Genomic DNA, 458,511 nt, shown 5'->3' on the forward strand with positions numbered 1-458,511 from the left:
CCGCAAGGAACTGAACGAGGTCACCGACGCGGTCAACAGCAGGGAGCCGGAGTCCACGCCGGCCGCCGCCACGCCGGGCGCCGCCGCCGCTTCCACCGGCCCGGACCTCCTCAAGAAGCCCGCCGCACCGGCCCCCGAAGCCCGTACCCCCTTCGACGCCGACGCCACCTGAGTTCCCGGCCTGCCCGGCGATCCGCGGTCGGATGGCTATCCTCCATCTGTCCGGACGCAGGAAAGCGTGGGGGAGCCCCGTTCCGGACCCCACGGAACGAGAGGCCGCTCAGATGGAGACGACGAGCAGTAGCCGGGTAGGCGTACAGCCCGCCGAAGCACCTGCCCCCGCTGCCGCACCCCCGCAGACCCCCGTGCCGGGCGCGCCACAGGAAGCCGCCGTGCCCGTTCCGGCGGCCCGCCGGACGGCCCAGGGGTACCTGCGGGCCGACTTCCCCTGGTACGGGCTGGACGGGGCCTTCACCGGCCCCCGCTGGCTCATGCAGGTCGCCGCCGCCGCAGACGGCACCGTGGAGCACGGCTCCACCGGCCACGGGGACGAGCCCTCCGCGCGCGGCGAGCTCGCCACCGGGGAGAAGGAACGCTTCGCGGTGGTCGTCACCGTCGCCAGCAACCCGCTGCGCCGCAGCGGCGACGGCACCGGAGTCCTGGAGGCCACCTCGGTCTCCTCGGCGGCCTGGCTGGCCGGCTCGGGCCTGCTGGCGTACAGCTGGCCCGGCCAGATGGACCACGGCCTGCGCAACGAGTGGCTCGACCAGCAGACCGAGGCCGCGTGGGAGCTCGCGGACGACCTCGCCGGGGACGACTGGTCGACGCTGTCGCTCCCGGTCGACGGGGAGCCGACGCCGTTCCACTACCGCGAGTCGGAGTTCGGCTGGGTCCTCGCCGGCTCCGCCCCGGGCGGGGTGCACCTGGGCGCGTACGGGCGGGGCATGAGCGCGTACGGGATCGGCTTCTCGGTCATCGGCGACCTGACCACGTACGAGTAGCGGTACGCGGGTACGGAAAAGGGCACCGCCCGGTCGGCGGTGCCCTTCACACTGTGCGGCCCGGCGCGGGCCGGTGGGACGTCAGAACTTGTTGCGCGGGGTGATGCCCAGGGACATGCCCGACAGGCCGCGGGCGCGGCCGCCCAGCTTGCCCGCGATCGTGCGCAGCGCCGCGCCGGCGGGGGAGTCCGGGTCGGACAGCACGACGGGCTTGCCCTCGTCGCCGCCCTCGCGCAGCCGCACGTCGATCGGGATCGAGCCCAGCACCGGCACCGTCGCGCCGACCGTCTTGGTCAGCCCGTCGGCGACCTTCTGGCCACCGCCGGAGCCGAACACGTCGACCATCTCGTCGCAGTGCGGGCACGGCAGGCCGGACATGTTCTCGACGACGCCGACGATCTTCTGGTGGGTCTGCACGGCGATCGAGCCGGCCCGCTCCGCGACCTCGGCCGCGGCCTGCTGCGGGGTGGTCACGACCAGGATCTCCGCGTTCGGCACCAGCTGGGCCACGGAGATCGCGATGTCACCCGTGCCCGGCGGCAGGTCGAGGAGCAGCACGTCCAGGTCGCCCCAGAACACGTCGGCCAGGAACTGCTGGAGCGCGCGGTGCAGCATCGGGCCGCGCCACACCACCGGCGCGTTGCCCGGGGTGAACATGCCGATGGAGATGACCTTCACGCCGTGCGCCGACGGCGGCATGATCATGTTCTCGACCTGGGTGGGACGGCCCTCCACACCCAGCATGCGCGGCACGCTGTGGCCGTAGATGTCCGCGTCGACGACGCCGACCTTGAGGCCGTCCGCCGCCATGGCCGCGGCCAGGTTCACCGTCACCGACGACTTGCCGACGCCGCCCTTGCCGGACGCGACCGCGTACACACGGGTCAGCGAGCCCGGCTTGGCGAAGGGCACCTCGCGCTCGGCGGTGCCGCCGCGCAGCGTGGCCGCCAGGTCCTTGCGCTGCTCGTCGCTCATCACGTCGAGGGTGACGGCGACCGAGGTGACACCGGCGACCTTCTCGACGGCCTCGGTGACGTTCTTGGTGATGGTCTCGCGCATGGGGCAGCCCGACACCGTGAGGTAGACCGTGACGGCGACCGCGCCGCCCTCGCCGATCTCCACCGATTTGACCATGCCGAGCTCGGTGATCGGCCGGTGGATCTCGGGGTCGTTCACCGTCGCCAGCGCGTCCAGGATCGCGTCCTGCTCAGGCACGGCGGCGGAGCTTGTGTCGGTAGCCATGTCCCGATGGTACGGCTCGGTAGCAGGCGTCAGGAAAGCCTGTCAGCGGTCACCTTCGTCACGTTCCTTCGGGAATAGCCGCCGCTCGTCCATCTCCTTGATCAGGTCCTGGAACTCCGACCTGATCCAGTCGCGCGTCGCGACCTCGCCCAGGCCCATGCGCAGCGAGGCGATCTCACGGGTCAGGTATTCGGTGTCGGCGATGGAACGCTCGTTCTGCTTGCGGTCCTGCTCCAGGTTGACGCGGTCCCGGTCGTCCTGCCGGTTCTGCGCGAGCAGGATCAGCGGGGCCGCGTACGAGGCCTGGAGGGACAGCATCAGCGTCAGGAAGATGAAGGGGTACTCGTCGAACCGCAGGTCGTCCGGCGCGAAGATGTTCCACAGCACCCAGACGATGATGACCAGGGTCATGTAGACGATGAACCGGCCCGTGCCGAGGAACCGCGCCACCCGCTCCGACAGCCGCCCGAAGGCCTCCGGGTCGTACACCGGGAGCAGCCGCCGCCGGTCGGCCCGCGGCTGGTCCAGCCGCCCCCGCGCCGACCGGGTCAGCGCGCTCGACCCGGTCGAGGAGCCGGCCGCCTTGGCCCGCAGCCGCTCGGCCACTTCCTCCTCGCGCCCCGAGAGCCCGTGCTCGCGCGCGTTCTCCCGGGCGTGCTCGCGGGCCAGCTCGCGCCGTACGCGGGCCTGCTCGCGGCTGCCCTCGCGCGCCGGGTCACGCCGTCGTTCAGCGCCCATCGGGAACCTCCTCGGGGTGGAAGTCCGTCTCCCGCCAGTCGTCGGGCAGCAGGTGGTCCAGTACGTCGTCCACGGTCACCGCGCCCAGCAGCGAACCGCTCTCGTCGACGACCGGCACCGCGACCATGTTGTACGCGGCGAGGTAGCCGGTCACCACCGGGAGCGAGGCGTTTGGCCGCAGCGGCGGCAGGTCGGTGTCCACGATCGAGCTGACGAGGGTGAACGGCGGATCGCGCAGCAGCCGCTGGAAGTGCACCGTGCCCAGGTACTTGCCGGTCGGCGTCTCGTCCGGCGGCCGGCACACGTACACCTGCGCCGCGAGCGCCGGCGACAGGTCCGACTGCCGTACGCGCGCCAGCGCGTCCGCGACGGTGGCGTCCGGCCGCAGCACGATCGGCTCGGTGGTCATCAGACCGCCCGCGGTGTTCTCCTCGTACTCCAGCAGGCGGCGCACATCGGCCGCGTCGTCCGGCCGCATCAGGGTCAGCAGCCGCTCCTTGTCGTCCTCGGGCAGCTCGGAGAGCAGGTCGGCCGCGTCGTCGGGGTCCATCGCCTCCAGGACGTCGGCGGCGCGCTCCTCCTTCAGCTTGCCGAGGATCTCCACCTGTTCGTCCTCGGGCAGCTCCTCCAGGACGTCCGCGAGCCGGTCGTCGTCGAGGGCGTTGGCCACCTCGGCGCGCCGCTTCGGCGTCAGGTGGTGCAGGACGTTCGCCACGTCGGCCGGGCGCATCTGCTCGAAGGTGGCGACCAGGTTCTCGGCGCCCTGCCCGTGCTCCTCCAGCGAGAAGCCGGTCACCGCCGACCACTCCACCGTCAGGGTCTCGCCGCGCCGGCGCAGCGCGCCGCCCTTGCCCTTGCGCACGAAGATCCGGTCGATCTCCCAGTCCCGGCGGGCCGGCAGCTGCTGGATGGCCACGTCGAGGACGGTGACCTCCTCGCCGGTGGCGCCCAGCGTCACCCGGCGGTCCAGCAGTTCGCCGAGGACGAGCCGCTCGGTGGGGCGCTGCTCGAAGCGCCGCATGTTCACCACGCCCGTGGTGATGACCTGCCCGGACTCCACGCCCGTCACGCGGGTCATGGGGACGAAGATCCGGCGCCGGCTGACCACCTCGACCACCAGGCCCAGCAGCCGCGGCGGGCGGCCGCCGACGCGCAGCATCGCGACGAGGTCGCGGACCCGGCCGACCTGGTCGCCGTTGGGGTCGAACACCGGCACACCCGACAGATGCGAGACGAAGATCCGCGGGGCGCCTGCAGCCATCCGAGCGCCTCCTAGAGCGATCATCACCAGTCCTGCCGTGCCTCAGGCTAGCCCGTGCCCCGCGCAACCGTCCTGGTGGGGCGGCCGCCCAGGTGTCCCACCGGGCCACCCCGGCCGGGAGCGGGCCGCGCCGCGCGGCCGGGTACGCTGCCTGCTGCCCACGGAACCGACGAGAGGCACCAGCTCGTGACCGCGTACTCCCTTGTCGCCCGGCTGCGCCGGGCCGCGTTCGTCGGCGCCCTGTGCGCGGGCCTCGCCGTCACCGGCACGGGCTGTGGAGCGGATCCGGACGAGGGCACCAACGGGGTCGGCAAGCTCCCCGCCGACAAGATCGCGGGCAAGGCGAAGGAGGCGGCCACGGCCGCCGACGCCGTGCACCTGTCCGGCACGCTGGTCAGCGGCGGCGGGACCTTCACCCTGGACATGCGGCTGGGGGCCGACGGCGGCTCCGGCGAGGTGAAGTCGAAGGAGAACACCTTCCGGCTGCTGCGGGTGGGCGAGCAGCTCTACCTGAAGGCCGACGCCGCGTTCTGGGGACAGTCCGACTCCGCCGGGAAGCTCGGCGACAAGTACGTGAAGGTGCCCGCGAACGACCCCTCGTACAAGCAGTTCCGCGGCTTCACCGACATGGACGTGCTGCTGGACGTGCTGCTCACGCTGGACGGCAAGGTCGCCAAGAACGAGGAGTACGCCAAGGTCGGGCACACCCGGGCGGTGCAGCTCACCGGGGACCAGGGCAAGGGCGGCAAGCTGTCGGTCTCCCTGGAGGGCACCCCGTACCCGCTGCTGATGGAGCGGGCCGGCGGCGCCGGGCGGGTGGAGCTCGGGGAGTGGGGCAAAACCTTCCCTCTGGCGGCGCCCGCCCAGGACGAGACCGTCGACTACGGCTCCCAGCTGCCGACGACCAAGGGCCAGAACACCGGCGGCGGGGCCTCGCCCGCGCCGAAGGGCTCCGGGCAGGGCAGCGACCCGGGCAAGCCCTGACGTACGGGGATCCGCGCGGGCGCCGGGGCCGGCGCCCCCGGTCTCAGCGGGCCGGCTTCCTCCGCTTCAGCAGCAGCTTCGGCAGGCCCGCCGGAACCGGCTCGCGGGTGATCGCGGGGGACTCCAGCGGGGCCGCGGCCAGCGAGCCGTCCGGCAGACCCGCGGCGACCGCGACCGGCTCCAGGCGCAGCAGCCGGCACTCGCGCGCCCACCGGTCCGTCATCGTCTCCGAGTCGGGCGCGTTCAGCCGCTTGCCCTTGAGCTCGGCGACCGCGGCCTCCCATTCCTCGCCCTGGGGCGGGAGTTCCCGTACCGCCGCCGTCCAGGCGACCAGCCGCCCGCCCTTGTCCTTGCTGCGCACGGTGACCTCGGCGGCCGCGCCGTCCGCGAGCCCCGGGAACGGCTGCTCCCCGGGCCCGTCGCCCAGCACGTGCGCGGCGCCGTCCAGCCAGGCGTGCCACAGGGCCCGGTCGGCCCCGGCGCCCCGGACCCAGATGAGGCCGGACTTCTTCGTGGCCTCCTCGACGAGGGCCAGATCGAGCGTGCTGAGAGTCATGCGCACAGCGTAGGGGGTGCCCCCGGGGCGCTCAGAGCCAGCCGTGGCGGCGCAGCGAGCGGTGGATGGTGAAGCAGGACGCGGCGATCGCGGCCATCACCATGGGGTAGCCGTAGCGCCAGTGGAGCTCCGGCATGTGCTCGAAGTTCATGCCGTACACCCCGCAGATCATCGTGGGCACGGCGATGATCGCCGCCCAGGAGGTGATCTTGCGCATGTCCTCGTTCTGCGCGACGGTCGCCTGCGCGAGATTGGCCTGGAGGATCGAGTTCAGCAGCTCGTCGAAGCCGACGACCTGCTCGTGCACCCGCGCCAGGTGGTCGGCGACGTCACGGAAGTACTTCTGGATGTCCGGGTCCACCAGCCGCATCGGGCGCTCGCTCAGCAGCTCCATGGGCCGCAGCAGCGGGGAGACGGCCCGCTTGAACTCCAGCACCTCGCGCTTGAGCTGGTAGATCCGGCCCGCGTCGCCGCCGCGCGCGGCGCCCTTGGCGGGGGCGGCGAAGACCTCGCTCTCCACCTCGTCGATGTCGTCCTGCACGGCCGCGGCCACCGCGATGTAGCCGTCGACGACGTGGTCGGCGAGGGAGTGCAGGACCGAGGAGGGGCCCTTGGAGAGCAGGGCGGGGTCGTCCTGGAGGCGGCGGCGCAGCCCCTTGAGGGAGCCCTGGCCGCCGTGCCGGACGGTGATGACGAAGTCGGGGCCGGTGAAGCACATCACCTCGCCGGTCTCCACCACCTCGCTGGTGGCGGTGAGTTCGGCGTGCTCCACGTAGTGGATGGTCTTGAAGACGGTGAAGAGGGTGTCGTCGTAGCGCTCCAGCTTCGGCCGCTGGTGCGCGTGCACCGCGTCCTCCACGGCCAGCGGGTGCAGCCCGAAGATGGCGGCGATCCCGGCGAACTCGCCCTCGGTCGGCTCGTGCAGGCCGATCCACGCGAAACCGCCGTCCTCGCGGACCCGGCGCATCGCCTCACGGGGCGTCAGCCGGTCGGATCCCAGCAGGCGCCGGCCGTCGCGGTACACGGCGCAGTCGACGACCGTGCTGCTCGCGGACGGGTCACGGGTGGCGTCGTAGCCGGGCTGTGCGGGAGTGGACCGGCGCAGCGCGGGACGTACGGCGGCACGGAGGTAGGGCAGCATCGACATCGCAGGCTCCTTCGCACGCACGGCTGCGGACCGTACGGGTGGGAGGCCTTCCGCACCGCGGGCGGGCAGGCCCGGGCAGGCGGAAGGAGCAGGACGGGAGGACAAAGGTCTGCCGTCGCTCTTCTACTGATCGAGGGATCAGAGGGGCCGCAATGCGCCCGTCGTGGAAGTGGAAGAGCGATTGGTACTGCACGATCGACTTCGATCCATCGCAGCCCCACCTCCTCCGGCCGGTCCCCCGTGAGGGACGTCCTGTCGTTCACAGCCTTGACAACGGGCTTCTGCACGCGGCGTGAACCAGCTGTCAACACTATCAGCCGACGGATGGTCAAGAGCCGCCCTTTACCCGGGGGATACGAGTTCTATGCTCGTTCCATGGCAGAAATTCTGGCCCTTGTGGAAGCCCGGCTGCGCGACGCGTTCGGTGACCCCGACGCCCGCGCGGCCGTCACCTTCCTCGGCACCGACCGCATCGAGGTACTCCGCTTCGTCGAGGGCGACCTCGTGCGATACGCGACCCTCGGGATGTCCGCACAGCCCATGACCGACCCGACCGCCGTGGTCGCCGACCCGGTGCGCGGCCCGCGCGCCGAACTGGTGCTGACCGTGCGGGGCGGACTGGCCCCCACCGACCGGGTGCTGCGCCCGCTCGCGGTGCTGGGCGCCTCCCCGCAGGTGGAGGGGCTCGTCGTGGCCCCCGGCGCCTCGCTCGACGTGGGCGAACCGCTCTGGGAGGGAGCCGCGTTCACCTCGGTGCTCGTCGGCGAGCCGGGCGGTCTGGTGGCGGACCTGGAGCTGGCCGAGCCCATGGACCCGGTGCTCTTCTTCCCCGTCCTCCCCATGACCGCCAACGAGGCCGCCTGGAAGCGGGTGCACGGCGCGGCGGCGCTCCAGGAACGCTGGCTCGCGCGCGGCACGGATCTGCGGGACCCTCTGCGTACGGCCGTCGCGCTGGACTGACCGCCCGGACGGGTGATCGCGTCTTGACGGGGCGCGCCGCGGGGAGGAGCGTGGCTTCCTATGAGGGGCGAACCAAGTTGCCCGAAGTGCGGTGGCCGGGTCAGGGCGCCCGGTCTGTTCGCCGACTCCTGGCAGTGCGCGGTGCACGGTACGGTCCACCCCTTGCAACCCGTGATCCCGCCGAGCGTCGAGGGCCTGAGCGTGGTGGTGCACCGGGCGCAGGTGCCGGTGTGGATGCCGTGGCCGCTCCCGGTGGGCTGGCTGTTCACCGGGGCCGCCTCGGCGGGTGACGACCGCAGCGGGGGCCGGGCCACGGCCGTGGCCTGTTCGGGTCCCGGGCCGCTGGGCGGCATCGGGGAGCTGCTGCTGGTCGCCGAGGAGCTCGGCGTCGGCCTGGGCGCGCGGTACGCGGGCATCGACGGCCCGGACCCGGGCCCGCACATCAACGTCTCGTCCCCGCCGCACGCCAAGGTGGTCGCGGCGGGCCGCCCCACCCCGCTGTGGCACGTCACCGACACCCCCGACGACCGCGCCGTGTTCGCGGGCGAGGCGCGGGGCCTGTGGCTGTGGGCGGTCGTCTGGCCGGAGCAGTCGGGCCTGCTGATGTACGACGAACTCGTCCTGACGGACCTGCGCGACGCGGGCGCGGAGGTCGAACTCCTCCCCTGCGGCGCGCTCAGCCCCCGCATCCTCGGACCGGGTTAGGGCCTGTCTTTCGGATCAGGCCGGATCGGGGAGCGGGGCCCCGACGGCGGGGCGGAGCGGGGGTCCGGGGCGCGGGTATCCTGGGGTGTCCCCCCGTACGCGCGAAACCATGGAGCTCGGCTGTGCGCATCGACCTGCACGCCCACTCCACGGCTTCCGACGGGACCGACAGCCCCGCCGAGCTGGTGCGCAATGCCGCCGCCGCCGGGCTGGACGTCGTCGCGCTGACCGACCACGACACCGTCGGCGGATACGCGGAGGCCATCGAGGCGCTCCACGGGATCCCGGCGGGCCTGACCCTGGTGACCGGCGCCGAGCTGTCCTGCCGGCTCGACGGCATCGGGCTGCACATGCTCGCGTACCTCTTCGACCCCGACGAGCCCGAGCTCGCCCGGAAGCGGGAGCTCGTCCGCGACGACCGCGTCCCGCGCGCCCGGGCCATGGTCGCCAAGCTGCGCGACCTCGGCGTGGACATCACCTGGGAGCACGTCGCCCGGATCGCCGGCGACGGTTCCGTCGGGCGGCCGCACATCGCGACCGCGCTGGTGGAGCTGGGCGTCGTACGCAGCGTCTCCGACGCCTTCACTCCCGCCTGGCTCGCCGACGGCGGCCGCGCGTACGCCGAGAAGCACGAGCTCGACCCGTTCGAGGCCATCCGCCTGGTGAAGGCGGCCGGCGGGGTCACCGTCTTCGCGCACCCGGCCGCCGTCAAGCGCGGCCGGTGCGTTCCCGAGGCCGCGCTGGGCGCCCTCGCCGCCGCCGGTCTCGACGGCATCGAGGTCGACCACATGGACCACGACACCGACACGCGCGCCCGGCTCCGCGGCCTGGCCGGCGACCTCGGTCTGCTGACCACCGGGTCCAGCGACTACCACGGCAGCCGCAAGACCTGTCGCCTCGGGGAGTACACCACCGACCCCGAGATCTACGGCGAGATCACGCGCCGCGCCACCGGGGCCTTCCCCGTCCCCGGCGCGGGCGGAAGCACCGGGCGGTAATTCCCGCCCCTGGCCGCTTTTCCCCGCTTCCCTACCCCGCGGGGCTCGCCCTGTTGTGCACACCCCTCTCTCCTGCAAGGCATCACTGTGTTTGACTTCGCCGTCTTCGGATCCCTTTTTCTCACGCTTTTTGTGATTATGGACCCGCCGGGCATCACGCCGATCTTTCTGGCGCTGACCTCCGGCCGGCCCGCCAAAGTCCAGCGCCGCATGGCCTGGCAGGCCGTGTGCGTGGCCTTCGGCGTCATCGCCGTCTTCGGCATCTGCGGCCAGCAGATCCTGGACTACCTGCACGTCTCCGTCCCGGCGCTGATGATCGCCGGTGGTCTGCTGCTCCTGCTGATCGCGCTCGACCTGCTCACCGGCAAGACCGACGAGCCGAAGCAGACCAAGGACGTCAACGTCGCGCTCGTCCCGCTCGGCATGCCGCTGCTCGCCGGGCCCGGCGCCATCGTCTCCGTGATCCTCGCCGTCCAGAAGGCCGACGGGTTCTCCGGCCAGGTCTCGGTCTGGGCCGCGATCGCCGCCATGCACGTCGTGCTGTGGGTGACGATGCGCTACTCGCTCGTGATCATCCGGGTCATCAAGGACGGCGGTGTCGTGCTCGTGACGCGGCTGGCCGGCATGATGCTCTCCGCGATCGCCGTCCAGCAGATCATCAACGGCGTGCTCCAGGTCATCCACACCTCCTGACCTGCGGCCGGACACACGGACGCCGGACACACGAACGCCCCCGCGACCTTCGGGTCACGGGGGCGTTCGACGTTTTCACGAGGTGTCAGGAGGACGCACTCTCGGCCGGTCGGATCAGAATGCGCTGGCCGATCGCGGCCGCCTGCTGCACGATCCGGTTGACGGAGGCCGCGTCCACGACGGTGCTGTCCACGGCGCTTCCGTCGACATCGTCCAGGCGCAGAATCTCGAAGCGCACGGGCTTCTCCCTTCGTCAGTGTTCTCCATACACAGGGTCCAACGAAGTGTAAGGCGCAAACATTCCCTACGCTAAGGAAATTTTTTCACTGACTAACTATCGGGGCTAACGACCGGCCGGCGTCACCGCGCGGAGGCGTCCCAGAACGCCGCCAGCGCCGCCGCCGTCGCGCCCGGCTCCTCGGCGTTCGGGGAGTGCTCCGTACCCGGGATCACCACCCGCCCCGCGCCGAGGCGCCGGGCCATGTCGTCCATCGCGGAGACCGGCCAGACCGGGTCGCTGACCCCCGACAGCACCAGCTTCGGCAGCTCCGGCGCCACCCGCACCAGGTCGTCGATCCGGTCGGGCTCCGATATCAGCGCCCGGCCGGTGCCGATCAGCTGCTCCGGGACCGTGGCCAGCCACCGCCCGCGCAGGAACTCCAGCATCTCGGGGGAGTCCGGGGCGGCGTCCCGAGGGTCCTGGGCGCGCATGGCCGCCCAGATGGCGGGCATGTCGTCCCCCATCGCCTCCAGGGCGGCGACCAGCAGCTTCGTCCGGCCGCGCTGGTCCTCGCAGACGGCTCCGGGGCCGGTGCTCAGCAGCGCGAGGCTCGCGAACGGTGCAGGGTCGCGCACCACGGCCGTCCGGACGACCAGCCCGCCGAGCGAGTGGCCGAGCAGGTGCAGCGGGCCGGCGGCGCCGAGGGCGCCGGCCTGGGCGAGCACGTCCCGGGCCAGCTCCTCCAGCGTGTACGCGGACTCCTCGCGCGGGCCCGGGCTCTCGTACTGGCCGCGCCCGTCGACCGCGACCACCCGGTAGCCGGCCGCCGCCAGCGGCTCCAGCATGCCGATGAAGTCCTCCTTGCTGCCCGTGTAACCGGGCACCAGGAGGGCGGTGCCGCGCACCGGCGCACCGGCCTCGTGCACGGCGAACTCCCCCCGTGCGGTGGCCAGGAGGTACGCGCGGGCGTCGGAGGGCAGCGTGATGCGCGGCGGCTTGCTCATGTCCCGAGGTTACCGGCCCGTAGGGAGGTACGCAGAAGGCCCCGACCCCCCGGAACGGGGGATCGGGGCCATCCGGCGAGCGGGGTTACGCCTCCGGCGCGGCCTCGGCGACCTTGCGGGTCCGGGTGCGCTTCGGCTTGACCGGGGCCTCCTCGGCGGCGGCGGCGGCGGCAGCGGCGGCCTCGACCGGCGCGGCCTCGGCGACCTTGCGGGTCCGGGTCCGCTTCGGCTTGACCGGAGCCTCCTCGGCGACGACGGCAACAGCGGCGGCCTCGACCGGCGCGGCCTCGGCGACCTTGCGGGTCCGGGTCCGCTTCGGCTTGACCGGAGCCTCCTCGACCACGGCGACGGCGGCGGCCGGGGCCGGAACCTCCACCACGGCGGCCTGCGCCACGACCTCGGCGGCCGGAGCCTTGCGGGTCCGGGTGCGGCGGGCCCTGACGGGCTCCACCGGCGGGGCCATCTGGAAGTCCGGCTCGACGACCGGGGCGGCCGGAGCCACCACGACCGGGGCGGCCTCGACCAGCGTGCCCGGAGCCGACGCACGGGTGCGGCGACGGCGCGGCCTGCGCGGCTCGTCGGCGGCCGGCGCCTCGGGAGCAGCCGGGGCGGCCGGGGTCACCGGAGCGGCGACGACGGCGGCCTCGGAGCCCAGCTCCGAACCACTGCGGGTACGGCGGCGCTGACGCGGCGTACGGGTGCGCGCGGGACGCTCCTCCGCGACCGGCGCGGCGGCGGCGGCCGGGCCGCGACCGCCACGGCCACCGCGGCCGCCGGTCTCGCCCAGGTCCTCCAGGTTCTCGGCCTTCAGGCCGGCCCGGGTGCGCTCGGCGCGCGGCAGGATGCCCTTGGTGCCGGCCGGGATGTTCATTTCCTCGAACAGGTGCGGGGACGTGGAGTACGTCTCGACCGGGTCGTGGAAGTCCAGCTCCAGCGCCTTGTTGATCAGCTGCCAGCGCGGGATGTCGTCCCAGTCGACGAGCGTGACGGCGATGCCCTTGTTGCCCGCGCGGCCGGTGCGGCCCACGCGGTGCAGGAAGGTCTTCTCGTCCTCGGGCGCCTGGTAGTTGATGACGTGGGTGACGCCCTCGACGTCGATACCGCGCGCGGCGACGTCGGTGCAGACCAGCACGTCGACCTTGCCGTTGCGGAACGCCCGCAGCGCCTGCTCGCGCGCGCCCTGGCCCAGGTCGCCGTGGACGGCGCCGGAGGCGAAGCCGCGCTTCTCCAGCTGCTCGGCGATGTCGGCCGCCGTGCGCTTGGTGCGGCAGAAGATCATGGCGAGGCCACGACCCTCGGCCTGCAGGATGCGGGAGACGAGCTCCGGCTTGTCCATGTTGTGCGCACGGAAGACGTGCTGCTTGATGTTGGCGACCGTCACGCCCTCGCCCTCGGGGGAGGTGGCGCGGATGTGCGTCGGCTGCGTCATGTACCGGCGGGCCAGTCCGATGACCGCGCCCGGCATGGTCGCCGAGAACAGCATCGTCTGACGCTTCGGCGGCAGGTAGTTCATGATCTTCTCGACGTCGGGCAGGAAGCCCAGGTCGAGCATCTCGTCGGCCTCGTCGAGGACGAGGGCCTTGACGCGGGAGAGGTCGAGCTTCTTCTGCCCGGCCAGGTCCAGGAGGCGGCCCGGGGTGCCGACGATGACGTCGACGCCCTTCTTGAGCGCCTCGACCTGGGGCTCGTACGCGCGGCCGCCGTATATGGCGAGGACGCGGACGTTGCGGACCTTGCCCGCCGTCAGGAGGTCGTTGGTGACCTGGGTGCACAGCTCGCGGGTCGGAACCACCACGAGGGCCTGCGGGGCGTCGGTCAGCTGGTCGGGCGTGGCCCGGCCGACCTCGACGTCCGCGGGGACGATGACCCGCTCCAGCAGCGGAAGGCCGAAACCGAGCGTCTTGCCGGTACCGGTCTTGGCCTGGCCGATGACGTCCGTGCCGGAAAGGGCGACGGGGAGGGTCATCTCCTGGATCGGGAAGGGGGACACGATGCCGACGGCCTCAAGGGCTTCGGCGGTCTCGGGAAAGATCCCAAGGTCTCGGAACGTAGTCAGGGTGCTGCCTCTTCTGTGAGACGCGGCGCGAGGCGGCGAGGGGGGTCGTACCGTGCCGGGCTTGCAGTACTGCGCCCCCACCTTCGGGGGCGCCACACAAAGCTGCGCGGGACCACTGGCCTTCGCTCAAGCGCTTCTGCCGCTGAGGGGGCCCCTCGTGGGACGCGGTACGCATGAACGTACGCATCACGCCGAGGGCGGTCAGGTGGAGCCGATCGGGCCACCGACCGGGCATCCTCATTCTGATGGCCCGCCGAGTATTCGGCAGGCGCATTACCACTGTACCCCGGATTCGCGCAGCTGTGTTGGGTGAATTCACCTGGGAGTCGCGTTTACACGGGCCGACTGCGACAAGAGGCGGTGCCTTGCGGGCCCTTTCGGCGGGCTATTGTGCGGAGCATGTCGACCGTTGAAAACGCATCGCCCGCCGACGACAGCAACCCCGCCGAGGCGGTCGGAATCGCAGCCCAGGACTGGGCCACCGCCTCCGCCTCGCCGCAGTACCGGGCCGCCGTCGAGGACCTGCTCGGCGCGCTGGCGTACGGAGAGCTCGCGGCCTTCGAGCGCCTGGCGGAGGACGCGAAGCTCGCGCCCACCCTTGACGACAAGGCCGAGCTCGCGAAGATGGCCTCCGCCGAGTTCCACCACTTCGAGCGGCTGCGCGACCGGCTCTCGGCGATCGACGTCGAGCCCACCGCCGCGATGGAGCCCTTCGCCAAGGGCGTCGACGACTTCCACCGCCAGACCGCTCCCTCGGACTGGCTGGAAGGCCTGGTCAAGGCGTACGTCGGCGATTCGATCGCCAGCGACTTCTACCGCGAGGTCGCCAGCCACCTCGACACCGACACCCGCGCCCTCGTCCTCGGTGTGCTCGACGACACGGGCCACGGCAACTTCGCCGTCGAGAAGGTGCGCGCCGCGATCGAGGCCGATCCGCGCTGCGGCGGCCGGCTCGCGCTGTGGGCCCGGCGGCTGATGGGCGAGGCCCTCTCGCAGGCCCAGCGCGTGGTCGCGGAGCGTGACGCGCTCTCCACGATGCTGGTCGGCGGTGTGGACGGCATGGCCGCCGGTTTCGACCTCGCCGCCGTCGGCGAGATGTTCACCCGCATCACGAAGGCGCACACCAAGCGGATGGCCGCGCTCGGCCTCGCCGCCTGAGCCCCACCCGTACGTACGCCGGCCCCGGCGCGGAAGCACTCCGCGCCGGGGCCGACGTACGCCGTGCTCCGGAAGACGGCTACTCGCGGTGTTGGTGTTCACCCCCGCGACGGAAGTGAAAACGGAGCCCGCTGGGGCGACCTCCCGGCCCCCGCCGCGGGACGCAGCAGCAGCGACAGGACGACCGCCGACACCAGCACCCCGCCGCCGAAGACCGCCGGCAGGTTGTTGTGGCCCGGGCCGAGCGCGGTGTGGGTGAGATACGCCCCGAAGAGCGCCCCGAGCATCCCGCTGACCAGCACGATTCCGGGAGCCGGCAGCCGGGTCGCGAGCAGGCGCACGGCCGCCGCGGACAGGGCGAGGCCCAGCAGAGCGGAGCCGAGCACTTCGATCAGCAGCATGGATTTCCCTCCCGAGGTCAGGCAACCGGTTCAACTGCGGTCCTACCCGAAGCGGAAGACAAGGAAACGGCCTGGTGGAATCATCCACCAGGCCGTTTCCCGTGTTCTCGGTGCTTCGCAGCCGACTCCTCAGAGCGCCCCGAAACCGACCTTGCGCGCGCTGGGCTCGCCCAGATCCACGTACGAGAGCCGCTCGGCCGGCACGAGGACCTTGCGGCCCTTGTTGTCGGTCAGGCTCAGCAGCGGCGCCGAGCCGGTCAGCGCCGCGGTGACGATGCGCTCCAGCTCCTCGGCGCTCAGGTCGCTCTCCAGCACGATCTCCCGGGGTGCGTGCTGCACGCCGATCTTGACCTCCACGGCTTTGTCCCTCCGACGGTCCGGTTCGCGCGATCAGCCGCGCCGTACCCGGACCACATTAGCCCGGAGAGGGGACGCGCACGCCGTGCCCGGACACGCTCGCAGCGAACAGCGGCATGTCAGGGGCACGGCCGGACGCCGTCAGACCTGGCCGGCCTCGGCGGCGTGCAGCGGGAAGCCGGCGATGCCGCGCCAGGCGAGCGAGGTCAGCAGACCGACCGCGGTGTCGCGGGCGACCGGGCTCTCGCTCGACAGCCAGTACCGGGCCACGACCTGGGACACCCCGCCCAGGCCCACGGCCAGGAGCATCGACTCGTCCTTCGACAGGCCGGTGTCCTCCGCGATGACGTCCGAGATCGCCTCCGCGCACTGGAGCGAGACCCGGTCGACGCGCTCGCGCACCGCCGGCTCGTTCGTCAGGTCGGACTCGAAGACCAGCCGGAAGGCGCCGCCCTCGTCCTCGACGTACGCGAAGTAGGCGTCCATCGTCGCGGCGACGCGCAGCTTGTTGTCGCTCGTCGAGGCGAGCGCCGTGCGCACGGCCAGCAGCAGCGCCTCGCAGTGCTGGTCCAGCAGCGCCAGGTAGAGGTCGAGCTTGCCGGGGAAGTGCTGGTAGAGCACCGGCTTGCTGACACCCGCACGCTCGGCGATGTCGTCCATGGCCGCCGCGTGGTAGCCGTGGGCGACGAAAACCTCCTGGGCCGCGCCCAGCAGCTGGTTGCGCCGGGCTCGGCGCGGCAGTCGCGTGCCCCGGGGACGCGCTGCCTCCGTCTGCTCGATGGCTGTCACGCCGCCTCCCACTTTCTCTAAGAACACAGTGCGCTCTGCGCCGCGCCGCCATCGTACTTTTCGGTAACCGAATCTGGAGGGTTCAATCCGAGTTTTCTCGCGGTACGGACCGGTCTGACGCGCTGGTCAGCGGTAGTCGTCCTCGTCCAGGGGGACCACCCGGGCCTGCTCGAAGGCGTCCCCGTCGGTCGCTTCGCTCCCGTCCACGGAGGTGAGCGGGTCGTCCTCGCTCGGCTGCAGCTCGGTGTGCTGCTCAGCCGCGTCCGCCTCGGGCGCTTCCGCGTCGAGGGTCTCCCGGAGCTGCTCCCGGAAAGTGTCCGGTTCCGCAGGGTCGACAGTCATGCCGCTCCCCTCGCCTTCCACGCCGCCTGATCGAGCACGGCCGTACTCACTACGAGCCTAGGAGGATCGCGGGGGAGCCGCCAGAGCAGACCTGTGACGGCGAACACAAGAGGCCGGGCGTGATCGTCTCGTAACATTGCCCCATGTCTTCGACCGAGCTGCCGGGCGTACGGGCCAATCCCGAGCCGTCTTCCCAGGTGGGAGCGGTCCGAGTGGCCGACGGCGAGCAGCTGCGCACCGTCCGGTTGTCCGGACTGGAACTGAACGTCCGGGTACGCCCGCCGGAGCGGGAGGGGCTGCCGCCCGCGCTGTTCGTGCACGGACTCGGCGGTTCCTCTCAGAACTGGTCCGATCTGATGGCGCGGCTGGCCGACACCGTCGACGGCGAGGCCCTGGACCTGCCGGGCTTCGGCTGGTCCCCGCCGCCCGCCGACCGCGACTACTCCCTGACCGCGCTCGCCCGCGTCGTCATCCGCCACCTCGACGCCGCCGGGCGCGGGCCCGTGCACCTGTTCGGCAACTCCCTCGGCGGCGCGGTCTCCACCCGCGTCGCGGCCGTCCGGCCGGACCTGGTGAGCACGCTGACGCTGGTCTCGCCCGCGCTGCCGGAGCTGCGCGTGCAGAAGTCGGCGGTGCCGACGGCGCTGTTGGCGCTGCCCGGGGTGGCGGGGATGGTCGGGCGGCTGACCCGGGAGCTGAGCGCCGAGCAGCGCACCCGCGGGGTGATGGGCCTCTGTTACGGGGACCCCGGGCGGGTGACGCCGCAGGGCTTCCGCGACGCGGTCGAGGAGATGGAACGGCGCATGGCGCTGCCGTACTTCTGGGACGCGCTGACCCGCTCCTCGCGGGGCATCGTCGACGCGTACACCCTGGGTGGGCAGCACGGACTGTGGCGCCAGGCGCAGCGGGTCCTCGCTCCGACCCTGCTGATCTACGGCGCCCGGGACCAGTTGGTCTCGTACCGTATGGCGCGCAAGGCGGCCGCGGCCTTCCGGGGTTCGCGGCTGCTGTGTCTGCCCGAGGCCGGGCACGTGGCGATGATGGAGTATCCCGAGGTGGTGGGAGCCGCCTTCAGGGAGATGCTGAGCGACACCGGAGTGGGCGCGGGTGCCACCGACCGGAACGCCGGCAACGACGCCGGCAACGACGCCGGCAACGACAACAACAACGACGACGGCAGAGGCTGACGACCTGTGGGACGACATAGTCGCAAGGAGCCTGCCCCTGGGAGCGGGCCCGCCCCCGCCCGGCCGGTGCCGGCGGAGCCCGCGCCCTACGAGGCGCACGAGTCGTACGGAACGCAGGAGGACTCGGGGGCCTACGAGGCGTACGCGCCGCCGCAGGACTCGCACGCCTCCGCCGACGGATTCGACGCCTTCAGGGCCTCGCGCGACCCGTTCGAGCCGTACGGGCGCACCGCCGAGCCCACCGTCACGCACCGGGGGTACGTGCCCCCGGCGCGGCCCGGGCCGGCGGCGCGCGGCGGGGACCACCCGCAGCTGCGCGAGCCCGGTGGTGCCTGGGGAGCCGCTGCCGAGGCGCCTTCCGCCGACGGCCCCGCCCCCGACGGCCCGGCCGGCGACGCCGTCCACGGGGACTGGCAGGGGGTGCCGCGCACCCGGCTCTCCGGGGCGGCCACCGTCCCGGAAGCCGTCGCACCGGCCTCCGTGACCCCGGCCGCCGGGTTCCCGCGGGTCACGCTCGGGCAGTCGGAGCTCGACGCGGACACCTCCACGGGCTCCCACCGTCTGGTACCGGGGCCCCGCAGACCGGGCGCGCCCGCCGGTCCGGTGACGCGGACCGAGGCGACGGGCCCGTCCGGCCCGGGCCGTCCGGCGACCCCGGCCGACCCGGACGCGCCGGCCGACCCGGCCGAGGGCGAGGAGGTCCCGCCGGCCGGTCCCTCCCGGAGCAGGAAGGCCCGTGTGTACACCGGGATGGCCGCCCTGGCCGTCACCACCGTCATCGCCGTCGTCGTCGCCGGGCAGCTGACGACGACGGGCAAGACCAGGGCCGACGCCGTCAGCGCCGGGGGCGACGCGGGCCGCGCCGTGCCCGGCCAGTCCGCCGCCTCGCGCGGCGACGGCCGTGCCACCCCCGGCGCGGCGGCCCCGGCCGCGCCGGAGCTGACGTTCGAGCAGAAGATGGCCCTGCAGTTCCCCATCGACGCGAAGCTCAAGGGCCCGGGGACCTTCGACACCGTGCCCGGCGTGGCCAAGGCGCCCGGCAAGGGCAAGCTGGTGCGCTACCGCGTCGATGTCGAGCAGGGCCTGGGTCTGGACCCGCAGCTGTTCGCCGAGGCCGTCCAGCGCACCCTCAACGACGACCGCAGCTGGTCCCACAAGGGCGCGATGACCTTCGAGCGGGTCCCGGGCGGCGAGGCCGACTTCGTGATCACGCTGGCCAGTCCGGGGACCACCGGGTTCTGGTGCGCCAAGTCCGACCTGGACACCACCGTCGACAACGTCTCCTGCGACTCCGCGTCCACCCAGCGGGTGATGATCAACGCGTTCCGCTGGGCGCAGGGCTCGGTGACGTTCGGCCCGAACGCGATGTTCGCCTACCGGCAGATGCTCATCAACCACGAGGTCGGACACCGGCTCGGACACGGGCACGTGAGCTGCCGGACGCCCGGCGCGCTCGCTCCGATCATGCAGCAGCAGACGAAGTCCCTGGACCTCGAAGGAATTCACTGTCTACCCAACCCTTGGGTGTTTCCGGGCAGTTGACGGGAAATGGCGGTGCGTGGACCGAATTCGGCATTGACAACCTGTCCGATGATCGGTAATTGTTCTCCGCATGTCGCACCGCCACACCACTTCCGCGAGCGCCGCCATTGAGCGGGCGCTGCTTGGTGTGACCGCGCACAGCGTGTCCGACGTTCTCTGTCGCTGACGCCTGCCTGAGCGCGCGACGCATTTCTTCCTCCTGTTTCGCCGCGCCCGGGCCCGCCCATGCCCGCGGGTGCGGCTTTCCCTTTGACGCCGTTCATTGATCCGGCATTCGACGACTGCCGGACGCTGCCCCTCGCGTGGCCCCCTTCCGCATTCCCCTTCACGCCGAGAGGTCCCTTTCCCATGCTCCGTCAGTCCCACACATCGCGCCGCGTGGCCGCGGTCGCCGTCAGCCTCGTACTGGCCGGGGGCGCCGCGGCGTGCGGGCCCAAGGGCGGTACGGAAAAAGCCGGTTCGGGCTCCGGCGCGCCGGGCGGCGCCCCGCGCGAGGGCGGCACGCTGACCGTCCTGAACGCCGAGCCGCAGAGCGACTTCGACCCGGCCCGCCTCTACACCTCGGGCGGCGGAAACGTTCCCTCGCTGGTGTTCCGTACGCTCACCACCCGCAACCGCGAGGACGGCGCGGCCGGCACCAAGGTCGTGCCCGACCTCGCCACCGACACCGGCAAGGCGAACGCCGACGCCACCGAGTGGACGTACACCCTCAAGGACGGCCTGAAGTACGAGGACGGCACCCCGATCACCACCGCCGACATCAAGTACGGCATCGAGCGCTCCTTCGCCGCCGAGCTGTCGGGCGGCGCCCCCTACCTGCGGGACTGGCTCATCGGCGGCGAGTCGTACGAGGGCCCGTACAAGAACGGCGGCAAGGGCCTCGACTCGATCGTCGTGCCGGACGAGAAGACGATCACCTTCAAGCTGCGCAAGCCCGAGGGCGAATTCCCCTTCCTCGCCACCCAGACCCAGTTCGCCCCCGTGCCCAAGGCCAAGGACACCGGCGTCACGTACGAGGAACACCCGGTCTCCTCCGGCCCGTACAAGGTCGTCAAGAACGACGGCGACGGCGAGCACCTCACCCTGGAGCGCAACGAGCACTGGGACCCGAAGACCGACGAGGAGCGCAAGGCCTACCCGGACAAGATCGACGTCCGCTCCGGTCTCGACGCGGCCGTCATCAACCAGCGGCTCTCCACCAGCTCCGGCGCCGACGCCGCCGCCATCACCACCGACACCAACCTCGGCCCCGCCGAGCTGGCCCAGATCGGCGGCGACAAGCAGCTCGCGGCGCGCGTCGGCACCGGCCACTTCGGCTACACCAACTACCTCGCCTTCAACCCCAAGGTCGCCCCCTTCGACAACCCGAAGGTGCGCCAGGCCATCTCGTACGCCGTCAACCGCACCAGTGTCGTCAACGCGGCGGGCGGCTCGGCGCTGGCCGAGCCCGCCACCACCTTCCTGCCCGAGCAGGAGGCCTTCGGCTTCACGAAGTACGACCACTTCCCGGCCGGCGCCACCGGCGACGCGGCGAAGGCCAGAGAGCTGCTGAAGGAGGCCGGCTTCCCCGACGGCATCAGCATCACCCTGACCCACAACACCGCGCAGAACCGGCAGACCGGCCCCGAGATCGCGACCGCCGTCCAGCAGGCCCTCGCCGCGGCCGGGATCACCGTCAAGCTGGAGGGCCTGGAGAACAACGCCTTCAACGAGCGGCGCTGGGACGCCAAGAACACCCCCGGCTTCTTCCTCTCCCGCTGGGGCGCCGACTGGCCGTCCGGCGGCCCCTTCCTCGCGCCGATCTTCGACGGCCGGCAGATCGTCACCAACGGCTCCAACTACAACCACGCGCAGCTCGACGACCCGGCCGTGAACACCGAGATCGACGAGATCGCCAAGCTCACCGACCTCGCGGCCGCCGGCAAGCGCTGGGGCGCGCTCGACAAGAAGATCGGCGAGCAGGCCCTCGACGTGCCGCTGTTCCACCCGGTCTACAAGCGGCTCGTCGGCAAGGACGTCAAGAACGTCGTCATCAGCGACTGGACCGGCGTCCTCGACATCTCGCAGGTCTCCGTCAAGTGACCGTCCTCCTCGAACCGGCCGCGCCCGCGCCCGGGGCCCTCGCCCCGGGCGCGGGCGCCGCGCCCCGGGCCTGGCGCCGGCTGCGCCGCCGGCCCGCCGCCGTCCTCGCGGGCGGCGCACTGGCGCTGCTCGTCCTCCTCGCCCTCGCCGCGCCCCTGCTCGCCCAGCTCAGCGGCCAGGACCCGAACGCCTACCACGACGACCTCGTCGACTCCGCGCGCGGCGGCGTCCCGCTCGGCTCCTTCGGCGGGATCTCCGGCGACCACTGGCTCGGCGTCGAACCCGGCACCGGCCGCGACCTGTTCACCCGGCTGCTCTACGGGGCGCGGGTCTCGCTGCTCGTCGCCCTCGGCGCGACCGTCCTCCAGGTCCTCCTCGGGGTCGTCGCCGGACTCACCGCCGCCCTCGGCAACCGCCTCCTCGGCCGGCTCATCGCCCGCGTCACCGACGTGATGATCGCCCTGCCGCTGCTGGTGCTCGCCATCGCGCTGACCGCCGTCGTACCGCCCGACTTCCCGCGGCCGCTGCTGCTGGTCCTGGCCATCGGGATCCTCGACTGGGGCGGCGTCGCCCGCATGGTGCGGGCCCAGACCCTCTCCCTGCGCGGCCTCGACTTCGTCGAAGCGGCCCGGCTGTCGGGCAACTCCACCCTGCGGATCGCCCGCCGCGAACTGCTGCCCTCCCTCGCCGCGCCCGTCATCACCCTCGCCGCGCTCAAGGTCCCCACCAACATGGTGATCGAGGCCTCGCTCTCCTTCCTCGGGGTCGGCGTCAAACCGCCCACCCCGTCCTGGGGGCAGATGCTGTCCGGCGCCCAGACCTGGTTCCGCGCCGACCCCGCCTACGTGCTCCTCCCCGCCGGGCTGCTCTTCGTCACCGTGCTCGCCTTCACCGTCCTCGGCGACGGCGTCCGCACGGCCCTCGACCCGCGCGCGGGCTCGCGCCTGCGGGTCGGCACCAGAAAGGAGCGCACGGCGTGACCCGCTTCGTGCTCGGACGGCTCGGCGGGGCCCTGCTGGTCCTGCTCGTCCTCTCCCTCGCCGTCTACGCCCTCTTCTACGTCGCCCCCGGCGACCCCGCCCGCCTCGCCTGCGGGGAACGCTGCAACCCGGCGCAGATCGCCCAGGTGCGTGAGCAGCTCGGACTGAACGACTCCGTCGTCGTGCAGTACCTGCGCTTCCTCCAGGGACTGCTGGCCGGCCGCGACTACTCCGGCGGCGCCGCCGTGCTGCACTGCGACGCGCCCTGCCTCGGATTCTCGTACCAGAACGACCGGCAGGTCACCGAGCTGCTCCTGGAACGGCTGCCCGCCACCTTCTCGCTGGCGCTCGGCGCGCTGGTGATCTGGCTCGTCGTCGGCGTGGGCACCGGACTGCTGTCCGCGCTGCGGCGCGGCGGGGCCACCGAGCGGGTCCTGACCGTGCTCACCCTCGCCGCGACCGGCACCCCCGTCTTCATCCTCGGGCTGCTGCTCCTCATGGCCGTCTGCGCCTACCTCCAGTGGCTCCCCTTCCCGACCTACGTGCCGTTCGGCGAGGACGCCGAGCAGTGGGCGTGGAACCTGCTGCTGCCCTGGATCACCCTCGGCGTCTTCGAAAGCGCCAAGTACGCCCGCATCACGCGCAGTTCCACCCTGGAAACGCTGGCCGAGGACCACATCCGCACCTTCCGCGCCTACGGGGTGGGGGAGCGGGCCCTGGTCACCCGCCACGCGGTGCGCGGCGCCGTCGCGCCCGTGATCGCCCTCAGCGCCGTGGACTTCGGGACGATGATCGGAGGCGCCGTGCTGACCGAGTCCCTGTTCGGCATCCCCGGCCTCGGCAAGACCCTCATCGACGGGGTCCGGGTCGTGGACCTGCCCGTCGTCGTCGGAGTCGTCCTGGCCATCGGCACGGCCGTCGTGATCGCCGGAGCCGTCGCCGACCTGCTGTACGCCGTCGCCGACCGAAGGGTGACCCTGTCATGAGCGACCTCCTCGTGGACGTGCGCGACCTCGTCGTCGACTTCCCGGTCGGGGGCCCCGGCGCGTACGTACGGGCCGTGGACGGCGTCTCCTTCACGATGGGGCCGGGGCACGCCCTGGGCATCGTCGGCGAGTCCGGGAGCGGCAAGTCCACCGTGGCCGCCGCCCTGCTGGGCCTGCACCGGGGCACCGGCACCCGGCTCGGCGGCACCGTACGCGTGGGCGGCACCGACGTCGGCGGTGCCTCCGCCGCAGAGCTGCGCCGGCTGCGCGGCGCCGCCGCCGCGATGGTCTTCCAGGACCCGCTCAGCTCCCTGGACCCGTACTACGCCGTGGGCGACCAGATCGCCGAGGTGTACCGGGTCCACGCGGCCGTCTCCCGGCGGGCCGCCCGCGCCCGCGCCGTGACCGTCCTGGACCGCGTCGGCATCCCCGACGCCGTCCGCCGCTCCCGCGCGCGGCCGCACGAGTTCAGCGGCGGCATGCGCCAGCGGGCGCTGATCGCCATGGCCCTGGCCTGCGAACCGCGGCTGCTCATCGCCGACGAGCCGACCACCGCGCTGGACGTCACCGTGCAGGCGCAGATCCTGGACCTGCTGCACGGGCTGCGCCGGGAGGAGGGGCTCGGGCTGCTGCTCGTCACGCACGACGTGGGCGTGGCGGCGGAGAGCGTGGACGAGCTGCTCGTCATGCGGGACGGCCACGCCGTGGAGCGGGGGCCGGTGGCGGAAGTACTGGCCGGGCCGGCGGACCCGTACACCCGGGCCCTGCTGGCGGCCGTACCCCGGCTGGACGCGCCGCGAAAGCCCCGCCCGGCCCGGGAAACGGCCGCGGGGACGGCCGCCGCGTCCGCCGGGTTGTCGGGGGCGGCGGCGTCGGGTGCGGCGGGCGGCGCCGGTGCGGCGGCCGGTGCGTCCGGGGCGGCGTCGGGTGCGGCGGGCGGTGCCTCCGGGGCGGCGGGCGGCCCCGGGGCGGACGTGCCCGTCGTCGAGGCGCTCGGGCTGCGCCGGGAGTTCGGGCGCGGCAAGCGCCGGGTCACCGCCGTCGGCGGCGTCTCGCTCGCCGTCCGCGCGGGCGAGACCCTGGGCGTCGTCGGCGAGAGCGGCAGCGGCAAGAGCACCCTCGGCCGGATGCTCGTCGGGCTGCTGGAACCCAGCTCCGGACAGGTCCGCCACGCGGGCGACGAAGCCCGCGGCATCCCGGCCGGGGTCCAGATGGTCTTCCAGGACCCGGTGTCCTCCCTCAACCCGCGCCGCTCGGTCGGCGAGTCCATCGCCGACCCGCTGCGCGCCGCCGGGGAACGGGACGAGGCCGCCGTCCGGGACCGCGTCGGGGCGCTCCTCGAACGCGTCGGACTGGAGCGCGGGCACTACGACCGCTACCCGCACGAGTTCAGCGGCGGCCAGCGCCAGCGCGTCGGCATCGCCCGCGCCCTGGCGCCCCGGCCCCGGCTGATCGTCTGCGACGAACCCGTCTCCGCCCTCGACGTCACCACGCAGGCGCAGGTCACCGCCCTGCTGGCGGAGCTCCAGCAGGAGCTCGGCATCGCGCTCGTCTTCATCGCGCACGACCTCGCCGTGGTCCGGCAGGTCAGCGACCGGGTCGCCGTCATGCGCGGCGGCGAGATCGTCGAGGAGGGCCCGGTGGACGAGGTGTACGAGCGGCCGGCGCACCCCTACACCCGGCAGCTGCTCGACGCGGTACCGCTCCTCGACCCGGAACTCGCCGCCGCCCGCCGCCACAGGGCCGTAGGCCCTTCCTAGCGCGCTCGAACGCGAACCGTACGGGAAAGTTACGACTCTTCACCCCTTCCGGTGGCGCGACGGACAACCGTCCGTCGCGCCTTCGGCATATCCGCTTGAGTTCTTCCGCGGCGGGTCGCCGGACCGACGACGACCGCCTGGACGGGAGATCGGGGGTGCCACTCGTGCGGATCGGACTGCTCACGGAAGGTGGTTATCCGTATGCGACGGGAGAGGCGAGGCTGTGGTGTGACCGGCTGGTGCGCGGGCTCCCGCAGCACGAGTTCGAGCTCTACGCGCTGAGCCGCAGCGCCGAGCAGGAGGAACACGGCCGGGTCCTCCTGCCGGAGCACGTCACGCGCGTCTGGACCGCCCCGCTGTGGGCCCCCGCCGACGACGGCCGCAGCTACAACTGGCGCGAGCGCCGCCGCTTCGCCGAACGCTTCCGGGAACTGGTCCGCGGGATCTGCGAGGGCGAGGCCGAGCCCTTCGCCGCCGGACTGTACGGACTGGCCGAACTCGCCCGGGAACAGGGCGGGCTGTACGCGGCGCTGCGCTCCGAGACCGCCGTGCGGGCCGTGGAGTCGGCCTGCCGGGCGCCGGGCGCGAGCCGCGCCGTACGGACCGCGCAGGTGCCGGACCTGCTGGAGTTCGTTGACGAACTGGAGCGCGCGCTGCGGCCGCTGTCCCTCGACTGGTACGAGGAGCTCGGCGCGGTGGACGTCTGCCACGCGGCCGCGGGCGGGGTCGCGGCCATCCCCGGACTGCTGGCCAAACGCTTCTTCGGGGTGCCGCTGCTCGTCACCGAGTACGGGGTCCGGCTGCGCGCCCACTACCTGGAGCACTCCGACGGGAGGCGGCGGCCCGCCGTACGCGCCCTGCTCGCCGCCTTCCACACCCGGCTCGCCGGCGAGATCTACGCCGAGGCCGACTTCCTGACCCCCGGCAACGCCCACGCCCGGCGCTGGCAGGAGCGCTGCGGCGCCAGCCGGGACCGGCTGCGGACCGTCTACCCGGGGATGGAGGCGGACCGATTCGCCACCGTCGGGGAGGCCCCCGACTCCGGGGACCCGGACACGCTGGTGTGGGTCGGCCGGGTGGAGCCCGCCAAGGACCTCATCGCCCTGCTGCACGCGTTCGCCGAGGTGCGGCGGGCCGAACCGGGCACCCGGCTGCGGATCTTCGCGACCGGTGCGGCGCCCGACTACCTCGCCGACTGCCGGTCGCTGGCCGCGCAGCTCTTCCCGGACGAGGCCGCCGACGCGGTCACGGCGGGGGAGAACCCCGTCACCTTCGAGGAGATCGGCGGCCCCGACGTGCCCTCGTCGGCCGACGCGTACGGGGCCGGGCGGGTGGTCGTGCTGTCCTCCGTCGTCGAGGGCTTCCCGATCACCCTGGCCGAGGCCATGTTCTGCGGCCGGGCCACCGTGTCCACCGATGCGGGAGCGGTCTGCGAGGTGATCGGCGGGACCGGGCTCGTGGTGCCGCCGCGCAACCCCCGGGCGCTGGCCGACGCCTGCCTGTCGCTGCTGCGCGACCCGGCCCGGGCGCGGCGGCTGGGCGCGGCCGCGCGGGCGCGGGCGCTGGAACTGTTCACCATCGAGCAGAACGTGGCCGCCTTCCGGGAGATCTACCTCCAGCTGCTGGCCCGGGGCCCCGCCCGGCCGGACGGGGACGTCCCGTTCGCGCAGCCGCCCGAGGCGCGGGTTCCGGGCCACTGGACGACGCCGACGTGGGCGCCGGTGCCGGTGGCGGTGCCGGACTCCACGGGGCCGGCGGGCGCCGGCGGCGCGGGCGCGGATGCCGAACGGGCCGGTGCGGGTGCCGCTGTGGGTACCGGGCGTGCCGGTGCGGGTGCGGGTGTGGGTACCGGGCGTGCCGGCGCGGGTGCGGGTGTCGGTGCCGGGGGTGCCGAACGGCCTGGTGGCGGCGGGGGCGTTGTCGGCGCTGCGGGCGGGGGCGACGCCGCCGCTGAGGCCGCGCGGAGCTCGGAGGCCGCCGTATGAGCGTCGAGGAAGCGGTACCCGTGACCCCCCGGCGGCGGCCCGCCGGGGACCCCGTCAAAACCCTGCTCCACCGGCACCGGGCGCTCTGCGAGCGGGCCGTGGACCCGCTGGAGATCGCCGCCGGCCTGGAGGCGCACGGCCTCACCGACCGCACCGCCGCGCGGTTCCGGCACCGGGACGTCTTCTCCCTCGCCGAGGAGCTGTACGCGCGGACCCCGCGCGGGGAGGCCCCGCCGGGCCCCGCCCGACCGGCCCGTACCGCGGCCCCGCGGGCGCTGCGCCGCCTCGGGTACGCCCTGCTGCCCGGGGCCCTCGCCCTCGGCGTGAGCGCCGCCGGGGTGGCGTGGGCCGGGCCCGTCGCGGTGGCGGCGGTGGTCGCCGCCCTGGTACGGCCCGGCCGGACCGCCGGGGGGCGGTTCCCCGGGCTCGCGCACCTGCTCGCCGCGCTCACCGTCGGCTGGGCCACGTACCGGCACGGCGCCGTCCTCGCCGTCGCCCTCGCCCTGACCGTCCTGCCCGGGTACCTGGCCGCCGCCGGATACGCGGCCCTGGCCCGGCGCAGGCTCGCCGGGAGCCGGGCCCTGGAGGAGTTCGCCGCCGGGGCGAGGCCGCTGTTCCTCGGGGTGCTCACCCTGTTCACCGCGGCCGCCGCGGGGGCGGCCGCGCTCGCCGGGGCGCCGCTCGCCGAGGCCGTACCGCTCGCGGTGCTGCTGTTCCTGACCCGGCTGCTGCTCAGCCACGGAGCCCGCGGCGCCCACCGCAGGTCCGTCGCCGCCGCGCTGGTCCTCGCGCTGATCCCGGCCGCGGCGGCCGCGGCCGCCGCGGGGCTCCTCGTACTCGCCGTCCTCGCGCTGTCCCGCGCGTCGGCGCACGCACCCGTCAGGGACGACCGGCCCTGACACCCGTAACCCCTCTGTCCCCCCTGTCCCCTCTATCCCCAGTCCTTTCGCCACCCGTCCTTCGGAGCCGACGCCGAAGCCCCGTACCCCCTACCCACCGACCAAGGAGAAACAGGATGACCGGCCAGCCAACCAACCAAGGGGCCGCGCGATGAGGGTGCTGCTGATCGGAGCCAACGGATACCTCGGCCGCTACGTCGCGGACCGGCTGCTCGCCGACCCCGCCGTCCAGCTCACCGCGCTCGGCCGCGGTGACGACGCCGACGTCCGCTTCGACCTCGCCACCGGGAGCCCCGGCGCGCTCACCCGGTTCCTCGACGCCGTCCACCCGGGCGTCGTCATCAACTGCGCCGGCGCCACCCGCGGCGGCGCCCGGGAACTGACCCGGCACAACACCGTCGCCGTCGCCACCATCTGCGAGTCGCTGCGCCGCAGCGGCTGCGGGGCCCGGCTCGTCCAGCTCGGCTGCGCCGCCGAGTACGGGCCCAGCCAGCCCGGGTCGTCCACGGCCGAGGACGCCGTGCCGAGACCCGGCGGGCCGTACGGCGTCAGCAAACTCGCCGCCACGGAGCTGGTCCTCGGGTCCGGGCTGGACGCGGTCGTCCTGCGGGTCTTCTCGCCCGTCGGACCCGGCACCCCGGCCGGGTCCCCGCTCGGCCGCCTCGCCGAGGCCATGCGGCGGGCGATGCAGGCCGGGGACGGCGAGCTCAAGCTGAGCGGGCTCGGCGTGCAGCGCGACTTCGTGGACGTACGGGACGTGGCGCGGGCCGTGCACGCCGCCTCGCTCTCCGCGGCCCAGGGCGTCGTGAACATCGGCACCGGCCGCGCGGTCCGGCTCCGCGACGCGGCGGCCGTGCTCGCCAGGGTCGCCGGGTACGGAGGCTCGCTGTACGAGCTCGACGTACCGAACACCGGGGACCGGCAGCACGGCGCCGGTCACGGACCCGGCCACGGTCCCGGCTCCGGACACGGCCACCCGGGACGGACGGCCGGCCTGGCCGCGATCGGCTCCCCGCGCTCCGAGGCGACGCCCGAGCAGCTCGCGGGCGCGCTGCCGCCCCCGTACCCCTACCCGGACGGCTGCGGCGCCTGGCAGCAGGCCGACGTACGCACGGCCCGCGACCGGCTCGGCTGGCGGCCCCGGATCAACCTGGAGGAGTCCCTCGCGGACATCTGGATGGAGGCGGCGTGCCGCATCTGACCACCCCGCCGGGGGCCCGGCTGCCGGGCGCCCGGGCCGGCGGCATGGGCTTCGGGATCCCCGGGTACGCGCACCCGCTGCTCGCCCCGGTGGAATGGGCCGAGCTGACCCGGCCCGGGACCCCGCTGCACTGGGCCGTGCTCAACGTGACGGACGGGCCGGGCGGCCGGCCCGACCCGCACTGCACGGAGGCGGCGGCCAAGCTCCGGGAGGCCGGCGGGACCGTACTGGGCCATCTTGCGATGCGGGACGGGAAGCGGTCCTTCGGGGAGCTGGTCTCCGACGCCCACCGCTTCCGGGACTGGTACCGGGTGGGCGGGTTCTACCTCGCCGACGCCCCGGCCGACCGGGAGGAACTCGAAGCGGTGCGCCGGGTCGTGGACGCCCTGCGGGGGCTCGGCGACGGGCTCCGGATCGTGCTCGGGCACGGCACCCACCCGTACGCGGGCTACGCGGACGCGGCCGACCAGCTGGTGACCTTCTCCGGGGGGTGGGCCGACTACCGCTGGTCGCAGGTGGCCGAATGGACCTCCGACCACCCGCCGGAGCGGTTCTGCCACCTGGTGCACGGGGTGCCGCGCACGCATCTGGAGGAGGCCGTCCGGATCGCGCGCTGGCAGGGCGCCGGCACCGTCTGGTTCACCGACCGCAGGGGCGCCGGGGACCGGGACCCATGGGCCTCGATGCCCGCGTACTGGGACGAAATCGTCTCACGCATCGGACTGGGTGTCTCGGAATGAAGAGGGGCGTGGCAGTGTTACGGGAAGAACAACCGTTCAGACATAGCAATCTACGGAGTCCCCGTGTCGCTGCCACCCCTGGTCGAGCCGGCTGCTGAGCTCACCGTTGACGAGGTCCGTCGGTACTCCCGCCACCTGATCATCCCGGACGTCGGGATGGACGGCCAGAAGCGCCTGAAGAACGCCAAGGTGCTGGCCGTGGGCGCGGGCGGCCTCGGCTCGCCCGCCCTCATGTACCTGGCCGCGGCCGGCGTCGGCACGCTGGGCATCGTGGAGTTCGACGAGGTCGACGAGTCGAACCTGCAGCGCCAGATCATCCACAGCCAGGCGGACATCGGCCGTTCCAAGGCCGAGTCGGCCCGTGACAGCGTGCTGGGCATCAACCCGTACGTCAACGTGGTCCTTCACGAAGAGCGGCTCGAAGCCGAGAACGTGATGGAGATCTTCAGCCAGTACGACCTCATCGTCGACGGCACGGACAACTTCGCCACGCGCTACCTCGTCAACGACGCCTGCGTACTGCTGAACAAGCCGTACGTATGGGGTTCGATCTACCGCTTCGACGGCCAGGCCTCGGTCTTCTGGTCCGAGCACGGGCCGTGCTACCGCTGCCTGTACCCGGAGCCGCCGCCGCCGGGCATGGTCCCGAGCTGCGCCGAGGGCGGCGTGCTGGGCGTGCTCTGCGCGTCCATCGGGTCCATCCAGGTCACCGAGGCCATCAAGGTCCTCACCGGCGTCGGCGAGCCGCTGGTCGGCCGTCTGATGATCTACGACGCCCTGGAGATGCAGTACCGCCAGGTCAAGGTCCGCAAGGACCCCGACTGCGCGGTCTGCGGCCCGAACGCGACCGTCACCGAGCTCATCGACTACGAGGCCTTCTGCGGCGTCGTGTCGGAGGAGGCCCAGGAGGCGGCCGCCGGCTCCACGATCACTCCGAAGCAGCTCAAGGAGTGGATCGACGGCGACGAGCCGATCGAGATCATCGACGTCCGCGAGGTCAACGAGTACGAGATCGTCTCGATCCCCGGCGCGAAGCTGATCCCCAAGGGCGAGTTCCTGATGGGCACGGCCCTCCAGGACCTGCCGCAGGACAAGCGCATCGTCTTGCACTGCAAGACGGGTGTCCGCAGTGCGGAAGTCCTCGCGGTCCTGAAGTCCGCGGGCTTCGCGGACGCGGTGCACGTCGGCGGCGGCGTCATCGGCTGGGTCCACCAGATCGAACCCGAGAAGCCGGTCTACTAGGCCGCACCGGAAGCCGTACCGGGAAGGGCCGTGCCCGCGCCGAAACGCGCGGACACGGCCCTTCTCTCACGTCCGCTTCTCTCACGTCCGTTTCTCTCACGTCCGCTTCTCTCACACCCCGAGGGGCTCGGGAGGGGCGGAAGGCGCAACCGACGGAGTCTTGGTCGGCGTGCATACGGTGTTCGCGCCCGGCACCTTCCCGTCCAGCAGGTACGAGTTCACCGCCGCCTGCACGCACGCGTCGCCGCTGTTGTACGCGCCGTGCCCCTCGCCCTTGTACGTGAGTTCCACCCCGACGCCGGGGCCGAGCCGCTCCACCATGTTGCGGGCGCCCTCGTACGGGGTCGCGGGGTCCCCGGTGTTGCCGATCACCAGGATCGGCGCGGAACCCGGGGCGGACACGTCCGGGGTCTCCCACGCGCCCGGAACCGGCCAGTCGGTGCAGCTCATCAGCGCCCAGCCGAGGAAGTCCCCGAAGACGGGCGAGGCGGCGCGGAAGGCCGGCAGCTTGGCCTTCGTCTGCGCCAGCGAGTAGCGGTCCTTGAAGTCGGCGCAGTTGATCGCCGTGTTGGCCGCGCCGATGTTGCTGTAATTGCCGTTCTGATCCCGGCCGTTGAGCGCGTCGGACAGCGCCATCAACAACTGCCCCTGCCCGCCCTCGGCCTCGTCCAGCCCCTGCTCCAGCAGCGGCCAGAGCTCCTTGGAGTACAGGGCCTGGGCGATGCCGTTGGTGGCGGCGGACTCGGTCAGCTTCCGGTCGCCGATACCGGGGATGGGGTGCGCGGCGAGCTCCTTCTGGAGCTTGATGATGTTGTCCTCGATCTCCTTGGCGGTGCTGCCCTGGATCCGGCAGTCGTCGCCCCGGTTCACGCAGTCCTGCGCCCAGTTGCCGAGGGCCAGCTGGAAGCCCTTCGCCTGGCCGAGCGCCCCCTCCTCGGAGGTCTTGGTCGGGTCCACGACGGCGTCGAAGACGGCCCGGCCGACGTTCTTCGGGAAGAGGTGGGCGTAGACCCCGCCGAGTTCGGTGCCGTAGGAGATCCCGAAGTAGTTCAGCTTCTCGTCGCCGAGGGCCTGGCGGATCCGGTCCAGGTCGCGGGCGGCGTTCTCGGTGCCGACGTGCGGCAGCACCTTCCCGGAGTTCGTCTCGCAGGCCTTCTGGTACTGCTTGATGCCGTCGACGAAGGCCTTCTCCTGCTGCGCGGAGGCGGGGGTGTTGTCCTGCGCGTAGTACGCGTCGAGCTGCTTGTTGTCCTCACACCGGACGGGCGCGCTGCCGCCGACCCCGCGCGGGTCGAAGCTGACCAGGTCATAGCGCTCGCGCAGCGCCTCGTACTCCTTGGCCGCGCCGGGGAGCGTACTGATCCCGGATCCGCCGGGCCCGCCGAAGTTGAAGACGAGCGACCCGAGCCGCTTCTCCTTGTCCCGCGCCTTCGCGCGGATGAGCGCGAGCGGAATGGTCTCCCCCTCGGGCTTCGCGTAGTCGAGGGGCACGTGCAGGGTGGCGCACTGCCAGTCCTTCGGCGGCGCCTGCCCACCCCCCTCGGCGGGGGTCGGCGCCTCGCACTCCCCCCACTTCAGCGGCTCGGCCCCCTCGGTCCCGCCGGCCCTGGTCTCCTGCTCCCCGCCACTGTCGGAACAGCCCCCGGCCAGCCCCACGGCGACGACGACGGCAACGGCGGCCCGCAGCACATTTCTCGACATGCCCCCATCCTGCGTTCCCCACCTCCCCCCCGCCCCCGCGCTGACCCATCCGGGTAGCGGCGGCGGGGGCCGTTACGTCCCCGTCCTCTCGGAACTTTGGATCGATGGGGCAGTCGTGAAATTTCTTGCTCGCTATTTTCAGCTGGTCGTGTCCGGTTCACCGGGATCCGTCGGCGATGAGGACATCGTCGGAGCTGATCCGGGCCGCCCCGCGGCCGATCAGGAGGACCTTTCCGGTGTGTGCCTCGTCCAACGAATCCACGATTCTGCCGTACCAGAGAATCTCGGTCAGCCGGACCTCCACCTCGGGAGAGGATTCGGATTGAAAAGTCATTCCCACGTGCGCCAAACCGCGAATATTTCGGACTGTGCACGAAACTTCAGAAGGCGATACAACGTCAACGTCTGCTACGTGTAGTTCAGTCGCACTAGCCACGTCTATATGCCTCTCTTACGAAATGGGAAATTTGTTCCGAGGTCAGCTTGGGTACGTGCACCTCCAAAGTAGGGTTGAGGTCCGACAGGTCGATCTTACGTGGCACGGTGATGCCCATTTCGCCCAGGATCTCGCGTGCTAGAGATGACGGTATCTGAACGGATGACCGTGCTGTGACTTCTGCGGGGGTCAAGCCAATGGGGACTTCTCTTTCGCGCGGCAAGTATCCATCAAATATCTCCACTCCATCCAACTGGCGGCGTGAAATCAATTGCACAATGGCTTCGCCGCCCCCGAAGGGCTCTGAGTGGGTTGCGAAGATGGTGGCGACTCCAGGATCACTGGAAGTGGGCGTGACTCCCGCACGTTGCATTCCTGGACTGCCCTCAAATCCCGCTGTGGTTCCACGGAACAGATGATCGTCCTCAGGGCATCCCTGCGGAGCAAGACCCAGCGGGTCCGACCAGGTGTGGGGGTTGTGGACGTACGTAGTCGGGTTGGGGGCGGGGGCGAGGCCCAGGGGGTCTGGGGAGAGGTAGTGGGCCGTTTCGGGGTCGTAGGTGCGGAAGTAGTTGTGGTGGAGGCCGGATTCGGGGTCGTAGTACTGGCCCGGGAAGCGGAGCGGGGTGTAGGCGGTCGCGTCGCTGTTCCAGGTGGTGGTGCCCCAGAGGGTGGCGCGGGTGTGCCAGGCGGTGGTGCCGTCCTCCGCCAAGAGGTGGGTGGGGGTGCCCACCAGGTCCGTGACGATCGCGAAGAAGCGTTCGTCAACGGCGTCTTGGCCGATGCGTTCGGTCTGGGTGAGGGGGTGCAGGCCCTGGTGGGTCCAGGTCACTGTGACCCGGCCGGCGGATTCCTCGCAGAGGGTGGTGCCGTCCCAGGCGAAGAGGGTTTCTTCGAGAACCGATCCCGACTGCGACAGGCGCTGTTTGGCCGTGCGACGGCCCAGTGGGTCGTAGTGGTAGCGCCAGCGCGTGCCGTCCGGGGTGGTCACCCCGACCAGGCGGTCTTCCGCGTTCCACTCGTAGCGCCAGGTGTCCGGCTTGCGGGAGAGGCGGGTCTTCTGGCGGAGGGTGACGCGACCCAGGACGTCGTGTTCGTAGCGGACCGAGCCCGCGCGGGTGATGCGGGTGCCGGTGTAGGTGCGGTCGCCCTGGGCCTCCGTGCCCGGGTGGTCGCCCGGCCAGGAGGCGCTGGTCTGGTTGCCCGCCTCGTCGTAGGCGTAGCGCTCCGACCATGAGGCCGTCTCCACGGCCGTGACACGGGACGCCGCGTCCAGGGTGAAGGTACGCAGGCCCGTGGTGGAGTCGTCGACGCCGGTCAGGTAGCCGTCGGCGCGGTAGTTGTAGCCGCGGCGCTGGAGGGTGCGGCCGTCCTGGCCCGTCACTGACTGCGCGGTGCGCCGGCCCATGTCGTCGTACTCGTGGGTGAGGGAGAGCGCCGGGTTGAGCGTACGGGTCAGTTCCTGGCCCGCCGCGTCCCGTCCGAAGGTCAAGGTGCGGCCCGCCGTGGTGAGGGCGGTGCGCCGGCCGGCCGCGTCGTACGTCCAGAGGGACTCGGAGCCGCCGGGTGTGGTGCGGCCGGTCCGGCGGCCCAGGGCGTCGTACCCGTACGTGAGGGTGCGGCCGTCGACCGTCTCCGAGAGGAGCCGGCCCGCGTCGTCGCGGAGCCAGGTGATCGTCGAATCCGCCGAAGCGGCTGTCGCGAGGGCGTCGAACGTGTCGTAGGCGTAGGAGGTGGTGAGCCCGGCCGCGTCCTTGCGGATGACCTGGCCGAGCGCGTTGTGCTCGTAGGTCGTGGTCTCGCCCGCGGCGTTGGTACGGGACGTGAGGATGCCCGAGGCGTCGTACCCGTACGTCAAGGTGCGGTCGTCGAAGTCCGTCTCCGAGGCCAGTCGGCCCGCCTCGTCGTAGGTGTAGCTCCAGGTCAGGCCCTGTGGGTTGGAGACCTCCGTCAGGCGCAGTTCCATGTCGTGCGTGAACGTGTGGCGCGTGCCGTCCGGCCCGGTGCGGGCCAGGAGGAGGTCGAAGTCACCGTACTCGGAGACCGTGACCCCGCCCATCGCGTCCGTGTGGGTCAGACAGTTGCCCTCGCCGTCGTATGTCCAGGACTCCTCGGTCCCGTCCGGGTTCACGCGGCGCAGCAGACGGCCCTCGACGCTCCACGTGAGGTGCGCGGTGTGGCCCAGCGGGTCCGTGATGGCGACCGGGCGGCCGAAGCCGTCGCGGGTGCACGTCGTCGTCGCGCCCAGGGGGTCCGTCGACGAGGTGATGAGGCCGGCCCGGTCGCAGAGCACCGTCGTGGTGTGGCCCAGGGCGTCCGTCACCGAGGCGAGGTGGCCGCGCGCGTCGTACGCGAAGTGGGTCGTGGCGCCGGTGGCGTCGGTGACCGAGGTGCGCTTGCCCCGATCGTCGTACGTCTGGCGCGTGACCCTGCCGTCCGGGGCGATCAGCGTCACCGGACGGCCGAGCGCGTTGTACTCGGCGCGCGACGTGCGTCCGTCCGGGCGGGTCACGCAGACGAGGCGTCCGGCCTCGTCGTAGGTGAGGAGCGTCGTGCGGCCCAGCGGGTCCGTGTACGAGAGCGGGCGGTTGTACGCGTCGTGGGTGAAGCGGGTCGTCGCGCCCGTGGGGCCGATCTCCGCGGTGATCTGGGCGAGGTCGTTGACCAGGAACCGGGTGTGGTGGCCCCGGGTGTCGATCCGTGTGGTGCGGCCCGGCTCGTAGGCGAACCGGACGTTCAGGTGGCCGTTGGTGCCGGACTGCGCGATGCAGCGGTGCCGTTCGTCGTAGACGTAGTCGAAGTGCCGGTCGTTGGTGTCGGTCCAGGACGTGATCCGGCCCAGTGCGTCGTACCCGAAGCGCAGGGGGCGCCCGGACGAGTTGGTGACCTCGGTGAGGTGGCCGTCCGTGTAGCCGTAGCGGAGGATTTGCGTACCGTCGGCGAGGGCGAGGCCGGTTATTCGGCCGTCCGCGCACGTCAGGCGCACTTCGGGGCCGCCGCTGTGGGTGAGGGCGAGGGGGGTGCCGGCCGCGTCGTACGAGAAGGTGATCCAGGCGCCGTTGCGGTCGTCGAGCTGGGTGAGGAGGCCGTCCTCCGAGAAGTGACGGACGTGGCCGGACTCCGGATCGGTGACCGTGTACCCGCCGTCGGAGTCGAGGGTCATCGGCCAGCGCTGGCCGTGCGTCGGAAGCACCGGGATCCCCGGTTCCGGGTGCGGGTAGGCGAGGAGGCTGCCGTCCTCGCGGACGAGGATGACACCCTCCTCGTCGAGTTCCAGGCGCTGGTCGACCGTGCTGGCCCAGGTCGGGCCGAACCAGCGACCCGAGCGGTACGCGGACTCGAAGGTGCGGGTGAAGGACAGCGGCAGGGAGCCTGGCAGCACGAGGTCCGTCTGCGGGAGGATCATCCGGCCGGTCGCCATGTCGATCGGGTCGTCGCGGCAGGTCAGGTCGTTCTTCTTGGCCCGCGCCGCGGCTTCCTCTTCGGCCTTCTGCGCTGCGCGGGTCGTTTCCCGGCGGGTCGCGCTCCGTGCCGCGTCCTCGGCGAGACGGGCGCCGGTGCGGGTGGCGCCCATGCCCTTGGTGCCGATCAGTTCCGGCAGGAGGCGGCCCGCGCCCTCGCTGAAGTCGTCCTTGAAGCTGTCTATGAAGGCGCTGGGTATGCGCTCCGGGTGGGAGGCCGTGGAGACGAGGCCCGCGAGGGTCATGTTGACGTTCTGCGAGTACTCCGCCGGGTGGGTCAGGTTGTACGGGTCGCTGGGGTTCAGGCCGCGCGCGAAGTTGAGCATGCCGGCGGTGCCTTTGACGGCGCCGCCCAGGACGTGGGTGACCTCCAGGCTGCCGGCCTGCTGGGCGTCCAGGAAGGTGCCGACCGCCCGGTCCAGCGGCGGCGGCGTGGCCGGGGCGTGTTCCAGCGCCGCCGAGATCACCCGCTGGGTCGCGCGGGCCGCCTCGTCGCGCTGGTGGCGGGCCTCGTTCAGGACCTCCTCGGCCCGCGCGCGGGGGCCGTCGCCGGGATCGGCCCCCTTGACCGGCTCGGGGCCGGCGTCGCGGCCCGCCGCGACGTTCGCCTTGAAGGCCGCGGACCGGGCCTCGTGCGTCTCGTCCGCTTCCTTCGATGCCTGCTCGCCCTGTTGGTACAGCGTGATCGCCGCGGCGGCCTGCTGCTGTGCCCACTCGACCGTGTCCGCGTACGAGATGAGCACCTTGCCCGCCGTGGCACAGGCGTCCGCGGCGCGCATCCAGTCGCCGGGGTGCATCGCGAACTTCTGGCGGAACGCGTCGGCCGCCGCCCCCTTCCAGTGGCCGGAGTCCAGGGCCTTCATGCCCTGGCCCACGCGGTCGAAGGCCGTGTGGAAGTCCGCGAAGTGCTTCGCCGACTCCCTGATCGCGGAGGGCGAGCCGTGCACGAGCTCGTTCGCCTGGTCGCTCTGGCCGAGCCGCTGCTCGCGGATTTCGGCCCCGAGGCGGGAGGCGAGACCGTCGCCGAAGTCCTCGACCTTGTCGGCCCAGTCGTGCGCGCCGAGGCCTTCGAGGACGCCCCCCACCCGGTCGGTGGCCCGGTCGACACCGCTGCCGACCACCTTCTTCGCGCGGTCCAGGCCGTGCTCGACCTTGTCCAGGCCCCTGTTGGCCAGATCCCCCCAGTCGGTCATCGGCTCTCGCCCTCCGGCTGGGGTTGCGGCTGGGGTGCGGGTCCGACCATGTCGTCGACCACGCCGTCGACTTCGTCCCGCAGCCCGACCCCGTCGATGATCTGGTTCGACAGGAGGATGTCCGAACTGTTCACGTCCCGCACCGCGCTCTTCCAGGCCTCCTTGCTGTTCTCGGTGGCCCGTTGCCCGGCTTCGTGGCCGTAGTCCGCGTCCCGGATCTGCGTGTACAGGTTGTCGGAGAGGACATCTCCCCAGCTCTTGCCGGTGACATCGCCCTCGGAGGCGTACGGATTGCCCATCGCCGCGTTCGCCGCCACTTTGAAGGTGCCCTGGACGTACTGGTCCTGCTCGTGCATCACTCCCGCCGAGAGGCCGACGTTCCAGGCGAACGCGTTGCCCTCGTGGACGAGCCCCCGCACGCCCCACTCCCAGCGCCGGCAGAACTGGCCGAGCGTGGCCGACAGGCCCTCGTGTCCGGTCTGCAGACCGGTCAGCGCCAGAGTGGAAAAGCCGCGTCCCGCGCCGGCCGTGCCCGTCGTGCCGAGCTCCTTCAGCTCGCCCAGCGCCTCGGTGATGCCCTTCGCGATCTGGTCCAGGGCCTGCTTCGAGACGTCCAGATCCGGCTGGTCCCCGCTCATGCGGCCGCCTCCGCGTCGATCGCCGCCGTATTCGGGACGATGCCGCGCACCGGCGGAAACAGCGTTCCGTCCGGGCCCGCCGGGTTCAGCGCGACCCCGCAGGCGAAATCAAGGGCGGGCAGCACCTCGTCCAGCAGCCGGCCGCCGATGAGCCGGCGGTACGGCCACGCGCGGTCGGCCTCGTCGCGGGCGACGGCGAAGCGGGCCAGAGCCTCCTCGTCGGAGAAAGCGCAGATCCAGTCCAGGCCGCCGAGCGCGGCAGTCCAGAGCCCGCCCCGTTCGTCGAGCGGGACCAGTACCGCCCGGCTACGGAAGTCCGCCAGCCGGGCGCGGGCGGCGTCCCGCGCCGCCGGCGCGGGATCGGGTACGTCGGCCACGGCGGGGGCCGGGTCTCCCGTCGCCCCGGTCGCTCCCGCGGCCCCGGACGCCTGGCTCGCCCGTTCGGCGGCCTCGGCGCGCAGGCGTCCCCACTCCTCGTCGAACCCCACCCGTACCGCCCCTCACCCCATCCGGCGGATGGCGGGCTCCAGGCCGAACCAGCGCGTTCCCCCAGCCGTTTGGATCGAACGCAATTCTGCACGGCGGGGTGATCGCGACCAACTTTCCGCGTGTGCGGCGGCCATATCGAGCCGTGCGTCAGCCCTGCCGGGCGGGTTCTCGTGCGGCGTCGGCCCCGCCGGGCGTCAGATCGCTTCCTTGCGGGTCAGGAAGTTGAACGAGATCCAGCCCGGGAGGACCGGGAGCCAGAAGGTCATCAGGCGGAACAGCAGGACCGCCGAGATGGCGACCTGCTTGTCCAGGCCCGCCGCGATCAGGCCCAGGGTCAGGGTGGTTTCCACCGCGCCCATGCCGCCGGGGGTCGGGGCCGCCGAGCCGAGGGCGTTGCCGGCGAGGAAGACGACGGCGATGCTCGCGTAGCTGATGTCCTGCCCGCCGCCGAAGGCCCGGATCGAGGCGTCCAGGCACATCACGAAGCAGCCCGTCAGCAGCAGCATCCCGCCGATGCCGGTCACCAGCTTCTGCGGCCGCTGGAGCACGTCCAGCATGCGCGGCACCACGCCCGCGAACAGCGCCCGTACCCGGGTCACCACGAACTTCCGCAGGAACGGCACCGCCGTCACGACGAGGACCAGCACCGCGACCGTCAGCAGACCCGCGATGACCGTCCTCGACGGGGTCATCTCCGGGGTCTTCTCGGTCCCCGTCAGGTAGCCGAACGCGAGCAGCAGCAGGACGTGGCTGGCCAGCCCGAACAGCTGCGAGGCGCCGACGCTGGCCACCGCCAGCCCGGGCCGGACCCCGGAGCGCTGGAGGAAGCGGGTGTTCAGCGCGACTCCGCCGACCGCCGCCGGCGCGACCAGCTTCACGAACGAGCCCGCCACCTGCGCGAGTACCGTCCGCAGGAACGACACCCGTTCCGGTACGAAGCCCAGCAGGCTCATCGCCGCCGCGAAGTACGTCAGGACCGAGAAGGCCAGCGCCGCCCCGACCCAGCCCCACTGCGCCGAGCTGATGATCGTCGCGAAGTCCACGTGGGCCAGCTGCGTCAGCAGGAAGTACGCGCCGAACGCGCCCGCGATGAACGAGACCAGCGTGCGCGGCCGGATCCGCTCCAGCCGGGCCGGCTCCACCGGCGCCTGCGGGCGGATCAGCAGCACCTGCCGGCGGATCTGGCTCAGCAGGTCCTCCTCGCGGGCTTCGTCGAGCGCGTCGTCCAGCGCCCGCTTCTCGGCCTTGCGGTCAGCGGCAGGAGTCGTGCCCGTGGCCGTGCCCGAGACCGCCTCGCGCGCGGCCTTCGCCGCCCGCGAGGACTCCAGTACGGCTTCCCGCTCCCGGTCCGCCCGCTCCCGGGCGAGCCTGCGCAGCGTCGCCCGCGTGGAGCGGCTCAGCGCGATCGGCTGGAGCAGCGGCAGGCAGTCCGCCACCGCGTCCGGGCCGAGCACCGACACCGCCGAGGCCACCGACCGCTCCGCGCCGACCCGTAGGCCCAGGGTGGTCAGGAGCTGCGCGATGTCCATCCGCAGCACCAGGTCACCGGCCGCGATCTCGCCGCCGCGCAGGTCGGTGAGGATGACGTTGCCGGAACGATCCACCACGAGGGCGTCACCGGTCAGCCTGCGGTGCGCGATCCGCCGCGACTGCAGCGCCCGCACCTGCTCCCAGGCGTTGCGGGCCAGCCCGTCGGTGATCTCCTCGTCGGGGAGGGAGTCCAGGGACCGGCCGCCCAGGTGCTCGTACACGAGCATCACGGCGTCCGGGCCGAGCTCGGAGGTGGCGATCAGCTTCGGCGCGTTCGCCCCGGCCGCGATCGCCGCGTACGCGAGCAGCGCCTCCTGCTCCAGCGCCTGGCGCAGCGAGGAGTTCAGGCTGCGCCGGACGGTGATGCCGCGCAGGGTGAGCCGGCGCCAGACGCGGTAGAAGAACCCGTGGGCCTGCTGCTCGCGGTCCACGACCGTGACGTCGAGCGGTGGCCCGTCCTCCAGGGTGACGTGGTAGCTGCGCCCCCGGTCGGTATCGGAATCGGGTCCGTCGGGTGATTCGGCGCGCATCGCGCTGACCGGCTGGAAACCGACCCGGCGCAGCCCGGCGAGGAGGGTCTGCCCGGTGGGCCGGACGTTCGGCGAGCCGACGGCGTACAAGGTCCCGTACGCGACGCTCCAGCCGATCAGCACGGTCAGGATGATCGAGAACGGCGTGGTGTAGCCGCTGACCAGCATCGCGAACGCGTCGAGCAGCAGCACCAGCCACAGCGCGACCCGCCAGCGCGGCCTGCGGGTCATCCCCACGGCCGTCATGTACGCGATGACCGGCGCGAGGTATCCGTGCACCGGGTCGGTGAGCGCCCCGCCGGCGCCGGCGGAGCGGGTCAGGGCGTCCTGGATGCTCTGCGGGGCGGCCTCGGAGACCCACAGGTCGGTCGCGAGCGTCACCCCGTGCGCGAGGACGGCGGCGAGCACGCCGTCGGCGATGCGCAGTCCGTCGCGTTTGATCAGCCGTTCGATGGCGAAGGCGACGGGTACGAGGAGCACGGCGATGCTGGAGACCAGCCCGGCGACCTTGATGAGCAGGTCCGGCGCCTGGCCGGTGCCCTTGCTGATGTCCGCTTCCAGGCCGACGGTGGTGCCGTGCGCGAAGGCGGCGATGGCGAGGACGACGGCGATGCCGAGAACGCCGACGAGCAGCCGTACCAGGTCGGACGGCCGGTGGACGCGGGCGGCGAGCAGGGGCTCGTCCACCTCGACCTGGTCGGCCGCCGTCGGGGCGTGGTCGCGGTCGCCGTCGCCGTCGGGCTTCGGGGTCTGCGGGTCCTGTGGGTCCTGTGGGTCCTGTGGGTCCTGTGGGGCCCGCGGGGCTTGGGGTTTCCGGGCGTCGGGGCGCGTGGACGCGCCGCCGTCCGCCCGCGGTGAAGGGGCGTCGGAGGGCGCGGCGGAGCCGCCGTCCGGGCGCGCGCCGTCGTCCGTCGCATCGCCGTCCGGAGGGCTCACACCCTGCTCCTTCGCCTTCACATCCGTCTCTTCTTGATCACGTATCACGCGTCACCGCCCGGAAGATGGTGGCACGGACGGGCGGGCGGGGGAGGCATCAGGGTGCGCGCCATCGCGGAAGGAAACCTTCCAAGGTCTTGTCGGTGACGTACGGCACCATGTGCCGAATGAGCGAAGAGCTGCCCGCGTACGCGGAGCGGGTACTGGACGCGGCCGAGCGGATTCCGCCCGGCCGGGTGATGACGTACGGGGACGTCGCCGAGTGGCTCGACGAGGGCGGACCGCGCCAAGTCGGGCGCGTCATGGCCCTGTACGGGGGAGCCGTGCCCTGGTGGCGGGTGGTCAGGTCGGACGGCCGGCCCCTGCCCGGGAGCGAGCGGCGCGCCCTGGAGCACTACCGGACCGAGTCCACCCCGCTGCGCGGGACCGCCACCGGAGAGCAGCGGCTCGACATGCGCAGGGCGCGCTGGGACGGGCGGGACGAGGGATCCGGGCCGGGCGGAAGGGACGAGGCTCACATCTGACAGCTTCCGCCATGGGGGGCCCGGGCGGGAGGTCGAAGACGCGTACGGGGGAGTGCGCGCGGGATCCCGCCCGCCACCCGGGGTCCCTGCGGGGGACGTGCCCGTTGGCGTAGCGTTGCCTCTTCGGCCATCGCCGCGACCGCGGCGCCGGCGGACCCGGCGGACCCGGCAGCCCGGGCGGACCGAGCAGACCCCGCAGACCCCGCAGACCCACCAGGACCGGCAGCTCACGTGATCACCTCTCCCTCCGACCGCTCCGAGCGGCGTACGCGAACCCCTGACGCGTACCGCCTGGTGCGCACCGGACCGGACCGGCTGGATCCTCCTGTTCTGGACGCAGCGCAGCGCGCGGTGGTTGACCACCCCGGCGGACCGCTCCTCGTCCTGGCCGGCCCCGGTACGGGAAAGACGACCACGCTGGTCGAGGCGGCCGCCGCCCGCGTCGAGGCCGGCACCGACCCCGCCCGGATCCTGATCCTCACCTTCAGCCGCAAGGCGGCGGTGGAACTGCGCGACCGGGCCGCGCTGCGCCTCGGCGGGGCGCGGGCTCCGCAGGCCACCACCTTCCACTCCTTCTGCTACGGGCTGGTCCGCGCCCACCAGGACACCGACCTGTTCGCGGATCCGCTGCGGCTGCTGTCCGGTCCCGAGCAGGACGTGATGGTCCGCACCCTGCTGGAGGGCCAGCGCCGGCTGCGCTCCATCCGCTGGCCCGACGACCTGCGGGCCGCGCTGACCACGCGCGGCTTCGCCGACGAGGTCCGCGCGGTGCTGGCCCGGGCCCGTGAGCTGGGCCTGGGCCCGCACGCCCTGTCCGACTTCGCGGCCCGGCTGGGGCGGCCGGACTGGCAGGCGGCGGCGGCCTTCCTCTCGGAGTACCTGGACGTCCTGGACCTCCAGGGCACCCTCGACTACGCGGAGCTGCTGCACCGGGCGGTGCTGCTGGCGGAGCGCTCGCCGTCGCTCGCGGCGGCGTACGACGTGATCTACGTCGACGAGTTCCAGGACACCGACGCCTCGCAGCTGCGGCTGCTGCGGGCGCTGACCGGGCCGGGCGGGACGCTGGTCGCCTTCGGCGACCCCGACCAGTCGATCTACGCGTTCCGCGGCGCCGACATCAACAACACCCTGGACTTCGAGGGCGCCTTCCCGGGCGCGCGGGTGCGGGCGCTGACCGTCGGCCGCCGCTCCGCCTCGGCCCTGCTGGCCGCGACCCGCCTCCTGACCTCCCGCATGCCGCTGACGCGGCTGCCGGCGGCGGCGGTCCGCGCCCACCGCGGCCTCACGCCCACCCGGGAGGGCGGCCGGGTCGAGGTCTTCACGTACCCGACGGCGGGCGCGGAGCTGGACAACATCGCCGACGTCCTGCGCCGGGCGCACCTGGAGGAGGGCGTGCCGTGGCAGGACATGGCCGTCCTGGTCCGCGCCGGCGGCCGCACCCTGCCGGCGATGCGCCGCGCCCTGATCTCCGCCGGAGTCCCCGCCGAAACCGACGGCACGGACACCCCCCTCCGCCACGAACCCGCCGTCACCCCCCTCCTCACGGCCCTCCGCCTGGCCGCCCTCCCCCTGACCACCACCACGGCCGGGGCCGCCGACCCCGCTGATACGTCTGGGCCCGCCGATCCCGCCGACCCCGCCGACCCCGCCGACCCCGCCGATCCCGCCGTGGGCCCCGCCACCGACGGGGCCGAGCCGGGCCGGTCCGCCACGGCGGTCCCGGCCGGGGCCGGTGCGGACGCGGGCACCGGGTCGGCGGGGCCGGGCGCGGGTGCTGTGGTGATCCCGGCGCAGTCGGCCGGGCCTTCGGCCGCCGAAGGCGCCGACGCGGGCGGGCGGGGAGCCTCCCCCGCCGCCGCGCTCGCGGACGAACCCGCGGCGGAGTCCGGCGCCGACGCGGACGCCAGCGCGGACGGGGACGGTGGCCCCGCGCCGGAGTCGGGTGCCGGGGACGAGGGGATCGGCGTCGAGGCGGCCATCGCGTTGCTCGGGTCGCCGCTCGGGGGGATGGACGCCGCCGATCTGCGGCGGCTCGGGCGGGCGCTGCGGGACGAGGAGCGGGCCGCCGGGGTCAAGGTGCCCGCGCCCTCGGACGTGCTGCTGGCCCGCGCCCTCGCGGAGCCCGAGCGGCTCACCGCCCACGACCCCGCCTACGCCCGCGGAGCGCAACGCCTCGGCCTGCTCCTGCGCAAGGCCCGCGAGCTGCTCCAGGGCGGCGGCACCGCCGAGGAGGCCCTGTGGGTCCTCTGGGACGGCACCCCCTGGCCCCAGCGCCTGGAGCGGGGCGCCCGCCGCGGCGGCGCGGGCGGCCGCAACGCCGACCGCGACCTCGACGCGGTGTGCGCCCTCTTCGACACCGCCGCCCGCGCGGAGGAACGTACCGGCGGCCGCGGCGCGCTCAACTTCCTCGAACAGCTCGAAGCCGAGGACATCGCCGCCGACACCCTCACCGGCAAGACCGCCCGCACCGACGCCGTACGGCTGATGACCGCCCACCGTTCCAAGGGCCTGGAGTGGTCCCTCGTCGTCGTGGCCGGCGTCCAGGAGGGCCTCTGGCCCGACCTGCGCCGCCGCGGTTCCCTCCTCGAAGCCGACCGCATCGGCCGCGACGGCCTCGCCGAACCCCTCACCCCCGGCGCGCTCCTCGCCGAGGAGCGCCGCCTGTTCTACGTCGCCGCCACCCGCGCCCGCGACCGCCTCGTCGTCACCGCCGTCAAGGCCCCCGCCGACGACGGGGACCAGCCCTCCCGCTTCCTCACCGAACTCGGCGTCACCCCGAAGGACGTCACCGGCCGGCCGCGCCGGCCCCTCGCCGTACCCGCGCTCGTCGCCGAACTCCGCGCCACCACCGTCGACCCCGACGCCTCCCCGGTCCTGCGCGACGCCGCCGCCCGCCGCCTCGCCCGCCTCGCCGCGCTCACCGACGAGGACGACCGCCCGCTGGTCCCCGCCGCGCACCCGCAGCGCTGGTGGGGCCTGTACGAGCCCACCCGAAGCAGCGTCCCGCTCCGGGACCGGGAGCGGCCCGTGGCCCTCTCCGGCTCCGCCCTGGACCAGCTCGCCAACACCTGCTCCCTCCAGTGGTTCCTCGGCCGCGAGGTCAAGGCCGACGCGCCCTCCACCGCCGCCCAGGGCTTCGGCAACGTCGTCCACGTCCTGGCCGACGAGGTCGCCTCCGGCCGTACCCCCGCCGACCTCGCCGTCCTCATGGAGCGCCTCGACACGGTCTGGGACGCCCTCGCCTTCGACGCGCCCTGGAAGTCCCGCCAGGAGAAGGAGAACGCCCGCGCCGCCCTGGAGCGCTTCCTGCGCTGGCACACCACCGACCGCGGCGGCCGCGAGCCCGTGGCCACCGAGCACGACTTCGACGTCACCCTCGAAGCGGGCGAGTACGCCGTCCGCATCCGCGGCTCCATGGACCGGGTCGAGGCCGACCCGCAGGGCCGCGCGTACGTCGTCGACTTCAAGACCGGCAAGGGCGCCCCCACGAAGGACGAGGTCGCCCGCCACCCCCAGCTCGCCGTCTACCAGCTCGCCGTCCGCGAAGGCGCCGTGGACGAGGCCTTCGACGGGCTGCGCCCCGAGGCCGGCGGCGCCGAGCTCGTCCAGCTGCGCCAAGGCGCGGCCCAGCGCGACGGCGGCGACGCCGTGCCCAAGATCCAGGCCCAGCGGCCGCTGGAGGGGGAGTGGGTCGGCGACCTGCTCGCCACCGCCGCCGGGCGGGTCCTGGACGAACGGTTCGCCCCCGCCGCGGGCAAACACTGCGACCACTGCTCGTTCCGCAGCGCGTGCACGGCCCGCCCGGAGGGCCGCCAGACCGTGGAGTGAGTCCGCGGGCCGAGACGGCGGCGGGGAGTGTCAGTCGGCCGGGCTAGCCTTTTCACGTGTCCGCGCGTCCGTCCGTCCTCACCGACCCCGAGCAGCTCAAGGAGCTCCTCGGTATCCCTTTCACGCCCGAACAGATGGCCTGCGTCACCGCCCCCGCCGCCCCGCAGGTGATCGTCGCGGGCGCCGGCTCCGGCAAGACCACCGTCATGGCCGCCCGCGTGGTCTGGCTGGTCGGCACCGGCGCCGTCGCGCCCGAGCAGGTCCTCGGCCTGACCTTCACCAACAAGGCCGCCGGTGAGCTCGCCGAGCGCGTCCGCACGGCCCTCGCGCGGGCCGGCATCACCGACCCGGACCCGTCCCCCGTCCCGTCCCCGGACGCGTCCCCGGCCGGGGACGGCGCGGCCGGCGGCGAGCCGCGGATCTCCACGTACCACGCCTTCGCCGGGCAGCTCCTCAAGGACCACGGCATGCGCATCGGGCTGGAGCCCAGCGCCCGGCTGCTCGCCGACGCCACCCGCTTCCAGCTCGCCGCCCGCGTGCTGCGCGAGGCCCCCGGCCCGTACCCGGCGCTGACCAAGTCGATCCCCGACCTGGTCAGCGACCTCCTCGCGCTCGATGCGGAACTCTCCGAGCACCTGGTCGCGCCGGCGGACCTGCGCGCGTACGACACCGCGCTGCTGGACGTGCTGGCCGGCACCAAGCTCAGCAACGAAGACCTGCGCAAGGTGCCCGAAGCGGTGCGCGGCCGCCTCGAACTGGCCGAACTCGTCGCCCGCTACCGCGCCGCCAAACGCTCCCGCGACCTGCTCGACTTCAGCGACCAGATAGCCCTCTCCGCGCAGCTCGCCACCACCCGGCCCGAGGTGGGGGCGCTGCTGCGCGAGGAGTTCCGGGTGGTCCTGCTCGACGAGTACCAGGACACCTCCGTCGCGCAGCGGCTGCTGCTGTCCGGCCTCTTCGGGGGCGGCACGGGGCACGCGGTGACCGCCGTCGGCGACCCCTGCCAGGCGATCTACGGCTGGCGCGGCGCCTCCGTCGCCAACCTGGACGACTTCCCCGAGCACTTCCCGCACGCGGGCGGCCGCCCCGCCACCCGCTTCTCGCTGAGCGAGAACCGGCGCAGCGGCGGCCGGCTGCTGGACCTGGCCAACGGCCTGGCCGCGCCGCTGCGGTCGATGCACGAGGGCGTCGAGGCGCTGCGCGCGGCGCCGGGGGCGGAGCGGGCCGGCTCGGTGCGGTGCGCGCTGCTGCCCACGCACGCCGAGGAGCTGGAGTGGCTCGGCGACTCGGTGGCCCACCTGGTCCGCACCGGGACGGAGCCGCGCGAGATCGCGGTGCTGTGCCGCTCGGGCGGCGATTTCGCGCGGATCCAGGCCGTCCTGGTGGCCCGGGACGTGCCGGTGGAGGTGGTCGGCCTCTCCGGGCTGCTGCACCTTCCGGAGGTCGCCGACCTGGTCGCGGTCTGCGAGGTCCTCCAGGACCCGGGCGCCAACGCCGCGCTGGTCCGGCTGCTGATCGGGCCGCGCTGGCGGATCGGCGCGCGCGACCTGGCGCTGCTGGGCCGCCGGGCGCGGCAGCTGGTCGCCCGGGCCCCGGGCGAGGTGGATCCGGACGAACGCCTCGCGGCGGCCGTCGAGGGCGTGGACCCGGTCGAGGTCGTCTCCCTCGCGGACGCGCTGGAGACGTTCCTGGACGGCTCGGGGCACTCCTCCGCCGCGCCCGTGGACGAACTGCCGTTCTCGGCGGAGGCCCGGGTCCGGTTCGCGCACCTCGCCCAGGAGCTGCGCGACCTGCGGCGATCGCTCGCCGACCCGCTGATGGACGTACTGCACCGGGTGCTGGCCACGACCGGGCTGGATGTGGAGCTGTCGGCGTCGCCGCACGCGCTGGCGGCCCGCCGCCGGGAGACGCTGTCCAACTTCATGGACGTGGCGGCCGGCTTCGCCTCCCTGGACGGCGAGGCCTCGCTGCTCGCCTTCCTGTCGTTCCTGCGCACGGCCGCCCAGTACGAGAAGGGCCTCGACCACGCGCTGCCGGGCGGGGAGAACACGGTGAAGGTGCTCACCGCGCACAAGTCCAAGGGCCTGGAGTGGGACGTGGTCGTGGTCCCGGACCTGTGCGCGGGCTCGTTCCCGAAGGAGAAGGCCCCGGAGGCCTGGACCTCGTACGCGAAGGTCCTGCCGTACGCGCTGCGCGGGGACGCGGAGACCCTGCCGGGGGACCCGGCGTGGACCTCGGCGGGCCTCAAGTCCTTCAAGGCGGCCCTGAAGTCCCACAAGGAGGTCGAGGAGCTGCGCCTCGGGTACGTGACGTTCACGCGCCCGCGTTCCCTCCTGCTGGCCTCGGGCCACTGGTGGGGGCCGACCCAGAAGAAGCGCCGGGGCCCGTCGGCGTTCCTGGACGCGCTGCGCCGCCACTGCGAGGCGGGCCACGGCGAGATCGAGGCCTGGGCGGACGAACCCGATGCGGACGCGGTCAACCCGGCCCTGGCGACGTCCGACACCCCGGACCACTCCTGGCCCCTGCCGCTGGATCCGGCCTCCCTCAGCCTCCGCCGCCACGCGGCGGCCCTGGTCGAGTCCCACCTGGCCGCCCCGCCCCCGGCGGCCCCCGCGGCCCCGGCGGACGACCTGTGGCCGGAGGCGGACCTGTGGAGCGCCGACGCTGCCGCCGTGCCCGCGCCGGGCGGGGACGACGCCCCGTGGCCGGACGAGGAGCAGTGGCCCCGCCCCGGCGATGTCGGAGCCGTGCCGACCGACCCCGCCGGGGGAGAGCCGTGGCCGGAGGAGGACCTCTGGGGCGCCGACGGCACCGCCGCGCCCGCGCCGGGCGGGGACGACCTGTGGCCGGGGGAGGAGCCGTGGCTGCGCCCCGGCGCCGGCACCGCCGTGCCCTCACCTCGCGCAGACGCGGGCCGGGCGCCCGGCGCACCCGCCGAAGACCCCTGGGCGGAGCCCGCCGGCAGCCGGGGCGGTGACCCCGAGGCCGAGCCCCCCGGCGGAGTCGCCCGGCCCTCCCCGCGCGGGCTCACGCCCGAGGAGGCGCGGGCCGTCGCCTCCTGGGACCGGGACCTCGACGCGCTGGAGGGCGAGCTCCGCCGAGCGCGGGCGGTCGTCCGGGACGTCCCGCTCCCGTCGGCCCTCTCGGCCAGCCAGCTCCTGCGCCTCGCCGCCGACGAACAGGCCTTCGCCCGCGACCTCGCCCGCCCCATGCCCCAGCCCCCCCAGCCCGCGGCGCGCCAGGGCACGCGCTTCCACGCCTGGGTGGAGTCCCGCTTCGACGAGCTCCCGCTCCCGCTCCTCGACGTCCTCGACCCCGAGACCGAGCTCCCCGGCTGCGACCAGGAGATCGCCGACGAGGCCGACCTCGACTCCCTCAAGGCGGCCTTCGAGCGGAGCGACTACGCCGAGCGGACCCCCCACCGCATGGAGGTCCCGGTCCAGCTGACCCTCGCCGGCCGCGTGATCCGCGGCCGGATCGACGCGGTCTACGCGAACCCCGACGGCACGTTCGAGATCGTCGACTGGAAGACCGGCCGTTCCACCGACGCCGACCCCCTCCAGCTGGCCGTGTACCGACTGGCCTGGTCGGAGACCACCGGCACGCCCCTCACCCACATCACCGCCGCCTTCCTGCACGTCCGCAGCGGCCGTGTGATCCGCCCCCGCAACCTCCCGGGCCGGGCCCGTCTTGAGCGGATCCTCCAAGGCGGATCCGACGCGGACGGTGACCTCGGAGCGGACGGATAGGCTCGTGGCCATGAGCGCATCCCCGGCGGACAGTGCCGTCCGCACGTACATCGACACCCACCGCGCGGACTTCCTCGACGACCTCGTCGACTGGCTGCGCATCCCTTCGGTCTCGGCGCAGCCCGAGCACGCGGGCGATGTACGCCGCAGCGCCGAGTGGCTCGCCGCGAAGCTCAAGGAGACCGGCTTCCCGGTCGCCGAGGTGTGGGAGACGGACGGCGCCCCCGCCGTCTTCGCCGAGTGGCCCGCCGCCGACCCGGCCGCCCCCACCGTCCTCGTCTACGGGCACCACGACGTGCAGCCGGCCGCCCTCGCCGACGGCTGGCACACCGACCCGTTCGAGCCGGTCGTCAAGGACGGCCGGATGTACGCCCGCGGCGCCGCAGACGACAAGGGCCAGGTCTTCTTCCACACGCTCGGCGTCCGCGCGCACCTCGCCGCGACCGGCGCCGCCGCGCCCGCCGTGCACCTCAAGCTGCTCGTCGAGGGCGAGGAGGAGTCCGGCTCCCCGCACTTCCGCGCGCTGGTCGAGCGCGAGGCGGAGCGCCTGGCCACCGACATCGTGATCGTCTCCGACACCGGCATGTGGTCCGAGACCACGCCCACCGTCTGCACCGGCATGCGCGGCGTCGCCGACTGCGAGATCGACTTCCACGGCCCGGACCAGGACATCCACTCGGGCGCCTTCGGCGGGGCCGTGCCCAACCCGGCCACCGCCGCCGCCCGTCTCGTCGCCGCCCTGCACGACGAGGACGGCCGTGTCACGGTCGCCGGCTTCTACGACAACATCGCCGAGCTCACCGACGCCGAACGCGAGCTGATCGCCGAGCTGCCGTTCGACGAGGCCGAGTGGCTCCGTACGGCCAAGTCGCACGCAGCCGCCGGCGAGAAGGGCTACTCGACGCTGGAGCGCGTCTGGGCCCGCCCGACCGCCGAGGTCAACGGCATCGGCGGCGGCTACCAGGGCCCCGGCGGCAAGACCATCGTGCCCGCCTCCGCGCACGTGAAGCTCTCGTTCCGCCTGGTCTCCGGACAGGACCCGTACGAGGTCGAGGCCGCCGTCCGGGAGTGGGTCGCGGCCCGGATCCCGGCCGGAATCCGGCACTCCATCACCTTCGGCGCCCCCACCCGGCCCTGCCTGACCCCGCTGGACCACCCGGCGCTCCAGTCGGTCGTCCGGGCCATGGGCCGCGCCTTCGGCCAGAAGGTCCGCTTCACCCGCGAGGGCGGCTCGGGGCCCGCGGCGGACCTCCAGGACGTCCTGGACGCGCCCGTCCTCTTCCTCGGGATCTCCGTACCCTCCGACGGCTGGCACTCGCCGAACGAGAAGGTCGAGCTGGACCTGCTCCTCAAGGGCGTCGAGACGACCGCCCACCTCTGGGGAGACCTCGCGGAGAACTGGCCCGCCCCCTGACCGCCGCGCCGCCCGGCGCGGCCGCGCGCACCCACGTCCGTACGCCTGCCTTGTCCCACCACCGGGGGAGTTGGAAGTACCTGTGAGCACCCATACCGAGCCCGAGCGCCCGATCTCGCTCGCCGCGCCCAGCGGAATCGACCGCGCCGCGCACCACCGCCTCGACGAGGCGTGGCTCGCCGCCGCCTGGAGCCACCCGACGACCCGCGTGTTCGTCGTCTCCGGCGGCCAGGTCCTGATCGACGACACCCCCGACGGCGGCTCCGGGATCGTGATGACCCCCGCCTTCGAGGCCCCCGTCACCGAGACCCACCGCTACTTCCTGGGCACCGACGAGGACGGCGTACGGTACTTCGCGCTGCAGAAGGACGCGCTGCCGGGCCGCATGGACCAGTCGGCCCGCCCGGCCGGTCTGCGCGAGGCCGGGCTGCTGCTGTCCCCGCGCGACGCCGGGCTGATGGTGCACGCCGTCGCGCTGGAGAACTGGCAGCGGATGCACCGCTTCTGCTCCCGCTGCGGCGAGCGCACCGTGGTCGCGGCCGCCGGGCACATCCGGCGCTGCCCGGGCTGCGGCGCCGAGCACTACCCGCGCACCGACCCGGCCGTGATCATGCTGGTCACCGACGAGCACGACCGCGCGCTGCTGGGCCGCCAGGTGCACTGGCCCGAGGGACGGTTCTCGACCCTGGCCGGGTTCGTGGAGCCGGGCGAGTCCATAGAGCAGTCCGTGATCCGCGAGGTGTGGGAGGAGGCGGGCATCCGCGTCGGCACCGTCGAGTACGTCGCCAGCCAGCCCTGGCCGTTCCCGTACAGCCTGATGCTGGGCTTCACCGCCCGGGCCGTCACCTCGGAGATCACCGTGGACGGCGAGGAGATCGAGGAGGCCCGCTGGTTCTCCCGCGAGGACCTGCGCGCCGCCTTCGAGAGCGGCGAGGTGCTGCCGCCGGCGGGGATCTCCATCGCCGCGCGCCTGGTCGAGCTCTGGTACGGCGAGCCGCTGCCGCGCCCGACTCCGTAACGTTAGTCACAGCAGAAGGCCCCCGCCGGGAGGCGGGGGCCTTTCTGAACGCGGCGGGTCAGACGGCGAGGGCCTGCTTGACCTGGGCCAGGCTCGGGTTGGTCATGACGGACTCGTTGCCGCCGACCGACTTCACGAGGACGGTCGGAACCGTCTGGTTGCCGCCGTTCGCCTGCTCCACGAACGCCGCGGACGCCGGGTCGAGCTCGATGTTGATCTCGTTGTACGCGATGCCCTCCCGGTCCAGCTGCTTCTTGAGGCGGTTGCAGTAGCCGCACCAGGTCGTGCTGTACATCGTGACGGTGCCCGTGTCCTGCATGCTGCGCTCTCCTTCGTGGGGGCTCGTTGGTCCGAGTACTCGAACGTACGGGACCGCCCCGCCATTCCCGGGCCGTCACCGGTACGACGAATCCACCGCGCCTGTGGACGGATTTCTCGCCCGACCCACCAGACCTGGCAGCATGGCGGGGTGACAGCAGCAACGCACTCCTCAGCTTTCCCCGCCGCCGCGGACTCGGCCGACGCGGTGCTCCTGGGCCTGGACCCGGAGCAGCGCGAGGTCGCGACGACCCTGCGCGGACCGGTGTGCGTGCTGGCCGGTGCCGGTACGGGCAAGACCCGCGCGATCACCCACCGCATCGCCTACGGGGTCCGCTCCGGCCAGCTGATGCCCGCCAGCGTGCTGGCCGTCACCTTCACCAACCGCGCCGCCGGCGAGATGCGCGGCCGCCTGCGCACCCTCGGAGCGGGCGGGGTCCAGGCCCGGACCTTCCACTCCGCCGCGCTGCGCCAGCTCCAGTACTTCTGGCCCAAGGCCGTCGGCGGGGAGGTGCCCCGCCTCGTCGAGCGCAAGATCCAGCTCGTCGCCGAGGCCGGCGCGCGCTGCCGCATCCGCCTGGACCGGGGCGAGCTGCGCGATGTCACCGGTGAGATCGAGTGGGCCAAGGTCACCCAGACCGTCCCCGCCGACTACCCGGCGGCCGCCCTCAAGGCCGGCCGCGAGACCCCCCGGGACCCGGCGGAGACCGCCCAGATCTACGGGACGTACGAGCAGCTCAAGCGCGACCGCGGCATGATCGACTTCGAGGACGTGCTGCTCCTCACCGTCGGCATCCTCCAGGACCGGTACGACATCGCCGAGCAGATCCGCGCCCAGTACCAGCACTTCGTGGTGGACGAGTACCAGGACGTCAGCCCGCTCCAGCAGCGCCTGCTGGAGCTGTGGCTCGGCGACCGCGACAGCCTCTGCGTCGTCGGCGACGCCAGCCAGACGATCTACTCCTTCACGGGCGCGACCCCCGATCACCTGCTCTCCTTCCGCACCCGGTATCCGCAGGCCACCGTGGTCAAGCTGATCCGCGACTACCGCTCCACCCCGCAGGTGGTGCACCTCGCCAACGGGCTGCTGAACCAGGCCAAGGGCCGCGCCGCCGAGCACCGGCTGGAGCTGGTCTCGCAGCGCGAGCCCGGCCCCGCCCCGGTCTACGCCGAGTACCCGGACGAGCCCGCCGAGGCCGAGGGCGTCGCCGGCCGGATCCGGGACCTGATCGCCGCCGGCGTCCCGGCCGGCGAGATCGCCGTCCTCTACCGCATCAACGCCCAGTCCGAGGTCTACGAGCAGGCCCTCGCCGACGCCGGGGTGCCCTACCAGTTGCGCGGGGCCGAGCGGTTCTTCGAGCGCGCCGAGGTCCAGAAGGGGATCCTCGCCCTCCGCGGGGCGGCCCGCTCCGCCGGCAGCGGCAACGACCCGCTGCTCGACGACGTCGTGGAACTCGGCTCCCAGGTCCGTGCCGTGCTCAGCTCCACCGGCTGGAGCACCGAACCGCCGGCCGGCTCCGGCGCCGTGCGCGACCAGTGGGAATCCCTGGCCGCGCTCGTCCGGCTCGCCGAGGACTTCGCCCGGGCCCGGCCCGGCGCCACCCTGGCCGACCTCACGATCGAGCTGGAGGAGCGCAAGGCCGCCCAGCACGCACCGACCGTCCAGGGCGTCACCCTCGCCTCGCTGCACGCGGCGAAGGGCCTGGAGTGGGACGCCGTGTTCCTCGTCGGCCTCACCGACGGCATGATGCCGATCACCTACGCCAAGACCGATGAGCAGGTCGAGGAGGAACGCCGGCTGCTGTACGTCGGCGTCACCCGGGCGCGGCTCCACCTGACGCTTTCGTGGGGCCTCTCGCGGGCTCCGGGCGGCCGGGCCTCCCGACGCCCCAGCCGCTTCCTGAACGGCCTGAGGCCGGGCTCCGCGGCCCCGGGCGCCCGCGAGGGCGCGGCGGCCGAGCGCGGCGTCCGCAAACGCGGCCGCCGCGGGCCGGTGCTGTGCCGGGTCTGCGGCAAGACGCTGACCGAGGCCGGCGAGCTGAAACTGATGCGCTGCGAGGACTGTCCGTCCGACATGGACGAGGGCCTCTACGAGCGGCTGCGGGAGTGGCGCGCGACACAGTCGCAGGAGCAAGGTCTGCCCGCGTACTGCGTCTTCACGGACAAGACCCTGATGGCGATCGCGGAGGCCGCGCCGTCCGAGGCGGGCGAGCTCTCGATGATCTCGGGGGTGGGCGGCCGCAAGCTCGACCGGTACGGGGCCGACGTCCTGGCCATATGCGCAGGTGGGGACCCCGGGGGCAGCGGTGCTGACGACGCGTAGAAACTCGTCGGAAAAATAGTTTGCACATGCCCAGCGAATCCCCATAGGTTCTTAGCAACGGAAACGGTGGCTTCTCCGAAGCCCCGGATCCGTGCTGTACTTATCCGAATACGCATGGGACAGGTCCTCCGGGGCCGAGTCCCCGAGACGCCGAGAGGAGGCGAGACCAGTGACCAGCTTCATGACCTTCACCAAAATGACCGATCGCCCGGTTGCCGCTTCCTGCCTGCTCGGCTCCTCTGCTCTCCTGCCCTCCCTCCGGGGTACCGGTCTGTCCGCGATTTCCGCCGACAGCCGTGCCTTCCTGGCCGCGCCCTCCGCGCTGTCGGCGAGTGAGCGCAATGAGCGACCGATCCAGGCACCGGTGGCAGTAGTGGCTGAAGCCCAGGCGCATGGCGCCTATGGATTCGCCGCCGCAGCCGGTGCCGGATCCCTGAAGAAGCAGACGACGACGCAGCACCACCTGATGTGGGCCTTCCGCGGGCTCGAACCCTGGAGTGATCCAGCCTGATCTCACGATCAGGCCGGCGCCTTCAGGGCCGCGGAACCCCACCCGGGATCCGCGGCCCTTCTGTTTGTCCCCGAACGGGGACGGACGCCCGAAGGTGCCTCGGGACTGGAAAGACCAGGTACCAGCCGACCCCGGCCGACCCCGGCCGGAACGACTAGACGACAAAGACGAGGAAGAAAACACCGTGCAACTCGAAGCGCACGCCCCGTCCGTACCGCAGACCCAGACCCTCTCCCCGCCCGCAGTCCCGGAGGACTCCACCTTGACTCCGCTCACCGCGCTCACCGCGCTCGACGACGCCATCGAGAACCTCGGCGTCCCCGTTCCCTGCCGCACCTTCGACCCCGAGGTCTTCTTCGCCGAGTCCCCGGCCGACGTCGAGTACGCCAAGTCGCTCTGCCGCACCTGCCCGCTGGTCGAGGCCTGCCTCGCCGGGGCGATCGAGCGCCGGGAGCCCTGGGGCGTCTGGGGTGGCGAGCTCTTCGTCCAGGGAGTCGTCGTGGCCCGCAAGCGCCCGCGTGGTCGTCCGCGCAAGAACCCGGTCGCGGCATGACCGCCCTCGGAACCATCGACCGTCCCCTGACGCACGACCCGCTGAAGCAGGCCCTCATGACCCCCAACACCACCACGAGCGAGCAGCCGCACGGCTCCGCCACCGCAGACTTCATCACCGCAGGCGCGATGACCTCGCGTCAGAACAGGACCCGCGAAATGCAACTCATCCCAGAAGCCATGGCCCGTGCCCATATGGACGACCGCATGCGTGAGGTCGACGCCGAGCGTCAGGCCCTGCGCCTGGTCGCCGCGCGCCGCATGCAGCGGCGAGCCGAGCGCGTTTCCCTGCGCGCCCGGCGGGCACTCGCCATGGCGGTCATGCACTAAGGAGCCGGCAACGGCTCACCCCGGGGGGACCGGTCCGAAGGGACCGGTCCCCCCGGTGCGTTGCGGTGGGCCGTCCAGCCCCGGCGGGGATATCGTCTGGTGGTGGACCAGCCGAATCCCCACCCCACCCCGTCGGGACATCAGGCCCAGCCCGTCGTCTGCGCGCGCTGCGGCACACAGTCCCCTGACGGCGCCCCGCCCACCTGGACCTGCTCGGTGGAGAACGGGAGCAGACAGTACTTCTGCGTCGACTGCGCGCGCGCCAACCTCCGCGCGATCGAGGGCCGGCTCGACTCCTCCTGGTGGTGACCGGCCCGCCGCCGCTCAGTCCTCCGGCAGGAACCCCGGAAGCCACTCCTCCAGCTCGTCCCGCAGCCGCACCGTCGCGCCGAGCTGGCACAGCACCCCGATGGTGCTCAGCGTCACCCGGTGGATCAGCAGGTACGAGGGCGGCAGGTTGATCTGCCGGCCCAACTGGTGTGCGGGGGAGCGCGGATCGGCGATCCTGGCCGCCTGGCCGCGCAGCCACGGCCGGGTGAAGGTGAACTCCTCGGCCTCGGCGGGCTCGATGATCGGCTTCAGGTAGTCCAGCACCGCGTCGGGATCCAGTTCGATGCTCTCCCGCACGAACCCCTCGTCGCGCAGGTGCCCGTAGACCCCCTCGGCGTCCCCGTCCAGCGTCATCCGCAGTGACCTGCCGATGGGCTTGGGCCAGCCGCCGGGCAGCCGGTCCACCGTGCCGAAGTCCAGCACGCCCAGCCGCGTCCGCCCGTCGGCCCCCGATATCAGCCGGAAGTTGCCCGGGTGCGGATCCGCGTGCAGCAGCCCGGTGCGCGCGGGCCCCGAGAAGAGGAACCGGGCCAGCAACTGGCCCGCGCGGTCGCGCTCCTGCGGCGTGCCGTCCGCGATCACCTCCGACAGCGGGGTCCCGTCCATCCACTCGCTGACCAGCACCTGCTCGCCCTGGTGCACGACATCCGGGACGACCACGTCTTCGTCGTCCACGAAGGCGTCCGCGTGGCTGCGCTGCGCCTCCGCCTCCAGCTCGTAGTCCAGCTCCTCCGCGACCCGGTCGCGCAGCTCCTTGATCAACGGCTTGATGTCCATGCCGGGGATCAGCGGGCCCAGCAACCCGGCGAACCGGCCCAGCTGTTTGAGGTCGGACAGCAGCGCCTCCCCGGCGCCCGGGTACTGGATCTTGACCGCCACCTGGCGGCCGTCGTGCCACACCGCCCGGTGCACCTGCCCGATCGAGGCGGCCGCGGCGGGCTTCTCCTCGAATTCCTCGAACAGGTCCCGCCAGTCCTCGCCGAGCCGCTCGGCCAGCACCTGGCGCACCGTCCCCGCGGGCAGCGGCGGGGCCGCCTCCTGGAGCTTGGTCAGCGCCGCCCGGTAGGGCCCGGCGACCTCCTCCGGCAGCGCCGACTCGAAGACCGACAGGGCCTGCCCGAACTTCATCGCACCGCCCTTGAGCTCACCGAGCGTGCGGAACAGCTGCTCGGCCGTGCGCTGCTGGAGCTCGCGCGCCACCAGCTCCGCCGACTTGCCCCCGATGCGCTTGCCGAGCCCCCAGGTGGCCCGGCCCGCGATACCGAGCGGCAGCGCGGCCAGCTTGACCGTGCGGGTGACCGCTTTCCGGGGAAGATCAGACACAACGCCCCTCCAGTTCCCAGACAGCTGTGCCGCGAGCGGCAGCCCAGGGATGTCCCCCGAGCCTTCAGACACAGGCATCCTGTCATGGCCGTCCCGGCGGCCCCGGGGCAGGCGCCCGCCCGATCGTGGCGGGATCCGGCCGTCGCCGGACAGTGCCCGCCCGCATGGGACAGCATGGTTGCCCGGCAGCCGTTGCCGGCGGTGAGGGGGCTGTGGATGGCGGGGCGGGGACCTTCGAGGCAGGAACTGATCCGGCGGCGCCGCTCCAACGGCTTCATCGGACGGCAGGGGCAGGTCGCGGGCTTCCGGGAGGCCCTCAAACAGCCCCTGGACGAGGCCGGGCAGTTCCTCTTCCACGTGCGCGGCCCGGCCGGCGTCGGCAAGTCCACCCTGGTGCGGCAGCTGGAGACGATCGCTCGCGAAGGGCAGGCGGTCACCGCCTGTGTGGACGAGGCGGCCGCGGACGCCGTCGAGGCGATGGAGGCCATCAGCGCGCAACTCGCCCAGCAGGGCGCGCCGCTCAAGGCCTTCGACAAGCTGCTGACCACCTACCGCCAGCGCAGGCACGAGGCCGACGCCGGAGTCGCGGTGGCCGCCGCGGGCGCGGACCCGGCGGCCGGCGGCGCCCCCGCCCCGTCTCCGTCGAGCGTGATCGCCTCCCAGCTGGGACTGGTGGGACTGGGCATGATCCCGGGTGTCGGCGCCTTCACCGGCGCGGTCGACCCGAACCAGGTCGCGGCCGGCGCGGACCGCGTCAAAGCGCTCCTCAGCACCCGGTTGCGCACTCACGGCGACGTCGAACTCGTGCTCTCCCCACTGGACGCCCTGACCCCGGTGTTCCTGGAGGAGCTCTCCGACGTCGCCCGCAGACACCCGTGGGTCGTGCTGTTCTTCGACACCTACGAGCGCACGGGACCGGTGCTGGACACCTGGCTGCGGGACGTACTGGTCAGCGAACGCCACGGGGAGCTGCCCGCCAACGTACTGGTCACCCTCGCCGGACAGTCCCGGCTGGCCGCCCGGTGCTGGGAGGACTGGTACGACCTGGTCACCGACTGGCCCCTTGAGGTGTTCACGGACGCCGAGGCCCGTCAGCTGCTCGCCGGAAAGGGAGTGACGGACGAGCGGGTCGTCGAGGTGATCCTGCGCCTGTCGGGGAGGCTGCCGGTCCTGGTCTCCACCCTCGCCGAGAGCCAGCCCGGCAGCGTGGAGGAGATCGGGGACCCCAGCGGCACCGCCGTCGAGCGGTTCCTGAAGTGGGAGGCCGATCCCGCCCGCCGGGCCGCCGCCCTGGCCTGCGCGTTCCCGCAGGAGCTGGACGAGGACGTGTTCCGCGCGGCGGTCGAGGAGGAGGCCGCCGAACTGTTCGGCTGGCTGCGCTCGATGCCCTTCGTCACCGACCGCTCGGGCCACTGCCGCTACCACGAGGTCGTCCGCGGTGCGATGCTCCGCCTCCAGCGCCGGCAGTCCCCGGCACGCTGGGAGCAGTTGCACACCCGGCTGGCCGACGCGTTCGGGCGGCGCCGCGCGCGGCTGGAGGAAGCCGCCGCTCCGGCCGACGGCTGGTGGGAGGACGAGCGCTGGCGCGGCCACCGGCTCCAGGAGACCTACCACCGCCTGTGCGCCGACGCGCGCGCCGCCCTCCCGGCTGCCCTGCGGGAACTGCTCGACGCCTACGACCACGGCACGATCAGCCTGCGCCGCTGGGCCCAGACCCTGATCGCGGCCGGCCGGGACTGCGACGAACCCGCCGTCACCGGCTGGGGCGAGCAGGTCATGGAGTCCCTGGGGGAGGAGCCGCACGACGAGATCGCCGTGCTGACCCTCCTCCTGGCCCGCGCCGGTCTCGACCCCGCGGGCCAGTCGCTGGCCCTGACCCTGCGGGGCAGGAACCACCGCAACGCGGACGCCTATCCGCAGGCCCTCGCCGACTACGAGCACGCCCTCGCCCTCGACCCGGAGAACGAGCGCGCCCACTTCGGCCGCGGCCGGACCCGTCATCTGACAGGGCGGCTGGACGAGGCGATCGCGGACTACACCCGCGCCGTCGAACTCGCCCCCGAGGACCTCATGAACGTCTCCTACCGTGGCCTCGCCCTTCAGGTCGCCGAGCGGTACGAGGAGGCCGTCGCCGACTTCGACCGGAGCCTGGAGCTCAAGAGCGACTACGAGTGGGCGCTCACGAGCCGAGGCGCCACCTTCCGGCTGATGGGCCGGTACGAGGAGGCGCTGGCCGATTTCAACCGCGCCGTCGACCTCGGTCCCGGCAGCGCCTGGGCCCATGCCAGCAGGGGCGCCGCGTTCAACTCGATGGGGCGGTACGAGGAGGCGCTCGCCGACTTCGACCGCGCGATCGAGCTCGAACCCGACTACGACTGGCCGCTCGCCTGCCGGGGTGACGTCTACCGCTCCCTGGGCCGCCACGCGGAGGCGGTGGCCGAGTTCACGAGGGCCATCGCGCTCACACCGGACTACCGGTGGGCCCTCGCGGGCTGCGGATACGCCTACACCTCCCTGGGCCGGTACGAGGAGGCGGTGGCCGTCTTCACGCGGGCCATCACGCTCGCACCGGACGACTACTGGGCCCTCGCCGGCCGCGGCGACGCCTACCGACGGCTGGCCCGCTCCGAGGAGTCCCTGACCGACCTGACCCGCGCGATCGACATCGAGCCCGCCTACTCCTGGGCCTTGGCCCGCCGGGGTGACCTCCACCGCGGCCTGGAACGGTACGGGGAAGCCGAAACCGACTTCACGCGGGCGATCGCGCTCCACCCGGACTACGGCTGGGCGCTCACGCACCGCGGTATGACACGGGCGATGCTGGATCGCCAGGATGAGGCCGTGGCCGACTACGACGCGGCCATCGGGCTCGATCCGGACGACGGCTGGGCCCTGAGCCACCGGGCCATGTCCCACCGGATGTCGGGGCGGTGCGAGCAGGCGCTGGCCGATCTCGACCGGGCCGTGGAGATCACCCCCGACGACACCTGGCCGCTCACCAGCCGCGGTCTCCTGCACCGGCTGCTCGGTCACCACGACGCGGCGCTGGCCGACCTCACCCGCGCGCTCACCCTCGAACCCGACAACGCCTGGTCCCAGTACGAGACCGCGGTGGTGCTCCATGCCCTGCGGAACCCCGATCGCGACGGACACCTGACCCGGGTGGTCGAACTCCTCACGCCCGAGGCGGCCGAGGAGACCCCGGACCCGGCGGACGTGGGCAACCTCCTCCTCGCGCACTGCCTGTGGGACCGACGGGAGGCGGCCGAGCGCCACCTCGCCCGGTTCCTGGAGACCGGCCCGCCGCCCGGGCAGCTGCACGAGCTGCTCCTGGCCCTGCGCAGTCTGCTTCCGCTGGTCCCGGCGGCCGGGCCCTGGATCTCGGAGTTCTGCCGCACCGTCGAGGCGGCCCGCGCGGCGCCCGCCTAGCCACCTCCTCATGACGGCACCGCCTGCTCCGAGGGGACGGCCGCCGCGCAGGGGCAGTCCGGGTGGGGGCGGACCGGTGAGGAGTCCCAGTGCAGGGCGGGCAGCGCCGCCTCCCAGCGGGTGGCCGTCGAGGCGGGGAGTTCCCCGTCGAGGAAGGACAGGGCATGGGCGGCGGCCAGGCCGGCCACCGCCGTGGACAGCCCCAGGTCACAGGCGGCGGCAGTGCGCCGCCGGTGCGCCGAACGCCACTGGACCAGCATCCGGGGCCAGGCCGGGTCCCGGTCGACCCGCTCGCGCTCCATGCACCCCGCGCAGGCCGTGGCGCCCGGGAGGACCAGGGGGCCCACCACCCCGGTGCCCTCCAACACCCCCGCGTACAGATGCGGGGTGCCGGAGGCGATCCAGTCGGCCGCGCCGCCCGGATCCGGGGCCCAGGCCTGGAGCCCGTCCCGGGGCGCGACCACCACCAGGGCCAGCCCCGGCTCCGGCCCCTCGGCCTCGGCGGCCCGAGGCGCCCGCCCCGGGGCCGACTCCCGCACCAGCGCCCCCGCGGCCTCGGCCCGCAGCCGGCCCACGCAGCCCGGGCCCAGCCCGCCCGGCGCCACGTCGGCCGCCTCCACCCGGCCCCCGTCCAGCACATCGACCCGGCCCACCCCGGCGCCCGCCAGGACGGCGGCGATCAGCGCGCCCACCCGGCCGCTGCCGCGCACCTGCACCCGTATGGCCCGGCGGGCGGCGATCCCGCGCAAGTCCCCGCCGGGCTGCCGGCGCACCAGCGAGAGCGAGGCCAGGTCGGGCCCGAGCCGCTCCAGGGCCTCCGGCCGGCGCCGCACCTCCTGGGCGCGCGGTCCACCCGCCGTGGCGTCATCGAGCAGCCCGGCCCCCGCCAGCCGCCGGACGAGCTCCGCCACCTGCCCCTCCGGCAGGCCCATCCCCGCAGCCTCCGTCCGCAGCAGTTCCATCCCCCGCGTGCCGTCGATCCGGTCGATCAACGATCCCGTCGCCGTGTCCACCGGGCCGAGCACCACCGCGTGCGCGGGCGTCACCCCGAATTGCACCGTCTGCAGGTCCCGCCAGGCCCGGGCGAGCGCCGGCTTCACTTTCGGATACATGGCAATCCCCCTCGTACGAGAGCGGCCGACCGCCGCCCCCAATTGCTCGTCCTCACAGCGTGCCCGTCCACCGCATTCGGTGCGGGAATTTGTCCACAGGCAAGGGGTATTAGGCATATGAGATGAAGAAAAGGGGTGTTTCCCGCGCGATCCCGCGCGATCCCCCGCGACCGGCGAATTGATCATGATCGAAGCCCGCACGGGTGGCACTTCCGCCGCGACGAACGGGTACCTTCGGTGGCGTGTCCGCCGACCCTTCGCAGCGCGCCGTGGAAGTCCGCCGGAGCGCGCGCCGCCGCAGGACCGTATCCGCCTACCGTGAGGGTGACCGGACGGTCGTCCTGATCCCCGCCCGGATGTCCGAGGCGGAGGAACAGCGCTGGGTGGGCGTCATGCTCGACAAATTGGCCGCCCAGGAGAGCAAACGCACCCTCGGCGACACGGAACTCACCGAGCGGGCCGAGCGTTTGTCGGAGCAGTACTTCAGCGGCCGCGCCCGCCCCCGCTCGGTGCGCTGGGTCACCAACCAGAACACCCGCTGGGGCTCCTGCACCCCCGCCGAGGGGAGCATCCGGCTCTCGCACCGCCTCCAGGGCATGCCGGAGTACGTCGTCGACTACGTGCTGCTCCACGAGCTGGCCCACCTGCTCGTGCCCGGTCACGGCCCCCGTTTCTGGGGGCTGCTGGAGGCCTACCCGCGCACCGAGCGGGCCCGCGGCTACCTGGAGGGAGTGGTCGCCGCCGAGCGCCTCCCCAAGGTCCCCGCGGCCCGGGAGGAATGACCCGGCGTAACGCAGCGTGATGTGTACCGGCTCGGTACCGACTTGGCCGGATGTCGCCGGGAGCCGTTAGCCTGGGCCGCACGCATTCACAGTCGGGATGGGGGACGGTCGTTACGTATGGCCAGGGAATTCCAGCGAGGTCACAAGGCCAAGATCAGCGATCTGACGGCAGGCACCGACCTGTACGTGGGCGTGTCGATCGCCGGGCCCGGACTCACCTTCGACATCAGTTGTTTCGGGCTCGACGCGAATGAGCAGCTGTCGGACGACCGTTACTTCGTCTTCTACAACCAGCCGAAGTCTCCGGAAGAGTCCATTCAGCAACTCGGCGCGCAGGCCGGTGACAGCGAATCCTTCCGGGTGACCCTCGACCGGATTCCGGCGGGCATTCACCGGCTCTCCTTCACCGCGTCCGTCGACGGCGCCGGCCAGATGTCGCAGATCGGCCCGGGCTACATCCGGATCGTGGCCGGCGGCGAGGAAGTCGTCCGCTACTCCTTCACCGGCTCGGAGTTCAGCACCGAGCGCGCGCTGATGATCGGTGACTTCTACCTGAAGGACGTGTGGCGCTTCGCCGCCGTAGGCCAGGGCTTCGACGGCGGGCTCGCCGCGCTCCTGAAGAACTTCGGCGGCGAGGTCGCCGAGGAGGAGGCGGCGCCGGAGCAGCAGGTCCCGGCCCAGGCCACCGGTGCGCCCGGGTTCGCCCCGCCGCCGCAGGCCGCAGGCCCCGCGCCCTCCTTCGGCGCGCCCGCCCAAGCGCCCGCGCCCGCCGCGGCGTTCGCCGCCCCGCCCCAGCCCGCCCCGCCCCAGCCCGCCGCTCCGCAGCAGCAGCCGGTGCACTCGGCCCCCACCATGGTCGGCCCGCTCACCACGCCCCCGGCCGCGCCGTACGGCCAGCCGCCGCACCCCCCGCAGCAGCCCGGACCGCCCTCCTACGGCCAGGTCCCGGGCCGGCAGCCCGGCTACGGCGGCCAGGTGCCGCCGCCCGCCCCGGCCCCCGCGCCGTACGGCCAGCAGCCCGCTTACGGCCAGCAGCCCCCGTACGGCCAGGCCCCGGGCCAGGTCCCCGGCCAGCAGCCCGCCGCCGCCGGAGCCGGCCTCGCCGCCGCCCTCCAGCCGTACAAGGAGGCCCCCACCGGGGCCCGCTGGACCCCGCAGAACCAGCAGCTCATGCGGGTCGACCTGTCGATGGGCGGCCAGGCCGTCCTCGCCCGCCAGGGCAGCATGGTCCTCTACCAGGGCAAGGTGGACTTCAGCTACAAGGGCGCGGGCTTCGCCGGCCGCATCGTCGGCAACGCCACCGGCCAGGAGATGCAGCTGATGCGCTGCACCGGCCGCGGCCAGGTCTTCCTCGCCGAGACCGGCGCCCACCTGCACGCCATCGAGCTCCAGGGCGACGGGATCTGCGTCTCCGCCGAGAACGTGCTCGCCTTCGACGAGTCGCTCCAGCACGAGGTCCGCCGCATCGAGGGCCACGGCATCCCCGGCGGCGCCCTGTTCACCATGCAGTTCCAGGGCTCCGGCACGGTGATCGTCAAGACGCACGGCGTGCCCGTCGTCCTGCCCGTCACGCCGACCACCTTCGCCGACAGCAACGCCATCGTCGCCTGGTCCTCCGCCTCGCAGGTGATCATCTCCAGCCAGGTCCGGCTGCGGCGCAACGCCTACCCCGGCCACAGCGGCGAGACCGTGAACCTCCAGTTCCGCGGCGCGCCCGGCAACTTCATCGTCGTCCAGCCGTACGAGGTCTGAGGGAGCCCGTCATGAACGCAATGAACCAGCAGCTCGCGGGCTACGCCCCGACCCCCGTCACGGCCCGCATGGAGAACCACGGCCGGGCCATGCTCAAGGTCGCCATGCAGTCCGGCCAGGACCTCTTCGCGCGCACCGGCTCGATGGTCGCGTACGAGGGCTTCGTCCAGTACGAGCCGAACCCGCCCGCCGTCCGGCAGATGGCCTCGCAGTGGCTCACCGGCGAAGGCGCACCGCTGATGAAGTGCACCGGGGACGGCCTGCTCTACCTGGCCGACTACGGCGCGGACGTCGTCGTCATCAACCTCAACAACGACGCGCTCTCCGTCAACGGCACCAATCTGCTCGCCTTCGACGCGCACCTCCAGTGGGGTGTGGAGCGGGTCAAGGGCATGGCCAAGTTCGCCGGCCAGGGCCTGTTCAACGTGCAGATCTCCGGCACCGGATGGGTCGCGATCACCTCCCGGGGCACCCCGATCGTGGTCGACTGCGGCCGCGGCGAGGACGAGACGTACGTCGACCCGGACGCGCTCGTCGCCTGGTCGCCGAACCTCAAGGTCAAGGGCAAGCGCAGCTTCAAGGCCTCGTCGATGATCGGCCGGGGCAGCGGGGAGGCCTACCAGATGGCCTTCTCCGGCCAGGGCATCGTGGTCGTACAGCCCAGCGAGGACAGCACCGACCGGCTCCGGGCCCGGGGCTGAGGGGGAGAAGGCACATCATGCAGAGCTCACTTTTCGCCCACGCCGAGGCGCAGTCCCAGGAGCGGTACGCCGTCCAGAACCCGCAGCTGCTGCGGGTCTCGCTGACGGGCTCCGACGACGTCCTCGCCCGCAAGGGCGCGATGGTCGCCTACCAGGGCATCATCGACTTCGACGGCGAGTACCAGAGCGCCAATCAGCGCGGCGCCCGCCGCCGCACCGGCGAGGGCCTGGACCTGATGCGCTGCTCCGGGCAGGGCACGGTCTACCTGGCCAACCTCGCCCAGTACGTACACGTCGTGGATGTGGACCAGGACGGCCTCACGGTCGACAGCAGCTACGTCCTGGCCCTGGACTCCACCCTGCACACCGAGGTCATCGCGGTGGACAGCCAGTACGGAATCTCCGGATCAGGCAAGTACCAGCTGAACATCACCGGCCGCGGCAAGGTCGCCCTGATGACCTCCGGGCAGCCGCTGATGATGCAGGTCACGCCCGACAAGTACGTCAACGCCGACGCGGACGCCATCGTCGCCTGGTCGACCTCGCTCCGGGTCCAGATGCAGGCCCAGACGCACTCCACGGGCGTGTGGCGGCGTCGCGGCAACACCGGCGAGGGCTGGGAGCTCAGCTTCCTCGGCACCGGCTTCGCGCTGGTGCAGCCCAGCGAGGCGCTGCCCCCGCAGAACGCCCAGCTCGGGCAGGGCGTCGCCGCGCAGTTCGGCATGGGGCAGCAGGGAGCGCACGCCCAGAACCAGAACAACGCCTGGAACTGATTTTTTTACGAGAACACCTGGAAGGGGCGCTCCCGCCGATGCGGGGCCGCCCCTTCCGTCCACTCCTCCACCCTTCGCGGGGCCGGTCCCTCAGAGCCGGGCCAGCGTCCGCTCCAGCAGGCGCACGACCGAGGTGTCGGCCACCGCCGCCACCGTCTCGTACGGGAACCAGCGCAGGTCCAGCGATTCCTCGCTGATCTCCGCGACCGCGTCGGCCGGAGCCAGCGCCGCGTACTGGACGTCCAGGTGCCAGTTGCACGGCGCCGGGATCGGGTGCCGGTCCAGCCGCACCGGGCCGCCCGGCAGCAGGCTGAGCCCGGACGCGATGCCGGACTCCTCGACGGCCTCGCGCAGCGCCGCCCCGGCGAGGGTGCTGTCCCCGGGCTCGCAGTGCCCGCCCATCTGCAGCCAGATGCCGAGCTTCTTGTGCAGGGTCAGCAGCACGCGCCGCCCCGCCGGGTCGATCACCAGCGCACTGCCGGTGACGTGCCCCGCCCGGCAGGGCTTGTAGACCCCGTCCGGATGCGCGGCCAGGTGCTCCAGGTAGACGTCCCGCAGGGCGCGCTGCTCCTGGTCCTGGCCCTCGTACTTCTCCAGGACCAGGACCGTGTCGTCGTAGAGGCTCACTTCTGCTCTTCGCCCTCGCCGTCGCCCTGCTCGCCCTGCTTGCCCCGCTCGTGCTTCTGCGCGGCCTCGCCGAGCATCTTGTCGATCTCCGAGAAGTCCAGCTGCTCGCGGTGCACGAACCCGTCCGGGTCGTCCAGGTCGGAGGCGGTCGGCAGCATGTCCGGGTGCTCCCACAGCCCGTCCCGGCCGTCCACGCCGCGCGCGTCGGTGAGCGAGGCCCACAGCCGCGAGGCGTCGCGCAACCGGCGCGGCCGCAGCTCCAGGCCGATCAGGGTGGCGAAGGTCTGCTCCGCCGGACCGCCCGAGGCGCGCCGCCGGCGCATGGTCTCGCGCATGGCGTCCGCCGAGGACAGACGGGGCTTGGCCGCCTCGTGCACGACGGCGTCCACCCAGCCCTCGACCAGCGCGAGCGCCGTCTCCAGGCGGGCCAGGGCGGCCTTCTGCTCGGGGGTGTCCTGCGGCTGGAACATGCCGCCCTGGAGCGCTTCCTGAAGCTGCTCCGGGTTCGACGGGTCGAGCTGGCCGACCACGTCCTCCAGCTTCGAGGTGTCGACCGTGATGCCGCGGGCGTAGCCCTCGACGGCGCCGAACAGGTGCGAGCGCAGCCACGGCACGTGCGCGAAGAGCCGGGCGTGCGCCGCCTCGCGCAGCGCCAGGTACAGCCGGACCTCCTCGGCGGGCACGCCGAGGTCCTTGCCGAAGCCGGCGATGTTCAGCGGCAGCAGCGCGGCCTTGCCGGCCGGGCCGAGCGGCAGCCCGATGTCGGTCGAGCCGACGACCTCGCCCGCGAGGGTGCCCACGGCCTGGCCGATCTGCTGGCCGAACATGGCGCCGCCCATGGAGCGCATCATGCCGAGCAGCGGGCCCGCCATGGCCTGCATCTCCTCGGGCAGCACGCCGCCCATGGCCGCGCCGACGCGCTCGGCGACCGGGTCGACGAGTTCCTTCCACACCGGCAGGGTCGCCTCGACCCACTCGGCGCGGCTCCAGGCCACGGCGGTGGTGGCGCCCGAGGGCAGCGAGGTCACCCCGTCCAGCCAGTGGTCCGCGAGGCGCACGGCCTCCTCGACGGCCGACCTCTCGGCGACGCCGACGCTGGCGTCCTTCACGCCGTCCGGCGTGCCCTGGGCGACGGTCTGGCGGGCGATGTCCTTCGCCATGTCCCAGTTCACGGGACCGCCCTCGTAGCTCAGCATCTGGCCGATCTGCTGGAAGGCCGCGCCGAGGTCGTTCGGGTTCATCGAGCCGAACATCGCCGCGAACGGGTTGTCCGCACCGCCGGGGCCCGCGGGGCCGCCCGCGCCGCCCGGCAGCCCGCCGGCGAATCCGAACGGATTCGGGCCGCCCTGACCGCCCTGGTTGCCCTTCTTCTTGCCTTCGTCGCCGTCTTCCGGCTCCTCCGGCGGAAGGCCGAATCCGAATGGGGTGTCGCTCACGGGTTTCCTCGGCTCGTAGGGCCGTCGGCGGGTGCCGACGGGCAATGGTCCGACAACACCACCCAGCGTAGACACCACACCCGCTTCGGGGCTCGGTGCTCCGCCGGGTCCTGGGCTGCGGCAGGATGGACATCACCTGGTAGGTACGCGTTCACGCGCGTCCCCTACTGAAGACAACCGCTGGAGACGCCTGGTGAGTTCCCCAGATCCGCATGCGTTGGACAAGCACAGCCCGGACGAGCACGGCCGCGCGCCGCACGACGCCGAAATCCGCCCTGAGCACGGCGACGGCGCCCAGAGCGTTCGCCAGCCGCGAAATCCGGCGGGTCCCGCCCGCCGGGGCCCCGTGATCGCCGTCACCGGCGCCGCGGCCGGTGTCGGCGCTGCCCTGGTGAGCCGGCTGGTCGCCTCCGAGGAGGTCAAGGCGGTCGTCGCGATCGACGAGCGGCGGGGCGACTGCGCCGAGGCGCAGTGGCACGTCCTGGACGTACGGGACCCCGCGATCGCCGAGAAGCTGCGCGGCGCGGACGTGGTGGTCCACCTCGCGCTGGACCTCGACCTGGAGACGGACCCGGCGGCCCGTACGGCGTACAACGTGCGCGGCACCCAGACCGTGCTGACCGCCGCCGCGGCGGCCGGGGTGCACCGCGTCGTGCTGTGCACCTCGGCGATGGTCTACGGGGCGCTCCCGGACAACGACATCCCGCTCTCGGAGGACTCCGAGCTCCGCGCGACCGCCGAGGCGACCGGTCTCGCCGACCTCCTGGAGATCGAGCGGCTGGGCCGGCGGGCGCCGCGCGCGCACCCGGGCCTGAACGTCACGGTGATCCGCCCCGCGGTCCTGGTCGGCGGTACGGACACGGCGCTGACCCGGTACTTCGAGTCCCCGCGCCTGCTCGTGGTGGCTGGCTCCCGGCCGACCTGGCAGTTCTGCCACGTGGAGGACCTGGTCAGCGCCCTGGAGTACGCGGCGCTGGAGAAGGTCGAGGGCGAGCTGGCGGTCGGCTGCGAGGGCTGGCTGGAGCAGGAGGAGGTCGAGGAGCTGAGCGGCATCCGCCGCATGGAGCTCCCCTCGGCGGTGGCGCTGGGCGCGGCCGCCCGGCTGCACCGGATCGGCCTGACGCCGTCCCCGGCCGGGGACCTCGCGTACACGATGCACCCGTGGGTGGTCAGCGTGAGCGGGCTGCACGCGGCCGGCTGGCGGCCCCGCTGGACGAACGAGGAGGTGCTGGCCGAGCTCCTCCAGGAGGTCGCGGGCCGCCACACGGTCGCGGGCCGCCGGCTGGGCCGCAAGGACGCCGCCACTGCCGCCGGCGCCGCGGGCGCCACGGTCGCCCTCCTCGGCGCCGCCGCCGCGGTCCGCCGCGCGCGCCGCCGCCGCGGCATCTGACCCCAGGAGGCGGCCCCGGTCGACCCCGGTCGATCCTGGGCGGCGACCGGGGGCCCCGGAGCCGCTCCCGGGGGCCCGGAACCGCTCCCGGGGGCTCCGGAGCCTCACCCGGCGCTCCCGGCGGTCCCCGGATCCGCTCCCGGCGGTCCCCGGATCCGCTCCCGGCGGTCTCGGAGGTCCCGAGCCGCTCCCGGCGGATCCGGAGGCCCCACCCGGAGGCTCCGCAGCCTCACCCCAGCGGCCCCGGGGGCCCGGAGCCGCTCCCGGCGGGTCCGGAGGTTCTGTAGGAGGCTCCATATCCGCAGGTCGTACACCCGGTCGAATCGGCTCTATCGCCGGGCGGGACGGGTGGTGCACGATGGCTTCATGGCACCGCATTTCGACCACCCCGGCGAGCAGGCCGCCCAGGACCCCGTCCGGCTCCTCGCGATCCGTGAGACCCCGCTCTCGCTCGACGAGGTCTTCAAGGCCGTCGGCGACGACGCGACGGGCGGTACGGCGCTCTTCGTCGGCACGGTGCGCAACCACGACGGCGGGGCGGACGTCGACGCGCTGGGCTACTCCTGCCACCCCTCCGCCGAGGCGGAGATGCGCCGTGTCGCCGAGCGCGTCGTGGCGAAGTACCCGGTCCGCGCGCTCGCGGCCGTGCACCGGACCGGGGACCTGTCCGTCGGCGACCTGGCGGTCGTCGTCGCCGTTTCCTGCCCGCACCGCGGCGAGGCCTTCGAGGCCTGCCGCATGCTGATCGACGACCTCAAGCACGAGGTCCCGATCTGGAAGCACCAGAGGTTCTCCGACGGCACCGAGGAGTGGGTCGGGGCCTGCTGACCCCGGCGAAGCCCCCGCGTGCGGGGTCGCCCCCGCAAGGCGGTACCGTCACACCCGTTCGGCCGCGCAACACGCCCTCGATTTGCGTAACCCCCCTCCGGGCATGAGCGTTGAAGCCACCAACGACAGGTACTTTTCGGGGTAGGGAGGCAGGCCGATGGCGTCTCTGGCGTGGTTGCTGATTCCGCTCTTCGCCGCGATCGGGGCGGCGATATGGGGCAGCTGGGCGGCCCGCGACCGCACGCAAGGTGACATATCCGAACTCGCGGGCTACGCGCGATTCCGCGAGGCGATGGACCGGTCCGACCGGTCCGAGTCGAGGGCTCCGGCAGCGAGGGCCACGGCGCATTCCGGTTCCGACGCCGTCTGAGCGTCCCGGGAGCGCCGGTGAGGATCCCCGCCGGTGAGAATCCCCTGAGAGTTCCGCGTACGGCGCCCGTACGGACCGGCCCCGGGGGCCGCCCGCCAGGGCAGTCCCGTACTGTCGATCCATGCCACGCCGCACTGCGACGATGCTCGCTTCCACCCTCATGCTGTTCGTGCTGTTCTGCACGGGGTTGTTCATCAAGGTCCCGTACGCGGAGATGAGCCCGGGCCCGACCGTGAACACGCTCGGGGACTCGCGCGGCGAGGCCGTCCTCAGCATCTCGGGGCGCAAGACGTACCGGACCAGCGGGCACCTGAACATGACCACGGTCCGCGTCACGGGCGCGGACTACGACATGAACCTGCTGGAAGCGGTGTACGGCTGGCTGGCCGGCGACAACATCGTCGTGCCGCACGACAACCTGTACCCGAACGGGAAGACGGACAAGGAATCCACGCAGGAGAACGCCGAGGAGTTCAGCCAGTCGCAGGAGAGCGCCAAGGTGGCCGCCCTCAAGCAGCTCGGCATCCCGGTGAGCGCCCGCGTCGTGGTCTCCTCCGTCGTCAAGGCCAGCCCGTCCGAGGGCAAGCTGCACGCCGGCGACGTGATCCAGGCCGTGGACGGCACCCCGGTGAAGGAGCCCGGTGACGTCGCCAAGCTCGTCACCAAGCACAAGGCCGGCGAGCCCGTCGAGTTCACGATCGTGCCCGCCGCCGAGGCGGCCGAGGCCGAGCGCGCGCACCGGGAGCCCGGCAGCCCGACCAAGATCACGATCACCTCGGGCAAGGCGGAGGGCGACGGTCACGCCATCGTCGGCATCCGGGCGGGCACCGACCACACCTTCCCGTTCACGGTCGACATCAAGCTCGCGGACGTCGGCGGCCCGAGCGCCGGCCTGATGTTCGCGCTCGGCATCGTCGACAAGCTGACCCCCGAGGACCTGACCGGCGGGAAGTTCATCGCGGGCACCGGCACCATCGACGACGAGGGCAAGGTCGGCCCGATCGGCGGCATCCAGATGAAGACCATCGGCGCCCGCCAGGCCGGAGCCGAGTACTTCCTGACCCCGGCCGAGAACTGCGCCTCCGCCTCCGCCCAGGTGCCCGACGGGCTCACCCTGGTCAAGGTCTCCACCATCGACGACGCCACGAAGGCGCTGGAGAAGATCGGCAAGGGGGACACGGCCGGGCTGCCGCGCTGCGACAAGCCCTGACCGGCCCCCCCGGCCGTACGGCGCGCCCTACGAGAAGGTCGCGGCCAGCGCCTCCGCCAGCCCGGGCACCAGGCCGCCGCCGGTGAGCACCTCGGTCGAGGAGTCCTTCTCGCGCAGCCGGACGGCGGACTCGCGCGACCCGTCGCGCAGCACGGCCACGGTCAGCCGCACCTCCTGGCGCTCCGGGTGCCCGGCGACCCACTTCGCCAGCTGCTTGTCACTGAGCCCCTCCGGTACGGAGGCCTCCGCGGTCGGCGGCAGCATCAGCCGCTCCACCGTCAGCGCGCAGCCGGCGACCGACGGGGGCCACTGGATCGTGCCCAGGAACTTGTCGAGGGCGGTCCCGGCCGGCAGCTTGTCCTGCTCGATCGGGGTGAGGGAGGACTTGCCGGTGTCGTCCTGGTCGAGACCGAGCTGGCTCGCGAGGCGCGGCTCCTGCCTGCGGAGCTTTGCGGTGTCGACGAGGGCGAACAGCCGGGCGGGCTGGTCCCAGCCCAGGCCGGCCGCGTACTCGTCGATCTCAAGGCAGGCACGGGTCAGCGGACTGGCCGCCATGGGAGTGCCGGGGGAAGGCGAAACATTGGACATGGACAACATCCTGCCTCCTTTCCGACGGATACCGGGAACTGACTAAAGCCTCAGTAAGTTGCATGAGTGGGCCCTACGATCGGGGGCCCCGTTGAATACGAGACCCAGCGACTTTCAGAGGTGCGCACCTTGGCTTTCCAGATGCCGGACCGCGGCGGAGGCCCTTCGGGGCCACGGATGAGAGTCGGCCGCCCGTCCCGGCGTGCCCGCACTCTGCTGATGACCTTGGGTGTCCTGGCCGTTCTGGCCATGGCGTTCATCATGTTCGCGGGCTTCTGGACGGACTGGCTCTGGTTCCGCTCCGTGAACTACACCGTTGTCTTCACCACCACGCTGTGGACCAAGATCGGCCTGTTCGCCGTCTTCGGCCTGCTGATGGCGGGCGCCGTGGGCTTCAACATCTGGCTGGCGTACCGGCTGCGGCCGCCGCTCAGCGCGATGTCGATGGAGCAGCAGAGCCTCGACCGCTACCGGATGAGCATCGCGCCGTACAAGAGGTGGCTGCTCCTGGGCATCGCCGCCCTCGTCGGCATGATCGCGGGAGCCTCGGCGGCGGGCCAGTGGAAGACCTGGCTCATGTACGTGAACGGGGTGCCCTTCGGCACGAAGGACCCCCAGTTCAAGATGGACGTGTCGTTCTACACGTTCGACCTGCCCTGGTACCGCTTCCTGCTCGGCTTCGGCTTCGCCGCGGTCGTCCTGTCGGTGATCGCCGCCGCCGTCGTGCACTACCTCTACGGCGGACTGCGCGTGACCAGCCCGGGCGCCCGGGCCACCGACGCGGCGACGGGGCACCTGTCGGTGCTGCTCGGCCTCTTCGTGGCCTTCAAGGCGGTCGCGTACTGGCTCGACCGGTACGGGCTGGCGGTCAAGTCCAGCGACTTCAAGGCCGCCGACAACTGGACCGGCCTGCGGTACGTGGACGCCAACGCCTACCTGCCCGCCAAGACGATCCTCGTCGCGATCGCCGCGATCTGCGCCGTGCTGTTCTTCGCGACGCTGTGGCGCCGCGCCTGGCAGCTGCCGGTCATCGGCTTCGGCCTGATGGTGCTCTCGGCGATCCTGATCGGCGGGCTCTACCCGGCGATCGTGCAGAAGTTCCAGGTCCAGCCGAACGAGCAGGCCAAGGAATCCCCGTACGTCCAGAAGAACATCAAGGCGACGCGCGACGCCTACGGGATCGCCGGCTCCGAGGTCTCGGACTACCCGGGCGTGCCGCAGACGGACGACAAGGCCAAGCTGCGGCAGGCGGCCGACACCACGGCCAGCGTCCGGCTCCTCGACCCGAACATCGTGTCCCCGGCCTTCCAGCAGCTCCAGCAGGTCAAGGGCTACTACGCCTTCCCGTCCACGCTCGCCGTGGACCGGTACAGCGGCCAGGACACCGTCATCGGGCTGCGCGAGCTGAACATCGGCGGCATCCCGAAGAACAACTGGATCAACGACCACTTCAAGTACACGCACGGCTACGGCGTGGTCGCGGCCAAGGGCACCACCGTGAAGGACGGCGCCCCCGACTTCACCCAGTCCGACCTGCCCTCCAGGGGGATGTTCGGCACCGACTTCGAGCAGCGCATCTACTACGGCGAGCGGACGAAGCAATACTCGATCGTCGGCGGCCCGCAGAAGGAGCTCGACTACTCCGACGACAAGGGCGAGAAGGAGACGAGCTACCAGGGCAAGTCCGGGGTCAACCTGGACAGCCCCGTCAACCGGGCCGCGTACGCGCTCGCCTTCAGCGAGCCGCAGATCCTGTACTCGGGCGCCATCGGCGAGGGCTCGCGGATCCTGTACAACCGCACGCCCAAGGAGCGCGTCGAGGCCGTCGCGCCGTGGCTGACCATCGACGGCGCGCCGTACCCGGCCGTCGTCGACGGGAAGGTCGTCTGGATCGTCGACGCGTACACGACCACGAACGGTTACCCGTACGCCTCGCGCACCACGCTGGGCGACACGACCGCGGACTCGCTGACCAACAGCCAGCGCGCGGTGGTGGCGCAGGAGAACCAGGTCAACTACATCCGGAACTCGGTGAAGGCCACCGTCAACGCCTATGACGGCACGGTCAACCTGTACCAGTGGGACACCAAGGACCCGGTCCTGAAGACCTGGATGAAGGCGTTCCCGGGCACCGTGAAGCCCAAGAGCGACATCTCCAAGGCGCTCATGGACCACCTGCGCTACCCGCAGGACCTCTTCAAGGTCCAGCGCGAGCTGCTCACCCGGTACCACGTCACCGACCCGCAGACCTTCCTCAGCGGCAGTGAGGCCTGGGCCGTCCCGGACGACCCGACGGCCAAGGCGGGTACGGCGCTGCCGCCGTACTACCTGTCGATGAAGATGCCGGGCCAGCAGGAGAAGGACCAGGTCTTCTCGCTCACCACGACGTTCACTCCGAACGAGCGGCCCAACCTGAGCGCCTACATGGCGGTCAACGCGGATCCGGGCACCCCGGACTACGGGAAGATCAGAATCCTGAAGCTGCCGACGAGCAAGCCCGTCGACGGCCCCAAGCAGGTGCAGAGCAAGTTCCAGTCGGAACCGAAGATCGCCGAGTCCATCCGCCTGCTGCGCGGTGGCGACTCCGAGGTCGAGTACGGGAACCTGCTTGCGGTACCGCTCGAAGGCGGAATGCTCTACGTGGAGCCGGTGTACGTGCGCAGCTCCACGCTGAAGTACCCGCTGCTGCGCAAGGTGCTGGTGACCTACGGCAATCAGACGGCCTTCGAGGACACCCTGGACAAGGCGCTGAACGTGGTATTCGGTGCCGAGGCGCCGACCACGCCCGTGCCGCCGCAGCAGCCGCCGGGCGAGGGCACCGTCACGCCGCCGACCGCGCAGAACCCGACCGTCAAGGCGGCCCTGGACGACGCGACGAAGGCCATCGACGCCGCCGAGAAGGCCCGTCAGGCTGGCGACTGGGCGGCCTACGGCAAGGCCCAGGACGAGATCAAGGCCGCGCTGCAGCGGGCGATCGAAGCCGAGGCGAAGGCGACGGCGCCCAAGACGGGCGGCTAGGCCGCGGCTGGACCGCCCGCCGGTCCCGCTTGGTAATGGCTCCGTCCCGCGTCGTGATACTGTGGTTTCACCGACGCGGGGTGGAGCAGCTCGGTAGCTCGCTGGGCTCATAACCCAGAGGTCGCAGGTTCAAATCCTGTCCCCGCTACTGAAGATGAAGGCCCGGATCCATGGGATCCGGGCCTTCGTCATGTCCGGGGCGGCCGTGGTTTCACGACGTGGGGTAGCTGGGGCGGGTGAGTTGGGGCAAGACCGTGTTTGACTTGTCTCCCTGTGGGCATGTCGACAAAACGCTGTAGTGACCTCACTGGCTGCGACATACCAGGTGTACGCGGGTAGCAGGTGATGCGACGATGGGATTTATGGGGGACAGGTCAACTCTGCTGGAGACAGGGCGGTTTGTGAGGGCGGAGGCCGAGCCGGACGCGGGTGCCGTGGAGGAGGCTCAGACCGTTAACGCGCAGACCGCACTGACCGATGCGGATTTCGCGGATGAGGCGTTCGTCGAGGCGGACGCGGCGAGCGACGCCGAGCTCGAAGCCCGGCACCGGGTGGCCGCCGACAAGGGGGACGCGGGTGCCATGAGCGTGCTCGGCGCCCTGCTGCTGCGCCGCGGCGACCTGGCCGGGGCGGAGCCCTACCTGCGCGGCGCCACTGCGGGAGGGGACCGCGCCGCCGCGAACAACCTGGGCGTACTCCTGCACCAGCGCGGCTACCCCGACGAGGCGGCCGGCTGGTGGCGGGTCGCCGCCGTCGCCGGATCCGCCCCGGCCGCGCACGCGCTGGGCCGCCACTACCGCGAGCGGGGGGACGAGCCGGCCGCCGAGTACTGGATGCGCCAGGCGGCGGAATCCGGCCACGCGCTCGGCGCGTACGGGCTGGCCGACCTGCTGGAGCACCGCGGCGACAAGGGCGTGGAGCGGTGGTTCCGGGCCGCCGCCGAACAGGGGCACCGCGAGGCGGCGTACCGGCTCGCCCGGCACCTGCGCAAGGGCGACCCGGCCGAGGCCGAACAGTGGTACCGGCAGGCCGCCGCGCGCGGGCACCGGCGTGCCGCGCTGCACCTGGGCGCGCTGCTGGAGGCGCGCGGCGAGCTCAAGGAGGCCGGGCGCTGGTACCTGACCTCCGCCAAGCAGGGCGAGGCGCGGGCGGCGTGCGCGCTCGGCTTCCTGCTGCGCGACGCCGGGGACGAGGAGAGCGCGGCCGCGTGGTGGCACCGGGCCGCGCAGGACGGCGACGGCAACGCGGCGAACGCGCTGGGCGCCCTGCACGCGGCGCGGGGGGAGACCCAGACCGCCGAGCGCTGGTACCGGGCCGCGATGGACGCGGGCGACCAGAACGGGGCGTACAACCTCGCGCTGCTGTGCGCGGCGCAGGAGCGGACCGCGCAGGCCGAGCAGTGGTACCGGCGCGCGGCGTACGCGGGGCACCGCGAGGCCGCCAACGCGCTGGCGATCCTGCTCCTCCAGGGCGGCGACGCGGCGGGCGCGGAGCCCTGGTTCTCCAAGGCGGCGGAGGCGGGGAGCGTGGACGCCGCGTTCAACCTCGGCATCCTGTTCGCCAGTCGCGACGAGGACCGGACGGCGCTGAAGTGGTACGAGCGGGCCGCGTCGGCCGGGCACACCGACGCGGCGCTCCAGGTCGGGATCGCGCTGGTCCGGGACGGGGAGGAGCGCGCCGCGGAGCGGCACCTGCGGTGCGCGGCGGGCGGCGGCAGCGCGGAGGCCGCGTTCCGGCTGGCCTCCCTGCTGGAGTCGCTGGCCCCGGCGCCGGAGCCGGTGGCGCTGGGCGAGCCGGTGGGCGGCGTCGCGCGCACCGAGAGCGAGGAGTGGTACGAGCGGGCGGCCGAGCAGGGGCACCGGCGGGCGCAGGTCCGGGTCGGGATGCTGGCGGCCGCGCGGGGCGATCTGGCGGTCGCGGCGCGGTGGTACCGGGAGGCGGCGGAGGCCGGATCCCGCAACGGGGCGTTCAACCTGGGGCTGCTGCTGGCCCGGGAGGGGAACGAGCCGGAGGCGGCCCTGTGGTGGACCCGGGCGGCGGTGGCCGGGCACGGCCGGGCCGCGCTGCGGCTGGGGCTGCTGGCGGCGCGGCACGGGGACCTGGCGGAGGGGCAGAAGTGGTGCGTGCGGGCCATGGAGCTGGGGCCGGCCGAGGTCTCGGAGCGGGCCGCCCGGTTGCGCGACGCGCTGGCGGAGGAACTCTCGGCCTGAGCCGGCTGCCGCCGGCCCGGCCGGCCGCCCGCCTGGCCTGCCCGGATGCCGTCCGTTAGGCGATTTGCATCTGCCGACAGCGTCCCCGTACAGTGGGGTTTACCGACGCGGGGTGGAGCAGCTCGGTAGCTCGCTGGGCTCATAACCCAGAGGTCGCAGGTTCAAATCCTGTCCCCGCTACTGAAGGACTCAGGGCCCGGATCCAATGGATCCGGGCCCTGAGTCGTTGGCCCGTGGAAATTCGGCCCGTGGAAATTCGGCCGGCGGGAAGTCGGCCAGCGGGAAGGGGCCCCGGGAGCGATCGCTCCCGGGGCCCCTTCCCGCGTTCTCGGCGGCCAGGCGCTACGCGCAGTTCGGGCAGAGGCCGCGGTACGTCACCTCGACGCCCGACACCGTGAAGCCGAAGCGCTCCGAGTCGGGGAGGTCGGCCAGCGGGTTGCCGGCCGGGTGGACGTCGCGGATCGCGCCGCACCGGGCGCAGACCAGGTGCTGGTGCGGGCGGTGCGCGTTCGGGTCGTACCGCTTCGCGCGCCGGTCCGTGGACACCTCCAGGACCTCGCCGAGGGTCACGAGCTCGCCGAGCGTGTTGTAGACCGTCGCCCGGGAGATCTCCGGCAGCTTGGCCACGGCGCGCGCGTGCACCTCGTCGGCCGTCAGGTGCACGTGGTCACCGTCGAGCACCTCGGCCACGACGCGCCGTTGTGCGGTCATGCGCCATCCGCGTCCGCGAAGTCGTTCCAGCAGGTCACTCATACCGCCAGCCTAACAGCGCGGCGATCCCGTGTAGAAGTCGAAGCAGTGTTGAATTGGATGCTGGCTTGACTTAGACAAAGTCCATCGTAGGATCGATTACGGCACACGCCAAGGACAGGTGCAGGTGGCAGGAATGACGCAGGAGGCGCACGTGACGCAGGGACCGCTCACCACGGAGGCCGGGGCTCCGGTCGCGGACAACCAGAACAGCGAGACCGCCGGCATCGGCGGGCCCGTTCTCGTCCAGGACCAGCTGCTCCTCGAAAAGCTCGCCCACTTCAACCGCGAGCGCATCCCGGAGCGCGTGGTGCACGCCCGCGGCGCCGGTGCGTACGGCACCTTCACACTGACCCGTGACGTCTCCCAGTGGACCCGCGCGAAGTTCCTGTCCGAGGTCGGCAAGGAGACCGAGACCTTCCTGCGCTTCTCCACCGTCGCCGGCAACCTCGGATCGGCCGACGCCGTGCGCGACCCCCGCGGCTGGGCGCTGAAGTTCTACACCGAAGAGGGCAACTACGACCTCGTCGGCAACAACACCCCGGTGTTCTTCATCAAGGACGCCATCAAGTTCCCGGACTTCATCCACACCCAGAAGCGCGACCCGTACACGGGCTCGCAGGAAGCCGACAACGTGTGGGACTTCTGGGGCCTGAGCCCCGAGTCCACCCACCAGGTGACCTGGCTCTTCGGTGACCGCGGCATCCCGGCCTCCTACCGCCACATGAACGGCTACGGCTCGCACACGTTCCAGTGGAACAACGAGGCCGGCGAGGTCTTCTGGGTCAAGTACCACTTCAAGACCGACCAGGGCATCAAGAACCTCACCCAGGCCGAGGCCAACCGGCTCGCCGGCGAGGACCCGGACTCCCACCAGCGCGACCTGCGCGAGTCCATCGAGCGCGGCGACTTCCCGACCTGGACCGTGCAGGTCCAGATCATGCCGGCGGCCGAGGCGGCCCAGTACCGGTTCAACCCGTTCGACCTCACCAAGGTGTGGCCGCACGAGGACTACCCGCCGATCGAGATCGGCAAGCTGGAGCTCAACCGCAACCCCGAGAACGTCTTCGCCGAGGTCGAGCAGAGCGTCTTCTCCCCGGCGCACTTCGTTCCCGGCATCGGTCCCTCCCCGGACAAGATGCTCCAGGGCCGTCTCTTCGCGTACGGCGACGCCCACCGCTACCGCGTCGGCATCAACGCCGACCACCTGCCGGTGAACCGCCCGCACGCCACCGAGGCGCGCACCAACTCCCGTGACGGCTCCCTCTACGACGGCCGCCACAAGGGCGCGAAGAACTACGAGCCGAACAGCTTCGGCGGCCCGTTCCAGACGGACCGTCCGCTGTGGCAGCCCATCGCGGTCACCGGCGGTACGGGCGACCACGCCGCCCCGGCGCACTCCGAGGACACCGACTTCGTGCAGGCGGGCGACCTCTACCGGCTGATGTCCGAGGAGGAGAAGTCGCGCCTGGTCGAGAACCTGTCCGGGTTCATCGCCAAGGTCTCCCGCGACGACATCGCCGAGCGGGCGATCGCCAACTTCCGTCAGGCCGACGGAGACTTCGGCAAGCGTCTGGAGGCCGCGGTCCAGGCCCTCCGCGGCTGAGCGTCCGCACGCGCCGAGGGCCGAGGGGCCGGACCCGCCCGGGGTCCGGCCCCTCGGCTTGCGCGGCTACGCGGCCAAGCGGCCAGGCGGCTACGCGGCCACGCGGCTGCGCCGGGCGGGTACCCAGCAGCGGATGATGTCGCGTACGGACACGATGCCCACCGGGCCGCCGTCCTCCAGCACGATCAGGTGCCGGAAGCCGCCGTGCGCCATGGCCTCGGCGGCTTCCTGGAGCGTTGCCTCCGGGGTGCAGAAGACGACGTTGTTGGTGGTGTGGGCGCCCACGGACTCCCGGTCGGGATCGTGGCCGGCGCCGATCGAGTTGAGGATGTCGCGCTCGGTCAGGATGCCGATGCCGCTGTGTTCGGGATCGAGGACGACGGCGGCGCCGACGCGCCGGCCGGACATCAGGCAGGCCGCCTGACGGAGGGAATGGGCGGGTCCGAGGGTGAGGATCACGGTGCTCATGGCGTCGCGGACGAGCATGAAGGGAGCCACCTCCTGGGTGAGCCGTCCGCCTCGCACTTAGAGAAGGGCTTCACAAGCGCACAAGCGGGCGGATCCTCAGATTCCCACGAACACGGAGGGTCATCAAGAGGGCGCGCTCGGCACGCGCTCAGCACGCGCGCGGCAAGGGAGCGCACGGGCCGCGCGTCAGGCGCGCGGGCGCAGGTGCCCCAGCATCTCCTCGTGCAGCAGCCCGTTCGACGCCGCCGCGTTGCCGCCGTCCACCCCGTCGGCCCCGTCCAGGCTGGTGAAACGGCCGCCCGCCTCCTGGACCACGACCGCGAGGGCCGCCATGTCCCACAGGTTCAGCTCCGGCTCGGCGCACAGGTCCAGCGAGCCCTCCGCGACCATCATGTACGGCCAGAAGTCGCCGTACCCCCGCGTACGCCAGCACGCCCGGGTCAGCTCCAGGAACCCGGGGAGCCGGCCCTGCTCCTCCCAGCCGGTCAGCGAGGAGTACGCGAAGGAGGCGTCGCCCAGGGAGCCCACCTTCGAGACGCCGAGCCGCACCGGGTCGCCGCCCAGCGCGCCGCCCGCGAACGCGCCCCCGCCCTCGGCCGCCCACCAGCGGCGGCCGAGCGCCGGCGCGGAGACCACGCCGACCACGGGGCGGAAGACCCCGTCCCGGCCCTCGGCCATCAGGGAGATCAGGGTCGCCCAGACGGGGACGCCGCGCACGTAGTTCTTCGTACCGTCGATCGGGTCCACGACCCAGCGGCGCGGGCCGGAGCCCTCCAGGCCGTACTCCTCGCCCAGGATCGCGTCGTCCGGCCGCGCGGCCAGGATCCCGGCCCGGATGATCTCCTCCGCGGCCCGGTCGGCCTCGCTCACCGGCGTCATGTCCGGCTTGGTCTCGACCTTCAGGTCAAGGGCGCGGAACCGCCGCGTCGTGGCGGCGTCCGCCGCGTCGGCGAGTTCGAGGGCAAGGCGCAGATCATCGTCATACTCGGGCATGGCCGAACAGTATCGGGACTGCCCCGGCCCGGCGAACGAGGTCCGCGGTGCGGTCGCCCACGCGCCCTTGACAGGATCTGTCGGCCCGTCAACTCTGGCGAAAGGAGTCCGGGGGAGCCGAGGGGAGGCGCGGATGCCGGCAGCGCGGGAGTCCTTGCTGGAGGCGGCGGGAGCGGCGCTCTCGGCGCGTCCCTGGCCGGCCGTCCGGATGGTCGACGTGGCGGCGGCCGCCGGGGTGTCCCGGCAGACCCTCTACAACGAGTTCGGCGGCAAGGCGGGCCTGGGCCGCGCCCTGGTGCGGCGCGAGGCCGACCGGTACCTGTCCGGGGTGGACCTGGCCCTCGCCGCCCCGGCGGAGCAGGGCGAGCGCCTCGCGGCCGTGGCGGAGTGGACCGTACGGGCGGCCCGCGCGCATCCCCTCGTACGGGCCCTGCTGACCGGGTTCTGGGACGGGAGCCTGCCCGTGCCGCCGGGGGAGCCCGCCCGGCCCGGGGCGGCGGCGCTGGGCCCCGGGGACCTGACCCGGGCCGTGCGCGAGCGGGCGGCGCTCGCGCTCACCCCGGAGGACGGGGCGCGGCAGGGGGAGCTGGCGCTGCGCCTCGCGCTCTCCTACGTGATCGTCCCCGGCGAGGAGCCCGGGATCGGGGAGCTGCTGCGGCTGCTCAGTGCGCCGAGCCGGACAGCTGGAGACCGATGACGCCGAGGATCACCAGCGAGATCGAGACGAGTTTCAGCGTGGACACCAGGTCGCCGAGGAAGATCATCCCGTAGATCGCGGTCCCGGCCGCGCCGATCCCCGTCCACACCGCGTAGGCGGGGCCCACGTCCAGCTTCTTGAGCGCCAGCGTGAGCAGGCCGAAGCTGCCGAGCGCGAAGCAGGCGAACGCCACCGTCGGCCACATCCGGGTGAACCCGAGGGACAGCTTGAGGCAGACCGCGAAGCCCGTCTCCAGGACCCCGGCGACAATGACGAGCAGCCACGCCATGGCGAATGCCTCCCCGCGTCAGGTGACGACACGTCACTTGGTGCGATGATGGATTTATCCCGACACGGCCATCGACAAACACGGCGCACCCGCCTGCGGCCCGCCCGCAACCCGCCGGCGCGCCCCGGCGGCCGCTCGGCGCCACCGGCGGTCAGTCGCCCTCGCGGCGCTCCCGCGTCTCCAGCAGCCGCCGCAGCGAGTACAGCCGCGCCGGGTCCGCGTGGCCGTCCTCCACCCACGCGTCGAGCGCGCAGTCCTGCTCGTCGTGGCTACAGGCGCGCGGGCAGCCCTCCGTCCCCGGCACCAGGTCCGGGAAGGCCAGGATCACCCGGGACGGATCCACGTGGTGCAGGCCGAAGGAGCGCACGCCCGGGGTGTCGATGACCCAGCCGTCGCCCGAGGGCAGCGGCAGCGCGAGCGCCGAGGTGGTGGTGTGCCGGCCGCGGCCGGTCACCGCGTTGACGTGGCCGGTGGCGCGCTGGCGGCCCTCGGCGACGAGCGAGTTGACCAGGGTGGTCTTGCCGACGCCGGAATGGCCGACGAAGGCGGTGATCCGGCCGTTCAGGCGCTCGCGCACCCGCTCCGCCGCGTCCCCGGTCGCCAGCTCCTCGCGGTTGGTGACGACGTAGTTCACACCGAGCGTCGAGTAGATCTCCAGGATCTTGTCGGCGGAGGTGAGGTCGGACTTGGTGAGCACCAGCAGCGGCTCCAGCCCCGCGTCGTACGCGGCCACCAGACAGCGGTCGATCATGCGGGGCCGGGGTTCCGGATCGGCCAGGGCCGTGACGATGGCCAGCTGGTCGGCGTTGGCGACGACCACGCGCTCGTACGGGTCGTCGTCGTCGGCGGTGCGCCGCAGGACGGACTTGCGCTCCTCGATCCGCACGATCCGGGCGAGGGTGTCCTTCTTGCCGGTCAGGTCGCCGACGATCCAGACCCGGTCGCCGACCACCGCCGCCTTGCGGCCCAGCTCACGGGCCTTCATGGCGTGCACCGTGCGGTCCTCGACCAGGCAGGTCAGCCTGCCGCGGTCCACGGTGAGGACGAAGCCCTCGGCCGCGTCCTCGTGCTTGGGGCGGATGCTGGTCCGCGGCCGGTTGCCCTTGGGGTTGGGCCGCTGGCGGATGTCGTCCTCGTCGGTGTGCTTGCCGTACCTGCGCATGACCGGCCCTACGCTCCCGCGCCCCGGGCCGTTCGGCCGAGCATGTCGGCCCACATCCGCGGGAAGTCCGGCAGGGTCTTGGCGGTCGTCGCCACGTTCTCGATGAGCACGCCGTCCACCGCGAGGCCGATCACCGCGCCGGCGGTGGCCATCCGGTGGTCGTCGTACGTGTGGAAGGTGCCGCCGCGCAGCGGGCGCGGGCGGATCCGCAGGCCGTCGGCGGTCTCGGTGACGTCGCCGCCGAGGCCGTTGATCTCCCTGGTGAGCGCCGCCAGCCGGTCCGTCTCGTGCAGCCGCAGGTGGGCGACCCCGCGCAGCACCGACTCGGAGTCGGCGAGCGCGGCGACGGCCGCGATGCCCGGGGTGAGCTCGCCGACCTCGCCGAGGTCCACGTCGATGCCGTGGATCTTGCCGGTGCCGGTGAAGACGAGACCCGCGTCGGTCAGCTCGCAGGAGCCGCCCATCTCCGTGAAGATCCGGCGCAGCGCGTCACCGGGCTGCGTGGTGCGGCGCGGCCAGTCCGGGACCGTGACGGTGCCGCCGGTGATCAGGGCGGCCGCCAGGAACGGCTGGGCGTTGGAGAGGTCCGGCTCGACGGTCATGTCGCGGCCCAGCAGCGCGCCGGGCGCGACCCGCCAGACGTCCTTCTCGCCGCCGGCCTCGGGGGTGTCGACCTGGGCGCCCGCCGCGCGCAGCATCTCCACCGTCATCCGGATGTGCGGCATCGACGGCAGGTTGGCGCCCACGTGCCGGACCTCGACGCCCTGGTTGAAGCGCGGGGCGGAGAGCAGCAGCGCGGAGACGAACTGGGAGGAGTTGCTCGCGTCGATCTCGACCGTGCCGCCCTCCAGGGCCCCGCCGCCCTGGACGGTCAGCGGCAGGGCGCCGCGGCCGTCGTCGTCGATCCGGGCGCCGAGGGCGCGCAGCGCGGTGATGACCTGGCCGAGGGGGCGCTCGTAGGAACGGGGGTCGCCGTCGAAACGGATGTCGCCCGAGGCGAGGGTCGCGACGGGCGGCAGGAAGCGCATGACCGTGCCCGCGTTGCCGACGTCGACGGTGGCCGGGCCGTGCAGCGCGGCCGGGATGATCCGCCAGGCCTCGCCGCCGGCTCCCTCGCCCCCGGAGCTGGAGGAGACGGTCTCCTCGATGCCGACGCCCAGCGCGCGCAGCGCGTCCGACATCAGCTGGGAGTCGCGCGAGCGCAGCGGGCGGCGCACCCAGCCGGGTTCGGAGGCCAGCGCGGCCAGGACCAGAGCGCGGTTGGTGACCGATTTGGACCCCGGCACGGTCACGGTGGCGTGGACGGCCCCGTCCGCGAGCGGGGCGGGCCAGAGGGCGTGGAGCGCGGAGGTCTCGGTCATGGGGCCCACTTTAGTGGCTACCCACGGGCCCCGATCTTGATCACGGGCCCGTCTCAGAGGCCGAGGAGCCAGCGCCCGCCGCCGATCAGGGAGCACAGCGCGACGGCGTGGAAGAGGAACAGCCAGACCACCGGGTGCACATGGGTCAGGCGCCCCAGCTGGTCCGCATCGGAATCGGGTGCTCCGCCGTGCCTCCGTTTGGCTTGAAGTTCGAAGACCGGCCGGACCCCGCCCAGCAGCAGGAACCACACCACCACGTACGCGAACGCCGCCTGGACCTCGGCCGAGGTCAGCCAGGACACCAGCACGAACGCCGCGCCGGTGAGGACGACCGTCAGCGCCCCGTACGCGTTGCGGATCATCACCAGCATCGTGACCAGCAGCGCGGTCGCCGCCCACAGCAGCAGGGTGATCCGGTGCGCCGACAGCAGCGCCGCCCCGCCGAGGCCGAGCAGCGAGGGGGCCGTGTACCCGGCGGCGGCGGTCAGGATCATGCCGAGTCCGGTCGGCTTGCCGCGGCTGACGGTGACCCCGCTGGTGTCCGAGTGCAGCCGGATCCCGTCCAGGCTCCGCCCGGTCAGCAGGGCGAGCAGCCCGTGTCCGCCCTCGTGCGCGATGGTCACGGCGTTCCGGGACAGCCGCCACAGCGGGCGGGGGCCCACGGCGGCCAGCGCCACCAGGCCCGTCACGATCACCAGCCACAGCTCGGGCGGGGTCTGTATGCCCGTGAGCCGGTCCCACAGGCCGGCCGTCGTGGTGCTGTCCATAGGGTGGCGGACTCCTTGCGGTGGTGGTCGGGTGTCGTGGCAGTGTGGCAGCCATGTGCGGACGGTATGCGGCGGGTCGTGGGCCCGAGGACCTGGTGGAGCTCTTCGGCATCGAGAAGTGGGAGCCCGAGGAGACCCTGGCGCCCGACTGGAACGTGGCGCCGACGAAAGAGGTCCACGTCGTCCTCGACCGTCCTGTGAAGGACGCCGCGGACCCGCGTCCGGTTCGTCAGCTGCGCGTCCTGAGGTGGGGCCTGGTCCCCTCCTGGGCCAAGAACCCCGAGGGCGCCGCCCGGATGATCAACGCCCGGTCCGAGACCCTCGCCGAGAAGCCGTCCTTCAAGCGCCCCTTCGCGCAGCGCCGCTGCATCATCCCGGCCGACGGCTACTACGAGTGGGTCACCGCCCACGACGAACGGCAGCTGGAGGTCGAGGGCAAGCGGAAACGGGCCCGCAAACAGCCCTACTTCGTGCTCCCCGCCGACGGCTCCGTCTTCGCCATGGCCGGGATATACGAGTTCTGGCGCGACCGGACCCTGCCCGACGAGCACCCGATGGCCTGGTGGGTCACCTGCTCGGTGATCACCACCGAGGCCGAGACCGGCCCGCTGGCCGTCGCCCCCGCCGAGGGGCCGGGCTCTCTCTCGGAGATCCACCCCCGGATGCCGGTGATGCTGACCCCGGACAAGTGGGACCCCTGGCTGGACCCGGCCCGGACCGACCCCGACGAGCTCCGGCACCTGCTGGCACCGCCGCCGGGCGGGCTGATGCGCGCCTACCCGGTGTCCACCGCCGTGAGCAACGTGCGCAACAACGGGGCCGAGCTGCTGACGGAGCTGGCCGCGCCGGAGGAGGCGACCCTCTTCTGACCCGGCATGATCGGCGCATGACCACGCGTACCGAGAGTGTCGACACCCCGGCGGGCGAGGCCCGTGTCACCTGGCACCCCGCGACCGGCGGCGCCGCCGCCCGGCTCGTGCTCGCCGTGAGCCACGGGGCCGGCGGCGGCATCGAGGCCCGGGACCTGCGGGCACTGGCGGCGGCGCTGCCCGCACGCGGCGTCACCGTGGCCCTGGTCGAGCAGCCCTGGCGGGTGGCCGGGAAGAAGGTCGCCGCCGCGCCGAAGGTGCTGGACGAGGGCTGGCGCGGGCTGTGGCCGGCGCTGACGCGGCCCGGGCTGCCGGTGGTGGCCGGCGGCCGCAGCGCCGGGGCCCGGGTGGCGTGCCGGACCGCCGCCGGGCTGGACGCGGCCGGGGTGCTGGCGCTGTCGTTCCCGCTGCACCCGCCGGGCCGGCCGGAGAAGTCCCGGGCCGCGGAGCTGCTGGGCGCCGGGCGGCCCGCCCTGGTGCTCCAGGGCGGCCGGGACCCGTTCGGCCGACCCGAGGAGTTCCCGCCGCCGGCCGCGGACCATCCGTACCGGCTCGTCGAGGTCCCGTACGGTGACCACGGCTTCGCGGTGCCCAAGAAGGCCGGGCCCACGCAGGACGAGGCCCTCGCGGTGATCACGGAGACGACGGCCGAATGGCTCCTGGAACTCCCGCTCTGAGCGCGACCTGACATATTCGGGGGTGATCCGCCTCACCTTTGCCGCCGGACCGGCCCCCAGGCCCGGAATGGGCCGAAATCCCGTGCCGCGCCTGGGAATGCGCCGCCCGGCCGGGCTGTTGACCCACATGTCGGTAAGCACGGGAAACGTCGGAGGAGAGGGAGCGCATGCCCCAGGTCATCAGCCAGAACCGTCCGCAGGCCGCTGACCTGGACTGGACGGTGCTTCCTGCCCCCAAGCGCGGTCTGCTTCGGGCGGCGGAAGCCCGGGATGGTCGACTATTCTCCGATTCGAGCGGGTCCGCTTTCGGAGCCGCCACGCAGTCGGAGGAGGTGGGTCCTGTCGCTGGGACCGACGAAGGCCATGCGGAGGAGACGACCCCCGAGCGCAACGCGCGCTTCGAGCGGGACGCCCTCGGCTACCTCGACCAGATGTATTCGGCCGCGCTGCGCATGACGCGCAATCCGGCCGACGCCGAGGACCTGGTCCAGGAGACGTACGCGAAGGCATACGCGTCCTTCCACCAGTTCCGCGAGGGCACCAACCTGAAGGCGTGGCTCTACCGCATCCTGACCAACACGTTCATCAACTCGTACCGCAAGAAGCAGCGCGAACCCCAGCGCAGTGCGGCCGAGGAGATCGAGGACTGGCAGCTGGCGCGGGCCGAGTCGCACATGTCGACCGGTTTGCGTTCCGCCGAATCGCAGGCGCTCGACCACCTGCCCGATTCGGATGTGAAAGAAGCGCTGCAGGCCATTCCGGAGGAGTTCCGCATCGCGGTCTATCTTGCCGACGTAGAGGGCTTTGCGTACAAGGAGATCGCGGACATCATGGGTACACCCATAGGGACAGTCATGTCGCGACTGCACCGTGGCCGCCGTCAACTCCGCGGAATGCTGGAGGACTATGCCCGTGAGCGCGGGCTGGTCCCCGCCGGCGCGGGAGAGTCGAACGACCTGAAAGGCTCGGGCTCATGAGCTGCGGAGAGCCGCACGAGACGGAGTGCTCTGAGGTCCTGGACCACCTGTACGAGTTCCTAGACCACGAGATGCCCGACAGCGATTGCACGAAGTTCGAGACGCACTTCGGCGAGTGCAATCCCTGTCTGGAGAAGTACGGCCTCGAACAGGCCGTGAAGAAGCTGGTGAAGCGCTGCTGCGGTTCGGACGACGTGCCGAGCGACCTGCGGTCCAAGGTGATGGGGCGGATCGAGCTGATCCGCTCGGGGCAAGCCGTGCCCGAAGGTGACATCACCGATGTCACGGCCGGGCCGGCGAGTCCCGCGACCGGCTGACGGTCTTCCTTTCGAACAACCGCCCCCGGAAGGGCACTTCGTTCACTCGAAGGTGCTAATCCGGGGGCGTCCGCATGGCCCAAAGTGAAAATGCGGCTCGGTTCAACCGGGCCCCCCTTTATTCTCCCCATTCGGTGCCGGTCGGACCGGCGCCGGGGAGGAGAGCGCCATGCGGGTACTTCCGCCGGCGGCGCGCGGCTACATCCTGTGCGCCGTCCTCGCCGCGTCCGCGTGCGCCGCCCCCGCCCTGGCGCGGCCCGCCGCGACGCCCTGGGCGGCGGTGGCCGTCCTCGCGGTCCTCTACGCCGGATGCGAACTCGTCAAGGTCTGCCCGCCGCCGGGCCGCCGCGTGCCCGAGGGCATCGGCTCCTTCTTCCCCGTGCTGCTCGCCGCCGTGTTCCTGCTGCCGCCCGCCGCCGCCGCGCTCGTCGCGATGCCCGGCGGGTACGCCGCGACGGTGACGAACCCGCCCGTCCGGGTACGCCGGGTGTGGCACGCGGCGCAGCAGGCGCTGGCCGCGTGGACCGCCGGGCAGGTGTACGGGCTGCTGAACGGGCCCGCCACGCTCGGCGCGGGCCCCGTCGGCGGGACGGGGCCGCCCGATCCGGCCGGCCGGATCGCCGACTTCCCGTACGCGCTGCTGCCCGCGGCGGCCGCCGCCGTCGCCTTCTGCCTGGTGCTGACCGCCCTCGAAGCGGGCGTCCTGGCCGCCGCCGAACGCCGGTCCGCCGCCTCCGTCCGGCGCGGGCCGCCGGCCGCCGCCCTCGCCCTCGTCCCGCACTGCGTCCACGGCCTCGCCGGGCTGATGATGGCCGTGCTGTGGCGCAGCCCGTACGGGCTGCCGGCCGCGCTGCTGGTGCTGCTGCCGATGTACGTCTCCTGCTGGGTCTTCGCCCAGTACCACCGCGAGCGCGCCGCGCACCGGGCCACGATCCGGGCGCTGGTCCAGGCCGTGGACATCAAGGACCGCTACACGCGCGGGCACAGCGAGCGGGTCGGCCAGGCCTCCGCGATGATCGCCCGCGAGCTGGGGATGGCCGGGGAACGCCTGGAGGTCGTCCGGATCGCCGGGATCCTGCACGACGTCGGGAAACTCGGCGTGCCGACCCGGCTGCTGCGCAAGGACGGGCCGCTGACCCCCGAGGAGCGGCGGGTCATCGAACTGCACCCCGAGTACGGGCACGAGATCGTGCGCGGCATCGGCTTCCTCGGCGAGGCCCGGTCGGCGATCCTGCACCACCACGAGCGGATCGACGGCTCGGGCTATCCCTACGGGCTCGCCGGTGCGCAGATCCCCGAGCTGGCCCGGGTGGTGGCGGTGGCCGACGCCTTCGACGCGATGACCTCGACCCGTTCCTACAGCCGGGCCCGGCCGGTGCCGGCGGCGCTGGCCGAGCTGGAGCGGTGCGCGGGGGCGCAGTTCGACCCGGCGATGGTGGGCGCCCTGACCGACGCCATCGCACGGCACGGCTGGCACCCGGTGGTCACCTCGGACGAGGACCTCCAGGTCATCCCCGCGGGCGACGCCGGGGATGCCGCGAACCCCGGGAGCGCCGCGAACCCCGCGAACACCGCCGACTCCGGCGACGGGGCCGCCCGCGACCCGGCGGCCGCGGGGCAGCAGCCCGTGCCCGCCGGGGAGAGCGGCCGGCGCCGGGGCGGCGGCGGGGGCGGGGGCCGGGGATGAGGCCCTGGGACGCGTGGGCGGTGCGCGGCGCCGCGGTGGCGCTGGCCGCCGCCGGACTGGGGCACACCCTGTGGCACGGCGTCGCCCAGCCCGGCACCGCCCTCGCCTTCGCCGCCCTCGTCGCCCTCGGAGAACTCGCCCGCCGCGACCACCACGAGCACCGCGCCGCCGCATGGCACCTGCCCGCCGAGGACCGCCGGCCCGCGCCGCTCGGCTCCGCCGCGGCCCTCACGTACGCCCTGCTCGGGGAGGCCGCCGGGCACCCCACCCGGCACGGGGCGCTCCAGACCGTGGCCGTCGTCTTCGCGGCCGCCCTCGCCGCCGCCGTCCCGTACATCGCCCGCGGCGGCGGCCACGCACTCGACCTCGTGGCCCGGCGGGTGCTGACCGTCGCCTTCGCCGCCGTCTGTTTCCAGCCGCTCCACCACTCGGGGCGGCTGGAGGACCTGACCGGGCGGGGCCCGTGCCTCGTCGGCTTCCTGCTCGTCCTGCTGGGCCTGACCGCCCTGTGCGACGCGGTGCTCGCGGCCGCGCTGGCCCGGGCCGGGACCGGGTGGCCGTACGGGCCGCTGCTGCGCGACGAGCTGCGCGCCCAGCTCGGCATCGGCTCGGCGATCTGCGCGACCTGCGTGGTCATGGTGCTGGGCGTGGCGGTCGCCGGGCTGTGGGCCCTGCCCGTGTTCAGCCTGCCGCTGCTGCTGACCCAGACGTCCTTCCACCGGATCACCGCGATCCGCGTCACCTACCGCCAGACCATCACCTCGCTGGCCCGGGCCACCGAGATCGCCGGCTACACCCGCCCCGGCCACGCCCGCCGGGTCGCGGCCCTGAGCTGCGCCGTCGGCCGGGAGCTGGGGCTCTCCGAGCGGGAGCTCACGGTGCTGGAGTACGCGGCCCTGATGCACGACATCGGGCAGCTCTCCCTCGTCGACCCCGTCCCGGCGGGGGCCACGGCCGAGCTGCCCGCCGCCGAGGCCCGCCGGATCGCGGAGCTCGGCGGGGAGGTGGCCCGCCGGGCCGGGGTCCCGGCGGAGGTCGCCGTCGTGGTGGAGCTCCAGGCGGACCCGTACCGCCGCCAGCCCGTCGCCGCCCGTATCGTGCGCACGGTCAACGCGTACGACGACCTGGCGGCGGCGATCCTTCACCCGGGCGGCTCACTGGCGGCCCTGGAGCAGCTGAGGCTGGGCACCGGGCGGGACCACCACCCCGAGGTGGTGGAGTCCTTGGCGAGGGTTCTGGCCAGGGGAGGACGTGCCAGAGTTGTTCCCGCCCGACCGGGGTAACCCATGGGTAATGAGCGGTCGTCCGAGCGGGCATGGTTGGATGCCAGTGAGAGTGTCAGTGTGTCCGCAAGGCTGCACCGTAGTCCCCCAGCCACCGCTGGGAGGGTGCCCCCAGGCAGGCGGGAATCGTGAGGATCTTCGGGAAGGTACGGCATAGGCCCTCCGCCTCGTGGCGGCAGGCCACCGACCGCGCGTTCACGCTGATCGGCGACGGTCGGTACGAGGACGCGGGAGCGCTCCTGACCAGAGCGGCGGACCTGGAGCCCTGGCTGTCCGAGTCCTGGTTCAACCTGGCGCTGCTGCACAAGTTCCGGCACGACTGGGAGCAGGCGCGGGCCGCCGGGCTGCGCGCCGTGGCCCTGCTGGACCGGGAGAGCGGCGCCCCGGACTGGTGGAACGTCGGGATCGCCGCGACCGCGCTCCAGGACTGGCCGCTGGCCCGGCGCGCCTGGCAGGCGTACGGGCTGAAGGTGCCCGGGGAGGCCGCCGGGAACGGCGAGCCGGTCGGCATGGAGCTGGGCAGCGCCGCCGTGCGGCTGTCGCCGGAGGGCGAGGCCGAGGTGGTGTGGGGCCGCAGGCTGGACCCGGCGCGGATGGAGGTCCTCTCGATCCCGCTGCCCTCGTCCGGGCGGCGCTGGGGCGAGGTGGTCCTGCACGACGGGGTGCCGCACGGCGAGCGGGTCACCGCGGCCGGGCCCTCGTACCCCGTGTTCGACGAGATCGAGCTGTGGGCGCCCTCGCCGGTGCCGACCTGGGTGGTGCTGCTGGAGGCGGCGACCGAGGCGGACCGCGACGCCCTGGAGCAGCTCGCCTCGGACGCCGGATTCGCGGCCGAGGACTGGTCCTCGTCGGTGCGGCTGCTGTGCCGGACCTGCTCGGAGAGCGCGATGCCGAGCGGCGAGGGCGACGGGGAGCACCTGGATCCGCACGACCACAGCGAGCCGGGGCACCCGGGGCCGCTGGGCCACCGTACGACCGGGTCGGGCTCGCTGTGGGTTCCCGAGCGCGAGTGCGGGATCGCGGCGCCGGCCGGGCTGGTGCGCGGGCTGCTCGACGGCTGGGTCGCGGACAGCCCGGACAGCCGGGAGTGGCGGGATCTCGAAGAAGTCTGCTGAGCCGGGGCCGTAGGCTGTACGGGCACATCGGTGGCCATCGGCGACCACAGGTGAACGGGACTTACGGAAGGCGTACGGCGGACATGGCGCAGCAGGAGAACGAGGTTGTCGGTGTGGTCGGGGACCCGAACGACGGGTACGTCGTGGACACCGAGAACTGTGCGGAGCGCGAGCTCGCCCACCGCGAGCGCGGCACCGCCCGCCCGATCACCGTCGTCGGCAACCCGGTGCTGCACCGGGAGTGCAAGGACGTCACCGAGTTCGGCGACGACCTGGCGCGGCTGATCGACGACATGTTCGCCAGCCAGAAGGCCGCCGAGGGCGTGGGCCTGGCCGCGAACCAGATCGGCGTGGACGCCAAGGTCTTCGTCTACGACTGCCCCGACGACGACGGCGTGCGCCACACGGGCGTCGTGGTCAACCCGAAGCTGGTCGAGCTGCCGGCCGCCTCGCGCGTGCTGGACGACTCGAACGAGGGCTGCCTGTCGGTCCCGACCGCCTACGCCGCGCTGGCGCGCCCGGACTACGCCGAGGTCGAGGGCCGGGACGCGCAGGGCAACCCGATCAAGGTGCGCGGCACGGGCTACTTCGCGCGCTGCCTCCAGCACGAGACCGACCACCTGTACGGGTACCTGTACATCGACCGCCTCTCCAAGCGCGACCGCAAGGACGCCCTGCGGCAGATGGAAGAGGGCACCCCGCGCTACGAGACGGTTCCGAACGCCTGAGCCGCGGTCCGCGGGCCCGGACCGCGGAAGGCGCGCCGGAAGGCGTTCGGGGTGGTGCCCAGCGCGCGCAGGAAGTGGTGGCGCAGGGCGGCCGCGTTGCCGAAGCCGCAGCGTCCGGCGATCGCGTCGACGGTGTCGTCCGTGGACTCCAGGAGCTCCTGCGCCAGCAGCACGCGCTGCCTCAGCACCCACTGGTACGGGGTGGTGCCGGTCTCCTGGAGGAAGCGGCGGGCGAAGGTGCGCGGGGACATCGCCGCCCGCTCCGCCAGCTGCTCGACGGTGATCTCGTCCTCCAGGTGACGGGCCATCCAGCCCATCACCTCGCCCACCGTGTCGCACTCGGTGCGCGGCAGCGGCCGCTGGATGAACTGGGCCTGGCCGCCGTCGCGGTGCGGCGGGACGACCATCCGCCGCGCCACCGTGTTGGCCACCTCGGCGCCGTGCTCCTGGCGCACGAGGTGCAGGCACGCGTCGATCCCCGAGGCCGTGCCCGCGGCGGTGATCACCGAGCCCTCGTCCACGTACAGCACGTCGGGGTCCACCCGGGCCTTCGGGAAGCGCCGGCTCAGGGTCGGGGAGTGCATCCAGTGCGTGGTGCAGCGCCGGCCGTCCAGGAGACCGGCCGCGCCGAGCAGGAAGGCCCCGCTGCACACGCTCAGCACCCGCGCGCCGCGCTCGACGGCCCGGCGCAGGGCGGCCAGCAGCGGTTCGGGGTACTCGCGGGTCGTGGCCTCGCGGTCGGCCGGGACACAGATCAGGTCCGCGCTCTCCAGCCGCTCCAGCCCGTACGGGACGACGATCTCGAAGTGCCCGTCACCGGTGGGGGAGCGGCGGTCCTCCGCCGAGCAGACGGCGAAGTCGTACACGGGCAGCCCCATGTCGCTGCGGTCCACTCCGAAGACCTCGCAGAAGATCCCCAGCTCGAAGGGGGCGACACCGTTGACGAGGGCGACGGCCACATTGGTCAGCATGCCCTCAGTGTGGCAGTAATTCGCTCTTCCATGACAGTGCTGCCACTGTCGATCATGGCGGATCGGGCGGACAGTAGAGGTATGAGCACCTTCGTGAGCTACCTCGTCGTCCTGGCCATCGCCGCCGTCCTGCTCGGCCCCAGCCTGTACGGGGCCCTGCGCGACCGGCGGACCGACCGGCAGCTGCGGGCCGTGGCGACCCGGCTGGTGTGGCTCCCCCGCCAGCGGGCCGGCGGCCTCCCGCCCACCCCGCGCCGGCGCGGCATCCGGCTCGCGGCCCGGTACCGGGGACGACGCCTGGCCCACTAGCCCGCCGGGCCACCGGGCCCGCCGGCCCGGGAACGCGAAGAGCCGGGAAGCGGTCGTCCACCGCCTCCCGGCTCCGGTGCCCGTGCGCCTGCGCGCACGGGCGGGGTCGCTGCCGTGCCTAGAAGTCCTCGTCCAGGTCGACCGTGCCCTCGACCGCGACCTGGTAGGCCGACGGACGGCGCTCGAAGAAGTTCGTCAGCTCCTGGACGCCCTGGAGCTCCATGAACGAGAACGGGTTCTGCGAGCCGTACACCGGCGCGAAGCCGAGGCGGACCAGGCGCTGGTCCGCGACGCACTCCAGGTACTCGCGCATCGACTCGGTGTTCATGCCCGGCAGGCCGTCACCGCACAGGTCGCGGCCGAACTGCAGCTCCGCCTCCACCGCCTCCTTCAGCATGTCGGTGACCTGCTGCTGGAGGGCGTCGTCGAAGAGCTCCGGCTCCTCCTTGCGGACCGTGTCCACGACCTCGAACGCGAAGTTCATGTGCATGGTCTCGTCGCGGAACACCCAGTTGGTGCCGGTGGCGAGGCCGTGCAGCAGGCCGCGCGAGCGGAACCAGTACACGTACGCGAAGGCGCCGTAGAAGAACAGGCCCTCGATGCACGCCGCGAAGCAGATCAGGTTCAGCAGGAAGCGGCGGCGGTCGGCCTGAGTCTCCAGCCGGTCCAGCTTCTCGACCTCGTTGATCCACTTGAAGCAGAACTGCGCCTTCTCGCGGATCGACGGGATCTCCTCGACCGCGTCGAAGGCGGCCGCGCGGTCGTCCGGGTTGGGCAGGTAGGTGTCCAGCAGCGTCAGGTAGAACTGGACGTGCACGGCCTCCTCGAACAGCTGGCGCGACAGGTACAGGCGCGCCTCCGGGGAGTTGATGTGCTTGTAGAGCGTCAGCACCAGGTTGTTCGAGACGATCGAGTCACCCGTCGCGAAGAACGCGACCAGCCGGCCGATCATGTGCTGCTCGGCGGGCGTCAGCTTCGCGAGGTCCGCGACGTCCGAGTGGAGGTCGACCTCCTCGACGGTCCAGGTGTTCTTGATCGCGTCCCGGTAGCGCTCGTAGAAGTCCGGGTAGCGCATGGGGCGCAGGGTCAGCTCGAAGCCCGGGTCGAGGAGGTTCTTCTGGTCGGTGGAGCTCATTACTGGCAGGCCTCGCAGGACTCGGGGTTCTCAAGGGAGCAGGCCAGCGCCTCGGCGTCGGCGACCGCCTGGGGCAGCGCGACGGGGGTGGCCGCCTGCGCGGCGCGGGCGATCTTCGTCGCCGGGCGCGAACGCAGGTAGTACGTGGTCTTCAGGCCCTGCTTCCAGGCGTACGCGTACATCGAGGAGAGCTTGCCGATCGTCGGCGTCTCCAGGAACAGGTTCAGCGACTGCGACTGGTCGAGGAACGGCGTACGGGCGGCCGCCATGTCGATCAGACCGCGCTGCGGGATCTCCCACGCCGTGCGGTACAGCTCGCGCACCTCGGCCGGGATCCAGCCGAAGCCCTGGACGGAACCGCTGGCCTCGCGCAGCGCCTCGCGGCTCTGGGCGTCCCACACGCCGAGCTTCTTCAGCTCCTCCACCAGGTAGCCGTTGACCTGGAGGAACTCGCCCGACAGGGTCTCGCGCTTGAAGAGGTTGGAGACCTGCGGCTCGATGCACTCGTACACACCGGCGATGGAGGCGATCGTCGCCGTCGGGGCGATGGCCAGCAGCAGCGAGTTGCGCATGCCGGACTCGGCGACCCGGGCGCGCAGCGCGTCCCAGCGCTCCGGCCAGTTCAGCTCGGTGTTGTAGTGGTCCGGGTGCAGGACGCCGCGGGCGGTGCGGGTCTGCTCCCAGGCCGGCAGCGGGCCGCTGCGCTCGGCGAGGTCGCAGGAGGCCTCGTACGCGGCCAGCATGATGCGCTCGGAGAGCTTGGTGGACAGCGCCTTCGCCTCGGGGGAGTCGAAGGGCAGCTTCAGCTTGAAGAAGACGTCCTGGAGGCCCATCGCGCCCAGACCCACCGGACGCCAGCGGGCGTTGGAACGCCCGGCCTGCTCGGTCGGGTAGAAGTTGATGTCCACCACGCGGTCGAGGAAGGTCACGGCGGTGCGGACGGTCTCGTCCAGCCGCTCCCAGTCGATCTCGCCGGTCTCCGTCAGGACGAACGCGCCCAGGTTGACCGAGCCGAGGTTGCAGACGGCGGTCTCGCCGTCGTTGGTGACCTCGATGATCTCGGTGCACAGGTTCGAGGAGTGGACGACGGTGCCCGGCTCGGCGGTCTGGTTCGCCGTGCGGTTGGAGGCGTCCTTGAAGGTCATCCAGCCCTGGCCGGTCTGCGCGAGGGTGCGCATCATCCGGCCGTACAGGTCGCGGGCGGGCATGGTCTTGCGGGCCAGGCCGTCCGCCTCGGCCTTGCGGTAGGCGGCGTCGAAGTCGTCGCCCCACAGGTCGACCAGCTCGGGCACGTCGGCCGGGGAGAACAGCGACCAGTCGGCGTCGGCGTTCACGCGGCGCATGAACTCGTCCGGCACCCAGTGCGCCAGGTTCAGGTTGTGGGTGCGGCGCTGGTCCTCACCGGTGTTGTCGCGGAGCTCCAGGAACTCCTCGATGTCCGCGTGCCAGGTCTCCAGGTAGACGGCGGCGGCACCCTTGCGGCGGCCGCCCTGGTTCACGGCGGCGACGGAGGCGTCGAGGGTCTTCAGGAACGGCACGATGCCGTTGGAGTGGCCGTTCGTACCCCGGATCAGCGAACCGCGGGCGCGGATGCGGGAGTACGACAGACCGATGCCACCGGCGTGCTTGGAGAGGCGGGCGACCTGGTGGTAGCGGTCGTAGATCGAGTCGAGCTCGTCCAGCGGGGAGTCCAGCAGGTAGCAGGAGGACATCTGCGGGTGCCGGGTGCCGGAGTTGAAGAGCGTGGGGGAGGACGGCAGGTAGTCCAGGCGGCTCATCAGCCGGTAGAGCGAGGCCACTTCCTCGACGGCCTGGACGCTCTCGTCCGCGGCGAGTCCGCAGGCCACGCGCAGCATGAAGTGCTGCGGGGTCTCGACGACCTGGCGGGTGATCGGGTGGCGCAGCAGGTAGCGGCTGTGCAGGGTGCGCAGGCCGAAGAAGCCGAAGCGGTCGTCCGCGCCCTCGGCGAGCGTGTGCTCGACCAGCGCGTCCAGGCGGGCCGCGTGGGTCTTGACGAACGCGGCGGTGCGGTCGGCGATCAGGCCCTCGCGGTGACCGACGGCGACGGAGGCGGAGAAGGAGGTGGCTCCCTGGCCGGCGGCCTCGTCGCGGACGGCGAGCGTCAGCAGCCGGGCGGCGAGCCGGGAGTACGCCGGGTCCTCGGAGATCAGACCGGCCGCGGCCTCGGTGGCGAGCGAACGCAGCTCGGCCTCGTCGGCGGCGGCGCTGCGGCCGCGCAGTGCGGCGGCGGCGACCCGGCCGGGGTCGGTGTCGGGAAGGTCGGCGGTCAGCTCGGTGAGGGTCCGCAGCAGCGCGGCCCCAGGTCCCCCGGTCTCGATTCCGGTGTCGGACGGGTCGGACTCGGCGCGCGGTGCGGAAGGCGCGATGGTCACGGGGGGAGCTCTCCCTCGCTCGGCTCCGGGGCACCTGCGGTGCGGGGCGCGAGCGGGCGCGCGCGGACAGGGACCTCGGAGGGCACACCGCGCGGCGTCCACCGGCCCAACCGCGGGGCCCGGACGTATCGGCACCCGGTTCGGTCGAGCCGGGCGCACTGTCGGCAGGTCATCGGACTTGCGGTGACACCAATGGGTGTACTTCATACCGTTGCGGGACAGTTCCGGATTCACACCGGATTCCCCTGCGACGACAGCGAGGATGAGCATACATGTGGGGGGCCGTTGATGCGCGACCCCCCACATCTTGTGTCGGCCTGCTACCGGTCCAGTACGCGCAGCTCCAACGCGTAGGTCAGCAGCGGCACCGTGGGGACTGGTGACCAGTCCCGTTCCGGGGTCCGTACGAAGCCCAGCCGCTCGTAGATCCGGTGCGCGGCGGGGCTCTGCGCCCGGGTGGAGAGCAGCAGACGGTTCACCCCTTCGATGGCCAGGGCGCGCTCGGCGCAGGCCCGCACCAGCGCCTCGCCGGCCCCCTTCCCGCGCCCCGCCCGGTCGACGGCCAGCATCCGGAACTCGGCCTCGCCGGGTCCGGCGACGTCGGCCATGCGGCTGCCCGGCGGGGCGAAGGTCACCCCGCCCAGCAGGACCCCGTCGAGCGTGGCGACGATCACCTCGCCCTCCCCGGCCCGCCCGGCGACGTCGCGCAGCACGCGCTCGTAGAAGTCGTCCTCGTTGTCGTCCAGGAGCCCGTCGTCGAGATAGGCCCGCGCGGTGATGTCACCCAGTTCCGCGTAGTCACTGGGCACGGCTGTTCTGATCACGATGTCCATGGGGAACGATTCTGCGGGACGGTCGTCGGTGCCCGGCGCTATCGTCGGATCAGACCGTCGAGGAAGCCGAGCGAGGCATGACCGTGATGACCGACAGGCCCCAGATGCTGACCGCGGACTTCGAGACTCTCGCGCGTATAGGCGCCCGGGAGGTCGAAGGGCTGCGACTTGAGTTCATCACCGGCAAGATGGGGGTCAAAGCGGTGCCGGACGGGGATCACGACCGAATCGTTGTCTGGCTCGCCCGCATGTGCATGCAGTACCGGCCTGAACAGTGGCTGCATGTCGAGCGCGGATTGATGGTCGAGGAGTACCGCTCGGGTCGCGCGCGTCCAGACGCGTTGATGGCCCCGGACGACGCGTTCGTCGGCCAGGGTGAGTGGGCTGATCCGACTCCGGTGTTGATGGTTGTCGAGGTCACCTCGTACGACTCCGACACCGACGGGCGCGACCGCAAAGAGAAGCCCCACGCGTACGCGGAGACCGGCATTCCGGTCTACCTGCTGATCGACCGGGACAACGGCCTGGTTCTGGTTCACAGCGAGCCCGACGGGCAGCGGTACGAGACCGTGCAGACCGTTCCTTTCGGAAAGGACATCTGCCTGCCCGACCCCGTCGGTATCACCCTCCCCACCGAGCCGCTCAAAGACTGGGTGCGCTGAACCCGAGCAACGGCGAAGGGCCCCGCCACCGTCGGCGGGGCCCTTCGCGGAACCGGTTCAGCAGCAGCGGAAGCCCTCGCGGGGGTCCGCCTCGCGGGAGTCCGTGCGGGCCCGCTCGAAGGCGCGGCGGGTCAGGACCTCGGCCGCGGGGTCGTGCGCGCGGGCGTGCGCGACGTACCGGTCGTAGGCCGCCTCGCCCGAGAACTCCCGTACGAAGTACCGCGCCCTCGCCAGCGCCGCGCGGACCCCGCTCACGCCACGGGCTCCTTCGCGCGGCCGCCGCCCGAGTCCAGGCCGGCCGCGGCGAGCTCGGCCCGCTCCTCGGCCGTCGGGATCAGCCCGGCGGGGGCGACGATCTTCGACTCGGTCCAGGGGACCTCGGAGAGCCGGACGCTCGAAGGGTTGCTGATGGCCTTGAAGCAGGTCCGCGCCGCGTCCAGCAGCACGATGACGATGAGGAGCGCGAACAGCGCCGACAGGGCGCCGTCCACCGTGGCGTTGGTGACCACGGTGTGCATCTCGTCCATGTTCTTGGCGGGCGGCAGCACCTTTCCGGCGTCGATCCCGGTCTGGTACTTGTCGCGCTGCGCGAAGAAGCCGACCTTCACGTCGTCCGAGAAGATCTTCTGGTAGCTCGCGGTGAGCGTGACCGCCACGTCCCAGGCCAGCGGGACCCCCGTCACCCACGCCCACTTGAGCCGGCCGGACTTGACCAGCAGCGTCGTACAGACGGCCAGGGCCACCGCGGCGAGCAGCTGGTTCGCGATGCCGAACAGCGGGAACAGCTGGTTGATGCCGCCCAGCGGGTCCTTGACGCCGACCCACAGGAAGTAGCCCCAGCCGCCGACGACGACGGCGCTCGCCAGCCACACGCCGGGCTTCCAGCTGATGTCCTTGAAGGACTTGTGCACGTTGCCGAGGGTGTCCTGGAGCATGAACCGGCCCACGCGGGTGCCCGCGTCGACCGTCGTCAGGATGAACAGGGCCTCGAACATGATGGCGAAGTGGTACCAGAAGGCCTTCATGCCGGCCCCGCCGATGACGGAGGAGAAGATCTGCGACATCCCGAGTGCGAAGGTCGGCGCGCCGCCGGTACGGGAGAGGAGGCTGGTCTCCTCGACGTCCTTGGCGGCCTGCGCGAGCGCCTCGGGCGAGATGGCGAACCCGAAGTGGGTGACGGCCTGGGAGGCGGTCTCCACGCTGGTGCCGATGACGCCGGCGGGGGAGTTCACCGCGAAGAACAGGCCGGGCTCGATGATGCAGGCCGCGATGATCGCCATGACGGCGACGAAGGACTCGGTCAGCATCGCGCCGTAGCCGATGACCCGGACCTGGGTCTCCTTCTGGATCATCTTCGGGGTGGTGCCCGAGGAGACCAGGGAGTGGAACCCGGACAGGGCGCCGCAGGCGATGGTGATGAACACGAACGGGAACATCGAACCGGCGAAGACCGGACCGTCGCCGCGCGCCGCGAAGTCGGTGACCGCGGGCATCTTCAGCGTCGGCATCGCCAGCACCACGCCGACCGCCATCAGCGCGATGGTGCCGACCTTCATGAAGGTGGAGAGGTAGTCGCGGGGCGCGAGCAGCATCCACACCGGCAGCACCGACGCGATGAACCCGTACACGATCATCCAGACGACCAGCGTCTCCTTCTCCAGGGTGAAGGTGGAGGCGAAGGAGGACTCCGCGACCCAGCCGCCCGCGACGATGGCGAGCAGCAGCAGCGCGACGCCGATGACGGAGACCTCGGTGACCCGGCCCGGTCGCAGGACGCGCAGGTAGACGCCCATGAAGAGGGCGATCGGGATGGTCATGCCGATGGAGAAGACGCCCCAGGGGGAGTGCGCCAGGGCGTTGACGATGACGAGCGCCAGCACCGCCAGCAGGATGACCATGATGGCGAACACGGCGATCAGGGCGGCGGCTCCGCCCACGGGGCCGATCTCGTCCCGGGCCATCTGCCCGAGCGAACGCCCGTCGCGCCGGGTGGAGAAGAAGAGGGTGACCATGTCCTGGACGGCGCCGGCGAAGATGACGCCCGCGACGATCCAGATGGTGCCCGGCAGGTAGCCCATCTGTGCGGCCAGTACGGGCCCCACCAGCGGGCCGGCGCCGGCGACGGCGGCGAAGTGGTGGCCGAAGAGCACCCGGCGGTCGGTGGGGTGGAAGTCGACACCGTTGTCAAGGCGTTCGGCGGGGGTGGCGCGGGTCTTGTCCACCTTCAGTACGCGGTCCGAGATGAACCGCGCGTAGAAGCGGTAGCCGATGGCGTACGAGCCCAGGGCGGCGGCGAGCAGCCACGCGGCCGAGATCTCCTCGCCGCGGGAGAGGGCCAGGACGCCCCAGCCGATGGCGCCGATGAGGGCGACGAGCACCCAGGCGGCGACCGACCTGGGCGAAAGGCCGCCCGTGGGAGGGGGCGAGTCCGGAATGGTGTCCGGACTCGCCGTGTTCCGTTCTGTACCTGTTGCTTCCGGTTCCGGCATGATCCCTCGTCCCCTCGTCGATCATCTGCGTAAGCGCAGGGAATCTACGGGGGCCTGCCCGGTGAACGTAAGCCCCCGTCCGCATAGCGGTACGAGAGTCAACTACGGATCAGACGGCGGGGCGCTGGAGTCGGGCGACGAACTTGTAACGATCGCCCCGGTACACCGATCTGACCCATTCGACGGGCTCGCCGTCGGCGTCCAGCGAGTGCCGGGAGAGCATCAGCATGGGCAGCCCGACGTCGGTGCCGAGCAGCCCGGCCTCGCGCGGGGTCGCCAGGGAGGTCTCGATGGTCTCCTCGGCCTCGGCGAGCCGTACGTCGTACACCTCGGCCAACGCCGTGTAGAGGGAGGTGTACTTGGCCAGCGAGCGGCGCAGCGCGGGGAAGCGCTTGGCCGAGAGGTGGGTGGTCTCGATGGCCATCGGCTCGCCGCTGGCCAGGCGCAGCCGCTCGATGCGCAGCACCCGCCCGCCGGTGGCGATCTTCAGCAGTCCGGCGAGGGTGTCGTCGGCCGTCACGTAGCCGATGTCCAGGAGCTGGGAGGTGGGTTCCAGTCCCTGGGCCCGCATGTCCTCGGTGTACGAGGAGAGTTGGAGGGGCTGGGAGACCTTGGGCTTGGCGACGAAGGTGCCCTTGCCCTGGATGCGCTCCAGGCGGCCCTCGACGACGAGCTCCTGCAGCGCCTGCCGGACCGTGGTCCGGGAGGTGTCGAACTCGGCCGCGAGCGTGCGCTCCGGCGGTACCGGCGTGCCGGGGGGCAGCGTCTCGGTCATGTCGAGCAAGTGCCGCTTGAGTCGGTAGTACTTGGGCACGCGCGCGGTGCGGGTTGCCGCCCCGCCCTCCGGCTCCGTGGTCGCCCCTTCGGTGGCCATCGCCGCCCGCCTTCCCGACTCCAGTTTCGCTGCCGTCACCGGCTCCTCCGATATGTGCGGTCACATCGTGACACGGGTGGGAGGACAGGCCTCCTCCCTCCCCCAGGTGTCGGTCCGGTAACGGACCGATCACCCGCTCATTAGACCCTTGACACCCCTATAGGTCTAGGCCAAGCTCCGGTTACTGGTCTACACCAATATGGATCAGATCCCGGCCCCACGTGCAGTACTTCGCGTATGTCGCCGCGGCGGGCAAGGGAAGTGCAGGCAGGCATCCCTGAGGAGGGTGGCGTGAAGCGCAAGCTCATCGCGGCGGTTGGAGTCGCGGGCATGGTGATCGGCCTCGCGGCGTGCGGTGATTCCGACAGCAAGGGGGGCGACGGCAAGGCCTCCGGTGCCAAGGAGCTGACCGTCTGGCTGACGGTCGACGCCCAGAACAACTGGCCGGAGCTGGTGAAGGCGGCCGACGACGCGATTGTCGCCAAGCACCCCGGTCTCACGGTCAAGCACGAGTACTACGGCTGGCCGGACAAGAACGCCAAGCTGGACGCCGTCCTCGCCACGGACAAGGCCCCCGACGTCGTCGAGATGGGCAACTCCGAGATGATCGGCTACATGTCGACCGGTGCCTTCTCCGAGGTCGACGCGTCGAAGTTCGAGAACTCGGCCGCCTGGCTGGACGCCCTCAAGGAGTCCGTGACCTACGACGGCAAGACCTACGGCGTCCCCTACTACGCCGGTGGCCGCGTGGGCACCTGGCGCAAGGACATCGCCGCCGAGGCCGGCGTCACCGCCGCGCCGAAGACCTGGGCCGAGTACACCGCCGCCCTGGACAAGATCCAGGCCGCCAAGGGCGACAAGTTCAGCGCCCTCTACCAGCCCTCGCCGGACTGGTACGCCGCGATGTCCTACGTCTACGACGCCGGCGGCGCCATCGCGAAGAAGGACGGCGACAAGTGGAAGGGCACCCTGTCCTCCGCCGAGTCGCTGAAGGGGCTCCAGCAGTACAAGGAGCTCATCGACAAGTACATGCACGCGGACAAGACCAAGGACGAGTCCGACCGCCCGATCGTCTTCGGCCAGGGCAACGCCGCCGCCATCTTCGCCGCCGCGTGGGAGGGCGCCACCGCGGCCGACCCGAAGAACGACAAGGTCGGCGGGCTGAAGGACAAGCTGGAGAACTTCGTCCAGCCGGGCCCGAACGGCAAGAACCTCCCCGTCTTCCTCGGCGGTTCGGACCTGGCGATCCCGGCCAAGTCCAAGGCCAAGGACATCGCGGCCGAGTGGATCGGCGCCTTCACCGGCGCCCAGGGCCAGAAGGGCCTCATCGCCAAGGGCAACCTGCCCAACAACAAGACGGACCTCGGCCCGCTGAAGGCCGACCCGAAGACCCAGGTCGGCGCCACCGCGGCCGAGTCCTCCTGGTTCGTCCCGACCGCCCCGGGCTGGGGCCAGATCGAGAAGGGCAAGGTCCTCCAGACCATGCTCCAGGAGATCGGCACCGGAAAGAAGTCCGTCGAGGACGCGGCCAAGGCCGCCGACGCGGAGATCGACAAGGTCATCAACACCAAGTGACCTGTAGCCGGCAGGGCCCCGCCAGGGCGGCGGGGCCCTGCCGCCCGTCAAGAGAGGGACCTGCGAGGAGCGCGCGATGAGTGCCGCACAGACAACCACCGCCGACCTGCCGCCGGCGAAGCAGAAGACGTCCACCGGACCCGGAGCCGGGACGGGCAGCACGGGCGCGGCCGGGAAGCGGGCCCGCAAGGGGGCCGTCGCGACCCCCTGGCTGCTGCTCGCCCCGTGCCTGCTGGTCATCGTCCTCGTCATGGGGTACCCGCTCTACAGACTGGTGTCCCTCTCCTTCCAGAGCTTCGGCAAGTCCGAGCTGTGGGGCTTCAAGGACGCGGAGTTCGTCGGCTTCGACAACTTCGCCAAGATCCTCGGCGACGGCGTGTTCTGGGCCGTCGTCCTGCGCACCGTCGTCTTCACGGCCGGCGCGGTCGTCCTGACCATGGTCATCGGCATGCTGATCGCCCTGCTGCTGCAGAAGGTCTCCGGCGTGGTCAAGGCGCTCATCAGCATCGCCCTCGTGGCGAGCTGGGGCATGCCGATCATCGTCGCCACCGCCGTCTTCAAATGGCTCTTCGACGCCGACTACGGCGTCCTCAACTACCTGATGAGCCGCCTCCCGGGCGTCGACATGATCGGCCACAACTGGTTCGCCAGCGGCCCCCAGGGCCTGATGGTGATCATGCTGCTGGTGGTCTGGGGCGCGGTGCCCTTCGTCGTCATCACCCTCAGCGCGGGCCTCACCCAGGTGCCCAAGGAGCTGGAGGAGGCCGCCCGGCTCGACGGGGCGGGCGCCATCGGGGTGTTCCGGCACGTCACCCTCCCGATCCTGAAGCCGATCATCGTCATGCTGACGACCCTCTCGGTCATCTGGGACATGGGCGTCTTCCCTCAGGTGTTCGTGATGCGGGGCGGCAACCCCGAGGCCGAGTTCGAGCTGCTGACCACCTACTCGTACCAGCAGGCCTTCGTGGTCAACGACTACTCGGGCGGCTCCGCGATCGCCCTCGTGACCGTCCTGCTGCTGCTCGGGGTGGTCGCCGTCTACATGCGCCAGATGCTCAAGATCGGAGAGGTGGAATGACCGTCACCACCCCGTCCACCCGCAAGGGCGGCACGTCCAGGCTCGGCTGGAACGTCATCGGCCTGCTGGTCTTCGCCGTCGTGGGCTTCCCGGTCTACTGGATGCTCAACACGGCGTTCAAGCCCGCCAAGGACGCGATCGACCCCAGCCCGCAGTTCTTCCCGCGCACCTTCACGCTGGACAACTTCCGGCGCGCGCTGGAGATATCCGACTTCTGGGGTCCCGTCGGCCGGAGCCTGATCGTCTCCCTCGTCGTGGTCGTCATCGGCATCGCCGTCGGCCTGCTGGCCGCCCTGGCCATCTCCCGCTTCGCCTTCCGCGGCCGCAAGATCGTCATCGTCGGCATCCTCGCCGTCCAGATGGTCCCGCTCGTCGCGATGATCATCCCGGTCTTCCTGCTGCTGAACGACCTCGGCCAGTACGACAAGCTCACCGGCCTGATCATCACGTACCTGACCTTCATCCTGCCCTTCACGGTGTGGACCCTGCGCGGCTTCATCGTGAACATCCCCAAGGAGCTGGAGGAGGCCGCCCAGGTCGACGGCTGCACCCCGACCGGCGCGTTCCTGCGCGTGGTCTTCCCGCTCCTCGCCCCCGGCATGGTGGCCACCTCCGTCTACGGGTTCATCCAGGCGTGGAACGAGTACCTCTACGCCCTGATGCTGATGAGCCAGCAGAACCAGACCGCCACCGTCTGGCTGGGCAACTTCACCACCAAGAACGGCACCGAGTTCGCGCCGATGATGGCCGGCTCCACGATGATGGCGATCCCGATCGTCGTCCTCTTCCTCATCGTCCAGCGCAAGATGGCCGCGGGCCTCACCGCCGGCGCCGTGAAGGGATGACGCCGTCATGACCGTCCTCGCGCACCGCTCGGACACCCTGACCCGCGACGCCCTCGCGGTCCTCCAGCCCGGCTTCGAGGGCACCACCGCCCCCGCCTGGCTGCTCCGCCAGGTCGGCGAAGGCCTCACCGCCGTCGGCCTGTTCGGCCGCAACATCGCCTCGCCGGAGCAGCTCGCCGCGCTCACCGCGCAGCTGCGGGCCGAGCGGGACGAGGTACTCGTCGCCATCGACGAGGAGGGCGGCGACGTCACGCGCCTGGAGGTGCGGGGCGGCTCGTCCTTCCCCGGCAACCTGGCCCTCGGCGCCGTCGACGACACCGGCCTGACCCGGGAGGTCGCCCGCGAGCTGGGCCGCCGCCTCGCCGAGTGCGGGGTCAACCTCAACTGGGCCCCCTCCGCGGACGTCAACTCCAACCCGGACAACCCGGTCATCGGCGTACGGTCCTTCGGCGCCGACACCCGGCTCGCCGCCCGGCACACGGCCGCGTACGTGGAGGGCCTCCAGGCCGCCGGCGTCGCCGCCTGCACCAAGCACTTCCCGGGCCACGGCGACACCAACGTCGACTCGCACCACGCGCTGCCCCGCATCGACGTGGACCTCGACACCCTGACGGCGCGCGAACTCGTCCCGTTCCGCGCGGCCATCGAGGCGGGCACCAAGGCCGTCATGAGCGCGCACATCCTGGTGCCCGCCCTCGACCCGACCCGGCCGGCCACCCTCAGCCCGCGGATCCTGACCGGTCTGCTGCGCGAGGAGCTCGGCTACGAGGGCCTGATCGTCACCGACGGCATGGAGATGAACGCCATCGCCGGGACGTACGGCATCGAGCGCGGCTCGGTGCTGGCCATCGCGGCCGGCGCCGACGCCATCTGCGTCGGCGGCGGGCTCGCCGACGAGGCCACCGTCCTGCGGCTGCGCGACGCCCTGGTCGCGGCCGTGCGCGAGGGGTCGCTGCCCGAGGAGCGGCTCGCCGAGGCCGCGGCGCGGGTACGCGTACTGGCCGAGTGGGCGCGGCGGGCCGGGCGGGGCGCGCGGCCGGAGGGGAGCGGCGCGCCCGGCATCGGCCTGGAGGCCGCCCGCCGCGCGGTGACCGTGTCGGGCACGGCGGCGCCGCTCGCGGGGGCCCCGTACGTGGCCACGCTGGCGCCGGTCGCGAACATCGCGGTCGGCGACGAGACCCCGTGGGGGGTCGCCGCCGAGCTGGCCGCGCTGGTGCCGGGGACCGGCTCCGGGGTCTATCCGGAGGGCGCCACCGCCGGGGACGTCCTGGCCGCCGCGGGGGACCGCAGGGTCGTCGCGGTGGTCCGCGACGCGCACCGGCACCCGTGGATGACGAAGGCGGTGGACGCGCTGGTCGAGGCCCGGGCGGACACGGTCGTCGTCGAGATGGGCCTGCCGCGGGCCGAGCCGAGGGGGGCGCTGTACATCGCGACGCACGGGGCGTCGCGGGTGTGCGGGCGCGCGGCGGCGGAGGTCATCGCCGGGGTCGCCGGGGCGTAGCCGGTACGGAGGAAGGGCCGGGCTCCCCGCGGGGAGCCCGGCCCTTCCTCCGTACCGGCGTGCGGTTAGATGCCCTGCCAGGAAGGCTTGTTGGCGTAGGTGTGGCGGAAGTAGCCGGCCAGCTTCAGCTTGGAGGCGGCCGCCTCGTCCACGACGACGGTCGCGTGCCGGTGCAGCTGGAGCGCGGAGGCCGGGACCAGCGCGGACAGCGGGCCCTCGACGGTCTGCGCGACGGCCTCGGCCTTGCCCTCGCCGGTGGCGAGGAGGACCAGGTGGCGGGCGTCGAGGATGGTGCCGATGCCCTGGGTGATGACGTGGTGCGGGACCTGGTCCATGTCCTCGTCGAAGAAACGGGCGTTGTCGACGCGGGTCTGCTCGGTCAGCGTCTTGATGCGGGTGCGGGAGGCGAGGGAGGAACAGGGCTCGTTGAAGCCGATGTGCCCGTCGGTCCCGATGCCGAGGAGCTGGAGGTCCACGCCGCCGGCGGCGGCGAGCGCCCGGTCGTACGCCTCGCAGGCCGCCTGGACGTCGGCGGCGGCGCCGTCGGGTCCCATGAACGAGGCCTCGGTCAGCCCGAGGGGCTCGACGACCTCGCGCAGGACGACGGAGCGGTAGGACTCGGGGTGCCCCGGCGGCAGGCCGACGTACTCGTCGAGCTGGCAGACGCGGGCCTTGGACGCGTCGACCGCGCCGGCCTTGACCTTGGCGGCGAGGGCCTCGTAGACGGGCAGCGGGGTAGAGCCGGTCGCCACGCCGAGCAGGGCGTCGGGCTTGCGGCGGACCAGGGCGGCCATGGCCTCCGCGATGAGCTCGCCGCCTGCCTTGGCGTCCGGGACGATGACAACTTCCACGCGGGGCCTGCCGATCTGGAGAGTGGCGGTATGGTATAGACCAATCTAGCAGAGCCGTCCCCCTTCCGGCCGAACGCGGCCCCCTTCCATGGTGATCCCATCGGCCCCCCGTCGCCCGTCTGTGGAGCCTCGCCGCCGCGCGACCCGCCGCGCGGCGGCGAGGGGTTCAGAGGAGGGACAACTGGAGGCCGCCCGTGGCGGAGAGGTGCTGGCCCGTGATCCAGCGGGAGTCCGGGGAGGCCAGGAAGGCCACGACGTCCGCGACCTCCTCCGGGCCGCCGATCCGGCCGAACACCGAGCGGGACGCCGCGTGCGCCCGGGCCCCCGGATCGGCCAGCCAGCCCGCGTTCAGATCGGTGTCCGTGATGCCGGGGCCCACGGAGTTCACCGTGATCCCCCGTGGCGCCAGCTCCGCCGCCAGTGAGACCGTCAGCGCGTTCACCGCCCCCTTCGCCGCGATCGTGGCCAGGATCGCCGGCAGGGCGATGTCCGGGGTGCCGGTCACGTTCACGATCCGGCCCCCGTCCCGCAGCCGCGCCAGCCCGTGCCGGATCACGAAGAACGGGGCCTTGGCGTTCAGCGCGTGGACCCGGTCGTACGTGGCCTCGTCCGTGTCCGCGATCCCCCCGAAGTGCGGCGCGCCCGCGTTGTTGACCAGGATGTCCACCCCCTCCGTGGCCAGTGGATCGGCCGCGTACGCCGCCCACAGCGCCTCCGCGTCCCCCGGCACCCCCAGCTCCGCCCGTATCGCGAACGCCTCGCCCCCCTCGGCCCGGATGCCCGCGACGACCGTCTCCGCGGCCGCCGTGTCGCGCCCGTAGTGGACGGCGACCCGCGCCCCGTCCCGCGCCAGCCGCTCCGCGATCGCCCGCCCGATTCCCCGGCTGCCGCCCGTGACCAGCGCCGTCCTGCCCTTGAGCACGCCCATGACGCGCCCCCCTCCGTAATGTCTAGTGGTCGCTACAGAAAGGGACCGTACCAGATTCCATAGCGACCGCTATAGAATCAGTGCATGGTGACCGGACAGCGCGGCAGGCCCCGCTCCTTCGACCGCGACGCCGCCCTCGACACGGCCATGCGCGCCTTCTGGGAGCGCGGCTACGAGGCGACCTCGATCTCCGATCTGACCAGGGAACTCGGGATCGGCGCCCCCAGCCTGTACGCCGCCTTCGGCGACAAGCGCAAGCTCTTCGACGAGGTCGTCGTCGTGTACGGCAGCCGGTACGCGGACTTCGCGGCCGTGGCGCTCGCCGAGGAGCCCACCGCCCGCGCGGCCGTGGGCCGGATCCTGCGCGAGGCCGCCGAGATCTACACCGACCCGGCCCACCCGCCGGGCTGCCTGGTGATCAGCGCCGGCACCAACACCACCTCGGCGGAAGTCGCCGAAGCCCTGCGCCGGCGGCGGGAGGACAACCTGGCGATGTTCGAGAGCCGGATCCGGGCCGATGTGGCGGCCGGCGCGCTGGCCGCCGGCACCGACGCGCGGGCGCTGGCGCGCTATGCGGGGGCCGTGCTCCAGGGGATGTCACAGCAGTCGCGCGACGGGGCGACCCGGGCGGAGCTGGAGGCGGTGGCGGAGCTCGCTCTGCTGGCCTGGCCCGCGTAGCGGAACCGGCGGAAGAGCGGAGGAGGGGGGGCCGCACGTTCCTCTGGGCCACGGTGCCAAGGCGGGACCCTCAGCCCGCCCGGCACCGTAGCCCGGAGTACTAACGGCCACAGGGTGTGCGGTTCCCGGCGGCCGGTTGGGAGGTGCCTGCGCGGTCAGGGCAGAGCGCGCGGCTTACCTCGATCCGTCCTCCTGTGCGGGGAGGGCGGAAGCTTAAAGCAATTGTGGACTAGACCAATCTGTTCTGTCCATCCAATGACAAGGCCTTCGTTGCCGTCACTTTCTCCAACAGTACGCGGGTTCCGGCCATCCTGGATACTCCTGAGTATGCGCCGTGGGGAAAGTCATGGCCCGTACCCGGGGTACGCTCGCCGGGTGCCCTCCATGAACGACCTCGTACGCCAGCACACCGCTCTCAGTGAAACCGACCTGGAGTGGCTCCACCTGCTGGTCTCGGAGTGGCAGCTGCTCTCCGACCTCTCCTTCGCCGACCTCGTGCTGTGGGTTCCGACCCTCGACGGCACCCGGTACGTCTCGGTCGCGCAGATGCGCCCGAACACCGGTCCGACCTCGTACCAGGACGACATGGTCGGGCACCTCGTGCCGCGCGGCCGCCGTCCGCTCCTCGACGCCGCGCTCGACGAGGGCCGGATCGTGCGCGAGGGCGACCCGGAGTGGCGCGAGGAGGTGCCGGTCCGCGTCGAGTCGATCCCCGTCCGCCGCGAGGGCCGGGTCCTGGGAGTGATCGCCCGGAACACCAATCTGCTCACTGTGCGTACACCGAGCCGGCTGGAGCTGACCTACCTCCAGTCCGCCTCCGACCTCGCCCAGATGATCGCGGCGGGCTCGTTCCCGTTCCCCGGCCAGCAGGTCGACATGGACGCGTCGCCGCGCGTCGGCGACGGCCTGATCCGTCTCGACGCCGACGGCGTGGTCACCTACGCGTCCCCGAACGCGCTCTCCGCCTACCACCGGCTCGGCCTCGCCTCCGATCTGGTCGGCCAGCACCTGGGCACCACCACCACCGAGCTCGCCCCCTCCCGAGGCCCCGTCGACGAGGCGCTCGTCAAGCTCGCCAGCGGCTGGGCACCCCGGGAGACCGAGGTCGAGGGCAACGGCGGGGTCATCCAGCTGCGGGCGATCCCGCTCAAGCCCAAGGGCACCAGGATCGGCTCCCTCGTGCTCTGCCGCGACGTCACGGAACTGCGCCGTCGCGAACGTGAATTGATCACCAAGGACGCGACCATCCGGGAGATCCACCACCGGGTGAAGAACAACCTCCAGACGGTGGCCGCACTGTTGCGGCTCCAGGCCCGGAGAATGGATTCTCCTCAAGGGCGCGAGGCGCTCAACGAGGCCGTGCGCCGCGTCGGTTCGATCGCGATCGTGCATGAGACGCTCTCTCAGAACCTGGACGAGCGCGTCGAGTTCGACGAGATCGCCGACCGGGTGATCGCGATGGTCGCGGAGATCTCCCCGGGCAAGGTGGTCTGCCGGCGCACCGGCCGCTTCGGGATCCTGGACGCGGAGATCGCCACCCCGCTGTCGATGGTGCTGACCGAGATCCTGCAGAACGCCCTGGAGCACGCCTTCACCCAGGGGGAGGGCGGCGCCGTCGAGGTGACCGCGTCCCGCTCCGGCGCCGGCCGCGCCGACGCCCGCCTGTTGATCACGGTGATCGACGACGGCTGCGGTCTGCCCGAGGGCTTCGACCCGCAGCGGGCCGGCAACCTCGGGCTGCAGATCGTACGGACCCTCGTCGAGGGAGAGCTCGGCGGAACGTTCGACATGCTCCGGATGGAGCCGCGCGGCACCAAGGTCGTCCTCGACATCCCGGCCAGCCCGCAGAAATGACCCGCGGGGCCGGTCACCCAGGGTGACCGGCCGGTGTCGTCGACGGACCCCGCACAGCACTGAGCCCCGGACCGAAGGTTCTCGGTCCGGGGCTCAAGAGCACGTTGCTGAGCGCTTGTCAGGTACTACGCGCTGCGGCTCGAGGCTCGAAAGTCGATGTCAGGCGGTGGCGTTGCGCGCCCGATTGCGAGCGGCGCGGCGCTTCATGGCGCGGCGCTCGTCCTCGCTGAGACCGCCCCAGACGCCGGAGTCCTGACCGGACTCGAGCGCCCACTGCAGGCACTGCTCCATGACGGGGCAACGGCGGCAGACGGCCTTGGCTTCCTCGATCTGCAGCAGCGCAGGACCGGTGTTGCCGATGGGGAAGAAGAGTTCCGGGTCTTCCTCGCGGCAAACGGCGTTGTGACGCCAGTCCATGGCTGCTCCATCTCCTTGTATTGCGGGCAGGTTGCTTGTGAATGTGAACGCTTTCACGAATCCCCTCGTGAGGGAAGGGCCGACGCCCAGTTTCCTGGTGCGGTCCGTGATTCGTGGTGGGGTTCTGGCGGTCTGTGTGGGTGCCGGGTTGTGCGGGCTGTCCCGATCGCCATGTAGAGATTCGCAAACCTCGGACGGGGATACAACCCCTTCCGGAAAGTTTTTTTTGATTCGTCGGTGTCTACTAGGTCACAGCCCTACTTCCTAGGGGTGGACCGACGTGTATACGTTCGAGTGAAAGGACTTTCGGCCCTTCCACTCACACAATCACACGCAGTGCACGGCGAACGCCTGTGAACCGAACGCTGGTGCGCAGACCGAGGTGGTCTCCGTCCATCTGGAACGGAAGCGGAACCTTCGAATGCAAGGTGAAGTCGGTCAGATCGTGCAGAGACACCGCATGCTTGCCGTGCGGACCACGCTCAGGAGTCGAGGTCAGGAGCTGTGTCGCGTAGCGGGCGACCGCCGGAGTTGACAAACGGTTGAGCGCCAATACGTCAAGTGCGGTATCGAACGACGCGTCGGGAGAGGCATACAGGGGACGATTGCCCAGGTATGTCCACGGCGAGGTGTTGCAGACTATGGACAGCACCAGATCCGGCACCGGATCCTCGCCGGGGCGCTCCAGCGTGACCGTGCCGTGCCGCCGGTTCGGCTCCTCCAGGAACTGGCGCACGAGCTGTCGTACATAGAGGGCGTGCGTCGAACGCTTGCCGCGTTCCCGCTGCTGCTCGACCCGCCCCACCACACCCGCGTCGAAGCCGAAGCCCGCGCAGAAGGTGAACCAGCGCTCCGGAACCGACTCGTCCGCCGTGCCCGGGGTGCCGGCCGCCAGGCCCAGACCCACCGTCCGCTCACGCCGCTCCCGCAGCGCGTCCAGCAGGGCGCCGGTCGCCTCGACCGCGTCGTTGGGCAGTCCGAGCGCGCGGGCGAACACATTGGTGGAGCCGCCGGGGACCACCGCCAGCCTCGGCAGCCGGTCCGGGTCGGGCCCGTCGTGCAGCAGCCCGTTCACCACCTCGTTGACGGTGCCGTCGCCGCCGAGCGCCACCACCAGGTCCATGCCCTCCAGGGCCGCCTTGCGGCCGAGGTCCCGGGCGTGGCCGCGGTACTCGGTGGTGATCGCCTCCAGCTTCATCTCGCTGGCCAGGGCGTGGGTCAGGACGTCACGCGTGCGCGCACTGGTGGTGGTCGCTGCTGGGTTGGCCACGAGAAGTGCACGCATGAGCGCCAGCCTACCCACCCGTCCACGGGCGACCCATACTGGCCGTCCCCTCCCGGGCCGGCGGGGCGCGGCTACCCTGCTGGGGTGAGTAAGAAGCCTGCCTCGAATGCCCCCGCGACCGAAGCGACCGAAGCGAAGGGTGCGACCGGTGCGAGCGCCGGTACCGCTGCCGCGCTGCTGCCCGGCCGGCTGACCGCCGCCGCCGTGCTCACCGCGCTGGAGGGCCTGGCACTGGCCGGCCTCGGCGTCTACATGCTGTTCGTGGGCATCGCCGGCGACCCCGACTCCCCGCAGCAGGCCGAGACCGGGGGCGTGACCCTGCTCGCGCTCGCCGCGCTGCCGCTGATCGCGGCCCGCGGGCTGCGCCTGGGCCGCCGCTGGAGCCGAGGCCCGGCGCTGATCACCCAGCTGATGGCGCTCCCGGTGGCGTGGACCCTGTGGACCACGGGCGGGGCGATGGCCGCCGCCGCCGTGGGGCTGGCGCTGGCGGCCGTGGCCGTCGTGGCCCTGCTGGTGAACCCGACGGCGACCGAGGCACTGGGAATCGGGCCCGGCGAGCGGACCCGATAGCCCCTACGGCTACTCCTCGACGAGGAGCTTCTCCCGGAGCTGGGCCAGGGTCCGGGCCAGCAGGCGGGAGACGTGCATCTGCGAGATGCCGACCTCCTGCGCGATCTGCGACTGGGTCATGTTCCCGAAGAACCGCAGCAGCAGGATCCGCTTCTCCCGCGGTGGCAGCCCCTCCAGCAGCGGCTTGAGGGACTCCCGGTACTCGACGCCCTCCAGCGCCTCGTCCTCCGAGCCCAGCGTGTCCGCGACCGCCGGGGACTCGTCGTCCGTGTCCGGGACGTCCAGGGACAGGGTGCTGTAGGCATTGGCCGATTCCAGCCCCTCCAGCACCTCCTCCTCGGAGATCCCGAGCCGCTCCGCCAGCTCGTGCACCGTCGGCGAGCGGCCGTGCTGCTGGGACAGTTCCGCCGTGGCCGTCGTCAGCGAGAGCCGCAGCTCCTGAAGGCGCCGGGGCACGCGCACCGCCCAGCCCTTGTCGCGGAAGTGCCGTTTGATCTCTCCCACCACCGTGGGGGTGGCGTACGTGGAGAACTCGACGCCGCGGTCCGGGTCGAACCGGTCCACCGACTTGATCAGGCCGATCGTCGCGACCTGCGTCAGATCGTCCAGCGGCTCGCCGCGGTTGCGGAACCGCCGCGCCAGGTGCTCGACCAGCGGCAGGTGCATCCGGACGAGCCGGTTGCGCAGTTCCGCGCGCTCCACCGAGCCCTCGGGCAGCTCCCGCAGCTCGAAGAACAGGGCCCGCGCGCCACTGCGGTCGCGCGGATCCGGCACCGCCACGGGCGGCGCCGGTGCCACCGGGGCCGTGGCAGCGGCCTCCGGTGACTCTGGCTGGTCGTGCTGGTTCTCGCTCATAGGGCCCGCCCGTCGCTCCGCCGAGTCCAAAAAGCCGTATTCCGCATCCGCGTCGGCCGGGTGCGGCCGGGCGTGCTGCTGCTCCGGGATGCCGCCGTCGACCTCGTGCCGTACCCGGGGCAGATCCCCGCCCCGCACCGGGATCTCCCCGCCGCTCACGCCGGGCCTGGTCCCGCGCCGCGCTGTTTGTAGAGGCTGATGCTCACTGTCCGGTTCTCCTCGACGGTGGCCTCGACCTTGCCGGCCAGGGCCGAAAGGACCGTCCACGCGAACGTGTCGCGTTCCGGTGCGCGGCCGTCGGTGGTCGGTGCCGAGACGGTCACCTCCAGCGAATCGTCCACCAGCCGGAAGACGCAGCTGAGGACGGAGCCCGGCACGGCCTGCTGGAGCAGGATCGCGCAGGCCTCGTCCACCGCGATGCGGAGGTCCTCGATCTCGTCGAGAGTGAAGTCCAAACGTGCCGCGAGTCCGGCCGTGGCCGTTCGCAGCACAGACAGGTAGGCACCCGCAGCCGGCAGCCGGACTTCCACGAAGTCCTGGGTCCCGGGCTCGCCTGCGATCTGGGACACCCTCACCTCCAAGGTGGTACGAGCTCTGTTCGCCGGTGACGCTACCGCGATCCGGTCGATCGTGTCGCGGCACCCCTCATGGCACCCGAAAGGAGCGCCCAGGACGGCCATGCCTCTGTCAGTGACTGATGGTAAGCCCATGGGCACGCACAGTGGCTAGGGGTCTGCGGGGCCCAAATCAGGGGAACCGGCGGAGGGTTGAACTACCCCGCCTCAGACGATCGAACCGTCGACAAAGCACCACCGCCACGTCTCGCCCGGTTCGAAGCTCCGGATCACCGGATGGCCCGTCTCCTGGTAGTGCGCCGTGGCGTGCCGGTGGGGGGAGGAGTCGCAGCACCCCACGTACCCGCACCACAGGCAGAGCCTCAGTTGCACCGGGTGGCTTCCGAGCGCCAGACAATCCGGACAGGTCTGCCCACGTGGGACAGGCTCGGGGCGCGGCAGTTCGGGAACATGGGTGCACTCGCTCATGATGGCCAGCGTACTGAGGTACGGGCGTGCCCAGTCGGATGAAATCGAGCGAGGGTGATCTTCGATGGAGGTATTGCCACTGGTGGCGCTGGTCGCCGGCAGTGCCGTCGTGGCGGCAGTGGCCCGCCGGACGCCGGTGCCGGCACCGCTGCTGCTGGTCGCCGCCGGGCTGATCGCCGGGTACGTCCCCGGCGTGCCGCCGTACGCCCTGGACCCGCACATCGTGCTCCCGCTGCTGCTCCCGCCGCTGCTGTACACGGCCGGCGTGGACAGTTCGTACCTGGATCTGCGGGCGAACATCCGGCCCGTCGCGCTGCTGTCGGTCGGGTACGTGATCTTCGCGACGGTGGCCGTCGGGTACGCGGCGTACCTGATCGTGCCGGGGCTGTCGCTGCCGGTGGCGCTGGTGCTGGGGGCGGTGATCGCGCCGCCGGACGCGGTGGCGGCGACCGCGATCGCCCGCAAGCTCGGGCTGCCGAACCGGATCACGACCATCCTCCAGGGTGAGTCGCTGGTCAACGACGCGACCGCGATCACCGCGTACAACGTGGCGCTGGCGGCGGTGATCGGGACGAGCGCCGGCTGGGCGGGCGGCATCGCGGAGTTCCTGCTGGCCTCGGTGGGCGGCGTCGGCGTCGGCCTGCTGCTGATGGTGCCGATCCACCACCTGCGCAAGCGGCTGCGCGAGCCGCTGCTGCAGAACACGCTGTCGCTGCTGATCCCGTTCGTGGCGTACGCGGCGGCCGAGCGGGTGCACGCCTCCGGGGTGCTGGCGGTGGTCGTGGTCGCGCTGTACCTGGGGCACCGGAACTGGCAGGTCGACTTCGCGACGCGGCTCCAGGAGGCGGCGGTCTGGAAGATGGTCGCCTTCATCCTGGAGTCGGTCGTCTTCGCGCTGATCGGACTCCAGCTGCCGGTGGTGATGAAGGGGCTGGGCGAGTACCAGGGGGTGGACGCGGCCTGGTACGCGGTCGCGGTGTTCCTCGTCGTGGTGGTGGCCCGGTACGTGTGGGTGTTCCCGGCGACGTTCCTGCCGCGGGTGCTGTCGGAGCGGGTCCGGCGGCGCGAACCGGAGGTGAACTGGAAGGCGCCGGTCGTGGTGGGCTGGGCGGGGATGCGGGGCGTGGTCTCGCTGGCGATCGCGTTCTCCGTGCCGATCAGCGTGCCGCACCGGAACCTGATCCTCTTCCTGACGTTCACGACGGTCATCGCGACGCTGGTGGTGCAGGGGCTGACGCTGCCGCCGCTGATCCGGGTGCTGAGGCTGCCGAAGCGGGACGTGCAGGCGGAGACCCTCGCGGAGGCGCAGGCGCAGAGCGAGGCCTCGCGGGCGGCGGAGGAACGCCTGGAGGAACTCCTCGCGGACCCCGGCAACGACCTGCCGCCACCGCTGGCGGACCGGCTGCGGACGGTACTGGAACGCCGGCGCAACGCGGTGTGGGAACGGCTCGGCGAGGTCAACGCGGTGACGGGGGAGTCGGCGGACGACGTGTACCGGAGGCTCGCGGGCGAGATGATCGAGGTCGAGCGGGAGGTGTTCGTGACCCTCCGGGACCGCCGCCAGATCGACGACGAGATGCTCCGCGCCCTCCTGCGCCGCCTGGACCTGGAGGAAGCGGCGGCCTACCGCGAGGAGTCCTCGTAGCCCCTCCGGGCCGGGAGGCCGGGGGCCGGGCGCCGGGGGCCGGGGGGGCTACGGGCGGCCCGTGACGACGGCGGCGACGGTGGTGCCCGGGGGGAAGGCGCCGGAGCGGGTGAGTTCCGTCAGGGCCCAGAGCAGTTTCGCCACGTAGATCCGCTCGACCGGGAGGCCGTGCCGGGCCCCGAAGTCGGCGGCGAACGCCTCCAGCTCCGCCGGGACGCGGGCGTAGCCGCCGTGGTGGAAGCCTTCCGCGAGGCTCCAGTCGCCCGCAGGAGCGCCGAACGCGGCCAGCTGGAGGGAACGTATCTCCGCCCCCAGGAAGCCGCCCGCCAGGACCGGCACGCCGAGCGCGCGCCCGCCCGGGCCGAGGCCCGCCGCCAGGCCGGCGAGGGTGCCGCCGGTGCCGCAGGCCACCGCGACCACGTCCGCCGCGCCCCGCAGCTCCCGCCCCAGCTCCGCGCAGCCCCGCAGGGCCAGCGCGTTGCTGCCGCCCTCCGGCACCACGTACGCCCCGGCCGCGCCCGCCCCGGCGAGCAGCCGGGTCAGTACCTCCGGCTCGGCCTTGCGGCGGTACTCCGCCCGGGAGACGAACCGCAGCCGCATGCCGTCCGCCGCGCACCGCGCGAGGGACTCGTTCAGCGGCCGCCCGGCCAGCTCGTCCCCGCGGACCACGCCGATCGTCGGGAGGCCCAGCAGCCGCCCGGCCGCCGCCGTGGCCCGCAGGTGGTTCGAGTACGCCCCGCCGAACGTCACCAGCGCCGGGAAGCCGCCCTCCACCGCCGCCCGCAGGTTCGGCGCGAGCTTGCGCCACTTGTTCCCGGGCAGCTCCGGATGGACGAGGTCGTCCCGCTTCAGCAGCAGCCGTACCCCGCGCGCGGCGAACCGCTCGTCGGTGACTTCGACGAGCGGGGACGGCGGCCGGGGCTGCAAGGGGTTCACCCGCCCATTGTCGGCGGAGCCCGGCCCGGCCGCCGCGCTACTTCAGGCGCTCCGCGACGCGAACGCGCATCGCGTCCATCGTGAAGCCCCTGGGGTCGATCTTGCCGGGCTGCCATTCGCGGTGGCCGATCACCGAGCGCGCGGTCCAGCCGTGCACGCGGCACAGCGCGGCCGCCGCGCGGGCGATCGCGTCGAGCTGGACCGTCGGCCAGGGGTCTTCGCCGTTGCCGAGGTTCTCGCACTCGAAGCCGTAGAAGTGCCGGTTGCCGTCGGTGTCGGCGCGGTGGTCCACGGGGAGGCGCTTCTCCGCGATCACCGCCGCCAGGACGTCGGAGTCGCCCGCGCCCGCGTGGTTGGCGCGGCCGTAGCCGACCAGGTGGACGCGGCCGTCCTTGGTGATCACGCCGTGGCAGAGCGGGCCGGGCAGGTCCTCGTCGCCCTCGCGGCAGAGCCGGACGGTGTACCCGGTGCCGTGCGTGACGGTGTGGTGGACCATCACCCCGTGCACGGGGCCCCAGGGGCCCTTGTGGTTGCGGTTGTGAGTGCGCCAGGCGCCGACCTCCGCGACGGTCAGGCCTTCGTGCCGCAGTGCGCTGATGAACCGGTCCGCGGACATGGGTGCGGCCATGACCGCCTCCTTTGCGGTGCGTGGTGGTGACCTTTCGTGGTCACTCCGTTACGTACCGGTGTAGTGGAGGCGATCCTTCCGCCGCTAGTGAAGTCGTACGCCGTGCGAGCCGATCCGGACACCCGTACCGGCCGTACCTGCCGTACCGGCCGCCCCGGCCGGCTCGCCCGCCGCGGGGGTCACCCGGCTGCCAGCCACAGGTCCGGGCCGAACACCTCGTAGTGGATGTCCGCGCCGTGGACCCCCTTGGCCAGCAGCTGCGCACGCGCGGCCCGCATGAACGGGAGCGGCCCGCACAGGTACGCGGTGGTGCCGGGCGCGACCGGGACGTCCGTCAGGTCGAGGCGGCCGTGGGAGTCGCCCGGCTCGGCGTCCGCCTCGTACCAGAACCGGGCCGAGGCGTCCGGCAGCTTGTGCGTCAGGCTCCGGTGGTCGCCGCGCAGCGCGTGGTCGGCGGGGGAGCGGTCGGCGTGCAGGACGGTCACGGGCGCGGCGTGCCCGGTGTCGGCCAGGTGCTCCAGCATCGACAGCATCGGGGTGCAGCCGATCCCGGCGGAGGCGAGCAGCACCGGCGCGCCGGAGTCCCGCAGGACCAGGTCGCCGTACGGGGCCGAGACGCGCAGGGTGTCGCCGGTCCGGACGCGGGTGTGGAGGTGGTGGGAGACCTCGCCGTCGGGGCCCGCCGCGGCCGGGCCGTGGACCCGCTTGACGGTGATCGCGCGCACCGTGGAGCCGGGCGAGCGGGAGAGGCTGTACTGGCGGATCTGCCGGGCGCCGTCGGGGAGTTCGACCTGTACGGAGACGTACTGGCCGGGCGCGAAGGCGGGGGCGGGGGCGCCGTCGGCCGGGGTGAGGTGGAAGGTCGCGCAGTCGGCCGTCTCCTCGGTCCGGGCGGCGATCCGCCAGTCGCGCCAGACGTCGCCCGCGAGCACCCGCCGCTCCGCGTAGAGGCGGTCCTCGATGGCGACGAGGGCGCCCGCCATCAGCCAGTAGACCTGGTCCCAGGCCTCGGCGACCTCGGGGGTGACGGCCTCCCCGAGGATCTCCGCGATGGCCTCGAAGAGGTGGCGGTGGACGACCTCGTACTGCTCGCGGGTGATGCCGAGCGAGGCGTGCTTGTGGGCTATCCGGTTCAGCATCACGTCGGGGCGGGTGCCGGGGTGGGCCACGAGGTGGGTCGCGAAGGCGGCGATGGAGCCGGCCAGGGCCTGCTTCTGGGTTCCGGAGTTCTGGTTGCCTCGGTTGAACAGGTCGCGCAGCAGGGCCGGGTGGGCCGCGAACAGCTTCGCGTAGAAGAGCTCCGCGATGTCGCCGATGGCCGCGCCGACGGCGGGCAGGGTGGCTCGTACGGTCTCGGTCGACTTCTCCGACAGCATGCGGAACTCCTCGGTCGCGTTAATTGGAATCTGAAATGCGTATTTTTGGGTGCGCAGGAGGTGCGTGAGGGGATGGGGGCACCTGTTCGAGCCCTGGGGTCCGGGCAGCGGGAACCGGCCACCCGGCCCGGGGTCAGTGGCCTTCGGTCCGCCCCGGCGGGCCGCTCGAAATGCCCAGCAGCAGCGGCCCGGTCGGGGCCGCCACCAGGTCGTTCACCGTCAGCGGGTCCAGGGCGGCGAAGAACGCCTCCTGGGCCCCGCGCAGCGCGCCGCGCAGGACGCACGCGCCGCGCAGCGGGCAGGGCACGGCGCCGTCGCAGTCCACGACGTCGCCGGCGCCCTCCAGTTCGCGGACCACCCCGCCCACCGAGGCGGCCCGCCCGGCGGCGGTGAGCGCGAGCCCTCCGCCGCGGCCGCGCCGCGCCTCGATCAGGCCGAGGTGCCGCAGTCTGGCCACCACCTTGGCGCTGTGCGTGTACGGGACCTCCATGGTCGCCGCCACGTCGCGCGTGGTGGGGAGGTCCGCGTCCGCGACGGCCAGGCGCATCAGGACGCGGAGCGCCAGATCGGTGAATCGCGTCAGCCGCATGGCGTCACCGTACGGAAAGTTGCATCTGTCTTGCAAGTTAAAGGCGGTGGCTGGAGTGGGATGGCTGAAACCGGTGGGGCTCAGGGGACCGGGGGTGCGGGAGCTGACCCCAAAGAGTGCCCAGACCCACACGGAGTAGTCCCACCCTTTTGTGTAATGGTCCCACCACGCCGTGTGCTGAAGGCTGGCCCCGCAGACCCATGGAGTGATCGAAAGGGAAATACATGTCGGTCCAGGCAGGTTCCGAAACCGAGGCCCAGTCTCCGCCGCAGCGCAGTCTCGCGACCTCGGCCGCACGGAACTTGGCAACCACGACGAAGTCCGCGCCGCAGATGCAGGAGATCACCTCGCGGTGGCTCCTGAAGATGCTGCCGTGGGTGTCGGTACAGGGCGGCACCTACCGGGTCAACCGGCGGCTGAGCTACTCGGTCGGCGACGGACGCGTGGAGTTCATCAAGACCGGGACCCAGGTCCAGGTGATCCCGGCCGAGCTCGGCGAGCTCCCGCTGCTGCGCTCCTACGAGGACCTCGACGTCCTCACCGAGCTCGCCGCGCGGTGCCAGCAGCTCGACTTCGCGGCCGGCCAGGAGCTGACCTCCTTCGGCAGCCCCTCCGACAAGGTGTTCCTGCTCGCCCACGGCCGCGTCGACCAGGTCGGCCCCGGCCCCTACGGCGAGGACGCGGTCCTGCGGACCGTCGCCGACGGCGCCTACTTCGGCGAGGACTCCCTCGTGGACGAGGAGGCGATCTGGGAGTACACCGCCCGCGCCGCCACCTCCGGCACCGCCCTCGTACTGTCCCGCCAGGACTTCCAGCTCCTCGCCGACCGCGTCGACACCCTGCGCGCGCACGTCGAGTCCGTACGGTCGCTGCCCGCCCAGCGGACCAACAAGTACGGCGAGGCCGCGATCGACCTCTCCGCCGGCCACCAGGGCGAGGCCGTCCTGCCCGGCACCTTCGTGGACTACGAGGCCAAGCCGCGCGAGTACGAACTCTCCATCGCACAAACGGTCCTGCGGGTGCACACGCGCGTCGCCGACCTGTACAACCAGCCGATGAACCAGACCGAGCAGCAGTTGCGGCTCACGGTCGAGGCGCTGCGGGAGCGCCAGGAGCACGAGATGCTCAACAACACCGACTTCGGCCTGCTCCACAACGCCGACTACGACCAGCGCATCCAGCCGCACGACGGTGTGCCCAGCCCCGACGACATGGACCAGCTGCTCAGCATGCGGCGCGGTTCCAAGATGTTCCTCGCCCACCCCAAGGCCATCGCCGCCTTCGGCCGCGAGTGCAACCGGCGCGGCCTGTACCCCGAGTCGATCGACGTCGGCGGCCACCGGGTGCCGTCCTGGCGCGGCGTGCCGATCTTCCCGAGCAGCAAGATCCCGATCACCGACGCGCGCACGACGTCCATCCTCTGCATGCGCACCGGTGAGGACGAGTCCGGAGTCGTCGGCCTCCACCAGCCCGGGATCCCGGACGAGATCGAGCCGAGCATGTCGGTCCGCTTCATGGGGATCAGTGAGCAGGCGATCATCTCCTACCTGGTCACCGCCTACTTCTCCGCCGCGGTCCTCGTGCCGGACGCGCTCGGCGTCCTGGAGAACGTCGAGATCGGCCGCTGGCGCTGAGCCGGCCGGCCGGGACGCGGGAGCGGACGCAAAGGACACACGGGACACGCCATGGCGACCACTGAGACCATCACGACCGGCGAGGGCCACGAAGCCGCGGCCCTGCTGGAGCGGACGAGAGACGCCGTCAATCCGGAACTGCGCCGGACGGTCGAGAGCCTGCCCGGTTCGATGCGGCGCGTCGCGATGTACCACTTCGGCTGGGAGCACGCGGACGGCACCCCGGCGGCGGGCAACGCGGGCAAGGCCATCCGGCCCGCCCTCGTCCTCGCCGGGGCCCAGGCCCTGCGGGGGGCGGCGGACACCGGCGCCCGGGACGGGGACGGCGTACGGGCCGCCGTACGGGCGGCGGTGGCCGTGGAGCTGGCGCACAACTTCACGCTGCTGCACGACGACGTCATCGACAAGGACGTCCGGCGCCGCGGCCGGGCCACGGCCTGGACCGTCTTCGGGACGCCGGACGCGATCATCACGGGCGACGCCATGCTCGCGCTCGCGCTGCGGCTGCTGGTCCAGGACGGGCATCCGGCCTCGGCCGCCGCCTCGGCCCGGCTGGCGACCTGCATCATCGAGCTGTGCGCCGGCCAGCAGGCGGACTGCGCCTTCGAACAGCGCCCGGACGTCTCGCTCGACGAGTGCCTGACGATGGCCATGGCCAAGACCGGGGCCCTGCTGGGCTGCGCCTGCGCGCTCGGTGCGCTGTACGCGGGCGCCGGGCCCGACGAGGTCGACGCGATGGACGCCTTCGGGCGGGAGGCCGGGCTGGCCTTCCAGCTGATCGACGACCTGATCGGCATCTGGGGGGATCCGGGGCACACCGGCAAGCCCGCCGGGGCCGATCTGATCGCCCGCAAGAAGTCCCTCCCGGTCGTGGCCGCCCTCACCTCGGGCACCACGGCGGGCAAGGAGCTGGCCGCGCTGTACGCCGGCCCCATGACCGGGGACGACGTGCACGCGGCGGCCGCGGCGGTCGAGCGGGCCGGCGGCCGCGACTGGGCGCAGGCCCATGCCGCGGACCGGATGGGCCGGGCGGTGCAGCAGCTGTCCCGGGCCGTTCCCGACCTCGCGGCGGCGGGCGGGCTGCTGGCGCTGGCGGAGTTCGTCACGCGCCGCACCAAGTGACCTCGTAGGACGCGTCCGGCGGCGGCGCGCAAGCCCTGTTCCGGCACCATGAGGTGCCGGAACAGGGCTTTCCGCGCATTCGGGGTCAACTCTAGGATCGCTCAAGGCTGTTGAGGCGTGAGCGAAGGGTGTGACCCATGGTGCTGGAGATACGTCAGGCGGACCAGTCCGACCGGGACGCGGTGGCGCGGCTGCTGGACGTGGCCTTCCGTGACGACCCGGTGAGCGGCTGGGTCTTCCCGGATCCGGAGCACCGGGCGGCGGTGCACGGGAAGTTCCTCGGCGTCTTCGTGGACGTGGCGCTGGAGGAGGGCCGGATCGACTGCGCGGTGGACGGCTCGGCGGCGGCGCTGTGGCTGCGGGTCCCGGCCGGTGATCCCGGGGGCGAGGCCGCCGAGGACGAGGTGCCGGCGCGGATGCGGGCGGTGGCCGATCCCGACAACGAGCGGTGCGAGCTGGTGAGGCGGCTCACGGGCGCGGTGCACCCGACCGCCGAGGAGCACGAGTACCTGCTGATGATCGCGGTCGCGCCCGGCCGGCAGGGGGAGGGGCTCGGCACGGAACTGATGCGGCCGGTGCTGGAGCGCTGCGACCGCGAGGGCGTGCCGGCGTACCTGGAGGCGAGCAGCGAGCGCAGCAAGGTGCTGTACGAGCGGCTCGGCTGGGAGGTCACGGGGGAGCCGGTGCGGCTGCCGGACGGGCCGCTGATGTGGCCGATGTGGCGCAAGCCGCGGGGCTGAGGCCGGGCCGCCGAAGGACAAGGGGCTTGTTGAAGTACTTCAGATGCAGTACTTTGACTGACGTGCCCCGGTCGAGGGGTGCGGTCGAGCGAAAGAGATCTACTTGCGCAAGCTCACGTATTACGTCGGCACGTCCGTCGACGGGTTCATCGCGGACCCGGAGGGGGACGGCGACTTCCTCACCCGCTGGACCGACGCGGAGTGCATCGCCCACATGGTGGCGGAGTTCCCGGAGACCCTGCCCACGCACGTCCGGGCCCTCCTGGGCGTCGACGCGGGCGCCGCGAAGCGCTTCGACACGGTCCTGATGGGGCGCGGCACCTATGACCCGGCGCTCAAGGCGGGGATCACCAGCCCCTACGCCCACCTGGAGCAGTACGTGCTGTCCCGGACGCTGACCGAGTCGCCCGACCCGGCCGTGAAGATCTTCAGCGGGGACGCCGTCGAGCTGGTGCGCGAGCTGAAGGCGCGGCCCGGCCTCGGGATCTACCTGTGCGGCGGAGCCGACCTGGCCGGCCGGCTGGCCGACGAGATCGACGAGTTCATCGTCAAGACGTACCCGGTGTTCGCGGGCTCCGGCATCCCGATGTCGCGCGCCGGCTTCGCGCCGCGGGGGCTGGAGCTGACCGGGGTCGAGACCTTCGGCGGCGGCCAGCTCGTCACCACCTACGCCCGCGCGCTCTGACCCCCCGCGCGGACGGAAACCGGCCTACCGTGGAGGTATGACCGGTCAGCAGCGCGACGACGAGCAGGCACGCATCAGGGTCGCACCGCAGGCCGGACACGCGCAGCGCGTGTGCCCGGCCTGTGGCGGCTCCGTCGACACCGTCGTCAGACGGCGCAAGTCCCTGGGGATCTTCGTACCGGAGTGGGTGGCGGGTTCCTGCCGGAACCCGGACTGTCCGGCGTCCGTCTCCCCGGCGGGCGGCTAGCCCTTCAGCCCTTCGACCCCAGGCCGGAGGCGACCAGGCCATTGGCCCACAGCTGGTTGACGCGGGACCGCTCGGCGGCGTTCGGGTTGGTGTTCTGGCACGAGGTGCCCGGGCCGCCGCCCGACATCAGCTCGGAGCACGGCCCGGAGTAGTGGTCCGGCAGACCCAGCACGTGGCCCGTCTCGTGCGCGGTCACCCGGGTGGAGTTGTACTGCTGGTTCTGCTGGTAGTCGAGGAAGATGTAACCCCGGCCGTGGCCGTCGGTGCTCGCGTAGGAACCGCGCGAGTCATTGCCCTCGTAGTACGAGAAGTTCCCGCCGGAGGACACTTCCTGGAGCTTGACGTTGGCCACCGAGCTGTTCCAGATCTGCGTGGAACGGGCTATCTGGCTACGGAAGCTCGGTGCGTTGCGGGTGTTGTACGTGACGGTCACGGCCCGGATGCCGGGGTTCGCGGCACGCTGCTCGGCCACCGAGCGCCGGACCGCGTCGAAGAACGCGGCGTTGGCGGACTCGTTCTCCTGCGAGCGCTCGTACGCGGCGTAGCTGGCGGCGTTGCCGACGGGCGCCGGGGCAGCGCTGGCGGTGGGGGCGACGCCGACGACGGCCGTGGCCAGGCCGAGGCCGAGGGTGGCGGCCAGTACGGCCGTTCGGGAGGTACGGGAGTGGCGCATGTGGGGGGCTCCTACTCATCCGGTGCGGGGGGTGGGTGGTTCGGTACCGGATTCTGCGGGAGCGGAAGGGGGCGGGGGATGATGTCAGCCACCGATAGCTCCGGGTTATCGGAGGGTTTCGGCAAGCCAACTTCCGTGAGAATGGCGGGATTCGGTGGGTCGTCAGTGGCTGGTGCGGTCCACTGGACCCGGCCTACCCTCTGGACATGGAGCTTGAGGTCAGGCACCTGCGCGCCCTGTGCGCCATCGCCGACGCCGGCAGCCTGCACAAGGCGGCGCGGCAACTCGGCGTGAGCCAGCCCTCGTTGACGACCCAGCTGCGCCGGATCGAACGGGCCCTGGAGGGCGAGCTGTTCCTGCGCGAGCGGACGGGCTGCCGGCCCACCCCGTTCGGGCGCACGGTACTCGGCCGGGCCCGTCCGCTGCTCGCCGAGATGGCCGCGCTGGTGGCCGAGGCGCGGGCGGTGGCCCGGGGGCCGAGGCTGCGGCTGGGCTCCACGGCCAGCCGCGCCCTGCCGGGATGGCTGCGCCGGCTGCACCGCAGGCTTCCGGACACCGAGACCACGCTGGTGGTGGACGTCTCGGCCAACGCGCTGCTGCGGATGGTGGATTCGGGTCAGCTGGACGTGGCGTTCGTGCACGAGGTCGAGGGCAGTCCGCTGCGGGTGCCCGCCGGGCTGGAGATGCGGGTCCTGATGGAACGGGAGCCGCAGTTCGTGTCGATGTCCCGGGACCATCCGGCGGCGGCGCGGCCGGTGGTGGACCTACGGGACCTGGCCGGCGACCGGTGGACGGTCGACCCGTCGGTCGACGGCGAGTGGGACGGCCTGCGGCGGGTCTTCGCGGGCGCCGGGCTCGATCCGCCCGTCCTGCACGCCGACTACCACACCGCGACCTCGCTGATCATCTCCGGCGAGGCGGTCGCGCCGTGCCAGCCGACGTCCGGGCCGCGGGACGACATGGCGATCCGGCCGCTGTCGGGGGACCCGCTGGCGGTGCGGCTGCTGCTGGCGACCCGGCCGGGGGCGCACGCGGAGGTCTTCGAGGACCTCCGCTCGGCCTATCGCGAGGCCGCGCTGCGGACCCCGCCGTACCGGGCGTGGCTCCACCACCACGAAAGCCCCCTCCTGGCCGCCTAACCCCTCCGGGGCCTCACCCGACCCCACCGCCCGGGCCCGCCCCCTGTCCGGGTGCCCCCGGCTGCGCCGCCTGCCCGGGCCCGCCCCCGGCTGCGCCGCCTGTCCGGGTGACCCCGGCCGCACCGCTTGGGCGCGCCTGCCCCTGGTCGCGCCGCTTGGCCGCGCCTGCCCGCCGCCCGCACGCCCGCCTGCGCCGCCTGTCCGGGCGCCCCCGGCCGCACGGCCTGGCCGCGCCCGCCCCGGCTGCACCGCCAGTACGCCCGGCTGCACCGCCAGTACGCCCGCCTGGGCCGCCTGCGCGCCCGCCCCGGCTGCGCCGCTTGGCCGCGCCTGCCCTGGTTGCTCGGTGCCCCGTCTTGGGCTGCGCCCCGCGCCATTTCAGCCTCGCCGGCGTTTGAGGCGCGGGGTCTGGGGCGGAGCCCCAGCAGACGGCCCGCGGGGCCGAAGCGTGTCCTGACGTGCGGCGCCGTCGCCGGGGGCCAGCCCCCGGACCCCCGCGCCTCAAACGCCGGCGGGGCTGGAGTGGTGCCGGTGGGGCTGGAGTGGTGCTGGCGGGGCTGGAGTGGTGCTGGCGGGGCTGGAGTGGTGCTGGCGGGGCTGGAGTCGCGCCGGCGGGGCTGGAGTCGCGCCGGCGGGGCCCAGGGGGCGGCCCGCGGGGCTGGGGCCGGGAGGCGAGTGGCTTGACTTCGGGCGGGCGCGATATATCGTGTCTTTCGAGAGACGCGATATGTTGCGAGCGTCGAGACCCAGTCCGCGTACGTCCGAGGAGGATCCGCAATGGCAGAGCAGACGTCGACGCGGTCGGTCGCCGAACCGCAGAAGCTCACCTTCGACGAGCCCGTCGCCGAGCTCCACGTACGCCTGGTCGGCGGGACCGTCAACGTGGTCGCCTCCGACGAGGGCCCCGCCCGGCTGGAGGTCGCCGCGGTGGACGGGCCGCCGCTGCAGGTCGTGCAGGACGGCGGCGTCCTCACCGTCTCCTACGAGGACCTCCCCTGGAACGGCACCCGGGGCTTCAAGGAGTGGCTCGCGGCCAAGCCCTGGAAGGCCTGGTCCGCCGGCTCCGGCGACGGCAGCGGCCGCAAGGCCTGGGAGCGCAGCGCCACCGTCACCCTCACCGTCCCCGCGGCCACCCGCGTCCACGTGACCACCGTCAGCGCCGCCGCGTTCGTCTCCGGCATCCGAGGCGGCACCGACGTCAACGGCGTCTCCGGCGACGCCACGCTCGTCGGCCTCTCCGGCAGGGTCAAGGCGCACACCGTGTCCGGCGGCGTCGAGGCCCAGTCCGTCACCGGCGAGCTCGGTTTCCATTCCGTCTCCGGCGGCCTGACCGTGGTCGACGGCGCCGGCGGCAGCGTACGGGCCGACTCCGTCAGCGGTGACATGCTCATCGACCTGGCCCTCGACCCGGCCGCGCCGAGCCCGGTGGACATCTTCCTCAACTCCGTCTCCGGCCAGGTCGCGATCCGTCTGCCGCACCCGGCCGACGCCCGCGTCGAGGCCAACACCGCCACCGGCGGGGTCTCCAACGCCTTCGAGGACCTCCGGGTCTCCGGCCAGCTGGGCGCCAAGCGGATCACCGGCACCCTGGGCGCGGGGACCGGCACCCTGAGGGCCACCACCGTCTCCGGGGCCATCGCCCTGCTGCGCCGGCCGGCCGCCGACGCCGCGACCCCCCCGACCCCCTCCACCCCCCTCACGCTCGACAAGAAGGTGCTCTGACATGCCGCCCGTCTTCGCCCACGGACGCCTCCGCCTCTACCTCCTGGGGCTCCTGGACGAGGCCCCGCGCCACGGGTACGAGGTGATCCGCCTGCTGGAGGAGCGCTTCCAGGGCCTGTACGCGCCCTCCGCGGGCACCGTGTACCCCCGGCTCGCCAAGCTGGAGGCCGAGGGCCTGGTCACGTACGCCACCGAGGGCGGGCGCAAGGTGTACTCCATCACCGAGGCGGGCCGCGCCGAACTGGCCGACCGCCGCGGCGAGCTCGCCGACCTGGAGCTGGAGATCCGCGAGTCGGTCTCCGAACTGGCCGCCGAGATCCGTGCGGACGTCAGGGGCGCGGCCGGCGATCTGCGGCGCGAGATGCGGGCCGCGGCCTCCGCGACCGCGACCCCCGTCGAGGACGCGTCCTGGACGGCGGCCAAGGAGGAGCTGCGCAAGGCGAAGCACGAGTGGAAGGAGCAGGCGCGGCGGGCGAAGGACGAGAGCCGCCGGGCCCGCGAGGAGGCCCAGCAGGCCCGCCGCCAGGCCAAGGAGGCGCAGGAGCGGGCCCGTGAGGAGGTCCAGCGCATCGCGGCCCAGTTCCAGGAGCAGTTCGCGAAGTCGGGCGGCATGCTGGGCAGCCTGGCCGGCGCCTGGCTCGGCGGCGGATCCGCGGGCGCGGGCTCCGGCAGCAGTGCCGCCGGTGCCGCCAACGCCACGAGCACCGCCGCCTCGGCCGCCGCCGGCTCCGACTGGGCCGAGGACCTGGCCCCGACGGCCGACCCGGCCCGGGACCTGGACCGGCTGCTCGACCGGTTCCGCGACGACGTCCGCGACGCCGCCCGCGACCACGGGGTCTCCCCGGCCCAGCTGGCCGAGGCCCGCGCCCATCTGGCCGCGGCCGCCGCCCGCGTCACCGGCACGCTCAGGGCTTAAGGGCCCGTCAGGCCCGACTCGGCCGCCTCGTAGGTGACCCCGTGGTCCGCGAGGACCTCGGAGACCGTGCCCGGGCGGGACAGCAGGGCCAGGAGCAGGTGCGGGGCGGCGATGTGGCGGTCGCCGCGGCCCAGGGCGATCCGGAGGGACCGTTCCAGCACCCGCTTCGAGCCCGGGGCGAAGGGGACGTGGCGGCCGGCCGGCTCCGGGCGGCCGAGGGCCGAGCGGAGCGAGGTCCCGAGGGTCCGCCGGCGGGGGGCCGCGGCCGCCAGGGCGCCCTCGCCGTGGGTCTCCTCCACCCGGGACAGGATCCGGGTCAGGTCGATCCCGAGGCCGGCCAGCGCCTCCTCGTCGGCCCTGGACATCCCGCCCCGGCGGCGGGCCCGGGCGAGGCCGGCGGCGACCGCCGCGCGGTCCACGCCCAGCGGGTCCAGCGTTCCCTGGGCGAGCAGCGCCAGCAGCAGGTGTTCCTCGGTGACGGTGGCCGCCCCGGCCCGCCGGGCCTCGGCCACGGCTCCCGTCACGGCGTCCCGGGCCGCGGTCGTGAAGCGCTCGAACATCAAACCCTCCCGTGCTTCTTGTGCACGGCCTGCCGGCTCACGCCCAGCTCGGCCGCGATCTCCTGCCAGGACCACCCCTGCGCGCGGGCACTGCGCACCTGTACCGCCTCCAGCTGCTCCAGCAGCCTGCGGAGGGCGGCCACGGCACGCAGGCCCACGCGCGGGTCGCGGTCACCGGCCCGTTCGGCGAGATCAGTGGCTTCCGTCATGCCTGTCAATGTAGGTTGACGAACGGGAGGTCGTCAACCCCAGTTGACACAGGAGGGTGTCCGGCCGGTCCGGTCAGACCGTCAGGACCACCTTGCCGAACAGGTCGCCCGACGCGAGCTTCTCGAAGCCCTCCCGCGCCCGGCCCAGCGGCAGCACCTCGTCGATCACCGGCCGCACGCCCGTCGCCGCGCAGAAGGACAGCAGGTCCTCCAGTTCGTCCTTCGAGCCCATGGTCGAGCCGACCACCTTCAGCTCCAGGAAGAAGATCCGGGTCAGCTCGGCGTGCGCCGGCCGGTCCCCGCTGGTGGCGCCGGAGATGACCAGCGTCCCGCCCGGCCGCAGCGACTTCACCGAGTGCGACCAGGTGGCCGCGCCGACCGTCTCGATCACCGCGTCCACCCGCCGGGGGAGCCGCGCGCCCGGCTCGTACGCCTCCAGCGCGCCCAGCTCCACGGCCCGCTCGCGCTTGGCCTCGTCCCGGCTGGTGGCGAAGACCCGCAGGCCCGCCGCCTTGCCGAGGACGATCGCGGCCGTCGCGACCCCGCCGCCCGCGCCCTGGACCAGTACGGAGTCACCGGGGCGGACGCCCGCGTTGGTGAACAGCATCCGGTACGCCGTCAGCCATGCCGTCGGCAGGCAGGCGGCCTCCTCGAACGACAGCTCGGCGGGCTTGGGCAGGACGTTCCAGGCCGGGACGGTCACCTGCTCGGCGAAGGTCCCCTGGTAGCGCTCGGTCAGGATCGAGCGCGGTTCGTCGGGGCCGACCCCGTGGCCGCTCTGGCCGATCACGGAGTGCAGGACGACCTCGTTGCCGTCCTGGTCGATCCCGGCGGCGTCGCAGCCCAGGATCATCGGGAGTTTGTCCTCGCCGAGGCCCACCCCGCGCAGCGACCACAGATCGTGGTGGTTGAGCGAGGCGGCCTTGACGTTCACGGTCACCCAGCCGGGGCGGGCCTCGGGGGCCGGGCGCTCGCCCAGCTCAAGGCCGCTCAGCGGCTGGTCACGGTCGATTCGGGCGGCGTAGGCAGCGAACATGCCGCCAGACGCTACCGCCCGGTAGGGGCTGCCACCAGGCCCGGCTTCCCCGGCGGGTTCGGATCAATGGGATCCGCGGGAACCGGGCGGGTGCGGGGCTGCGTCCAGATGGGTGGGCGGGGGGCCGGAGCGGAATAGTGAGACGCCCTGTCAACTGCGGCTCCCGCATGGGTTCTTGCGCCATCGGAAGATGGAACCGGAACGTCATGAACCAGCCCCGGGGCGGGGTAATATTCAAGCCGCGCGGTACTGCTGATCATGAGCCTGTCATTCCGGCTCGACCGCCCCACGACGAACGACCCCTCCCGGTTCGGGGGCCAGGAGGGTGCGTTCCGCCGCGTCCCCCGGACACCCGTACGGGTGTCCCGGGTGCCGCGTCACGCGAAAGGGCCCGGCCGGAGTGATCCGGCCGGGCCCCTTCACGTGGAACCGGGTGAGGCTCAGGCCAGGCGGGCCACGCCGTCGGCCTTCGCCGCGGCGGCGACCGCGGCCGAGACGGCCGTGGCGACGCGCTCGTCGAACGGCGAGGGGATCACGTAGTCGGCGGCGAGCTCGTCACCCACGACGTCGGCGATGGCGTCGGCGGCGGCGATCTTCATGCCCTCGGTGATCCGGGTCGCGCGGACCTTCAGGGCGCCCGCGAAGATGCCCGGGAACGCCAGCACGTTGTTGATCTGGTTCGGGAAGTCCGAGCGGCCCGTGGCCACGACCGCCGCGTACTTGTGCGCGACCTCCGGGTGGACCTCCGGGTTCGGGTTGGCCATGGCGAAGACGAACGCGTCCTTCGCCATCGAGGCCACCGCCTCCTCGGGCACCGTGCCGCCGGAGACGCCGATGAACACGTCGGCGCCCGCGAGGGCGGACTCCAGCGAGCCGGTGAGGCCGGTCCTGTTCGTCAGGCCCGCGATCTCCGCCTTGACGTCCGTCAGGTCGGAGCGGTCCGCGGAGACGACGCCCTTGCGGTCGGTGACGCAGACGTCGCCGATGCCCGCGTCCACCAGGATCTTGGCGATGGCGATGCCCGCCGCGCCCGCGCCCGAGATCACGGCGCGCAGGTCGCCGAGGGTGCGGCCGGTCAGCTTCGCCGCGTTGCGCATGGCGGCCAGCGTCACGATGGCCGTGCCGTGCTGGTCGTCGTGGAAGATCGGGATGTCCAGGGCTTCCTGGAGCCGGCGCTCGATCTCGAAGCAGCGCGGGGCGGAGATGTCCTCCAGGTTCACGCCGCCGAACGAGGGAGCGAGACGGATGACCGTCTCGATGATCTCCTCGGTGTCCTTGGTCGCGAGCGCGATCGGAACCGCGTCGACCCCACCGAACTGCTTGAACAGGATGGCCTTGCCCTCCATCACGGGGAGGGAGGCCTCGGGCCCGATGTCACCGAGTCCGAGCACGGCCGTACCGTCGGTGACGACGGCCACGACGTTGGACTTCCAGGTGTACTCGTGGACGAGCTCCGGGTTCTCCGCGATGGCGGTGCAGACCTTGGCCACACCCGGCGTGTACGCGAGGGACAGGTCGTCCTTGTCGTTGACGGGCACGGTGGCCTGCACGGCCATCTTGCCGCCCCGGTGCAGCGCGAACACCGCATCGGGGTTGTTGTCCGTCCCGCTGTCGCTGCGAGGATTGACGATCTCCGCTGCCACTTTCTTGGCCCCTTAAGTTTTTGAATCGTTGAGGGTGACCACTCCTGGTTAAGGGGTGGGCGGGCACCGCGTCCGTACTCCGCGCCGACGGTTTGCCCGTCTGCGCGGAGGGGAGGTTCGTACGCGCGGGCGCGCCGCACGCGCGCCCTGAGCCCCTGGTGAGGGGTGTAAGGATCCGTTTTACCGGAAGAACGCTCGCCCAGACGAGTCGATTCCTGCTCGACCCTAAGCCTGCTGTCCCGGTTTTGGCGAAAGGTCCAAACCTTACTGTCCAACAGTCGAGACGCACAGTAAATGCTGCGGTGAAAGGCGCTGGTCACAGCGCATAGTCCGGTCGGAAGAGCCAGCGCCCGCAGGGCTGATGGGTCGCCGGGGATGTCCGTTATCCGATTTTGACCTGACGAGCTGCCTGAATGCGTCAGTCCGAATGGCAAGATGCCGTAACCACACAAGGTCGCGACACTCGATGGTGCGTGCCACGACCGTTTTCGGATGCTTTCCACCTGTCGGAGGAACCAGCCCATGACCGCAAGCACCACCCGTCGTACGACCGCCGCCCGGTCCCGCATCGCCGCGGTCGGCGCGATCGCGGTCGCCGGCGCCCTCGTCCTCACCGGCTGTGGTGACCAGACCGAGAGCGGCGGCTCGTCCACTCCCTCCTCCTCGGCCAAGAAGGACAACGCGGCCCCCCTCTTCTCGGCCCTGCCGAAGAAGATCCAGGACGCCGGTGTCATCAAGGTCGGCACGGACTCGGCGTACGCGCCGATGGAGTTCGTCGAGGGCGGCAAGATCGTCGGTGTCGACCCCGACATCGCCGAGGCGCTCGGCAAGCAGCTCGGCGTGAAGCTGGAGTTCACCGCGGGCACCTTCGACGGTCTGATCACCTCGATCTACACGGGCCGCCAGGACGCGATCATGTCGTCGATCACCGACAACAAGCAGCGCCAGGAGGGCCTGGACGACAAGGGCCAGAAGATCGGCAAGGGGATCGACTTCGTCGACTACTTCTCCTCCGGCCTCTCGCTCCTCGTCAAGAAGGGCAACCCCGAGGGCATCAAGACCCTGGACGACCTCTGCGGCAAGACCGTGGCCGTCCAGCGCGGCACGACCTACGAGGACGAGTTCAAGAAGCAGGCCGAGAAGTGCGGTGACAAGAAGCTCACCATCCAGGCCTTCGACACCGACGCCGAGGCGCAGACCCGCGTCAAGGCCGGCGGCGCCGTCGCCGACCTGAACGACTACCCGGTCGCCGCGTACACCGTGAAGACCTCCGGCGGCGGCAACGACTTCGAGATCGCCGGCCAGCAGACCGGCGTCGGCCTCTTCGGCATCGGCGTGAGCAAGGAGAACACCCAGCTCCGCGACGCCCTCAAGCAGGCCCTCGACGCCGCCATCAAGGACGGCTCCTACGGCAAGGCTCTTGAGAAGTGGAACGTGCAGGACAGTGCCGTCAAGTCCGCGACGGTCAACGCCGGTCAGTAAGTCCCGCGCTCCACGCTCCACTGAAGGGCAGTCATTGTGACTGACAAGATCGAAAAGGGTCCGGCCGACACCCCGCCGGCCGGACCCGGCGCCTCGGGCACCCCGTACGAGGCCATCAAGGCAATCCCGGTGCGGCACTACGGCCGCTGGGTCAGCGGCGTGATCGTGGTCGCGCTGCTCGGCTGGCTCGTCTACGCCTTCTCCCAGGGCAACGTCATCTGGGCGACGGTCAAGGACAAGCTGTTCGACCCGGCGGTCCTCAGCGGCCTCGGGAACACCGTGATCATCAGCGTTTCGTCCATGGCGCTGGGACTCGTGCTCGGCATCGTGTTCGCGGTGATGCGCCTGTCCAAGAACCCGGTGACGGGCGCCGTCTCCTGGCTCTACATCTGGTTCTTCCGCGGTACCCCGGTGTACGTCCAGCTGCTGGTGTGGTTCAACCTGTCGCTGATCTTCCAGTACATCAACCTCGGTCCGATCTACAAGAACGAGACCGTCGACATCATGACGCCGTTCATGGTCGCGCTGCTGGGCCTCGGCCTGAACGAGGGCGCGTACATGGCGGAGATCGTCCGGGCCGGCATCCAGTCGGTCGACGAGGGCCAGACCGAGGCCGCCCACGCGCTCGGCATGCCGCAGACGAAGACCATGCGCCGGATCGTGCTCCCGCAGGCGATGCGCGTGATCATCCCGCCGACCGGCAACGAGTTCATCAACATGCTGAAGACCTCGTCACTGGTCTCGGCGGTGCAGTACACGGAGCTCCTGCGGGCTTCGTCGAACATCGGCAACACGGCCGGTGCCATCATGGAGATGCTGTTCGTGGCCTCCTTCTGGTACCTGGCTCTGACCAGTGTGTTCAGCGTCGGCCAGTACTACCTGGAGCGCCGCTTCGCCCGTGGTTCCATGCGGAACCTGCCGCCGACGCCGTTCCAGCGCCTGCGTGCCAACCTGAACATGTTCCGCCGTACGGAGGTCGCGCGATGACCGCTCAGCCGATGGTCAAGGCCGAGGGCGTCCACAAGTCGTACGGCGCCGCCCACATCCTGCGCGGCATCGACCTCGAAGTCGCCCCGCGCGAGGTCTTCTGCCTGGTCGGCCCGTCCGGCTCCGGCAAGTCGACCTTCCTGCGCTGCATCAACCACCTGGAGCGCATCAACGCCGGGCGCCTCTCGGTGGACGGCCAGCTGGTCGGGTACAAGCAGAAGGGCGACAAGCTCTACGAGCTGAAGGACAGCGAGGTCGCGGCCCAGCGCCGCGAGATCGGCATGGTCTTCCAGCGCTTCAACCTGTTCCCGCACATGACGGCCATCGAGAACGTCATGGAAGCCCCGGTCATGGTCAAGGGCGAGAGCAAGGCCGTGGCGCGCGAGCGCGCGGTCAAGCTGCTCGACCGCGTGGGCCTCGGCGACAAGGGCGGCAACTACCCGACGCAGCTCTCCGGCGGCCAGCAGCAGCGCGTGGCGATCGCCCGCGCGCTGGCGATGGAGCCGAAGCTGATGCTCTTCGACGAGCCCACCTCGGCGCTCGACCCGGAGCTCGTCGGTGACGTCCTCGACGTCATGCGGGACCTGGCCGAATCGGGCATGACCATGATCGTGGTCACGCACGAGATGGGCTTCGCCCGCGAGGTCGGGGACAACCTCGTCTTCATGGACGGCGGCGTGGTCGTCGAGTCCGGGCACCCGCGCGAGGTCCTGGGCAACCCGCAGCACGACCGGACGAAGGCGTTCCTGTCCAAGGTGCTGTAGGCGCGTCACGTGGTTGAGGGGCGGTACGGGATTCCCGTACCGCCCCTCACGCGTCGCCCGCTACTTGACCCCGAGCACCAGGGCGTCCGAAGGCGAGCGCCAGACCGTACGGGCCTCCGAGAAGCCCGCCTCGCGCAGCGTCCGGGCGTGCCAGGCGGCGTCCGGGGTGTCGCCGTCGGCGTGCTCCCCGTAGATCTCGAAGCGGCGCTTGGTCGGCTCGGCCAGCACCGGGTCGGCGGCCGCCTCCGCCCACCAGTCGGCCCAGTCGAGGGCGCCGGCCGCCCGGGCCCGGTCCATGCCGGCGTGCCGGTGGGCCCGCTCGGCGGCGTTGATCAGCGGGGTCGTCGGGTCGGGCATGTGGTCGGCGTTCATGAAGACGCCGCCCGGGCGGACCAGCGGGGCCAGCTGCCCGTAGAGCACCGCCAGCCGGGGGCTGTGCAGCCAGTGCAGGGCGGTGGCCGTCAGCACCGCGTCGTACGTGTCGTACGGGAGCGCCGAGGGCCAGTCCGGGTCCTTCAGGTCGGCGGTGACGAAGCCGACCCGCTCGTCCCCCGCGAAGTGGCCCCGGGCGATGGTCAGCAGCGCGGGGTCCAGGTCGACGCCCGTGCTGGTGGCGTCCGGGAAGCGCTTGAAGACGCGGTCCGTGATACTTCCCGTACCGCACGCGAGGTCCAGCACCCGGGGGGCGGGGCCCACCAGGGCCTCGACCATGTCCAGCATCACCCGGAACCGCTCCTCGCGGTCGGGCATGTACCACTCCTGCTGCCGGTCCCAGCTCGACTGCCAGGCCTGCCAGTCGGTCACGGTGTCCACCATCCCGAACCCCTCCACACGTAATACCCTCGAAGACGTCTCAGCCGTTACCCGAGACCCTAATCCGCAGCCGTAAGGACTACAAGTGGAACTGGCCCATTACTCGGACCATGCCGTGCGTCTGGTCAACACCGAGGAGCCGGCCCGCAACAAGGACGCGCTCACCTCCGTGGACGCCGTCCGTGCCCTCTTCGGCCCCGGAGTGCAGGCCGCCCGCCGGGTCACCGACGCCGACGTGACCCGCTTCCGCAACGTGCGCGGCCGGCTGCGCGCCGTGTTCGAGGCCGCCGACGGCGGCGACCACGTCCTCGCCGTCGACCTGCTGAACTCGCTGCTCATGGAGTTCCCCGTCAGCCCCCAGGTCTCGGGCCACGAGACCCTCGGCGAGGACGGCGCGCCCAACTGGCACATCCACCTCGCCGACCACCCCTCGAACGCCTCCGCCGGGTACGCCGCCATCGCGTCCTTCGGGCTGGCCTTCCACCTCACCGAGCACGGCCCCGACCGCCTCGGGCTGTGCCAGGCCGCGCCCTGCCGCAACGCCTACCTCGACACCTCCACCAACCGCTCCCGGCGCTACTGCTCCGACCGCTGCGCCACCCGCGCCAACGTCGCCGCCTACCGCGCCCGCAAGCGGCTGGAAGCCGAGACGTCCGCCCACAGCGGGCGCAGCGCCGAGGCCGCCCAGGACAGCCGCGCCCTCAGCGAACGCTGATCCGCCGGGAGCGGCCGCAGCCGCAGCACGGCCGTCGCCAGCACCAGCTCCTCGGGCACCGTCCCGTAGTCGGTGCTGTCGCCGGTCTCGTTGTACGGGTTGTCCCCGAGCACCCACCAGCCGCCCGGGCGCCGCTCCACCGCCCGCTTCACCACCAGCAGGTCCTGCTGGAACGGATGCCGCAGCACCACCACGTCACCCGGCCGGACCACCTTGCCGTGGCGCACCACCAGCCGGTCCCCGTGCAGCAGCGTGGGCACCATCGACGGGCCCGTCACCTCGAACACCTCGAAGCGCGTCCGCGAGCGCCTGTTCTCCACCATCGCCTGGCCTCCCCGGCCTCCTCGTCCCTCCCCGCATGCTGCCGCACGCGCCCGTACATTCGCTCACCCCGCCTCCCGGCACCCTGGACTTTTGTCCTAAGCCCACGGGGGCGGCCGAGAATTCCGGTATCCGAGCGAGTAATCTCCCCCTTGAGAAGACGATCACGAGGAGGAATTACCCCATGCTTTCCCGCCTCTTCGCCCCCAAGGCGAAGGTCTCCGCCCACTGTGACCTGCCGTGCGGCGTGTACGACCCTGCCCAGGCCCGCATCGAGGCCGAGTCCGTCAAGGCCGTCCAGGAGAAGTACCAGGCCAACGAGGACGCCGACTTCCGCGCGCGCGCCATCACCATCAAGGAGCAGCGGGCCGAGCTCGCCAAGCACCACGTCTCGGTGCTGTGGAGCGACTACTTCAAGCCCCCGCACTTCGAGAAGTACCCGCAGCTGCACACGCTGGTCAACGACACCCTGAAGGCCCTCTCGGCCGCGAAGGCGTCGAACGACCCGGCGACGGGCCAGAAGGCCCTTGAGCTCATCGCCGAGATCGACCGGATCTTCTGGGAGACCAAGGCCGCCTGATCCGGCAGCCCCGGCTCACCGCCGGCCGCACAGCCGAAGGGGCCCGACCGCTGACCGGTCGGGCCCCTTCGCGTGCCCCTGACGTCCGCCCGGGGTACGCCGTGGCTACTCGTCGTCGGCCTCGTCGTCGTCCAGGCGGGCCAGCCAGGTGGCCAGCCGCTCCACCGGGACCTCGAAGTCCGGGTTCAGGTCGACGAAGGTGCGCAGCTGCTCGGCGAGCCACTCGAAGGTGACCTCCTCCTCGCCGCGCCGCTTCTCCAGCTCCTCGATGCCGCGATCGGTGAAGTACAAGTCGGGCTCCGTGCCGTGATGAGGGTGAAGGGGTGTTTCCCGCCAGGATAATCCGCTTACTGGGAGAGATCTCCCGCCCTCCCCGTTCCCGGCGCTAGCCTGGAATGCTTAGGCGGGGCACGTGGGAGTCGGGGGCCAGCGGATGCCGGACGGGCGCACGGGCGGCTCCGCACGCGCCTTCGAGCTCCTGGAACCCCTCGTCCGGGCGGCGACCGTACGCGTCCACGCCCCGCCGGACGGGTATGGATCCCATGGCACCGGACCCACGTGGGGGAGCGGCTTCTTCATCGCCCCCGGCTGGGTGCTGACGTGCGCGCACGTGGTCGGCGAAGGGGGTGCTGCGGTGCGTCTGGCGGGACGGGAGATCGGCATCACCTTCTCCTCCGGCGCGGGCGGCGCCACCGGGACCGTCGCCGGGCGCGTGGAATGCGTACTGCCCGAACGGCTGGAGCGGCAGCGGCCCGGCCGGCTCGCCCTGTGGGACCTGCCCGACCTGGCGCTCGTACGGGTCCTCGCGCCCGTCACGCACGCCTGCGTCTGGCTGACCGACCGGGCCGGGCCCCGGCTGGCGGAGGCCGCCTACTTCGGCTGCACCGAGGACCTCGGGATCGCCGAGATCACCGGCCGCACCACCCGGCTGCGCGGCACCGCCGCGAACGGGGCCGCCATCCGGCTCGGCGACGACGACGAGATCGAGCCCGGCATGTCCGGCGGGCCCGTGGTGGACCTGGCCCGCGGCGAGGTCGTCGGCGTGGTCAAGGCCCGCCGGCACACGGGCGGCGGCGGACTCGCCGTGTCCGTGGCCCAGTTGCGCACCCTGCCGATGGCCGCGACCGGGCAGACCGGGCTCTACCGCCGGGTCATGCAGGCCCACGACCTCTACCACCACGACCAGCACCTCAGCGATCTCGACAGCCGGCGCACCTGGACCGACGTCCACGAGGAACTCGCCGCCGCCGACCCCGATCCGTACGGCGGCCGCCGGCTCACCCCCGGCGAACTCACCACCCTGTGCGGGCTGCTCGCCGAACTGCCCCCGCCGGGCTCCTCCGAGGCCGTCCGGGCGCTCGCCGAGGCCGCCCGCGGCGAGGAACCCGACCCCGCCCTGCCCGCCCCGCTGAGCTGGCGCGACGGCCTGGGGCTGCTGCACGATCCGCCCGGCGGCTCCGGCGAGGCCGCCGCGATGCTCCGGTACGCCACCGACGTGAGCGTCGCCGACCACCGGGAGCCGCCGTCCCCCGGAGCCGACGAGGAACTCTGGGACTGGGTACGGGCCACCGCGGCGCGGCTGTGGCGGCCGCTGCGCCGGGAACTGGCCGAGCGGCACGACCGCGGCCTCGCCGAACGGTCCCGGCGGCGGCGGGCGTCGGCCGGCCGGGCCCCGTACGGACCGGCCCGCGCGGCCGAGGGGCTGCCGCCGGGGCCCTCGGTCCTGCTGGAGGCGTGGGCGCACGGCTGGGAGGACGTCTACGACTGGCGGGTGTCCGTCCTGGCGGGCCCGACCCGGCCCGCGCAGGCCACCCCGGTGGACTCGGGCGTACGGGCCACCCTGGCGCGGCTGCCGGACGCGCTGCGGGCACCGCTGGCCGAGGGGTTCCGGCGCTGCGACACGCACGAGGCGGCCGCGCTGCTCGAAGTGGCGGTCGAGCCGGAGCTGTTCGGGCTCGCGGTGGACGAGTGGGTGGTGGCCGGCGGGGTACCGGTGGGCACGCAGCGGCCGGTGGTGTTCCGCTACGCCGGGGTCTCGCAGACCGCGGGCGGCCGCTGGGCGCGGGTCCAGGCGGGCCCGCCGGCCGGCCAGCGGGCGGACTGCTCGCGGGGGCGGCCCCGCAGCCCCTCGCCCCCGTGGCTGGCCGGGCTGGCGGAGCACACCGTCCCGGTGCTGTGCCGGGCGGCGGAGCGGGAGCCCACGCTCGGGGCGCTGCACGGGGTGCGGGAGGCGGGGTACGGGGTGGTGGTGTGCCGGCGGCCCCCGGGGGACCCGGGAGTGTCGTGCGCCCCGTTCCACCGGGGGTTGCGGGAGGAACTGGCCGAGGCGGGGCGCGGCGAGGTGCTGCCCCTGCGGCTGCGGGCCCTGCGGGCACGGGCGCACGGGGCGGACCCGGACGCGTACTGGGCGGTGGGGGTGGGGCTGGTCTGGGACGACCCGGGCCGGCCGCTGCCGGAGGACGAGCCGTTACGGGGTGACCTGTGACGTGCGCAGAGGAGCGTCCATGAATGACGAGTGGCTCATCTACCGGGGGGTCGGCGAGCCCCACGACGGCATCGGCGCGCTGCCCGGTCCGCCGCCCTGGCGGGACTTCGACGGGGGCCCGGCGGCGGAGCCCGCCGACGGGGCCGCGGGCGAAGGCGGCGGCGGGGCCGGGGGCGGGGGCGAGGGGGGCGGCCAGGGGCCGGACGCGCCGGACGGGAACGTGGCCCGGCGCCTCGGTGCCCACCGGCAGGCCGCCGAGGCGCACCGGCCCGAACCCGAGGAACTGGAGGCGGTCAACGCCGCGCTCTACCTGCGCCGCCCGCTGCTCGTCACCGGCTACCCCGGAACCGGTAAGTCCACCCTGGCGCACGCCGTGGCCCACGAGCTGAAGCTCGGCCGGGTGCTGCGCTGGCCCGTGGTGTCGCGCACGGTCCTCCAGGAGGGGCTGTACCGCTACGACGCCATCGCCCGGCTCCAGGACGTCCAGATCGCCGCCGGCGGGGCGGCGGGTGGCGCGGGTGGCGCGGGTGGCGGGGCGTCCGGCGGGGCGTCCGGGATCGGCAAGTACATCCGGCTCGGACCGCTGGGGACGGCCCTGCTGCCCACCGCCCGGCCGCGGGTCCTGCTCATCGACGAGCTGGACAAGAGCGACATCGACCTGCCCAACGACCTCCTGAACGTGCTGGAGGAGGGCGAGTTCACGCTGCCCGAGCTGGAACGGGTCGCCGACACCGAGCCCGAGGTGCGGGTGGTCACCGACGACGGGGCGAAGGTGACCGTCCGGGACGGCCGGGTGCGCTGCCGGGCCTTCCCGTTCATCGTGCTGACCAGCAACGGCGAGCGGGACTTCCCGGCCGCGCTGCTGCGCCGGTGCATCCAGCTGAAGCTAGGCCAGCCCGGGGAGAAACGGCTCGCCACCATGGTGCGGGCCCATCTCGGCGAGGAGGCCGCCCGGCTCGGCGCCGATCTGATCCGGGAGTTCCTCAGCCGCTCCCGGACCGAGCTCGTCGCCGCCGACCAGCTGCTCAACGCCATCTACCTGACCCACTACGCCGCCCCGCCCACCCGGGAGGACCTCGCGGACCTGCTCATCCAGCGCCTCGACCGGCCGAGGTGACGCCATGCGGGAGCTGATCGCCCTGCTCCGCGCGGCCGGGCTCGATCCGTCCGCCGCCGAACTCGCCGACGCGCTCTGGCTGGCCGGGCGCACCGCCCGGGCCGAGGCCGCCGGGGAGCCGCCCGGGACGCCGGGGACCCCGGAGGGGGGCCCGCCCCCCGAGGAGCCGCCGCAGGAGCCGGAGCCGCCGCGCGAGCAGGCGCCCGTACGGGAGGAGGCGGCCCCCGAGGACCCGGTCAGCCTCTACGCGCCCCGGGCCCGCCGGGCCGCCGGACCCGAGGCGGACACGGGGACCCCGCTCGGGGGCGGGGTGCCCGTACGGGTGCCGGGGGCGGCCGCGCTGCCGCGCGTCCTGGAGGTCCAGCGGGCCCTGCGCGCCCTCCAGCGGCACCGGCCCGGCGCCCCGCCGACCCGTACGGTGCTCGACGAACAGGCCACCGCCGAGGCCAGCGCCCGCGCCCTCGGGCTGGTCATCCCGGTGTTCCGGCCGGAGGCGCGGCGCGAGGCGACCGTACGGCTGGTGATGGACGCCTCGCCCTCCATGGCGGTGTGGCAGGACATGTTCGAGGAACTGCGGGCCGTGTGCGAGCGGCTCGGGGCCTTCCGGGACGTCCGGGTCTCCTATCTGCACCGGCTCGCGGACGGCAGGGCCGTCCTCGCGCGCGGGCCGGCCGCGGGAGCCGGGGAGCGTTCCGGGGACCAGCTGCGGGACCCGACCGGGCGGGCGCTGACCATGGTGGTGTCCGACTGCGCGGGCCCGGTGTGGCGGGAGGGCGAGGCACAGCGGCTGCTGTACCGGTGGGCCGAGTGCGCGCCGTGCGTGGTCGTCCAGCCGCTGCCGCAGCGGCTGTGGGGCCGCAGCTGGCTGCCGACCGAGCGGGGCGGCCTGTGCCGCGTCGAGGGCGGCGGCGGAAAGCTGGCCTTCAGCCCGGACCGCCCCCGCCGCCCCGGCCGGGCGGCCGACCGCTCCACGCAATCCGCGGGCGGCCGCGCGGGCGGGGGCGGGGACGGGCTGGTGGTGCCGGTGCTGCCGCCCAGCGCGATCGCGCTCGGGGCGTGGGCCCGGCTCGTCGCGGGGCTGGGCACCGGTCCGGTCCCGGCCGAGGTGGGGCGGGTGTTCGCCGACCATCCGGCGGCGCCGCTGCCGCCGCCCCCGGCCGCGCGCCCGCCGCGCGAGCTGGTGCGGCGCTTCCGCTCCTCGGCCGCGCCCCGGGCCGTACAGCTGGCGGTGTACCTGTCGGCGGCGCCGCTCACGCTGCCGGTGATGCGGCTGGTGCAGCGCACCATGCTGCCGGACTCGGAGCCCTCCGACCTGGCGGAGGTGCTGCTGAGCGGGCTGCTGCGGCGCACCGGGGAGCCGGGCTGGTACGAGTTCGTACCCGGGGTGCGCGAGGTACTGCTGGGGCCGCTGGGGCGGGACGAGGCGGCGCTGGTGCTGAAGCACTCCTCCGAGTACGTGCTGGCCCACTTCGGGCGGGGCGTACGGAACTTCCCCGCGCTCGCGGTCACCCGGCTGACCGGGACGCCGGTGGCGGAGGCCGGCGTACGGACCGACGTACCCGCCGGGGCGCCCGGCGAGGGGGAGACACCGGAGCAGATGCCCGAAGGGCCGGTGCCGCAGGCGTTCGCGCGGGTCTCCGCCCAGGTCGTACGGCGCTACCTGCCGGAGCCGCCCCCGCCCGACCGGGAGAGCGCGCACCCCCCGGCGGCGCCCGCGCGGGACTGGGCCGTGCGGACGGCGCGGGCCCGGCTCGCCGACGGCGACGAGCGCGCCCTGTACGAGGCGGTCACGGTGCTGCGGCGGGCCGTGACCGTACCGGCCGGGCCCGCGGACCCGCCGGGCGAGGCGGAGTGCGAGCTGGCCGGGGCGCTGCTGCGGCTGTGGGCGGTGCGGCGGGAGACGGACCTGCTGGCCGAGGCGGAACGCACCGCGCGGGCCGCGCCCGGGCCGCCCGGGCGGCTGGCGCTGGGCCGGGTGCTGCACGAGCGGGCGCTGGCCGCCGCGGGCGAGCCGGACGCCGCGCTGCTGGCCGCGGCGGAACGGGAGTTCGCGGCCGTCGGCTCCGACCCGGCGGCCGGCCGGGAGCTCCGGCTGGAGGGCGCGGTGCGCCGGGCGGAGTCCCTGATCCTGCTGAGCGGGCTCCGGGACGACACCGGGGCCCTGCGGGAGGCGCGGGACACCCTGGAAGCCCTGGCCGGCCAGGACGCGGGCGTACGGCTCGCGCTCGGGCGGGTGCTGCTGGCCCTGGCGGCGCACGCGCCGGATCCGGCGGAGCGCGAGGAACTCGCCGCTCTGGCGGCGCGGCGGCTGGAGGCGGCGCTGACGGCGGCGCCGGAGGAGCCCGGGAGCGAGGCCGGGAGCGAGGCGCGGCGGCGGATCCGGGTGGAGCTGGCGACGGCCCTGTCGTACCTGCCCGGGCGGCTGGAGGAGGCGGCCGCCCAGCTGGCGCGGGCCCTGACGGAACCCACCGGGGACCCGGAGCTGCGGGTGGCCGCGCTGGTGTGCCTGGCGCGGGTGCACCGGGCGCGGTACGCGCGGGACGCGGACCCGGCGGCGCTGGAGGAGGCGGCCGAGGCGTACGGACGGGCCCGCAGGCTGATCCCCCGGGACGGGGACGCGTACGGGGAACTCCTGCCCGAGTGGGGGGACGTGCTCCTGGAGCGGGCCCGGGCGGCCGACGGGCGGCCGTTCGCGTCCACGGCGGTACGGGTGCTGCGCGAAAGCCGGGCGGCGGTCCCGAGATCGGACCCCCGCTCGGCGCGGAGGCTGCTGCGGCTGGCGGAGGGGCTGCGGCTGCGCCACGCGTACGAGGGGGACCTGGTGGACCTCCGGGAGGCGGAACACCTGCTGGACCTCGCGGTCCGGCAGGGCCGGGGGCCGCTGGAGCGGGCGCGGGGGTGGCGGGAACACGGCGACGTCCAGCGGGAGATCCACCGCCACACCGGGGCCGCGGAGCGGCTGGACCGGGCGGCGGACTCCTACCGGCGGGCGTGGCGGGCGGCGATGGAGGCGGACGAGGAGGGGTGCGGGGTCGCCTGCGGCGATGCGGGGGCGGCGGTGCGGCTGGGGGCGGTGGTGCAGGGGCTGCGGGGCGAGGTGCTGGAGGCGCTGGCGCGGCCGCGGGCGGCCGTCGCCGCCTATCGCTCCGCGCTGGACCTGTGGAACCGGGCCGGGGCCCCGCCCCCCGCGGCCCTGTCCGCCCGCCTCCGGGCCCTGGAAACCGAACTCTGATGCCGCGCGCGGCCCGGCCTCCTGGGGCTCCGCCCCAGCCCCCGCGCCTCAAACGCCGGCGGGGCTGGACCTTTCAGCCCCGCCGGCGTTTGAGGCGCGGGGGCTCGGGGGCTGGCCCCCGCAACGGCGCCGCAGGGGCAGGGGCCGGGCCCCGAGGCGGCACCGCAGTGATGACACGACGACCAACGGAGGTACACGCATGGGGACTCGGCCGTACGGGACCGGCGAGGTCATCGGTGGGGCGGGGTGCGCCGGGGGTCTGCCGGACCTCTCGGGGCTGGATCTGGCCGCGTTGCGGGGGATCGAGCACCCCGTGCTCGCGCAGGTCATCGCCGGCATGGTGCAACGGGTCACGCATCCCGCCGAGATCCTCAACGCCTTCGACTCCGGAGTCGACTGACCCGCGAAGAGCCGGAGTTGACCGCTTTCCGCCGTTAGCCGCGCCCCCGCGCAGGGCAGGGATGGACAAGTCCGGAGGGAGGTGCGGCGATGAGGCAGACGGGCACGAGCGACGCCGTGCTGCCCGCCCACCTGTTCCACGCGCCGTGGCCGTACGCCCAGCTCGACGTGCCCGCCCTGCGCGCGGCCGGGCAGCGGCCGCACCCCATCCGGCAGTTCGTGCTCAAGACCCGCAGCCGCTGCAACCTCGCCTGTACCTACTGCTACGTCTACGCCATGGCCGACCAGGGCTGGCGCGACCAGCCCCCCGCCATGACCCCCGCCACCATCGCCCGCGCCGCCCGCCGGATCGCCGAGCACGCCGCCGCGCACCGGCTGGCCCGCGTCGACCTGGTCCTGCACGGCGGCGAGCCCCTGCTCACCGCCCCCGCCGGGCTCGCCGCGCCCGTCGAGGCCGTGCGGGAGGCGCTGCGCGAGCTGTCCCCGGAGACCAGGGTGACCGCCGCCGTCCAGACCAACGGCACGCTCCTCACCCGGGGCCGGATCGCCGCCCTCGCCGCCGCCGGGATCCGGGTCGGCGTCAGCCTCGACGGCGGGCTCCCCCTCCACAACGCCCGCCGCGTGGACCACGCCGGGCAGCCCGGGTTCGGCGCCGCCGCGCGCGGGCTGCGGCTGCTCGCCCGGCATCCCGAGAGCTACGCCGGGGTGCTCTGCGTCATCGACCTCGCGCAGGACCCGGTGGAGACGTACGAGAGCCTGCTGGCGTTCCACCCGCCCTCGCTCGGCCTGCTGCTGCCGCTCGCCAACTGGAGCGACCCGCCACCGGGCGCTCCGGGGGGCGGCGGCACCCCGTACGCCGACTGGCTCCTGGCCGTCTTCGAACGCTGGTGGCACGACCGCGTGCGCCGCACCCGGGTCCGCGTCTTCGAGGAGGTCATCGCCCTGCTGCTCGGCCTGCCCGCCGCCACCGAGACCCTCGGCCTCGCCCCCGCCAGCACCGCCGTCATCGAGACCGACGGCAGCATCGAACAGGCCGACTCGCTGAAATCCGCCTACGAGGGCGCCGCCGCCACCGGCCTCACCCTCGACCGGCACACCTTCGACGACCTCCTCGACCATCCCGGACTCGCCGCCCGCCAGCTCGGCCGGGAGGCGCTGGCCGCCGGCTGCCGCTCCTGCGAGCTCGTCGAGGTCTGCGGCGGCGGGCACTACCCGCACCGCTACCGCGCCGGCGAGGGATTTCGCCAGCCGTCCGTGTACTGCGCCGACCTCAAGGTCCTGATCAGGCACATCGGCCAGGCACTGCACGAAGCCGCCCAACAGCCCCGGCAGGCCGCCTCATGACCCACCGCACCCACCACCACGACGCCCCCGCCCCCGCGGCCTCCGCGCCGCCGGGCGCCCTCTCCGCGTTCAGCGTCACCCACCACACCCTGCACGCCCTGGCCTCCACCGAGCCCTCCGCCGAGGGCACCCGCCTGGTGACCGACGTCCGCCGCTCCAAACGGCTCGTCCTGCTGCGCGCCGTCCTCGACGCCGCCCCCGGCGGGCCCGGCGGCGAGAGCGGCGAGCACTGGGCCCTGCTGGAGGAGGCCGAACGGCACGACCCCGCGGCGGTGCGCGACGTACTGCACTACCCGGCGACCGGGGCGTGGGCCGAGGAGACCCTGCGCCGGCTGCACGCCCCGTACGGGCCCGCGCCCGACCTCGGCCACCTCGGGGCGCTCGCCGTCGCCGCCGCGCTGCGCGCCGGGATCGGCTTCAAGGCCACCCTGCGGCCCGTGCACGGCCGGCTCGTGCTGCCCACCCTCGGGCTGCTGCGCCCGGCGCGCCCCGGCCCGCTCGCCCTCGACGAGCGCTCCTGGGACGCCGGCGCGGACACCGCCGCCGGAGCCGAAGCGCTGCCCCTGCACGTCCTCCCCGGCGGCCGGACCGCCCTCGACGACCTCGACCCCTACCGGGCCCCCGCCGCCGGGCACCCCGCGCCCGTCCGGCCCGCCCGCAGGCTCACCCCGAAGGGCCACAAGCGCTGGGACACCCAGTGGTCCGGCGCCCTCACCCTGCTGGAGCGGTACGACACCGCCCGCGCGGAGGAGATCGGCCGGCTGCTGCGCTCCGTGGTCCCCCTCGCAGGCGGCTCCCGCTCCAACGGCGCCACCCTGCCCGCCGCCGCCGGCTCCCTGCTGGCCCGGGCGCAGGCGCCGCCCGCGCTCGCCGCGACCCTCGTGCACGAGGTCCAGCACGGGAAACTGGCCGCCCTCGCCGACATCCTCACCCTGCACACCGCCGACCGCACGCCCCGCTTCTGGGCCCCCTGGCGCAGCGACCCGCGCCCCCTGGAGGGGCTGCTGCACGGCGCGTACGCCCATCTGGCCCTGGCCGGGTACTGGCAGCGCGCCGCCCTCTACGGGGCCCGCGGCGCGTGGGCCCAGCACGCCCGGATCCGGGCGCAGGTCGCCGCCGCCCTCCCCGCCATCCGCGCCTGCCCGGAACTCACCACCGCCGGGCGCGAGTTCACCGACGCCATGGCCGCCGCCGAGAAGGCCATGGACGAACTCCGCCCGCCCGGCGACCAGTACGCCACCGCCCGCCGGGCCCTGGACCGGGAACGGCGCGCCTGGTGCGCGGCGCACCCCGAACTCTCCGCTTTCATACGGGCCTGACGACCCGTCCGCTGCGATACCTTTCAACCCCGTCCACCACCGCCCGGAGCCCAGGGAGACGGCCCTATGACCGGTACCGGTAGTCGTCAGGACCGCGACACGGCCGTGCGGCCGCAGCGGTTCGTCATCAGCTTCGCGGGCTTCAACCGCCCCTGGGCCGTGTGGATCGCCCACCGCCTGGAGGAACACGGCCACCGCGCCACCCTCCAGCGCTGGGACCCGCAGAGCACCCCGGGCGTCAGCCAGGCCCTCGACGACCTCGCCCGGGGCGGCGGCCGGGTGCTCCTCGTCCTCAGCGAGCGCTACTTCTCCGCAGGCACCCACACCGAGGAGGAGTGGAACGCCGCCCTGCGCGAGGTCACCGACCGCCACTCCGGCCGGTTCGCCGCCGTCTGCCTCACCGACGCGCCGCTGCCCAGCGCCGTCGCCGCCCTGGAGAAGACCGACCTGTGGGGCCTGGACGCGTACGAGGCCGAGTACCGCGTGCTGCGCCGGCTGGAGCTGCCCACCGACCGGGTCGGCGCCGAGACCGGCCGCCGGGGGCCCCGCTTCCCCAACGACCCGCCCGAGATCTGGGGCCGGGTGCCGCGCCGCAACCCGCGCTTCACCGGCCGCAACGACGTCATCGGGAGGCTGCGCGCCGCGCTCACCGACGCCCCGCCCGGCGCCTCCACGGTGACCCTGCTCGGGCTGTCGGGGGTGGGCAAGACGCAGGTCGCCACCGAGTACGCCTACCGGTTCGCCTCCGAGTACGAGGTGGTGTGGTGGGTCCCCGCCGAGGACCGGCCCACGCTGCGCGAGCGGCTCGCCGACCTCGCGCCCGCGCTCGGCCTGCCGCGCGGGGCGGGCAGCTACGGCGAGCTGATCCGGGCCGTCCTGGAGGCGCTGCGGCGCGGCTCCCCGTACGGGCGCTGGCTGCTGGTCTTCGACGGCTGCGACAACCCGGACGACCTCGCGGACCTGCTGCCCTCCGGCACCGGCGACGTGATCATCACCTCCCGGAACCGGGAGTGGGCCTCCCGGCACACCAGCCTCGTCGAAGTCCCGCTCTACGCGCGGCCCGAGTCGGTCACCTTCATCCGCCGCCGCGCCCAGCGCCTGACCGGCCCGGAGGCCGACCAGCTCGCCGAGGCCCTGGAGGACTATCCGCTGGCCCTCGACCAGACCGCCGGCTGGCTCGCCGACTCCCCGCTGAGCGTCGGCGACTACCTGGCGCTGCTGCGGCGCCGGCTGGACTCCTACGAGGCCGTCACCCTCTCCGACGACTACCCGCTGCCCTTCCCCACCGCGCTGGCGATACTCCTCAACAACGTGCGGGAGAACTTCCCCGACGCCCTCGCGCTGTTGCGGCTGTTCGTGTTCTTCGCGCCCGGGCGGGTGCCGCTGCGGCTGCTGCGCGAGTTCCCCGCCGACGACGTGCCCGAGCACCTGGCCGGGCTGATCAACGACCAGATCCGGTGGAACGCGGCCCTCAACAAGCTCGTGCAGTTCTCCGTGGTCCGCCTGGAGTACTCCGACCTCTCGGTCGAGGAGGGCGGCGGCGGGCTGGAGACCGTCCAACTGCACAGCATGGTCCACAACATCGTCCGCGAGAACCTCGGCGAGGAGGAGTCCGCGCAGCTGTCCCGCGCCGTCCGCCAGGTCCTCGCGGCCGCCGACCCCGGCCGCCCCTCCGACGCCCGGCTGTGGCCGCAGTACGCCGAGCTGATCCCGCACCTGGAGACCGCCGGGGTACTGACCAGCACCAACCCCCGCATCCAGGCCTTCCTGTTGCAGTGCCTGCGCTACCTGGCCCTCGCCGGGGAGTACCGCACCTGCATGCGGCTGTGCGAGGAGACCGACCACGTCTGGCGGTTCATGCTGGGCGAGGACCATCCCAACGTCCGCGAACTCGGCTACCAGTACGGGGGAGCGCTGCGCAACCTCGGGCTGTTCCGCCGCGCCGAGACGCTGACCCGGGCGGTCGCCGACCGGCTGAAGGAGGAGCGCGGCGAGCGCGACCTGGAGACGCTGCGGGCCACCGCCGCGTACGGGGGCGTCCTGCTGTGCATCGCCAAGTTCGAACCGGCGCGGGAGCTGTTCGAGCAGGGGCTCGCCACGTACCGGGAACTGCTCGGGGAGGACGACTCCACGACCCTGAACGCCCAGAACAACCTGGCGGCGACGTACCGGCTGCTGGGGCGCTACCTGGACGCGTACGAACTGGACCTGGACACCCTGCGCCGGCGCGAGCGGGTGCTGCGCGCGCAGCACATCTCGACGCTGTCCTCGGGCATCGCCTGCGCGATGGGGCTGCGGCTGATGGGCCGCTACCGGGAGGCGCAGACCCGCCAGGAACAGGGGCTCAAGCTCAACACCCAGGTGCTGGGCCCCGACCACCCGCAGACCCTGCGGGCCGAGCACAACCTCGGCATGTGCCTGCGCCGCTCCGGGGACATCCCGGGCGCCGGGCTGCGACTGCGGGGGGTGTGGGAGCGGGCCACCCGGGTGCTGGGCGTGGACTACCCGTGGACGCTGATGGTCGCCTCCGACTACGCGACCTACCTGCGGGAGTACGGGGACGTCGGCGAGGCCCGCCGGATCTCGGAGCACGTGATCCGCGGCTACCAGTCACAGCTGGGGCTGGCCCACCCGTACAGCATCGGCACGGTCGGCAACCTGGGGCTGGTGCTGAGGGCCCAGGGCGAGCGGGCGGAGGCGCTGTCGCTCGCGGAGCAGGCGCTGGTCGGCATGCGGGGCGCGCTGGGGGACCTGCACCCGTGGACCCTGGGCTGCGCCCTGAACGCGACCGGGCACCGCAACATCACGGGCCGGCTGGAGGACGCGCTGACCCTGAGCCGCGAGACGCTGCGGGGCGCGGAGCGGGTCCTGGGCCCCGACCACCCGATGACGCTGAGCGCGCAGATCGCGCTGGCGGCCGATCTCCGGTCGGTACGGGAGGACGAGGAGGCCGCGAAGCACGAGGAGGCCGGCATCAAGGCCCTCACCCGCACCCTGGGCCCGCAACACCTCCACACGGTCGTGGCCAAACAACGCACCCGCCCGTACTGGGACTTCGAGCCGCAGCCGTAGCCACCCCAGCCTCGCCGGCGTTTGAGGCGCAGGTCCGGGCGGAGCCCGGTGCCCGGCGGAGCCGGGTTCCCTGGGGCTCCGCCCCAGACCCCGCGCCTCAAACGCCGGCGAGGCTGGATTTGCCGGCCGGGGATGCCGGAAGGCCCGGTCCCCTTGGGGGCCGGGCCTTCCTGTTCAAGCCAGCGCAGCGATCAGGACTCGAAGACCTCGTTCATCAGCAGCTGCTGCTCCGCCTGGTGGCGCTTCGCGGAGCCCACCGCCGGGGAGGAACCGTGCGGACGCGACACGCGCCGCAGGCGCTCGGCCGCCGGGACCTCCGCGCCGACCGCCAGGTCGAGGTGGTCGATCAGGTTCAGCGCGATGAACGGCCACGCACCCTGGTTCGCCGGCTCCTCCTGCGCCCAGATGTAGTTCGCCGCGTTCGGGAACTTGGCGATCTCGGCCTGGAGCTCCGCACCCGCCAGCGGGTACAGCCGCTCGATGCGGATGATCGCGGTGTCCGTGATGCCGCGCTTCTCACGCTCGGCCTCCAGGTCGTAGTAGACCTTGCCCGCGCAGAAGACGACCTTGCGGACCGCGTTCGGGTCACCCGCTCCGGAGGCGACGCGGGTGTCGCCGATCACCGGACGGAACTCACCGCTGGTGAACTCCTCCGCCTTCGACGCCGCCGCCTTCAGACGCAGCATCGACTTCGGGGTGAAGACGATCAGCGGCTTGTGGTGCGGGTTGTGGACCTGCCAGCGCAGCAGGTGGAAGTAGTTCGACGGCAGGGTGGGCATGGCCACCGTCATGTTGTCCTGCGCGCACATCTGGAGGAAGCGCTCGGGACGCGCGGACGAGTGGTCCGGGCCCTGGCCCTCGTAGCCGTGCGGCAGCAGCAGCGTGACGCCGCTCGTCTGGCCCCACTTCTGCTCCGCGGAGGAGATGAACTCGTCGACGACGGTCTGCGCGCCGTTGACGAAGTCACCGAACTGGGCCTCCCAGAGGACCAGCGCGTCCGGGCGGGCCAGCGAGTAGCCGTACTCGAAGCCCATGGCCGCGTACTCGGAGAGCAGCGAGTCGTAGACGTTGAAACGGGCCTGCTCGTCCGACAGGTACTGCAGCGGGGTGTAGTCCTCGCCGGTCTCGCGGTCGATCAGCACCGCGTGGCGCTGGCCGAAGGTGCCGCGGCGGGAGTCCTGGCCCGACAGGCGGACCGGGGTGCCCTCCATCAGCAGCGAGCCGAAGGCGAGGGTCTCGCCCATGCCCCAGTCGATGGTGCCCTCGTCGATCATCGCCGCGCGGCGCTGCAGCTGCGGCAGCAGACGCGGGTGCACGGTGACGTTCTCGGGCATGTTGACCTGGGACTCGGCGATCGCCTTGACGACGTCCTGGGAGACCGCAGTGCTCACGGCGACCGGGAAGTCGCCCTGGCCCTGGGTGCCGGGGGCGGCCGGCGGGGCGACCGCCGGCTGCGTGGCGGCCTCGCGGACCTCCGCGAAGACCTTCTCCAGCTGGCCCTGGAAGTCCTGGAGCGCCTGCTCGGCCTCTTCCAGGGTGATGTCGCCGCGACCGATGAGGGACTCGGTGTACAGCTTGCGCACCGAGCGCTTCTTGTCGATCAGGTCGTACATCAGCGGCTGCGTGAACGCCGGGTTGTCCGACTCGTTGTGACCGCGGCGGCGGTAGCAGATGAGGTCGATCACGACGTCCTTGTTGAACGCCTGGCGGAACTCGAAGGCGAGGCGCGCGATGCGGACCACGGCCTCCGGGTCGTCGCCGTTCACGTGGAAGATCGGCGCCTCGATCATGCGGGCCACGTCGGTCGCGTACATCGAGGAACGCGAGGACTCCGGGGCGGCGGTGAAGCCGACCTGGTTGTTGATGACCACGTGCACGGTGCCGCCGGTGCGGTAGCCGCGCAGCTGCGACATGTTCAGGGTCTCGGCGACGACACCCTGGCCGGCGAAGGCCGCGTCGCCGTGCAGGGCCAGCGGCAGGACGGTGAAGTCCGTGCCGCCCTTGTTGATGACGTCCTGCTTGGCGCGGGCGACACCCTCCAGGACCGGGTCCACCGCCTCCAGGTGCGAGGGGTTGGCGACGAGCGAGACCTTGATCTGCTCCCCGTCGAGGCCCGTGAAGGTGCCCTCGGCGCCCAGGTGGTACTTGACGTCGCCGGAGCCGTGCATCGACTTCGGGTCGAGGTTGCCCTCGAACTCGCGGAAGATCTGCGCGTACGACTTGCCGACGATGTTGGCCAGCACGTTCAGGCGGCCGCGGTGGGCCATGCCGATGACGACCTCGTCGAGGCGGGCCTCGGCGGCGGAGTCGATGACCGCGTCGAGCAGCGGGATGACGGACTCGCCGCCCTCCAGGGAGAACCGCTTCTGGCCGACGTACTTCGTCTGCAGGAAGGTCTCGAAGGCCTCCGCCGCGTTCAGGCGGCGCAGGATCCGCAGCTGCTCCTCGCGCTCCGGCTTGGAGTGCGGGCGCTCGATGCGGTCCTGGATCCAGCGGCGCTGCTTGGGGTCCTGGATGTGCATGAACTCGACGCCGGTGGTGCGGCAGTACGAGTCGCGCAGCACGCCGAGGATGTCGCGGAGCTTCATCATCGACTTGCCGGAGAAGCCGCCGACCGCGAACTCGCGCTCCAGGTCCCACAGGGTGAGGCCGTGCTCGGTGATGTCGAGGTCGGGGTGCTTGCGCTGCTTGTACTCCAGCGGGTCGGTGTCGGCCATGACGTGGCCGCGGACCCGGTAGGAGTGGATCAGCTCGAAGACGCGGGCGGCCTTGGTGACGTCGTCGTCGTGCGAGGCGTCGATGTCCCGGAGCCAGCGGACCGGCTCGTACGGGATGCGCAGCGCCTCGAAGACGTCGTCGTAGAAGCCGTTCTCGCCGAGCAGCAGGTTCGCGACGATGCGCAGGAACTCGCCGGAGGCCGCGCCCTGGATGACCCGGTGGTCGTAGGTCGAGGTCAGGGTCATGACCTTGGAGATGCCCAGCTTGTTCAGGGTGTCCTGCGAGGTGCCCTGGAACTCGGCGGGGTAGTCCATGGAGCCGACGCCCATGATGACCGACTGTCCGGGCATCAGGCGGGGCACGGAGTGGACGGTGCCCAGGCCGCCGGGGTTGGTCAGGGAGACCGTCACACCGGTGAAGTCGTCCATCGTCAGCTTGCCGACGCGGGCGCGGCGGACGATGTCCTCGTAGGCCTGCCAGAACTCGAAGAAGTTGAGGGTCTCGGCCTTCTTGATGCCGGCGACGACGAGCTGGCGGTCGCCGTTGGGCTTCACCAGGTCGATCGCGAGGCCGAAGTTGATGTGCTCCGGCTTGACCAGGGTCGGCTTGCCGTCCTTCTCCGCGAAGGAGTAGTTCATGGCCGGCATGGCCTTGATCGCCTGCACCATCGCGTAGCCGATCAGGTGCGTGAAGGAGATCTTCCCGCCCCGGGCGCGCTTGAGGTGGTTGTTGATGACGATCCGGTTGTCGAACAGGAGCTTCACCGGGACGGCGCGGACGGACGTGGCCGTCGGGACGTCGAGGGAGGCGTTCATGTTCTTCGCCACGGCGGCGGCCGGGCCGCGGAGCGTCACCAGTTCGGGGCCCGCGGGGGCCTCGGTGGCGGGCGCGGCCTTCGGGGCGGCGGGGGCGGCGGCCGGAGCCTTGGCCTGAGGGGCGGGCGCGGCCGGTGCGGCGGCCTGGGCCTGGGAGGTGACAGTCACAGCAGGGGCACCAGAGGGGGTGGCAGGAGCAGGGGCAGGAGCTGGCGACACGGGCGTCGGCGCGGCCGTCGAGGGGGCCGCGGCGCGCGCCGCCCCCGTGGCGGCGGCGTCGGCGGCCTGCGGGGCCTTGGCGGCGGGGCCGGCGGCCTGTGCGGAGGCGCCGTCCGTCGTCGTCGTGGACTTCTCGGTCTCATCCGCCTTGACCGGAGTGGCTGCGCCGCCCGGCTTGTAGTCGGCGAAGAAGTCCCACCAGGCCCGGTCGACCGAGTTCGGGTCCTGGAGGTACTGCTGATAGATCTCGTCGACGAGCCACTCGTTCGCGCCGAAGCCTGAGGCGGGGTTCTTCCCGCCCCCTGCTGCTTCGGTCGTGGTGCTCGGGTTACTGGGGGACTGTGGCGACACGGCGGCAACCGCCCTCTTCCGCTTCACAAGGTATGGACAGCGGGAATAAAGGCTACGCCTCCCGAACCGCTGGATGCAGACCGGGCGGGACTTACGTCGCGTAGGTCACATCGAACGGCGGGTTTCGCCGCCTGGAATGGCGGGAAACTAGCGTGGTTCGGGTAGGGGGCACCCAGGTTGCGGCCCCCTTGGCTTCGCACCCCTGACGGACCCCGGCGCATGTGGCCGAGATCATGTCCTTCCCACTCGAACCCTACGTCAAGGTGACGCCTGGGAGCTGCCCGGAAGGGTGACGAGGATTCGGCAGCCCCGTGACGATTCGGCCACGCCGATGTGCCCTCCGTGCAGTTCCACGGCCCAGCGGGCGATGGCCAGGCCCAGGCCGGTGCCGCCGTCGCCGCCGCTGGAGCTGCCCCGGTTGAACCGCTGGAAGACCCGGTGCCGCTCCGCCTCCGGGATGCCGGGGCCCTCGTCCCGTACCTCCACGGCCAGGCTCCCGGGCGCGTCGCCGGCCCGGGCGCGGACGGTGACCCGGCCGTGGGTGGGGCTGTGCTTGACCGCGTTGTCGATCAGGTTCGCCACCACCTGGTGGAGCCGCTCTGCGTCCGCGTACGCGGTCAGGTCGGGCGGGAACACGTCCAGGTGGAGGTGGACGTCGTTGCGGGTGTGCCCGCCCGAGCCGGTGGACAGCCCCGGCCGCCCGGCGGCCGCCAGCCCCGACTCCTTGAGCACTCCCGACAGGTACGGCCACACCTCGAAGCGGCGCGCCCGCAGCGGCACCACCCCGTTGTCGACCCGGGACAGGTCCAGCAGGGTGCCCACCAGCCGGCCGAGCCGCTCGGTCTGCTTCAGCATCGTGCGCATGGTCTCGGGATCGGCGGCCGAGACCCCGTCGACGACGTTCTCCAGCACCGCCCGCAGCGCCGCGATCGGGGTGCGCAGCTCGTGGGAGACGTTGGCGACCAGCTCCTTGCGGTGCTGGTCCACCGCCTCCAGGTCGTCGGCCATCAGGTTGATGGTGGAGGCCAGGTCGCCCAGTTCGTCGCGGCGGCCCGCGCCGCGCACCCGGCGGGTGTAGTCGCCGCGGGATATCGCCCGGGCCACGGTGGTCATGTCGTCCAGCGGCGCGGTGAGGCTGTGCGCCACGAACTGGGTGATCAGCATCGAGGCGATCACCGAGAAGACCGTGATGAAGCGCAGCTCGGTGGCGGTGCGCAGGGCGACCAGCAGCAGGCCCGTCGTGATGAAGACCGAGACCACGACGAGCGTGCCCAGCTTGGTCTTGATCGAGAACGGCGAGAAGGGCCGCAGGCCGTTCGCCGGGCGCGGCCGGCCCGCGCCGTGCCGGAGCCCGCCGCTCGGCCGTGGTCCCGCGGCCTGTCGCGGCGGTCCGCCCGGCGGTCGTCCGCTCACGCCTGGGCCGGGGTCTCCAGGGCGTACCCGACGCCGTGGACCGTACGGATCCGCTCCGCGCCGATCTTGCGGCGCAGGGCCTTGATGTGGCTGTCGACCGTACGGGTCCCGGACGCGTCGGCCCAGTCCCAGACCTCGGCCAGCAGCTGCTCCCGCGAGAGCACCGCGCGCGGCGTCCCGGCCAGGCAGACCAGCAGGTCGAACTCGGTCGGCGTCAGGTGCACGTCCTCGTTGTGCACCCGGACCCGTCGCTGCGCGTGGTCGATCTCCAGATCGCCCAGGCGCAGGGTGGCCCCGCGCGGCGCCGTCGCGGCGATGGTGGCCCGCTCGACCCGGCGCAGCAGTACGTGGACGCGCGCCGCGAGCTCGCGCATCGAGAACGGCTTGGTCATGTAGTCGTCCGCGCCGACCCCGAGCCCGACGAGCATGTCGGTCTCGTCGTCCCGGGCGGTGAGCATGAGCACGGGGACCGGCCGCTGGGCCTGGACCCGGCGGCAGACCTCCAGCCCGTCGAACCCCGGCAGCATGACGTCCAGTACCAGCAGCTCGGGCAGCCAGGTCTCGGCGGCCGCCACGGCGGCCGGGCCGTCGTAGGCGGTCTGCACCTGGAATCCCTCGGCGCGCAGCCGGGCCGAGATGGCGTCGGCGATGGTGTGGTCGTCCTCGACCACGAGCACGCGCCGCTGGGCACCTGGAGTGGCCGCGGCGCCATTGTGGGTGGTGTGTGTCTGTTCCATGTCCCGCCCCTGAAGATCCCGCGTGATGGGGTGCAGCGTAGAGGAGGCACCGGCCTGCGGCTATGCGGGGTCCGGACAGGAACGGCTGCGGAGAGTGAGGGACGAGGGGTGCCCGTCCCCCACGGAACGGGCACCCGGCATATGCGGGATCGTCAAGACCCCCGCAGCTAAGCGGAATTAGAGCTTCAGCCCGTGGCCGTGCGGGGACGACCGGCCTTCTCCGTGTCGTTCGGCACATCCGGGCGGGAAGCCGTGACGGCCACCATCGAGCGGGGCGGCTCGAACGGGAGACGGCCCTCGGCGGCGACCCGGCCGAAGGCTCGCCTTAGTACGGCATCGTCTGCGCAGCCCGCCGCGACCGCCGCCCGCAACGGCTCCAGGTGGTGCTCGCGCACCCCGCCCGGGCGGGCGCCCGGGGTGTTTCACGCCGATCGCCTCATGGCGCAGAGCACCGACGGAGGCCGCGCCCGCCGACGGAGCCCGACCCGATGCCGACGTCGTTGCCGTATATCGACTCGAACGAGCCATCGCGAGTGCGCGTTTTCGCCATTCTTCTCGTGGAGGGGGCCGCCGGGACTCGGATCGTGACTAACTCAGATGCTCTCATGGTGTCTGACATTGCTTTTGCGGGATTGTTCAGCCGTTCTGTTCCCAGGGGGGATCCATGAATTCTCTTGCGTCACGCATAGCCAGTTCGAAGATTGCCAAGGGTGTTGTCATTGGCGCCTTGTCGGCTGCGGCCATCGGTCTGACGGCTCCGATATCGAGCGCGTCCAATGAGGCGTCCTGGCAGCAGGGGTGCCGGGGCTACTGGTACAGCACATCCGGTCACGGTTACTGCTCCAGCGCGTCGAACTACCCGTCCTACTCGTACTGGACGCAGTATGACTGCAATGCCGAGATCGATACGGAGCACCACGACAAGCTGTACAACGGATACGTGGGAAAGTACGACACGCACGAGTGCACGTTCAAGATCAACAAGACCCATGTGACTTACTCGGTCTAGTCGGTTAGCTGGTCGGCTAGTCAAGGAGGGCCCTCCAGTGTGGTGGGCCCATCCTTTATTTCAGGGAATTCTGCCAATGACGACATACCCTGTCGCTCGATTGACGGCCCTCACACAGGGTTACGGCGGCCGAAGCATCATCGAGAATCTCGACCTGTCCATCCTGCCCGGTGTCACGGGCCTGCTGGGCCCCAATGGCGCGGGCAAGACCACGCTCTTCCGTACCCTCGCGACCATCGCGCCGCCACTGAGCGGGCAGCTGGAGCTGTTCGGCAGCCCCGTCACCAACGAACGGCAAGCGCGGCACGTCCGCCGTCGCATCGGCTATCTCCCGCAGGACTTCGGCTACTACCCGGCCTTCTCCATAACGGACTTCGTCCGCTACTGCGCCTGGCTGCGTGAGGTGCCCTCCAAGACCGCCGACTCCGCGACCAAGGAGGCACTGGCGGCCGTGGGCCTGGCCGACCGAGCTCGGGACCGTATGAAGTCGCTGTCCGGCGGCATGCTCCGCCGGGCCGGAATCGCCGCGGCCATCGTCGGCTCTCCCTCCCTGCTCCTGTTGGATGAGCCGACCGTCGGTCTCGACCCCGCGCAGCGCCTCGACTTCCGTGAGCTCATTCGTTCCCTCGCCCACGCGGGAACAGCTGTCCTCCTCAGCACGCACCTGGTCGAGGACGTCGGGGCCGCCTGCGACACCGTCATCGTGCTGAGCGACGGTCAGGTGCGCCACCGCGGCACACCACAGCAGCTGGCGGAGTTGGCAACCCCCGCAGCCCCAGGTGACAGTCCCCTGGAACGCGGTTACATGACGGTACTCGGCAACCGCCGGCCGGGCGAGGGAGCCCCATGCTGAATGCCTACCGCATCGAGCTGCGCCGCTCGCCGCTGCTGACAGCGTTTCCCGTGATGATCGCCGTGGATCTGCTGGTGCTCTTCGGCCGGTCCCGGTACTGGATCGGCGTATGGCCCGAAGCGAGTGTGGCCGCCCAGGTCGTCACGCTCTTCCTGGGGCCCGTCCTCGCCGGTGTCTCGGCCTGGCAGGCCGGACGCTCCTCCCGCGTGGGAATGCCCGAGACCGTGCTCGCGGCCGCCCGACCGATCTGGCGGATCGAGGCCGCACGCCTGGCCGCGACTCTCACGCTCGGATTTCTCGCCTACGCGTTCGGATCCCTGACCGCCGTGGTCATCTCGTTCAGCGAGGCGGGCCCCGGCTTCCTGTGGCCCTCCTACCTCCTGCTCGGCGCCTCGACCCTGATCATCTTCGCCTCCGTGGGCCATCTGGCCGGCCGCTGGTGGCCGTCCGCCGCCTTCACCCCCGTCGTCTGCGCGCTGGGCTGCTTCATCAGCATGCTGGCACTCCCCTTCAAGTTCAACGTCCTCGCGGGGCCGCCGGACCAGCATCTACGCGCCCTTCCAGTCGCCGTGAGGCTGCTGTTCGCAATCGCCCTCGCCACGCTGGCGGTGACAGCACCACGGCCGCGGAGGGGTGCCGAGCGTCAGATGCCGCGCCGGGCAACGTCCCTGCCCATCCGCAGTGCCGCAATCGGGTCGGCGGCAGCCTCCCTCATCACACTGGCTGCGGTGCCGGCCAGCGGCGAACTGCGGGTCGACCGCCCGGCGTCGGCGACGGCGCCTCTGTGCGACCGTGCCGAGAGGGGCGCGCCGCAGGTGTGCGTGTGGCCCGAGCACCGCAAGTACCTGCCCGAATTGACTGCCATGGCCCAGCGCTTGAACCAGCCCGCCCAACCCTGGTTGAAGTCCCCCGAAACGTTCTACGAGTTCGGGCTCCGGCGGACCAAGTGGGGCGACCGAGGATTCGACATCGCCGAGGGGCACGTCCGCACCGCGGCGATCGCCATGGCAGACCAGGTGTTCACCCAGTCGCTGGGCCTCTGCGTACCTCCCGACCAGGAGAGGCGGGCCTGGCAGGCGATGGACAACATCCACCTGTGGCTTGAGTACCGTTCCACTGGCCAAGACCCGGCCGTCGCCGACCAGGGACTCCACATGGAAGGCGTCTCCGCCGCCCAGCGCGAAGCGACCAAGGCCGCACGGATGCCCGTGGCCGAGCAGCAGGAATGGTTCGCCGAGGAACGCAGCCACATCATTGGAGGCGGTTCGTGGTGCAGGCCTGATGACCGGTTCTGAATTGGTTCTTTACGCAAGGGTGCACCGGGGAGTAGCGGTCCTGGCGACGACGGCCGCTATTGCCCTCCTCTCGGCCTTCTTCGGCGGCACCCATATCGCGCTGCCTTCCATCGGCAGCGGGGGAGTTACCACGGGTGTGCCCTTCCGGCACGAACTTCCGCTTCTGTCAGCCGTCTTTCTCACTGCGGCTCTCGACGGAGCCATGTCGGCACATGACGAAATGGGCGCATCTGCTGCGCATCGATTCCGTCTCAGCTACTGCATCGGCCTGACACTGACAGCTTGCGCCTTGTCCTTCATTACCGAGGCACTCGCCGTCAGCGCGGAAGCCGGGGTCGTCTTCATCCGATCCCTCCTGATCTGGGTCGGGCTCGCCCTGCTGTCGGTGAGGTTTTTCGGCCGTCAACTTGGCTGGATCATCCCTCTGGCCTCGGCCTTCTTTTTGATCTGGTACCCCCAGAATTGGTGGGACTGGACGTCAAACTCGGCGACCGACCGCTTCAGCTGGGCCGTAGCCGTGCTCGCTCTGTCCCTCGGGGTGGCCGCAACCGCAGCCACCCCGTGGCGAAGGAAGACCTTCCTCAGTGGAGCCGATGGCCGATCGGCGCCCGGCCCGGAGGCGTAGGCGAGGAATACGCCGGGCGGGCGTGGCCGGTCTGCCTCAGGTGCTCGGCCAGCGTTCACCCACGCGCTTGACGATCCGGTCGCCGGTCTCGAACCGGCCCCAGATCCGCCACGGCAAGGTGATGGACATGACCTCGCCGTCGTCAGTGCGGACGTCCAGCCAGTAGTCGGTCCGCATCCCGGTGGTCAGCGTGACCTGCTCGGAGCGGCGACGGATCACTTCTCCCTCGAAGGCCTTCGCCATCGCTTGGGAGACACGGCCGGAAGCGCTCGCTGTCAGCAGCAGGAAGACCGAGACCCCGGCCACGAGAATGAACACCCACACAGGCACCCCGATCCCTCGGTCCCCCGGCCCTCGCCCTGCGAGCGTAGCGCTGCGGTGGTCCCCCGACAGGGCTTCCGGGCCGTCGCCTATCCCTCGGAGGGCGGGAGGGCGGAGAGGACGTCCTGGAGGGCGGGCGGGACGGAGCCGTCGGCGGTGACCACCTCGAAGCCGCCGTGGACGATCGTGTACTCGAAGCCGTCGTAGACCGGCGTGCCGCTCTTCGAGACCCGGGGCAGGTGGGCGAAGTCCGCCGCCGCCAGCGCGGAGCGCAGCCGCTCCAGCTCCTCCGGGGTCAGCTTCCCGCTCCCGGCCGGCTTCGCGTCCCCGTCCAGCCGGGTCCACGAGCCGTCGCCCTTGACCAGCACGCTGCTCGTCCTCCCCGCGAAGCCCCCGGTCCGGGTCATCCGGACCAGGCTCTCGGCCGGCGACGGGGCCGGCGACGGGGACGCGGACGCGCTCGGCGTCGCGCTCGCCGTCGGGCTCGCGGAGGCCTCCTCCGAGCCGCCACCCGCACCGCACGCACACAGGACCACCACGCTCACCAGCGCGGCGCCCACCACTCGCAGCCCTCGCACGCCCCCACCTCTCCGTGGAACCCGGTCGAACCCCGAGTATGGAGTCCCCCGCACCCCGACGGACAGCACCCGGAGGCAGTGATCAGCCGCATGGCCCCCTGGCGCTGGCTCCCCCCGCTGCTCGCCCTCCTCCTCGGCCTCTGGGGTCTGGAACGCGGCGGCCCGGGCGGCAGCATGTGGCGCGACGAGTCCGTCACCTGGCAGGTGGCGCACCGCCCGCTCGGCGGCCTGTGGCGCCTCCTCGGCGAGGTGGACGCCGTCCACGGGCTCTACTACCTGCTGATGCACGGCGTCTTCGGCCTCTGGGACGGCGGCCTGTGGGCCCTGCGGCTGCCCTCCGTCGCCGCCACCGCGCTGGCCGCCGCCGGGGTCGCCGCCGTCGGGCACCGGCTGGCGGGGGAGCGGGCCGCGCTGTGCGCCGGGGCCGTCTACGCGGTGCTGCCGCCCGTGCAGATGTACGCCCAGGAGGGGCGCTCGTACGCCCTGGTCGCCGCCGCGGTGGCGTGGGCGACGTACCTGATGCTGCGCGAGCGCTGGGTCGCCTACGCGGTCGTGCTGCTGCTGGGCTGCTGGCTGCACGAGTTCGCGGTACTGGCGCTGCTCGCCCACGCGTTCACCGCCCGGCGCTCGCGCGGCTGGCGGTGGAGCGCCGGGGTGGTGCTGGCGCTGCTGTTGCCGCTGGCGGTGGTGAGCGTGCGTCAGGCGGAGCGGCAGCTCGGCTGGCTCGGGCGGCCGAGCTGGCAGGACTGGGCGGCGTACGGGGTGGTCGCGGCGGCGGCGCTGCTGCTGGCGCGCGGGGCCGGGCGGGAACTCGTACGGGTGGCGCTGCCGCTCGTCCTGTTGCCGCCCGGCCTGCTGATGGTGATCTCGCTGATCAACCCCTGGTACGTCGACCGGTACGTGCTGTACGCCCTCGCGGGCCTCGCCCTCCTCGCGGGGGCGCGGCTGGCGCGGGCGCGGGCCCGGTGGGCGTGGGCGGCGGTGGCCGCGCTCCTGGTGCCGTTCGCGCTCTGGTCGGTGTGGCTGCGGACCCCCGAGAGCCGCAAGGACGACGTGCTCGCGGTGGCCGCCGCCGTACGGGAGCGGGCCCGGCCGGGTGACGCGGTGCTGTTCATGCCGGCGCGGCGGCGCGAGTGGCTGCTGTCCTCGCCGGACGTGTACGCGTCGGTGCGCGACCTGGCCCTCGACCGTTCCCCGGCCGCCTCGCACAGCCTCTGGGGCACCGAGCTGGGCCCGGCGGACATCCGGGGCCGACTGGCGCACGCGCCGCGGGTGCTGGCGCTGCTGGACCCGGTGGGGCAGCCGCTGGACCCGTACCCGGCGGAGGCGGCGAAGCGGGAGGCGCTGGCGGGGTTCGAACTGTGCGGGGTGAGCGAGGTCCGGGGAGCCCGGGTGGCGCTCTACGCACGGTCGGGACACTGTGCAACGTAGGGCGTCAAATTACACCGATATCAAGGGAATTGCGGCTCGTCGGGATGACTTTCCGCATTCGCTCCTCTTCCGTCCGTGCGCGGGTCTACCGTTTTTCCTGACCTGAGCGGCGCTGTATCCGGTGGAGTGGGGATGCCCTATGGCGAAGGCGGACAACAAGGCGATGGCGGGTGGGGCGACACGGCTGGTGTCCCATCTGGCGCGGGCGTTAAGGGAGAAGGAGAACCTCACCCAGAAGGCGCTGGGGGAGAAGCTGGGGTACACGGGGTCGGCCATCAGTGCGATGGAGACCTGCGCGCAGCCCCCGAGTGACCAGATGCTGGTCAAGCTGGAAGAGGCGATCGGCGCCGGTCTCGGGGTCTTCGAGGAGGCGAGGGAATGGGTGCGGCTGGAGAAATTCCCGCCGCACTTCCAGGACTTCGCGCTGCTGGAAGAGCAAGCCCTCTCGCTGTATTTGTTCGAGACCCAGGCGATCTACGGCCTGTTCCAGACGGAGTCCTACGCGCGAGCCCTGATCGCCGGGGGATTCCCGGTGCTTTCGGAGCAGCGCGTCGAGGAACTGGTCGAGGCGCGAATGGCTCGCGCGGCGCTCTTCGACCGAGAGCCGGTGGCTCTCATCGAACTCATCCTGGACGAGGCCGCACTGCGCCGGGGCATCGGCAGCAAGGACATCATGCGCGCCCAGTACGAGCATCTGGCCGAGCTCGCTCAACGCCGCAATGTCTCGGTGCAGGTACTTCCCCTCGACATCGGGTTCACCGGCGAACACGCCGGAATGCGCGGAGGGATGTACCTCGTCGAAACGCCCAGCCACGAGCGGCTGGTGTACATGGAGACGCAGGGCGAGAGCATGTTGCTCAGCGCTCCGCCGAAGGTGAGCATGTATACCCAGCGGTATGCGAGGATCCGCACGCAGGCCATGGGCCGGCGTAATTCGCTGGCCTTCATCGAGAAGTTGGCGGGAGAACGGCAATGAGCGGCACCTTGCAGTGGTTCAAGTCCAGCTACAGCGACGCCAGCGGTGGCGCGTGCGTCGAGGTGGCCTACGACTGGCACAAGTCGAGCTACAGCGATGACAGCGGCGGTGCCTGCGTCGAGGTGGCGGCCTGCGCCCACGCCGTTCACGTCCGGGACTCCAAGGACCTCGCCGTCCCGTCGCTGGCCCTGGCGCCCTCCGCCTGGGCCGACTTCACCACCTGGGCCGCGCGCTAGGTGAAGGAGGATGTACGGTGGGCCGCTCTCCGGCGGCCCGCCGACTCTTCCGGAGGTTGCGCGATGACCGGCCCGCTCGTGGGGACCGACTGGCTGGCGGAGCGCCTCGGGGCGCCCGGACTCGTGGTGTTCGACGCCTCCGTCGGCGCGCACCGTGGTGCGGACCACCGGATTCCGGGGGCGCGGCCCTTCGACCTGGACGGCGACCTGTCCGACCACGGGGCCGCCGCCCCGCACACCATGCCGGGAGCCGCCGCGTTCACCGGGGCGATGCGGGAGCTGGGCGTCGACGACACCAGCACCGTGGTCGTCTACGACGGCTTCGGCATCTACTCCAGCGCCCGCGCCTGGTGGATGTTGCGTGCCATGGGCTTCGACCGGGCGGCCGTGCTCGACGGCGGACTGCCCGCCTGGAAGGCCGCCGGGCTGCCCGTGGAGGCGGCCGGTCCGGCGTACGACGGACCGCGCGGCTCCTTCACGGCCCGTCCCCGCCCGGGGCTGGTGGTGGACAGCGCCGCCGTGGAGGCCGCCCTGGCCGATCCGGCGGCGGCCGTGCTCGACGCCCGTACCCGGGGGCGGTTCGCCGGTACCGCCCCCGAGCCGAGGCCCGGGCTGCGCGGCGGGCACATGCCGGGAGCGGTGAACCTGCCCTTCGGGGACCTTCAGGACCCGGCCGGGCGGATGCGGCCCGCCGCCGAACTCCGCGAGGCTTTCGCGGCGGCGGCCGGGGAGCGGGAGCGGCTCTACGTGAGCTGCGGCTCCGGGGTCACGGCGTGCGTCCTGGCCCTCGGCGCCGACCTCGCCGGGTACCGGGAACTGGCGGTGTACGACGGCTCCTGGAGCGAGTGGGGCATGCCGTCGGCGCTGCCGGTGGTGACGGGGGGTTAACCCCACCCCCGATCCGGGTACCGGCCCCATCGGCCGGGCGGGCCGGGGTCCGCAGACTCGGGGCATGACTTCTCACGCCACGTCAGCCCGGCTCCTGCCCACGGCGGTCGTCGCCCTCGCGGCGGGGCTGCTGCTGTCCGGCTGCCATCCCGGCGACGGCTACCGCAAGACCGACCGCGCCGACACCGAGGTCACCGAGACGGTCACGGCGGTCGAGGTGACCGAGGGCCGGTCCGGCTCCGTCGAGGTCACCCCCGGCAAGGGGCCCGGCGTCACCGTCCGCCGGGTCGTCCACTACCGGGGCGACGCCCGGCCCACGCCCGGCCAGCGCGTCTCGGGCGGGGTGCTGACCTTCAGCGACGGCTGTACGGGGAGCTGCTCCATCGACTACCGGCTGGAGGTTCCGGCCTCCGCGACGGTCCGGGTCGAGAACAGCAGCGGCCGGATCTCGGTGACGGGCGTCGCGGGAGCCGAGCTGGTGTCGGACTCCGGGACGGTCACGGCCGAGCGGATCGCGGGCCCGCTGAAGGTCCGTACCTCCTCGGGCGACATCACGGCCGCCGCGCTGGGCGGCCCGAGCGCGGACATCCGTACCGGCTCGGGCGACGTCCGCGCGGACTTCACGGCGGCGCCCGCCGCGCTCGCGGCGAAGGCCGGCTCGGGCGACGTCACCCTGAAGGTGCCCGCCGGCCCGTACCGGGTGGAGGTCTCCACCGACTCCGGCAGCCGCGAGGTGTCGGTCCCGACGTCCCCCTCGGCCGAGGCCCGGATCTCGGCCGAGACCAGCTCGGGCGACGTCCGGATCTCGGCGTCGTAGCGGGCGGCCCGACACCGCCCGTCCTCCGGCGCCCGGGGCCCGCCTTCCCCCTACGATGTCCGGCATGTCCGCCTTGCGGGGTTCGCTGGGGCCGGCCGCCCGGCTGGTCGTGTGCGCCGTCGTCCCCTGGGGGCTGTGCGTCTGGCTCGGCACCAGCACGGCCCCGGTGCCGGCCGCCCTCCCGGCGGTCCTGATCCTGCGCGAGGACGTCTTCGCGGCGCCCCGGCTGGCCCTGGAGCGGATGGCCGGGGTCGTGGTGGGCGTGCTGATCGCCGTGGCCGTCCTGCACTGGCTGCCGCTGTCCACGGCCTCGTTCCTGCTCGTGATGGTCTGCGGCTGCGCGGGCGCGTACCTGCTGGGCGGGGCCGCCGGCCCGAACCAGCAGGTCCTGATCTCCGCGCTGATGATCTACGCGACCGCGACCCCGGGCTACCCGCTGGCCCGGCTGGAGGAGAGCGCGGTCGGCGTCGCCGTCGTGGCCCTCCTCGGGCCCCTCCTGTGGCCGCCCGACCCCTACCGGACGGCGCGGGCCGGGCTGGACGCGTACCGGACCGAGGTGGCCGCCCGCCTCGGCGGCATCGCCGACCGGGCCGCCGCCGGGCAGCCCGCTCCCGCCGGGCCGGAGGCCGCCCGGCTCTGGCGGCGCCCGCAGGCGCTGGCCGCCGCCCTCGACGGGACCCTCGCCCGGCTGCGCTCCGTCCCGCTGAAGCGCGCCGACAGCGCGCGCCTGGCGGGCCTGCGGCCCCGGCTGGGGCTGGCCGCGCGCACCGCGCTCACCCTCCAGTTCTTCACCGGCGAACTCACCGACCGGGCCCGCGCCGCCGCCGGATCGGACCCGGCCGGCCCGGACCCGGCCGTGCGCGCGCTGGAGCCCCTCCTGCGGGCCACCTCCCGGGCCCTCGACGAGGCCCTGCGGGGAGCGGACTGCACGGCGGAGCTGACCCGCGCCCGCGCGCTGGACGCCGCGCACCGGGCCGCCTTCCCCACCCGCCACGACGCGGTCCTGCGGGCCGGTCTCCACCTCACCCACGAGGCCCTCGCCGATCACCTGGCCGCCGCGCCCTGACCGGGCCGCCGGGGGTGTTCGCCCGGGGCGAACGGGAGTTGGGGAACATTGGGCCGCGCAGGTGCATTGAGTCGGCATAGCTCAACTTGACTGCCGGAGGGAAGATCATGGCTTCGACGTCCGTCACACTCACTCTGCCCGTGCTGCCGCTCGACGAAGAGGTCGTGCTGCCGGGGATGGTCGTTCCGCTGGACCTGTCCGACGCCGAGGTGCGGGCCGCCGTGGAGGCCGCCCAGGCCGCCGCGACCAGCGGGAAGCCCCGGGTGCTGCTCGTACCGCGGATCGACGGCACGTACGCGGGCACCGGGGTGCTCGGCACCGTCGAGCAGGTCGGCCGGCTCTCCGACGGAGACCCCGGCGCGCTGATCCGCGGCCGCGGCCGCGTCCGGATCGGCGCCGGCACCACCGGGCCCGGGGCCGCGCTCTGGGTCGAGGGCCAGACCGTGGAGGAGAACGTCCCCGATCCGCTGCCCGGGGCCGTCGCCGAGCTGGTCACCGAGTACAAGGCGCTCGCCACCAGCTGGCTCAAGAAGCGCGGCGCCTGGCAGGTCGTGGACCGGGTCCAGCAGATCGAAGGGGTTTCGGCGCTCGCCGACAACTCCGGGTACTCGCCGTTCCTGACCGTCGCCCAGAAGGTGGAACTGCTGGAGACCGCCGACCCGGTCGCCCGGCTCCGCCTCGCCATCAAGGCGCTCAGCGACCACCTCGCCGAACAGGACGTCGCCGACTCCATCGCCAAGGACGTCCAGGACGGCGTGGAGAAGCAGCAGCGCGAGTTCCTGCTCCGCCGCCAGCTGGAAGCCGTGCGCAAGGAACTGCGCGAGATCAACGGCGAGAAGGACGGCGAGGAGTCCGACGACTACCGGGCCCGCGTCGAGGCCGCCGACCTGCCCGAGAAGGTGCGGGAGGCCGCCCTCAAGGAGGTCGACAAGCTGGAGCGGTCCAGCGACCAGTCGCCCGAGGGCTCCTGGATCCGGACCTGGCTGGACACCGTGCTGGAGCTGCCCTGGAACGAGCGCACCGAGGACGAGTACGACATCCTCGGCGCCCGCGCCGTCCTCGACGCCGAGCACGCCGGCCTCAGCGACGTGAAGGACCGCATCACCGAGTACCTGGCCGTCCGCAAGCGCCGCACCGAGCGCGGCATGGGCGTCATCGGCGGCCGCCGGGGCGGCGCCGTACTGGCCCTCGTAGGTCCTCCGGGCGTCGGAAAGACCTCGCTCGGGGAATCGGTGGCGCACGCCATGGGCCGCAAGTTCGTCCGCGTCGCCCTCGGCGGAGTCCGCGACGAGGCCGAGATCCGCGGCCACCGCCGCACCTACGTCGGGGCGCTGCCCGGCCGGATCGTGCGGGCCATCAAGGAAGCCGGCTCCATGAACCCCGTCGTGCTGCTCGACGAGATCGACAAGGTCGGCTCCGACTTCCGCGGCGACCCGGCGGCGGCCCTCCTGGAGGTCCTGGACCCCGCCCAGAACCACACCTTCCGGGACCACTACCTGGAGGTCGAGCTGGACCTGAGCGACGTCGTCTTCCTGGCCACCGCCAACGTGCTGGAGGCCATCCCCGAGGCGCTCGCCGACCGCATGGAACTCGTGCGCCTCGACGGCTACACCGAGGACGAGAAGGTCGTCATCGCCCGCGACCACCTGCTGCCCCGCCAGCTGGAGCGCGCCGGGCTCGGCGCCGACGAGGTCGTCCTCGGCGAGGACGCGCTGCGCAAGCTGGCCGGCGAGTACACCCGCGAGGCGGGCGTGCGCACCCTGGAGCGGTCCCTCGCGCGCCTGCTGCGCAAGGTGGCCTCCCAGCACGAGCTGGGGCAGCGGGAACTGCCCTTCCGGATCGGCGCCGACGACCTGCGCGGGCTCATCGGGCGCCCGCACCACGTCCCGGAGTCCGCGCAGGACCCCGCCGAGCGGCGCACGGCCGTCCCGGGCGTGGCCACCGGCCTCGCGGTGACCGGGGCCGGCGGTGACGTCCTGTTCGTCGAGGCCTCGCTCGCCGACCCCGAGACCGGCGCCGCCGGACTCACCCTCACCGGACAGCTCGGCGACGTGATGAAGGAGTCCGCGCAGATCGCGCTCAGCTTCCTGCGCTCGCACGGCGCGGAGCTGGAACTGCCCGTCGCCGACCTGAAGGACCGGGGCGTGCACATCCACTTCCCGGCCGGCGCGGTGCCCAAGGACGGCCCGAGCGCGGGCATCACGATGACGACGGCGCTGGCCTCGCTGCTCTCCGGGCGGCAGGTGCGCACCGACGTCGCGATGACCGGCGAGGTCTCCCTGACCGGGCGGGTCCTGCCGATCGGCGGGGTCAAGCAGAAGCTGCTCGCGGCGCACCGGGCCGGGCTGACCACCGTGATCATCCCCAAGCGGAACGAGGCCGACCTGGACGACGTCCCGGCGGAGGTGCTGGAGGGGCTGGAGGTCCACCCGGTGACGGACGTCCGCCAGGTCCTGGAGCTGGCCCTGGCGCAGACGGAGGCCGCGTTCACCACGGCCGCCTGACCGGCCGTCCCCGGCGCCGCACCCGGTGCCGGGAGCGGCGCCGCTCCCCGCGTCCCTCCGGGCGGCCGCGCACGGCCCGGGACCCCGCTCCGGCGGGGCCCCGGGCCGTCGGCGCGCCCGCTGGGAAATACTGGGCACTTCACACCAGACCAGGTGCCACACACCACCGACGGGAGCAGCACGTGCACGCGAGCGAAGACCAGGAGTTCCTTGCCTTGGAGCGGGAGCTGTCCGTCTTCCTCCGGCGCGCCCGCGCCTCCTCCGGCGAGATGGCCCGCGCCCTCCACCCCGAGCTGGAACCGGCCGCGTACGGGCTGCTCGTCCGGCTGGAGGACGCCGGGCAGCAGCGGGCCACCGAACTCGCCGCCTACTTCGGCGTCGGCAAGGCCACCATGAGCCGGCAGCTGCGGGCCCTGGAGGAACTGGGCCTGGTGGCCCGCGAGCCGGACCCGGCCGACGGCCGCGCCTTCCTCGTCGGGCTCACGATCGAGGGCCGGGCCCGCTTCCTGAAGGTGCGGGTGGCCCGGCGCGAGCAGTACATGCGCAAGCTGTCCGGCTGGGACCGGGGCGAGGTGGCGGAACTGGCCCGGCTGCTGAACCAGCTGAACACCCTGCAACAGGGCGAGGAGTAGCGGCCCGGGGCCGGGCAGCCGCTCGGCGCCCGGCTCACAGCTCCGCGTACACCGCCGAGGCGTCGTCGTGCCGCTTGTGGCGGGCCGGGGGCCGCGCCGGATCGGACTCGATCGCGCGGACCCGGCCGATCAGCGCCTCCGCGCCCTCCTTGCGGAGCACCGCCAGGCAGTCCGCCCAGTCGCCCTCCCCGAACGTGTCCGTCCAGCGGCTCGCGCCGTCCGTGAGCGCGGCCACCGCCCGGACCTGCCCGCGCGGGGTCCGCCCGGTCACGGCCCGCGAGGCCACCGCCGGGTCCGCGGCCGCCGTGAAGAAGCCGCCCTCCGCGTTGCGCAGCGCGTCCGTCGCCGCCACCGAGCCGAGGACCTCGGGGGGCACCCGGTCCAGCCGGTCGTCCAGCACCGCGGTCACCCCGCCGCCGGGCGCCTGGAGCAGCAGCACGGAGTCCGAGAGCACCAGGTGCTCCACGTACGCCCCGTCCCAGCGCACCACGACCACCGTCGCCTGCGGGGTGCGGACGTGAGAAAGGTCACAGGTGTCCCGGTGTGCGTCGGCGGTTTCCCGGATGGACTCGGCCAGAATCCGGTCCAGCGGCATGTCCCGCCGCGATCCGGACAGTTCGGTCAATCGGCCGCCGAGCCGGGCCGCGAACCACGGCACGCCGTGTGCGCAGCCGACCTCGCCGCGCGGTGGGGTGACCCCGTCGAGGACCACCAGGACGCCGCCGCCCGAGGCCGGGATCGCCGCCGACACCCAGTCCTCGTTGGGGTGTTCCGGGTTGCCCGCGAGGGAGGCCAGGTCGATGCGCATACGGACATTCTGCCCGGCAGGCGGTTCACCGGGGAAAGAGACCCCCACCGAAGGTCCGTACCAAGTGGGGTGGGTGAGGACCGCCCGTCCCCGCTCGCCCCCGGGATGTGGGCGGGCATACTGCCAAAGGCCGTGTCGATGTTTCAACCGACCGTCCACGGCGGCGCCCTGACACACGGACGCCGAGTTGGTCGCCAACTCTTCCGTACTGTTCACTCGTTCAGGTGGCCGGGCGGGTGATGTGCGTCTCTCTCCCCAACACACTGCGAAGGTCTGAGGCGGTACGAGGGGGCAGGGGGCGTTTACTTGTTGACCGGCCGTTACCTCGGCCACACGAGTAGACGAGCTAGAGCACACGTACAGGATTGCGAGCACCGGTGCAGAAGAAGCGGTCTCGGAAGAACGGCACCGCCAGCGACGGACCAGCCCCCGCTCCCACAGGACGTCGTGTCCGCGTGCGCAGCAGGCTGGTCGTCGGCGTCGCCGTCGCCGGTCTCAGCGTCCTGGCGGCGGGCAGCCCCGCCGTCGTCTCCGCCATGGCGGAACTGAACGACTCCCAGCGGCTGGTCACCCTCGCGGAACAGAGCGGGCAGACCCTCACCCTCGCGCACCTCCTCGGCGACGAGCGCGACGCCGTCGTCGAGTACGCCGCCAAGGGACGCCCCGCCGCCGGCAAGGCCACCGTCCAGGAGCGCGTCACGCGCACCGACCGGCAGCTCGCCGAGGTCCGCGCCGAAGCCGACGAGGAACTCGCCCGCGCCCTCGCCCGGGTCCAGGCCGTCCGCACCGAGGCCGTCGACGGCAAGGGCACCGCCCTCGCCGCGCACCAGGCCTACGCCGGCGTGATCACGGGGCTCCTCGCGCCCGGCGACCGGCTCACCGAGCTCACCCCGCCGCGCGCCGAGGCCGCCCTCGCCACCACCCGCCCGCTCGCCCCGCTGGGCCAGGCCGTCGAGCAGGCCTCGGCCACCCGCGGCCTGCTGCTCGCCGCGCTGGCCGTCCCGCGCGGCGACCAGCCCGCGAACGCGGCCGTCGTGGACGAACTGACCACCGCCGCCCAGCGCACGCGCGTACGGGAACAGGCCGCCCTCGACGACTTCACCCGGGTCGCCCGGCCCGACGTGCGCCAGACGCTCGCCGCCACGGTCACCGGCCCCGAGGTCAAGACCGCCGACGACTACCTGAGCCGCCTCACCGACCGGCCCACCCTCAGCGCGGCCGACCGCAAGCTCGACGGCGCCGCCGTCGGTTCCGCGCTCACCGCCCGCATCGACCGCATGCGGTCCGTGGAATCCACCCTCGCCGGCCAGCGGGCCACCGCGCTCGCCACGCTGCGGGACGACGACGTGACCGCGCTGGAAGCGCTCGTCGCCGCGCTCGGCCTGCTCTTCCTCGTCGTCGTCGGCGTCTCCACGGCCATCGCCCGCTCGCTGACCCGGCCGCTGTCGGTGCTCAGACGCGGCGCGGCACGGCTGGCCACGCCCGAGGGCTCGGTCGAGCCGGTCCGCTTCACGGGCCGCAACGACGAGTTCGCCGAGGTCGTACGCCACCTCAACGCCGTACGGGACCAGACGGTCTCGCTGCACACCCGCATCGCCGGCCTCGACGCCGACCGGCGGCGCCTCATCGGCCGGGGCGAAGCGCTCACGGCCGGCCGGGAGGCCCTCGAAGCGGAGCTCAGGGAGCTGCGGGCCGGGCTGGAAGAACACCGCCGCGTCATGTCGACGACCTCGGTGTCGCTGTCGCTGCGCACCCTCGGCCTGGTGGAACGCCAGCTGACGGTGATCGAGGAGCTGGAGTCCAGGGAGCAGGACCCGGACCGACTGGCGACCCTGTTCAAGCTGGACCACCTGGCGACGGTGATGCGCCGCCACAACGAGAACCTGCTGGTCCTGGCCGGGCAGGAACACGGCCCGGGCGCGGGCGGCCCGGTGCCGCTGGTCGACGTCATGCGGGCGGCGGTCAGCGAGATCGAGCGCTACGAGCGGGTCGAGCTGGCGGCGCTGCCGTCGTTCACCCAGGTCGCGGGGCACGCCGCCGACGACATCTCGCACGTGCTGGCCGAGCTGCTGGAGAACGCGACGACGTTCTCGCCGCCGGAGGCGCGGGTGAAGGTCTCCGGGTGGCTGACGGACGCCGGTGAGGTGGTGCTGTCCGTGGTGGACCGCGGCATCGGCATCACCGAGGACCGCCTCGCGGCCCTGAACCTGCGGCTGTCCACCCCGGAGGCGTACGACGAGGAACCCGAGGCGGAACACGGCCTGGGCCTCGGCCTGTACGTCGCCGGCCGGCTCGCGGCGCGGCACGGCGTCACCGCCGAGCTCCGGGCGGCGCGGGACGCGGGCACGGAGGCGCTGGTCGTCGTCCCCGCGACCCTGCTCCCGACGGCGCCGCCGCTCCAGGCCCTGACGGCACCGGACCTCGTCCTGCCGGGCGTCGTCGCGGAGGCCAACGAGAACACCCTCCCCTGGGGGCGCGGCGCCCGCCGCCCGTCGCCTCCGGCGGACACCCCGGCCGAGGCCGTCCCGGCCGCCCCGGAGGCCGAGCTGCTGGCCCGGGTCGTCCCGGACGCGGCGGAGGCCGAGGCGTTCGCGGCTCCGGGCCCGGAGGAGGGCGAGCAGCTGCCGTCCGCCGACGAGGTGTTCACGGTTCCGGCCCCGGAGGCCGAGCTGCTGGCCCGGGTCGTCCCGGACGCGGCGGAGGCCGAGGCGTTCGCGGCTCCGGACCCGGACCCGGATACGGTCCCGGTCCCCGAGGGTGAGCAGCTGCCGTCCGAGGACGAGGTCTTCACCGTCCCGGGTGCGGACCCGGACCCGGAGAGCGAGCAGCTGCCGTCCGCGGACGAGGTGTTCACGGTTCCTGGGCCGGAGGCCGAGCTGCTGGCCCGGGTGGTCCCGGACGCGGCGGAGGCCGAGGCGTTCGCGGCTCCGGACCCGGAAGCGGACCCGGCTACGGTCCCGGTCCCTGAGGGCGAGCAGCTGCCGTCCGAGGACGAGGTCTTCACCGTCCCGGGTGCGGACCCGGACCCGGAGAGCGAGCAGCTGCCGTCCGCGGACGAGGTGTTCACGGTTCCTGGGCCGGAGGCCGAGTTGCTGGCCCGGGTGGTCCCGGACGCGGCGGAGGCCGAGGCGTTCGCGGCTCCGGACCCGGAAGCGGACCCGGCTACGGTCCCGGTCCCTGAGGGCGAGCAGCTGCCGTCCGAGGACGAGGTCTTCACCGTCCCGGGTGCGGACCCGGACCCGGAGAGCGAGCAACTGCCCTCCGAGGACGAGGTGTTCACGGTTCCTGGGCCGGAGGCCGAGTTGCTGGCCAGGGTCGTCCCGGACGCGGCCGAGGCCGAGGCGTTCACCGCGCCCGCCCCGGACGCGGACGCGGACGTGGACGTGGACGTACCGTCCGGGGACGGGGCCGGGGCCGGGGTTCCGGATCCGGCCGGGGCGACCGGGACCGTGCCGGGGGAGATGCGGTGGCCCGTGCCGCTGCACGAGGCCGCGCCGCTGGCCGCGCCGCCCGCCGCGCCCGCCGAACCGGCCGCGCCGCCGGCTGTGACCGCCGAACCGACCCCGGAGGGGAACGGGCACAGGCGGGCCGAGGACGCCCACGGCAGCTGGCTGCCCCGTCAGGGCAGCCACCCCGACGAGGCCGTCACCGGCAAGGGCCTGCCCAAGCGCACCCCCCGCGCAGTGGCCGCCCCCCGCGTGGACGCCGCCGCAGGCGCGCGCCCCGAGCCGCCGCGCCGCGTCGACGCCGACGAGCTGCGCCGCCGGCTCGGCGGGTTCTACCAGGGGGCCCAGGACGGCCGCCGCGTCGTCGCCGCCGAACTCGCGAACGAGCAAGACACCGACCAGGGGGACACCGCACAGGAGGCACGCACATGACCGCGCCCAGTACGTACGGACTGAGCACCCAGGCCCGCAACCTGCAGTGGCTGCTGACCGACCTGGTCGAGGAGGTGCCCGGCGTCAACTCGGTCGCGGTCGTGTCCTCTGACGGTCTGCTGCTGCTCTCCTCGGAGCCCGCCGCGGTCAGAGAAGACGCCGGCCAGGGCACCGGCCGCCCCAAGGGCCCCCGCGGCGCCTCCGCCGACCTGGCGACCATCGTCTCCGGCCTCGGCAGCCTCACCACAGGCGCCGCCGCCCTCATGGACGGCGGCGGGGTCAAGCAGACCATGGTGGCGATGGAGCACGGCTCCGTCTTCGTCATGGCCATCAGCGACGGCTCCCTGCTCGGCGTGCACGCCGCCCCGGACTGCGACATGAGCGTCGTCGCCTACCACATGGCCCTGTTCGTCGGCCGCGCCGGCCACGTCCTGACCCCCGAAGTCCGCAGCGAGCTGCGCCAGTCGATGGAGAAGACCCCGTGAGGAGTACGGCCTCCGACCGGCTGCCGATACGCGGCGCCGACCGCCGCCCCGCCCGTGTCCGCCCGTACTCCCTCACGGGCGGCCGCACCCGCTTCACGCAGGTGCTGCACGTCGAGACGTTCGTCGCCGCCCTGGAGCCGAAGGCGTCCGAGCCGCAGCCCGCCGAGGGCAAGGGCGACCGCATGCCCGAGATGCCCGCCATCGTCGAGGTCTGCCGCCGCATGCGCACGATCGCCGAGATATCCGCGCTGCTGAAGCTGCCCCTCGGGGTGGTCCGCGTCCTCGTCAGCGACCTCGCCGACCAGGGCCGGATCCGCGTCTACGGGACGGGGCACGACGCCGGCCGCCCCGAACGCGCGCTGCTCGAAAGGGTGCTCGGTGGTCTTCGCCGTCTCTGAAACCGCCGCCGCTTCCGCCGCTTCCGCCGCCGTGATCCTCGACGACGAGCCCGTCCAGCCGTGGCAGTACGACCGCTCGCGCGCCCCCGTCGCCGTCAAGGTGCTGGTCGCGGGCGGGTTCGGGGTCGGCAAGACCACCTTCGTGTCGTCCGTCTCCGAGATCACCCCGCTGCGCACCGAGGCGGTGATGACCCAGGCCGGCGTCCCGACCGACGACCTGTCCGGCACCCCGGACAAGGCCACCACCACCGTCGCCATGGACTTCGGCCGCGTCACCCTCGACGACGACCTCGTCCTCTACGTGTACGGAACCCCCGGCCAGGAGCGGTTCTGGTTCATGTGGGACGACCTCGTCCGCGGGGCCATCGGCGGGCTGGTCATGGCCGACACCCGCCGGCTGCGCGACTGCTTCCCCGCGCTCGACTACTTCGAGAGCTGCGGGCTCCCGTACGCCGTCGCCGTCAACCACTTCGAGGGCTCCCGCTCGTACGAGCCGGAGGACGTGCGCGAGGCGCTCAGCATCCCGCCGTCGGTACCCGTCGTGATCATGGACGCGCGGAGCCGGGACACGGTCGTCGAATCCCTGCTGGCGCTGGTGGGCCACGCCCTCGACAACACCCCCGAATAGACCCGAATCGAGAACGTGAGATGCGCAGGATACTCGTCGTCGGAGCCGGCCAGTCCGGTCTCCAGCTCGCCCTCGGACTCCAGGACAAGGGGTACGAGGTCACCCTCATGTCCAACCGGACGGCGGACGAGATCCGCACCGGCCGGGTCATGTCCACGCAGGTCATGTTCGACACCGCGCTCCAGCACGAGCGGGACCTCGGGCTGAACTTCTGGGAGCGCCAGGCCCCCCGGATCGAGGGCATCGGCGTCTCGGTCGCCGGCCCCGACGGCACCCGCCCCGTCGACTGGCTCGGGCGGCTGAGGGGCTACGCCCAGTCCGTCGACCAGCGCCTGAAGATGGCCGGCTGGATCGACACCTTCGTCCAGCGCGGCGGACAGCTCGTCATCCACGGGGCGTCGGTCGCCGACCTCGACTACTTCTCCCGCACGTACGACCTGGTGCTGATCGCCGCGGGCAAGGGCGAGCTGGTGTCGATGTTCGGGCGGGACGCGGCGCGCTCCCCGTACGACGCGCCGCAGCGCGCGCTGGCGGTCTCGTACGTCCACGGGCTGGAGCCGCGCCCCGAGCACCCTCGGACGGAGGCCGTGCGCTGCAACCTGGTGCCGGGGGTCGGCGAGCTGTTCGTGATGCCGACGCTGACCCTGTCGGGCCGCGCGGACATCCTGTTCTGGGAGGGCCTCCCGGGCGGTCCGCTGGACGTCTTCAACGGGGTCAAGGACCCGGCGGAGCACCTGGCGCTGACGCTGCGGCTGATGGAACGGTTCACGCCCTGGGAGTACGAGCGGGCGGCGAAGGCGGAGCTGACGGACGCGGGCGGCACGCTCGCCGGCCGGTACGCGCCGGTCGTCCGCAACCCGATCGGGCGGCTCCCGGGCGGCGGACTGGTGCTCGGCGTCGCGGACGTGGTCGTCGCGAACGACCCGATCACGGGGCAGGGTTCGAACTCGGCCGCCAAGTGCGCGGCGTCGTACCTGTCGTCGGTCCTGATGCACGGGGACAAGCCGTTCGACGAGGCGTGGATGAAGGCGACGTTCGACAAGTACTGGTTCACGACGGGCAAGCCGGTGACCCAGTGGACGAACGCGATGCTGGGCGTCCCGCCGGAGCACGTGCTGAACCTGATCGGCGCGGCCGGGCAGCTCCAGCCCGTGGCGGATCGTTTCGCCAACGGCTTCGACAACCCCGCCGACTTCGACGCGTACTTCTACGACCCCCAGGACGCCGCGGACTACCTCGCGGAAGCCTCCGCGACCGCTCAGGGCTCCGTCGGAGCCTCCTCGGCGGAGTAGCCGGTGTCGTCGCCGTCGTCCGGGTCCGAGGGGTCGGGTTCCGGTAGGGGCGGCGGGGTGAAGTGGGCGAGGGGTGTGCCGTCGGAGTCCGGGCGGACGGCGCCGAGGAGCGGGTTCGCGGCGATCGGCGAGACCTTGACCTTCGTTCCCGGCCGGGGCGCCTGGATCACCTTTCCCTCCCCGATGTAGAGCGCCACGTGCGTGGCCTTCGGGAAGTAGACCACCAGGTCCCCGGGCCGAAGCTGGTTCAGCGGCACCCGGGGCAGCCGTTCCCACTGCTCCTGGCTGGTCCGGGGGATGGCCCGGCCGGCGTGCGCCCACGCCTGCGAGGTGAGGCCGGAGCAGTCGAAGGACCCCGGCCCCTCGGCGCCCCAGACGTACGGTTTGCCGATCTGGGCGGTGGCGTAGGTCAGCGCGGCGCCGCCCGCGGCCGTGGGCGTACGGGTACGGGGGCTGCCGAGGGTCCCGGACCTCAGCAGCTCCCGCTGCGCGTCGGCGGTGTCGGCGGCCTCCCGAGCGTCGAGCTGCGCGAGCTGACCGGGGGTGAGCGCGGCCAGCGTCCGCTCGACCTCCTTGAGCTGCCGGCCGACCTCCTCCTTGCGCTCCCGCATCTCCCCGACCAGCTCCGCCTTGGTGTCCCGGGCCTTGCGGGCGGCCGCCGCGAGCCGGCCGGTCTGCCGCTCGCCCTTGGCCAGCCGGGCCAGCAGGGCGGCCTGCCGGGCGCCCTCGCGGGCGGCGAGACGCCGCTCGTCCAGGGCGGCCTGGGGGTCGCCGCTGAGCAGCATCCGGGCGTACGGGGAAAGCCCCCGGGCCCCCTGGTACTGCTCCCGGGCCAGCCGGCCGGCGACGGCCCTCTCGGTGGTGAGGGCCCGGCGGGTCTTGCCGAGCTCGGCGGTCAGCCGGTGCTCCTCGTCCTGGCGGGACCTGAGGGCGGCCTCGGTGGAGTTGTAGGCCTCGGCGGCCTCCTCGGCCTTCTGGTACAGACCCTGCAGCCGGGTCAGCAGCGCCCCCACGGGTTCCGCCCGCGCCTGCTGGGGCGGCGGGCCGACGACGAGGAGCGCCGCGGCGACGCAGGCCGCGCGGAGCAGCCGGTTCGACATGTGATCACCTCCGGGCGGCCGATGCTGCCACTCCCGGTATGACAAAATCCCCGCCCCGCACCGGGGGGCCCGCCCGGCTCACCCGTCCGGCCGGTCAGGGGTGCAGGAGCAGGGCCTTGGCGGCCGCGAACTCCTCCGGGGTGAGCAGGCCTTCGCGGGCCAGCCCGGCCAGCTGGGCCAACTCGCCCGGCAGCCCGGCATACGGCTCCGCCGGCCGATCCGCGGCCCGGGTCCCGGCCCCGGTCCCGGGCTCGCCGCCGGGTCCGGCCGCCCGGCCGACACCGCCTGGTTCCGCCCCGGGTTCGGCCCCGGGTTCGGCCCCGGGTTCGGCCCCGGGTTCGGCCCCGGGTTCGGCCCCGGGGTCGGCGGGCTCTGACCAGTCGGGTTCGTCGGCGTCGTCCGGCTCCGGGTACGGCGGTTCCTCGGCGTAGGCGCCCGCCTGCTCCGGGTACGGGGGGTGCGCGGGGTACCCCCGCCGTCCGGGCTCGTCGGCGTCGTCCGGCTCCGCCGGCTCGTCGGCGTAGGGGTCGGCGTAGGCGCCGACGGGCCGGTCGGCGGAGCGGGAGCGTCCGCCGCCCCCGTAACCCGGCGCGGTCCCCGTGGTCGCCCGCGCGAGCAGGCCCCGTAGCAGGGGGCGCCCGGCCGGGCGGATCGCCGCCGACACCGTCACGCCCACCGGTCGGATGAACATCAGGCCGCCCCCACCCGTTCCACCGGGATCCGGACCGAGCCGGCGATCCGCCCGCCCGCCGCCCGTACGGCGATCGCCGCGTCCTCGGCCCACACGTGCTCCACCACCAGCAGCAGCGCGCAGCTGCCCCGGTCCAGGAGGTCCGCCGCCTCCCGTACGTCCTCCGGCCCGATCAACCGCGCCGCCTCCCGGTGCGCCAGCAGCCCCCGTAGCTCCATGAACTCGTCGAACTCCGCGGCCATCACCTCGCCCGCCGCCGTCTTCGTCGCCACCAGCCCGTCGATCAGCCGGACGACCCCCGCCTTGCGGAGCCCCATCACGGCCTCCACCGCCGGTACCCGCAGTTGCTCCTCGGGGAAGGCGAGGACGATGAATTCCACAGGTCCCATGTGCCGCGGCACCCCACTCCTGACCGTTGCGACCACTTCTGACCGCACATCCGGACATCAGGCAAACGCTTCTGACGACTCTTCGGCACACTATGACATAACCGGACATAGAGCCCGCCCGCTTGCTACGTTTCCCGTATGAGCGCTCTGACGGCGAAGGTGGCCGAGCCCGCCCCGCCCCCGCCCCCCGGCGCCCTCGCCCACCGGCGCCGCCGCGGCGTCGAGCTGACGCTGCTCGCCGGCGCGGTCCTCGTCTGCGTCCTCGGCTACCTCTACGTCGCCGTCGCGGACGGCGGCCACCTGCCGCGCCCCACCCCGCGCTACGCCGGCGGCCTCGCCGCCGCCGCGCTCCTCGCCCACCTCGCCGTCCGCCTGCGCGCCCCGTACGCCGACCCGCTCCTGCTGCCGATCGCGTTCCTCCTCAACGGCCTCGGCCTCGTCCTCATCCAGCGCCTCGACCTGACCACCCCCGGGCACCCCACCGCCGGGGAGCAGCTGCGCTGGTCGGCCCTCGGGCTCGCGCTGTTCGTCCTCGTCATCGCCGCGCTCCGCGACCACCGGGCGCTCCAGCGCTACGCGTACCTCTCCGTCGCCGTCGCGCTCGCGCTGATGCTCGTCCCGGTGTTCTTCCCCGCCGTCAACGGCGCCCACATCTGGATCCGGTTCGCCGGGTTCTCCTTCCAGCCCGGGGAGTTCGCCAAGATCCTGCTCGCGGTCTTCTTCGCCGCCTACCTCGCCGCGAACCGCACCGCCCTCGCGCTCGGCGGCCGCCGGCTGTTCTGGAAGCTGAAGCTCCTCCCGGGCCGGGTCCTCGGCCCGATCCTCGCCATCTGGCTGCTCAGCGTCGGCGTGCTCGTCCTCGAACGGGACCTCGGGACCTCGCTGCTCTTCTTCGGCCTCTTCGTCATCATGCTGTTCACCGCGACCGGCCGGATCGGCTGGATCGCCATCGGGCTGCTCCTCGCCGCCCTCGGCGCCTACGCCGTCGGCACCTTCGAACCCCATGTGCACAGCCGCGTCGAGGACTGGCTGAATCCTTTCGCCTCCATCGAGCGCGGCGAGGGCCCCGGTCAGCTCGCCCAGTCCCTCTTCGCCTTCGGCGCCGGCGGACTCCTCGGCTCCGGCCTCGGCCACGGCCAGTCCTTCCTCATCGGCTTCGCCGCCAAGTCGGACTTCATCCTCGCCACCGCCGGCGAGGAGCTCGGCCTCGTCGGCCTCAGCGCGATCCTGCTCCTCTACGGCCTCCTCGTCGCCCGCGGCTTCCGCGCCGGGCTGGGCCTGCGCGACCCCTTCGGGCGGCTCCTCGCCACCGGGCTCGCCTCGATCGTCGCCCTCCAGGTGTTCGTCATCGCGGGCGGCGTCACCGGACTGATCCCGCTGACCGGCATGGCCATGCCGTTCCTCGCCCAGGGCGGTTCCTCCGTCGTCACCAACTGGATCATCGTCGCCCTGCTGGTCCGGCTCAGCGACTGCGCCCGAAGGCCCCGCCCGGAGGGCACGGACGACCCGGGGCCGGCGGGGCCGCCGGGGCCGACGAAGACCACGGGGGCCGCCCGGTGATCCGCTACATCCGCTGGTGCGCGTACTTCTGCGCCCTCCTCCTCACCGCCCTGCTCGTGAACGTCGCCCGCGTGCAGGTCTGGGAGTCCGCCGCCGCCGCGTCGAACCCGGCCAACAAGCGGCCCGCGATCCAGCGCTACGCCGAGCGCCGCGGCGACATCCTGGTCGACGGGCGGCCCGTCACCGGCTCCCGCGACAGCGGCCAACTGCTGCGCTACGAGCGGACGTACCGCAACGGCCCGCTCTACGCGCCCGTCACCGGCTTCTCCTCCCAGACGTACGGAACCAGCTTCATCGAGCGCGCCGAGGACCGGATCCTGGCCGGCACCGACCCGGGGCTCTCCGCCTTCCCCCTCTGGTACGAGCTCTCCCGCGGCCGCCCGCCCGGCGGCGACGCGGCGACCACCATCCAGGCGGCGGTCCAGCTCGCCGCCTACACCGGGCTCGGGGGCAAACGCGGCGCGGTGGCCGCCGTGGAACCGGCCACCGGGCGCGTCCTCGCCCTCGTCAGCAGCCCCTCCTACGACCCGTCCGAGCTCTCCGGCACCGGCGCCCGGGTCAAGGCGGCCTGGGCCCGGCTCAACGCGGACCCGGCCCGGCCGATGCTCAACCGGGCGCTGCGCGAGACGTATCCGCCGGGCTCCACGTTCAAGATCGTGACGGCGGCGGCCGCCCTCGACTCCGGGGTCGTCACCGATGTGGACGCGCCCACCGAGACCCCCGACCCGTACCCGCTGCCCGGCACCAGCACCCTGCTGCCGAACGCGAGCACCGGCTGCGCCGACGCCTCGATGGCGGAGGCGGTGCAGTGGTCCTGCAACACCGTGATGGCCAAGATCGGGGTCCGGGTCGGGCTGCGCGGGATGGTGGAGGCGGCGCGCCGCTTCGGGTTCAACGACGGCGGGCTGTACGTGCCCTCCTGGGTGTCGCGCTCGAACTTCGACACCGACATGAGCCCCGACCAGCTGGCGCTCTCCGCCATCGGGCAGTTCAACACCACGGCCACCCCGCTCCAGATGGCGATGGTCGCGGCGGCCGTCGCCAACGGCGGTGAGGTGCTGTCCCCGTACCTGGTGGACCGCACCACCCAGGCCGACGGCTCACAGGTGCGGCGCGGCGACCGGCGGGGCCTCGGCCGCGCCATGAGCCCGGCCACGGCGCTGCGGCTTCAGGAGCTGATGGTGAAGGTGGTGGAGGACGGCACCGGCCGCAACGCCGCGATCCCCGGCGCGACCGTCGGCGGCAAGACGGGCACCGCCCAGCACGGCGTCGGCAACGCGGGCACCCCGTACGCCTGGTTCATCTCCTGGGCCAGGGCGCAGGACGCGCCCCTCCCGGCGGTGGCGGTGGCGGTCGTGGTCGAAGACGCGTCGGCCCGCCGCGGCGACATCAGCGGCAACAGCGCGGCCGCCCCCATCGCCCGCGCGGTCATGCGGGCCGCCCTCGCCACCCCCACCCCCCGCCGCTAGGTCCCGTCGCGGGGCGGGTCGCGTTTCCGGGCCGGTGTCAGCCCCACCGGCGTCAGCCCGGCCGGCTGCCGTCCGCGATGGCGGCCTCGACCTCCGCCACCCGTTCCCGCTCCTCCGTCGCGAACCGCTCGCGGTCCAGCGCCTCGGCCATCTCCTCGTCCTGGCTCATCAGCAGGTCCAGGTTGGAGTTGCCCATCTCGAAGACGCCCATCTCCAGGTACGCCTTCTGCAACCGCTCGCCCCACAGCCCGATGTCCTTCACGCACGGCACGATCCGGCTGAACAGCAGCCTGCGGAACAGGTGCAGGAACTCCGACTGCTCGCTGAACTCCTGCGCCTCCTTCTTCGAGATGCCGAAGTTCTCCAGTACCTCCACGCCCTGCAACCGGTCCCGCATCAGGTAGCAGCCCTCGATCACGAACTCCTCGCGCTCGCGCAACTCCGCGTCCGTCAGCTGCTTGTAGTGGTCCCGCAGCGCCATCCGCCCGAACGCCACGTGCCGGGCCTCGTCCTGCATGACGTACGCGAGGATCTGCTTCGGCATCGGCTTGTCCGTCGTATCGCGGATCATCCCGAACGCGGCCAGCGCCAGCCCCTCGATCAGCACCTGCATGCCCAGGTACGGCATGTCCCACCGGGAGTCGCGCAGCGTGTCGCCGAGCAGCCCCTGGAGGCTGTCGTTGATCGGGTAGAGCATCCCGACCTTCTCGTGCAGGAACCGGCCGAAGATCTCGGCGTGCCGGGCCTCGTCCATGGTCTGGGTGGCGGAGTAGAACTTCGCGTCCAGGTCCGGCACCGATTCGACGATCCGGGCCGCGCACACCATCGCGCCCTGCTCGCCGTGCAGGAACTGGCTGAAGTTCCAGGCGGTGTAGTGCCGGCGCAGCTCGCCCTTGTCCTTCTCGGTGAGTTTGGCCCAGTGCCGGGTGCCGTAGAGCGTCAGGGCCTCGTCCGGGGTGCCGAGCGGGTCGTACGGGTCGACCTCCGCCTCCCAGTCGATCCGCTTGGCGCCGTCCCACTGCTTGTCCTTGCCCTTCTGGTAGAGCGCGAGGAGCCGTTCGCGGCCATCGGCGTACTCCCAGCTGAACCGGGCCGCGCCGGTGGCCGGGACCTGCCAGACTCCCTCGCCCGGGCCGGTGGTGTAGAGCTCGTGCGTCGACACTGACGCCCCCTCGTCTCGCGTACTGCCGTACAAGACCGGACAGTTGGCAGGGTCACACGTTGGTAGACAGCGGGTCAACAAGTCGTGCGAGGGGGATTGACGACCTTGCTGACAAGCAGTCTCATAAGCAGTGACCGCAGCGATGACCGCTGGCAACGCCGCAAACAAGGGCGAGGTGCCCCCGCCATGACGACCACGACCGACCGCACCGATCACACGGATCGCACCGGCCGCGGGGACCTCACCGTCCTCCGCGACGCGCTCGGCACGCTCAAGGACCGCGAGGAGATCGCCGCGCGGCTGCTCGACTCCTCCGCCAAGCACTCCTTCGACCCCGACAGCGAACTCGACTGGGACGCCCCGCCGATCGACGGCAAGTACTACTGGCCCCCCGAGCTGCTCTCCCTCTACGACACCCCGCTCTGGAAGAAGATGGGCGAGGAGCAGCGCATCGACCTCTCCCGCCACGAGGCGGCCGCCCTCGCCTCCCTCGGCATCTGGTTCGAGATCATCCTGATGCAGCTCATGGTCCGGCACATCTACGACAAGTCCCTGACCAGCAACCACGTCCGTTACGCGCTCACCGAGATCGCCGACGAATGCCGCCACTCGATGATGTTCGCCCGGATGATCAAGAAGTCCGGGGTGCCCGCGTACCCGGTCTCCCGCGCCAACCACAACCTCGCCCGGGTCCTCAAGACCATCTCCACCACCCCCGGATCCTTCGCCTGCACCCTGCTCGGCGAGGAGGTCCTCGACTGGATGCAGCGCCTGACCTTCCCGGACGAGCGCATCCAGCCCCTCGTGCGCGGCGTGACCCGCATCCACGTCATCGAAGAGGCCCGGCACGTCCGGTACGCCCGCGAGGAACTCCGCCGCCAGATGCTGACGGCCCCGCGCTGGGAGCGGGAACTCACCCGCATCAGCTGCGGCGAGGCCGCCCGCGTCTTCTCGCTGGCCTTCGTCAACCCCCAGGTCTACGACAACATCGGCCTGGACCGGCGCGAAGCCGTCGCCCAGGTGAAGGCGAGCGGCCACCGGCGGGAGGTCATGCAGACCGGCGCCAAGCGGCTCACCGACTTCTTCGACGACATCGGCATCCTGCGCGGGGTCGGCCGCCGCCTCTGGCAGAGTTCCGGGCTCCTGGCCTGAGCCGGCCGACGCCCCCGGGGCCGCCCCACGGGCTACCCTGCGGGCATGACCGTACGCGCGTACCGCAGGCTGAGCGTCGAGGAGCGGCGGGCCCAACTCCTCGACGCGGCCCTGTCGCTGTTCGCGCACCGCGCCCCGGAGGACGTCTCCCTCGACGACGTCGCCGAGGCCGCCGGGGTCTCGCGCCCGCTGGTCTACCGCTACTTCCCCGGCGGCAAGCAGCAGCTCTACGAAGCCGCCCTGCGCTCGGCGGCCGACATCCTGGAACTCTGCTTCGCCGAACCCCAGGCCGGCCCGCTCACCCAGCGGCTCTCCCGGGCCCTGGACCGCTACCTGGCCTTCGTCGACGAACACTCCGCCGGCTTCTCCGCCCTCCTCCAGGGCGGCAGCGTCGTCGAGACCTCCCGCACCACGGCCACCGTCGACGGCATCCGCCGGGCCGCGGCCGACGCGATCCTCCTCCACCTGGGGGTCCCGGACCCGGGGCGGCGGCTGCGGATGATGGTCCGCACCTGGATCACGGCCGTGGAAGCGGCCTCGCTGATCTGGATCGACGAGGGCAAACAGCCCGGCATCGACCAGCTGCGGGACTGGCTGCTGGACCAGTTCATCGCCCTCCTCACCGCCACCGCGGCCACCGACCCCGAAACGGCCGCGGCCGCCAGGGGCGCACTCGCGCTGGAATCCCCGCAGGGCCCGGTCGGCGTCCTGGCCCGGCGCGTGATCCCCGTGGTCTCCGGGGCGGCGCACCTGCTGTGACACTGGTGGGGTGAGAAGCGAACCCACCCCCTTCGAGGGCGGCCCGATGGACGGCCGGGTCCTCCCGATCCTCCTCGGCCCGACAGGCCACCCGCCGAAGTGGTACGAGATCCCCGTCCCGACCCCGGACGGCGGCCCCCCGACGGTCCTGCTGTACGAGCGGGTCCCGGCGGGCCACTCGAAGCGGCTGCACCTCCAGAAGGGCTGGAAGTACGCCTACGCCCCGTCGGGCCAAAAGCCCAGGATCCGCTGGCCCTGGACCAAACCCCAGCCCCCGGCGTAACCACCCCCGGCCGGGCGGCCCCGCTGCTGGGAGCCAGCCCCCGGCGTAACCCCGGGGCCAGCCGGTGTCGGGGGTGGGGTGGGGTGTTGTCCGGGACGTAAAACGTGATTTGTGGCGCGCAGGAAGCCGCAAGGCGACAGCGCCCGCCCAGCCGCCATAAATCATGCAGTCCCGGACAACACCCCACCCCACCCCCGCCACCGGCCCGGGGTGACCGGCCGGGCGTTACCGGCGGCTCGCCGTCATGGCCCGGCGGACCGCTAGCCCCCCGCCGCCGGAGGCCACGGCAACGTGAGCACAGCCTCCGCCCCGCCCCCTCCGCCCCCGCCGCCGCTCCCCGCGTTGCGGAACTCCAGCCGCGCCCCGATCGCCTCCGCCTGCCCCACCGCGATCGTCAGCCCGAGCCCGTGCCCCTTCCCCCCGCCCCCGCTGCGGAACCGCTGTGGCCCGTGCGCCAGCAGGTACTCCGGGTACCCCTCCCCGTGGTCCCGTACGGTCACCACCGGCCCGGCCACCGTCAGCACCACCGGCCCCCGCCCGTGCCGATGCGCGTTGACGACCAGATTCCCCAGCACCCGCTCCAGCCTCCGCCGGTCCGTCTCCACGTGCGCGTCCCGTACGACGACCACCTCCGTGTCCGTCCCCGCCGCCCGCACGACCCGCTCCGCGACCCGCCCCAGCCGGTGCAGGTCCGTCTCCACGACCCCGCTCCCGGAATCCAGCCGCGAGATCTCCAGCAGGTCCTCCGTCAGCCGCCGCATCGTCCGCACCCGCTCCCGCACCAGGTCCGTCGCCCGCCCCTCCGGCAGCAGCTCCGACGCCGCCTGCAACCCCGTCAACGGCGTGCGCAGCTCATGCGCGACGTCCGCCGTGAACCGCTGCTCGCTCACCAGCTTCGCCTGCAACGTCCCCGCCATCGTGTCCAGCGCCCGCGCGACCGTCGCCACCTCGTCGAGCCGAGCGGACGCACCGCGCCCCGTATCCCCAACCCGTGCGTCGAGCTCGCCCCGCGAAATCCGCCGCGCCACCGTCGCCGTCTGATGCAGCCGCCTCGTCACCCGCCGCACCGCGAACCCGCCCACCAGCAGCGTCCCGCCGATCGCCAGCACCGACGACCCGATGATCGCGTTGTCCAGCCCCGTGATCGTCCGCGCGCTCTGCTCGTAGTCCACGGCCGTAGCCAGGGTCCGCCCGTCCGCCGGGGCCGCCGCCCACATCGTCGGCCGGCCGTCCCGCTCGGCCACGACCGTCCCCCGCCGCCCGCTCAGCGCCAGCTGCCGCAGCGGCTGCGGCAGCCCCGCCGGGTCCAGCCCCGACTCCGGCGGCAGCGCCTCACCCGCCTCGTACGCCCGCGCCGCGTCGTGCAGTTGCTCCAGCGCCTTGTCCCGCGCCGCCGCCACCGTCTGACGCGTCACCCCGACGTGCACCAGCACGCCCAGCACCGCCGCCAGCGAGCAGCACATCAGCACGATGAAACACGCCGACTTCCAGGTCAACGAAGCACTCCAGGCGGGCAGCTTCACGCCGCCCCACCCGAACCACTCGCCCCACCCGAACCACTCGAACCACTCGGCACCCGCACGATCTGCTCCCGAGTCGGCAGCATCGTCCGCTGCCCCTCGTCCCACGACCACGCGGTGATCAGCTCGTACCCCGGGTTGCCGCTCGGCATCCGCAGCACCACGTCCCGCCCGGCCAGCTCCACGCTGACCAGCGTCTGCGTCGTCGCCATGATCCGGTTCAGCCGCCCGTCGGGATCGGCCGTGTAGACCCGTACGGACATCATCTTGTCGGGCAGCTCGATGCCGACCACGACCTCGTCCCGCCCGTTCCCGGTGAGGTCCCGGTAGTAGGGCTTCAACACGGGACACCCCGCACCCGCACCCGCACCCGCATCCTCACCCGCGTCCGCACCCTCCGCCCCGCACGCCCGGATCGCCGCAGCCGTCTCCTCCGGCATCCCGTCGGGCCCGACCTCGGCCCCCGGGCGCGCCCGCAGCTCCGCCTGGACCAGCGCCACCGGGTCGACCTCGTGCACGTTCTGGTTCCGTACCCGCGGCAACCCCTTCACGTACTCCGGCGGCGCCCCACCCGGATCGGCGGGCGGTACGGCGGCCCCCGCGCGCTCCGGCCACAGGTGTACGGGACCACGCGCGGTCAGGATCGGCCCGGCGCTCGCCAGCCCGCCGGTGTCACCGCAGCCGGTCAGCAACGGCAGCAGCGCGGGCAGCAGCAGAACGGCTGTGGCGGTACGCAAGGGAAACATCTTCACGGCCCCGAGGGCCCTTTCTGCATGGCGGTCGTATGACGTGACGATCGGTCCCGTCAACCTTATGCAGAGGAACGCCCCTTTTGCCCCCGTGTCCGCGCGCTGGACACTCAGCCGTTCGTACGGCCCCGGCGCAGCATCGCGAAACCGAGCCCGGCGGCGCCGACGGCCGCGATCCCGCCGCAGGCAGCGAGCAGCAGCAGGCCGTCGCCCGGCCCGCCGCCCGGCGAGTCCGGCGTCAGCGCCTCGGTCGCCCCCGCCCGCCCGGCGGCGATCGACCCGCCCTTCCCGTCCGCCCCGGCCCCCGAAGCGGCCCCCGCCGCCCTCGGCTCCGACGCCCCCGGCGCCCCCCGCTCCGACGCCGCCACGACCTGCCCGTCCCGGACCCCGGTCTTGTGCCCGCCCCCGTCGATCCGGTGCGAGCCGTCCGCGGCCGGCCGGGTCTCGCCGACCCACGAGGACAGCCGCCCGTCGGGCCGCAGCGCGGCGTGCAGCTCGCCCGCGTCGCCCCGGGCGGGCACGCCGTCGCGGCTGGTGAGCGTGGCCACCGTCGCCCCGTCGCGCAGGATGTCCGCCTGGTACGCGTTCTTCGCGACCCGGTAGACGCGCGCGGTGGACACCCCGTCCGCCAGCGAGAGGCTCTTGACCAGGACCCGCTGCGAAGCCGCGACGGCGGGGGCACCCGACGCGGCGGCCGCCGGCAGCCCCTCGGCGAGCGCCGCGGCGGCGGGCAGCGCCAGCACGCTTCCGGCACATGCGGTCACGGCGGCGGCGCGTACGAGGGTGCGACGGCTGACGGTGCTCACGGAAACCCTTCGGTGGTCGGCTCACAACGGGGGGGCGGACCGGACGGGCCGCCACGGACCGGACGGGCCCCGCCACCTCGCCCGGCCCCGACGGCCCCGACGGCCCACGACTCCCACGGCCCACGGCCCACGGCCCCGGCGGCCCACCGCCAACCTAGGCGCCCGCCGTTGCGAAAGGCCGGTGACCGTGTAACAGCCGGGCGGCGAGGTCCCGTCGGAGTTGTTACACGGCCGCCGGGTTGTCCACAGGTACTCAACCGGGGGATTGCCGCACGCGCCCCGGCCTGCTCCCATGGACGGCGGGGGTGAGGGCAATGAGGGGACTCAGAGTGCTGCCGAGCGGCCGGCCCGGCCGCGGCAGGCTGTATGTGAACCTGCCCGACGGCCAGGCCGTGGCCTGGTACGACCGGGAGACCAACCGGATCAGCGTGCTCCGGGACGAGCACCGCGAGGCGGTCCTGGCGGCGTTACGCCCGTACCTGCACCGGGGCTACACCCTGGGCCCGCCCCCCGTCCCCACGGCGGCGGACCTGCGCAGACTCGCCCTCCCGCCGGACGAGGACCTGGCCCCGAACCGCCCGGGCGAGGCCCTGCTCGGCGAGCTGGCGTACGGCTCGGCCGGCGCCAGGGCCCGGCACCGGCTGCGCCCGGAGGCGCTGGCCCAGCAGCGGATGGGGGAGGAGCTGGACGCCCTGGAGTCACCCGACTGGCGGGTGCTGCACGCCGTGGCGCTCCCCGGGGCCGGGGTGATCGACCACCTGGTGATCGGCCCGCCGGGCATCCTCTGCGTCCGCACCGTCCCGGGCCGCCGCCAGCGTGCTGCCGTCGGGGACCTGCTGCTCGCGGTGGGCCGCGCCGAACCCCGCCAGGACCCCCGCTGGATCCGGCAGGCCGCCGCCCGCGCGAGCCGGGCCCTGACGGCGCCGGTGACCCCGGCGCTGGCCCTGGTGGAGGCCTCCCGCGTCGAGGTGGCTCCCACCGTCCGGGACATCCGCGTCCTCCAGCCGGCCACGGCCCTCCCGTACCTCTCCGAGGCCCCGGCGACCCTCAAACCCCCGGATGTCGAGGCCCTGTTCGCCCTGGCCCGCGACCGCCGCACCTGGACGGGTCGGCCCGCCGGACCCGTACCGCGCGGGCCCCGCCGGTAGCGGGGGAGCCCCGCGCGGGCGCCGTCACCGGATGGGACGGCGCCGAGTGTCGCGCGCCCGGACCCCGGCATAGCCTGAGGGCCCCAGGGAAGGAGCCACCCATGAGAGCCACCTGGAAGGGGGCCATCTCCTTCGGCCTGGTCACGATCCCGGTCCAGCTCTTCACGGCCACGGAGGAGCACGACATCCCGCTCCGCCAGGTGCACGAGAAGGACGCCTCCAGGGTCCGGCTGCGGCGCGTGTGCGAGGCCGAGGACGTGGAGATCCCGTACCAGGAGATCACCAAGGGCTACGAGGCCCCCGACGGCAGCATGATCATGCTCTCCGACGAGGACCTCGCCGACCTCCCCCTGCCCAGCAAGAAGCTCATCGACGTGCTGGCCTTCGTCGACGCCGGGAGCATCGATCCGCTGATGTTCTCCAAGGCGTACTACGTCGGCACCTCCGACAAGGCCGCGGCCAAGCCGTACGCCCTGCTCAGGGAGGCCCTGACCGAGTCGGGGCAGATCGCCGTCACGAAGATCGCCATCCGGTCGCGGGAATCCCTCGCGGTGCTGAGGGTGCACGAGGACACGCTCGTCCTCCAGACCTGTCTGTGGCCCGACGAGGTCCGCCCGGCCGCCGGGATCACCCCCGAGGGCGATGTCACCATCCGCCCGCAGGAACTCCAGATGGCCAAGTCGCTCATGGAGATGCTGTCCCAGGACTTCGACATGTCCGCGCTGCACGACGACTACCAGGAAGCGCTCCAGCAGGTCATCGAGGCCCGGCTGCAGGGCATCGAACCCCCGCACGAGGAGGCGGCCGCCCCGGCCGGCGGAAAGGTCATCGACCTGATGGCCGCACTGGAGAACAGCGTCCGCGCGGCCCGCGAATCCCGCGGCGAGTCGGGATCGGGTGCCGAAACGGCGCAGGTGCACGAGCTGCCCGTCGGTACGGGGGCCGGCAAGACCCCCGCGAAACGAGCCACGAGGACGGCGTCGAAGGCAGCCGCGAAATCCGAGCCCCGGACCCCGGCCCGCAAGACGACCGGCTCGGCCGCCGCCAGGAGCGCGGCCGCGCCCAAGGACACCGGCGGCAAGAAGACGACCGCGAAGGGGGCCACGGCCAAGAAGACGCCATCGAAGGCGGCCTCGAAGACGACCAAGAAGGCGGCCTCGAAGACGGCCGCGGCCAAGAAGACGACGCAGAAGCGCGCATCGGCCTGACGCCTGACGCCGCACCCCTCACCCCGCATGCCAGACACGGGCATGACGGCGAGCGGCCCGAACCGCCCCCTCCGCCCCCTTTGCCCCGATCCATGGCAGTCTCGTCGTATGGCGCCGATCACGATGGTGGAGGGGCGTCGCATCTCCCTCAGCAATCTCGACAAGGTCCTGTACCCCGAGACCGGCTTCACCAAGGGCGAGGTGCTGCACTACTACGCCACCGTCGCGGGATCGCTGCTGGCCCACGTCCACAACCGGCCGGTGTCGTTCCTGCGCTATCCCGACGGCCCGGACGGCCAGCTGTTCTTCACCAAGAACCCGCCGCCCGGCACCCCCGCATGGGTCCCGACCACCCCCGTACCCCGCTCCGACGACCCCGCCGCCGAGCAGGTCGTCGTCGCCGACCTGCCGTCCCTCATGTGGGCCGCGAACCTCGTCGTCGAGTTCCACACCCCCCAGTGGACCGTCGGCAGCCCCGCCGTCGCCGACCGCCTGGTCCTCGACCTCGACCCCGGGCCGCCCGCCACCGTCGTCGAGTGCTGCGCCGCCGCGCTGTGGCTGCGCGACCGGCTCGCCGCCGACGGCCTGGAGGCGTACGCCAAGACCTCCGGCTCCAAGGGCCTCCACCTGGCCGTTTCCGTGGAGCCGACCGCGTCCGACCGGGTGTCCGCGTACGCGAAGACGCTCGCCCAGGAGGCCGAGCGCGAGCTCCCCGAGCTCGTCGTCCACCGGATGGCCAAGGCGCTGCGCCCCGGCAAGGTGTTCGTCGACCACAGCCAGAACGCCGCCGCCAAGACCACCGCCGCGCCGTACACGCTGCGCGCCCGCGCCCTGCCCACCGTCTCCGCCCCCGTGTCGTGGCAGGAGGTGGAGGGCTGCCGTGCCCCCGCCGACCTGGTCTTCCTCGCCGGTGACATCCCGCCGCGGCTGGCCCGCGACGGCGACCTGCTGGCCCCGCTCACCGACCCCGGCCGCGCGGGCCGCCTCCCCGGCGGGACCCCGCCGTGATCACCGTCGCGCTGGCCGAAGCCGTCACCACGCTCCCGCGCGCGCCCGGACTGGCGTACGAGCCGAAGTTCGACGGACACCGGCTGGTCGTGGTGCGGACCGTGGAGGACGTGGTGCTCCAGGCCCGCTCCGGCCGCATCGTCACCGCCGCCTTCCCCGATCTGGCGGCCGCCGCCCGCCAGTTGCCCGCCGGAACCGTCCTCGACGGGGAGGTGGTGGTCTGGCACGAGGGCCGGACGGACTTCGCCCTGGTCCAGCGCCGGGCCGCCGCGACGGCCGCGCGGGCCGCCGTGCTCGCGCGGAGCCTGCCGGCCTCGTACGCGGCGTTCGACGTCCTGGAGCTGGCCGGGCTCGACCTGCGCGCCCGCCCGTACGAGCGCAGGCGCGCCCTCCTCGTCGACCTGCTGCTCCCGCTCGGCCCGCCGCTCCAGCCGGTGCCCATGACCACCGACCCGGAACTCGCCGCGACCTGGTACGAGACGCTGCCGGCGAGCGGGGTCGAGGGCCTGGTCGTCAAGCGGCTGGACCAGCCCTACCCGGCCGGGCGGCGCGGCTGGCGCAAACTCCGGCACACGAACGTGCGGGACGCGGCGGTCGTCGGGTACACCGGGTCACCGCGCCGACCGGTGGCGCTGGTCCTCGTACTGCCGGTCGGGGACGAGACGCCGCTGGTGTCGAGCCCGCTGACGCCGGCGCTGCGGGCGGAGGTGGCGGCGGCGGCGGTGGCGCAGGCGCCGGGCGCATCGGGACCCTCCGGCGCCTCCGGCGCGACCGGCGCGACCGTCACGGCGATCGGCCTCGGCGAGGTCCCGTTCCGGCCGCTCGATCCGCCGCTGACGGCGGAGGTCCGGCACGCCTCCGCACGGCACCCGCCGCCGGAGGTGCTCCGGCTGCGCACAGACCTCTGACCGCCCCCGTACGAACGGGAGGGCGGTCAGAGGAAGCAAGGCGGTCCGTATTCCGTGACGGCTAGGCGTGGGCGCCGCGCCCCGCGTCCGGGGGAGCGCCGGGCTGTACGTGCGGGTGCGGCCCCTTCACCTGCTGGTGGCCCGCTTCCCGTTCGGCGCGCACCTCGTCCGGGTGGCTGGAGGTGGTGGAGCCGAAGTTGCCATAGCCCTGCATCTCGTGCGGCCGGAGGCCGCCCTCGGGGATCTCCACCGGATCCCGCTCCTCGCGGACCTCGTAGACCGCGCCGCCGTCGGGCAGGTGCGGCTGGCTCTCGGGGGTGGGGGGCGGGGGCTCCTTGGCCCGGACGCGCTGGCCCAGTTTGAAGGCGCCGAGCAGGAACCCGACGATGACCAGCCCCGCGAAGAAGAACCACACGATGTGGCTGATGATCGCGTCCACGCTGAGAGTCATGTCCATACGGCCAGTTTCACTTACTTATGTCTGATATGCGCACCTCTGGCCGGATGGCTTGACCCGTTCGGGGTACGCGCCAAGAGCAAGCGCACCCGGGCGGAAGGAGCCCCTGTCATGCCCCGCGGATCTTCCCCGAAGCGGGAACGCCAGTACGAACACATCAAGGAGAGCGCCGAGCGGCGCGGCGAGTCCGAGGAGCGGGCCGAGGAGATCGCCGCCCGGACCGTCAACAAGGAGCGGGCCCGGGCGGGCGAGTCCAAGACCGCGAGCAAGCAGTCGCTGGACGACATGTCCTCGTCGCGGCGCGGCGGCCTGCACTCCCACTCGGGCGCGCAGGGCCCCACGTACGACCAGCTCTACGCCGAGGCCCAGCGCCGCAACGTCCACGGCCGCTCGGACATGAACAAGGCCCAACTCAAACGAGCCCTGAACACCCCCTGACCATTACGTTCACCATCAGCCACGCAGGGGCCCGTCGGAGTCCCGCACCCCACGGGCGTCCCGCCCGCCGAGCACCGCCAGCACCTCCGCGCAGATCGCCAGCGCGGTCTCGGCGGGCGTCCGCGCCCCGAGGTCCAGCCCGATCGGCCCGTGCACCGTCTCCAGCCGGGCCTGCGCCACCCCGGCCGCCAGCAGCCCGTCCCGGCGCCGGGCCGTCGTCCGCCGGGAGCCGAGCGCGCCGACGTACGGGATCCCGAGCGCGAGCGCCGTGCGCAGCGTCGGAACATCGAACTCCGGGTCATGGCTGAGCATCGCCAGGCACGCCGCGTCACGCCGCGCCGCCAGCACCTTCTCCGCCTCCGCCGGCTCCGTCACGATCACCGCCTCCCAGCCGAGCAGCCCGGCCTGACGGGCGATGAGCTCCCCGAGCTCGCCGCCCCCGCCGATCACCACGTACGGGGCCGAGGGATACGCCTCCACCAGCACCAGCCCCGACCCCCCGTACAGGGCGTCCCGCCCGGGCCGGCGCGTCGCCAGCAGCTCACCGGCCCGCCGCTCGGAATCCGTACCCGGTACGTCGGTGGCCCGCACCACCTCGCTCACGGCCCGGTCGGCCCCCTCGTTCAGCCGGGTCACCAGCGCCACCCCGACCCCCTCGGCGAGCAGCTCCCACCACGCCGCCGGCACCGACCCCAGCGGCTGCAGCAGGATCTCCGCCCGGCCCCCGCAGGTCAGCCGCGCCTGGGCGGCCTCGTCCGCCCCGACGGAAACCTCGCACACCCGCGCCGTCTCCCCGTCGCGCAGCGCCCCGGCCTCGGCGACGAGCTCCGCGTCGAACACCCCGCGGTACAGCGCCCCGACGCACTCCCCGCGCGGATCGATCAGCACCGCCCCGGCCGGATCCCGCGGCCCGAACCCCTGCTCGGCCACGGGCCGTGCCAAGAACCCGCCGCGCCCCTCGGCCGCCCACTGCCGTGCCGTCTCCGCAAGCTCCCGCATCGCGATGCCCCATCCTCGTCGTCAGAGCCGCCCAAGCACCCGGCGGGCGGCGCCACGTGACCTCACCCTCAACCTACGCACGCCCCCCACCCCGATCCACCCCCCAAACCCCCAACCCCACCCACCCCCCCTCGTACAGACCACCGGAACCCCCGCTCCGCTCGACGACGACGCTGCGGATGGCGGCCGTTAGGGTGAGTGCCGTCGAGCGGAGCCCGAGCCGGACCGGAGTGCGAAGAGCCATGGGCGGACTGACCGAGGCACAACTGCGGGCGGTGGCGGGGGAGCGTTCGTACGAGCGCGGCCTCGGCTATGTCGATGCGGTGTCCGGGATCGAGGTCGGTGACGGCTGGATCAGGGCGTCGGTACGCGGCACGGAGCGGTACGAGGTGCAGCTGGTCCCGGGCGGGAGAGGAAGGCTCGCCGGCACCTGCGACTGCCCCTACGGCCAGGAGGGCAACTTCTGCAAGCACCTGGTCGCTCTCGGCCTGGCCCTGATCGGCCAGGAGACGGACCTCTCCCAGGGGCGGGATTCGGCCCGGGACCGGGCGCGAGGCCTCGACGCCTGGCTGTCGGATCTGTCGCGGGAGGATCTGCTCGCTCTCGTGCGGGAGGAGACGGCCGAGGACCGCCAGCTGCGCCGCCGCCTGGAGCTGCGCGCGGCGAGCGCCCGCGGAGACCTGGCCGGGATCCGGTCCCGCATACGTGAGTTGCTCGACATCGGACCCTTCGCGCAGTACGGCTACGTCGAGTACGCCGACGCCCGCGCCTACGCCGACCAGGCCGGGCAGGCGGTCTCCGCGGTCAGGTCGCTGACCGGATCGGGCCGGGCCGCCGACGCGATGGCCCTGGCGCGGGAGGCGATCCGCTTGCTGGCCGGGGTGGCCGAAAGCGTCGACGACTCCGATGGCTGGCTCGGCCAGACAGGCTCCGACCTCGCTGACGCCCACCACGACGCCTGCCGCGCGGCCCGGCCCGATCCGGAGGAACTCGCGCACTGGCTGGTGACGCACGCCTTGGACGACGCGGCAGACCTGACGGACATCGACCCGCTCGACTACGAGGACCTGCTCGACGAGCAGGGAATGGCGGCCCTGCGCCGGTACGCGACGGAAGCATGGAAGGCGAACCGCACCGGCTGGGCCGAGAAGCACCTCATGCAACGCCTCGCGAAGTCGGGGCGGGACATCGACACGGTGATCGCCGTACACGCAGCCGACCTCGCGCCGAACGGCCACACCCACCTGCTCATCGCCCGCGAACTGGATACCGCCGGCCGGACCGCCGAAGTCCTGGAATGGGCCGAGCGCGGCATCCGCGAGACCGAGGACCTCGCCACCGTCGACACCGCCCTGGTCGACCACCTCACCGACCGCTACACCCGAACGGGCCGCCCCGCCGACGCCCTGGCCCTGCGCCGCGACCACTTCGCCGCCTGCCGCACCCTGCTCACCTACCAGCGGCTACGTGCCGCTGCCGGCGCCGCCGCATGCTGGCCAGCCGAGCGCGAGACGACCCTGAGCCTTCTGCGCGCCGATGCCGAACGGGCGGGAACACACGGTGGCCGGGTCCTCGTCGATGTCCTGCTGGACGACGAGGACATCGACGCCGCCTGGCAGGCAGCCGGCGAGTTCGGCGCCCACGACGGCCAGTGGCTCGCCCTCGCCAACCACTCCCGCCCCACCCGCCCCGCCGACGCCCTGAGCGTCTACCTCCGCCTGGCCGCCCGCCTCACCCGTGAGACCGGCAACCACGCCTACGAACAGCTCGTCAGCCTGCTCTTGAGCATCCGCACCTGCCACCGCCACCTCGGCACCCCGGACGATTTCACCGCGTACGTCACCGACCTGCGCACCACCCAGAAGCGCAAGCGCAACCTGATGCGACTCATGAACGACCACGGCCTGTAAGGCTCGGCAAGCGCCTAGCGGGCGCCGACGTTGGTGACCTCGCTGTGCTCCCCCTTGAGCGGCCGAGACGCGCGCACCCACCACGGCGGCCGAATCGCTGTCGGCGCCCGTGCCGTCGCGTGGTGTGGCGGGTCAGGGTGATGAGCCGGTCGCGTTCGTGGATCTGGCAGGTCAGGCGGTCGGCGGTGGCTGGCGGCAACAGGAGACCATGGATCAGCGCATCGAGGCAGAGCCGGCTCGCATCTACGCCATGAGCTGACCGCTGAGTTACGACCCCTGGCGCTGCTGGCGGAACTCTTCGGCAGCAGCGTCCAGAGTGGAGCGATCAGGCAGTTGGCTGCGCACCTCATGGTGCCTCCGCCAGCTCTGCCACCGGACACGGAAGTGCAGTCCTTCGCCGTAGGCAGGCTCCGGTACGGCAATCGCCAGGTCCTTGCCCCTCCTCAGGATCCGGCGGCGAACGTCGGTCTGCGCGCCAGCCGGAAGCGGTCCTCTCGCCGTACCGTCTCGGTCCCGCACGAGGTCCACGATCACGCGCCTGGCAGCGCGCGGCCCGGCGCCTGCGACGACGAAGCGGTGAGGATTGCCGTCCTGCCCCGGCCGGTATGCCCCGACGAAAACTTGGGCGTCTCTCCAGCGATTCCAACGCTCCTGCCAGGTGGGCCTGGCGGAGGAGCTGCCGTCGATGGCGACCTGGTTCGTCGAGCGGACCATCTTTCCGCCAGGGAGGCGAACAAAGGCTTGCAAGATCAGTGGCACGCCGGGGTGCTCAGCCTCCAGAGACTGCCTCTGCTCGTGAAGGTCCAGCTTCCAGAACGCATCCGGATTCTCAGGAGACAGGACTACTGGTGTCGCCGGTCCATGTGACCACCTGCCCCAGGTGCTCGTAGAGAGAGTGCTGTCGGGATGGATGAGGCCCCAATCCCTGATGACCACGGTCCCACGGCCGCTGTTGACGACTCGTACGCAGATGCAGGAGCGCATCTCACCCGTCTCGAACGGGCCGACTAGTGCCGTTGACGCGGTGACCGTCAACTTGGCGCCTTCTGCCTTCCACCGGACGGCTTCGAACGCTGCCGTTCCTACCGACACGATGATGGCGATGATCGAAAGCGCTGTTTCCACGGAGCGTCGTCCGCCTTCCTCCCTGAGGGCTGAGCCCTGCTGACTGGGAGGGTATCGGGCTTCCGGCGCTGACCTGTCGGTCTCTATCGCAGTTCCATCGCGGCCAGTGCGCAGCAACGACAAATACCTGGACGCAGTGGGACTGGGTCCAGGCCTTGATGCTTGGCACTCGCGCAGGTCAGCGGGTGCTTCACGCTGGTCCAGCAGAAGTGCCCCCGGCAGGATTCGAACCTGCGCACCCGGCTCCGGAGGCCCCGTGCGTATAACGCGTTTCAGCTGGTCAAGGGCTTGGATGCGGTCCTACCTGCTGCATCGGTCCATGAATAGGCCGCGAGCCGCAAGGCAGGCTGGCGTTCCTGCTCTCCCGCAAACGCCCTTGCTTGACTGGTAACTGACTTCAAGCATTCTGAAGACGGGGCCCCAGGGTAACTGGCACGATGGTGGAATGACAGATTCTCTGCACTCGCTCCCCCCAGTCCGAATTGACCTCCATGAGGTATTTCCTCAACAGGTCGCAACGCATTCGCCCGAACCATACTTCGAAATTGACGAGTGGGTTCATCCCGTCACGTTCTTCGTCGGTAGGAATGGTAGTGGAAAGTCGCGAACGGCGAAGGCTCTCACGCGAAAGGTCGTAGGAAGCAGGCTGCTCGATACGGATAGGCTCGTTAGCCTGATGTCATTTAGCAACTACTCCTGGGGTGCGTATCAGGTTGATTTCAAGGGGGTGCCGCTCGGTGAGAGTGACCGTCTCCAGATGAAGCAGATCTACCCCGATACGCATTTCGCTACGGATGATCTTTATTCGCTTCGGGAGCAGCCTGACGTCTGGCTAAAGGTTGCCGCGTTCCTGAAAAGGGCGCTGGGGCGCACCATCCAACTTAGGGAAAGTTCGGGTTATCTAGACCCGCACGTCCTTATTGGGGGCGTTGAGTATTCTCTCTTTCGAGATGAAGGTCACGGCCTGAGAGAGCTTGTGATCTTGCTTGCGGCCGCTTATCGCGATGACTGGACTCTCCTAATGGTGGATGAGCCCGAATTGCATCTCCACCCTTCGATGGCTCGCCTATGGCTAGCTGAACTGCGCAGGGAATGTGTTGAACGCGATAAGCGCGCGCTGGTTGTCACGCATGAGCCATCGCTTCTCCGAGTTCGAGATGCCAGTGAGCTAGGGGGGATTTGGCATTTTCAGGCTGGCCGAGGTCCAGTTTCGCTAGCTTGTGCTCTTTTCGATCGGCAGCGCGGAGAGGAGACTGAAAGGCGTCGTACCCAAGTGTCAGCCACCCTCAGGGTGAACCCTGACCTGGTCAGCCAGTTGGTATTTTCGCCGCGGCCAGTTCTGGTTGAAGGCGTTCATGATGTCGCCGCTCTTTCTGCATCCCTAGAGCGTACGAAGACTCCGGAGGTCGTAGCGCAAACAGACCTGGTACTTTGCGGGAGTAGTGTGGAAGTGGCCCTTTGGTTCGAGATTTCCCATGCACTCGGCGTTGATGTGCGGGCAGTTGCCGACCTAGATGCTTGCCTTGAGCCTAGCGTTCAAAGCGTAATGGATTCCTATCCTGAGGTCACTCGCAGGTACAGGGAAGAATTGTTCCAGGAGCCTCCTAAGACGACCGAAATCTTGAAGCCATTGATTGTCGAGATGAAAAAGGCCGGGGTTTCCGCAAGCCCTAAGGAAAAAGCTGATTGGCTAGCCCGGTCTATTCCTGACGGGACAGCGCATCCCCTACGCAAGGAGAAGATTATTGCCATTTGGCGCGACCATGGAATGTGGTTGCATGATCAAGGGACGATCGAAAATGTGCTAGGAATTGAAACTAAGGGATTGAATCAGGCCGCTCAAGCCGCATCTAGTCCCGGACCGATCGATGCAGTGGTGGACTGGTGTGCTTATGAAGTGGATCTCAGGGGAGACATTGAACTTCTGCTGAATATCGCTGTCGAGCGGGTGGCGCATGCGCTGCAAGAGGCCATTCGCTCTGATCCCGAGGCTCAATTTTCCATGCCAGTCGGCGCTAGTTCGGTTGCCGATGCCCGCTTGGTCGAAGTCGTGCCGATAGGTGATGGATTCCATCGACTCGTCGTTCGAACGCCTAAGCCCTTCGTGGGGTACTGGTTGGAGTTTTCCCGCGACACGGCGTCCTCTCAGCTCAATTTGCAGCCTCCGCAGTAGGTCTGCTGGACCCGCTCCAGCACGCCACGCACCCCGACTCTCATCCCGTCCGCCGTCGACCCACACATACGTGGAGCGGACGCGGTGCCTGGACGCCCGGTGCGGTGTCTGCTCGGCTTGCCTGGGGCGACGGTGGACGGGATGGGAGTTCCCCACCTCAGCCCACCACAGCCGGCACCCGCCAGCGGTGCCCCGTCCACCCCGGAGTCAGAGCGCCCCCGCCGGAGGCGTGTCGGTGAGGGAGGGAACCCGCGGGCTTCAGGGTTCAGCTCAGCCCTTTGGCCTATCCCGCCTTGCAGGGGCGGGCGTCGGCGTAGCGGGGGCGGAGCGGGCCGAAGGTAGGAGCGTCGCCCCGAGCGCAGCCGGGTGCTTGATGAAGTAGGGAAAGTCTTACCGCAGGGGCGCTCTTGTGGGCCCGCTAGTCCGCTGTTCCCATGGCCCGTGACATTTCTGCGGAGCGTGGGGGGCTAGTGAACAACTTGAAGGTGGCCTCGTGGAAGCGGCACGGGCATGATCGCCTGTACGTGAACCTGCCCGATGGGACAGCGGTCGGCTGGATGGATCGCAAGACTGGGGAGACCACCGTTTTAGTCGGCGAGTACCGGGATGCCGTCCGTGATGCGCTGGCCCGGTTTGCCGGTCCGGTTCCAGGGCTGCCGACGCCGGCCGTAGGTGATGACGCCCCTCGTGGGCTGCCCCTGCTGACGCCCGAGAACGATCTCGCGAAGAATCGGCCTGGTGAGGAGCTGCGGCAGCGGCTCGGCGCATCCGGGCCGGGGCTCTGGCAGCGAGTGATTGCCTGGGTGCTTCGACGCAGGACCGATGAGGACTCCTGGCGTACAGGGCTGGTCGGCGAACAGCGCGTTGGGCGGGAGCTTGAACGGCTGGAACGCCAAGGATGGCGCGTGCTGCATGCGATCCCGTTGCCACGCCAAGTGGACATCGACCACTTACTGATTGGGCCCGGCGGAGTCTTCACGATCAACACCAAGCGGCACCCACAGAAACGAGTGTGGGTGGGGGACGACATGGTGAAGGTCAACGGCGGCAAGGCCCAGCCCTACGTGATCAAGAGCCGAGCGGAGGCCGGTCGCGCACGCAAGGTCCTGGGACAGTACTGCGACTTCGATGTACCCGTGCGCCCGATTCTGGTCTTCGTGGACGTCCTCAAGCTCGACGTGGTCCCCACGCAGCTCAGCGTCCGGGTCTTACAGGAGCGGGCGGTGTCTGCCTTGGGTCCCTTGTCCGGTGTCCTCACCGCACCCCAGATCGAGCACCTCTACAGCGTCGCCAGGGATCGGCGAGTGTGGTTCGACGCGTGACCCGCCGGTCAGGTCGCTGAGGTCAGCTGCTTGCCGTCATGGCTACGGACGGGGGCCCTCGTGATCCAGGGGCGTCGAGGAGGCTGATCGCGAAGACCTCGGACATCTGCTCGGATACCTCTTCCGGGGTGAGTGAGCCATGCAACCGCGGGTCGACTCCTCCGACGTGCGCGTGGTACCGCCGGAGGGCTTGCAGCGGAAGACCAGGGCGGCGATGCCTCGGGCCGTCTTCTTGTAGGCGCCGGTGAGCTCGTCTACCTCGACCTCGGTGCCCGTCTCCTCCAGGATCTCGCGACGTACGTCGGCCTCTGGGGATTCGGCGAGTTCGAGTACTCCGCCCGGCAGTTCCCGAGTCGGCCGTCCTCGCGAACCTCCGGAGATCGGGAACGCCTTGCACTGGGTTTCGAACGCCTCCCGGTCGCTGTCCGATCTGGCGGATCCGGCCCTTGCCCGTGAAGCTGGACGGAACCTCAGCGGCTGCCGAGCCGGTTCAGCGGAAGCGGCGCACTCTGGTCAATGCCCTGCACTACGCCGTGGACCTCGGCGAATTCAGGGAGAACCCTCTCGCCGCGGTTCGCTGGCAGAAGCCCAAGGTGTCGAATGACGTCGACCCCCGGGTGGTGGCCAATCCGGAGCAGGCTCGGTCGCTGCTGACCGCCGTCTCCTACGTCGGGGGACACCGCCGAGCCCGGGGTCGGCGCCTGGTGGGGCTCTTCGCCGGGATGCACTTCGGGGGCTTCCGGCCGACCGAGGGCTCAACGCCGGCGTCGACCCGACCGAGGTTGCCGAGCGCGCCGGCAACAGCGTGGAGGTGCTGCTGAGTCGGTACGCGAAGTGCCTCGACGGGCGCCAGGAGGGGGCCAACCGGCGGATCGAAGATCTGCTGCGCGAGTACGAGTGATCGCGAGTGACTGGCGATACGCTGCGAGGCCCCTGGAGCTGTCCGGGGCCTTCGGCGTTTCCGTGGCTGACCTGCACCGATGGAGCAGGATCCTGTCCACGCATAGTCCACGGGCCCTGGCATACGGCTGCGTACGGCGGCAGTTGGGTGTGGATACGCGAAGACCCCGTCTCAGCGTTGGCGCTGATGGCGGGGTCTTTGGGCACTTCCTGCGAAGTGCCCCCGGCAGGATTCGAACCTGCGCACACGGCTCCGGAGGCCGTTGCTCTATCCCCTGAGCTACGGGGGCGTGTCGTTCGCGTTGCGGCGACGGGTTGAACACTACCAGCTTCCGCGGGGTGATCAGGAACGGATTGCGGGGCTGGGGGAAGTGGGTCGCCCTGAGGGGGTGGAAGTGGCAAAAACCCGGACGCGGGGGCCGCCCCGGACCTACTCTCAAGTTGTGCCAGGCGTCTCGGGCCGGGTGCTTGTTGTCGACGACAACAAGGTCATCCGGCAGCTGATCAAGGTCAATCTCGAGCTGGAGGGCTTCGAGGTCGTGACCGCGAACGATGGTGTCGAGTGCCTGGACGTGGTCCATCGGGTGTGTCCGGATGTGATCACCCTTGATGTGGTCATGCCGCGGCTCGACGGGTTCGGGGCCGCCGCGCGGTTGCGGGCCGATCCGCGGACGCGGCATCTGCCGCTCGCGATCGTGAGCGCCTGTACGCAGAACGAGGTGGAGGCCGGCATCGCCGCCGGGGTGGACGCGTTCATCGCGAAGCCCTTCGAGCCCGCCGAGTTGGTGCGTGTCGTGCGTCGGCTGGTCGAGAGGAAGGACCGGAGGGAGCGGAAAGGAGCTCCCGCCGGGAGAGGCAGAGGGTGAGGGTGAGGGGAAGTCGTAGGGGGAGGCTTTCCTGTGGTGGCGGGTGGTGGTGTTCACATGGCGAAACCCTTCGCGTGACGAGGGGGTCTCTCCCCTAGGCTGGGTCTCGTGACCCCCGCTGACCTCTCCCGTACCGTCGTGCGCGCCGTGCGCCGCGCCGTCGAGGAGGGTGAGCTGCCGGCCGGGACCGGGGTTCCGGAGCGGGTGGTCGTCGATCGGACGCGGCCCGGTGGGGTGGGGGAGTACGCCACCGCCGTCGCCTTCCAGATCGCCAAGCGGGCCGGGATGACTCCCGCCGAGGCTGCCCGGGTGATCGCCGGGATGCTGGCCGGGGTCCCCGGCATCGAGCGCGTCGAGATCACCGGCGCCGGGTTCCTGAACTTCGTACTGGCCGAGCGGTCCGCCGCCGAGCTGGTGCGCGAGGTGCGCGAGCGCGGGGCTCGGTACGGGTTCGCGTCGCCCGACGGTGAGCTGCGGGAGCGGGTGGTGGGGGACGCCGTGCGGCGGATCCTGCGGAGTCAGGGGCAGGAGGGTGGCGGCGGGCTTTCCGTTGCGCCGCTCGCGCGGCGGGACCGGGGGGTCGTCGCCCTGTACGGGGCCGACGCCGCCGCCTGGGCGATGCTCGCGGTGGCGCCGCACGAGACGGCGGTCTTCTCCCCGCGGCTGCTCCTCCAGGACGAGGCCGCCAACGAGTTCTTCCGCGTCCGGTACGCCCACGCCCGCAGCCGGGCCCTCACCGCCAACGCCGCGCAGTTGGGGTTCCGGGCCGAGCCCGGCCCCGTGGGCGAGAGGAACGAGGAGGGCGGGGCGGTGGTGCGGGGGCTGCTCGACTATCCGCTCGTGCTCGAAGCCGCCGCGCACCACCGGGCGCCCGAGCGGGTCGTGCGGCACCTCGTCGAGCTGGCCGACGCCCTGCTCGACTTCCAGTACCGCGTCCTGCCCAAGGGGGACGAGAAACCCTCGGCCGCCCATCGGGCCCGGCTGGCTCTTGCCGAAGCCGCCGGGACGGTGCTGGCCGGCGGCCTGGCCCTGCTCGGCATAGACGCTCCTGACTGCCTGTGATCAGCCTGTGATCAGTGAAGAGAGATTCCGATGAGCCGTTCCGCGCACCCCGCCGGGCCCCGCCACGCCGATGTCCTGCCCGAGGGGCACTACTCCCCGCCGCCCGCCGACCTCAACGCGCTCGACGAGAAGGTCTGGTCGCGGACCGTCGGCCGCGGCGAGGACGGCGTGGTGAGCGTGGGCGGCGTGCCGGTCACCGAGCTCGCGCGGGAGTTCGGCACCCCGGCCTTCTTCCTCGACGAGGAGGACTTCCGGGCCCGCTGCCGTGCCTGGGCGCACGCCTTCGGGCCGGACGCCGACGTGTTCTACGCCGGCAAGGCGTTCCTCTCCAAGGCCGTCGTGAAGTGGCTGAAGGATGAGGGGCTGAACCTCGACGTGTGCTCCGGCGGGGAGCTGACCACCGCGCTCGCCGCCGGGATGCCCGCCGCGCGGATCGCCTTCCACGGGAACAACAAGTCCGTCGCCGAGGTCACCCGCGCCGTCGAGGCGGGCGTCGGGCGCATCGTGCTCGACTCCTTCCAGGAGATCGCCCGCGTCGCGCACATCGCCCGGGAGCGCGGTCTGCGCCAGCCCGTGCAGATCCGGGTGACGGTCGGCGTCGAAGCGCACACGCACGAGTTCATCGCCACCGCGCACGAGGACCAGAAGTTCGGCATCGCCGTCGCCGACGGCTCCGCCGCCGAGGCGGTCCGGCGCGCCCTCGGGCACGACAGCCTGGAGCTGCTCGGCGTCCACTCCCACATCGGCTCCCAGATCTTCGACATGGCCGGCTTCGAGGTGTCCGCCAAGCGCGTCGTGCGGCTGCTGGCCGCCGTGCGCGACGAGCACGGCGTCGAGCTCCCCGAGATCGACCTCGGCGGCGGGCTCGGCATCGCCTACACCTCCGCCGACGACCCGCGCGAGCCGCACGAGATCGCCAAGGCGCTGCACGAGATCGTCGCCCGCGAGTGCGAGGCGGCGGGCCTGCGCGCGCCGCGGATCTCCGTCGAGCCGGGGCGCGCGATCGTGGGCCCCACCGCCTTCACGCTGTACGAGGTCGGGACCATCAAGCCCCTCGAAGGGCTGCGGACGTACGTATCCGTCGACGGCGGCATGTCCGACAACATCCGTACGGCCCTCTACGACGCCGAGTACGCGGTCACCCTGGTCTCCCGTACCTCCGATGCCGAGCCCATGCTCGTCCGCGTCGTCGGCAAGCACTGCGAGAGCGGCGACATCGTCGTCAAGGACGCGTTCCTGCCGGCGGACCTCGCGCCCGGTGACCTCCTCGCGGTGCCGGCCACCGGGGCGTACTGCCGGTCGATGGCCAGCAACTACAACCACGCGCTGCGCCCGCCCGTCGTCGCGGTGCGCGACGGACAGGGGCGCGTGATCGTCCGGCGCGAGACGGAGGAAGATCTCCTGCGCCTCGACCTCGGATGATGAAATAGGTGTCTCACTCAATGGACCGAGGATGGAAACTGCTGTCCATTGAGTGAGACTGGGTGACACCCGGTGCGCAAAACGCGCATGGGGAGCGATGGAAGATCGAAAGGCGTAGGTCGAATGATGCGTACGCGTCCGCTGAAGGTGGCGCTGCTGGGCTGTGGAGTGGTCGGCTCAGAGGTGGCGCGCATCATGACGACGCACGCCGACGACCTCACGCAGAGGATCGGCGCGCCCGTCGAGCTCGCCGGCGTGGCCGTGCGCCGCCCCTCGAAGGTGCGCGAGGGCATCGATCCCGCGCTGATCACCACCGATGCGACCGCCCTCCTCAAACGGGGTGACATCGACGTCGCCATCGAGGTCATCGGCGGCATCGAGCCGGCCCGCGGCCTGATCACCACCGCCTTCGAGCACGGCATCTCCGTCGTCTCGGCCAACAAGGCGCTGCTCGCCCAGGACGGCGCCGCACTGCACGCCGCCGCCGAACAGCACGGCCTGGACCTCTATTACGAGGCCGCCGTCGCCGGCGCCATCCCGCTGGTCCGTCCGCTGCGCGAGTCCCTCGCGGGCGACAAGATCAACCGGGTGATGGGCATCGTCAACGGCACGACGAACTTCATCCTCGACAAGATGGACTCGACGGGCGCCGGATATCAGGAGGCGCTCGACGAGGCCACCGCCCTCGGGTACGCCGAGGCCGACCCCACCGCCGACGTCGAGGGCTACGACGCCGCCGCCAAGGCCGCGATCCTGGCCGGCATCGCCTTCCACACCCGGGTCCGCCTCGACGACGTCTACCGCGAGGGCATGACCGAGGTCAGCGCCGCCGACTTCGCCTCCGCCAAGCGGATGGGCTGCACCATCAAGCTCCTGGCCATCCTGGAGCGTGCCGCCGACGGCGCGTCCGTCACCGCCCGCGTGCACCCGGCGATGATCCCGCTCAGCCACCCGCTCGCCTCCGTCCGCGAGGCGTACAACGCCGTCTTCGTCGAGGCGGAGGCCGCCGGGCGGCTCATGTTCTACGGCCCGGGCGCGGGCGGTTCGCCGACCGCGTCCGCGGTCCTCGGCGACCTCGTCGCCGTCTGCCGCAACAAGCTCGCCGAGGCAACGGGGCCCGGCGAGTCGGCGTACACCCAGCTGCCGGTCAGCCCGATGGGCGACGTCGTCACCCGGTACCACATCAGCCTCGACGTGGCCGACAAGCCGGGCGTCCTCGCCCAGGTGGCGACGACGTTCGCGGAGCACGGCGTGTCGATCGACACTGTCCGCCAGCAAGGACGTCCGGACGGGGTCGGCAATGAGGCCTCCCTCGTCGTCGTCACCCACCGCGCCCCCGACGCCGCCCTCTCCGGGACCGTCGAGGCGCTGCGGAAGCTGGACACCGTCCGCGGTGTGGCCAGCATCATGCGCGTTGAAGGGGAGTAAAGGACCCATGAGCAGCAATCGCACCCACCAGTGGCGCGGCATCATCGAGGAGTACCGGGACCGCCTGCCGGTGACGGACACGACCCCGGTGGTCACGCTCCGTGAGGGCGGTACTCCCCTCGTCCCGGCGCAGGTGCTCTCCGAGCGCACCGGCTGCGAGGTGCACCTCAAGGTCGAGGGCGCGAACCCCACCGGGTCCTTCAAGGACCGCGGCATGACCATGGCGATCACCCGGGCCAAGGAGGAGGGCGCCAAGGCCGTCATCTGCGCCTCCACCGGCAACACCTCCGCCTCGGCCGCCGCTTACGCGGTGCGCGCCGGGATGGTCTGTGCGGTGCTCGTGCCGCGCGGCAAGATCGCGCTGGGCAAGATGGGCCAGGCCCTGGTGCACGGCGCCAAGATCCTTCAGGTGGACGGCAACTTCGACGACTGCCTCGACCTGGCCCGCGCGCTGTCCGACAACTACCCGGTCGCGCTGGTCAATTCCGTGAACCCGGTGCGCATCGAGGGCCAGAAGACGGCCGCGTTCGAGATCGTCGACGCGCTCGGCGACGCCCCCGACATCCATGTGCTGCCCGTCGGCAACGCCGGCAACATCACCGCGTACTGGAAGGGCTTCAAGGAGTACAAGGCCGACGGCCTGGCCTCCCGTACGCCCCGCGTGTGGGGCTTCCAGGCTTCCGGGTCCGCGCCCATCGTGCGCGGCGAGGTCGTCAAGGAGCCGCACACCATCGCCACGGCGATCCGGATCGGCAACCCGGCTTCCTGGAACTACGCGCTGGCCGCGCGGGACGAGTCGGGCGGCTTCATCGACGAGGTGACGGACCGCCAGATCCTGGCGGCCTACCGGCTGTTGGCCGCCCAGGAGGGTGTCTTCGTCGAGCCCGCCTCGGCCGCTTCGGTCGCCGGTCTGCTCAAGGCCGCCGAGCTCGGCCTGGTCGACCCGGGCCAGAAGATCGTGTGCACGGTCACGGGCAACGGCCTGAAGGACCCCGACTGGGCCGTCGCCGGCGCCCCGCAGCCGATCACCGTCCCGGTCGACGCCGAGGCCGCCGCGATCCGTCTCGGCCTGGTCTGACGCGGTAACCCCGTTGCCGGGTTCCGGCAGGCGCGGAGATTGCTTCCGCACGCCCGCCGGAATCCGGCAACTCGCCCCATATGGCATCAGAAGTCCATCAGAAGTCCACCAGAAGTGAAGACGGAACGGCCGGATCCAGGCGGAGGGGCCGACACGCATCGTGCGCCTCCCGTGCGCCCTATGTCGCGAGAGAACCTTCCTTCGATAGGCTGTACTTACATCCGCCACCGCGCATATGACCGCGGTGCTGCCCCAAGGGCCTTCGGGTGTCGTACGTTCTCCAGTACATTCGCAGCGAAGATCCCGCCCGTCACCCGATCTCGCACAGTCACAAGGAGTGTCATCAACCGATGGCAGGTCCCGCGTTCCGCGCCGCCGCCGTACGGGTGCGCGTCCCCGCCAGCAGTGCCAACCTCGGCCCCGGCTTCGACGCCCTCGGTCTGGCCCTGGGGCTCTACGACGACGTGGTCGTCCGGGTGGCCGACTCCGGCCTGAACATCGACATCGCGGGCGAGGGCGCCGACACCCTGCCGCGCGACGAGAGCCACCTCCTCGTACGTTCCATGCGCACCGCCTTCGACCTGCTGGGCGGTCAGCCGCGCGGCCTTGAGGTCGTCTGCGCCAACCGCATCCCGCACGGCCGCGGCCTCGGCTCCTCCTCCGCCGCCATCTGCGCCGGAATCGTCGCCGCCCGCGCCGTGACCATAGGCGGCGAGGCCAGGCTCGACGACGCGGCGCTGCTGGAACTCGCCTCCGAGATCGAGGGCCACCCCGACAACGTCGCGGCCTGTCTGCTCGGCGGATTCACCCTGGCGTGGATGGACGGCGGCAGCGCCAAGGCCATCAGGATGGAGCCCTCGGATTCCATCGTTCCGGTGGTCTTCGTCCCCTCCAAGCCCGTCCTCACCGAGACCGCGCGCGGCCTGCTGCCGCGCAACGTCCCGCACGTGGACGCGGCCGTCAACGCGGGTCGCGCGGCCCTGCTCGTCGAAGCCCTGACCAGGCGTCCCGAACTGCTGCTCCCCGCGACCGAAGACCGGCTCCACCAGGAGTACCGGTCCCCGGCGATGCCCGAGAGCGTGGCACTCGTCAACCGGCTGCGGGCGGACGGCATCCCCGCGGTCATCTCCGGCGCGGGCCCCACGGTCCTCGCGCTGGCCGACAACGGTGCGGCCGACAAGGTCGCGCGGCTCGCGGGCGAGGGGTGGGCGGCCAACAGGCTGGCCCTCGACGCCGCGGGCGCGAGTGTCCTTCCGCTGGGCACCCAGGGCGGCTAGGCCGTCAGGGTGCGCCGTGAAAGCGGGCGGTCAGGGCAGGCCGCCCGCCCGGAAGGCGCGATTGCCGGTGATTGAGAGGGGGAATATCTTTTGGATCCGGTAGTGTTAATCTCAAGTGCGCATCCGAAGCCGCCATGGCTCGGTGCTCAGTGTCCCCATCCGGGACCACCTTTCTTCCGGGAGCCTCCCCGACTGCTTTGATCGCTGCCAGCAGTTTCGGGCACGCTCCGGAATCGGCGTGACATTCCCACGCTTTCAGCTCGGGGGCTTCTCGCCGGAACCACCCACGCACGTTTCTTTCCGCCGTATTTCTACCGGCGGACCACCGCCCCGGCACGGTCCACACCTAGGGCCGTTGTCGGACAGCACAACCGGTCGCCGAGCCAGACAGGCCGACGTCCGCTCCAGGGAAGGACCCTTCGTGAGCGACACCACCGATCTGATGGGCGCTGCCGACACCAACGTCGACACCAGTGCCCCCGCCGCGGGCGCCGCACCCAAGCGCCGCCGCTCCGGCACCGGCCTTGAGGGCATGGTCCTGGCCGAGCTGCAGCAGGTCGCGTCGGGCCTCGGAATCAGGGGCACCGCGCGGATGCGCAAGAGCCAGCTGATCGAGGTCATCAAGGAGACGCAGGCGGGTGGCGGCAGTGCCCCCAAGGCCGCCTCCACCGCGGACACCGCCGAGGCCAAGCCGAAGCGCCGCGCCACCAGCAAGGCCCGAACGGGTGAGGCCGCCGAGCAGGCGCCCGCCTCGAAGCCCGCCGCGCAGGCGCAGATCGAGATCCCCGGCCAGCCGGCCAGCGACGACGCTCCGGCCGGCGAGCGCCGCCGCCGTCGGGCCACGGCCCCCTCCGGCAGCCCGGAGTCCTCGGCCCCCGCCGCCGTGCAGGTCGAGCAGAAGACCGAGACCGTGCCGGCCGCCGCCGCGCCGGTCGAGACCAAGGCCGAGGCCGCCACCGCCGTCTCCGCCCCGCAGGGCCAGGAGGCCGGCGAGGGCCGCGGCCGCCGTGACCGCCAGGGCCGCGGCGAGCGCGGCGAGCGTGGCGAGCGGGGCGACCGTCAGAGCCGCCGCGAGCGCGGTGCCAAGGCCGACGACCAGGGCGGCCAGGGTCAGGGCGGCCAGGGCCAGGGCCAGGCCGGCCAGGGCCAGGGTCAGGGTCAGGGCGGTCGTCAGGACCGCGCCGACCGCGCCGACCGCCAGCAGCAGGGCGGCCGTCAGGGCCAGCAGAGCCGTCAGGACCGGCAGGGTCCCCAGGACAACGGCCCGCAGGACGACTTCGACGAGGACGGCCGTCGCGGCCGTCGCGGCCGCTACCGCGACCGCCGAGGCCGTCGCGGGCGCGACGAGTTCGCCCCGAACGAGCCGCAGGTCGCCGACGACGACGTGCTGATCCCCGTCGCGGGCATCCTCGACATCCTCGACAACTACGCGTTCATCCGGACCTCGGGCTACCTGCCCGGCCCCAACGACGTGTACGTCTCCCTCGCCCAGGTCCGCAAGGCCGGTCTGCGCAAGGGTGACCACACCACCGGTGCCGTGCGCCAGCCCAAGGACGGCGAGCGCCGCGAGAAGTTCAACGCCCTGGTGCGCCTGGACTCGGTGAACGGCATGGCGCCCGAATCCGGCCGCGGCCGCCCGGAGTTCCAGAAGCTGACCCCGCTGTACCCCCAGGACCGGCTCCGTCTGGAGACCGACCCGGGCGTGCTGACGACCCGCATCATCGACCTCGTGTCGCCGATCGGCAAGGGCCAGCGAGGCCTGATCGTGGCCCCGCCGAAGACCGGCAAGACCATGATCATGCAGGCGATCGCCAACGCGATCACCACGAACAACCCCGAGTGCCACCTGATGGTCGTCCTGGTCGACGAGCGTCCGGAAGAGGTCACCGACATGCAGCGGTCGGTCAAGGGCGAGGTCATCTCCTCGACCTTCGACCGCCCGGCCGAGGACCACACCACCGTCGCCGAGCTGGCCATCGAGCGCGCCAAGCGTCTCGTCGAGCTGGGTCACGACGTGGTCGTCCTGCTGGACTCCATCACCCGTCTGGGCCGCGCGTACAACCTCGCGGCGCCCGCCTCCGGCCGCATCCTGTCCGGTGGTGTCGACTCGACCGCGCTGTACCCGCCGAAGCGCTTCTTCGGTGCCGCGCGCAACATCGAGGACGGCGGCTCGCTGACCATCCTGGCCACCGCGCTCGTCGACACCGGCTCGCGCATGGACGAGGTGATCTTCGAGGAGTTCAAGGGCACCGGCAACATGGAGCTCAAGCTCGACCGGAAGCTCGCCGACAAGCGCATCTTCCCGGCCGTCGACGTCGACCCGTCGGGCACCCGCAAGGAGGAGATCCTCCTCAACGCGGAGGAGCTCGCCATCGTCTGGAAGCTGCGCCGGGTGCTGCACGCGCTCGACTCGCAGCAGGCGATCGAGCTGCTGCTCGACAAGATGAAGCAGACGAAGTCGAACGCCGAGTTCCTGATGCAGATCGCGAAGACGACCCCGGCGGGCAAGAACGACGACTGACCGTCGCCGAGTCCGCCGCGTCGCCGGCGCCGCACCACCGGACCGCCCCCACCGCAACCGCGGTGGGGGCGGTCCCGCGTTGTGGGTGCCTCCGTGTCCGGCGTGCGAGCTTCGCCACATTCCGGGCCCGCGCGGATCCTCGTACGTCTTCTCGCGCCGCCCCGCGAAGCCGCAGGTGGGCGGCGCCCCGTACGGGCCCCGGCCCCGTACCCCGGCCGTCCGGCCCGGGCCCGCGGGGCCCCGGCCCCGGGCCGCGGTGGAACCCCGGGGTCCCAGAAGCCGTCTGTGTCTGCGGAACAGCGGGGGAAGGAAGGCCTTAGCGGCCGGGGATCCGGATCAGGACCGAGGAGAGCATGAGCCAGGACAGCACCGGCCAGGGGGGCGGCCGCGCCGCCGCACGGCGCCTGCGCAAACCGCCCGCGCGCCGCAGGGCACTCGGCGTCGCCGCGTGGAGCGCCGCGGGCGTGGTCCTGCTCGGCGGCGCCGGGCTCGGGTACTACTACGTCAAGTTCAACGGCAACCTGAAGACCGTCGACATCGACGCGGCGCTCGGCAGCGACCGCCCGCGGAACGTGGACAACGGCTCGATGGACATCCTCGTCCTCGGCTCGGACTCCCGCGGCGGCGCGAACTCCGAGTACGGCCGGGACGACGGCGGCTCCGCCCGCTCCGACACCGCGATGATCATCCACCTGTACGAGGGCCACGAGAAGGCCAGCGTGGTGTCCATACCGCGCGACACGATGATCAACCGGCCCTCCTGCGCCACCTCCGAGGGCAAGACCGACCCCGGCAGCTCACGGGCGATGTTCAACGAGTCGTTCACCGTCGGCGGGGCCGCCTGCGCGGTCAAGACCGTCGAGAAGATGTCGGGGATCCGCATGGACCACTACATCGAGGTCGACTTCACCGGCTTCAAGAAGATCATCGACAAGCTCGGCGGCGTCGAGGTCACCACCACCAAGCCGATCAAGGACGGCGCCAGCCACCTCAACCTGGCGGCGGGCACCAACAAGCTGAACGGGGAGCAGGCCCTCGGCCTCGTCCGGACCCGCAAGAGCGTCGGCGACGGCAGCGACCTGGGCCGAATACAGCTCCAGCAGGCCTTCATCAAGGCCCTGATCAAGCAGGTCAAGGGCATCGGGGTGTTCGACAACCCCAAGCGGCTGCTCGACGTCGCCGACACCGCCACCAAGGCGATCACGACCGACAAGTCCCTCGGGGACGTGAAGTCCCTCATGGGCTTCGCCCAGAGCCTCCAGGGCATCGACGCCGGGGACATGCAGATGATCACCCTCCCGGTGGCCGGCGACCCGCGCGACCTCAACCGCGTGGTCCCGCTCACCAAGGAGTCCAAGCTGGTCTGGGACTCGCTGCTGGCCGACAAGCCGATCCCCGCCGAGGCCACCGAGAACTCCGCCGGCGACAAGGGCACGGCCGGCTCGATCGTCCAGTAGCCGCAGGTCAGGGGCGCCCGGGGGCGGGGTGGAATAGATGCCGTCCCCGTCCCGTTGAGGGAGGCGTCCTCAGAATTTTGACAGGCGGCCCGGTCCTGGCAGACTGGTCTGTCGGCCCCGGTTCACGCAGTGCGCAATTCGGCTCCTGCGACCCGGCGCCCTCCCGAATCTAGGAGACACCTTGAAGCGCGAAGTTCACCCCGAGTACGTCGAGACCCAGGTCAGCTGCACCTGCGGCGCGTCGTTCACCACTCGTAGCACCCTGACCGAGGGCACCATCCGTGCCGAGGTCTGCTCCGAGTGCCACCCGTTCTACACGGGCAAGCAGAAGATCCTCGACACCGGTGGCCGTGTCGCCCGCTTCGAGGCCCGCTTCGGCAAGGCTGCGCAGAAGTAGCGCGCTTCCGGCGCCGGATCCCGGTTGTTCCCTGTCCACACGGGGGCAGCCGGACCGGCGCCTTTGTCGTCCCGCAGCCCTTTTTCGTACTTTTCACCCCAGGAGCCCCCGATGTTCGAGGCGGTCGAGGAACTGATCGGCGAGCACGCCGATCTTGAGAAGAAGCTCGCCGACCCTTCGGTCCACTCGGATCAGGCCAACGCGCGCAAGCTCAACAAGCGCTACGCGGAGCTGACCCCGATCGTCGCGACCTTCCGCGCATGGAAGCAGTCCGCCGAGGACATCGAGACGGCCAAGGAGTTCGCGGCCGACGACCCCGACTTCGCGGCCGAGGTCAAGGAACTGAGCGCGCAGCGCGAGGAGCTCACCGAGAAGCTCCGCCTGCTGCTCGTTCCGCGCGACCCCAGCGACGACAAGGACGTGCTCCTGGAGGTCAAGGCCGGCGCGGGCGGCGACGAGTCCGCCCTGTTCGCGGGCGACCTGCTGCGCATGTACCTGCGCTACGCCGAGCGCGTGGGCTGGAAGACCGAGATCATCGACGCCACCGAGTCCGAGCTCGGCGGCTACAAGGACGTCCAGGTCTCCGTCCGCACCAAGGGCGGCAACGGCGCGACCGAGCCCGGCCAGGGCGTGTGGGCCCGCCTGAAGTACGAGGGCGGCGTGCACCGCGTCCAGCGCGTTCCGGCCACCGAGTCCCAGGGCCGCATCCACACCTCCGCCGCCGGCGTGCTCGTCACCCCGGAGGCCGAGGAGGTCGAGGTCGAGGTCAACATGAACGACCTCCGCATCGACGTGTACCGCTCCTCCGGCCCCGGCGGCCAGTCCGTCAACACCACCGACTCGGCCGTGCGCATCACGCACATCCCGACCGGTGTGGTCGCCTCCTGCCAGAACGAGAAGAGCCAGCTCCAGAACAAGGAGCAGGCCATGCGCATCCTGCGCTCCCGGCTGCTGGCCGCCGCCCAGGAAGCCGCCGAGCAGGAGGCCTCCGACGTGCGCCGCAGCCAGGTGCGCAGCGTGGACCGCTCCGAGAAGATCCGTACGTACAACTACCCGGAAAACCGGATCTCGGACCACCGGACCGGCTTCAAGGCGTACAACTTGGACCAGGTGCTCGACGGGGACCTCGACTCGATCATCCAGGCCTGCGTCGACACCGACTCCGCCGCGAAGCTCGCGGCCGCGCACTGACACCCGCTCCACCCCCCCCGTACGACAGCAGCCCGGAGGACCAGCGTGAACTTGCTGCTTGCCGAGGTGGCCCAAGCCACCCAGCGGCTGGCCGCCGCCGGCGTGCCCTCACCGCGCTTCGACGCGGAGGAGCTCGCCGCCTTCGTGCACGGCGTCAAACGGGGGGAACTGCACCACGTCAAGGACACGGACTTCGACGCCCGCTACTGGGAGGCCGTCGCCCGCCGCGAGGCGCGCGAGCCGCTCCAGCACATCACCGGCCGCGCCTTCTTCCGGTACCTGGAGCTCCAGGTCGGGCCCGGGGTGTTCGTGCCCCGGCCCGAGACCGAGTCCGTCGTGGACTGGGCCATACACGCCGTCCGCGCGATGGACGTCGTCGAGCCGATGATCGTGGACCTGTGCAGCGGCTCCGGCGCGATCGCGCTGGCCATGGCGCAGGAGGTGCCGCGCTCGCGCGTGCACGCCGTCGAGCTGTCCGAGGACGCGCTGCGGTGGACCCGCAAGAACGCCGAGGGCTCCCGGGTCACCGTCCACCAGGGCGACGCGCTCAGCGCGCTGCCCGAGCTGGACGGCCAGGTCGACCTCGTCATCTCCAACCCGCCGTACATCCCGCTCACCGAGTGGGAGTACGTCGCCCCCGAGGCCCGGGACCACGACCCCGAGATGGCGCTCTTCTCCGGCGAGGACGGCCTCGACACCATCCGCGGCATCGAGCGCACCGCGCACCGGCTGCTGCGGCCCGGCGGCATCGTCGTGATCGAGCACGCCGACACCCAGGGCGGCCAGGTGCCGTGGATCTTCGCCGAGGAGCGGGGCTGGGCCGACGCGGCCGACCACCCGGACCTCAACAACCGCCCGCGCTTCGCCACCGCCCGCAAGGCCCTGCCGTGACGGACGCGACCCTTTCCGCCACCCCCCTGCCGCACGAGGAGCCCCGCTGATGGCCCGGCGATACGACTGCAACGACGCGACGGACCGCAAGACGGGTCTGCGCGAAGCGGCGTCCGCCGTGCGCCGCGGCGAGCTCGTCGTGCTGCCCACCGACACCCTGTACGGGATCGGCGCGGACGCCTTCAGCGCGGAGGCGGTCGGTGACCTGCTCGCCGCCAAGGGGCGGGGCCGCAACATGCCCACCCCCGTCCTCATCGGCTCCCCGAACACCCTGCACGGGCTGGTCACGGACTTCTCCGAGCAGGCGTGGGAGCTCGTCGACGCGTTCTGGCCGGGTGCGCTGACGCTCGTCGCCAAGCACCAGCCGTCGCTGGCGTGGGACCTGGGCGAGACCCGCGGGACCGTGGCCGTACGGATGCCGCTGCACCCCGTCGCGATCGAGCTGCTGACCGAGGTCGGGCCGATGGCGGTGTCCTCGGCGAACCTGTCCGGGCACCCGGCGCCGGAGGACTGCGACGCGGCGCGCGAGATGCTGGGCGACTCGGTGTCCGTGTACCTGGACGGGGGCCCGACCCCGGGGATCCAGCCGTCTTCGATCGTCGACGTCACCGGGAAGGTTCCCGTCCTGCTGCGGGAGGGGGCGCTGACCGCCGAGCAGCTGCGGGAGGTCGTACCCGATCTAGAGGTGGCCCCGTGAGCCCTGAGGGGCGTGGCATAGCAAGCGGGCATTCCCTGGCCCCGGCCGGGGGAGCGACCTTTCGCATCCTCCACGTCAGCACCGGCAACGTGTGCCGCTCGCCCATCACCGAGCGGCTGACGCGGCATGCGCTCACGCACCGGCTGGGCGGTCTCGTGACCGGGGACCTCATCGTCGAGAGCGCCGGCACGTGGGGCCACGAGGGTGCGCCCATGGAGGCGAACGCGGCGGCCGTGCTCGCGGACTTCGGCGCGGACGCGACGGGGTTCACCGGCCGGGAGCTGCTGGACGAGCACGTCATACGTGCGGACCTGGTCCTCACGGCGACCCGTGACCACCGGGCGCAGGTCATCTCGATGGGCCACTCGGCGGGGCTGCGGACCTTCACGCTCAAGGAGTTCACCCGGCTGGTACGGGCGATAGACCCGGCCACGCTGCCGCCGCTGGACGACGGCATGGCGGAGCGGGCGCGGGCCCTGGTCCGGGCCGCCGCCGCGCTGCGCGGGTGGCTGCTGGCGCCGTCCCCCGACGCCGACGAGGTCTACGACCCGTACGGCGCGCCGATCACCTTCTTCCGCTCGATCGGCGACGAGATCAACCAGGCGCTGGACCCCGTGGTCACGGCCCTGACGGGCGTCACGGCGCCGCACTGAGCGGTCGGCGGCCGGAGGCTGCCGCAGGGACCCGAAGCCGGGGAGGCCCCCCGGGGCCGAGCGGTGCGAGGGTTCCGTTGGAGTGGGGCCAACCAGGCGCTGGACCCCGTGGTCACGGCCCTGACGGGCGTCACGGCGCCGCACTGAGCGGTCGGCGGCCGGAGGCTGCCGCAGGGACCCGAAGCCGGGCGCTGGACCCCGTGTCCACGGCCCTGACGGGCGTCACGGCGCCGTGGGGCGCCTGAGGGGGGTCCGGGGCCGTGTGGGGCGCGGGGGGCGTCGGACGGGCGTGGTCGGCGGGCGTGAGCGGCGGCCGGGGAATAGGGTGGCGATACCGGTTCACCCCTCGGGAGTCGCGCCATGAGCGTCATCACCCAGCCGACGGACCTGCTGCGCCGGCAGGACCCGCAGATGGCCGACGTGCTCGCGGGGGAGGCCCGCAGACAGGCCGGCACGCTGCAGCTGATCGCCGCCGAGAACTTCACCTCGCCCGCCGTGCTCACCGCGCTCGGCTCCGCGCTCGCCAACAAGTACGCCGAGGGCTATCCCGGCGCCCGCCACCACGGCGGCTGCGAGTACGCGGACCTGGCCGAACGGACCGCCGTGGAGCGCGCCAGGGCGCTGTTCGGCGTCGAGCACGCCAATGTGCAGCCCCACTCCGGATCCGCCGCCGTGCTGGCCGCGTACGCCGCGCTGCTCCGCCCCGGGGACACCGTCCTCGCCATGGGCCTCCCGTACGGCGGGCACCTCACCCACGGCTCGCCCGCGAACTTCTCCGGGCGCTGGTTTGACTTCGTCGGGTATGGGGTCGAGGCCGAGACGGGCCTGATCGACTACCGGCAGGTGCAGGACCTCGCCCGTACGCACCGTCCCAAGGCGATCGTGTGCGGCTCGATCTGTTACCCCCGCCACCCCGAGTACTCGGTGTTCCGGGAGATCGCCGACGAGGTCGGGGCGTACCTGATCGCCGACGCCGCGCACCCCATCGGGCTCGTCGCCGGTGGCGCGGCCCCCAGCCCCGTCCCGTACGCGGACATCGTCTGCGCGACCACGCACAAGGTGCTGCGCGGTCCGCGCGGGGGGATGATCCTGTGCGGCGCCGAGTTCGCCGAGCGCGTCGACCGGGCGGTGTTCCCCTTCACACAGGGCGGCGCCCAGATGCACACCATCGCAGCGAAGGCCGTGGCCTTCGGCGAGGCCGCCGGCGCCGCGTTCACCACGTACGCCCACCGGGTCGTCGCCAACGCGCAGGTGCTGGCCGACGAGCTGGAGGCGCACGGGTTCCTGCTGACGACGGGCGGCACCGACACGCACCTGATCAGCGCCGACCCCGCGCCGCTCGGGCTGGACGGGGCGACCGCGCGCGCCCGGCTGGCGGCCGCCGGGATCGTCCTGGACACCTGCGCCCTGCCGTACGGGGACCAGCGCGGCATCCGGCTGGGCACGGCGGCGGTGACCACCCAGGGGATGGGGGAGCGGGAGATGGTCCGGATCGCGGAGCTGTTCGAGGCGGCCCTGCGGGGCGGGAGCGGGGAGGGTGAGGTGGCGCGGACCCGGGAGGACGTCAGCGACCTGACACTGGAATTTCCCCCGTACGCGGTTTAAAGAGGGCAAGCGGGACGTAGTGCAACCGTGATACTGGCCCCTCGCGTCCTCGATGCGGGGGACATCGCAGCTAATGTGTGGGGCTGAGATGGCCGGCGATACATCTGGGGCAGCCCGTGCGTGAATATCTGCTGACGCTTTGCGTCACGGTCGCGGTGACCTATCTGCTCACCGGGCCCGTGCGGAAGTTCGCGATCGCGGTCGGAGCGATGCCCGCGATCCGGGCCCGTGACGTGCACCGGGAGCCGACACCACGGCTCGGCGGCATCGCCATGTTCGGCGGTCTGTGCGCGGGCCTGCTGGTCGCGGACCACCTGCAGAACCTCAACGGCGTCTTCGAGCTGTCGAACGAACCGCGGGCGCTGCTCTCCGGGGCGGCGCTGATCTGGCTGGTCGGCGTCCTCGACGACAAGTTCGAGATCGACGCCCTGATCAAGCTCGGCGCCCAGATGATCTCGGCCGGTGTGATGGTCATGCAGGGTCTGACGATCCTGTGGATCCCGGTGCCCTTCATCGGCACGGTCGCGCTCACCCAGTGGCAGGGCAACCTGCTCACCGTCGCCCTCGTCGTGATCACCATCAACGCGGTGAACTTCGTGGACGGCCTCGACGGCCTCGCCGCCGGCATGGTCTGCATCGCTTCCTGCGCGTTCTTCCTCTACGCGTACCGGATCTGGTTCGGCTACGGGATCGAGGCCGCGGCCCCCGCGACGCTCTTCGCGGCGATCCTGATGGGCATGTGCCTCGGCTTCCTGCCGCACAACATGCACCCCGCCCGGATCTTCATGGGCGACTCCGGCTCGATGCTCATCGGCCTGGTCCTCGCCGCCGGCGCCATCTCCATCACCGGACAGGTGGACCCGGACGCCATGGCCCTGTTCGCGGGCGGCGAGCGCAACGCGACGCACGCGATGCTGCCGGTCTTCATCCCGCTGCTGCTGCCGCTGACGATCATCGCGATCCCGATGGCGGACCTGATCCTGGCCATCGTCCGGCGCACCTGGAACGGCCAGTCCCCCTTCGCCGCCGACCGCGGCCACCTGCACCACCGGCTGCTGGAACTCGGCCACTCGCACAGCCGCGCGGTGCTGATCATGTACTTCTGGTCGGGCCTGATCGCCTTCGGCGCGGTGGCCTACTCGGTCCACTCCACCTCGATGTGGATCGTGCTCGCCATCGCCGCCCTGAGCGCGGTGGGCCTGATCCTGCTGCTCCTGCCGCGCTTCACCCCGCGCACCCCGCGCTGGGCCGAGTTCCTGGTCCCGCCGCGCTACCGGCACTCCGCGCGGCGAGCGGAGGCCGCCGCGGAGGCGGCCGCGCGCGAGGCCACGGCCATCGAGCCGGCCCCGGCCCGGCCCGTCGTGGCGGGCGTCTCCGGCGTCAACGGGGCGACCGCGGTGGGTGCCCGGTCTCGCTTCCCCGACCGGCGCAAGGCCGAATCCACCCGCTGACGCGTCCGCCGTGGGCCCCGCGCGCGAGCCGGGGCCCACGCTCATGTGCGCGGTCAAGCCGGCGCGTCAGCCGTCCCCGATCGAGCGCGCTTGCCCCCGTGCTCATTCCGGACACAAAGTCCCAATACCAGACAAGGTGGCTCGCTGTCGCGCACACACGGGCGGGTTCACTCTCATGTGTGACAGTCAGCACACCGACCAGGTAAAGCTCTCATCAAATAGTTTGTGATACCGTTCACTAAACCCGGCGACAGAGCCGAAGGACCGTAGTGCGACGGTCCATTGGCCCGAGGCCCCCTCTCGGACCGGGCTTACGCTCGTCCCGTACGAGTTCCGTACGAGTCCGTGCCCCCACCACCACGCGGAGCAACCCGCCATGCGGTCAGATGACGTCCGATCCCTCCTGCAAACCGCCGTACCCACAGCTGTAGCCGGCGCACTCGCCGCCGTGATCAGCGCGTTGGTCGTCGGCGGCAAGGGGGCGGTGGGCGCCATCGTCGCGACGCTGGTCGTGATCCTGTTCATGGGCATCGGATTCATCGTTCTCCAGCGCACGGCGAAGGCGCTTCCGCATCTCTTCCAGGCCATGGGGCTCATGCTCTACGCGGCCCAGATCCTGCTGCTGTTCGTCTTTCTCGCCGCGTTCAAGAACACCACTCTGTTCCACCCGAAGACCTTCGCCATCACGCTCGTCGTGACCACCCTGGTGTGGACCGGCGCTCAGACGCGTGCGCACATGAAGGCCAAGATCCTCTACGTTGAACCGGACTCGACGAAGGGCGAAAAGCCCGATGACTCGGGGCCGAAGTCGTGAGGGGTAGGGCCGGAATAAGTACGAGTTCGGGATCCTGCTATCGTCCGGTGCCAACTGCGGCACTGCGGGCGCGGGCATCTGAGCTGACGCCTGTTCCATCGCGAGGCTCGATGCCTGAACGCCGCCCCCACACCTGTAACACCAGTCCAGTGCCGAACAGCGGCTGTGCGCCGCGCCGACACAACGAGGTTGCCGTACCTATGCGCCACGCTGAAGGAGCCCGCGGTGAGTGCTGACCCGACGACGGTGCTCGCCTTCGAGACCGATTGCCACATCTTCGACGGTTGTGGCTTCCCGGCTCCCGGCCTGCACTCGTTCCTGTTCCAGCCGATCTTCGGCGACGGTGACAGCAACATCTACTTCAACAAGACGATGCTGCTGGCCCTGCTCGGCTCGGTCATCATCGTCGGCTTCTTCTGGATGGCCTTCCGCAAGCCGAAGGTCGTCCCGGGCAAGCTGCAGATGGTGGCCGAAGCCGGCTACGACTTCGTGCGCCGCGGCATCGTGTACGAGACGCTGGGCAAGAAGGAGGGCGAGAAGTACGTCCCCTTCATGGTCTCGCTGTTCTTCTTCGTCTGGATGCTGAACCTCTGGTCGATCATCCCCGTGGCCCAGTTCCCGGTGACGGCGATCTTCTCGTACCCGGTCGCGCTCGCCGCGATCGTCTACGTGATCTGGATGAGCGTCACGTTCAAGCGCCACGGATTCGTCGGCGGCCTGAAGAACCTCTCCGGCTACGACAAGTCGCTCGGCGCGGTCCTTCCGCTGGTCATGGTCATCGAGTTCTTCTCGAACGTCCTCGTCCGGCCCTTCACCCACGCGGTCCGACTGTTCGCGAACATGTTCGCCGGTCACACCCTGCTGCTGCTGTTCACCATCGCCAGCTGGTACCTGCTGAACGGGATCGGCATCGCTTACGCGGGCGTCTCGTTCGTCATGGTCATCGTGATGACCGCGTTCGAGCTCTTCATCCAGGCTGTCCAGGCGTACGTCTTCGTCCTCCTGGCCTGCAGCTTCCTGCAGGGTGCGCTCGCCGAGCAGCACTGAGCTCAGCCCGCTCCTGCAAACCCCCCGAATCGTCCGGTGGCCAACCCCCACCGGTCCATGAAAGAGAAGGAAGAACTGGCATGTCCCAGATCCTCGCTGCCACCGAAGGCGTCACCGGCTCCCTCAGCTCCGTTGGTTACGGCCTCGCGGCGATTGGCCCCGGCGTCGGCGTCGGCATCATCTTCGGTAACGGTACGCAGGCTCTTGCCCGTCAGCCCGAGGCTGCCGGTCTGATCCGCGCCAACCAGATCCTCGGCTTCGCCTTCTGTGAGGCGCTCGCCCTCATCGGTCTGGTCATGCCGTTCGTCTACTAAGACGAACCCAACGACTAGTCCGAATCGACGAAAGGCACTGATGTGAACCTCCTGGTTCTCGCGGCCGAGACGGAAAACCCGCTCGTCCCGCCGATCCCCGAGCTCGTCATCGGTCTGATCGCCTTCGTCATCGTCTTCGGTTTCCTGGCGAAGAAGCTCCTCCCGAACATCAACAAGGTTCTGGAAGAGCGTCGCGAGCAGATCGAGGGCGGTATCGAGAAGGCTGAGGCCGCTCAGACCGAGGCCCAGAGCGTCCTGGAGCAGTACAAGGCCCAGCTCGCCGAAGCCCGGCACGAGGCCGCGCGCCTGCGCCAGGAAGCGCTGGAGCAGGGCACTGCGCTCAAGGAAGAACTGCGCGCAGAGGGCCAGCGGCAGCGTGAGGAGATCATCGCTGCCGGCCACACCCAGATCGAGGCCGACCGCAAGGCCGCCTCTCAGGCGCTGCGTCAGGACGTTGGCAAGCTCGCCACCGACCTGGCCGGAAAGCTCGTCGGCGAGTCCCTTGAGGACGCCGCCCGGCAGAGCCGCACCATCGACCGTTTCCTCAGCGAGCTTGAGGAGAAGGCCGAGGCGGCCCGATGAACGGAGCGAGCCGCGAGGCGCTGGCCTCCGCGCGCGAGCGTCTCGACGCGCTGACGGACAACACGTCCGTCGACGCGACGAAGCTCGCCGGTGAGCTGGCTGCCGTCACCGCGCTGCTCGACCGTGAGGTCTCGCTGCGTCGGGTCATCACGGACCCGGCGCAGTCCGGCGAGGCCAAGGCCGAGCTGGTCGGTCGACTGCTGGCGACCCAGGTGGGCGGGGAAGCCCTCGACCTGGTGTCCGGCATGGCCCGGTCCCGCTGGTCGCAGTCCCGCGACCTGGTGGACTCGCTGGAGGAGCTGGCGAACACCGCCGACCTCACGGCGGCCCAGCAGGCCGGCGCGCTCGACGACGTCGAGGACGAGCTGTTCCGGTTCGCCCGGATCGTCGTCTCGAACACCGGGCTGCGCTCCGCGCTGACCGACCGCGCGGCCACCGCCTCCGCCAAGAGCGAGCTGCTGCGCAGCCTGCTCGGCGGCAAGGCGAGCGCCGTCACCGAGCGTCTGGTCACGCGTCTTGTCACCCACCCGCGTGGACGTAGCCTGGAAGCGGGACTGGAGTCCCTTTCCGTGCTCGCCGCGGAGCGCCGCAACCGCATGGTCGCCGTCGTGACCAGCGCGGTTCCGCTCAGCGACGTGCAGAAGCAGCGTCTCGGCGCGGTGCTGGCCAAGCTGTACGGGCGCCAGATGCACCTGAATCTCGACGTGGACCCCGCGGTCCTCGGCGGGATCTCGGTGCGGGTCGGTGACGAGGTCATCGACGGCACCATCGCGGACCGCCTCGCCGAGGCGTCCCGCCGCATGGCCGGCTGACCAGCCAGCAACAGAACAAAAGCATTCCTAGCGGCCCGGTTGGGCCGTGCAGAACTTGCAGAAGATTCCTGGGGGTCACCCCCAGACCCCTAAGAAGCTTCAGGCCCAACAAGGAGAGCAGGGAACCCAGATGGCGGAGCTCACGATCCGGCCGGAGGAGATCCGGGACGCACTGGAGAACTTTGTCCAGTCGTACCAGCCGGACGCGGCCTCGCGCGAGGAGGTCGGAACGGTCAGCGTTGCCGGCGACGGCATCGCGAAGGTGGAGGGCCTGCCCTCCGCCATGGCGAACGAGCTGCTGAAGTTCGAGGACGGCACCCTCGGTCTCGCCCTCAACCTCGAGGAGCGCGAGATCGGTGCGGTCGTCCTCGGCGAGTTCAGCGGCATCGAGGAGGGCCAGCCGGTGCAGCGCACCGGTGAGGTGCTCTCCGTCGGCGTCGGCGAGGGTTACCTCGGCCGCGTTGTCGACCCGCTCGGCAACCCGATCGACGGCCTCGGCGAGATCGCGACCGAGGGCCGCCGCGCCCTTGAGCTGCAGGCCCCCGGCGTCATGGTCCGCAAGTCGGTCCACGAGCCGATGCAGACCGGTTACAAGGCCATCGACGCGATGGTGCCGATCGGCCGTGGCCAGCGTCAGCTGATCATCGGTGACCGTCAGACCGGCAAGACCGCTCTGGCCGTCGACACGATCATCAACCAGCGCGACAACTGGCGCTCGGGCGACGTGAACAAGCAGGTCCGCTGCATCTACGTCGCCATCGGCCAGAAGGGCTCGACCATCGCGTCCGTTCGCGGCGCCCTGGAAGACGCCGGCGCGCTGGAGTACACGACGATCGTCGCCGCCCCGGCGTCCGACCCGGCCGGCTTCAAGTACCTGGCGCCGTACACCGGTTCCGCCATCGGCCAGCACTGGATGTACGCCGGCAAGCACGTCCTGATCATCTTCGACGACCTGTCGAAGCAGGCCGACGCCTACCGCGCCGTGTCGCTGCTGCTGCGCCGCCCGCCGGGCCGTGAGGCCTACCCGGGTGACGTCTTCTACCTGCACTCCCGTCTGCTGGAGCGCTGCGCGAAGCTCTCCGACGACATGGGCGCCGGTTCGATGACCGGTCTGCCGATCGTCGAGACCAAGGCGAACGACGTGTCGGCGTTCATCCCGACCAACGTCATCTCCATCACCGACGGCCAGTGCTTCCTGGAGTCCGACCTGTTCAACGCGGGCCAGCGCCCGGCGCTGAACGTCGGTATCTCGGTCTCCCGCGTCGGTGGCTCCGCCCAGCACAAGGCGATGAAGCAGGTTTCCGGCCGTCTGCGCCTGGACCTCGCCCAGTACCGTGAGCTGGAGGCGTTCGCCGCCTTCGGTTCCGACCTGGACGCCGCTTCGAAGGCCTCGCTGGAGCGCGGCAAGCGCCTGGTCGAGCTGCTGAAGCAGGGCCAGTACCAGCCGATGCCCGTCGAAGAGCAGGTCGTCTCCGTCTGGGCCGGTACCACCGGCAAGATGGACGACGTCCCGGTCAACGACATCCGTCGCTTCGAGTCGGAGCTTCTGGAGCACCTGCGCCGCGAGCGCAAGGACCTCCTGACCTCCATCTCCGACGGCGGCAAGATGTCGGACGACACGCTGGGCTCCATCGCTGACGCCATCGCTGCCTTCAAGCAGCAGTTCGAGACCTCGGACGGCAAGCTCCTGGGCGAGGACGCGCCGGCCGTCAACGTCTCCAAGTGACGACGGAAGGGACCTGACTCATGGGAGCGCAGCTCCGGGTCTACAAGCGTCGCATCCGTGCCGTCACGGCGACCAAGAAGATCACCAAGGCGATGGAGATGATCGCCGCCTCGCGCATCGTCAAGGCGCAGCGCAAGGTGGCGGCATCGATGCCGTACGCGACCGAGCTCACCCGTGCGGTGACCGCGGTGGCGACCGGTTCGAACACCAAGCACGCCCTGACCACGGAGGTCGAGGCGCCGGTGCGCGCCGCGATCGTGCTCATCACGAGCGACCGCGGTCTGGCCGGCGGCTACTCCTCGAATGCCATCAAGCAGGCGGAGCGGCTCACCGAGCGGCTGCGCGGCGAGGGCAAGGAGGTCGACACGTACATCGTCGGCCGTAAGGGCGTGGCCTACTTCGGCTTCCGCGAGCGCAAGGTCGCGGAGTCGTGGACCGGCTTCACCGACAGCCCGGCCTACGCCGATGCCAAGCGTGTCGCGGTGCCGCTGATCGAGGCCATCCAGCAGGACACGGCCGAGGGCGGCGTCGACGAGCTGCACATCGTCTACACGGAATTCGTGTCGATGATGACGCAGAGCGCGGTGGACGGCCGGATGCTGCCGCTCAGCCTCGACCAGGCTCAGGAAGAGGACGGCACGAAGGGCGAGATCCTTCCGCTGTTCGACTTCGAGCCGTCGGCGGAGGACGTCCTCGACGCCCTGCTGCCGCGCTACGTCGAGAGCCGCATCTACAACGCACTGCTGCAGTCGGCCGCTTCCGAGCACGCCGCCCGCCGCCGCGCGATGAAGTCGGCGACCGACAACGCCGGAGACCTCATCAAGAGCCTCTCCCGGCTTGCCAACGCGGCCCGCCAGGCCGAAATCACCCAGGAAATCAGCGAGATCGTCGGTGGCGCCAGCGCCATGGCTGACGCGACCGCGGGGAGTGACAAGTAATGACGACCACTGTTGAGACGGCCGCCGCCACGGGCCGCGTCGCCCGGGTCATCGGCCCGGTCGTCGACGTGGAGTTCCCCGTCGACGCCATGCCGGAGATCTACAACGCGCTGAAGGTCCAGGTCGCCGACCCGGCCGAGGACGGCGCGCTGAAGACCCTGACCCTTGAGGTCGCGCAGCACCTGGGTGACGGCCTCGTCCGTACCATCTCGATGCAGCCGACCGACGGTCTGGTCCGCCAGGCCGCGGTGACGGACACGGGCGAGGGCATCACCGTCCCCGTCGGTGACTTCACCAAGGGCAAGGTGTTCAACACCCTCGGTGAGGTGCTGAACTACCCGGAGGAGAACGCCAACGTCACCGAGCGCTGGCCGATCCACCGCAAGGCGCCCCGCTTCGACGAGCTTGAGTCGAAGACGGAGATGTTCGAGACCGGCGTCAAGGTCATCGACCTTCTCACCCCGTACGTCAAGGGTGGAAAGATCGGTCTGTTCGGTGGTGCCGGTGTCGGCAAGACCGTTCTGATCCAGGAAATGATCTACCGCGTCGCCAACAACCACGACGGTGTGTCGGTCTTCGCGGGCGTCGGTGAGCGTACCCGTGAGGGCAACGACCTCATCGAGGAAATGGCCGACTCGGGCGTCATCGACAAGACGGCGCTTGTCTTCGGCCAGATGGACGAGCCCCCGGGCACCCGTCTGCGCGTCGCCCTGGCCGGTCTGACCATGGCGGAGTACTTCCGCGATGTGCAGAAGCAGGACGTGCTCTTCTTCATCGACAACATCTTCCGTTACACCCAGGCGGGTTCCGAGGTCTCCACGCTGCTCGGCCGCATGCCGTCCGCGGTGGGTTACCAGCCGAACCTGGCTGACGAGATGGGTCTGCTGCAGGAGCGCATCACCTCGACCCGCGGTCACTCGATCACCTCGATGCAGGCGATCTACGTCCCCGCGGACGACCTGACCGACCCGGCGCCGGCCACCACCTTCGCCCACCTCGACGCGACGACGGTTCTTTCCCGTCCGATCTCCGAGAAGGGCATCTACCCGGCCGTGGACCCGCTGGACTCGACGTCCCGCATCCTCGACCCGCGGTACATCGCGGCGGACCACTACGCCACGGCGATGCGCGTCAAGGGGATCCTCCAGAAGTACAAGGACCTCCAGGACATCATCGCGATCCTCGGTATCGACGAGCTGGGCGAGGAGGACAAGCTCGTTGTCCACCGTGCCCGTCGCGTCGAGCGCTTCCTGTCGCAGAACACCCACGTGGCGAAGCAGTTCACCGGCGTGGACGGTTCGGACGTTCCGCTGGAGGAGTCGATCGTGGCGTTCAACGCGATCTGCGATGGCGACTACGACCACTTCCCCGAGCAGGCGTTCTTCCTGTGCGGTGGCATCGAGGACCTGAAGGCGAACGCCAAGGAGCTGGGCGTCTCCTGATCCGGCGCGCTCCGCGAGGGGCGCATCCGGTTCACATGTTTCACGGAGAGGGGCGGGTGCGTCCCGTCCCTCTCCACCCGCCCATTAGAATTTGACCCAACACCCGGCTGACCCGCCGGGTGGTGACCCGAGGAGCCACCTTGGCTGCTGAGCTGCACGTCGAGCTGGTCGCGGCGGACCGCAATGTCTGGTCCGGCGAGGCCACCCTTGTTGTCGCCCGCACCACGTCCGGCGACATCGGCGTCATGCCCGGTCACCAGCCGCTTCTCGGTGTGCTGGAATCGGGCCCGGTGACCATCCGTACCAGCGAGGGCAACACTGTCGTCGCCGCGGTGCACGGCGGTTTCATCTCGTTCGCGGACAACAAGCTGTCCCTGCTGGCCGAGATCGCCGAGCTCGCGGACGAGATTGACGTCCAGCGGGCGGAGCGGGCACTGGAGCGCGCGAAGTCGGAGGCCGACGCGGCCGCCGAGCGTCGCGCCGATGTCCGTCTGCGCGCGGTTACGGGGCACTGAACCCCGTACCGAAGAGTGTGCGTCCTCAGCCGCGGTCCGTTCCGGAATTTTCCGGAGCGGGTCGCGGCTGAGGCGATGCAGGTGCTTTTTTTGTCTGCTGTTTTCGATGAGCGAGGAGGTCGGTGAAGATGCTCCTCGCTCTGCTTGTGAGCGGCCTGGTCGTAGCCCTGGTGGTGATCGGGCTCTTTGTGTTCGGTCTGCGCCGCAGGCTCATCCAGCGGTCCGGCGGTACCTTCGACTGCAGCCTGCGCTGGGGCGTGTCCGAGGAACCCGACGTGTCCGGCAAGGGCTGGGTGTACGGGGTGGCCCGCTACAGCGGTGACCGCATCGAGTGGTTCCGCGTCTTCAGCTATGCTCCGCGGCCGCGCCGGCTGCTGGAGCGTTCCTCCATCGAGGTGGTCTCCCGCCGCGCCCCGGAGGGCGAGGAGGAGCTGGCCCTGCTGTCCGATGCCGTCGTGCTCGGCGCTCTCCACCGGGGGACGCGCCTGGAGCTGGCGATGAGCGAGGACGCGCTGACCGGATTCCTCGCCTGGCTGGAGGCCGCGCCTCCCGGGCAACGCGTGAACGTGGCCTGAGCGGCTGAGCGGCTGAGCGGCTGAGCGGCTGAGCGGTCTGAGCCGGCCGAAGCCGGGGAGACGGGGGCGGACCCGTCTCCCCGGCTTCGTCGTTCACCGGGTCCGGTGCGCGGGGGCTACTGGAGCCCGGCGTGGATGGCGCTCGCGAGTTCGCCGCCCGCGGTGTCGCCGCTGAACTCCCAGAAGAAGGCGCCCCGCAGGCCCTGCTGCTTCGTCCAGGTCATCTTCGCGGCGACCGTGGCGGGGGTGTCGTAGCTCCACCAGTTGCTGCCGCACTTGGCGTAGGCCGTGCCGGCGATGGTGCCGGTGCTCGGGCAGCTGGTCTTGAGCACCTTGTAGTCCTCGATGCCCTGCTCGTACGTGCCGGGCGCCGGGCCGGTGGCCGTGCCGCCGGGGGCCGCCTGGGTGACGCCGGTCCAGCCGCGTCCGTAGAAGCCGATGCCGAGGTTCAGCTTCGAGCCGGCGATGCCCTTGCCCTTCAGCTTGGTGATGGCGGCCTCGGTGTTGAAGCCGTCCTGGGGGATGCCGGCGTAGGCGGTGAGCGGGGAGTGCGGGGCGGTCGGGCCCTGCGCCGCCCAGGCGCCGAAGAAGTCGTACGTCATGACGTTGTAGAAGTCGACGTACTGGGCCGCGCCCGCGTAGTCGGCCGCGTCCAGCTTGCCCCCGTTCGAGCCGTCGGCGGAGATGGCGGCGGTGACCAGGTTGTTCGCGCCGAACTTGGCGCGCACGGCCTGCATCACGTTCTTGAGGCTGGCCGCCCCGCTGGTGTCACAGGTCAGGCCGCAGGCGTTCGGGTACTCCCAGTCCAGGTCGATCCCGTCGAAGACGTCGGCCCAGCGCGGGTCCTCGACCAGGTCGTAGCAGGACTGGGCGAAGGCGGTGGGGTTCTGGGCGGCCTGGCCGAAGCCGCCGGACCAGGTCCAGCCGCCGAAGGACCACAGCACCTTGAGGTTCGGGTACTGCTTCTTCAGCTTGCGCAATTGGTTGAAGTTGCCGCGCAGCGGCTGGTCCCAGGTGTCGGCGACGCCGTCGACGCTCTGGTCGGCGGTGTAGGCCTTGTCGTAGTCGGCGTAGGAGTCGCCGATGGTGCACTTGCCGTTCTGGACGTTGCCGAAGGCGTAGTTGATGTGGGTGATCTTCGCGGCGGAGCCGGAGGTGACCAGGTTCTTCACGTGGTAGTTGCGCTGGTAGACGCCCCAGTTGGTGAAGTAGCCGAGCTTGACCTTGCCGCCCGGGTCCGGCGGGACTGTGCCGCCAGGGGTGGTCACCGACAGGGAGCCCGAGGAGGGCCCGGTCTGGTCGGCGGTGTCCCGGGCGGTGACGGTGTAGTTGTACGTGGTGCCCTTGGTGAGGCCGGAGTCGCCGTAGCTGGTGCCGGTCACCGTCGTCAGCTTGGTGCCGCCCCGGTAGACGTCGTAGTTCTTGACGCCCTTGTCGTCGGTGGCCGCCGGCCAGTTCAGGGTCAGCGAGGTCTCGGTGACGTTGCTCGCGGTGGGGGTGCCGGGTGCGGAGGGCGGGGTGTCGCCGGGCTGGCTGCCGCCGTCGCACGGGGCGCCGTTGATCTTGCAGCCGCCGGGGGCGCCGGGGCCGGCGCCGTTGAAGCCGAAGCTGACGCTGGCACCGGGGGACAGGGTGCCGTTCCAGCCGACGTTCTTGCCGGTCCAGTGGGTGCCCGAGCTGGTGACGGTGGCGTCCCAGGCCGAGGTGACACCGGTGCCGGACGGGTAGTCCCACTCGACGGTCCAGCTGCTGATGCCGGTGGTGCCGGTGTTCTTGACCGTCCACTTGCCCTCGAAGCCGGAGCCCCAGTCGGAGACCTTCGTGTACGTCGCCGTCGCGGAGGTCGCGGCCTCGGCGGGACCGGCGAGGGCCACCAGTCCGGCGATCGGCAGGGCGAAGGCGGCCAGGGTCGCGGCCACCCTCCTGAACAGTCGAACGCGTTGCGGGGGTGCTGTGCTCAAGGGTGCTCCTCCGTAGGTCCGTCGCGGTCGTGGGGACGACCGCGGCATGGGGGTGGGACCTGCGCCGCCCGTGAGCACGCTTGTCATGGCACGCTCACCACAGTGTTTCGGCGAGCGTAGAAAGGTCTGGACCAAGCGTCAAGAGGTCCAGACCTATGGGGCGGGAGAGTCGCCGCCCGCCTCCGGGATCCCCAACTCCCGCGCCAGTACGGCAGCTTGGGCCCGGCTGCGCAGCTCCAACTTTCCCAGCACCCTGCTGACGTGCGTCTTCACCGTGCCCTCCGCCAGTTCCAGCCGCCCCGCGATCTCCGCGTTCGACAACCCCTCGCCCAGGCGGCCGAGCACCTCCCGCTCCCGCCGGGTCAGCGAGGCCACCGCCGCGGCCGTCTCCGGCGGCACGGCCGGACGCGGCGGACGCGGCGCCGCGAACTCCGCGATCAGCCGCCGGGTCACCGCCGGGGCGATCAGACCCTCCCCGCGCCCGACCGTCCGTACCGCCTCGATCAGCTCCGCCGCCTCCGCGTTCTTCAGCAGGAAGCCCGCCGCCCCGGCGCGCAGCGCCCCGAAGACGTACTCGTCCAGGTCGAAGGTGGTCAGCACCAGGACGTCGGCCAGACCCTCCGCGACCACCTGACGGGTGGCCGAGACCCCGTCGAGCCTCGGCATCCGCACGTCCATGAGGACCAGATCCGGCCGCAGCTCGCGGGCCAGGCGCACCGCCTCCTCGCCGTCGGCGGCCTCCCCCGCCACCTCGATGTCGCCCGCGCTGCCCAGGATCAGCACCAGGCCCGCCCGTACCGCGCTCTGGTCCTCGGCCACCAGGACCCTGACCTTGCCGCCGACGCCCCGCGTACCCCGCGTGTCCTGCCGCTGGTTCATTCCGCCACCACCCTCTCCTCGGCGGGCAGTGAGGCCTCCACCCGCCACACCGGTCCCGCCGCGCCCGCGCCGAACTGCCCGCCGAGCAACTCGGCGCGCTCCCGCATGCCGACCAGACCCGCCCCGGAGCCGGGGACGCGCGGGCCCGGCCGGTCCCCGTACGGCGAGTCCACCCGTACGGTCAGCCGCCCGTCGGCGCGCGCCAGCTCGACCCGGACCGTGCCCGGGGCCGCGTGCTTGAGGGCGTTGGTCAGCGATTCCTGCACGATCCGGTACGCCGCCAGTTCCACCGGCGTCGGCAGCGGCTCCCCGGGCGGCCTGCGGTCGTCCAGTACGAAGTGCAGCCCGTTGCCGGGGCCGTTCGTACGGGCGCGGCCGATCAGGCTGTCGAGCCCGTCCAGCGAGGGCACGGCGACGGCTTCCTGCCCGGCCCCGGCGTCCCGCAGCAGTCCGATCAACCGGCGCATTTCGGCCAGCCCCTGCACGCTGTTCTCGCGGATCACCCCGAGCGCGTCGCGGCTCGTCGCGGGGGAGTCGATGGACAGCGCGGCGGTGGAGTGCAGGGCGATGGCCGACAGGTGGTTCGCCACCATGTCGTGCAGCTCCCGCGCCATCCGGGCCCGCTCGGCGACCACCGCCTGGGCCCGGTCCATCTCCGCCAGCAGCGCGGTCTGCTCGGCGCGCAGCCGGGCGGCCTCGGCGGCCTCGCGGTGATTGCGCAGGGTGGCGCCGGTCAGGGCCGGGCCGAAGGTCAGGACACCGGTGACCACGCCGATCACCAGGGCCTGCGGGGTGCGCAGCCAGGCCACGCCCGCGATCGTGACGGCGACGGTGAGCATCCCGGTGGAGATCGGCAGCCGGCGGGCCAGCGCGGGCTTCCCGTAGACGACGGCCGCGTAGACCAGGTCGGTGAAGATCAGGAGGGTGGCCAGATTTCCCACCGTGAACCGGTCGAAGACCAGCCCCGCGACGGCGACGGGCAGGGTCACCGCGGGCGCGGTGCGGCGCAGCAGCTCCATCGCGCCGAGGACCAGGAGCGGGACGAGGGCCACCCAGGCGGGGAGGTGCCGGTTGCCGGTGCTGTGGACGCCGAGGGACCAGAGCAGCGTGCCCGCGAGCACGCTGGACACGGCGAGGAGGACGTCGTCGCGGTGGGGGCGCGGGCTCTCGGGGATCACGGTCCCATCCAACAGGGTGCGGGGCGGCGCGGCCTCGCCGCCGGGGCGGAGACGGGAGCGCGCCGCGGTACATCGAAGGGTGCAGTCACGGTTCGTCACTGGTGAGGAGGGTTCGGGCCGGACCGGACGGGAGCCTGGGAGGAGGAACACGGATCACGGAACACAGATCCCCGAACGGACGGAGAGACCCGTGCTCGTCGCGCTGATCGTCACCTGTGAGGTCGGCTTCTGGGTGCTGCTGGCCGGCGGACTCGCCCTGCGCTACCTCGCGAAGATGCCGGGGCTGGGCGCGGCGGTGCTGCTGTGCGAGCCGCTGCTGGAGCTGGTGCTGCTGGTGGTCACCACCCTGGACCTCAAGAACGGCGGGGAGCCGAGCTGGAAGCACGGCCTCGCCGCGCTCTACATCGGCTACACCGTCGGTTTCGGCCACTACACCGTGAAGTGGCTCGACGCCCACGCCGCGTACCGGTTGGCGGGCGGTCCGAAGCCGGCCGGCGCCGGGTACGGCAAGGCGCGGGCCGTCCACGAGTGGAAGCTGTGGGTCCGGACCGTGCTCGCCGCGGCCGTCGCGCTGGGGCTGCTCCAGATCGCGATCCGGTACGTCGGCGACGCGGCCGACACGGGCTCGCTCCAGGCCTGGCAGTACGGCGCGCTGCGGGTGGTGGCCATCCACGGGGTCATCGCGGCGACGTACTCGATCTGGCCGCGCAAGGCCCCGGCGGGCGCGCGGCAGCGGGACCGCGCCGACGAGCCGATGAAGCGGTAGCCGGGCCTCAGCGCTCGCCGCCCGGGACCCAGAGGACGTCGCCGACCTCCTTGTTGGCCGTCCGGGCCAGGATGCTGTGCCAGCCCGGGGGACGACCCCCGGACCCCCGGGTGGGCGGGGTGGCGGGCCTCAGCGCTCGCCGCCCGGGACCCAGAGGACGTCGCCGACCTCCTTGTTGGCCGTCCGGGCCAGGATGCTGTGCCAGCCCGGGGGACGACCCCCGGACCCCCGGGTGGGCGGGGTGGCGGGTCTCAGCGCTCGCCGCCCGGGACCCAGAGGACGTCGCCGACCTCCTTGTTGGCCGTCCGGGCCAGGATGCTGTGCCAGCCCGGGGGACGACCCCCGGACCCCCGGGTGGGCGGGGTGGCGGGCCTCAGCGCTCGCCGCCCGGGACCCAGAGGACGTCGCCGACCTCCTTGTTGGCCGTCCGGGCCAGGATGAACAGGAGGTCGGACAGCCGGTTCAGGTAGGTCGCGGTCAGCGGGTTCATCACCTCGCCGTGCGCCTCCAGCGCCGCCCACGTCGAGCGCTCGGCCCGCCGGACCACCGTGCAGGCCTGGTGCAGCAGGGCCGCGCCGGGCGTTCCGCCGGGGAGGATGAAGCTGCGCAGCTTCTCCAGCTCCTCGTTGAAGCGGTCGCAGTCCGCCTCCAGCTTGTCCACGTAGAACTGCTCCACGCGCAGCGGCGGGTACTCCGGGTTCTCCACCACCGGGGTGCACAGGTCCGCGCCGACGTCGAACAGGTCGTTCTGCACCCGGACCAGGACCTTGACCACATCGGCCGGCAGCGCGCCGAGCGCGACCGCGGTCCCGATGGCCGCGTTGGCCTCGTTGGCGTCGGCGTAGGCGGAGATCCGCAGGTCGGTCTTGGCCGTACGGCTCATGTCGCCGAGCGCGGTCGTGCCCTTGTCGCCGGTACGGGTGTAGATGCGCGTGAGGTTCACCATGCGGCCAGCGTAGTGAGGCCCACCACGAAACCGCACGCGGTGCCACCTTTCCCGGGGCCGCCGGACGGCTCGGGCAGCGCGGGGCGGCGGTGCGGGAAGCCGGGCTATTGGGGGCGATCGGGGCGGGGTTGGCGGGCGGGAGGCGCCGAGTCGTATCAGTGTGATGTCCGTCATCTGAGACGTGACGCGTGTTACTTCAGGGTCACACCGCCGCCCCCGGGCGCTAGTCTCCGGCCGAGAGGCTACGAGACTGGGCCGTTTTGAAGAACGTGGGGTGTGCAGTGGCTGGGAAGCTCGCCGTCATCGGTGCCGGACTGATGGGTTCCGGGATCGCGCAGGTCTCCGCTCAGGCGGGTTGGGACGTCGTGCTGCGCGATGTCACCGACGCCGCGCTGACCCGGGGCACGGACGGAATCAAGGCCTCGTACGACAAGTTCGTCTCCAAGGGCAGGATGACGGCCGAGGACGCCGAGGCCGCGCTCGCCCGGATCTCCACGACCACCGACCTCGACGCCGTCTCCGACGTCGACATCGTCGTCGAGGCCGTCTTCGAGAAGCTTGAGGTCAAGCACGAGATCTTCCGCGCGCTCGACAAGCTCGTCCGCGAGGACGCGATCCTCGCCTCCAACACCTCCGCCATCCCGATCACCAAGATCGCGGCCGTGACGGAGCGTCCGGAGCGGGTCGTCGGCGCGCACTTCTTCTCGCCCGTCCCGATGATGCAGCTGTGCGAGCTGGTGCGCGGCTACAAGACGAGCGACGAAACCCTCGCCACCACCCGGGCGTTCGCCGAGTCCGTCGGCAAGACCTGCATCGTCGTCAACCGCGACGTCGCCGGCTTCGTGACGACCCGTCTGATCTCCGCGCTGGTCGTCGAGGCCGCGAAGCTGTACGAATCGGGCGTCGCCTCCGCCGAGGACATCGACATCGCCTGCAAGCTGGGCTTCGGTCACGCGATGGGCCCGCTGGCCACCGCCGACCTCACCGGCGTCGACATCCTGCTGCACGCCACCAGCAACATCTACACCGAGTCGCAGGACGAGAAGTTCGCGCCGCCGGAGCTCATGCGCCGCATGGTCGACGCGGGCGACATCGGCCGCAAGAGCGGCCAGGGCTTCTACAAGCACTGAGCACCAGTTCGAACCCCCGCACCCCATGGGGTGAATTAGGTATCGGTTCGCTCACGGTCGGCAACTTCACCACCCCGGTGGCAGTCAGTTGCAGTGAGAGTTGCCGACCACGGACCAATCGGACCATACGTACGCGGGACTGCCGGGAGTACACATGCACATCAGGGGCGACCACGCCGAACTCGCTGTCGGGGGCCGCCTCGACGTGCGCAGCGCGGCGGACGCCCGTACGGCCCTGCACAGCGCCCTCGACGACGGGCGCGGCGACCTCGTGCTGGACCTGACCGGGCTCGACTCCTGGGACGCGACCGGCCTCGGCGTGATCATGGGCGCCCACCGCAGGGCCGGCCGCACCGGCCGGCGCCTCGTCCTGCGCGGGGTGCCCCCGCAGATGCAGCGCCTCCTCGTCGCCACCCGGCTCCACCGCATCCTCGCGATCGAGGGCGGCCTGGAAGCGGAGTCCCTGCCGCGGGTGTGAGCACCGCGTGTTGCCTTGACTGCGGAAACGTAACGGAACGGTGGTGAAGGCCCCCCGGCGGTTCCGGCGCGACCGGGCACCGTCTAGGGTCGGGCGGAAAACCGGACCAGTAGCGACTGCGGCTGTGCGAGCGAAGGCCGGGCGAAACGACGGCGGCGACGCGATCGGCGCGATCGGGAGACTGGGTCATGGACCGTACACAGGGACAGGTCGATCCGGCGGAACCCTCCTCGGGGCCCGCGCGGGTGGTCACGCTGACGGCCGGTGACTTCACCCTCACGGTGAACCCCGTCGACGGCAGCGAGATCGAGCCGCTTCGGCCCGGCGCGGAACGCGCCCGTTCCCGCAGGCGCGACGCCGCCGGCCGCGCCGCGCGCGACACCGCCGCACGGCCGCCCGTACTCCCCGGAGCCCCCGCCTCCGCCCGGCTGACGGCGGCGCGCGAGGAGGAGCGGGAACGGCTCGTACGACTGCTCTCGCACGGGCGCTCCGTACGACTGACCGGACCCTCCGGTTCCGGTCGCTCCGGGCTCCTCGACGCGGTCGCCGCCGACTGCGCGGGCGTCGCACCCGACGGGGTCGTACGGCTCTCCGGGTACGGGCAGCAGCAGCCGGGCGAGCTGCTCCACGCGCTGTACGCCGCCGTGTACGAGGCACCCGACGAGCGGCCCGTACGGCCCGACCGGGAGGAACTGCTCGCCCGCGTACGGGAGATCGGGGCCGTCGTCCTCCTCGACGACCTGGAGATGGGCGGCGCCGCCCTCGACGAGCTGCTGCGCGCCACCCCCGAATGCGCCTACCTGCTGGCCGCCACCCCGGACACCAAGGCCCCCTCCGACGCCTCGCACCTGGAGGAGGTCTTCCTCGGGGGCCTCGGGCGGGCCGAATCCGTCGAGTTCCTGGAGGCCGGCGTCGGCCGGGCGCTGACGGAGGAGGAGACCGCCTGGGCGGGGGACCTGCGGTTCGCCTCGGAAGGGCTGCCGCTGCGCTTCGTCCAGGCGGCCGCGCTGCTGCGGCAGCGCGACGAACTCAACGGGACCCGCGGCGGCGACGAGGACGAGGAGCCCGGCGTCTTCGAGGAACGGCCGCGCGACGCGGCGTACGTGCCACTGCCGACGCTGGCCGAGGGCGCGGCCCCGGCCGAACTGCTGGCCTCGCGGGTGAGCGAGTCGGCGCGGGCGGTCCTGCGGATCGCGTGCGCGCTGGGCGGGGAGCTGCCGCACCACGCGCACCTGCCGGCGCTGGTGGGGGACACCCACGCCGACGCGGCGGTGGCGGAGCTGCTGGGCTGCGGGCTGCTGACCCCGGTCGGCACGCGGTACCGGCTGGCCTCGGGGGTCGCCCGGCAGCTGGAGGAGGTCGGCTACGGGGACCCGGCCGCCGAGGAGGCCCGTACGGCCGCCCGGCACTACGCCTGGTGGACCGGGCACGCCTCGGTGACGCCGGAGCGGATCGCGGCGGAGGCGGACGCGGTACTGGCGGCGCTGGCCGGCGCGGACGTGGTCGCGGCGGTGCTGCTGGCGCGGACGGCGGCCCCGGCGTTCGCGGCGTCGCTGCACTGGGAGGCCTGGGAGCGGGTCCTGCGGTCCGGGGCGGAGGCCGCGCGGAAGGCGGGGGAGGTCGCCGAGCAGGCGTACTTCCACCACGAGCTCGGCGTACTCGCGCTGTGCGAGGGACGGCTGGACCGGGCGCGGGCCGAGCTGGAGGCGTCGATCGGGCTGAAGGGAGCGCTGGCCGACAAGCGGGGGACCGTGGCGGGGCGGCGGGCGCTGGCACTGGTGACCGACCGGGAGGCGGCGGGGGCGGCGGCGGTGTCGCCGCCGCTGCGGTTGGCTCCGCCGGTGGGTGGGGCGGTGGCTGTGGCTGCGCCGGTGGGTGCGCCGGGGCCGTTGGCGGCGACGGTGCCGGTGGCTGCGGCGGGTCCGACGGTTCCGGTGGCTTTGGCCGCTCCGGTCGGGCCGAGGGCCTCGGAGGCCGTGACGGCCGTGGTGCCGGCACGGCGGGACGCGCCGGCGAACCTGGCGGAGGTGTTCGCGGAGCCCTTCCCGATGTCGCTGAAGCCGTCTCCGGCGCCGGCGCTGGCTCCGCCGGTCGCGCGGCCGGTGGCGGGCTCCCGGAAGCGGACGGTGCTGCTGGCGGCCGCCGGGGCGCTGACGGTCGCCGCGCTGGGCACGGTGGTGGCGCTGGCGGTGGGCTCCGGGGAAGAGGAGACGCCGGCCGGGCCGGGGCCGAAGGTGTCGTCGACGACGCCGGATGTTCCGGCGGCGGGAACGGATACGGCCGGCGAGCCGGGAGGGAACGATTCTGCGGGGGATCCGGCGGGTTCGGGTGCCGGTTCGGGTGCCGATGCGGGTGCGGTGACGGAGGCCGAGCCGGGGGCGGCGACACCGGGGGAGGGGGCGGGCGCTCCCATGCCGGGGGTCAGCCGGGGGCCCGGCGCGAAGCCGAGTGGTGGGGGGACGCCGTCGAGGAAGCCGCCGGTGGTGCCGCCGAAGACTTCGCCGGTGGCTTCGCCTCCGACGACCTCGACGTCGCCGAAGCCGTCCTCGTCGCCGAGTGCCAGCGTGACGCCGACTCCGACGCCGACCCCGACGACGTCGGCCTCGGCGTCGACCGTGACGGGTACCGGTACCGGTACGTAGCCCCCTGCGGCGCCGCCGCTCTCGGGGGCCGGCCCCCAGACTCCCGCGCCTCAAACGCCGGCGGGGCTGGAGGGGCTGGGGTGACACCGGCGGGGCTGGCGGGTGCGGCGCCGTTGCTGGGGGCCAGCCCCCAGACCCCCGCGCCTCAAACGCCGGCGGGGCTGGAGGGGCTGGGGTGACACCGGCGGGGCTGGCGGGTGCGGCGCCGTTGCTGGGGGCCGGCCCCCAGACTCCCGCGCCTCAAACGCCGGCGGGGCTGGAGGGGCTGGGGTGACACCGGCGGGGCTGGCGGGTGCGGCGCCGTTGCTGGGGGCCGGCCCCCAGACCCCCGCGCCTCAAACGCCGGCGGGGCTGGGGGGCTGGGGTGACACCGGCGGGGCTGGGGGTGGCAGCCGGGGTGGGTTAGAAGAGGCGGAGTTTGTCGTCTTCGATGCCGCGGAGGGCGTTGTAGTCCAGGACCACGCAGTCCATGCCGCGGTCCGTCGCGAGGACGCGGGCCTGGGGCTTGATCTCCTGGGCCGCGAAGACGCCGCGGACCGGGGCCAGGTGCGGGTCGCGGTTCAGGAGTTCCAGGTAGCGGGTCAGCTGCTCGACGCCGTCGATCTCGCCGCGCCGCTTGATCTCCACCGCCACCGTCGCGCCGGAGGCGTCCCGGCACAGGATGTCCACCGGGCCGATCGCCGTCATGTACTCGCGGCGGATCAGGGTGTAGCCCTCGCCCAGCGTGTCGATGCGGTCGGCCAGGAGCTCCTGGAGGTGCGCCTCGACGCCGTCCTTGATCAGGCCCGGGTCGATGCCCAGCTCGTGGGAGGAGTCGTGGAGGACTTCCTCCATGGTGATGATGAGCTTCTCGCCCGCCTTGTTGACGACCGTCCACACGCCGGCGTCGTCCCCGCTCCCCTCCTTGAGGGTGCACGGCGGCGACATCCAGTTGAGCGGTTTGTACGCCCGGTCGTCCGCATGGATCGAGACACTGCCGTCGGCCTTCACGAGGATCAGACGGGGTGCCGAGGGCAGATGGGCGGTGAGCCGGCCCGCGTAGTCGACGGAGCAGCGGGCGATGACGAGACGCATGGTCGGCAACGCTACTCGACCGATGGGCCTCCACGCGATTCGCCCCTGAAAGCCCCGTTCGCCGATGGCGCGTTGTATGCGCATTCTCCTGGTGCGGTACCCCCGGGGCGCCTACCGTGGTTAGCGGGAGGTCGTCGAGCGTGCACGCTGCGTCGCCGCCTCCTTCCCTGCCCGTAAGGCTCCGGCAATCCAACGGCCGGGGTCACGAGAGGAGAACCCATGTCGCTCGACGTCTCACCGGCCCTACTCGAACAGGCCGAGCGAGGCGAGGTCGACGAAGCCGCCTTCGTCGACTGCGTCCGGACCTCCCTGCCCTACGCATGGGAGATGGTCAGCTCGCTGGTGGCCCAGCTCAAGGTGGACGGCGGACAGTTCGCCGACAACCAGACGCCGCCGCCGGACGAGCAGGCGCGCGGGCAGCTGCTGCGCGCGCTCGCGAGTGACGCGATACGCGGTGCGCTCCAGCGGCACTTCGGAGTGCGCCTTGCCTTCCAGAACTGCCACCGGGTGGCGGTGTTCCCGCTGGACGCGGCGGTTGACGAGCGGCTGGCGAAGTTCACTTCGATCCGCGGCCAGCTGCTCAACCAGTCGCCCGAAATGCGGGACTGCTAGTCGGTCCAGTACCTCGCTGCCGCTCCGTATCGCGGGAGGTGCGTGTCTGATACCGGAGCGGCAGTCCCAGCTTCTCAGTGCCTCAGCCGAGGCGGGGGAGGACCTCGGCACCGAGGCGTCGTACGTTCTCCTCCGTCGCGGCGAGATCGCCGGAGCCCTCCGTGAGCAGGGCGAACCTGGTGATGCCCGTACGTTCGGAGGTGGCGGCCAGCCGGTCCGCCGCGAGCCGCGGAGTGCCGACGGGGTGCAGCCGGCACAGCAGCTCCGTGTAAGCGACCGGGTCGCGCATCGCGCGTTCCCGGTTGTCCACGGTGACATGGGCGTCCAGTCCCAGCCTGAACCAGCCCGGCATCGCCTTCAGCAGCGTCTCGCGGGCGTCCGCCGCCCGGTCCGCCAGCTGGCACAGACCCGCCGACACGTGCCCCGGATCGCGGACCAGGTCCTGCGGGTGGCCCGCCGCCAGGGCGGTCCGGCGCCACAGTGCGACCATGCCGGCCTTCTCCTCGTCCCCGCAGTGCATGCCGAGCAGCATCGGCAGTCCGCGCTCGGCGGCCAGCCGTACCGAGCCCGGCGAGGTGCACGCGACGATCACTTCCGGCCCACTCCCGTCACCGTCCAGCGCCTCCGACGGACGCGGTACGACGGCCACCTCGCGGAACCCGTGCCGCTCGCCGGCGGCCGCTACCCGGGGCTCGGCGAGCCAGCGCCGCAGCAGGTCCAGATCCTCCGGGAAGCCCGTCTCGTACGAGTCGAGGCCGCCGCCGAACACCTCCAGGTCCACCCACGGCCCGCCGCGGCCGACACCGAGGCTGAACCGGCCGCCCGACGTCAGGTGCAGCAGCGCCGCCTGCTCCCCGAGGGCCACCGGATGCGTGTTCGGGAGCACGCTCACGGCCGTCCCCACCCGGAGCCGCTTGGTCCGGCCCAGCAGCAGGGCCGCCAGGGTCACCGCCGAGGGGCACACCCCGTACGGGACGAAGTGGTGCTCGGCCAGCCAGACGGAGTCCAGCCCCGCCTCCTCGGCCACCTCCGTGGTCCGTACCGCCCGGTGTAGTGGCTCGCCCTGTCCCTGGCCGGGGAACTGGGCCGCCAGTACAAAAGCTCCTACACGCATCGCCTTAGCCTCCTCGCGGCTGACGCGGCCTCCCCCAGGTGGACCGGTTTCCTTACCGGCAACAACGTCTGACACGTGCCAAAGGCACGGCCTGACAGGAAAGTTATTGAGATTGTCGGGCCAGTTCCTCGCCCGCCCGCGCCTCCTTCAGCCACCCTGCGGGTACCCGGGCTCGCTGCGCGTAGTCTGGGAGAAAGTCACTGCCGTCCGCCCATTCGTGAGGTATACGTGTCACCGCGCCACAACCGCCCCAGGGGCGGCGGGAATCCAGCCGACCGTTCCGACTCCGGCTCCGGCCCGGGCTCGGGGCAGGGCGCGGCGGGCATCGACCGGTACGGCCTGGAGCGGACCGAGGACTACCAGGGCGAGGAGTGGAAGGTCCGGCACGTCGCGGGCGCCAGCGCGGCCGGCAAGCGCTACCGCTGCCCCGGCTGCGACCAGGAGATCCCCTCCGGCACCCCGCACCTGGTGGCCTGGCCCGAGTACGGCGGCGTCGACGACCGGCGGCACTGGCACAAGGCCTGCTGGAACGCGAAGGACCGCCGCACCACGCGGGTGCAGCGGTCCAGGAACGCGCCGAAGCACTGAGCGGAGCCCGGGAGCGGGCGAGCCGCGGCTAGACGTCCCGGCGGCCGACCACCACGTACGAGGCCGCCACCGCGGCGCCCGTCACCAGCAGGACCAGCGTCATCTGCGCCGTGTCGCCCGGTACCGCGCTCAGCCCGCCGTCGTTGCTCGTCAGGCCGAACAGCTGCAACAGCGCCACCGGGGCGTTGTACTGGAGCAGGGCCTCCCCGGCCGACTTGCCGGCCTCCCAGATGTTGAGCACCGCCCCTATCACCGGCGGCAGCGTGACGAGGCCGATCATCGTGGCGATCGCCCCGGCCGCGTGCCGCAGCAGCGCCCCGAGGGCGAGCGCGAGCACCCCGAGCAGGGTCACGTAGAGACAGCCGAGCAGGGCGCCCGTCCACTCCGATTCGCCGTGCCGGCCGGAACCGGCGCCGCTGTGCACGATGGTGGCCGCCAGCGTCACCACGAAGACCGAGGCGGCGGTGACCAGGAACGCGGTGAGCGAGAAGACGATGTACTTCGCGGTGAGCACCCGGTGCCGCTCGGGCGCGGCGGTGAAGGTGGTGCGGATCAGCCCCGTGCCGTGCTCCGAGGTCATGGTCAGCACCCCGAGGACCATCACCGAGAGCTGCCCGATGAGCAGGCCGAAGATCGCCGGGGTGGTGAAGGGGATCCTGTCGTAGTCCTCGTTGCCGGTCTGGATGATGAGCAGCAGCCCGATGCCGACGACGGTCGCCACGAGCAGGCCCAGCGTCCACATCGTGGAGCGGACCGAGATCATCTTGGTCCACTCCGAGGCCAGGGCGTGCCCCAGGTGCGGCCGGGGGGTGGGCAGCGGGGAGCTGTACCCCGCCTTCCCGTCCGCGGTCGTCGCGGTGCCGCTCGTCGTGGGGCCGCTCGTGGTGGGGCCGCTCGTCACGGGGCCGGTCGTCGGGAGGCCGGTCATCGGGAGTCCTCGGGCTGGTTCGGGGTGGTGTTCCCGGCGGCCGAGGCGAGCTCGCCCGGATCGCTCGGCATCAGGAAGGGCGCTCCGCCCGCTCCGGGCGGGGGAGGGGCGAAGAAGCCCGTACGCGGCACCTCGGGGGCCGCCGGGCCGTCCTCCCACTCCGGGACGGTCAGCGGCTCCGGCTCCCACAGCTCGGCCCGCGGGTCCTCGCTGGAGGTGTACTCGACGGAGGACTGCGTCATCCGCATGTACGCCTCCTCCAGCGAGGCCCGGTGCGGGGACAGCTCCCACAGCCGTACGCCGGCCTCGTGCGCGACGTCGGAGATGACGGGCAGCTCCAGGCCCGTCACCCGCAGCGCCCCGTCGGGCTCCTGGAGCACCCGGCCACCCGCCTTGGTCAGGGCGCTGCCCAGGGTGTTCCGGCCGTCGGCGCCGGTACCGGCCGCGCGCACGCGCGCGAATCCGGCCGAGTTCCGCGTGATGAAGTCCTGGGTGCCCATGTCGGCCAGCAGCCGGCCGCGGCCGATCACGATGAGGTGGTCGGCGGTCAGCGCCATCTCGCTCATCAGGTGCGAGGAGACGAAGACAGTCCGGCCCTCGGCGGCGAGCTGCCTCATCAGGTTCCGGACCCAGAGGATGCCCTCGGGGTCGAGGCCGTTGACCGGCTCGTCGAAGAGCAGCACCTGCGGGTCGCCGAGGAGCGCGGTGGCGATGCCGAGCCGCTGGCCCATGCCGAGCGAGAAGCCCTTCGCGCGCTGTCTGGCGACGTCCTGGAGGCCGACGACGCCCAGGACCTCGTCCACCCGCTTCTCGGGGATCCCGGAGAGCTGGGCGACCGACAGCAGGTGCGTGCGGGCCCGGCGGCCGCCGTGCACCGCCTTGGCGTCGAGCAGGGCCCCCACGTTGCGCTGGGCGTTCGGCAGGTCCCGGAACGGCATGCCGTTGATCGTGACGTGCCCGGAGGTGGGCCGGTCCAGCCCGAGGATCATGCGCATGGTGGTGGACTTCCCGGAGCCGTTGGGCCCCAGGAATCCGGTGACGTGACCAGGCCTGACCTGGAAGGACAGCTGGTCGACGGCGGTCTTCGCGCCGAAGCGCTTGGTCAGTCCGACTGCCTCGATCATTGTTCTGCCCCTTACCAGGCCGGGACGACTCTCGCCCGCGTAAGGGTTAAGAGGATATCGAGTCCCGCGCGGTTCCATCCCGGGCCGATCCCTGAGCTTCCCCTGAGGCCGGCCCGGGGATCTCCCGTAGTACGCCGGACGTCCGTCTCAAGGCGGACGTCCGGCCGCCCCGTCCGTCAGGCGTCCCGCTTCTTGAGGACCAGGTAGCCCCCGAGTACGGAGGCCAGCACCCACAGGACCATGATCCCGAGGCCGCCCCAGGGGCCGTACGGCGTCTCGCCGCTGTCCATCGCCCCCGGGACCACCTGCATGATCTTGGAGCCGGCCTGGTCGGGGAGGTACTGGGCGACCTTCCGGGTGGCGGAGACCCCGTTGAGGATGTTGGAGATCAGCAGGAAGAACGGGATCAGGATGCAGATCGACAGCACCGAGCTGCGCAGCATCGCGGCCACGCCCATCGAGAACAGCGCGATCAGGGCCATGTAGAGCCCGGCGCCGACCACCGCGCGCAGGACGCCCGACTCGTCGATGCCGGTGCCGTGGTCGCCCAGGATGGCCTGCCCCAGGAAGAAGGAGAGGAAGCTGGTCGCCAGACCCACGACCAGGGCCAGGGCGGTCGCGACGGTGAGCTTGCCGAGGAGCAGCTGTCCGCGCCGCGGCACCGCGGCGAGCGAGGTGCGGATCATGCCGGTGCTGTACTCGGTGCCGACCACCAGCACACCGAAGATGATCATCGCCAGCTGGCCGAGGGACATGCCCACGAAGCTCGCCAGTGTCGGGTCGAAGGTGAGCTGCTGCTCCTTCGGCATGTCGGTGAAGGTGGAGTTGAAGAGCGCGCAGAGCCCGGCGCTGATCCCGACGGTGACCACCAGGGCGGCGACCAGGGTCCAGGTGGTGGAGGCGACCGTGCGGATCTTGGTCCACTCGGAGCTGAGGACGGCGGGGAAGGAGGACATGGTCACTTCCCGCCCTTGCGCGTCGCCTCGAACCCGGCGCCCCAGGCGGGGGCGTCGGCGGGCCGGGCCGGGTTGCCGGTGGCCGCGTCCGGGGGAACGCCCCCGGCGCCCGGCGCGTGGGCGTGGTATTCGACGGAGTCCGCCGTCATGCGCATGAACGCCTCTTCCAGTGAGGCCCGTTGCGGGCTGAGTTCGTGCAGCACGATCTGGTGCTGGGCGGCCAGCTCGCCGAGCTGCTCCGCGGCCACGCCGTTGATCTCCAGGGTGCCGGTGGCCGGGACGTCGATTGCATTGATTCCGGCCTCGTGCAAGACGTCTTTCAGCCGCTCTTGCTGCGGTGAGCGCATCCGTACGTAACTACGGGAGTTCTGCTGGATGAAATCGGCCATCGACAAGTCGGCGAGCAGCTTTCCCTGACCGATCACGACCAAATGTTCCGCGGTCAGCGCCATTTCGCTCATGAGGTGGGAGGAAACGAAGATCGTCCTCCCTTCGGCCGCCAGCCCCTTCATCAGATTCCTGATCCAGAGAATTCCCTCGGGATCCAGGCCGTTGACGGGTTCGTCGAACATGAGGATCTCCGGGTCACCGAGCAGCGCGGCGGCGATTCCCAGCCGCTGCCCCATTCCGAGCGAAAATCCTTTCGACTTCTGCCGGGCCACGGCCGTCAGGCCGACCAGGTCCAGCACCTCGTCCACCCGGCTCGTGGGGATCCGGTTCGACTGGGCGAGGCAGAGCAGGTTGTTGTGCGCGCTGCGGCCGCCGTGCATGGCCTTCGCGTCCAGCAGTGCTCCGATGTACTTCAGCGGCTCCGGCAGGTCCCGGTAGTGCTTCCCGTCGATCCGGACCGTCCCGCTGGTCGGATTGTCGAGGTCGAGCATCATGCGCATGGTCGTGGACTTGCCGGCCCCGTTGGGGCCGAGGAAGCCGGTGACCACCCCCGGTCTGACCTGGAAGCTGAGGTTGTCCACGGCGACCTTGCCGCCGAATCGTTTCGTAAGGCCCTCTAGCTCGATCATTGGGCCACGCTAGAACGCCCGAGGGCCCCACGCCACCTCAAAACGGGTGGCACGGGGCCCTCGGGCGCACTGTTCTGCCGTCGTTCTCCTACCGGAGGGTAGGCAACGGGACTTCCGACTAGCGGCTCTGCTGCGCCGGAACGCCGCGCGTGACCGGCTCGTCGTCGACGATCGGGTTGGCGGCGGCGACGGCCGCGCCGGTCAGCGTCGCCAGCATCTCGCGGACGTTGGTGAGCTGCGCGTTGATCGAGTCGCGGCGGTTGGTGAGCGCCGCCAGCTCGCGCTCGGACTCGCTGCGGATCCGGTCGGCCTTGGCGTTGGCGTCGGCCACGATGTCCTCGGCCTGCCGCTGCGCGGTCTCGACGGTCTGGCGGGCCCGGCGCTCGGCGTCCGTACGAAGCTTTTCGGCCTCCAGGCGCAGCTGCTCGGCGCGGTGCTCGATCTCCGCGAGGCGCTTCTCGGCCTTGGCCTGACGGGAGGCCAGATCGCGCTCGGACTGCTCGCGGCGCTTGGCCAGGTTGGTCTCGAAGTCCGCTGCGGCCTGGGCGGCCTTGGCGCGGGTCTCCTCGAAGAGCGCGTCGGCCTCCTCGCGCTTGGAGGCCGCGTCCTTCTGGGCCTCGGAGCGCAGGGTGGCCGAATCCGCCTTGGCCTTCTCGACGATGCGGACGCCCTCGTCCTCCGCCTTCGACTTGCGGTCGGCGGCGAACGACTCGGCGTCGTTGCGCACCTGCTGGGCGGCCGACTCGGCGAGCTCACGGTGCTGCTCGGCCGCGCGACGGGCCTCCTCGCGCAGGTCCTTCGCCTCCTCCTCGGCCAACCGCAGGATCTTCTCGACCCGGGCGCCGAGGCCGGCGTACGACGGCTCGGCGTCGCTCACCTGGGCCTGGGCGTTCTGCGTTTCGAGGTGCAGTTCCTCGATGCGCTTTTCCAGAGAGTTGATACGTCCAAGGGCGCTGTCGCGGTCGGAGACCAGCTTGGTAATGCGGTCGTCCACCTGACCGCGGTCGTAACCACGCCGCACGAGCTCGAAGCCGAAGGGGGAGTGAGAGTCGCTCATGGGGTTCCTGTCGAATGAGACCGGTGAGGTGCTACGTGAGGTGTTAGGGGAATCCTAGGCGCCCAGACGGCGTGTCATCGAGTCAATCCACGTTTGATCTGGACAATGACACCCCTTTTGAGTGGCAAGGCGGCAGAATGCTTCGCACCCGTACGTGTGAACCTTCATCAGGTGCACACAAACACGGGTTTCGGCTAGCCCTCTGACGCCTTACCACCCGAACGAGTGGAACCCGCTGTCACGCCGGCCTTCACGCCCCCCGTGCCCTGGCCACCGATCCCGGGCTTCGTGGCACCCGAAGGCGCCTCGAATGATTCCAACGCCTCAAGAACGTCCTGGACACGGGAGATCTCCGCCTGAATGTCCTCGCGCCTGCGCACCAGGACCTCCAGCTCGCGCCGCCCCTCCTCGACGAGCCGCTCGGCCTCCGCCTTGGCCTCCGACAGGGTCGTCTCGACCTCGCGGACCACGTCGGCCTTCTTCTGCTCGGCCTCCTTCAGCAGCGCCTCCGCCTTGCGGACCGCCGCGATCCGGACCTTGCTCGCCTCACTGCTCGCGTCCGACACCAGCGCCTTGGCCTTCGCCTCGGCCTCGACGCTCTGCTCCGTCGCCGCGCGCACCAGCTTGTCCACGCGCTCGCCGGCCGACTTCATCTGCTCGGCCGACTCCCGGCGCGCACGCTCGTGCAGCTCCTCGACCTCGCCCTCGACGCGGGAGCGCAGCTCCTCCACCCGCTCCCGTATGGCCGAGGCGTCCGTACGCGCGCCGACCAGCAGCTCGTCCGCGTCCGTACGGGCCTTCTCCACCAGGGAGTTGCCCTCTATGGTCGACTCCGCGGTGATCCGCGCGGCCTCCTTGCGGGCCGCGTCGACCATCGCGTCCGCCTGCTCCTCGGCCGCAGTGGTGGCGGCCAGGGCCTGCGCCCGGGCGTCGGAGGTCAGCTTCTCGGCCTCCGCCGAGGACTCGGTGATGAGCCGGTCCACCTGCTCCGCGGCCTCGGTACGACGCTTGTTGGCCTCCTCGCGCGCCTCGTCCAGCAGCCGCTCGGACTCGGTACGGGCCTCCGTGCGGGTGCGCTCCGCCGCGGCCTTGGCCTCCGCCTTGACCCGCTCCGCCTCCGACCGGGTACGGGTCGCGTGCTCCTGCGCCGAGGCCAGGGCCTCCGACGCCTCCGCGCGCAGCCGCTCGGCCTCCGTCTGGGCCTCGCCGACCGTCCGCTCGTTGTCCTTGCGGGTCTGCTCGACGAGCTTGTCCGCCTCGGACGCCGCCTCCGTGATGAGCCGGTCCGCCTGCTCCGCGGCCTCGGCGCGCAGCCGGTTCGCCGCCTCGCGGGCCTCGTCGAGGGTCTGCTCGGACTCCCGCTCGGCGCTCTCCAGCGTCTCGTTCGCCGCGATCGTGACCCGCTCCGCCTCCGCGGTGGCCTCGCCGATGATCCGGCCGCCCTCCGCGCGGGCGTCGTCCAGAGACCCGGCCGCCTCCGTGCGCAGCCGCTCGGCCTCCGCCGCCGCCTCGCCGACCGTGGCCTCGTTGGCCACACGGGTCTCGTCGACCAGCCGGTCGCCCTCGGTCCGGGCGTCGACCAGGATCCGCGCCGCGTCCCGCTCGGCCGCGGCCATCGTGTCGGCCGCCTGCTTCGTGAGCCGCTGCGCCGCCGCCGTGGCCTCGGAAACCAGGCCGTCGGCCTGCTCGGCGGCCTCGGTGCGCAGCCGGTTGGCCTCCGCGCGGGCCTCGTCCAGGATGCCGGCCGCCTCCGTGCGGATGGCGTCCGCGAGGGCCTCGGCGTCGCCGACGGTCGCCTCGCTCGCCGCGCGGGTCTCCTCCGCGAGGCGCTCGGCCTCGGCCGCCGCCTCGCTGATGAGCCGGTCCGCCTGCTCGGCGGCCTCGGTGCGCAGCCGGTTGGCCTCCGCGCGGGCCTCGTCCAGCGTGCCCGCCGCCTCCGTGCGGATGGCGTCGGCCGCGGCCTCGGCCTCCGTGGCCGTCGCCGCGTTCGCCGCCAGGGTCTCCTCGGTGAGGCGCTCGGCCTCCGCCGTCGCCTCGGCGACGATCCGGCCGCCCTCGGCGCGGGAAGCCTCCAGGGACTCCGCCGCCTCGCCCCGGATGCGGTTCGCGTCGTCGCGGGCGTCGGCCCGGGTACGGGTCGCGTCCCGCTCGGCCGCGGCCAGCGCGTCCGTCGCCTCGGTGCGCAGCCGCTGCGCGTACTCCGCGGTGTCGCCGCGCAGCTGCTCCGCCTCGGCGAGCGCGTCGCCGACCGTGCGCTCGGCCAGTGCCTTCGCCGCGTCCGTCTCGGCGCGGGCCTCGCCGCGGATCCGGTTGGCGTCCTCGGTGGCGCGCTCGCGCTCGTCGTAGGCGTCCGCGCGGACGCGGGCGGCCTCGGCCTCCGCCTCCGTCGTCGTACGCTCCGCCGCGTGCTCGGCGGCGCTGCGCAGCCCGGTGATCTCCTCCTCGGCCTGCTCGTGCAGACCGGCCACGGAGTCCCGTACCTGCTGGGCGGTGGTCTCCGCCGCCGCGACCAGCTCCGACGCGCGCCCCTCCGCCTCCTCGGTCAGCCAGACCGCCTCGGCCTGCGCCTCCTCGGAGCGCTTGCGGGCCTGCGCCAGCAGTTCCTCGCTCTGCTCGCGGGCCTGGGCCCGCTCGTTGCCGGCGTCCGTACGGGCCGCGGCCAGGGTCTCCTCGGCCTCGCGACGGCGCCGGGCGGCCTCCTCCTGGGCGGCGGTCAGCGCCTCGGCGGCCTCCGCGGCGACCCGCTCGGCGGCGGCCTTCGCCTCCGCGCGCAGCCGGTCCGCGGTCTCCTGGGCCTCGGAACGCACCCGCTCCGCCTCGGCCTCGGCCTCGCCGCGCAGCCGTACGGCCACCTGCTCGGCCTCCGCGCGCGTCCGGCCGGCGTCCTGCGCCGCCTCGGTGCGCAGCTGGTCGGCCTCCGCCTCCGACTGCGTCTGGAGGGTGCGGATCCGCTCCGCCGACTCGGCCCGCAGCCGGTCGTTCTCCTCGCTCGTCTCCCGGCGGACGTTCTCCGCCGCCGCGCGGGCGTCGCGCAGCGTCTGCTCGGCCGTGGACAGCCGGCCCTCGGCGTCGGTGTGCAGCCGGACGAGTTCCTCTTCGGCCTCCGCCCGCTTCGCGGCCAGCGCCCGGTCGGTCTGCTCGCGCCGCTCGCGCGCCGCCCCGTCGGCCTCGGCCCGTACGGCCTCCGCCTGCTCCTCGGCCTCCGCGCGCAGCCGCTCGGCCTCGGCGCGGGTCCGCTCCAGGGTCTCCTCGGCCTGCCGGCGCAAGGTGGTGGCCCGCTCGACGGCCTCGGCGCGCACCCGCTCGCTCTCGGCGGTGGCGCCGCCGCGCAGTTCGTCCGCGTCGGACTTGGCCTTGCCCAGCAGCTCCTCGGCGGTCCGGGCCGCCTCCTCGATCTGCTGGACCGCCTCGCGGCGGGCCTCGCCCCGGATCCGCTCGCCCTCGGCGACGGCCTCGGCGCGCAGCTGCTCGGCCTCGCCGCGCAGCCGCCGGGCCTCCTCCTGGAGCTCGACGGTGCGGGCCCGGTACTCCTCGGTGTCGTCCTTCGCGGCGCCCTTGAGCTCGTCGGCCGTGGTCGCCGCCTGGAGGCGCAGGCGGTCCGCCTCGGTCTCGGCCTCGCGGCGGATCCGCTCGGCCTCCTCGGACGCGGCGCGGGTGGTGGCCCGGGCGTCCTCCGAGGCCTTGTTCAGTACGTCCTCCGCCGTGCGGGCGGCCTTCGCCAGCTGCGCCGCGGTGTCCTCGGCGGCCGCGGCACGGGCCTGCTCGCCGGCCTCGGTGCGCATCCGCTCCACATCGGCGCGGGCGTCGGCCAGGGTCTGCTCGGCCTCCGCCTTGAGGACTTCGGCCTCCTTGGTGGCCTGGCCGACCAGCCGGGCGACCTGCTCCTTGGCGGTCCGGGTGCGCTGCTCGTTGACGGACTCGACCGAGGTGAGCTGCCGGGCGGCGCTCTCCTTGGCCTCCGCGAGCAGCTTCTCCGCCTCGGCGCGGGCCGTGCGCAGCGCCCCGTCGGCCTCCTGGACCCGGGCTTCGGCGACCCGGCCGAGGTCCAGGGTCTGCTGCCGGGTCTGTTCGGCCTCGGCGGAGGTGGTGGAGCGCAGCCGCTCCGCGTGCTCGCTGGCCTCCTGGGCCTGCGAAGAGGCGGCGGTCAGCAGCCGCTCGGCCTCCTTGCGGGCGCGCAGCAGGGTGTTCTCGGCCTCGGCGCGGGCGGCCTCGGCGTCGGAGGTCAGCCGGCGGCGGGCCTCCTCGGCGAGCCGGGCGGCCTCGGAGCGGGCGGCGTTCAGCGCCTGCTCGGACTCGGCGCGGGACTCCTCCATGAGCCGGCGCGCCTGCGCCTCGGTGCGGGCGCGCAGCTGCTCGGCCCACGCCACGTTCTCGTTGACGTGCGCCTCGACGGTCTGGCGGCGCTCGTTGAGCTCCTGGTCCAGCCGCTGGCGCCGGTTGACGGCCTCGCTGTGCAGCTCGGCCTGCAGGCGCGCCTGGTGTTCGGCGTGCTCCTGGAGGATCCGCTGGGTCTGCGCCCGGGCGTCGCGCAGCTCGCGCTCGGCGTCGGAGCGCATCTGGTCGGCCTGGATCTGGGCATTGCGGAGCAGCTGCTCCGCCTGGTAGCCCATGTCCGCGCTGTCGTAAGCGGGACGGGACGCCAGGCTGCGGCGTACCTCGTGGAGCTTGGCGCGCAGCACTTCGACCTGGTAGCCCAGGTCCTCGGCGTGCTGGACGGCCTTCCCGCGCTCCTTCTTCAGCCGCTCCATCTCGGCTTCGAAGCGCGAGAGATGGTCGGCTTCAGCCTGTTGGCTCTCCTGGCTTTCGTAGCCCCGCACAGCGCGGTCCCATCCGTCCCCTGGTCGCAAGCTCACTCCCAATTGAGCATCGCTCGCCCGCTGAACGACGCCCCCGGGGAATGGTGTCAGATGGGGGCAGGGTGCACAGGCCCCGACCCCGTCTCCGCACCGAACCCCGGCCGAGCCACGGCCACTCTACCGGCCGGGGAATCGGGCCATCAGTGGTCCGTCAGTGCTCGGGGTTGGAGGTGACCAGTTCGGTGAGGACTCCGTGGCAGTCCTTGGGGTGCAGGAAGGTGATGGAAGAGCCCATGGAACCGGTGCGCGGCTGGTCGTACAGGACGCGGACTCCCTTGCCCCGGATGGCCTCCGAGTCGCCCTGGACGTCCTCGGTGCCGAAGGCGATGTGGTGGACCCCCTCCCCGTTCTTGGCCAGCCACTTGCCCACCGCGGAGTCCTCGCGGGTGGGCTCCAGGAGCTGGAGGTACGAGGCCCCGCCGTCGGAGGTCTCGTTGATCTTGAGCATGGCCTCGCGGACGCCCTGCTCCTCGTTGACCTCGGAGTGGAACACCTCGAACCCGTAGGTGGCACGGTAGAACTCGACGGTCTTGTCCAGGTCGAAGCAGGCGATCCCGATGTGGTCGATTCTTGTCAGCATGGGACCAGTGCACCGCTGAGGAGGGTCGTCACGCAACGTGCCAGCGATCACACCGACTGCCCGATGACGGAGCGGGTACCGCTCAGTACATTCAGGTAAACCCTCGTTCACTCCTCATCTGCAAGGGGCTGTGCCTCATGTCCGGATCGAACAACACCACGTCAGTGATCGTCGCAGGGGCCCGCACGCCCATGGGGCGGCTGCTCGGCTCGCTGAAGTCCTTCTCGGGCGCCGACCTCGGCGGCTTCGCCATCAAGTCCGCGCTGGAGCGGGCCGGGATCTCCGGCGACCAGGTCCAGTACGTGATCATGGGCCAGGTGCTCCAGGCCGGCGCGGGCCAGATCCCCGCCCGCCAGGCCGCCGTCAAGGCCGGCATCCCCATGAACGTGCCCGCGCTCACCGTCAACAAGGTGTGCCTCTCGGGCCTGGACGCCATCGCGCTGGCCGACCAGCTGATCCGCGCCGGTGAGTTCGACATCGTGGTCGCCGGCGGCCAGGAGTCCATGACGAACGCCCCGCACCTGCTCCCGAAGTCCCGCGAGGGCTACAAGTACGGTGCCATCGAGATGCTCGACGCCATGGCGTACGACGGTCTCACCGACGCGTTCGAGAACATCCCGATGGGGCTGTCCACCGAGCACCACAACACCCTCCTCGGCATCGAGCGCGCCCCGCAGGACGAGTTCTCGGCCCTCTCGCACCAGAAGGCCGCCGCGGCGCAGAAGAACGGCGTCTTCGACGCCGAGATCACCCCGGTCGAGGTCCCGCAGCGCAAGGGCGACCCGGTCGTCTTCGCGCACGACGAGGGCGTCCGCCCGGAGACCACGGTCGAGTCCCTCGCCAAGCTCCGCCCGGCGTTCACCAAGGACGGCACCATCACCGCCGGTACGTCCTCCCAGATCAGCGACGGCGCCGCCGCCGTGGTCGTGATGAGCAAGGCGAAGGCCGAGGAGCTGGGCCTGGAGTGGCTCGCCGAGATCGGCGCCCACGGCAACGTGGCCGGCCCGGACAACTCGCTGCACCCGCAGCCGACGAACGCCATCCTTCAGGCCCTGGAGAAGGACGGCCTCCAGGTCGGTGACCTGGACCTCGTCGAGATCAACGAGGCCTTCGCGGCGGTCGTCGTCCAGTCCGTCAAGGACCTCGGCGTGTCCCCGGAAAAGGTGAACGTCAACGGTGGCGCGATCGCCCTGGGACACCCCATCGGCATGTCCGGCGCCCGCGTGGTGCTGCACCTGGCGCTGGAGCTGAAGCGCCGCGGCGGCGGGGTCGGCGCGGCCGCCCTGTGCGGCGGCGGTGGTCAGGGTGACGCGCTGATCGTGCGCGTCCCGGGTTCCGGCGCGAAGGCGTAGGTGCTGCTCGGATGACGACGGTGGACGTCCCCACGCTGGTGGCACAGGCCCGTGAGGGCCGGCCGCGGGCGGTGGCCCGGCTGATCTCACTGGTCGAGGGGGCGTCCCCGCAACTGCGCGAGGTGATGGCGGCCCTGGCCCCGCTGACCGGCGGGGCGTACGTGGTGGGCCTGACGGGCTCCCCGGGCGTGGGCAAGTCCACGTCCACCTCGGCGCTGGTGTCGGCGTACCGGAAGGCCGGCAAGCGCGTCGGCGTCCTGGCCGTGGACCCCTCCTCGCCCTTCAGCGGGGGCGCGCTCCTCGGCGACCGGGTGCGGATGTCGGACCACGCCTCGGACCCGGGGGTCTACATCCGCTCCATGGCCACCCGCGGCCACCTGGGCGGCCTCGCGTGGGCCGCCCCGCAGGCGATCCGGGTGCTGGACGCGGCCGGCTGCGAGGTGATCCTCGTCGAGACGGTCGGCGTCGGGCAGTCGGAGGTCGAGATCGCCTCGCAGGCGGACACCTCGGTGGTGCTGCTGGCGCCCGGGATGGGCGACGGGATCCAGGCCGCCAAGGCGGGCATCCTGGAGATCGGCGACGTGTACGTGGTGAACAAGGCGGACCGGGACGGCGCGGACGCCACCGCCCGGGAGCTGAACCACATGCTGGGCCTGGGCGAGGCCCGGGGCCGGCACGACTGGCGGCCGCCGATCGTGAAGACGGTCGCGGCGCGCGGGCAGGGCATCGACGAGCTGGTCGAGGCGCTGGAGAAGCACCGGGCGTGGATGGACGAGCGCGGGGTGCTGGCCGAGCGCCGCGCGGCCCGGGCCGCGCGCGAGGTGGAGACCATCGCGGTGACGGCCCTGCGGGCCCGGATGGCCGATCTGAGCGGCGACGCGCACCTCGACGCGCTGGCGGCCCGGGTCGCGGCGGGCGAGCTGGACCCGTACGCGGCCTCGGACGCACTGCTGGCGACGCTGACGGAGGCCTGAGCGGCTCCTGGACGCGCGCGACACGCGCGAGCGCCGTGCCCCGGTTCCTTCCCGGGGCACGGCGCTCGCGTGTCCGTACGGCTCCGTACGGCGCAGCGGTCAGGCGTTGGGACGCTTGCCGTGGTTCGCCTTCTTCTTCTTGCGTGCTCGCTTCTTGTTGCCGCGCTTGGCCATGACGCCACTCCCTCGAAGATCGGGGTACTCCGGGCGTTCGCCAGTCTAGGGTCGCCCGGTCCGTCGCGCAGGCTCAGTCGTCGTTCTCGTCATGAGTCGTTGTCGTCGTCCGAGTCCGAGTCCGACGAGGACACGGTGGCCTTGCCCGTCGTGGCGTCCACGTGGACGTGCTGGGTGGCGCCGCCGCCCTTGGGCTGGATCTCCACGTCCCAGTAGCGGGCGCCGCCGTTGTCGTCGTCGTCCCAGTCCACCGACCGGACCTGGCCGGGATGGGCGGCGAGGGCCGCCTTGACCGCCTTCTGGGCGCTGACCTTCGCGGCGAGCAGCTGCTTCTTCGCCTTGGCGTTGTCGTCGTCGCCGTCGTCATCGCCGTGCTCGGTGAAGACCTTGCCGCTGCGGGTGTCGACGGTCAGCTCCGCGTGCTTGCCGTTCTTGCCGATCACGTCGACGTGCCAGACCGCGCCGTCCTTGTCGAGGGACACGACGGTGCCGGGGTAGTGCTTCACGGCCGCCTCGGCGGCCCCCGTGGCGTCGATGTCGGCGCGCGCCGCCGCCGTGGCGGCGGAGGGGGTTCCGGCCGCGCCGGAGGTGGCCGCGGCGGTGGCCGCGACCGGGCCCCCCACCATCAGGACCACGGCCGCGGCCGTCGAGATGTACGTGTTGCGCTGCATGGCAGACCTCCTCGGGCCGGCCAGGGCGCTTACGGCTGCTCGGCGGGTGACCGGCGAGTGAGCGATACGGCTCATTCTCCGGGACGACCGCGCGGACGGCGCGCGGTCGTCTCAGCCCTTGCCGCGGTTGGTGCGCAGGTGGTCGGCGACCGGGTCCAGCGAATCCCGGAGCGCCGTGAGGGCCTGCGGGGACAGCAGGTCGATGAAGTGCTTGCGGACGGACGCCACGTGGTGCGGGGCGACCTTCCGCATGAGCTCCATGCCCTCGTCGGTGAGGACGGCGTACAGGCCCCGGCGGTCGGACTCGCAGCTCATCCGGCGGACGAGGCCCGCTGCCTCCATTCGGGTGATCTGGTGGGACAGCCGGCTCTTGGACTGCAGCGTCGACGTCGCGAGGTCGCTCATCCGCATCCGCAGTCCCTCGGACTCCGACAGGTTCACGAGGATCTCGTAGTCGTTGTTGGTGAGTCCGAAGGGCTGGAGATCCTTTTCCAGCTGGTGCATCAGCAGTCTGCTGACGTCCAGGTGGGTGCGCCAGGCGCACTGTTCGGCGTCGGTCAGCCAGCGGGTGGCCGTCTCGGTCTCCATGGTCTCCATGAATGAACTCTACCTAAGAAGTTGAATTACGTACAAAAATAGGAAGATCTGGGAAGTCGCCCGCGGGCGCTCACAGGCCGAGCCGCCGCTGGATGTCACCCAGCTGTCCGGGCATCCGCGGAACGCCCAGCTGGCCCAGTGGCCCGCCCTGCCCGCCGCCGTACCCGGCGCCCGGGACCCCGGCGGACTCCGCGCCCGCCCCCACGGCACCGACGGCCTGCTCCGCCATCAGCATCTCCGAGGACTGGAGCAGCACCGTGCCCGCGCCCACGAACTCGAACTGGTGCTCCTCGCCCGAGGCGCCCCCGATGCCCGAGAGCGAGCGCAGGCCGCCCATCACGCCCGACATGTAGCCGTGGTCGTAGTGGTGGCAGGGGGAGGGGCAGTCGGCCCAGCCCACCAGCGCCTGCGGGTCCACGCGCAGCGGCGGTTCCATGAACACCACCGGCCCGTTGGACGCCGCCACGAACTTCCCGGTTCCGATCAGCGTGAGGAAGCCGGGGACGATCGACTGCTTCAGCGCCAGGGTCGGCTGGTAGGCGAGCAGGTTGCCCGACCTGATGGTCAGGTTCCCGTTGTCCAGGTCGTACGAGTTCACGTCGAACGCGCGGTCGGCGAGCAGCATCTTGCCCTGCCCCTCGGCCACCACCCAGTCGCTCGCGTGCAGCGGCGAGTGGAAGCTGGTGCGCAGCAGCCGGTCGAAGCGGCCGTTGCCGACACCGTTGAACTCGATGCGCCCGTAGTACGAGATCATCTTGCCCTTCTGCAGGAACCACTGGCTCCCCTTGAGCTCCACGCAGAAGGTGTACGCGTTCACGTTGTCGTCGGAGGGCAGGGAGTGCGGGTCGAACACGGTCGGGCCGCCAGGCCCACCGGGCACGGGTCCAAAGTTCACAGCTTCTCCTCCGAGGCCTGCACGTACACGGCGCCCTGGCCGGACAGCTCCAGCTGGAACGCCTCACCCGAACCGCGCCCCACCATGTCCCGCCAGCCGAGCGCGGCGGAGAGCTTGTTGCGGACCTCGCCGTGGTGGGCGACGTACGCCTGCGGGTCCACGTGCACCGGGCGCTGGGGGGTGATGGGGAGTTCGATGACCCCGCCGTGGGCCATCACGGCGACCGAGCCGTGGCCCTTGAGCGTGGTGGTGAACAGGCCCTGGCCGGTCACCTGGCCGCGCACCATGCCCATGACCCCGCCCTGCGAGCCCATGAACATCGTGCCCTGCTGGAGGGTGCCGTCGAAGGCGAGCAGCCGGTCGGCCTCGACGTAGAGGGTCTCGCCCGTCAGGTTGATCACCTGGATGTGGTGGCCGCCGTGGCCGAACATCACGGTGCCGCTGCCCTCGACGCTCATCAGCGGGGTCTGCTCGTTCGCCACCCGGCGGCCGATCATGCCCATCACCCCGCCCTGACCGCCCGTCAGGCTCGGGGTGAAGGAGACCTCGCCGCGGTACGCGAGCATCGCGCCGCGCTGGCTGTACATCTTCTGCCCCGGGATCACCTGGGCCTCGACCATTTTGGAGTTGATCTCGCGGAACGGCATCAGATGTCGCCCCCGATGGTGTTGCGCTCGCTGGGCTGCACGTACACCAGGCCCTCGCCCTCGAAGCGGATCTGGAACGCCTCGCCGGAGCCCTCGCCGATCAGCGTGCGGAAGTTCACGCCGGACTGGAAGGACTGCTGGAGGTTGCCGGTGTGCGCGATGTACGCCCCCGGGTCGACGGAGAGCGGGTACTGGGCGCTGACGCGGAGCACCACCGCCGGGCCGTCCGACATGATCGCCGCCTGCCCGTTGCCCTCGACGGTCGTGGTGAACAGGCCGTTGCCCGTCGCCCCGCCGCGCAGCCCGGTGAAGGTGGTGCCGGTGCGCAGCCCGGCGTCGGTGCACAGCAGGTTGCTGGACTCCACGTAGAGCTTCTCGCCGCGCAGGCTGACGAGGTTGATCTCGCTCGCGCGGTCGGCGAAGAAGCAGGTGCCGTGCCCCTGTACCTCCATCACGGTCATCTGCTCGCCGGTCAGCCGGCGGGTCACCATCCCGCGGAGGCCTTCGCCACCGCCGGTCATCTTCTTGAAGGCCATCTGCCCGTCGTACGCGACCATGGAGCCGTTCTTCGCTTTCACGGCGTCCCCGGTCAGATCGACGGCCAGCACCTTGCTGCCTTGGAGTCGGAACTGAGCCACGGGATGACGTTATCGGCAGGGAGCGCACCCGAACAGGGCCTCGTGGCCGATATGCGCCACACTCGGGCACGATCGGGCACGAGCGGGCACACCCGGCCGCGCCCGGGCGCGGAGCGGGACCCGGGTCAAGATCCCGCAAAGCGGCTGAGACACTGGGACCGACCTCCAGCCCCGTCCCGAAGGTTCCACGTGGACATCAAGACCGCCTCCGCCCTGCACCGGCTGCGCCTCATCTCCGTTCCGGAGGCGCTCTCCTTCCCGGCCCTGCTGATCTTCGGGACGCTGCTGAGCTGGCTCACCGACATCGACTACCTGAAGATGCCGCTGGGCATGCTGCACGGCATCCTCTTCCTCATCTACTCGGTGTTCCTGCTGGATGTCTGGAACCGGGCCAAGTGGCCGTTCAAGAAGGCCGCCCTGTTCTTCCTGCTCTCGCTGGTGCCCTTCGGCGGCCTCTACGGCGACAAGCTGCTCAAGCGCGAAGAGGCCGACAGCGTCATCGCGGCCCGCGCGCGCGAGGCGGCCGAGGCGTGATCGTCGCGTTCTCGGTGACCCCGCTGGGGGTGGGTGAAGAGGTCGGCGAGTACGTGGCCGACGCGGTCCGCGTCGTGCGCGAGTCCGGGCTGCCGAACCGCACCGACGCGATGTTCACCTCCGTGGAAGGCGACTGGGACGCCGTGATGGATGTCGTCAAGCGGGCGGTCGCCGCCGTGGAGGAGCGCGCCCCGCGCGTCTCCCTCGTCCTCAAGGCCGACATCCGCCCCGGCATCAGCGACGGCATGACCTCGAAGGTCGAAACGGTCGAACGCCACCTCGCGGGCGGCTGAGCGGAGCCGGCGCGCGGGTGCGGAGCACCGGCGGTTCGCTCAGGGGGCCTCGGGGGGCGTTCCCGTGGTCAGGGCGATCGCCAGTGGGGTGCGCTCGTAGTGGACCCGGTGCCCGTGCCGGGCCGAGATCAGCAGGCCCGCCCCGTGCAGGGCCTTGAGGTGCGCCGACACCGTCGACGGCGCCAGCCCCAGGCGGTGCGCGAGCGCCGTCGTCGAGGCCGGCTCGGTCAGGGCGCACAGCACGTCGGCCCGGGCCCGCCCGAGCAGCCGGGCCAGCGCCCGCGGGGCCGGACCGGCCGGAGCCGTCCACAGCGCGCCGATGCCCCGGGCCGGGTAGACGAGCGTCGGCTGCCAGGGCGGGTCGTAGCCCCCGACCACCTCCGGCCACACGAACGCGCTCGGCATCAGCAGCAGCCCCTGCCCGTTCAGCTCCCGGTCGTGGTGCGCCGGGCGCCGGATGGTGAGCGTGCCTTCGCACCAGCCGAGGTCCGGGTGGAGGCCGTCGAACAGGGCCTCCAGGCCGCCGGCCGTGAGCCGGCGCGAGTGGAACAGGATGTCCGCCTCCAGCACGGCGCGCAGCCGAGGCCAGTGCGGGGCGATCAGGGCGGCCCAGGCCCGCTCGTACAGATCGGCCAACTCCCGTACCGCCCGGGCCGGATCCGCGAGCATCCGCTGCCCGAGGTCGCTCTCCAGGGCCCCCGGGGTACAGACGAGCGCGCGCCGCAGGTCCTCCCGTACCGCCTCCGGGTCCTCGGCGCCGGCGGCGCGCACCCGGGCCAGCTCCTCCTCCATCGTGGCGGAGGGCCCCAGCGGCGGCGGGCCGAGGAAGTCCGGGTTGTGCCCGCTGCGCGGCATCAGCAGCCACAGCGGGCGCAGGTCCAGCCCGTCGGCGGCCCCCTGGATCCGCCGCAGCCAGGGCAGGTGGTACGCCTGCCGGCGCGGGCGCCGCAGGGTCCGCACCGCCTCCTGGGTCTCCCAGCGCGGGGAGATCGCGAACCGGCAGCGCAGCAGGTCACCCGGCCCGAAGCGGAAGTGGAACGCCATCGGCCGTACCTCTCGTCGCCGTCCCTAGGGGGCCCGGTGATTCGGCCTGTGCCGAATCTCTGTCGGCGCCACCGTAGCCCGCGCAGGGTGGTCCGCATGCCAACCGTCAACCGGGCCACGGCGCTCACCCCCGCCGGCGGCTACCGCACGGTGTTCCGGATCCGGGAGTTCCGGGCCGTCTTCGCCGCGCACCTGATGTCCGTCCTCGGCGTCGTGATCGCCGAGATCTCCCTCACCGTCCTCGTCTACCGCCTCACCGGCTCGCCCCTGATGAGCGCGCTCACCTTCGCCCTCGGCTTCCTCCCCTACGCCCTCGGCGGCACCCTGCTCGCCGGGCTCGCCGACCGGTACCCGGCCCGGCGGGTGCTCGTCGGCTGCGACCTCCTTTGCGCAGCGTGCGCCGCCGCCATGGTCCTGCCGGGCACCCCGGTCGCGGGGATCCTCGTACTGCGCTGCGCCATGGCCTTCGTCGCGCCGCTCTTCCAGGGCGCCCGCGCCGCCTCCCTCACCGACGTCCTCGGCCCCGGCGACGCCTTCGTCCTCGGCCGCTCGCTGCTGCGCATGGTGGCCCAGAGCGCCCAGCTGACCGGCTTCGGGATCGGCGGGCTGCTGCTCACCGTCCTCGCACCGCGCGGGGCCGTCGCCCTGACCGCCGCCGGGTTCCTCGGCTCCGCGCTGCTGCTGCGGTTCGGCACCCGCGCCCGGCCCGCCCGCGCGGGAGCCGGCGCACCGCCGATGTCGGTCGGCGCGGGGCTGCGGGCCGTACTGGGCGAGCGCCGGGTGCGGGCGCTGATCCTGCTGTTCTGGCTGCCGCCCGTCTTCGTCATCGTCCCGGAGGCGCTGCTCGCCCCGTACGCCGACGGCATCGGCGCCGGCACCGTCGCCCTCGGGCTGCTGATGTGCGCGCAGCCCGTCGGCGTCATCGCGGGCGAACTCTGGGCGGGTTCCGCGCTCTCCCCCCGGACGCGCTCGCGGATCGTGCTCCCGCTCGCCACCGCCGCGCCGCTGCCGCTGCTCGGCTACGCGCTCCGGCCCGGCGCGGCCGTCCTGTTCGCTCTGCTGCTGCTCGCGGGGCTCGCCCACGCCCACACCCTCGGCCTCGACCAGATGTACGTGGACGCCGTCCCCGGGGAACTCCGGGGCCGGGCCATGACCTTGCTCAGCACCGGCCTGATGACCTTCCAGGGCGTCGGCATGGCACTGGCCGGGCTCGCCGCCGAGTTCCTCCCGGTGCACGTGGTCGTCACGGGGGCCGCCGCCCTCGGCACGGTGGTCGTCGTCCTGCTGTCCGCCGAACTGAGGGCCGCCGGCCGGCCGGCGGGCGGGCCGAGGAATGAGACGGGACCCCCCGGCAAATGACCGCCCGGTAGGGTCTGGTCCGTGCCCAAGCCGCTCAGTCTTCCCTTCGATCCCATCGCCCGCGCCGACGAACTCTGGCAGCAGCGCTGGGGGCCGGTGCCCTCGATGGCCGCCATCACCTCGATCATGCGCGCGCACCAGATCCTGCTCGCCGAGGTCGACGCGGTGGTCAAACCGTACGGACTGACCTTCGCGCGCTACGAGGCGCTGGTGCTGCTCACCTTCTCCAAGGCCGGTGAGCTCCCGATGTCGAAGATCGGCGAGCGCCTCATGGTGCACCCGACGTCGGTGACGAACACCGTGGACCGGCTGGTCCGCTCCGGTCTCGTCGACAAGCGCCCCAACCCGAACGACGGGCGCGGCACCCTCGCCTCCATCACGGACAAGGGCCGCGAGGTGGTCGAGGCGGCCACGAAGGACCTGATGGAGATCGACTTCGGCCTCGGGGCGTACGACGAGGAGGAGTGCGGCGAGATCTTCGCGCTGCTGCGCCCCCTGCGGGTGGCCGCCGCCGACTTCGAGGAGAAGTAGGAGAAGCAGGGGAAGGGGAGGGAGGGGGAGTAGCCGGCGTCACCCGGCCCCTCGTCAAGATCGAGCAAAAGGGACGGTTAGGCTCGTCCGCATGAAACGAAGCGTGCTGACCCGCTACCGCGTCATGGCCTACGTGACGGCGGTCATGCTCTTGATCCTCTGTGCCTGCATGGTGGCGAAGTACGGCTTCGACACCGGCGCCGACCTGACCTTCGCGGTCTCGCAGGCCCACGGTGTGCTGTTCATGATCTACCTGGTGTTCGCCTTCGACCTGGGTTCCAAGGCCAAGTGGCCCTTCGGCAAGCTCCTCTGGGTGCTCGTGTCGGGGACGATCCCGCTGGCCGCCTTCTTCGTCGAGCGCAGGATCCGCGCCGAGGTCGAGCCGCTGGTCGAGGGCGGCCTGGCCACCGCCGAGGCCTGACCCCACCCTCTCCGCCCCCCGGGATTCCCCGGGGCCCCGGAGCTCCCGCCCGAAGCCCGTCGCCGCCGCGGCGGGCTTCGTCGTGTCGCGGGCACGGTCACGTTTCGGCTCCTTTCCGCTGTTCAGGGCGGTGTGGAGGGGTTGCCGGCGGACTGCCGGAGGTTTGCCATCGACATTTACTAGGACGTCCTAGTAAATTCGAAGCATGGATGCTGACGCCATCGAGGAGGGCCGCCGCCGCTGGCAGGCCCGTTACGACAAGGCCCGCAAGCGCGAGGCCGATTTCACGACGCTCTCCGGAGATGACGTCGACCCCGTCTACGGGCCCCGCCCCGGCGACGCCTACGAGGGGTTCGAGCGCATCGGCTGGCCGGGCGAGTACCCCTACACCCGGGGCCTGCACGCCACCGGCTACCGCGGCCGGACCTGGACCATCCGGCAGTTCGCCGGGTTCGGCAACGCCGAGCAGACCAACGAGCGCTACAAGATGATCCTGGCCGCCGGCGGCGGCGGGCTCTCCGTCGCCTTCGACATGCCGACCCTCATGGGGCGCGACTCCGACGACCCGCGCTCGCTCGGCGAGGTCGGCCACTGCGGCGTGGCCATCGACTCCGCCGCCGACATGGAGGTCCTGTTCAAGGACATCCCGCTCGGCGACGTGACCACCTCGATGACGATCTCCGGGCCCGCCGTCCCCGCGTTCTGCATGTACCTGGTCGCCGCCGAGCGGCAGGGCGTGGACCCGGCCGTGCTGAACGGCACGCTCCAGACCGACATCTTCAAGGAGTACATCGCCCAGAAGGAGTGGCTCTTCGAACCCGAGCCGCACCTGCGCCTCATCGGCGACCTCATGGAGTACTGCGCGAAGGGCATCCCGGCGTACAAGCCGCTGTCCGTCTCCGGCTACCACATCCGCGAGGCCGGGGCCACGGCCGCGCAGGAGCTCGCGTACACCCTCGCCGACGGCTTCGGGTACGTGGAGCTCGGCCTCTCGCGCGGCATGGACGTGGACGTCTTCGCGCCCGGGCTGTCCTTCTTCTTCGACGCCCACCTCGACTTCTTCGAGGAGATCGCCAAGTTCCGCGCCGCCCGCCGGATCTGGGCGCGCTGGATGAAGGAGGTCTACGGGGCCAAGAGCGACAAGTCGATGTGGCTGCGCTTCCACACCCAGACCGCCGGTGTCTCGCTGACCGCGCAGCAGCCGTACAACAACGTCGTCCGCACCGCCGTCGAGGCCCTCGCCGCCGTCCTCGGCGGGACGAACTCGCTGCACACCAACGCCCTCGACGAGACCCTCGCGCTGCCGAGCGAGCAGGCGGCCGAGATCGCCCTGCGCACCCAGCAGGTGCTCATGGAGGAGACCGGCGTCGCCAACGTGGCCGACCCGCTGGGCGGCGCCTGGTACGTCGAGCAGCTCACCGACCGCATCGAGGCCGACGCCGAGAAGATCTTCGACCAGATCAAGGAGCGCGGGCTGCGCGCCCACCCGGACGGGCAGCACCCGATCGGTCCGATCACCTCGGGCATCCTGCGCGGCATCGAGGACGGCTGGTTCACCGGCGAGATCGCCGAGTCGGCCTTCCAGTACCAGCGCTCCCTGGAGAAGGGCGACAAGCGGGTCGTCGGCGTCAACGTCCACCACGGCTCGGTCACCGGCGACCTGGAGATCCTCCGGGTCAGCCACGAGGTGGAGACCGTCCAGGTCCGCGAGCTCGCCGCGCGCAAGTCCCGGCGCGACGACGCGAAGGTCACGGCCTCGCTCAAGGACATGCTGGAGGCCGCGCGGGACGGGTCGAACATGATCCCGGCCATGCTCGACGCGGTACGGGCCGAGGCCACCCTCGGCGAGATCTGCAACGTGCTGCGCGACGAGTGGGGCACCTACACCGAGCCGCCCGGCTTCTGAACCGGGTCCTCGCGGGGCGATCGGGCGGGCGTCCGCGCGCTCACAGACGGCAGGCGTGGATGGCCGTCGTGAGGATCGCGCGGGCGCCCAGCTCGTAGAGGTCGTCCATGATCCGCTGGGCCTCCTTCGCGGGGACCATCGCGCGGACGGCGACCCAGCCCTCGTTGTGCAGCGGGGAGACGGTGGGCGCTTCGAGGCCGGGGGTGAGGGCGACCGCGCCCTCCAGGTCCTCGGCCCGGCAGTCGTAGTCCATCATCACGTACGCCCCGGCGACCAGGACGCCCTTGAGGCGCCGCAGGAACTGCCGGGCCTTCGCCTCCTGGGCGCCCGCGTCGGCGCCGGGGCGGCGGATCACGACCGCCTCCGACTCCATGACGGGCTCCCCGATCACCTCCAGCCCGGCATTGCGCAGCGAGGTCCCGGTCTCGACCACATCGGCGACGACCTGGGCGACCCCGAGCTCGATGGCGGTCTCCACGGCGCCGTCGAGGTGGACGACGGAGGCCTGGATCCCGCTCGCCGCGAGGTGCTTGGCGACGATGCCCTCGTACGAGGTGGCGATGGTCAGGCCGTCGAAGTCGGCGGTGTCCCGCGCCCAGCCGGGCTTGACGGCGTAGCGGAACGTCGAGCGGCCGAAGCCGAGCGGCAGCACCTCCTCGGCGTTGGCCCCGGACTCGACGAGCAGGTCGCGGCCGGTGATGCCGAGGTCGAGGCGGCCGGAGCTGACGTAGACCGCGATGTCACGCGGTCTGAGGTAGAAGAACTCGACCGCGTTGCCGGGATCGACCAGGACCAGTTCCTTGGCCTCCTTGCGCTGCTGGTAGCCGGCCTCGCGGAGCATCGCCGAGGCCCGATCGGACAGGGAACCCTTGTTGGGGACCGCGATCCTTAGCATCCGTCAGACTCCTCACGTCGTGAACGGTCGAACGATCAGGGGCTGTGCCGTGCCGCGCCGTGCCGTGGTCCCGGAGCGGCCCCGCGGGGCCGCTCCGGACCGGTGGGGCTACTGCGCGAAGGTCAGGGCCGCGGCCGCCTCGGCCCCGCTCGACGCGTTGATCGTCGATTCGGGCCGCGGCGGGGCCTGCCGCAGGAACGTTCCGGCGTACCGGCCGCCGAACACCAGCGGCGCCAGCACCATCTCGCGCCCGGGCGGGTTCGCTCCCGGCAGCACCACCACGGCCGGCCGCAGCCGCCGCTGGAGCACGTAGCGCTCGCGCGGATCGGCGAGCCGCTCCGCCATCAGCGCCCGCCAGGCCGCGTCGCCCGCGGCGAAGCCGAACGCCATGTCCTTGCCGCCGTACGCGGAGGCGGGCTTGCAGATGAGCTCCTCGCGCCCGGCGACCGCCCGGTCGAGGGTGTCGGCCCGCAGCCGGAACGTCGGCGGCACGTACGCCCGTACCAGCGCGCGCTCCTCCTCGGTCAGGAGGGCTTCGAACTCCGGCTCCGAGAACAGCGCCAGATTGGCCTTGTTGTCGTACAGCGCCGTCGCGGGCGCGCCGATGAAGTCGACCTTCAGCGCCCGGTCCAGCTCCATCAGCCGGCGGGTGAGCGCCGGCGGCACGTGGTTCTTCGTCTCGTGCCAGGTGTACATGGTGACCACCGCGTCGATCCGCTCGCCCTCGAAGAACACGCCCTCGTCGGTGAGTTCCAGATCGGCGATCAGACCGCAGCTGATCTCGTACCCGCCGGAGCGGATCATGTCCACGAAGAACCGGCGCCCCGAGTCGATGTCCGCCGGGTTCGCGATCGCCTCGAAGACGCGCAGCGGCCGGTCCGCCGGGACCCGCACCAGCCCGGCCAGCATGTCGAGCCAGATCCGCGAGGTCTCCGGCCCGCCCGGGGTGAGCCCGCGCCCGGCCAGGAACCGCCCGAACGCCGAGTCCAGGGTGGCCGCCGTGTACGGGGCGAGCGTGCTCAGGCCGCCCATCGGGGTCGACACGTTCAGCTCGACCAGCTTCAGCCCGTCGTCGGTCACCACCAGGTCGGGGCGCATGACCGCGGTGGCCGCCCGGCCCGTCCGGGGGTGCCGCAGCGCCTCCGCCATCAGGTCCGCGTCCTCGGCCGGGATGCCGAGGTACGCCGCCCAGGCGCCGAGGTCGTCGCCGAAGACCCGCCGCGGGAAGGCCGTCACCAGCTCCGCGAGCCGTACGCCCACCTCCGCGACCTCCTCGGCGGCGGCCTTGTGGAGGACCGGCGGCGGATACATGTGCACCCAGCCGGGGCGGTGCAGCCGCGCCTGGAAGCGCTCGGCGTCGGCGGCGGCCGCGGCGGCCTCCCCGCCGCTCGCGGTGAAGTCCGCCCAGGCGTCGGTGGCCCGCGGGTCGAGCGAGGACCAGGCGCTCACGAGATCTTCCCGGCGGCACGCAGCGCGGCCAGCACCGTGTTGACGGTCTCGGAGGACTGGTCGATCCCGGTGGCGCGGAACGAGTAGTTCAGGCCGCCCGGGTTCACCAGGTTGAACTCCATGACGTACGGGTACGCGATGTCGATTCCCGAGTAGAAGATGCCCAGGTCCATCATCCGCTTGCCGAGGGCGCGGACGAACTCGTCCTCCTCCGGGGTCAGCGTCAGGCCCTCGAACTTGGTGCCGAGCGTGACGTTCGCGCGGTCGTCGTTCTCGAAGTGGAAGCGGCGGAACCCGCACACCGGGACGTCGCCGGCGATGATGACGCGCTTCTCGTTCTCCCGGACGTTCGGGATGTACTCCTGGACGGCCGTGTAGCGCTTGGCGAGGCCGATGATGTTGCGGCTGTACATCTCGTAGCGCGGCACCGCGTTGCCGGTGGCCGCCTGGAGCAGCGCCGGCCGGTTGCGCTCGTTCTTGCCGACGAAGTAGACGCCCGCGCCACAGCCCTCGTTGGTGGGCTTGAGCACCCAGGTGCGGTCCTCGTCGGACTCGACCAGGCCGGTGAGGTACTCGAAGTCGTTCGAGACGTACGACGCGGGCAGGTTCGCCTGCGGCACGGCCGCGCCCAGGGTGATCTTCGAGTTGAGGTAGAAGAGCGCGGCGGCGTCGTTGACGAACGGCACGCGCTGGTTGAGCAGCCACAGCAGCTGGAAGGAGTCGGCGAGCGCCTCCGGGTGGGTGCCGGTGAGGACCCAGACCAGGTCGAAGTCCTCGGCGGAGGCGTAGGGCTCGCTCAGCGCCGGGAAGTCGTTGCCGGTCAGGTACTCCTCGGACAGCCGCACCCGGTCGACGACCACGACGGAGTCGTGCACGGACAGCGTGTCTATGTCGCCGATGTGGACGTCGTGGCCCTCGCGGTAGAGGGCGCTGGGGATGATCGAGTGGTTGTCGAGGCGGAACTTGGCGGCCTCGGAGACCAGGACGAGGATCTTGTACGACACGGGAGGTGCCTTTCGGGAGCGTGCGGGCGTGCGAACGATGGGGGAAGGGGGCGGCGGTTGGGCCGCCGCCGGGGTCAGCGGCCGGCGGTGAGCGTGCGCACCGCGACGTCGAGGTGGCTCTCCAGCTCCTCGCGGTCCGCGCCGACGGCGACGACGAACCCGTGCCGGTCCCGGGACCTGAGCACCTCCGGGGGCAGCTGCCCCGCCGGGACGCTGACCACGACCTCGGTGACGCCGGGCAGCGAGCCGACCAGCTCGGTGCTGATGTCCTGGACCGGGGTCGTCCGGCCGAAGGTGACGTAGCGGATCCCGGCGACCCGGTCGCGGGTCGGGGCGTCGGCGACGGGCAGGCCCAGGGCGTCGGCCATGGCCTGCTCGAAGACGTCCTCGCCGAGCGCGAGGTCCAGCATGTCGCTGATCCGGTCGCCGCCGGGGCGCCCGTGCGACTCGATGAGGCGCGGACCGTCGGCCGTCAGCATGACCTCGGTGTGCGAGGGGCCCGTACGGTAGCCCGCCGCGTCCAGGGTCGCGGCGACCAGCGCCCCGATGGCGGCCTCGGCGCCCGGGTCGAGCCGGACGGGCAGGGTGTGCCCGGTCTCGACGAACCCGGGGGCGCCGGTGGTCATCTTCTCCGTGATGGCCAGCACCCGGTGGCCGGTGGAGGAACTCATCGCCTCCACGCTGTACTCGGTGCCGACCAGGAACTCCTCGACCACGTACGGGGTAAGGAAGTCCAGCTCGGCCACGTACCGTTCGGCCTCCTGCGGCCCGGCCAGGTAGCGCACTCCGGCGCTTCCGGTGCCGTCGACCGGCTTGACCACGCACGGGTAGCCGATCAGCTCGACGGCGGGCAGGATCTCCTCCTTCTCGGCGCAGGTCCGGTACGCGACCGGCTTCCCGGCCCGGTCGCCGACGGCGGCCCGCAGCTTCGCCTTGTCCTTGAACGCGACCAGCGAACCGGGCGGGTTGCCCGGCCAGCCCAGCCGCTCGTTGACCACCGCGGAGACCGCGCAGCCGAGCTCGCCGAAGCCGAAACAGCTGACCGGCGCGGCCAGTTCGAGCTTGCCGAGCTGCCCGATCAGGTCCTCGGGGTCGGAGATCCACTCGGACTCGATGGGGACGACGGGCAGGTCCGCGGGCAGCGGGGCCCCGGGGTCGGACACGATCACCAACGCCGCGCCGAGCCGCTGCGCCGCGGCGATGACGTGCTCGCGGGGGTTGAGGAGGACGACGGTCGGTCGGGTTTCAGGCATGGCGCGTACGCACTTTCGGTAGGAGGAGACAGATCGCCGCGGCGGCGAGCGAACACCCGACGAGCAGCACCCAGGCCCGGCTGCCGCCCCGCGAGGCCTGGAGCAGCTGGCCGCCCAGACTGGAGCCGAGCAGGCTGCCCAGGGCGCCGGCGGCGCTCATGGTGCCGAGCGCGAGCCCGGTGCGGCGCAGCGCGGTGGCGTTCACGGCCTGCTCGTCGAGGCTGGGGCCGATCAGCATCTCGGCCAGCGTCACCGGCAGGACGAACGCCAGCAGCGAGTACCACCCGGCGAGCGGGATGAGCACGGCGTAGGCGCAGGCGAACGCGAGGAAGCCGAGGGCCAGCAGGGTGCGCGCGGTGGCGCGGCGGAGGACGCGGCTCAGCAGCGTGTACTGGAACAGCACGACGAGCAGGCCGTTGGCGGTGAAGACCACCGAGATCGCGGCGGTGCTGCCGGTCAGCTCGTTGGCGGCGATCGGGAGCAGGACGTTGAGCTGGCTGTAGATGGCCCAGTACGCGACGCCCAGCGCGGCCAGCGGCGCCCAGTGGCGCAACAGGGTCCGGCGCGTGACGTCCCCGGGCCCGCCGCCGGCGGCGTCCGGCGCGGCGTCCGGCGCGGTGCCCGGGCCGGTGGGCTTCGCCGCCGTACGCCCCGGGACCGCGGCCGCCGTCCGCCCGGACACCAGGCCGATGCCGAGGACGAGGTGCGAGAGCACGCACGCCGCCAGGATGTAGCGGAACCCGAGCGGGTACACCAGCGCCCCCAGCGCGGGCCCGACCACGACGCCGATGTTCACGAAGGTGGAGCGCAGCGCGAGCATCGTGCGCGGGTCGGAGCCCTCCTGCGACACCAGCAGGGTCTTGGTCGACAGGCCCAGCATCGAGCCGCCGACGCCGACCGCCACGATCCCGGCCACGAGCGGGGCCGGCCGGCCGGCCCCGCCGAGCCCGAGCAGTACGTAGCCCGCGATCCGCAGCAGGAACCCGGCCGCCATCACCCGGCGGGGGCCCAGCCGGTCCACCAGCAGCCCGCTCAGCAGCGAGAACGCCTGGCTGGAGAAGGCCAGCAGGCCCACCAGGAACCCGGTCCGGCCCGCCGGTATGCCCTGCGCCGTCAGCTCGATGGCCAGCAGCGGCAGGAACATGAAGGTGGTCAGGCCGGTCAGGAGCACGGCCACGAGGAGGAGGCGCGCGGTCGGCGACGCCCCGCGCCACCCGTTCACGGCGCGGGAATCCGGCCGGGCTCGGCGGCGTCGTCCCCGGGGACCTCGACGAGGTTGCCGAGGATCCAGGCCTCGGCCTCTAGCAGCCGGCTCTCCACCTCGGCGGTGCTCGCCCCGCGCACCAGGGCGAAGCACAGGTGGGAGGTGCTGTTCTGCGGCACCGCGCCCAGCGCGAGCTGCTCGTTGACCTGGTACTGGTCGACCCACTCGAACGGCAGCGACCGCGGCGCACGCACCGGGCGGCCCTGCGGGACGACGGCGATCGAGCCGCGCACCTCGGCCGGCACGGCCGTCGGCGCGGGCTCCACGGGCAGGCCGCACGACAGCCGCAGCCAGGTGGCGTGCAGGTCCAGGCCGTACGTCAGCCGGGTCAGGGCGGGGATCCGGGAGCCGCCGACGCGCGAGGCGATCTCGCACAGCAGGAACTCGTCGTCGCGGGTGCGGAACACCTCCAGGTGGTACGCGCCGACCTCCGGGGTGTCGAACGCGTCGAGGACGCGGTCGAGGAACTCCTCCAGCCGCCGGGCCAGCTTGTCGCGCGGGTCCAGCTGCAACGAGCCGTTGTTCTGGCCCGAGATGACGCCGAGACAGTCGCGCAGGTACCGCGAGGAGGCCACGAACCGGTAGCCGGGGGCCAGGATCGCGTCGACGTGGTAGATCTCGCCGTCGATGAACTCCTCGGCCATCAGGTCCTCGCGCCAGTGGCGGCGGCTGAAGGCGATCAGCTCGTCCTCGTCGCGCAGCACGGTGATGTCGCGGGAGCCGCCCTGGCCCACCGGCTTGACGACGACGGGGTAGCCGTTCGCCCCGATGAAGTCCGTCAGGTCGACGATCGTCCGCAGCCGGGCGTAGCGCGGCGTCCCGACCGTACCGCTCGCGGTGTCCTTCATGACGACCTTGTCGCGGAAGGAGGTGGCGCTGGCCGAGGACTGGCCGGGGACGCCGAGGTCCTCGCGGATGCGCGCGACCCGCTCCAGGTCGTACTCGTTGTCGGTGATGACGTACGCGAACGGCTCGGCCTCGGCCAGCTGCCGGATCCGCAGCTCGGCGTACGGGACGAACTCGCAGTCCACCACGTGTTCGTAGGAGGCGAGTCCCTCGTGCCGGGCCAGGGGGTTGTGGCTGAACACGTGGACGCCGTCGGCCAGCTCGTGCAGCATGGCCGCGTAATCGTGCTGGGCGCCGTAATTGATGATGGCGACATTGGTCATGGGTGTGGCCCTTTGTCGTGTGCGGGGAGAAGAAAGAGAAAGAACCGCTCAGCCCTGGAGGGAAAGCACCGGCAGATCGTCCTGCACGCTGAAATGTCTTCGGCCCCAATTCATCGTGCACCAGGGTCCGGTCATCTGGTCGAGTCCGGTGATGACCACCGGGCGGTAATCGGGGTCCTCGGCCACCGGCCCGTCGGGCGGGAAGACCTGCTGGACGTAGCGGTGTCCCGGATCGGCGGCCATGAACACGACGGGACCGGCGTCGGGGCGCGCCCGGCGGATGTACCGGGCGGCCTGCCAGCCGGCGCCGGCCGACAGTCCGGCGAAGACGCCGGTGCTGGAGAGCAGGTGGCGGCAGCCCGCCGCCGACACGTCGAAGTCCAGCCAGTGGACGTCGTCGTAGGCGCTGTAGTCGATGTTGTCGAAGCGGATCCCGCTGCCGATCCCGGCGATGATGAACCCGTCGAGGGGGAAGCCCTCCGCGCCGAAGGAGCGGCTGCCGAACGGCTGGATGCCGGCGACCCGCACGTTCGGGCACCCGGCCCGCAGGTAGCGGCTCATCGCACTGGTCGACGAGCCGGTGCCGACCCCGCCGACCAGCGTCATCTCGGCCGAACCCAGCTCCTTGAGCAGCATGTTCGCGACGTGCTCGTAGCCGACGTAGTGCACGTCGTCGTGGTACTGCCGCATCCAGTACGCGTCCGGGTTGCGCCGCAGGTAGTCGTGGACGAGCCGGACGCGGACCTCCTGGTCGTGCTGGAGGCTGCCCGTCCCGCCCGCGACCTGGTCGTACGTGGCGCCGAGGTACTTGAGCTGGGTCCTGATCGAGTCGTCGACCGCCACCGAGGCGAAGACATGGCATTTCAGCCCCAGTTCGCGGCAGACCAGGGCGAGCGCGTGCCCGTAGATGCCGCTGGAGCTGTCCACGAGGGTCTGGCCCGGGCGGATCACCCCGCGGGCCAGCAGGTCCTTGACCGCCGAGTAGACCGACGTCACCTTCATGACCTCGAACCGCAGGACGTAGATTCCGTCGCCCAGGTCTATCAGATCCGGTTTCGACATCTTCTCGGCGAATGACGAGTACATAGCGCCCCTTTCTCGTGTGGTTCACGGGCGTCGACCGGATGGAATCTAGGTCAGGCCGATACCGAACCGTTCCCGGTCGGTTCCCGGGCCGTTCGGGAAGAATCCGGGAAGGCCGGATGCGTAAATCGACGGGCGGTCGTCGGTGCTGCCGTCCGTGCCGTCCGTGCCGTTTTCGCCGGAATCCCTAAGGACCTCGCCTTGTCTCAGCCCGTCGTTCTCCCCGCGGACCCGCGGCCGCCCCGGACGCCCCGGACGCCCGCCGCCCCCGACACCGAACGCGCCGGCGCATGACCGGCCGCAAGGACGTCGCCGGGGCCCACCGGATCGTGGTGAAGATCGGCTCGTCCTCCCTCACCTCGGAGTCCGGCCGGCTCGACCCGCACCGGCTCGACGCCCTCGTCGAGGTCCTCGCCGCACTGTGCGCGCGGGGCAAGAACGTCGTGCTCGTCTCCTCGGGCGCCGTCGCCGCGGGGCTCGCCCCGCTGGGCCTGGCGGCCCGGCCCACCGAACTGTCCGGCCAGCAGGCTGCCGCCAGCGTCGGCCAGGGGCTGCTCATGGCCCGCTACGGCGCCCAGTTCGGCCGGTACGGCATCCAGGTCGGCCAAGTCCTGCTCACCGCCGACGACATCACCCGCCGCGACCACTACCACAACGCCCGGCGCACCCTGAAGAAGCTCATGCAGATGGGGATCGTGCCCGTCGTGAACGAGAACGACGTCGTCGCCACCCACGAGGTCCGCTTCGGGGACAACGACCGCCTCGCCGCGCTGGTCGCCGAACTGATCGGCGCCGACCTGCTCGTCCTGCTCTCCGACGTGGAGGCGCTCTACGACGGCGACCCGCTCGCCGCCGGGAGCAGCCCCGTCGCCGAGGTCCGCGGCCCCGCCGACCTCGCGGGCATCCGTACGTCCGCCCCCGGCCGCTCGGGCGTCGGCACCGGCGGCATGGCCGCCAAGGTCCAGGCGGCGACGACCGCCGCGGGCGCCGGGGTCCCCGTCGTGCTGGCCGCCGCGTGGAACGCGCGGGAGGCCCTGGCGGGCGGACGGACCGGTACGTACTTCCACGCCGCCCGCCAGCGCCCCGCGGAGCAGCTGTTCTGGCTGGCCCACGCCACCGCCCCGCGCGGCCGGATCACCATCGACGCCGGGACGGTCCAGGACGTACGGGAACACCGCCGGCCCGTCCTGTGCGGCGGGGTCACCGCCGTCGAGGGGCAGTTCGCGGTGGGCGACCCGGTGGACCTCGTGGACGGCTCCGGCGGTGCGGTCGCGCGCGGTCTGGCCCGGCAGGCGGCCGGCGACCTGATCCGGCTGCTCGCCGGAGTGCCGGTGACGGACGGACCCGGGGCCTCGGCGTACTTCGAGGTCGTCGGCGCGGACGACGTGGCGCTGTTCGCGCCCCACGACCAGGTGGGGACGGGGCCGGCATGACCGGCGATCCGACGGTGAGAGAGAAGGAGCAGCACATGACGTGCGATGTCGCCGTGCTCGGCACGGGCAAGATGGGCGAGGCCCTCCTCGGCGGTCTGCTGCGGTCCGGCTGGCCCGCGTCCGGACTGCGGGCGACCAGCCGCCGCAAGGAGCACGCGGCCGCGCTGGAGGCCCGCCACGGAGTCCCCGTGGTGGACAACCAGGAAGCCGCCTCCTGGGCCGACGTCCTCGTCCTCGCGGTGAAGCCGCAGGACACGGGCGCGCTGCTGGCGGAGATAGCCCCGGCGCTCACCCCCGCCACGCTGCTGGTCAGCGTGGCGGCCGGGCTCACCACCGGCTTCTTCGAGGAGCGGCTCCCGGCCGGCACCCCGGTGGTCCGGGCCATGCCCAACACCGCGGTCCTGGTCGACGAGGGCATGACCGTCCTCTCCGGCGGCGCCCACGCCTCGCCGTACCACGTGGACCGGGCCGGCGCGATCTTCCGCAGCGTCGGCCACACCCTGGTGGTGCCGGAGTCCCAGCAGGACGCGGCGACCGCCCTGTCGGGCTCGGGACCGGCGTACTTCTACTTCCTCGTCGAGGCGATGACCGACGCGGGCGTGCTGCTCGGACTGCCCCGGGACCAGGCCCACGAGCTCGTCGTGCGCAGCGCCGTCGGCGGCGCGGTGATGCTCCGCGACACCGCGGAGCACCCGGTCCGCCTCCGCGAGGCCGTCACCTCGCCGGCCGGTACGACGGTCAGCGCGATGCGGGAGCTGGAGCGGCACGGCGTGCGCGCCGCGCTGATGGCGGCCATCGAGGCCGCCCGCGACCGCAGCCGGGAACTGAGCGCCTCCTCCGGCTAGGGCCCGATCCGAAGGACAGGCCCCAGCCCGGGCGCCGCCGCGGCCGCCGGTATTGGTTCGGGAACGGTTCGGGAACGCGTCCGGCCAGAGTTTCCCGTGTCGGGGCGGCACACCGCCCCGGCGCACTCCACACCACACCGCACAGAGGGAGTCATCATGCGCAGCAAGTTCGTCGCTTGCGTAGGGGTCCTCACCGCCGCCCTGGTCCTCGGGACCGCTGCCGTGCCGCGGCCGTCCGGCGCCGAGGTCCGGGCGATCGAGGTCGGCCCCGCCGTCAGCCCCCGCTGACGCCCGGTCCCCGACCCCACCCCTACGCCGAAGCCGGCGCGGGGTCCGCGGCGGGGCCCGGCGCGGCGGGCGGCCGAGCGGGCAGTGCGGCGGGCCGTGCCGCCCCAGGGGCCGGAGGCCGCCGGTCCACCGGTACGCGCATGCTCTCCATGACGTCGTCCGCGCACCGGCGCAGGATCTCCGCCCGCCCCGTCCGTCCCGTCGCCGCCAGGGCCGCCGACATCCCCCGCAGCGCGCGGGCCGCCTCGATGCGGTACTCGATGGCCGCCGCGAGCTCATAGGCGCTCTCGTGGAGGGCGAGCGCCCGGTCGAACTCCCCGCGCCGGCAGTGGACGTCGCCGAGGATGTTCTCCACCACGGCCTGCCGCAGCGCCGTCCCCTTGGCCCGGATCAGCCCGTACGCCCGGTCGGCGTGGGCCACGGCCTGCCGGGTCCGGCCCAGGTGCAGGGAGGCGTCCGCCGCCAGCGCGAGCGTCAGCGCCAGGTTCTCCGGCATCCGGGACTCGTCGCTCAGCTCCAGCGCCTGCTCGGCGGCGGACCGGGCCGCGGAGTGGTCCCGCGTCGCCAGCCGGGCGATCGCCAGGTCGTTCAGCGCGGATATCTCCTCGTTGCGGGCGCCGAGGCGGCGGCTGATGGCCACCGCGCGCTCGGCGGCCGAGGCAGCCTCCCGGTGGCGCCCGAGCCAGGTGTACACCGAGCTGAGGTTGCACAGGGCGTACGTCTCCTGCCGGTTGCTCCCGGCCTCCCGGTACAGCTCGACCGCCCGCTCCAGGTGGCTCCGCCCGGCCGAGAGGTGGCCGAGGCAACTGTGCAGCATGCCGAGCAGGTCGCGGCAGTACGCCTCGCCGTGCCGGTCGCCGAGGGACACCGCGAGGTCCAGGGCCTCCGACGCGGCGGCGATCCCCTCGCGGAACCGGCCGAGTTTGGCGCGGGAGACGGCCTGGTTCGACAGGCTCAGCCGCAGCTGCGCCGGGTCGCCGATCCGGCGGGCCGCCGCCACCGCCAGGTCCGCGGCCTGCGCGTACTCCGACAGGTAGCTGCGGGCATTCAGATGGAACACCAGGTTCCGGGCCAGGTGGACGGCGTGCGCGGAGAACCCCCGCTCCTGGGCGCGTGCCACGGCCGCCAGCAGCGTCACGTACTCCCGGTCGAAGTACGCCTCCGCCTCGCCCGCGCTCCCGATCGGCGGGAGGCCGCCGGCCGGCCGGGCGAACGGGACGTCGACGGCGTCGCGCCCCGGGTACAGGAACCGGCAGGCCTCCTCGGTCACCGCGAAGAAGTGGTCCAGCAGCCGCCCGGTGGCCGCCGTCTCCACCGCCTCGTCTCCAGCGTTCCCGGCGTTCCCGGCGTTCCCGGCGTCTCCGGCGTCTCCGGCGTCTCCGGCGTCTCCGGCGTCTCCGGCGTCTCCGGCGTCTCCGGCGTCTCCGGCGTCTCCGGCGTCGCGCGGGCTCTGGGCGAAGCTCCGCACCAGGTCGTGGAAGGCGTACCGGCCGATCTCGTGCTGCCCGACCAGGTGGACGTCCAGCAGGTGCTCCAGGACGTCCTCGGCCTCCCGCACCCCGCACCCCAGCAGCGCCGCCGCCGAATGCACGTCGATCTCCGCGCCGGGGTGCAGCCCCAACAGCCGGAACGCGTCCCGGTGTTCCTTCCGCATCGCCCGGTAGGACAGCCGGAGCGTCGCCTCGACGCTGCGCTCGCCCGACCTCAGCTCGTCCAGCCTGCGGGTCCCGTCCGCGAGCCGGTCCACCAGGTGGCGCACCGTCCAGCGCGGCCGGTTGCGCAGCCGGGCGGTCGCGATCCGCAGCGCCAGCGGCAGGTGCCCGCACAGCTCCGCCAGCGCCTCGACGGCCTCCGGCTCCCGCTCCGTCCGGGACCGGCCGAGCGCCTCCCTGACCAGCGCCCGGCTGTCCGGCGGGGACATCACCCCGACCGACATCCAGTCGCAGCCGTCGAGTTCGACCATGCGGGTCCGGCTGGTGATCAGGACGAGGGAGTTCGACGACGCCGGGAGCAGCGGCCGCACCTGCGCGACATCGGCGGCGTTGTCCAGGACGATCAGCATCCGGCGCTCGGCCAGCATGCCCCGCCACATGCAGCTGCGGCTGTCGGCCTCCTCGGGCAGCCGCTCGCCCGGCACGCCGAGGCTGCGCAGCAGTGCGCCGAGGACGCTCAGCGGCAGCCGGGGCTGCTCGCCGGGGGTGAACCCGCGCAGGTCGATGTAGAGCTGCCCGTCCGGATAGGCGTCGGCCAGCCGGTGCGCGGCCCGGATCGCGAGGGCGGTCTTGCCGCTGCCGCCCATGCCGTCGACGGCGACGATCCGGGTGGCCCCGTCGGCCGGAGCGGCGGCCCGCTCCAGCAGGCGGCCCAGCTCCCGCTCCCGCCCGGTGAACCCGGTCAGGTCGTTGGGCAGCGTCCGCGGCACCTCGGTCACCGGCGGCGCCACCCGCTCGCCCCCGGCCGAGGGTCCCGCCGCCGCTCCGGCCGCCGCTCCGTTCCAGGCCCCGCCCCCGGCTGTGTTCCCGGCCCCGCCCCCGGGTCCGGCCCACGCCCCGCCGCCGGGCCCGGCCGCGTTCGCGGCTCCGGCCCCGGCCCCGGGTCCGTCCGGCGCCCCGGGGCCGGGACCGGTACCGCCGCCCGTCCAGCCGGAGGCGACGGCGCCCCCCGGGCGGGTTCCGGCCATGGCCCCGGTACCGTCCGGCTCGGCCCAGGCCGTGGCGGGGCGCCGGGGCGCGGGGGGTTCCGGGGGCGCCAGTTCGGGGCTGTCGCGGAGGATCGCCTCGTACAGGCGGGTGAGCCGGGGGCCCGGGTCGATGCCGAGTTCCTCGACCAGCAGCTCCCGGACCCGGCCGAACTCCGCCAGGGCCTCCGCCTGGCGGCCCGACCGGTACAGCGCGAGCATCAACTGGCCGCGCGGCGCCTCCCGCAGCGGGTGGGCGGCTATCAGTTCCCGCAGGTCTCCGACGAGTTCCCCGGACTCGCCGAGCGCGAGCCTGATCTCGATGAGCTGTTCGACGGCGGTCAGCCGGCGTTCCTCCAGCACCGCCGAGGCCGAGGCGATCGCCGTGCCGCCGCTCCCCGACAGCACCGGGCCGCGCCACAGGTCGAGGGCGGCCCGCAGTTCCCGCGCCACGTCCAGCGGCCGCCCGGCGTCCAGCGCCGCCCGGGCCTGCCGCAGCCGCAGCGCGAACAGGCTGAGGTCGAGCCGCTCCGGGGCGACGGCCACCCGGTAACCGGCCCCCTCGGTGACGATCAGCCGGCCGCCGTCCGGAATGCGCTGGCGCAGATCGGCGACGGCCTTGCGGACCTGGTGCGCGGCGGTGGCGGGCGGCTCGTCGTCCCAGGCGGCCTCGACGAGGCGGCCGATGGGCATCACCCGGCCGGGGTCGAGGAGCAGCGTCGCGAGCACCCGCTCCGAGATCGGTCCGCCGAGCCGGATCCGGGTGCCTCCCGCGCGGACTTCGAGCGAGCCGAGGACGGCGAAGTGCACGTCTGCGGGGCGATGATCGCTCATGGTTGCCTCACCGGGTTCGCGCCGGCCCTCGACGGGGGGCCTTGACGAAGCGTGATCGTATACCAGCTCCCCGTGGCCGCGGCAGGCCCCGAAAACGAGGCGGCGGCGGCCCAACTGCCCAGGCAAACATGGAGTGATGCGTTCCTGGAGCCCCGGCCGCGCCGCCGGTCGCCGACCGGCGGATTCAGGCCGGCGGCCCGCCCTGGAGGCCGTGCATCAGGAGCGCCGTGAAGGTGGCCACCCACAGCCCGTCCACCGGCTCGGAGCTCACCAGCGCCCGGTGCACCACCGTGCCCGCGATCACGTCGAAGATCAGGTCGGTGGTGTCGCCGGTGAGGGACTCGTCCTCCTCGTAGGGGAGTTCGCCGCGGGCCTGCGCCCGTTCGCGCCCCAGTACGACGAGACGTTTCTGCCGGTCCACGATCGCCGACCGGATCCGGTCGCGCAGCGCCTCGTCCCGGGTGGACTCCGCGACCACCGCCATCAGGGCCGTACGGGCCTCCGGGCGCCGCAGCAGTTCCGCGAACTGGAGGACCACGTACTCGATGTCCGCTTCGAGGGAGCCCCGGTCGGGCAGTTCGAGGGCGTCGAAGAGCTCCGCGACCGCGTCCACGACGAGCTCGTTCTTGCCCGCCCAGCGCCGGTACAGGGTGGTCTTCGCGACCCCCGCCCGCGCCGACACGTCGCCCATCGTCAGCTTCGACCAGCCCAGCTCGACCAGCGCGTCCCGGGTGGCGGCCAGGATCGCCGCGTCCGCAGCGGCGCTGCGGGGGCGGCCGGTGCGGCCGGGCGGGGGGCTGATGCCGGGGCTGGGGTTGCGCATGGCGGTGACCATACCCGCCGGTAGGGAACCGCCCCGGGCCCTGACGCTGTGGTTCAGATCACGGGGCGCCGGAGCCTGAGGGGAGTTACGCTACGGCTCGTAGCGAAAGAGCGACAACCACGCGAAGGCTACTGGTGCCAGGTGGGGACCCGGCGCCGCAGACATCAGGGCAAGAACAGTAGGACCAGCAGGACGGCCGAGCCGGTGGGACCGGCATGGCCGGCACGACAGGGGTGGGGCCGGATCGCGCGTATTTCGCGCGATCCTTTTCGTCGGCGCGCGCACACGGGGGAGGATGTACGCATGCAGCCCAGAAACATGTCCATGAGCGGCGTCGTCGACCTCGCCGCTGTGAAGGCGGCCGGCGAGGCCAAGGCGAAGGCCGAGCAGGCGCGGGCCGAATCGGCCCGGCAGGGCGGGAGCGGCGCCGACGCCGCGGCCGCCGGCGCCGTGCCGCCCTCCGCGCTCGTCATCGACGTCGACGAGGCCGGCTTCGAACGCGACGTACTCCAGCTCTCCAACGAGGTCCCGGTCGTCCTCGACTTCTGGGCCGAGTGGTGCGAGCCGTGCAAGCAGCTCAGCCCGCTGCTGGAGCGGCTGACCGTCGAGGCCGCCGGCCGCGTCGTCCTCGCGAAGATCGACGTCGACGCCAACCAGATGCTGATGCAGCAGTTCGGCATCCAGGGCATCCCGGCGGTCTTCGCCGTGGTCGCCGGCCAGGTGCTGCCGCTGTTCCAGGGCGTGGTGCCCGAGCAGCAGATCCGCGAGACCCTCGCCCAGCTGGTCCAGGTCGCCGAGGAGCGCTTCGGCCTCATCGGCCTCCAGGTCGACCCCGGTGCCGAAGGCGCCCCCGCCGCCGCGGGCGCGGCCGCGCCCCCGGCCGGTCCGTACGACGCGCTGCTGGAGGCGGCCGTCGTCGCGCTGGACGCCGGTGACCTCGGCGGCGCGGTGCAGGCGTACAAGAACGTACTCGCCGATGACCCGGCGAACATGGAGGCGAAGCTGGGCCTGGCCCAGGCCGAGTTGCTCTCCCGGGTGCAGCACGTGAACCCGCAGGCGGTGCGCGAGGCGGCCGCCGCCAACCCGCGCGATCCGCAGGCGCAGATCGCCGCGGCCGACCTGGACCTGGTCGGCGGGCACGTGGAGGACGCCTTCGGCCGCCTCGTCGACACCGTCAGGGTGACGGCGGGCGACGAGCGGGACGCCGTACGGGTGCGCCTGCTGGAGCTGTTCGAAGTCATCGGGGCGGACGACCCCCGGGTGTCGGCGGCGCGCACCGCGCTCGCCCGCGTCCTGTTCTAGCTCCCGGCCCGGCCCGGATCCGGAAGGGTCCGGGTGGCCGGTGGAGCACCGGCGATTTATTGACACGCTGGTAAACAGCGGCCGCGTTTTGCCAAAACTTGGCAATCGCGGCCGCTGTTACTGCGAGTAAGCCCAACCAAGTGAACTGTCCGGTTGGTTCACTCTTCCCCCGTTCTGTCGTGGCCCTGGGTGACACCCTGTGTCGCCGCCCGGCGGCAGTGGGTCGTACTCCGGTTATCCACCCGTTACCCGCCAGTAACGAACCCCCTTGTGCCCCGGCCTGGAATGGACCACGATCGGCGACGCTCGGTCCTTCCCGCGGAGCCGCTCATCCGGAGCCGCGGTGGAGGGTCCCCACCGAGCCGGCGGGTGGCAGTTTCTGGCACCGGCCGTGGGACAGGGGGGTCTCTGCCGCACCGGCAGGGCCTGTCCCTCCAGGTTGCGCGAACGCGTGGCCCAGTGGTTGTCGCTCGGGGGTGATCGCCGGTGTACCGGACGCGGCTGTGCGCCGCGGCTCGGCCGCCTGCGCTCCTTCCCGAGGACGTAGCACTTCTCCCATCCCAGGACGGGTACGGCCCGGACCGGAGATGTACGTCCGAGAAGGAGGAACGAAAATGAGTTCTCAGGTTCGTGGCGGGACCAGATGGAAGCGCTTCGCGCTCGTCATGGTGCCGAGCATCGCGGCCACCGCCGCGGTCGGTGTGGGTCTGGCGCAGGGTGCCCTCGCGGCGTCCTTCAGCGTCTCCGGCCAGGACTTCAAGGTCTCGGCCGACAAGCTCGACGGTGACAACCTCATCCAGTACGGCGGCATTGCCGAGGGTCACGACCTCAAGGGCAACGCGGCGCACCACCCGGTCACCATCTCCGGGTTCAGCCACGCCGAGATCACCAACATGTGCCAGTCGCTGGTGACCCCGACTCCGCTGGGCAACATCACGCTGCAGCTGCGGACGGGCCACAAGGGCAAGCCGGCCGTCGCCGACAACATCTACCTGGATGTTGCCGAGCTCGACACCGACGCCGAGTTCAAGAACCTCGACATCGGTGTCGCCGTGGGCGACGCGAGCCACAAGACCAAGCCGCAGGCCGGTACGGTCGCGAGCCCGTACGCGTTCTCCCAGCGCGCCGACAAGGCGATTCTGTCGAACGTGCGCCAGAAGGCGTGGGCGACGACGGCGGGTACGTTCAAGCTGCCCGACCTCAAGCTGCGCCTGCTCGGCGGCGACCAGCCGTGCTACCAGGACGAGAAGTAATCCGTCCCGAGGTGTGACCGGAAGGGCGGGACGGGGGCGGCAGCGGCCGTCTCCGCCCGCCCGTCCGGGCTCCACCCGAGTTTTCCGTACCACCGTTTCCAGGGAGCTGTAGTCCATGAACCACCAGGCCCCGGTCTACGTTCGCCGCTCCGATGACGCCCTGCTCACCGTGGCGTATTACCACTTCTACGCCTGGCGCGGCCGCCGCCCCTTCTGGGCAGGCCTGTTCATGATCTGCGGTGGTTTCCCGATCGCGTACTACCCGTACGCGGACCTCCGGCTGGGCAACGTCACCCTCGCCATGGCCACGACGGCCGGCTCCGGTTCGCTGATCATCGGCGTGCTGCTGGCCGTACTGGGTGTGGCGCTCTGGTTCCAGCAGGCCATCCGCGTCTTCGCGGGAGTCGCCTCGATCCTGCTCGCGCTGGTGTCGCTGCCGGTGTCGAACCTGGGCGGATTCTTCGTCGGGTTCGCGTTCGCCATGGTCGGCGGCGCCCTGGCCCTGTCGTGGGTCCCCGGCAAGCCCGCCGACCCGGCGGAGGCGACGGCGATGGCGCCGACGGCGACGGAACCCGTGGTCGGCATGGGCAAGGCCGATGCGATGGCGGGCGGCCTCCACGGCGTCCCGGCCCCCCGTGACTCGGAGACGGCACACGCGAGCGAGACGACTGCCCACGCCGATGGCGGGAGGAACAGTGCGGGGTGACGAGACGCAGCGGGGTGTGGCCCCAGGCGCAGAGTCCCGCGACAGAAAGGGCCCGCGGCACGCGGCGCCCAGGAAATCGCTGCTGAACAAGATCCAGATACCCGTCGGCAAGACGATGGCGCTGGCCGCCATGCCGACCGCGGTCTTCGTCGGGATGGGCATGGCCCCGAAGCTGGCCGTGGCCGACGACAAGGAGATCCCCTTCGCGCCCGGCCCGTGCGTGACGCGGTCGGACGAGCCCGCGGAGTCCGCGTCCCCGTCGCCCTCCACGTCGCCTTCGCCGAGTGCGAGTGCGAGCGCGTCGCCCGGCGCGACCCCCTCGCCGAGCGCGTCCGCCTCGAAGCCGAAGCCGGGCGTGAGCCCGTCGGCGCCGAAGCCGTCCGCGAGCGCCTCGGCGTCCAAGCCGGCCGCAAAGCCGGCCGACCCGCCGCCGGCCGCGAAGCAGACGTCACCGGCCCCGTCGGCCTCGACGTCGGCCGCCAAGCCGGCGAACCCGCTGGACCCGCTGGGGCTGGGCGACAAGGTCAAGGGCCTCGTCGACGAGCTCGGCAAGCCCCTCGGGGACGCGAAGGCACCGGCGACCCCGGCGCCCGCGCCGTCCACCACCGCCGCCAAGGACCCGGCGGCGGACGCGATCCGCGAAGCGGCGAAGAAGGCGGGCGTCCCGGTCTCGGAGCTGTCCAAGGAGGTCAAGGACACCGCCGCGACCCCGAAGGACGAGACGGGCAAGGGCGCCGACAAGGGCGCCGCGTCGAAGCCCAAGGACACCAAGGCGGACCAGGACAAGGCCGACAAGGCGGATAAGGCCGACAAGGCCAAGGACGCCAAGGACGCCAAGGACGCCAAGGACGCCAAGGACGCCAAGGACGAGGCCACGAAGGACGCGGACGGGAAGGAACCCTTCCCCTGTCCGACGTACGACGCCAAGGCACTCGCCGACGCCGAACTGGAGGCGGGGATCCCGCTCCTCCCGGACGAGCCGTGGTACCTCGACAGCTCGCTGCTGACCCTCTACGGCCTCGACTACGAGGGCATCGTCGAGGTGAAGACGGCGGGCGGCAAGGTCAAGAAGGTCCTCAAGTTCACCGCGGACTCGCTGGACATCAAGGACCTCTACCAGACGGTCGGCAAGAGCGGGAACGTCGCCCACCTGAAGTCCCGCCCTGGCTCCACGTCCAAGATCCGCGGCGGCACGGTGACGATGTACACCGAGAGCCTCAAGGGGAACCTCTTCGGTCTGATCCCGATCGAGTTCACCCCGAACAGCCCGCCGCCCCTGAACGTCCCGTTCGCGTTCTTCACGAACGTCAAGGTCGTCCAGGCCGGCCAGTTCGGCGGCACCCTCACGGTTCCGGGCCTCAAGAACTACATCGGCCCGCCGGAGTAACCCGCCGCGAGCACGACGCACCGAGGGCGGCAGGTGCCGGTCAGGCCTGGGGGGTGTCGCCGCCCAGGTGGTGGACGCGGACCATGTTGGTCGTGCCCGGGACGCCGGGGGGCGAGCCGGCGGTGATGACCATGGTGTCGCCCTGGTCGTAGCGGCCCAGCTTGAGCAGCTCGCCGTCCACCAGGTCGACCATCGCGTCCGTGGTGTCCACGTGCGGGACGACGTACGACTCGACGCCCCAGCTCAGCGTGAGCTGGTTGCGGGTGTTGACGTCCGTGGTGAAGGCCAGGATCTCCTGCGAGGCGCGGTAGCGCGACAGGCGGCGGGCCGTGTCCCCGGACTGGGTGAAGGCGATGAGCGCCTTGCCGTCGAGGAAGTCCGCGATCTCGCAGGCCGCGCGGGCGACGGAGCCGCCCTGGGTACGGGGCTTCTTGCCCGGGACCAGCGGCTGGAGGCCCTTGGCGAGCAGCTCCTCCTCGGCCGCCATGACGATCTTCGACATCGTCTTGACGGTCTCGATCGGGTAGGCGCCGACCGAGGACTCGGCCGACAGCATGACCGCGTCGGCCCCGTCCAGGATCGCGTTGGCGACGTCGGAGGCCTCCGCGCGCGTCGGGCGGGAGTTGGTGATCATCGACTCCATCATCTGGGTCGCGACGATCACCGGCTTGGCGTTGCGGCGGCACATCTCGATGAGCCGCTTCTGGACCATCGGGACCTTTTCGAGCGGATACTCGACGGCCAGGTCGCCGCGGGCCACCATGACCGCGTCGAACGCGGCGACGACGGCCGCCATGTTCTCGACGGCCTGCGGCTTCTCCACCTTGGCGATGACGGGGACCCGGCGGCCCTCCTCGTCCATGACCTTGTGGACGTCCTTGACGTCGTTGGCGTCGCGGACGAAGGACAGGGCGACCATGTCGCAGCCCATCCGCAGGGCGAAGCGGAGGTCGTCGACGTCCTTCTCCGACAGGGCGGGGACGTTCACGGCCGCGCCGGGCAGGTTGATGCCCTTGTGGTCCGAGATGACACCGCCCTCGATGACGATGGTCCGCACCCGCGGGCCCTCGACCCCGGTCACCCGCAGCTCGACGTTGCCGTCGTTGATCAGGATCTGGTCGCCCTTGGTGACGTCACCCGGCAGGCCCTTGTAGGTGGTGCCGCAGATGGACTTGTCGCCCGGGACGTCCTCGGTGGTGATGGTGAACTCGTCACCGCGCACCAGCTCGACGGGACCCTCGGCGAAGGTCTCCAGACGGATCTTCGGACCCTGGAGGTCGGCGAGGACGCCGACGGCGCGCCCGGTGTCCTCGGAGACCTTCCGGACGCGGTCGTACCGCTCCTGGTGTTCTGCCTGGGACCCGTGGCTGAAGTTGAATCGGGCCACGTTCATACCTGCCTCGATGAGCGCTTTCAGCTGCTCATACGAGTCGACGGCGGGGCCCAGCGTGCAGACGATTTTGGAACGGCGCATGGAGCGGATCCTATCGGTTTGTTTCGTAGCGGAATATTCCGTCTGGCGGAAAGTCCAAAGTGACTACCGGGTAACCAGCGCGTAGGCCTGCGTCGCGATCTCCAGTTCCTCGTCCGTGGGCACCACGGCCACCGCGACGCGGGCGTCCGGCGGCGAGATCAGCCGCGGCCGCGGCGAGCGCACCCCGTTCGCCTCCGCGTCCAGCTCCAGGCCCAGCCCGGCCAGCCCGGCCACGGCGGCGGCCCGTACCTGGTGGGCGTTCTCGCCGACCCCGGCCGTGAACACCACCGCGTCCACCCGGCCCAGGACCGCCGTGTAGGCGCCGATGTACTTCTTCAGGCGGTGGATGTACGCGTCGAAGGCGACCGTCGCCGCCTCGTCTCCCTCGCCCGCGCGCCGCAGTACCTCGCGCATGTCGTTGTCGCCGCACATGCCCAGCAGACCGCTCTTCTTGTTCAGGAGCGAATCGATCTCATCCACTGAGAGGCCCCCCACCCGCGCCAGGTGGAAGACGACCGCCGGATCCAGATCGCCCGACCGGGTGCCCATCACCAGCCCCTCCAGCGGGGTCAGCCCCATCGAGGTCTCCACGCACACCCCGCCCCGCACCGCCGACGCGGAGGCGCCGTTGCCCAGGTGCAGCACGATCACGTTCACCTCCGCCTCCGGCCGGCCCAGCAGCGCCGCCGTCGCGCGGGAGACGTACGCGTGGGAGGTGCCGTGGAAGCCGTACCGCCGGATGGCGTACTTCTGCGCCGTCGCGGCGTCGATCGCGTACCGCGCCACGTACTCCGGCATCGTCGAGTGGAACGCCGTGTCGAAGACCGCGACCTGCGGCAGGTCCGCGCGCAGCGTACGGGCCACCTCGATGCCGGTCACGTTCGCCGGGTTGTGCAGCGGGGCCAGCGGGATCAGGTTCCGGATCTCCGCGAGCACCTCGTCGGTGACGACCGTCGGCCGGGTGAACCGGGTCCCGCCGTGCACCACCCGGTGTCCCACCGCGGCCAGCTCGGGGGAGTCCAGGCCCAGCCCGTCGGCCGCCAGCTCCGCCGCGACCGCCTTGAGCGCGGCCTCGTGGTCGGCGATCGGGCCGAGCCGCTCGCGCCCGCCGCCCTCGCCCGGCGTCTCGTGCACCAGGCGGGAGGTCTCCTCCCCGATGCGCTCCACCAGGCCGACGGCCAGACGGGACGCGTCCGCCATGTCGAGCAGCTGGTACTTCACCGACGAGGAGCCGGAGTTGAGGACGAGTACGCGCGATGCGGTCACGATGGGTCTTTCCTTCTCGGGGGTGTGGCCGGGGGAGGGTCGGGGCCGGTCGGTCAGGCGGTGGGGGCCGGCGCGCCCTGCGCCTGGATCGCGGTGATCGCCACGGTCGTGACGATGTCCTGGACGAGCGCGCCGCGCGAGAGGTCGTTGACCGGCTTGCGCAGGCCCTGGAGCACCGGGCCGACCGCGACGGCGCCCGCCGAACGCTGCACGGCCTTGTACGTGTTGTTGCCCGTGTTGAGGTCCGGGAAGATCAGCACGGTCGCCCGGCCGGCCACCTCGGAACCGGGCAGCTTGGTCGCCGCCACCGAGGGCTCCACGGCCGCGTCGTACTGGATCGGCCCCTCGATCAGCAGATCGGGGTGCCGGGCGCGGACGATCTCCGTGGCCTTGCGGACCTTGTCCACATCGGCCCCGCTGCCCGAGGTGCCGGTCGAGTACGAGAGCATCGCGATCCGCGGCTCGACCCCGAAGGCCGCCGCGGTGGCCGCCGACTGGACGGCGATGTCCGCGAGCTGCTCGGCGTCCGGGTCCGGGTTGACCGCGCAGTCCCCGTAGACCAGGACCTTGTCGGCCAGGCACATGAAGAAGACCGAGGAGACGATCGAGGCCTCGGGCTTGGTCTTGATGATCTCGAAGGCCGGGCGGATGGTGGCGGCGGTGGAGTGCACCGAGCCGGAGACCATGCCGTCGGCCAGCCCCTCCTGCACCATCAGGGTGCCGAAGTAGTTGGCGTCGGTGACCACGTCGCCCGCCAGCTCGACGGTCATGCCCTTGTGGGCGCGGGCCTGCGCGTAGTACTCGGCGAACCGTTCCCGCAGCGGCGAGGCCGCCGGGTCGATCAGCTGGGCCCCCGAGATGTCGATGCCGAGGTCGGCGGCCTTCTTCAGGATCGCCTGGGTCTCGCCGAGCAGGGTCAGATCGCAGACCCCCCGGCGCAGCACCACGTCCGCGGCGCGCAGCACCCGCTCCTCGGTGCCCTCGGGCAGCACGACCCGGCGGCGATCGGTGCGGGCCCGCTCCAGCAGCTCGTGCTCGAACATCATCGGAGTGACCCGCTCCGAGCGGGCCACCGACAAGAGGTCGCGCAGCTCGGCGGTGTCCACGTGCCCCTCGAACAGGCCGAGCGCCGTCTCCAGCTTGCGCGGGGTGGCGGAGTTCAGCCGGCTCTGCAGCGAGAAGAGTTCGGTGGCGGTCGGAAAGCTGTTGCCGGCCACCGAGACCACCGGGGTGCCCGGCGCCAGCTTCGAGGCAAGCGTCAGGATGTCCTCGCCCGGGCGCTCGTTCAGGGTCAGCAGCACCCCCGCGATCGGCGGGGTCCCGGAGGTGTGCGCGGCCAGCGCGCCGATGACCAGATCGGAGCGGTCGCCGGGGGTCACCACCAGGCAGCCGGGGGTCAGGGCGCCCAGGAAGTTCGGCAGCATGGCGCCGCCGAAGACGAAGTCCAGCGCGTCGCGGGCCAGCCCGGCCTCGTCGCCGAGCAGCACCTCGCCGCCGAGCGCCGCGGTGATCTCGGCGACGGTCGGCGCGGACAGCGACTTGTTCTCCGGCAGGACGTAGCAGGGCACCGGGAGGCGGGCGGCGAGCCGCTCGGCTATCGCGTCGCGGTCCTCGGCGGCCACCCGGTTGACCACCATCGCGACGACGTGGCAGCCCAGGCTCTCGTACGCCCGGTAGGCGTTGCGGGCCTCGGCGCGCACCGACTCCGCGGGCCGCTTCGTGCCGCCCACGACGGGCACGACGACGGCCCCCAGCTCGTTGGCGAGGCGGGCGTTGAGCGCCAGCTCGTCGGGGAGGTTGGTCTCGGCGTAGTCGGTGCCGAGCACCAGCATGACCTCGTAGTCGCGGGCCACCCGGTGGAAGCGGTCGACGAGCCGGGAGACCAGTTCGTCGGTACCCTTCTCGGCCTGGATCGCCGAGGCCTCCTCGTAGTCCATGCCGTACGCGGTCGCCGCGTCCTGGTCGATCCGGTAGCGCGCCTTGAGCAGGTCGAAGAGCCGGTCCGGCGCGTCGTGCAGCAGCGGGCGGTAGACACCGACCCGGCCCGTCCGGCGGGTCAGCAGCTCCATGATCCCCAGCTCGACGACCTGTCGGCCGTCACCCCGCTCGATACCGGTCACGTACACGCTGCGCGTCACGCGTGCTCTCCGTCCGTCTATGGCTCGATTTTTCCCGATGTGATGGGCCTGACCTCTTGACAATACCCCGGCGGCGGGCTAGGGCGCCCGCCAGGAAAAGGGCCTCCGCGAGAGGTCCCGGGGCCCGGCGGCGGAGTGCCGCGGAGCGCGCCCCGCCCCCGCTGCGTGGAACAATCGGACAGGCTTCATCAATACGCCCTTCATATGTACGGCTGTCCGCCCGCACGCGAACGGCCCGGTACGACCAGGAGCAGGAGACACAGCACGATGCGCATCGGAGTTCTCACCGCAGGCGGCGACTGCCCGGGACTGAACGCTGTCATCCGGTCGGTCGTACACCGTGCCCTGGTCGGGCACGGCGACGAGGTCATCGGTTTCGAAGACGGGTTCAAGGGCCTCCTGGACGGCCATGTCCGCCCCCTCGACATCAACGCCGTCAGCGGCATCCTCGCCCGCGGCGGCACGATCCTCGGCTCCGCCCGCATGGAGCGGGCCCGGCTGCACGAGGCCGCCGAGAACGCGCGGGAACTGGCCACCCGCTACGGCCTCGACGCCCTCATCCCGATCGGCGGCGAGGGCACCCTGACCGCCGCCCGGATGCTGTCGGACGCCGGGATGCCGGTCGTCGGCGTACCGAAGACCATCGACAACGACATCTCCTCCACCGACCGCACCTTCGGCTTCGACACCGCCGTCATGGTCGCCACCGAAGCCATCGACCGCCTCAAGACCACCGCCGAATCGCACCAGCGCGTGATGGTCGTCGAGGTCATGGGCCGGCACGCCGGCTGGATCGCCCTGGAGTCGGGCATGGCCGGCGGCGCCCACGGGATCTGCCTGCCGGAGCGCCCCTTCGAGGTGGACGCCCTGGTGAAGATGGTGGAAGAGCGATTCGCCCGCGGCAAGAAGTTCGCCGTCATCTGCGTCGCCGAGGGCGCGCACCCGGCGCGGGGCTCCATGCCGTACGAGAAGGGCGAGATCGACGCCTTCGGTCACGAGCGCTTCGCCGGCATCGGCAACCGCCTCGCCGTGGAGCTGGAGCGGCGCCTGGGCAAGGAGGCCCGCCCCGTCATCCTCGGCCACGTCCAGCGCGGCGGCACCCCGACCGCCTACGACCGCGTCCTCGCGACCCGCTTCGGCTGGCACGCCGTCGAGGCCGTCCACCGCGGCGACTACGGCAACATGACCGCGCTGCGCGGCACCGACATCGTGATGGCCCCGCTGGCCCACGCGATCACCGAGCTGAAGACCGTCCCCGAGAACCGGATCTACGAGGCCGAGTCGGTCTTCTGACCCGCCCGGGCGCGTCCCCGCGCGGACGCCCTCCGGGGGCCGTCGCGCCGCCGTTCCCTCTCGCCGTCCTACCGGGAGCCGCCCGCGACGGCCCAGAACCGGTCCACGATTTCCGCGAGGTACTCCCGCCCCGCATCGCCGGCCCCGGCCGTGCCCCCGCCGCCGCCCCAGCTGAGGGTGGCCACCATCCGGGACTGGTACTCGCCGTAGAGCTGCTCCAGCACCCGCTCCAGATGCTCCTTCGGCACGGGCAGCAGCTTCGACAGCGGCTTCGGGTACGCCTGCCAGCGCGTGGTCACCGCACTGCGCAGGAGCTCGGCGAGCTCCTCCTTCTTGCCGCTCGCGGCCACGAACTGGGCCAGCGTCAGCCCCAGCGTCGACGTCAGCGCGGCCGACTGCCGCTCGTTGGCCTTCCAGCGGCCGGTGTCCTCCATCTTCTGGTACGAGTTCTCGTCCAGCCCGATCCGCCGCGACAGCTCCTCGGCCGTCATCCCCCGCGCGAGCCGGTGCTCCCGCAGGGTGACCGGCTCGGCGAGCAGCTCCCCGGGCGAGCACCAGAGCACCCCGGCGAGGGCCGTGAGCTCGGCGGAGGTCGGCGACATCTCGCCGCGCTCCCACGCCTCCACGGTTTCGGGCGCGACAAGCAGTCCGTACTGGGCGCGCAGGCCATAGGCGACATGACCGGGAGCCATGCCCAGGGCCGCGCGCAGACGCCGCGCGGCGGGGGCATTGAAAGGAGGGCTTGAGTGCACGCCCACACCGTAGAAGTGGCCAAGCTCCTACGACTACGGACCAAACAAACAAGCCCATAACTCGTAGGAAAGTCCTACGCGGTTTCGCTGATTTGTCGGGTTTCCCCGTGACTGTCCGGTAGCCGGATCGCGAGACATCCCCTTCCGAGGGTACGGATTGAGCCAATCCGTTTCAGGGTCTTCCCCCGATCCGCCGAGTGACCCCCGTCACACATCGTGAACCGGCCACCGGCCACCCGCGTGTCAGGGGCAGGGGCCCTCGCGTACTGGGGGTGCGGGGGCCCCGCTCTTGCCCTGACGTCCACGTCAAGCCGTACGGTCGGGGCCATGCGCATCGGCGAACTGGCGGAACTGGCCGGAACCAGCACCCGGACCCTGCGGTACTACGAGTCGCGCGGGCTGCTGCCCGCACTCCGGGACGGCCAGGGCCACCGCACCTACGACGAGGGCGACCTCCGGATGCTCCGGCAGATCCGGATGCTCCGCGACTTCGGCTTCGAGCTGGAGGAGACCCGCCCCTTCGTGGACTGCCTGCGCGCCGGACACCCGGCCGGCGACTCCTGCCCGTCCTCGCTCGCCGTCTACCGGCGCAAGCTCGCCGAGCTCGACGGGCTCATCGGCCAGCTGGCCGACGTGCGCGAGCAGGTGGCCCGGCAGCTGTCCGCCGCCGAGGCGGCCGCCCGGGAGGCCGCCGGGGAGCCGGCCGCGCCGCGCTGCGAAATGACCGGATGAACGAAAGGGGAACCACATGATCCACGCCAAGGGCGTCGCGGAAGTGACCGACGGGGACTTCGGGGCCGAAGTGCTGGGCGAACGCGGCCGGCCCGTGCTGGTGGAGTTCACCGCCGACTGGTGCGGTCCCTGCCGCCAGCTCGCGCCCGTGCTCTCCGCGATCGCCGCCGAGGAAGCCGACCGCCTGAAGGTCGTCCAGATCGACGCGGACCGCAACCCCGCCACCGTGGCGCGGTACGGGGTGCTGTCCATGCCGACCCTGCTCGTCTTCCGCGACGGCGAACCCGTACGGCAGCTGGTCGGGGCGCGCGCCAAGCGCAGGCTCCTCCAGGAGCTGGAAGAGCACCTCGCCCCGGCCCCGACCGCCGCCGGCGCCGCTACGGCCTGAACCAGACCGTCGCCATCGGCGGGAGCGTCATCCGCAGGCTCGCCGCACGCCCCTGGGCCGGTACCGGCTCGGGGCGCAGCGGTTCGGCGTGGCGCACCCCGCTGCCCCCGTACCGCTCGTCGTCCGTGTTGATGACCTCCCGCCACCGCGGCACCTGCTCGGGCACCCCGATCCGGTACCCGTGCCGCACCACCGGCGAGAAGTTCGACACCGCCAGCAGCGGCGAGCCGTCCTGCGCGTACCGCAGGAACGCGAACACGTTGTCCTCCGCCGCGTCCGCCTCCACCCACGCGAAGCCCTCCGGCACGCTGTCCCGCTCCCACAGCGCGGGCGTCGCCGTGTACGTCCGGTTCAGGTCGCCCACCAGCTCCCGCACCCCCCGGTGGTCACCGGCCGCCGAGTACGAGGAGTCCAGCAGCCACCAGTCCGGCCCGTGCGCCTCCGACCACTCCGAACCCTGTGCGAACTCCTGCCCCATGAACAGCAGTTGCTTGCCCGGGTGGGCCCACATGAAGCCCAGGTACGCGCGGTGTATGGCCCGCTGCTGCCACCAGTCCCCGGGCAGCTTCGACACCAGCGAGCCCTTGCCGTGGACGACCTCGTCGTGCGAGATCGGCAGGACGTAGTTCTCGCTGAACGCGTAGACCATCGCGAAGGTCATGTCGTTGTGGTGGTACTTGCGGTGCACCGGGTCCTTGGACGCGTAGCGCAGCGTGTCGTGCATCCAGCCCATGTTCCACTTCAGCCCGAAGCCCAGACCGCCCGCGTCCGTCGGCCGCGTCACCCCGTCCCAGGCCGTGGACTCCTCCGCGACCGTCACCACGCCCGGGCAGCGCCGGTACACCGTCGCGTTCATCTCCTGGAGCAGCGCCACCGCGTCCAGGTTCTCCCGGCCGCCGTGCTCGTTCGGCGACCACTCGCCCTCGGAGCGCGAGTAGTCCAGGTAGAGCATCGAGGCCACCGCGTCCACCCGCAGCCCGTCGACGTGGAACTCCTCGCACCAGTACACCGCGTTGGCCACCAGGAAGTTGCGGACCTCCTTGCGGCCGTAGTCGAACTCCAGCGTCCCCCAGTCCGGGTGCGAGGCCCGGCGCGGGTCCTGGTGCTCGTACAGCGGCCGGCCGTCGAACTCCGCGAGCGCCCACTCGTCCCGCGGGAAGTGCGCCGGCACCCAGTCGACGATCACCCCGATCCCGGCCTGGTGCAGCGCGTCCACCAGGAACCGGAAGTCGTCCGGGCCGCCCATCCGCGAGGTCGGCGCGTAGAACCCCGTCACCTGGTAGCCCCACGACCCGCCGAAGGGGTGCTCGGCGACCGGCATCAGCTCCACGTGCGTGAACCCGAGCTCCTTCACGTACGCCGGGAGCTGCTCCGCCAGCTGCCGGTACGAGAGCCCCGGCCGCCAGGACGCCAGGTGCAGCTCGTACACCGACATCGGCGCCTGGTGGGCCGGGAGCGCCCCGCGGGTCGCCATCCACTGGGCGTCCCCCCACACGTGCCGCGACGCCGTGACCACCGACGCGGTGGCCGGGGGGACCTCCGCCGCCCGCGCCATCGGATCGGCCCGCAGGGTGTGGCTGCCGTCCGGCCGCGTGATGTCGTACTTGTAGAGGGCGCCCTCGCCGACCCCGGGCAGGAACAGCTCCCACACCCCGCTCGCGCCGAGCGAGCGCATCGGGTAGGCGGTCGAATCCCAGTACGAGAAGTCCCCGGTGACGCGCACCCCCCGGGCGTTCGGCGCCCACACCGTGAACCGGGTGCCGGCCACGCCGTCGATCTCCATGGGCCGGGCGCCGAGCGCCGTCCACAGCTCCTCGTGCCGGCCCTCCCCGATCAGGTGCAGGTCCAGCTCGCCGAGCGCCGGCAGGAACCGGTACGGGTCGTGGATCTCGATCTCGTCGTCGCCGTACGCCACCAGCAGCCGGTACTCCGGCACCCCGGTCAGCGGCAGCAGCCCGGAGAACAGCCCGTCCCCGTCGTCGAACAGCTCCGCCCGCAGCCCCTTGGCCACGACGGTGACCGCCTTGGCGTACGGGCGCAGCACCCGGAAGGCCACGCCGCCCCGCTGGGTGCGGGCGCCCAGCACCGCGTGCGGATCGTGATGGCGGCCCTCCAGCAGCCGGGCCCGCTCCTCCCCGTCGAGCGCCGGCGCCGGGCGGACACCGCGCGGCGCGGCGGTCAGACGGGCCCGGGGCGCCCGGGCCGTGCCCGCGGACTCCTGAACCGGGGCCGTGGCCGTGGCCGGAGCGGGGGCCGGAGCCGGTACGGGAGCGGTCGCGGCTTCGGCGCGGGCGGGCGGTGACGGCTGACGTGCGGCGCTCACGGGAGCGGCCTCCTCGGGGGCTTCGGATGGGGGTGCTGATGGGGGTGGGGATGGCTGGGGTGCGGGGAGAGGGAGCCCGGCGCCGGCGGGACGGCCGGGGTCGGCGGGACCCGGTGCGTCGCGGGCCGCTGGGGTTCGGACAGCCGGCGGATCGCCGCCATCGGGACGTGCAGCCAGTCGGGACGGTGCCGCGATTCGTAACGGGCCTCGTACACCGCCTTGTCGGTCTCGTACGCGCGCAGCAGGACGGGGTCCTCGCGCGGATCCCGCCCGGTCGTGCGGGCGTAGCCCTCGCAGAACGCGGCCCGGCAGTCGTCCGCCCAGGCGGGGGCGAAGGGCCGGTGCGAGCGCGCGGCGTAGTCGAACGAGCGCAGTATCCCGGCGATGTCCCGCACCGCCGGTTCCGGGCGGCGCCGGTCCGCCAGCGGCCGGGCCGGCTCGCCCTCGAAGTCGATCAGCGCCCAGCTGCCGTCGGCGGTGCGCAGCGTCTGGCCCAGGTGCAGGTCACCGTGGATCCGCTGGGCCGCCACCCCGGCCCCGCGGGAGGCGGCCAGCGCGTCGAACGCCCCGCGCAGCCCCGCCTCGTAGGGCCGCAGCCCCGGTACCTCGCGGGCCGTGGCCGCCAGGCGCGCCGTCATCCCGGCGGCCAGCCGGGCCGTCTGCTCGGGGTCGAGCGCCAGCGTGGGCAGGGCCCCGGCCAGCGCGCTGTGCACCTCGGCGGTGGCCCGGCCCAGCGCGTGCGCCTCGGCGGTGAAGTCGGCCCCGGCGCCGAGCCGGCGCAGCGCCAGCTGCCAGCCGTCGTCGGAGCCCCGCAGGTACGGCTGGAGCACCCCGAGCGTCAGCGGCTCGGCGCCGGGCAGCGCGGCCTCGTACCAGGCGACCGGCGCGGGCACCCGGGTGCAGCCGGCGTCGGCCAGGGCTCTGGGCAGCTCCAGGTCCGGGTTGACCCCGGGGCCGACCCGGCGGAACACCTTCAGGATGTACGAATCCCCGTAGATCAGCGAGGAGTTGGTCTGTTCCCCGGACAACGGCCGGGGCGTGGGCGAAGCCGGGATCAGCGCCGCCGGATCCCGGTCGAAGCGGAGCGGGCCGAGGGAACCGGGGGAGCGCAACCGTTCCAGCAGCAGCGCCGCGAGCCGCGGATCGCCGAGGCCCTCGTACACGGCCTGCCCGGCGTACGGGCCCTGTTCGGCGTACCCGATCAGCGCGGGCGCGAGCGCCGGAGGCAGGCTCGGGCGTACCCCCAGCAGCAGCTGGTAGCAGTCCGAACTGCCGTCGGCGTCGACCCCGACGAGCAGGTGCAGCAGCCCCGGCGAGGCCTCGGGCGGCAGTAGTTCCACCGCCGAGACCAGCCGGATCCGGGTGATCGCGCGCCCCTTGCCGGCGAACCAGCGCTGCCTCGGCAGCCAGGCACGCAGCATGGGCTCCAGCGGTCCGAGCGGGACCGCGCCCAGGCTGACCTGGCGGCTCCGGGCGGATGCAGCCTCCGACATGGCGTCGAGTCCTTTCCCCGGGCCGTCACAGAATGCGCAGAGTGTCCCGGATGGCGAGGGTTGCTGTCCGGTGATGGGAGAGTGTCGGGTCAGGATGATCCGTACAGGGGCGGGCGATTGACCCATTCGAGCGCCCGCCCCGTACTGCCGTACTGCGGTCGAAAAGTGGTGCAGCCGTACGGAGGTGCCCTGTTGCTCGCTGTTGCCGCTGCCTCTGTTACTCGCCGCGCAGGCGGAACCAGTAGAAGCCGTGACCCGCGAGCGTGAGCAGGTACGGCCACTCGCCGATCGGCGGGAAGCGCACGTCGCCCGTGAGCTCCACCGGGACCCGTCCGTTGAACGACCGCAGATCCAGCTCGGTGGGCTGCGCGAAACGCGAGAAGTTGTGCACGCACAGCACCAGGTCGTCCCCGTACTCACGCAGGAACGCGAGCACCGCCGGGTTCGACGACGGCAGTTCGGTGTACGAGCCCAGTCCGAAGGCGGGGTTCGCCTTGCGGACCTCGATCAGCCGGCGCGTCCAGTGCAGCAGTGACGAGGGCGACGCCATGGCCGCCTCGACGTTGGTGACCTGGTACCCGTAGACCGGGTCCATGATGACCGGCAGGTTGAGCCTGCCCGGATCGCAGGAGGAGAAACCGGCGTTGCGGTCCGGGGTCCACTGCATGGGCGTGCGCACGCCGTCGCGGTCGCCGAGCCAGATGTTGTCGCCCATGCCGATCTCGTCGCCGTAGTAGAGCACCGGCGAGCCCGGCAGCGACAACAGCAGGGCGGTGAACAGCTCCATCTGGTTGCGGTCGTTGTCCAGCAGCGGGGCGAGCCGGCGCCGGATGCCGATGTTGGCCCGCATCCGCGGGTCCTTGGCGTACTCGGCGTACATGTAGTCGCGCTCTTCGTCCGTGACCATTTCGAGGGTCAGCTCGTCGTGGTTGCGCAGGAAGATGCCCCACTGGCAGCGGTCCGGGATCGCCGGAGTCTTGGCCAGGATCTCCGAGACGGGGTAGCGGGACTCACGGCGCACGGCCATGAAGATGCGCGGCATGACGGGGAAGTGGAAGGCCATGTGGCATTCGTCCCCGCCCTTCGAGAAGTCGCCGAAGTAGTCGACGACGTCCTCGGGCCACTGGTTGGCCTCGGCGAGCAGCACGGTGTCCGGGTAGTGCGCGTCGATCTCGGCCCGCACCCGCTTGAGGAGGGAGTGCGTGCGCGGCAGGTTCTCGCAGTTGGTGCCCTCCTCGGCGTACAGGTAGGGCACGGCGTCGAGGCGGAAGCCGTCGATGCCGAGGTCGAGCCAGAAGCGCAGCGCGGAGATGATCTCCTCCTGCACGGCCGGGTTCTCGAAGTTCAGGTCCGGCTGGTGCGAGAAGAAGCGGTGCCAGTAGTACTGCTTGCGCAGGGGGTCGTACGTCCAGTTGGAGGTCTCGGTGTCGACGAAGATGATGCGGGCGTCCTGGTACTGCTTGTCGTTGTCGGCCCACATGTAGTAGTCGCCGTACGGGCCGTCCGGGTCCTTGCGCGACTGCTGGAACCACTCGTGCTGGTCGCTCGTGTGGTTCATGACGAAGTCGATGATGACCCGCATGCCGCGGTGGTGGGCGGCGTCGACGAACTCCACGAAGTCGGCGAGGTCGCCGAATTCCGGGAGCACCGAGGTGTAGTCGGAGACGTCGTAGCCCCCGTCGCGCAGGGGTGAGGCGAAGAACGGCGGTAGCCAGAGGCAGTCGACGCCGAGCCACTGGAGGTAGTCCAGCTTGGCGGTGAGCCCCTTGAGGTCACCGACGCCGTCGCCGTTGCTGTCGTGGAAGGACCGGACGAGGACCTCGTAGAAGACCGCCCGCTTGAACCAGTCGGGATCGCGGTCCTTCGCGGGGGTGTCCTCGAACGTGTCGTGAACGGGATCGTTGATCATCATGTGGTGGGTGACCCTCCGGTGGGCGGGGACGGTCGCAGGGCCGCCAGTACGTGCGCGGGCGTGCGGCCCGGCTCTAGGCGCACGTAGTTGGCCCTGCCCCAGTGGTAGGTCTCGCCGGTGAGCTCGTCGCGCACCGCGAGGGACCCGTGCCAGTCGAGGCCGAGTACCGGCATGTCCAACGAGACCGTCGCCTCCTGGGTGTGGTGCGGATCGAGGTTGACGACCACCAGTACGGAATTGGCTCCCGCGTGCTTCGAATAGGCGATCACCTGGTCGTTGTCGGTCGAGTGGAAGTGGATGTCGCGCAGCTGCTGGAGCGCCGGGTTGCGGCGGCGCAGCCGGTTCAGGGTGGTGATGAGCGGGGCGATGGTGCGGCCCTCGCGCTCGGCGGCGGCCCAGTCGCGTGGCCGGAACTCGTACTTCTCGGAGTTCAGGTACTCCTCGCTGCCCTCCTTGACCGGCTCGTTCTCGCAGAGCTCGTAGCCGGAGTAGACGCCCCAGGTGGGGGACAGGGTGGCGGCGAGCACGGCCCGCACCTCGAAGGCCGGGCGGCCGCCGTGCTGGAGGTACTCGTGCAGGATGTCGGGCGTGTTGACGAAGAAATTCGGCCGCATCACGGAGGCCGACCGGGTGCCGGCGAGCTCGGTCACGTACTCGGTCAGCTCGGCCTTGGTGTTGCGCCAGGTGAAGTACGTGTACGACTGCTGGAAGCCGACGGCGGCGAGCGCGCGCATCATGGCGGGGCGGGTGAAGGCCTCGGCCAGGAAGATCACGTCGGGGTCGGACTTGTTGATGTCCGCGATCACCTTCTGCCAGAACACGACCGGCTTGGTGTGCGGATTGTCGACCCGGAAGATGCGCACGCCGTGGTCCATCCAGTGGCGCAGGATCCGCGCGGTCTCCTCGACGATGCCGGCCATGTCGGTGTCGAAGTGCACCGGGAAGATGTCCTGGTACTTCTTCGGCGGGTTCTCGGCGTACGCGATCGTCCCGTCGGCGCGGTGGCGGAACCACTCCGGGTGCTTCTCCACCCAGGGGTGGTCCGGGGAGCACTGGAGGGCGAAGTCGAGGGCGATCTCCAGCCCGAGCTCGCGGGCCCGGGCGACGAACGCGTCGAAGTCCTCGATGGTGCCGAGCTCCGGGTGGACGGCGTCGTGCCCGCCCTCGGTGGAGCCGATGGCCCACGGTACGCCCGGGTCCCAACTCCCTGCGGAGAGAGTGTTGTTGGGGCCCTTGCGGTAGGTGCTGCCGATGGGGTGCACGGGCGGCAGGTACACCACGTCGAACCCCATCGCGGCGATGGCCGGCAGCCGCTCGGCGGCGGTCCGCAGGGTTCCGCTCACCGGTTCGCGGCCCGGCTCGACGACGGCCCCCTCGGAGCGGGGGAACATCTCGTACCAGGAACCGAAGAGGGCCCGCTTGCGCTCGACGAGCAGCGGCAGCGCCTTGGAGGCGGTGACCAGCTCCCGGTACGGCTTGCGGGCGAGCGCCGCGTCGACCGGGGCCGCGAGGGCGGCCTCGTACCGTACGCGCACCTCCCGGTCCTCGTCGCGCAGGGCTTCGGCGGCGGCCAGCACGTGCTGGCGCCCGTCCTTCCTGGAGATCTTCGCGGCGGCCCGGGCGTAGAGCTCGGCGCCCTCCATGAGGGTGAGGCCGGTGTCGATCCCGGCCGGGATCTTGATCGCCGCGTGGGCCCGCCAGGTGGCCACGGGGTCGCTCCACGCCTCGACCGTGTAAGTCCACCTCCCCTCGACCTCGGCGGACACCCGGGCCCCCCACCGGTCGGTGCCGGGGGCCAGTTCGTACATCGGCACGGGGGGCCGGAGCCGCCCGCTGGGGTCTCGGAGCACGACATGCGCGGCTACGGCGTCGTGTCCCTCGCGGAACACGGTGGCGGAGATCTCGAAGACCTCGTCGACGACCGCCTTGGCGGGTCTGACGCCGCAGTCGACGGCGGGGCGGACGTCCAGCACGGGAATGCGACCGATCATGATGGGATCACCTGGGGGCAGTTCGCAGGGCTCGGTGACAACAGGCCAGCCGGAAGAGGGGCTGGTAGTGCACGCTCTGTTCGCTCTGTTTCTAGCCGCTCCGTCGACGGCTGGGCTGCGGGCATGGCCGCTCCTGTCCGCGTTCACTCGGGTGGCGGGAGAGGTTGGGTGCGGTGGTGCCGTGCGTGTACCCGGGGAGCCCTTCCCACTCTCGTGCCGCCCATGCCGGGCGCTTGGTTAACTACTCGTACGTAGTGGCACGGGCAATACCAAGGCCCCGCTCGACATCCACCGAGGCTCCGTCAAGTCGGCCGGGACTAACCGATGTGCACCGCCACACCCCCCGCCCCACCCGCCCCATCACCCCCTCGGGCCAGCCTTTTCCCGTACGTCGGACGCGGGAGTTACCGGCCCCCGCCCAGGTTGACGCCGGTGGCCGCGCGATCCGATCGACCGCTGATCTGACGGCGCGTGACACCCCTCGCGGCGGGCCCCGGCCGCGCCGGGACGGAGCCGCTGCCGGGGACGCGGGATGGCTCGGGGGCGGGGGCGGGGATAGCCTTCCGGGGGTTGATGCGCGGGTGCACAGCGTGGTGCGGCCGCTCCGATCCGTCATCCCCTGCGAAGGTGGAACACGTGAAGGCTATCCGTCGATTCACCGTGCGCCCCGTCCTCCCGGAACCTCTGACGCCGCTCGCCGACCTCGCGCGCAACCTGCGCTGGTCTTGGCACGCGGAAACCCGCGAACTCTTTCAATCCGTCGACCCCGACGGCTGGCAGGCCGCCGGCGGCGATCCCGTCCGGCTGCTCGGCGCCGTCTCCGCCGCCCGGCTGGCGGAGCTGTCCGGAGACCGGCGGTTCCTGCGCCGGCTCGCCGTCGTCACCGCAGACCTCGATGACTACGTGGGCGGCGGCAGGTGGTACCAAAGCCATGAGAGCGGCGCGGAACTCCCCGCCGCAATCGCCTACTTCTCCCCGGAATTCGGCATCACCGCCGCCCTTCCCCAGTACTCCGGCGGCCTCGGCATCCTCGCCGGGGACCACCTCAAGGCCGCCAGCGACCTCGGCGTCCCGCTCATCGGCGTCGGGCTGCTGTACCGGCACGGATACTTCCGCCAGTCGCTCTCCCGCGACGGCTGGCAGCAGGAGCACTACCCCGTCCTCGACCCGAACGAGCTCCCCGTCTCCCTCCTGCGGGACGCCGACGGGACCCCGGCCCGGGTGTCCCTGAGCCTCCCCGGCGGCCGCGCGTTGCACGCGCACATCTGGCAGGCCCGCGTCGGGCGGGTCCCGCTGCTGCTCCTCGACTCCGACGTCGAGGACAACGACGCCCCCGCCCGCGAGGTGACCGACCGGCTCTACGGCGGCGGCAGCGACCACCGCCTCCTCCAGGAGATGCTGCTCGGCATCGGCGGCGTCCGCGCGGTGCGCACGTACTGCGACCTGACCGGCCACCCCGCACCCGAGGTGTTCCACACGAACGAGGGGCACGCCGGCTTCCTCGGCCTCGAACGCATAAGGGAACTGGAAGGCGAGCGGGGCCTCGGCTTCGACGCCGCCGTCGAGGCCGTCCGCGCCGGAACCGTGTTCACCACCCACACCCCCGTCCCCGCCGGCATCGACCGCTTCGAGCGGTCCCTGGTCGCACGCCACTTCGGCGAGGGCGGCGAACTCCCCGGCGTCCCCGTCGACCGGATCCTGGAACTCGGCGCCGAGTCCTACCCCGGCGGCGACCCCGGCGTGTTCAACATGGCCGTCATGGGGCTGCGCCTCGCCCAGCGCGCCAACGGGGTGTCCACCCTGCACGGGGCCGTCAGCCGGGGCATGTTCGCCGGGCTCTGGCCGGGCTTCGACCCCGGTGACGTCCCCATCACCTCCGTCACCAACGGGGTGCACGCCCCGACCTGGGTCGCCCCCGAGGTGGTCCGGCTCGGCATCCGCCAGATCGGCCCGGGCCGCACCGAGGACGCGCTGTCCGTCGGCGGCTCCCGGCGCTGGGACGCCGTCGCCGACATCCCCGACCAGGACGTCTGGGACCTGCGCCGCGTCCTGCGCGAGCAGCTGGTGCAGGAGGTCCGCGACCGGCTGCGCGCCTCCTGGCTCCAGCGCGGGGCCGCCGAGGCCGAACTCGGCTGGGTGGACTCCGTGCTCGACCCGGACGTCCTCACCATCGGGTTCGCCCGGCGCGTGCCCTCGTACAAGCGGCTGACGCTGATGCTGCGCGATCCCGAGCGGCTGCGCAGGCTGCTGCTGGACCCGGAGCGGCCGGTGCAGATCGTGGTCGCGGGCAAGGCGCACCCGGCCGACGACGGCGGGAAGCGGCTGGTCCAGGAGCTGGTGCGGTTCGCGGACGACCCCCGGGTGCGTCACCGGATCGTGTTCCTCCCCGACTACGGCATGGCGATGGCGCAGAAGCTCTACCCGGGCTGCGACGTCTGGCTGAACAACCCGCTCCGCCCGCTGGAGGCGTGCGGCACCAGCGGGATGAAGGCCGCCCTCAACGGCTGCCTCAACCTGTCGGTGCTGGACGGCTGGTGGGACGAGTGGTTCGAGCCCGACTTCGGCTGGGCCATCCCCACCGCCGACGGCGTCGGGACCGACGAGGAACGCCGCGACGACCTGGAGGCGAACGCCCTCTACGAGCTGATCGAGGGCCGGGTCGCCCCCCGCTTCTACGACCGGGCCGGCCGCACCGGACTGCCCGTGCGGTGGATCGAGATGGTCCGGCGCACCCTCGTCTCCCTGGGGCCGAAGGTGCTCGCGGGGCGGATGGTACGGGAGTACGTGGAGCGGCTCTACGCCCCGGCCGCGCTCGCGCACCGGGCGCTCACCCCGGACGCCGCGCGGGACCTCGCCTGGTGGAAGGGCCGGGTCAGGGCGGCCTGGCCGCGCGTCGGCGTCGAACACGTGGAGGCCCTGGCCGCCGCCCCCGTGAACGGCACCGCCGAACTCGGGGCCACCCTCACGCTCCGGGTCCAGGTCTCGCTGGACGCGCTGACCCCGGAGGACGTCGAGGTACAGGCCGTCGCGGGGCGGGTGGACGCCCAGGACGTCATCCGCGACGGACGGGCCTTCCCGCTCAAACCGTCCGTCGGCCCCGACCTCGAAGGACGCTGGGTGTACGAGGGCCCGCTCGCGCTGGACCGGACGGGTCCGTTCGGCTACGCCGTACGGATCCTGCCCTCGCACCCGCTGCTCGCGACCCCGGCCGAACTGGGCCTGCTCGCGGGCCCGTCGGAAGCGGACACCGCGGGGCCCGGCCCGGGCGTCGTCCTGCGCTGACCCGGCCTAGGTCCTGTCGTCAAAGTGGCGCGGGCCAGGCGCCACCTTGACGACAGGGCCTAGGAGGAGGCGGGCGGCTGGTCGACCAGCCGCCCGTCCTCCACGAACATCCCGGCCCGCTTCACGCTGCGCAGGGTCGGGATCACCTCCACCTGGCGGACGCCCTCCACCGCGCCGACGCGCTCGGTCAGGTACGTGTACAGCGCCTCGGTGTCCCGGCACACCACCACCGCCATCACATTGGCCGCGCCCGTCACCACCGCCGCGAACGGCACCTCCGGGTGGCCGCCGAGCGCGGCGCCCACCTGCGCCAGCCGCGCCGGCTCGGCGGTCAGCAGCAGCGTCGCCTCCGTCTCGTACCCCAGCGCCGTCGGGACGAGCTCCACGTCGAAGTAGACCGCGCCCAGCTCCCGCAGCCGGTCGAGCCGCCGGCGCGCCGTGGACTCCGAGAGCCCCGAGGCCCCGGCCAGCTCCGGAAAGCCGGCCCGGCCGTCGCGGCCCAGTACGGCGAGCATGGCGAGCTCCGCGTCGTCCAGGCTGTAGCGGTCCGTCGGCGGCGGCCCCTGCGGAGCCGGCCGCTCCAGCGCCGCCGTCTGCTCCGGAGCCAGGGCCTCCAGGCCGAACCAGCGGTCCGGGCCGCCCGAGAAGGTCCGCAGGATGGTGTGCGCGCTGACCCCGGTCACCCGGCGGGTGCGCGGCAGCTTGTCCAGCAGCAGCACGTCGCGGTCCCGGCGGGTCCGCGCCTTCGTCATGCAGTGGATCTCCGTACCGCCGGAGCCCAGCTTCACCCAGGCGATGTCCGGGCGCCGGGCCAGCGCCTCCGCCACCGCCAAGGTGGCGTCCGGCATGCACTGCACCCGCAGCCAGGACTCGAAGAGGCCGACCCGGCGGCCCAGCGGCAGGCCCACCACCCGCACCAGCCCGGCGGCCCGCATCCGGCGGTAGCGCCGCACCACCGTCTGGTCGGAGACCCCCAGCACCTCGGCGAGGCGGCGCAGCGGCACCCGGCCGTCGATCATCAGCCCCTCGATCAGCTGCCGGTCGAGGCTGTCCAGCGCGACGTCTTCCATGGTCTCCTCCATCGCTTTCCATCATTCCAGGGGATTCCATGACCGAAATCCGCCGCACGCCCGTATCTGGTGGAAGGATCCCCGGCCCCGCCTGCCACCTTGGCCCCCTCGAACGAAGAAGGAGAAACCCATGCGCAAGTGGCTGCCGCTGACCGCGGTCTGCCTCGGGGCGTTCATGCTGCTGGTCGACGTCACGATCGTCACCGTCGCACTGCCCGACATGGCCGCCGACATGCACAGCGGGTTCGCCGGCCTGCAGTGGGTGATGGACGTCTACGCCCTGGCCCTCGCCGCCCTGCTGCTCGGCGCCGGCTCGCTCGCCGACCGGATCGGCCGCCGCCGCGTCTACCTGGGCGGCCTCGCCCTGTTCGCCGCCGCCTCGCTCGCCTGCGGGCTGGCCACCGGCCCCGGCGCCCTGATCGCCTTCCGCGCCCTCCAGGGCATAGGCGGCGCGGCCATGTTCGCCACCACCATGGCCCTGCTCAGCTCGGCCTACCAGGGACGCGACCGCGGCGTCGCCTTCGGCGTCTGGGGCGCGGTCAACGGCGCGGCGGCCGCCGCCGGCCCCATCCTCGGCGGCGTGCTGACCGAGCAGTTCGGCTGGCGCTGGATCTTCTTCATCAACCTGCCGGTCTCCGCGCTCGCGGTGTACGTCACCCTCCGCGCGGTCGGCGAATCCCGCGACCCGCGCGCCAAGGGCCTCGACCTGCCCGGCATGGCCACCTTCACGGCCGGCGCCGGCACGCTGACGTACGCGCTGATCCGCGGCGGCGAGGACGGCTGGACCTCCGCCGCCACCCTCGGCCTGTTCGGGCTCGCCGCCGTCGCCTTCGCCGCCTTCGTCGTGGCCGAACTGCGCGGCTCCCACCCGATGCTGGACCTCTCGCTCTTCCGCGACCCGGCCTTCACCGGGATCATGGCGGGCTCGCTGCTGCTCTCCGGCGCCGCCTTCTCGTACCTGATGTACACCTCGCTGTGGCTCCAGTCGGCCGAGGGGATGGGGCCGGTCGGAGCGGGGCTGGTGCTGGTGCCGCTCAGCCTCGCCGCGTTCGTGGTCGCCGCGGCGGCCGGCCGGCTGCTGCACGGGATGCCGGCCCGGCTGACCGTGGGCGGCGGACTGCTGCTGATCGGCGTCGGCGCGCTGCTCCAGGCGCTGCTGCTGGACGCGGGCGACGGCTGGCCGGCGCTGGTGCCGGGGCTGGTGGTGACCGGTGTCGGCGTGGGCGCGGCGACACCGGCGCTGGCCTCGGCCGCGATGGCGGCGGTGGCCCCGGCCCGGGCGGGCATGGCGGGCGGCGCCCTCAACACCTCGCGGCAGCTGGGCAACGCGCTCGGGATCGCGGTCCTGGGCGCGGTCTTCCACGCGGGGCTGCGGTCCGGCCTCGGCGGCGACGGGGCCCGCGAGAGCGCCCGGACGGCGGAGGCGCTGGCCTCGGGGCAGGCGGGCCGGCTGATCGGCGCGGCACCGGCGGGCCAGGCGCGGGAGTCGGTGGCCCACCTGGTGGACCTGGCCTTCGCGAGCGGCCTGCGGGAGACCTTCGTGGTCTCGGGGGCGATGGGCCTGCTGGGCGCGCTGCTGGTGCTGCTCCTCGTACGCACCCCCCGCCCGGCGACGGCTTCGGCGGCGGTCCCGGCCGCCCGGACGGAGGCCGCCGCCACGGATGCGAAGAGGCCGTGACGGAACCCGCCGGACCGGGCCGTACGGACGGCTCCGGCGGTTCTCACGGGTGAACCTTCGAACACGTTGAGCATGCTGAATCGTTTCGGCGGAATCGTCCGCTCCTACGCTTCCCGCGGATGCCACCGGACCGGCATCCGCGGAACCCGAGGAACGGACTCCCCACATGCGTGTTCGCACCACCGCCGCGGCGCTCATCGGCGCCCTCGCGATCGTCCTGCCCGCAGCCGGCCCGTCGCTGGCCAACGACGACGACGGCCGCGAAGGCCGCGACGGCCGCACCCTCGGCGAGCTGCACTACCGGTTCGTCGACGAGAACGGCTACGAGCGCCAGGCGCAGCTGCGCCCCGCGGACAACGACACCTGCTACCGCCTGACCCACACCTCGGAGAGCGACCCGGCCTACCAGGTCCGCAACGAGACCCGGTCCCTCGCGATCCTCTTCGACAACGCCACCTGCGGCGGCCGGGACGTGGAGACGCTCGCGCCGGGCCAGCGCTCGCGCGGGAACGTGTCGGTCGCCTCCGTCCTCTTCGTGCCGACCGAGGAGGGAGAGCACCACGGCCGCCCGGACAACCAGGGCGAGGGCGGCAACGGCAACTGGCAGCACGAGGACGAGGACGAGGGCATCTTCCGCTCGATCATGCGCTCCATGGGCTGACCCGCGGGCCGGGCGGCCCCGCGGCCAATGGAACAGGGCCGCCCGGGGAGGTTTCCTCCCGGGCGGCCCCGTGGTCTTTCGGGTTCAGCCGTGGTTCACACCCTGCCCCGAAGGGGTCAGAAGGTGAGCTTCCAGCTGTTGATGTAGCCGGTGTCCAGGCTGGCGAGGTCCGCTACGCGGAGCTTCCAGGTGCCCTGCGCCACCTCGGAGGAGGCGTTCACGGTGAAGGACTGGACGATGTTGTCCGCGCTGCCGCCGGTGCGGTTGCGCAGGTTGTAGACGGTGCCGTCGGGGGCGACGAGGTCGACCTTCAGGTCACCGACGTAGGTGTGGACGATGTTGACGTCCACCTTGAGGGTGCTCGGGGCGTTGCCCGTGCGGGTCACGGCGATCGGCGACTCCACGGTCGCGTTGTCCGCGATCTGGTAGTCGTTCGTGTTCTCGAACACGTTCTGCTGGGACGTGCCGACGGTCCAGGTGAAGGACGTCGTGCCCGTCTTGCTCGCCGAGTCGGTCACCGTCACGGTCACGTTGGACGTGCCCGCGGTGGTCGCCGTGCCCGAGATCAGACCGGTCGAGGCGTTGATCGACAGGCCGGCCGGCAGGCCGGTCGCCGCGTAGCTCAGCGCACCCGGGTTGGTGCTGGTCGCCTGGACCTGAAGGCTCACAGCGGTGTTGACCTGGGTGGTCTGGTTGGCGATCGGGGTGACCGAGACGCCGGAGGCCGGCGGCCGGGCGCCGACGTTGATGGCCGCCCAGGCGTTGGCCACGTTGTTGTACGTGACCGAGTTGGCCCCGTACAGGTCGGCGGCGGCCTGGAGGGTCGCGGTACGGGCGGCCGCGTAGTTGGTGTTCGACTTGAACAGACCCGTGGTCAGCGCGCGGAACCAGATCTTCGCGGCGGCCTCGCGGCCGATCGCGGTGACCGGGAGGTTGTCGGAGGTCGGCGAGTTGTAGCTGACGCCGTTGATGACCTTGGCGCCGGAGCCCTCGGACATCAGGTAGAAGACGTGGTTGGCCGGGCCCGAGGAGTAGTGGACGTCGATGGAGCCGATGCCCGAGTACCACGCGTCCTTGGAGCCGCCGTCCTTGCTCGGCTTGTCCATGTAGCGCAGCGGGGTGCCGTCGCCGTTGATGTCGATCTTCTCGCCGACGAGGTAGTCACCGACGTCGTTCGGGTTGTTGGCGGTGAACTCGACGTTCGCCGCCATGATGTCGGAGGTCGCCTCGTTCAGACCGCCGGGCTCACCGCTGTAGGTCATGTTGCCGGTGACCGAGGTCAGACCGTGGGTCATCTCGTGCGCGGCCACGTCGATGGAGGTCAGCGGGTGGTTGTTGCCCGTGCCGTCGCCGTAGGTCATGCAGAAGCAGCCGTCGTCCCAGAACGCGTTGACGTACGCGTTGCCGTAGTGGACCCGGCTGTACGGGGCCACGCCGTCGTTGCGCAGGCCGTTGCGGCCGTGCACGTTCTTGTAGTAGTCCCAGGTCAGCTGCGCGCCGTAGGCGGCGTCGGCGCCGGCGGTCTCGCGGTTGGAGGGGGAGCCGTTGCCCCACGTGTCGTCCGGCCCGGTGAACAGGGTTCCGGTGCCGGAGCTGCCCCCGTTCAGGTCGTACGTCTTGTGGTTGCCGCGGCCGGCGTCGGTCAGCGTGTAGTTGCTGCCCGACTGCGAGGTGCCGAGGGTGACCTGGCCGCTGTACTCGGTGTTGCCGACGCCCTTCTCGATCGCCTGCCACTCGGTGATCTTCGCGCCGGTCCGGGCGTCGGTGACCACGTGCAGCTTGCTCGGGGTGACGCCGTCGCTCTGGACACCGCCGACGACGGTCTCGTAGGCGAGGACGGGGGCGCCTTCGGCGGCCCAGATCACCTTGCGGGCGCCCTGCTCGGCCTTGGCGTCCTTGCCGCCGCTCGCCGACAGCGCGGAGAAGGCGGTGCGTTCGGCGGCCGAGGGGGTCACGGCGGCGGAGGTGTCCGCGACCTTGATCTCGTGGTTGGTGGCCTTGGTCACGCTCTTGGTCACGCCGCCCTTGGCGTGGACCGTGAGGTCACCGCCGAGCACGGGCAGACCGTCGTAGGTGCGCTCGTACGTGGTGTGCGTGGTGCCGTCCGCATCCTGGACGACATCGCGGACGATGAGCTTCTCCTTGCCACCGAGACCGAGGGCCTTCGCGGCCTGCGCGGTAGTGGCGTTGGCGCCGGCCAGGAGCGTCGCACGCTCCGAGGCGCTGAGGGCCTTGGGAGCCGCGCCCGGGTTGGCCTGGACGGCCTTGGTCGCCGAGGACGCGGTGGCGTCTGCGGAGGCGGTACCTGCCTGAATGCCTACGGCGAGCATCGCGGCGGCGGCTATGAGGGCGCCGATGGCGGTGGAACGCCTGTGGGGGGTCGGACTCAACGCAGACTCCTTCTGCAAGGGGGTTCCGGACGGCTGGGTGGGCCGCCGGGCAGAGCAGGCTGGTGCGATGAACGGATCGAAGAGTGACAGCTGGCGGCTGCAATGTCAGGGCCGCGTCAAAAGGTTGGCTGGAAACGGTCCGTTGTCCGAGGAGACGTATCCGGTATCCGAACCATTCACCTTTGTGTGGGCGGGCGGGGTCCGCACCCTGGAATGACTGATACCGGTTGTTAACACTTGAGCAACGAGAGATTTCGTTAACCCGAACGGCACTTACCGTACGGGTGTTTGTCGTACTGTTTCCCGGTGCGACAGTCGCCCGCCGTTTGGGGAAGCCGCGGGCAGGCGCCACCGTCATAGACCGCGTGCCAGGGGGGCCCTGTGAGGCATGTTCATTTTCCTGCGCAAACCGTGGCCGGAGCGGCCGCCGAGCCGGCGGGGCCGTTCGCCGTGCCCGCGCGCCGCCTCGGTGACAAGGCGCGCTGGTACCTGCCCGCCGCCGTCACGGCCGACTTCCTCGGCGCGGCCGTCCCCGTGGGCCTGGTCTTCGACGCGGCGCAGCAGGTCCGGCCCGTGTACTGCGCCGCCGCGGCCGCGCTGGCGTGGACCGGAGTGCAGGCGCTGCGGCGGCGTTACACCTCCCGGACGCTCGGAGAATCCCGCGGAGTGCTCCCCGTCCTCCATGACTGGCTGATTCTCATCGGCGTCCTCGCCGTCGCCCGTGTGGTGACCGAGGAGAGCACCCCCCGACTGGCCGCCCTCGGGGCGCTGTTGCCCGCGCTCCTCGTCACCGTCGCCTGCCACAAGCTCACCTACCGCCACCTCACCGCCGCCCGCCGCGAGGCGCAGGCCGTCAGCCGGGTGCTGGTGGTCGGTGAACCCGCGGCCGCCGAGGACGTCATCGCGCACCTCGCCGCCCGCACCGACCACCCGTACGTCGTCGTCGGGGTGGTCCCGGTCGGCGCCGGCGCCCTGGAGAGCGGGGTGCCCGTCGCCGGGCGGCTCGCCCCGCAGATGGCGGACGCGGCGAACGAGGACCCGGCCGCCGTGCTCGGCGCCGTCCGCGCCCACCACGCCGACCTGGTGCTCGTGGCGCCCGGGGCGCGGTTCGCGGGGGAGCGGCTGCGCCGGGTCGCCTGGGCGCTGCACGACGCACGGATGGAACTGGCCGTCTTCCCGGGCCTGGTGGAGATATCCGTCAAGCGGCTGGAGACCCTGTCCGCGGGCGGACTCGCCGTGCTGCGGGTCGCGCCGCCCGTGCGGCGCGGGGTGCAGACCGCGCTCAAGGCGGTGCTGGACCGGATCGGGGCCGGCCTCGGGCTGCTGGCGCTGTCGCCGTTCTTCCTCGCGGTCATGCTGGCGATACGTTTCTCCTCGCGCGGCCCCGCCTTCTACAGCCAGCGCCGGGTCGGCCGCGACGGGGTCCCGTTCGTGATGTGGAAGTTCCGCACCATGGTGGTGGACGCCGACAAGCTCAAGGCCGAGCTGTCCGGGGCCAACGAGAACGACGGCCTGATGTTCAAGATGCGGCGCGACCCCCGGGTGACCCGGGTGGGCCGGCTGCTGCGCCGCACCTCGATGGACGAACTGCCCCAGCTGGTCAACGTACTGACCGGCAGCATGTCGCTGGTCGGGCCGCGCCCGCCGCTGCCGGAGGAGGTGGCCCAGTACGACGAGGTCGAGCTGCGCCGGCTCACCGTGCGGCCCGGTATGACCGGCCTGTGGCAGATCAGCGGGCGGTCGGACCTCTCTTGGGACGAAACGATTCAGCTTGATCTTCAGTACGTCGACAACTGGTCCTTCACCAGCGATGTCGACGTGATGGGCCGTACCCTCCGCGCCGTCGTCGACGGTCGCGGAGCGTACTGACGGCGGGCCGGGGCCCGTGAGATCAGTTCTGCCCGAGCCACCACGCGTACGTCGCGGCGATGCCGTCCCGCAGCGGGACGCCCGGCTTCCAGCCCAGCGAGGTCAGGCGCGATACGTCGAGCAGCTTGCGCGGGGTCCCGTCCGGCTTGGACGTGTCCCAGGCGAGCCGACCCCGGAAGCCGGTCACCTCGGCGACGGTCTCGGCGAGCGCCTTGATGGTGAGGTCCTCGCCGCAGCCGATGTTGACGGGCTCGTCGCCGTCGTAGGTGTTCAGCAGCACGGCGCAGGCGGCCGCGAGGTCGTCGACGTGGAGGAACTCCCGGCGCGGGGTGCCCGATCCCCACAGGGTGACCTCGTCGCGCCCCTGCTCCGCCGCCTCGTGGAAGCGGCGGATCAGCGCGGGCAGGACGTGCGAGGACTCCAGGTCGAAGTTGTCCCCGGGGCCGTAGAGATTCGTCGGCATGGCCGAGATGTACGAGGCCCCGTACTGCTTGCGGTACGACTGGACCTGGACGATGCCGGCGATCTTGGCGAGGGCGTACGCCTCGTTGGTCGGCTCCAGCGGGCCGGTCAGCAGGGCGTCCTCGCTGATCGGCTGCGGGGCCAGCTTCGGGTAGATGCAGGAGGAGCCGAGGAACAACAGCCGTCCCACTTCCGCCTCGTGCGACCCGGCGATCACACTGAGCTGGATCTTGAGGTTGTCCTCCAGGAACTGCACCGGGTACGTGCTGTTGGCCATGATCCCGCCCACCTTGGCGGCGGCCAGCACGACGGCGTCCGGGCGGACGTCCTTCAGGTACGCCCCGGTCGCGGCGGCGTCCCGCAGGTCGAGCTCGGAGCGGCCGCGGGTGAGCACCTCGTGGCCGTCGGCGGTGAGCCGGCGGACGACCGCGGACCCCACGAGGCCGCGGTGCCCCGCGACGAAGACACGGGAGTGCGGGGGCAGGAGCGGCAGCGAACTTGTCATACCGCCGATGATGCCAGTCCGTTGCCGCGGGACTCGGGGGGAGCCCGGATCCGGCGTCCGGATCCCGCGCCCGTCTCCCGCGGTCGCGCACCCCGGGCCGCGGCGCGCGGATCCGGCGCCGCCGCCGGACCGGGCGGCATGTACGGTACGCATCCGGTCCCGGGCACGGGGGCGGCGGCGGGACTCCCGCCCGGCCGGGCGGCCGCCGGCGGCAGGTCGACGCCGGGCCGGAACACAGACCGAGGCGCAGCCTCATCGCACGACAACCAACCCCAGGGGGACCCACATGGGCAAGACCGCACTGATCACCGGCGTCACCGGACAGGACGGCTCCTACCTCGCTGAGCTGCTGCTCTCCAAGGGCTACACGGTGCACGGGCTCGTGCGGCGGTCCTCCAGCTTCAACACGGAGCGGATCGACCACATTTACCAGGACCCGCAGACCGCGAACCGCTCCTTCGTCCTGCACCACGCCGACCTGTCCGACGGCGTCGCCCTGGTGAACCTGCTGCGCGAGATACGCCCCGACGAGGTCTACAACCTCGGCGCCCAGTCCCACGTCCGCGTCTCCTTCGACGCCCCCCTCTACACCGGCGACGTGACCGGCCTGGGCGCACTCCGCCTGCTGGAGGCGATCCGGGCCAGCGGCGTGGACACCCGTATCTACCAGGCCTCGTCCTCCGAGATGTTCGGCGCCACCCCGCCCCCGCAGAACGAGGGCACCCCGTTCCACCCGCGCAGCCCGTACGGCGCCGCCAAGGTCTTCGCGTACTGGACGACCGTGAACTACCGCGAGGCGTACGACATGTTCGCCGTCAACGGGATCCTCTTCAACCACGAGTCCCCGCGCCGCGGCGAGACCTTCGTGACCCGCAAGATCACCCGCGCGGTCGCCCGCATCAAGGCCGGTCTCCAGGACCACCTCTACCTCGGCAACCTCGACGCCGTCCGCGACTGGGGCTACGCCCCCGAGTACGTCGACGCGATGTGGCGGATGCTCCAGCAGGACGAGCCCACCGACTACGTCGTGGCCACCGGAGTCGCCGCCACCGTCCGCGAGTTCGTCGAGGCCTCCTTCGGGCACGCGGGCCTCGACTGGAACGAGCACGTGCGCTACGACCCCAAGTACGAGCGCCCCAGCGAGGTCGACGCCCTGATCGGCGACGCGAGCAAGGCCCAGGACATCCTTGGCTGGAAGCCGACGGTCCTCGTCTCCGAGCTCGCGCAGATCATGGTTGACGCCGATGTCCGCCAGGTCGAGGACCAACTCGCAGGAGTGACCGTCCGTATCGACCGCTGAAGTCGCTCATTTCGCCTACGATTTGCCGTGTCCCGGTCATTCCCACAGCTCTGCGCGGGTGTGGCCGGGGTAAACCTGCCGTATGTCCGTAGTGCGCCCTCCAGGCTGAACCCTGTTGATTCCAAGTTGGTATGCAATGGGTCAAGTGAGGTGACCGGGCCCTCGCGTGAGCCCTAGTCTGCGCCAGTACATATGGCTGTTCGGATAGTTCCAGCCATCAAACCGGGCAATTGCCCTGGGGGGCTCATGCGTAGATCCAGAGGGCTGACTGCTGCCCTCGTCCTGTCACTCGCCGGAGCGGGAACCGGCATAGGCCTGGTGCTGATGCCCGAGGCGTCCGCCATCACCGCGCCCGTGGCCTTCACCGCCGACGAGCTGCCCACCTGGCAGCCGAACGGCGTCGTCTGGGCCATGGCCCAGACGGGCGGTACCGTCTTCGCCGGCGGAACCTTCTCGGCCGTCACCCCGCCCGCGGGCGCCGCCGGGTCCGAGCAGGAAGCCGTGAACTTCGTCGCGCTCGACGCCGCGACGGGCAACCCGACCTCCTGCAAGCTCGCCTTCACCGTCAGCGACGGCACCGCGACGGTGCGCACGCTGGTCGTGTCGAAGGACGGCAAGACGCTCTACGCGGGCGGGTACTTCGGCGCCGTCAACGGCACCCCCGTCTCCAGCGTCGCCGCGATCGACATCGAGACCTGCACCCCCAAGGCCTCCTTCCACCCGGGCTTCCCCTCCACCGTGCGCGCGCTGGCCGTCACCGACGACACGCTCTACGCGGCCGGCGACTTCTCCGCCGTCGAGGGCCAGACCCGCGAGCGCTTCGCCGCGGTCGACGCCGCCTCCGGTGCGGTCAAGCCCTTCGTCGCCAACGCCGACGAGCCCGGCCGCGCCGTCGAGATCAGCAACGACGGCAAGAACGTCCTGCTCGGCGGTGACTTCTTCGACGTCAACGGCTCCAGCACGCACGCCCTGGCCGTCGTGAACGCGACCACCGGCGCCGTCACCAAGACGTACACCAACATCCCGTCGAACTCGGTGGTCAAGGACATCTCCGCCGACGCGACCGGGTACTACACCGGCAACGAGGGCTCCGGCGGCGGCGTCTTCGACGGCCGCATCGGCCTCGGCACCGACTTCAACGAGAAGTGGCGCGACCGCTGCCTCGGCGCGACCCAGTTCGTACTGCCCTACCAGGGCGTGCTCTACAGCTCCTCGCACGCGCACGACTGCTCGCTGGAGAACCAGTTCCCCGACGGCAAGCGCAACTTCCTGCTGGCGCAGCTGACCGACCACCAGGGCGTCGCCCCCGCGCCCGTGGACGGGTTCGTGCCCAGCCCCGCCAAGCTCGGCTGGCACCCCACCGCGAACGACGGCATCGGCGAGGGCATCGGCCCGCGCGTCATGTCCGTCTCGGAGAAGAACGACGTCAAGTACCTCTGGGTCGGCGGTGAGTTCACCGTCATCAACGGCAAGGAGCAGCAGGCCCTGACCCGCTTCGCCTCCACCGGCGACATCGGCGCCCCGACCACCCCGGTCGCCAGCGCCTCCAGCGTCAAGCCCGGCGAGGTCCAGGTCCGCTGGCGCACCAGCTACGACTCGGACGACAGCAAGCTGACCTACCGCGTCTACCGCAACGGCTCGGCCTCGCCGGTCGCCACGGTGACCGCGGAGTCCCTGGAGTGGGAGCGCCCCCAGGCCTCCTGGAACGACACCACCGTCAAGGCCGGCCAGTCGTACAGCTACCGGGTGACCGCCACCGACGCCGCGGGCAACACCAGCGCCCTGTCGGCCGCGGTCTCCGCCACGGTCCCGACCTCGGTGCAGTCGTACCCGAACCAGGTCCGCGCCGACGGCGCCAACCTGTACTGGCGCTACGACGACACCGTCAGCCCGTACGTCGCCGACTCCTCGGCCGGCGGCAACACCAGCGGCATCCAGCTGAACGCCCCGGCGCTGCGCCAGAGCCCGGGCGCCGTCACCGGCACCAGCACGGCGATGGGCTTCAACGGCACCAGCCAGCAGGTGTACAGCGACCACCGCCAGTCGGTCGGCGCCGCCTTCAGCGTCGAGACGTGGTTCAAGACCAACACCACGCGCGGCGGCAAGCTGATCGGCTTCGGCAACAACAACGCCCGCAGCAGCGGCACGTACGACAAGCAGATCTACCTGACCAACACCGGCCGGGTGGTCTTCGGCGTCTCCAACGGCTCGGCGCGGACCGTCTCCACCGGCCTGTTCGAGGCGTACAACGACAACAAGTGGCACCACGTCGTCGGTACGCAGGGCCCCGGCGGCATCACGCTGTACGTGGACGGCCAGAAGAAGGACTCCTCCAGCGCCACGGGCAACTTGACGTACCAGGGCTACTGGCACGCCGGCGGCGACAACCTCTCCGGCTGGCCGACCAAGCCGACCAGCAACTTCTTCGCCGGTCAGCTCGACGAGACGGCCGTCTACCCGACGGCGCTGACGCAGACCCAGGTCAAGAACCACTTCGACCTGGCCAAGGCCCCGACCGACACGGTCTCCGAGGTCACCGCGACCGAGGACACCTACGTCAACCAGGGCGCCCCGAGCACCGCCTACGGCGCGTCGACCTCGCTCGCGGTGCGCGGCACCTCGGCGTACGAGACGTACCTGCGCTTCAACCTGCCGGCCGCCCCGGCCGGGCAGGTCCTGAAGGCCGCGTCGCTGCAGTTCAAGACCACGACGCAGGCCGGTGCCGGTACGACCGACACGGTGTCCGTGGTTCCGGTCACCGGTACCTGGACCGGTGCGGGCACCACCTTCACCACCAAGCCGGCCCTCGGCTCCAGCCCGCTCGGCGCCATCGCGGGCGTCGCGGACGGCTCGGCCGTCCACAGAGTGGAGCTGGACACCACCGCGCTCACCCCCGTGCTGGGCACCACGTACGGCGTGGGCCTGAAGAGCACGGGCACCGATCCGCTGTGGATCTGGTCCTCGGAGGCGACGGCCGCGGACGCCGCGCCCGAGCTGGTGCTGACCTTCGGCGCCAAGTAGTCACCGCGTGACGCACGCCGCGGGGCCCGCCTTCCCGGGCCGGGCCCCGCGGCTCCTCTCTACCAGTAAGTACGGGAGCCACCTGATGTACCGACGCTCCGCAGCGGCTGCTGTTCTGCTGGCCGCCGCCCTGACGCTGACCGCCTGCGGTTCCGGCGGCGACAAGGCCGAACCCGCCGCCGCGGCCAAGCCGAAGCCGCCCGCCGCCTCGTCGGTGCCCGACCCGGCGGACTCCCCGGCCGCGTCCGCCCCGGCGGCGGCGGCCGAGGCGAAGCCGACGGGTCCGGTGCTGCCGGACGCGAAGCTCACGCCGAAGACGGGCACCTTCAAGCCCAACGAGAAGCAGTACCTGAGCGGCCGGGTCCCCGAGAAGATGGATCCGGCGGCGGTCCTGCAGAACGGGCAGGAGTCCTGCCAGCGGGTGGAGCGCACCGCCAAGCGCGACAAGGACGCGGCGACCGGGTCCGTCATCGCCGGGGAGATCCCGGCGGCGAAGGACGCGATCACGATCCTGTGCCCCGAGCAGAAGCCGATCCTGGACGCCGCGGCGAAGGGCTTCCCCGACGGCACCCGCAAGTCGCCCGCGGCGGGCAGCTACCGGGCGCTGACCCAGAGCACCACCTGCACCTGGGAGTCCCGCTCCAAGGACGGCTCGGTCCTCTCCGCGGGCCCGGAAGCCCCGCTCAAGGCGGGCGACAAGATCGTCGCCACGATCCCGGCGGGCACCGCCGAGTTCACCTCCACGGGCTGCTACGCCTGGGTCCCCGCGTAACCCCCCGGCTCCCGTACACGCCCCCGGCGACCGCGACTGCGGCCGCCGGGGGCGTTTTCTCGTACGGGCCCGGGGTACCCGCGTGTTCACACGAACAGCGACTACGGAGGCGGAACCATGGGAGGCATCGGCGGCTGCATCGCCCTGATCGTGGTGGGGGCTGTCCTCACCTTCGCGAGCGACTGGAAGATGGACGGGGTCAACCTGGACTTGGTCGGCCTGATCATGATGGCGGCCGGCGCCCTCGGCCTCGCCGTCTACGCGAGCGTCTTCAAGCGCCGCCGCACGGCCGCCCTCCCGGTGGTGGACGAAACCCGCCGCGACATCCTCTGACCCCCGGCCCCCCCGCTGCCGCCCTACGCCGGACGCCGCGCGCCCTCGTAGACGGGGAGGAGGGTGTCGAGGACGGCGTCCATCGAGAAGGATCCGGCGGCCAGTTCGCGGGCGGCGGTGGAGGCCTTGGTGTTCGCTGCGGGGTCCAGCAGGGCGAGGACCGCCTCGGCCACCCCCGCCGGGCCCGGAGTGATCGCCCGGCCCGCGCCCGCGGCGGAGATGTCTCGGGCCAGGCCGTTGGAGTGGGTGACCACGGAGGGGACGCCGACCGCCAGGGCTTCCAGGACCGACATCGGGAACGGCTCCTCCACCGAGGGCAGGACGTACACGTGGGCCCGCCGCAGTTCGGACAGGACCTGCCCGGCGGCGAGGGCCCCCGGCACCGTGAAGCGCGCGGACAGGCCGAGCGCCTCGATCCGGGCCCGGACCGCCGCGAGCTCGCCCTCGTCGGGGCCGGCCACCACGAACTCGGCGTCCGGGTGCGCCGCGAGGACGGCCGGGGCCGCGTCCACGAAGTCCACCGGGCGTTTGCGGGCCTGGAGCCGCGCCGCGTACAGGATGCGCGGCGGGCCCGAGGGGGCGGGCCGCTCCTCCTGCGCCGGGGTGCCGTTCACCAGGCGCACCGCCCGCGCGAGCGGGCCCCGGGTGACCGCCTCCAGGCCCTCCCGCTCGTGCGGGGTCAGGTACAGCAGGGCGTCCGCGCCGCGCAGCAGCCGGCGTACCGCCACCGCGTCCAGCACCTTGGCCAGCAGCTTCTCGCTCGGGTCCACCATGCCGTGGGTCTGGAGCACCAGCGGCTTGCGGGACCGCAGCGCCGCCAGGGCCACGGGCAGCGTCACCAGGTCCCGCGCCAGGTGTACGTGGACGAGGTCAGCGTCCCGTACGAGCCGGCTCGCCGACGCCAGCAGGGCCGGCGAGGTCATCCCGCTGAAGCCCAGCGGAAGCAGCCGCCGCGCCGGGAACAGCTTCGCCGGCACCCCCTCGACCGACGTCGGCCACGGCTCGGGGAACCCCTCGCCCAGCGCCAGCAGCCGCGCCTCGTGGCCGCGCTCCCGCAGTCCCTTGGCCAGGTTCAGCGCGACCCGGACCGGGCCGCCGAAGGCGTGCGAGGGGGAGTGCAGGGTAACGGCGTGCAGGACTCTCACTTGGGCTCCTCGACCGGGCGGCGCTGCCCGTCCATCGTCTGCAGGGTCAGTGCGGGAAGGTTTCTGTGGACGATCGCCCCGGCGCCCGCGACCGCGCAGCGGCCGATGGTCACCCCGGCCAGCACGGTCGCCCGTACGGCCACCCACGCGCCGTCCTCGACCACGATCGGGGCGTTGCGGTAGCGGAAGTCGGCCGCCCGGTGGTCGTGCGAGCCGGTGCACAGCATGGCCTCCTGCGAGACGCACACGTGCGAACCGATCGTCACCGGCTCCAGGTTCAGCACCCAGGCGCCCTCGCCGATCCAGGTGTGGTCCCCGACGCTGAGCTTCCACGGCCACAGCACCCGCACCTTGTGCCGGATCAGCACCCCCTCGCCGATCCGCGCCCCGAACGCCCGCAGCAGCGCCACGCGCAGCCGGGCCGGACAGAACCACGCCATGAACAGCGTGTTCATCACGGCGAACCAGAGCGCCTGCGTCAGCAGCCCGCGCCCCTTGTCGTAACCGGCCAGCGTGAACGCAGGAAGATCCCGCAACGGTCGCCCCTCAGCCTCTGCCCCCCGGCGCCTCCCCGGGCGCCGCCCGCTCAGATTAGACTGCGCGCGGACCAGGCACATGGGGTGGGGGCAGCAGTGGCAACGGACATACGCAAAGCCCCCGTCGGCCCGCCCGTCGACCCGCCCTCCGGCCCGCCGTCCGGGCCCCCGTCACCCCCGCCGCCACGCCCCCCGTCACGCCCGCCCGTCCCCGACTTCGAGGACGAGCGGCGATGGGGCCGGGTCACCACCCCGCGCACCCTGCTCTCCCGCGCGCTGTCCGTACCGCTCATCCTCGGATTCACCGTCTTCCTGCCGCTGTTCGTGGCCGTCCAGTCCGGCGACGGGCAGCGCGACGCGGCCTTCTGGCTCCAGCTCCTGCTCACCATGTACGCGGGCGCCCGGCTCTCCGCGATGGTGCTGACCAGCCGCCGCAAGCTGCTCCAGGGCTCGTTCTGGCTCTTCGTCTACATGGCGATGGGCGTCGCCCCGCTCGCCCAGGCGGTCCTCGGCCGGGTGCCGACCCCCGTCGTCGGCCCGCGGTCCGACCTCACCATCGCCATCGGGCTGGTGCTGCTCGGCTGTACGGCGTTCGACGTCGGCGTGCTGCTGGCCCGCCACCGGCCGGCGGGCCGCGCGGGCGGCTCCCAGAAGGAGGCGCGGCCGGTCATGGCGCACCGGCGCCGGCTCCAACTGCTCACCGGCATCGCGTTCCTGTGCAGCGCGGCGTTCATCATGAAGCTCGGCGGCCCGGCCGTGTTCTTCTCCAGCCGGCAGGAGATCATCGCCGGCATCGAGGAGGCGGGCGTCTCCAACGGCGACGGCCAGGCCGGCCAGGCGCTGCTGCGCGGCTTCGGCACGGTCCCGGCGCTGCTCGCGCTGCTCCTCTACACCCGCTGGCTGATCACCTCGAAGTTCGCCCGCCGCAAGGTCTCCGTCATCGTGACCTGGGGTGCGCTGACGGTGCTGAACCTGGTGGTCAACAACCCGGTCTCGAACCCCCGGTACTGGTTCCTCACGGTCATGTTCGCGATGCTCTTCACCGTCTTCCCGGTGAGCGCCGCGATGTACCGGGTGGCGCTGTCGATGGCCGTGGTCGTGGCCCTGCTCGTGTTCCCGTTCGCGGACCGCTTCCGCTACGACGAGAAGAACTACAAGCCGGTCGAGACGACCTCGTTCCTGGAGCCGATGGCGCTCAAGGACTACGACCAGATCGGCATGTTCGCGAACACGATCACGTTCTCGAACTCCGGCCCGGGCCATTTCTACGGGCGCCAGCTCGCGGGCTCGGTCTTCTTCGCGGTGCCCCGCTCGATGTGGCCGGGCAAGCCTCGGGACACGGGGGTGATGGTCGGCCAGTGGATGGGCACGGTCAACACCAACCTGTCCTCTCCCGTCTGGGCCGAGCTGTGGCTGGACTTCGGCCCGCTGGGCATGGGCGCCGGACTGCTGGCGATGGGGTACGCCTCCGCCCGCGTCGACCGCCGCTACGCCAAGCGCGCCACCCGCAGCTCCCCGCCGGGCAGCCTGATCTCGGTGGTGGTGCCGCTGGTCGCGGGGTACTCCTTCATCCTGCTGCGCGGCCCCCTGCTCCAGGCGTCGGGCCGCGTCGCGATCGCGGCGCTCTGCCTGGCGCTCGTCGCCACCTACCGCCAGGACAAGGCCACCACCCTGCGCTGACCGGCCCCGGAGCGGGGCCCGCCGGCGGGGAGGTCAGGCCGGGGCCGGCGCCGGAGCCGGGACCGGGGTGGCCGGGAGGCGGGAGACGCGCAGCCAGGCGGCGGCCGCCTTGAGGGCGGAACCGGCGGCCAGGCCCCAGGCCGCGCCGGTCACGCCGAACGCCGCGTAGCCCCCCAGCAGGAGCGCCACCGACAGCAGGGAGAACACCACCTGCAACGACAGCGTCGCCTTCGGGTTCAGCACCCGCAGGGTCAGCAGGGCGCAGGTGCCCAGGCCCATCACCGCGTACTGGGCACCCGTCGCCGGCAGGAGGGCGGCGGCGGCGTCCCAGGTGTCGCCCAGGAGCTGTCGGCCCAGCCGCCCGGGCAGCGCGTGGAGCACCGCCGCCCAGGCGCCGCCCAGCACCGCGAGGGCCGAGCCCATCAGCACCGTCAGCCGGACCACGCCGCGCTTGCCCGACGCCCGCCCCACCACCGGCGGGCCGAACGCGTTCGCCGAGTTGAACAGCACGTTCAGCGGCCCGAACAGCGTCGTCGCGCCCCGCAGCGCGCCCACCGCCAGCGGGGTCGCGAACAGGCCGAGGCCGAGGACCGCCAGCTGGCTGGAGCCGTTGCCCACGGCGAACTCGATCACGAAGCGCTGCCCCAGGTGGCCGCGCCGCAGATAGGGCGTCAGGTCCGCCACCGCGCCCCGTACGTACGGGCGCAGCAGCCACAGCCCCAGCGCCAGCGCCGGCAGCGCCGAGACGCCCCACACCAGCACCAGCCGCCCCGCCGACGCCCCCTCGGGCTGCGCCAGCAGCGCCGGGACCACGCACACCAGCCGCAGCGCGTCGGCGGCCAGCGCCCGCTCGGGCGTCCGCAGCGCGGAGAAGCAGTACCGCAGCCCGTCCTGCACCAGCACCAACGGCAGTACGAGGCCCAGCGCGAGGAACGCCCACCCCGCCGGCCCCGGCAGCAGCAGCCCGAGGCCCGCGAGCGCCGCGCCCACGACCGCGGCGGCCACGCCGGTGAAGGCCACCGCCGACCGGCACACCGCGCCGAGCCGCTCGCCCTTCTCCAGCACCACCGTCTGGCCGACGTAGGCCATGTTCAGCCCGAGCAGCACGCTGAACGCCACGTACACCATCGAGAAGTCGGCGAAGGCGGCGGCCGACGACAGCCGGGCGGCGAGCACCAGCACCAGGATGTTCGTGGCGCTCGACGCCGCCTGGTCCAGGACCGAGGAGACCGCCGCGAGGCCGCGTCGGCTCACCTGCGGCCCGTACGGACCGTACGCAGGGCGACGGTGTCGCTGCCGTCACCGGGAACCTGCCGCTCGGGCCGGTCCTCGTCCCCGTCGCCGCCCTCGCCCCCGGCCGCCCGGGCCGGAGCTTCGGCGGCGGGCCGCGCAGCGGGGGCCTCGGTGGCCCCGGCGGACTTCTTGCCCCGGCCGCGCTTCTCGCCGGGCAGCGGCGCGTGCAGCACCGCGCCCAGCACGGTGCCCCCGGCCCCGCTGATCAGCTCGCGGATCCGGACCAGGTCGCTGCGGTGCACGGCGCGCGGGTCGCACACCACGAGCACACCGTCCACGCGGTCCACGAGGGCCAGCGCGTCCGCGTACGAGAGCACCGGAGGGGCGAGCACCACGACGGTGGAGTTGGGGGAGTCGGCCTCGGAGATCAGCCGGGTCGCGCGCGGAGAGGTCAGCGCGCGGGCGACGTTGCGCGCCCGCTCGCCCGGGATCAGGTCGAAGGCGCCCGACTCCCCGGCGTCCACGACGAGCTGGCGCCCGTCGGGCCAGTCGTGGTCCCCGTGCCCGGGGTGCCCGCCGGCGGGCGCGCCGCCCGGCGACCGGCTCCAGCGCGGCCGGCCGCCCGCGTCGGTGGGCAGCTGGCTGGCCAGGACCGGGGTGCGCAGGTCGGCCTCGATCAGCAGCACGTCCTTGCCGGTCTCGGCGAACGAGGCGGCCAGGTTCACGGCCACCGCCGCGGCGGTCTCGCTGCTGCCCCGCGGGGCGACCACGAGCAGCCGGCGCCGGTCGGCGAACCGGGCGTCGTAGGCGAGCCGGAAGGCCACCGAGCGGAACTCCTCGGCGAGCCGGGGATCCTCCTCGCCGGCCGCGAGCAGCGGTCCGCCGCCGGTCTTGTTCCGGGGCAGGGAGCCCAGTACGGGCGCCCGCAGGGCCCGGGCGACATCGCCCTCGGAGCGCGGCGCCGGGTCGAAGACGAGCCGTACCCACGCGGCGAGCAGGCCGAGCGCGAGGCCCACGGCCGCGCCGAGCGCGAGCGACATGGGCAGGCCCGGGCCGTCGGGCGCGGTGGGCGCGGCGGCCGGGCTGGTGACCCGGCCGGGGGTCATGTCGAGCGCTTCGAGCTTGGTGATGCTGTTGTTGTAGCGGCCGACCTCGCTCTGCAGGTCGGTCTTGGTGGAGGTGGCCGCGTCGCGCGTGGCGCCGGCCGGCATCTTGGCGATGTCCTTGGCGAGGTCGTCCAGTTGCTTGGCGACCGGGTCGCGCTGGTCCTGGTAGCCCTTGACCATCTTGTCGCGCGTGACGTCGAGGGCCTCCTGCCGCTTGAGCAGGTACGCCTCGGTCATCGCGTTGGCGCGCCGGGCCGCCTCCTTGGGGGAGGACGCGGTGTAGGTGAAGCGGAGCACCATCGTCTGCGGCGGGTTCGTCACCTGGAGACCACCGCGCAGGGCGGCGAAGCCGGCCGCGGGGATGCCGAGCTTCTTCGCCGCCTCGCCGGCTATGGAGCTGGAGAGAGCGACCTGCCGCTCCGAGCCGATGTTGATCGCCTTGTCGGGCGCCAGGCTCGGGTTGAAGGGATCGTCGGTGGGGGCGCGCAGGACCACGTCCGCGACGGAGACGTACGTGTCGGCCGTGGAGACGCCGAGGTAGACGCCGCCCAGCAGGCCTATCCCGATGCCGGCCCCGATGAGGCGCCGGTAGCGCAGGAGTTGCCGGAACTGGTCCCTCAGGAGATCCGGCTCGTCCTCGGCCGGGGGCGCCGCTGGGCGGTTCGTCTCGATCACGTCCGGGGACCCCCAAGTGCTTCGTCGATCAGTGCGTCGATACGGGCCAGGCCCGCCTCGCGGCTCAGGTGCGCCGCCACGTGGCGCGGTCCGGCCGCTCCCAGCCGGTCCGCCCCCTCGGGGTCCTGCGCCAGGGCCCGTACGGCCTTCAGCAGGGCGTCCGGGTCCTCCGGCGGTACGAGCACCCCCGCGCCCGAGCGCTCCACCTCCTGGGCGGTGCCGCCCAGCGCCGCGACGGAGGCGACGACGGGCCGGCCGGCCTGGAAGTAGGAGGTGAGCTTGGACGGCACGCTCATGTCCATCACGGCCGCGTGCTGCGTGACCGCGAGGACGTCCGCCGCGGCGAGGATATCCGGGAACTCGCCGTCGGCGGCAGGGGGGATGATGTCCAGATTCGGTACGTCGGCCGCGAGGCCGGCCAGGGCCGCGCGCTGACTGCCGTCCCCCATGAGGACGAAGCGGACGTCCGGATCCAGCCGGGCCGCGCCGACGAGGACTTCGAGGCCCTGCTTGAGGCCCATGTTCCCGGAGTGCAGGACGACCGTCTGGCCGGGGGCCCAGTCGAGGTGCCGGCGGGTCTCGCCGCGCGGCTTGGTCGGCTGGGGCACGTGCGACCAGTTGGGGACGATCCGGATCTTCCCCGGGTCCACGCCGAGGCCCACGACGCGGTCCACGAAGGTCTCGTGGATGACACCGACGAGGGTGGCCCGCTTCAGGGCGTACGACTCGGCGCGCCCGGCGAACGCGGCCGCCTTGTCGCCGCCGCTGATCCCGCTCTGCGCGGCGGCGGCGCCCATCAGGTCCTGGACGACCGGGACGAACGGGACCTTCCAGCGCGCCGCGAGCCGGGCGGCGATGACCCCGCCCGCGAGGCTGGGCATCTGGGCCAGGACCGCGTCCGGCTTCGGCATCCGGGGCGGGGCCACGGCGCCGTGCAGCAGAATCGATCCTTCAAAAAGGGCCCGCTTCACGGCGGTCTGACGCGCCGGCACGGTGTGCGCACGCCGGTGCACGGTGACCCCCGCGCGCTGCTCCGTGCGCCGGAGCGCCCCCTTGTACTCGGGCTCCAACGACCACGCCGGATAGTGCGGCATGCCCGCCAGGACGTGGGTCTCGTGGCCGAGATCCGCCCAGTGCTCCGCGATCTGGGTGGCGTACGGGCCAATGCCCGCGTGCTCGGGAGCGTAATTGGTGGAAACCAGCAACAGGCGCCGGTGACCGGATCTGGACACTGAACGTCCCCTTCTCCCCTGGATGATGCGCACGTCACCCTATTCGTTCACCCGTGTGAAGAGGAACGTGCACGCTATTGTCTGCTAATCCGCCACACCGGGGGGTGTGGCTGCTGGGGGGTACTCATGACGGAGCGCGACATGTCCGACCTTGGCGCGACCGCGCGCAGACCGTATCGAGTCGGCTACGCGCCCGGCGCGTACGACCTGTTCCACATCGGGCACCTGAACATCCTCCGGCACGCCCGGAGTCAGTGCGACTACCTGGTGGCCGGAGTCGTCTCCGACGAGATGGCCGAACGGGCCAAGGGCCGCCGCCCGATGATCCCGCTCGTCGAACGGCTGGAGATCGTCCGCAGCGTCAAGTACGTGGACGCCGCGTTCGTCGAGACCGTCCCGGACAAGGTGGAGACCTGGAAGCAGGTCCGCTTCGACGTCATCTTCAAGGGCGACGACTGGCGGGACACCCCCAAGGGCGACAAGCTGGAGAAGGACTTCGCCGCCGTGGGCGTCGACGTCGTGTACTTCCCCTACACCGTCCACACGTCCAGCACCCAGCTGCGCCGGGCGCTGGACGCGCTCTCGCAGCCGCTCAGCGCGGAACGGCGCTGAGCTCGCGGAACCACTTCGCGAGGAACGCCACCAGGAACAGGGCGGCGACGGCGCCCAGTCCCGCGTAGGCCCAGCGGAACAGGTCCCCGCCGCCGAGCAGCAGGAACACCAGGCAGAACACCCCGTAGTCCACCGGCAGCAACGCCACCGCGCGCACCGTCGACGGCGCGGCGGCGGGGCTGCCCGGCGCGGGCTTCGGTTTCAGCTTCTCGGTCAGCAGTCCCCCGAAGAAGGTGACGACGGAGGCGAACTGGAAGCCCAGGGGCACCAGCAGCCAGCCGTCCCCGCCCGTCCCGTACGCCTCGGGGAAGCGGTAGAAGGCGATCAGCACACAGGTGTGCAGCGCCGTCAGCTTGGCGCAGTCCACTACGTGGTCGAGCCACTCGCCGGCCGCGCTCCCGCCCCCGCGCAGCCGGGCCAGCTGCCCGTCCGCGGAGTCGAAGGCGAACCCGACCGCGAGCGCGGCCCACACGGCGATCCCCAGCCCCCACGAGGGCGCGGCGAGCGCGACGGCGGCGACGGCGGCGAAGCTGAAGGCGGCACTGACCAGCGTCACCTGGTTCGGGGTGAGCCCGAGCGCGTACGACCCGGCGGCCAGGTACCGCCCGGCGGGCCGGTTGACGAACCGCGAGTAGAGCGACACCCCCTTCGCCGACTTCTGCGCCCCGCGCAGCTCTCGCAGAGCGGTCCCGAATCCTGCCATCTACGCAAGCCCCCTTGAACGTATGTACGTAGGAAGGGCACATCATCGCAGGGCGAACGAAGCCTTCCCCTCCGGATGTGCCCTGACGTCCCGGAGCAGCAGTACGGACAGGTTCGCGGCGGCCGTGAGACCGGCCGCGACGAGCAGCGGCGCCGTCGTCCCGGTGACCGCGGCGAGCGGGGCGGCCGCCGCCAGCCCCAAGGGGCGGGCCGCGAAGGAGATCAGGGTGTCGAAGGACCCCACCCGCCCCAGGGTCTCCAGCGGGATCCGGCGCTGGATCTCCGTCTCCCACAGAGGGCTCAGCACCCCCACCCCGAACATGGCGGCGCAGAAGGCGCCTGCCGTCACGGCCGTCGGCAGCCGCAGCGCGAACGCGGTGAGCGGCAGGGCCTGGAGCGAGGAGGCCACGGCCACGGCGACCAGCGGCCGCCGCACGGGCAGCCGGCCCGCCACCCAGACCCCGGTGAGCAGCCCGGCGGTGCCGAGCTGGGTGAGGAGCACCCAGGTGCCGGCCCCGCCGAGGCTCTCCACCGCGATCAGCGGGCCGAGGGTGAGCAGCAGTCCCGCCGCGAGGTGCCAGACCCCGTGGGCCAGCACATTGGCCAGGAACCACGGGTGCCGCCGGGTCTCCGCCCAGCCCGCCCGCAGCTCGCCGAGGAATCCGGCCCGCGCGGCGGCCCGTTCGGGCGGCGGGGTGCGCACCCCGCCGAGGGTGAGCGCGGAGCAGACGAACAGCGCGCCGGTCAGCACCGAGGACCAGCCGGCGCCGACGCCGAGCACCACCGCGCCCGCGGTGGCCGGCCCGGCCAGCTGCGCGAGCCCGTTCGCCACCCCGAGCCGGGCGTTGACCCGCAGCCGGTCCGGCGCCGGGACGGCGGCGGCCACCAGGGTCCGGGCCGAGGGGTTGCCGAAGGCCACGGCGGCCCCGGTCACGGCGGCGAGCGCCGCGAGCGCGGGTATCCGTACGGGGCCGGTCAGCAGGATCGCGCCGGTGCCCAGCTGCGCGGCGGCGCGGGCGAGGTCGGCGGCGAGCACCACCCGGCGGGCGGGCCAGCGGTCGGCGACCACGCCCGCGAGGGGCAGCAGGAGCACCATCGGGAGCATCTCGGCGGCGAGCACCAGCCCGAGGTCCCCGGCCGAGCCGGTGCGGATCACGGCGAGGGTGAGGGTGGTGGGGATCAAGGCGGTGGCGAGGGCGGCGAAGGTGCGGCCGGCCAGCAGCCGCCGGATGGTCGGGGTCATACCGGGGAAGATATTTCGCCAGCGAATCATTCGTCAACGAAATACTTCCTCCCGGATGCGATACTGCCGTCCATGGAGAGGGAGCGCACCGAGGATTCCGTCGACCGGCACATCGCCCGCTGGAGCGGCAAGGTCCCCTTCGACGTGCCCACGGAGGCGGTCATCACCCGCATCCAGCTGCTGGCCAAGCACGTGAACACCGGCAAGGAACGGGCCCTGGCAAAGACCGGCCTCCAGCGCTTCGAGTTCGAGACCCTGCACCGGCTGGCCTCCCGGGGCACTCCCTGGCGGGCCCCCTCGGCCGAACTCGCCGCCGAACTGGTGCTCTCCCCGGCCGGGATGACCGGCCGCCTCGACACCCTGGAGAAGTCCGGGATGGTGCGCCGGCTGCGCGCCGCCGGCGACCGCCGCCGGGTCGAGGTCGAGCTCACCGACGAGGGCCACCGGCGCTGGACCGAGGCCATGCGCTGGCGCGGCATCGCCGAGGCGGAGCTGATCGCGCCCCTCGACGACACCGACCGCGCCGCCCTCGCGGCCCTGCTCAAGCGGATGCTGCTGCAGGCCGAGACCCGCTGAGCGGGCCCCTCGGTCCACCACCCTCGGTCCACCACCCTCAGTCCACCACCTTCAGCAGCAGCACCGACCGCGCCGGCACCGTCAGCGTCTCGCCGCCCCGGTGACGGGTGGCCGGCGGGGCGGCCTGGTCCTCCCGCGAGGTGTCGAGCACCAGTTCGTACGCCGCCGCCCACGGCTCGCCCGGCAGCACCCAGGCCGCCGGCCGGTCCCCGGCGTGCAGCAGCGCCAGGAAGCTGTCGTCCACCACCTTGCGGCCCCGCTCGTCGCGGCCCGGGATGTCCCGGCCCGACAGGTACAGACCCAGCGCGGCGGCCGGCGCGTACCAGTCCCGCTCGGTCATCTCCGCCCCCGCCGGGGTGAACCAGGCCAGGTCCCGCAGCCCGTCCGCGCCCTGCGGGCGCCCCGAGAAGAACGCCCGCCGCCGCAGCACCGGGTGCGCGTGGCGCAGCGCGATCAGCCGGCGGGCCAGGCCGAACAGCTGCTGCCAGGACGGGTCCGACAGCAGCGACCAGTCCACCCACCCCGTCTCGTTGTCCTGGCAGTACGCGTTGTTGTTGCCGCCCTGCGTCCGCCCGAACTCGTCGCCCGCCACCAGCATCGGCACCCCGGTCGACAGCAGCAGGGTGGTCAGCAGGTTGCGCAGCTGCCGCCGCCGCAGGATCCCGATCCGGGCGTCGTCGCTCTCCCCTTCCGCCCCGCAGTTCCACGACCGGTTGTCGTTCGTCCCGTCCCGGCCCGCCTCCCCGTTCGCGTCGTTGTGCTTGCGCTCGTACGAGACCAGGTCGCGCAGGGTGAACCCGTCGTGCGCGGTGATGAAGTTGACCGAGGCGTACGGCCGCCGCCCGCCCCAGGCGTACAGGTCGCTCGACCCCGACAGCCGGTACCCCAGATCCCGTACGTCGGGCAGCGCGCCCCGCCAGAAGTCCCGTACGGCATCCCGGTAGCGGTCGTTCCACTCCGTCCACAGCGGAGGGAACGCGCCCACCTGGTAGCCGCCCGAGCCCACGTCCCACGGCTCGGCGATCAGCTTCACCCGGCGCAGCACCGGGTCCTGGGCGATCACCGCCAGGAACGGCGACAGCATGTCCACGTCGTGCATGGACCGGGCCAGCGCCGCCGCCAGATCGAAGCGGAAGCCGTCCACCCCCATCTCCGTCACCCAGTACCGCAGCGAGTCGGTGATCAGGCGCAGCACGTGCGGCCGCCCCGCGTGCAGGGTGTTCCCGCAGCCCGTGTAGTCGGAGTACCGGCGCTGGTCGGACTGGAGCCGGTAGTAGCCCCGGTTGTCGATCCCGCGCAGCGACAGCGTCGGGCCCAGCTCGCCCGCCTCCGCCGTGTGGTTGTAGACCACGTCGAGGATGACCTCGATCCCCGCCGCGTGCAGGGCCCGCACCATCCGCTTGAACTCGCCGACCTGCTGGCCGGCCGTACCGCTCGACGAGTAGCCCGCGTGCGGGGCGAAGTAGCCGACCGAGTTGTAGCCCCAGTAGTTGCGCAGTCCCCGCCGCAGCAGGTGGTCCTCGTGCGCGAACTGGTGCACCGGCAGCAGCTCCACCGCCGTCACGCCCAGGTCCGTCAGGTGCTCGATCGCCGCCGGGTGGGCGAGGCCCGCGTAGGTGCCGCGCAGTTCCTCGGGAACACCCGGATGGCGCATCGTGAACCCGCGCACGTGCAGCTCGTAGATCACCGAGTCGGCCCACGGGGTCTTCGGCCGGACGTCGTCCGCCCAGTCGTCGTCATCGTGGACCACCACCCCCTTGGGGACGTGCGGGGCGGAGTCCCGGTCGTCGCGCACGGTGTCCGCGATGTACTGCTGCGGCCAGTCCCGGACGTGCCCGTACACCTCCGGCGGCAGCGTGAAGTCGCCGTCGACGGCCCGGGCGTACGGGTCCAGCAGCAGCTTCGCCGGATTGTGCCGGGCGCCCGTCCAGGGGTCCCAGCGCCCGTGCACCCGGAACCCGTACCGCTGCCCGGGGCGCACGCCGGGCACGAAGCCGTGCCAGATCTCGTGCGTGAGCTCGGTCAGCGAGCACCGGGTCTCGCCGCCGTCGGAGTCGAAGAGGCACAGCTCCACCGCCTCCGCGCCCTGCGCCCACAGCGCGAAGTTGGTGCCCGCCGTCCCGTCCGGGCCGTGGTGGAACCGGGCCCCCAGCGGATGCGAGGACCCCGGCCACACCACCGGTCCCGGGCGCGCGGAGGCCCGTACCGGCTGCCCCGGCGCACGCCCCTTCACCTGGCCGTTCACCTGGCCGTTCGACTGCCCGTTCGGCTGTCCGTTCGGCTGTCCGTTCAGCCTGCCGTTCGACCGGCCGTTCGGCGGACCGCCCTGCTGCCCGTTCGGCGGCGGTCCGGTCACCTGAGGTGCGGGCGCGGCCTGACCGCCCCGCACCCCGTTCCCCGCGTTCGACGCTTCTGCGGCGGCATCCACCGCCTCCTGTCCGGCTGCGCTCGACACTGCCCGCCTCCACGGCTCCTGGTACCTGCGGGGGTGGGGGAGTGCGGCCCCGGCGTCCCGGCCAAGGCCCGCCCCCGTCTGGTCCTTCCCACTGTTCTGCCCGGACAGTTCTGCCCGGAACGTGTGCCGCCCTCACGTTTCCCCCGGAGGGGGCCGGTCGTTGGAGGGACGTGACTCTTCTGACGAGGCGGGCAGGGGCGGGCTTGGCCGCCGTAGCGGCATGGGTGGGCCTTCTGGGCGGCCTGGCCGGATGCACCGAGGGCGGCGGTTCCCCGGTCGAGATCCAGCTGCCCGGCAAACCCCGCGCCCCGCAGGAGGCCATCCGGATTTCCCCGGACGACAACGCCAAGGGGGTGCCGGCCGAGGGCCCGCTGAGCGTGTCCGTGCCCGAGGGCCGGCTGGAGCGGGTCGTGGTCACCAAGGTGGAGGACGCCCAGCAGGAGGAGGTCCCCGGCTCCATCGCCGCCGACGGCCTCAGCTGGAGCCCCGACCAGGCGGCCGGACGGCTCGCGCTGGCCGCCAAGTACACCGTCGACGCCGTCGCCCTCGACGGGCACGACCGCCGCCAGGCCCGGCACACCACCTTCACCACCTTCGTCCCCGAGGACCGGTTCATCGGCTACTTCAAGCCCGAGAACCGCTCCACGGTCGGCACCGGGATGATCGTCTCCTTCAACTTCAACCAGTCCATCAAGCACAAGGCCGACGTGGAGAAGGCCATCACCATCACCGCCGACCCCGCGACGGAGGTCGTCGGCCACTGGTTCGGCGCCGAGCGCCTCGACTTCCGGCCCAAGCGCTACTGGCAGTCCGGCACCAAGGTCACCGTGCGGATGAACCTCCGCGACGTCGAGGGCGCCCCCGGCTCCTACGGCATCCAGGACAAGACCATCACCTTCACCGTCGGCCGCTCCCAGATCTCCACCGTGGACGCCGCCGAACACACCATGGAGGTCCGCCGCGAGGGCGAGCTGGTCTCCACCGTGCCGATCACCGCCGGGGCGCCGAAGAACACCACCTACAACGGGAAGATGGTGGTGCTGGAGCTCTTCGACGTCACCCGCATGAACGGCCAGACCGTCGGCTTCGGAGGGGAGTACGACATCCCCGACGTCCCGCACGCCATGCGGCTCACCAGCTCCGGGACCTTCCTGCACGGCAACTACTGGGCCAGCCCCGACACCTTCGGCTCCACCAACATCAGCCACGGCTGCATCGGCCTGCGCGACGACAAGGGCGGCGGCTCCGACACGCCCGCCGGCTGGTTCTACGACCGGACCCTGGTCGGCGACGTGGTCGAGGTCGTGAACTCGCAGGACAAGACGGTCGCCGCCAACAACGGACTGGGCGGCTGGAACATGTCCTGGGCGGACTGGGTCGCCGGCTCGGCGCGCACGTGAGGGTGATCGCGGTGATCGAAATGCCGTAGTCCGGGGTGCGCCTCCCGCACCCGCGTGCGACCCTCCCGCCAGCCTGGCAGAGCACCACTCAGCAGGCGACGGACGGAGTGTCATGAGAGCAAGGACGGCCGCGAAGACCGGGCGGGCACGCCTGGGCCTCGGCCTCGCGGTGACGGTGGCGGTGCTGGCCACCGCCGCCCCCGCGTACCCGGCGTACCCCGCAACGGCGGGAACCGGAGCGGTACGGGCCACACTGCCCGGGGGGCTCGGCCCCTGCCTGGGCCCCGAGTGCCCCGACGTGTACCTCGACCCGCACACCGGGCCGGCCAACGGCCGGGACGCCGGGATCAACATCTTCGTCGGCGGCGACTTCCAGGTCCGCGAGCGGGCCGCCGAGGCGGAGGGCCGGGTCGTCGTACTCGGCTCCTTCGACCAGGACAAGGCCGACGGCGTCAGCCAGGTCTACAACGTCGGCATCGTCGGCGCGGGCTCCCAGACCCAGCCGCCCGCCGGCTCCGACTTCCTGACCACCGGCGGCGGGATCGCCGTCGCCGACAGCGAACGCCTCATCGCCGACGGCGGCGTCGTCCGCCACGCCGGCCCGCTCTCCGGCACCGGCACCGTCAGCGCCACCCGCGTGGTCCGGGACCCGGCCGCCGCCGGCCCGTACGCGCCCCTGCGCCGCGAGCTCGCCGCCGCCAGCCAGTGCTACGCCCGCCCCGGCGGGACGCCGCGGACCCCGACGGGCACCGTCACCAACAACCGCTTCGAGACCCTCTTCAGGGGCGACGGCCGCTCGCCGCTCCAGGTCTTCAACGTGGACGCCGACATCGCCGCCCCCGGCCGGGGCCAGCAGGGCATCCGGTTCGCGGACATCCCGGCGAACGCCACCATCCTGGTCAACGTGCTGGGCGCCGACCGGGCCGTGGTCACCTACAGCGGGGAGCAGACCTACCGTCAGCGGCTGCTGTGGAACTTCCCCGACGCCACCACCGTGGGCCTGCTCGGCACCGGCCAGTTCCAGGGCGCCGCGCTCATCGGCAACCCGGCCTCGCGCACCACGGTCACCCTGCCCGGCTTCAACGGCCGCTTCTTCACCACCGGCTCGCTGAGGCACACCAGCGCCGCCGCCGGGGGCGGCGGCCAGGAGTTCCACTCCTACCCCTTCACCGGTGACCTGCCCGACTGCGGGAGCGCCCCGGTGACCGGCGAGCTCTCCGTCGTCAAGGTGAACGAGGCCGGCGACGCGCTGGCCGGCGCCGGCTTCGAGCTGTGGCGCGAGAGCAACGGCACCCCCGGCCTCCAGACCGGGACCCCGGGCGGCGACACCCTGGAACCCCGCGGCTGCACCACCCGCGCGGACGGCATCTGCCGCCGCACCGCCGAGCCGGGCACGTACTACTGGCGGGAGGTCACCCCGCCCGCCGGATACGCCCTCCCGGCGAACCCGGTGTTCGGGCCGCTGGTGCTGACCCCGCGCAACGCCGGCGAGGGCGTGCGCGTCCGCGCCGTGAACACGCCGCTCGCACCCCCCGTACGGGGCGAGGTGAGCGTCCTGAAGACCGACGCGGAGACGGGCGACCCGCTCGCGGGCGCCGTCTTCCGCCTCTGGAAGGAGAGCAACGGCACCCCCGGCCTCCAGACGGGGCGGCCGGGCGGCGACACCCCGGTCGGGGGACCCTGCACCACCGACGAGAGCGGCGACTGCACGCGGACCGTCGGGGTGGGCACGTACTACTGGCAGGAGACCGCGCCCCCGCCCGGCTACCTGCTGCCGGCGAACCCGGTGTTCGGGCCGCTCGCCCTGACGGAGGAGAACGCGCGCGAGGGCGTCACCGTCACGGCGGCCGACATCGCCGCGCCCGTCCCGGTGCCCGGCGCGGTGTCGGTGCGCAAGGTCAGCCCCGAGGGCGCCCCGCTCGCCGGCGCGGTCTTCCAGCTGTGGCGGGAGACCAACGGCACCCCCGGCCTCCAGACCGGCGGGAACACGCCGGACACCAGGGTCGGTGACGACTGCGTCACCTCCCTCCCGTCGGCCACCTGTACGCGCACCGTCGACGTGGGCACGTACTACTGGCGCGAGACCAGCGCGCCCCCCGGCCACGGCCTCCCGGCGAACCCGGTGTTCGGGCCGCTGGTGCTGACCGCCGACAACGCGGACCAGGGCGTCGCCGTGGACGCCGTCAACACCCCGTTCCACGGCAGGATCATCGTGGTCAAGAAGGACCCGAAGACCAAGAGCGTGCTGCGCGGCGCGGTGTTCGAGCTCTGGAAGGAGACCAACGGCGTCCGGGGTCTGCAAACCGAGGGCAACGACCCCAATGACCCCAACGACCCCAACGGCCCCGACACGCAGGTCGGGCCGGCCTGCGAGACCAACCGGCAGGGCGTCTGCGAGTTCTGGAACCTCGGCGAGGGCTGGTACTACGTCCGCGAGGTCGAGGCCCCCGAGGGCTACCTGCTGCGCGAGGACCCGGTGACCGAGCCGCTCCAGCTGGACGTCCGCACGCCGGACCACGAGCGCGTGGTGGAGCTCTTCAACAGGCCCGCCGAGGACGGCCACCACGGCGGCAAGGACCCCGGCCACGAGCACGGCAAGGACCCGCACGAGGACCACGGCAAGGAGCACGGCAAGGACCCCGGCAAGGACCAGGGCAAGGACCAGGGCGAGGACCAGGGCTACGGCAAGAAGGCCGGCAAGAGCCCCGCGAAGAAGCCCGGCAAGTCCCCCGCCAAGAAGGCCGGCAAGTCCCACGCCAAGAGCCACGCGAAGGGTCACGGCAAGAGCCACGCCAAGAGCCACGCGAAGGGCCACGCGAAGGGTCACGGCAAGGCGCCGGCCAAGTCCCGCAGGCCCTGAACCCCGCGTGCCTGCCCGGCGGTACTGACGGTCCCCGACCGCTCCTGACCTGACCCGTTCCACCCGGTGCGCCGGCACGGTGATCCCCTCACCGTGCCGGCGCACTGTCTTGCGGTCAGTTGGGACGGAACGGTGACAAGACCGTGGCTCTTCGTGATCCGCCCGTGTGATTACCTTTTTCAAGCGCGCGACTGTCCGCGCGCGGGGGACATGGGGAGAACGAGAGTGAACCTGCAGCCGATACGCGGCCGCGCCCGCACCGGCCTGCCGGCCCTTCTTCTGGGGGCGGCCCTGCTGCTCACCAGCGCGTGCAGTGGCGGGGGCAACAGCGGGGGCAGTGGCAGCGACAACGGTGGGGGCGGCGGCGGCAAGACCGGCACCGAGGCCTCCAAGGCCGTGGTCAGCGTCAAGCCGGACGACGGGGCGAAGGAGGTCGCCACCAGCGGCGTCCTGAAGATAGCGAGCACCGGCGGAAAGCTTTCCGCAGTCAAGGTCGCCGACACCAAGGGCAACGAGGTCGAGGGCAAGGTCGCCGACGACGGCGCGAGCTGGGAGCCGGCCCGGCACCTGGCCTCCGCCACCGAGTACAAGGTGCACGCGGTCGCCAAGGACGAGGCGGGCCGCGAGTCCGCCAAGGACACCACGTTCACCACGCTGACCCCGACCAACACCTTCGTGGGCCACTACACGCCGGAGGATGGCGAGACCGTCGGCGTGGGAATGCCGGTCTCCGTCAACTTCACCCGGGGCATCACCAACCCCGAGGCCGTCGAGAAGGCCATCACCGTCACGGCCGAGCCCTCCGTGCCGGTCGAGGGCCACTGGTTCGGCAACGACCGCCTCGACTTCCGCCCCGAGAAGTACTGGGCCGCGGGCACCAAGGTCACCGTGAAGCTCGCCCTCGACGGAGTCGAAGGCCGCCCCGGCGTCTACGGCAAGCAGACCCGTACGGTCACCTTCACCATCGGCCGTTCCCAGGTCTCCACGGTCGACGCGACCACCAAGCAGATGCAGGTCGTCCGTGACGGCCAGGTGCTGAAGAACCTCCCGATCACCGCGGGCGCCCCGGCCACCACCACGTACAACGGGCAGATGGTCATCAGCGAGAAGTACAAGGTGACCCGGATGAACGGCGCGACCGTCGGCTTCGGCGGCGAGTACGACATCTCCGACGTCCCGCACGCGATGCGCCTGTCGAACTCCGGCACCTTCGTCCACGGCAACTACTGGGCCTCCTCCGGCACCTTCGGCTCGGAGAACGTCAGCCACGGCTGCGTCGGCCTGAAGGACGTCCGCGGCGCCGGTGACGGCGACCAGCCCGCCGCGTGGTTCTTCAACGAGTCCCTGATCGGCGACGTCGTCGTCGTGAAGAACTCCAAGGACAAGGAGATCGCCCCGGACAACGGCCTCAACGGCTGGAACATGCCCTGGGCGGAGTGGACCAAGTAGTCCCTCCCTCCCACACTGAGAGTGGCCCGGTGCTGTGACCGACAGCACCGGGCCACCTCTGGTTAACCGGCGCTAACCTTCCCGGTATGACCCTCTCTCTCGAAGTCTCCGAAGGCGTCGGCACCATCCGCCTGGACCGGCCGCCCATGAACGCCCTGGACATCGCCACCCAGGACCGGCTGCGCGAGCTCGCGGTGGAGGCCACCGACCGGGCCGACGTCCGCGCGGTCATCCTCTACGGCGGCGAGAAGGTGTTCGCGGCCGGCGCGGACATCAAGGAGATGCAGCTGATGGACCACGCGGCGATGGTCGCCCGGTCCCGCGCCCTCCAGGACGCCTTCACCGCCGTGGCGCGGATCCCCAAGCCGGTCGTCGCGGCCGTCACCGGCTACGCCCTGGGCGGCGGTTGCGAGCTCGCGCTCTGCGCCGACTACCGGATCGCCGCCGACAACGCGAAGCTCGGCCAGCCCGAGATCCTGCTCGGTCTGATCCCCGGCGCCGGCGGCACCCAGCGGCTCTCCCGGCTGATCGGTCCCTCCAAGGCCAAGGACCTGATCTTCACCGGCCGCATGGTCAAGGCCGACGAGGCGCTCGCGCTCGGGCTGGTGGACCGCGTCGTCCCCGCCGCCGAGGTGTACGAGCAGGCGCACGCCTGGGCCGCCAAGCTGGCCCAGGGTCCGGCGCTCGCGCTGCGCGCCGCCAAGGAGTGCGTGGACGCGGGGCTGGAGGCCGACATCGACACCGGGCTGACCATCGAACGCAACTGGTTCGCGGGCCTGTTCGCCACCGAGGACCGCGAGCGCGGGATGCGCAGCTTCGTCGAGGAGGGCCCGGGCAAGGCGAAGTTCCTCTGAGTCCCCCGGTCGTGTCCGCGCCCGCGTGGATCGGCACGTCCTCCTTGTGGGTGGATTAGCCAGGCCTTAAGGCAGCCTTAAGGGGAAGGGGTGATCCACTCACGGTGATCGGCACCGAGCGGTGCGTAGTGACAGGTCAGGACGGTCTCACGGCCCTCCGATTGCCTTATGCATATGCCAATGCGACCCCCCGGAACGCTTGCTTCCGGGGGGTGTTTTCCTGTGGAACGGCCCGTACGGGCACACCGGCCGTCCATGATGGGTGCATGGCGGGCCTGGAGGGTGTGGAACAGCCGCGGCAGCGCAGCAGCGCTTCGGCCGTGCGGCTCACGGCGGCTCTTGAGGACGAACAGGGCCTCAAGGCACTGGAGTTGTTCGGGAACCCCGCCGAGGCGGAAGTGACGTTGCCGTCGATGCCCGAGTCCGCGAGCACCGCGCGCCGGCTGGCCCAGTGCGTGGTGATCCGGCTCTGGGGCCTCTCGCCGCAGATCGCGGAGCACACCGTCCTGCTGGTCTCCGAACTCGTGGGCAACGCCGTGCGGCACACGGGGGCCCGGTCCTTCGGGTTACGGCTGCTGCGCCGGCGCGGCTGGATCCGCGTGGAGGTGCGCGACCCCTCGCGCGGGCTGCCCTGTCTGATGCCGGTGCACGAGATGGACACCACCGGCCGGGGGCTCTTCCTCGTCGACAAGCTCTCCGACCGCTGGGGCGCGGACCTGCTGCCGCGCGGCAAGATCACCTGGTTCGAGATGCGGGTCGCGGACCGCTAGCCCCCGTAACGCCAGAAACCCCCTGTCGCCGTGGTGGGCGTCGCGGGGGTTTCAAGGGTGCGCCGAGGATCGAAGGGGGTGTGATCCTCGGCGTGAAGACTTCGCTCGGGTCAACGGGAAGCCGTGGCTCCGACTATGGCAGACGAGGGCCCAAACGCCAAAAGTCCCAACTCGGACATAAGTATGTATATCCCTAGAGTTTCTACCTAAATCCTAGGTGAGATGAGCCACTCACCTCGTAATCAATGAATAAGTATCGACTAGTCGGTGTATTTCGTTGATCAAGTATCGAACATCCCAACATACGGACCACCCCGCCAAAGGCCCCGAAATGGGTCAATCGTTACGATCGGGGCCTCCAGCCCCTTAAATGGGCAGGTGCTCTGCTACCCGGACCGTCGATCCGCTCTCCGCGCCGGGGCGGCGGTCGCCGCCGGCGCCCTCACCGCGGCCTGCGGCGCGAGCGGCCGCACCGACCCCGCGCCCACCGCCCCCACGAGCGCCGCCGCCCCCTCGCCCGCCAAGGCGCCGGCCGTCGCCCCCGCCCCGCACCGGTTCCCCGGCCAGCCCGTCGAGATCGGCCACGGCCCCCGCGACCGGCCCCGCGTCGCCCTCACCTTCCACGGCAACGGGGATCCCGCCACCGCCAGGGCGATCCTCGCCGAAGCCGAGAAGGGCGGCGCCCGCGTCACCGTCCTGGCCATCGGCAGCTGGCTCGACGCCCACCCGGAGATGGCCCGCCGGATCCTCGACGGCGGCCACGAACTCGGCAACCACACCCAGCGCCACCTCGCCCTCAACGCCATGCCCGAGGCGGAGGCGTACGCCGAGATCACCGAGTGCGCCCAGCGGCTCAAACGGCTCACCGGCTCCATCGGCAGCTGGTTCCGGCCCTCCCAGACCCGGTACGCGACCCCGCTCGTGCGGACCCTCGCCCAGCGGGCCGGCTACCCGCACGTCCTCTCGTACGACGTGGACTCCCTCGACTTCACCTCGCCCGGCGCGGCGGCCGTCATCCGCACCGTCACCGGGACGATCCGCAGCGGATCGGTGGTGAGCCTGCACTTCGGCTACGCGGACACGGTCGCCGCGATGCCACCCCTCCTCGAAGAACTCGCGCGCCGCAAGCTGCGCGCGGTGACCACCACGGAGCTGCTGACCCCATGACGACCATCCGCCTTCCCCGGAAGGCCACCGCGCTGTTCGCCGGACTGGTCCTCGCCGCCCTGGCCGGCTGCGGAGCCGGCGACAAGGACGCGACAGAGGCGCTCGGCTCCAAGGAACCGGCCCGCCCGGTCAAGGCGGTCCCGGCCGTTCCGCCCGGCCTGGCGGGAATGCCGCCGCTCCTCGACCCGAACGACGTCTACGCCGCCGACCGGCCGAACAGGCTCTCCCCGGTGGTCAAGGACTTCCCGTCCCGCGTCTACGTGCCGAACACCGGCTCCAACACGGTGTCCGTCATCGACCCGGCCACGTACACGGTCATCGACACCATCCCGGTCGGCGTCCAGCCCCAGCACGTGGTCCCGTCCTGGGACATGAAGACCCTGTGGGTCAACAACAACCGCGGCCACACGCTCACCCCGATCAACCCGGCCACCGGCGAGGCCGGCGCCCCCGTCGAGGTGCACGACCCGTACAACCTGTACTTCACGCCGAACGGCAAGTACGCGGTCGTGATGGCCTCCATGGACCGCGAGCTGGTCTTCCGCGATCCGCACACCATGAGCCGGGTGAAGACCGTTCCGGTGACCTGCGCCGGCGTCAATCACGCCGACTTCTCCGCCGACGGCCGCTACTTCATCGTGAGCTGCGAGTTCTCCGGCGAACTGCTCAAGGTCGACACCGAGAGGATGGAGGTGATCGGCCAGCAGAAGCTGCCGTTCGAGGGGGCGATGCCGCAGGACGTCAAGATCTCCCCGGACGGGAAGACCTTCTACGTCGCCGACATGATGGCGCACGGCATGTGGGTGCTCAGCGGCGAGGCGTTCGACGTGCCGAAGCTGCTGCCCACCGGCAAGGGCTGCCACGGCCTGTACATCAGCCGCGACTCCAAGGAGATGTACGTCTCCAACCGCGGCGAGGCCAGCATCTCCGTCTTCGACTTCACCCAGAACAAGCTCACCAAGAAGTGGGAGCTGCCCGACGGCGGCAGCCCCGACATGGGCGGCGTCTCCGCCGACGGCAAGGTGCTGTGGCTGTCCGGCCGCTACAACGGCGAGGTCTACGCCATCGACACGACGTCCGGGCGGCAGCTCGCCAAGATCAAGGTCGGCGGCGGCCCCCACGGCCTGGCCGTCTACCCGCAGCCCGGCCGCTACTCGCTGGGGCACACCGGCATCTTCCGGTAGCCCGGTCCGGCGGAGCGGCCCCTGCCGATCCCTTGCGGACCCCTTGCCGATCACCGTCGCCGCGTCCGCCGGCCGAGCGGGACCCGCGGCGGGGGCGGGCCGGGGCTGCCGCTACCCTGGGCCGGTCAACAAGCACCAAGAAGGGGTGGACCCAGTGGCGGACATCGAGAGCGCACGGGCGACGTTCAACAAGTTCGACGTGAACGGTGACGGCTTCATCACGGCCGACGAGTACAGCGCGGCCATGAAGGCGATGGGTGACGCCTTCGTCACCGCCTCCGTCGCGGACGCCGTGGTCGCCTCCAAGGACGCCAACCACGACGGCCTGCTGAGCTTCGACGAGTTCTGGGCCTCCCTGAACAAGTAGCCGGCCCCGCGCCGCCCCCCGCCCGCCCCTGCCGGGCCGGCGGGGGCGTCAGGCCGTGCCGCCCCCGGCGCCGGGCGCCGGGAGGGCGATCTCCTCCACCTCGGCGAGGGCCTCCTCCAGCCAGGTCAGCCAGAAGGTCTCCAGCGCGATGCCGCCGCGCAGCACCAGCCGGTGCAGCCGGTCCTCGTCCGAGCGCCGGCCCGGCGGGAAGTCCTTCTCCTCGATCGCCTCGTACGTCTCCAACTGCCGCCGGTGCAGACCCAGATGGCGCCGCAGCTCCGCTTCCAGCCCCTGCGGTCCCACCACCGCCGCCGCCCGGATCCGCAGCAGCAGCGGATCGCGGACCGTCTTCGGATCCTGCCGCTCGCCGACCCACCGGGCGAGCTCCGCGCTGCCGTCCGGCAGCACCTCGTACTCCTTCTTCTGCCCCCGTACCGGCACCTCGCTGGGCAGCGCCCGGATCAGCCCGGCCTCCTCCAGCCGGCCGAGCTCCCGGTAGATCTGCTGGTGCGTCGCGGACCAGAAGTACCCGATCGACTTGTCGAACCGCCGGGTCAGCTCCAGCCCCGACGAGGGCTTTTCGAGCAGGGCGGTGAGGATGGCGTGCGGGAGCGACATGCGGCCATCCTAGGTTCGCGGGAGGCCCGGCACCCGCGCGCGGGAGCGGGTCAGGGACGACCCCGGGCCCAGGCGGCGAGGGCCTCCGGGGTCTTCGGGCCCGGGGCGTCCCCGGCCAGCAGGTCTCGGGCCCGCAGGAACGCCGCCACCGCCGGGGACCACGCCTGGCGCAGGCCCGCCGAGACCAGCAGCTCCGGGTCCGCCAGCAGCGTCCCGGCCGGACCGAACCGGATGCCCGACGGGGTCAGCACCGCCGCGTCGTCGGCCCAGCGGACCGCCAGGTCCACGTCGTGCGTGGCCATCACCACCGTGGTGCCGGCCGCGCGCAGGCCCGCCAGCGCGTCCAGCAGCCGCTCCTGCCCCTCCGGGTCCAGGCCCGCCGTCGGCTCGTCCAGGATCAGCACGCGCGGCGCCATCGCCACCGCGCCCGCGATCGCCGCCCGCTTGCGCTGGCCGTACGAGAGCAGGTGCGTCGGGCGGTCCCGCAGCGCGGTGATGTCCAGCGCGGCCAGGGCGGAGTCCACCCGCGCCCGTACCTCCCCGGCGGGCAGGCCCATGTTCATCGGGCCGAAGGAGACGTCCTGCTCCACCGAGGCCGCGAACAGCTGGTCGTCCGGGTCCTGGACCACCAGCTGCACCGAGGTCCGCAGCCGGGTCAGCCCCGCCCGGTCGTGCGCCACCACCGCGCCGTCGAGCCGCAGCTCGCCCGGACCCGGCTTCAGGCCCCCGCTCAGCAGCCGCATCAGCGTGGTCTTGCCGCTGCCGTTGCGGCCCAGCAGCACCAGCGCGCGGCCCGCCGCGATCCCGAAGTCCACGCCGGACAGCACCGCCGGCCCGTCCTCGTACGCGTAGCCCGCGCCGACCAGCTCCACCAACCGCGTCACAGATACAGCTCCTTCAGTACGAGGGTGGCGGCGATCAGGGTGCCCAGCAGGGCCCCCGACGCCGCGAGGAACCGCCACGACAGCGCCGCCTCCGGTACGAGCACGCGCAGCGCGCCGTCGTAGCCGCGCCCGGCCAGCCCCTCCTGGAGCCGCCCGGCGCGGTCGAAGGCCCGTACGAAGGAGGTCGCCGCGAGCCCGGCCAGCGAACGCCACACCGCGGCCCGGCCGGTCTGCCCGAGGCGGGCCGCTTGGGCGCGCCGGACCTGCGCCATCGAGTCCAGCAGCAGGAACCCGATCCGGTACATCACCAGCGCCACGTCCACCACCGGGGCCGGAACCCCCGCGCGGACCAGCCGGGGCAGTACGTCCGAGACGGGCGTGGTGAACGCGAACAGCAGCACGCCGAGGGAGGCCGCGGAGGTCCGCAGCAGCAGCTCGGCCGCGTGCCGGGGGCCGTCGGGCGCCCAGGAGACCAGCCCGGCCGGGCCGCCGACGGCGACCAGCAGGGGCAGAGCCCCGGTGAAGCAGAACCCGAGCGGGATCCGGAACGCCCGCCACAGCCGGCGCCCGGGCACCCCGGCGGGGCCGAGCAGTACGGCGAGGGTGGCGCCGGCCACCAGCGGCCCGCCGGGCCACGGCGGCAGGGCCACGGCCGTGACGGTGAGACCGACCCCGAGCAGGCCCTTTTCGAGCGGGTGGCGGCGGCGCCAGCGGCTGCCGTGCGCCGCCACGTCGATCGGCAGCACCGCCTACGCCTCCGGGGTGGTGGCGGCGGCCTGCGGGGCGGGCTGCCGCTCCGCCTGCGCGAGGCCCTGGCGGCGTCCCTTGCGCACGCCGAAGTAGTACGCGAGCACGCCCGCGCCGAGCGCCGCCTGCAACGCGAACAGCGCGGACTCCACCTCCCCGGACGGAGGCTCGTACAGCGGGGAGAACCAGGGCTCGTAGTCCGGCTTGAGCTCGGTGATGGCCGCCTCCGCCTGCGCGTCGGCCCCCGCGAACGGCTCCTCCTTGCCCTCGCCCAGCCCCAGCGCGAGCGGGAGCACGGCCAGCGCCGCCACCAGGAGCAGCAGCAGGGTGTTGATCTTCGCGTTCCGGCTCATCAGACCGCCGCCTCCTGCTGGTTCCCGGTACGGGCGCCGGCGCCGCCGCCCGTGAGCTTCGCGACGCCGAGCCGGACCAGGTCCGACTTGCTCGACTGCATCAGCAGCCGCATCACGAGCACCGTCAGCAGGCCCTCGCTCACGGCCAGCGGGATCTGCGTGACCGCGAAGATGCCGCCGAACTTGGCGAGCGCGCCGGGGAACCCGCTCCCCGGGTCCGGGAAGGCGAGCGCCAGCTGCACCGAGGTCACGCAGTAGGTGACCAGGTCGGCGAAGAAGGCGCCGAAGAACACGGTCACCATCAGCGGGACGTCGAACTTCCGCAGCAGCCGGTAGACGGCGTACCCGGCCCAGGGCCCGGCGATCGCCATGGAGAACACGTTGGCGCCGAGCGTGGTGAGCCCGCCGTGCGCCAGCAGCAGCGCCTGGAACAGCAGGGTGATCGTGCCGAGCACCGCCATGATCGGCGGCCGGAACAGGATCGCGCCGAGCCCCGTCCCGGTGGGGTGCGAGCAGCTGCCCGTCACCGACGGGATCTTGAGCGCGGAGAGCACGAACGTGAACGCGCCGGACGCGCCGAGCAGCAGCGTGCTCTCCGGGTTGGCCTTCACCTCGCGGGTGAGGGCGCGGACGCCGTGGACGACGAAGGGAGCGGACGCGGCGCCCCAGGCGACCGCGTGCAGCGGGGGCAGAAACCCCTCGGCTATATGCATGAGTGGGGAGACCTCTCCAGCACCTCGTGGATGGACAACGCGCCCCGGCCGGTCTCCTGGCTCACGGGTGCTGTTGTCCCGGCTCCGCCTTCCCGGGGTCGTACGGTCTCCCGCGCGAGCCCAGTGGCTTCCCTACGGAGTGGAGCCGGACTTCCCGATCACAGTGGCGAGGGCCGCACCGGTTTCGCACCGATTTCCCGAACACCAAGGCCAGCTGACCCTAGTCGGCCGCACGGACCGGTAACAACCCGCGCCGATCACGCCGGTCGGATGGCCGGAATCCGCCGGTCTGTCCGCCGGTCACGTCCGCGGGCCCGCGAGCCGGCAGGTCCGCGAGCCCGCCCCGCCCGGATGGGCTCCGTCCGGTGGCGGGGGCCCTCGGAGGCTCGCAGGGTGGGGGAGTGGCCGACACCCCGCAGACCTTCGACACCGCGCAGCCCCCCGACTACGGCGACCTCACCGCCGTCTACGTGAACTGCACGCTCAAACGCTCGCCCGAGACCAGCAACACCGAGGGCCTGATCGACAAGAGCCGCGCCGTCATGGCGGCGGCGGGCGCCCGGACCTCCCTCATCCGTGCCGTCGACCACGACATCGCCACCGGTGTCTGGCCCGACATGACCGAGCACGGCTGGGAGAGCGACCAGTGGCCGGTGCTCTACAGCCAGATCATGGACGCCGACATCCTGGTGCTCTGCGGGCCCGTCTGGCTCGGTGACAACAGCTCGGTGATGAAGCGGGTGATCGAGCGGCTCTACGCCTGCTCCTCGATCCTCAACGACCAGGGCCAGTACGCCTTCTACGGCCGGGTCGGCGGCGCGCTCATCACGGGCAACGAGGACGGCGTCAAACACTGCGCCATGAACATCCTCTACAGCCTCCAGCACCTCGGCTACGCGATCCCCCCGCAGGCCGACGCGGGCTGGATGGGCGAGGCCGGGCCCGGTCCCTCGTACCTCGACCCGGGCTCCGGCGGCCCCGAGAACGACTTCACCAACCGGAACACCGCCTTCATGTCCTGGAACCTCATGCACCTGGCCGCGCTGCTCAAGCGGGGCGGCGGCATCCCGGCGCACGGCAACCAGCGCTCCCTCTGGGACGCGGGCTGCCGCTTCGACTTCCCGAACCCCGAGCACCGCTAGCCGGGGGAGGCGGGCGAGGAGAACGGGGACCCGGCGCCCGCCACGGCGCCGGGTCCCCGCACGCTCAGCACACGTTCGGGTGCGCGACGTCCAGCACGAACCGCTCCGGCCCGTGCAGGACGGAGGAGGTGTAGGAGGGCTTGGTGTCGAAGGCGGCGCCGAAGGTCACGTACCCCTCGTAGTCGCCGGTCAGGGCCATGCCCTTGAGTTTGGGCAGGTAGATCTTGACGAGCTTGGGCCCTTGGTACACGTTCTGCCCGGCGTCGTCGTGACCCGCCGCGGGATGCAGGCGGACCTCCAGGAAGTACTTCCCGGCGAGCGGTACGGGCTTGCCGGACCCGTCGTAGACGAGGTGGGTGACGGGCGTGACGGTGACCTGGGGGACGTATCCCTTGACGTCGATGACGAGCCGGTCGTACGTGCAGTGCCCGCCCCAGCGGGCATTGACGACGAGCGGGGTCTGCGTGCGGGCGGAGCCGGTCGCGGCGGCGGCCGAGGCCGGCGCGGCGAGCGAGATCCCGGCGGCGAGCAACATGCCCGTGGCCAGGGCGGTGATCTGTCGGCGGCGGAGGTGCTTCATGACGCCCCCTGTTTCTCCAGAGACGGGGACCGATGTCATCGCTAAGGACACCTCCGGCGCCCCGGCGGTTCCACCGGAGCCGCGGCGGCCCTGCGGACGGCGAAGAGCCCCACCGGGCGCGCGGCCGCGGTGGGGCTCTCCGAGCAGGTCAGCGGGTCAGCCGGCCGTCGTCAGCATTCGATGACGTTGACCGCGAGGCCGCCGCGGGCGGTCTCCTTGTACTTGACCTTCATATCGGCGCCGGTCTCCTTCATGGTCTTGATGACCTTGTCCAGGGACACCTTGTGGCTGCCGTCGCCGCGCATCGCCATCTTGGCCGCCGTGACGGCCTTGACCGCCGCCATGCCGTTGCGCTCGATGCACGGGATCTGCACCAGGCCGCCGACCGGGTCGCAGGTCAGGCCGAGGTTGTGCTCCATGCCGATCTCGGCCGCGTTCTCGACCTGCTCCGGGGTGCCGCCCAGCACCTCGGCGAGGGCGCCGGCCGCCATCGAGCAGGCCGAGCCGACCTCGCCCTGGCAGCCGACCTCGGCGCCGGAGATCGAGGCGTTCTCCTTGAACAGCATGCCGATCGCGCCCGCCGCGAGGAGGAAGCGGACCACGCCGTCCTCGTCCGCGCCCGGGACGAAGTTCGTGTAGTAGTGCAGGACCGCCGGGAGGACGCCCGCCGCGCCGTTCGTGGGCGCGGTGACGACGCGGCCGCCCGCCGCGTTCTCCTCGTTGACCGCCATCGCGTAGATCGTCGTCCACTCGCTGCGGTGCATCATCGCGTCGCCCTCGGTGCGCAGCTGGCGCGCCGTGGAGGCGGCCCGGCGCTTGACCCGCAGGCCGCCCGGGAGGATGCCCTCGCGGGACATGCCGCGCGCGACGCAGGACTGCATCACGCGCCAGATCTCCAGCAGGCCCTCGCGGATCTCCTCCTCCGTGCGCCAGGCCTTCTCGTTCTCCAGCATCAGGGAGGAGATCGACAGGCCCGTCTCGTTCGCGAGGCGGAGCATCTCGTCGCCCGACCGGAAGGGGTACTTCAGGACGGTGTCGTCGAGCTTGATCCGGTCCTCGCCCACCGCGTCCTCGTCCACGACGAAGCCGCCGCCGACCGAGTAGTACGTCTTCTCCAGCAGCGGGGTCCCGGAGGCGTCGTAGGCGAAGAGCGTCATGCCGTTCGCGTGGTACGGCAGCGACCGGCGGCGGTGCAGGATCAGCTGGTTCGGCTCGTCGAACGCGATCTCGTGCGCGTTTCCTATCTCCGTGCCGAGGAGGCGGAGGCGGCCGCTCTGGCGGATGCGCTCCACCTCGTCGTCCGCGGTCTCCACGTTCACCGAGCGCGGGGAGTGGCCCTCCAGGCCCAGGAGCACCGCCTTGGGGGTGCCGTGGCCGTGGCCGGTGGCGCCCAGCGAGCCGAAGAGCTCCGCACGGACGGACGCGGTCTCGGCGAGGACCCCGTCCTTCTTCAGGCGGGTCACGAACATGCGCGCGGCCCGCATCGGACCGACGGTGTGGGAGGACGACGGGCCGATGCCGATGGAGAAGAGATCGAAGACGGAGATGGCCACTGGCGGACTCCCTTGTCTGCTCGTGGGGTGGGAGGGGGCGGGAGAGGCGGTTCGTACGGGGGCGGTCGATTGTTCGGATTTTGTCCGACAGGCGAGCTTATCGCGGCGAGGTGAACGGCTCGTCCGCCCGAAGGGTCGCGCAGGGGGCGCCGGGCGGGCGGGACCGGTCCCGTCGGGCCCGTACGGGAAGGGTCCGGGGCCCGTACGGGAAGGGCCCGGCCCCTGTGAGACAGGAACCGGGCCCGACCCTTGACCTGCCGACGTCAGAGCGTCGGGTACAGCGGGAACTTCGCGGCGAGCGCCGAGACGCGCGCCTTGAGGTCCTCGGCGTCGTACGCGGGCTTGAGCGCCTGCGCGATGATCTCCGCGACCTCGGTGAAGGCCTCGGTGTCGAAACCGCGGGTGGCCAGCGCCGGCGTGCCGATCCGCAGGCCCGAGGTCACCATCGGCGGCCGCGGGTCGTTCGGGATGGCGTTGCGGTTGACCGTGATGCCGACCTCGTGGAGGCGGTCCTCGGCCTGCTGGCCGTCCAGCTCGGAGTCGCGCAGGTCGACCAGGACCAGGTGCACGTCGGTGCCGCCGGTGAGGACGTCCACGCCCACGGCCTTGACGTCGTCCTGGACGAGGCGGGCGGCGAGGATCTTCGCGCCCTCCAGGGTGCGCTCCTGGCGCTCCTTGAACTCGGGCGAGGCCGCGACCTTGAAGGAGACGGCCTTGGCCGCGATCACGTGCTCCAGCGGACCACCCTGCTGGCCCGGGAAGACCGCGGAGTTGATCTTCTTGGCCAGTTCCTGCGTCGACAGGATGACACCGCCGCGCGGACCGCCGAGGGTCTTGTGCGTGGTGGTGGTCACGACGTGGGCGTGCGGCACCGGGTTCGGGTGCAGACCCGCGGCGACCAGGCCGGCGAAGTGCGCCATGTCGACCATCAGGTACGCGCCGACCTCGTCCGCGATGCGGCGGAAGGCGGCGAAGTCCAGCTGGCGCGGGTAGGCGGACCAGCCGGCGACGATCAGCTGCGGCTTGGACTCCTTGGCGAGGCGCTCGACCTCGGCCATGTCCACCTGGCCCGACTCGTCGACGTGGTACGGGACCACGTTGTAGAGCTTGCCGGAGAAGTTGATCTTCATGCCGTGGGTCAGGTGACCGCCGTGGGCCAGGTTCAGGCCCATGATCGTGTCGCCCGGCTTCAGCAGCGCGAACATCGCCGCCGCGTTGGCCTGCGCGCCCGAGTGGGGCTGCACGTTCGCGGCCTCGGCGCCGAACAGCGCCTTGACGCGGTCGATCGCGATCTGCTCGACGACGTCGACGTGCTCGCAGCCGCCGTAGTAGCGGCGGCCGGGGTAGCCCTCGGCGTACTTGTTGGTCAGGACCGAGCCCTGGGCCTCCATGACGGCGACCGGGGCGAAGTTCTCCGACGCGATCATTTCCAGGGTGGACTGCTGGCGCACGAGCTCGGCGTCGACGGCGGCGGCGACATCGGGGTCGAGCTCGTGGAGAGGGGTGTTCAGTACGGACATCAGGATCCCCTGGGGTCAGTTACCGGCGGTGAGCTTGGCGTACTCGTCGGCGGAGAGCAGATCGGCCGGCTCCTCCGCGACGCGCACCTTGAACAGCCAGCCGCCCTCGAAGGGGGCCGTGTTGACGAGCGCCGGGTCCTCCACGACGTCCTGGTTGGCCTCGACGACCTCGCCGGTGACGGGGGAGTACAGGTCGCTGACCGACTTGGTCGACTCCAGCTCGCCGCAGGTCTCGCCCGCGGTCACCGTGTCGCCGACCTCGGGAAGCTGGGCGTAGACGACGTCACCGAGCGCGGTGGCCGCGAACTCCGTGATGCCGACCGTCGCGACGCCGTCCTCGGCGGTCGACAGCCACTCGTGCTCCTTGCTGTAACGCAGCTGCTGGGGGTTGCTCATGACCTGATTCTCCTGGATGCGGGGGAGTGCGAACGAACAGGGCGTCTCGACTGGCGAGACGGGTCTGCCGGGATTGCTGCCGGGGCCCGGTACGGGACCGCGGCTACTTCTGCCGCTTGTAGAACGGCAGAGCCACAACCTCGTACGGCTCATGCGTACCGCGAATGTCGACGCCGACGCCGGAGGTGCCGGGCGCGGCGTGCGCCGCGTCCACGTACGCCATCGCGATCGGCTTGCCCAGCGTCGGGGACGGGGCACCGGAGGTGACCTCGCCGATGACCTCGCCGCCGGCCACGACCGGGAACCCGGCGCGCGGAACGCGGCGGCCCTCGGCGATCAGACCGACCAGCTTGCGCGGCGGGTTGCCGGCGGCCCGCTCGGCGGCGGCCTCCAGCGCGGCGCGGCCCACGAAGTCGCCCTCCTTCTCGAACTTCACGACCCGGCCCAGACCCGCGTCGAACGGGGTGAGGGAGGTGGTCAGCTCGTGCCCGTACAGCGGCATGCCCGCCTCCAGGCGCAGGGTGTCGCGGCAGGACAGACCGGCCGGGACCAGGCCGACGCCCTCGCCGGCCTTGGTCAGCGCCTGCCACAGCTCCACGGCGTGCTCGGGGGAGACGAACAGCTCGAAGCCGTCCTCGCCGGTGTAGCCGGTACGGGCGATCAGCGCGGGCACGCCCGCGACGGTGCCCGGCAGGCCGGCGTAGTACTTCAGGCCGTCCAGGTCGGCGTCGGTCAGCGAGGCGAGGATGCCGGGGGACTCCGGGCCCTGCACGGCGAGCAGCGCGTACGCGTCGCGGTCGTCGCGGACCACGGTGTCGAAGCCGGCGGCGCGCTCGGTCAGCGCGTCCAGGACGACCTGCGCGTTGGAGGCGTTCGCGACGACCATGAACTCGCTCTCGCCGAGGCGGTAGACGATCAGGTCGTCGACGATCCCGCCGTCCTCCCGGCAGATGTGCGTGTAGCGGGCCCGGCCGACGCCGACGGTGGAGATGTTGCCGACCAGCGCGTAGTCCAGGGCCTTGACGGCCTCCGGGCCGGTCAGGGTGATCTCGCCCATGTGGGAGAGGTCGAACAGGCCGGCCTTGGTGCGCACGGCGTTGTGCTCGTCGCGCTCACTGGCGTACCGCAGCGGCATGTCCCAGCCCGCGAAGTCGGTCATGGTCGCACCGAGCGAGCGGTGCAGCGCGTCGAGGGCGGTCAGGCGGGGGGCAGTGCTCATGGGTGTGGCTCCCGGGTCCCAGGGCATGACATGACGAGGACGATCCTCCCCATCTGTCATCGGAACCTGAGAGGTTCGCCGAGAGTTCCCGGTCGGACCCGGGGAACGTCGACTTGCACCTTGGGTGGAGCACACGCGGATGCCGTCGTGAGGGACGGCGGCGCGGCTCGCTTTTCAGATCTGCCTCATCCACGCGGTACGGGGCCTGAGAGATTCAAGGGAGGTACTTGCTCCTTCGGCGCCCGGACACGGCCTTGCGGCGTGCCGGGACTCTCCCGCGCGGATTCAAGCGGCCGGTATGCAGTTGGTGTCCAGATGGCGCACATCATTGCACGCGGGTGCCGGGTGTGGGCGTACGGGGCCCGAAAGCGTGTGCTGATCGAAATATGTGGCCGATCGACGCCGGGCCCGGCCGGAACCGGGACCCCGGGATTACCGTCTCTTTACACTTGGTGGGCACGGGGCCCTGAGGGCCCGATTCGGGGGAGGCGATCAGTGTGCGGAGATTCGGAGTACTGGCGACGACCGGGACCGTGGAAGGGGTGCCGGCGCAGCGGAGGCCCTTCGCGGCCCCCGCCGCCGCTTCCGCCGTGCCCGTACGTGATCTGCGCGGGCCGGGGACGGGCGGCGGCCGGCCCCCGCGCCGGCTCGGGTTCGCCGCGGGCGACATCGTGGTGGTGTCCGGCCTCCCCGGCGGCGGCAAGAGCACCCTGATCAAGCGGGCCGCGGCCGACGGCGGCATCGACTCCCAGGACGCCCGCGAGCGCTGGGAGGGGCGGATGCCGGGCCCGCTGCCGTACGCCGTGTACCGGCCGCTCGTCCGGGTCGCGCACTACTGGGGGCTGTGGCGGACCCTGCGCTCCGGCGCCTCCGCCGTCGTCCACGACTGCGGCACCCAGAGCTGGGTCCGCGCGCTGCTCGCCGCCGCCGCGCGGCGACGGGGGCGGGCCCTGCACCTGGTCCTGCTCGACACCAGCGCCGAGGAGGCCCTGTCCGGGCAGGCGGCCCGGGGCCGGGGCGTCTCCCCGTACGCCTTCGCCCGCCACCAGGGCGCGGTGGCCCGCCTGCTGCGCGCCGCCGAATCGGGCCGCCCCCCGGCCGGCTGCGCCTCGGCCACCCTCCTCGACCGCGCCTCCGCCGCCGCCATCACCCACATCGACTTCACCGCCCCGTCCTGACCGCCGCCCCGGCGGGGGCAACTCCAGCCCCGCCGGCGTTTGAGGCGCGGGGGCTCGGGGGCCGGCCCCCGCAGCGGCGCCGCACCGCTCCACGTCGCCGCACCACTTCCAGCCCCGGCGGGGGCCGGACGGCGGCGGGCCACTAATCTCGGCGGGACACGGCAGCGAGAGCAACGACAGACGGAGGCGGAATGCACGGCGGTGGCTGGCCGGAGAACGAGCTGGAGCAGGTGCTCGGGGCGGCGCTCGGGCAGCCGGACGCCGGGGCGCGGATCCTGGAGGTGCTCGGCCGGAGCCCCCTGTGGGTCCCGCTGCCCGGCGGCGGCGGGCCCGACCACGACAGCCTCAGCCTGCCGACGATGGAGATCGGCGGCGCGGCGTACGTCCCGGTCTACAGCTCCGAGAGCCAGTTCCGCGCCTGCGTCGGCCCCGGCATGGACTTCGCCGTGGCCCCCGCAGTCGAGTTCGCCCGCGGCCTGCCCCCGCAGCTCGGGATCGCCGTGAACCCCGAGGGCGCCGTCGGCGTGCCGCTGCCCCCGCCCGCCGTCGCGGAGCTGTGCCGTACCGGCCGCACCCCCCTCGACGGTCCCGCCACCGGCGGCCGCGTGCGGCTGTTCGAGCCCGACTGGCAGGACGACCCCGTCGACTTCCTGACCGCCACCGCCGAGGAGTTCCGGGCCACCGGCGTGGTCCTCGCCGCGTACCGCTGCCTCGGCAGCGTCGAGGGCGGCGAGCCCGAGCTGTTCGTCGGCGTCCGGCTGACGGGCTGGGAGCCCGGCACCCGCGACGCCGCGATGGCGGCGCTCGGCCGGGGGCTGGCCCGCGTACCCGTGCCGTGGCCTGTGCAGTTGATCCTCCTCGACGCCGCCCAGGATCCGGTAACGGACTGGATTCGTGAGCGCGTGCGCCCCTTCTACCTCCCCTAGGGCCGCATAAGCTGGGGGGAGGTGTGGACGACGGGTGGAGAAGAGGGGTACCGGGTGAGTGCGTCAGGCACGGCCGCGGCCGGGCAGGTCGAGCACATGCTGCGCCAGGTGACTCCCGGGCGCTACGAGAGTTACGAGGCGCTCCTGCGCGCCCTCGCCGAGGGCCGCCTGTGGATGCTGCTCTGGCAGGGGCAACCGGGTTCCCCGGACGCCCAGTACGGCGGCATGGAGGTCGAGGGCCTCGGGTACGCGCCGTGCGTCACCTCCCCGCAGGAGCTGGCCGCCAGCGGCTGGAACCGCGGGTACGAGGTCGTCACCGGCCGCGACATCGCCCGCGCCCTCTACCCGGACCGCTGGGGGCTGTGGCTCAACCCGCACGCCCAGGGCGGCGGCGTCGGCATCCCGTGGGCCGACCTGCGCCGGATCGCCACCGGGCTGGACCGGATGCCGGCCGGGCCGCTGCGGCTGTCCGAGCCCGCCCTGGAGCTCCCGCAGTTCTACGGGCTGCTGACCCGGCACGCGCACCGCACCCCCGCCGTACGGTCGCTGCGCCGCGCGTGGGTGCAGCCCGCGCTCGGGTCCCCGTACCTCGCCGTCGGTCTCGACCTGTACGACGCCTCCGCGCCCGCGCTGGAATCCGTCCGGGAGATGATGCGCCAGTCGGTCGGCGCCGTCCCCGAGGGCGTCCCGGTGTGCACCGTCGCGCTCGCCGACGAGCACGACCCCGTCGCGATGTGGCTGCGCGCGCAGACCCGGCCGTTCTACGACCGCGAGGGCCAGTCCCCGGCGTTCTGACAACGGTGCCATGGCCGTGATCCGGCCATGCCCGCCCCTGCGCATACCGAGACATCCGTCCCGAAGGCCGCACCGGTCCGCCCGGTGCGGCCTTTGCCGTACCACTCCGGCATATCCACCCAATGGCGCCAATAACCGCGTCGGAAATGGCAGTTGGGCCGGATGTCCGTTCCGCACCGAACGCGACGCAGTTGCACCGCTCACCCGCCCCCGTGGTCCGCATAACGGAAGGTGTCGCAGCAGATCACGGTTGCGCATCACATGCCCGGCAGGTCTGGCGGGCGATCACGGGCGCGTTGAAGACTCCCCCCACCGAAGGCCGGTCAATCCCACAACCACCAGCTCTTCACGTGCACTTCAGGCGCAATTCGCGCCATTCGCACCATCAGCGACGCCGAAAGAACCAAGCCGCCACAGCGGCGGGCATGGGCCGGCCACAGTCGGCCGAGAGGGGTCCCCACCACGATGACGGCACCACTGCACGACACCAGCGCGGCCGAGCCCGCGGCCGTGGCCGCCCCCGAGACTCCGCAGAAGGCGATCGAGGGGCGCTCGCCCTGGAAGATCGCCTGGTCCCGGCTCAAGCGCGACAAGGTCGCCCTGGCCGGCGGTGTCATCGTGCTCCTGCTGATCCTCGTCGCGCTGTTCGCGCCGTTGATCGTCAAGGCCTTCGGCCACCCGCCGGAGGAACTGCACGAGGACCTGCTGGACCCGCTGCTCGGCCTCCCGGCCGGCGACTGGGGCGGTATGAACGGGGACTTCCTGCTGGGCATCGAGCCGGTCAACGGCCGTGACGTCTTCAGCCGGATCGTCTACGGCGCCCGCATCTCGCTGCTGGTGGCCTTCCTGTCCGCCTTCGTGGCGGTTTCGCTCGGCACCGTCTTCGGCATCATCGCCGGATACTTCGGCGGCTGGGTCGACGCCGCGATCAGCCGGGTCATGGACCTCCTGCTGGCCTTCCCCCAGCTGCTGTTCATCATCGCGCTGATCTCCGTCATCCCCAGCAAGCTGTGGGGCTTCGAGGGCTCGGGCCTGCGCATCGCCGTCCTGGTCCTGGTCATCGGCTTCTTCGGATGGCCGTACATCGGACGCATCGTCCGGGGCCAGACCCTGTCGCTGCGCGAACGGGAGTACGTCGAGGCGGCCCGCAGTCTGGGCGCCGGCCGGACGTACATCCTCTTCCGCGAGCTCCTTCCGAACCTGGTGGCGCCGATCACCGTCTACACGACGCTGATGATCCCCACCAACGTGCTCACCGAGGCCGCGCTGAGCTTCCTCGGCGTGGGCGTCAAGCCGCCCACACCGTCCTGGGGCGAGACGCTCTCGACGGCCGTGCGGACCTACGAGGACGATCCGCTCTTCATGATCTTCCCCGGCGTGGCGATCTTCATCACCGTGCTGGCCTTCAACCTCTTCGGCGACGGCGTCCGCGACGCCCTCGACCCGAAGGGCTCCCGCTAGCCACAGGCGCCTGCCGCACGGCACGGCGAATCCGCAGGGAACACCGCAGGTAACCGGAACTCGGCATCGAAGCCGGAACTACAACGGAGGGTTGCGAGCATCGTGACTACCCATCGCACGTCGAAGCGCAGACTGGCCGCCGGCACGGCCGTCGTGCTCGCGGCCATGCTGACCGCGACCGCCTGTGGCGGCAACGACACCAAGAAGGACGAGGGCAAGGCCGGCGCCAGCGGCTTCAACGCGGGTATCGGCAAGGTCTCCAACGCGGCGGACAAGAAGGGCGGCGAGCTGAAGTTCGTCGCCACTCAGGAAGCCGACTCGTGGGACCCGCAGCGCGGTTACTACGGCTTCATGTGGGACTTCGCCCGCTACTACACCCGTCAGCTCGTCAGCTTCAAGCCCGCCCCCGGTGGCGAGAGCACGGAGCTCGTTCCCGACCTCGCCGCCGGCAAGGCCGAGATCAGCGACGGCGGCAAGACCTACAAGTACACCCTGAAGGACAACGCGAGCTGGGAGGACGGCTCGCCCGTCACCGCCCAGGACATCAAGTACGGCATCGAGCGCACCTGGGCCCAGGACGTCATCTCCGGCGGCCCGGTCTACCTGATGCAGGTCCTCGACCCGAAGAGCGAGTACAAGGGTCCGTACAAGGACGAGAGCGCGGACAAGCTCGGCCTCAAGGCGATCGAGACCCCGGACGCGAAGACCATCATCTTCAAGCTCCCGCAGCCCAACGGCGACTTCGAGCAGATGCTCGCCATGCCGGCCGCGAGCCCGGTCAAGCAGGACAAGGACACCGCGGCCAAGTACGGCCTCAAGCCCTTCTCCAACGGCCCGTACAAGATCGACTCGTACGAGCCCAACAAGAGCATGAAGCTCTCGCGCAACGACAAGTGGAAGCCCGAGTCGGACACCATCCGCAAGGCGCTCCCGGACTCCATCTCGGTCACGTTCATGGCGAACGCGGACGACATGGACAAGCGCCTGATGAACGGCGAGTTCGACCTCGACCTCAACGCGACCGGCATTGGCCAGGCGGCCCGCGCCACCGCGCTGAAGGACCACAAGGCGAACCTGGACAACGGCCAGACCGGCTTCATCCGCTACGCGGTCTTCCCGCAGACGGTCGCCCCGTTCGACAACATCGACTGCCGCAAGGCCGTCATCTACGCGGCCGACCACAAGTCGCTGCAGACCGCCCGCGGCGGCCCGCAGGCCGGTGGTGACATCGCCCCCAACATGCTGCCGCTGGGTGTCAAGGGCTCCGACGCCTCCTACGACCCGTACGAGGTCCTGAAGAACGACGGCAAGCCGAACGTCGAGAAGGCCAAGGAGGCCCTCAAGGCCTGCGGCAAGCCCGAGGGCTTCAAGACCACCATCGCGGTCCGCAACAACAAGCCGGTCGAGGTCGCCACGGCCGTCTCGCTGCAGAACGCCCTGAAGCAGGTCGGCATCGACGCCCAGGTCGACCAGTTCGACGGCGCCCAGACCTCCGGGATCATCGGTTCGCCGAAGGTCGTCAAGGAGAAGGGCTACGGCATCATCATCATGGGCTGGGGCGCCGACTTCCCGACCGGTCAGGGCTTCTCCCAGCCGCTGGTCGACGGCCGCTTCATCCTGCAGAGCGGCAACAACAACTTCTCCGAGCTGAACGACCCGGCGATCAACGGCCTCTTCGACCAGGCCATCGCGGAGACGGACCCGGCCAAGGCCGGCGACATCTACAAGCAGATGAACCAGAAGGTCTCCGAGGCCGCGGTCTACCTGCCCTTCGTCTACGACAAGACGATCACCTGGCGCAGCACCCGGCTGACGAACGCCTACACCTCCGACGCCTACAACGGCCGGTACGACTACGCCTCCCTGGGCGTCGTCAAGTAGTCGTCAGACCAGTCAGTTCAGTCAGTTCAGTTCGTCAATATCAGTTCCAGTGCCACACCCGCTAGGCACGAAGGGCAGGTGATGGCCGCGGTTCCGGCTTGGGGGCGCTCTCCAGAAGAGGGCGCCCCCGGGTCGCAGCCAGGCCGAGCGCAGTGCTTGCATATCTCATCCGGCGGTTCTTCGCCGTCATCGTCATGCTGTTGGTCATCACGCTGGTGACCTTCGGAATCTTCTTCCTCTTCCCGAAGATGATCGGGACGGATCCGGCGCTCTACTTCGTCGGAAAGCAGTCCGACCCCGCCGCCATCGAGGGCATCCGGCAGAAGATGGGTCTCGACGACCCGATCCTCGTCCAGTTCGGCAAGTTCGTCGTCGGTCTGGTGGCGGGTCGCACGTACGCCAACGGCTCCGACGTCACGCAATGCGCCGCGCCCTGCTTCGGATACTCCTTCAAGACCGAGCAGGAGGTGTGGCCGCTGCTGACCGACTGGCTGCCCGTCACCCTCTCGCTCGCCGCCGGCGCCGTCGTCCTGTGGGTCATCGGCGGTGTCGCCACCGGCGTCATCTCCGCCCTCAAGCGCGGTACCGTGCTGGACCGTTCGGCGATGGGCATCGCCCTCGCCGGCGTCTCCCTCCCCATCTACTTCACGGGCATGCTCGCCATCGCCCTCTTCTCCGACCAGCTCGGCTGGTTCGGGCGGCCCGAGGCGAGCTTCGCCGCGGACCCGGGCAAGTGGTTCAACGGCATGATCCTGCCGTGGATCTCGCTCGCCTTCCTGTACGCGGCGATGTACGCGCGGCTCACCCGCGCCACGATGCTCGAAGTGCTCAACGAGGACTACATCCGCACCGCGCGCGCCAAGGGCCTGACGGAACCCGTCGTCATCGGCAAGCACGCGATGCGCTCGACCATGACGCCGATCCTGACCGTCCTGGGCCTGGACCTCGGCGCCCTGATGGGCGGCGCCGTCCTGACCGAGTACACGTTCTCGCTGCACGGGCTCGGCTACAGCGCGGTCCGCGCGATCAGCGACCACGACCTGCCGGTCATCCTGGGCATCACCCTGATCTCCGCCTTCTTCGTGGTCGCGGCGAACCTCGTCGTGGACCTCCTGTACGCGGTGATCGACCCCCGAGTGAGGCTGTCATGACCGATATGACCAAAGGCGCCACGACGGGCGCGACGGGCACGACGGGCGCCCTGAACGAGCCCGTCCCCGGCGGCGCCCCGGCCCCGGCCCGTGCCTTCCTGGAGGTCCGTGACCTCAAGGTGCACTTCCCGACCGAGGACGGCCTGGTCAAGTCCGTCGACGGACTCACCTTCAACCTGGAGAAGGGCAAGACCCTCGGCATCGTGGGCGAGTCCGGCTCCGGCAAGTCGGTGACCTCGCTGGGCATCATGGGCCTGCACCGGGTCGGCCAGTACGGCCGCCAGCGGGCCCGGATCTCCGGCGAGATCTGGCTGGACGGCAAGGAGCTGCTCTCCGCCGACGAGGACGAGGTGCGCAAGCTGCGCGGCCGGAACATCGCGATGATCTTCCAGGACCCGCTGTCCGCGATGCACCCGTACTTCACCGTCGGCAAGCAGATCGCCGAGGCGTACCGGGTCCACAACAAGGTCGACAAGAAGGCCGCCCGCAAGCGGGCGGTCGACCTCCTCGACCGCGTCGGCATCCCGGAGCCGCACAAGCGGGTCGACAGCTACCCGCACGAGTTCTCCGGCGGCATGCGCCAGCGCGCGATGATCGCGATGGCGCTGGTCAACAACCCCGAGCTGCTCATCGCGGACGAGCCGACCACCGCCCTGGACGTCACCGTCCAGGCGCAGATCCTGGACCTGATCCGCGACCTCCAGCAGGAGTTCGGCTCCGCGGTCATCATGATCACGCACGACCTCGGCGTGGTCGCCGAGATGGCCGACGAGCTCCTCGTGATGTACGGCGGCCGGTGCGTCGAGCGCGGCAGTGCCGAGAAGGTGTTCTACGAGCCCCGGCACCCGTACACCTGGGGTCTGCTCGGCTCGATGCCGCGCATCGACCGCGACCAGACCGAGCGCCTGATCCCGGTCAAGGGTTCGCCGCCCAGCCTCATCAACATTCCGAGCGGCTGTGCGTTCAATCCGCGCTGCCCGTACGCCGACGTGCCCAAGGGCAACGTCACGCGGACGGTACGGCCGGAGCTGGCGGACGAGGACGGCGGCCACCACTGGTCCGCCTGCCACATGTCGCATGAGGAGCGGACCCGGATCTGGACCGAAGAGATTGCGCCGAAGCTGTGACCGAGAAGCCCGAGATGGACAAGAAGGCCGCTGCCACGGCCACCGCCACCGTTCCCGCGCAGGCCGTGGACTCGCCCGAGCCGCTGCTCAAGGTGACCGGGCTGGTCAAGCACTTCCCGATCCACAAGGGGCTGCTGCGCAGGCAGGCCGGCGCGGTCAAGGCCGTGGACGGCATCGACTTCGACGTCCGCCGAGGTGAGACCCTCGGCATCGTCGGCGAGTCCGGCTGCGGCAAGTCGACCATGGGCCGGCTGATCACCCGCCTGCTGGAGCCGACCGGCGGCACGATCGAGTTCGAGGGCAAGGACATCACGCACCTCGGGGTGGCGGGCATGCGCCCGCTGCGCCGTGACGTGCAGATGATCTTCCAGGACCCGTACGGCTCGCTGAACCCGCGCCACACGGTCGGCACCATCGTCAGCGCCCCCTTCAAGCTCCAGGGGGTCACCCCCGAGGGCGGCCTGAAGGCGGAGGTCCAGCGGCTGCTGTCGCTGGTGGGCCTGAACCCGGAGCACTACAACCGCTACCCGCACGAGTTCTCGGGCGGCCAGCGGCAGCGCATCGGCATCGCCCGGGCGCTGGCCCTGAAGCCGAAGCTGGTGGTGGCCGACGAGCCCGTCTCCGCGCTCGACGTGTCGATCCAGGCCCAGGTGGTCAACCTGCTGGACGACCTCCAGCAGGAGCTCGGCCTCACGTACGTGATCATCGCGCACGACCTGTCGGTCATCCGGCACGTGTCGGACCGGATCGCGGTGATGTACCTCGGCAAGATCGTCGAGCTGGCGGACCGCCAGTCGCTGTACGGGGCGCCGATGCACCCCTACACGACCGCGCTGATGTCGGCGGTGCCGGTGCCGGACCCGCGGCGGCGCGGCGTGAAGAGCGGGCGCATCCTGCTCAAGGGCGACGTGCCCTCGCCGATCTCGCCGCCGAGCGGCTGCCGCTTCCACACCCGGTGCTGGAAGGCGACGGAGATCTGCAAGACGCAGGACCCGCCGCTGCTGGCGCTGAAGACGGGCCACCAGGTGGCGTGCCACCACCCGGAGAACGCGCCGGACCTGGTCCCGGACGACAAGGCCCTCCCGGGCGCCTCCGACGCGCTGGACACGCCGACGCCGTAGCGGGGTGGGAGCGGGTCACGAGCGCCGCGCGTGGGCGCACGGGTTGCAGGGGCGTACGGCCCCGGAGGACACCTCCGGGGCCGTACGCGCGCCCGGCCCCGGAGGACACCTCCGGGGCCGTACGCGCGCCCGGCCGCGGGCGGCGGCGGCGGGGCCGCCGCGGCCGCGGGCGGCGGCGGCGGGGCCGCCGCGGCCGCGGGCGGCGGCGGCGGGGCCGCCGAGGGTTCGGCTGTAGGGCCGGCTGCGGGGCTGGCCGCGGGTCGGCTGTAGGGCCGGCCGTGGATCGGCCGAAGGGCCGGCTGTAGGGGCGGCTGCGGGTCTGGCCGTGGGGGCGGCTGCGGTTCGGCCGTGGGGCGGATGTGGCTGGCGTGCGGGTGTCGTACGTGTGTGTGGCGCGGGGGCGGGCGTACCGGACAATGAGGCCGTGCCTCACGATCTCTTCCCGCCGGGCATCCAGCACGCCCTGGACCTCGCGGGCATTTTTGTCTTCGCCACCGCGGGTGCGCTGCTCGCCGTCCGCAAGAACTTCGATGTCTTCGGCATCTGTGTCCTCGCCCTGGTCACCGCCCTCGGCGGCGGCCTCTTCCGCGACCTCGTCATCGGCGCGGTACCGCCCGCCGCCTTCGGTGAGCTCAGCTTCTTCGTGACCCCGCTGGTCGCGGCGGCGATCGTCTTCTTCCTGCACCCCGAGGTGCAGCGGATCAACCGGGCGATCAACGTGTTCGACGCGGCCGGCCTCGCGCTCTTCTGCGTCACCGGTACCACCAAGGCGTACGAGTTCGGCCTCGGCCTCACCGCCTCCGCCTCGCTCGGGCTCGCGACGGCGGTCGGCGGCGGCGTGCTGCGCGACATGCTGGTCAACGAGGTGCCGTCGCTGCTGCGCGACCGGGAGATGTACGCCGTGCCCGCGATCGTGGGCGCGTCGATGGTGGCCGTGTTCATCGGCGTGGGGATGCTGAACCCGCTCACCACCGGGCTCGCGATCATCACGACCTTCGTGCTGCGGCTCCTCGCGATCCGCTACCACTGGCGGGCGCCGCTGGCCTGGAACCGGCGGTCCGCGGTGGCCGAGGAGCCGTAGTTTTAGAAAGCTACCGCTCAGTAGCTTCGCGGTGTACGGTCTTTTCATGTCACACGCAGCAGCCGCATCGGCATCGGCCCCGGCCACCGCAACCGCCACCATCGGCGACAGTGAGTTCGACCGCGACACCGCCCTGTCCGCGCGCGCGGACGAGCCCGGGGTGTACGACGCGGAGCTCTCCGCCGGCTGGACGATCATCACCGCCGTCAACGGCGGATACCTGCTGGCCATGGTCGGGCGGGCCCTCTCGCAGGCCCTGCCGCACGCGGACCCGTTCACGGTCTCGGCGCACTACCTGAGCGCGTCGGCGCCCGGGCCCGCGGTGATCCGCACGCAGCTGGTGCGCGCCGGGCGCACGCTGTCGACCGGGCAGGCGTCGCTGTTCCAGTTCGACGAGAACGGCGCCGAGATCGAGCGCATCCGGGTCCTCGCGTCGTACGGCGACCTCGACGCGCTGCCGGACGATGTCCGGACGACCGCGCTGCCGCCGGCCATCCCGGCGTACGAGGACTGCCTCGGGGCCGAGGCGGGGCCGGCCCCGATCCCCGGGAGTTCCGCGATCGTGGACCGGCTCCGGCTGCGGCTGGACCCGGCGACGGCGGGCTGGGCGGTGGGTGCGCCGTCGGGGAAGGGCGAGATGCGTTCCTGGTTCGAGCTGGCGGACGGGCGGGACGCGGACGCGTTGTCGCTGCTGCTGGTGGTGGACGCGTTGCCGCCGACCGCGTTCGACCTGGGGCTGGTCGGGTGGGCCCCGACCGTGGAGCTGACGACCCACATCCGCCGCCGGCCGGCGGCGGGGCCGCTGCGGGTCGCGATCACCACGCGCAACCTGGCGGGCGGGTTCCTGGAGGAGGACGCCGAGGTCTGGGACTCGGAGGACCGCCTGGTGGCCCAGTCGCGTCAGCTGGCTCGCGCCCCGAGGTAGGCGACGCCGGGACCGGGCTGGGGCCGGCGTCGGGGGTGGGGCGGGGTGTCGTCCGGGACTGCATGATTTATGGCGCCCGTTCGGAATCTGACGCCGTGCGGCACCCTTCCGCGCCACAAATCACGTTTTACGTCCCGGACGACACCCCGCCCCACCCCCGCCGCCTTTCAGCCCCGGCCGGTGGAAAACCGGCCGCCTCGGCGCCCCCCTTCCAGCCGTTCAGCGTTCGAGGCGCGGGGTTTGGGGCCCCGTTCGGCCCGCCCGACGTTCGGGGCGCCCCTTCCCGCCCGGGGCCCCCTTCAGCCCGTCCGGCGTTTGAGGACCGGGGTCCGGGCGGAGTCCGGGAAACGGTGAAAGGGCGGGGTGGGGGAGTCTGCCCCGGGGTGGAGCCCCGGACGGGGTGGCGTCGGGCGGTGAATGCGGGCACCCGGGGGTGGGGGGTGGTGGGGGGCTCGTAGAATCGGGGGATCATGGCCTACCTCGACCACGCCGCCACCACTCCGATGCTGCCGGAGGCCGCCGCGGCGATGACCGCGCAGTTCGCCGCCACGGGTAACGCGTCCTCGCTCCACGCCGCCGGCCGCCGCGCCCGCCGCACCGTCGAGGAGTCCCGCGAGGCCCTCGCCGAAGCGCTCGGCGCGCGCCCGAGCGAGGTGGTGTTCACCGCCGGCGGCACGGAGGCCGACAACCTCGCCGTCAAGGGGCTGTACTGGGCCCGCCGCGACGCCGACCCCGCCCGGACCCGGGTGCTCGCCAGCCCCGTCGAGCACCACGCCGTCCTCGACGCCGTCCACTGGCTCGCCGAGCACGAAGGCGCCCGGGTCGAGTACCTGCCCGTCGACCGGTACGGCAGGGTGCACCCCGCCGACTTCCGCGAGGCGATCGCGCGCGACCCCGACGACGTCGCGCTCGCCACCGTGATGTGGGCCAACAACGAGATCGGCACCGTCATGCCGGTGCGGGAACTGGCCGCCATCGCGGCCGAGTTCGGCATCCCGCTGCACTCCGACGCCGTCCAGGCCCTCGGGCAGCTCGACGTCCGCTTCGGGGACAGCGGGCTCGCCGCGATGACCGTCAGCGGCCACAAGGTCGGCGGCCCCTACGGCATCGGCGCGCTGCTGCTCGGCCGCGACCAGACCCCCGTCCCCGTCCTGCACGGCGGCGGGCAGGAGCGCCACGTCCGCTCCGGCACCCTCGACGTGCCCGCCATCGCCGCCTTCGCGGTGGCCGCCGTCCTCGCCGCGGAGCGGCGCGAGCGGTTCGCCGCCGAGATCGGCGCCCTGCGCGACGAGCTCGTCGCCGCCGTGCTGCGGGAGGTGCCCGACGCCGTCCTCGGCGGAGATCCCGTGGACCGGCTCCCGGCCAACGCCCACTTCAGCTTCCCCGGCTGCGAGGGCGACTCCCTGCTGCTCCTTCTGGACGCGCAGGGCATCGAGTGCTCCACCGGCTCCGCCTGCACCGCGGGCGTGGCCCAGCCGAGCCACGTCCTGCTCGCCGCCGGCACCGACCCGCAGCTCGCGCGCGGCACCCTGCGGTTCTCGCTCGGGCACACCTCCACCCGGGAGGACGTCGCGGCCGTGGCCGCCGCCATCGGCCCCGCCGTCGAGCGGGCCCGGACGGCAGGTCTCAGCTAGTGACCTGAGTCAGAGATTCGTTGGCAGTAGGCGGCGACTTTGTCGAGGATCTCGTCGGCGGTCTTCGTCCAGACGAAGGGCTTGGGTTGGTCGTTCCAGTCGGTCAGCCAGGCCCGGATGTCGCGTTCGAGTGCCTGGACGGAGCGGTGGACTCCACGCTTGAGTTTCTTCTGGGTGAGCTCGGCGAACCACCGCTCGACCAGGTTCAGCCAGGACGCGCTCGTGGGCGTGAAGTGCAGGTGAAAGCGCGGGTGCGCCAGCAGCCACTTCTTCACGTCCGGCGTCTTGTGGGTCGCGTAGTTGTCCAGGATCAGATGGACCTGGAGACCGGCCGGGACTTCCTTGTCGAGCTTGGCCAGAAACTTCTTGAACTCGACGGCCCGGTGCCGTCGGTGCAGTGATCCGATCACCTTGCCGGTCGCGACTTCGAGGGCTGCGAAGAGGGTGGTGGTGCCGGCCCGGATGTAGTCGTGGCTGCGGCGCTCTGGAACACCGGGCATCATCGGCAGGACCGGCTGGGACCGGTCCAAGGCCTGGATCTGCGACTTCTCGTCCACGCAGAGAACCAGGGCCTTCTCAGGCGGGTCGAGATAAAGACCGATGACATCGCGGACCTTGTCGATGAACAGCGGGTCCGTGGACAGCTTGAACGTCTGCGACCGGTGCGGGGCCAGCGCGAAGGCCCGCCAGATCCGTGAAATGCTCGACTGTGACATCCCCGTCGCCGCGGCCATCGAGCGGGTGGACCAGTGGGTGGCGTTCTTCGGCGTTTCCTCGAGGGTCTTGACGATCACTCGCTCCACATCGGCATCGGTGATCTTCCGCGGTACACCCGGCCGGGGCTCGTCGCACAGACCGTCCAAGCCGTGCTCCAGGAAACGCCGCCGCCAGGTGCGGACCGTGTCCGGAGCGATCCGCAGCCGACGGGACACCTCCATGATCGAGCGGCCGTCTGAGCACTCCAGCACGATCCGCGACCGCTGAGCCAGAGCCTGGGCCGTCGAACGACGACGTAACCAGCCCTCCAGCACAACACGCTGGGCATCGGTCACCGACAACGGCGGAATCTTCGGACCAGGACGACTCATACCGAACCAACGAGAAACCTCCGACTCAGGTCACTAGGGCCTGTCTTTCGGATCAGGCCCTAGACGGCCGTCGCCGCCAGCGCCTCGCCGACCATGCGGATGTAGCGGTCCCAGTCCCAGTGGCGGCCCGGGTCCGTGTGGTCGGCGCCCGGCACCTCGGAGTGGCCGAGTATGTGTCTTCGGTCCACCGGTATGCGGTACCTGCGGCAGACGTCGGCCGCGAGCCGCGCCGAAGCCGCGTACATCTCGTCCGTGAAGTCCTTCGGCCGGTCCACGAACCCCTCGTGCTCGATGCCGACGCTGCGCTCGTTCATCGAGCGGTTGCCCGCGTGGAAAGCGATGTCCAGCTCGCGCACCATCTGCTCGACGTGGCCGTCCTGGCGGACTATGTAGTGCGCCGACGCCTTGTGCCACGGGTTCTTGAAGGCGTCCACCGACGATTCGAAGCTGCCCTGTGTGACATGCACGACGATCCGGTCCACCCGGTAGTCGTCCGGCCGGTCCGCCATCCGCCAGTTCGCCGGGGACGCCGACGTCCAGCTCGCGCCCGCGTGGTCCAGCTCGCCCTCCTTGCGGGGCTTGGACACCCCCGGCAGCAGCCACCACGCGCGCTCGATCTCATCCCGCGCGGCGACCCCCGCCACCGCGAGCACCCCGAGCCCCCCGAACAACACCGCCCTGCGACCCATCCGCACCATGCGATCCACCCCCCGAACCCGATAACGCGCTGTGACCCCGCTCGGTTCCCCCGTACTCTGGAAGGCGCTATGACTGAGAACCTGCCGCGCACCGCCCGCCCCCTTCGCGTCCTGGCCGCCATGTCCGGCGGCGTGGACTCCGCCGTCGCCGCCGCCCGCGCGGCCGAAGCCGGGCACGACGTGACCGGCGTCCACCTGGCGCTCTCCGCGAACCCGCAATCGTTCCGGACCGGAGCGCGCGGCTGTTGCACGATCGAGGACTCCCGCGACGCCCGCCGCGCCGCCGACGTCATCGGCATCCCCTTCTACGTCTGGGACCTCGCCGAGCGCTTCCGCGAGGACGTCGTCGAGGACTTCATCTCCGAGTACGAGGCCGGGCGCACCCCGAACCCCTGCCTGCGCTGCAACGAGAAGATCAAGTTCGCGGCGCTGCTCGACAAGGCGCTCGCCCTCGGCTTCGACGCGGTCTGCACCGGCCACTACGCCACCGTCGTCCTGAACGAGGACGGCTCGCGCGAGCTGCACCGGGCCTCCGACATGGCCAAGGACCAGTCCTACGTCCTCGGCGTCCTCGACGAGAAGCAGCTCGCGCACGCGCTGTTCCCGCTCGGCGACACCCTGACGACGAAGGACGAGATCCGCGCGGAGGCCGAGCGGCGCGGTCTGGCCGTCGCGAAGAAGCCCGACAGCCACGACATCTGCTTCATCGCCGACGGCGACACCCAGGGCTTCCTCGCGAAGCGCCTCGGCAAGGCCGAGGGCGACATCGTCGACGAGTCCGGCGAGAAGGTTGGCACCCACGAGGGCGCCTTCGGCTTCACCATCGGCCAGCGCAAGGGCCTGCGCATCGGGCACCCCGCGGCGGACGGCAAGCCGCGCTACGTCCTGGACATCTCCCCGGTGAACAACACGGTCACGGTCGGCCCCGTCGAGGCCCTGGACGTCACCGCGCTCACCGCGATCCGCCCGCGCTGGTGCGGCTCCACCGCCGCCGCGCCCGGCACCTACACCGCGCAGCTGCGCGCCCACGGCGGGGAGACCGAGGTCTTCGCGGAGCTGGTGGAGGAGGAACTGCGGGTCCGGTTCTCCGAGCCGGTCCGCGGCGTCGCCCCCGGCCAGGCCATCGTGCTGTACGACGGCACCCGGGTCGTCGGCTCCGCCACCATCGCGACGACCACCCGAGCCGAGACCGCCCCCGCCGCCGTCTGACCCGCCGCCGCTGCCGGGGGCGCTGCCCCCGGCCCGGCCGGTCAGACGACCGTCAGGACGATCTTGCCCGTGGTGCGGCCCTGCTCGCCGATCTCGTGGGCCTTCGCCGCCTGCGCGAGGGGGAGGACCGTGTCGATCACCGGGCGCAGGGAGCCGGCCTCGACCAGCGCCGCGATCTCCACCAGGCCCCGGTAGTCCGGCTCCACCAGCGTCCAGCCGGTGCGGACGCCCGGCGCCTCGGCCGGGACGCCGTCCGGCCCCGGCAGGGTCACCAGGTGGCCGCCCGCCTTGAGGACCTTCAGCGAGCGCTCCCCGTACTCCCCGCCGATCGCGTCGATCACGATGTCCACGTCGGACACCGCGTCCTCGAACGCCGTGGAGCGGTAGTCGATCACCTCGTCCGCGCCCAGCTCGCGCAGCAGCTCGTGCTTCCCGGCGCTGGCCGTGCCGATCACGTACGCGCCGCGCGCCTTGGCGATCTGCACCGCGAAGTGGCCGACCCCGCCCGCAGCCGCGTGCACCAGCACCCGCTGTCCGGCCCGCAGGCCCGCCGTGTCCACCAGCGCCTGCCACGCGGTCAGCGCGGCCAGCGGCAGCGCCGCCGCGCCGACGTGGTCGATGCCCCCGGGCTTGCGCGCGAAGTGCCGCGCGGGCGCCGTCACGTACTCCGCGTACGCCCCGGCCTGCTGCGGGAAGCGCGGCATTCCGAAGACCTCGTCGCCCGGCTGGAACAGGGTCACCCCGCCGCCGACCGCCTCGACCGTGCCGGACACGTCCCAGCCGACCGCGGGGACCGGGCCCCAGGGGATCAGGCCGCCGCTCTCGCGGGTCTTCCAGTCCACCGGGTTCACCCCGGCCGCGTGGACCCGCACCAGGATCTCGCCCATGCCCGGCTCCGGCCGGTCGGTCTCGGTCTCGGTGAGCACCTCGGGTCCGCCCCACTGGCTGACGACTACGGCACGCATGATGTGTCTCCTTTGGGTTGCTCCGTCCGGGTTTCCCGGCCGTGTGACCAGCTTCGCCGCCTTTCCGTCCGTGTGGTGCTGACCGGACGGCCACCATGTGACAGGATCTGGCCATGCACAAAATCGCCGTACTCGCCCTCGAAGGTGTCCCTCCGTTCGAGCTCGGGATGCCGTCCCGGGTCTTCGGCAACGCCCTCGGCGAGGACGGGAGCCCGCTCTACGAGGTGACCGTCTGCACCGTCGACGGCCTGCCCGTGACCAGCGACGCGGGCTTCACCGTCGGCGTCTCGGCGGGCCCGGAGGCCCTCGCGGCCGCCGACACGGTGATCATCCCGCCGACCAACGTGATGATGACCCTGGAACAGGGCGTCCCGCTGCCCGGGCCGCTCGCCAGCGCCCTCGCCGCGATCCGCCCCGGCACCCGGCTGGTGTCGATCTGCACCGGCACCTACGTGCTCGCCGCCGCCGGGCTGCTCGACGGCCGGCCCGCCACCACGCACTGGATCAAGGCGCCCGCCTTCCAGCGCGCCTTCCCGCGCGTCAAGCTCGACGAGGACGTGCTCTTCGTCGACGACGGGGACATCCTCACCTCCGCCGGGGTCGCCGCCGGCGTGGACCTCTGCCTCTACATGGTCCGCCAGGACCACGGCACCGCCGCCGCCAACCGCGCCGCCCGGCTGTGCGTCGTACCGCCGTGGCGCGACGGCGGCCAGGCCCAGTACATCGACCGGCCCGTCCCCGAACCCACCGTGGCCACGACCACCGCCACCCGCGCCTGGGCCCTGGACCGCCTCGCCGAGCCGATCACCCTGGCCGAGCTCGCCGAGCACGCCCGGATGAGCCTGCGCACCTTCACCCGGCGCTTCCGCGACGAGGTCGGCATGACCCCGGTGCAGTGGCTCACCGGCCAACGCCTGGAGATCGCCCGCCAGTTGCTGGAGTCCAGCGACCTGCCGGTCGACCTGGTCGCGCACCGGGCCGGATTCGGCTCCGCCAACTCCCTGCGCCAGCACATGCGCGCCACCCTCGGGATCTCGCCGATCGTCTACCGCCGCACCTTCCAGCCCAACTCCGCCATCCTGACGCCCCATTGATGCCCCGTCACTCCCTCGGCATACTGCGTGGTTCCTGCACCCTTCTCCCAGGGGGAACCACGTGCGCAACCATCACGGCAGGGCGGGGGCGGCGGCCTCGGTCGCCGCGGCCGCCGCTCTCGCGCTCGCGGCGGGGCTGACCACCCCGGCCACGGCCGCGCCCGCACCGCGCTCCTTAGACACCCCGGCCGCCGCGAAACCCGCGGCGGCCACCGGCTCGAAGACCAGCCGAATCACCCTCGTCACCGGCGACCGCGTCGTCCTCGACGCCGCGGGCAAACCGATCGGCCTCGAACGCGCCAGGGGCCGCGAGCACATACCCGTCTCGCTGCGCCGCGCGGGCGGCCACACCAGCGTCCTGCCCTACGACGCCCAGCCCCTGATCCGCGCCGGAAAGCTCGACCCCCGGCTCTTCGACGTCACCGAGCTGAGCCGCCCCGAGTACCGGGACCGCCGCTCCGGCCGGCTCCAGCTGATCGTCGGCTACGAGGGCGGGGCCGCCCCCGCCGCCCGGTCCGCCCTGCGCGCCGCCGACGGCCTCAAGGTGACCCGTACGTACTCCACCCTCGGCGCCGAAGCCGTCAGCGCGGCCCCCGAGGACGCCGCCGGCGTCTGGGAGGCGCTGACCGACCCCCAGCGCGACACCGGCCGCCGCGCCGCCGCCCCCGGCATCGCCACCGTCTGGCTCGACGCCGTGCGCACCGCCACCCTCGACAAGAGCACCCGGCAGATCGGCGCCGACAAGGCGTGGGCCGCCGGATACGACGGCGCCGGCGTCAAGATCGCCGTCCTCGACACCGGCGTCGACGCCACCCACGCCGACCTCACCGGCCAGGTCGTCGCCGAACAGAACTTCTCCACCGCCGCGGACGCCCAGGACCACTTCGGCCACGGCACGCACGTCGCCTCCATCGCCGCCGGTACGGGCGCCCGCTCGGGCGGCGCCTTCAAGGGCGTCGCACCCGGCGCGAAACTCCTGAACGGCAAGGTCCTCGACGACAACGGCTCCGGCGACGACTCCGGCATCCTCGCCGGGATGGAATGGGCCGTCGCCCAGGGCGCCGACATCGTCAACCTCAGCCTCGGCGGCCCCGACACCGCCCAGCTCGACCCCCTCGAAGCGGCCGTCGGCAAACTCAGCGCCGACAAGGGCGTGCTCTTCGCCATCGCCGCCGGCAACAGCGGCCGCGGCGGCCCCGGCACCGTCAACTCCCCGGGCAGCGCCGACGCCGCCCTCACCGTCGGCGCCGTCGACGACGCGGACGCCCTCGCCGACTTCTCCAGCACCGGCCCCCTCACCGGCGACGGCGCCGTCAAGCCGGACGTCACCGCTCCCGGTGTCGACATCACCGCGGCCGCCGCCCCCGGCAGCGTCATCGACCGCGAGGTCGGCCAGAACCCGCCCGGGTACCTGACCATCTCCGGCACCTCCATGGCCACCCCGCACGTCGCGGGAGCCGCCGCCCTGCTCAAGCAGCAGCACCCGGCCTGGAAGGGCGCGGAGCTCAAGGGCGCGCTGACCGCCTCCGCCAAGGGCGCGGCGTACACCCCGTTCCAGCAGGGCACCGGCCGGATCGCCGTCGACGCCGCGCTGCGCCAGAGCGTGGTCGCCCAGGAAGCGGCGCTGAGCTTCGGCACGCAGCGCTGGCCGCACGCCGACGACACCCCGCAGTCGCGGAAGATCACGTACCGGAACCTCGGCGGCACGCCCGTCACCCTCGACCTCGCCGTCACCGGCAGCGGCCCCGACGGCAAGCCCGCGCCCGAGGGCTTCTTCACCCTCGGCGCCCGGCGGCTCACCGTCCCGGCGGGCGGGACCGCCGAGACCACGCTGAGCGCCGACACCCGTCTCGGCGGGACCCTGGACGGCGCCTACAGCGCGTACGCGGTCGCGAAGGCGACGGGCGGCGAGCAGAGCGTCCGTACCGGCGCCGTGGTCGAACGCGAGCCCGAGTCCTATGACCTGACGCTCCGCCACCTCGGGCGGGACGGGAAGCCGACCAAGAACTACGGCACCACCCTCCAGGGCGTCAGGGGCGGTGCGAGCGCCCTCCGCTTCGAGGCGTACGACGCCTCCGGCACCGTCAAACTGCGCGTCCCCAAGGGCGGGTACCTGCTCGACGCGTCCCTCGCCGTCGACCCGCTCGACCTGACCAAGGGCGCCGACTGGATCGTCCAGCCCCAGCTCGACATCACCGGTGACACCACGGTCACGCTCGACGCGCGCACCACCAGGCCCGTGGACATCACGGTCCCGTCCAAGTCGGCGGTGGCCCTGTTCGCGATGCCCTCGTACACCCTGCGGGAGGGCGACGCCGACTACGGCTTCGGCTTCTGGCTCGACTCGCTCACCGGGTTCCGCACCCGCCACCTCGGCCCGCCGCCCGCGGCGGGCACGCTCAGCCAGCAGTGGGACGTGCACTGGCAGGACGGCGCCTCGGCGGAGTACCACGCCGTCCTCGGCGGCCCCGTACGCGCCCTCGCCACCGGCTACACCCGCCACCTGAAGGCACGCGACCTGGCGGTCCTCACCGCCGAACAGGGCGCCTCGGCCCCGGGCAAGGAGGGCGCGCTCACCGCGATCGGCAACCTCCCGGGCAGCACTTCCGGGACCGCCATCTCGATCCGGCGCCCGCTGCCGACCACGACCACGGTGTACGTGTCGACGCTCGACGAGGTGAAGTGGGACCTCTCCTTCACCCAGAGCGGCGGCCAGGACGAGAACGGCTTCCCGATCGAGGACGCCTGGTACGCCGCCGAGAGCGGGCGCACCCTCACCGGCGGCCGCGCCTACCACGAGCGCCTGGGCACGGCCGTCCTCGCACCCCTCGTGGACGCCGGCCACGGCGTCTCCCGCGCAGGCAACGAGATCACCGGCTCCGTGCCGCTGCTGGCGGACGGCGCCGGCCACCCGGGCGACTGGTTCGCGGCCACCGGCAGCACGGTCCTCTACCGGGACGGCGTCGTCGCGGGCCGCAGCCAGGCCCCCCTGGCGTCGAGCGGGCCCTTCACGGTCCCGGCGGGCGACGCGGCGTACAAGCTGACCACGACCACGCAGCTGCGGCCCGAGCTCTCCGGGACCTCGTCCAAAGTGACGGCGACCTGGTGGTTCCGTTCGAAGGAGACGGCCGCGCCCACCGCGCTCCCCGTCTCCTCCGTCCGCTTCGACGCCCGCCCCGCGCCGGACGGCACCCTGCCCGCGGGCCGCACGGCGACGTTCCCGGTCACCGCGCAGGGCCCGGTGGCCGCGGCCCCCGTCACCGCCCAGGTCTCCTACGACGAGGGCTACACCTGGCAGCCGCTCCCCGTGAAGGCCGGCAAGGTCAGCGTGAAGACCCCGGCGAAGGGCGCCTCGGTCTCCCTGCGCGCCACCGTCACCGACGGGTCGGGCAACAAGGCGGAGGTGACCGTCATCCGCGCCTACCTCGCGGGCTGAGCCGCACGCCCACCGGCGGCCCCGGAGGCGATCGCCCCCGGGGCCGCCGGCGGGCGCCGTGCCCGTGCCGGGGCCGCGGGTCCCGGCCCGGGCCCCGCACGTGAATCGGGGGGCGGGCCGGGGTGCGAGCATGGGCGGCATGGCTACTCACCTGATCACCGGCGCCGGCTCCGGCATCGGCGCCGCCGTCGCGGCCCGCCTGCACGCCCGCGGCGACGACCTCGTCCTGCTCGCCCGCGACGCCGCCCGCGGCAAGCAGCTCGTCGAGCGGTACCCCGGCTCGCGCGCGCTCGTCGGAGACCTCGCCGACCCCGACCGGCTGTCCTGGGCGTTCTCCAAGCAGGCGATCCCGGAGCGGATCGACTCCCTCCTGCACATCGCCGGCATCGTCGACCTCGGCCCCGTCGGCGAGCTGCGCCCCAAGACCTGGCACCAGCAGCTCAACGTCAACCTGATCGCCCCCGCCGAGGTGACCCGGCTGCTGCTGCCCACCCTGCGGGCCTCGCGGGCCACCGTCGTCTTCGTGAACTCCGGCGCCGGCCTGACCGCCCACGCCGAATGGGGCGCGTACGGCGCCTCCAAGCACGGCCTCAAGGCCCTCGCCGACGCCCTGCGCGCCGAGGAGAAGCCGAACGGCATCCGCGTGACCTCCGTCTACCCGGGCCGCACCGCCAGCCCCATGCAGGCCAAGGTGCACTCGCAGGAGGGCAAGGAGTACGACCCCGAGCGCTGGATCGACCCCGAGTCGGTGGCGACCACGGTCCTCATGGCCGTGGACCTGCCCCGCGACGCCGAGGTCGCCGACCTGTCCGTGAGGCCGGGCCGATGACCGCCGGCGCCACCGGAATCGGCTCCCTGCCCGGCGGCGACGCCCGCGAGGCCGCCAAGACCGTCACCGGCTCCTTCGAGGAGTTCCCCCACCTCGCGGAACTGCCCGCGCGCGGCCCCGGCGCCGACATGATCGGCCGCTCCCTCGGGCTGCTCGTCGACATGTACGCCCACGTCGAGCCCAGCGGCTGGCGGATCAGCGACCGCCCCGGCCGCGACAGCAAGCGCGCCCGCTCCTGGCTCGGCGAGGACCTCGACGCCCTGGAGGAGTTCACCCAGGGCTACGAGGGCAGGCTGAAGGTCCAGGCCGTCGGGCCCTGGACGCTGGCCGGCTCCCTGGAACTGCACGGCGGCGAGGCCATGCTCCAGGACCCCGGCGCCTGCCGCGACCTGGCCGCCTCCCTCGCCGAGGGCGTCCGCGAGCACCTCGCCGACGTGCGCAAGCGGATCCCCGGCGCCGAGATCGTGCTCCAGTACGACGAACCGTCGCTGACCGCCGTCCTGCTCGGCCGGGTCCGCTCCGCCAGCGGCTACCGGACGTACCGGGCCGTCGACCGGCAGGTCGTCGAGGCCACCCTGCGCGAGCTGTTCGCCGTCCACGACGGCGAGGTCATCGTCCACTCCTGCGCGCCCGAGGTCCCCTTCGGACTGCTGCGCCGGGCCGGGGCCGCGGGCGTGTCGTTCGATTTCTCCTTGCTCACCGAGCGCGAGGACGAGGCCATCGGTGAGGCCGTCGAAGGCGGCACGAAGCTGTTCGCCGGAGTGGTGCCCGGCGTGGACGGCCCGTTGTCGGACCCGGGCGGTAGCGTCATGGGTGTCAGGAAGCTTTGGCGCAGGCTGGGGCTGGCCCCGGGGACTCTCGCGGAGTCCGTCGTGGTCACTCCGTCGTGCGGTCTGGCGGGCGCTTCGCCCGCCTACGCCCGCGCGGTGCAGGCGCACTGCGTCAGGGCGGCGAGGTCGCTCGCCGACAACCCTGAGTGATGGACTGAGACGGGCCACGGGAGGACACGGCATGGCAGCCGAACAGAAGCAGGCCGGCGACGCGGCGGTACCGGCGGCGGTGCGTGAACAGCACGCGCTGCTCGCCGAACAGGTCGAGGAGCACCGCTTCCGGTACTACGTGAACGACCAGCCGGTCGTCAGCGACGCCGAGTTCGACCAGCTGCTGCGCTCCCTGGAGGCGCTGGAGGAGCAGTACCCGCAGCTGCGCACGCCCGACTCGCCCACCCAGAAGGTGGCCGGGGCGTACGAGACGGACTTCGCCTCCGTCGAGCACCGCGAGCGGATGCTCTCCCTCGACAACGCCTTCGACGACGAGGAACTGGCGGCCTGGGCCGAGCGGGTGGCCCGGGACGCCAACACCTCGGACTACCACTACCTGTGCGAGCTGAAGGTCGACGGCCTCGCCGTGAACCTCACCTACGAGAACGGCCGCCTGACCCGGGCCGCCACCCGCGGCGACGGCCGCACCGGCGAGGACATCACGCCCAACGTCCGCACCATCGCGGAGATCCCGGACCGCCTGGGGGGCGACCGGATCCCGGCCCTCGTGGAGATCCGCGGCGAGGTCTTCTTCCCGATGGAGAAGTTCGAGGAGCTCAACGCGCGCCTCGTGGAGACGGAGGGCAAGCCCTTCGCCAACCCGCGCAACGCGGCGGCCGGTTCGCTGCGCCAGAAGGACCCGAAGATCACCGCGAGCCGCCCGCTGCACATGGTGGTGCACGGCATCGGCGCGCGCGAGGGCTTCGACATCGACAAGCTGTCGCACGCGTACGAGCTGCTGAGGGAGTGGGGCCTGCCCACCGCGAGACACAACCGGGTCGTCTCCTCGCTCGCCGAGGTCCGCGAGTTCATCACCCACTTCGGCGAGAACCGGCACTCGGTGGAGCACGAGATCGACGGCGTCGTCGTCAAGCTCGACGAGATCCCGCTCCAGGGCCGCCTCGGCTCCACCGCGCGCGCCCCGCGCTGGGCCATCGCCTGGAAGTACGCCCCCGAAGAGGTCAACACCAAGCTGGTGGACATCAAGGTCGGCGTCGGCCGCACCGGCCGCGTCACCCCGTACGCCCAGGTCGAGCCGGTGACGGTGGCCGGTTCGGAGGTCGAGTTCGCCACCCTGCACAACCAGGAGGTCGTCAAGGCCAAGGGCGTGCTCATCGGCGACACCGTGGTCCTTCGCAAGGCCGGCGACGTGATCCCCGAGATCCTCGGCCCCGTCGTGGACCTGCGGGACGGCAGCGAGCGCGAGTTCGTCATGCCGGCCGAGTGCCCCGAGTGCGGGACGCCGCTGCGGCCGATGAAGGAGGGCGACATCGACCTCCGCTGCCCCAACGGGCAGACCTGCCCGGCCCAGTTGCGCGAGCGGCTCTTCTACCTCGGCGGCCGGCAGTGCCTGGACATCGAGAACTTCGGCGCGGTGGCCGCGGCCGCCCTCACCAACCCGCTGGAGCCGGCCGAACCGCCGCTGCGCGACGAGGGCGACCTCTTCGGCCTCACCATCGAGGACCTGCTGCCCATCAAGGCGTACGTGCTCGACGGTGACAGCGGGCTGCCCAAGCGGGACCCGAAGACGGGCGAGGAGAAGATCGTCACCGTCTTCGCCAACCAGAAGGGCGAGCCGAAGAAGAACGCCCTGGCGATGCTGGAGAACATCGCGGCCGCCAAGGAGCGCCCGCTGGCCCGCGTCATCAACGGCCTGTCGATCCGTCACGTCGGGCCGGTCGCGGCCGAGGCCCTCGCCCGCGAGTTCCGCTCCATCGAGCGCATCCAGCAGGCGACGGAAGAGGAACTGGCCGCCACCGACGGGGTCGGCGCCATCATCGCCGCCTCCCTCAAGGAATGGTTCGCCGTCGACTGGCACCAGGAGATCCTGCGCAAGTGGCGGGAAGCCGGCGTCCGGATGGAGGAGGAAGGTTCCGGCGAGGAGGCGGGGCCGCGCCCCCTGGAAGGCCTGACCGTCGTCGTCACCGGCACCCTGGAGAGCCACACCCGGGACGGCGCCAAGGAGGCCCTCCAGAGCCGCGGCGCCAAGGTGACCGGTTCCGTCTCCAAGAAGACCTCGTTCGTCGTGGTCGGCGACAACCCGGGCTCCAAGTACGACAAGGCCGTGCAGCTGAAGCTGGCCATCCTCGACGACGCGGGCTTCGCGGTGCTGCTGGAACAGGGCCCGGACGCGGCCCGCGAGGCCGCCCTCCCGGTGGACGGCGGCGCCGCGGCGGAGTAGCGACTCAAACGCGTGTCGCCCCGAGGGAGTAACGGAGGCGAACGGATGCGTGGCGTGCGGCCGTACGGGCGGGCGCACGCCGGGCGCGGCGGCCGGTGGTAAACGGCTGGTACAGGGCTGGTGGCAGGGCGGTGAGCTGTCGGATCATCGGATGGGTGACCCGAGGGTCCTGGTCCAAACTCACCCGTTCGGCGGATACCGTACTGATGAGGATGACTGGGTCGCATTCGGGAAACCGCCGCCGACCGCTGCCCCTGGGAGCCTCTCGCGTCCTACTGTTGAGGGGGGCGCCTGTCGTGCACGGCTGCGTGAGGCGATTCCAGCCGTGATGGCATGACATCGGGGCCATCGCGTGGCATCGGCATCGCCGGCTGTGAGAGGGACGGGCATGAAACCCACCGATAGCGCCGACCCGTCACGTGATTTCGGCGGGGAACTCCCGTCCATGCGGACGGGACGGCTCGGATTCCTGGGTCCCAGGACGCCGGACCGCCGCTCGCCCGAAACCGGTACGGGCGGCTCGCGACAGCGCACCGTGCTGCCCTACGTCGTCGTGGGCCTCTCCGCCGCGCTCCTCCTCGCCGGCGTCATCGCCGCGCTGACCGACCGTCAAGCACTGTTCCCCGGCGGGACGGTGGGCTGGGCGCTCGCGCTGCTCACCGGCGTCATCGTCGGCCACCTCGTCGCCCTCGGCCGGGACCGCTGGTGGGGCGGCACCGGATCGGGAGCCGCCCTCACCCTCGGCGCCCTCCTCCTCTACGGATGGGTCCCGGCCGGACTCGTCTCGCTGGCGGTGGTCACCCTGGTCGGCGCCGCTCGCCGGCACCGCTGGCGCCTCGGCCTGCTGCACGGCTCCGTCGACATCCTCGGCATCGGCGCCGGCGCCCTCGTCCTGGCCGCGTTCGGCGACCTGGCGAGCGTGGCCGAGCCGTGGCGCCCCGACACCTGGGGGATCGGGGCTGTCCCCGAGGTGATCCTGACCGCCGTCGCGTACCTGGTCGTCACCCGCATCGTGCTGTGGCTGGCGCTGAACCAGCCCGGCGGCGGGCTGCCCACGGTCGCCCGCACCGCCCTGCTCCGCCAGGCCCTGGTGGCCGTCGCGCTGCTCGGCATCGCCCCGCTGATCTGCGTCGTCGCCCTCAGCCGGCCGGTGCTGCTGCCGCTGTTCGCCGTACCCCTGATCGCGCTGGACTCCACGCTGTGGATCGCCCGGGCGCGCGCCGAGGAACAGCTGCGGGACCCGCTGACCGGGCTGCCGAACCGGCAGTGGCTGCTGGAGCGGGCCTGGACCGCGCTGGACGAGGCTGAACGTTTGGGCACCCGGTCGGCCCTCGTGCTGATCGACCTGGACAGGTTCCGGGCCGTCAACGACACGCTCGGGCACCTGGCCGGTGACCGGCTGCTCCTCCAGATCGCGGACCGGCTGCGGCAGGCGCTGCCGCAGGACGCGGAGGCGGCGCGGCTGGGCGGCGACGAGTTCGCGGTGCTGCTGCCGGTCGCCGACTCCACGACGAGCGCGCAGCGGGTCGCCCGCCACCTGGTCGCGGAGCTCAGCTCCCCGCTGGACCTGGACGGGCTGACGCTGGTGCTGGAGGCCAGCGCGGGCCTGGCCGTCTTCCCGGACCACGCGCTGGACGCGGAGGGGCTGCTGCGGCGGGCCGACGTCGCGATGTACCAGGCGAAGCGGGACCGGACGGGCGTGGAGGTGTACGAGTCCAAGCGGGACAGCAACACGCCCGACCGGCTCGGCCTGCTGGGTGACCTCCGCCGGGCCCTGGACGCGGGTGAAGTGGAACTCCACTACCAGCCGAAGGTCCGCTTCGACGGGCACGTCGCGGGGTTGGAGGCACTGGTCCGCTGGGTGCATCCGGAGCGGGGCCGGGTCCCTCCGGACGAGTTCATCGCGATCGCCGAGACCTCGGGCCTGATGCCGCACCTGACGGAGTACGTCCTGGAGACGGCCCTGGCGCAGGTCGCGCGCTGGCGGGCGCAGGGCCTGAAGGTCCCGGTGGCCGTGAACGTGTCGCCGCGCGACGTCCACACCCCGGGGTTCGCGGGGGCGGTCGCCGCCCGGCTGGCGCGGCACGGGGTCCCGGCCAGCGGGCTCCAGCTGGAGATAACGGAACACGTCCTGCTGGAAGACCCCCAGCGGGCGGCCGACACCATGGCGGGCCTGGCGGGCCACGGCGTGAAGATGTCCCTGGACGACTTCGGCACGGGCTACTCCTCGCTGGTCCACCTGCGCCGCCTCCCGGTGAGCGAGCTGAAGATCGACCGCTCCTTCGTGGCGCGGCTGGCGGTGGACGCCCAGGACGCGGAGATCGTCCGCTGCACGGTCGACCTGGCGCACTCGCTGGGCCTGCTGGTCGTGGCCGAGGGCGTCGAGGACGACGAGACGTGGGAGCGCCTGCGCGACCTGGGCTGTGACGCGGTCCAGGGCTGGCTGGTCGCGGCCGCGATGCCGCCGCAGGAGGCGACGGCGTGGCTGCTGGCCCGGGGCGAACGCGGCTGGCGCCGCCCGGCGGACATCACGGCCGAGCTCACGGCCGCCGCCGCGGCGGAAACCCCCACCGCGTAACGCGGCCGCGGGGACCGATGGGGTAACCGTTTCGTGGGTCGGGGGGCTGGCCCCATAGGATTGGGGCCGAAACCTACACACTCACCACCCCCAGAGGATCGCTGCATGCCTGGCATCACGCGCGAGGAGGTCGCCCACCTCGCTCGGCTGGCACGTCTGGAGCTGAAGAGCGAAGAGCTCGACCACTTCGCTGGACAGCTCGACGACATCATCGGCGCGGTCGCCCGCGTTTCCGAGGTCGCCGACCAAGACGTCCCGCCGACCTCCCACCCGCTGCCGCTGACGAACGTCATGCGCGCGGACGAGGTCCGTCCGTCGCTCACCCCCGCGCAGGCGCTTTCCGGCGCTCCCGCCCAGGAGCAGCAGCGTTTCAAGGTGCCGCAGATCCTGGGGGAGGACTAATCATCATGGTTGACCAGATCATCAAGCTCACGGCCGCCGAGACCGCCGAGAAGATCGCTTCCGGCGAGCTGACGGCCGTCGAGGTCACCGAGGCCCACCTGGCCCGGATCGACGCCACCGACGAGAAGGTGCACGCCTTCCTCCACGTGGACCGCGAGGGCGCCCTCGCCCAGGCGCGCGCCGTCGACGCCAAGCGCGCGAACGGCGAGAAGCTGGGCCCGCTCGCCGGTGTCCCGCTCGCCCTCAAGGACATCTTCACCACCGTCGGGGTCCCGACCACCGTCGGTTCGAAGATCCTCGAAGGCTGGATCCCGCCCTACGACGCCACCCTGACGCGCAAGCTGAAGGAAGCCGACGTCGTCATCCTCGGCAAGACCAACATGGACGAGTTCGCCATGGGGTCCTCCACCGAGAACAGCGCCTACGGCCCCACCGGCAACCCCTGGGACCTCACCCGGATCCCCGGCGGCTCCGGCGGCGGTTCCGCGGCCGCGCTCGCCGCCTTCCAGGCGCCCCTGGCCATCGGCACGGACACCGGCGGCTCCATCCGCCAGCCCGCCGCCGTGACCGGCACCGTCGGCGTCAAGCCGACCTACGGCGGCGTCTCCCGCTACGGCATGGTCGCGTTCTCGTCCTCCCTCGACCAGGGCGGGCCCTGCGCCCGTACGGTCCTGGACGCCGCGCTCCTGCACGAGGTCATCGCCGGCCACGACCCGCTGGACTCCACCTCCATCGACGCCCCGGTCCCGCCGGTCGTCGAGGCGGCCCGCAACGGCTCCGTCGCCGGCATGCGCGTCGGCGTGGTCAAGCAGTTCGCCGGCGAGGGCTACCAGGCCGGTGTCGTCCAGCGCTTCAACGAGTCCGTCGAGCTCCTCAAGGAGCTGGGCGCCGAGATCGTCGAGCTGGACTGCCCCTCCTTCGACCTCGCGATGGCCGCGTACTACCTGATCGCGCCGTCCGAGTGCTCCTCCAACCTGGCCCGCTTCGACGCCATGCGCTACGGCCTGCGCGTCGGCGACGACGGCACCAGGTCCGCCGAGGACGTCACCGCGCTCACCCGCGAAGCCGGTTTCGGCGACGAGGTCAAGCGCCGCGTCATCCTCGGCACGTACGCGCTCAGCTCCGGCTACTACGACGCGTACTACGGCTCGGCCCAGAAGGTCCGCACGCTCATCACGAAGGACTTCGAGAAGTCCTTCGAGCGGGTCGACGTGATCGTCTCCCCGACCACGCCCACCACCGCCTTCGCGATCGGTGAGCGCACCGACGACCCGCTCGCGATGTACCTCGCGGACCTGTGCACCATCCCGACCAACCTGGCCGGCAACTCCGCCATGTCGCTCCCCTGCGGCCTGGCCCCGGAGGACGGTCTCCCGGTCGGCCTGCAGATCATCGCCCCCGCCATGAAGGACGACCGCCTGTACAAGGTCGGTGCCGCCGTCGAGGCCGCCTTCGTCGCGCGCTGGGGTCACCCGCTGCTTGAGGAGGCTCCGTCGCTGTGAGTTCGAGTGCGCTGTCCAAGGCCAAGGGCTTCAAGAAGTCCAAGTCCGGTACGTACCTGTCGATCGGCACCACCGCCTTCGGTGCCATCAGCGTGATCAAGCAGGCCCGCAGGGCCCGCAACGACCACGACACGCTGAAGCTGGTCGACGCCGTTGTGTCCGCCGCCGCCATCGTCACCGGCCTCGCGATCCTGTACCGCGAGCTGAAGCGCCTCGGCGACGACGACGTCCTGCTGGGCTGAGAGGGAAAGTTTCACCGTGAGCACCTACACCGAACTGCTCTCGTACGAGGAAGCTCTCGCCTCGTACGACCCCGTCATGGGCCTTGAGGTCCATGTCGAGCTCGGCACCAAGACCAAGATGTTCTGCGGCTGTTCGACCGAGCTGGGCGCCGAGCCCAACTCGCAGACCTGCCCCACCTGCCTCGGTCTGCCCGGCTCGCTGCCCGTCGTCAACGCGATCGGCGTCGAGTCGGCCATCAAGATCGGTCTCGCGCTGAACTGCGAGATCGCCGAGTGGTGCCGCTTCGCCCGGAAGAACTACTTCTATCCGGACATGCCGAAGAACTTCCAGACCTCCCAGTACGACGAGCCCATCGCCTTCAACGGCTTCCTGGACGTCCAGCTGGAGGACGGCGAGATCTTCCGCGTGGAGATCGAGCGCGCCCACATGGAGGAGGACACCGGCAAGTCGCTGCACGTCGGCGGTGCCACCGGCCGTATCCACGGCGCGTCCCACTCCCTGCTGGACTACAACCGCGCCGGCATCCCCCTCATCGAGATCGTCACCAAGCCGATCGAGGGCGCCGGCGAGCGGGCCCCCGAGGTCGCCAAGGCGTACGTCGCCGAGCTGCGCGAGGTCATCAAGGCGCTCGGCGTGTCCGAGGCCCGGATGGACAAGGGCCAGATGCGCTGCGACGTGAACCTGTCGCTGCGCCCCAGCCCCGAGGCGCCCTTCGGTACCCGCTCGGAGACGAAGAACGTCAACTCGCTCCGCTCCGTGGAGCGGGCGGCGCGCTTCGAGATCCAGCGCCACGCGGCCGTGCTCAGCGGCGGCGGCTCGATCGTGCAGGAGACCCGGCACTTCCACGAGGAGGACGGCTCCACCACGGCCGGCCGCATCAAGGACAACGCCGAGGACTACCGCTACTTCCCGGAGCCCGACCTGGTTCCCGTGGCCCCGGCCCGCGACTGGGTCGAGGAGCTGCGCGCCGGCCTCCCCGAGATGCCGCGCGTCCGCCGCAACCGGCTCCTCCAGGAGTGGGGCGTCACCGAGCACGACATGCAGTCGATCCTCAACGCGGGCGCGGTGGACTCCATCGTCGCCACGATCGAGGCGGGTGCCGACTCGGCCGCCGCGCGCAAGTGGTGGATGGGCGAGCTCGCCCGCAACGCCAACGAGCAGGGCGTCGTCGTCGACGAGCTGCCGATCACCCCGGTCCAGGTGGCCCGGGTGGCGGAGCTGGTCGCGGCCGGCGACCTGAACGACAAGCTGGCCCGTCAGGTCATCGAGGGCGTCCTCGCCGGCGAGGGCACCCCGGACGAGGTCGTCGAGAAGCGCGGCCTGAAGGTCGTCTCGGACGAGGGCGCGCTCGGCGCGGCCGTGGACGAGGCCATCGCGGGCAACGCGGCCATCGCGGACAAGATCCGCGGCGGCAAGGTCGCGGCCGTCGGCGCCCTGGTCGGCGCGGTCATGAAGACCACCCGCGGCCAGGCCGACGCGGCCCGCGTCAAGGAGCTCATCCTGGAGCGCCTGGGCGTCTCCGAGTAATCCGGAGCCCATGTACGCACGTACGGCGGCCCCGCACCGGTCTTCCACGGTGCGGGGCCGCCCTACGTTCAGCGCCTGAGCCGGTGTGACGTCAGCCGGCCACCGGGGCGCCGAGGAAGGCCAGCCGGGCCCGCTTCGCCGGGAGGTAGACCTCGGGGAGGTCGATCTCGGGGAGCTCCACCTCCGCGCCCAGCACGAAGCCGGTGCGCTCCAGGCGGGCGATGGCCTTCTCGTTGCGGGCGTCCGGCTCGGCGACGACCCGGCGGGTGCGGCCGTCGGACCAGACGAACGACATGAACGCCGTCATCAGGGCCGCGCTGAAGCCGTGCTCGGCCGAACCCCGGGCGGGGCTGATGAGCAGGTGCACGCCGATGTCGCCGGGCTGGACCTCGTAGCACTCGCTGACCCGGTCCTCGGCGCAGTCGTACGTCTGGAAGAGCCCGACCGGCCGGCCGTCGCGGCTGACGATGAACGCGTGGTGCGTGGTGCGGCGGTCGACGTCCTCGTAGATCTCCTGGACCAGCTCGCGGCTCGCCTCGCCCATGCCCCAGAAGCGGGCGCGCTCCTGCGTGACCCAGCCGTGGATCAGCGCCGAGTCGGCGGCGGGGTCGACGGGGGCGATGGTGACCGTGCCGAAGCCCTCGATGGGGTGGGTGTGCACGGGCCGGCGGGTGGAGGTGGTCATCGGGGGGTTTCCTTCGTGAGCCGGTCCCAGTCGGTGACGACCGGGATGAGTTCGCAGCGCGCCCACAGGGGGAGCTGATCGCGGTGGTGGGGCGCGCCGTTGACGCCGTCGGCGCCCAGCGGGACGGCCCAGAGGCTGTCCTCGCGGCGGGCGAGGTCCCAGACGTAACGGGCCGCCGACGCACGCGCGGTGAGGTCGGTGAAGCCGGGGACGGTGGAGGTGGCGTTCACGCAGTCGTGGTCGCCGCCGAGGCCGGGCCACTCGGCGGCGGGGTCCGGGAGCGCCGACCACGGGGTCAGCCGGTGGACCTGCGACCAGGGGGTGTCGGGGCGGGCGGCCGCGGCCGTCTCCTCCAGGGCGGCGCGGACGTGGGCCGCGCGGTCGAGACCGGGGAGGAGGCCGGTGGTCAGCAGGCCTTCGAGGGCGTAGCCGATCTTGGGGACCAGGTACAGCCAGGGGTGGAACACCTCCGGGCCCGAGGGGGCACCGGTCAGCCCGGCGAAGACGGGGTCGGCGGCGAAGTGCCGTACGGTCGCGGTCCGGAAGGCCGAGAAGACGGTCGCGTCCGTGCTCCCGGCCGCCATGTGCCGGTCCCAGGCGAGCAGCCGCTCGCGCAGCGCGGCCGCCTCGGGGGAGAGGCCGTCGAGCCCGGGCAGCAGGGCGAGCAGCGGTCCGGCGGAGCCCAGGTAGGTGTCCTGGTGTACGTCGGCCATCGCCTTCGGGGTCCAGTCCGCCGAGCCGCTCAGCAGCTCGCGGATGCGGTCGGCGCGGTGCGGGGGCGCGAACTCCACGCCGAGCGGGGAGGCGATGCCGCGCGCGTTCGCCATGACGGCGAAGCCCTGGACGGGCTCGACGGGGGTCCGCGCCCAGCCCCGCCACGCGTGGCGGGGTTCCCACGCGGGCACCGGGCGCAGCCGGTTCGCGGGGTCGCGCAGGGGCACGGCGCCGGCGACGCGGTGCAGCAGGCCGCCCTCGGAGTCGGCGGCGTGGACGACGTTGACGGGCTCGGCCCAGCCGTCGAGGGCGCGGTCGATGTCGGCGACGGTACGGGCGCGCAGCAGGGCGGGGAGGGTGGCGAAACCGAGGTCGCGGCGGACCCGGGGCGGGTAGCGCAGGGCGAGGGTCTGGCCGCCGCCGTCCACGTCGTCCCGGATGATCACGGGGCCGCGCGCGGTCTCCAGGACCTCGATCTCGACCGGGTCGGCGCCGGAGACGGTGATGGTCTCGGTGTGCCGGTGGACGGGCTCCCAGACGCCGTCGGGGCCGAGGGCCTCGACGCCGGCGCCGTCGGCGGTGGGGCGCAACTGCTCGGCGTAGAGGTCCTGGTAGTCGGACATCGCGTTGGTGATCGCCCAGGCGGCGCTGCCGGTGTGGCCGAAGTGGCCGAGGCCGGGGATGCCGGGGACGGCGATGCCGAGGACGTCGAACTCGGGGCAGGCGAGACGTATCTGCTGGTAGACGCCCGGGTCCTCGATGAAGCGGTGCGGGTCGCCCGCGATGATCGCCGCGCCGGTCGCGGTGCGGTCGCCGGGGACGAGCCAGCCGTTGCTGCCGACGGTGCCGGGGCCGTCGGTGGCGAAGAGGGTGACGGCGTCGTCGCCGAGGGCGCGGGCCACGCGCTCGCGCCACAGCTTGGTGGCGAAGCCGGCGAAGAGGATGTGGGTGGCGATCCAGATGGCCAGCGGGACCCAGGGCTCCCACGGGGCGGGGGTGTGGCCCGTGCGGGCGAACCGCTCGTCGCGGGCGGCGCCTTCGGGAAGGCCGTCGTTGACGCCGTCCACGTAGGCGCGGACCCAGGCGGCGGTCTCCGGGTCGAGGGCCTCGTAACAGGTGCGGGCCGTGTCGGCGAGGCGGCTCTGGCGGGCGAAGCGGTCCCAGGTGACGGCTTCGGCGCCGAGGAACGCGGCGCTGGAGCCCTGGGCGCGGTGGCGTTCGACCTCCAGCTGCCAGGCGCGGTCGAGGGCCGTGGTGCGGCCCTGGGCGTAGGAGAGGCCGAGGGCGTCGGAGGCGCGAAGATGGGGGATGCCCCATGCGTCGCGGTACACCTCGTAGGCTTGGCCGGTCGCGCTGCTGCTCACACTGCTCACACTCTTCCCCGAGGTGTCTTAGGTTAGGCTGACCTAACTATAGGGCTGGATTAAGGGGTGGGTGGCGATGGCGGTCGGCAAGGGCTGGGAGGGCGTGGTCCTCAAGCTGATGCGGGGCAGGGACTTCACGTTCACGGTGACCGGCGCGGAAGACGTGACGGAGCACTACCGGCGGGTCCGGCTCTCGGACGGCGGACTGCTCGCCGAGGCGGGCGACTCCCTGCACCCCACCATGTGGGTGCGGCTGTGGTTCCAGAGCGAGGGCAAGCCGCACCAGCGCGCGTACACGCTGGTCGACCCGGATCCGGCCGAGGGGACGTTCTCGCTCGAATTCGCCCTCCACGACGGCATGGCCAGCTCCTGGGCGCGCGCCGCGAAGCCGGGCGACACCATCGAGGCCACCGTTCAGGGCACGGGCTTCACCGCACCGGCGCCGGAGCCGCAGCGGCTCCTCGTCATCGGCGACCCGGCGTCCCTCCCGGCGATCAACTCCCTGCTGGACGCCTTCCCGGCCACCCCGGCGACGCTGTGGTTCGAGACGCAGCACGACTCGGACGCGGAGCTCCCGATACGGCTCGACGCGGACCGGCACGAGATCCGGCGCGTCGAACGCGGCACGGGCTCCGGCGCGGCGCTGGTGGAGCGGGTGAAGTCCGAACTCCCCGGGCTGGTGACGGACCCGGACTCGGCCTACGTCTGGCTGGCCTGCGACACGGCGACCACCCGCGCCCTGACGGGCTACCTCCGCAAGGACCTGGGCCTGCCCAAGCAGCGGGTGAACTCGCTGGGTTACTGGCGTCCCGTCTAGGCCCTCCCTGGCCGGATCCCGCCCCGCCCGCCCGCCGGGGGCTTCCGGCGGGCGGGCGGGGCGGGCAAGATCACCGGCATGGAACGCATCGGACCTCCGCTGACCGGAGGCGAACGAGAGACCCTGCGGGCATACCTCGACTTCCATCGCGCCACCCTCGCGATGAAGTGCGAGGGCCTCGGCGACGAGGAGTTGCGCCGGAGGTCCTCCCCGCCGTCCACCCTGTCGCTGATGGGGCTGGTCCGGCACATGGCCGAGGTGGAACGGCAATGGTTCCGGCGGACCGTGGGCGGGGCCGACGTCCCGCACGTGTGGTCCGACCGGCACGACTTCCAGGAGGCCTACGACGCGACTGGCGCCAGCGGTGCGGAGGCCTTCGCGGCGTGGGAGGCGGAGGTCGCGCACGCGCGGCGCGTCGAGGCCGGGGTGGAATCCCTGGAGGTGACGGCGTACGTGCCGAAGTGGGAGGCGGACGTCTCGCTGCGGGTCGTGATGCTGCACATGATCCACGAGTACGCGCGCCACAACGGCCACGCCGACCTGCTGCGCGAGGCGATCGACGGGGTGGTCGGGGCCTGACCGCCCCCGCCCGTCAGGCCCCGGTGGTGCGCAGGTACGGGGTCGTCACCCCGAGGACGCCGAAGCCCAGGCGCTCCAGGATCGGGCGGCTGTCGTCCGAGGCGTCCACCTGGAGGTAGGGGATCCCGAGGCCGGCCGCGATCCGGGCGCGGTGCGCGACCAGCAGGCGGTAGATGCCGCGCCCGCGCCATCCCGGGATCGTGCCGCCTCCCCACAGGCCCGCGAACGGCGTGCCCGGCCGCATCTCCATCCGGGCCGCGCTCACCGGGGTGTCGCCGGCCATCGCCACCACGGCCGCGATGGTCTCCGGCTCCTCGCGCAGCAGGGTCAGCATCATGTGCCGGATCCGCGGGCGCTCGACGCCGAACGCCCCCGCGTGGACCGCCATCATGAGGTCCACGCCCGCCTCGTCGGTGACCGCCCGCAAGGTGATCCCCTCCGGCGGCTCCACCGGCAGCCCCGCCAGGTCCGCCGTCCGCCCCACCATCAGCGTCTCGGGCGGCTCCGCGACGAAGCCCGCCGCCCGCAGCCGCTCCCCGAGGTCCGCCGGCCGGTCGTGGTCGTACAGCTTCCACTCGAACTCGCCGACGCCCCGCCCGCGGTAGTGCGCCACCTGGGCGGCGATCTCCGCGTCCGCGTCCGTCCCGTCGAGGTCCGACCAGAGCACGACGTTCCAGCCGTCGGCGGGCGCCGTCTGCCGGACCACCGCACCCGCCCGCTCCACGCGGGCCCCGGCCGAGTCGGGGCGCGCGTCACGGCGCATCCGCACGTCGTACTCGGCCCGTACCCTGATCAGTTCGTCACGATCCATCGTCAGCGTCATCGGGGCAGCTCACCAGCCGTCCGCCCCTCGGCACAACTGCATTAGCCTCGCCCCGTGAACGACGAAGCGCTCATCTACACCGGCAAGGCCACCCCCGACGCGGCCGCCGACCGCGGCTGGCTCCTCGGCCACTTCAAGCGGCCCGGCGACGTCCGCCACAGCGAGGACGTGGAGATCAAGTGGGGGGTCCATCCCCGGGGCGAGGAGCGCGCCCAGTGGGTGACCGGCGAGGAGCGCACCGCGCTCCAGGTGCTGATCAGCGGCCGGTTCCGGCTGGAGTTCCCCGGCCGCACCGTGGTCCTCGCCGAACAGGGCGACTACGTGGTCTGGGGCCGCGGAGTCGACCACTCCTGGTACGCCGAGGAGGACGCGGTCGTCCTCACCGTCCGCTGGCCCTCGATCCCCGGCTACCGCGCCGACACGTAACCGGGCCCGGGCGTACCACCACACACCTGTGACGATGCACACGAAACGGACCAACGATCTCCCCTCGCTGCGATCGTGGACCGAATCGAGGTGTGGTCCGGCGGGGGATCGGCCGATCTCCTGCGGGTCCGGCGGTTGATCATCTAGGTTCACCAGAGTTCAATCGTTCAAGCGTTCTGCGTCGGGCGTTCTCCCGGTGAAGATCCGAACCACCAGGGAGCACGTCCGTTGGCAGCAATCGCACGGTGGTGCATGCGGCACCGCCTCGTGACCGTCCTGCTCTGGCTCCTCGCGTTCGGAGCGACCGCCGCTGCCGCGGGTGTCGCCGGACCGGCGTTCTCCAACGACTACGAGGTCCCCGGGACCGAGTCGAGCAAGGCCCACGCCCTGCTCCGCGAAGGCTTCCACGGCCGGGGCGGCGACACCGACACCATCGTGTGGCGCACCCCGGACGGCCAGAGCGCCCGCACGCCCGCCGTCGAGCAGCGGATGACCAGCGCCCTCGACACCATCGCCGCGCTCCCCGGCGTCGGATCCGTCGCCGGCCCCTACGGCCCCAACCCCGAGGCCGCCGCGCGGATCAGCCCCGACGGGCGCACCGCCTACGCCGTCGTGACCTTCGACGAACAGGCCGACTCCGTCCCCAAGGCCCAGGCGCGGGCGGTCGTCGACGCCGCGAAGAACGACCGGACCGAACAAGGCGGCCTCCAGGTCGAACTCGGCGGCCGCGCCATCGGTCTCACCGAGGCCCCCACCGCACACCTCGCCGAGGTCATCGGCGTGGGCATCGCGGCCCTGGTCCTCTTCCTCGCCTTCGGCTCGCTCGCCGCGAGCCTGCTGCCCATCGCGACCGCCCTGGTCAGCGTCGGCACCGCCTACTTCGGCATCACCCTGCTCGGGCACGCCATGCCCGTCGCCGACTTCGCCCCGATGCTCGGCACCCTCGTCGGACTCGGCGTCGGCATCGACTACGCGCTGTTCATCGTCACCCGGCACCGCAAGGGCCTGCAACGCGGCCTGCCCGTCGCCGAGGCGGCCGAGAACGCCGTCGCCACCACCGGGCGGGCCGTGGTCTTCGCCGGGGCGACCGTCTGCATCGCGCTGCTCGGCATGCTCGTGCTCCGGCTGAACTTCCTCGACGGCGTCGCCCTCGCGGCCTCCCTCACCGTGGTCCTCACGGTGGCCGCCTCGGTGACCCTGCTCCCCGCCCTCCTCTCCTACATCGGGACCCGCGCCCTCTCGCGCCGCGAACGCCGCAGGCTCGCCGCCGAAGGCCCGGGGCCCGAGACGCCCACCGGCTTCGCCGCCCGCTGGTCGGCCTTCGTGGAACGCCACCCCAAACCGCTCGGCCTCCTCGCCGCCGCGGTCATGATCGTCCTGGCGCTGCCCACGCTCTCGCTGCACCTGGGCACCTCCGACCAGGGCAACAACCCGGCCACCTCCACCACGCGCAAGGCCTACGACCTGCTCGGCGAGGGCTTCGGCCCCGGGATGAACGGCCCGCTCACCGTCGTCGCCCGCCTCGACGGAGCCGACGACCGGATCGCCGTGACCCGGCTGGCCGACGAACTGCGCACCACCGAGGGCGTCGCCTCCGCCGGGCCGGTCGTCCTCAACCCGGACGGGGACACCGCCGTCGTCACCGTCGTACCGGAGTCCGCCCCGCAGTCCCGGGCCACGAGCGACCTCGTCGACACCCTCCGCCGGGACGTCATCCCGGGAGCCGGCGACCGCGCCGCGATGGACATCCACGTCGGCGGCGTGACGGCCGGCTACGACGACTTCGCCGAGGTCATCGTCGGCAAACTGCCGCTCTTCGTCGGGGTGGTCATCGCCCTCGGCTGCGTCCTGCTGCTGCTCGCCTTCCGGTCCATAGGCATCCCCCTCAAGGCGGCCGCGATGAACGTCGCCGCCGTCGCCTCCTCCTTCGGCGTCGTGGTCGCGGTCTTCCAGTGGGGCTGGGGGAGCGAGCCGCTGGGCCTGGGCAGCGCCGGCCCGATCGAACCCTTCCTTCCCGTGATCATGGTGTCGGTCCTCTTCGGACTGTCCATGGACTACCAGGTGTTCCTGGTCAGCCGGATGTACGAGGAGTGGCTGGAGACCGGTGACAACCGGCGGGCCGTCCGCGTCGGCCTCGCCGAGACCAGCCGGGTGATCAACTCGGCGGCCGTCATCATGATCTCCGTCTTCCTGGCCTTCGTGCTCAGCGGCGACCGGATCATCGCGATGTTCGGCATCGCGCTGGCGGCCGCCGTGGCGCTGGACGCCTTCGTGCTGCGCACGCTGCTCGTGCCGGCGCTCATGCACCTGCTCGGAGGCGCGAACTGGTGGCTGCCGGCCTGGCTCGACCGCAGGCTGCCCCGCATCAGCATCGAACCCCCGGAACGCCGCCCACATGCGACAATTCCGGCGCAGCGGACCGGCGCGGACCCCGCCACGAACGAGGACGACGCCGCATCCGCCACAGCATCCCGGTGAAGCGGCGGACCGCCGCGGAAGACCCCTGGAAAGGGCCGCATGTTCTCGATAGACCTCACCGACGAGGCCCAGCTGTTCCCGCTGGAGGTCCGGCACGCCGAGGAGTTCCTGGCGCACATCGACCGCGGCCGGGAGTACATCGGTGAGCACATCGCCCTCGCCGACGTCGTGCCCGACCTCGACGCGTCGCGTGCCTTCCTCGCCTCCTATGCGCAGAAGGCCGCCACCGACACCGGACGCCTCTACGGCATCCGCCTCGGCGGCACCCTCGTCGGCGGCGTCCTCTTCCGGACCTTCGACGCCGCCACCGGCACCTGCGAGGCCGGCTGCTGGCTGGAGCCCCCCGCGGCCGGCCGCGGCCTGATCACCCGCGCCTGCCGGGTCCTGATCGACTGGGCGTTCCACGAGCGCGGCATGCACCGCGTGGAGTGGCACGTCTCCTCCGCCAACAAGAAGAGCCTTGCCGTCGCCGAGCGCCTCGGGATGACCCGCGAGGGCGTCCTGCGCCAGACCCACCCGCACCGCGGAGTCCGCCAGGACACCGAGATCTGGGCGGTGCTCGCCGACGAGTGGCCCCCGGTCCGCCCCGCCTGATCCCTCCCGCCGCGGAGCCGGTTCCGGCCCCGCGGCGGGGCGGTTTCCGGGCAGGTCCGGGCGGCGCCGAAGCACTCTAAGAAACCTCTCAGAAACGCCGCTTACGGTGCCCAGCATGGACACCACGAAGACCTCTGCCCCCCTGACTCCCGAGGCGGACCCCGCCGAGCCCCAGACCCCCGCGCAGGCGGACCGGGCGGACGGGAGCACGCCGGCCGCGACCAAGGCCGACACCACCAAGGCCGAGACCGACGTGAGCACCTCCGACACCGAGGCCCCCGCCGACGCGGCGGCCCCCCTCACCGGCGAGGCCGACGACCTGGACGACCTGGACGACCTGGACGGCCTCGACGAGCCGCAGGAGCGGATCGTCGGCGGCGTCGGCGCCGCCGCCTCCGCCATCGTCGCCGCCGGCCTCGGCCTCGTCGCCCTCAGCGGCACCTGGGTCTCCCGCGTCATCGCCGAGCGCCAGACCCTCATCGGCCAGATCGAATCGGTCAACGCCACCACCACCGAAGCCAAGATCGACGCCCTGTACGGCGACGCCTGGCACCTGACCGCCCTCGTCAACGGCGTCGTCGCCACCCTCGCCCTCCTCCTCGCCGTCTTCGTCCTCGCCCGGCCCGCCTTCGGCGCCCCCGACCGCGTCCTGCCCGTCTGGATCCGCTCCGTCGCCTGGGCCGCCGTCGCCCTCGGCGCCCTCGGCGTCCTGCTCTTCGGTTCCATGTACTTCGACCTCCTGCTCCCCCTGCCCAAGGCCGCCGGCTAAGCCCCCGCGAGGGCCCGCCGGCACCCCCGGGCGCGACATAGGCATGTCCTTAGTCCGCCTCAGGCGCCCCCGGCTCCGGACTAAGGCCCCCCGGCCCGCACAGATGCGGCATGCGCCCGATGTGCGGGCACCCCCTGGGAGGCGAATCTTGGATCACACCGAACGAGGTGCCCGAGAAACACCACCAGGGAGAACGAGATGTTCGAGTACGAGATGGCCCACGCCCGCCACGCCGACCTGATCCGCGAGGCGGCCGAGTTCCGCCGGGCCCGCGAGGCGCGCAGGGCGCACCGCTCCTCGCGCGAAAAGGACCCCGAGGGGTCGGTGAGAGGATCCCGGAGCCGCTTCGCCCGCGCCGCGTGACCCGCGCCGCGACCCGCGCGGACTGACACGTGATGAGAAGCGCACCGAAACCCGGTGCCGCGCACCCGGACCCCTGTGCGATGCTCGGCGGCGTGGAGACCAGATCTGTCAGCCCGGTGTTCGTCGGCCGAGCCGACGAACTGGCCGTACTCACCGACGCCCTGACCCGCGCCGCCGGCCAGGAGCCGCAGGCGCTGCTCATCGGGGGAGAGGCGGGCGTCGGCAAGACCCGCCTCACGGAGGAGTTCCTCTGCGAGGCGACCCGCCGCGGCGCGGTCGTCGCCGTCGGAGGCTGTGTGGAGATAGGGGCGGAGGGACTTCCCTTCGCCCCCTTCTCCACTGCCCTGCGCGGTCTGCGCCGCCTGCTCCCCGAGGAACTGGCCGCCGCGGCCGCGGGCCAGGAGGACGAACTCGCCCGGATCCTCCCCGAACTCGGCGAGACCGCCCGGGGACCGCACGACGAGGAGAGCACCGCCCGGCTCTTCGAGCTGACGGCCCGGATGCTGGAGCGGCTCGCGGCCGACCGTACCCTCGTGCTCGTCCTGGAGGACCTGCACTGGGCGGACGCCTCCACCCGGCACCTGCTGGCCTACCTCTTCCGCGCCCTGGGCAGCGGCCGGCTCGTCGTCGTCGCCACCTACCGCGCGGACGACGTCCACCGCCGCCACCCCCTGCGCCCGCTCCTCGCCGAACTGGACCGGCTCCGCACCGTCGTACGGATCGAACTGCCCCGCTTCAACCGGGCCGAGGTCGGCCGCCAGCTCGCCGGGATCCTCGCCTCCCGGCCCGACGAGGAGTTCGTCGACTCCGTCTTCGAACGCTCCGACGGCAACGCCTTCTTCGTCGAGGAACTCGTCGCCTGCCGGGAGAACGACTGCCGCACCGGCCTCACCGCATCCCTGCGCGATCTGCTGCTCGTCCGCGTCGAGGTCCTCCCGGACGCCGCCCAGCGCGTGGTGCGGATCGTCGCCGAAGGCGGATCCACCGTCGAGTACCCGCTGCTGCGCGCCGTCGCCGGACTCACCGAGGACGAACTCATCGAGGCCCTGCGGGCCGCCGTCGGCGCCAACATCCTCCTCGCGACCCCCGAGGGCGACGGCTACCGCTTCCGCCACTCCCTCGTCCGCGAGGCCGTCAGCGACGACCTGCTGCCCGGCGAGCGAGCCCGCGTCAACCGCCGTTACGCCGAGGCCGTGGAGGCCGACGAGTCCCTCCTCCGCGCCGAGGAGCGGACCATCCGGCTGGCCAGCTACTGGTACTGCGCCAACGACCCCGCCAAGGCGCTGCCCGCCGTGCTCGCCGCCTCCGTCACCGCCCGCTGCCGGCACGCCTACTCCGAGCAGCTGCGACTGCTGGAGCGGGCGCTGGACCTGTGGGACAGCGCCCCCGAGGACGTCCGGTGCCGGCTGCGCCCGGCGGACTACACCGAGGTGTACCCGCCCTGCGGCTGCGACCCCGCCGCCACCCCGCTCCATCGGCTCGACCTGGTCGCCGAGGCCACCGTCGCCGCCCGGTTCGGCGGGGAGCGGGAACGCGCCCTGAAGATGACCAAGACGGCGCTGCGGATGCTGGAGGACGGGCACGACCCGCTGCGCGAGGCCTGGTTCTGGACCGAGCGCTCCCGGCTGGTCGCCAGCCTCGGCCGGGGCGACGGCTGGGAGGAACTGGCCAGGGCCCAGGAACTCGTCAAGGGGCTGCCCCCGTCCCAGGTGCACGCCGACGTCCTCGTCCGGGCCGCGGGCTGGGGCATGCTCCACAACCCCGGCCCCGACAACCTCGCCGCCGCCGAACGGGCCGTCGCGTACGCCCGGATGGTCGGCGCCGAGGAAACCGAGCTCAACGCCCGGATCACGGTCGCCAGCATGCTCACCGACGCCGGGGAGCCGGAGGCGGGCTTCGCCGAACTGCACGCGGTACTGGAACGGGCCGCCGAACTCGGCCTCACGGTGATCGCGGGACGGGTACACATCAACCTCAGCTCTCAACTCGAAGCGATGGGCCGGTCCCGGGAAGCGGTGGAACTGGCCGAACGGGGGGTCGAACTCGTCAGCAGGTCCCGGCTGTTGGACACCGAGGCCTGGGTCTGCGGCAACATGGCGGAGAGTCTCTACAACCTCGGCCGCTGGGACGAGGCCACCGAGGCCGCCGGGCGCACCCTGCGCGTGGGACAGAGCGCCGCCCCGCGCGGCTCCGCCTCCGCGCGGCTGGGCTACCTGGCGCTGGCCCGAGGCGAACTCACCGAGGCCGCCACCCAACTCGCCGCCGCGCACGCCCACTTCGGCACCCACGACACCCAGCCCCAGCACCGGATCCCGCTCTACCGACTGGCCATCGGCATCGCCGAGGGAGCGGGCCGCATCGCCGACGTCCGCGCCGAGACGGCCGACGCCATAGCCGCCGGGTTCCCCCTCGGCCAGCACCGCTACGCCTGGCCCCTGCTGCTGGCCTCCGCCTCCGCCGAGGCGGACGCCCGGGGCCTGCCCGCAGCCGAAGCCGGCCGGGCCGCCGCCCTGCGGGTGCTGCGCGACGCCGCCCGGAGGCTGGCCACGCCCGCGCCCGTCTGGACGGCCCACGCCGACTACCTCAGGGCCGAACTGCTCCGGGCCGAAGGCCTGGACACCGTCGCCGACTGGACCGCCGTCGAGGCGGCCATCCGCCCGCTGGAGCGCCCGTACCTGCTGGCCCGGGCCGGACACCGGCTCGCGGAGGCCCAGCTGGCCGCCGGGTGCGACCGCGAGGACGCCGCCGACCTCCTCCGCGAGGCCCACGCCACCGCCGACCGGCTCGGCTCACGCAGGCTGCGCGAGGACCTCGCCCTGCTCGCCCGGCGCGCCCGGATCCCGCTCGCCCCCGACCTCCCCCGGGCCACGCCCGCCCCGGACGGCGACCCGGTCGAGGCCCTGGGCCTGACCAGCAGGGAACGGGACGTCCTGCGCCTGGTGGCGGCGGGCAACACCAACCGCCAGATCGCCGAGGAACTGTTCATCTCCCCGAAGACGGCCAGCGTCCACGTCTCGAACATCCTGGCAAAGCTGGGTGTGCACGGCCGGGGCGAGGCGGCCGCCCTCGCCCACCGGCTGCGGCTGTTCGTCCCGGTCTCCGGCTAGCTCCGCAGCCCACGCCTCGGACAAGCGGCTATCGCTCCGGCCGCTTGTCCACGCGTATGAGCACCTTGCCGGACTCCAGGTCTATCGGGCCGCGCCCCGGATCGCCGTCATTCACATCGATCCGGGACAGCTCCAGCCGCTTCTTCTCCTCGTCCGTGTGCTTGCGGCCCGGATTGAACAGCTCCTCGATCATGTTGAACACCGCGCCCACCGCGCCTTCCGCCCCCCGCCGGGGCCCCGTCCGTTACCGCACCGTCAGTGTCAGAATCCTGTCGTCGCCCGATTCCGGCGACCCGCGCCCGTCCGTCTCGCTCGTGACCAGCAGCAATCTGTCGCCGCCGAGCGCCACCACCGTGCGCAGCCGGCCGTACTTCCCCGTGAGGAAGGCCTCCGGCTCCGCCACCGGAACCGCTCCGGCCAGCGGGATCCGCCACAGCCGCTCGCCCTTCAGCCCGGCCATCCACACCGAACCCTGCGCCCACGCGATCCCGCTCGGCGAGGCCTCGTCGGTCTTCCACACCGCGACCGGGTCCCGCAGGCCGGGTCTGCCGGCCTTCCCCTCGGCCTCCGGCCAGCCGTAGTTGCCGCCGGGCTCGATCAGGTTGAGCTCGTCCCAGGTGTTCTGGCCGAACTCCGCCGCCCACAGCCGCTTGTCCTTGTCCCAGGCGAGCCCCTGTACATTGCGGTGCCCGTAGGAGTAGACGACGGAATCCGCCTCAGGGTTGCCGTGCACCGGCTCCCCGTCCGGGGTCATCCGCAGGATCTTGCCGCCCAGTGACTTCTTGTCCTGCGCCAGCCCGGTGTCACCCGTCTCGCCCGTTCCCGCGTACAGCATCTTGTCCGGGCCGAACGCGATCCGGCCGCCGTTGTGGATCAGACCCTTGGGGATGCCCCGGAGCACCGTGTCGGGAGCGCCCAGCTGCTGGCCCGGGTCGCGCTGCTCGTCGTAGCGCATCCGGGCGATGCGGTTGTCGGACTCCGTCGTGAAGTACGCGTACACCATCCGGTCCGAGGCGAAGCCGGGGGACAGGGCGAGGCCCAGCAGCCCGCCCTCGCCGCCCGGAGCCACCCCGGGCACCCTGCCGATCGGGGTCACGTCGCCCGTGGACACCCGGACCCTGCTGATCGTGCCCTTGTCCCGGGAGGCGACCAGCAGGTCCCCGTCGGGCAGGGGGGCCACGCCCCACGGGGACTCCAGGCCCTTGGCGAGCTCGCCCGACACCGTCACCGAACCCCTGGCGGGCGGCGCGGAGGCCGCCGGTGGCCCGGATGCCCCCGGCGAGGGTTTCCCCGGCGCCTTGGCCGGTGGCGAGCTGCCGGCCGCCGGCCCCGCGCCGCCGGTGGCCGGGCCGCATCCGGCCGCCAGCAGGGCGCCACACCCCGCCAGCGCCGCCGCGGCCAGCACGCCCCGGCCCCGCGCGCCGCGCCCCCCGTACCGCTCCGGCCCGTACGACTCTCCGTACGCCGCCCGCCGCGTCCGTCCGTATCGCATCGCCTTGCTCCCCTCCGGTCCTGACGATCCTGCCCTTCATCCCTCTCAACAGCTCCGGCAGTTCCCGAAGTTCCGTCACTCGTACACCCGATCGAGTGGTTGCCGACCCGGCTCCAGCCCGGCCGCGGCCCGGCCCGGGCTCAGTCCCAGGCTCCCACCGCCGCCGGCAGGGACGCGATCTCGGCCAGGTCCCCCGCCGTCAGCCGCACCTCCGCGGCCCGCGCGTTCTCCGCCGCCCAGTGCGCCCGCTCGGCGCCCGGCACCGGCACCACGTGCGGCCCCTGCGCCAGCACCCACGCCAGCGCCACCTGCGCCGCCGTCACCGGCACCCCGGCCACCTCGCCGTGCCGCAGCGCCACCCGCCGCAGCCCCGCCACCAGCTGCTGGTTCGCCGCCATCGCGTACGCCGTGAAGCGCGGGTGCCGGGCCCGCACGTCCGCCGACTCGAAGCCCTCCCCGGGCGTCAGCGTCCCGGTCAGGAACCCGCTGCCCAGCGGCATCGCCGCCAGCACCCCCACCCCCCGCGCCGCACACCACGGCAGCAACTGCCACGCCGCCTCGGGCGACCACACCGACAGCTCCGCCTGCACCGCGGTCACCGGGAACACCTGCTGCGCCCGTTCCAGGTGCCGCAGCGTCGCCCCGTACGCCCGGTCCCCGCGCCGCCCGGCCCCCGGCCCGGCCCCCGCGCCGAGCGTGCAGAACCCCAGCGCCCGCACCTTCCCCGCGCTCACCAGCTCCGCCATGGCGCCCCAGGTCTCCTCCACCGGAACGTCCGGATCCACCCGGTGCAGCTGGTACAGGTCGATCACGTCCGTGCGCAGCCGCCGCAGCGAGGCGTCGCACGCCCGCCGCACATAACCCGGCCGCCCGTCGGCCACCACGTGCTGTTCCCCGGCCCGCAGCCCCACCTTGGCCGACACGAAGGCATCGGCCCGGCGCTCCCGCAGCGCCCGCCCCACCACCAGCTCATTGGTGTACGGCCCGTACACATCGGCCGTGTCCAGCAGGTTCGCCCCCAGGTCCAGCGCGGCGTGCACCGTGCGCAGCGACTCCTCGCCCCGCCGCCGCGAAGGCGCGTACGCCCAGCTCATCGGCATGCACCCGAGCCCTATGGCACCCACTCTCAGCGGCCCCGACCCGATCGACCTGCGCTCCACCCGTGCGTCCCCCTCTCGGCCCCCCGTGAACACGGCCCCGGCGAACAAACTAACGGCTTGATCCACATCCCTTCGCATAGCCTCCGGGTCATGACCACCGCGACCGGGGACGTCTGGCTCCCCTTCCCCGCCGACGAGATCGACGGCCTCCCCGACACGTTCCGCTACCGCCAGTGGGACGGCGAGGACGAGTTCCCCGCAGACCCGGGGCCCTGCGTCTTCTACGTCACCCCGTACATGAAGTCCTCCGAGGTCACCCTGCGCCCGCTGGCCGCGATGCCCGCCCTGCGGATCGTGCAGACCCTGACCGCCGGCGTCGACCACGTCCTCGGCGGCCTCGGCGCGCTGCGGCCCGGCGTACGGCTGTGCAACGCGCGCGGCGTCCACGACGCCAGCACCGCCGAGCTCGCCCTCACCCTGGTCCTCGCCTCGCTGCGCGGCATCCCCGGCATGGTCCGCGGCCAGGACCGCGAGGAGTGGCGCGGCGGTTTCTACCAGGCCCTCGCCGACAAGTCCGTCCTGATCGTCGGCTACGGATCGGTCGGCGCGGCCGTCGAGGACCGGCTGCTGGCCTTCGAGTGCGGGCGGATCACCCGCGTCGCCCGGTCGGCGCGGGACTGCGCCCACGGGCCGGTGCACGCCCTGGCCGACCTGCCGCGGCTGCTCCCGGACGCCGACGTGGTGATCCTGTCCACCCCGCTGACCGACGCCACCCGGGGTCTCGCGGGCGCCGAGTTCCTCGGCCGCATGAAGGACGGCGCCCTGCTGGTGAACGTCGCGCGCGGCCCCGTCGTCGACACCAAGTCGCTGCTCGCGGAACTGGAATCGGGGCGGCTGCGCGCGGCCCTCGACGTCACCGAACCGGAACCGCTGCCGGCCGGCCATCCGCTCTGGCATGCCCCGAATGTCCTGATCACGCCCCATGTGGGTGGCAGCAGCACCGCGTTCGAGCCACGGGCGAAGCGGCTGATCGCCCGGCAGCTCACCCGGTTCGCCGCGGGCGAGCCCGTCGAGAACACGGTGCTCGTCACGGAGTGACGGCCCACCGACGGCCGGCTGACGCCCGAGTGGCGGCGGAGCGACGGGAGATGCGCACGCTCCGCGTCCGCTCGGGTGCGCCCCGTGTTCACAACTCCCTTCGTGGTAACGGAGCGTAGAGAATCTATGTCCCTGAGTGACGAAAGTGGTGTATCGTCCGGAACAGGGGGCTGCGCCACGAACGTCTGGCGCTGGGGAGTGATCGGACATTTTGGGGGGCGACGGGCGATGCACGGCCAATGGGCGAAGGATCCGATGCGGCAGAGCCGCCGGAGGCGACGATGGAGTGCGCCGAAACAAGCCAGCGAGGGGGGCCGGTGAGCGCCCCGGGGGCCGCGCTCCTGACCCGGCCGCCCGCCGAGGGCGGCGGCCGGAGCCTGGCGGCGCAGCTGCTCCTCGCACTCATCTGCGGCGGATACGCCGTCGGAGCCGCCCTCGGCTGGGGCTCCAGTGAAATCGCCGAGATCATGGGCGACTTCGGGCTCAGCGCGGCCGGGATACTCGCAGCCGTCTCCTGCTACTCCTACGCCCGGTCCATCGACCGGCGTGAGCGCCCCGCCTGGCTGCTCTTCGCGTTCTCCTCCCTCATGGGCGCCTGCGGCAACGCCGTCTGGGGCTGGTACGAGGTGGTCCTCGGCGAACCGGTGCCCAAGCCCTCGCTCGCCGACTTCGCCTTCCTCTGCTTCGCGCCGCCCGCCATCGTCGGCCTGCTCGTCCTCGCCAAACGCCCCGTGACGCGCGCCGGGTGGGTGTGCCTCGGCCTCGACTCCTGGCTCATCGGCGGCTCCCTGCTCACCCTCTCCTGGAGCCTGGCCCTCGCCAACGCGGCGCGGACCGCCCAGTCCGGGGCCCCCGGCAGCGTCCCGAGCGCCGCGATCTCCCTCGCGTACCCGCTCCTGGACATCGCGCTCGTCTCGATGGTCCTGGTGCTGCACTTCCGGCGCTCCGAGGGCAACCGCTCCGCCGTCAACACCGCCATCGCCGCCCTGGCCCTGACCGTGCTCAGCGACGCCCTGTTCACCTCGCCGCTGCTCAGCGACGGCTACCAGTCCGGACAGCTGCTCGACGCCGGCTGGTTCGCCGGCTCGCTGCTGCTCGCGTACGCGCCGTGGGGCGCCCGGCGGCTGCACCCGCTCCCGCCCGCCGCCCCGCACCCGCCCGCGGAGCGCCCGCACAGCCGCCCCATCACCGGCTCGCTGCCCGCCCTCACCCCGTACCTCGCGGCCGCCGTCTGCACCCTCGGGATCCTCTACAACGTCGTGGACGGCCGCAAGGTCGACCGGATGGTCGTCTTCACGGGGTGCACGGTCGTGCTCGCCCTCGTCATCCGGCAGGGCATCATGCTGCTCGACAACATCGCGCTGACCCAGGAACTGGCCCAGAAGGAGAACCACTTCCGCTCCCTGGTCCAGGGCTCCAGCGATGTCATCATGATCGCCGCGCCCACCGGAACGCTGCACTACGTCAGCCCCGCCGCCGCCGGGGTCTACGGCCGCGAGGCGGAGGAGCTGGTCGGCAGCGAGCTCGCCTCCCTGATCCACCCGGAGGACCTCGGCCGCGTGGTCCACGAGGTCCGCCGGTTCCTCGCCGCCCCGCCAACCGAGGAGCCCACCACCCGCATCGAGTGCCGGTTCAAGTCCGGCGGCGGCGAGTGGCTGAACGTGGAGTCCACCGTCAACCGCCACCAGGGCGGGCTCATCCTCAACAGCCGGGACGTCACCGAGCGCGTCCGCCTCCAGGCGCAGCTCCAGCACAGCGCCGAGCACGACCCGCTGACCGACCTGCCCAACCGGGCGCTGTTCACCCGCCGCGTCCGCCAGGCCCTGACCGGCCGCCGGGCCGGGGACCACAGCACCGCCGTCCTCTTCATCGACCTCGACGGGTTCAAGGCGGTCAACGACACCATCGGCCACCAGGCGGGGGACGAACTGCTCGTGGAGGCCGCGCGCCGCCTCCAGGACTCCGTCCGGGCCGGGGACACAGCGGCCCGCCTCGGCGGGGACGAGTTCGCCGCCCTGATCCTCGGCGACGGCAGCCGCGACCGCAGCGCCCGCGAGTACCAGGTCCACGAGATCGCCGACCGGCTGCGCACCACCCTGTCCCAGCCGTACCGGATCGCGGGCAGTGAGGTCCGGGTCGCCGCCAGCATCGGCGTCGCCTTCGCGGACCCCGGCATCACCCCTTCGGACCTGATGCGCAACGCGGATCTCGCGATGTACCGGGCCAAGGCGGGCGGCAAGGACCGCGTCGAGCTGTACGCGCCGCAGATGCAGGCCGAGGTCGCCCGCAAGGCCGAGCTGGCGGGGCGCCTGCGCACCGCGCTCCATGAGGGGGAATTCGCCCTGCTGCACCAGCCCGTGGTCTCGCTGGCCACCGGGGAGGTGACCGCGGTGGCCGCGCAGGCCCGGTGGCGCTCGGCGCAGGGGATCCTGTTCACCCCGGCGGAATTCCTCCGGGTGGCCGAACACAGCGAGGGCCCCTCGGCCGCGCCGGGCCGCGAGCCGGCCTCGGGGCGCGATGCGCGCGGCGGCCCGGGCGCGGGCCCGGGTGCGGGCGGCGCCGGGGGCGGCCCGGACACCGCGCGCGCCGCCGAGCTGGGGCGCTGGATTCTGGAGGAGGCCGTCGGCCATGCCGCCGAGCGGCACCGGGTCGGGCACGACGTCCCGGTCGCCGTCCGGATGACCGCCCAGCGGCTGCTGGACCGGGCCGTTCCGACGGCCTCAGTGGAAGCCCTGCTGAACCGGCACGGGCTGCCCTCCGGGGCCCTGGTGATCGAGCTGGCGGACAGTGACCCCAGAGTCCCCTTCGAGGAGCTGGAGCGCCGCCTGGCGGCCTTGCGCCGGCTCGGCGTCCGGATCGCCCTGGACGGCTTCGGCAGCGGCTACGCGGCCATCAGCGCCCTGCGCCGGCTCCCCGTGGACATCCTCAAGCTGGACCGGGGCCTGGTCGAAGGCGTGGTCGAATCCGCCCGGCTCCACAAGATCACGGCCGGATTGTTGCGCATCGCAAACGACCTCGGCATGCAGTCCGTGGCCGACGGGGTGGATCTCCCCGAACAGGTGATGGCGCTCCGCGCGATGGGGTGCACCCACGGGCAGGGGCTGGCCTTCTCCGGACCTCTCGACGAGTACAGGCTGCGCCGCGCGCTCGTGAGGAGTACGTTCCCAGTACCGGGCGGAGCGGCCCAACCCGCCTTGGCCGGTGGTTCCCCCGGGGGATCGATGGCCATCCGCAGAGGCTCACATAATGAGACGCCCGTCCCACCCACTTGACATCCACCTCCCGCCGGAGGGAGGGTCAGTGCCATGCGCACCCGAATTCTCGTACTTGGAAAGCGCGTCGGCTGAAGCTGGGTCCTGCATGTCCCGGCTCCACAACACCGACGCGCTCCCCTCGCTTGCCTCCTGGCACGAGGGGTTTTTTGTTGCACTGGCACACCGCAGAAACCTCGCAAAACCCTCAGCATCACACCCTCAGCTTCGAGAAGAGAATGCAGATGACCGAGCAGGCCACCGGGGCCCACCATCCGCAGCCGCGGCCCCGTTCCGGCGGAGCCCAGGCCGCCGCAGTTGAGCACGTCACGGGCGCGCAGTCCCTCATCCGCTCTCTCGAAGAGGTGGGGTGCGACACCGTCTTCGGCATTCCGGGCGGCGCCATCCTCCCCGCGTACGACCCGATGATGGACAGCAAGAAGGTCCGTCACATCCTGGTCCGCCACGAGCAGGGCGCGGGCCACGCGGCCACCGGATACGCCCAGGCCACCGGCAAGGTCGGCGTCTGCATGGCCACCTCGGGCCCCGGAGCCACCAACCTGGTCACCCCGATCGCCGACGCGCACATGGACTCCGTCCCGCTGGTCGCGATCACCGGCCAGGTCTCCTCCAAGGCGATCGGCACCGACGCCTTCCAGGAGGCGGACATCGTCGGCATCACCATGCCGATCACCAAGCACAACTTCCTGGTCACCAAGGCCGAGGACATCCCGCGGACGATCGCCGAGGCCTTCCACATCGCCTCGACCGGCCGCCCCGGCCCGGTCCTGGTCGACATCGCCAAGGACGCCCTCCAGGCGAAGACCGTCTTCAGCTGGCCGCCGACGCAGGACCTCCCGGGCTACCGGCCGGTCACCAAGCCGCACGCCAAGCAGATCCGCGAGGCCGCCAAGCTCATCAGCCAGGCCAAGCGCCCGGTCCTGTACGTGGGCGGCGGCGTCATGAAGTCCGGCGCGACCGCCGAGCTCAAGGTCCTCGCCGAGCTGACCGGCGTCCCGGTCACCACCACCCTGATGGCGCTCGGCTCCTTCCCCGACAGCCACCCGCTGCACGTGGGCATGCCCGGCATGCACGGCGCGGTCACCGCCGTGACCGCCCTGCAGAAGTCGGACCTGCTGATCGCGCTCGGCACCCGCTTCGACGACCGCGTCACCGGCAAGCTCGACAGCTTCGCCCCCTTCGCGAAGATCATCCACGCGGACATCGACCCGGCCGAGATCGGCAAGAACCGCGCGGTCGACGTCCCGATCGTCGGCGACGCCCGCGAGGTCATCGCCGACCTGATCCAGGCCGTCCAGGCGGAGCACACCGAGGGCAACGCCGGCGACTACTCCGCCTGGTGGAGGGACCTCAGCCGCTGGCGCGACACGTACCCGCTGGGCTATGACCTGCCCGACGACGGCATGCTCTCGCCCCAGCAGGTCATCGAGCGCATCGGTCAGCTGGCGCCCCAGGGCACCGTCTACGCGGCCGGTGTCGGCCAGCACCAGATGTGGGCCTCGCACTTCGTCAACTACGAAGAGCCGCGCACCTGGCTGAACTCCGGCGGCGCCGGAACCATGGGCTACGCGGTCCCGGCCGCGATGGGAGCCAAGGTCGGCCGGCCGGACCGCACGGTCTGGGCGATCGACGGCGACGGCTGTTTCCAGATGACCAATCAGGAACTGGCCACCTGCGCGCTGAACAACATCCCGATCAAGGTCGCGATCATCAACAACGGCGCCCTGGGCATGGTCCGCCAGTGGCAGACCCTGTTCTACAACCAGCGGTACTCCAACACCGTGCTGCACGCGGACGAGACCGGCCACGACACCGTCGGCTCCCAGCTCGGCGAGTCCGCCTCCCCCCGCAAGGGCACCCGCGTCCCCGACTTCGTCAAGCTGGCCGAGGCCATGGGCTGCGTCGCGCTGCGCTGCGAGGACCCGGCCGACCTGGACAAGGTCATCGCCGAGGCCAACGCCATCAACGACCGTACGGTGGTCGTCGACTTCATCGTCCACGAGGACGCCATGGTGTGGCCGATGGTCGCCGCCGGCACCTCCAACGACGAGGTCATGGCAGCCCGGGGCGTCCGTCCCGACTTCGGCGACAACGAAGACGACTGAGCCGAGAGAGCCGAGAGAGAGAACGCCCCACATGTCCAAGCACACGCTCTCCGTCCTGGTCCAGAACACGCCCGGCATCCTCGCCCGGATCGCCGCGCTGTTCTCCCGCCGCGGGTTCAACATCGACTCCCTCGCGGTGGGCGTCACCGAGCACCCCGACATCTCCCGCATCACCATCGTCGTGAACGTCGAGGACCTCCCGCTGGAGCAGGTGACCAAGCAGCTCAACAAGCTGGTCAACGTCCTCAAGATCGTCGAGCTGGAGCCGCACAACGCGATCGAGCGCGAACTCGTTCTGGTGAAGGTCCGCGCCGACAACGAGACCCGCTCGCAGGTCGTCGAGATCGTCCAGCTGTTCCGCGCCAAGACGGTCGACGTCTCCCCGGAGGCCGTCACCATCGAGGCCACCGGCGGCGCCGACAAGCTCGGCGCGATGCTCAAGATGCTGGAGCCCTTCGGCATCAAGGAACTCGTGCAGTCCGGCACGATCGCCATAGGGCGTGGCGGCCGGTCCATCACGGACCGCAGCCTGCGCGCGCTCGACCGCAGCGCCTGATCGGACTGCACCCTCCCGCACCACCCGCTTCACCTCTCGCATGGCGAGACCAGGAAACCTCGATTCCGTTCCCCGCCGTACGGTGGGAGCAACACCAGCGCACCAAGGAGATATCCCAGTGGCCGAGCTGTTCTACGAGAACGACGCCGACCTGTCCATCATCCAGGGCCGCAAGGTCGCGGTCATCGGTTACGGCAGCCAGGGCCACGCCCACGCGCTGTCGCTCCGTGACTCCGGCGTCGACGTCGTCGTCGGCCTGAAGGAGGGCTCGAAGTCCAAGGCCAAGGCCGAGGAGCAGGGCCTGAAGGTCGTCTCGGTGTCCGAGGCCGCCGCCTGGGCGAACGTCATCATGATCCTCGCCCCGGACCCGCTCCAGGCCGAGATCTACGAGGAGTCCGTCAAGGAGCACCTGGAGGAGGGCGACGCGCTCTTCTTCGGCCACGGCTTCAACGTCCGGTACGGCTTCATCAAGCCCCCGGCCAACGTGGACGTCGCCCTGGTCGCCCCCAAGGGCCCGGGCCACCTGGTCCGCCGCCAGTACGAGGAAGGCCGCGGCGTGCCCTGCATCGCCGCCGTGGAGCAGGACTTCTCGGGCAACGCCTTCGCCCTCGCGCTCTCGTACGCGGCCGGCATCGGCGGCACCCGCGCCGGCGTCATCAAGACCACCTTCACCGAGGAGACCGAGACCGACCTGTTCGGTGAGCAGGCCGTCCTCTGCGGTGGCGCCTCCGCGCTGGTCAAGGCCGGTTTCGAGACCCTGACCGAGGCCGGCTACCAGCCGGAGATCGCGTACTTCGAGTGCCTGCACGAGCTGAAGCTCATCGTCGACCTCATGTACGAGGGCGGCCTGGAGAAGATGCGCTGGTCGGTCTCCGAGACCGCCGAGTGGGGCGACTACATCACCGGTCCCCGCATCATCACCGACGCCACCAAGGCCGAGATGAAGCAGGTCCTCGCGGAGATCCAGAGCGGCGAGTTCGCCAACACCTGGATGGCCGAGTACAAGGCCGGTCTGCCGAAGTACAACGAGTACAAGAAGGCCGACGAGGCGCACCTGCTGGAGACCACCGGCAAGAAGCTGCGCAAGCTGATGAGCTGGGTCGACAACGACGAGAGCTGATCGAACGCGACGGGGCCGGGACGGTTGAGTCCCGGCCCCGCCGCGCATCGGCCAGCCAGGCCTGACCGGCTGGATCGGCGAGCTCCGAAAGCGCGGCTTGTCCACCCCGGCCAACCCCGGACGGGTGATCCTTCCGGACAGGCGGAATTCCGCACGGAATCCGCTACTACACTGCTCAACACAACGCGTCAGGCCCACAGTGTCGTGCGTCTTCCACGCGGCTACCCCCTCCACCGCCTGCGGCCGTCGGGACGGCCGTCCGCACTGGACTTGTGAGGACCCACGTGAGCTCGAAACCTGTCGTACTCATCGCCGAAGAGCTGTCGCCCGCCACCGTCGAGGCGCTCGGCCCGGACTTCGAGATCCGCCACTGCAACGGCGCCGACCGCGCCGAACTGCTCCCCGCGATCGTGGACGCCGACGCGATCCTGGTCCGCTCCGCGACCAAGGTCGACGCCGAGGCCATCGCGGCCGCCAAGAAGCTGAAGGTCGTCGCCCGCGCCGGCGTCGGTCTCGACAACGTCGACGTCTCGTCCGCCACCAAGGCCGGCGTGATGGTCGTGAACGCTCCGACCTCCAACATCGTCACGGCCGCCGAGCTCGCCTGCGGCCTGCTCGTCGCCACCGCCCGCAACATCCCGCAGGCCAACACCGCCCTGAAGAACGGTGAGTGGAAGCGGAACAAGTACACGGGTGTCGAGCTCAGCGAGAAGACCCTCGGCGTCGTCGGACTCGGCCGCATCGGCGTCCTGGTCGCCCAGCGCATGTCGGCCTTCGGCATGAAGGTCGTCGCGTACGACCCCTACGTACAGCCCGCGCGCGCCGCCCAGATGGGCGTCAAGATGCTGACGCTGGACGAGCTGCTGGAGGTCGCCGACTTCATCACCGTGCACCTGCCCAAGACCCCCGAGACCCTCGGTCTCATCGGGGACGAGGCGCTGCACAAGGTGAAGCCGTCCGTCCGTATCGTCAACGCCGCCCGCGGCGGGATCGTGGACGAGGCCGCGCTGTACACGGCCATCAAGGAGGGCCGCGTCGCCGGCGCCGGTCTGGACGTGTACGCGAAGGAGCCCTGCACGGACTCCCCGCTCTTCGAGCTCGACCAGGTCGTCTGCACCCCGCACCTGGGCGCGTCCACGGACGAGGCCCAGGAGAAGGCCGGTGTCTCGGTCGCCAAGTCGGTGCGCCTCGCCCTCGCCGGTGAGCTCGTGCCCGACGCGGTCAACGTCCAGGGCGGCGTCATCGCCGAGGACGTCCGTCCGGGCCTGCCGCTCGCCGAGAAGCTCGGCCGCATCTTCACCGCCCTCGCGGGCGAGGTCGCGGTCCGCCTCGACGTCGAGGTCTACGGCGAGATCACCCAGCACGACGTCAAGGTGCTCGAACTCTCCGCGCTCAAGGGTGTCTTCGAGGACGTCGTCGACGAGACGGTCTCCTACGTCAACGCCCCGCTGTTCGCGCAGGAGCGCGGTGTCGAGGTGCGCCTGACGACCAGCTCGGAGTCCCCGGACCACCGCAACGTGGTGACCGTCCGCGGCACCCTGTCGGACGGTCAGGAGGTCTCGGTCTCCGGCACGCTCGCGGGCCCGAAGCACCTTCAGAAGATCGTGGGCATCGGCGAGTACGACCTCGACCTCGCGCTCGCCGAGCAGATGATCGTCCTGCGCTACGCCGACCGGCCGGGTGTCGTCGGCACCGTCGGCCGCTTCCTCGGTGAGGCCGGCCTGAACATCGCGGGCATGCAGGTCGCCCGCGCCGAGGAGGGCGGCGAGGCGCTCGGCGTCCTCACCGTCGACGCCGAGGTCCCGGCGGGCGTCCTCGCGGACATCGCGGCCGAGATCGGCGCCGTCTCGGCGCGCAGCGTCAGCCTCGGCTGACCGATCGCGAACACGGCGAAGGGCCCGGGGGAAACCCCGGGCCCTTTCGTCTTGGGTGCGGCGTACGCCGATCAGCCGGCCAGGGCCGAAGGGGTGGGAGCCGGTTCCGGTTCCCCCGCGAGCGGAGCCGGGCTCCCGGCGCCGCGCAGCACCGACGCGGCGAGCAGCGCCGCCCCGAGCAGCAGGACCGTTCCGCCCCAGGCGGCGTACTGCATTCCGTGGACGAAGGCCTCGCGGGCCAGGTCCAGTACCCGCTCGCCCGTCTCCCCGCCGAGCCCCCGGGCCGTGGCGACCGCGCCGCCCAGGGTCTCCCGGACCGCCGGCTCCTGTCCCGCCAGGTCGCTCCGGTAGACCGCGGTGCCGAGGCTGCCGAGGAGCGCCATGCCGAGGGCGCCGCCGAACTCCTGCCCCGTCTCCAGCAGGGAGGCCGCCGAGCCGGCCTTCTCGGCGGGGGCCGAGCCCAGTGCCATGTCGCCGACCAGGGACATCACGGTGACGATCCCGGAGGCGAGCACTCCCGCGCCGGTCAGCAGGAGCCAGAGGGAATCCGTACCGACCAGGCCGATCAGGGCGAACCCGGCCGCGGCGAGGGCGAAGCCGCCGGCGATGACGTAGGCCCGGTCCACCTTCTGGGCGAGGGCCGCGCCGACGGGGGCCGCGGCGCCGATGGCGAGGGACGGGGCCAGGCTCCACAGGGCGGCCTCCAGGGTGCCCATGGCGAGAACCGACTGCAGGTACTGGGTGGTGAAGTAGGCCGAGCCCATCATGGCGAAGGCGGCGACCGTGTTCAGCGCGATGCCCGAACCGAAACCGCGGCCCTGGAACAGGGCCCGGCTGACCATGGCGTCCTCACGGGTGCGCTGGCGGCGGACGAAGAGGTACCCGAAGGCCAGGCCGACGGCGAGGCAGCCCAGGTAGAGCGGCTCGAAGCCCTCGGCGGCGATCTCCTTGAGCCCGTAGACGAGGGGCAGTACGGCGGCCATGGACAGCGGGACGCTCAGCAGGTCGAAGCGGCCGGGGGCCGGGTCCTTGAACTCCGGGACCAGGACCGGGACCAGGACGAGCAGGAGCAGCATCGCGGGGACGTTGATCAGGAAGACGGAACCCCACCAGAAGTGGTTCAGCATCAGTCCGCTCATGACCGAGCCGAGGGCGATGCCGCCGGTCATGGCGCCGGACCAGAGGGCGATGGCCTTGCCGCGCTGGCGGGCGTCCTGGAAGAGGTTGCGCACCAGGGCGAGGGTGGAGGGCATCAGGGTCGCGCCGCCGACGCCGAGCAGGACGCGGGCCGCGATGAGCATCTCGGCGCTGGTGGCGTAGGCGGCGCCGACGGAGGCGAGCCCGAACGCGGCGGCGCCGGCCAGCAGGAGCCTGCGGCGTCCGATCCGGTCGCCGAGGGAACCCATCGTGATCAGCAGGCCGGAGAGGGCGAAGGCGTAGCTGTCGAAGATCCAGAGCTGCTGGGTGGCGCTGGGGTCGAGCTCCCGGGTGATGGCGGGGATGGCGAAGTAGAGGACGGAGACGTCCATCGAGACCAGGAGCAGTGGCAGCAGGAGGACGGTGAAGGCGGTCCATTCCCGGCGGCCGGCGAGGCGCGTGGCGGAGTTCGCGGGGTTCGTCATGAGCAGCAATGTACAAGCGTCATAAACGTCTGTCTAGTACGAGCGTATGGAACGTGCGTCTGTGACGCTTGTCTTGCTAGGCTGCGGGCATGGGACACCGAGAAGATCTGCTCGAAGGCGCGAAGAAGTGCCTGGTCGAGAAGGGGTTCGTGCGCACGACGGCGCGCGACATCGTCAAGGCCTCGGGCGCCAATCTGGCGTCCATCGGCTACCACTACGGCTCGAAGGACGCGCTGCTCACGCAGGCGTTCACCGAGCTCATGGAGGAGTGGGGGGAGGTCTTCAAGACCGGCGTCGACGGCGAGGGAGGCTCGCTGGAGCGGTTCCGCCAGGTCTGGGACGGCGTGCTCTCCCAGCACGCCGCCGGGGCCGGGCCGGTCTGGGCGGCGAGCATGGAGGTCGCGCTGAGCGGCGACCGGCTACCGGAGCTGCGGACGCTGCTGGCCGCCTCGCAGGGGGAGGGGCGGCGGGGGCTGATCGCCATGTTCACCGGGCGGCCGGAGGAGGGGATCACGGAGCGGGAGGTCCGCACGCTCGGCGCGTTCTACCAGGCGCTGCTGAACGGGCTGGTCATCCAGTGGCTCTTCGACCCCGAGTCGGCGGCGACGGCCGAAGAACTCACGGACGGCATGCGCCAGGCCGCCGAAGCCCTGACACCCACCACCCCGTCCTGACGCCCCGGCGCCCCGGCGCCCCGGCCCTGCGGGGCTCGGTGCGGCTCGGCCCTGCCTGGCCCTGCGCGGCCCGACCCGGGTCAGGGGTCCCGTCGATGCGGATCGGCCCTACGCCCCGGGGCTCGGGGGCTGTCGCGGGGTGAACGCCGGTGCGGGGGAAGGGGGCTGACGTTCGGGCGTCATCCCGCTTCGGGTGGTGCGGCCCGGCGGCGCGGGCGGGTTAGTTGCCGCGCCAGATGTTGTCGAAGGCGGCGTCTTCGATGGCGCGGCGCTGGCGGACGGCTTCGAGTTCCATCAGGGCGTCGTTGACGGCGGCCAGGACCGTGGCCGTCGTGTCGTCCGGCACGGCCGGGGGTTCCTCGGCCGTGCCGATTCCGACGGCCTCCGCGAGCGAGACCAGGACCGGTTCGGCCGCCGTCCAGCGGTCCGCCGCCCGGCGGCGGTCGGGGGAGTCCGCCAGCGTCGGCTGTCCCCGGCGGCGTTGCCGGACGAGCTGGCCCTCGGCCTCCAGCGCGGCCAGATAGGCCGACGGCAGGTCCTGGCCCCGGCGCCACAGCCAGTCCGCGACCGACTCGTACGGCGCCTCGCGCACCAGCGCCGACGCGGCCGCGTCCAGCAGCGGGTCGGCCGGCGGCGGCCGGTGGCCCGGCTCCGGCACGATGCGGTCGTCGGCCAGGGTGGCCGTCCGGTCCGCCAGGAGGTCGAGCAGCTCGGCCCCCGCGAGGGCGAGCGCGAGGTCGCCCCGCCCCACCGGGCGCTCGGGCGCCACGTCCAAGGCGATGATCATCAGGTCCCGCGGTGTGGTCATGGAGGCTCCCCGTCACGGCCGCCGGCGCGGCGCCGGAACCAGCAGAGCAGCTCCCGCCCGATCGCGCACCCCGAACGGCGCAGCCCGCCCGTATCAGCTGTGCAGACGCGCCGACTTGAGGGCCATGTGGAGCAGCAGCCGGTCCTCGCCCTCGTCCAGGTCGAGCCCGGTCAGCTGCTCGACGCGGGACAGTCGGTAGTACAGCGTCTGGCGGTGGATGCCCAGGGCCGCCGCGGCCCGGCCCGCCTGGCCCGCGGAGTCGAGGAACACCTCCGCCGTGCGGGCGAGTTCCCGGTGGGCGGGGGCCAGCAGGGCCCTGGTCGCGGGGTCGTCCACCGGGTCCGCCGCCAGCGCGGCCAGCATCCGGTACGGGCCGATGGCCGACCACTGCGCCACCGGACCGAGCCGGGGCTGGGCCGCCGCCGCCCGGGCGCCCGCCGAGGCCTCGGTCCAGGCGTCGGCGAGGGTCGCAAGTCCCCGCCTGGGTTCCCCGATCCCGGCGGTCGGCGGCCCCGGCTGCCCGGCGCCTGCTGCCAGCCGCGTCGCCAGCGTCACGGCCGGGGTCGCGACGTCCGCCGAGCGGAGCCGGACCAGCAGGGCGAGGGCCTGCTCCGCCGGGCCGTCGTCCTCGCGCCCCCGCCACGGCACCAGGCACACCGCCGCCGCTCCCGGCACCGAGGCCGGTACCTCCCCGGCCCACGGCGCCACGCACACCGCCGCGTGCAGCCCGTCGGCCCCCGGCCCCAGGGCCTCCCGCAGCGCCGCCACCGCCATGTCCTGCTGCCAGCCCCGCCCGGCCGTGATCACCGCCAGGAACTCCCGGGACAGGTCGGCCCCCGCCTTCGCCTCCTCGGCGAGCAGGACCCCGATCCGCTGCGCCACCTCCATCGCGGCGTCCAGTGCCCCCGGCCCCGGGCCGGGGTCCTGGTCGAGGAGCCACACGTAGCCCTGGACGATGCCCCGGTACCGCACCGGCAGGCAGATCCGCCCCCGGAAGACCCCCGCGTCCGGCGCGGCCGGGATCCGTACCGGCCCGGTGGCGCGGGCGATGCCGAAGCCCTCGAACCAGGACCGGACGGCCGCGGTCGACTGGCGGGTCAGGATCGAGCGGGTGCGCACGGGATCCATGGCGAGATCGTCGTCGCTGTCGTGCGCGCCGAAGGCGATCAGCCGGAAGTCCCGGTTCTCCAGCGTCGCGGGGGCCCCGAGCAGCGCCGAAATCTCGTCCACCAGGTCCTGGTAATCGCCCTTCACCCGGACATTCTCCCACCCCGCAAGGAGGTCTTCAGACAGATGTATGAGATCGCGGCCACGGATGCGTGACAGCTGTCGATGGCAGACGATCGACGCGATCCTTAGGTTTCACGGTGGTTTCACTTGAGTTTTCCTGTACGTCCGCAGCCCATCCCCCGCGGCGGGCCGTATGACTGCTTCTGCCACCCGTTGGAGGTGCCCCGTGCTGGGTCCCGCGATCCTCGCCGCCTCGCGCAGCGACAAGATGCGCCGAATCGTCTCTGCCGCCCCGGTGACCAAGCCCGTGGTGAACCGCTTCATCCCCGGCGAGACGGTCGACCAGGTCATCCCGATCGTCGAGGACCTGACCCGCAAGGGCCTTGAGGTCACCCTCGACGTCGTCGGCGAGGACATCACGACCGTCGAGCAGTCCTACGCCGCGCGTGACGCCTACCTGGAGCTCATCGCGCGCCTCGCCGGCCTGGGCCTCGGCGAGAAGGCCGAGATGTCGGTCAAGCTGTCGATGTTCGGCCAGGCGCTGGAGGGCGGCCACGAGCTCGCCCTCGCCAACGTCCGCCCGGTCGTCGAGGCCGCCGCCGCCATCGGCACCACCGTCACCCTGGACGCCGAGGACCACACCACCCTCGACTCGATGTTCGCCATCCACGAGGAGCTGCGCCGGGACTTCCCGCAGACCGGCTGCGTGATCCAGGCGTACCTGTTCCGCACCGAGGCCGACGCCCGCCGCCTGGCCGCCGCCGGCAGCCGCGTCCGGATCGTGAAGGGCGCCTACAAGGAGCCCGCCGAGGTCGCGTACCTGGACAAGGCCGAGATCGACAAGGCGTACGTCCGCATCCTGAAGATCCTGATGGAGGGCGAGGGCTACCCGATGATCGGGTCCCACGACCCGCGGCTCATCGCCATCAGCCAGGAGCTCGCCCGCACGGCGGGGCGCAAACTGGACGAGTACGAGTTCCAGATGCTGTACGGGATCCGCAGCGAGGAGCACCTGCGGCTCGCCGCCGAGGGCCACCGCATGCGCGTCTACACCGCGTACGGGACCGACTGGTACGGCTACTTCATGCGCCGCCTCGCCGAGAAGCCGGCCAACCTGCTCTTCTTCGTCCGCTCGATGATCACCAAGAACTAGGTCCTAGAACAAGGTCAAGGAGTTACCAGACCCATGGATGCTGTGACCCAGGTCCCCGCGCCGGTCAACGAGCCGGTCCACTCGTACGCCCCCGGCAGCGCCGAGCGCGTGCGTCTCGAAGAGCAGCTCAAGCAGCTGTCCGAGAACCCCATCGAACTTCCCATGACGATCGACGGCGTCAAGCGCATGGGTGGCGGTGAGCGCTTCGACGTGGTCCAGCCCCACGACCACAAGTCCGTCATCGGCACCTACGCCAACGCCACCGAGGCCGACGCCCAGGAGGCCGTGGACGCCGCCCTGGCCGCCGCCCCGGCGTGGCGCGCGATGTCCTTCGACGACCGCGCCGCGATCATCCTGCGCGCCGCCGAGCTGCTGGCCGGCCCGTGGCGCGAGAAGCTGGCCGCCTCCACCATGCTGGGCCAGTCGAAGACCGCGCAGCAGGCCGAGATCGACACCCCCTGCGAGCTCGTCGACTTCTGGCGCTTCAACGTCCACTTCGCCCGCCAGATCCTGGCCGAGCAGCCCGCCGCGAACAGCGCCGGCGTGTGGAACCGCAGCGACCACCGCCCGCTGGAGGGCTTCGTCTACGCGATCACGCCGTTCAACTTCACGGCCATCGCCGGCAACCTGCCGACCGCCCCGGCCCTGATGGGCAACGTGGTCGTGTGGAAGCCGTCCCCGACGCAGACGCACTCCGCGGTCCTGCTGATGGAGCTCCTGGAGGCGGCCGGTCTGCCCAAGGGCGTCATCAACCTGGTGACCGGCGACGGCATCGCCGTCTCCGAGGTGGCCCTGAACCACCCCGAGCTGGCCGGCATCCACTTCACCGGCTCGACCAAGACCTTCCAGTACCTGTGGAAGACGGTCGGCAACAACATCGAGAAGTACCGCTCCTACCCGCGCCTGGTCGGCGAGACCGGCGGCAAGGACTTCGTCGTCGCCCACCCGAGCGCCGACCGCGGCATCCTGAAGACCGCCCTGACCCGCGGCTCCTTCGAGTTCCAGGGCCAGAAGTGCTCGGCGTCCTCGCGCGCCTACGTCCCGGCCTCGATCTGGAACGACGGCTTCAAGGAGGCCTTCGCGGCCGAGGTCGACGGCATCGCCATGGGTGACGTCCGCGACCTGACGAACTTCATCGGCGCCGTCATCGACGAGCGCTCGTTCGCCAAGAACAAGGCCGCGATCGACCGCGCCAAGGCCGACCCGACCTGCATCGTCGTCGCCGGTGGCACGTACGACGACACGGAGGGCTACTTCGTCCGCCCGACCGTCATCGAGTGCACCGACCCGGAGAACGAGGTCTTCACGACCGAGTACTTCGGCCCGATCCTCGCGATCCACGTCTACGAGGACGACAAGTACGACGAGATGCTCGCCCAGATGGAGAACGTCTCGGCGTACGCCCTCACCGGCGCCGTCATCGCGCAGGACCGCTACGCGGCCGCCGACACGATGGAGAAGCTCCGCTTCGCGGCGGGCAACTTCTACATCAACGACAAGTCGACCGGCGCCGTCGTCGGCCAGCAGCCCTTCGGCGGCGGCCGCGCCTCGGGTACGAACGACAAGGCGGGCGCGGCGTCGAACCTGCTGCGCTGGACCTCGACCCGCTCCATCAAGGAGACCCTGGTCCCGCCGACCGAGTACGGCTACCCCCACATGGGCTGATCCCGCCCACCGCTGAACCCCGCCCCCGCTCCGGTACCCCCAAGTCCGGTGCGGGGGCGGTTCCAGTTCCTCAGACCTCGACGACGACCTGGTCCAGGGACTTGCGCAGCAGGTCCGGGACCTCGCAGTCGTCGGCGGGGTAGCCGACCGGGATGACCGCGAAGGCCTTCTCGTTCTCCGGGCGCTCCAGGACGTGGGCCAGGAAGCGCATCGGGCTCGGGGTGTGGACCAGGGCGGCGAGGCCGCTGAGGTGGAGGGCGGAGAGCAGCATGCCGACGGCGATGCCGACCGACTCGTCGACGTAGTAGTGCTTGCGCTTGGTGCCGTCGGGGCCGAGCCAGTAGCGCTGCTGGAAGACCACGATGAGCGCCGGGGCGTCGGTGAGGTGCGTCTTGACGGCGTCCGTGCCGATGGGGCGCAGGGCGGCGAGCCATTCGTCGCCGAGGCGGCCGTCGTAGGAGAGCTCCTCCTCCTGCTCGGCGGCGGCGCGGATCTGCTGCCGGACGACCGGGTCCTTGACCAGGACGAAGGTCCACGGCTGCTGGTGCGCCCCGGACGGCGCGGTCGCGGCGCAGGCGACGGCGTCCAGGACGGCCTGTGCGGGGACGGGGTCGCGGGAGAAGTGCCGCACGGTGCGGCGCTCTTCCATACGGGCCCGCAACTCGGCGGAACGCGCGAGGGATTCCCCGCTCGGCATCCGCGCGGGGCGGTAGGGCGTGGGACGGTACGGCTCACCGTGCGTGGGCGCCCAGCGTTCGCGCTCGGCCCCGGGTGTGGTGTCAGGCGGCATGGACCGATCTTCACGCGAGAGAAGCGGGCGCCGCCAGGGCGGCGTCATGACCCACTGTCCGTTGTGTACTGACAGGGGGGCTATGGGAATGGCGACCACCGGTCGATTCCTCGCGTGGGACGGCTGCTTCAACGTGCGCGATCTCGGAGGTCCGGGGCGCCTCGCCCCGGGGACGCCGGTCCGAGCCGACCGGCCGGGCGCACTCACCGGGCGCGGCTGGACCGCGCCGGCCGGGCACGGCGTGCGGACCGTGGTCGACCTGCGCAATGACGACGAGCGCGGAGTGGACCACGCACCCCGCCCGGCCTGGCTGAAGACGGTCCGCGTCCCCTCGACGGCATCGGGCACCGGGACTTCCGGGACGTCTGGTGGCGCACCCCGGGTTTTGGGACCCCCGCCTGTTTCCGGCCTTTCCCGGAACGCTTCCCGGACCGCGTCGCCGCGGCTGCGCGGCAGACTGGTGGCATGAGCGCTACGTACACCCGCCTCGCGCACACCGCGCAGCTGGGCCCGGACGATCTCGCCGCGGTCCGGGCGCTGCTGGACGGCGCCTTCGAGGGGGACTTCGGGGACGAGGACTTCGAGCACGCCCTCGGCGGCATGCACGCCCTGGTGTACGAGGAGGGGGAACCGGTCGCGCACGGGAGCGTGGTCCAGCGGCGGGTGCTGCACGGCGGGCGGGCGCTGCGGACCGGGTACGTCGAGGCCGTCGCCGTCCGCGCCGACCGGCGCCGGCGCGGGCTGGGCGGGGCGGTGATGGCCGCCCTGGAGGCGGTGATCGGGCGGGCCTACGTGCTGGGCGCGCTCTCGGCGTCCGAGGCCGGGGCGGCCCTCTACACGGGCCGGGGCTGGCGGCCGTACCCCGGGCGGATCGGGGTGCTGGGCCCGGACGGGCCGGTGCGGCTGGCCGAGGAGGAGGGCTCCACCTTCGTGTGGACGCCGCCCGGCGGGATCCTGCCGGACCCCACCGGGCGGCTCGACTTCGACTGGCGCGACGGCGACGTCCTGTAGGCGTCAGCCGGAGACGCTGGGCGCGCCCGTCTCGATGTGACCGGTGTAGCGGCGCGACCAGGTGCCGTCGGAGTCCGCGAGGACGGTGAAGTCGTACCAGCCCTTGCTGTAGTGCACCGCGTTGAAGAAGTCCTCGCGCGAGGAGCGCGCCGGGACCGTGTACGTCCACGGGCCGTCCGTGCGGTAGGCGTTCGAGCGGATGGTGAAGGTGACCGGGGAGGCCGAGGTGTTGGTCATCTTGAAGTAGACGGCCGTCTTGCCCGTGCCCGGCTCGACCGCGAAGCGGGAAGCGACCTCGATCGCCTTGCCCGCCTTCGACGCGTCGCCGATGAACCGCCGCAGGAACCGGTTCGGGCCGTACATCGAGATGTCGTACTTCCCGGAGCCGCTGCCGAGCCCGATGCTGAACCAGTCGGTCGACGTGGCGCCCGGGTCCACGGTGTACTGCCAGGCCGCCGTGTCCCGGTGCTGGTGCGGGTGGATCGAGAAGTGCGCCGGCCGTTTGGCCTGCGCCCCCTGGTTGCTCATCGAGAACCAGGCCAGGATCTGCCCGGCCGCCCCGAACTCGAAGCGGTCCAGGTTGCCGTTGACCTGGTACGGGAGCGCCCGCGCCGGCCGGGTGCCGGACTCCTGCGCCGGCAGGGCGTTGTCCTGCGGCGCCGGGTTGGGCAGCGGGCCGCAGGTCGACTGGCCGATGACCTTCGCCGTGGACGGCAGGCCCGCGGGGACCCCGTAGACGGGGCGGGCGAAGTCGAAGACGCCCGTCAGGTCGCCCACCGCCCTGCGGCGCCACGCGCTGATGTTGGGGCAGGCCGCCGGGGTGCCGAGGGCGGACGACCAGGTCTCCATGAACCGCAGCACCGAGGTGTGGTCGAAGACCTCCGAGCTCACCCAGCCGCCGCGGGTCCACGGCGACATCACGATCATCGGGACGCGGAAGCCGAGGCCGATCGGGAGGCCGTCGATGTACTCGTCCGCGGTGCCGGGCGGGGCGACCGGCGGCGCCACGTGGTCGAAGAAGCCGTCGTTCTCGTCGTAGTTCAGGAAGAGGACCGTGGAGTCGAAGACCTCGGGGTTCGCCGACAGCGCCCGGTAGACCAGGTCCACGAAGTGGGCGCCGTCGCCGGGCGGGGCGTACGGGTGCTCCGAGAAGGCCTCGTTCGCCACGACCCAGGACACCTGCGCCAGCGTGCCCGCGACCACGTCGGCGCGGATCGCGGCCGCGATGTCGTCCGGGGTGGAGCCGGTGACCTTCGGGACCGAGGCCATGCCGCGGTCCCACAGCGGGTTGCCGGGGGCGGCGTCCGTGAACTTCTTGAAGTAGGCCAGGCCGTTGTCCCCGTAGTTGTCCTGGGCGTTCTGGTAGACCTTCCAGCTCATGCCGGCCCGCTGGAGGGCCTCCGCGTACGTCTCCCAGGTCAGCCCCGACTCGTCGCCGCCGTCCTTGCTGCCCGCGTCGACCTTCCCGCTCCACAGGAACGTGCGGTTGGGGCCGGTGGCGCTGAGGGCGGAGCAGAAGTACGCGTCACAGATCGTGTAGTTGTCGGCGAGGCCGTAGTGGAACGGTATGTCGCCCCGGTCCAGGTGGCCGAGGGTGCGGGTGTTGCCGACGCCGGTGACCCAGTTGTCCATCCGGCCCTTGTTCCAGGCGGCGTGCTGCGAGGTCCAGCTGTGGGGGAGGTCTCCGGCGCACTGGGCCAGGGTCTCGCTGTCGGCCCCGCCGGCCGGCGGGGTGGCGGACAGTTTCCACGGGTACTGGCGGCCGCCCCAGTTCGGCTGGTTGAAGGTGCCCCAGCCGCCCGGGACGTTGCCGGCGGCGCGGTCGCCGAAGCCGCGGACGCCCTTCAGCCTGCCGAAGTAGTGGTCGAAGCTGCGGTTCTCCTGCATCAGGATCACCACGTGCTTCACATCGGTGATCGTGCCGGACGCGGTGGCGGCCGCCGTCGAGGTCGGCGTGATCGCGGGCAGGGTCGCCCCCGCCACCAGCCCGGCGCCGATTCCCACGAAACCCCTGCGGCTGATCGGTGTCACTGGTTGCTCGCCTCCAACTCGGGTGCCCCGCTGGCACAATGACGGCAAGGGTGGCCGCAGCCGGCCCAAAGGTCCACCTCCGCGCGGTAAGAAAACGGTGAACATCCGGTCGGCCGGATTCAGCTGGTGAGACGGACCAGCATCTTGCCCAGATTGTCCCCCCGCAGCATGCCCAGGAAAGCCTCCACCATGTGATCGATTCCCTGGACAACGGTGGTGTCGGTGCCCACGCGACCACTGCGCAGATGCGGCACGAGGAAGTCCTCCAGCTCGTCCTGGAGATTGGTGTGATTGCGAACCAATACCCCCTCCAGACGGAGCGACTTGTGTACGACCTCGAAGAGGTTGCGGGGGGCGGCCGGGGAACGGTCCCCGTTGTACATCGAGATCGCGCCGACCCAGGCCACCCGCCCGTACTCGCGCAGCGAGTCGATCGCCCCCTCCAGGTGGTCCCCGCCGACGTTGTCCACGTAGACGTCGATGCCGTCCGGCGCCGCCTGCGCGAGCTGCTCGCCGACCGGGCCGTCGTGGTAGTCGAAGGCCGCGTCGAAGCCGAGCGTGCCGGTGAGGTGGCGGACCTTGGCCGCCGAGCCCGCACTGCCGATGATCCGGCGGGCGCCCAGCAGCCGGGCGATGTGGCCGGTGGCGGTGCCGACCCCGCCCGCGGCGGCGGAGACGAACAGGTCCTCGCCCGCGCGCAGCCCCGCCGTCCGGGTGAGCGCGGCGTACGCGGTCAGGCCGGTGCCGCCGAGGATCGAGAGGTACGCCTCCAGGGGGACGCCCTGGTGGCCGCGCAGCCTGCGGGTGCCGTCCACGCCGAGGGTGACCGGGGCGTGGGTCCGCCAGCCGGAGCGGTGGAAGACCAGGTCGCCCTCGCTCAGCCCCGGATCGCGGGAGGCGAGCACCCGCCCCACCGCGCGTCCCTCCAGCGGGGCGTTCAGCTCGAAGCCGCCCTCGCCGCCGTCCATCAGGCCGCGGTGGTACGGGTCGACCGAGAGCAGGAGGTTCTCCACGAGCGCGGTGCCCGGGGCGGGGTCGGGGACCGGGGTGCGGACGAGGGCGAAGTCGGACGCGGCGGGGAAGCCGGTGGGGCGGGCGGTCTGGTGAACGGCGTACGCCGTGCTCGTGGTCATGGGGAGGACGCTAGGAAGGAATCCCCGGCCCGGGCAGGGGGTTGCGTTCATGGAAGTCGCACATCCATGAACACCGCTCATAGAACGAGGTGGGAGCCCCCGTGGCCGATCTTTCGCCGCAGGAACTCCGGGTCCTGGCCGCCGTCGCCGACGCCGGCGGCTTCTCCGCCGCCGGAGCCTCCCTGGGGCTCACCCAGTCGGCCGTGTCGCACTCCGTGCGCGGCAGCGAGGCCAAAGTGGGCGCGGTGCTCTTCGAGCGCGGCCGGGGCGGGGCGAGCCCCACCCCGGCGGGGGAGCGGGCCGTCGCCCTCGCCCGCCGGATCCTTCGGATGTACGAGGTCCTCGGCGCGGAAGCCCGCGGCGCGGGCCGCGACACCGTGGCCGGGGTGCTCCGGATCGCCGCCTTCCGCAGCGCGGCCCTGCACCTGCTGCCGCCCGCGCTGGAACGGCTCACGGCCCGTCACTCCGGCATCCGGCCCGAGGTCCGGGTGGTCCGCGAACTCGGCGCCGGCACGGCGGGCGAGGTGGCGGCGGGCCGCGCCGACCTCGGGATCGCGACGCTGAACGCGACCGGCGCGACCGGCGGCGGCGCGGGCGGGTCCGTACCCGCCGGGGCCGCGGCGCCGGGGCGGCTGCTGACCGGGGTGCTCCGGGAGGAGGCGTACGCACTGGTCCACCCGGCCGGGCACCCGGACCCGAGGGCGCTGCCCCTGCTGGACTGGGACGAGAACTGCGGCTCGTACACCCGGGACTGGTGGCGGGCCCAGGACTGGATCCCCCGGGCCACCGTCAAGGCGGAGGACGACGGGATGGTGCTGACGATGGTCGGCCGGGGCCTCGGGATGGCGATCCTGCCCGAGCTGTCGCTGCGCGAGGCCACGGACGCCGTGGACATCACCGGTCTGGGCCCTTCGGGGCCGGTGAGACGCGTGGGGTACGTCACTACGCCGGAATCCGCGTCCACCTTGGCCGTAAGGGCTCTGATCAGGGAACTTCGCTCCGAAGCGGGCTGAATCGGAGGGCTGGGGAGGGGGTTTCCGGTGGGTCGGCCGTCTCAGATAGTAGGAAGCCCGAGTAATTGCGGAGACATACAACGCGAGCTGGCCTAGCTTTGTAGAAGCCGAACGTCTCGCTGATCCAGCGAATGGCGGTCGTGAGCGCGCGCCCCTTGGCAGGCAACCCCTGCGGCGCACCGCTCCCCGCCTCTTCCGGCGCCTTGAAGGAACCCCTCATCCGTGGCCCCGCCACGCCGTGATCTCAAGGAGTCGATCACCATGAACGCAACCACCGCCGTCCGCCGCGTCCGCCACTCCTCCACCGCCGACGCCGACCGCAAGAACGCCGCCGCCGCCCTGCAGCGCGCCCTGGACCGCCGTGACAACGGCGGCTCGACCGGCCACTGACCCAGCAGACGGACGTCCCGCCCCGGGCACGGCTGGTCCACATGGTGGACTGGATATGCCCGAGGGATGGGACCGGGAGTACGGTTCCGACATGTCGACCAGCATCAATCTCGCAGTGATCCCCGGTGATGGCATCGGCCAGGAAGTCGTGGCTCAGGGACTCAAGGTCCTTACCGCGGTCCTGCCCCAGGACGTGAAGCTGGAGACCAAGGAATACGACCTCGGCGCCCAGCGCTGGCACCGCACCGGCGAGACCCTCCCGGACGCCGAACTCGAAGCCCTGAGGCACCACGACGCGATCCTGCTGGGCGCCATCGGGGACCCGTCGGTCCCGTCCGGCGTGCTGGAGCGCGGTCTGCTCCTGAAGCTCCGCTTCGCCTTCGACCACTTCATCAACCTGCGCCCGTCGAAGCTGTTCCCGAACACGGCCACCCCGCTCGCCGGCCGTCCGGAGATCGACTTCGTCGTGGTCCGCGAGGGCACCGAAGGCCCGTACACCGGCAACGGCGGCAGCCTGCGCACCGGCACCCCGGCCGAGGTGGCCACCGAGGTCAGCCTCAACACCGCGTACGGCGTCGAGCGCGTGGTGCGGGACGCGTACGAGCGGGCAAACGCCCGCCCGCGCAAGAAGCTGACGCTGGTCCACAAGAACAACGTCCTCGTGTACGCGGGCCACCTGTGGAAGAACACCTTCGACCGGGTCGGCCGCGAGTACCCCGAGGTCACCACCGACTACCTGCACGTCGACGCCGCGACGATCTTCTTCGTCACCCAGCCCGAGCGCTTCGACGTCATCGTCACGGACAACCTCTTCGGTGACATCCTCACCGACCTGGCCGCCGCCGTGACCGGCGGAATCGGCCTGGCCGCCTCCGGGAACATCAACCCGACCGGCGCCTTCCCGTCCATGTTCGAGCCCGTCCACGGCTCGGCCCCGGACATCGCCGGCACCGGCAAGGCCGACCCGACCGCGACGATCCTCTCCGTCGCCCTCCTGCTGCGCCACCTCGGCTACGAGGAGCAGGCCGCCCGGATCGAGGAGGCCGTCTCCGCCGACCTCGCGGAGCGCGACGGCACCTTCCGCTCCACCGACGCGATCGGCGACGCCCTCGCCGCACGCGTAGCCGGCTGACCCGGCAGCTCCACCTCAGGAAGCCGCCGGGTCGCGACCACCGCACCCGGCGGCTTTTCCTGCGCGGCCCCGGGTGCCACCATCTCCCCTGGGCCGCATCACCCCGTTTCACCGAAGCCTGCTCCCGTGCGATACGCGATAATCGAACGCGAGGCCGCGGAATACGGGGAAGCTCGGACGTCCTAGTACGCCGTGAGCGCGGTCCGCCCTACAAAACCGGTGAAGGACAAGCACTCATGACGACGCCCACGATCGAGCTGAAGCCCTCCTCGAACCCCCTGTCCGACGCGGAGCGCGAGGCGATCCTGGCCAGCCCCGGCTTCGGCCGCCACTTCACCGATCACATGGTGACGATCAAGTGGACCGAGGGCCGCGGCTGGCACGACGCCGAGCTGGTCCCGTACGCGCCGCTGTCGATGGACCCGGCGAACATGACGCTGCACTACGCGCAGACGATCTTCGAGGGCCTCAAGGCCTACAAGCAGCCCGACGGCACCGTCGCCACCTTCCGTCCGCAGGCCAACGCCGAGCGCTTCCAGGCCTCCGCCCGCCGCATGGCCATGCCGGAGCTGCCGGCCGAGCTGTTCATCGAGGCCTGTGACGCCCTGATCAAGCAGGACCGCGCCTGGGTTCCGGACTCCGGCGAGGCCTCCCTGTACCTGCGGCCGTTCATGTTCGCCTCCGAGGTCGGCCTGGGCGTCCGCCCGGCCAACGAGTTCCTCTTCATCGTGATCGCCTCGCCCGCCGGCGCCTACTTCCCCGGTGGCGTCCAGCCCGTCTCCGTCTGGCTCTCCGAGGACTACGTCCGCGCCGTCAAGGGCGGCACCGGCGCCGCCAAGACCGGCGGCAACTACGCCGCCTCCCTCGTCGCCCAGGCGCAGGCCGCCTCGCACGGCTGCGACCAGGTGGTCTGGCTCGACGCCGTCGAGCACCGCTGGATCGAGGAGATGGGCGGCATGAACCTGTACTTCGTGTACGGCGACCGCATCGTCACCCCCGAGCTCACCGGCTCGCTGCTCCCGGGCATCACCCGGGACTCCCTCCTCACCATCGCCCGCGACCTCGGCTACACCGCCGAGGAGGGCCGGATCACCACCGAGGACTGGAAGCGCGACAACGAGAACGGCACCCTGACCGAGGTCTTCGCCTGCGGCACCGCCGCCGTGATCACCCCCGTCGGCTCGGTCAAGTCCGAGCGCGCGAACTGGACCCAGGGTGACGGCCTCCCCGGCGAGGTCACCATGAAGCTCCGCAAGGCGCTGCTCGACCTCCAGACCGGACACACCGCCGACGCCCACGGCTGGATGCACCCGCTCGGCTAGAGCGACGGCGTACGGCCGAAGGCCCGCGCCCCGGGATCCCGGGGCGCGGGCCTTCGGCCGTGCTCACCCGGTCGGCCCGCCCGGGAATGCGGGGCCGCAGAGGGCGTGCGAGGTTGGCGGTGTGCCGGCGCAGGGCCGGCGGAAAGGCGGATCCCATGAAGCGCTTCGTTGCCTCCGGCCTGCTCTGTGCCGCCGTGGTACTCGGCGCCACGGCATGCTCCAGCGACGACACGACTCCGCAGGAAGAGGCCACGAAGGCCGCCGCCGAGCTGTGTACCAGCCTGACCCAGCTGAAGTCCGACAACGCCGCGCTCAAGGCACTGAGCCCGGCGACGGCCACCAAGGACCAGATGAAGTCGGCCTACGACGCGGTCCAGACGGACTGGCAGAACGTCAAGAAGAACACCACGACCCTGAAGTCGGCCGAGAAGAGCGCCGTCACGACGGCCGCGGAGAACCTCAAGAAGGCCTACGAGGGACTGTCCGGCGACACCACGGGCAAGGACGCGCTGACCCAGCTCCAGCCGCAGATCCAGGCACTGGACACCGCGGTCACGGAGGCGGCGACGACGCAGAAGTGCGGCTAGCGCCTGACGGCCCGACGACGCGGGCCCCGGGGTACGCCCCCCGGGGCCCGCGCCGTGCACCCGTCCCGGCCCGCGGTCAGTCGGCGGCGACCGCCACGCCGTCCGCCGTGCCGGCGACGGCGACGGCTCCGGGCACGGCGCGGAGCGTCAGCGCCGCGTAGGTCAGGCCGCCGACCAGGCCGGACAGGACGAAGGAGCAGTCCACGCCGCCGGTGAGGGCGAGCAGCGGGCCCTCGTAGAAGGGGGTGGTCACCGCGAGCAGGCCGACGCCCGCGCCGATCGCCCAGGAGGCGGTGGCGGCCGGGTTCCAGCCGCCTCGGTACCAGTAGACGCCGCCGACCGAGCGGCGGTTGAAGACCTGGAGCGCGTCGGCGTCGTAGCGGCCCCGGCAGCGGACGTAGCCGATCAGGGTGATCACGGCCCACGGGGTGCCGATCGCGGTCAGCACCAGGACGAACGAGGTCATCGCGGACTGGACGTCCCACTCGAAGGAGCCGATGAACACGAAGGCGGTCGCGACGCTCGCGGCGACCAGGGTGGCGGTGGTCCGGGTGGCCTTCGGGACGATCGCGTCGAGGTCGAGGCCCATGGAGTAGAGCATCAGCCCGGCGTTGCCGACCGAGCCGGCCGCGGCGGCGGCGAGCAGCGGGACCAGGTACCAGAAGGGCGCGGCCTCGACCAGCGGTCCGGCGTAGTCGGTGCCGGCCTTGGCGGCGAGCGCGGTGTAGGTGCCGAACAGCTGCGGTACGAGCAGGCCGATCAGCAGGCCCAGGCCGGTGGCCCGCAGGACCTTGCGGGAGCCGTGCCGGCCGGGGGAGATGTAGCGGGTGTAGTCGCCGAGCAGGGTGATGAAGGCGACGGGACCGCTCAGCCCGGCGGCGACGGCCGCGAGCAGCCAGGTCGGCCAGAAGGAGCCGAGCAGGTACGGGGTCTGCGGCGGGGCGGCGGCGGTGAAGTCGCCGGAGTACGCGAAGACGCCGACGGCCAGCAGGATCACCATGCCGATGGACAGGATCTTGCTCATGCGCAGCAGCAGCCGGTAGCCGAAGACGGCCCCGACGACGGTACAGGCGGCCAGCAGGCCGTACATCACGGCCCGGGAGAGACCGGTGTCCGGCAGTCCGGTGAGCCGGGACAGGACGCCGGCCATCACGTCGCCGCCGATCCACAGGGTCAGTGCCGTGTAGCCGAGGGAGAGCAGCAGGCCGACGACCGATCCGACGAGCCGCCCGCGGACGCCGAACTGGGCCCCGCTGGAGGTCGAGAGGTTCGTCGCCGTGCGCAGGGACACCAGTGCGAGCGGCGCGGTGAAGGCGATTCCGACGAGGGTGCCGGTCACGATGGCGGTGACCGAGGGCCACAGGCCCAGTCCGAAGGACGGGGGCAGCCAGCCGAAGACGATGACCCCGAGGCAGAGATTGGAGCCGAGCAGGATCGAGATCAGGTCACGGGGACCGCTCGTCCGCTCCTCCTCGGGGATGGTGTCGACGCCGCGCTGTTCGATGGGCATGGGGGGACTCCCTTGGCCGGGCGGGGGGTGGCCTAGCGGTGGATGCGCAATGTTTGAGCGGCACTCAATGTGACTCAAGCCTTGGCCCCAGGTCAATGATTCCCAACGGGAAAATGAAGAGTTAGAGTGATGCTCTAACCCGTTGACTCAAAAGGTGGTGGATCGGCGTGCGGCTGACCCCTACGGAGCGCGACCGCCTGCTGCTGCGCGGCGCCGCGGAACTGGCCAGGGCCCGACGGGCCCGCGGACTGAAGCTCAACGTCCCCGAGGCCACGGCGCTCGTCGCGGACACCGTCTGCGAGGCCGCGCGCGACGGCAAGCGGCTGGCGGAGGCCATCGAGGAGGCCTGCGCCGTGCTCGGCCCGGACGACGTCCTGCCGGGCGTGGCCGACGTGGTCACCGAGGTGCACGTGGAGGCCGTCTTCGACGACGGATCCCGCCTCGCGGTGGTCTCCTCCCCGATCCGGGGCGCGGTCGGCCTCGGTGACGACGCCCCGGGCGCCGTCGTACCCGGCCCCGGCGCCCCCCAGCCGGAGCCGGTGCTGCACCTGCGGGTGCGCAACACCGCCCCGGTGCCGGTGAGCGTCACCTCCCACTTCCACTTCTTCGAGGCGAACCCCCGCCTCGACTTCGACCGGGCCGCCGCCTACGGCATGAGGCTCTGCGTCCCCGCGGGCTCCTCCGTACGGTTCGACCCGCACGGCGAGGGCGAGGTCGGCCTGGTCCCGATCGGCGGCGACCGCATCGCCATCGGCTTCGCCGGGCTGGTGGACGGCCCGCTGGACGCCCCCGGCGCGAAGGCGCAGGCGCTGGCGAGGGCGGCGGCGTGCGGCTACCTGGGCACCGGCGAGGCCCCCGGCCCCGACGCCCAGGCGCCCGGCGAGGCCCCCGGCCCCGGCGCCCCGGACGCCGGTGAGGCTCCCGGCCCCGGCGCCCCGGACGCCGGTGAGGCTCCCGGCCCCGGCGCCCCGGACGCCGGTGAGGCTCCCGGCGCCGACCTCCCGCGCCCCGAAGGGAACCCGGCATGAGCCGCCAGACCCCCCACAGCGACCACTGCGCGCCGGGCAGCCGGCACATCGACCCGTACGAGTACGCCTCCGTCTTCGGCCCGCGCGCCGGGGACCGGGTCCGGCTCGGTGACTCCGGGCTGACCGTCCGGGTCGAGTACGACGCCCAGAAGCCCGGGGACGAGTTCCTGGCGGGCTTCGGCAAGACCGCCCGCGACGGCCTGCACCTGAAGGCCGCCGCCGTCCGCGAGACCTGCGACGTCGTGATCAGCAACGTGCTGGTGATCGACGCCGTCCTCGGCATCCGCAAGGTCTCCATCGGCATCCGCGAGGGCCGCATCCACGCCATCGGCCGGGCCGGGAACCCGGACACCCTCGACGGGGTGGACGTCGTCGTCGGCACCGGCACCTCGATCGTCTCCGGCGAGGGGCTGATCGCCACCGCCGGCGCCGTGGACACCCACGTCCACCTGCTCTCCCCCCGGATCATGGAGGCCTCGCTCGCCGCGGGCGTCACCACGGTCATCGGCCAGGAGTTCGGCCCGGTCTGGGGCGTCGGCGTCAACTCCCCCTGGGCCCTTCGGCACGCCTTCGGCGCCTTCGACGCCTGGCCCGTCAACATCGGCTTCCTCGCCCGCGGTTCCTCCTCCGACGCCGCCCCGCTGGTGGAGGCGCTGGCCGAGGGCGGCGCCTCGGGTTTCAAGGTGCACGAGGACATGGGGGCCCACACCCGCGCCCTGGACACCGCCCTGCGGGTGGCCGAGGAACACGACGTACAGGTCGCCCTGCACAGCGACGGCCTCAACGAATGCCTCTCCGTCGAAGACACCCTCCGCGTCCTGGACGGCCGCACCATCCACGCCTTCCACATCGAGGGCTGCGGCGGCGGACACGTCCCCAACGTCCTCAAGATGGCCGGCGTGCCCAACGTCATCGGCTCCTCCACCAACCCCACCCTGCCCTTCGGCCGCGACGCGGTCGCCGAGCACTACGGCATGATCGTCTCCGTCCACGACCTCAAGCCGGACCTCCCCGGCGACGCCGCCATGGCCCGCGACCGGATCCGGGCCGGCACGATGGGCGCCGAGGACGTCCTGCACGACCTCGGCGCGATCGGCATCACCTCCTCCGACGCCCAGGGCATGGGCCGCGCGGGCGAGACCATCCGCCGCACCTTCGCCATGGCCGCCAAGATGAAGGGCGAACTCGGACCGCTGGCCGGCGACGGCGAGGGCGACGACAACGCCCGCGTCCTGCGCTACATGGCCAAGCTGACCATCAACCCGGCCATCGCCCACGGCCTGGCCCACGAGATCGGCTCCATCGAGGTCGGCAAGCTCGCCGACATCGTGCTGTGGCGCCCGCAGTTCTTCGGCGCCAAGCCGCAGCTGGTCCTCAAGTCCGGCTTCCCGGCCTACGGGGTCACCGGTGACCCCAACGCCGCCACCGACACCTGCGAGCCGCTCGTCCTCGGCCCGCAGTTCGGCTCCTACGGGGCCACCGCCGCCGACATCTCCGTCGCCTTCGTCTCCGCCGCGGCCGCCGCGCTGGGCTCCGACGAGATGCCGACCCGCCGCCGCCGCGTCGCCGTCCGCGGCACCCGCGGCATCGGTCCGGGGAACCTCCTCCTGAACTCCCGGGTGGGCGCGGTCGATGTGGACGCGCGCAGCGGTCTCGTCACCCTCGACGGCGACCCGCTGCGCTCCGAGGCGGCCGATTCGGTCTCCCTCAACCGCCTGTACTTCCTGTGATCCGGAACATCCACTAAGGACCTGCCATGACCAAGCCCGCCGCCAACGGATTCCGGATGCCCGCCGAGTGGACGCCCCACGAGCGCACCTGGATGGCCTGGCCGAGCCCCAACCCGACCTTCACCAACGAGCGGGAACTCGCCGAGGCCCGCGAGGCCTGGGGCGCCGTCGCCCGCGCGGTCCGCGCGTACGAGCCCGTGACCCTCGTGGTCTCGCCCGGTGACGCCGAGAGCGCCCGCGCGATCGTCGGCGAGGACGTGACCCTGGTCGAACGGGAGCTCGACGACGCCTGGATGCGCGACATCGGCCCCACCTTCGTCACCAACGGAGCCGGCGAGCTGGCCGCCGTGGACTGGACCTTCAACGGCTGGGGCGCCCAGGAATGGGCCCGCTGGGACCACGACGCGAAGATCGCCCGGCACGTCAGCGACCTCGCCGGCACCCGCACCTTCAGCACCCCGCTCGTCAACGAGGGCGGCGCCATCCACGTCGACGGCGAGGGCACCGTGCTCCTCACCGACACCGTGCAACTGGGCGCGGGCCGCAACCCCGGCTGGACGCGCGAAGAGGTCGAGGCCGAGATCCACGCCCACCTCGGCACCACCAAGGCGATCTGGCTCCCGTACGGCCTGGCCGGCGACTACGGCACCTACGGCACCCAGGGCCACGTGGACATCGTCGCCGCGTTCGCCCGGCCCGGCGTGGTCATGGTGCACAGCCAGCCCGACCCCGCCCACCCGGACCACGAGCGCTGCAAGACCATCGCCGCCGTCCTGCGCGCGTCCACCGACGCCCGCGGCCGGCGGCTGGAGGTCGTGGAGATCCCGGCGCCGACCGTCCTGGAAGAGGACGGGGAGTGGGTGGACTACTCGTACATCAACCACTACCTGTGCAACGACGGCGTGGTGCTCTGCGCCTTCGACGACCCGCGCGACGAGGAGGCCGCCGAGATCTTCCGCGGACTCTTCCCCGAGCGGACCGTGACCTTGGTCGACGCACGTACGATTTTCGCCGGGGGTGGCGGTATCCACTGCATCACCCAGCAGCAGCCCAAGGTCTGACCCCGGGCGGACGACGCGAGGAGAGGCCATGACGGCGGGTGGAGTACGGGCGGCGCGGAAGAACGCGCCGCCGCGCGAGGACGTACTCGTCGCCGCCATGGCCACGATCGCCGAACGCGGCCTCGACGGCCTGACCATGGCCGGCCTCGGCCGCCAGGTCGGCATGAGCAGCGGCCACCTCCTCTACTACTTCGGCAGCAAGGACGAGCTCCTGCTGCAGACCCTGGAGTGGAGCGAGGCCGCCCTCGGGGCCCGGCGGCGCGCCCTGCTCTCCCGCCGCGGCCCCGCGCGCGAGCGGCTGAGCGCGTACGCGGACCTCTACGTGCCCGACGCGGCCCGGGATCCGCACTGGACCCTGTGGCTGGAGGTCTGGAACCGCTCGCAGAACGCCGGCCCGCAGGAACGCGACCGGCAGGCGGCCATCGAGGGCGCCTGGCACCGCGACCTGGTGGCGCTGCTCGCCGAGGGCATCTCGCGCGGGGAGTTCCGGGCGGTCGACCCCGACCGCTTCGCCGCCCGGCTGCGGGCGCTGCTCGACGGGTTCAGCATCCAGGTCGCCGTCGGCCTGCCCGGCCTGTCCCGGCAGGACATCCTGGACCACGTAGGCGAGTTCCTCTCCGAGGCCCTGACCTGACCCGACCCGACCCGACCCGGCAGGGCCTGGGCCGAACCGGCCCCGCGCCCGCATGCTGAGATGTCTGTCCACCGGCGGCGCACGGTATGGCACACTGCGCACGTGCCTGCTCAGCTCGTGATTATGGACAGCAGCGCGCCGGTCCCCAGCCTCAGTGACCGCTGACCCGTGGAAAACCTTCGCGGAAGCGGCCACCGTGCCCCGGACCCGCGCGCAGACCTCTCGCACCCGCGAGGGGTCTTTTCGTTTCCCGGCCCCATCCCTGCCGGGAGCACGCTGCGCGCGATGATGGGGGCAGTGACGGCGGCCCACCCCTTTGGCGGGAACCCGGAACCACTCATCCGACAGGAGTCAGATCAGCATGACGACGACACCAGAGGCGACAGAGGCGGCAGCGGCCCTCGATGACAGCTTCCACGTCTTCGACACCACCCTGCGCGACGGCGCCCAGCGTGAGGGCATCAACCTCACGGTCGCGGACAAGCTGACGATCGCCCGGCACCTGGACGACTTCGGGGTGGGCTTCATCGAGGGCGGCTGGCCCGGCGCCAACCCCCGCGACACCGAGTTCTTCGCCCGCGCGCGGGCCGAGATCTCCTTCAAGCACGCGAAACTCGTCGCCTTCGGCGCGACCCGGCGGGCCGGCGGCTCGGCCGCCGAGGACCCGCAGGTCCGGGCCCTGCTGGCGTCCGGCGCCCCGGTGATCACGCTGGTGGCCAAGTCCCACGACCGCCACGTCGAGCTCGCGCTGCGCACCACCTTGGACGAGAACCTGGAGATGGTCCGCGACACCGTCTCCCACCTCGTCGCCGAGGGCCGCCGCGTCTTCGTCGACTGCGAGCACTTCTTCGACGGCTACCGCGCCAACCCCGAGTACGCGAAGTCCGTCGTGCGCACCGCCCACGAGGCCGGGGCCGACGTGGTCATCCTCTGCGACACCAACGGCGGCATGCTGCCCGCGCAGGTGACCGCCGTCGTCGCGACCGTCCTCGCCGACACCGGCGCCCGGCTCGGCATCCACGCCCAGGACGACACCGGCTGCGCGGTCGCCAACACCCTCGCCGCCGTCGACGCCGGGGCCACCCACGTCCAGTGCACCGCGAACGGCTACGGCGAGCGCGTCGGCAACGCCAACCTGTTCCCGGTCGTTGCCGCGCTGGAGATCAAGTACGGGCGCCAGGTCCTCCCCGAGGGGGCGCTGGCCGAGATGACCCGGATCTCGCACGCCATCGCCGAGGTCGTGAACCTGACCCCCTCCACGCACCAGCCGTACGTGGGCGTCTCGGCCTTCGCGCACAAGGCCGGCCTGCACGCCTCGGCCATCAAGGTCGACCCGGACCTGTACCAGCACATCGACCCCGAGCGGGTCGGCAACACCATGCGGATGCTGGTCTCCGACATGGCCGGCCGGGCCTCCATCGAGCTCAAGGGCAAGGAGCTCGGCGTCGACCTCGGCGGGGACCGGGCCCTGGTGTCGCGGGTGGTCGAGCGGGTCAAGGAGCGGGAGCTCCAGGGCTACACGTACGAGGCCGCCGACGCCTCCTTCGAGCTGCTGCTGCGCGCCGAGGTCGAGGGCCGGGCGCGCAAGTACTTCCGTACCGAGTCCTGGCGGGCGATCGTCGAGGACCGCCCGGACGGCACGCACGCCAACGAGGCCACGGTGAAGCTGTGGGCCAAGGGGGAGCGGATCGTCGCGACGGCGGAGGGCAACGGCCCGGTCAACGCACTGGACCGGGCGCTGCGGGTCGCGCTGGAGCGGTTCTATCCGCAGCTGGCCAAGTTCGAGCTGGTGGACTACAAGGTCCGCATCCTGGAGGGCAAGCACGGCACGGAGTCCACGACCCGCGTGCTGATCTCCACGACCGACGGCAGCCGCGACTGGTCCACCGTGGGCGTCGCCCCGAACGTGATCGCGGCGTCCTGGCAGGCCCTGGAAGACGCCTTCACCTACGGCCTCCTCCGCGCGGGCGTCGAGCCGCCCGAGTAGCCCGCCGCCGGGTCAGCACTCGTCCCTCACGTACTCCCGGAACTCCTTCCGGGTCTTGGCCCGGCCGCCGGACCACACCTCGCCGGGCTTCAGCCCGGCGAGGTCCTCGGCGGTGACGTACGACTTCCCGTAGTAGACGCTGCCGTCCCGCGCGAAGAAGCTCACGCTGTACGTGTATCCGGGCAGAAGCTTCTGCGCGCCCCTCAGGTTTGCGTCCCACGACGCGGGGGGCTCGAACAAGGGCAGCGACTCACCCCCGATGCCCGGCTCGAACCGTCGGCTGGCCCAGCCCGAATCCTCCTGTGGCCCGGTCGGATCGCCCGTGCGCCAGCCGGACACCCACACCGACTCGATGTCGTCCTTCCCGCACGGCGCGAGCACGATCCACGGCTTGCCGTCGTCCCCGTTGTACGTAGCGACCAGATCAAGGTCCGGGGGCCTACACCCCGCCAGCAGCCCCACCGCGGCCAGCGCCATCGTCCCCGTCAGCCATGCGCGTCGCATCGGCCCCACCCCCTGGCGGGAGGGTAGGCGCGGAAGGGTCGCGTCCGGGGCGGGATGGCCTTATGTCCAGCTCACACGGAAAAGTGCCGGTTCCGGTAGCGTCAAGGTCATGAGGACCAGGCTGACATCCATACTCTCCGGTCTGCTGCTGGCGCTGTTCGGGGTCGCCCTCGTGGCCGCCCCGCAGGCGTCGGCGGCCACCGGGGTGGCCGCCGTGGGGGAGGCCCTCAAGGACGGGCCGGTCTATGTCGACCCCCGCGCCGAGGCGCAGCTGCCCAAGGCCGACGCCGACGCGCTCGCGAAGAAGATCAAGGACGCCGGCAAGCCGGTCTTCGTCGCCGTGCTGCCCGCGACCGGCGAGTTCCCCGCCGACTCGGTGCTGCGCGCCGTGCGGGCCGAGACCGGGATCACCGGGCTCTACGCGATCCGGCTCGGCGACGGCTTCGACGCCGGGGCCGACCGGGCGGTCATGCCGGCCAACGCGGTACGCAACCTCACCGACGCGGTGAAGGTGGGCTCGCCCGACGCGGTGACCCAGCTGAACAACTTCGTCGACCAGGCCCTCACCCAGGCCAGGGGCGGCGCCCCGGCCTCCTGGGGCGGCTCCGGCGCGGACACCGGCGCCCCGGTCGGCGGGCTGATCGTCCTCGGCGCGGTCGCCGCGGCCGGCGGCACCGGCGCGTACCTGCTGGTCCGCCGGAACCAGCGGCAGAAGGAGGAGACCCGGCGCGAGGCCGTCGAGCGGCTGCGCGTGGTGGTCGACGAGGACATCACGGCCTTCGGCGAGGAGCTGGACCGGCTGGACTTCCACCCCGGCGAGCCCGGCGCGGACGACGCCATGCGCAAGGACTACGAGCAGGGCCTGGACTCGTACGAGAAGGCCAAGCAGATCATGGGCTCGGTGCGGTACCCGGAAGAGGTCAAGGGCGTCACCCAGGCGCTGGAGGACGGCCGGTTCGCCCTGGCCTCCCTCGACGCCCGCCGCCGGGGCGTGCCGTTGCCCGAACGCCGCTCGCCCTGCTTCTTCGACCCCCGGCACGGGCCGAGCACCGAGGACGCGCAGTGGGCGCCGGCCGGCGGGTCCGCCCGTACCGTCCCGGTCTGCGCGGCGGACGCCGTACGGCTGCGTGACGGCCTGGACCCGGCGGTCCGCACGGTCGACACGGAGCACGGGCCGCGCCCGTACTACGACGCCGGCCCGGCGTACGGTCCCTGGGCCGGCGGCTACTTCGGCGGAGGCCTCCTGCCCGGGCTGCTGGTGGGCACGATGCTCGGTTCGATGATGTCCAGCCCCGCCTACGCCTCAGACTTCGGCGGCGGCAACGGCTTCGACGGCGGGGACGTCTCCGGGGCCGACTTCAACCCGTCCGACTTCGGCGGCGGGGACTTCGGCGGCGGTGGCGGCTTCGACGGGGGCGGCGGGTTCGACGGCGGGGGCGGCTTCTAGCGCCGCCCCCGGTCCGCGCCCGTCAGGCCTGCTTGATCGCCGAGATGTCGAAGGTCAGCTTCACCTTGTCGCTGACCATCACGCCGCCGGTCTCCAGCGCGGCGTTCCAGGTCAGGCCCCAGTCGGAGCGCAGGATCTCGGCGGTGCCCTCGAAGCCGACGCGCTCGTTGCCGTAGACGTCGGTGGCGGAGCCGTTGAACTCCAGGTCGATGGAGAGCGGCCGCGTGACGCCCTTGATCGTCAGGTCACCGGTGATGCGGTACGTGTCGCCGCCCAGCTGGGCCGCCCGGGTGGAGCGGAAGCTCATCAGCGGGAAGGCCTCGGCGTCGAAGAAGTCGCCGCCGCGCAGGTGGGCGTCGCGGTCGGCGATGCCGGTGTCCACGGAGGTGATCCGCACGTCGATGGAGGCGGTGGAGCGGGAGGGGTCCGAGCCGTCCAGGTGCAGGGTGCCCTCGTGGTCGGCGAAGCTGCCGCGCACGTTGGTGACCATCGCGTGGCGGACGGTGAAGCCGACGCTGCTGTGGGAGGCGTCGATGACGTAGTCACCGGTGAGCGCGGCCAGGGCCGGGTCCACCTCCAGCGTGGCGACGTCGGCGTTCACGTCGGCGGACTCCTGGCTGCGGCGGGTGAAGATACCCATGACTTCCTCCTCGATAGCGTGCTGCTGATGGGTCGTGCTGTTGTTGAACCTTCAACGAGAATGACGTTAGACCTATTCCGTTCAAATTTCAACATCTGAGGCCTCGTCGCGGGATTTTGTGGAACCCCCACAACGGGCACCCGCCCCGGCTGGTGAAGTCCTTGCATCATTCGGAGTATCTGTCCGGCCCACACAGCGGAACGCGTCCGAGACTGTGTGGATCCAACGGAGGGTTTTCGGGGACCGGCTTCGTAAGGTCAGTACATGACCGTTGTGGATCAGACTTCGAGCGAGCCGACGGATGCCCGTGGCCGTGTGGCCGAGCTGCACGAGCTGCGTGAGCAGGCCCGGCGCGGCCCCAGCGACCGGGCGACCGAGGCGCAGCACGCCAAGGGCAAGCTGACGGCCCGGGAGCGGATCGCGCTCCTCCTCGACGAGGGTTCGTTCCACGAGGTCGAGCAGTTGCGCCGGCACCGGGCGACCGGGTTCGGTCTGGAGGGCAAGAAGCCCTACACCGATGGTGTGATCACGGGGTGGGGGACGGTCGAGGGCCGGACGGTCTTCGTCTACGCGCACGACTTCCGGATCTTCGGTGGCGCGCTGGGTGAGGCGCACGCGACGAAGATCCACAAGATCATGGACATGGCGATCGCGGCGGGTGCGCCGCTGGTGTCGCTGAACGACGGTGCGGGTGCCCGTATCCAGGAGGGCGTCTCGGCGCTGGCCGGTTACGGCGGGATCTTCCAGCGGAACACGAAGGCCTCGGGTGTGATCCCGCAGATCTCGGTGATGCTGGGCCCGTGTGCGGGTGGTGCGGCGTACTCGCCGGCGCTGACGGACTTCGTGTTCATGGTCCGTGACACCTCGCAGATGTTCATCACCGGTCCGGACGTGGTCCGGGCGGTGACGGGCGAGGAGATCTCGCAGAACGGTCTGGGCGGCGCCGACGTGCACGCCGAGACCTCGGGCGTGGCGCACTTCGCGTACGACGACGAGGAGACCTGCATCAGCGAGGTCCGCTACCTCATCTCGATGCTGCCCTCCAACAACCGGGAGAACCCGCCGGTCCACGACAGCGGCGACCCGGCGGACCGCCGCTCGGACGTCCTGCTCGACCTGGTTCCCGCCGACGGCAACCGCCCGTACGACATGCTCAAGGTCATCGAGGAACTCGTCGACGAGGGCGACGTCCTGGAGATCCACGAACGCTGGGCCCGCAACATCATCTGCGCGCTGGCCCGTCTGGACGGGCAGGTCGTCGGCATCGTCGCCAACCAGCCCGGTCACCTCGCCGGCGTCCTGGACATCCACGCCTCGGAGAAGGCGGCGCGGTTCGTCCAGCTCTGCGACGCCTTCAACATCCCGATCATCACCCTCCTCGACGTCCCCGGCTTCCTGCCCGGGGTCGACCAGGAACACGGCGGCATCATCCGCCACGGCGCCAAGCTGCTGTACGCGTACTGCAACGCCACCGTGCCGCGGATCTCGCTGATCCTGCGCAAGGCGTACGGCGGGGCGTACATCGTGATGGACTCCCAGTCCATCGGCGCCGACATCACCTACGCGTGGCCGACCAACGAGATCGCCGTGATGGGCGCCGAGGGCGCGGCCAACGTCATCTTCCGCAAGCAGATCGCGGACGCCGAAGACCCCGAGGCGATGCGCGCGCGCATGGTCAAGGAGTACAAGGCCGAGCTGATGCACCCGTACTACGCCGCCGAACGAGGCCTCGTCGACGACGTCATCGACCCCGCCGAGACCCGTTCCACTCTGATCAGCGCACTCGCGATGCTTCGCAACAAGCACGCCGATCTGCCGTCGCGCAAGCACGGCAACCCGCCGCAGTAGCAGCGAAGGAGACCCGTCACCACATGAGCATCACCGCCGACACCCTGCTGAAGGTCGAGAAGGGCAACGCCGCGCCCGAGGAGCTGGCCGCGATCACCGCGATCCTGCTCGCCCGCGCCGCCGCCACCCCCACGGCCGCCCCGGTGCACCGGATCGGCTCCCAGGCCGGCTGGCGCCGTCTGGAGCGCACCCCGGGCTTCCGCGCCCCGCACAGCTGGCAGGGCTAGTACCCCAGCAGCACCACACGAGGAGCGGGTGACGTCGACACGACGTCACCCGCTCCTTCGCGTGCCCGCGGAAAACGACCGTACGAAGGAGGCCCCCGCCGTACCGGCGGGGGCCTCCTTCACGCGTGTGGCGGTCCGACTACCGCAGGCGCGCCATGAGGGCGTGCTCGACGAGCGTGATGAGCGCGCTCTTGGCGTCCGCGCGGTGGCGGGCGTCGGTGGTGATGATCGGAGCGTCCGGGCCGATCTGCAGCGCCTCGCGGACTTCCTCCGGGGTGTACGGCTGGTGTCCGTCGAAGCCGTTGAGGGCGATGACGAACGGCAGGCCGCTGTTCTCGAAGTAGTCGACCGCGGGGAAGCAGTCGGCGAGACGGCGGGTGTCGACGAGGACGACGGCGCCGATGGCGCCGCGGACGAGGTCGTCCCACATGAACCAGAAGCGGTCCTGACCGGGGGTACCGAAGAGGTACAGGATCAGGTCCTGGTCCAGGGTGATGCGGCCGAAGTCCATGGCGACCGTGGTGGTCGTCTTGTCCCCGGTGTGGGTCAGATCGTCGATGCCGGCCGAGGCACTGGTCATCACGGCTTCGGTGCGCAGCGGGTTGATCTCGGAGACCGCGCCGACGAACGTGGTCTTGCCCACGCCGAAGCCGCCCGCCACCACGATCTTCGCGGAGGTGGTGGAGCGAGCCGCTCCGCCGTTAGAGCTTGCGAAGTCCACTGAGCACCCTTTCGAGCAGTGTCACATCTGGCTGGCCGCCGGCAGACTCGTCGCCGCCGGGCTGATGAATGGCGACAAGGCCCGCCTCCGCCAAGTCGGCGACGAGGATTCGGGCGACACCAAGAGGAATGGAGAGAAGTGCCGAGATCTCCGCGACGGATTTGATCTCCTGGCACAGACGGCAGATGCGCTGGTGCTCGGGCAACTGCCCTTGCAGCCGGGCGGGATCGGCCGTGGTACTGACCAGCGCCTCGATGGCGAGCTGGTAGCGCGGCCGGGTACGGCCGCCGGTCATCGCGTACGGACGCACCAGCGGGTTGTGCGCCTTCGGCGCAGGCTGCCGCGAGGCCCGCGGGGGGTGCTGCGGCTGCTGGGGCTGGCCGTACGGCTGCTGCTGCTGGTAGGGATTGTGCTCCGGCACGGGCCGGCTGGGAGCGGAGGGAAAGTTGAAGCGGTTCTGGTCGTGCTGCCCACCCTGCGGCTGCTGAGCGCCGCCATAAGGATGACCTCCGGGTGTTGTCACGTTTCCTCCTCCGACTCCAAGAACGCAGTACTCCCTGTGGAACCGCGCCACCGCACCCTATGGTGCGGTGACGCGAAACGCACTGCCTGTTTGCTAGTTGAGAAGACTTCCCTGCAGCTCCGAGCGCAGTTCCGGAGTCAGAACACTGCCGGCTCGGTCCACAAGAAGGGCCATCTCGTAGCCCACGAGGCCGATGTCGCACTCGGGGTGCGCGAGCACCGCGAGGGACGATCCATCGGAGACGGACATGAGGAAGAGGAACCCGCGGTCCATCTCCACGACTGTCTGGTTGACGGCGCCACCCTCGAAGATGCGGGAGGCTCCGGCGGTCAGCGACGTCAGACCGGAGGCCACGGCCGCCAGCTGATCGGCGCGGTCGCGCGGGAATCCATCGGACATCGCCAGAAGGAGGCCGTCGGCGGAGACCACCACCGTGTGGGACACCCCGGGGGTGTTGTCCACGAAGTTGGTGATCAACCAGTTCAGGTTCTGTGCCGCCTGGCTCATCGGGCTCACACTAACGCTCCTGGTCATAGCTGTTACTTGACTGCTCGGAACCCGCGCTGCGTCCCTGCTGGACACCGCGCCGCAGGTTGCTCAACCTGCCACGGACGTCCTCCGGGGCGCGGGAGACCTGGGGGCCGCCCTGCGGGGTCGTCTCCGCAGCACCCTCGACCAGGTTGGCCTTGGGCACCCGCCGAGGGAGACCGGACGGGGTGACCCCGCCCGCCTTCGGCTCACGGAGCTTGCCGGCCTGCTGCCAGCGCTCGTCGTTGGCCGAACGCCAGGCACTGGTGCCTTCCGCACCCTCCGGGGCCCGCTCCGCCTCAGCGGGCTGCTGCTGACGCTGCGGCCGCTGCTCGAAGAGAGATCCGGAGGACTCCGCTTCCTGCTGCGCCGGCTGCCACTGCTGCTGGCTGCCGCGTCGCGGCAGGCCCGCTCCGGTCATTTCGTGACCGGTGTCGGCAGCGGCGCCCGGACGGTCGAAGCCTACGCGTTCCGGGGCGGCTTCGGGACCGGACTTGGGTTCCGATTCGGTCCCGTAGTCCTGCTGGTAGCCGTCCGGATAAGTGTTCCGCTCGGGCCACTCCGCCTGGTGGGACTGGGCTTCATAGCCGCCCTCGTAGGACTGGGCGTCCGGCTGTCCGTCCTGGTAGGAGGCCTCCGGATACTCGTAGCCCTGCTGCGGGTACGGCTGGTAGCCCTGCTGGCCCCCGGGGGTCTGCGAAGCATCGTACGGGGCGTCGAAGCCCTGCTGGGGCTGCTGCTCGTAGCCCTGGTAGCTCTGGTACCCGTGCTCAGGCTGGGGTTCCGGATACTCCTGGGAGGAGGGGCCGGGGTACTCCGCCTGCTGCTCCTCCGGGAAGGCGCTCACCTGGGCGGCCAGCGCGGCCCGGCGCTCCTGCTGACCCAGCGACCGGCCGACCGGACCCGGTTCGGTGCCCCCGTCGCCGCCCTCGCGGTCGTAGCGCGAGTCGTCGAACCCGAGCTCGGCGGCCGTACGCAGCGGGGCGGGCTGCTGGATCTGCTGCTGCGGGATCATCGAGGAGACGGTGAAGTCGTCGTCCGGGATGCCCTCGCCACCGCCACCGTGGGTGATGGCGTCGGGGAGCATGACCAGCGAGGTGGTGCCGGCGGCCTCGCCCGAGGGGCGCAGCTGGACGCGGATGCTGTGGCGGTCCGCCAGCCGGCCGACCACGAACAGACCCATGCGCTGCGAGATCGCGGCGTCCACGGTCGGCGGGTTGGCCAGCTTGTGGTTGATGTCCGCGAAGTCCTCGGCGGTGAGACCGATGCCCTTGTCGTGGATCTCGACCATCACGCGGCCGTCGGGCAGACGCGTGGCGTTGACGCGGACCTTGGTCTGCGGGGAGGAGAACGTGGTGGCGTTCTCCAGGAGCTCGGCGAGCAGGTGCACGAGGTCGGTCACGGCCTGGCCGTGGATCTCGGCCTCGGAGACGCCCGAGAGCTCGATGCGCTCGTACTGCTCCACCTCGGAGGAGGCGGCGCGCAGCACGTCGACGAGGGGAACCGGCTGGTCCCAGCGGCGGCCCGGTTCCTCACCCGCGAGGATGAGGAGGTTCTCGCCGTTGCGGCGCATACGGGTCGCCAGGTGGTCCAGGCGGAAGAGGTTCTCCAGCTGGTCCGGGTCGGCCTCGTTGTTCTCCAGGTCGGTGATGAGGGTCAGCTGGCCCTCGATCAGCGACTGGTTGCGCATGGAGAGGTTCGTGAAGATCGCGTTGACGTTCCCTCGCAGGAGCGCCTGCTCGGCGGCGAGCCGGACCGCTTCCCGGTGGACCTGGTCGAACGCGCGGGCGACCTCGCCGATCTCGTCCTGGGAGTCGATCGGGATCGCGACGACACGGGTGTCCACCTTGCCCGGATCCGTACGCGAGAGCTGGTCGACGAGCATCGGCAGCCGCTGCTCGGCGATGTCGAAGGCGGCGCTGCGCAGGCGGCGCATCGAGCGGCCCATCTGGCGGGCCATCATGCCCGCCATGATGAAGGCGGCGAGCAGGGCGACGACCACGATGGCGCCGGTGACGATGGCGTCGTTGCGGGACTCGTCGGAGACCGCGACCGCGTCCTTGACGGCCTTGGCGAGGAGCTCGTTCTCGACCTCGGCGTAACCGTCGAACTTGGCGGTGGCGGCGGCCTGCCAGGCCTGCGGGGTGGTGCCGTCCACGGCGAGCTTGGTGTTCTTCGCGCCGCTGGCTATCGCCTCGGTCATGCCGGTGAGGGCGGAGCCGTTGACGACGGGCGGGGGAGTGAACTTGGCGCCGGACTGCTCCGCCTGCTGCTTCGCGGAGGCGAGCTTGGCGGCGCCCTCCTCCGACTTCTTGCCCATGACCTCCTTGAGGCGGGCCACGTCCTCGTCGGTGCCGGCGGCGACGTACTCGCCGATGGCTATCTCTTCGAGGTAGGCATAGGAGGAGAAGGCGACCAGCTGGGCCTTGCGGACCTCATCGTTGTCCGAGGGGCGCACCAGCAGGTGGGTACCGACGGCGCGCTGCAGCGAGTTCGCGGCCTTGGCCAGCTCGATCGCGTAGACCATGCGGCCGTAGCTGGTGACGTTGCCGGTGCCGAGGCCGAGTTCGTTGGAGAACTGCATGAGGTAGTGCTGGACCAGCACGTACCCCTCTTCGGTCGGAATGGGACCGAACTGGTTGGCCTGGGCGTTCTTCTTGGCCGTCTCCGGAGCCGCGTACGCGGTCTTGCGGACCTGCTCCAGCTTGGGCTCCTCCTGGCGGAAGAGTTCCAGGCGGCGCTCCAGGCCCTGCCCCGCGGGCAGGTCCTTCGCGGCCTCGGCGAACTTGGCCTTGGCCGCGTCGGTCGCCGCGTACACCTTCGCGACCGCGTCGTTGTTGCGGTCGCCCTTCAGGAGCGGGGCGGCGCTCAGGTCGCGCTCGTTGAGGAGGGCCTGGCCGTACTCGGACGCGGCCTGGACGATGCGCGCGGTCTTCTCGGCGTCCTTCGCCTCGTTCCAGGTGTCTACGGAGCCCTTCACCTGGAAGCCGCCCATGACCAGTCCGACGAGGACGGGCACGAGCAGAATGGCGTTCAGCTTCGTCGGTACGCGCCAGTTACGGGGCGCGAACCTGCTGGTGCTGCCGCTCGGCGGCAGGTCAGCGGGTACGTCGACGGGTGACGCGGCCGCACGGGGCGGCGGGGTGAAGTTGCCGCGCGCGGGTTCATCCGCGGGGCCCGAGTTGCTTCGCCTCACTCGACCAACAACCTTCCGGCGGTGCTACTAGCTAGTTCGTTGAATTCCAGCACGGCCGACGGTCGTGCTCCAAACAGTTGAAAACGGCGCGTCCCAGAGACTTATGCCTCACATAAATCGGACATAAAGAGCGAGCTGCGGCAAATGCGGGGGGAGTTGTGAGCGCAGTGGCACCACGCGAACGCATCCTGTGTCGAAATCCCGCCAATTCTCTGTCGAAACGTTATGAACGAGAAGGGCGGGCCGTGTCTTAGGACACAGCCCGCCCCTCCCACGTTGTGAAGAACTGGTGCTGCTTGCGTGGTGCCCCTTGAGACACCTGGCTTGAACCGCGTTACTTGAACCGCGTTACTTGAGCCGTGCCATGAGGGCGTGCTCGACGAGCGTGATGAGCGCGCTCTTGGCATCCGCCCGGTGGCGGGCGTCGGTGGTGATGATCGGAGCATCCGGTCCGATCTGCAGCGCCTCGCGCACCTCCTCCGGGGTGTACGGCTGGTACCCCTCGAAGCCGTTGAGGGCCACGACGAAGGGGAGGCCGCTGTTCTCGAAGTAGTCGACCGCGGGGAAGCAGTCGGCGAGACGGCGGGTGTCGACGAGGACGATGGCACCGATGGCGCCGCGGACGAGGTCGTCCCACATGAACCAGAAGCGGTCCTGACCGGGGGTACCGAAGAGGTACAGGATCAGGTCCTGGTCCAGGGTGATGCGGCCGAAGTCCATGGCGACCGTGGTGGTCGTCTTGTCCCCGGTGTGCGTCAGATCATCGATGCCCGCGCTGGCGGACGTCATCACGGCCTCGGTGCGCAGCGGGTTGATCTCGGAGACGGCGCCGACGAACGTGGTCTTGCCCACGCCGAAGCCGCCCGCCACCACGATCTTCGCGGAGGTGGTGGAGCGAGGAGCCGCTCCACCGTTAGAGCTTGCGAAGTCCACTGAGAACCCTTTCGAGCAGCGTCACATCCGGCGTGCCGCCGGCCTCTCCATTGCCCGGCTGGTGGATGGCCACCATTCCGGCCTCCGCCAGGTCGGCGACGAGGATCCGGGCGACACCGAGCGGCATCGACAGCAGTGCGGAGACCTCCGCGACCGACTTCACCTCGCGGCACAGCGTGCAGATCCGCTGGTGCTCCGGCAGCAGGCCGGAGAGGTGCATCGGGTCGGCCGTGGTGCTGACCAGCGCCTCGATGGCGAGCTGGTAGCGCGGACGGGTCCGGCCACCGGTCATCGCGTACGGACGAACCAGCGGCTGGTCGCCTTCCGAGTACGACGAGTCGTACGAATCGGAGTAGGCGGGGGGCGGGGTCATTGATCCTCCGGGCTGGACAGCAGTGGTCAGCGTGCCGTCTGACGGGGCGGCCGGTGGGGGGACGGTATGACGGCCTGGCGGTGGTACTGGGTTCCGGGGTGGTTACCCCGGTCCCCCGGCCGGAAGTACCGTCCGGCCGGGAGATGGGCAGTCAGATGAGCAGGCTTCCCTGGAGTTCCGCGCGCAGGTCCGGGGTGAGGACACTGCCGGCGCGGTCCACGAGGAGGGCCATCTCGTAACCGACGAGGCCGATGTCGCACTCGGGGTGCGCCAGTACGGCCAGGGAGGATCCGTCGGAGACGGACATCAGGAAGAGGAACCCGCGGTCCATCTCCACCACCGTCTGGTTGACGGCGCCGCCCTCGAAGATGCGGGAGGCTCCGGCGGTCAGCGACGTCAGACCGGAGGCCACGGCCGCCAGCTGATCGGCGCGGTCGCGCGGGAACCCTTCCGACATCGCCAGAAGGAGGCCGTCGGCGGAGACCACCACCGTGTGGGACACCCCTGGGGTGTTGTCCACGAAGTTGGTGATCAACCAGTTCAGGTTCTGTGCCGCCTGGCTCATCGAACTCAACTAACGCTCCTGCTGGTAAGTGGGGTCGATGTGGTAACTGCCGGTGTCCGGGCCGCTGTTGCCGGCCTGGCGTCCCTGCTGGATACCGCGTCGGAGGTTGGTCAGACGGCCGCGGACGTCGTCCGGGGCCCGCGAGACCTGCGGACCGGGCTGGGCGTCGGCCTGCTGCTGGGCGGTGCCGGCGACGAGGTTGGCCCGCGGCACGCGCCGGGGCAGACCGGAGGTGGTGATACCGCCGGCGGCGGGCTGGCGCACGCGCTCGGCCTGCCGCATCAGCTCGTCGTTCGGTGAGGAACGCCAGCTTACGGTCGGCATGCTGCCGGTCGCCGCCGGGGCGGGGTCGGCCGGAAGTTCCATGCTGCGCGTCGGCAGGGGCTGCTGGATGCGCTGCGGCGCACCGGGGGGCGTGGGGGCCGCCTGGTACTGCTGCGGCTGCTGGGGTGCGGCCGGTGCCTGCTCGGAGGGCTGCTGTTCGCCGCCCTCCTGACGGAACCAGTTCGACTCCAGCGTGTCGAAGATGGGGCTGCGGGCCTCACCGGAGCTCTGGGCCGGCGGCAGCGCCTCCGGTACCCGCGGGGACTCCGGACGCGTGGCCGGTACGGGGGCGTAGCCGCCACCGGACTGGGGCGCCTGGCCCTGCTGGCGGCCGGGGCCGCCGACACCGGGACCGCCGGGCCGGGTGGCCGGGTAGTCCGGGCGGGCGAACTGGCCGGTCGACGTGGGGTCGGCGGCGCCGCCGCGCGGCTCCGGACGCTCGAACTGCCCGGTGGTGGAGGGGCTCAGGGAGCCCCCGCGCACGTCGGGACGCTCGAACTGGCCGGTCGAACCGCTGTCGTACGCGGCCGGGGGCTGCGGGGCGTTGAAGTCCGGGCGGGCGAACTCCGCCGTCGCACCGGGGCCCGACAGCTCGTCGTGGCCGCGCGGAACCTCTTGGCCGCCCTGGCCGGCACCCCAGCTGGTGGCCTGCGGGATCCCGCCGGGGGTGGCGGCACCCGCACCCGGAAGCTCCGGACGCGGGGCGCCGCCGCGCGCCGGCAGCTGCGGCCGGGGGCCGCGCTGGACCGGAGCGGAGGGCGCCGACTGCTGCTGGGACTGTTGGGGCTGCTGCTGGGGCTGCTGCTGAGCGTGCTGGGGCTGAGCGTGCTGAGGAGCCTGGGGCCGCTCGAAGCCGTTGCCCTGCGGGAACCCTGAGGGCCCGCCCGTCTGGGGAGCCGCGGGAGCGGCAGCCGGACGGGGCTGCGGGCCGCGGCCCGCCAGCGGAGCACCGGACCCGAAGGCACCCTGGCCGCCCTGGCCCTGGCCGGTGGGCGCGCCGGGGCCGCCCTGCGGACGGGCGGAGGGACCGCCCGGCTGCTGGGGCCGGCCGCCGCCCTGCGGACGCTGCTGGCCGGGGCCGCCGTCCCGCGCGGGGAGCGCGGCACGCTGCCCGCCGCCGGCGACCTGGCCGCGCTGCGGGCCACCGCCCACGGGAGGACGTGCGCCCCCGCCGGACACGGCGCCCTGGCCCGGGCCGGAGCCCTGCGGACCGACGGCGCCTTGGCCGCCGGGACCGCCCTGCGGGCCCTGGCCCGGCATCGGGCCCGGCTTCTTGCCGCCCTGGGCGACGTCCACGGGGAGCATGACGAGGGCCGTCGTACCGCCCGAGTCGGACGGGCGCAGCTGGATGCGGATGCCGTGTCGCAGGGACAGGCGGCCGACCACGAACAGGCCCATGCGGCGGGAGACGGAGACGTCCACGGTCGGCGGCGACGCGAGCCGCTCGTTGATCGCGGCGAGGTCCTCGGGGGAGAGGCCGATACCGGTGTCGTGGATCTCGACGAGCACGCGGCCGTCGGGGAGCGCGTGACCGGTGACCTTGACCTTGGTCTGCGGGGAGGAGAACGAGGTGGCGTTCTCCAGCAGCTCGGCGAGGAGGTGCACGAGGTCGTTGACGACGCGGCCGGCGACGTCGGTGCCGGGCACCGACGCGAGTTCGATGCGCTCGTACTGCTCCACCTCGGACGCCGCGGCGCGGAGCACGTCGACGAGCGGGACGGGGCGGGTCCACCGGCGGCCCGGCTCCTCGCCCGCGAGGACGAGGAGGTTTTCGCCGTTACGGCGCATACGGGTCGCGAGGTGGTCGAGCTTGAAGAGCGAGGACAGCTGGTCCGGGTCGGCCTCGCGGGACTCCAGCTCCGAGATGAGCGAGAGCTGACGCTGGATGAGGCCCTGGGAACGCCGCGAGAGGTTGGTGAACATCGCGTTGACGTTGCCCCGGAGGAGGGCCTGCTCGGCGGCGAGGCGGACGGCCTCGCGGTGCACGTCGTCGAAGGCCGCGGCCACCTGGCCGATCTCGTCGCGGGTGTGCACACCGACCGACTCCACGGACGTGTCCACGTCCTGCGGGTCGGACTCGGAGAGCTGCTTGACGAGCTCGGGCAGACGGTCCTGGGCGACGCGGGTCGCGGTGTCCTGGAGGCGGCGCAGCGAGCGGATCATCGACCGGGCCATGACGAAGGCGCCGACGAGGGAGACACCGAGGACGAGGAGGATCAGGGCACCGTTGATGATGGCGTCCTGCTGGGCCTCGTTCTTCAGCTCACGGGCCTTCTGCTCCATGTCCTCGAGCAGGGTGAGCTCGATGACCTTCATGGCCTGGAGCTTGTTGTCGTCGGCGTCGTACCAGTCGAGCCAGGAGCGGTTCTTCTCCTTGCCGAACTGACCCTGGGTGCTCAGGACGCGGCGGGCGTAGTGGTCGGCGGTGCCGATCTCCGGGTTGCCGTCGCCGAGCGACGCGAGGAGTTCCTCGGGCTTGCCCTGGTAGACGAGTTCGAAGGTCTTCTTGGACTGGCTCTCACCGCGGAGCGCGGAGAGGGCGTACAGCCGGTCGTTCTCCTCCAGCCGGCCGGCCTTGTCCGCGACCGACGGGTCGGGGAGCGAGGCGGCGATGATCGCGCGCTGGATGGAGGCGTACTCCTTGGCGGAGGAGAACGCCGCCAGGGCACGGGTACGCTTGATCATCTCGGGGTTGGAGGTGGCCTGGGCCATGTCCTGCGAGAGGGAGAGCAGCGAGACGATCAGCGCGTTGTACTCGGTGACGGTCTGCTGGGCGCCGTTCTGGTACGCCTTCTTGCGGATGTCCTCGATGCCGGTGAGCTGGCGGCCGATCTGCAGGATGTTGTTGCGGATCGACTTGAGCGTCTCGTCCTTGTCCTCCGCGCCGTCGACCTTGTCGGTGGCGGAGGTGAAGGACTTGGCGGCCGCGTCCGTCTGGTCGCGGACGCCCTGGACGATGCTGTTGACCCGGCCCGACTTGTCGGCCGACAGCGGACCCGCGGAGTTGTCGCGCTCGGTCTGGAGCATGGCGGCCAGGTTGGTGGCCTGCCGGGTCATCGTCGTCAGGAGCTGCATGTGCTCCAGCTGCGCGATGTCATTGAGCGAGTCGTTGATGCGGAAGCCACCGAGCGTGGTGGCCGCGACGACGGGCAGGGTCAGCAGCGACACCAGTCGCGTGCTGATGCGCCAGTTCTGCATGGCGAGACGGGAACCTGGTCCGCTGGGGACCTTCGGTATCGCCACGTCCAGCTCGGCGGACTGGTCCTTGACCTTGCCCTTGTCGCTGCCCTTGGCCAAGCCCTTGGACTTGGCGCCGGACTTGCCGCGACCCTTGGCCTTCACCGGGGTGGAGGCGTGGGGGCTCGCTCCGTCTGCAGCCGGCCCGCGGTTCTGGGCGTGCTGGGGCGAGGAGCCACGGTCGGTCCCGCCACGCGGCTCCTGCTCCGCCGCAGCGCTGCCATCCCTCTTGAATCGTCCCTGCACTAGCGTCGCAACCTCTGGACCAGGCGTCTCACCGGGCGACCGGTGGGACGGTGTCGAGTCGTGGGGCACTAACGGCCCCATGGTGGTCGTCGGTGACCGGCGCGTCTCCCTCTCCTTGCCACCGCGCTCGGCGCTGAGTCGCGCCACCTGCGCGCCGGCTGATTCCCGCGGCGGTCCCGCGAATTCCAGCACAGTGGCGGATCTCCAACAAGATGCGCGTGTCGGCCCGTGAAGACGGTCACGTTTCGTGAGGGCGGCACTACGCGATGTGGAAGTCCTTTCGGGCTAAACCGGACTTACGCCATCCAAACACTGCCCCTGGCAAGGTGTCCCAGTCGAGATGATCAGGAGCGGAATGACTGATTCAGTGGCGCAATGTCCGTTTTTTCGGGCGGAATTGACCGTCCGTTATGACCGGTATGAGTGGTCACGGGTGAGCAAACTCACACGGTCATGGCCATTACTTCCCGGTTCGGTGACGGATTCAGATGTTTAGCCTTGCCCTTTACGAGGTCGGCGAAGCGCTGACCGACACCCCACCGAGCGAGCCGAGGGCCCGAAACTCCGATGAAGACGACGATGATGTTCCGCAACATAGCCAACCCGCGCCGCACCACCCTCGCGCACCTGAAGGACGCCGAGGAGCTGCAGGCGGTGGAGGTCCAGGAACACACCGTCGACCTGCCGGCCCAGACCGCGAACCCGCGCCGCACCACCCTCATGGACGCGCCGGTCGCCGCCGCCGCGCAGTAGCCGCTCCCCACAAGGACGCGGAGCGTCGCTGCCCGCCGCGTTAGCCTGGAGTCCGCAGACTCCAGCCAGCGGAAATACAGAGGGGCAGACGCAACACGTGCGCATCGCCAGGTTCTCGATCGACGGCAATGTCGCGTTCGGGGCGGTCGAGGGCTCCGGCCCCGACGAGCTCGTCCTCGACATCATCAAGGGCATCCCGTTCGCGGACTTCGAGCTGTCCGGCACGAAGGTCCCGCTGAACAAGGTCCGGCTGCTGCCGCCCGTGCTCCCGAATAAGGTCGTGGCCATCGGCCGCAACTACGCGGAGCACGCGGCGGAGCTGGGCAACGCCATCTTCGACAGCGAAGGCCGTCCGGAAGCCCCCATCACCTTCTTCAAGCCCTCCACCTCGGTGGTCGGCCCGGGCGACCCGATCACGTACCCCTCCTTCTCCCAGGACCTCCACCACGAGGCGGAGCTCGCCGTGGTCATCGGCCGCATGTGCCGCGAGGTCCCCAAGGAGCGCGTCAAGGACGTGATCCTCGGCTACACCTGCGCCAACGACGTCACCGCACGCGACGTGCAGCAGCGAGAGAAGCAGTGGGCCCGCGCCAAGGGCTTCGACAGCTCCTGCCCCCTGGGCCCCTGGATCGAGACCGATCTGGACCCGCGCGACCTGACCATCCAGTGCACCGTGAACGGCGAACAGCGCCAGCTCGGCCGCACCAGCGACATGGTCCGCTCCATCGAAGACCTGATCGTCCACATCACCGAGGCCATGACGCTGCTCCCGGGCGACGTCATCCTCACGGGGACCCCGGCCGGAGTCGGCCCCCTCAACGTCGGCGACGAGGTCGCCGTCACCATCGAAGGCATCGGCACTCTCACCAACAAGGTGATCAAGCGTGGCTAACGCGAACGTCCGCGTACGTTTCTGTCCCTCCCCGACCGGCAACCCCCACGTGGGCCTGGTCCGTACCGCCCTCTTCAACTGGGCGTTCGCCCGGCACCACGGCGGTACGTTCGTCTTCCGCATCGAGGACACCGACGCGGCGCGCGACTCCGAGGAGTCGTACGTCCAGCTGCTGGACTCGCTGCGCTGGCTCGGCTTCACCTGGGACGAGGGTCCCGAGGTGGGCGGCCCGCACGCCCCGTACCGCCAGTCGCAGCGCATGGACCTCTACGCGGACGTCGCGAAGAAGCTCAAGGACGGCGGCTACGCGTACGACTGCTACTGCACCACCGAGGAGCTGGACGCGCGCCGCGCCGCCGCCCGCGCCGCCGGCAAGCCCTCCGGTTACGACGGCCACTGCCGCGAGCTGACCACCGTGCAGCTGGAGGCGTACCAGGGCGAGCACCGCTCCTCGATCGTCCGCTTCCGGATGCCCGACGAGCCGATCACCTTCACCGACCTGGTCCGCGGCGAGCTGACCTTCACCCCGGAGAACGTGCCGGACTTCGGCATCCTGCGGGCCAACGGCGCGCCGCTGTACACGCTCGTCAACCCGGTCGACGACGCGCTGATGGAGATCACGCACGTGCTCCGCGGCGAGGACCTGCTGTCCTCGACCCCGCGCCAGATCGCGCTCTACAAGGCGCTGATCGAGCTGGGCGTCGCCAAGGCGGTCCCGGAGTTCGGCCACCTGCCGTACGTGATGGGCGAGGGCAACAAGAAGCTCTCCAAGCGCGACCCGGAGTCCTCGCTCAACCTGTACCGCGAGCGCGGCTTCCTGCCCGAGGGCCTGCTGAACTACCTGTCGCTGCTCGGCTGGTCCTTCTCCAAGGACCAGGACATCTTCTCGATCGAGGAGATGGTGGCGAAGTTCGACATTCCGGACGTCAACGCCAACCCGGCGCGCTTCGACCTGAAGAAGGCCGAGGCGATCAACGCCGACCACATCCGGCTGCTCGACCCGAAGGCCTTCGCGGACGCCTGCACCCCGTGGCTCCGGGCCCCGCACGCCAACTGGGAGCCGGCCGACTTCGACGCCGAGGCCTGGGCGGCCATCGCGCCGTACGCCCAGACCCGCGTGACCGTCCTGTCGGACATCACCGCCAACGTGGACTTCCTGTTCCGCAAGGAGCCCGTCGAGGACCAGCCGTCCTGGGACAAGGCGATGAAGGGCGAGCCCGCGGCCCTGCTGACCACCGCCCGCGCCAACCTGGACGCGGCCGACTGGAGCGACCCCGAGTCCCTCAAGCAGGCCGTCCTCACCGCCGGCGAGGCCCACGGCCTCAAGCTCGGCAAGGCCCAGGCCCCGGTCCGCGTCGCCGTCACCGGCCGCACGGTCGGCCTGCCGCTGTTCGAGTCCCTGCAGATCCTGGGCAAGGAGCGGTCCCTGGCCCGCGTCGACGCGGCGCTGGCGAAGCTCGCCGCGTGAGCACGGCGCGCACCGTGAGCGCGTAGCACCTCCCGCGGGGGGCGGCGGCCGGAGTTCCGGCCGCCGCCCCCCGCGGCGTTGTCGGCGTCCGCCGCTAGGGTCTGCGGAAGATCGACTGCCCGCGCGTACGTACCCGTACCGCCCGCCCCGCGAAGGACCCGCCATGCCGCTGACCGCCCCCGACTACGCCCGGCACTTCACCCCGGGCCACACCTTCTCGTACGAGGACGGGCCCGTCGGGACCCTCTCGGTGGTCGACGCGGGCGAGCTGCGGCTGCCCTCCGGCAGCGTCGTGGCCTGCGACCCCTTCATCTGCCTCGGCACCGGTGACATACCGCCCTTCACCGCGCGGGTGGCGCCGGGCCGCTACCGGGTGGAGGCCGCGGTGGTCACCATCACCCGGCCCGAGGAGCCCCCGGCGCGGGATCCGCACCTGCGGATCGCCGCCGTCCGCCTGGTGATCGCCGACCGCCCGGCCGTGACCTGGGAGCCCGCCCTGCACGAGGGCCAGGACCCGGCGACCCTCGACGAGGACGAGTTCTTCGGCTACGGGGTCGACGCCGGCACGGGCTGCTTCTACGACGCCGCGGCCGACGACTCGTTCCCGGACTGCGAGGGCGACGAGGGGCCGCTCTGGGACGCGTTCGAGGCCACCGGGCACCAGCCCGGCCCCTATCTGGTCGACGGCGAGGACGGCCACAACCTGGTGGCCTTCGGCTCCGGCTGGGGCGACGGCGCGTACCCGACCTGGGTGGGCCGCGACACCGAGGGTGAGATCACCTGCTTCGTCACCGATTTCTTCGTCGTGCCCCCGAGCGAGGACCTCCCGGCGTAGCCTCGGCCGTATGCCGATCCGCGCCGTGCTCTGGGACATCGACGACACCCTGTTCGACTACACCGGTGCGGACCGGACCGGGCTGGCGCGACACCTGGCGCAGGAGGGGATCGCGGAGCGGTACGGGTCCCCGGCCGAGGCGCTCGCCCGGTGGCGCCACATCACCGAACTGCACTGGGCGCGCTTCGGCTCCGGCGAGGTCACCTTCGACGGCCAGCGCCGGGACCGGGTGCGGGACTTCCTCGGGGCGCCGCGGCTGACCGACGAGGAGGCCGAGGTCTGGTTCGGACGGTACGTGGCGCACTACCGGGCGGCCTGGGTGGTGTTCCCCGACGTGGTGCCCGTACTGGACGCCCTCGCGGCCGGGTACCGGCACGGCGTGCTCTCCAACTCCTCCGTGGCCAACCAGGACCCGAAGCTGCGCGCCCTCGGGCTGCGCGAGCGCTTCGAGGTCCTTGTCTGCGCCGCCGAACTGGGCATCAGCAAGCCCGAGGCGCGGGCCTTCCTCGCCGCGTGCGAGGCGCTCGGGCTGCCGCCGCACGAGGTGGCGTACGTGGGCGACCAGCCGGAAATCGATGCGCGCGGCGCCCGCGACGCCGGGCTCACGGCGTTCTGGCTGGACCGCGCGGGAGGGGCCGGACCGACTCCCTCCGGAGTGCACCGGATCGCCGGGCTGGCCCGGCTCCCGGAGCTGCTGGCACGGGATACCCGTTTTGGAGCACGGTCAGGCATCCGGTAATGTTCTTTCTGCGCCGCCGGAGCGGGCCGAAAGGCCGGACACGGGGGCGCTAACCAAACGAAAGTCCCTCAAGGGCTTGAGTTTTGGTGGGCTATAGTGTAATTGGCAACACGAGGGTTTCTGGTTCCCTTATTCTAGGTTCGAGTCCTGGTAGCCCAGCGCAGTGCAGAAGTAACGCAGTGCTTTGCCCCCGTTGTGTAGCGGCCTAGCACGCCGCCCTCTCAAGGCGGTAGCGCCGGTTCGAATCCGGTCGGGGGTACAGATCCTTCCCGCAAGATCTCCATTTGGGTAGCTCCCGGACGTCTTGATGCAGGATCGCTAGGGCCCCCGTTGTGTAGCGGCCTAGCACGCCGCCCTCTCAAGGCGGTAGCGCCGGTTCGAATCCGGTCGGGGGTACTGTGTCTAGCTGGTCTAGACCTTTGGGCTATAGTGTAATTGGCAACACGAGGGTTTCTGGTTCCCTTATTCTAGGTTCGAGTCCTGGTAGCCCAGCGTAGTACCGCAGTAACAGCTAGCCCCCGTTGTGTAGCGGCCTAGCACGCCGCCCTCTCAAGGCGGTAGCGCCGGTTCGAATCCGGTCGGGGGTACGCACGGAAGAGGCCTTACGCGATCATCGCGTAAGGCCTCTTCGCTTTGCCCCGGCGCGGCCGGGCCCATCGGTACGGGCCCATCAGTACGGGCCCGGAGGCGCGTCGTAGGACGTGTGCGGCGTCGTACGCGCCCCCGGACCCGGGGGGTGTGCAAAAGGGGAAAGGCGTACGGGTCAGCCGGAGCGGCGCAGGGCCTCCGTCAGACGGGCGGCCGCATCGATGACGGCCTGGGCGTGCATCCGCCCCGGGTGCCGGGTCAGGCGCTCGATCGGCCCGGAGACCGACACCGAGGCCACCACGCGGTTCGAGGGCCCGCGCACCGGCGCCGAGACGGAGGCCACGCCGGGCTCCCGCTCGCCGATCGACTGGGCCCAGCCGCGGCGCCGTACGCCCGAGAGCGCCGTCGCCGTGAACCGCGCGCCCTGCAGCCCCCGGTGGAGCCGCTCGGGCTCCTCCCAGGCCATCAGGATCTGCGCCGCCGAACCGGCCTTCATCGGGAGCGTGGAGCCCACCGGGACGGTGTCCCGAAGCCCCGACAGCCGCTCGGCCGCGGCCACGCAGATGCGCATGTCGCCCTGGCGCCGGTAGAGCTGCGCGCTCTCGCCCGTCACATCGCGGAGGTGGGTGAGCACCGGTCCGGCCGTGGCCAGCAGGCGGTCCTCGCCGGCCGCGGCGGCGAGCTCCGCCAGCCGCGGACCGAGGATGAACCGGCCCTGCATGTCCCTCGCCACCATCCGGTGGTGTTCCAAAGCCACGGCAAGGCGATGTGCCGTGGGTCGTGCGAGCCCTGTCGCCGCGACCAGCCCGGCGAGGGTGGCCGGACCGGACTCCAGTGCGCTCAATACCAGAGCTGCCTTGTCGAGAACGCCGACGCCGCTAGAGTTGTCCATGAAACGATATTCACGTCTCACACTGTGAAACGCAAGTTCAATTTTTCCAAGAACCAGCGAGTCTGTATGTACGGGTCCACGAACCACTGGACCCGGGACGGTGAGCCGGAGGGAAAGCGATGGGTAGGACACTCGCGGAGAAGGTCTGGGACGATCATGTCGTCCGGCGCGCCGAGGGCGAGCCCGACCTCCTCTTCATCGATCTGCACCTGCTGCACGAGGTGACCAGCCCCCAGGCCTTCGAAGGTCTGCGGCAGGCCGGCCGCAAGGTCCGCCGCCTGGACCTCACCATCGCGACCGAGGACCACAACACCCCCACCCTCGACATCGACAAGCCGATCGCGGACCCGGTCTCCCGGGCCCAGCTGGAGACGCTGCGGGCGAACTGCGCCGAGTTCGGCGTGCGCCTGCACTCGCTGGGCGACGTCGAGCAGGGCGTCGTCCACGTGGTGGGACCGCAGCTGGGACTGACCCAGCCCGGCACCACCGTGGTCTGCGGCGACTCCCACACCTCCACCCACGGCGCCTTCGGCGCGCTGGCCTTCGGCATCGGCACCAGTCAGGTCGAGCACGTACTGGCCACCCAGACGCTCCCGCTGGCCCGCCCCAAGACGATGGCCATCACCGTCACCGGCGCGCTGGCCGAGGGCGTCACCGCCAAGGACCTGATCCTGGCCATCATCGCCAGGATCGGCACCGGCGGCGGCCAGGGCTACATCCTGGAGTACCGCGGCGAGGCCGTCGAGAAGCTGTCGATGGAAGCCCGCATGACCATCTGCAACATGTCGATCGAGGCCGGCGCCCGCGCGGGCATGATCGCCCCCGACCAGACCACCTTCGACTACCTCCGGGGCCGCGACCACGCCCCCGAGGGCGAGG

396 protein-coding genes, 8 tRNA genes, 5 pseudogenes and 3 riboswitches (2 of these 412 only partly in view) are annotated in these 458,511 nt (G+C 72.2%); of the genes and pseudogenes, 248 read left to right on the top strand and 161 right to left on the bottom strand.

Going from position 1 to position 458,511, the window contains the following annotated elements; genetic code table 11:
• Window positions 1-172, top strand: the final stretch of a protein-coding gene (locus EES41_RS23850) for a sec-independent translocase (protein WP_123080249.1). Its footprint begins 275 nt before the window's first position; only the last 172 of its 447 coding nucleotides appear in the window; the start codon falls outside the window, past its left edge; it ends in the stop codon at window positions 170-172.
• Window positions 173-284: 112 nt separating this feature from the next.
• Window positions 285-1,001 carry a hypothetical protein gene (locus EES41_RS23855; protein ID WP_123080250.1) on the top strand — a complete coding sequence of 239 codons (717 nt, stop codon included), beginning with the start codon at window positions 285-287 and terminating at the stop codon, window positions 999-1,001.
• 81 nt (window positions 1,002-1,082) lie between these two features.
• Here the strand turns inward: EES41_RS23855 and EES41_RS23860 are convergent, their stop codons facing one another.
• The 3 genes from EES41_RS23860 to EES41_RS23870 all read right to left on the bottom strand — a co-directional run bounded on the left by EES41_RS23860 (window position 1,083) and on the right by EES41_RS23870 (window position 4,242).
• The gene (locus tag EES41_RS23860) at window positions 1,083-2,198 is read right to left on the bottom strand and encodes an Mrp/NBP35 family ATP-binding protein (protein ID WP_123082656.1); all 1,116 of its coding nucleotides are present in this window, start codon (window positions 2,196-2,198) and stop codon (window positions 1,083-1,085) included.
• A gap of 87 nt (window positions 2,199-2,285) precedes the next feature.
• Window positions 2,286-2,849 (bottom strand): DUF1003 domain-containing protein, encoded by a 564-nt coding sequence (locus tag EES41_RS23865; RefSeq protein ID WP_123082657.1) that lies wholly within the window; start codon window positions 2,847-2,849, stop codon window positions 2,286-2,288.
• Between the two features lie 121 nt (window positions 2,850-2,970).
• Complete coding sequence (locus EES41_RS23870; protein ID WP_123080251.1) at window positions 2,971-4,242, bottom strand: CBS domain-containing protein; 1,272 nt, start codon at window positions 4,240-4,242, stop codon at window positions 2,971-2,973.
• 186 nt (window positions 4,243-4,428) lie between these two features.
• Between EES41_RS23870 and EES41_RS23875 the strand changes: the two genes are divergently transcribed.
• Window positions 4,429-5,226, top strand: coding sequence for a hypothetical protein (locus tag EES41_RS23875; RefSeq protein ID WP_254211552.1), 798 nt, complete (start codon window positions 4,429-4,431; stop codon window positions 5,224-5,226).
• A gap of 43 nt (window positions 5,227-5,269) precedes the next feature.
• Here the strand turns inward: EES41_RS23875 and EES41_RS23880 are convergent, their stop codons facing one another.
• Together EES41_RS23880 and EES41_RS23885 are read right to left on the bottom strand one after the other, a co-directional pair.
• Window positions 5,270-5,782, bottom strand: coding sequence for a hypothetical protein (locus EES41_RS23880; protein WP_123080252.1), 513 nt, complete (start codon window positions 5,780-5,782; stop codon window positions 5,270-5,272).
• Between the two features lie 31 nt (window positions 5,783-5,813).
• Window positions 5,814-6,929, bottom strand: coding sequence for a magnesium and cobalt transport protein CorA (locus EES41_RS23885; RefSeq protein ID WP_123080253.1), 1,116 nt, complete (start codon window positions 6,927-6,929; stop codon window positions 5,814-5,816).
• A 375-nt stretch (window positions 6,930-7,304) separates the two neighbouring features.
• On the opposite strand from EES41_RS23885, the gene EES41_RS23890 reads away from it, so the two are divergent.
• The 4 genes from EES41_RS23890 to EES41_RS23905 all read left to right on the top strand — a co-directional run bounded on the left by EES41_RS23890 (window position 7,305) and on the right by EES41_RS23905 (window position 10,285).
• Window positions 7,305-7,889 carry a suppressor of fused domain protein gene (locus tag EES41_RS23890; RefSeq protein ID WP_123080254.1) on the top strand — a complete coding sequence of 195 codons (585 nt, stop codon included), beginning with the start codon at window positions 7,305-7,307 and terminating at the stop codon, window positions 7,887-7,889.
• Between the two features lie 60 nt (window positions 7,890-7,949).
• Window positions 7,950-8,594 (top strand): DUF6758 family protein, encoded by a 645-nt coding sequence (locus tag EES41_RS23895; RefSeq protein WP_123080255.1) that lies wholly within the window; start codon window positions 7,950-7,952, stop codon window positions 8,592-8,594.
• 122 nt (window positions 8,595-8,716) lie between these two features.
• Window positions 8,717-9,592: a PHP domain-containing protein gene (locus EES41_RS23900; RefSeq protein ID WP_123080256.1), complete on the top strand. Its 876-nt coding sequence runs from the start codon at window positions 8,717-8,719 to the stop codon at window positions 9,590-9,592.
• An 87-nt stretch (window positions 9,593-9,679) separates the two neighbouring features.
• The gene (locus EES41_RS23905; RefSeq protein ID WP_008737156.1) at window positions 9,680-10,285 is read left to right on the top strand and encodes a MarC family protein; all 606 of its coding nucleotides are present in this window, start codon (window positions 9,680-9,682) and stop codon (window positions 10,283-10,285) included.
• 85 nt (window positions 10,286-10,370) lie between these two features.
• On the opposite strand, the gene EES41_RS41585 is transcribed toward EES41_RS23905, so the two are convergent.
• The 3 genes from EES41_RS41585 to EES41_RS23915 all read right to left on the bottom strand — a co-directional run bounded on the left by EES41_RS41585 (window position 10,371) and on the right by EES41_RS23915 (window position 13,499).
• Window positions 10,371-10,523: a hypothetical protein gene (locus EES41_RS41585; protein ID WP_164495937.1), complete on the bottom strand. Its 153-nt coding sequence runs from the start codon at window positions 10,521-10,523 to the stop codon at window positions 10,371-10,373.
• 122 nt (window positions 10,524-10,645) lie between these two features.
• On the bottom strand, window positions 10,646-11,509 hold the full coding sequence (locus EES41_RS23910) for an alpha/beta fold hydrolase (RefSeq protein ID WP_123080257.1): 864 nt from the start codon (window positions 11,507-11,509) through the stop codon (window positions 10,646-10,648).
• Window positions 11,510-11,594: 85 nt separating this feature from the next.
• On the bottom strand, window positions 11,595-13,499 hold the full coding sequence (locus EES41_RS23915; protein WP_254211553.1) for a DEAD/DEAH box helicase: 1,905 nt from the start codon (window positions 13,497-13,499) through the stop codon (window positions 11,595-11,597).
• A gap of 465 nt (window positions 13,500-13,964) precedes the next feature.
• Between EES41_RS23915 and EES41_RS23920 the strand changes: the two genes are divergently transcribed.
• On the top strand, window positions 13,965-14,723 hold the full coding sequence (locus EES41_RS23920; protein WP_037790866.1) for a ferritin-like fold-containing protein: 759 nt from the start codon (window positions 13,965-13,967) through the stop codon (window positions 14,721-14,723).
• 98 nt (window positions 14,724-14,821) lie between these two features.
• On the opposite strand, the gene EES41_RS23925 is transcribed toward EES41_RS23920, so the two are convergent.
• From EES41_RS23925 to EES41_RS23940, 4 genes are all read right to left on the bottom strand, one after another.
• Entirely contained in the window at window positions 14,822-15,124 is a 303-nt protein-coding gene (locus EES41_RS23925) for a hypothetical protein (protein ID WP_008737147.1), read from the bottom strand.
• Between the two features lie 129 nt (window positions 15,125-15,253).
• A complete protein-coding gene (locus EES41_RS23930; protein ID WP_123080258.1) occupies window positions 15,254-15,481 on the bottom strand; it encodes a DUF3107 domain-containing protein in 228 nt (75 codons plus the stop codon).
• A gap of 141 nt (window positions 15,482-15,622) precedes the next feature.
• Window positions 15,623-16,270, bottom strand: a complete 648-nt coding sequence (locus EES41_RS23935; protein WP_123080259.1) for a TetR/AcrR family transcriptional regulator — start codon at window positions 16,268-16,270, stop codon at window positions 15,623-15,625.
• Window positions 16,271-16,396: 126 nt separating this feature from the next.
• Window positions 16,397-16,612, bottom strand: a complete 216-nt coding sequence (locus EES41_RS23940; protein WP_123082660.1) for a hypothetical protein — start codon at window positions 16,610-16,612, stop codon at window positions 16,397-16,399.
• A gap of 143 nt (window positions 16,613-16,755) precedes the next feature.
• On the opposite strand from EES41_RS23940, the gene EES41_RS23945 reads away from it, so the two are divergent.
• From EES41_RS23945 to moeZ, 12 genes are all read left to right on the top strand, one after another.
• On the top strand, window positions 16,756-17,799 hold the full coding sequence (locus EES41_RS23945; protein WP_123080260.1) for an alpha/beta fold hydrolase: 1,044 nt from the start codon (window positions 16,756-16,758) through the stop codon (window positions 17,797-17,799).
• Window positions 17,800-17,805: 6 nt separating this feature from the next.
• Window positions 17,806-19,341 (top strand): DUF3152 domain-containing protein, encoded by a 1,536-nt coding sequence (locus EES41_RS23950; protein WP_254211554.1) that lies wholly within the window; start codon window positions 17,806-17,808, stop codon window positions 19,339-19,341.
• Between the two features lie 70 nt (window positions 19,342-19,411).
• Entirely contained in the window at window positions 19,412-19,507 is a 96-nt protein-coding gene (locus EES41_RS44240; protein WP_322870819.1) for an Ms4533A family Cys-rich leader peptide, read from the top strand.
• 182 nt (window positions 19,508-19,689) lie between these two features.
• A complete protein-coding gene (locus tag EES41_RS23955; RefSeq protein WP_123080262.1) occupies window positions 19,690-21,423 on the top strand; it encodes an ABC transporter substrate-binding protein in 1,734 nt (577 codons plus the stop codon).
• Window positions 21,420-22,403, top strand: coding sequence for an ABC transporter permease (locus tag EES41_RS23960; protein WP_123080263.1), 984 nt, complete (start codon window positions 21,420-21,422; stop codon window positions 22,401-22,403). Before EES41_RS23955 ends, EES41_RS23960 begins: the two co-directional genes overlap by 4 nt.
• The gene (locus EES41_RS23965; protein WP_123080264.1) at window positions 22,400-23,389 is read left to right on the top strand and encodes an ABC transporter permease; all 990 of its coding nucleotides are present in this window, start codon (window positions 22,400-22,402) and stop codon (window positions 23,387-23,389) included. Before EES41_RS23960 ends, EES41_RS23965 begins: the two co-directional genes overlap by 4 nt.
• Entirely contained in the window at window positions 23,386-25,149 is a 1,764-nt protein-coding gene (locus tag EES41_RS23970) for an ABC transporter ATP-binding protein (RefSeq protein ID WP_123080265.1), read from the top strand. The genes EES41_RS23965 and EES41_RS23970 overlap by 4 nt, the downstream gene beginning before the upstream one ends.
• Window positions 25,150-25,313: 164 nt before the next feature.
• Window positions 25,314-27,134 (top strand): DUF3492 domain-containing protein, encoded by a 1,821-nt coding sequence (locus tag EES41_RS23975; RefSeq protein WP_254211555.1) that lies wholly within the window; start codon window positions 25,314-25,316, stop codon window positions 27,132-27,134.
• Entirely contained in the window at window positions 27,131-28,033 is a 903-nt protein-coding gene (locus tag EES41_RS23980; RefSeq protein WP_123080266.1) for a hypothetical protein, read from the top strand. Before EES41_RS23975 ends, EES41_RS23980 begins: the two co-directional genes overlap by 4 nt.
• 151 nt (window positions 28,034-28,184) lie before the next feature.
• Entirely contained in the window at window positions 28,185-29,234 is a 1,050-nt protein-coding gene (locus EES41_RS23985; protein WP_123080267.1) for an NAD-dependent epimerase/dehydratase family protein, read from the top strand.
• Window positions 29,222-29,974, top strand: coding sequence for a spherulation-specific family 4 protein (locus EES41_RS23990; protein ID WP_174261725.1), 753 nt, complete (start codon window positions 29,222-29,224; stop codon window positions 29,972-29,974). Before EES41_RS23985 ends, EES41_RS23990 begins: the two co-directional genes overlap by 13 nt.
• 63 nt (window positions 29,975-30,037) lie before the next feature.
• A complete protein-coding gene (gene moeZ / locus EES41_RS23995; RefSeq protein ID WP_008743835.1) occupies window positions 30,038-31,216 on the top strand; it encodes an adenylyltransferase/sulfurtransferase MoeZ in 1,179 nt (392 codons plus the stop codon).
• Window positions 31,217-31,327: 111 nt separating this feature from the next.
• On the opposite strand, the gene EES41_RS24000 is transcribed toward moeZ, so the two are convergent.
• The 5 genes from EES41_RS24000 to EES41_RS24020 all read right to left on the bottom strand — a co-directional run bounded on the left by EES41_RS24000 (window position 31,328) and on the right by EES41_RS24020 (window position 42,178).
• Window positions 31,328-32,917: an alpha/beta hydrolase gene (locus EES41_RS24000; RefSeq protein WP_123080268.1), complete on the bottom strand. Its 1,590-nt coding sequence runs from the start codon at window positions 32,915-32,917 to the stop codon at window positions 31,328-31,330.
• A 428-nt stretch (window positions 32,918-33,345) separates the two neighbouring features.
• Window positions 33,346-38,007, bottom strand: a complete 4,662-nt coding sequence (locus EES41_RS24005; protein WP_123080269.1) for a putative T7SS-secreted protein — start codon at window positions 38,005-38,007, stop codon at window positions 33,346-33,348.
• Window positions 38,004-38,645 (bottom strand): hypothetical protein, encoded by a 642-nt coding sequence (locus tag EES41_RS24010; RefSeq protein ID WP_123080270.1) that lies wholly within the window; start codon window positions 38,643-38,645, stop codon window positions 38,004-38,006. Before EES41_RS24010 ends, EES41_RS24005 begins: the two co-directional genes overlap by 4 nt.
• Window positions 38,642-39,133, bottom strand: a complete 492-nt coding sequence (locus EES41_RS24015) for a hypothetical protein (RefSeq protein ID WP_123080271.1) — start codon at window positions 39,131-39,133, stop codon at window positions 38,642-38,644. Before EES41_RS24015 ends, EES41_RS24010 begins: the two co-directional genes overlap by 4 nt.
• A 195-nt stretch (window positions 39,134-39,328) precedes the next feature.
• The gene (locus EES41_RS24020; RefSeq protein ID WP_123080272.1) at window positions 39,329-42,178 is read right to left on the bottom strand and encodes a flippase-like domain-containing protein; all 2,850 of its coding nucleotides are present in this window, start codon (window positions 42,176-42,178) and stop codon (window positions 39,329-39,331) included.
• Window positions 42,179-42,297: 119 nt separating this feature from the next.
• On the opposite strand from EES41_RS24020, the gene EES41_RS24025 reads away from it, so the two are divergent.
• The 5 genes from EES41_RS24025 (at window position 42,298) to nudC (ending at window position 52,663) form a co-directional block, all read left to right on the top strand.
• Window positions 42,298-42,654: an MGMT family protein gene (locus EES41_RS24025; protein ID WP_308299908.1), complete on the top strand. Its 357-nt coding sequence runs from the start codon at window positions 42,298-42,300 to the stop codon at window positions 42,652-42,654.
• Window positions 42,655-42,885: 231 nt separating this feature from the next.
• The gene (locus EES41_RS24030) at window positions 42,886-46,482 is read left to right on the top strand and encodes an ATP-dependent DNA helicase (protein ID WP_254211556.1); all 3,597 of its coding nucleotides are present in this window, start codon (window positions 42,886-42,888) and stop codon (window positions 46,480-46,482) included.
• Window positions 46,483-46,538: 56 nt separating this feature from the next.
• Window positions 46,539-50,231, top strand: coding sequence for an ATP-dependent DNA helicase (locus tag EES41_RS24035; protein ID WP_254211557.1), 3,693 nt, complete (start codon window positions 46,539-46,541; stop codon window positions 50,229-50,231).
• 10 nt (window positions 50,232-50,241) lie between these two features.
• The gene (locus EES41_RS24040; RefSeq protein ID WP_123082664.1) at window positions 50,242-51,645 is read left to right on the top strand and encodes a dipeptidase; all 1,404 of its coding nucleotides are present in this window, start codon (window positions 50,242-50,244) and stop codon (window positions 51,643-51,645) included.
• An 82-nt stretch (window positions 51,646-51,727) separates the two neighbouring features.
• Window positions 51,728-52,663, top strand: coding sequence for an NAD(+) diphosphatase (gene nudC, locus EES41_RS24045; RefSeq protein ID WP_123080274.1), 936 nt, complete (start codon window positions 51,728-51,730; stop codon window positions 52,661-52,663).
• A gap of 58 nt (window positions 52,664-52,721) precedes the next feature.
• Here the strand turns inward: nudC and EES41_RS24050 are convergent, their stop codons facing one another.
• Window positions 52,722-52,982 (bottom strand): mycoredoxin, encoded by a 261-nt coding sequence (locus EES41_RS24050; RefSeq protein ID WP_008741472.1) that lies wholly within the window; start codon window positions 52,980-52,982, stop codon window positions 52,722-52,724.
• A gap of 150 nt (window positions 52,983-53,132) precedes the next feature.
• Here EES41_RS24050 and EES41_RS24055 point away from each other — a divergent pair, with 150 nt between their 5' ends.
• The 5 genes from EES41_RS24055 (at window position 53,133) to EES41_RS24075 (ending at window position 57,006) form a co-directional block, all read left to right on the top strand.
• Window positions 53,133-55,304, top strand: a complete 2,172-nt coding sequence (locus EES41_RS24055) for an ATP-dependent DNA helicase UvrD2 (protein ID WP_174261727.1) — start codon at window positions 53,133-53,135, stop codon at window positions 55,302-55,304.
• 181 nt (window positions 55,305-55,485) lie between these two features.
• Window positions 55,486-55,815 carry a hypothetical protein gene (locus EES41_RS24060; protein WP_123082666.1) on the top strand — a complete coding sequence of 110 codons (330 nt, stop codon included), beginning with the start codon at window positions 55,486-55,488 and terminating at the stop codon, window positions 55,813-55,815.
• A 184-nt stretch (window positions 55,816-55,999) separates the two neighbouring features.
• Complete coding sequence (locus EES41_RS24065) at window positions 56,000-56,368, top strand: WhiB family transcriptional regulator (RefSeq protein ID WP_073773160.1); 369 nt, start codon at window positions 56,000-56,002, stop codon at window positions 56,366-56,368.
• On the top strand, window positions 56,365-56,697 hold the full coding sequence (locus EES41_RS24070; RefSeq protein WP_123080275.1) for a hypothetical protein: 333 nt from the start codon (window positions 56,365-56,367) through the stop codon (window positions 56,695-56,697). Before EES41_RS24065 ends, EES41_RS24070 begins: the two co-directional genes overlap by 4 nt.
• Before the next feature lie 102 nt (window positions 56,698-56,799).
• Complete coding sequence (locus tag EES41_RS24075) at window positions 56,800-57,006, top strand: hypothetical protein (protein ID WP_073773308.1); 207 nt, start codon at window positions 56,800-56,802, stop codon at window positions 57,004-57,006.
• 15 nt (window positions 57,007-57,021) lie between these two features.
• Here EES41_RS24075 and EES41_RS24080 read toward each other — a convergent pair whose 3' ends face one another.
• Window positions 57,022-58,350 carry an AarF/ABC1/UbiB kinase family protein gene (locus tag EES41_RS24080; RefSeq protein WP_123080276.1) on the bottom strand — a complete coding sequence of 443 codons (1,329 nt, stop codon included), beginning with the start codon at window positions 58,348-58,350 and terminating at the stop codon, window positions 57,022-57,024.
• A 216-nt stretch (window positions 58,351-58,566) separates the two neighbouring features.
• Between EES41_RS24080 and EES41_RS24085 the strand changes: the two genes are divergently transcribed.
• Window positions 58,567-61,779 (top strand): tetratricopeptide repeat protein, encoded by a 3,213-nt coding sequence (locus EES41_RS24085; RefSeq protein WP_123080277.1) that lies wholly within the window; start codon window positions 58,567-58,569, stop codon window positions 61,777-61,779.
• A gap of 8 nt (window positions 61,780-61,787) precedes the next feature.
• On the opposite strand, the gene EES41_RS24090 is transcribed toward EES41_RS24085, so the two are convergent.
• Window positions 61,788-62,891, bottom strand: coding sequence for a ThiF family adenylyltransferase (locus EES41_RS24090; protein WP_123080278.1), 1,104 nt, complete (start codon window positions 62,889-62,891; stop codon window positions 61,788-61,790).
• A 242-nt stretch (window positions 62,892-63,133) separates the two neighbouring features.
• On the opposite strand from EES41_RS24090, the gene EES41_RS24095 reads away from it, so the two are divergent.
• The 4 genes from EES41_RS24095 to EES41_RS24110 all read left to right on the top strand — a co-directional run bounded on the left by EES41_RS24095 (window position 63,134) and on the right by EES41_RS24110 (window position 66,899).
• Complete coding sequence (locus EES41_RS24095) at window positions 63,134-63,673, top strand: M48 family metallopeptidase (protein WP_254211558.1); 540 nt, start codon at window positions 63,134-63,136, stop codon at window positions 63,671-63,673.
• A gap of 117 nt (window positions 63,674-63,790) precedes the next feature.
• Window positions 63,791-65,425 carry a TerD family protein gene (locus tag EES41_RS24100; protein ID WP_123080279.1) on the top strand — a complete coding sequence of 545 codons (1,635 nt, stop codon included), beginning with the start codon at window positions 63,791-63,793 and terminating at the stop codon, window positions 65,423-65,425.
• 20 nt (window positions 65,426-65,445) lie between these two features.
• The gene (locus tag EES41_RS24105) at window positions 65,446-66,126 is read left to right on the top strand and encodes an AIM24 family protein (protein ID WP_008741483.1); all 681 of its coding nucleotides are present in this window, start codon (window positions 65,446-65,448) and stop codon (window positions 66,124-66,126) included.
• A gap of 17 nt (window positions 66,127-66,143) precedes the next feature.
• Window positions 66,144-66,899 (top strand): AIM24 family protein, encoded by a 756-nt coding sequence (locus EES41_RS24110; RefSeq protein WP_123080280.1) that lies wholly within the window; start codon window positions 66,144-66,146, stop codon window positions 66,897-66,899.
• Between the two features lie 90 nt (window positions 66,900-66,989).
• On the opposite strand, the gene EES41_RS24115 is transcribed toward EES41_RS24110, so the two are convergent.
• Window positions 66,990-67,526, bottom strand: a complete 537-nt coding sequence (locus tag EES41_RS24115) for an NUDIX hydrolase (protein ID WP_123080281.1) — start codon at window positions 67,524-67,526, stop codon at window positions 66,990-66,992.
• Window positions 67,523-68,962, bottom strand: a complete 1,440-nt coding sequence (locus EES41_RS24120) for a zinc-dependent metalloprotease (RefSeq protein WP_123080282.1) — start codon at window positions 68,960-68,962, stop codon at window positions 67,523-67,525. The genes EES41_RS24115 and EES41_RS24120 overlap by 4 nt, the downstream gene beginning before the upstream one ends.
• Before the next feature lie 268 nt (window positions 68,963-69,230).
• On the opposite strand from EES41_RS24120, the gene EES41_RS24125 reads away from it, so the two are divergent.
• The 4 genes from EES41_RS24125 to EES41_RS24140 all read left to right on the top strand — a co-directional run bounded on the left by EES41_RS24125 (window position 69,231) and on the right by EES41_RS24140 (window position 72,760).
• Window positions 69,231-70,352 (top strand): SDR family oxidoreductase, encoded by a 1,122-nt coding sequence (locus tag EES41_RS24125; RefSeq protein WP_123082668.1) that lies wholly within the window; start codon window positions 69,231-69,233, stop codon window positions 70,350-70,352.
• Between the two features lie 366 nt (window positions 70,353-70,718).
• Entirely contained in the window at window positions 70,719-71,180 is a 462-nt protein-coding gene (locus tag EES41_RS24130; protein ID WP_073773151.1) for a molybdenum cofactor biosynthesis protein MoaE, read from the top strand.
• A 157-nt stretch (window positions 71,181-71,337) separates the two neighbouring features.
• On the top strand, window positions 71,338-71,550 hold the full coding sequence (locus EES41_RS24135) for a hypothetical protein (protein WP_008741489.1): 213 nt from the start codon (window positions 71,338-71,340) through the stop codon (window positions 71,548-71,550).
• 121 nt (window positions 71,551-71,671) lie between these two features.
• On the top strand, window positions 71,672-72,760 hold the full coding sequence (locus tag EES41_RS24140) for a PDZ domain-containing protein (RefSeq protein ID WP_123080283.1): 1,089 nt from the start codon (window positions 71,672-71,674) through the stop codon (window positions 72,758-72,760).
• Between the two features lie 27 nt (window positions 72,761-72,787).
• On the opposite strand, the gene EES41_RS24145 is transcribed toward EES41_RS24140, so the two are convergent.
• Window positions 72,788-73,357: a PPA1309 family protein gene (locus EES41_RS24145; protein WP_174261728.1), complete on the bottom strand. Its 570-nt coding sequence runs from the start codon at window positions 73,355-73,357 to the stop codon at window positions 72,788-72,790.
• A 132-nt stretch (window positions 73,358-73,489) separates the two neighbouring features.
• On the opposite strand from EES41_RS24145, the gene EES41_RS24150 reads away from it, so the two are divergent.
• The 4 genes from EES41_RS24150 to EES41_RS24165 all read left to right on the top strand — a co-directional run bounded on the left by EES41_RS24150 (window position 73,490) and on the right by EES41_RS24165 (window position 78,756).
• The gene (locus EES41_RS24150; protein WP_250569763.1) at window positions 73,490-76,366 is read left to right on the top strand and encodes a UPF0182 family protein; all 2,877 of its coding nucleotides are present in this window, start codon (window positions 73,490-73,492) and stop codon (window positions 76,364-76,366) included.
• A gap of 74 nt (window positions 76,367-76,440) precedes the next feature.
• A tRNA-Met gene (locus EES41_RS24155) sits at window positions 76,441-76,514 on the top strand.
• 205 nt (window positions 76,515-76,719) lie between these two features.
• Window positions 76,720-78,576, top strand: coding sequence for a tetratricopeptide repeat protein (locus EES41_RS24160; RefSeq protein WP_123080286.1), 1,857 nt, complete (start codon window positions 76,720-76,722; stop codon window positions 78,574-78,576).
• 106 nt (window positions 78,577-78,682) lie between these two features.
• A tRNA-Met gene (locus EES41_RS24165) sits at window positions 78,683-78,756 on the top strand.
• Between the two features lie 162 nt (window positions 78,757-78,918).
• On the opposite strand, the gene EES41_RS24170 is transcribed toward EES41_RS24165, so the two are convergent.
• Window positions 78,919-79,329, bottom strand: a complete 411-nt coding sequence (locus tag EES41_RS24170; RefSeq protein ID WP_123080287.1) for a Fur family transcriptional regulator — start codon at window positions 79,327-79,329, stop codon at window positions 78,919-78,921.
• 133 nt (window positions 79,330-79,462) lie between these two features.
• Between EES41_RS24170 and EES41_RS24175 the strand changes: the two genes are divergently transcribed.
• On the top strand, window positions 79,463-80,932 hold the full coding sequence (locus tag EES41_RS24175; protein ID WP_123080288.1) for a catalase: 1,470 nt from the start codon (window positions 79,463-79,465) through the stop codon (window positions 80,930-80,932).
• A gap of 90 nt (window positions 80,933-81,022) precedes the next feature.
• Here EES41_RS24175 and EES41_RS24180 read toward each other — a convergent pair whose 3' ends face one another.
• Window positions 81,023-81,418: a cyclic nucleotide-binding/CBS domain-containing protein gene (locus tag EES41_RS24180; protein ID WP_008741496.1), complete on the bottom strand. Its 396-nt coding sequence runs from the start codon at window positions 81,416-81,418 to the stop codon at window positions 81,023-81,025.
• A gap of 168 nt (window positions 81,419-81,586) precedes the next feature.
• On the bottom strand, window positions 81,587-82,393 hold the full coding sequence (gene hisN, locus EES41_RS24185; protein ID WP_123080289.1) for a histidinol-phosphatase: 807 nt from the start codon (window positions 82,391-82,393) through the stop codon (window positions 81,587-81,589).
• A 133-nt stretch (window positions 82,394-82,526) separates the two neighbouring features.
• On the opposite strand from hisN, the gene EES41_RS24190 reads away from it, so the two are divergent.
• Window positions 82,527-83,090: a TetR/AcrR family transcriptional regulator gene (locus EES41_RS24190; protein WP_123080290.1), complete on the top strand. Its 564-nt coding sequence runs from the start codon at window positions 82,527-82,529 to the stop codon at window positions 83,088-83,090.
• Here EES41_RS24190 and EES41_RS24195 read toward each other — a convergent pair.
• The 4 genes from EES41_RS24195 to EES41_RS24210 all read right to left on the bottom strand — a co-directional run bounded on the left by EES41_RS24195 (window position 83,056) and on the right by EES41_RS24210 (window position 86,669).
• Window positions 83,056-83,379, bottom strand: coding sequence for a multidrug efflux SMR transporter (locus EES41_RS24195; RefSeq protein ID WP_123080291.1), 324 nt, complete (start codon window positions 83,377-83,379; stop codon window positions 83,056-83,058). The two genes, EES41_RS24190 and EES41_RS24195, sit on opposite strands and share 35 nt — an antisense overlap.
• A gap of 151 nt (window positions 83,380-83,530) precedes the next feature.
• Window positions 83,531-84,541, bottom strand: a complete 1,011-nt coding sequence (rsgA, locus tag EES41_RS24200; protein ID WP_123080292.1) for a ribosome small subunit-dependent GTPase A — start codon at window positions 84,539-84,541, stop codon at window positions 83,531-83,533.
• Window positions 84,542-84,549: 8 nt separating this feature from the next.
• A complete protein-coding gene (gene aroA / locus EES41_RS24205) occupies window positions 84,550-85,902 on the bottom strand; it encodes a 3-phosphoshikimate 1-carboxyvinyltransferase (RefSeq protein ID WP_123080293.1) in 1,353 nt (450 codons plus the stop codon).
• Window positions 85,903-85,955: 53 nt separating this feature from the next.
• On the bottom strand, window positions 85,956-86,669 hold the full coding sequence (locus EES41_RS24210; RefSeq protein WP_123080294.1) for a M50 family metallopeptidase: 714 nt from the start codon (window positions 86,667-86,669) through the stop codon (window positions 85,956-85,958).
• Between the two features lie 53 nt (window positions 86,670-86,722).
• On the opposite strand from EES41_RS24210, the gene EES41_RS24215 reads away from it, so the two are divergent.
• The 8 genes from EES41_RS24215 to def all read left to right on the top strand — a co-directional run bounded on the left by EES41_RS24215 (window position 86,723) and on the right by def (window position 94,322).
• Entirely contained in the window at window positions 86,723-87,538 is an 816-nt protein-coding gene (locus EES41_RS24215) for an SOS response-associated peptidase (RefSeq protein ID WP_123080295.1), read from the top strand.
• Window positions 87,539-87,555: 17 nt separating this feature from the next.
• Window positions 87,556-88,215, top strand: coding sequence for an alpha/beta family hydrolase (locus EES41_RS24220; RefSeq protein ID WP_123080296.1), 660 nt, complete (start codon window positions 87,556-87,558; stop codon window positions 88,213-88,215).
• Between the two features lie 332 nt (window positions 88,216-88,547).
• Entirely contained in the window at window positions 88,548-89,192 is a 645-nt protein-coding gene (locus EES41_RS24225; RefSeq protein ID WP_008741505.1) for a sigma-70 family RNA polymerase sigma factor, read from the top strand.
• Window positions 89,189-89,509 (top strand): mycothiol system anti-sigma-R factor, encoded by a 321-nt coding sequence (rsrA, locus tag EES41_RS24230; protein ID WP_008741506.1) that lies wholly within the window; start codon window positions 89,189-89,191, stop codon window positions 89,507-89,509. Before EES41_RS24225 ends, rsrA begins: the two co-directional genes overlap by 4 nt.
• Before the next feature lie 169 nt (window positions 89,510-89,678).
• Complete coding sequence (locus EES41_RS24235; protein ID WP_254211559.1) at window positions 89,679-91,196, top strand: HD-GYP domain-containing protein; 1,518 nt, start codon at window positions 89,679-89,681, stop codon at window positions 91,194-91,196.
• Window positions 91,193-92,479, top strand: a complete 1,287-nt coding sequence (locus EES41_RS24240) for an HD-GYP domain-containing protein (protein WP_123080298.1) — start codon at window positions 91,193-91,195, stop codon at window positions 92,477-92,479. The genes EES41_RS24235 and EES41_RS24240 overlap by 4 nt, the downstream gene beginning before the upstream one ends.
• 128 nt (window positions 92,480-92,607) lie before the next feature.
• Window positions 92,608-93,594: a hypothetical protein gene (locus tag EES41_RS24245; RefSeq protein ID WP_008741509.1), complete on the top strand. Its 987-nt coding sequence runs from the start codon at window positions 92,608-92,610 to the stop codon at window positions 93,592-93,594.
• A gap of 83 nt (window positions 93,595-93,677) precedes the next feature.
• Window positions 93,678-94,322: a peptide deformylase gene (gene def, locus EES41_RS24250; protein WP_073773139.1), complete on the top strand. Its 645-nt coding sequence runs from the start codon at window positions 93,678-93,680 to the stop codon at window positions 94,320-94,322.
• Here def and EES41_RS24255 read toward each other — a convergent pair.
• Window positions 94,298-95,293, bottom strand: coding sequence for a helix-turn-helix domain-containing protein (locus tag EES41_RS24255; protein WP_123080299.1), 996 nt, complete (start codon window positions 95,291-95,293; stop codon window positions 94,298-94,300). The genes def and EES41_RS24255 overlap by 25 nt on opposite strands.
• An 81-nt stretch (window positions 95,294-95,374) precedes the next feature.
• On the opposite strand from EES41_RS24255, the gene EES41_RS24260 reads away from it, so the two are divergent.
• Window positions 95,375-95,602 (top strand): hypothetical protein, encoded by a 228-nt coding sequence (locus EES41_RS24260; RefSeq protein ID WP_123080300.1) that lies wholly within the window; start codon window positions 95,375-95,377, stop codon window positions 95,600-95,602.
• 118 nt (window positions 95,603-95,720) lie between these two features.
• Here EES41_RS24260 and EES41_RS24265 read toward each other — a convergent pair whose 3' ends face one another.
• The 3 genes from EES41_RS24265 to EES41_RS24275 all read right to left on the bottom strand — a co-directional run bounded on the left by EES41_RS24265 (window position 95,721) and on the right by EES41_RS24275 (window position 99,963).
• Complete coding sequence (locus EES41_RS24265; protein ID WP_123080301.1) at window positions 95,721-96,737, bottom strand: ribonucleotide-diphosphate reductase subunit beta; 1,017 nt, start codon at window positions 96,735-96,737, stop codon at window positions 95,721-95,723.
• Window positions 96,737-99,124 carry a ribonucleoside-diphosphate reductase subunit alpha gene (locus tag EES41_RS24270; protein WP_254211786.1) on the bottom strand — a complete coding sequence of 796 codons (2,388 nt, stop codon included), beginning with the start codon at window positions 99,122-99,124 and terminating at the stop codon, window positions 96,737-96,739. Before EES41_RS24270 ends, EES41_RS24265 begins: the two co-directional genes overlap by 1 nt.
• A gap of 151 nt (window positions 99,125-99,275) precedes the next feature.
• Window positions 99,276-99,417, bottom strand: a riboswitch (cobalamin riboswitch).
• A gap of 33 nt (window positions 99,418-99,450) precedes the next feature.
• A complete protein-coding gene (locus EES41_RS24275) occupies window positions 99,451-99,963 on the bottom strand; it encodes a GNAT family N-acetyltransferase (protein WP_123080303.1) in 513 nt (170 codons plus the stop codon).
• 77 nt (window positions 99,964-100,040) lie between these two features.
• Here EES41_RS24275 and EES41_RS24280 point away from each other — a divergent pair, with 77 nt between their 5' ends.
• Window positions 100,041-100,625, top strand: coding sequence for a Uma2 family endonuclease (locus EES41_RS24280; protein WP_123080304.1), 585 nt, complete (start codon window positions 100,041-100,043; stop codon window positions 100,623-100,625).
• A gap of 57 nt (window positions 100,626-100,682) precedes the next feature.
• On the opposite strand, the gene EES41_RS24285 is transcribed toward EES41_RS24280, so the two are convergent.
• The 3 genes from EES41_RS24285 to EES41_RS24295 form a co-directional block, all read right to left on the bottom strand.
• Window positions 100,683-100,880 (bottom strand): YbdD/YjiX family protein, encoded by a 198-nt coding sequence (locus EES41_RS24285; RefSeq protein ID WP_008741516.1) that lies wholly within the window; start codon window positions 100,878-100,880, stop codon window positions 100,683-100,685.
• A complete protein-coding gene (locus EES41_RS24290; protein WP_254211560.1) occupies window positions 100,877-103,114 on the bottom strand; it encodes a carbon starvation CstA family protein in 2,238 nt (745 codons plus the stop codon). The genes EES41_RS24285 and EES41_RS24290 overlap by 4 nt, the downstream gene beginning before the upstream one ends.
• Before the next feature lie 109 nt (window positions 103,115-103,223).
• The gene (locus tag EES41_RS24295) at window positions 103,224-103,988 is read right to left on the bottom strand and encodes a GntR family transcriptional regulator (RefSeq protein ID WP_123080305.1); all 765 of its coding nucleotides are present in this window, start codon (window positions 103,986-103,988) and stop codon (window positions 103,224-103,226) included.
• 291 nt (window positions 103,989-104,279) lie between these two features.
• Between EES41_RS24295 and EES41_RS24300 the strand changes: the two genes are divergently transcribed.
• From EES41_RS24300 to EES41_RS24315, 4 genes are all read left to right on the top strand, one after another.
• Complete coding sequence (locus tag EES41_RS24300; protein ID WP_123080306.1) at window positions 104,280-105,563, top strand: extracellular solute-binding protein; 1,284 nt, start codon at window positions 104,280-104,282, stop codon at window positions 105,561-105,563.
• Window positions 105,564-105,639: 76 nt separating this feature from the next.
• Window positions 105,640-106,641, top strand: coding sequence for a carbohydrate ABC transporter permease (locus EES41_RS24305; RefSeq protein ID WP_123080307.1), 1,002 nt, complete (start codon window positions 105,640-105,642; stop codon window positions 106,639-106,641).
• Complete coding sequence (locus EES41_RS24310) at window positions 106,638-107,486, top strand: carbohydrate ABC transporter permease (RefSeq protein WP_123080308.1); 849 nt, start codon at window positions 106,638-106,640, stop codon at window positions 107,484-107,486. Before EES41_RS24305 ends, EES41_RS24310 begins: the two co-directional genes overlap by 4 nt.
• 7 nt (window positions 107,487-107,493) lie before the next feature.
• Complete coding sequence (locus EES41_RS24315) at window positions 107,494-108,987, top strand: glycoside hydrolase family 3 protein (protein WP_123080309.1); 1,494 nt, start codon at window positions 107,494-107,496, stop codon at window positions 108,985-108,987.
• A 65-nt stretch (window positions 108,988-109,052) separates the two neighbouring features.
• Here EES41_RS24315 and nagB read toward each other — a convergent pair whose 3' ends face one another.
• The gene (gene nagB / locus EES41_RS24320; protein ID WP_123080310.1) at window positions 109,053-109,838 is read right to left on the bottom strand and encodes a glucosamine-6-phosphate deaminase; all 786 of its coding nucleotides are present in this window, start codon (window positions 109,836-109,838) and stop codon (window positions 109,053-109,055) included.
• 166 nt (window positions 109,839-110,004) lie between these two features.
• Window positions 110,005-110,766, bottom strand: a complete 762-nt coding sequence (locus tag EES41_RS24325; protein WP_123080311.1) for an SDR family oxidoreductase — start codon at window positions 110,764-110,766, stop codon at window positions 110,005-110,007.
• Between the two features lie 84 nt (window positions 110,767-110,850).
• Here EES41_RS24325 and EES41_RS24330 point away from each other — a divergent pair, with 84 nt between their 5' ends.
• The gene (locus EES41_RS24330) at window positions 110,851-111,444 is read left to right on the top strand and encodes a TetR/AcrR family transcriptional regulator (protein WP_123080312.1); all 594 of its coding nucleotides are present in this window, start codon (window positions 110,851-110,853) and stop codon (window positions 111,442-111,444) included.
• Window positions 111,445-111,828: 384 nt separating this feature from the next.
• A complete protein-coding gene (locus EES41_RS24335; protein ID WP_123082670.1) occupies window positions 111,829-113,298 on the top strand; it encodes a sensor histidine kinase in 1,470 nt (489 codons plus the stop codon).
• 159 nt (window positions 113,299-113,457) lie between these two features.
• Here the strand turns inward: EES41_RS24335 and EES41_RS24340 are convergent, their stop codons facing one another.
• Window positions 113,458-113,715 carry a WhiB family transcriptional regulator gene (locus EES41_RS24340; protein WP_004937597.1) on the bottom strand — a complete coding sequence of 86 codons (258 nt, stop codon included), beginning with the start codon at window positions 113,713-113,715 and terminating at the stop codon, window positions 113,458-113,460.
• A 319-nt stretch (window positions 113,716-114,034) separates the two neighbouring features.
• On the bottom strand, window positions 114,035-115,000 hold the full coding sequence (locus tag EES41_RS24345; protein ID WP_123080313.1) for a diacylglycerol kinase family protein: 966 nt from the start codon (window positions 114,998-115,000) through the stop codon (window positions 114,035-114,037).
• 174 nt (window positions 115,001-115,174) lie between these two features.
• On the opposite strand from EES41_RS24345, the gene EES41_RS24350 reads away from it, so the two are divergent.
• Entirely contained in the window at window positions 115,175-115,570 is a 396-nt protein-coding gene (locus tag EES41_RS24350; RefSeq protein ID WP_250570004.1) for a hypothetical protein, read from the top strand.
• A gap of 9 nt (window positions 115,571-115,579) precedes the next feature.
• Here EES41_RS24350 and EES41_RS24355 read toward each other — a convergent pair whose 3' ends face one another.
• The 3 genes from EES41_RS24355 to EES41_RS24365 all read right to left on the bottom strand — a co-directional run bounded on the left by EES41_RS24355 (window position 115,580) and on the right by EES41_RS24365 (window position 117,468).
• Window positions 115,580-116,569, bottom strand: coding sequence for an RNA polymerase sigma factor SigF (locus EES41_RS24355; protein ID WP_254211787.1), 990 nt, complete (start codon window positions 116,567-116,569; stop codon window positions 115,580-115,582).
• Window positions 116,570-116,580: 11 nt separating this feature from the next.
• Complete coding sequence (locus EES41_RS24360; protein WP_008741530.1) at window positions 116,581-116,994, bottom strand: anti-sigma regulatory factor; 414 nt, start codon at window positions 116,992-116,994, stop codon at window positions 116,581-116,583.
• 213 nt (window positions 116,995-117,207) lie between these two features.
• A complete protein-coding gene (locus tag EES41_RS24365) occupies window positions 117,208-117,468 on the bottom strand; it encodes a UBP-type zinc finger domain-containing protein (RefSeq protein WP_073773126.1) in 261 nt (86 codons plus the stop codon).
• Window positions 117,469-117,532: 64 nt separating this feature from the next.
• Between EES41_RS24365 and EES41_RS24370 the strand changes: the two genes are divergently transcribed.
• A complete protein-coding gene (locus EES41_RS24370) occupies window positions 117,533-119,113 on the top strand; it encodes a Na+/H+ antiporter (protein ID WP_123080315.1) in 1,581 nt (526 codons plus the stop codon).
• A gap of 48 nt (window positions 119,114-119,161) precedes the next feature.
• Here the strand turns inward: EES41_RS24370 and EES41_RS24375 are convergent, their stop codons facing one another.
• The 4 genes from EES41_RS24375 to EES41_RS24390 form a co-directional block, all read right to left on the bottom strand.
• On the bottom strand, window positions 119,162-120,049 hold the full coding sequence (locus EES41_RS24375; RefSeq protein WP_123080316.1) for a 1-aminocyclopropane-1-carboxylate deaminase/D-cysteine desulfhydrase: 888 nt from the start codon (window positions 120,047-120,049) through the stop codon (window positions 119,162-119,164).
• Between the two features lie 37 nt (window positions 120,050-120,086).
• On the bottom strand, window positions 120,087-120,677 hold the full coding sequence (locus EES41_RS24380; RefSeq protein WP_174261729.1) for an N-acetylmuramoyl-L-alanine amidase: 591 nt from the start codon (window positions 120,675-120,677) through the stop codon (window positions 120,087-120,089).
• A gap of 179 nt (window positions 120,678-120,856) precedes the next feature.
• A complete protein-coding gene (locus EES41_RS24385) occupies window positions 120,857-122,053 on the bottom strand; it encodes a globin domain-containing protein (protein WP_123080317.1) in 1,197 nt (398 codons plus the stop codon).
• 133 nt (window positions 122,054-122,186) lie between these two features.
• Complete coding sequence (locus EES41_RS24390) at window positions 122,187-122,642, bottom strand: Rrf2 family transcriptional regulator (RefSeq protein ID WP_123080318.1); 456 nt, start codon at window positions 122,640-122,642, stop codon at window positions 122,187-122,189.
• 224 nt (window positions 122,643-122,866) lie between these two features.
• On the opposite strand from EES41_RS24390, the gene EES41_RS24395 reads away from it, so the two are divergent.
• The 5 genes from EES41_RS24395 to EES41_RS24415 all read left to right on the top strand — a co-directional run bounded on the left by EES41_RS24395 (window position 122,867) and on the right by EES41_RS24415 (window position 127,070).
• Window positions 122,867-124,276, top strand: a complete 1,410-nt coding sequence (locus EES41_RS24395; protein ID WP_123080319.1) for a family 2B encapsulin nanocompartment shell protein — start codon at window positions 122,867-122,869, stop codon at window positions 124,274-124,276.
• Between the two features lie 51 nt (window positions 124,277-124,327).
• A complete protein-coding gene (locus EES41_RS24400) occupies window positions 124,328-125,398 on the top strand; it encodes a family 2 encapsulin nanocompartment cargo protein polyprenyl transferase (protein WP_123080320.1) in 1,071 nt (356 codons plus the stop codon).
• 137 nt (window positions 125,399-125,535) lie between these two features.
• Window positions 125,536-126,138, top strand: coding sequence for a GNAT family N-acetyltransferase (locus EES41_RS24405; RefSeq protein ID WP_123080321.1), 603 nt, complete (start codon window positions 125,536-125,538; stop codon window positions 126,136-126,138).
• A gap of 103 nt (window positions 126,139-126,241) precedes the next feature.
• The gene (locus EES41_RS24410; protein WP_123080322.1) at window positions 126,242-126,823 is read left to right on the top strand and encodes a dihydrofolate reductase family protein; all 582 of its coding nucleotides are present in this window, start codon (window positions 126,242-126,244) and stop codon (window positions 126,821-126,823) included.
• Between the two features lie 37 nt (window positions 126,824-126,860).
• Complete coding sequence (locus EES41_RS24415; RefSeq protein ID WP_123080323.1) at window positions 126,861-127,070, top strand: hypothetical protein; 210 nt, start codon at window positions 126,861-126,863, stop codon at window positions 127,068-127,070.
• Window positions 127,071-127,074: 4 nt separating this feature from the next.
• Here the strand turns inward: EES41_RS24415 and snpA are convergent, their stop codons facing one another.
• Window positions 127,075-127,743, bottom strand: coding sequence for a snapalysin (gene snpA, locus EES41_RS24420; protein WP_123080324.1), 669 nt, complete (start codon window positions 127,741-127,743; stop codon window positions 127,075-127,077).
• 206 nt (window positions 127,744-127,949) lie between these two features.
• On the opposite strand from snpA, the gene EES41_RS24425 reads away from it, so the two are divergent.
• From EES41_RS24425 to EES41_RS24435, 3 genes are all read left to right on the top strand, one after another.
• Window positions 127,950-128,882, top strand: coding sequence for a LysR family transcriptional regulator (locus EES41_RS24425; RefSeq protein ID WP_123080325.1), 933 nt, complete (start codon window positions 127,950-127,952; stop codon window positions 128,880-128,882).
• A 777-nt stretch (window positions 128,883-129,659) separates the two neighbouring features.
• Window positions 129,660-130,604: a DUF4097 family beta strand repeat-containing protein gene (locus tag EES41_RS24430; protein ID WP_123080326.1), complete on the top strand. Its 945-nt coding sequence runs from the start codon at window positions 129,660-129,662 to the stop codon at window positions 130,602-130,604.
• A gap of 1 nt (window position 130,605) precedes the next feature.
• The gene (locus EES41_RS24435; protein ID WP_123080327.1) at window positions 130,606-131,520 is read left to right on the top strand and encodes a PadR family transcriptional regulator; all 915 of its coding nucleotides are present in this window, start codon (window positions 130,606-130,608) and stop codon (window positions 131,518-131,520) included.
• On the opposite strand, the gene EES41_RS24440 is transcribed toward EES41_RS24435, so the two are convergent.
• The 4 genes from EES41_RS24440 to EES41_RS24455 form a co-directional block, all read right to left on the bottom strand.
• Entirely contained in the window at window positions 131,517-132,080 is a 564-nt protein-coding gene (locus EES41_RS24440) for a Clp protease N-terminal domain-containing protein (protein ID WP_123080328.1), read from the bottom strand. The genes EES41_RS24435 and EES41_RS24440 overlap by 4 nt on opposite strands.
• A complete protein-coding gene (locus tag EES41_RS24445; protein ID WP_008741547.1) occupies window positions 132,080-132,289 on the bottom strand; it encodes a helix-turn-helix domain-containing protein in 210 nt (69 codons plus the stop codon). The genes EES41_RS24440 and EES41_RS24445 overlap by 1 nt, the downstream gene beginning before the upstream one ends.
• 73 nt (window positions 132,290-132,362) lie before the next feature.
• Window positions 132,363-133,325 (bottom strand): zinc-binding dehydrogenase, encoded by a 963-nt coding sequence (locus EES41_RS24450; protein ID WP_123080329.1) that lies wholly within the window; start codon window positions 133,323-133,325, stop codon window positions 132,363-132,365.
• 440 nt (window positions 133,326-133,765) lie between these two features.
• Entirely contained in the window at window positions 133,766-134,968 is a 1,203-nt protein-coding gene (locus EES41_RS24455) for an NADP-dependent malic enzyme (protein ID WP_123080330.1), read from the bottom strand.
• Window positions 134,969-135,490: 522 nt separating this feature from the next.
• On the opposite strand from EES41_RS24455, the gene EES41_RS24460 reads away from it, so the two are divergent.
• From EES41_RS24460 to EES41_RS24470, 3 genes are read left to right on the top strand one after another with little or no spacing between them, the layout of a single operon-like run.
• Window positions 135,491-136,450: an ABC transporter substrate-binding protein gene (locus EES41_RS24460; RefSeq protein WP_100583707.1), complete on the top strand. Its 960-nt coding sequence runs from the start codon at window positions 135,491-135,493 to the stop codon at window positions 136,448-136,450.
• Between the two features lie 36 nt (window positions 136,451-136,486).
• Window positions 136,487-137,437, top strand: a complete 951-nt coding sequence (locus EES41_RS24465; protein WP_123080331.1) for an amino acid ABC transporter permease — start codon at window positions 136,487-136,489, stop codon at window positions 137,435-137,437.
• Window positions 137,434-138,201, top strand: coding sequence for an amino acid ABC transporter ATP-binding protein (locus EES41_RS24470; RefSeq protein WP_123080332.1), 768 nt, complete (start codon window positions 137,434-137,436; stop codon window positions 138,199-138,201). The genes EES41_RS24465 and EES41_RS24470 overlap by 4 nt, the downstream gene beginning before the upstream one ends.
• Window positions 138,202-138,261: 60 nt before the next feature.
• Here the strand turns inward: EES41_RS24470 and EES41_RS24475 are convergent, their stop codons facing one another.
• Window positions 138,262-139,017: a trans-aconitate 2-methyltransferase gene (locus tag EES41_RS24475; RefSeq protein ID WP_123080333.1), complete on the bottom strand. Its 756-nt coding sequence runs from the start codon at window positions 139,015-139,017 to the stop codon at window positions 138,262-138,264.
• Between the two features lie 82 nt (window positions 139,018-139,099).
• On the opposite strand from EES41_RS24475, the gene EES41_RS24480 reads away from it, so the two are divergent.
• Window positions 139,100-139,729 (top strand): CGNR zinc finger domain-containing protein, encoded by a 630-nt coding sequence (locus tag EES41_RS24480; protein WP_008741556.1) that lies wholly within the window; start codon window positions 139,100-139,102, stop codon window positions 139,727-139,729.
• Here the strand turns inward: EES41_RS24480 and sodX are convergent.
• On the bottom strand, window positions 139,633-140,052 hold the full coding sequence (sodX, locus tag EES41_RS24485; RefSeq protein ID WP_123080334.1) for a nickel-type superoxide dismutase maturation protease: 420 nt from the start codon (window positions 140,050-140,052) through the stop codon (window positions 139,633-139,635). The genes EES41_RS24480 and sodX overlap by 97 nt on opposite strands.
• A 182-nt stretch (window positions 140,053-140,234) precedes the next feature.
• Here sodX and sodN point away from each other — a divergent pair, with 182 nt between their 5' ends.
• On the top strand, window positions 140,235-140,630 hold the full coding sequence (gene sodN, locus EES41_RS24490; RefSeq protein ID WP_008741558.1) for a superoxide dismutase, Ni: 396 nt from the start codon (window positions 140,235-140,237) through the stop codon (window positions 140,628-140,630).
• 105 nt (window positions 140,631-140,735) lie between these two features.
• Here sodN and EES41_RS24495 read toward each other — a convergent pair whose 3' ends face one another.
• Entirely contained in the window at window positions 140,736-140,921 is a 186-nt protein-coding gene (locus tag EES41_RS24495; protein ID WP_008741559.1) for a DUF6104 family protein, read from the bottom strand.
• A 142-nt stretch (window positions 140,922-141,063) separates the two neighbouring features.
• Here EES41_RS24495 and EES41_RS24500 point away from each other — a divergent pair, with 142 nt between their 5' ends.
• The 7 genes from EES41_RS24500 (at window position 141,064) to fxsT (ending at window position 153,598) form a co-directional block, all read left to right on the top strand.
• Window positions 141,064-143,115 (top strand): trypsin-like peptidase domain-containing protein, encoded by a 2,052-nt coding sequence (locus tag EES41_RS24500; protein WP_123080335.1) that lies wholly within the window; start codon window positions 141,064-141,066, stop codon window positions 143,113-143,115.
• Window positions 143,116-143,134: 19 nt separating this feature from the next.
• Window positions 143,135-144,232 carry a MoxR family ATPase gene (locus EES41_RS24505; protein WP_123080336.1) on the top strand — a complete coding sequence of 366 codons (1,098 nt, stop codon included), beginning with the start codon at window positions 143,135-143,137 and terminating at the stop codon, window positions 144,230-144,232.
• Window positions 144,233-144,236: 4 nt separating this feature from the next.
• Window positions 144,237-147,464 (top strand): SAV_2336 N-terminal domain-related protein, encoded by a 3,228-nt coding sequence (locus tag EES41_RS43860; RefSeq protein ID WP_164495938.1) that lies wholly within the window; start codon window positions 144,237-144,239, stop codon window positions 147,462-147,464.
• A 199-nt stretch (window positions 147,465-147,663) separates the two neighbouring features.
• The gene (gene fxsA, locus EES41_RS24520; RefSeq protein WP_037798119.1) at window positions 147,664-147,864 is read left to right on the top strand and encodes an FxSxx-COOH cyclophane-containing RiPP peptide; all 201 of its coding nucleotides are present in this window, start codon (window positions 147,664-147,666) and stop codon (window positions 147,862-147,864) included.
• 89 nt (window positions 147,865-147,953) lie between these two features.
• On the top strand, window positions 147,954-149,207 hold the full coding sequence (locus EES41_RS24525) for an FxsB family cyclophane-forming radical SAM/SPASM peptide maturase (RefSeq protein WP_123080337.1): 1,254 nt from the start codon (window positions 147,954-147,956) through the stop codon (window positions 149,205-149,207).
• Complete coding sequence (locus EES41_RS24530; RefSeq protein WP_123080338.1) at window positions 149,204-150,526, top strand: HEXXH motif domain-containing protein; 1,323 nt, start codon at window positions 149,204-149,206, stop codon at window positions 150,524-150,526. The genes EES41_RS24525 and EES41_RS24530 overlap by 4 nt, the downstream gene beginning before the upstream one ends.
• A gap of 66 nt (window positions 150,527-150,592) precedes the next feature.
• The gene (gene fxsT / locus EES41_RS24535; RefSeq protein WP_123080339.1) at window positions 150,593-153,598 is read left to right on the top strand and encodes an FxSxx-COOH system tetratricopeptide repeat protein; all 3,006 of its coding nucleotides are present in this window, start codon (window positions 150,593-150,595) and stop codon (window positions 153,596-153,598) included.
• A gap of 191 nt (window positions 153,599-153,789) precedes the next feature.
• Here the strand turns inward: fxsT and EES41_RS24540 are convergent, their stop codons facing one another.
• The 3 genes from EES41_RS24540 to EES41_RS24550 all read right to left on the bottom strand — a co-directional run bounded on the left by EES41_RS24540 (window position 153,790) and on the right by EES41_RS24550 (window position 159,851).
• On the bottom strand, window positions 153,790-157,701 hold the full coding sequence (locus EES41_RS24540; RefSeq protein WP_123080340.1) for a multifunctional oxoglutarate decarboxylase/oxoglutarate dehydrogenase thiamine pyrophosphate-binding subunit/dihydrolipoyllysine-residue succinyltransferase subunit: 3,912 nt from the start codon (window positions 157,699-157,701) through the stop codon (window positions 153,790-153,792).
• A gap of 258 nt (window positions 157,702-157,959) precedes the next feature.
• Window positions 157,960-159,012 carry a HAMP domain-containing sensor histidine kinase gene (locus EES41_RS24545; RefSeq protein ID WP_123082673.1) on the bottom strand — a complete coding sequence of 351 codons (1,053 nt, stop codon included), beginning with the start codon at window positions 159,010-159,012 and terminating at the stop codon, window positions 157,960-157,962.
• Window positions 159,013-159,110: 98 nt separating this feature from the next.
• Window positions 159,111-159,851, bottom strand: coding sequence for a response regulator transcription factor (locus EES41_RS24550; protein WP_008743590.1), 741 nt, complete (start codon window positions 159,849-159,851; stop codon window positions 159,111-159,113).
• Window positions 159,852-160,515: 664 nt separating this feature from the next.
• On the opposite strand from EES41_RS24550, the gene EES41_RS24560 reads away from it, so the two are divergent.
• From EES41_RS24560 to EES41_RS24575, 4 genes are all read left to right on the top strand, one after another.
• Window positions 160,516-160,860, top strand: coding sequence for a hypothetical protein (locus EES41_RS24560; protein ID WP_164495939.1), 345 nt, complete (start codon window positions 160,516-160,518; stop codon window positions 160,858-160,860).
• Window positions 160,861-160,960: 100 nt separating this feature from the next.
• Entirely contained in the window at window positions 160,961-161,713 is a 753-nt protein-coding gene (locus EES41_RS24565) for an ATP-binding cassette domain-containing protein (protein ID WP_123080342.1), read from the top strand.
• On the top strand, window positions 161,707-163,008 hold the full coding sequence (locus EES41_RS24570) for an ABC transporter permease (protein WP_123080343.1): 1,302 nt from the start codon (window positions 161,707-161,709) through the stop codon (window positions 163,006-163,008). Before EES41_RS24565 ends, EES41_RS24570 begins: the two co-directional genes overlap by 7 nt.
• The gene (locus EES41_RS24575; RefSeq protein WP_123080344.1) at window positions 162,995-163,633 is read left to right on the top strand and encodes a hypothetical protein; all 639 of its coding nucleotides are present in this window, start codon (window positions 162,995-162,997) and stop codon (window positions 163,631-163,633) included. Before EES41_RS24570 ends, EES41_RS24575 begins: the two co-directional genes overlap by 14 nt.
• Window positions 163,634-163,669: 36 nt before the next feature.
• Here EES41_RS24575 and EES41_RS24580 read toward each other — a convergent pair whose 3' ends face one another.
• Window positions 163,670-163,951 carry a hypothetical protein gene (locus tag EES41_RS24580; protein ID WP_164495940.1) on the bottom strand — a complete coding sequence of 94 codons (282 nt, stop codon included), beginning with the start codon at window positions 163,949-163,951 and terminating at the stop codon, window positions 163,670-163,672.
• A 92-nt stretch (window positions 163,952-164,043) separates the two neighbouring features.
• Window positions 164,044-164,532, bottom strand: a complete 489-nt coding sequence (locus EES41_RS24585; RefSeq protein WP_164495941.1) for a hypothetical protein — start codon at window positions 164,530-164,532, stop codon at window positions 164,044-164,046.
• Window positions 164,533-164,610: 78 nt separating this feature from the next.
• Here EES41_RS24585 and EES41_RS24590 point away from each other — a divergent pair, with 78 nt between their 5' ends.
• The 8 genes from EES41_RS24590 (at window position 164,611) to EES41_RS24625 (ending at window position 173,082) form a co-directional block, all read left to right on the top strand.
• Window positions 164,611-165,963, top strand: a complete 1,353-nt coding sequence (locus tag EES41_RS24590) for a glycosyltransferase family 39 protein (protein WP_254211561.1) — start codon at window positions 164,611-164,613, stop codon at window positions 165,961-165,963.
• A gap of 139 nt (window positions 165,964-166,102) precedes the next feature.
• A complete protein-coding gene (locus EES41_RS24595; protein WP_123080347.1) occupies window positions 166,103-166,939 on the top strand; it encodes a helix-turn-helix transcriptional regulator in 837 nt (278 codons plus the stop codon).
• Window positions 166,936-167,175 (top strand): DUF397 domain-containing protein, encoded by a 240-nt coding sequence (locus EES41_RS24600; RefSeq protein ID WP_123080348.1) that lies wholly within the window; start codon window positions 166,936-166,938, stop codon window positions 167,173-167,175. Before EES41_RS24595 ends, EES41_RS24600 begins: the two co-directional genes overlap by 4 nt.
• 63 nt (window positions 167,176-167,238) lie before the next feature.
• Window positions 167,239-168,063 carry a sulfurtransferase gene (locus EES41_RS24605; protein ID WP_123080349.1) on the top strand — a complete coding sequence of 275 codons (825 nt, stop codon included), beginning with the start codon at window positions 167,239-167,241 and terminating at the stop codon, window positions 168,061-168,063.
• Window positions 168,064-168,127: 64 nt separating this feature from the next.
• The gene (locus EES41_RS24610; RefSeq protein WP_123080350.1) at window positions 168,128-168,880 is read left to right on the top strand and encodes a DUF4097 family beta strand repeat-containing protein; all 753 of its coding nucleotides are present in this window, start codon (window positions 168,128-168,130) and stop codon (window positions 168,878-168,880) included.
• Between the two features lie 64 nt (window positions 168,881-168,944).
• A complete protein-coding gene (locus EES41_RS24615) occupies window positions 168,945-169,946 on the top strand; it encodes an aromatic acid exporter family protein (RefSeq protein ID WP_123080351.1) in 1,002 nt (333 codons plus the stop codon).
• Window positions 169,947-170,053: 107 nt separating this feature from the next.
• Window positions 170,054-172,450, top strand: coding sequence for an endopeptidase La (lon, locus tag EES41_RS24620; RefSeq protein ID WP_073773091.1), 2,397 nt, complete (start codon window positions 170,054-170,056; stop codon window positions 172,448-172,450).
• Window positions 172,451-172,632: 182 nt separating this feature from the next.
• Window positions 172,633-173,082, top strand: a complete 450-nt coding sequence (locus tag EES41_RS24625; protein WP_073798248.1) for a MarR family winged helix-turn-helix transcriptional regulator — start codon at window positions 172,633-172,635, stop codon at window positions 173,080-173,082.
• 34 nt (window positions 173,083-173,116) lie between these two features.
• On the opposite strand, the gene EES41_RS24630 is transcribed toward EES41_RS24625, so the two are convergent.
• Complete coding sequence (locus EES41_RS24630; RefSeq protein WP_123080352.1) at window positions 173,117-173,890, bottom strand: protein phosphatase 2C domain-containing protein; 774 nt, start codon at window positions 173,888-173,890, stop codon at window positions 173,117-173,119.
• A 455-nt stretch (window positions 173,891-174,345) separates the two neighbouring features.
• On the opposite strand from EES41_RS24630, the gene EES41_RS43865 reads away from it, so the two are divergent.
• From EES41_RS43865 to EES41_RS24660, 5 genes are read left to right on the top strand one after another with little or no spacing between them, the layout of a single operon-like run.
• Complete coding sequence (locus tag EES41_RS43865; protein ID WP_302186166.1) at window positions 174,346-177,768, top strand: nitrate- and nitrite sensing domain-containing protein; 3,423 nt, start codon at window positions 174,346-174,348, stop codon at window positions 177,766-177,768.
• Window positions 177,765-178,253: a roadblock/LC7 domain-containing protein gene (locus tag EES41_RS24645; RefSeq protein ID WP_123080353.1), complete on the top strand. Its 489-nt coding sequence runs from the start codon at window positions 177,765-177,767 to the stop codon at window positions 178,251-178,253. The genes EES41_RS43865 and EES41_RS24645 overlap by 4 nt, the downstream gene beginning before the upstream one ends.
• Complete coding sequence (locus EES41_RS24650; RefSeq protein ID WP_123080354.1) at window positions 178,250-178,651, top strand: DUF742 domain-containing protein; 402 nt, start codon at window positions 178,250-178,252, stop codon at window positions 178,649-178,651. Before EES41_RS24645 ends, EES41_RS24650 begins: the two co-directional genes overlap by 4 nt.
• Window positions 178,652-178,682: 31 nt before the next feature.
• The gene (locus EES41_RS24655) at window positions 178,683-179,279 is read left to right on the top strand and encodes an ATP/GTP-binding protein (RefSeq protein WP_123082675.1); all 597 of its coding nucleotides are present in this window, start codon (window positions 178,683-178,685) and stop codon (window positions 179,277-179,279) included.
• Between the two features lie 20 nt (window positions 179,280-179,299).
• Window positions 179,300-180,571, top strand: coding sequence for a styrene monooxygenase/indole monooxygenase family protein (locus EES41_RS24660; protein ID WP_123080355.1), 1,272 nt, complete (start codon window positions 179,300-179,302; stop codon window positions 180,569-180,571).
• Here EES41_RS24660 and EES41_RS24665 read toward each other — a convergent pair.
• The 3 genes from EES41_RS24665 to EES41_RS24675 form a co-directional block, all read right to left on the bottom strand.
• Entirely contained in the window at window positions 180,538-181,671 is a 1,134-nt protein-coding gene (locus EES41_RS24665) for an NlpC/P60 family protein (RefSeq protein WP_123080356.1), read from the bottom strand. The two genes, EES41_RS24660 and EES41_RS24665, sit on opposite strands and share 34 nt — an antisense overlap.
• 94 nt (window positions 181,672-181,765) lie before the next feature.
• Entirely contained in the window at window positions 181,766-182,362 is a 597-nt protein-coding gene (locus tag EES41_RS42175) for a hypothetical protein (protein ID WP_174261731.1), read from the bottom strand.
• The gene (locus EES41_RS24675; RefSeq protein WP_037791263.1) at window positions 182,362-182,751 is read right to left on the bottom strand and encodes a DUF6325 family protein; all 390 of its coding nucleotides are present in this window, start codon (window positions 182,749-182,751) and stop codon (window positions 182,362-182,364) included. The genes EES41_RS42175 and EES41_RS24675 overlap by 1 nt, the downstream gene beginning before the upstream one ends.
• Window positions 182,752-182,898: 147 nt before the next feature.
• On the opposite strand from EES41_RS24675, the gene EES41_RS24680 reads away from it, so the two are divergent.
• Both EES41_RS24680 and EES41_RS24685 read left to right on the top strand, forming a co-directional pair.
• On the top strand, window positions 182,899-184,311 hold the full coding sequence (locus tag EES41_RS24680) for an FtsW/RodA/SpoVE family cell cycle protein (RefSeq protein ID WP_254211788.1): 1,413 nt from the start codon (window positions 182,899-182,901) through the stop codon (window positions 184,309-184,311).
• Window positions 184,308-185,780, top strand: coding sequence for a penicillin-binding transpeptidase domain-containing protein (locus EES41_RS24685; RefSeq protein ID WP_123080357.1), 1,473 nt, complete (start codon window positions 184,308-184,310; stop codon window positions 185,778-185,780). The genes EES41_RS24680 and EES41_RS24685 overlap by 4 nt, the downstream gene beginning before the upstream one ends.
• Before the next feature lie 52 nt (window positions 185,781-185,832).
• Here EES41_RS24685 and EES41_RS24690 read toward each other — a convergent pair whose 3' ends face one another.
• Window positions 185,833-186,942, bottom strand: a complete 1,110-nt coding sequence (locus EES41_RS24690; protein WP_123080358.1) for a ferritin-like domain-containing protein — start codon at window positions 186,940-186,942, stop codon at window positions 185,833-185,835.
• A 186-nt stretch (window positions 186,943-187,128) separates the two neighbouring features.
• On the opposite strand from EES41_RS24690, the gene EES41_RS24695 reads away from it, so the two are divergent.
• Genes EES41_RS24695 through EES41_RS24705 form a run of 3 tightly spaced genes read left to right on the top strand, consistent with a single transcriptional unit; the run spans window position 187,129 to window position 189,136 of the window.
• Window positions 187,129-188,094 carry a diiron oxygenase gene (locus EES41_RS24695; protein ID WP_123080359.1) on the top strand — a complete coding sequence of 322 codons (966 nt, stop codon included), beginning with the start codon at window positions 187,129-187,131 and terminating at the stop codon, window positions 188,092-188,094.
• A gap of 45 nt (window positions 188,095-188,139) precedes the next feature.
• Window positions 188,140-188,853, top strand: coding sequence for a TetR/AcrR family transcriptional regulator (locus EES41_RS24700; protein WP_123080360.1), 714 nt, complete (start codon window positions 188,140-188,142; stop codon window positions 188,851-188,853).
• 10 nt (window positions 188,854-188,863) lie between these two features.
• On the top strand, window positions 188,864-189,136 hold the full coding sequence (locus EES41_RS24705; protein WP_123080361.1) for a hypothetical protein: 273 nt from the start codon (window positions 188,864-188,866) through the stop codon (window positions 189,134-189,136).
• 260 nt (window positions 189,137-189,396) lie between these two features.
• Here the strand turns inward: EES41_RS24705 and EES41_RS24710 are convergent, their stop codons facing one another.
• The 3 genes from EES41_RS24710 to EES41_RS41595 all read right to left on the bottom strand — a co-directional run bounded on the left by EES41_RS24710 (window position 189,397) and on the right by EES41_RS41595 (window position 192,211).
• Window positions 189,397-190,599: a HAMP domain-containing sensor histidine kinase gene (locus tag EES41_RS24710; protein WP_123082677.1), complete on the bottom strand. Its 1,203-nt coding sequence runs from the start codon at window positions 190,597-190,599 to the stop codon at window positions 189,397-189,399.
• A gap of 56 nt (window positions 190,600-190,655) precedes the next feature.
• On the bottom strand, window positions 190,656-191,402 hold the full coding sequence (locus EES41_RS24715; RefSeq protein ID WP_254211789.1) for a hypothetical protein: 747 nt from the start codon (window positions 191,400-191,402) through the stop codon (window positions 190,656-190,658).
• 113 nt (window positions 191,403-191,515) lie between these two features.
• Window positions 191,516-192,211 (bottom strand): hypothetical protein, encoded by a 696-nt coding sequence (locus tag EES41_RS41595; protein WP_164495942.1) that lies wholly within the window; start codon window positions 192,209-192,211, stop codon window positions 191,516-191,518.
• A gap of 314 nt (window positions 192,212-192,525) precedes the next feature.
• On the opposite strand from EES41_RS41595, the gene EES41_RS24725 reads away from it, so the two are divergent.
• The 4 genes from EES41_RS24725 (at window position 192,526) to EES41_RS24740 (ending at window position 196,483) form a co-directional block, all read left to right on the top strand.
• On the top strand, window positions 192,526-193,359 hold the full coding sequence (locus EES41_RS24725; RefSeq protein WP_123080362.1) for a nuclease-related domain-containing protein: 834 nt from the start codon (window positions 192,526-192,528) through the stop codon (window positions 193,357-193,359).
• Window positions 193,360-193,460: 101 nt separating this feature from the next.
• Window positions 193,461-194,567 (top strand): Ku protein, encoded by a 1,107-nt coding sequence (locus EES41_RS24730; RefSeq protein WP_123080363.1) that lies wholly within the window; start codon window positions 193,461-193,463, stop codon window positions 194,565-194,567.
• A gap of 108 nt (window positions 194,568-194,675) precedes the next feature.
• Window positions 194,676-195,575: a non-homologous end-joining DNA ligase gene (ligD, locus tag EES41_RS24735; protein WP_123080364.1), complete on the top strand. Its 900-nt coding sequence runs from the start codon at window positions 194,676-194,678 to the stop codon at window positions 195,573-195,575.
• Window positions 195,575-196,483, top strand: coding sequence for an ATP-dependent DNA ligase (locus EES41_RS24740; protein ID WP_123082679.1), 909 nt, complete (start codon window positions 195,575-195,577; stop codon window positions 196,481-196,483). Before ligD ends, EES41_RS24740 begins: the two co-directional genes overlap by 1 nt.
• Window positions 196,484-196,544: 61 nt before the next feature.
• Here the strand turns inward: EES41_RS24740 and EES41_RS24745 are convergent, their stop codons facing one another.
• Entirely contained in the window at window positions 196,545-196,940 is a 396-nt protein-coding gene (locus EES41_RS24745; RefSeq protein ID WP_123080365.1) for a DUF6479 family protein, read from the bottom strand.
• Between the two features lie 111 nt (window positions 196,941-197,051).
• Between EES41_RS24745 and EES41_RS24750 the strand changes: the two genes are divergently transcribed.
• Window positions 197,052-197,378 (top strand): plasmid stabilization protein, encoded by a 327-nt coding sequence (locus tag EES41_RS24750; RefSeq protein ID WP_123080366.1) that lies wholly within the window; start codon window positions 197,052-197,054, stop codon window positions 197,376-197,378.
• 15 nt (window positions 197,379-197,393) lie between these two features.
• On the opposite strand, the gene EES41_RS24755 is transcribed toward EES41_RS24750, so the two are convergent.
• A complete protein-coding gene (locus EES41_RS24755; RefSeq protein ID WP_123080367.1) occupies window positions 197,394-198,377 on the bottom strand; it encodes an XdhC family protein in 984 nt (327 codons plus the stop codon).
• A 242-nt stretch (window positions 198,378-198,619) separates the two neighbouring features.
• Here EES41_RS24755 and EES41_RS24760 point away from each other — a divergent pair, with 242 nt between their 5' ends.
• On the top strand, window positions 198,620-200,287 hold the full coding sequence (locus EES41_RS24760) for an SWIM zinc finger domain-containing protein (RefSeq protein ID WP_123080368.1): 1,668 nt from the start codon (window positions 198,620-198,622) through the stop codon (window positions 200,285-200,287).
• Between the two features lie 267 nt (window positions 200,288-200,554).
• Here EES41_RS24760 and EES41_RS24765 read toward each other — a convergent pair whose 3' ends face one another.
• Entirely contained in the window at window positions 200,555-201,412 is an 858-nt protein-coding gene (locus EES41_RS24765; RefSeq protein WP_123080369.1) for a hypothetical protein, read from the bottom strand.
• A 757-nt stretch (window positions 201,413-202,169) separates the two neighbouring features.
• Here EES41_RS24765 and EES41_RS24770 point away from each other — a divergent pair.
• Together EES41_RS24770 and EES41_RS24775 are read left to right on the top strand one after the other, a co-directional pair.
• Window positions 202,170-203,585: an AAA family ATPase gene (locus EES41_RS24770; RefSeq protein ID WP_216827268.1), complete on the top strand. Its 1,416-nt coding sequence runs from the start codon at window positions 202,170-202,172 to the stop codon at window positions 203,583-203,585.
• A gap of 434 nt (window positions 203,586-204,019) precedes the next feature.
• Complete coding sequence (locus EES41_RS24775; protein ID WP_123080371.1) at window positions 204,020-204,907, top strand: nuclease-related domain-containing protein; 888 nt, start codon at window positions 204,020-204,022, stop codon at window positions 204,905-204,907.
• Window positions 204,908-204,915: 8 nt separating this feature from the next.
• On the opposite strand, the pseudogene EES41_RS24780 reads toward EES41_RS24775, so the two are convergent.
• Window positions 204,916-205,288, bottom strand: a pseudogene (locus tag EES41_RS24780) (NUDIX domain-containing protein).
• Here EES41_RS24780 and EES41_RS44245 point away from each other — a divergent pair.
• A pseudogene (locus tag EES41_RS44245) lies at window positions 205,278-205,808 on the top strand (hypothetical protein); the annotation flags it as partial. The pseudogenes EES41_RS24780 and EES41_RS44245 overlap by 11 nt on opposite strands.
• Window positions 205,809-206,025: 217 nt before the next feature.
• On the opposite strand, the gene EES41_RS24790 reads toward EES41_RS44245, so the two are convergent.
• Window positions 206,026-206,097 (bottom strand) — tRNA-Arg (locus EES41_RS24790).
• A gap of 99 nt (window positions 206,098-206,196) precedes the next feature.
• Here EES41_RS24790 and EES41_RS24795 point away from each other — a divergent pair.
• The 25 genes from EES41_RS24795 to EES41_RS24915 all read left to right on the top strand — a co-directional run bounded on the left by EES41_RS24795 (window position 206,197) and on the right by EES41_RS24915 (window position 232,568).
• Complete coding sequence (locus EES41_RS24795; RefSeq protein WP_123082680.1) at window positions 206,197-206,673, top strand: response regulator; 477 nt, start codon at window positions 206,197-206,199, stop codon at window positions 206,671-206,673.
• Between the two features lie 108 nt (window positions 206,674-206,781).
• Window positions 206,782-207,735, top strand: coding sequence for an ArgS-related anticodon-binding protein NrtL (gene nrtL / locus EES41_RS24800; protein WP_123080373.1), 954 nt, complete (start codon window positions 206,782-206,784; stop codon window positions 207,733-207,735).
• 30 nt (window positions 207,736-207,765) lie between these two features.
• Window positions 207,766-209,157 carry a diaminopimelate decarboxylase gene (lysA, locus tag EES41_RS24805; protein ID WP_123080374.1) on the top strand — a complete coding sequence of 464 codons (1,392 nt, stop codon included), beginning with the start codon at window positions 207,766-207,768 and terminating at the stop codon, window positions 209,155-209,157.
• A 126-nt stretch (window positions 209,158-209,283) separates the two neighbouring features.
• Entirely contained in the window at window positions 209,284-210,585 is a 1,302-nt protein-coding gene (locus EES41_RS24810) for a homoserine dehydrogenase (RefSeq protein WP_123082681.1), read from the top strand.
• Between the two features lie 7 nt (window positions 210,586-210,592).
• Entirely contained in the window at window positions 210,593-211,663 is a 1,071-nt protein-coding gene (thrC, locus tag EES41_RS24815) for a threonine synthase (protein WP_123080375.1), read from the top strand.
• 350 nt (window positions 211,664-212,013) lie between these two features.
• Window positions 212,014-212,940 carry a homoserine kinase gene (thrB, locus tag EES41_RS24820; RefSeq protein WP_123080376.1) on the top strand — a complete coding sequence of 309 codons (927 nt, stop codon included), beginning with the start codon at window positions 212,014-212,016 and terminating at the stop codon, window positions 212,938-212,940.
• Between the two features lie 421 nt (window positions 212,941-213,361).
• Window positions 213,362-215,461 (top strand): transcription termination factor Rho, encoded by a 2,100-nt coding sequence (gene rho, locus EES41_RS24825; protein WP_123080377.1) that lies wholly within the window; start codon window positions 213,362-213,364, stop codon window positions 215,459-215,461.
• 353 nt (window positions 215,462-215,814) lie between these two features.
• A complete protein-coding gene (locus EES41_RS24830) occupies window positions 215,815-216,918 on the top strand; it encodes an LCP family protein (protein ID WP_123080378.1) in 1,104 nt (367 codons plus the stop codon).
• Window positions 216,919-217,099: 181 nt separating this feature from the next.
• Window positions 217,100-217,315: a 50S ribosomal protein L31 gene (gene rpmE, locus EES41_RS24835; protein WP_008738144.1), complete on the top strand. Its 216-nt coding sequence runs from the start codon at window positions 217,100-217,102 to the stop codon at window positions 217,313-217,315.
• A gap of 111 nt (window positions 217,316-217,426) precedes the next feature.
• A complete protein-coding gene (gene prfA, locus EES41_RS24840; protein WP_123080379.1) occupies window positions 217,427-218,506 on the top strand; it encodes a peptide chain release factor 1 in 1,080 nt (359 codons plus the stop codon).
• A gap of 45 nt (window positions 218,507-218,551) precedes the next feature.
• Window positions 218,552-219,397, top strand: coding sequence for a peptide chain release factor N(5)-glutamine methyltransferase (prmC, locus tag EES41_RS24845; RefSeq protein ID WP_008738147.1), 846 nt, complete (start codon window positions 218,552-218,554; stop codon window positions 219,395-219,397).
• A gap of 49 nt (window positions 219,398-219,446) precedes the next feature.
• Window positions 219,447-220,094: an L-threonylcarbamoyladenylate synthase gene (locus EES41_RS24850; protein ID WP_008738155.1), complete on the top strand. Its 648-nt coding sequence runs from the start codon at window positions 219,447-219,449 to the stop codon at window positions 220,092-220,094.
• A 17-nt stretch (window positions 220,095-220,111) separates the two neighbouring features.
• The gene (locus tag EES41_RS24855) at window positions 220,112-220,747 is read left to right on the top strand and encodes a protein-tyrosine-phosphatase (RefSeq protein WP_086025367.1); all 636 of its coding nucleotides are present in this window, start codon (window positions 220,112-220,114) and stop codon (window positions 220,745-220,747) included.
• A gap of 360 nt (window positions 220,748-221,107) precedes the next feature.
• On the top strand, window positions 221,108-222,352 hold the full coding sequence (glyA, locus tag EES41_RS24860; RefSeq protein ID WP_123080380.1) for a serine hydroxymethyltransferase: 1,245 nt from the start codon (window positions 221,108-221,110) through the stop codon (window positions 222,350-222,352).
• Window positions 222,353-222,456: 104 nt separating this feature from the next.
• The gene (locus tag EES41_RS24865; protein ID WP_174261837.1) at window positions 222,457-223,803 is read left to right on the top strand and encodes an MraY family glycosyltransferase; all 1,347 of its coding nucleotides are present in this window, start codon (window positions 222,457-222,459) and stop codon (window positions 223,801-223,803) included.
• Between the two features lie 376 nt (window positions 223,804-224,179).
• Window positions 224,180-224,617, top strand: coding sequence for a hypothetical protein (locus EES41_RS24870; RefSeq protein ID WP_123080382.1), 438 nt, complete (start codon window positions 224,180-224,182; stop codon window positions 224,615-224,617).
• A 210-nt stretch (window positions 224,618-224,827) separates the two neighbouring features.
• Complete coding sequence (atpB, locus tag EES41_RS24875; protein ID WP_164496125.1) at window positions 224,828-225,664, top strand: F0F1 ATP synthase subunit A; 837 nt, start codon at window positions 224,828-224,830, stop codon at window positions 225,662-225,664.
• An 80-nt stretch (window positions 225,665-225,744) separates the two neighbouring features.
• Window positions 225,745-225,978 carry an ATP synthase F0 subunit C gene (atpE, locus tag EES41_RS24880; protein WP_073773063.1) on the top strand — a complete coding sequence of 78 codons (234 nt, stop codon included), beginning with the start codon at window positions 225,745-225,747 and terminating at the stop codon, window positions 225,976-225,978.
• A gap of 42 nt (window positions 225,979-226,020) precedes the next feature.
• Complete coding sequence (locus EES41_RS24885) at window positions 226,021-226,560, top strand: F0F1 ATP synthase subunit B (protein ID WP_123080384.1); 540 nt, start codon at window positions 226,021-226,023, stop codon at window positions 226,558-226,560.
• Entirely contained in the window at window positions 226,557-227,372 is an 816-nt protein-coding gene (locus EES41_RS24890) for a F0F1 ATP synthase subunit delta (protein WP_123080385.1), read from the top strand. Before EES41_RS24885 ends, EES41_RS24890 begins: the two co-directional genes overlap by 4 nt.
• A 130-nt stretch (window positions 227,373-227,502) precedes the next feature.
• Entirely contained in the window at window positions 227,503-229,098 is a 1,596-nt protein-coding gene (gene atpA, locus EES41_RS24895) for a F0F1 ATP synthase subunit alpha (RefSeq protein ID WP_008738181.1), read from the top strand.
• 20 nt (window positions 229,099-229,118) lie between these two features.
• Entirely contained in the window at window positions 229,119-230,036 is a 918-nt protein-coding gene (locus EES41_RS24900) for a F0F1 ATP synthase subunit gamma (protein WP_008738183.1), read from the top strand.
• A complete protein-coding gene (atpD, locus tag EES41_RS24905) occupies window positions 230,036-231,478 on the top strand; it encodes a F0F1 ATP synthase subunit beta (RefSeq protein ID WP_123080386.1) in 1,443 nt (480 codons plus the stop codon). Before EES41_RS24900 ends, atpD begins: the two co-directional genes overlap by 1 nt.
• Before the next feature lie 140 nt (window positions 231,479-231,618).
• Window positions 231,619-231,993, top strand: a complete 375-nt coding sequence (locus EES41_RS24910) for a F0F1 ATP synthase subunit epsilon (RefSeq protein WP_008738187.1) — start codon at window positions 231,619-231,621, stop codon at window positions 231,991-231,993.
• A 128-nt stretch (window positions 231,994-232,121) separates the two neighbouring features.
• Complete coding sequence (locus tag EES41_RS24915) at window positions 232,122-232,568, top strand: DUF2550 domain-containing protein (RefSeq protein ID WP_037791323.1); 447 nt, start codon at window positions 232,122-232,124, stop codon at window positions 232,566-232,568.
• Between the two features lie 116 nt (window positions 232,569-232,684).
• On the opposite strand, the gene EES41_RS24920 is transcribed toward EES41_RS24915, so the two are convergent.
• The 3 genes from EES41_RS24920 to EES41_RS24930 all read right to left on the bottom strand — a co-directional run bounded on the left by EES41_RS24920 (window position 232,685) and on the right by EES41_RS24930 (window position 236,583).
• Window positions 232,685-234,577 carry a glycoside hydrolase family 18 chitinase gene (locus EES41_RS24920; RefSeq protein WP_174261838.1) on the bottom strand — a complete coding sequence of 631 codons (1,893 nt, stop codon included), beginning with the start codon at window positions 234,575-234,577 and terminating at the stop codon, window positions 232,685-232,687.
• A gap of 105 nt (window positions 234,578-234,682) precedes the next feature.
• The gene (locus EES41_RS24925; protein WP_123080387.1) at window positions 234,683-235,408 is read right to left on the bottom strand and encodes a response regulator transcription factor; all 726 of its coding nucleotides are present in this window, start codon (window positions 235,406-235,408) and stop codon (window positions 234,683-234,685) included.
• Window positions 235,405-236,583 carry a sensor histidine kinase gene (locus EES41_RS24930; RefSeq protein ID WP_254211790.1) on the bottom strand — a complete coding sequence of 393 codons (1,179 nt, stop codon included), beginning with the start codon at window positions 236,581-236,583 and terminating at the stop codon, window positions 235,405-235,407. Before EES41_RS24930 ends, EES41_RS24925 begins: the two co-directional genes overlap by 4 nt.
• Window positions 236,584-236,776: 193 nt before the next feature.
• Between EES41_RS24930 and EES41_RS24935 the strand changes: the two genes are divergently transcribed.
• Window positions 236,777-237,352, top strand: a complete 576-nt coding sequence (locus tag EES41_RS24935) for a hypothetical protein (protein WP_123080389.1) — start codon at window positions 236,777-236,779, stop codon at window positions 237,350-237,352.
• A 7-nt stretch (window positions 237,353-237,359) separates the two neighbouring features.
• Here the strand turns inward: EES41_RS24935 and EES41_RS24940 are convergent.
• From EES41_RS24940 to EES41_RS24945, 4 genes and pseudogenes are all read right to left on the bottom strand, one after another.
• Window positions 237,360-237,425, bottom strand: a pseudogene (locus tag EES41_RS24940) (cob(I)yrinic acid a c-diamide adenosyltransferase); the annotation flags it as partial.
• Window positions 237,426-237,481: 56 nt separating this feature from the next.
• Window positions 237,482-237,547: pseudogene (locus EES41_RS42365) on the bottom strand (cob(I)yrinic acid a c-diamide adenosyltransferase); the annotation flags it as partial.
• 56 nt (window positions 237,548-237,603) lie between these two features.
• Window positions 237,604-237,669 (bottom strand): annotated as a pseudogene (locus EES41_RS42370) (cob(I)yrinic acid a c-diamide adenosyltransferase); the annotation flags it as partial.
• 56 nt (window positions 237,670-237,725) lie between these two features.
• Window positions 237,726-238,298: a cob(I)yrinic acid a,c-diamide adenosyltransferase gene (locus tag EES41_RS24945; RefSeq protein ID WP_008738200.1), complete on the bottom strand. Its 573-nt coding sequence runs from the start codon at window positions 238,296-238,298 to the stop codon at window positions 237,726-237,728.
• 281 nt (window positions 238,299-238,579) lie between these two features.
• On the opposite strand from EES41_RS24945, the gene EES41_RS24950 reads away from it, so the two are divergent.
• From EES41_RS24950 to EES41_RS24960, 3 genes are all read left to right on the top strand, one after another.
• Window positions 238,580-239,428, top strand: coding sequence for a 3-hydroxyacyl-CoA dehydrogenase family protein (locus EES41_RS24950; RefSeq protein ID WP_008738202.1), 849 nt, complete (start codon window positions 238,580-238,582; stop codon window positions 239,426-239,428).
• A gap of 154 nt (window positions 239,429-239,582) precedes the next feature.
• Entirely contained in the window at window positions 239,583-239,906 is a 324-nt protein-coding gene (locus tag EES41_RS24955) for an STAS domain-containing protein (RefSeq protein WP_008738204.1), read from the top strand.
• Between the two features lie 188 nt (window positions 239,907-240,094).
• The gene (locus EES41_RS24960) at window positions 240,095-242,548 is read left to right on the top strand and encodes an ATP-binding protein (RefSeq protein WP_123080390.1); all 2,454 of its coding nucleotides are present in this window, start codon (window positions 240,095-240,097) and stop codon (window positions 242,546-242,548) included.
• A 402-nt stretch (window positions 242,549-242,950) separates the two neighbouring features.
• On the opposite strand, the gene nucS is transcribed toward EES41_RS24960, so the two are convergent.
• Window positions 242,951-243,622 (bottom strand): endonuclease NucS, encoded by a 672-nt coding sequence (gene nucS, locus EES41_RS24965; RefSeq protein ID WP_037791281.1) that lies wholly within the window; start codon window positions 243,620-243,622, stop codon window positions 242,951-242,953.
• Between the two features lie 219 nt (window positions 243,623-243,841).
• Between nucS and EES41_RS24970 the strand changes: the two genes are divergently transcribed.
• Window positions 243,842-244,234: an SCO5389 family protein gene (locus EES41_RS24970; protein ID WP_123080391.1), complete on the top strand. Its 393-nt coding sequence runs from the start codon at window positions 243,842-243,844 to the stop codon at window positions 244,232-244,234.
• 82 nt (window positions 244,235-244,316) lie between these two features.
• On the opposite strand, the gene EES41_RS24975 is transcribed toward EES41_RS24970, so the two are convergent.
• Window positions 244,317-245,348, bottom strand: coding sequence for an LLM class flavin-dependent oxidoreductase (locus EES41_RS24975; protein WP_123080392.1), 1,032 nt, complete (start codon window positions 245,346-245,348; stop codon window positions 244,317-244,319).
• A gap of 228 nt (window positions 245,349-245,576) precedes the next feature.
• Between EES41_RS24975 and EES41_RS24980 the strand changes: the two genes are divergently transcribed.
• A complete protein-coding gene (locus EES41_RS24980) occupies window positions 245,577-245,936 on the top strand; it encodes an ATP/GTP-binding protein (protein WP_123080393.1) in 360 nt (119 codons plus the stop codon).
• 28 nt (window positions 245,937-245,964) lie between these two features.
• Here EES41_RS24980 and EES41_RS24985 read toward each other — a convergent pair whose 3' ends face one another.
• The 7 genes from EES41_RS24985 to mce all read right to left on the bottom strand — a co-directional run bounded on the left by EES41_RS24985 (window position 245,965) and on the right by mce (window position 256,456).
• Entirely contained in the window at window positions 245,965-246,864 is a 900-nt protein-coding gene (locus tag EES41_RS24985; RefSeq protein WP_123080394.1) for an ABC transporter permease, read from the bottom strand.
• Window positions 246,861-247,988, bottom strand: coding sequence for an ABC transporter ATP-binding protein (locus tag EES41_RS24990; protein ID WP_250569015.1), 1,128 nt, complete (start codon window positions 247,986-247,988; stop codon window positions 246,861-246,863). The genes EES41_RS24985 and EES41_RS24990 overlap by 4 nt, the downstream gene beginning before the upstream one ends.
• A 176-nt stretch (window positions 247,989-248,164) precedes the next feature.
• Window positions 248,165-248,944, bottom strand: a complete 780-nt coding sequence (locus EES41_RS24995) for an ABC transporter permease subunit (protein ID WP_123080396.1) — start codon at window positions 248,942-248,944, stop codon at window positions 248,165-248,167.
• A gap of 2 nt (window positions 248,945-248,946) precedes the next feature.
• Entirely contained in the window at window positions 248,947-249,963 is a 1,017-nt protein-coding gene (locus EES41_RS25000) for an ABC transporter ATP-binding protein (RefSeq protein ID WP_123080397.1), read from the bottom strand.
• Window positions 249,964-250,081: 118 nt separating this feature from the next.
• Window positions 250,082-251,020 (bottom strand): cellulose-binding protein, encoded by a 939-nt coding sequence (locus tag EES41_RS25005; protein WP_008738235.1) that lies wholly within the window; start codon window positions 251,018-251,020, stop codon window positions 250,082-250,084.
• Window positions 251,021-251,214: 194 nt separating this feature from the next.
• Entirely contained in the window at window positions 251,215-255,837 is a 4,623-nt protein-coding gene (scy, locus tag EES41_RS25010) for a polarized growth protein Scy (RefSeq protein ID WP_123080398.1), read from the bottom strand.
• 190 nt (window positions 255,838-256,027) lie between these two features.
• Window positions 256,028-256,456 carry a methylmalonyl-CoA epimerase gene (mce, locus tag EES41_RS25015; RefSeq protein WP_008738238.1) on the bottom strand — a complete coding sequence of 143 codons (429 nt, stop codon included), beginning with the start codon at window positions 256,454-256,456 and terminating at the stop codon, window positions 256,028-256,030.
• Window positions 256,457-256,593: 137 nt separating this feature from the next.
• On the opposite strand from mce, the gene EES41_RS25020 reads away from it, so the two are divergent.
• Both EES41_RS25020 and meaB read left to right on the top strand, forming a co-directional pair.
• On the top strand, window positions 256,594-257,808 hold the full coding sequence (locus EES41_RS25020; protein ID WP_123080399.1) for an acetyl-CoA C-acetyltransferase: 1,215 nt from the start codon (window positions 256,594-256,596) through the stop codon (window positions 257,806-257,808).
• An 11-nt stretch (window positions 257,809-257,819) separates the two neighbouring features.
• The gene (gene meaB / locus EES41_RS25025; RefSeq protein WP_037791289.1) at window positions 257,820-258,782 is read left to right on the top strand and encodes a methylmalonyl Co-A mutase-associated GTPase MeaB; all 963 of its coding nucleotides are present in this window, start codon (window positions 257,820-257,822) and stop codon (window positions 258,780-258,782) included.
• Between the two features lie 263 nt (window positions 258,783-259,045).
• Here the strand turns inward: meaB and EES41_RS25035 are convergent, their stop codons facing one another.
• From EES41_RS25035 to EES41_RS25055, 5 genes are all read right to left on the bottom strand, one after another.
• Entirely contained in the window at window positions 259,046-259,627 is a 582-nt protein-coding gene (locus tag EES41_RS25035; RefSeq protein ID WP_123080400.1) for a PepSY domain-containing protein, read from the bottom strand.
• A gap of 111 nt (window positions 259,628-259,738) precedes the next feature.
• On the bottom strand, window positions 259,739-260,215 hold the full coding sequence (locus EES41_RS25040) for a MarR family winged helix-turn-helix transcriptional regulator (RefSeq protein WP_123080401.1): 477 nt from the start codon (window positions 260,213-260,215) through the stop codon (window positions 259,739-259,741).
• 79 nt (window positions 260,216-260,294) lie between these two features.
• The gene (locus tag EES41_RS25045; RefSeq protein WP_100582704.1) at window positions 260,295-261,104 is read right to left on the bottom strand and encodes an AIM24 family protein; all 810 of its coding nucleotides are present in this window, start codon (window positions 261,102-261,104) and stop codon (window positions 260,295-260,297) included.
• Between the two features lie 11 nt (window positions 261,105-261,115).
• A complete protein-coding gene (locus tag EES41_RS25050; RefSeq protein WP_037791294.1) occupies window positions 261,116-261,766 on the bottom strand; it encodes an AIM24 family protein in 651 nt (216 codons plus the stop codon).
• Entirely contained in the window at window positions 261,766-262,404 is a 639-nt protein-coding gene (locus EES41_RS25055; protein WP_123080402.1) for an AIM24 family protein, read from the bottom strand. The genes EES41_RS25050 and EES41_RS25055 overlap by 1 nt, the downstream gene beginning before the upstream one ends.
• A 189-nt stretch (window positions 262,405-262,593) precedes the next feature.
• Between EES41_RS25055 and EES41_RS25060 the strand changes: the two genes are divergently transcribed.
• Both EES41_RS25060 and EES41_RS25065 read left to right on the top strand, forming a co-directional pair.
• Complete coding sequence (locus EES41_RS25060) at window positions 262,594-262,938, top strand: DUF3817 domain-containing protein (protein ID WP_123080403.1); 345 nt, start codon at window positions 262,594-262,596, stop codon at window positions 262,936-262,938.
• A complete protein-coding gene (locus EES41_RS25065) occupies window positions 262,935-263,231 on the top strand; it encodes an MTH1187 family thiamine-binding protein (protein ID WP_123080404.1) in 297 nt (98 codons plus the stop codon). The genes EES41_RS25060 and EES41_RS25065 overlap by 4 nt, the downstream gene beginning before the upstream one ends.
• A gap of 39 nt (window positions 263,232-263,270) precedes the next feature.
• On the opposite strand, the gene EES41_RS25070 is transcribed toward EES41_RS25065, so the two are convergent.
• A complete protein-coding gene (locus EES41_RS25070) occupies window positions 263,271-264,275 on the bottom strand; it encodes a DUF5937 family protein (RefSeq protein WP_123080405.1) in 1,005 nt (334 codons plus the stop codon).
• Window positions 264,276-264,371: 96 nt separating this feature from the next.
• Between EES41_RS25070 and EES41_RS25075 the strand changes: the two genes are divergently transcribed.
• The 4 genes from EES41_RS25075 to EES41_RS25090 all read left to right on the top strand — a co-directional run bounded on the left by EES41_RS25075 (window position 264,372) and on the right by EES41_RS25090 (window position 268,492).
• Window positions 264,372-265,634, top strand: coding sequence for an MFS transporter (locus EES41_RS25075; protein ID WP_123080406.1), 1,263 nt, complete (start codon window positions 264,372-264,374; stop codon window positions 265,632-265,634).
• Window positions 265,635-265,655: 21 nt separating this feature from the next.
• On the top strand, window positions 265,656-266,165 hold the full coding sequence (locus EES41_RS25080; RefSeq protein WP_123080407.1) for a MarR family winged helix-turn-helix transcriptional regulator: 510 nt from the start codon (window positions 265,656-265,658) through the stop codon (window positions 266,163-266,165).
• 91 nt (window positions 266,166-266,256) lie between these two features.
• A complete protein-coding gene (locus EES41_RS25085) occupies window positions 266,257-266,586 on the top strand; it encodes a DUF3817 domain-containing protein (protein ID WP_008738263.1) in 330 nt (109 codons plus the stop codon).
• Between the two features lie 205 nt (window positions 266,587-266,791).
• Window positions 266,792-268,492 carry a methylmalonyl-CoA mutase gene (locus tag EES41_RS25090; RefSeq protein ID WP_123080408.1) on the top strand — a complete coding sequence of 567 codons (1,701 nt, stop codon included), beginning with the start codon at window positions 266,792-266,794 and terminating at the stop codon, window positions 268,490-268,492.
• Window positions 268,493-268,532: 40 nt separating this feature from the next.
• On the opposite strand, the gene hisG is transcribed toward EES41_RS25090, so the two are convergent.
• From hisG to EES41_RS25125, 7 genes are all read right to left on the bottom strand, one after another.
• Complete coding sequence (hisG, locus tag EES41_RS25095; protein WP_123080409.1) at window positions 268,533-269,387, bottom strand: ATP phosphoribosyltransferase; 855 nt, start codon at window positions 269,385-269,387, stop codon at window positions 268,533-268,535.
• Window positions 269,388-269,495: 108 nt separating this feature from the next.
• Window positions 269,496-270,836, bottom strand: a complete 1,341-nt coding sequence (locus tag EES41_RS25100; RefSeq protein WP_123080410.1) for a hypothetical protein — start codon at window positions 270,834-270,836, stop codon at window positions 269,496-269,498.
• Window positions 270,833-271,840 carry a RimK family alpha-L-glutamate ligase gene (locus EES41_RS25105; RefSeq protein WP_123080411.1) on the bottom strand — a complete coding sequence of 336 codons (1,008 nt, stop codon included), beginning with the start codon at window positions 271,838-271,840 and terminating at the stop codon, window positions 270,833-270,835. The genes EES41_RS25100 and EES41_RS25105 overlap by 4 nt, the downstream gene beginning before the upstream one ends.
• Window positions 271,841-271,914: 74 nt before the next feature.
• Window positions 271,915-273,093 carry an ATP-grasp domain-containing protein gene (locus tag EES41_RS25110; RefSeq protein WP_123080412.1) on the bottom strand — a complete coding sequence of 393 codons (1,179 nt, stop codon included), beginning with the start codon at window positions 273,091-273,093 and terminating at the stop codon, window positions 271,915-271,917.
• A complete protein-coding gene (locus EES41_RS25115) occupies window positions 273,086-274,315 on the bottom strand; it encodes an MFS transporter (protein WP_123080413.1) in 1,230 nt (409 codons plus the stop codon). Before EES41_RS25115 ends, EES41_RS25110 begins: the two co-directional genes overlap by 8 nt.
• Window positions 274,312-275,526, bottom strand: coding sequence for an acetyl-CoA carboxylase biotin carboxylase subunit family protein (locus tag EES41_RS25120; RefSeq protein ID WP_123080414.1), 1,215 nt, complete (start codon window positions 275,524-275,526; stop codon window positions 274,312-274,314). The genes EES41_RS25115 and EES41_RS25120 overlap by 4 nt, the downstream gene beginning before the upstream one ends.
• Window positions 275,527-275,574: 48 nt before the next feature.
• Entirely contained in the window at window positions 275,575-276,612 is a 1,038-nt protein-coding gene (locus EES41_RS25125; RefSeq protein WP_123080415.1) for a pyridoxal-phosphate dependent enzyme, read from the bottom strand.
• A gap of 287 nt (window positions 276,613-276,899) precedes the next feature.
• On the opposite strand from EES41_RS25125, the gene proB reads away from it, so the two are divergent.
• The 3 genes from proB to EES41_RS43870 all read left to right on the top strand — a co-directional run bounded on the left by proB (window position 276,900) and on the right by EES41_RS43870 (window position 279,175).
• A complete protein-coding gene (gene proB / locus EES41_RS25130) occupies window positions 276,900-278,042 on the top strand; it encodes a glutamate 5-kinase (RefSeq protein WP_123080416.1) in 1,143 nt (380 codons plus the stop codon).
• A gap of 35 nt (window positions 278,043-278,077) precedes the next feature.
• A complete protein-coding gene (gene proC, locus EES41_RS25135) occupies window positions 278,078-278,887 on the top strand; it encodes a pyrroline-5-carboxylate reductase (RefSeq protein WP_123080417.1) in 810 nt (269 codons plus the stop codon).
• A 156-nt stretch (window positions 278,888-279,043) separates the two neighbouring features.
• Window positions 279,044-279,175, top strand: a complete 132-nt coding sequence (locus EES41_RS43870; protein ID WP_284681945.1) for a hypothetical protein — start codon at window positions 279,044-279,046, stop codon at window positions 279,173-279,175.
• Window positions 279,176-279,197: 22 nt separating this feature from the next.
• Here the strand turns inward: EES41_RS43870 and EES41_RS43150 are convergent, their stop codons facing one another.
• Together EES41_RS43150 and EES41_RS25155 are read right to left on the bottom strand one after the other, a co-directional pair.
• Entirely contained in the window at window positions 279,198-282,686 is a 3,489-nt protein-coding gene (locus EES41_RS43150; protein WP_254211563.1) for an AfsR/SARP family transcriptional regulator, read from the bottom strand.
• Window positions 282,687-282,870: 184 nt separating this feature from the next.
• A complete protein-coding gene (locus EES41_RS25155; RefSeq protein ID WP_086025369.1) occupies window positions 282,871-283,509 on the bottom strand; it encodes a TetR/AcrR family transcriptional regulator in 639 nt (212 codons plus the stop codon).
• Window positions 283,510-283,812: 303 nt separating this feature from the next.
• Between EES41_RS25155 and EES41_RS25160 the strand changes: the two genes are divergently transcribed.
• The 4 genes from EES41_RS25160 to EES41_RS25180 all read left to right on the top strand — a co-directional run bounded on the left by EES41_RS25160 (window position 283,813) and on the right by EES41_RS25180 (window position 288,157).
• Window positions 283,813-284,811: a tetratricopeptide repeat protein gene (locus EES41_RS25160; protein ID WP_123080418.1), complete on the top strand. Its 999-nt coding sequence runs from the start codon at window positions 283,813-283,815 to the stop codon at window positions 284,809-284,811.
• Window positions 284,812-285,425: 614 nt separating this feature from the next.
• On the top strand, window positions 285,426-286,064 hold the full coding sequence (locus EES41_RS25170) for a DUF6230 family protein (protein ID WP_073798313.1): 639 nt from the start codon (window positions 285,426-285,428) through the stop codon (window positions 286,062-286,064).
• A gap of 115 nt (window positions 286,065-286,179) precedes the next feature.
• The gene (locus EES41_RS25175; RefSeq protein ID WP_174261733.1) at window positions 286,180-286,770 is read left to right on the top strand and encodes a DUF6114 domain-containing protein; all 591 of its coding nucleotides are present in this window, start codon (window positions 286,180-286,182) and stop codon (window positions 286,768-286,770) included.
• Window positions 286,760-288,157, top strand: a complete 1,398-nt coding sequence (locus EES41_RS25180; protein WP_123080420.1) for a hypothetical protein — start codon at window positions 286,760-286,762, stop codon at window positions 288,155-288,157. The genes EES41_RS25175 and EES41_RS25180 overlap by 11 nt, the downstream gene beginning before the upstream one ends.
• A gap of 40 nt (window positions 288,158-288,197) precedes the next feature.
• Here EES41_RS25180 and pyk read toward each other — a convergent pair whose 3' ends face one another.
• The 3 genes from pyk to pta form a co-directional block, all read right to left on the bottom strand.
• Window positions 288,198-289,631, bottom strand: a complete 1,434-nt coding sequence (pyk, locus tag EES41_RS25185) for a pyruvate kinase (RefSeq protein ID WP_123080421.1) — start codon at window positions 289,629-289,631, stop codon at window positions 288,198-288,200.
• Window positions 289,632-289,694: 63 nt separating this feature from the next.
• Window positions 289,695-290,897, bottom strand: a complete 1,203-nt coding sequence (locus EES41_RS25190; RefSeq protein WP_123080422.1) for an acetate kinase — start codon at window positions 290,895-290,897, stop codon at window positions 289,695-289,697.
• 53 nt (window positions 290,898-290,950) lie between these two features.
• Complete coding sequence (pta, locus tag EES41_RS25195; RefSeq protein WP_123080423.1) at window positions 290,951-293,035, bottom strand: phosphate acetyltransferase; 2,085 nt, start codon at window positions 293,033-293,035, stop codon at window positions 290,951-290,953.
• A 267-nt stretch (window positions 293,036-293,302) separates the two neighbouring features.
• Here pta and EES41_RS25200 point away from each other — a divergent pair, with 267 nt between their 5' ends.
• Window positions 293,303-294,328, top strand: coding sequence for an ATP-dependent 6-phosphofructokinase (locus tag EES41_RS25200; RefSeq protein ID WP_123080424.1), 1,026 nt, complete (start codon window positions 293,303-293,305; stop codon window positions 294,326-294,328).
• 68 nt (window positions 294,329-294,396) lie between these two features.
• On the opposite strand, the gene EES41_RS25205 is transcribed toward EES41_RS25200, so the two are convergent.
• Window positions 294,397-295,080, bottom strand: a complete 684-nt coding sequence (locus EES41_RS25205) for a helix-turn-helix domain-containing protein (protein ID WP_100582814.1) — start codon at window positions 295,078-295,080, stop codon at window positions 294,397-294,399.
• A gap of 327 nt (window positions 295,081-295,407) precedes the next feature.
• Here EES41_RS25205 and EES41_RS25210 point away from each other — a divergent pair, with 327 nt between their 5' ends.
• Window positions 295,408-295,812, top strand: coding sequence for a MerR family transcriptional regulator (locus EES41_RS25210; RefSeq protein ID WP_123080425.1), 405 nt, complete (start codon window positions 295,408-295,410; stop codon window positions 295,810-295,812).
• A 16-nt stretch (window positions 295,813-295,828) separates the two neighbouring features.
• The gene (locus EES41_RS25215; protein ID WP_123080426.1) at window positions 295,829-296,200 is read left to right on the top strand and encodes a co-chaperone YbbN; all 372 of its coding nucleotides are present in this window, start codon (window positions 295,829-295,831) and stop codon (window positions 296,198-296,200) included.
• Here EES41_RS25215 and glgB read toward each other — a convergent pair.
• The 4 genes from glgB to EES41_RS25235 form a co-directional block, all read right to left on the bottom strand.
• A complete protein-coding gene (gene glgB, locus EES41_RS25220) occupies window positions 296,190-298,523 on the bottom strand; it encodes a 1,4-alpha-glucan branching enzyme (protein WP_123080427.1) in 2,334 nt (777 codons plus the stop codon). The genes EES41_RS25215 and glgB overlap by 11 nt on opposite strands.
• The gene (locus EES41_RS25225) at window positions 298,520-300,016 is read right to left on the bottom strand and encodes a phosphotransferase (protein ID WP_164495943.1); all 1,497 of its coding nucleotides are present in this window, start codon (window positions 300,014-300,016) and stop codon (window positions 298,520-298,522) included. The genes glgB and EES41_RS25225 overlap by 4 nt, the downstream gene beginning before the upstream one ends.
• A 217-nt stretch (window positions 300,017-300,233) precedes the next feature.
• The gene (gene treS, locus EES41_RS25230) at window positions 300,234-301,928 is read right to left on the bottom strand and encodes a maltose alpha-D-glucosyltransferase (protein ID WP_123080428.1); all 1,695 of its coding nucleotides are present in this window, start codon (window positions 301,926-301,928) and stop codon (window positions 300,234-300,236) included.
• Complete coding sequence (locus tag EES41_RS25235) at window positions 301,925-303,919, bottom strand: alpha-1,4-glucan--maltose-1-phosphate maltosyltransferase (RefSeq protein ID WP_174261734.1); 1,995 nt, start codon at window positions 303,917-303,919, stop codon at window positions 301,925-301,927. The genes treS and EES41_RS25235 overlap by 4 nt, the downstream gene beginning before the upstream one ends.
• 636 nt (window positions 303,920-304,555) lie before the next feature.
• Here EES41_RS25235 and glgP point away from each other — a divergent pair.
• Window positions 304,556-307,201 (top strand): alpha-glucan family phosphorylase, encoded by a 2,646-nt coding sequence (glgP, locus tag EES41_RS25240; protein WP_123080429.1) that lies wholly within the window; start codon window positions 304,556-304,558, stop codon window positions 307,199-307,201.
• A 59-nt stretch (window positions 307,202-307,260) separates the two neighbouring features.
• Here the strand turns inward: glgP and EES41_RS25245 are convergent, their stop codons facing one another.
• Entirely contained in the window at window positions 307,261-308,271 is a 1,011-nt protein-coding gene (locus EES41_RS25245) for an Lrp/AsnC family transcriptional regulator (RefSeq protein ID WP_123082687.1), read from the bottom strand.
• Between the two features lie 130 nt (window positions 308,272-308,401).
• On the opposite strand from EES41_RS25245, the gene EES41_RS25250 reads away from it, so the two are divergent.
• Entirely contained in the window at window positions 308,402-309,949 is a 1,548-nt protein-coding gene (locus EES41_RS25250; protein ID WP_123080430.1) for a DHA2 family efflux MFS transporter permease subunit, read from the top strand.
• 166 nt (window positions 309,950-310,115) lie between these two features.
• Window positions 310,116-310,610 carry a hypothetical protein gene (locus tag EES41_RS25255; RefSeq protein WP_123080431.1) on the top strand — a complete coding sequence of 165 codons (495 nt, stop codon included), beginning with the start codon at window positions 310,116-310,118 and terminating at the stop codon, window positions 310,608-310,610.
• 116 nt (window positions 310,611-310,726) lie between these two features.
• On the opposite strand, the gene EES41_RS25260 is transcribed toward EES41_RS25255, so the two are convergent.
• Window positions 310,727-313,000 (bottom strand): M4 family metallopeptidase, encoded by a 2,274-nt coding sequence (locus EES41_RS25260; protein ID WP_123080432.1) that lies wholly within the window; start codon window positions 312,998-313,000, stop codon window positions 310,727-310,729.
• A gap of 411 nt (window positions 313,001-313,411) precedes the next feature.
• On the opposite strand from EES41_RS25260, the gene EES41_RS25265 reads away from it, so the two are divergent.
• Window positions 313,412-314,869: a sugar transferase gene (locus tag EES41_RS25265; RefSeq protein WP_254211564.1), complete on the top strand. Its 1,458-nt coding sequence runs from the start codon at window positions 313,412-313,414 to the stop codon at window positions 314,867-314,869.
• A gap of 22 nt (window positions 314,870-314,891) precedes the next feature.
• Here the strand turns inward: EES41_RS25265 and EES41_RS25270 are convergent, their stop codons facing one another.
• Window positions 314,892-315,836: a GDP-L-fucose synthase gene (locus EES41_RS25270; RefSeq protein ID WP_123080434.1), complete on the bottom strand. Its 945-nt coding sequence runs from the start codon at window positions 315,834-315,836 to the stop codon at window positions 314,892-314,894.
• Window positions 315,837-316,122: 286 nt separating this feature from the next.
• Between EES41_RS25270 and gmd the strand changes: the two genes are divergently transcribed.
• From gmd to EES41_RS25290, 4 genes are all read left to right on the top strand, one after another.
• Complete coding sequence (gene gmd, locus EES41_RS25275) at window positions 316,123-317,136, top strand: GDP-mannose 4,6-dehydratase (RefSeq protein WP_123080435.1); 1,014 nt, start codon at window positions 316,123-316,125, stop codon at window positions 317,134-317,136.
• A gap of 246 nt (window positions 317,137-317,382) precedes the next feature.
• Window positions 317,383-320,157: a LamG-like jellyroll fold domain-containing protein gene (locus tag EES41_RS25280; RefSeq protein WP_123080436.1), complete on the top strand. Its 2,775-nt coding sequence runs from the start codon at window positions 317,383-317,385 to the stop codon at window positions 320,155-320,157.
• Between the two features lie 85 nt (window positions 320,158-320,242).
• On the top strand, window positions 320,243-320,929 hold the full coding sequence (locus EES41_RS25285) for a hypothetical protein (protein WP_164495944.1): 687 nt from the start codon (window positions 320,243-320,245) through the stop codon (window positions 320,927-320,929).
• A 117-nt stretch (window positions 320,930-321,046) separates the two neighbouring features.
• A complete protein-coding gene (locus EES41_RS25290) occupies window positions 321,047-321,262 on the top strand; it encodes a DUF6458 family protein (RefSeq protein WP_037791312.1) in 216 nt (71 codons plus the stop codon).
• A 23-nt stretch (window positions 321,263-321,285) separates the two neighbouring features.
• On the opposite strand, the gene EES41_RS25295 is transcribed toward EES41_RS25290, so the two are convergent.
• Window positions 321,286-322,407: a glycosyltransferase gene (locus tag EES41_RS25295; RefSeq protein ID WP_123080438.1), complete on the bottom strand. Its 1,122-nt coding sequence runs from the start codon at window positions 322,405-322,407 to the stop codon at window positions 321,286-321,288.
• On the bottom strand, window positions 322,404-322,943 hold the full coding sequence (locus EES41_RS25300; protein ID WP_123080439.1) for a WcaF family extracellular polysaccharide biosynthesis acetyltransferase: 540 nt from the start codon (window positions 322,941-322,943) through the stop codon (window positions 322,404-322,406). The genes EES41_RS25295 and EES41_RS25300 overlap by 4 nt, the downstream gene beginning before the upstream one ends.
• Window positions 322,944-323,039: 96 nt before the next feature.
• Between EES41_RS25300 and EES41_RS25305 the strand changes: the two genes are divergently transcribed.
• Entirely contained in the window at window positions 323,040-324,623 is a 1,584-nt protein-coding gene (locus EES41_RS25305) for a hypothetical protein (RefSeq protein WP_174261735.1), read from the top strand.
• 33 nt (window positions 324,624-324,656) lie between these two features.
• Here the strand turns inward: EES41_RS25305 and EES41_RS25310 are convergent, their stop codons facing one another.
• From EES41_RS25310 to EES41_RS25320, 3 genes are read right to left on the bottom strand one after another with little or no spacing between them, the layout of a single operon-like run.
• The gene (locus EES41_RS25310; protein ID WP_123080440.1) at window positions 324,657-325,877 is read right to left on the bottom strand and encodes a hypothetical protein; all 1,221 of its coding nucleotides are present in this window, start codon (window positions 325,875-325,877) and stop codon (window positions 324,657-324,659) included.
• The gene (locus EES41_RS25315) at window positions 325,874-327,637 is read right to left on the bottom strand and encodes a lipopolysaccharide biosynthesis protein (protein ID WP_123080441.1); all 1,764 of its coding nucleotides are present in this window, start codon (window positions 327,635-327,637) and stop codon (window positions 325,874-325,876) included. The genes EES41_RS25310 and EES41_RS25315 overlap by 4 nt, the downstream gene beginning before the upstream one ends.
• Window positions 327,634-328,839, bottom strand: a complete 1,206-nt coding sequence (locus EES41_RS25320) for a glycosyltransferase family 4 protein (protein ID WP_123082689.1) — start codon at window positions 328,837-328,839, stop codon at window positions 327,634-327,636. Before EES41_RS25320 ends, EES41_RS25315 begins: the two co-directional genes overlap by 4 nt.
• 171 nt (window positions 328,840-329,010) lie before the next feature.
• Between EES41_RS25320 and EES41_RS25325 the strand changes: the two genes are divergently transcribed.
• On the top strand, window positions 329,011-329,481 hold the full coding sequence (locus EES41_RS25325; RefSeq protein ID WP_123080442.1) for an adenylyltransferase/cytidyltransferase family protein: 471 nt from the start codon (window positions 329,011-329,013) through the stop codon (window positions 329,479-329,481).
• On the opposite strand, the gene EES41_RS25330 is transcribed toward EES41_RS25325, so the two are convergent.
• Together EES41_RS25330 and EES41_RS25335 are read right to left on the bottom strand one after the other, a co-directional pair.
• On the bottom strand, window positions 329,462-330,184 hold the full coding sequence (locus EES41_RS25330; RefSeq protein ID WP_123080443.1) for a CDP-alcohol phosphatidyltransferase family protein: 723 nt from the start codon (window positions 330,182-330,184) through the stop codon (window positions 329,462-329,464). The two genes, EES41_RS25325 and EES41_RS25330, sit on opposite strands and share 20 nt — an antisense overlap.
• Window positions 330,185-330,226: 42 nt before the next feature.
• A complete protein-coding gene (locus EES41_RS25335; RefSeq protein WP_123080444.1) occupies window positions 330,227-331,426 on the bottom strand; it encodes an MFS transporter in 1,200 nt (399 codons plus the stop codon).
• A 72-nt stretch (window positions 331,427-331,498) separates the two neighbouring features.
• On the opposite strand from EES41_RS25335, the gene EES41_RS25340 reads away from it, so the two are divergent.
• A complete protein-coding gene (locus EES41_RS25340) occupies window positions 331,499-332,002 on the top strand; it encodes a MarR family winged helix-turn-helix transcriptional regulator (RefSeq protein WP_123080445.1) in 504 nt (167 codons plus the stop codon).
• A 37-nt stretch (window positions 332,003-332,039) separates the two neighbouring features.
• On the opposite strand, the gene glgX is transcribed toward EES41_RS25340, so the two are convergent.
• The gene (glgX, locus tag EES41_RS25345; RefSeq protein ID WP_254211791.1) at window positions 332,040-334,235 is read right to left on the bottom strand and encodes a glycogen debranching protein GlgX; all 2,196 of its coding nucleotides are present in this window, start codon (window positions 334,233-334,235) and stop codon (window positions 332,040-332,042) included.
• A gap of 392 nt (window positions 334,236-334,627) precedes the next feature.
• Here glgX and EES41_RS25350 point away from each other — a divergent pair, with 392 nt between their 5' ends.
• From EES41_RS25350 to EES41_RS25385, 8 genes are all read left to right on the top strand, one after another.
• Window positions 334,628-335,857, top strand: coding sequence for an Ig-like domain-containing protein (locus EES41_RS25350; RefSeq protein ID WP_123080446.1), 1,230 nt, complete (start codon window positions 334,628-334,630; stop codon window positions 335,855-335,857).
• 112 nt (window positions 335,858-335,969) lie between these two features.
• Window positions 335,970-338,717: a choice-of-anchor A family protein gene (locus EES41_RS25355; RefSeq protein WP_174261736.1), complete on the top strand. Its 2,748-nt coding sequence runs from the start codon at window positions 335,970-335,972 to the stop codon at window positions 338,715-338,717.
• A 231-nt stretch (window positions 338,718-338,948) separates the two neighbouring features.
• Window positions 338,949-340,166 carry an Ig-like domain-containing protein gene (locus EES41_RS25360; RefSeq protein ID WP_254211792.1) on the top strand — a complete coding sequence of 406 codons (1,218 nt, stop codon included), beginning with the start codon at window positions 338,949-338,951 and terminating at the stop codon, window positions 340,164-340,166.
• Window positions 340,167-340,252: 86 nt separating this feature from the next.
• The gene (locus tag EES41_RS25365) at window positions 340,253-341,020 is read left to right on the top strand and encodes an enoyl-CoA hydratase/isomerase family protein (protein ID WP_008743356.1); all 768 of its coding nucleotides are present in this window, start codon (window positions 340,253-340,255) and stop codon (window positions 341,018-341,020) included.
• Window positions 341,021-341,286: 266 nt separating this feature from the next.
• Entirely contained in the window at window positions 341,287-341,790 is a 504-nt protein-coding gene (locus EES41_RS25370) for an ATP-binding protein (RefSeq protein WP_123080448.1), read from the top strand.
• A gap of 378 nt (window positions 341,791-342,168) precedes the next feature.
• The gene (locus tag EES41_RS25375; RefSeq protein ID WP_123080449.1) at window positions 342,169-342,957 is read left to right on the top strand and encodes a polysaccharide deacetylase family protein; all 789 of its coding nucleotides are present in this window, start codon (window positions 342,169-342,171) and stop codon (window positions 342,955-342,957) included.
• On the top strand, window positions 342,954-344,141 hold the full coding sequence (locus EES41_RS25380) for a YncE family protein (protein WP_123080450.1): 1,188 nt from the start codon (window positions 342,954-342,956) through the stop codon (window positions 344,139-344,141). The genes EES41_RS25375 and EES41_RS25380 overlap by 4 nt, the downstream gene beginning before the upstream one ends.
• 154 nt (window positions 344,142-344,295) lie before the next feature.
• Complete coding sequence (locus tag EES41_RS25385) at window positions 344,296-344,508, top strand: EF-hand domain-containing protein (protein WP_037794959.1); 213 nt, start codon at window positions 344,296-344,298, stop codon at window positions 344,506-344,508.
• Between the two features lie 48 nt (window positions 344,509-344,556).
• Here the strand turns inward: EES41_RS25385 and EES41_RS25390 are convergent, their stop codons facing one another.
• Genes EES41_RS25390 through EES41_RS25410 form a run of 5 tightly spaced genes read right to left on the bottom strand, consistent with a single transcriptional unit; the run spans window position 344,557 to window position 347,823 of the window.
• On the bottom strand, window positions 344,557-345,126 hold the full coding sequence (locus EES41_RS25390; protein ID WP_123080451.1) for a PadR family transcriptional regulator: 570 nt from the start codon (window positions 345,124-345,126) through the stop codon (window positions 344,557-344,559).
• A gap of 50 nt (window positions 345,127-345,176) precedes the next feature.
• Entirely contained in the window at window positions 345,177-346,010 is an 834-nt protein-coding gene (locus tag EES41_RS25395; protein ID WP_123080452.1) for an energy-coupling factor ABC transporter ATP-binding protein, read from the bottom strand.
• On the bottom strand, window positions 346,007-346,756 hold the full coding sequence (gene cbiQ / locus EES41_RS25400) for a cobalt ECF transporter T component CbiQ (RefSeq protein WP_123080453.1): 750 nt from the start codon (window positions 346,754-346,756) through the stop codon (window positions 346,007-346,009). Before cbiQ ends, EES41_RS25395 begins: the two co-directional genes overlap by 4 nt.
• A gap of 3 nt (window positions 346,757-346,759) precedes the next feature.
• Window positions 346,760-347,110, bottom strand: coding sequence for an energy-coupling factor ABC transporter substrate-binding protein (locus EES41_RS25405; RefSeq protein ID WP_123080454.1), 351 nt, complete (start codon window positions 347,108-347,110; stop codon window positions 346,760-346,762).
• The gene (locus EES41_RS25410; protein ID WP_123080455.1) at window positions 347,110-347,823 is read right to left on the bottom strand and encodes an energy-coupling factor ABC transporter permease; all 714 of its coding nucleotides are present in this window, start codon (window positions 347,821-347,823) and stop codon (window positions 347,110-347,112) included. Before EES41_RS25410 ends, EES41_RS25405 begins: the two co-directional genes overlap by 1 nt.
• Window positions 347,824-347,851: 28 nt before the next feature.
• A riboswitch (cobalamin riboswitch) is annotated at window positions 347,852-348,047 on the bottom strand.
• A 177-nt stretch (window positions 348,048-348,224) separates the two neighbouring features.
• On the opposite strand from EES41_RS25410, the gene EES41_RS25415 reads away from it, so the two are divergent.
• Window positions 348,225-348,965, top strand: a complete 741-nt coding sequence (locus EES41_RS25415; RefSeq protein WP_123080456.1) for a flavodoxin family protein — start codon at window positions 348,225-348,227, stop codon at window positions 348,963-348,965.
• 64 nt (window positions 348,966-349,029) lie between these two features.
• Here EES41_RS25415 and EES41_RS25420 read toward each other — a convergent pair whose 3' ends face one another.
• The 5 genes from EES41_RS25420 to gcvT form a co-directional block, all read right to left on the bottom strand.
• Window positions 349,030-349,545: a hypothetical protein gene (locus EES41_RS25420; RefSeq protein ID WP_073773006.1), complete on the bottom strand. Its 516-nt coding sequence runs from the start codon at window positions 349,543-349,545 to the stop codon at window positions 349,030-349,032.
• A 170-nt stretch (window positions 349,546-349,715) separates the two neighbouring features.
• Window positions 349,716-351,098 (bottom strand): L-serine ammonia-lyase, encoded by a 1,383-nt coding sequence (locus EES41_RS25425; protein ID WP_123080457.1) that lies wholly within the window; start codon window positions 351,096-351,098, stop codon window positions 349,716-349,718.
• 263 nt (window positions 351,099-351,361) lie between these two features.
• Window positions 351,362-352,618: a serine hydroxymethyltransferase gene (gene glyA, locus EES41_RS25430; protein ID WP_123080458.1), complete on the bottom strand. Its 1,257-nt coding sequence runs from the start codon at window positions 352,616-352,618 to the stop codon at window positions 351,362-351,364.
• 15 nt (window positions 352,619-352,633) lie between these two features.
• Window positions 352,634-353,014 (bottom strand): glycine cleavage system protein GcvH, encoded by a 381-nt coding sequence (gene gcvH / locus EES41_RS25435; RefSeq protein WP_123080459.1) that lies wholly within the window; start codon window positions 353,012-353,014, stop codon window positions 352,634-352,636.
• Between the two features lie 103 nt (window positions 353,015-353,117).
• Window positions 353,118-354,233: a glycine cleavage system aminomethyltransferase GcvT gene (gene gcvT, locus EES41_RS25440; RefSeq protein WP_123080460.1), complete on the bottom strand. Its 1,116-nt coding sequence runs from the start codon at window positions 354,231-354,233 to the stop codon at window positions 353,118-353,120.
• 184 nt (window positions 354,234-354,417) lie between these two features.
• Window positions 354,418-354,521, bottom strand: a riboswitch (glycine riboswitch).
• Window positions 354,522-354,775: 254 nt separating this feature from the next.
• On the opposite strand from gcvT, the gene EES41_RS25445 reads away from it, so the two are divergent.
• From EES41_RS25445 to EES41_RS25495, 11 genes are all read left to right on the top strand, one after another.
• Window positions 354,776-355,411, top strand: a complete 636-nt coding sequence (locus EES41_RS25445) for an AAA family ATPase (RefSeq protein WP_254211793.1) — start codon at window positions 354,776-354,778, stop codon at window positions 355,409-355,411.
• 191 nt (window positions 355,412-355,602) lie between these two features.
• Window positions 355,603-356,337, top strand: a complete 735-nt coding sequence (locus EES41_RS25450) for an enhanced serine sensitivity protein SseB (RefSeq protein WP_123080461.1) — start codon at window positions 355,603-355,605, stop codon at window positions 356,335-356,337.
• A 54-nt stretch (window positions 356,338-356,391) separates the two neighbouring features.
• Window positions 356,392-357,132 (top strand): enhanced serine sensitivity protein SseB C-terminal domain-containing protein, encoded by a 741-nt coding sequence (locus EES41_RS25455; RefSeq protein WP_037794967.1) that lies wholly within the window; start codon window positions 356,392-356,394, stop codon window positions 357,130-357,132.
• Between the two features lie 465 nt (window positions 357,133-357,597).
• Complete coding sequence (locus tag EES41_RS25460) at window positions 357,598-358,593, top strand: ABC transporter permease (protein WP_008743376.1); 996 nt, start codon at window positions 357,598-357,600, stop codon at window positions 358,591-358,593.
• A gap of 102 nt (window positions 358,594-358,695) precedes the next feature.
• Window positions 358,696-360,474 carry an ABC transporter substrate-binding protein gene (locus EES41_RS25465; RefSeq protein WP_123080462.1) on the top strand — a complete coding sequence of 593 codons (1,779 nt, stop codon included), beginning with the start codon at window positions 358,696-358,698 and terminating at the stop codon, window positions 360,472-360,474.
• Between the two features lie 152 nt (window positions 360,475-360,626).
• Window positions 360,627-361,625 carry an ABC transporter permease gene (locus EES41_RS25470; RefSeq protein WP_174261737.1) on the top strand — a complete coding sequence of 333 codons (999 nt, stop codon included), beginning with the start codon at window positions 360,627-360,629 and terminating at the stop codon, window positions 361,623-361,625.
• Between the two features lie 5 nt (window positions 361,626-361,630).
• Window positions 361,631-362,752 carry an ABC transporter ATP-binding protein gene (locus EES41_RS25475; RefSeq protein ID WP_123080463.1) on the top strand — a complete coding sequence of 374 codons (1,122 nt, stop codon included), beginning with the start codon at window positions 361,631-361,633 and terminating at the stop codon, window positions 362,750-362,752.
• A 14-nt stretch (window positions 362,753-362,766) separates the two neighbouring features.
• A complete protein-coding gene (locus EES41_RS25480) occupies window positions 362,767-363,873 on the top strand; it encodes an ABC transporter ATP-binding protein (RefSeq protein ID WP_123082692.1) in 1,107 nt (368 codons plus the stop codon).
• Between the two features lie 424 nt (window positions 363,874-364,297).
• Window positions 364,298-364,954 (top strand): trimeric intracellular cation channel family protein, encoded by a 657-nt coding sequence (locus EES41_RS25485; RefSeq protein WP_008743381.1) that lies wholly within the window; start codon window positions 364,298-364,300, stop codon window positions 364,952-364,954.
• Between the two features lie 46 nt (window positions 364,955-365,000).
• Window positions 365,001-365,879, top strand: coding sequence for a thioesterase family protein (locus EES41_RS25490; protein WP_123080464.1), 879 nt, complete (start codon window positions 365,001-365,003; stop codon window positions 365,877-365,879).
• Between the two features lie 470 nt (window positions 365,880-366,349).
• Window positions 366,350-367,513, top strand: coding sequence for a cysteine desulfurase family protein (locus EES41_RS25495; RefSeq protein WP_123080465.1), 1,164 nt, complete (start codon window positions 366,350-366,352; stop codon window positions 367,511-367,513).
• Here EES41_RS25495 and EES41_RS25500 read toward each other — a convergent pair.
• Together EES41_RS25500 and EES41_RS25505 are read right to left on the bottom strand one after the other, a co-directional pair.
• Window positions 367,510-368,601, bottom strand: a complete 1,092-nt coding sequence (locus EES41_RS25500) for an IS630 family transposase (RefSeq protein ID WP_123079884.1) — start codon at window positions 368,599-368,601, stop codon at window positions 367,510-367,512. The two genes, EES41_RS25495 and EES41_RS25500, sit on opposite strands and share 4 nt — an antisense overlap.
• Before the next feature lie 59 nt (window positions 368,602-368,660).
• A complete protein-coding gene (locus EES41_RS25505) occupies window positions 368,661-369,299 on the bottom strand; it encodes an N-acetylmuramoyl-L-alanine amidase (protein WP_123080466.1) in 639 nt (212 codons plus the stop codon).
• Between the two features lie 69 nt (window positions 369,300-369,368).
• On the opposite strand from EES41_RS25505, the gene mnmA reads away from it, so the two are divergent.
• Window positions 369,369-370,508, top strand: coding sequence for a tRNA 2-thiouridine(34) synthase MnmA (gene mnmA / locus EES41_RS25510; RefSeq protein WP_123080467.1), 1,140 nt, complete (start codon window positions 369,369-369,371; stop codon window positions 370,506-370,508).
• Between the two features lie 41 nt (window positions 370,509-370,549).
• On the opposite strand, the gene EES41_RS25515 is transcribed toward mnmA, so the two are convergent.
• Entirely contained in the window at window positions 370,550-371,473 is a 924-nt protein-coding gene (locus EES41_RS25515; protein WP_037798181.1) for an NADP-dependent oxidoreductase, read from the bottom strand.
• A 113-nt stretch (window positions 371,474-371,586) separates the two neighbouring features.
• On the opposite strand from EES41_RS25515, the gene EES41_RS25520 reads away from it, so the two are divergent.
• From EES41_RS25520 to gatB, 10 genes are all read left to right on the top strand, one after another.
• Window positions 371,587-372,567 carry a GlxA family transcriptional regulator gene (locus EES41_RS25520; RefSeq protein WP_123080468.1) on the top strand — a complete coding sequence of 327 codons (981 nt, stop codon included), beginning with the start codon at window positions 371,587-371,589 and terminating at the stop codon, window positions 372,565-372,567.
• A gap of 61 nt (window positions 372,568-372,628) precedes the next feature.
• Window positions 372,629-376,003, top strand: coding sequence for a S8 family serine peptidase (locus EES41_RS25525; RefSeq protein WP_254211565.1), 3,375 nt, complete (start codon window positions 372,629-372,631; stop codon window positions 376,001-376,003).
• Window positions 376,004-376,133: 130 nt separating this feature from the next.
• Window positions 376,134-376,832: an SDR family oxidoreductase gene (locus EES41_RS25530; protein WP_123080469.1), complete on the top strand. Its 699-nt coding sequence runs from the start codon at window positions 376,134-376,136 to the stop codon at window positions 376,830-376,832.
• Window positions 376,829-377,812, top strand: coding sequence for a methionine synthase (locus EES41_RS25535; protein WP_123080470.1), 984 nt, complete (start codon window positions 376,829-376,831; stop codon window positions 377,810-377,812). Before EES41_RS25530 ends, EES41_RS25535 begins: the two co-directional genes overlap by 4 nt.
• Window positions 377,813-377,843: 31 nt before the next feature.
• Entirely contained in the window at window positions 377,844-380,054 is a 2,211-nt protein-coding gene (gene ligA, locus EES41_RS25540) for an NAD-dependent DNA ligase LigA (RefSeq protein ID WP_123080471.1), read from the top strand.
• Between the two features lie 388 nt (window positions 380,055-380,442).
• Entirely contained in the window at window positions 380,443-382,632 is a 2,190-nt protein-coding gene (locus tag EES41_RS25545; protein WP_254211566.1) for a bifunctional diguanylate cyclase/phosphodiesterase, read from the top strand.
• Between the two features lie 105 nt (window positions 382,633-382,737).
• The gene (gene gatC, locus EES41_RS25550) at window positions 382,738-383,034 is read left to right on the top strand and encodes an Asp-tRNA(Asn)/Glu-tRNA(Gln) amidotransferase subunit GatC (protein WP_073772988.1); all 297 of its coding nucleotides are present in this window, start codon (window positions 382,738-382,740) and stop codon (window positions 383,032-383,034) included.
• 5 nt (window positions 383,035-383,039) lie between these two features.
• On the top strand, window positions 383,040-384,536 hold the full coding sequence (gatA, locus tag EES41_RS25555) for an Asp-tRNA(Asn)/Glu-tRNA(Gln) amidotransferase subunit GatA (protein ID WP_123080473.1): 1,497 nt from the start codon (window positions 383,040-383,042) through the stop codon (window positions 384,534-384,536).
• The gene (locus tag EES41_RS25560) at window positions 384,533-384,778 is read left to right on the top strand and encodes a hypothetical protein (RefSeq protein WP_073772987.1); all 246 of its coding nucleotides are present in this window, start codon (window positions 384,533-384,535) and stop codon (window positions 384,776-384,778) included. Before gatA ends, EES41_RS25560 begins: the two co-directional genes overlap by 4 nt.
• Before the next feature lie 16 nt (window positions 384,779-384,794).
• Complete coding sequence (gene gatB, locus EES41_RS25565) at window positions 384,795-386,306, top strand: Asp-tRNA(Asn)/Glu-tRNA(Gln) amidotransferase subunit GatB (protein ID WP_008739765.1); 1,512 nt, start codon at window positions 384,795-384,797, stop codon at window positions 386,304-386,306.
• A gap of 91 nt (window positions 386,307-386,397) precedes the next feature.
• On the opposite strand, the gene EES41_RS25570 is transcribed toward gatB, so the two are convergent.
• Both EES41_RS25570 and EES41_RS25575 read right to left on the bottom strand, forming a co-directional pair.
• Window positions 386,398-386,991, bottom strand: coding sequence for a GNAT family N-acetyltransferase (locus tag EES41_RS25570; protein ID WP_164495945.1), 594 nt, complete (start codon window positions 386,989-386,991; stop codon window positions 386,398-386,400).
• Window positions 386,988-389,078 carry a penicillin acylase family protein gene (locus EES41_RS25575; RefSeq protein ID WP_254211567.1) on the bottom strand — a complete coding sequence of 697 codons (2,091 nt, stop codon included), beginning with the start codon at window positions 389,076-389,078 and terminating at the stop codon, window positions 386,988-386,990. The genes EES41_RS25570 and EES41_RS25575 overlap by 4 nt, the downstream gene beginning before the upstream one ends.
• Window positions 389,079-389,145: 67 nt before the next feature.
• Here EES41_RS25575 and EES41_RS25580 point away from each other — a divergent pair, with 67 nt between their 5' ends.
• A complete protein-coding gene (locus tag EES41_RS25580; RefSeq protein WP_123080475.1) occupies window positions 389,146-389,886 on the top strand; it encodes a siderophore-interacting protein in 741 nt (246 codons plus the stop codon).
• Between the two features lie 78 nt (window positions 389,887-389,964).
• Window positions 389,965-390,465 carry a DinB family protein gene (locus tag EES41_RS25585; RefSeq protein WP_123080476.1) on the top strand — a complete coding sequence of 167 codons (501 nt, stop codon included), beginning with the start codon at window positions 389,965-389,967 and terminating at the stop codon, window positions 390,463-390,465.
• A gap of 13 nt (window positions 390,466-390,478) precedes the next feature.
• Here EES41_RS25585 and EES41_RS25590 read toward each other — a convergent pair whose 3' ends face one another.
• A complete protein-coding gene (locus EES41_RS25590; protein WP_123082696.1) occupies window positions 390,479-391,276 on the bottom strand; it encodes a GNAT family N-acetyltransferase in 798 nt (265 codons plus the stop codon).
• Window positions 391,277-391,342: 66 nt separating this feature from the next.
• Between EES41_RS25590 and EES41_RS25595 the strand changes: the two genes are divergently transcribed.
• The 6 genes from EES41_RS25595 to EES41_RS43875 all read left to right on the top strand — a co-directional run bounded on the left by EES41_RS25595 (window position 391,343) and on the right by EES41_RS43875 (window position 399,025).
• A complete protein-coding gene (locus EES41_RS25595) occupies window positions 391,343-391,714 on the top strand; it encodes a signal peptidase I (protein ID WP_123080477.1) in 372 nt (123 codons plus the stop codon).
• Between the two features lie 228 nt (window positions 391,715-391,942).
• On the top strand, window positions 391,943-394,192 hold the full coding sequence (locus EES41_RS25600) for an MMPL family transporter (RefSeq protein WP_123080478.1): 2,250 nt from the start codon (window positions 391,943-391,945) through the stop codon (window positions 394,190-394,192).
• A 39-nt stretch (window positions 394,193-394,231) separates the two neighbouring features.
• Window positions 394,232-394,786: a GNAT family N-acetyltransferase gene (locus EES41_RS25605; RefSeq protein WP_008739773.1), complete on the top strand. Its 555-nt coding sequence runs from the start codon at window positions 394,232-394,234 to the stop codon at window positions 394,784-394,786.
• A 115-nt stretch (window positions 394,787-394,901) separates the two neighbouring features.
• The gene (locus EES41_RS25610; RefSeq protein WP_123080479.1) at window positions 394,902-395,555 is read left to right on the top strand and encodes a hypothetical protein; all 654 of its coding nucleotides are present in this window, start codon (window positions 394,902-394,904) and stop codon (window positions 395,553-395,555) included.
• 198 nt (window positions 395,556-395,753) lie between these two features.
• Entirely contained in the window at window positions 395,754-395,918 is a 165-nt protein-coding gene (locus EES41_RS41600) for a hypothetical protein (RefSeq protein WP_164495946.1), read from the top strand.
• Window positions 395,919-395,998: 80 nt separating this feature from the next.
• Window positions 395,999-399,025, top strand: coding sequence for a helix-turn-helix transcriptional regulator (locus EES41_RS43875; RefSeq protein ID WP_123080480.1), 3,027 nt, complete (start codon window positions 395,999-396,001; stop codon window positions 399,023-399,025).
• A gap of 28 nt (window positions 399,026-399,053) precedes the next feature.
• Here EES41_RS43875 and EES41_RS25620 read toward each other — a convergent pair whose 3' ends face one another.
• The 3 genes from EES41_RS25620 to EES41_RS25630 all read right to left on the bottom strand — a co-directional run bounded on the left by EES41_RS25620 (window position 399,054) and on the right by EES41_RS25630 (window position 401,677).
• Window positions 399,054-399,227, bottom strand: a complete 174-nt coding sequence (locus EES41_RS25620) for a DUF6191 domain-containing protein (RefSeq protein WP_164495947.1) — start codon at window positions 399,225-399,227, stop codon at window positions 399,054-399,056.
• Window positions 399,228-399,269: 42 nt separating this feature from the next.
• Window positions 399,270-400,517: a sorbosone dehydrogenase family protein gene (locus EES41_RS25625; protein WP_123080482.1), complete on the bottom strand. Its 1,248-nt coding sequence runs from the start codon at window positions 400,515-400,517 to the stop codon at window positions 399,270-399,272.
• Between the two features lie 140 nt (window positions 400,518-400,657).
• Window positions 400,658-401,677 carry an aldo/keto reductase gene (locus tag EES41_RS25630; RefSeq protein ID WP_073772979.1) on the bottom strand — a complete coding sequence of 340 codons (1,020 nt, stop codon included), beginning with the start codon at window positions 401,675-401,677 and terminating at the stop codon, window positions 400,658-400,660.
• A gap of 90 nt (window positions 401,678-401,767) precedes the next feature.
• Here EES41_RS25630 and EES41_RS25635 point away from each other — a divergent pair, with 90 nt between their 5' ends.
• From EES41_RS25635 to serA, 6 genes are all read left to right on the top strand, one after another.
• Window positions 401,768-402,715: a 2-hydroxyacid dehydrogenase gene (locus EES41_RS25635; RefSeq protein WP_123080483.1), complete on the top strand. Its 948-nt coding sequence runs from the start codon at window positions 401,768-401,770 to the stop codon at window positions 402,713-402,715.
• A 317-nt stretch (window positions 402,716-403,032) separates the two neighbouring features.
• Window positions 403,033-405,987, top strand: a complete 2,955-nt coding sequence (locus EES41_RS25640; protein WP_123080484.1) for a bifunctional diguanylate cyclase/phosphodiesterase — start codon at window positions 403,033-403,035, stop codon at window positions 405,985-405,987.
• 224 nt (window positions 405,988-406,211) lie between these two features.
• Window positions 406,212-408,092: an acetolactate synthase large subunit gene (locus EES41_RS25645; RefSeq protein WP_123080485.1), complete on the top strand. Its 1,881-nt coding sequence runs from the start codon at window positions 406,212-406,214 to the stop codon at window positions 408,090-408,092.
• A 31-nt stretch (window positions 408,093-408,123) separates the two neighbouring features.
• Window positions 408,124-408,648 (top strand): acetolactate synthase small subunit, encoded by a 525-nt coding sequence (gene ilvN / locus EES41_RS25650; protein ID WP_123080486.1) that lies wholly within the window; start codon window positions 408,124-408,126, stop codon window positions 408,646-408,648.
• A gap of 118 nt (window positions 408,649-408,766) precedes the next feature.
• Entirely contained in the window at window positions 408,767-409,768 is a 1,002-nt protein-coding gene (ilvC, locus tag EES41_RS25655; protein WP_123080487.1) for a ketol-acid reductoisomerase, read from the top strand.
• 284 nt (window positions 409,769-410,052) lie between these two features.
• Entirely contained in the window at window positions 410,053-411,642 is a 1,590-nt protein-coding gene (gene serA, locus EES41_RS25660; protein WP_123080488.1) for a phosphoglycerate dehydrogenase, read from the top strand.
• A gap of 71 nt (window positions 411,643-411,713) precedes the next feature.
• Here serA and EES41_RS25665 read toward each other — a convergent pair whose 3' ends face one another.
• The gene (locus EES41_RS25665) at window positions 411,714-413,264 is read right to left on the bottom strand and encodes an MFS transporter (protein ID WP_123082697.1); all 1,551 of its coding nucleotides are present in this window, start codon (window positions 413,262-413,264) and stop codon (window positions 411,714-411,716) included.
• An 89-nt stretch (window positions 413,265-413,353) separates the two neighbouring features.
• On the opposite strand from EES41_RS25665, the gene EES41_RS25670 reads away from it, so the two are divergent.
• Window positions 413,354-413,938 carry a TetR/AcrR family transcriptional regulator gene (locus tag EES41_RS25670; RefSeq protein ID WP_123080489.1) on the top strand — a complete coding sequence of 195 codons (585 nt, stop codon included), beginning with the start codon at window positions 413,354-413,356 and terminating at the stop codon, window positions 413,936-413,938.
• Between the two features lie 220 nt (window positions 413,939-414,158).
• Here EES41_RS25670 and EES41_RS25675 read toward each other — a convergent pair whose 3' ends face one another.
• Window positions 414,159-414,746 carry a GPP34 family phosphoprotein gene (locus EES41_RS25675; RefSeq protein ID WP_123080490.1) on the bottom strand — a complete coding sequence of 196 codons (588 nt, stop codon included), beginning with the start codon at window positions 414,744-414,746 and terminating at the stop codon, window positions 414,159-414,161.
• Window positions 414,747-414,839: 93 nt separating this feature from the next.
• Window positions 414,840-416,000, bottom strand: coding sequence for a CdaR family transcriptional regulator (locus EES41_RS25680; RefSeq protein WP_123080491.1), 1,161 nt, complete (start codon window positions 415,998-416,000; stop codon window positions 414,840-414,842).
• 202 nt (window positions 416,001-416,202) lie between these two features.
• Between EES41_RS25680 and EES41_RS25685 the strand changes: the two genes are divergently transcribed.
• On the top strand, window positions 416,203-417,129 hold the full coding sequence (locus tag EES41_RS25685; RefSeq protein ID WP_073772970.1) for a proline dehydrogenase family protein: 927 nt from the start codon (window positions 416,203-416,205) through the stop codon (window positions 417,127-417,129).
• A 33-nt stretch (window positions 417,130-417,162) separates the two neighbouring features.
• Window positions 417,163-418,794, top strand: coding sequence for an L-glutamate gamma-semialdehyde dehydrogenase (gene pruA, locus EES41_RS25690; RefSeq protein ID WP_123080492.1), 1,632 nt, complete (start codon window positions 417,163-417,165; stop codon window positions 418,792-418,794).
• A 70-nt stretch (window positions 418,795-418,864) separates the two neighbouring features.
• Here pruA and EES41_RS25695 read toward each other — a convergent pair whose 3' ends face one another.
• Window positions 418,865-419,584 carry a nitroreductase family protein gene (locus EES41_RS25695; protein WP_174261738.1) on the bottom strand — a complete coding sequence of 240 codons (720 nt, stop codon included), beginning with the start codon at window positions 419,582-419,584 and terminating at the stop codon, window positions 418,865-418,867.
• Between the two features lie 88 nt (window positions 419,585-419,672).
• Between EES41_RS25695 and EES41_RS25700 the strand changes: the two genes are divergently transcribed.
• Entirely contained in the window at window positions 419,673-420,053 is a 381-nt protein-coding gene (locus EES41_RS25700) for a tyrosine-protein phosphatase (protein WP_254211568.1), read from the top strand.
• On the top strand, window positions 420,050-420,595 hold the full coding sequence (locus tag EES41_RS25705) for a GNAT family N-acetyltransferase (RefSeq protein WP_123080494.1): 546 nt from the start codon (window positions 420,050-420,052) through the stop codon (window positions 420,593-420,595). Before EES41_RS25700 ends, EES41_RS25705 begins: the two co-directional genes overlap by 4 nt.
• A gap of 3 nt (window positions 420,596-420,598) precedes the next feature.
• Here EES41_RS25705 and EES41_RS25710 read toward each other — a convergent pair whose 3' ends face one another.
• Window positions 420,599-422,626 (bottom strand): phosphocholine-specific phospholipase C, encoded by a 2,028-nt coding sequence (locus EES41_RS25710; RefSeq protein WP_123080495.1) that lies wholly within the window; start codon window positions 422,624-422,626, stop codon window positions 420,599-420,601.
• A 119-nt stretch (window positions 422,627-422,745) separates the two neighbouring features.
• Window positions 422,746-423,759 (bottom strand): NADP-dependent oxidoreductase, encoded by a 1,014-nt coding sequence (locus EES41_RS25715; RefSeq protein ID WP_123080496.1) that lies wholly within the window; start codon window positions 423,757-423,759, stop codon window positions 422,746-422,748.
• 101 nt (window positions 423,760-423,860) lie between these two features.
• Between EES41_RS25715 and EES41_RS25720 the strand changes: the two genes are divergently transcribed.
• From EES41_RS25720 to EES41_RS25735, 5 genes are all read left to right on the top strand, one after another.
• Window positions 423,861-424,772 carry a LysR family transcriptional regulator gene (locus tag EES41_RS25720; RefSeq protein ID WP_123080497.1) on the top strand — a complete coding sequence of 304 codons (912 nt, stop codon included), beginning with the start codon at window positions 423,861-423,863 and terminating at the stop codon, window positions 424,770-424,772.
• Window positions 424,773-425,033: 261 nt separating this feature from the next.
• Entirely contained in the window at window positions 425,034-425,162 is a 129-nt protein-coding gene (locus EES41_RS43880; protein ID WP_086025386.1) for a hypothetical protein, read from the top strand.
• A gap of 91 nt (window positions 425,163-425,253) precedes the next feature.
• Window positions 425,254-426,294: a 3-isopropylmalate dehydrogenase gene (locus EES41_RS25725; protein ID WP_123082699.1), complete on the top strand. Its 1,041-nt coding sequence runs from the start codon at window positions 425,254-425,256 to the stop codon at window positions 426,292-426,294.
• A 236-nt stretch (window positions 426,295-426,530) separates the two neighbouring features.
• Window positions 426,531-427,616 (top strand): branched-chain amino acid aminotransferase, encoded by a 1,086-nt coding sequence (locus EES41_RS25730; protein ID WP_073798360.1) that lies wholly within the window; start codon window positions 426,531-426,533, stop codon window positions 427,614-427,616.
• A 155-nt stretch (window positions 427,617-427,771) separates the two neighbouring features.
• Window positions 427,772-428,203 (top strand): type IV pili methyl-accepting chemotaxis transducer N-terminal domain-containing protein, encoded by a 432-nt coding sequence (locus EES41_RS25735; protein WP_250570041.1) that lies wholly within the window; start codon window positions 427,772-427,774, stop codon window positions 428,201-428,203.
• A 76-nt stretch (window positions 428,204-428,279) separates the two neighbouring features.
• On the opposite strand, the gene EES41_RS25740 is transcribed toward EES41_RS25735, so the two are convergent.
• Window positions 428,280-429,713, bottom strand: a complete 1,434-nt coding sequence (locus EES41_RS25740; protein ID WP_123080498.1) for a cytosine permease — start codon at window positions 429,711-429,713, stop codon at window positions 428,280-428,282.
• 167 nt (window positions 429,714-429,880) lie between these two features.
• Between EES41_RS25740 and ureA the strand changes: the two genes are divergently transcribed.
• The 5 genes from ureA to cimA all read left to right on the top strand — a co-directional run bounded on the left by ureA (window position 429,881) and on the right by cimA (window position 436,153).
• On the top strand, window positions 429,881-430,741 hold the full coding sequence (gene ureA, locus EES41_RS25745; protein WP_123080499.1) for an urease subunit gamma: 861 nt from the start codon (window positions 429,881-429,883) through the stop codon (window positions 430,739-430,741).
• Complete coding sequence (locus tag EES41_RS25750) at window positions 430,738-432,471, top strand: urease subunit alpha (RefSeq protein WP_123080500.1); 1,734 nt, start codon at window positions 430,738-430,740, stop codon at window positions 432,469-432,471. Before ureA ends, EES41_RS25750 begins: the two co-directional genes overlap by 4 nt.
• Before the next feature lie 26 nt (window positions 432,472-432,497).
• Window positions 432,498-433,532 carry an agmatine/peptidylarginine deiminase gene (locus tag EES41_RS25755; RefSeq protein ID WP_123080501.1) on the top strand — a complete coding sequence of 345 codons (1,035 nt, stop codon included), beginning with the start codon at window positions 432,498-432,500 and terminating at the stop codon, window positions 433,530-433,532.
• Between the two features lie 28 nt (window positions 433,533-433,560).
• Window positions 433,561-434,166, top strand: coding sequence for a TetR/AcrR family transcriptional regulator (locus EES41_RS25760; protein ID WP_123080502.1), 606 nt, complete (start codon window positions 433,561-433,563; stop codon window positions 434,164-434,166).
• Window positions 434,167-434,527: 361 nt separating this feature from the next.
• A complete protein-coding gene (gene cimA / locus EES41_RS25765; protein WP_123080503.1) occupies window positions 434,528-436,153 on the top strand; it encodes a citramalate synthase in 1,626 nt (541 codons plus the stop codon).
• 12 nt (window positions 436,154-436,165) lie between these two features.
• On the opposite strand, the gene EES41_RS25770 is transcribed toward cimA, so the two are convergent.
• A complete protein-coding gene (locus tag EES41_RS25770; protein WP_164495948.1) occupies window positions 436,166-436,657 on the bottom strand; it encodes a hypothetical protein in 492 nt (163 codons plus the stop codon).
• A gap of 109 nt (window positions 436,658-436,766) precedes the next feature.
• Here EES41_RS25770 and EES41_RS25775 point away from each other — a divergent pair, with 109 nt between their 5' ends.
• Window positions 436,767-438,104, top strand: coding sequence for a hypothetical protein (locus EES41_RS25775; protein ID WP_123080505.1), 1,338 nt, complete (start codon window positions 436,767-436,769; stop codon window positions 438,102-438,104).
• Window positions 438,105-438,126: 22 nt separating this feature from the next.
• Here the strand turns inward: EES41_RS25775 and EES41_RS25780 are convergent, their stop codons facing one another.
• On the bottom strand, window positions 438,127-438,744 hold the full coding sequence (locus EES41_RS25780) for a YceI family protein (protein ID WP_123080506.1): 618 nt from the start codon (window positions 438,742-438,744) through the stop codon (window positions 438,127-438,129).
• 264 nt (window positions 438,745-439,008) lie between these two features.
• Here EES41_RS25780 and EES41_RS25785 point away from each other — a divergent pair, with 264 nt between their 5' ends.
• Both EES41_RS25785 and EES41_RS25790 read left to right on the top strand, forming a co-directional pair.
• Entirely contained in the window at window positions 439,009-440,592 is a 1,584-nt protein-coding gene (locus EES41_RS25785) for an acyl-CoA carboxylase subunit beta (RefSeq protein WP_123080507.1), read from the top strand.
• A gap of 23 nt (window positions 440,593-440,615) precedes the next feature.
• Window positions 440,616-440,819 (top strand): acyl-CoA carboxylase subunit epsilon, encoded by a 204-nt coding sequence (locus EES41_RS25790; protein ID WP_073776613.1) that lies wholly within the window; start codon window positions 440,616-440,618, stop codon window positions 440,817-440,819.
• A 139-nt stretch (window positions 440,820-440,958) separates the two neighbouring features.
• On the opposite strand, the gene EES41_RS25795 is transcribed toward EES41_RS25790, so the two are convergent.
• The 8 genes from EES41_RS25795 to EES41_RS25830 all read right to left on the bottom strand — a co-directional run bounded on the left by EES41_RS25795 (window position 440,959) and on the right by EES41_RS25830 (window position 451,465).
• Window positions 440,959-441,540 (bottom strand): ATP/GTP-binding protein, encoded by a 582-nt coding sequence (locus EES41_RS25795; RefSeq protein ID WP_037792108.1) that lies wholly within the window; start codon window positions 441,538-441,540, stop codon window positions 440,959-440,961.
• The gene (locus tag EES41_RS25800; protein ID WP_123080508.1) at window positions 441,521-442,063 is read right to left on the bottom strand and encodes a DUF742 domain-containing protein; all 543 of its coding nucleotides are present in this window, start codon (window positions 442,061-442,063) and stop codon (window positions 441,521-441,523) included. The genes EES41_RS25795 and EES41_RS25800 overlap by 20 nt, the downstream gene beginning before the upstream one ends.
• A 93-nt stretch (window positions 442,064-442,156) precedes the next feature.
• Entirely contained in the window at window positions 442,157-442,570 is a 414-nt protein-coding gene (locus tag EES41_RS25805) for a roadblock/LC7 domain-containing protein (protein ID WP_008739857.1), read from the bottom strand.
• Between the two features lie 10 nt (window positions 442,571-442,580).
• A complete protein-coding gene (locus EES41_RS25810) occupies window positions 442,581-445,787 on the bottom strand; it encodes a nitrate- and nitrite sensing domain-containing protein (RefSeq protein ID WP_123080509.1) in 3,207 nt (1,068 codons plus the stop codon).
• 348 nt (window positions 445,788-446,135) lie between these two features.
• Entirely contained in the window at window positions 446,136-446,720 is a 585-nt protein-coding gene (locus EES41_RS25815; RefSeq protein WP_073776607.1) for an ATP/GTP-binding protein, read from the bottom strand.
• Window positions 446,701-447,093 carry a DUF742 domain-containing protein gene (locus EES41_RS25820; RefSeq protein ID WP_008739863.1) on the bottom strand — a complete coding sequence of 131 codons (393 nt, stop codon included), beginning with the start codon at window positions 447,091-447,093 and terminating at the stop codon, window positions 446,701-446,703. The genes EES41_RS25815 and EES41_RS25820 overlap by 20 nt, the downstream gene beginning before the upstream one ends.
• Window positions 447,094-447,244: 151 nt before the next feature.
• On the bottom strand, window positions 447,245-447,658 hold the full coding sequence (locus EES41_RS25825; protein WP_008739864.1) for a roadblock/LC7 domain-containing protein: 414 nt from the start codon (window positions 447,656-447,658) through the stop codon (window positions 447,245-447,247).
• A 9-nt stretch (window positions 447,659-447,667) separates the two neighbouring features.
• Window positions 447,668-451,465 carry a nitrate- and nitrite sensing domain-containing protein gene (locus EES41_RS25830; RefSeq protein ID WP_123080510.1) on the bottom strand — a complete coding sequence of 1,266 codons (3,798 nt, stop codon included), beginning with the start codon at window positions 451,463-451,465 and terminating at the stop codon, window positions 447,668-447,670.
• Between the two features lie 567 nt (window positions 451,466-452,032).
• Here EES41_RS25830 and EES41_RS25835 point away from each other — a divergent pair.
• From EES41_RS25835 to EES41_RS25880, 10 genes are all read left to right on the top strand, one after another.
• Window positions 452,033-452,218, top strand: coding sequence for a hypothetical protein (locus tag EES41_RS25835; protein WP_008739867.1), 186 nt, complete (start codon window positions 452,033-452,035; stop codon window positions 452,216-452,218).
• Between the two features lie 97 nt (window positions 452,219-452,315).
• The gene (locus EES41_RS25840; protein WP_008739869.1) at window positions 452,316-453,110 is read left to right on the top strand and encodes a fumarylacetoacetate hydrolase family protein; all 795 of its coding nucleotides are present in this window, start codon (window positions 452,316-452,318) and stop codon (window positions 453,108-453,110) included.
• On the top strand, window positions 453,103-454,578 hold the full coding sequence (gene gltX, locus EES41_RS25845) for a glutamate--tRNA ligase (protein WP_123080511.1): 1,476 nt from the start codon (window positions 453,103-453,105) through the stop codon (window positions 454,576-454,578). The genes EES41_RS25840 and gltX overlap by 8 nt, the downstream gene beginning before the upstream one ends.
• A 163-nt stretch (window positions 454,579-454,741) precedes the next feature.
• Window positions 454,742-455,413, top strand: coding sequence for a DUF4241 domain-containing protein (locus EES41_RS25850; RefSeq protein WP_123080512.1), 672 nt, complete (start codon window positions 454,742-454,744; stop codon window positions 455,411-455,413).
• Between the two features lie 10 nt (window positions 455,414-455,423).
• Window positions 455,424-456,152 carry an HAD family hydrolase gene (locus EES41_RS25855; protein ID WP_123080513.1) on the top strand — a complete coding sequence of 243 codons (729 nt, stop codon included), beginning with the start codon at window positions 455,424-455,426 and terminating at the stop codon, window positions 456,150-456,152.
• A gap of 87 nt (window positions 456,153-456,239) precedes the next feature.
• A tRNA-Gln gene (locus EES41_RS25860) sits at window positions 456,240-456,311 on the top strand.
• Between the two features lie 27 nt (window positions 456,312-456,338).
• A tRNA-Glu gene (locus EES41_RS25865) sits at window positions 456,339-456,411 on the top strand.
• A gap of 64 nt (window positions 456,412-456,475) precedes the next feature.
• Window positions 456,476-456,548: transfer RNA gene (locus EES41_RS25870), tRNA-Glu, on the top strand.
• Window positions 456,549-456,572: 24 nt separating this feature from the next.
• Window positions 456,573-456,644, top strand: a tRNA-Gln gene (locus tag EES41_RS25875).
• A 22-nt stretch (window positions 456,645-456,666) separates the two neighbouring features.
• Window positions 456,667-456,739, top strand: a tRNA-Glu gene (locus EES41_RS25880).
• A gap of 176 nt (window positions 456,740-456,915) precedes the next feature.
• Here EES41_RS25880 and ndgR read toward each other — a convergent pair.
• Window positions 456,916-457,632 carry an IclR family transcriptional regulator NdgR gene (gene ndgR, locus EES41_RS25885; RefSeq protein ID WP_007266782.1) on the bottom strand — a complete coding sequence of 239 codons (717 nt, stop codon included), beginning with the start codon at window positions 457,630-457,632 and terminating at the stop codon, window positions 456,916-456,918.
• Window positions 457,633-457,751: 119 nt separating this feature from the next.
• Here ndgR and leuC point away from each other — a divergent pair, with 119 nt between their 5' ends.
• Window positions 457,752-458,511, top strand: partial view of a 3-isopropylmalate dehydratase large subunit gene (gene leuC, locus EES41_RS25890; RefSeq protein ID WP_123080514.1) — the 5' portion only. 665 nt of this gene lie beyond the right edge of the window; the window shows 760 of its 1,425 coding nt (coding positions 1-760); its start codon is at window positions 457,752-457,754; its stop codon lies beyond the right edge, outside the window.

The sequence above is a fragment of the Streptomyces sp. ADI95-16 genome (genome assembly GCF_003721495.1).
GTDB lineage: Bacteria > Actinomycetota > Actinomycetes > Streptomycetales > Streptomycetaceae > Streptomyces > Streptomyces goshikiensis.

Bases quoted from the DNA above. Each gene is read 5' to 3' on its own strand.
- EES41_RS23855 (WP_123080250.1), top strand. From the start codon at position 285: ATGGAGACGACGAGCAGTAGCCGGGTAGGCGTACAGCCCGCCGAAGCA.
- EES41_RS23870 (WP_123080251.1), bottom strand. From the start codon at position 4,242: ATGGCTGCAGGCGCCCCGCGGATCTTCGTCTCGCATCTGTCGGGTGTG.
- EES41_RS23880 (WP_123080252.1), bottom strand. From the start codon at position 5,782: ATGACTCTCAGCACGCTCGATCTGGCCCTCGTCGAGGAGGCCACGAAG.
- EES41_RS23885 (WP_123080253.1), bottom strand. From the start codon at position 6,929: ATGTCGATGCTGCCCTACCTCCGTGCCGCCGTACGTCCCGCGCTGCGC.
- EES41_RS23890 (WP_123080254.1), top strand. From the start codon at position 7,305: ATGGCAGAAATTCTGGCCCTTGTGGAAGCCCGGCTGCGCGACGCGTTC.
- EES41_RS23895 (WP_123080255.1), top strand. From the start codon at position 7,950: ATGAGGGGCGAACCAAGTTGCCCGAAGTGCGGTGGCCGGGTCAGGGCG.
- EES41_RS23910 (WP_123080257.1), bottom strand. From the start codon at position 11,509: ATGAGCAAGCCGCCGCGCATCACGCTGCCCTCCGACGCCCGCGCGTAC.
- EES41_RS23920 (WP_037790866.1), top strand. From the start codon at position 13,965: ATGTCGACCGTTGAAAACGCATCGCCCGCCGACGACAGCAACCCCGCC.
- EES41_RS23925 (WP_008737147.1), bottom strand. From the start codon at position 15,124: ATGCTGCTGATCGAAGTGCTCGGCTCCGCTCTGCTGGGCCTCGCCCTG.
- EES41_RS23940 (WP_123082660.1), bottom strand. From the start codon at position 16,612: ATGACTGTCGACCCTGCGGAACCGGACACTTTCCGGGAGCAGCTCCGG.
- EES41_RS23945 (WP_123080260.1), top strand. From the start codon at position 16,756: ATGTCTTCGACCGAGCTGCCGGGCGTACGGGCCAATCCCGAGCCGTCT.
- EES41_RS44240 (WP_322870819.1), top strand. From the start codon at position 19,412: ATGTCGCACCGCCACACCACTTCCGCGAGCGCCGCCATTGAGCGGGCG.
- EES41_RS23955 (WP_123080262.1), top strand. From the start codon at position 19,690: ATGCTCCGTCAGTCCCACACATCGCGCCGCGTGGCCGCGGTCGCCGTC.
- EES41_RS23970 (WP_123080265.1), top strand. From the start codon at position 23,386: ATGAGCGACCTCCTCGTGGACGTGCGCGACCTCGTCGTCGACTTCCCG.
- EES41_RS23980 (WP_123080266.1), top strand. From the start codon at position 27,131: ATGAGCGTCGAGGAAGCGGTACCCGTGACCCCCCGGCGGCGGCCCGCC.
- EES41_RS23985 (WP_123080267.1), top strand. From the start codon at position 28,185: ATGAGGGTGCTGCTGATCGGAGCCAACGGATACCTCGGCCGCTACGTC.
- EES41_RS24000 (WP_123080268.1), bottom strand. From the start codon at position 32,917: ATGTCGAGAAATGTGCTGCGGGCCGCCGTTGCCGTCGTCGTCGCCGTG.
- EES41_RS24005 (WP_123080269.1), bottom strand. From the start codon at position 38,007: ATGACCGACTGGGGGGATCTGGCCAACAGGGGCCTGGACAAGGTCGAG.
- EES41_RS24010 (WP_123080270.1), bottom strand. From the start codon at position 38,645: ATGAGCGGGGACCAGCCGGATCTGGACGTCTCGAAGCAGGCCCTGGAC.
- EES41_RS24025 (WP_308299908.1), top strand. From the start codon at position 42,298: ATGAGCGAAGAGCTGCCCGCGTACGCGGAGCGGGTACTGGACGCGGCC.
- EES41_RS24040 (WP_123082664.1), top strand. From the start codon at position 50,242: ATGAGCGCATCCCCGGCGGACAGTGCCGTCCGCACGTACATCGACACC.
- EES41_RS24050 (WP_008741472.1), bottom strand. From the start codon at position 52,982: ATGCAGGACACGGGCACCGTCACGATGTACAGCACGACCTGGTGCGGC.
- EES41_RS24060 (WP_123082666.1), top strand. From the start codon at position 55,486: ATGACCTTCACCAAAATGACCGATCGCCCGGTTGCCGCTTCCTGCCTG.
- EES41_RS24070 (WP_123080275.1), top strand. From the start codon at position 56,365: ATGACCGCCCTCGGAACCATCGACCGTCCCCTGACGCACGACCCGCTG.
- EES41_RS24085 (WP_123080277.1), top strand. From the start codon at position 58,567: ATGGCGGGGCGGGGACCTTCGAGGCAGGAACTGATCCGGCGGCGCCGC.
- EES41_RS24090 (WP_123080278.1), bottom strand. From the start codon at position 62,891: ATGTATCCGAAAGTGAAGCCGGCGCTCGCCCGGGCCTGGCGGGACCTG.
- EES41_RS24100 (WP_123080279.1), top strand. From the start codon at position 63,791: ATGGCCAGGGAATTCCAGCGAGGTCACAAGGCCAAGATCAGCGATCTG.
- EES41_RS24105 (WP_008741483.1), top strand. From the start codon at position 65,446: ATGAACCAGCAGCTCGCGGGCTACGCCCCGACCCCCGTCACGGCCCGC.
- EES41_RS24110 (WP_123080280.1), top strand. From the start codon at position 66,144: ATGCAGAGCTCACTTTTCGCCCACGCCGAGGCGCAGTCCCAGGAGCGG.
- EES41_RS24130 (WP_073773151.1), top strand. From the start codon at position 70,719: ATGGCACCGCATTTCGACCACCCCGGCGAGCAGGCCGCCCAGGACCCC.
- EES41_RS24135 (WP_008741489.1), top strand. From the start codon at position 71,338: ATGGCGTCTCTGGCGTGGTTGCTGATTCCGCTCTTCGCCGCGATCGGG.
- EES41_RS24140 (WP_123080283.1), top strand. From the start codon at position 71,672: ATGCCACGCCGCACTGCGACGATGCTCGCTTCCACCCTCATGCTGTTC.
- EES41_RS24145 (WP_174261728.1), bottom strand. From the start codon at position 73,357: ATGTTGTCCATGTCCAATGTTTCGCCTTCCCCCGGCACTCCCATGGCG.
- EES41_RS24150 (WP_250569763.1), top strand. From the start codon at position 73,490: ATGCCGGACCGCGGCGGAGGCCCTTCGGGGCCACGGATGAGAGTCGGC.
- EES41_RS24160 (WP_123080286.1), top strand. From the start codon at position 76,720: ATGGGATTTATGGGGGACAGGTCAACTCTGCTGGAGACAGGGCGGTTT.
- EES41_RS24170 (WP_123080287.1), bottom strand. From the start codon at position 79,329: ATGAGTGACCTGCTGGAACGACTTCGCGGACGCGGATGGCGCATGACC.
- EES41_RS24175 (WP_123080288.1), top strand. From the start codon at position 79,463: ATGACGCAGGAGGCGCACGTGACGCAGGGACCGCTCACCACGGAGGCC.
- EES41_RS24180 (WP_008741496.1), bottom strand. From the start codon at position 81,418: ATGCTCGTCCGCGACGCCATGAGCACCGTGATCCTCACCCTCGGACCC.
- hisN (WP_123080289.1), bottom strand. From the start codon at position 82,393: ATGCCCGAGTATGACGATGATCTGCGCCTTGCCCTCGAACTCGCCGAC.
- EES41_RS24190 (WP_123080290.1), top strand. From the start codon at position 82,527: ATGCCGGCAGCGCGGGAGTCCTTGCTGGAGGCGGCGGGAGCGGCGCTC.
- EES41_RS24195 (WP_123080291.1), bottom strand. From the start codon at position 83,379: ATGGCGTGGCTGCTCGTCATTGTCGCCGGGGTCCTGGAGACGGGCTTC.
- rsgA (WP_123080292.1), bottom strand. From the start codon at position 84,541: ATGCGCAGGTACGGCAAGCACACCGACGAGGACGACATCCGCCAGCGG.
- aroA (WP_123080293.1), bottom strand. From the start codon at position 85,902: ATGACCGAGACCTCCGCGCTCCACGCCCTCTGGCCCGCCCCGCTCGCG.
- EES41_RS24210 (WP_123080294.1), bottom strand. From the start codon at position 86,669: ATGGACAGCACCACGACGGCCGGCCTGTGGGACCGGCTCACGGGCATA.
- EES41_RS24215 (WP_123080295.1), top strand. From the start codon at position 86,723: ATGTGCGGACGGTATGCGGCGGGTCGTGGGCCCGAGGACCTGGTGGAG.
- EES41_RS24220 (WP_123080296.1), top strand. From the start codon at position 87,556: ATGACCACGCGTACCGAGAGTGTCGACACCCCGGCGGGCGAGGCCCGT.
- rsrA (WP_008741506.1), top strand. From the start codon at position 89,189: ATGAGCTGCGGAGAGCCGCACGAGACGGAGTGCTCTGAGGTCCTGGAC.
- EES41_RS24235 (WP_254211559.1), top strand. From the start codon at position 89,679: ATGCGGGTACTTCCGCCGGCGGCGCGCGGCTACATCCTGTGCGCCGTC.
- EES41_RS24240 (WP_123080298.1), top strand. From the start codon at position 91,193: ATGAGGCCCTGGGACGCGTGGGCGGTGCGCGGCGCCGCGGTGGCGCTG.
- def (WP_073773139.1), top strand. From the start codon at position 93,678: ATGGCGCAGCAGGAGAACGAGGTTGTCGGTGTGGTCGGGGACCCGAAC.
- EES41_RS24255 (WP_123080299.1), bottom strand. From the start codon at position 95,293: ATGCTGACCAATGTGGCCGTCGCCCTCGTCAACGGTGTCGCCCCCTTC.
- EES41_RS24260 (WP_123080300.1), top strand. From the start codon at position 95,375: ATGAGCACCTTCGTGAGCTACCTCGTCGTCCTGGCCATCGCCGCCGTC.
- EES41_RS24265 (WP_123080301.1), bottom strand. From the start codon at position 96,737: ATGAGCTCCACCGACCAGAAGAACCTCCTCGACCCGGGCTTCGAGCTG.
- EES41_RS24275 (WP_123080303.1), bottom strand. From the start codon at position 99,963: ATGGACATCGTGATCAGAACAGCCGTGCCCAGTGACTACGCGGAACTG.
- EES41_RS24280 (WP_123080304.1), top strand. From the start codon at position 100,041: ATGACCGTGATGACCGACAGGCCCCAGATGCTGACCGCGGACTTCGAG.
- EES41_RS24290 (WP_254211560.1), bottom strand. From the start codon at position 103,114: ATGCCGGAACCGGAAGCAACAGGTACAGAACGGAACACGGCGAGTCCG.
- EES41_RS24295 (WP_123080305.1), bottom strand. From the start codon at position 103,988: ATGGCCACCGAAGGGGCGACCACGGAGCCGGAGGGCGGGGCGGCAACC.
- EES41_RS24305 (WP_123080307.1), top strand. From the start codon at position 105,640: ATGAGTGCCGCACAGACAACCACCGCCGACCTGCCGCCGGCGAAGCAG.
- EES41_RS24310 (WP_123080308.1), top strand. From the start codon at position 106,638: ATGACCGTCACCACCCCGTCCACCCGCAAGGGCGGCACGTCCAGGCTC.
- EES41_RS24315 (WP_123080309.1), top strand. From the start codon at position 107,494: ATGACCGTCCTCGCGCACCGCTCGGACACCCTGACCCGCGACGCCCTC.
- EES41_RS24325 (WP_123080311.1), bottom strand. From the start codon at position 110,766: ATGGGCGTGCTCAAGGGCAGGACGGCGCTGGTCACGGGCGGCAGCCGG.
- EES41_RS24330 (WP_123080312.1), top strand. From the start codon at position 110,851: ATGGTGACCGGACAGCGCGGCAGGCCCCGCTCCTTCGACCGCGACGCC.
- EES41_RS24335 (WP_123082670.1), top strand. From the start codon at position 111,829: ATGAACGACCTCGTACGCCAGCACACCGCTCTCAGTGAAACCGACCTG.
- EES41_RS24340 (WP_004937597.1), bottom strand. From the start codon at position 113,715: ATGGACTGGCGTCACAACGCCGTTTGCCGCGAGGAAGACCCGGAACTC.
- EES41_RS24345 (WP_123080313.1), bottom strand. From the start codon at position 115,000: ATGCGTGCACTTCTCGTGGCCAACCCAGCAGCGACCACCACCAGTGCG.
- EES41_RS24365 (WP_073773126.1), bottom strand. From the start codon at position 117,468: ATGAGCGAGTGCACCCATGTTCCCGAACTGCCGCGCCCCGAGCCTGTC.
- EES41_RS24370 (WP_123080315.1), top strand. From the start codon at position 117,533: ATGGAGGTATTGCCACTGGTGGCGCTGGTCGCCGGCAGTGCCGTCGTG.
- EES41_RS24380 (WP_174261729.1), bottom strand. From the start codon at position 120,677: ATGGCCGCACCCATGTCCGCGGACCGGTTCATCAGCGCACTGCGGCAC.
- EES41_RS24385 (WP_123080317.1), bottom strand. From the start codon at position 122,053: ATGCTGTCGGAGAAGTCGACCGAGACCGTACGAGCCACCCTGCCCGCC.
- EES41_RS24390 (WP_123080318.1), bottom strand. From the start codon at position 122,642: ATGCGGCTGACGCGATTCACCGATCTGGCGCTCCGCGTCCTGATGCGC.
- EES41_RS24395 (WP_123080319.1), top strand. From the start codon at position 122,867: ATGTCGGTCCAGGCAGGTTCCGAAACCGAGGCCCAGTCTCCGCCGCAG.
- EES41_RS24400 (WP_123080320.1), top strand. From the start codon at position 124,328: ATGGCGACCACTGAGACCATCACGACCGGCGAGGGCCACGAAGCCGCG.
- EES41_RS24405 (WP_123080321.1), top strand. From the start codon at position 125,536: ATGGTGCTGGAGATACGTCAGGCGGACCAGTCCGACCGGGACGCGGTG.
- EES41_RS24415 (WP_123080323.1), top strand. From the start codon at position 126,861: ATGACCGGTCAGCAGCGCGACGACGAGCAGGCACGCATCAGGGTCGCA.
- snpA (WP_123080324.1), bottom strand. From the start codon at position 127,743: ATGCGCCACTCCCGTACCTCCCGAACGGCCGTACTGGCCGCCACCCTC.
- EES41_RS24425 (WP_123080325.1), top strand. From the start codon at position 127,950: ATGGAGCTTGAGGTCAGGCACCTGCGCGCCCTGTGCGCCATCGCCGAC.
- EES41_RS24430 (WP_123080326.1), top strand. From the start codon at position 129,660: ATGGCAGAGCAGACGTCGACGCGGTCGGTCGCCGAACCGCAGAAGCTC.
- EES41_RS24435 (WP_123080327.1), top strand. From the start codon at position 130,606: ATGCCGCCCGTCTTCGCCCACGGACGCCTCCGCCTCTACCTCCTGGGG.
- EES41_RS24440 (WP_123080328.1), bottom strand. From the start codon at position 132,080: ATGTTCGAGCGCTTCACGACCGCGGCCCGGGACGCCGTGACGGGAGCC.
- EES41_RS24445 (WP_008741547.1), bottom strand. From the start codon at position 132,289: ATGACGGAAGCCACTGATCTCGCCGAACGGGCCGGTGACCGCGACCCG.
- EES41_RS24450 (WP_123080329.1), bottom strand. From the start codon at position 133,325: ATGTTCGCTGCCTACGCCGCCCGAATCGACCGTGACCAGCCGCTGAGC.
- EES41_RS24460 (WP_100583707.1), top strand. From the start codon at position 135,491: ATGACCGCAAGCACCACCCGTCGTACGACCGCCGCCCGGTCCCGCATC.
- EES41_RS24470 (WP_123080332.1), top strand. From the start codon at position 137,434: ATGACCGCTCAGCCGATGGTCAAGGCCGAGGGCGTCCACAAGTCGTAC.
- EES41_RS24475 (WP_123080333.1), bottom strand. From the start codon at position 139,017: ATGGTGGACACCGTGACCGACTGGCAGGCCTGGCAGTCGAGCTGGGAC.
- sodX (WP_123080334.1), bottom strand. From the start codon at position 140,052: ATGGTGGAGAACAGGCGCTCGCGGACGCGCTTCGAGGTGTTCGAGGTG.
- sodN (WP_008741558.1), top strand. From the start codon at position 140,235: ATGCTTTCCCGCCTCTTCGCCCCCAAGGCGAAGGTCTCCGCCCACTGT.
- EES41_RS24500 (WP_123080335.1), top strand. From the start codon at position 141,064: ATGCCGGACGGGCGCACGGGCGGCTCCGCACGCGCCTTCGAGCTCCTG.
- EES41_RS24505 (WP_123080336.1), top strand. From the start codon at position 143,135: ATGAATGACGAGTGGCTCATCTACCGGGGGGTCGGCGAGCCCCACGAC.
- EES41_RS43860 (WP_164495938.1), top strand. From the start codon at position 144,237: ATGCGGGAGCTGATCGCCCTGCTCCGCGCGGCCGGGCTCGATCCGTCC.
- fxsA (WP_037798119.1), top strand. From the start codon at position 147,664: ATGGGGACTCGGCCGTACGGGACCGGCGAGGTCATCGGTGGGGCGGGG.
- EES41_RS24525 (WP_123080337.1), top strand. From the start codon at position 147,954: ATGAGGCAGACGGGCACGAGCGACGCCGTGCTGCCCGCCCACCTGTTC.
- EES41_RS24530 (WP_123080338.1), top strand. From the start codon at position 149,204: ATGACCCACCGCACCCACCACCACGACGCCCCCGCCCCCGCGGCCTCC.
- fxsT (WP_123080339.1), top strand. From the start codon at position 150,593: ATGACCGGTACCGGTAGTCGTCAGGACCGCGACACGGCCGTGCGGCCG.
- EES41_RS24550 (WP_008743590.1), bottom strand. From the start codon at position 159,851: ATGGAACAGACACACACCACCCACAATGGCGCCGCGGCCACTCCAGGT.
- EES41_RS24560 (WP_164495939.1), top strand. From the start codon at position 160,516: ATGAATTCTCTTGCGTCACGCATAGCCAGTTCGAAGATTGCCAAGGGT.
- EES41_RS24570 (WP_123080343.1), top strand. From the start codon at position 161,707: ATGCTGAATGCCTACCGCATCGAGCTGCGCCGCTCGCCGCTGCTGACA.
- EES41_RS24575 (WP_123080344.1), top strand. From the start codon at position 162,995: ATGACCGGTTCTGAATTGGTTCTTTACGCAAGGGTGCACCGGGGAGTA.
- EES41_RS24595 (WP_123080347.1), top strand. From the start codon at position 166,103: ATGGCGAAGGCGGACAACAAGGCGATGGCGGGTGGGGCGACACGGCTG.
- EES41_RS24600 (WP_123080348.1), top strand. From the start codon at position 166,936: ATGAGCGGCACCTTGCAGTGGTTCAAGTCCAGCTACAGCGACGCCAGC.
- EES41_RS24605 (WP_123080349.1), top strand. From the start codon at position 167,239: ATGACCGGCCCGCTCGTGGGGACCGACTGGCTGGCGGAGCGCCTCGGG.
- EES41_RS24610 (WP_123080350.1), top strand. From the start codon at position 168,128: ATGACTTCTCACGCCACGTCAGCCCGGCTCCTGCCCACGGCGGTCGTC.
- EES41_RS24615 (WP_123080351.1), top strand. From the start codon at position 168,945: ATGTCCGCCTTGCGGGGTTCGCTGGGGCCGGCCGCCCGGCTGGTCGTG.
- lon (WP_073773091.1), top strand. From the start codon at position 170,054: ATGGCTTCGACGTCCGTCACACTCACTCTGCCCGTGCTGCCGCTCGAC.
- EES41_RS24630 (WP_123080352.1), bottom strand. From the start codon at position 173,890: ATGCGCATCGACCTGGCCTCCCTCGCGGGCAACCCGGAACACCCCAAC.
- EES41_RS24645 (WP_123080353.1), top strand. From the start codon at position 177,765: ATGACCGCGCCCAGTACGTACGGACTGAGCACCCAGGCCCGCAACCTG.
- EES41_RS24660 (WP_123080355.1), top strand. From the start codon at position 179,300: ATGCGCAGGATACTCGTCGTCGGAGCCGGCCAGTCCGGTCTCCAGCTC.
- EES41_RS24665 (WP_123080356.1), bottom strand. From the start codon at position 181,671: ATGTCGAACCGGCTGCTCCGCGCGGCCTGCGTCGCCGCGGCGCTCCTC.
- EES41_RS42175 (WP_174261731.1), bottom strand. From the start codon at position 182,362: ATGTTCATCCGACCGGTGGGCGTGACGGTGTCGGCGGCGATCCGCCCG.
- EES41_RS24675 (WP_037791263.1), bottom strand. From the start codon at position 182,751: ATGGGACCTGTGGAATTCATCGTCCTCGCCTTCCCCGAGGAGCAACTG.
- EES41_RS24695 (WP_123080359.1), top strand. From the start codon at position 187,129: ATGACGACCACGACCGACCGCACCGATCACACGGATCGCACCGGCCGC.
- EES41_RS24700 (WP_123080360.1), top strand. From the start codon at position 188,140: ATGACCGTACGCGCGTACCGCAGGCTGAGCGTCGAGGAGCGGCGGGCC.
- EES41_RS24710 (WP_123082677.1), bottom strand. From the start codon at position 190,599: ATGTGCTGCTCGCTGGCGGCGGTGCTGGGCGTGCTGGTGCACGTCGGG.
- EES41_RS24715 (WP_254211789.1), bottom strand. From the start codon at position 191,402: ATGTTTCCCTTGCGTACCGCCACAGCCGTTCTGCTGCTGCCCGCGCTG.
- EES41_RS24725 (WP_123080362.1), top strand. From the start codon at position 192,526: ATGAGGGGACTCAGAGTGCTGCCGAGCGGCCGGCCCGGCCGCGGCAGG.
- EES41_RS24730 (WP_123080363.1), top strand. From the start codon at position 193,461: ATGAGAGCCACCTGGAAGGGGGCCATCTCCTTCGGCCTGGTCACGATC.
- ligD (WP_123080364.1), top strand. From the start codon at position 194,676: ATGGCGCCGATCACGATGGTGGAGGGGCGTCGCATCTCCCTCAGCAAT.
- EES41_RS24745 (WP_123080365.1), bottom strand. From the start codon at position 196,940: ATGGACATGACTCTCAGCGTGGACGCGATCATCAGCCACATCGTGTGG.
- EES41_RS24750 (WP_123080366.1), top strand. From the start codon at position 197,052: ATGCCCCGCGGATCTTCCCCGAAGCGGGAACGCCAGTACGAACACATC.
- EES41_RS24755 (WP_123080367.1), bottom strand. From the start codon at position 198,377: ATGCGGGAGCTTGCGGAGACGGCACGGCAGTGGGCGGCCGAGGGGCGC.
- EES41_RS24760 (WP_123080368.1), top strand. From the start codon at position 198,620: ATGGGCGGACTGACCGAGGCACAACTGCGGGCGGTGGCGGGGGAGCGT.
- EES41_RS24770 (WP_216827268.1), top strand. From the start codon at position 202,170: ATGAAGCAGATCTACCCCGATACGCATTTCGCTACGGATGATCTTTAT.
- EES41_RS24775 (WP_123080371.1), top strand. From the start codon at position 204,020: ATGGCCCGTGACATTTCTGCGGAGCGTGGGGGGCTAGTGAACAACTTG.
- lysA (WP_123080374.1), top strand. From the start codon at position 207,766: ATGAGCCGTTCCGCGCACCCCGCCGGGCCCCGCCACGCCGATGTCCTG.
- EES41_RS24810 (WP_123082681.1), top strand. From the start codon at position 209,284: ATGCGTACGCGTCCGCTGAAGGTGGCGCTGCTGGGCTGTGGAGTGGTC.
- thrC (WP_123080375.1), top strand. From the start codon at position 210,593: ATGAGCAGCAATCGCACCCACCAGTGGCGCGGCATCATCGAGGAGTAC.
- thrB (WP_123080376.1), top strand. From the start codon at position 212,014: ATGGCAGGTCCCGCGTTCCGCGCCGCCGCCGTACGGGTGCGCGTCCCC.
- EES41_RS24830 (WP_123080378.1), top strand. From the start codon at position 215,815: ATGAGCCAGGACAGCACCGGCCAGGGGGGCGGCCGCGCCGCCGCACGG.
- prfA (WP_123080379.1), top strand. From the start codon at position 217,427: ATGTTCGAGGCGGTCGAGGAACTGATCGGCGAGCACGCCGATCTTGAG.
- EES41_RS24850 (WP_008738155.1), top strand. From the start codon at position 219,447: ATGGCCCGGCGATACGACTGCAACGACGCGACGGACCGCAAGACGGGT.
- glyA (WP_123080380.1), top strand. From the start codon at position 221,108: ATGAGCGTCATCACCCAGCCGACGGACCTGCTGCGCCGGCAGGACCCG.
- EES41_RS24870 (WP_123080382.1), top strand. From the start codon at position 224,180: ATGCGGTCAGATGACGTCCGATCCCTCCTGCAAACCGCCGTACCCACA.
- atpE (WP_073773063.1), top strand. From the start codon at position 225,745: ATGTCCCAGATCCTCGCTGCCACCGAAGGCGTCACCGGCTCCCTCAGC.
- EES41_RS24890 (WP_123080385.1), top strand. From the start codon at position 226,557: ATGAACGGAGCGAGCCGCGAGGCGCTGGCCTCCGCGCGCGAGCGTCTC.
- atpA (WP_008738181.1), top strand. From the start codon at position 227,503: ATGGCGGAGCTCACGATCCGGCCGGAGGAGATCCGGGACGCACTGGAG.
- EES41_RS24900 (WP_008738183.1), top strand. From the start codon at position 229,119: ATGGGAGCGCAGCTCCGGGTCTACAAGCGTCGCATCCGTGCCGTCACG.
- atpD (WP_123080386.1), top strand. From the start codon at position 230,036: ATGACGACCACTGTTGAGACGGCCGCCGCCACGGGCCGCGTCGCCCGG.
- EES41_RS24915 (WP_037791323.1), top strand. From the start codon at position 232,122: ATGCTCCTCGCTCTGCTTGTGAGCGGCCTGGTCGTAGCCCTGGTGGTG.
- EES41_RS24920 (WP_174261838.1), bottom strand. From the start codon at position 234,577: ATGCCGCGGTCGTCCCCACGACCGCGACGGACCTACGGAGGAGCACCC.
- EES41_RS24925 (WP_123080387.1), bottom strand. From the start codon at position 235,408: ATGAACCAGCGGCAGGACACGCGGGGTACGCGGGGCGTCGGCGGCAAG.
- EES41_RS24945 (WP_008738200.1), bottom strand. From the start codon at position 238,298: ATGGTGAACCTCACGCGCATCTACACCCGTACCGGCGACAAGGGCACG.
- EES41_RS24955 (WP_008738204.1), top strand. From the start codon at position 239,583: ATGCACATCAGGGGCGACCACGCCGAACTCGCTGTCGGGGGCCGCCTC.
- EES41_RS24960 (WP_123080390.1), top strand. From the start codon at position 240,095: ATGGACCGTACACAGGGACAGGTCGATCCGGCGGAACCCTCCTCGGGG.
- nucS (WP_037791281.1), bottom strand. From the start codon at position 243,622: ATGCGTCTCGTCATCGCCCGCTGCTCCGTCGACTACGCGGGCCGGCTC.
- EES41_RS24970 (WP_123080391.1), top strand. From the start codon at position 243,842: ATGTCGCTCGACGTCTCACCGGCCCTACTCGAACAGGCCGAGCGAGGC.
- EES41_RS24975 (WP_123080392.1), bottom strand. From the start codon at position 245,348: ATGCGTGTAGGAGCTTTTGTACTGGCGGCCCAGTTCCCCGGCCAGGGA.
- EES41_RS24985 (WP_123080394.1), bottom strand. From the start codon at position 246,864: ATGACCGGCCTCCCGACGACCGGCCCCGTGACGAGCGGCCCCACCACG.
- EES41_RS24990 (WP_250569015.1), bottom strand. From the start codon at position 247,988: ATGATCGAGGCAGTCGGACTGACCAAGCGCTTCGGCGCGAAGACCGCC.
- EES41_RS24995 (WP_123080396.1), bottom strand. From the start codon at position 248,944: ATGTCCTCCTTCCCCGCCGTCCTCAGCTCCGAGTGGACCAAGATCCGC.
- EES41_RS25000 (WP_123080397.1), bottom strand. From the start codon at position 249,963: ATGATCGAGCTAGAGGGCCTTACGAAACGATTCGGCGGCAAGGTCGCC.
- EES41_RS25005 (WP_008738235.1), bottom strand. From the start codon at position 251,020: ATGAGCGACTCTCACTCCCCCTTCGGCTTCGAGCTCGTGCGGCGTGGT.
- mce (WP_008738238.1), bottom strand. From the start codon at position 256,456: ATGCTGACAAGAATCGACCACATCGGGATCGCCTGCTTCGACCTGGAC.
- EES41_RS25020 (WP_123080399.1), top strand. From the start codon at position 256,594: ATGTCCGGATCGAACAACACCACGTCAGTGATCGTCGCAGGGGCCCGC.
- meaB (WP_037791289.1), top strand. From the start codon at position 257,820: ATGACGACGGTGGACGTCCCCACGCTGGTGGCACAGGCCCGTGAGGGC.
- EES41_RS25035 (WP_123080400.1), bottom strand. From the start codon at position 259,627: ATGCAGCGCAACACGTACATCTCGACGGCCGCGGCCGTGGTCCTGATG.
- EES41_RS25040 (WP_123080401.1), bottom strand. From the start codon at position 260,215: ATGGAGACCGAGACGGCCACCCGCTGGCTGACCGACGCCGAACAGTGC.
- EES41_RS25050 (WP_037791294.1), bottom strand. From the start codon at position 261,766: ATGCCGTTCCGCGAGATCAACTCCAAAATGGTCGAGGCCCAGGTGATC.
- EES41_RS25070 (WP_123080405.1), bottom strand. From the start codon at position 264,275: ATGGCGTTCCACTTCCGCTTCGGGCCGGGTGACCTGCTGCGCTGCCGG.
- EES41_RS25075 (WP_123080406.1), top strand. From the start codon at position 264,372: ATGCCAACCGTCAACCGGGCCACGGCGCTCACCCCCGCCGGCGGCTAC.
- EES41_RS25085 (WP_008738263.1), top strand. From the start codon at position 266,257: ATGAAACGAAGCGTGCTGACCCGCTACCGCGTCATGGCCTACGTGACG.
- EES41_RS25090 (WP_123080408.1), top strand. From the start codon at position 266,792: ATGGATGCTGACGCCATCGAGGAGGGCCGCCGCCGCTGGCAGGCCCGT.
- hisG (WP_123080409.1), bottom strand. From the start codon at position 269,387: ATGCTAAGGATCGCGGTCCCCAACAAGGGTTCCCTGTCCGATCGGGCC.
- EES41_RS25110 (WP_123080412.1), bottom strand. From the start codon at position 273,093: ATGCCTGAAACCCGACCGACCGTCGTCCTCCTCAACCCCCGCGAGCAC.
- EES41_RS25120 (WP_123080414.1), bottom strand. From the start codon at position 275,526: ATGACCAATGTCGCCATCATCAATTACGGCGCCCAGCACGATTACGCG.
- EES41_RS25125 (WP_123080415.1), bottom strand. From the start codon at position 276,612: ATGTACTCGTCATTCGCCGAGAAGATGTCGAAACCGGATCTGATAGAC.
- proB (WP_123080416.1), top strand. From the start codon at position 276,900: ATGACCGGCCGCAAGGACGTCGCCGGGGCCCACCGGATCGTGGTGAAG.
- proC (WP_123080417.1), top strand. From the start codon at position 278,078: ATGACGTGCGATGTCGCCGTGCTCGGCACGGGCAAGATGGGCGAGGCC.
- EES41_RS43870 (WP_284681945.1), top strand. From the start codon at position 279,044: ATGCGCAGCAAGTTCGTCGCTTGCGTAGGGGTCCTCACCGCCGCCCTG.
- EES41_RS43150 (WP_254211563.1), bottom strand. From the start codon at position 282,686: ATGAGCGATCATCGCCCCGCAGACGTGCACTTCGCCGTCCTCGGCTCG.
- EES41_RS25155 (WP_086025369.1), bottom strand. From the start codon at position 283,509: ATGCGCAACCCCAGCCCCGGCATCAGCCCCCCGCCCGGCCGCACCGGC.
- EES41_RS25160 (WP_123080418.1), top strand. From the start codon at position 283,813: ATGCAGCCCAGAAACATGTCCATGAGCGGCGTCGTCGACCTCGCCGCT.
- EES41_RS25170 (WP_073798313.1), top strand. From the start codon at position 285,426: ATGAGTTCTCAGGTTCGTGGCGGGACCAGATGGAAGCGCTTCGCGCTC.
- EES41_RS25175 (WP_174261733.1), top strand. From the start codon at position 286,180: ATGAACCACCAGGCCCCGGTCTACGTTCGCCGCTCCGATGACGCCCTG.
- pyk (WP_123080421.1), bottom strand. From the start codon at position 289,631: ATGCGCCGTTCCAAAATCGTCTGCACGCTGGGCCCCGCCGTCGACTCG.
- EES41_RS25200 (WP_123080424.1), top strand. From the start codon at position 293,303: ATGCGCATCGGAGTTCTCACCGCAGGCGGCGACTGCCCGGGACTGAAC.
- EES41_RS25210 (WP_123080425.1), top strand. From the start codon at position 295,408: ATGCGCATCGGCGAACTGGCGGAACTGGCCGGAACCAGCACCCGGACC.
- EES41_RS25215 (WP_123080426.1), top strand. From the start codon at position 295,829: ATGATCCACGCCAAGGGCGTCGCGGAAGTGACCGACGGGGACTTCGGG.
- EES41_RS25225 (WP_164495943.1), bottom strand. From the start codon at position 300,016: ATGTCGGAGGCTGCATCCGCCCGGAGCCGCCAGGTCAGCCTGGGCGCG.
- treS (WP_123080428.1), bottom strand. From the start codon at position 301,928: ATGATGATCAACGATCCCGTTCACGACACGTTCGAGGACACCCCCGCG.
- EES41_RS25235 (WP_174261734.1), bottom strand. From the start codon at position 303,919: ATGATCGGTCGCATTCCCGTGCTGGACGTCCGCCCCGCCGTCGACTGC.
- EES41_RS25245 (WP_123082687.1), bottom strand. From the start codon at position 308,271: ATGGAAGACGTCGCGCTGGACAGCCTCGACCGGCAGCTGATCGAGGGG.
- EES41_RS25250 (WP_123080430.1), top strand. From the start codon at position 308,402: ATGCGCAAGTGGCTGCCGCTGACCGCGGTCTGCCTCGGGGCGTTCATG.
- EES41_RS25255 (WP_123080431.1), top strand. From the start codon at position 310,116: ATGCGTGTTCGCACCACCGCCGCGGCGCTCATCGGCGCCCTCGCGATC.
- EES41_RS25270 (WP_123080434.1), bottom strand. From the start codon at position 315,836: ATGACAAGTTCGCTGCCGCTCCTGCCCCCGCACTCCCGTGTCTTCGTC.
- gmd (WP_123080435.1), top strand. From the start codon at position 316,123: ATGGGCAAGACCGCACTGATCACCGGCGTCACCGGACAGGACGGCTCC.
- EES41_RS25280 (WP_123080436.1), top strand. From the start codon at position 317,383: ATGCGTAGATCCAGAGGGCTGACTGCTGCCCTCGTCCTGTCACTCGCC.
- EES41_RS25285 (WP_164495944.1), top strand. From the start codon at position 320,243: ATGTACCGACGCTCCGCAGCGGCTGCTGTTCTGCTGGCCGCCGCCCTG.
- EES41_RS25290 (WP_037791312.1), top strand. From the start codon at position 321,047: ATGGGAGGCATCGGCGGCTGCATCGCCCTGATCGTGGTGGGGGCTGTC.
- EES41_RS25325 (WP_123080442.1), top strand. From the start codon at position 329,011: ATGTCCGACCTTGGCGCGACCGCGCGCAGACCGTATCGAGTCGGCTAC.
- EES41_RS25330 (WP_123080443.1), bottom strand. From the start codon at position 330,184: ATGGCAGGATTCGGGACCGCTCTGCGAGAGCTGCGCGGGGCGCAGAAG.
- EES41_RS25335 (WP_123080444.1), bottom strand. From the start codon at position 331,426: ATGACCCCGACCATCCGGCGGCTGCTGGCCGGCCGCACCTTCGCCGCC.
- EES41_RS25340 (WP_123080445.1), top strand. From the start codon at position 331,499: ATGGAGAGGGAGCGCACCGAGGATTCCGTCGACCGGCACATCGCCCGC.
- EES41_RS25355 (WP_174261736.1), top strand. From the start codon at position 335,970: ATGAGAGCAAGGACGGCCGCGAAGACCGGGCGGGCACGCCTGGGCCTC.
- EES41_RS25365 (WP_008743356.1), top strand. From the start codon at position 340,253: ATGACCCTCTCTCTCGAAGTCTCCGAAGGCGTCGGCACCATCCGCCTG.
- EES41_RS25370 (WP_123080448.1), top strand. From the start codon at position 341,287: ATGGCGGGCCTGGAGGGTGTGGAACAGCCGCGGCAGCGCAGCAGCGCT.
- EES41_RS25380 (WP_123080450.1), top strand. From the start codon at position 342,954: ATGACGACCATCCGCCTTCCCCGGAAGGCCACCGCGCTGTTCGCCGGA.
- EES41_RS25390 (WP_123080451.1), bottom strand. From the start codon at position 345,126: ATGTCGCTCCCGCACGCCATCCTCACCGCCCTGCTCGAAAAGCCCTCG.
- EES41_RS25405 (WP_123080454.1), bottom strand. From the start codon at position 347,110: ATGAGCCGGAACGCGAAGATCAACACCCTGCTGCTGCTCCTGGTGGCG.
- EES41_RS25410 (WP_123080455.1), bottom strand. From the start codon at position 347,823: ATGCATATAGCCGAGGGGTTTCTGCCCCCGCTGCACGCGGTCGCCTGG.
- EES41_RS25420 (WP_073773006.1), bottom strand. From the start codon at position 349,545: ATGAAGCACCTCCGCCGCCGACAGATCACCGCCCTGGCCACGGGCATG.
- glyA (WP_123080458.1), bottom strand. From the start codon at position 352,618: ATGTCCGTACTGAACACCCCTCTCCACGAGCTCGACCCCGATGTCGCC.
- gcvH (WP_123080459.1), bottom strand. From the start codon at position 353,014: ATGAGCAACCCCCAGCAGCTGCGTTACAGCAAGGAGCACGAGTGGCTG.
- gcvT (WP_123080460.1), bottom strand. From the start codon at position 354,233: ATGAGCACTGCCCCCCGCCTGACCGCCCTCGACGCGCTGCACCGCTCG.
- EES41_RS25450 (WP_123080461.1), top strand. From the start codon at position 355,603: ATGCACGGCGGTGGCTGGCCGGAGAACGAGCTGGAGCAGGTGCTCGGG.
- EES41_RS25460 (WP_008743376.1), top strand. From the start codon at position 357,598: ATGACGGCACCACTGCACGACACCAGCGCGGCCGAGCCCGCGGCCGTG.
- EES41_RS25475 (WP_123080463.1), top strand. From the start codon at position 361,631: ATGACCAAAGGCGCCACGACGGGCGCGACGGGCACGACGGGCGCCCTG.
- EES41_RS25480 (WP_123082692.1), top strand. From the start codon at position 362,767: ATGGACAAGAAGGCCGCTGCCACGGCCACCGCCACCGTTCCCGCGCAG.
- EES41_RS25490 (WP_123080464.1), top strand. From the start codon at position 365,001: ATGTCACACGCAGCAGCCGCATCGGCATCGGCCCCGGCCACCGCAACC.
- EES41_RS25495 (WP_123080465.1), top strand. From the start codon at position 366,350: ATGGCCTACCTCGACCACGCCGCCACCACTCCGATGCTGCCGGAGGCC.
- EES41_RS25500 (WP_123079884.1), bottom strand. From the start codon at position 368,601: ATGAGTCGTCCTGGTCCGAAGATTCCGCCGTTGTCGGTGACCGATGCC.
- EES41_RS25505 (WP_123080466.1), bottom strand. From the start codon at position 369,299: ATGGTGCGGATGGGTCGCAGGGCGGTGTTGTTCGGGGGGCTCGGGGTG.
- mnmA (WP_123080467.1), top strand. From the start codon at position 369,369: ATGACTGAGAACCTGCCGCGCACCGCCCGCCCCCTTCGCGTCCTGGCC.
- EES41_RS25515 (WP_037798181.1), bottom strand. From the start codon at position 371,473: ATGCGTGCCGTAGTCGTCAGCCAGTGGGGCGGACCCGAGGTGCTCACC.
- EES41_RS25520 (WP_123080468.1), top strand. From the start codon at position 371,587: ATGCACAAAATCGCCGTACTCGCCCTCGAAGGTGTCCCTCCGTTCGAG.
- EES41_RS25530 (WP_123080469.1), top strand. From the start codon at position 376,134: ATGGGCGGCATGGCTACTCACCTGATCACCGGCGCCGGCTCCGGCATC.
- EES41_RS25535 (WP_123080470.1), top strand. From the start codon at position 376,829: ATGACCGCCGGCGCCACCGGAATCGGCTCCCTGCCCGGCGGCGACGCC.
- ligA (WP_123080471.1), top strand. From the start codon at position 377,844: ATGGCAGCCGAACAGAAGCAGGCCGGCGACGCGGCGGTACCGGCGGCG.
- EES41_RS25545 (WP_254211566.1), top strand. From the start codon at position 380,443: ATGAAACCCACCGATAGCGCCGACCCGTCACGTGATTTCGGCGGGGAA.
- gatC (WP_073772988.1), top strand. From the start codon at position 382,738: ATGCCTGGCATCACGCGCGAGGAGGTCGCCCACCTCGCTCGGCTGGCA.
- gatA (WP_123080473.1), top strand. From the start codon at position 383,040: ATGGTTGACCAGATCATCAAGCTCACGGCCGCCGAGACCGCCGAGAAG.
- EES41_RS25570 (WP_164495945.1), bottom strand. From the start codon at position 386,991: ATGACCACCTCCACCCGCCGGCCCGTGCACACCCACCCCATCGAGGGC.
- EES41_RS25580 (WP_123080475.1), top strand. From the start codon at position 389,146: ATGGCGGTCGGCAAGGGCTGGGAGGGCGTGGTCCTCAAGCTGATGCGG.
- EES41_RS25585 (WP_123080476.1), top strand. From the start codon at position 389,965: ATGGAACGCATCGGACCTCCGCTGACCGGAGGCGAACGAGAGACCCTG.
- EES41_RS25590 (WP_123082696.1), bottom strand. From the start codon at position 391,276: ATGGATCGTGACGAACTGATCAGGGTACGGGCCGAGTACGACGTGCGG.
- EES41_RS25605 (WP_008739773.1), top strand. From the start codon at position 394,232: ATGTTCTCGATAGACCTCACCGACGAGGCCCAGCTGTTCCCGCTGGAG.
- EES41_RS25610 (WP_123080479.1), top strand. From the start codon at position 394,902: ATGGACACCACGAAGACCTCTGCCCCCCTGACTCCCGAGGCGGACCCC.
- EES41_RS41600 (WP_164495946.1), top strand. From the start codon at position 395,754: ATGTTCGAGTACGAGATGGCCCACGCCCGCCACGCCGACCTGATCCGC.
- EES41_RS43875 (WP_123080480.1), top strand. From the start codon at position 395,999: ATGCTCGGCGGCGTGGAGACCAGATCTGTCAGCCCGGTGTTCGTCGGC.
- EES41_RS25625 (WP_123080482.1), bottom strand. From the start codon at position 400,517: ATGCGATACGGACGGACGCGGCGGGCGGCGTACGGAGAGTCGTACGGG.
- EES41_RS25635 (WP_123080483.1), top strand. From the start codon at position 401,768: ATGACCACCGCGACCGGGGACGTCTGGCTCCCCTTCCCCGCCGACGAG.
- EES41_RS25645 (WP_123080485.1), top strand. From the start codon at position 406,212: ATGACCGAGCAGGCCACCGGGGCCCACCATCCGCAGCCGCGGCCCCGT.
- ilvN (WP_123080486.1), top strand. From the start codon at position 408,124: ATGTCCAAGCACACGCTCTCCGTCCTGGTCCAGAACACGCCCGGCATC.
- EES41_RS25665 (WP_123082697.1), bottom strand. From the start codon at position 413,264: ATGACGAACCCCGCGAACTCCGCCACGCGCCTCGCCGGCCGCCGGGAA.
- EES41_RS25670 (WP_123080489.1), top strand. From the start codon at position 413,354: ATGGGACACCGAGAAGATCTGCTCGAAGGCGCGAAGAAGTGCCTGGTC.
- EES41_RS25675 (WP_123080490.1), bottom strand. From the start codon at position 414,746: ATGACCACACCGCGGGACCTGATGATCATCGCCTTGGACGTGGCGCCC.
- pruA (WP_123080492.1), top strand. From the start codon at position 417,163: ATGGATGCTGTGACCCAGGTCCCCGCGCCGGTCAACGAGCCGGTCCAC.
- EES41_RS25695 (WP_174261738.1), bottom strand. From the start codon at position 419,584: ATGCCGCCTGACACCACACCCGGGGCCGAGCGCGAACGCTGGGCGCCC.
- EES41_RS25700 (WP_254211568.1), top strand. From the start codon at position 419,673: ATGGCGACCACCGGTCGATTCCTCGCGTGGGACGGCTGCTTCAACGTG.
- EES41_RS25705 (WP_123080494.1), top strand. From the start codon at position 420,050: ATGAGCGCTACGTACACCCGCCTCGCGCACACCGCGCAGCTGGGCCCG.
- EES41_RS25715 (WP_123080496.1), bottom strand. From the start codon at position 423,759: ATGACCACGAGCACGGCGTACGCCGTTCACCAGACCGCCCGCCCCACC.
- EES41_RS43880 (WP_086025386.1), top strand. From the start codon at position 425,034: ATGAACGCAACCACCGCCGTCCGCCGCGTCCGCCACTCCTCCACCGCC.
- EES41_RS25725 (WP_123082699.1), top strand. From the start codon at position 425,254: ATGTCGACCAGCATCAATCTCGCAGTGATCCCCGGTGATGGCATCGGC.
- EES41_RS25730 (WP_073798360.1), top strand. From the start codon at position 426,531: ATGACGACGCCCACGATCGAGCTGAAGCCCTCCTCGAACCCCCTGTCC.
- EES41_RS25735 (WP_250570041.1), top strand. From the start codon at position 427,772: ATGAAGCGCTTCGTTGCCTCCGGCCTGCTCTGTGCCGCCGTGGTACTC.
- EES41_RS25740 (WP_123080498.1), bottom strand. From the start codon at position 429,713: ATGCCCATCGAACAGCGCGGCGTCGACACCATCCCCGAGGAGGAGCGG.
- EES41_RS25750 (WP_123080500.1), top strand. From the start codon at position 430,738: ATGAGCCGCCAGACCCCCCACAGCGACCACTGCGCGCCGGGCAGCCGG.
- EES41_RS25755 (WP_123080501.1), top strand. From the start codon at position 432,498: ATGACCAAGCCCGCCGCCAACGGATTCCGGATGCCCGCCGAGTGGACG.
- EES41_RS25760 (WP_123080502.1), top strand. From the start codon at position 433,561: ATGACGGCGGGTGGAGTACGGGCGGCGCGGAAGAACGCGCCGCCGCGC.
- cimA (WP_123080503.1), top strand. From the start codon at position 434,528: ATGACGACGACACCAGAGGCGACAGAGGCGGCAGCGGCCCTCGATGAC.
- EES41_RS25770 (WP_164495948.1), bottom strand. From the start codon at position 436,657: ATGCGACGCGCATGGCTGACGGGGACGATGGCGCTGGCCGCGGTGGGG.
- EES41_RS25775 (WP_123080505.1), top strand. From the start codon at position 436,767: ATGAGGACCAGGCTGACATCCATACTCTCCGGTCTGCTGCTGGCGCTG.
- EES41_RS25780 (WP_123080506.1), bottom strand. From the start codon at position 438,744: ATGGGTATCTTCACCCGCCGCAGCCAGGAGTCCGCCGACGTGAACGCC.
- EES41_RS25785 (WP_123080507.1), top strand. From the start codon at position 439,009: ATGACCGTTGTGGATCAGACTTCGAGCGAGCCGACGGATGCCCGTGGC.
- EES41_RS25790 (WP_073776613.1), top strand. From the start codon at position 440,616: ATGAGCATCACCGCCGACACCCTGCTGAAGGTCGAGAAGGGCAACGCC.
- EES41_RS25805 (WP_008739857.1), bottom strand. From the start codon at position 442,570: ATGAGCCAGGCGGCACAGAACCTGAACTGGTTGATCACCAACTTCGTG.
- EES41_RS25820 (WP_008739863.1), bottom strand. From the start codon at position 447,093: ATGACCCCGCCCCCCGCCTACTCCGATTCGTACGACTCGTCGTACTCG.
- EES41_RS25825 (WP_008739864.1), bottom strand. From the start codon at position 447,658: ATGAGCCAGGCGGCACAGAACCTGAACTGGTTGATCACCAACTTCGTG.
- EES41_RS25835 (WP_008739867.1), top strand. From the start codon at position 452,033: ATGAAGACGACGATGATGTTCCGCAACATAGCCAACCCGCGCCGCACC.
- EES41_RS25850 (WP_123080512.1), top strand. From the start codon at position 454,742: ATGCCGCTGACCGCCCCCGACTACGCCCGGCACTTCACCCCGGGCCAC.
- EES41_RS25855 (WP_123080513.1), top strand. From the start codon at position 455,424: ATGCCGATCCGCGCCGTGCTCTGGGACATCGACGACACCCTGTTCGAC.
- ndgR (WP_007266782.1), bottom strand. From the start codon at position 457,632: ATGGACAACTCTAGCGGCGTCGGCGTTCTCGACAAGGCAGCTCTGGTA.